The sequence below is a fragment of the Microbispora sp. NBRC 16548 genome (assembly GCF_030268985.1).
Lineage (GTDB): Bacteria > Actinomycetota > Actinomycetes > Streptosporangiales > Streptosporangiaceae > Microbispora > Microbispora catharanthi.
In genome coordinates, this window is the sequence record NZ_BSSF01000008.1 from 57,066 (window position 1) to 425,524 (window position 368,459).

Genomic DNA, 368,459 nt, shown 5'->3' on the forward strand with positions numbered 1-368,459 from the left:
GCGGGCCTCGCGCTTGCCGACGTCCTTGGCGCCCTTCAGACGCAGGATGTCGACGGCCTTGTCGAAGTCGCCCTCGGACTCCTCGAGCGCCTTCTTGCAGTCCATCATGCCGGCGGCGGTCAGCTCGCGAAGCCGCTTGACGTCGGCCATGTTTACGGAAGCCATTGTCCAATTTCCTCTTCGGGACCCGGATGCGAATCGTCTGGGGGGTGGGCACCCGTGCCGAGCGCCCACCCGGTGAAGCCCTCAGCGCGGCGGGCGTCGCCCTACCGCACCGGAACCAGGTCGTTCCCTGGGAGATCCCCGCCGTCGCGGCCGGCCGGAGGCGCCGCGTCCGGCGGGGATCCGTGGTCGTTCGTCAGGCCTGCTCGCCCTGCGCGGGCTCCTCGGAGGCCGGAGCCTCAGCGGCCGGAGCCTCAGCAACCGGAGCCTCAGCGGCCGGAGCCTCGACAGCCGGGGCCTCGGCGGTCTCGGCGGCCGGGGCGGCCGGGGCGGCCTCGCCGCCCTCGAGGAGCTCGCGCTCCCACTCGGCCAGCGGCTCGGCGGCGGCGACGCCCGCGGGCTTCTCGTCACCGCGGCCGGCGCCCGCACGGGTCATGAGGCCGTCGGCGACGGCGTCGGCGATCACGCGAGTGAGGAGGCTGACGGCGCGGATGGCGTCGTCGTTGCCCGGGATCGGGTAGTCGACCTCGTCCGGGTCACAGTTCGTGTCCAGGATCGCGACGACCGGGATGCCGAGCTTCTTGGCCTCGTTGATCGCGATGTGCTCCTTCTTGGTGTCCACGACCCAGACCGCGCTCGGGACGCGGGCCATGTCACGGATACCGCCGAGGGTGCGCTCCAGCTTCTCCTTCTCGCGGCGGCGCATCAGGAGCTCCTTCTTGGTGAGCCCGGAGCCGGCCACGTTGTCGAAGTCGAGCTCCTCGAGCTCCTTCAGCCGCTGGAGCCTCTTGTGCACGGTGGAGAAGTTGGTGAGCATGCCGCCCAGCCAGCGCTGGTTCACGTACGGCATGCCGACGCGCGACGCCTGCTCGACGATCGACTCCTGTGCCTGCTTCTTCGTGCCGATGAACATGATGGTGCCGCCGTGCGCGACGGTCTCCTTCACGAAGTCGTAGGCACGGTCGATGAACGACAGCGACTTCTGCAGGTCGATGATGTAGATGCCGTTGCGCTCGGTGAAGATGAAGCGCTTCATCTTCGGGTTCCACCGACGGGTCTGGTGGCCGAAGTGGACGCCGCTCTCCAGCAGCTGCCGCATAGTGACGACAGGGGCCATGGTGATGGTCCTCCATGGTCGTGTGCCCTCGGGCACGGTCTCGGTTGGTCACGCGGGCGTCTTGCCCGCGCCCTGACGCCCCGGGCCGCTTTCACCGGACGCGGTCCGGACCGAGAAGGCGGCTCGTGAGTGGGCGTGCGAATTCGGCCCGCCTAGCAGGCCGTCGAACAGTCTACCCGGATCCGCCCCTTCAGTTGACCCTTGCCGGATCAGCACGCCGTCACACCACCACCGGCCCCGCCGGTCCCCCTCGGCCTGCCGGAACCAGCCGGCACAGGGCCTTCGCCGAGCATTGCCCTGCCGGCCTTCCTCCTTCAGACGCACATGCCCCGCCGACTGTCGCCCCGCCGACCATCGCCCCGCCGCCTCCCCGCGCTCTCCCGCGCACGCCTCACAGACATCGCAACGGCCGGGGCCGGCAGGCGTCCGTTGTCGCCAGGAGGACTGTTGTCGTCAGGAGGACGGAGCCCATGCCGCGGGGTGCTCCCCCTGGCGGGGCGGCGGGCTCGTCCAGTGCGGCCGCGTCCCGTCGACGGCGCCGGGCGGGGTCACATAGGTGAGCGTGCCGAAGGAGCTGTCCATCGTCGCCAGCAGATCATCCACCCGGGGCTGCCGCACCCCCGCCCCGTCGATCCTGCCGAGATCGTCGAGCCACGCCGCGGTCCTCGCCAACGACACCTCGACATGCCACGAGCCACCCTCGGCCGCCCGCCGGAGCAGCGCGGCGACCGCGCCGAACGCGGCCAGGTAGCCGGTGCCGTGATCGAGAGCCTGCGCGGGCAGCGGGCTCGGCCGCAGGCCGTCGCCGTTCTCGTAGGCGATCCCGCATGCCATCTGGACGAGGCTGTCGAATCCCCTCCTTGAGGCCCATGGCCCGCAGGTGCCGTACGCGGAGATGTCGACGCAGACGATGCCGGGCCGCAGAGCGGCGAGGTCGTCCGGCCCGAAGCCCCTGGCGCGCAGGGCCCCGGGCCGGTACGCCTGGATGACCACGTCGGCCTGACGGACCAGCTCCCGCAGCTTGTCCGCCTCGGAACGCAGGTCGATGTGGCACGACCGCTTGCCGAACGCCGTCTCCACCACGAGCCCCGGCACCTCGGGCAGGTGTACGGCGCCCACACGCAGCACGTCCGCGCCGTAGGCCGCGAGCGCCCGCGCGGCCACCGGCCCGGCGATCACGCGAGTAAGGTCGAGCACTCGCACGCCGCCGAGCGGCCGCTCCGTCCCGGCCGGGAGGCCGTTGCCGGGGCCGCCGTGCGTATGGCCGGCCCGCGCGCGGCCGGCCCCGCCGCCGGTCCCACCGCTGTCGGTCCCGCTGCGCCCGGTCTCGCCACTGTCGGCCCCGCTGCGGCTGGTCCCCCTGCGACCGGTCTCGCTCGTCTGGCCGTCCCCACCTGACAGCCGGGAGACGCCGACGAGAGGAAGGCCGGCCAGCGCCCGCGCCTGGGGGTGCGCGAGCCACTCGGCCCTGCTCCGCATCGCCGCCGCACAGCCGCCCTCGCGAGTCACCGCCTCCTCGATCTCCACCGCCGTGCGACCGGCGCACGCCCTGCCGACGTCCTCCTTGCCCGAGCCGGGCGACAGCCCGAGCGCGCGCACGGCGGCATCACGGTGATGATCGAAGTTGCAATGGAGCCGGATCCAGCCGTCCGAGGTGCGGTAGTCCCCCGACAGCGCGGCCCAGACGTCCATGGCTTTCCCATCGGCGCGGAAATGCCTCTCGCTCTGGAAGGCCACGGCGGCGTGCCGGACATCGATCGTCACATCCGGATCGCCGAGCTCGCCGCGAGTGGGCTGCCGGCCGCCGGCCCCTTCCTCGCCGCTCTCCCCAGCGCGGGCGGCGTACGCCGCGACGGCGGCGGTCAGGGCGCCGGCCGAGGCCGCGGCCATCGTGCCGAGGGGGAAGACGGACGGCAGGACGGGGTCCTCGCCGATGACCCGGACCTCGGGCAGGGTGACCCCCGCGCCCGCGCCCAATTCCCTGATCAGCTTCGCGGTCACTGCCGGCTCCTCACTGCCGATGCCCTGCGGCGCCCGATGCCCGGCGGCGTGCTCCATGACGGCAGAGCCGCCTCACGGGAACCGGGGCAAGTATCCATGCCGGTCGCAGTCTGCCCACGGCCACCCTCCCGCTTCCGCTCCCGGCCTCGGCTGTGGACGACGAGAGCCTCCTCACGAGGCCCACCTGCGATTTCCCCCGCCCGTCCACAGCCGTCGAATCGCGCGGCGGGCTTTTCCACAGAAAGAGGTTCGGTGGCACGGGCCCGGGGCCGCTTCGGCGAGTGTCTGCGGCGGAGGTGGTCCCATGGCGGCGAAGGATCGGCTGGGCAGGCAGGGTGAACAACTCGCCGTGACCTTTCTCACGGCGAAGGGCATGCGCATACTCGACCGCAACTGGCGCTGCGCGGAGGGCGAGGTCGACATCGTCGCCCGTGACGGCAACGCGCTGGTGATCGTGGAGGTGAAGACCCGCTCCGGGCGGAGCCACGGAACCGCGTTCGAGGCGGTGACCGGTGAGAAACTGCTGCGCCTGCGGACGCTGGCCGTCAGATGGCTGGCCATGCACGCGGAGCGTTTCGACACCATACGGGTCGACGTGATCGCGATCGAGCGGTTCGCCGGCGACTTCTCACTCAGGCACGAACGCGGGGTGGTCTGAGATGCCCGTCGCCCGGACCCATTGCGTCGGCCTCGTGGGCGTCACCGGACGCCTCGTGGAGGTCGAGGCCGATGTGGGCCCCGGCATCGCCGGGACACACTTCATCGGGCTTCTCGACACCGCGATCAGCGAAGCCCGGGGCCGCGTGAGGTCCGCGCTGATCAACAGCAGGTTCGCCTGGCCCGATGCACGGGTCACCGTGAGCCTGTTCCCGGCCACCTTGCCCAAGCGAGGATCGATCTTCGATCTGGCCATCGCGATCGCGGTGCTCGGCGCGGCCGGCGCCGTGCCCGCGCAGCGGATCGCGGCGCCGATGTTCCTCGGCGAGCTCGGTCTCGACGGGCGGGTCCGGCCGATCAGAGGCGTGCTGCCGGCCGCGCTCGCCGCCGCCGAGGCGGGGGTGCGCACGGTCGTGGTGCCCGCGCTCAACGCCGCCGAGGCCGCTCTCGTGCCCGATCTCACCGTGGTTCCCGTCGCCACTCTCGCCGAACTGGTGGGGTGGCTGCGCTCGGGCGACCTGCATCGGCTTCCGGTGGTGGCGGACGCCGCCTCGCTGTCGCAGGACGCCGAGCAAGCCGAGCATGCTGAACACGCCGAGCATGGCGGGTACGCCGGGCATGGCGGGTATGCCGGGCGCATCGAGGACGCGTCGCGTGCGGCAGGACCGTACGGCGGCGACCGGGGCGCACCGGGGCTGGACCTGTGCGACGTGGCCGGGCAGCCGATGGGCCGCAAAGCGCTGGAGGTGTGCGCCGCCGGAGGGCACAACCTCTGGATGCTGGGCCCGCCGGGGAGCGGCAAAACCATGCTCGCCGAGCGCCTGCCGACACTCCTGCCGCCGCTCGACCAGGAGACGGCCCTGGAGGTGTCGGCCATCCACTCGGTGGCGGGAACGCTGCCGCCGGGGCGTCCGCTGCTCACCCGGCCCCCTTTCATGGCGCCGCATCACAGCGCCACGATGGCGGCCGTCGTGGGTGGTGGGAGCGGAGGCGTCGTGCGGCCCGGAGCGGTGTCGCTCGCACACCGAGGCGTGCTCTTCCTCGACGAGGCGCCGGAGTTCGCGACGACCGTGCTCGACTCCCTGCGGCAACCCCTCGAGTCGGGCACGGTGACCATCGCGCGAGCTGTCGGCGCGGTCACGTTTCCCGCCCGGTTCATGCTGGTCCTGGCGGCCAATCCGTGTCCGTGCGGCCTGCAGGGAACGGTTGGACACCCCTGCAAGTGCACCCCGGCGGGCCGTCGCCGCTATCTCGATCGGCTCTCTGGGCCGCTGCTGGACCGCGTCGACGTGAAGGTGAAGATCGGCCGGGCCACCCGCGCCGAGTTGCTCGCGGACCGGCACTTCGTGGAGACCAGCGCGACCGTGGCCGAGCGGGTGAGGCTGGCGCGCGAGCGGGCCGCCAGACGGTTGGCCGGCAGTCCCTGGCGTACCAACGCGGAGGTGTCGTCATCCGCGTTGCACCGTGATTTCCGCCTGCCCGACGCCGCGATGGCTCCGCTCCATCGAGGTCTGGACGTGGGCACGCTCAGCGCACGCGGCCTGGATCGCGTGCTCCGCATCTCTTGGACGATCGCGGATCTCACCTGCAAGGACCGTCCGGGCCAGGCCGAGACGTCGGCGGCCCTCGCACTGTGGCTCGGAGTGGATTGATGGAAATGACCGAGTTCTCCACCGCCGGCGACGCGCCGGCCGGCAAGTCCGTCTCACAGACAGCAGACGCCTCCGGCCCGGCTGGGGACGCCGGTGGCGCGACCGGTACCGGAAGGGCGGAACGGCTGGCCCGCGTGGCGATCATGCGGATGGCCGAGGCAGGCGACGCGGTGATGGGCCGGTTGATCGCCCGCTATGGTCCGGTGGGCGCGATGGAGCAGGCGAGACGCGGCGTGCTCGACCCTGGCTTCGCGCGTGATGAGAAGGACCGCGCCGAGGCTTCCAGGCGCCACCTGGATCTCGGCCGGCATGTGGCCGCCTGGGCGGCCCGCTACACGGACCCGTCAGACGACCTGGCGCAGGGCATGCGGCGAGGAGCGCGGCTCGTTGTCCCGGGTGACGTCGAATGGCCCACCCAGCTCGACGACCTCGGCGAGGCAAGGCCCTTCGGACTGTGGGTGGACGGACGGGCGAACCTGCGCTTCTCCTGCCTGCGCTCGGTCTCCGTGGTCGGAGCCAGGGCCGCGACCGCGTACGGCACGACCGTGGCGGCCGAGTTCGCCATGAGTCTCGGCGGGCGCGGATGGACGGTGATCAGCGGTGGCGCCTACGGGATCGACGGCGCCGCCCACCGGGGCGCGCTGGCGTCCGGAACGCCGACGGTCGTCGTGCTCGCCTGCGGGACGGACGTGTGTTATCCCAGCGCGCACGAGGACCTGTTCCGTGCCGTGCGCCGGCAGGGCGTGGTGATCAGTGAGTGGCCGCCGGGCGCACACCCCACCAGGCTGCGGTTCCTCATCCGCAATCGGGTGATCGCCGCCCTGTCCCGGGGGACCGTCGTCGTGCAGGCCGCCGCGCGCAGCGGTGCGCTCAACACGGCCACTCATGCCTGGGGCCTGAACCGGCAGCTGATGGCCGTGCCCGGTCCCATCACCACGGAGGTCTCCACGGGCTGCCACGTCCTGATCCGTCAGGGCAAGGCCGTCTGCGTCACCTCGGCCGAGGAGATCATCGAGTTGGTCGGCTCCATCGGTGACGACCTCGCACCGGAGCAACGCGGGCCCGTGCGGCCTCGGGACGGGCTGAACGACGAGACCAGGCGTGTGCTCGAAGCGATCCCCGCACGCGGCGCCACAGGTCCCGCCGCGATCGCCGTCGCCGCCGGTGTGGACATCGGGACGGCACTCGCCTGCCTCGGCGCTCTGGCCGCCGCGGGGTTCATTGAGAACGTGGACCGAGGGTGGCGGCTGCGGCCTGCCGCGCGCCAATAGACGGGCGGCGCGTCATCATGGCGTGCTCGGCGGGGCTCTGGTCGGCGCCTCGTCGGCCCGCCCGCACGATTGCGACGTGCTGACCGCGCCGGTGCAGGCGGCCGCCACCCCGTCCTCCTGCCAAGACCATCCGCCTGGACACTCCGCCTGATAACCGGGCGGGGCGGCGCGCGCCAGTGTGCGGACGGAGCGTGCGGGCGGCAGTGTGTGGGCGGCAGTGCGCCGGTGCGGCCGGCGCCCAGGGATGAGGCCGATGGTTAGCATGCGGATCGTGGCCGTGTCTCCTTCCCCACCCGCCTCACGGGACGCAATCCCGCGCATCGGATGCCGCCCGCCGGGAAATGGGACAGGGCGCGATAGGACAGGACGCGATGGACAGCGCCCAATAGGACAGGGCGCAACGGGACACGGCGGGTCCGCGTCGTCGCGTGACCGCGACTACGACAGTCGCCGGGGTGCGGCTCGCCCGCAGGGCGGCGCCAGCGCACCCGCATCAGGCCGGAAGCGAGAGGGAAGGACGACGTCGTGGCAGCGGGCGAAGGGCAGGGACTCGGGGAGTTCGACGCCGTCCTTGAACAGTTCGAGCGGCATCTGCGTCTCGAACGGGACCTGTCGCCGCACACGCTGAGGGCGTATCTCGGGGACATCTCCTCGCTGTTCGCGCATATGAGGGCCGCCGGGCACGATGACGTGTCCGCTCTTGACGTCACCGTCCTGCGTGACTGGCTGGGGGACCAGCACCAGGCCGGACGATCGAGGGGGACGCTGGCCCGCCGTTCCGCCTGCGCCCGGGTCTTCACCGCCTTCTGCCATCGACGGGAATGGCTGGGGAGTGACCCCGGGCTGCTCCTCGGCACGGCGAAGGCCGAACGGCGGCTGCCGAAGGTGCTGGACCAGACCGAGGCCGAGGCCGTCCTGTCCACGCAGAGGCCGGGCGACGCCAGGGACCTGCGCGATCAGGCGATGCTGGAGCTGCTGTACGCGACCGGCATGCGGGTGAGCGAGTTGTGCGGCCTCGACGTGGACGACGTGGACCGGGACCGCCGGACGGTCCGCGTGCTGGGCAAGGGACGCAAGGAGCGGACGGTTCCCTTCGGGCTGCCCGCCCTGCAGGCCCTGGACGCCTGGTGCGTGCGGGGCAGGCCCCTGTGGATTCGCGAGGGAAGCGGCCCCGCCCTCTTCCTCGGCGTCCGAGGAGGCCGGATCGACCAGGGCACCGTCCGGCGTGTCGTGCACGCCCGCCTGGCCCAGGTCGAGGGAACCCCCGACATGGGGCCGCACGGGCTGCGCCATACCGCCGCCACCCATCTACTCGAAGGCGGGGCCGACCTGCGATCCGTGCAGGAGATGCTCGGGCACGCATCCCTGGCCACCACACAGATCTACACGCACGTGTCCATCGAGCGGCTGCGGGCCGCCTACCGCCAGGCTCATCCCCGCGCCTGACGCCCAAGCAGCCGAGCACCGCCCCTGAGCACCGCGCCCAAGCAGCTGAGCACCGCCTCTGAGCAGCGTTCCTGGGCGCTGCAGACGCGTTCCATTCTTCAGCCTCGCCCGGACCAGCGGGCCCGGCTGTCACGCCTCTCGGTCGTCATGACGGCCGGCGGGCCTCGCGGACGGGCCAGCGGGGCAGGAGGCGGACCTGCCCTCGGCCGAACAGGAGGAGCGGGTCCAGGTAGAGACGTCCGCGCAAGAGTCCCCAGTGCAGGCAGGGGGCGGTGCAATGAGCGACGGCGTCCTCCTCGACGACGCCGATGAGCTGACCGGCCGCGACGACGTCTCCAGGCCGGACCAGGGCCCGGACCGGCAGGTAGGTGGTGCGCAGGCCGTCGGGATGTGAGATGGTCACGACCCCCCGGCCTGCGACCCGCTCCGCCAGGCCGACGACTCCCGGTCCTGCGGCCATGACCTTCTCTCCGGGCTGAGCAGCCAGGTCCACACCCCGGTGACCGGCCAGCCACCGCTGTGGGGGCGGATCGAAGCGCCTTATCGGATGCGCGGGCCCGGCAAGCGGCCATCGCCAGCCGGACGCGTCTCCACGCGGCCCCATCGGGCCCGGCGCGACCGGCCCCACCCTGTGCGCGTTCCCACGAGAGCGGGCGGTCCCCACCGGCACGGCGTCCTCAGCCCGGTCCGGCCCGGCCGGCGATCCGCCTACCGGCCCGATGGACCGAGCCGGTCCGAGCGTCCTGGCGCCCGCGGACCGGTGGGTCAGGACCCTCGCAGCCCCCGGCGCCCTCGCGGTCGTGGCCGCGTACGGCGTCATAGGGCCTCCGGCGGCCACGGGCCGGACGGCGCCCGATGGCCGGGTGGGAGCCGCGGTCAGCAGGACCAGTACGAGCACGTACGCGACAAGACGCATGCCACGACGATGCGCCCCGAAGGCTCGCGCCGAGCGGCCGAACGCCGTTCTGGGGACAGGCCGCGCACGATCAGCTGGAGAAGCCCTCCTTGGGCATCTCGAGGTCGGGCTTGGCCAGTTCCTCGACGTTGACGTCCTTGAAGGTCACCACCCGCACGTTCTTCACAAAGCGGGCCGGGCGATACATGTCCCAGACCCAGGCGTCCTGCATCTTGACGTCGAAGAAGACATCGCCGTTCTCGGCGGTGCGGACGTCGAGATCGACGGAGTTGGTGAGATAGAAGCGCCGCTCGGTCTCGACCACGTAGGTGAACAGGCCCACCACGTCGCGGTACTCCCGGTAGAGCTGCAGCTCCATCTCGGTCTCATACTTTTCGAGATCTTCCGCGCTCATCCCGGTCCTCCTCTGCCACTCCCCGTCGGGAACCCACTGTCGAGGCCGACCCGTTCAGACGACACCGGTCCCAACCTCATTCTCGCGCATGTCCTCATCCTGCCCCGTCCATAGGCCCCCGGCCGGGATCCTTGTCCCACGAGTCACCCTGGCCACCGTCACGAACGAGAACCGATGGTGGGGGCTCGGCCCATGCCGCGCCAGGGCCCGCCGATGGCCGGGGGTCACGTAGCCCTTGTGCAGGGCGAAGCCGTACTGCGGGTAGACCTCGTCGAGCCCGTGCATCAACCGGTCCCTCGTCACCTTCGCCACGATCGAGGCCGCCGCCACGCACGCGGCGACCTGGTCGCCCTTCCACACGGCCAGCGACGGCGCGGGCAGCCCGGCCACCGGGAAGCCGTCCACGAGGACGTAGCCGGGGACGAGCCCCAGGCCGGCGACGGCCCGCCGCATCCCCGCGACGTTGCACTTGTGCAGGCCGCGCGAGTCGATCTCCTCGGGAGGGATCACCACCACGCTCACGGCCCGGGCCGTCGCCGTGATCCGCTCGTAGAGGCGCTCGCGCACGGCCTCGGTCAGGAGCTTGGAGTCGCTCAGCCCGTCGATCTCCCGCCCCAGCACGACCGCGGCGACGACCAGCGGCCCGGCGCAGGCGCCGCGACCGGCCTCGTCCACCCCGGCGACCGGCGTGAACCCCCGCCGGGCCAGGGCCCGCTCGTAGCCGTAGAGTCCGGAGTCCCGTCGTACGACACTCGGGCGCGGGCGATAGGCAGCTGTCATGACGACAAGCAGATTACGCCCCATTCGGGACCGGCGATACGGCCGGAACCACCGCCGACGGCAAAGCCGCAGGTGAGATCAGCGTACGGCGGAGAAAGTGTCGGGCCGGGAGAGGAACGAGATCCGGTTGAGCGGCCAGTAGCGCAGGAACGCCCGCCCGGTGACGTCGTCCTCGGAGATCGTGCCCTGGTGCCCGTCGTCCGGGTAGAAGCGCGAGTCCGCCGAGTTGTTCCGGTGGTCGCCCATCAGCCACAACCGCCCCTTGGGGACCTTCACGTCGAACTCACGGCCGGAGGGCTCGGCCCCCGGGTAGAGGTACTTGCCCTTCTCGTCCAGCGGCGTCCCGTTCACGGTGATGCGATGCTTGGCGTCGCAGCACTTCACGTGGTCGCCGCCCACCCCGATCACCCGCTTGATCGTGTCCTCGCCGTTCCAGCCCTTGAAGACCACGATGTCGCCGCGCTCCACCGGCCCGAGCTTGTACGCGAGCTTGTTGACCACCACGTAGTCGTCGACCAGGAGCGTGTTCTGCATCGACTCCGACGGGATGTAGAACGACTGCAGCAGGAAGGTGTGGACCAGCAGGGCGACGACGACCCCGCCGAGCACGTACATGAGGGTCTCCAGAAAGCCGGAGCCCTTCTTCTTCGCGGGCCGGCCCTTCTTCCCGCCGACGGCCCGCTCGTTCGCGCCCGCCTCGTCCTCGCCCGCCTCGCCCGCGGCCGCCGGCTCCGCCGGTGCCTCCGAGACGTCGGCGGATCCGGCCGGCCCGGCGGTGCCTAAGCGACTCTCGTCGGACTCTCCCACGGCTGCCTCCTCCGGCTCTGTCACGTCCTTCGTCGCCTCACCAGTCGCCGGCGCAGGGCCACCAGCGGCACGGCCCCCGCGAAGCCCGCGACGAACGGCGCGGCCCCGAGGGCCGCATGGAGCGCCGGCTGCGCGAACGTCTCCGGAATCGGCAGGATCTTGGCCCGGTTGAACGGCCAGACGATGACGAACGCGCGGCCGATCACCTTGTCGGCGGGGATGGTGCCGCCGCCCGGGTCGCCCATGTGCAGGCGGGAGTCCCAGGACACCGAGCGGTGGTCGCCCATCACCCACAGGCGGTCCGGCGGGACGGTGACCTCGAACTCGCGCCCGGACGGCTCGTCGCCGGGATACAGGTACGACTTCTCGTTCAGCGGCACGCCGTTCACCGTGACCCGGCCCTGCTTGTCACAGCATTTGACCTTGTCGCCCGGCACGCCGATGACCCGCTTGATGTAGTCCTTCTCCCCCGGCACGACCCCGAACGCGGTGCCGAGCCAGCGCAGCCCGGCCGCGACGGGGTTGGACGGTTCCTCGAGCTTCACCTCGGGGTCCCAGGAGTCCACACCGGAGAACACGACGATGTCGCCGCGCTCGATGTCGCGTACGTGGTAGACCAGCTTGTTCACCAGCACCCGGTCGTTGATGAGAAGCGTGTCCTCCATCGACTCGGATGGGATATAGAACGCCTGGACCACGAAAGACTTGATCAGCAGGGCCAGAGCGAGGGCGACCACGATCAGGACGGGCAATTCCCGCCAGAACGAGCCTTTCTTCTTCCCGTCCTCGGCGTTCTGCTTGACGTCTTCGGCGACCACGTCCACCCCGTCCTCGGCAGGGCGACGCGTGCCCGGCCCCTGTCCCTCGCTAGCCATCGCTGCTGAGCCTAGATGATGTCCGCGACGGCGAGCGTCGGGGACACCGCATCACCGGCAAAAAGAAAGTGGCCCGCGCCTGAGGCACGGACCACGATCTCCAAAGCCTTACTTGCCGGCCGGCTGCGCCTCGCGCTTCTCGCGGATGCGCGCGGCCTTTCCGCGCAGGTCACGCATGTAGTACAGCTTGGCCCGGCGCACGTCGCCGCGGGTAACCACGTTGATCTTCTCGATCACGGGGCTGTGAACCGGGAAGGTGCGCTCGACGCCGACGCCGTAGCTGACCTTGCGGACCGTGAACGTCTCACGGATGCCACCGCCCTGGCGGCGCAGGACGAAGCCCTTGAACACCTGGATACGGGACCGGTTGCCCTCGACGACGCGGACGTGGACCTCCAGCGTGTCACCCGGGCGGAAAGCCGGTACGTCGCTGCGAAGGGCAGCCTTCTCGATCTCCTGGATCTGCGTGTGCATGGCGGCGGTTCCTCATTGACATGGGCACACGGAGGTCCACCCGGCCGGCCCGAGGGCTCGGCGACGAGGGGGACACGCGTGCTTGGCTAGATACGTCTTGTCTGCCACGTCCAGACCGGGCGCACCCGGTCATGCCGAAGTAGGCAGCAGCGATTCAGTCTGCCATATCTTCCGGCGCTGCGCGAAACCCGGGGCCAGACCCGGGGCCAGACGCGGGGCCAGACGCGGTGCGAGACGCGGCGGCGGAACGGCGCTCCTCGAGCCGTTCCTCGAACTCCTCGATGACGCGCCGGTCGTGCTTGTCGAGGCCGTCCCGGTCGAGCCTGGCGACCAGTTCCGGCCTCCGGTCCAGCGTACGGCGCAGGGCCTCGTCACGCCGCCACCGGGCGATCCTGCCGTGGTGGCCCGACAGCAGGACCTCGGGCACCTCGTGCCCCCGCCACACGGGCGGCTTCGTGTAGACAGGGCCTTCCAGCAGGTTGGCCATGTCCCCCGGCGCGAAGGAGTCGTCGGCGACGGAGCGCGCGTTGCCGAGGACCCCCGGCAACAGCCTCCCCACGGCCTCGACCATGACCAGGACGGCCGCCTCTCCCCCGGCTAAGACGTAGTCGCCGATGCTGACCTCGTCGGTGCGCAGACGCTCGCCGTACTCGGCGACGACGCGGGAGTCGATGCCCTCGTACCGCGCCGGGGCGAACAGCAGCCACGGCTCCTCGGCGTACTCCAGCGCCACTTCCTGGGTGAACGGCCGGCCGCTCGGCGTGGGGACGATCAGCCGGGGCAGCGCGTCCTCCCCGGAGGCGGCGCGTCCGTCCTCGATCACCGCGTCGACGGCCTCGCCCCAGACCTCCGGCTTCATCACCATGCCGGGGCCGCCGCCGTACGGCGTGTCGTCCACGGTCTTGTGGACGTCGTGCGTCCAGTCGCGGAGCTGGTGGAGGTGGATGTCGAGGATGCCGCGCTCGCGGGCCTTGCCCATGAGAGAGACGTCGAGCGGGGCGAAATACTCCGGGAAGATCGAGATTATGTCGACGCGCATCTGCGGCCCCTACTCCGCCTCTGCGGCGTCGAGCAGGCCGGGCGGGGCGTCGACGACGAGGATTCCCTTGCCGAGGTCGATCTCGGGCACGAGCGCCTTGACGAACGGGACGTACGCCTCGTCGCGGGAGGGACGGGCCACCACGAGCAGGTCCTGTCCGTGGTGGAGGACGTCGCTGACCTCGCCGACCCGCTCCCCCTCGGTGGTGACCACCGTCAGGCCGATCAGTTCGTGGTCGTGGAACTCGTCGGGGTCCTCGATCGGCGGCAGGTCCGCGGAGTCCACGACGAGCAGCGTGCCGCGCAGCGCCTCCGCCGCGTCCCTGCCCTCCACGCCGGCCAGGGTCAGCAGCAGGATCCCCTTGTGCCACCGGGCCCGCTCCACCGTCAGCGGACCGGCCGACGCCGGGTCGGTGGCCAGCGCCACCCCCGGAGCGAAGCGCAGATCGGGCTCGTCGGTGCGCACCTCGACCGTGACCTCGCCCCGCACACCGTGCGGGCGGCCGATCCTGCCCACGACTAGCTGCACTTGTCGCCTACCTCCGCTACCGCTTCAACGCGGCTTCTACGCGACGGTCCGAACGCCGCCGCCCGAACCGGTCTGTCCATGGCGAATCCCCCGGAAGAGACCGGTTCGAAGCCGGAAAACACGCCGGGGGACCCCGGTGCGGGGTCCCCCGGACGCGTCGTTCGGCTCAGCGCGCCTCTTCCAGGTCAACCAGGTCGATCCGCACGTACTTGCCGTTCGACAACGCGTTGACGACTGTGCGCAACGCCTTCGCCGTACGGCCGCCACGGCCGATGACCTTGCCGAGGTCGTCGGGATGAACCCGGACCTCGAGAACGCGCCCGGTGCGGATGCGCCGGGCGCGGACCCGGACGTCGTCCGGATGCTCGACGATGCCCTTGACCAGGTGCTCGAGGGCCTCCTCGAGCACCTCAGGCCTCGCCTTCCGGCTTCTCCTCCGCGGCCGGGGCCTCGGCGGTCTCTTCGGCCTTCACGGTCTTCTTGGCCTTCTTCGGCGTGGTGGCGGCGGCGCCGGTGTCACCCGAGAGCGACTCCTTGGCGGCGGCCTCGTACGCCGCGTGCCGGTCCGGCTTGGGCTCGGCGACCAGGAGCGGAGTGGTGGGGGCGGGCTCGCCCTTGAACTGCTGCCAGTCGCCGGTCAGCTTGAAGATCTTCAGGACCGGGTCGGTCGGCTGCGCGCCGACGCCCAGCCAGTACTGCACCCGCTCGGAGTTCACCTCGATGCGCGAGGGGTTCTCCTTCGGGTGGTACAGGCCGATCTCCTCGATGGCGCGGCCGTCCCGCTTGCTCCGGGCGTCGGCGACGACGATGCGGTACTGCGGGTTGCGGATCATACCGAGCCGCTTGAGCTTGATCTTGACTGCCACGGGTGTGGTCTCTCCTGCATTAGAGCGTGGGTGAGCGGTGTCTCATCGAGTGGGGCACGATGGGAGCCCGCCCGAGGGACAGGCGCGACCGGCGGGGGTGAGAGGGCACCCACCTGGCCACGATGTTCCAGCCTGACATTCTGCCAGATGATTCCCCATGCTCCGCAAAGGACGGTCCCGCCGCCGCCCTGATTTCGGCACGGATGCGCCCATGGTTCCGGAACGAGCATGCGAACTGATCGCGCCGGCAGGCCGTCCAACTGTCATGCGAGTTGCGAACAGGACCCTCACGGCCGGAGTGGCGGCCCTCGCCCTGCTGGCCGCCGGCTGCGGCACGGGCACCACGCCCTCCGCGGCCGCCGCTCCCCCGGCCAGGACGACGACCCGGCACACGACGCCCCCGCCCGCCGCGGACACGGGACGGGCCACCGCCGCCGGCGCGGCGTCCGTCCGGTACGGCGCCGCGGCGCGAAGCACGGGCACACGAAGCACGGGCACACGAAGCACGGGCGCAGCCCCCGAGCGGTGCCGTACGACCGGCCTGCGGGCCCGGGTGGGACGGCAGGACCCGGCGGCGGGCAACCGCTACGCGCCGCTCGTGCTGACCAACACGTCGGGCAAGACCTGCTGGGTTTACGGCTTCGTCGGGCTCGTCCTCATCGACGGCCGGGGCGACGTGCTCCGCACGCGCACCCGCCGCGAGAGCGTCACCCCGCATCGGGTGACGCTGCGCCCCGGGGCGAGCGCCCATGCCCGGCTCCACTGGACCGTGGTGCCGAGCGGGCACGAGACCCGGTGCCCCTCCTCGGCCCGACTGATGATCATTCCGCCGGACGAGGTGGCGCACCTGGAGGTCCCGTTCACCGCGACGGTCTGCGACGACGGCAGGATCGACGCCAGGCCGATGGCCCCAGGCGCGAGCCTCTGAGGACACCGCGCGAGCCTCTGAGGAGGACACCGCGCGAGCCTCTGCGGACACCGCGCGAGCCGCTGAGGACACCGGCGAGCCTCGGAGAACACGGGACACGACGAGACAGCCGCCGCCCGCCGAGAACCGGCGGGCGGGCGGTCCGGTCGTCAGTTCTGGCCGGGCAGCTTCAGCTTCGACGGGTCGAAGCCGGGCGGCAGCTCCAAGCCGGGGGGCAGCTGGCCGCCGCCGAGGTTGCCGAGCAGGCCCTTGGGCAGCTGGGGAGCGTCCGAGGACGACGCGTTCGCGCCGGCCTTGCCGAGCGCGGCCTTGCGCGGGTCGCCGCTGACGCGGCGGCCCTTCTTGGGCTTCTGCGCCTTCTGCTTGCGCCCGCCGGGCATGCCCGGGATGCCCATGCCCTGGGTCACCCGCTTCATCATCTTCTGCGCCTCGAAGAAGCGGACCACCAGGTTGTTCACCTCGGTGACCGTCACGCCCGAGCCCTTGGCGATGCGGGCCCGGCGCGAGCCGTTGATCATCTTCGGGTCCTGGCGCTCGCCGGGCGTCATGGAACGGATGATCGCCGCGATGCGGTCGAGGTCGCGGTCGTCGACCTGGTTGAGCTGCTCGCGCATCTGCCCCATGCCCGGCATCATGCCGAGCAGGTTCTTGATGGGCCCCATACGGCGGACCATCATCATCTGCTCGAGGAAGTCCTCCAGCGTGAAGCCGTCCCCGGAGACGAGCTTGCCCGCCATCTTGGCGGCCTCCTGCTCGTCGAACGTCTTCTGCGCCTGCTCGATCAGGGTGAGGATGTCACCCATGTCGAGGATCCGGCCCGCCATGCGGTCGGGGTGGAAGGCGTCGAAGTCCTCGAGCTTCTCACCGGTGCTGGCGAACATGATCGGCCGGCCGGTGACGTGCCGCACCGACAGGGCGGCGCCGCCTCGGGCGTCGCCGTCGAGCTTGGTCAGCACCACGCCGTCGAAGCCGACGCCGTCCATGAACGCGCGAGCCGTGCTCACCGCGTCCTGGCCGATCATGGCGTCGAGCACGAACAGGACCTCGTCGGGCGTGACCGCGTCGCGGATGTCGGCGGCCTGCTTCATCAGCTCCTGGTCGATACCGAGGCGGCCGGCGGTGTCGACGATGACCACGTCGTGCTGCTGGCGGCGCGCGTGGTCCACCGACTGCCGGGCCACCGCGACCGGGTCGCCCACGCCGTTGCCCGGCTCTGGGGCGTACACCGCCACCCCGGCCCGCTCGGCCATGACGGCGAGCTGCTGCACCGCGTTGGGACGCTGCAGGTCACAGGCGACGAGCAGCGGGGCGTGCCCCTGGTCGCTCAGCCACTTGGCGAGCTTGCCGGCCAGGGTCGTCTTACCGGAGCCCTGGAGGCCGGCCAGCATGATCACGGTAGGCGGGTTCTTGGCGTAGCGCAGCCGCCGCGTCTCGCCGCCCAGCACCTCGATGAGCTCGTCGTTGACGATCTTCACGACCTGCTGCGCGGGGTTGAGCGCCTGGGAGACCTCGGCGCCGCGGGCCCGCTCCTTCACCCGGGCCACGAAGTCCTTCACGACCGGCAGCGCGACGTCCGCCTCGAGCAGCGCGATGCGGATCTCGCGGCAGGTCGCGTCGATGTCGGCGTCGGAAAGCCTGCCTTTGGACCGAAGGGAGGAGAAGACCGAAGTCAGCCGGTCGGAAAGCGTCTCGAACACGTGTTTGGCCAGCCTCGAAGCGAGTGGACGGGTCGGTGAACCATCAGTCTCCCCAGACTATCCGCCCGTACGCCCTTCACGCCCGTGCCGGCGGGGCGAGATCGCCGGTCCGGCCCGTTCCCGGTCCTCACCGGACCGCGCTCACGTGGGATGTCAGCGCGTGTTCGACCAGCGTGATCAGGGTGCTCTTGACCGATTCGCGGTCACGGGCGTCGGTGCGGACGATCGGGACCTGGGGCGACAACGTCAGGGCCTCGCGCAGTTCGTCCTCCCCGTGGGTGTACTGCCCGTCGAAGCCGTTGACGCCGACGACGAAGGGCAGACGCGCCTCCTCGAAATAGTCCACCGCCGGGAAACTGTCGGCCAACCGCCGCGTGTCGACCAGCACCACCGCACCGATCGCCCCCCGCACCAGGTCATCCCACATGAACCAGAACCGATGCTGACCCGGCGTACCGAACAAATACAAAATCAGATCCCGGTCCAGCGACACCCGCCCGAAATCCATCGCCACCGTCGTGGTCGTCTTGTGCGGCACCAACCCCACATCGTCCACCCCCGCCGAGGCATCGGTCATCACCGCCTCGGTCGTCAACGGCACGATCTCCGACACCGCCCCCACGAAGGTCGTCTTCCCCACACCGAAGCCCCCCGCAACGACGATCTTCGTCGAGGTCAACCCCCGGCTAGAGCCTGCGAAGTCCACTGAGCACCCTTTCCAGCAAGTTCAGATCCGGCTTACCGGCCTCCAACTGCGGCTGATGCACATGCACCAGCCCCTCCGCCGCCATGTCCGCGATCACCACGCGAACCACACCCAGCGGAATCCGCAGCAACGCCGACACCTCGGCCACCGACCGCACCTGACGGCACAGGGAGGCGATGGCCCGAAATTCCGGGGGCCTCGTGGACAGGTCGTAGTGAGTGGTCGTGGCGGAGGAGACCAGCGCCTCCAGCGCGAGTTGCATGCGGGGCGTCGTACGGCCGCCGGTGACGGTGAACGGGCGGACCGGAGACGCGGGCTCCTCGGGGATCCGGGCGCCCGGCTGCCGCCCCCACGGGTCCGCGCCGGGTTCCTGATCCCACGGTTCCGCGCCCGGCGGCTGTCCCCACGGATCCATCCGGTCACCTCCGGGGATACGACACGGCTTGGAGTTCGGCGCGGACCGCGGGGGTCAGCACCTGGCCCGCCCGCTCCACCAGCAACGTCATCTGATAGGCCACCAGACCCAGATCGGAATCCGCCGCCGCCAGCACCGCCAGACAGGAACCGTCACTGATCGACATGATCAGCAACAACCCCCGCTGCATCTCCACCACCGTCTGCGTCACCGGGCCACCCTCGAACACCCGCGAGGCGCCCTGCGTCAGACTGATCAACCCGGCCGCCACCGCCGCCAGCTGATCCGCCCGATCCTTGGGAAACCCGTGCGAGAACGCCAGGGGCAACCCGTCCGCGGAGACGACGACGGCGTGCGCCACACCCGGCACCGAACTCACGAAATCATCGATCAGCCAGTTCAGGCCGCGTGCGCCCTGGCTCAACTCACTCATGCGCCGTCCCCTTTCGCGGTCGGGTAGCCCTCGTCTGCACTCAGTTCGCCCCTGGCCACCGCCCGGCCCTGCCGTACGCCCTGTTGCAGGCTCGCGAGCCGGCTGCGGGCCCGGTCGGGCGACAGGATCGGCTGCGACGGGGCGGGCGCCGCCGGCGCCGCGGCCGGATCGGCCGAGCCGGGCACCAGGTTGGCCTTCGGCACCCGCTTGGGCAGACCCGAGGCGGTCGTGCCGTCCGAGGCGGGCTTCTCGGTGGCCGCCGCCGCGGCCTGCCACCCGGCGTCCAGTGACGGGGTGTCCTGCCAGCCGGATTCGGTGTCGGCGGCGGGAGTGCGCCGGAACCAGGCGGACTCCACGGAGGCGAAGATCGGCAGGTACTCCTCGGCCGGCGGCCCGGCCTGCGCCGCACTCGGACGCACGCCGCCCAACTGGACGGGAGCGCCGTGCACCGGCCCGGAGATCGAGACCGGGCCGGTCGTCGCCGGCATCGCGCCGAACCCCATCGGGACGGGCCCGGTCACCGCCGGCAGAGGCCCGGTCGCCGCTTCGTCCATGCCGGACGACCGGCCGCGTATCCGGGTGAGCGGATCATGGACAGGCGGCGCGGCGACCCCGGAGGGCGGCAGCTGCTGACGGCCCCAGCCCCCGATGCCTTGCTGTGCCGTCCCCTGCTCGGCCTGCCGCGGGCTCCAGGCAGGGGCGAACGCGCCCGAATAGGACTCCGGCTGATGCGCCGGATGGCCCACGATGGACTCCGGCAGCAGCACCATGGCCGTCAGTCCGCCTCCGTCGTGCGGCCTGAGCTGGACCCTGATGCCGTTGCGGGCGGCGAGACGGCCGACCACGAACAGGCCCATCCGCCGCGACACCGACACGTCCACCACCGGCGGGTTCGCCAGCCTCCAGTTCGCCTGGGAGATCTCCTCCGACGTCATGCCGATGCCGGAGTCGGTGACGGAGATCATCACGCCCCCGCCGTCGATCCGGTTGCCCGAGACCACCACGCGGGTGTCGCGGGCGGAGAACGACAGCGCGTTCTCCACCAGCTCGGCGAGCAGGTGGATGACGTCGTTGACGGCCTGGCCGGCGATCGAGACGTCCGAGGGGAAGTTCAGCGCCACCCGCTCGTAGCCCTCGACCTCCGACAGCGAGGCGCGGATGACGTCGGTGATCTCGACGGGCCGGCTCCAGCGGCGTGCGGGCTCCTGCCCGGCGAGAACCAGGAGGTTCTCACTGTTGCGGCGCATGCGGGTCGCCAGGTGGTCGAGCTTGAACAGGTCGCCGAGCCGCTGCTCGTCCTGCTCGCCCTGCTCCAGGCCGTCGATCAGGGCGATCTGGCGCTCCACGAGGGTCTGGGTGCGCCGAGAAAGGTTCACGAACATCGCGTTGACGTTGCTGCGCAGCCGGGCCTCGTCACCCGCCAGCCGGATGGCCTCGCGGTGGACCTCGTCGAAGGCCCGCGCGACCTCGCCGATCTCGTCGGCGGACGCCACGCCGATCGGCTGCACCCCGGCCTGCCCCGCCGAGCCGTCCTCGGACTCGCGCAGCCGCTGCACCAGGGTGGGCAGGCGGTGCCCGGCGACCTCCAGCGCCTCGCTGCGCAGCCGCCGCAGCGGCCGTACGAGAGAGCGCGCCATGACGGCGGTGATGAGCAGGACCAGCAGCAGGACAACGACGACCATCGTGATGTTGACAACGGCCACGTTCCGGTCGGAACTCTGCAGAGCGTCGCTCCGGGCGACGATCGACTTGCTCAGGGCGGCGGTCACGTCGCGCATGAGGTCGGCCTGCTCGCTGATCGCGTCGAACCAGCGGTCGGCGTCGGCCCCCCTGCCGCTGAGGTTGCGGATGGGCTGCCCGGTGCCGACGAGGTACAGCGCCCGGTCGATGAAGAACCGCGCCCGGTCCACCTTCTGGTCGGTGACCGTGTCGTTGTAGAGCTGCCGCTCGTCGGTGGTGGCCACGGCGGTGAACGCCGCCAGCTCGCTCTGCTCCCTGGCCGTCGCGCCGGTGAAGGCGTCGAGCTCGGCCTGGTCGAGCCGCTGCTGGGCCAGTCCCATGGCGAGCAGCGCGCGCTGCTCCGACACCGCCTCCTTGGCCCGTGCGAGCGCCCCGAGCGCCTTGATGCTCGCGTACAGCCCTTCGTCCGGGACTCCCTGACCCGCCGCGTCGTACAGCTTCAGCAGGTCGTCGGTGACGAGCCGGTAATTCTCGATGCCGCGCAGCGGCGGGAGCTGCGACTCGAGGACGATCTTCCGGAACGCGGTCAGGTCCGTCAGCCGGGCCAGGGCCCGCGACAGGTCCTCCCGGCCGAGCCCGCCCAGCGCGTCCCCGCTCGTCCCGGCCCGGGCGCGCACCTGCTGCGCGGCGGCGTCCACGGCGTCGTGCTGGTTGTTCACGGTGGTGAGCAGGTCTCTGTCGCGACGGCCGCCCGCGACGTACTTGATCGACAGGTCGCGCTCCAGCTGGAGCTCGTGGAGGAGCACGCCGACGTTGCCGACGAGCTCGACGGCCTCGCGCACCCGCTGATACTCGGCGGCGCTGGATATCGAACTCGCCACTCGCAGGCCGCCGAGCAGGACCGCGACGACGGTGGGCAGCACGATCAGCGCGACGAGCCTGGTTCGCACCCGCCAGTTCTTCAGCTGAATCGAGTTGCCGGTCGCGGGCCCGTTGGGCGGCCCGCCGTCCGCGGAGGACGCGCCGCCGGCGGACTCGGCGACCGGTTCGGGCTCGGCGCGGCGACCACTCTCGATCGTTGCTGTCCTCACTGGCGCAACCTCTCGCGCTGAATCTCAGGGGATAAGGCTCCGGGGTCGCTCTAATGCGAGAGCCCGCACATCACCGGGCAATTTGAGCATAAGGCGTCGAGATAGACAAAGAGCTTGGGATTTTGGAGCGGTCCAGAGTTTCGCCCCGCCCCAAACGCATATGTGCAGGGCGGCGACGAGCAGGGGGAAGGCAATATCGGACGGAAGATGCACGACGACCTTCATCGTGGAACCGGTCCAAGCCCTTGGCCGTAATTACAAATGATGACAGAGGTGATTTAGTCCTCAATTTGACTACAATCGTGACTCAAACACATCGAATCCGTACGGCTCCTGTACGCTTCTCGCCCGTCGCCGTCTATGCGGGACAGACCCGTCGCGGGCGGCCACCTCAACACTCCAGACAAGGAGACTTCATGAGGCTTATAAGGCGTACTCTCGCCGTCGGCGTCGCGGCCGTCCTGACGCTCACCGCTTGCGGCACCCCCGACACGACGTCCTCCTCTTCCTCGGGCAACGGACTGGAGAAGACGACGCTGAAGGTCGGCACGATTCCGGTGCCGGACAGCGCGCCGTTGCAGGTGGCGATCGATCGGGGGTTCTTCAAGGCCGAGGGCCTGGAGGTCCAGCCCGAGGTGGTCGCCGGCGGCGCGGTCGCCACCCAGAAGCTGCTGGGCGGAAGCCTCGACCTGTCGCTCGGCGCGTACGTCGGCACTTTCCTCGCCCAGGACAAGGGCGCGGGGAAGTTCAAGTACGTCGCGGACAGTTACGGCGCCGCCCCCGGCGCTTTCGTCATCATGGTCAAAAAGGACTCCCCGATCAAAACTGTTGCAGACCTCAAGGGGAAGACCATAGCGGTCAATGTTCTCAACAGCGTCAGCCAACTGACCGCCGAAGTGCAGATGAAGGTGGCCGGGGTGACCGCGACCCCGAACCAGTTCGTGGAGAAGAAGTTCCCCGACATGCCCGCCGCGCTGGAAAACGGCCAGGTCGACGCGGCGGCGATGACCGAGCCGGTCATCACGGTGGAATCGAAAGCGGGTGGCCGAATCATCGTCGATGAGATGACCGGTCCGACCGAAAGTCTTCCCATCGCGGGCTGGTTCACCACCGACGCCATCGCGAGCAAATACCCGAAGGCGATAGCCGCGTTCCAGCGGGCGCTCGGCAAGGCGCAGGCGCTCGTCGCGAAGGACCGCAAGATCGTCGAGGAGACGCTGCCCAAGTACACCAAGATCGACGCCGCCACCGCGGCCGTCATCTCCCTGGGCTCCTACCCGACCTCCCTCAGCGAGACCCGCCTGCAGCGTGTGGCCGACCTGATGAAGGAGTACGGCTACCTCAAGAACGATCTCGACGTGAAGTCGATGATCCTGTCGCCCCCGGCGAGCTGACGGAGATCCCGCACCTGCCATGGAACACGCACGAGTCCTCCGCGGCGTCGCCGGCGTCGCGGGGTTCCTCGCCGCGGCCGAGATCGTCGGCGCGACCGGCCTGATCGACGACCGCTTCCTGCCACGCATGTCCACGATCCTCCGCGGCGCGGCGGAACTGCTCGTCGATCAGGAGTTCCTCGCCGACGCGCGTGCCTCGCTCGCCGCCTGGGGGCTCGGGCTGCTGCTGACCGTGGCGGTGGCGGTCCCGGCCGGACTCGCGCTCGGGGCCCTGCCGCCCGTGGAGCGGGCCGTACGGCCGCTGATCGAGTTCCTCCGGCCCATCCCGTCGGTCGCCATCATCCCGCTCGCGATCCTGCTCTTCAGCGACAACCTGCACCTGAGGGTGGCCGTCGTCGTCTACGCGGCGTCCTGGCCGATCGTCATCAACACGATCTACGCGCTGCGGGACGTCGACCCGCTCGCCAAGGAGACCCTGCGCAGCTTCGGGTTCGGCCCGGTGTCCGTGCTGCTCCGGGTGGCGCTGCCCAGCGCGGCGCCCTTCATCGCGACCGGGATCCGCGTCGCCGCCGGCACCGCCGTCATCCTCGTGATCAGCGCGGAACTGCTCGCAGGAGGGGCGGAGGGCGTCGGGATCTACATCACGGAGGCCGCGAGCGGCAACCGGATGGACCTGATGCTCGGCGCGGCCCTGTGGGCCGGCCTGTTCGGCGTCCTGTCCAACACCGCCCTGGTCGCGGTGGAACGCAGGCTGTTCCGCTGGCACGACGTACGCACCGGAGCCGCCCGATGAACGTGATCAGAGCCGTCGGCCGTCTCTGGCTGGTGCCGGTGACGCTCGTGGCCTGGGAGATCGTCACCCGTGCCGCCGAGCAGCCGTTCTTCCCTCCTCCGTCGGCGACGCTGGCCCGGATGGGCGAGATGTGGCTGTCCGGCCCGCCCGCCCATCTCCTGCTGACGGAGCAGGCGATGGACGATTTCGGCCCCAGCCTCGCCCGCCTGTTCGCCGGGTGGACGCTGGCCGCGGTCCTCGGGGTGGCCGCGGGAGTCGCCATCGGCTGTTCCCCCCGCCTGTCCGGCTACCTCGACCCGCTGATCCACCTCGGCCGGGCCGTGCCGCCTCCGCTGCTGGTGCCCTTCTTCCTCGCCCTGCTGAAGCTGAGCACGCCGGCGCAGCTCACGACGATCGTGTTCGGGATCATCTGGCCGATCCTCCTCAACACCATCGACGGCACCCGGACGGTGGACCGGCAGCACCTGGAAACCGCGCGCATCTTCGGGTTCTCGACGGTCCAGCGGCTCATCAGAGTGATCGTTCCCGCCGCGATGCCCAAGATCTTCGCCGGCCTGCGGCTGGCCCTCTCACTGGCCCTGATCCTGCTGGTCATCGCCGAGATCCTCGCCGGTTCCGGCGGCCTCGGCTACCGGCTCCTGTCGGCGCAGCGCAGCTACCTCTACACCGAAATGTGGGGCTGCCTGGTGGTGCTCGGCCTCCTCGGCTATCTGCTCAACTCCGCGTTCCTGCTGTTGGAACGGCGCGTTCTCGCCTGGCACAGGAACGCCAGGCAGACCACCTAGGAAGGCATCGTGCTCGAGATCACCGATCTGGTCCACTCGTACGGCTCGCATCGCGTTCTCGACGGGGTGAGCATCCGCGCCGCCGAAGGCGAACTCGTCTGCGTCGTGGGCCCCTCCGGCTGCGGCAAGTCCACTCTGCTGCGGTCCGTCGCCGGTCTCATCCGTCCCACCGGGGGCCGGGTGATGATCGGCGGACAGCCCGTCGATCGCATCCCCGACAACCTGGCCGTCGTCTTCCAGGACTACAGCCGTTCGCTCTACCCCTGGATGACCGCCGCGAACAACGTGGCGCTGCCGCTGCGACGCCGCGGGCTGGACCGGCGGCGCCGCAGGGAGGCGGCGATGGCCGCGCTGGACCAGGTCGGCCTGGCCGACGCCGCGGCGAAGTACCCCTGGGAGATGTCCGGCGGAATGCAGCAACGGGTGTCCATCGCCCGCGCCCTCGCCTACCGCCCGTCCCTGCTGCTGATGGACGAGCCCTTCGGCTCGGTGGACGCGCAGACCCGCGAGGACCTGGAAGACCTGGTGCTGCGGGTCTGCGCGCATCACGGCATGACGACCCTGCTGATCACGCACGACATCGACGAAAGCGTCTACGTCGGCGACCGGGTGATCGTCCTCACCCGGTCGCCGGCTCGGGTCGCCGCCGACCTGCCGGTAGACCTGGGCGAATCACGCGACCAGATCGCGACGCGGCAACTCGACGCGTTCGTCCGGCTGCGTGCCGAAGTGGGCCGCCTGGTCCGAGGCGGCTCCCCCACCTCAACTGTTCAGGAGAAGCAGTGATCGACTCCACCGGCCCCGTCTGGGACGCCATCCGCGGGCTCTCCCGGTTCGCCGCGCTCGCCGCGATGGCCGAGCTGAACTGCGCCGAACACCTGGCCCCCGGCCCGATGGACGTGCCGGAGCTCGCCAAGGCGTGTGACGCGCACGAGCCCTCTTTGGCGCGCGTGCTGCGGGAACTCGAGACGGTCGGCGTGGTCCGCGCCGTCGCTCCGGGGACGTACGAGCTGACCGAGGAGGGTCAGACGCTGCGCGACGGCGTTCCGGGCAGCATGCGCTCCGCCCTGCGTACCGCGGCCGAGAACGGTTACTGGTACGCCATGGGCAACCTGGCGCAGACCGTGAAGGACGGGCGGTCCGCCTTCATCGCGCGATTCGGCCCCTTGTACGGCTATTTCCAGGAGCATCCCGAGGCCGCCCGCCTGTTCAACGAGTACATGGCCATCCGCGCGGCGCCGCTGGAGGCCGCTCTGGCCACCACCTACGACTTCACCGGCGTGAAGACGTTCGTCGACGTCGCCGGGGGAACCGGGCACCTGCTGGCGGCGGTGCTCGACCGGCACCCCGCCATGCGCGGCGTGCTCTTCGACATCGCGCACGTGGTGGAGAACGCCCGGGAGTCCCTGAGCGCGCGGGGCCTCGGCGACCGGTGCGAGTTCGAGAGCGGCGACTTCTTCGAGAGCGTGCCCGCGGGCGGGGACCTCTATCTGCTGGCCAGCGTCATCCACAACTGGAGTGACGAGGCGAGCCTGCGCATCCTCGCCAACGTGCGGAAGGCGGCTCCCCGCCACGCCCGGGTGCTGCTGCTGGAAATGGTGCTGCCGGACGACGCCACGCCGCACATCGGCAAGGACCTCGACATGCGCATGCTCGCGGTGACCGACGGCGGGATGGAGCGCACGTTGAGCGAACACACGCGGCTGCTCGGCGAGGCCGGTTTCACACTCTCCCGCGTCCTGCCGCTGCCCGCCGGAGCGAGCCTGATCGAGGCCCTGCCCCGCTGAGCCGGGAGTGCCTCACGAAGGCCGCCCTCGTGGCTGATCTTCCCTTGCCCCATGGAAAGTCCGAGCCTGCGAGGAGTTTCCATGGGGTGGAGCAGGCGCCGCCGGGCCACGCCCAGCAGAGCGTGCTCTGTCAGACACGACCTTGGTGGAAATTGGGGCCGGGCACGGCGACCCGCATGGTCAGCGCGTGTTCGACCAGGGTGATCAGGGTGCTCTTGACCGATTCGCGGTCACGGGCGTCGGTGCGGACGATCGGGATGTGCGGCGACAACGTCATCGCCTCCCGCACCTCCTCCTCGGCGTGCGGGTACTGCCCGTCGAAGCCGTTGACGCCGACGACGAAGGGCAGACGCGCCTCCTCGAAATAGTCCACCGCCGGGAAACTGTCGGCCAACCGCCGCGTGTCGACCAGCACCACCGCACCGATCGCCCCCCGCACCAGGTCATCCCACATGAACCAGAACCGATGCTGACCCGGCGTACCGAACAAATACAAAATCAGATCCCGGTCCAGCGACACCCGCCCGAAATCCATCGCCACCGTCGTGGTCGTCTTGTGCGGCACCAACCCCACATCGTCCACACCCGCCGAGGCATCGGTCATCACCGCCTCGGTCGTCAACGGCACGATCTCCGACACCGCCCCCACGAAGGTCGTCTTCCCCACACCGAAGCCCCCCGCAACGACGATCTTCGTCGAGGTCAACCCCCGGCTAGAGCCTGCGAAGTCCACTGAGCACCCTTTCCAGCAAGTTCAGATCCGGCTTACCGGCCTCCAACTGCGGCTGATGCACATGCACCAGCCCCTCCGCCGCCATGTCCGCGATCACCACGCGAACCACACCCAGCGGAATCCGCAGCAACGCCGACACCTCGGCCACCGACCGCACCTGACGGCACAGCGTGCTGATCGCCTGGCGTTCCGGGGTGAGCATGGAAAGGTCCTGGTGCATCACCGTGGCGGAGGACACGAGTGCCTCCATGGCGAGCTGGAGCCGCGGCGCCGTACGCCCGCCGGTGACGGCGTACGGCCGCACCAGTGAGCTCTGCTCCGTCGGCGCCGGCGTCGGCGTCGGGACCGGGTTCGTGCCGCCGTACTGCCGGTGGGCGTCGTCCACCGGCGGATAGGCCTCGTTATTCCAGCCGCCGCCTGCCACAGCGTCCTCCTGACCTTTTCGCTCTCGCTCCGGAACCCGGCGGCCGTCCCGGCCGCCCCGCTCAGGGCGTCTTCCCCGATCTGTCCTCCACCGCGTGCCCTACTTCGCGGGGTCTTCCGTCACCGCGGGTGAGACGCCTGGAGCTCGGCGCGAACCGCGGGGGTCAGCACCTGGCCCGCCCGCTCCACCAGCAACGTCATCTGATAGGCCACCAGACCCAGATCGGAATCCGCCGCCGCCAGCACCGCCAGACAGGAACCGTCACTGATCGACATGATCAGCAACAACCCCCGCTGCATCTCCACCACCGTCTGCGTCACCGGGCCACCCTCGAACACCCGCGAGGCGCCCTGCGTCAGACTGATCAACCCGGCCGCCACCGCCGCCAGCTGATCCGCCCGATCCTTGGGAAACCCGTCCGAGAACGCCAGAGGCAACCCGTCCGCCGACACCACCACGGTGTGCGCCACACCCGGCACGTTGTTCACGAAGTCCGTGATCAACCAGTTGATGCCGCGCGCGGCCTGGCTCATTTCCCTCATCAGTCCTCCTTCTCACTGTCCTGGGCATCGGGCATGCCCAGGGCCGCCGCCCCGGGATATCCCTGGTCCTCCCCGGCCTCCCCGCGAGCGACCGCCCGGCCCTGCCGGACGCCCTGCTGGAAGCTGGAGAGCCTGCTGCGTACCCGCTCGGGCGAGAGCACGGGCGGGGGCGGCGGCGGGGCGGCCGCCGCTGCCGCGGCGGGCTCCGCGGAAGGGGTGGAACCCGTGGCCGAGCCGGGCACCAGGTTGGCCTTGGGCACCCGCTTGGGCAGGCCGGACGAGGTGACCCCGCCCAGGGCCGGCTCGCTGGCCGCCTTGGCCGCCTGCCAGCCGACGTCCGCCGGGGACGACCAGGTCCTGGTGTCCGCAGCGGTCTCGTCGTCCGAGTCGCTCTTTTCCGCCGGGATGTCGACCTTCTTGAACCAGTCCGACTCGACCGCGGCGAAGATCGGGAGGAACTCCTCCTCCGACTCCAGCGGCGAGGTCCGCACCACCGGCAGCGGGCCGGTGTTGTCGTCGCCTTCGAAGCCGCCGCGGCCGGTCCGTCCGGGCCAGCCGGCGCCGCCGTCCTGCGGGGTGCCGGGCCAGGAGGCGCCTCCCGGAGGGGGCAGATGGCCGGGCCAGGGCGTGTCCACGGGGGCCTCGCCGACGTGACCCCGGCTGAAGGGGTTGGTGTCGAAGGGGCTGGAGTCGAACGGTCCCGAGTCGAAGTTCGTGGTCTCGAACGGGTCTCGCCCGGACGACGTCTGCTCGGACGGCGCCTGGTCGAACGGCGTCTTGTCGAAGGCCGCCCGGTCGAACGGTCCGGACTCGAACGGGCTGCGGGCGAACGGGTCGGGCTGCCCGCCCTGGCCGAAGCCGCCGGTGTCGAAGGGATTGCGGGCGAAAGGATCGGACTCGCCCGGCCGCCCCGCACCGCCCGTCTCGAACGGATTGCGCGCGAACGGGTCGCCTTCGGCGCCACGGCCCGGCGGCGGCTCGAAGGGGTTGCGGGCGAACGGGTCGGGGTCGAAGCCGACGGTCTCCCGCGGGAAGGATTCGAAGGGCCCCCGCTCGAAGGGGTCAGCGCCGGGGGTGCCGACGCCGGGCGCGTCCGCGCCGAACACCGGAGTGCGCGGCGGGTTCTCGAACGGCGTCGGGCTGGCGAGGGCCGGCGCGTTGCCGAACATGGCGGCGCCGAACTGCGGCCCGGTTCCGACCGCCGGCATCGGGCTGGTCAGCTCGGGCTGCGGCATGCCCGGCACGCCGGGGAACGCCGGGCCGGCGTGGGCCAGCAGCGCCTCGGGCAGCAGCACCATGGCCGTCAGGCCACCGGTGTCCTGCTGGCGCAGCTGCACGCGGATGCCGTGACGCAGCGCCAGGCGGCCGACCACGAACAGGCCCATGCGGCGGGACACCGACACGTCCACGACCGGAGGATTGGCGAGCCGGTAGTTGGTCTGGGCCAGCTCCTCGGGCGTCATGCCGATGCCCTGGTCGCTGACGGAGATGATCAGGCCGCCGCCGTCGATGCGGTTGCTCGACACCGTGACCTTGGTGTCGCGGGGCGAGAAGGAGATGGCGTTCTCCACCAGCTCGGCCACGAGGTGGACGACGTCGTTGACCGACTGGCCGACGACCGACGCTCCACCCTGCACCTGGATGTCGACGCGCTCGTAGTTCTCGACCTCAGACAGCGAGGCGCGCACGACGTCGACGATGGGCACCGGCTGGCCCCAGCGGCGCGCGGGCTCCTGCCCGGCGAGGACCAGGAGGTTCTCACTGTTGCGGCGCATGCGGGTCGCCAGGTGGTCGAGCTTGAACAGGTTCCCGAGCCGCTGCTCGTCCTGCTCGCCCTGCTCCAGCCCGTCGATCAGGGACAGCTGGCGTTCCACCAGCGTCTGCGTGCGCCGCGACAGGTTCACGAACATCGCGTTGACGTTGCTGCGCAGCCGGGCCTCGTCACCCGCCAGCCGGATGGCCTCGCGGTGGACCTCGTCGAAGGCCCGCGCGACTTCGCCGATCTCGTCGCGGCCGACCACCTGCATCGGGGCGATGGGCGGGACCTCGGCGGCGTCGCCGGCCTCCCGCAGCTTCTGGACCGTGTCGGGGAGGCGGCTGCCGGCGATCTCCAGCGCCTCGCTGCGCAACCGCCGCAGCGGACGTACGAGCGAGCGGGCGACGCCGGTGGTGACGAGCAGAACCGCGATCAGCAGGAGAGCGACGGCGACGGCCACGATGATGGCCCGCTGTTGCTCGTCGTCCTTGAGCGACTGGCTCCGCGCCACGATGGAGGAGGTCAGCTTGGCCTCGACGGTGCGCATCCGGTTGATGGGCTGCGACATCGCGTCGTACCAGAGACGGGTGTCGTCGCGTACCGACTGGTCGAAGCCCTTGAGCGGGAAGCCCGCGTTGGCGCGGTCGAGCACCAGCGTGCGGATGAACTCCGCCTGGTCGACCTTGCCGCCGGTCACCGTGTTGTCGTAGTCGGCGCGCTCCTCGGCGGTGGCGCTCTTGCGGAAGGCGCGCAGATCGCTCTCCTCGGCGGACACGGCGCCGAGGAAGTTCTGCAGCTGGACCTGCTCGAAGCGGGTGTTGGGCAGCACCGTGGTCAGCAGGCCGCGCTGCAGGGAGGCGTTCTCCTTGGCGCGGGCGAGCGCGGCCAGCGTGACGGACGAGGCGGCGAGCCGGTCGTCCTGGGTGCTCTTGGCCAGCTCGTCCTGCAGGGCCATCAGAGTCTCGATGACGAGGGTGTACTGGTCGAGCACGGCGCTCGGCTGCAGGTTCCCCTGCATGGCCTGGCTCCGCAGCACCTCCACGCCGTCGAGCTTGCCGAGGACGTGGTCGATCTCGTCGGAGGCGCGGCTGCTCACCTTCGTCCTGACCTCGTTCGCCAGGTCCCGGACGGCGGTGGCCGCCTTGTTGGTGAAAAGGGTCTGCGCCTTGACCGCGGCAGTCGCCTTCGCCGGGTGGCCGAGCGTCGCGTTCCAGGCGGCGCGGTCGCGTTCCGACTGCAACTCGTGGGTGAGGCCCGCGACCTTGTCCACTAGCCGCGCCAGGTCGCTGATCTGCTGGTACTCGGACGCCGTGGTGACCGAGGTGACGACCCGCAGGCCGCCCAGCAGCAGCGCCGCCAGGGTCGGGATGAGGATCAGCGCCACAAGCCTGGAGCGCACGCGCCAGTTGCGCAGGAGAAAACGACTTCCCTCGTCGGGCTCCTGCTCAGCCGGAACCCCGGTCCCGGGGCTCTCGTCGGTCCGGGGGTCTTGTGTCCTCACAGGCTTTGCAACCTCTCGCCGTATGTGCGCACAGGGGGAAGTGTCTCAGCACGGATGTGGCTGGCGTGACGTGCGAGACGTCCTGCAGGCGAGGGTAATTGCAGCACACCGACACCAGGGAGGCCAACCGAACACCCGTGCACAAATAGCCTAGACAGGCATGTAGATGATGTTATTTGGTTAAATATCGGGTCAGCATCAATACCGAATTCTGCCCTGCCGGGTAGCCGCGAGTCCCGGGGATCGAACCCCCGAGGGCAAAGAATGCCACTCCGGCGGCGTGCTCGGGCCGGACGCCGCGAGGGCGGCACCCTCCGGGGTACCGCCCTCGCCGCCCCGTCCGCGGGGCGCGGCCTGTCGGGAACACAGCTTTTTCCAGGTTCAGTATTGTCTGCCGTACGCGGCCCGCACGGTCAGCACGTACTCGACCAGGCTGATGAGCGTGGACTTGACGGCATCCCGCGAGCGCGCGTCCGTACGGACGATCGGGACGTGGGGAGCCAGCGACAGCGCCTCACGGACCTCCTCCTCCGAGTGGAGGAACTGCCCCTCCCAGCCGTTCATCGCGACCAGGAAGGGAAGCTGGGCCTCCTCGAAGTAGTCGATGGCCGGGAAGCAGTCGGCGAGCCTGCGGCTGTCGACGAGCACGACCGCGCCGATGGCGCCGCGGACGAGGTCGTCCCACATGAACCAGAAGCGGTGCTGACCCGGCGTGCCGAACAGGTAGAGGATGAGGTCCTGGTCGAGCGAGAGCCGGCCGAAGTCCATGGCGACCGTCGTGGTCGTCTTGTTCGGCGTGAGCCCCAGGTCGTCGATGCCCGCGCTGGCGTCGGTCATCACGGCCTCGGTCGTCAGCGGCAGGATCTCGGAGACGGCACCGACGAAGGTCGTCTTCCCGACGCCGAACCCACCCGCCACGACGATCTTCGTCGAGGTAAGACCACGGCTAGAGCCTGCGTAGTCCACTGAGCACCCTTTCGAGCAGGTTGAGGTCTGGCTGTCCCTGGTTCAGCTGCGGCATGTGCAGGCGGACCAGACCCTCGTCGGCCATGTCGGCGATGAGCACACGGGCCACGCCTAGCGGGACCCGAAGCAGTGCCGAGATCTCCGCGACCGATCGTACGGAACGACATAGCATCATGATCGATTCCTGCTCTGGACTGAGCAGGGAATAGTCATTGCTCTTCAAGGTCACCGATGATACGAGGGTTTCCATCGCCATGTGGTAACGCGGCTCGGATCGGCCACCGGTGACGGCGTACGGACGGAAGAGAGGCTCGTCCTCTGTCCCGTCACGATCACGCACGGCCCTCTCCTCCGGTCATCGCCGCGACGTCTGCAGCTCGGCGCGCAGCGCTGGAGTGAGCACCTGGCCTGCCCGCTCGACGAGCAGGGTCATCTGGTAGGCCACCAGGCCCATGTCGCAGTCCGGTGCGGCGAGTACGGCCAGGCAGGAGCCGTCGCTGATCGCCATCACGAGCAGCAGTCCGCGCTGCATCTCGACGACGGTCTGCGACACCGCGCCCCCCTCGAACACCCGTGCGGCGCCGAGGGTGAGGCTGAGCAGGCCGGCGGCGACCGCCGCGAGCTGGTCGGCGCGGTCAGGCGGAAACCCGTCCGATTGGGCCAGCCGCAGGCCGTCCGACGACACCACCACCGCGTGCGCCACGCCAGGCGTGCTGCCGACGAACTCGGTGATCAGCCAGTCGAACCTGCGTGCTTCCACGCTCAGCTCAGTCACGAGCCCTCCTCCTCTTTACCCGACCCTTCGGCGAGACCTCCGGCCGTCTGGGCCCGGCCTCGCCTTACACCCTGCTGGAAGCTGGACAGGCGGTTGCGCACCGCCTCGGCCGAGACCGGGGGGCGCGGGGCGGCGGCTGGGGGGCCGTCCGCGCCCACCGAGCCGGGCACCAGGTTGGCCTTCGGCGTGCGCTTCGGCAAGCCCGCCGCGGTCACGCCGCCCAGCAGGGGATCCCGGGCGCTCGCCGCGGCCTGGAAGCCGCTGTCGGCCCGAGACCGCCATCCGCCGGGGTCTCCGCCCTGCGCCTGCGGGGCGGGGACGGGCCCGGAGGCGATGGCGGAGCGGGGCACCCTCGCGATCTCGCCGGTGCTCTCTCCGGGCTCCTCTCCGGCCTTTCCCCCGTCCGCCTTTCCTCCGTCCGCCTCCACGCCGGTCCGCGCCGCCGGCGCGGCCTGCGGGCCGGTGTCCGAGGGACGCCGGAACCACGCCGACTCGACCGAGGCGAAGATCGGGAGAAACTCCTCGCCCTGCTCCAGCGGCGACTCCTCCACCGACGGCAGCGGCCCGGTCGACGACCCCGGCTCCCCGGCCGTTCCCGCGGGCGGCGCGGCGCCGGGGAAGGCGGTCGGCCCCGTGCTGGACGGAGACGGCGAGAACGCCGTCGGTCCAGTGGCGGACGGGGAGAACGCGGTCGGTCCGGTGTCCGACGGCGAGAAGGCCGTCGGCCCGGTGCCGGACGGAGACGGCGAGAACGCCGTCGGTCCAGTGGCGGACGGGGAGAACGCGGTCGGTCCGGTGCTCGACGGCGAGAAGGCCGTGGGTCCGGTGGACCCGCCCCGCTGCGGGAGTCCCGTCGGCCCGGTGGGCAGCGACGGCCACGAGTGCTCCGAGCGGTCCTCGCCGCTCCCGCTCGCGGCTCCGCTCTGTGCTCCCTGTGATCCCCTCTGCGGCAACGCCGAGGGCCCGGCGGGCGCCGGTGGCCACGACGACTCGGACTGCTCGCCGAACGCCGGGCGGCGGGGGTCGCCGCCCGGCGCCCTCCCGGGCAGGCCCGGCACCGGATTGGGCCCCGAGTGCTCGGTGAACGCGCTGTCCCCGTACGGGTTCTCCGCGGGCGCGGGCGGCGCATCCGCCGTCGGCGCGCCGAACGCGGAGAACCCGCCCGCGCCGTTGCCGCCGGCACCGATCCCGCTGAACCCGTTCCCACCGGGACCGTTCCCGCCGGAACCGTGTCCGCCGGAACCCTGTCCGCTGGTCGCCGAGGGCCTGCGGGACCCGACGCCGCCCGCCGCATCGTTGCCGGGGCTCCAGGGTTCGAACGAACCGCCTCCCGGCGCGGGGGCGAGCGGGTCCGGCTCGGCGAACGCCTGCCGGGCCGGCAGTCCGGCCGCCGTCTGCCCGGCCGGGACGGAGGGACGCGGCATCACGGGCTGGTCGGCGTTGGAGATGAGCTGGGCGGGGAACAGCACCATCGCGATGACGCCCGCGCCGTCACCCCGGCGCAGCTGCACCCGGATGCCGTGACGCAACGCGAGGCGGCCGACCACGAACAGGCCCATCCGGCGGGACACCGAGACGTCGATCGTGGGCGGTTCGGCGAGACGACGGTTGATCTCCGCGAGCTCCTCCGGCGACATGCCGATACCCGCGTCGGTGACGCCGAGCATCACGGCGCCGCCCTCGACGGGGCTGCTGGAGACGACGACCTTGGTGTTGCGCGGCGAGAAGGCGATGGCGTTCTCGACCAGCTCCGCCAGCAGGTGGACGACGTCGTTCGCGGCGTGCCCCGCGATCGCGATCGTACGAGGAATCCGGACGACGACCCGCTCGTAGTCCTCGACCTCCGACAGCGAGGCGCGGACCACGTCGACCAGCCGGGCGGGCTGGCTCCGCTTGCGCGGCGGCTCGTGACCGGCGAGGACCAGGAGGTTCTCACTGTTGCGGCGCATGCGCGTGGCCAGGTGGTCCAGCTTGAACAGGTCGGCCAGACGCCGGCCGTCCTCCTCGCCCCGCTCCAGGCCGTCGATCAGCGAGATCTGCCGCTCCACCAGTGTCTGCGTACGGCGGGAAAGGTTCACGAACATCGAGTTGACGTTGGCGCGCAGGCGGGACTCCTCCGCGGCCAGACGCACGGCCTGCGTGTGGACCTCGTCGAAGGCCTGCGCCACCTCGCCGATCTCGTCGCTGCTGTCGACCGCGATCGGCTGCACGTGGGACTCGCGCTCGGGGTCCTCGGACTCGCGCATCTGCCGGACGATCTCCGGCAGCCTCCGCCCGGCGATGTCGAGCGCCTCCGCCCGCAGGCGGCGCAGCGGCCGGACCATCGACCGCGCGATGAGCACGGTCGTGGCGAGCACGAGCACGAGGAGTGCGAGGATCAGGCCACCGGCGATGAGGGCGTTGCGCTGCTCGGCCGACTGCAGGTCGCGGGCGCGGCTTTGCACCAGCTCCGACACGCGGCCCTCGACGGCCGCCATCTGCTCGATCGCCTTCGTGCTGTTCTGGAACCACTGCTGGGCCGTCCTGTCCCTGCCCCGGTAGCGGCTGAGGGACTGGTTCTGCAGGCCGAGCGTGAGCGCCCACGACTTGGTCAGCTCGCTGTTGACCACGTCCCTGTCGCCGAAGAGGGTGACCAGGCGGCTCGCCTCGGTCGCCGGGGCCTCGGTGTAGAACGTCGCCAGGTAGCTCTGCTGGCGCGACTGGGAGGCCAGGAAGTCCTGCAGCTCGAACGTGGTGAAGGTCTGGTTGCGCTCCAGCAGCTCACGGGTGAGGGTGGCCCGCTGCAGGGCCGCCTCCTCCTTGGCGTGGGCGAGAGCGCTGAGGGCGCGGACGTTGCCCACGATCGCGGCGTTGTCGTCGTTGTTGCCCAGTTCGTCATGCAGGCGCAGGATGTTGGCGATCACGGCGCTGTAGTCCTCCGGCGCGCCGTTCTCGCGGATGCCCGCGAGGCTCGAGATGCGGCTCGTGAGCTGCTGTGCCTGCTCCACCGCACGCGTGCCGTAGTCCGTGTTGATGTTCTTGAGGTCGGCCTTCACCTGCTGGATCAGCGGATCGACCGCCGCGCGCTGCTGGGCGCGGGTGACCTCGGTCTCCCCGTCGATGTCGAACTTGCGCTTGCTGTTGCCACCCCAGACGAACAGGTCGCGTTCGAGAGCCAGTTGCTCGGCCAGGTCCCGCAGGTGCACCGAGTATTCCGCCGCCGACCTGGTCCGCTGGTAGGCCGTCAGGCTGTCGATCGAACCCACGACACGGACGCCGGCGAGGAGCACGGCCACGATCGTCGGGGCGACGATCAGCGCGGTCAGGCGTGTGGGCACTCGCCAGTTGCGCGGCGAGATACGACTCCGCCGCCTGCGGTTATCGGTATTCGACTGCTCCATGCTCACCGGCCCCGCCATCGTTCGGCCTGCCTTCACGCGTCTGGACAGCATGAAGTGACACAGCTGTATAAGCGGGGACAATTCGACCACAAGGTCACGATGGCGAGCGGCCCTACCCCTGCCGCAGCACCCCAATTGTTACCAAGAGGTGAGGATCGTTACCCCCTCATCTGAGGGCCGCGAGCACGTGTTCTCGCACTTGGATGCGCTGCTGCTCATCGAGGAGGGGACGGCCTGTGCGATCCGCCACATAGAAGACATCCACCGCTTCTGCGCCCAGAGTCTCCACACGCGCGGCGCGTACGTCAAGACCGCACTCGCCGAACGCGCGGCCGATCCGCCACAGCAGGCCGGGTCTGTCGTGCGCCCGCACCTCCACCACGCTCGCGGTGAGGGACGCGTCGTCCACCAGGGTGACCCGGGGCGGCGCGACCGGCACCCGGGACGGGCGCATCGACCTCGCCCGCCGGGCCAGGCGCTGCTCGATGTCGAGCCGTCCGGCCAGGACGAGGCGCAGGTCGGCCTCCAGCGTCGCGGGGTCGGGCGGCGTGCCGTACTCGGGGACGACGACGAACTCGATGACGGCCGTCGACCCGGCGGACGCGGCGGAGGCGGAGCGGACCGCCATGCGGTGCGCCGCGAGCACCCCGGCCGCCCGCCACAGCAGGCCCGGCCGGTCGGGCGCGACCACGGTGACCGCGCTTCCGTTCACGCGCACCGCGCCGCCGCCGTGCCGGGCGAGCGCCGCCTGCTCGGGGGAAAGGGCGGGCGCGGGCGCCGGCGGCGTGCCGGACAGCACCGACCGCACCCGCCGGACCAGGTCGGAGACCAGGGACGCCTTCCAGGAGTTCCACGCGGCCGGGCCGGTGGCGTTGCCGTCGGCCACCGCCAGCGCGGACAGCAGTTCGAGCACCTCCCTGGACCCGACGGCGTCCGCGACCCTGGAGATGGTGACCGGGTCGTCCAGGTCCCGCCGGGTGGCGGTCTCCGGCAGCAGCAGGTGGTGCCGCACCACGGTCGCGAGGATCTCCACGTCGGCCGGGGGAAGGCCCATCCGGGTGCCGATGTCCCTGGCGACGATCTCGCCCGTGGTGGAGTGGTCGCCCGGCCAGCCCTTGCCGACGTCGTGCAGGAGCGCCGAGATCAGCAGCAGGTCGGGGCGGGACACCTCCCGGGTGAAGGCCGCGGCCCCGGCCGCGGTCTCGATGAGGTGCCGGTCGACCGTGTAGCGGTGGACGGGGTTGCGCTGGGGGCGGTGCCGTACGCGCTCCCAGTCGGGGATGAGCTTCACGAGCACGCCGGCCTGGTCGAGCTCCTCCCAGACCGGTACGGCCGCGCGCCCCGCGCCGAGCAGCGCGACCAGCGCGCCGCGTGCCTCCGGGGGCCACGGCACGGACAGCGGCGGCGACTGGGCGGCGAGCGCGGAGACCGTCGCGGGCGCGAGCGGCAGCCCGGCCTCGGCGGCGGCCGCGGCCGCGCGCAGCACGAGCGTGGGGTCGGTGCGCGGGTTGGCGCCGCGGGCCAGCACGACCTCGCCGCCGTGCTCCACGACACCGTCGGCGAGCGGCCTGCGGCCCCGGGGCGCGGGACCGGTGAGCAGCCGGTCGACCGTCCGCCAGGTGGCGTCGAAGGCGTGGGAGACGGTCCGGCCCGCCTCGGCCAGGCGGCGCATCAGCGCCTCGGCGTCCAGCAGGCCCAGCGTGCCGGCGACCGCGTCCTGCTCCTGGAGCACCAGACGGTCGGTGCCGCGCGCGGTGACGAGGTGCAGCCCGTGCCTGATGTCCAGCAGCAGTTCGTACGCCTCGCGGACCCGCGGGCCGGGCGCCGAGGCCACCCAGGCGGCGGCCACGGCCTGCATCGCCTGCACGTCGCGCAGGCCGCCCCTGGCGTCCTTGAGATCGGGTTCGAGCAGGAAGGCCAGCTCGCCGCCGGATTCGGCGCGCTTGTCCGCCGACGCGCGCAGCTCGGCCAGCCTGCGCCGGGAGTCCGCCCGCCACTCGGCGAGCACGGCCTCCCGCACGGCCCTGGTCAGCTCGGGGTCCCCCACCACGTGCCGCGCCTGGATCAGGCCCAGCACGGCCTTGAGGTCCTCCCTGGCGACCTTGACCGCCTCGTCCACCGTACGGACCGAGTGGTCGAGGCCGATCCCGGAGTCCCAGATGGGGTACCAGATGCGGTCGGCGATCCTCGCCACGTCGTCGCGGCCGTTGTGCAGCAGGACCAGGTCGAGATCGCTGCCCGGGGCGAGCTCGCCCCGCCCCAGGCTGCCGACCGCGACCAGGGCGACCCCGCTGATCCCGTTGGGGCCGGCCCCGCTGTGCCCGATTCCACTGTGCTCGAATCCACTGGGGCCGGTCCCGTGGGAGGCGGCGGGGCCGCGCTCGTCGGGGAAGCCGCCCTTCCCTCCCGATCCCCCCTCCCGCGCGTACGGCCGCGTGGCCGCCGTGCGGAACAGATCGGTGAGCCATCTGTCGATGTCCGCGGCCCGGTCCTTGCGGACCGCGGCGAACGAGCGCGCCTCCCCTCTCATCATCCGGTTACAGCGCCTCCGGCCCGCGCTCCCCGGTGCGGACCCGGACGACCGTGTCCACGGGGACCGACCAGACCTTGCCGTCGCCGATCTTGCCGGTCTGGGCCGCCTTGACGATGACGTCGATGACGTCCTCGGCGTCGTCCTCCTCGGCGAGGACCTCGACCCGGACCTTGGGCACCAGGTCGACCTGGTACTCGGCGCCGCGGTAGACCTCGGTGTGGCCGCGCTGCCGGCCGTAGCCGCTGGCCTCCGAGACCGTCATGCCCTTGATGCCGAACTGCTCCAGGGCGGCCTTCACGTCGTCCAGTTTGAACGGCTTGATGACTGCGGTGATGAGTTTCATGCGTCGACCTTCTTCGCAGGCGCGGGCACGGGCCCGTTGACGGAGGCCACTCCCGAGGAGTGGACGGTGCCGAGGTCGTACCCGGTCTCGGCGTGGGTGGTGATGTCGATGCCGGTGACCTCCTCCTCCTGGTTGATCCGGAAGCCCATCGTCTTGTCGATGATCTTTCCGATGACATACGCCATGATGAAGGAGTAGAGGCCGACCGCGACAGGACCGAGGGCCTGCACGCCGAGCTGGGAGATCGGGCCGCCGTAGAGGAGGCCCTCATTCTGACCGTCCGCGAAGGGGTAGCGGGCGATGATGCCGAGCGAGACCGCGCCGATCGCGCCGCCGACCAGGTGCACGCCGACCACGTCGAGCGAGTCGTCGAAGCCGAGGCGGTACTTCAGGCCCACCGCGTACGCGCAGACCGCACCGGCGATGAGACCGAGCACGATCGCCGCCCACGGGTCGACGAAACCACAGGCGGGGGTGATGGCGACGAGGCCGGCGACCGCGCCGGAGGCGACGCCGAGGGTGGTGGAGTGGCCGTCGCGCAGCTTCTCCACGAGGATCCAGGCGCCGGCGGCGGCCGCCGTGGCGACCTGGGTGTTCATGAACGCGAGACCGGCGGTGCCGTCGACGGCGAGCTCGGAGCCCGCGTTGAAGCCGAACCAGCCGAACCACAGCAGGCCGACGCCGAGCAGCACCAGGGTCAGGTTGTGCGGCCGCATCGGGTCCTTGCGCCACCCGGTCCGCTTGCCGAGCACCAGCGCGAGCGCGAGGCCGGCGGCGCCCGCGTTCACGTGGACGACGGTGCCTCCGGCGAAGTCCTCGATGCCCAGGCCGGCCAGCCAGCCGCCGCCCCAGACCCAGTGGGCCACGGGGAAGTAGACGAGCGTCGCCCAGGCGAGGCCGAAGACGACCCACGCGCCGAACTTCGCCCGGTCGGCGATCGCGCCGCTGATGAGGGCCACGGTGATGATGGCGAAGGTGAGCTGGAAAGCCGAGAACACCAGGCTCGGCATACCGGTTCCGTCGTCCTTGGTGGCCGTGTCGATGAGACTCTGCAGACCCAGGGCGTCCCCGCCGCCGATGAGCTTGTTGACGACGTTGTCCCCGTCGCCGAAGGCGTCGAAGGCCAGCGAGTGGCCGTACAGAACCCAGGCGATGGTGACGGTGATGATGCTGACGAACGACATCATCATCATGTTCAGGACGCTCTTCGCCCTGGTCATGCCCCCGTAGAAGAACGCGAGCCCGGGCGTCATCAGCAGCACCAGAGCGGTGGCTGTGATCATCCAGGCGGTGGTGCCGGTATCGATCTTCACCGACGCGGCCCTCCTTACAATTTGGCGTGTGGCCGGTTATCACTCCCGCAGTGACTTCCTCCCGGGCGACCTTGGCCGGCTGGCGCACTGACGTTGGCGACAGCGTGTTCTTCCGCCGTTTCAGCCCACGACCCTGCGTGTTTCACATGTGTGAAACTCGCCACCACCGTGTTTCGGGCCGGTTTCGGACGTGCTTAGAACGACAAAACGCGCACCCGGAAGGGGTGCGCGTCGTCGGCCCTCCACTCGGGTCGATGCGACCGGCCGCGAAGTGGCCGAGGGCTGCGTCCTATTCGTACGCGCCGCCACCGGCCCTGACCGGACTGCCGTCCTCCGCCCCGAACGCCCTGGTCACAGCAGATCTCTGGCCGAATCGTAGACCTTCGCCAGCGCGATCATCAGATGGCGGCGCTCGGTCTCGGTGAGACCGGCGGTGATCTTCTCTTCCAGGCTGCGGCGCTCGGCCTCGACCGGTCCCCGAAGCGCTCGGCCCGCGTCGGTCAGCCAGAGCCTCACGAGCCTGCTGTCGCGTTCGTCGCGGCGGCGGACGAGCAGGCCGGCGGCGCTCATCCGGGTGGCCATCTTGACGACGGTAGGCGTGGTGACGTGCAACGCGGCCGCGATCTCACCGGGTGTGCCGCCGTCGCGCTCCCACAAGGCCGCCAGCAGGTGATCCTGCCCCTGATGCAGGCCATGGCGGCGCATGGCCGTCTCGGCCAGCGCACGCAGCGCCTTCGTCGTTTTGCTGTGCAGGTCGAGGAACTCGGCCACCGCCACCTCCGGGCGACAGATCGATTGACGGCTAATCATTTACCGGCTAGCGTTCCCCGTGCCGCAATTCGCTAGACGGCAAACGATTAGGAGTGTCATGTTACTGGTGACCGGAGCCACCGGCAGAATCGGCCGTGAGCTGGTCCGCGAGCTCGACGCGAGGAACGCGGAGTTTCGCGTCCTCGTCCGCGACCCCGCCCGCGCGGCCGGCCTGCCCGCAAGCGCCGAGCGCGTGCTCGGCGACCTGAACGAGCCCTCGACGCTCGCCCCCGCCTTCGACGGCATCGACCGGCTCTTCCTGCTCACCCCGGGCATCGGCGTGGACCAGGCCGCGAACGCCGTCACCGCCGCACGCATCGCCGGAGTACGCCACATCGTGCTGTTGTCGTCCATCTGGGTCTTCGGAGATCCGGTGCCCGCCATGGGCCGCTGGCACCACGAACGCGAGCGACTTCTGCGGGCATCCGGCATACCGGCCACGATCCTGCGTCCTGGCGGTTTCATGACCAATGTCCTGGAATGGGTGCCGTCCATCAGGGAGGAGGGGTTCGTCCTCGACGCGATCGGGCCGGGCCGGGCCGCCCCGATCGATCCGGCCGATATAGCAGCCGTCGCCGCCCTCGTGCTGACCGAGAACGGCCATGAAGGCCAGACGTATACCCTCACCGGTGACGAGACACTCACCATCGCCGAGCAGGTCCAGATCATCGCCGCCACCATCGGCCGCCGCATAGAGGTCCGCGCGGCCGCCACCCCTGAGGAGATCGTCCGGTCCCGCTACCCCGACGGCGCGCCGAAGCCCCTCGCCGACGCGATCCTCGAAGCCGCGGCGCTGATGCGCGCGGACACGACCGGGGTCCGCACCGACACCGTGCGACACCTGCTCGGCCGCCGCCCCCGCACCTTCTCCGACTGGTGCGCCCGGAATGCGCACGCGCTGCGGCTCGACGGCGAACCCGAGTAGAGGCGGCCGGCGGCCGGGGACGCCCCTCTCTGCGTGACTGCGTGACGAACCGACAACGCCCACGGACGACCGCGGACACCGGCCTTCGTTACTTGGCCGAGCGCGGGCCGCCGGTTACGCGGCGCTGGCCATCTTGCGCAGCCGCACCAGCGCGTCGCGCTCGATGCGCCGGGCGCGGTCACGGCCGATGCCGTAGCGCTCCCCCACCTCGGTGAGGGTGTGCTCGCGGCCGTCCACCAGGCCGTACCGCCAGCGCAGCATGTCGCGCATCTGGCCCTCAAGGCCGGTCAGCCACTGCTCCAGGCGCTCCTTCTCCAGCGTGTCCATGGCCTGCTGCTCGGGATCCGCCCAGGTCTCGTCGGCGATCATGTCGCCGAGCTCGGTCTCGTCCTCGTCGCCCACGCCGAGCTGGAGGGAGACCGGGTCGGAGGCCCAGCGCCGCAGCTCCTGCACCCGCTCGATCGGCAGGTCGAGCACCTCGGCGAGGTCGGCGTCGGTCGGCTCGGCGTCGAACTCCGCCAGCATGTCCCTGCGCACCCGCATGAGCCGCGTCATCTGCTCGCCCGCGTGGGTGGGCAGCCGCACCGGCCGCGCCTGCTCGTGGATCGAGCGGCCCACCGACTGCCGGATCCACCAGGTGGCGTAGGTCGAGAACTTGTACCCCCGGCGGTAGTCGAACTTCTCCACGGCGCGGACCAGCCCGAGGTTGCCCTCCTGCACCAGGTCGATCAGCGGCATCCCCCGTCCGGAGTACTTCCTCGCGACCGCGACCACGAGCCGCAGGTTGGCCTGGATGAACTCGTCCTTCGCCCGCCGCCCCGAGATCGCGATGCGCTCCAGCTCCTCGTCGGTCGCGTCCGCGATCTTCGGCTCGCGCCGTCCGCTGTCGAGCAACTGCTCGGCGAACAACCCCGCCTCGATGCGCTTGGCCAGCTCGACCTCCTGCTCCGCGGTCAGCAGCGGGACACGGCCGATTTCGGCCAGATAAGTCCCCAGCAGATCCCGGTCAGAGACGTGCTGTTCCTGCGTCCGATTCCCCGTCGCCATCCGATGGCACCTCGTTCCGCCGCCGTGATATGCAATATGTGAGCCGGTGAGCCGGACGTGTCCGCCCCGCTCGGCACGGCCCCCGGCTTCCTGCTCCTGACCCGGACAACGGCCGGTCCAAGGCAAAGATTCCCCAAACGGATACGACCGGGGAATGGTTTCTTTCTCCTCCCCAAGGAGGATGCGAGGCCGGGAAAAAAGGCGATTACCCAGGTTGCGAGGGCCTAAACGAGGCGGCGCCCCATCCGCCACACCTGCGCCACCAGCGGCACTCCCGGCCGGTACGCGAGGTGGACGTACGACGGCGCCTCCAGGATGACGAGGTCCGCGCGGGAGCCGATGGACAGGGTGCCGACGTCGGTGCGCCGCAGCGCCCGCGCGCCGCCGCGGGTGGCCGCCCGCACGGCCTCCAGCGGCGTCATGCTCATCTCGCGCACGGCCAGGGCGACGCAGAACGGCATCGAGGTGGTGAACGAGGAGCCCGGGTTGCAGTCGGTCGCCAGGGCCACCGTGACGCCCGCGTCGAGCAGCCGCCGAGCGTCCGGGTAGGGCGACCGGGTGGAGAACTCCGCGCCCGGCAGCAGGGTGGCGACCACCCCACTGGCGGCGAGCGCGTCCACGTCGGCATCGGTGAGATGGGTGCAGTGGTCGGCCGAGGCCGCCCCCATCTCGCAGGCCAGCCGCACGCCCGGCCCCGGTCCGAGCTGGTTGGCGTGGACCCTGAGCTGCAGTCCGGACTTGCGGCCCGCCGCGAGCACCTCCCTGCTGTGCTCCTCGCCGAACGCGCCGCGCTCGCAGAACACGTCCACCCACTTGGCGTACGGCGCGCACGCCTCCAGCATCGGGCCGGTCACGAGCCGGACGTAGTCGTCGGCGGTCGTCTCCGGCGGGACGACGTGCGCCCCGAGGAACGTGGTCTCCTCGGTGAACTGGCAGGCGATCTCCAGGCTGCGGCGCTCGTCCTCCACGGTGAGGCCGTAGCCGCTCTTGATCTCCAACGTCGTCGTGCCCTGCATGGTCATCTCCGAGACCAGCAGCGCGGTGGTGGACACCAGTTCGGGGATGGTGGCGCGGCGGGTGGCGGCGACGGTCGAGCGGATGCCGCCCGCGGTGTAGGGCCGCCCGGCCATCCGCGCGGCGAACTCCTCGGTGCGGTCGCCGGCGAACACCAGGTGCGCGTGGCTGTCCACGAATCCCGGGATGACGGCGCGCCCCTCCACGTCGACCCGCTCGTCGGCGGGCGGGGCGTCGGCGGAACGGCCGATCCACCGGACCACGCCGTTCTCCGCGACCAGCGCGGCGTCCTCGATCTCCTCTCGCCCGGGGTCTGCCGTGTACAGCAACCCGATCCCCGTGAAAACGACTGATGTCATGCCGCTCGGCCCCACGTCTCCTGATCCTCGCCACCCCGCGAACGGCGCAAACCTCACCGGTGCAGCGGGGCGAGCGCGTCGCGCAGCAACCCGCCGATGTCGCCGAGCACGTGCCGCCCGTCCTCCACGACGCGCCGCCCGCCGGCGACGACCGTGTGCACGTCGGCGGTGGTGGCGGCGAACACCACGGACTCCACCGCCGACGCCTTGGTCGCGCCGGCCGTACGGACCGAGTCGAGCCGGACGGAGACGAGGTCGGCCCAGGCCCCGGCCACCAGGCACCCGGCGTCGGGGAAGCCCAGCGACGCCTGCCCGGCGGCGGTCGCGGCGTGCAGGAGCTGCGCGGCGGGCCAGTGCCCGCGCTCGCCCGTGACCAGCCGCTCGTCCAGCTCCACCGCCCTGGCCTCCTCGAACAGGTCGATGACCGCCTGGCTGTCGGTGCCGAGCGTGACGGGCGAGCCGGCCTCCAGAAGCCTGCGGGCGGGGCCGACGCCGTCGGCGAGGTCGCGTTCGGTGGTGGGACACATGCACACGTGGGTGGTGGAGCCGCCGAGCAGCGCCACGTCCACGTCGGACAGGTGGGTGGCGTGGACCGCGGTCGAGCGCGGCCCCAGCGCGCCGTGGTCGTGCAGCACCTGGACGGGCGTCGCCGAGTAGACCTCGACGCACGCCTCGTTCTCGGCCTGCTGCTCCGACACGTGCGCGTGCAGCGGCGCGGTGTGCCGGTGGGCGAAGTCGACGACGACGTGCATCTGCTCGGGGGGCACCGCGCGCACGGAGTGGATGGCCGCGCCGATCTCCACGTCCTCCTCGCCCTCGTGCGCCCGGGCGAGATCGTCGGCCCTGGCCGCCCAGCGCTCGGCGTCCCCGTCGCCGAAACGCAGCTGGGTGCCGGTGAGTGCGTCGCCGATGCCGCCGGTCAGATAGCAGGTGTCGAGCAGGGTGATGCGCAGCCCGGCCCTCCTGGCCGCCTCGACCAGCGCGTGGCCCATCGCGTTCGGGTCCGCGTACGGCCTGCCCCCGGGCCCGTGGTGCAGGTAGTGGAACTCGGCCACGGTGGTGATCCCGGCGAGCGCCATCTCGGCGTACGTCGCGGTGGCCAGGGCGAGGTAGCGGTCCGGGTCGAGCGCCTCGGCGGCCGCGTACATCCGCTCGCGCCAGGTCCAGAAGCTGCCGCGTCCGGTCTGGGTGTGGCCGCGCAGGGCGCGGTGGAAGGCGTGCGAATGACAGTTGGCCAGGCCGGGCAGGGTGAGCCCGGCCAGCCGTACGGCTCCCGGGGGAGGCGCCGCCTCGGGCCTGATCTCCACGATGCGGCGGCCCTCGACGCCGACGACGACGCTCTCGACGACCTCGCCGGGCGGCAGCCACGCCATCTCGCACCAGTAAGTCACGTGCACCGGTCCTCCAGATGGGCGGCGTGGCGGTATTGCCACTGTAATGAACGTCCGTCCCCCGCGCCTCGTGCGGCCGTCAGCGGGTCGGTCCCCCAGCCGGCCGTACGGTGATCTCGGTGACGTGGGCGTCGGGCGTGGCCGTCAGCGCGGCCAGCACGGCCCGCGCCACCGATTCCGGCTCCAGGTATCTTCCCGGCTCGTACGGCCCTCCCTCCTGGGCGCGGATGCCTCTTTGCATATCCGTGCCCACCCGCCCGGGGAAGATCGCGGTGACCCGGACGCCGTTGGCGTGCTCCTCCTCGCGCAGCGCGTCGCCGAACGCGCGCAGGGCGAACTTGCTCGCGGCGTAGGCGCCCCAGTTGGCGTTGGCCCGCTGCCCGGACCCCGAGTTGATCAGCACGACGTGCCCGCGGGCCGCCCGCAGCGCGGGCAGCAGCAGCCGGGTCAGCTCGGCGACCGCGATGACGTTGACCTCCATCAGCCGCCGCCACTCGTCGGCCCGGGTGTCGGCCAGGGACCCGACACTGGCGACGCCCGCGCTGTGGACCAGCAGGTCGAGCCGGTCGATCCCCTCCACGTCCGCGGGGGTGAGCTCGGTGAGCTCCACCGCCCAGGGGCGGGCCGCCGGCAGTTCCGCGCACAGCGCGTCGAGCGCCGTGCCGTCCCGCCCGCCCAGGAAGAGATCGCAGGTGGGGGCGAGGGCACGGGCGATCGCCGCCCCCACCCCCCTCGAGGCGCCGGTGATCAGAGCCGTGGGTCGCATGGACCTCACCTTAGAGCGCCGCGCGGATCTTGCGCGCACCTCACCGCTGCGGGCGCAGTGTCTCCGGAGTGGGACGCTCCGGGGTCAGCGCGTAGCGGTGGTGCGGGTAGCGGTGGTCGGCCGGGCGCACCCGCACCTCGCCGGCGGCGGCCGGTCGTCTCGACCCGCACCGTAAGCGGCGGGGCGCCCGGCCGAACCGGCCGGGCGCCCCGCCTCCGACCCGGGTCACCGGACGCGCCCGCACGCGCGATGGCTCCGGCAACCGGGCGGTGGTGAAGGAGAGGTTACGCACCTGCGACGTTCCCGGTTCCCGGTCGAAAGAAGCTGTGGCCCGGTGTAAGGGCTGATCACGGCTTCGCCATCGGCGTGTGCGGAGATGACGGGCCCGCCGGTCAGGACGAGACGAGGAACTGCGTGGCGGCGAGCTCGCGGTAGAGCGCGTCGGCAGCGACCAGCTCGTCGTGGGTGCCCCAGGCCCGCACGCGACCGGCCTCCATGACCACGATCCGGTCGGCTCCGGTCACGGTGGACAGGCGGTGGGCGATCACCAGGACCGTCGTCTCCCGCGCCACCTCCGCCACGACCTCCCGCAGCCGCATCTCGTTGACCGCGTCGAGCTGGGATGTCGCCTCGTCGAGCAGCAGCAGCCTGGGCCTGCGCAGCAACGCCCTGGCGATGGCGACCCGCTGCCGCTCGCCGCCCGACAGCAGGATGCCGCGATGGCCGACCGGCGTCTCCAGTCCCTCGGGCAGCCGCTCGACCAGGTCGTCCAGGCGCGTACGGGCGAGGGCGCGGGCGACCTCCTCGTCGGTCGCACCGGGCGCGCCGAAGACGAGGTTCTCCCGAAACGTCCCCGCGAGCACGGGGGCGTCCTGCTCGACGTACCCGAGCATGGCCCGCAGCTCGCCGAGCGGCCAGTCGCGGATGTCGCGCCCGCCGACCGTGATCGCCCCCTCCTGCGGCTCGTAGAACCGCTCGATGAGGCCGAACACCGTCGACTTGCCCGCGCCTGAGGGGCCGACAAGCGCGGTCATGCCGCCGGCCGGCACCTCGAACGTCACGTCGTGGTGGACCACGGGCCGGTCCTCGCCGTAGCGGAAGACGACCCCGGAGAAGGTCACCCCGACAGGCTCGCCGCCGGCCCGCGCCACGGGTGCGGCGGCGGGCTCGGTGCGCAGCGTGGCGATCTCCTGGATGCGGGTCACCGCGGCCAGGCCGTTCTGGATCTGGGTGAGGCTCTGGATGATCTGGCCGATCGGGGAGACCAGGTAGAACAGGTACAGCAGGAAGGCGATCAGGGTGGAGATCTCCATCTCCCCCGACGCGACCCGCGCGCCGCCCACCCCCAGCACCGCGAGGAACGCGAGCTGGATCGACATCCAGGCGCCGATGCCGGCCAGCGAGGTCCACGCGGCGGCGGTCACGCCACGGTCGCGCGCCTCGACGGCCGCCGCGCCCACCACCGCGGTCTCCCGCGCCTCCGCGCCGCTGGCCTTGACCGTACGGAACGCCTGAAGGGCGCGGTCGAGCCCCGAGCTCATCTCGCCGAGCGCCACCTGCGCCTGGAGCGAGGCCCGCCGGATGCGCGGCGCGATGGCCGCGCCCATGACGGCGACCAGGCCGACGACGGCGAGCGTGACCCCGAGCAGCAGGCCGTCCATGATCGCCATCATCACGGCGGCGCCGAGGAACATGAAGACCGCCCCGACCAGGGACGCGAGCGCGTCCGTGCACACGGCCCGCAGCAGGGTGGTGTCGGAGCTGACCCGCGACAGCAGATCGCCGGGCTTGAGCCGGTCCACGTCGGAGACCGTGAGCCGCAGGATGCGGTCCACCAGGCCCCGTCGCGAGTCGAGCACGATCGTCTCGCCCATCCGCTCCAGCAGGAACCGCCCGGCCGCCGAGATCAGCGCGCCGGCCAGAACCGCGGCCGACAGCCCGAGCACCGGGCCCGCCAGCGCGCCGCCCGCGCCGAACGCGTCGATCACCCGCTTGGCCATGACCGGCATGGCGAGCCCGGCGAGGCTGCCGACGAGGCTGAGCAGGCCGCCCAGCAGGAGCACCCGCCGATGGGGGCGCACCTGGTCGAGCAGCAGCCGCCAGGAGGCGCGCTCCCCCAGGGACGCCTTCGGCCGTGGCGCGGGCTGACCACCGTCAGGGCCGTCGCCCTCCATCCCCATGGAGCCCCCTTCGCGCGAACCCGGCGTGCGATCTTCCGGAGACCCTAGTTCACCGGAAACGCCGGTGCGCGCGGGGATTTCGACGTCTCGGATCAGTCCACGTCGGGGACGTCGAGGTCGAACTCGGCGTCGCCGTCGTCGACGCGGCGCAGCTTGATGTCCTCCGCCCAGGCGTACGCGAAGCGGCGCACGGCGGCGACGCCCTCCTCGTCCAGGCCGCAGAACGCCTCGTCGGCCAGGAGGTCGACGGTCTCCAGCCGCTCGACCAGGTCCTCCACCCGCCACTCGTCGTCGTAGCGCGCGCCGAGCTGTTCGAGCAGGCGGAAGGAGTACAGGCCGGACACCGCGGCCACGTCGGCGAAGTCGCGCGGCAGGCCGCGGTCCTGCAGGGCGCGGACCTTGAGGCCCACCGCGTCGTCCAGGCCGAGCACCCGGCAGGGGCCGATGTCGGCGGGGCGGTCGCGCAGCGGCTCGCGGAGCAGGGCGACCTCGCACGACTGGCCGGTGATCTCGTCGGTGACGACGACGCGGCCGATGCGGGCGCCGGCCTCGCACACCTCGGCCGACAGGCCGGTGCTCCCGAACGCCTCGGCCAGCGCCCGGCCGACCTCCGCCAGCGGGGCATCGCCGCCGGTGGCGAAGGTGAGGTCGTCGACGGGGCGCGAGGTACACCCGTGCGCCAGCAGCGCGTAGCCGCCGGCGAGCAGCAGGCCGTACCGGTCGAGGACGGGCCGCGCGTCCTCGATGAGGCGCAGGTGGAACGGCGGCGCCGGAAAGGCGGAGGACGCGGTCACCACCTCAGTATCGCCCGCGCACCCACCGTGATGATCCCTCATCCCGGCACCCCGTAGAACAGGCGGATCTCCCGGATGGTGTCCGTGACCTCGTACCAGGTGAGGCACAGGTCGGCCTCGGCCTCCTCGCCGCGTGCCTCCGCCGCCATCAGCCGGTCCCCCGTCAGCAGGGCCGCCTCCCGTTTGAGTTGTGCCGCCATCCGTTGGAACACGAACCGCTCGCGAGACTCCATTGCCGCCCCTCCCGCCCCCCAACAGCTCTTACATAGCGTGAAATACCCACAGAACCGGCCGAAATGCTCTTTGAGCGATCAACACACGTCCCGGTAGGGCGTTCCTGGCAGGTAGCCCGCCCATTCCTCCCTGGTCAGGGTCCGCCCCGCCCGCGCGCACACCTGCCGCGCCACGAGGTCCCCGTCCACGGGCATCTCGAACAGGTCCCCGATCTGGTCGGCGACATACAGGCGCGTGCCGTCGGCGCCGAACGCCAAGGTCAGGCCGAGGTCGGAGAGCAGCGGGACGGCTCCGCCCAGCCGCCGCCCGGCGCGCACGTCCCACAGCTGCACCGTCCCGCGCTCGCTCACCGTGGCGAGGACGTCTCCCCGGGGGGAGAAGGCCAGTGCGTCGATCTGCTCCATCGTCCCGTGCAGCGTGGGCGGCACGGGGGACGGGCCCCTGGTGTCCCAGAGGAAGATCCGGCCCGTGATGCCGCCCACGGCGATCAGGTCGCCGGCGGGACTGACCGCGAAGGACTGGGAGGGGGTGAACGCCTTGCCCCGCTGCCGTCCGGTGGCCGCGTCCAGGATCCGTCCGTCGGTGCAGACGATCGTCCGCCCGTCGGCGCCGAAGGCGATGTCGCCGGTCTGCCGGTCGAGAGGAATGTCAAGGGTCAGGTGACCGGTGCGCGCGTCCCACTCGAGCAGGCGACTCCCCCGTGTCTCGGGGCCGTTGTCCGCCTGGGCGAGCGTGGCCGCGAAGCGCCTGCCGTCCGGGCTGAAGGCGTGGCCGTCCACCAGGAGGCCACGCGGCACCCGGTAGCTCCACAGCGGCCTGCGCCCGGCGACGTCCCAGGCGCGCAGCCGATCAAGCGTGGTATTGCCGATGACCATGGTCCGGCCCGTACGGTCGAAGATCGCGTCTCCCCAGTCGGCCGTTCCCGGCAGTGACCCGGCCGGTCGCCGCCGGGACACGTCCCACAGCCGCAGGAGGCCGGACTCCTCCGGTTCGATCGCCAGCCAGCGCCCTTCGGGGCTCAGCCAGGTGCGGAAGATCCGGCCCTGCGGCCGGACCTGCTCGACCTGTGGCCGGATGTCCAGGCTGACCACGGCCTCCTCGAGGAGGTAGCGCAGGGTGTGCCCGTCGGGGTCGAGGCGCACGTCCGCCACGTCGTCCTCGGCCCGGTAGGTGAACACCTGCCGGTGGTCGCGCACCCGCCAGACCCTGATGGACCGGTCGGCGAACCCCGCCAGGTAGCGCCCGTCGGCGCTGAACCGCAGGCCGGCGTTCACGGCGTTGGCGGGCTCGTTGGCCCCGCTCTCGGTCCAGGGCCAGTCGTCGTCCCCCGCCTCGGTGATCCGCCGGCCCGTCGCGGCCGAGACGAGGGTGATCTGGCGGCCTCCGCAGGCCATCAACGCGCCGTCCTGGCTGAAGGCGACGGTCCCCAGCCGTCCGGGGCAGGCTCCCCGGAACCTGGGGTCGCGGTCCTGCCCGGGCATCCGCCGCACGTCCAGCCTGCCGGTCAGCGGGTCGAGCAGTGCGGCCGTCCGCCCCGAGCGCGGTACGACCGGCAGGTCGTCGGGCCAGCCGCTCTCCGCCGCCCGGCCGTACGTCCGCCCGTTCGCGAGGTCCCAGACGAAGCCGTTCGTGTCCTCCGTCACGGCGACCTTCGACTCGTCGTCCGTGAACCCGATCCCTCCCCCCGGCCGCGCGCCGGGGACGGCGAGCGCGGCTCGGACCCGGCCGGCGGCCAGGTCCCACACCGTCGCCTTGGTCGTGGTGATCATCGCGACATACCTGCCGCTCGGGCTGAGCGACACGCCGAGCAGGGGGTCGGAGCGCAGGCCCGGCACCGGGATCCGCCGGCGCAGGCGCCGGCCGCGCACGTCGTGAAGGCTGATGCCGTCGTCCGACACGGTGACGACGGTGCGCCCGTCCCGGCTCAACGCCTGCAGCCCGCCGCCCGGCGGGCGGTAAACCGCGATCTCCGGCTGGTAGAGCGAGGACATCAGGCTCGACCTGGCCTCGGAGCCGCCGTCGAGGCGCCAGGCGGCCACGCTCAGCAGCATGGCGGCGGTGGGGTCGGTGGTCCGCAGGGTCCCGGCGCGCAGCGCCGCCTCCCGGCCGTTGGCCCGGTCGCGTTGTGCGGAGATCTGGTCGCGCTGGGCGGCGATCCGGCTGCCCTGATAGGCCGCCAGGCCGCCGCCCGCCAGCGACAGCACGAGCAGCACGGCCAGGGCGGTCGTGAGCAGGCGGCGACGGCGGGCACGCCGCCGGGTCAGCGCGGCCGACGCGTCGAGGAACTCACGCTCCAGCGCGTTCAGGGCGAGGTGTCGGCGGCCGGTGGCCGCCCAGCCCACGGCCGCGTCCAGGCGGCCGCCCTGCAGCAGGTCGGCCTGGCGGCGACCGGCCGCGGCCCACTGCCGGGCCCTCAGACGGATCTCCGCGTGGACCGGCAGGCCGTCCCACTCGTCATCCAGCCAGGCCCGCAACCGGGGCCAGGCCCGCAACAGCGCCGGCCGGGCCAGGCCCACCTCACCGTCCCGCCGCGACAGCACATAGGCGAACAACCGCAGCACCTCGCCCGATCCGGGCGGCAACTCATCCTCGCCCGCCCTGCGCGTCGCGAGCTCACCCTCCGGACCCACTGCGACCAGCCGCAAGAAGATCTGCGGCACCAGATCCCGCCCCACCGCGCCGAGCGCGTCATACGCGTTCTCAGCCAGCGCACCCAGCGCCGGGTCCGGATCGCCCTGCGCGTGCACCGCCCGCGCCGCCCGGCTGCCCTCCGCCAGCAACCGCGCCGTGTCCACCCGGCCGCCCCCGCTGATCAGCGCCAACAGCAGGTCGCGGGCCGACGGGCGGGCAGACGGTTCCTTGACCAGCGCCGCGCCCACCAACGGCCGCAGCGACGCGGGCAGCACCGACAGGTCGGGATCGGCCGACAGCACCCGATGCATCACCCCGCCCAGGCTCTCCGCACGGAACGGATCCTCACCCGTGGCGGCGAACAGCACGATCCCGCCCCAGGCGAACACATCGGCGGCCGGCCCCGCACGCTGCCCGGTGAACACCTCCGGCGCCATGTACGTCGGCGTCCCGGCCACCAGCCCCGTGCTGGTCAGCGACATTTCCAACGTCCTGGCGACGCCGAAATCGATCACCCGGGGGCCGTCCGGGCCGAGCAGCACGTTGTCGGGCTTGAGGTCACGATGCACGACCCCCGCCTCATGGATCGCCGTCAGCGCCGTGGCGATCGCGGTCGCGAGCCGGTGCAGGCCGTCCCCGGCGAAGACCTGCCCCTCCTGCACAGCCCGGCGCAGACTCCGCCCCTCGACATACTCACTGACGATGAACGGCCGGGGCCCGTCCAACTCGGCGGCGATGACCGGCGCCGTGCAGAACGACGCCACCAGCCGGGCCGCCGCGGCCTCCCGCCCGAACCGCTCCCGAAGCTCCGGATCCACCGCGGCATCGCCGTGCAGCACCTTCACCGCCACCCGGCGGCCCTGGCTGTCGTACGCCTCGTACACGACGCCCTGCCCGCCGGAGCCGAGCCGCCCCGACAGCCAGTAATCCCCCAGCCGCTCCGGATCCTCCGGCAGCAGCGTCCCCGTCATGCGTCCACCCCTCGTGCCGGCACGTGGAATTGGACGCCGACGGGCGCGAAAGGGTTCTGCCGGATCCTCAGCGCGTACGCGGATTTCGATCACATCGCGGCGGGCATCGTCACCATCGGTGCCAGGAGAAGACGAAGCTGACGCCGAAGACGAGCATGCCGAGCAGGAGGGCGATCCCCACGAAATTTCCGGCCACCCCGCCGAGGCCGGTGTCCTCCTCGCTCCTGACGACGTTCACGCTCTCGGGGTCGTAGACGATGCGGACCTTCTCCCCTGTCGCGTACCAGCCGGAGATCTCCTCGACGTGCCGTTGCGTACCCACCGTGAAACCGATCTTCGTGTAGTTCACGGTGATGGGGTGGCCGTCGGTGTCGTTCCATGTCTCCGACCGGGTGGAGAGGGCGACGCCGGTGGTGCGGACGCCGTGCCGCCCGAGGTCCAGGGCCGACACGATGTCGAAGACCTGAGCGACGAGCATCACGATCAGGATGCCGAACCAGGCCGCGAAGAACGCGAACGACCCGACACCCGATAAAGAACGCCGGGATAACCATCGAGCCATCAGTCACAGGCCCCCTTGGCGAAGGCGGTTCGGAAAGGCGCGGCTGCCGCCCTGTCTCCTACGACTCCTCCCCGGCCCCGGAGGTTCGGTGACGGTTCACAGTCGCGGCGGGGGGAGAGGTCCCGGCTTCGGAGGTGGCCGGTGGGACTGTGCGCCCCGGGGCGCACCCGGCGTGATCGCCGGAGAGCTCGGCACCTGTCGCGCAGGCGCGCGGAAACACCCGGGCCCGTGAGATGTTCCCGCGCTTGCGGTCCCGCCGCGGAGCCGCTCCGCGTCAGCAGTTGTGCAGGGCGGAGAACTTGCCCGGCCACTTCCAGGACCAGTTCCAGGTGTGCCCGGGGGCGTAGTACGTGCACTTGAAGTCCTTGCGATGGGCCAGGATCACCTTGAACCAGTGCCCCGCGCCACAGCCGTTGGTCACGCTGAGGTGGTCCGTGACGCCGCTGCTCGACAGGTGCCAGTACACGCACCCCGGAAGGGGGCTGCGCGCCTGGGCGGTGGCCGCGGAGGCCACTCCGCCCGTGGACGAGAGCAGCGCGGCGACTCCCGCGGACGCCGCGATGGGGAGTGCGATCTTCTTACTGAGTCGCATGGCTTCTTTCTCCTGTCTCCGGTGAAGCAGTTCGCCTGGACTCGGGCCAGGCATGGCCAGCTCACCTGGGAAGACAGGTGTCCAACAAGCGACGCAACAGAATTGGACGCGATTGGCCGATCTTGTACGGCAGGCGTAGAAGTGAAACGCCAGAGGGGACCATGTGACCGTCCCGTTCCCGTCCCTGGAAAGGTGGGTCCATACATGGGCGACGCGATGACCTCGCCTCCGCCGGATCCGGCGTCGGCAGACAGCGCTCAGGAATTCATCGACTTACTCAAGCGGCTCAGGACCTGGGCAGGGCAGCCCTCACTGCGCCGCTTGCGTCACCTGGCCGGCCGCTCGACCACCTCCGACGGCCACGAGGTGGACGCCCTGCCGTCGAGCACCGTGTCCTACACCCTCAACGGACGGGGGCTGCCCGGCCTGCCGCGGCTGGCCTTCGTCGAGGCCTACGTGGCGGCCTGCCTGTCCGCCTGCGAGCTGTCGTCCGCGGAGATCGAGGCTCAGATCGCCCGGTGGCAGGACGCCTGGCGGCGAATAGCCAGCCCTGCTGATCACGAGCCCGCCGTGGAGCAGACCAAGGGACAGGCCGAGGAGACGACACTCTTGGATGACGCCCCGGGCCCGTCCTCCGAGCCGACGCTCACTGAGCCGACTCTCACCGGGCCGACTCTCACCGGGCCGGCGTCCATTGGGCCGAGCCGTACCCGCGTCCTGTCGGCCGGCCTCGCCGGGCTCGTGGCGGGCGCACTGATCGCCACGGTTGTGACCCTGTTCCTGAGGCCCGCCGACAACGAGATCCCCTTGGTCCGTGGTGAGGATCCCAACCGGTGCGACGCGCCCAGCGTCTGCTTCTACGACCGCGGACAGACCGGCCGGTTCCACGACGTCACCGACGACTACCAATCCCTCAACGACAGCCGTGACACGGTGGCCATGGTCAACCCGCGCAAGGACGACGTGGTGTGGCTGCGCTGGGAGGACGGTTACAGCGAGTGCACAATGCCGTTCGCGACCTACCGGCTCGCCCCGGGGGTGGCCGAGATCCGCATCAGCCGCGACTACCGCTGCCCTCCGGACGAGAAGGGCAAGCGTCGCGCCGTCCTGGACCCGGCTGCGGTGGTTCCGGCGCCCCTGCCCCCCTGCTACGTCACCACCTCCCGGCGGCAGGCGACCGTGGAGACGTCATCGGCCCCGACGGTGCCGACCGGAAGATCCAGGTCCGCTACGTAGGTCGGCTTCACCAGCCTGGTCACGGATCACCGCACACGCCACCCGGCTTTCGGACGGCGGCGTGGTCTCAGCGGGCGCGAGGCCGGCCCGACCGCCAGGGGCGCCCGGGGTGGTCCGTCCCCGGCCGGGGACGCGGGGACACGACCCGCCGCCGTTGGTGCCGGGCGGGCAGCGCGGGCGCGGGCAGGTCGTGGCGGCCGGAGACGAACTCCTGCACCGCGATCTTCGCGCGGATGACCGGGCGGCGCCAGCGCTCCTCCCGGTGGATCGCCTTGGCCATCAGGCGCGGCCGGGGCCGCCTCGCCCGCTCCGAGTAGCACCAGCGGGCCCAGGGCGAGCCGGGACGGGCCACCCGCACCGCCCCCACGTACAGCAGCGGCGGCACGAACAGTCCCAGCAGGCCGCTCCAGATCTTCCCCTTCAGCAGGGTGATCATGGCGAAGACGAGGTTGACGAAGAGGAACGCGGGGGCCGTCCAGCCGCCTCGGCCGTCCGCGCCGTTCCAGGCGAGCGGGCGCAGCCCGAGCAGCAGCAGGCCGGTGGCCGCGATCGCCACGAAGACCGCGTCCACGGAGGTGCGGCCCTCTTCCTGCCAGTAGACGTCGCGCAGGTGCAGGATCAGCGCGAACTCGTCGAGCACGAGGGCGGCGCCCACGCCGAACACGGCCGAGGAGAAGGAGTACCACCCCGTGGACACGTCCGACAGGACCAGCCCGGCCACCCCGCCGAGCAGCGTCAGCACCACGCCGAACACCACGTGGTGGATGTGCATCTCGCCGACGCTCACGTTGCCGAGCCACCGCACCCGCGCCCTGATCAGCCGTACGTTCACCCGCGTGAAGACGAACGCCGTGATCAGCGCGACGAAGAAGCAGAAGAGCGGCAGGCGGTGCGCCTCGATGATGCGTTCGCGAAACCAGTAGGTCATGAAGCGATCCCCCGGCCTCCGATGCTACGACGCGGCGGGAGTGGTCAGGCGAGAAAGCCGCGCAGCAGGGCCGCCGTGCCCTCCAGGTGCTCGGCCACCGCCCGTTCGGCCGCCTCGGGGTCGCCGTCCAGGATCGCGGCGGCGATGGCGGCGTGCTGGACGGCCGCGTGCTCGATGTTGGGCCGCAGCACGGGGATCGCGTTGAGCAGGTCGGTCACCCGCAGCCGGGCGTCGGCGCACGCGGCGGCCAGCAGCGGCGAGCCGCTCAGCTCCGCGATCGCCAGGTGGAACGCGATGTCCATCCGGCGGTAGTCGGCCGGCGCCGCGTCGTTCACCCCGGACAGCCGGGCGGCCAGCGTCTCCCGCCGCCGCGGGGTCAGCTCGGTGGTCGCGAGCACCCGGGCCGCCCCGCACTCGACGGCCATCCGGAACGTCAGCGCGTCCTCGAGATCGTCTTCGCCCATGCGGGTGACGGCCCTGCGCAGGTCGCCCTTGCGGGGGCTCGGCGGCCGGTAGACGACGAAGGCCCCGCCGTACCGGCCGCGCCGTACGTCGAGGTAGCCGGCCTCCTGCAGGGCGCGGATCGCCTCGCGCAGCGTGACCCTGCTGATGCCGAGCCGGGTGGCCAGCTCGCGCTCCGGCGGCAGCTTCTCGCCGTGCGGGACGACGCCGAGCTTGATGGCCTGCAGCAGGCGCTCGACGGTCTCCTCGAACGCGTTGCCCGCCCGCACCGGCCGCAGCAGCGACACCGCGCCGGTGATCCCCACGGCCGCGTACCGCGACGCGGACGCGGCCGGAGTCCGGGGGCCGGAGACGGACGCCTCCGCCGGGGTGATCTCCATGCGCATCGTCCCTCCACCCGTCACCACGGGTCCCCCGTCCCTGCGATCGAGGTTAAACCCCCCGGACATTGTTGACGACGAGGGGAACATGGTGCTTGCATGCCCTCAATGGTCTGATTCCAGACTTTTGGACGGGAGGCACCGTGCTCAGCGTGGAGCGACTCCGCGATGACGTCGAAGCGGGCCGCGTGGACACGGTCCTGCTCGCGGTCACCGACATGCAGGGGCGGCTGCAGGGCAAGCGGCTGTCGGCGCGGTACTTCCTCGAGGAGGTGCTGGACCACGCCGCCGAGGGCTGCAACTACCTGCTCGCCGTGGACGTCGACATGAACACCGTGGACGGCTACGCCATGTCGTCCTGGGAGCGCGGCTACGGCGACTTCGTCATGCGGCCGGACCTGTCGACGCTGCGCCGCGTGCCCTGGCACGAGGGCACCGTGCTGCTGCTTGCCGACCTGGTGTGGGAGGACGGCGCGGACGTCGTGGCCTCCCCCCGGCAGATCCTGCGCCGCCAGCTCGCCAGGCTCGCCGAACGCGGCTGGACCGCGTACGTCGGCACTGAACTGGAGTTCGTCGTCTACGACGACAGCTACGAGCAGGCCTGGCAGCGGGGCTACCGCGACCTGACCCCGGCCAACCTCTACAACGTCGACTACTCGCTGCTCGGCACCTCCCGCATCGAGCCGCTGCTGCGCAAGATCAGGCTCGGCATGGAGGGCGCCGGGCTGTACGTCGAGTCCGCCAAGGGCGAGTGCAACCTCGGCCAGCACGAGATCGCCTTCCGGTACGCCGACGCACTGACCACCTGCGACAACCACGTGTTCTACAAGAACGGCGCCAAGGAGATCGCCGCCCAGGAGGGCAGGTCGATCACGTTCATGGCCAAGCCGAACCAGCGCGAGGGCAACTCCTGCCACATCCACATCTCGCTGCGCGACGCCGACGGCACCCCCGTGATGGCGGGCGGCGAGCCGTACGGGCTGTCGGAGACCGGCCGGCGCTTCGTGGCCGGGCAGCTCGCGGCGATGCGGGAGCTGACCATGCTCTACGCGCCCAACGTCAACTCCTACAAGCGGTTCGTGCCCGGCAGCTTCGCCCCGACCGCCGTCAAGTGGGGCGTGGACAACCGCACCTGCTCGCTGCGGCTGGTCGGCCACGGCCCCTCCCTCCGGATCGAGAACCGGGTGCCGGGCGGCGACGTCAATCCCTACCTCGCGGTCGCGGCCATGATCGCGGCCGGGCTGCGCGGCATCGACGCCGGGCTGGAGCTGGAGGAGCCGTTCGGCGGGAACGCGTACGACTCCGGGGCGGAGCGGGTGCCCGCCACGCTCCGCGACGCCCTGGCGCTGTGGGAAGGCTCGCCGATCGCCGATGAGGCGTTCGGCAAGGACGTGGTCGAGCACTACGCCAACAACGCGAGGGTCGAGCTGGCCGCCTTCGACGCGGCGGTCACCGACTGGGAGCTCTATCGGGGGTTCGAACGGCTGTGAAGATAGTCAATCCGGCGACCGAGGAAGTGATCGCCGAGGTCGAGATGGCGGACGCCGCCGAGGTGGACCGCGCGGTCGAGCGGGCCGCCCGGGCCTTCCCCGCCTGGCGTGCGGTCGCCCCGGGCGAGCGGGCCCGGCTGCTGCGCCGCTTCGCGCAGGTCGTGGAGGACCACGCGGAGGAGCTGGCGCGGCTGGAGATCACAGGCGCCGGCCACACGGTGGGCAACGCCCGCTGGGAGGCGGGCAACGTCCGCGACGTGCTGAACTTCTACGCGGGCGCGCCCGAGCGCAACCACGGCAAGCAGATTCCGGTTCCCGGCGGGGTGGACGTCACGTTCGCCGAGCCCCTGGGCGTGGTCGGGATCATCGTGCCGTGGAACTTCCCGATGGTCATCATGACCTGGGGAGTCGCCCCGGCCCTCGCCGCCGGCAACACGGTGATCGTGAAGCCCGCCGAGTGGACCCCGCTGACCGCGCTGCGGCTGGCCGAGCTCGCCCTGGAGGCCGGGCTGCCCGAGGGCGTGCTCCAGGTCGTCCCCGGCGAGGGTGAGGTCGCCGGCGCCCGGCTCGTCGAGCACCCGGACGTACGGAAGATCGTGTTCACCGGCTCGACCGAGGTCGGGAAACTGATCGGCGCCAAGGCGGCCGAGCAGGTCAAGCGGGTGACGCTGGAGCTGGGCGGCAAGAGCGCCAACATCGTCTTCGCCGACGCCGACCTCTCCCGGGCGGCGGAGTCCGCCCCTATGGCGGTCTTCGACAACTCCGGCCAGGACTGCTGCGCCCGTTCGCGCATCCTGGTGGAGCGTTCCGTCTACGACGACTTCCTCGCGCGGCTGTCGCAGGCCGTGCGGGAGGTCAAGGTCGGCGACCCGAACGACCCGGCGAGCCAGATGGGCCCGCTGGTCAGCGCCGAGCACCGGGAGCGCGTCGCGTCGTTCGTCACCCAGGCCGACGTGTACGCCGCCGGGTCGTGCCCGACCGGCCCCGGCTACTGGTTCCCGCCCACGGTGCTGGCCGGCTCGTCCTCGGAGTCCTTCCGCAGGGCGTTCACCGAGGAGATCTTCGGGCCCGTGGTGTCCGTCGTGCCGTTCGAGGACGAGGCCGACGCCGTACGGATCGCCAACGACACGGCGTACGGCCTGTCGGGGTCGATCTGGACCCGCGACGTGGGCCGGGCGCTGCGCGTGGCGCGGGCCGTCGAGGCGGGCAACCTGTCGGTCAACTCGCACTCCAGCGTCCGCTACTGGACCCCGTTCGGCGGCTTCAAGCAGTCGGGCCTCGGCCGGGAGCTCGGCCCGGACGCCCTGTCGGCCTTCACCGAGACCAAGAACGTCTTCATCTCCACGGAGTAGATCAATGCAGCGTTTGCAGGACCGCGTCGCCGTCATCACCGGGGCGGGCAGCGGCATCGGGCTGGCCACGGCCCACCGGTTCGCCCAGGAGGGCGCCAAGGTCGTGGTGGCCGACCTCGACGAGGAGGCCGGCGCGAAGGCGGCCGGGGAGGTCGGGGGCCTGTTCGTCAAGGTGGACGTGGCGAACGAGGACGACGTGGCCCGGATGTACCGGACCGCGTTCGAGGAGTTCGGCAGCGTCGACATCGCGTTCAACAACGCGGGCATCTCGCCTCCGGACGACGACTCCATCCTGGAGACCGGCATCGACGCCTGGCGCCGGGTGCAGGAGGTCAACCTCACCAGCGTCTACCTGTGCTGCAAGCACGTGATCCCGTACATGCAGCGGCAGGGCAAGGGCTCGATCGTCAACACCGCGTCGTTCGTCGCGGTGCTGGGCTCGGCCACCTCGCAGATCTCCTACACCGCCTCCAAGGGCGGCGTGCTCGCGATGAGCCGCGAGCTGGGCGTCCAGTTCGCCCGCGAGGGCATCCGGGTCAACGCGCTGTGCCCCGGACCTGTGGACACCCCGCTGCTGCGGGAGCTGTTCGCCAAGGACCCCGAACGCGCCCAGCGCCGTCTCGTCCACGTGCCGATCGGCCGTTTCGCCCGGGCCGAGGAGATCGCCGCGGCGGTCGCGTTCCTCGCCTCCGACGACGCGTCGTTCATCACCGCCTCGGAGTTCCTGGTCGACGGCGGCATCTCCGGCGCGTACGTCACTCCGCTGTAAGGGGTATGCCCATGGCCCGTCCCGTGATCGGCGTGACGTGCTACGTCGAGCCGGCGAGGTTCACCGTCTGGGACATGCCGGCGGCGCTGCTGCCGTACATGTACGTCGACCACATCGCGCGGGCGGGCGGCCAGCCGGTCATCCTGCCGCCCGCAGGGGAGCCCGCCGCGCTGGCCGGGCGACTGGACGGGCTGATCATCGCGGGCGGGGGCGACATCGACCCCGCCCGGTACGGCGCGCCACCCGCCGAACAGACCGGATACGTCCGGGAGTTCCGCGACGAGGCGGAGTTCGGGCTGATGGAGGCCGCCCTGCGCACCGGCCTGCCGTTCCTCGGCATCTGCCGGGGCCTGCAGGTGCTCAACGTGGCGCTGGGCGGCACCCTCCACCAGCATCTGCCCGACGTGGTCGGCCACACCGCCCACTCCCCCGCCCCCGGGACGTTCGGCCGCCTCCCCGTACGGCTCTCGCCGGAGTTGGCCAAGATCTACGACGGCGAGGACCTGACGCCCGCCCACTACCACCACCAGGCGATCGACCGCCTGGCGGACGGGCTGGCGGTCACCGCCCGCTCGGACGACGGCACGATCGAGGCCGTCGAGGTCACGGGCGCGGCGTTCGCCCTGGCCGTCCAGTGGCACCCGGAGGCCGACGAGGACGGCCCGCTGTTCCACGCCCTCGTCGCCGCCGCCCGCCACTGAGGGTCCCGCGGGATCGGCGCCGTCTTCGCCGGCCATCCCGCCGAGCGTGCCGACCGGCTCCCGGAAAACCTCGCCCGTCATAAGCCGTACCTCCCCGGGCCGGCGCCGCACCGCGCCGATCATCGCGTAATCGGCGTCACACTCTCACTCCGCCGGCATGACAGTCGGCGAGAGCTTGATCTGTAACCGATTTCATTTAGGTTATCGGCGTATCGGCGCGCACGGGGCCGGGCATTGCGGCCCACAGTGCGGCGTTTATGGGCTCCGGAGCGGCCGACATACAAACGGCATATTTTTGACTCAAGCCGCCGGAGAGAGATATGGTCAAATGGCGATCAAAGCCGCATCGTCGGCGCGTTCACGCTGCTTTCGTGCGAGGGGAACCGTGTTATACGCCGTGCTCGGACCGTTCCTGGCCATGAAACCCTCAGGGGATGTCATCGCCGGGCTCGCCCCGAGGCACCGGCAGCTCCTCGCACTGTTCCTGCTCAATCCGAATATCGCGGTTCACCGGGACCGGCTCATCGATCTGTTGTGGAATGGCCGTCCCACTAAATCGGCGCCGCGGAATCTTACCACCTACATCGCACAGGTGCGGCGGCGGCTCTCGCCACGCGACCCCGACCTTTCTCCGCTGCACACCGTGGACGGCGGCTACCTTCTTTCCGTCCCGCCGGGATCCGTGGATGCTGCAGTATTCAACCATTTCGCGGCGCAGGGCAGAATCGCTCGCGAAAATGGCGATTACCACAATGCGGCGAGGATGTTCGAGAACGCGCTGAGCCTGTGGCGGGGCGACGCCCTGCTCGCCATGAGGCATGTCGACGAGCTCTCCGCGTGGGCCGAACGGCTCGACGAGGACCGGCGCGCGGTGACCGAGGACCTCTTCGACGTACGGCTGGCGCTCGGGCACCATCACGAGATCGTCGGCGGCCTTGCCCAGTGGGCCCGGCGCCACCCGCTGCGCGAACGGCCGCACCGGCAGCTCATGCTGGCGCTGCACCGATCGGGCCGCACCCACGACGCCTCGGCGTCCTACCAGCGGCTGCGCCGCACCCTGGTCGACTGCCTCGGCACCGAGCCGTCCCCCGACACGCAGGCCCTCCACCAGCGGATCCTCACCGGCGACGACCTTCCGTCCGCCCTGATGCGCCTCCGCGCGGGGCATCGGCCGCCGCGCGAGTGCGATCACAGACCGTAACGAAAGCCCGCAAGGACGGATACCTTGATCGAGGAAATCGGGGCGATCCTGCCGGTTACGGGGATGGCGGCGAACCACTAGGCTTGCAGCACACCGGTGATCCCGTGCGGGAGAGCGTCCTGGCATCCGGTCAGGGCCCCTGAAGGAGCAAGCCCTCCCCGCGAACCTCTCAAGGCAAAGGACCGTGCGGGCCAGGTGACCTCTGGAAAGAAGGCCGGAAGGCCTCGCCGAAGGTGAAAGTCCGGCAAAGATCGGACGAAGCTCTCAGGCGCCGATGACAGAGGGGGAGGATGCCCGATAGTCAAACGCAGCATCCGTCCTTCCGAGGTGCGCATGTCCCGATCCACCCCGCTCCGCGAGATCCACCAAAGTCTGGGCGCGACCCTGACCGACTTCGCGGGCTGGCAGATGCCCCTGCGCTACGGCAGTGAGTCGGCCGAGCACAACGCGGTGCGCACGGCCGCGGGGCTGTTCGACCTGTCCCACATGGGGGAGATCTTCGTCGTCGGCGCGCAGGCGGGCGAGGCGCTCGACCGCGCTCTCGTGGGACACCTCAGCGTCCTCGCGCCCGGCCGGGCCCGCTACACGATGATCGTGAACGAGACCGGCGGCATCCTCGACGATCTCATCGTCTACCGCCTTGACGAAGACCAGTACATGGTCGTCGCCAACGCCTCCAACTACGCCCTCGTCGCCCGTGAGCTCGCCGACCGGGTCCGGGGCTACGACGCGCGGGTGACCGACCGGTCGGACGAGTACGCGCTGGTCGCGGTGCAGGGCCCGCGCAGCGCCGAGATCCTGACCGCGCTGACCGACGCCGACCTCGACGATCTGAAGTACTACGCCATCGTCCCCGGCGTCGTCGCGGGCACGCCCGCCCTGATCGCACGCACCGGATACACCGGCGAGGACGGCTTCGAGCTTTTCGTGCTGAACGAGCACGCCGCGCCCCTGTGGAACGCCCTCGCCGAGGCGGGCAAGGACGCCGGGCTCGTCCCCGCCGGCCTGTCGGCCCGCGACACGCTGCGCCTGGAAGCCGGCATGCCGCTGTACGGCAACGAGCTGAGCGCGGCGATCACGCCGTTCGACGCGGGACTCGGCCGGGTCGTCCGCTTCGACAAGCCCGGCGACTTCGTGGGTAAGGCCGCCCTCGAGCGGGCAGCGGAGAACGGCGCCAGGCGGCGCCTGGTCGGGCTGGTGGCGCGCGGCCGCCGCGTGCCCCGCCACGGCTACCCCGTCACCCGCGAGGGCGCCGTCGTCGGCGAGGTGACCAGCGGCGCCCCGTCGCAGTCCCTCGGCCGCCCGATCGCCCTGGCGTACGTCGACGAGGGCGCCCTGGAGAAGGGTGGCCTGGCCGTGGACATCCGGGGCAGCCAAGAACCGGTCGACGTCGTCGATCTGCCTTTCTACAGGAGGAGCAAGTGAGCACCATTCCGGACGACCTGAGCTACACCAAGGAACACGAGTGGGTGGCCGGGATCGAGGACGGCCTCACCGTGACGGTGGGCATCACGGCGTACGCGGCCGAGCAGCTCGGCGACGTGGTTTACGTGGAGGTGCACTCGGAGGTCGGCTCGACGGTCGCGGCCGGCGACGCGGTCGGCGAGGTGGAGTCCACCAAGTCCGTGAGCGACATCTTCGCGCCGGTCGGCGGCGAGGTCGTCGAGATCAACTCCGCCGTCGTGGACAACCCCTCGCTGGTCAACTCCGACCCGTACGGCGAGGGCTGGCTGTTCCGCGTGCGCGTGGAGGAGGCGCCGGAGGACCTGCTGTCGGCCGCGGAGTACACCGCGCTGACCTCCGGCGAGTCCTGACAGCCGGCTGAGAGGCGACGGTCAATGGCGATCAGCGTCTTCGACCTGTTCAAGGTGGGGATCGGGCCGTCCAGCTCGCACACGGGCGGCCCGATGGCGGCGGCGCACAAGTTCGTCCGCGGGCTGCACCAGGACGGGCTGCTGGAGAAGGCGACCCGGGTCGACGCCATCCTGTACGGCTCGCTCGGGCTGACCGGCAAGGGCCACGGCAGCGACAAGGCGGTCCTGCTGGGCCTGTCCGGCGACAAGCCCGAGCTGGTCGACGTCGACACCGTCGACGAACGGCTGGCGGCGATGCGGGCGAGCGGCACGGTCACCTTGTACGGCGTGCACGAGATCCCGTTCGTGGTCGGCGAGCACCTCGTCTTCGAGCGCAAGCTGTCGCTCCCCCACCACCCGAACGGCATGCGGTTCACGGCGTACGCCGACGACACGGTGCTGCGCGAGAAGGTGTACTACTCGGTCGGCGGCGGCTTCGTGGTGGACGAGAACGCCACCGGCGCCGACCGGATCAAGCCGGACGACACGGTGCTGCCGTACGCCTTCACGACCGCGCACGAACTGCTCGCGCACTGCGCCGAGACCGGCCTGTCGATCTCCGGCCTGATGATGGAGAACGAGAAGGCCTTCGGCCGTACGGAGGAGGAGATCCGGGCCCGCCTGCTGCACCTGTGGTCGGTGATGGCCGAGTGCGTACGGCGCGGCACCGGCCGCGAGGGCGTCCTGCCGGGCGGGCTCAAGGTGCGCCGCCGGGCCCACCAGCTGTACCGGCGGCTGCAGGGCGAGACCGACGGGACCGACCCGCTGCGGGCGATGGACTGGGTCACGCTGTTCGCGCTGGCCGTCAACGAGGAGAACGCCGCGGGCGGCCGGATCGTCACCGCGCCGACCAACGGCGCCGCCGGCATCGTCCCGGCCGTCCTGTCCTACTACATGCGCTTCCTCCCGGGTGCCGACGAGGACGGCGTCGTCCGCTTCCTGCTCACCGCGGGCGCGATCGGCGTGCTGTTCAAGGAGAACGCCTCCATCTCCGGCGCGGAGGTGGGCTGCCAGGGCGAGGTCGGCTCGGCCTGCTCGATGGCGGCGGCGGGCCTCACCGAGGCGCTCGGCGGGACGCCGGAGCAGGTCGAGAACGCCGCCGAGATCGGCATCGAGCACAACCTCGGCCTGACCTGCGACCCGATCGGCGGGCTCGTCCAGATCCCGTGCATCGAGCGCAACGCCGTCGCCTCGATCAAGGCGATCGCCGCCGCCCGCATCGCGCTACGCGGCGACGGCCGCCACTTCGTGTCGCTGGACAAGGCGATCAAGACGATGCGCGACACCGGCAGGGACATGCTCGACAAATACAAGGAGACCTCGCGCGGCGGCCTCGCCGTCAACGTCATCGAGTGCTGAACCTCGCGCCGCCGTCGAGCGCCATGATGTCGCGGATGTGACGCATGTGCGGCTCGCCAATATCGTGGTGACTTCCCGTCGAGGAGGAGGGCCGTCACGTGAGGTGGCGCGAGGCGCTGCGCCCACATCGGGCGTTCCTGGTCGTGCTGGCGGCGGGCGTCGCGCTGCGCGCGCTCGCCGTGCTCGGCTACCGGCCCGCGCTGTGGTTCTGGGCCGACTCCTTCGCCTACCTCAGCTCGGCCCTCGACCTGCGGCCGCTGCCCTCGCGGCCGTCCGGCTACTCGCTGTTCCTGGCGGCGCTGAGCCCACTGGGGAGCATCACCGCCGTCGTGATCGTCCAGCACCTGCTCGGTCTCGGCATGGCCGTCTGCGTCTACGCGGTGCTGCGCCGGCGGACACGGCTGCCGGGCTGGGGAGCGGCGCTGGCGGCGGCGCCGGTGCTGCTCGACGTCCACCAGATCCAGCTCGAACACCTCGTCATGGCGGACCTGCTGTTCACCGCACTGGTCGTGGCCGCCGTGACGATCCTGCTGTGGCGCCCTCGCCCGGGCGCGTGGTCCGTCGTCGCGGCGCTGCTGCTGCTCGGGTTCGCCACGGTCACCCGCACCCTCGGGCTGCCCCTGATCGCGCTGGCGCTGCTGCCGGTGCTGTTCGCCGGACGCTGGAGGACCGCGCTCGCCGGGCTCGCCGCCGCGTCCGCCGTGCTCGGCGGGTACGCCGTCTGGTTCCACGACGCCCACGGGTCGTACGGGATGGGCGGCAGCAGCACATGGCTGTGGTCGCGCACGATGACCTTCGCCGACTGCTCGGTGATGAAGCCGCCGAAGGAGCTGGCGGTGCTGTGCCCGTCGGAGCCCAGGCTCGCCGCACCCGCCTACATCTGGGCCGCCGACTCGCCCATCCAGCGGGTGAAGAAGGACAAGGACCGGCTGGCGAGCGAGTTCGCCTCGCTGGCGATCCGCAGCCAGCCCCTCGACTTCCTGACGACCGGGCTGCACGACGCCATGTGGGCGTTCGAATGGGACCGGAAGGTCTACCCCGCCCCGGGCACGCAGAGCGCGTACGTGTTCCCCGCCACGGTGAAGCCGTTCACCTCCAAGGTGGCCTCCGGCGGCCGTACGGCGAGCGCGCTGACCACCGCCTACCAGGGGAGCTCCGGGGACACGAAGGTGGCCGAGCCGTTCGCGGGGTGGCTGCGCGCCTACCAGGAGCAGGGCTTCCTGCGCGGGCCGCTGCTGGCGGCGGTCCTGCTGGCCGGGCTCGCCGGGCTGGCGGCCCGGCGGTGGACGGCGCTGCTGCCCTGGGCCGCGGCGGCGGTCCTGCTCCTGCTGCCGCCCCTGATCGCCGCTTTCGACCACCGCTATGTGGTGCCCGTCGTGCCGCTCGCCTGCCTGGCCGCCGGGCTCGCCCTCGGCACGGGCGCGACCCCCGCGCCATGGCGCAGGGAGGGCCGGTCAGCGGCGGCGGACGTGCAGGCGAACGACCGCAAGCGCGTCGTCGCGGCCGACCGCGCGGCGAACGCGTGAGACCGCCGACTCGTCCAGCCGCCTGATCACCTGTCGCAGGTCGGCCGACCGCCGGAGCGACACCGACACCCGCAGCCTGCCGTCGCGCACGAGCCTGACCGAGATGTGGCCGATCCCGTCGATCCCCTTCAGCGCCACGCCGAGCATGGCGATGCCGGCGCCGGTGCGGCTGCCGACCCGGCCCCAGCCGAGTGCCATGAAGAGCCAGCGGGTCGCGACCAACGCGAGCACCATGGCCGCCCCGGCCAGCAGGGGCAGCGCCCACGGCTTCCCTTCGGCCACGCTCGCGTCGATCAGGGCCGCGCCGGGCCGCCCCCGCGCGGCGGTCAGCAGGCCGAACCCTCCCGCGACCAGCGCGAGGCCCACCAGCAGGAGCCCGACGCGGTTTCCCCAACGCGGACGCACGTCAGCCCCCTCTCCTGCGCAGCCGTACGACCACCTCCTGGCGGGACCGGACGCCGAGGCCCGACAGCCGGTCCCCGACCGCGGCGCCGACCTCGCGCAGGAGGGCGCCGGTCGTGTCCGCGTCGGCCACCACGGCGACCTCGATCCGCCTGCGGAGGATGTGGACGTCGGCCCGCCGGACGTGCTCGACCTCGCGGGCCGAGGCGGCGAGCGTCCGGCGCAGACCGGCGCGGGTCAGTCCCATCGCGAGCAGCGGGTCCCGGCATTCCAGGGGCATGAGCCGGGGACGGCCGGGAACGAGCGCGAGGGCCACCAGTCCCGCCCCGCACACGATCATGCCGATCGCGGCGACGGGGACGGCGGGGTCGGCCGTCGTGAGGTTCAGCAGCCGGGGCGGCAGCCGCCAAGGCGGGGACACGCCGAGCATGACGGCGACGACCACGGCGGTGAGCACCCAGCCGAGCAGGGCGATCACGGCGGCGACCACGACGGCGGCCGGGGTCCGGCCCGGCCGCAGGACGCGCACGGCGCTCCGCCGGCCCGCCGCAGCGCCCCTGCCGCCTGTGTCGCTTCCGGCACCCTGAGCGCCCTCGGCGCCCTCGGCGCCCGAGCCGCTGCCCGTGCCTCTGGCGCCCGAGTTGTTTCCGGCGCCCTTGGCGCTCCTCGCCGACGAACCCGCCAGGATTCCCTGCACGACGCTCATCAGCCGTTCACCCTTCCCGCTCACCGTGCCGCGTCCGCTCGGTAGTCACCTCACCATGGGTACACGGAGCGGTGACGGGACGGGCGGGTCACCCGCCGCCTTGCGCGATCATGGCGGCGCCACGGCGGAGTTTTTGCCCGGGCCCGGTTAACGTGAACCGCGCTCATGTATTTTCGGGCGACGCCGTACTAGGCTGCGCCCATGGACGACCGACAGCGCCTCGACCAGGCGACGGCCCACCTTGAGCCGCCCTTCGCCGTCCTCGACATGGACGCGCTCCGGTCGAACGCGGCCGCCATGGTGCGCCGGGCCAGGGGCAAGCCGATCCGGGTGGCCAGCAAGTCGATCCGCTGCCGGGCCGTGCTCGAACGGCTCCTGGCCATGGACGGCGTCTCGGGCGTCATGGCCTTCACGTTGCCCGAGGCGCTGTGGCTGGTCTCCACCGGCCTGCGGGACGTGCTCGTGGCCTACCCCACGGCCGACAGGACCGCGCTGCGCGCCCTGGGATCGGACGAGGTCGCGGCACGGGAGATCACCGTCATGGTGGACTCGCCCGAGCACCTCGACCTCATCGAGAGCCTGCGGCTCCCCCACCGGATCCGGGTGTGCCTGGACATCGACGCGGGGTTCGTGGCCTTCGGCGGCGCGTTCCGGGCGGGCGCGCTGCGGTCGCCGATCCGCGAGCCCGAGCAGGCCGCCGAGATCGCCGCACACATCGCCAAGCGTCCCGGGCTGCGGCTGACCGGGCTCATGGCGTACGAGGCGCAGATCGCCGGGGTGGGCGACGACGTTCCGGGACCGTACGGCCGCGCGGTGCGCTGGATGCAGGAACGGTCGCGCCGCGAGCTGATCGTGCGGCGCGGCCGGATCGTGCAGGCCGTACGTCAGGTCTCCGACCTGGAGTTCGTCAACGGCGGCGGAACGGGAAGCATCGAGAAGACCGTCGCCGAGCGGGCGATCACCGAGGTCGCGGCGGGCTCGGGGTTCTTCCACCCCCGGCTGTTCGACTTCTACCGGGGCTTCACCGGCCGTCCGGCGGCGCTGTTCGCCCTGCCGGTCGTGCGCAAGCCGGCTCCGGACGTCGTGACCGTGCTCGGAGGGGGCTACCCCGCCTCCGGGGCCCCCGGGCCCACCCGGCTGCCCCAGCCGTACCTGCCGGCGGGGCTCAGGTATCACTCGGACGAGGGGGCGGGTGAGGTGCAGACGCCGCTTCTGGGCGAGGCCGCAGCCGACCTCCGCCTCGGCGACCGCGTCTGGTTCCGCCACGCGAAGGCCGGGGAGCTGTGCGAGCGCTTCGCCGCCTTGCACCTCGTCGAGGGCGATCGGGTGGCCGAGGAGGTCCCGACCTACCGCGGCGAGGGCAAGACCTTCCTGTGACCGCCGGCCCGGCCCTGTGATCGTCTCTGTGATCGTCTCTGTGATCGTCTCTGTGCTCGTCCCTGCGAGAACGCGAACGCCGCCGTGAACCGCGTCACGGCGGCGGCGTCCGGCGGCGTGTCAGCGGGAGCGGCGGCGCAGCAGCACGATGGCCGCGCCCACGACGACGACCACGCCGATCCCGATCAGCACCGGAGCGATGTTGGGCGCCGGATACTCAGCGGGCTGCTCGCCCTCGCCGTCGGCCGGGGCGTACGTGCGCGGCCCCAGGACCATGTCCTCCACGGACGCGACGAAGTCGCGCGCGTTGGCCTTCGCCTTCTCGACGCCGCGCTCCGCGACCCGCTTCGGGCTCACCCGGTCCGCGATGGCGTCGACCGTGCGAGCGAGCTCCGCCCGCGTGCGCTCGATCTTCCGTTCCAGCGCATCGGGATCGGTGTCCGCCATGCGATCCCCCTCCTGTGGTATTCGTGTGTGATCAGTCTGCCAGGTCCGGCGGTCGCCCCGCACAGCGGCTGAGCCGGTAGTTTGGTTGACGCTTGCCCGCCGATCGCCGCGGGTCACCTTTTTCCGGAGGACGTGATGAGCAAGCTCCAGCCCGGCGACGCCGCGCCGGACTTCACCCTGACCGACGCCGACGACAACGAGGTCGCGCTGGAGTCGTTCCGCGGCAGGCGGGTCATCCTGTACTTCTACCCGGCGGCGATGACCCCCGGATGCACCAAGCAGGCCTGCGACTTCCGCGACAACCTCGGCGCGCTGACCGAGCAGGGCTTCGTGGTGCTGGGAGTGTCCAAGGACAAGCCCGCCAAGCTGCGGCAGTTCCGCGAGCGCGACGCGCTCACCTTCCCGCTGCTGTCCGACACCGGCCTGGACGTGCATAAGGCGTACGGCGCGTACGGCGAGAAGACGAACTACGGCAAGACCGTGATGGGCGTCATCCGCTCCACGTTCGTCATCGACCCCGACGGAAAGGTCGAGAAGGCCCTCTACAACGTGAAGGCCACCGGTCACGTCGCCCGACTCACGAAAGAGTTGGGGATTTCCTGAAATACCCCTTTCGCCACGCTCCCGGAATTGTCGGCGGCGGCCGATAACTTCCGGGGCATGGCGAAGTACAAGTACACCCCCGAGTTGCTCGCCGACGCGGCGGCCGCCGCGAGCAGCATCGCCGACGTGCTGCGCTATCTCGGCATCCCATGGTCGGGTGGCGCCCACGCCCACATCAGCCGCCGCCTCAAGCACTTCGGTATCGACACATCCCACTTCCTCGGCCAGGCCCACAGGCGGGGGCAGACCTCGCCGCGACGGAGCCTTCCGGCAGAGGTGCTGGTCCTGAACCCTCCGGGCGCTGCCCGCGAGAAGCCCACCAAGCTCCGGCGGGTGTTGCGCGAAGTCGGAGTCCCCTACCGCTGCGCAGACTGTAAGATAGGCGGCACTTGGCACGGCCGGCCGTTGACATTGCACATCGACCACATCAACGGAAACTGGCTGGACAACAGAAAAGAGAATCTGAGATTCCTCTGCCCGAACTGCCATTCTCAGACCGAGAATTTCGCAGGAAAAGGAAGAGGAAAAGGGGTCGTAGTCCAACGGCAGGAGACCGCGGCTTTAGGTGCCGTACAGTGCGGGTTCGAATCCCGCCGGCCCCACAACAAATCAAACGAAGATAACGACGCACCGAATACCGTCGAAGAAGTCAATTCTTTCAACCGAGAGAAGGCGCCCGCGAAGATGGCCGTGATGGTCACCGCGGACCATCTCGCCTTTCTCGAGCGTCTCGTGTCGTCGCAGGGCGCCCCGTCGCGGTCCTCCGCCATCCGGACGGCGATCGCCCTGCTCCGGGCCCAGAGTGAGCGGGGGTGACCGTCATGGGGAAATCCCGCTCACCCGAAACGGCTCAGTTGTTCGTCCGCGGCCGCCTGGCGTTGGGGCTTCTGTCACTCTACGTCCCTACTGTGCCCCGCATGAGACGCTTTTCGATCACCTTGGGCGCCGTGGCCCTGGCCGTGGGGTTGACCTCATCCGCGCTGTCGTCCCCCGTGCTGGCCGCCCCTCGGCCCGCCGACTTCGGCCAGGCGACGCTCACGGGTTTCGCTGTCCTGCCTGCTCAGACCTTCGTGACCGGCAGCGAGCCCTCGGGTTCGGCCATCGGGGCCGGGCCGTTCAACGGCATCGCCGCGCCCTTCACCGGGCAGCCCGTCCAGGGCTTCAGCGGTGTCGTGAAAAGAGGTGACGGCACCTACGACGTGCTGTCCGACAACGGCTATGGAAACAAGGCCAACAGCGCCGACTTCCTGCTGCGCGTCCACCGCGTCAAGCCCGATCTCAGGACCGGGAAGCTGGAGGTGCTCGGCGGGTTCAACCTGAGCGATCCGGACAGGCGCGTGCCGTTCGCCTTGACCCGGGCCGACCGGGTGCTCACCGGCGCCGACTTCGACGTGGAGTCGATCGTGCGGGCGTCCGACGACACCTACTGGATCGGCGACGAGTTCGGCCCGTTCCTGCTGCACTTCTCGTCCTCCGGGCGACTCCTCCAGGCCCCGATCCCGCTGCCCGGCGTGATGGCGCCGGAGAATCCGAACCTGAACGGCGGCCAGCCGAACACCCGCAGCAGCAAGGGGTTCGAGGGCATGGCCCGCTCGGTCGACGGCCGCCGCCTCCACCCCCTGCTGGAGGGGACCGTGGACGGCGACACGCCCGGCGACCTGCGCATGTACGACTTCGACCTGCGCTCGGGCAGGTACGGCGCGACCTGGTGGACCTACCGGCTGGAGTCGCCCTCGAACGCCATCGGAGACGCGATCGCGGTCGACGACCAGCGGTTCCTGGTCATCGAGCGGGACAACGAGCAGGGCGACGCCGCCGCCTTCAAGCGCATCTACCTGGCCGACGCGGCCGACCGGGACCACGACGGCCGCATGGACAAGACCCTCGTCGCCGACCTGCTGAACCTCGCCAACCCGAAGGGCATCGGCGGCTTCGGCCGGACGTTCCGCTTCCCGTTCCAGACGATCGAGGACGTGGCCCTGCTCGACGACCGCACTCTCGCGGTGCTGAACGACAACAACTTCCCGTTCTCGTCCGGCCGCGCGGCGGGCAAGGCCGACGACGACGAGTTCATCACCGTACGGCTCTCGCGTCACCTGCACGCCGACCGGCGTGCGCTCCAGTGATCGGCCGGGCGACAAACCCGGGGGCGTCGCTCATCCGGTTCGCTCATCCGGTGACCGCACGGATCCCCTGAACGCGGCGATCCCGTAGGTGCCGTGAAAACGCATGGAAATCCCGTGGGCGCGCGCCGGCCCCTCCGCCGGCGCGCACCTACCGGAACTCCGGAAGGAAGCCTCAGCCGGGCGCCTGGCAGCGCACTCCGGCGTCGGTCTGCCTGCACCAGGGAGGCAGACCGTCCTGGGACTGCGGCGCGTCCTGACCGTAGCCGCGAGGGAACTGCCGGTCTCCTCCACCGTCCCAGCTCGTCCCCGCGTCCACCCGGTCCCAGGCCATGCTGGTGACGGCCACGATGCCACCGCCGAGGAGCGCTCCGGCGATCGCGGACGCCACACCGACGGCGACGAGTTGCCCGGCGTGTCCACGGGGAAGCCGGGCCGCCAGGCGCGCGGGGGCGCCGGGCCGCGGGGCGGACGCGAACCGTGGCCGCGGGTCCTGCCAGCCCGGGGCGTTCCATCCCGCGCCGCCGGGGCCGAAGGCATAACCGCCGCCGGTCGGGGGCGCGCTCGCGGGTCCCGATCCGGGCCGACCCGGGCCCGCGGGGCCTGCCCAGGTCGAATACGGCCCCGCCGCGCCAGGCCTGTTCCCGGGGCCGGACCATGGCGAACCCGGCCCAACGCCCCCGGGCGTGCTCCCCGGGCCGGTCCAGGCCGAACCCGGCCCAACGCCCCCGGGCGTGTTCGCCGGGCTGGTCCAAGATGATGTGGGATTGCTCCGAGGTGGCAGTGGCGCGGTCGGCCCGGTCGGCCCGGTCGGCCCGGTCGGCCCGGTCGGCCCGGTCGACGAAGTGGACCCGGCGGGCCCAGGTGCGACCAGCCCCGCTCCGGCCAGCCCGGTCGGCGCGCCCGGCGCAGCGGGCTCGGCTGGTGCAGTGGGCGCGCCCGGCGGAGCGGGCTCTGCTGATCCGCTGGTCGCGGTCGGCTCACTCGGCCCGGCCGGCCCGGTTTCCGGCTCCGGGCGCGGGCCGCGCGGCTCGTCCCCTGCGCCGCGCGACGCCGCGTCCTGATCCGCCATCCAAATCTCCCTTTACCCGCTTCACAGAAGCGTTCCCGAGGACAAGGATGCGTCGCGATCCGTAAGAACGGCGTAAGCGCGGCGGGCGGCTGCGACCTGAGTCGTACCGCCGTATCCGCCGCAAGGGTGAGACCTTTCTGAGCAGCCGATACATATGGTTGGGTACGTGTTCGGCAGACTGCGCGCCTGGACCCGGCGCCACAGCAAGCTCGTGGACGCGCTCACGGTCTCCCCGCTGGCGCTGTTGAGCCTGATCACCGTCGAGGCCTTCAGCCGGACCGGCTCGCTCGGGGCGCGGCAGGTCGGCGTGCCCGGGCTGCTGCTGCTGTCGGCCGCGCTCATCGTTCCGCTGACATGGCGCCGCGACCACCCCCGTGAGGTGTTCGCGGCGGTCGCCGCCGTCAGCTTCGTCCAGTGGCTGCTCGACGTCGTCGTCCTGCCCGCCAACATCGCGGTGCTCGTCGCCGTGTACGGCGTCGCCTCGCGTTGCACTCTCCGGTGGGCGCTGGCCGCCGGGGCGGTCGCCGAACTCGGGCTGCTGCTGGCGATGCTGCGCTGGTCTCCCGACGCCGGCCAGGCATGGCCGTCGTCTTCGGCCTTTATCGTCGCCGTCTGGATCGCCGGGATCTACGCCAACACCCGCCGCCGCTATGTGGAGGGCCTGGTCGAACGCGCCGAGCGGGCCGAACGGGAACGCGACCAGCAGGCGCGCATCGCCGCCGCGGCCGAGCGCGCCCGCATCGCCCGCGAGCTGCACGACGTGGTTGCGCACAACGTCAGCGTGATGGTCGTCCAGGCCGACGGCGCGGGATACGCCATCGACGGCGACCCGGAGCAGGCACGGCGCGCGATGCAGGCGATCTCGGCGACCGGGCGGCAGGCGCTGGCCGAGATGCGCAGGCTGGTGGGCGTGCTGCGGCAGGACGCGGGCAGCCCGGCGGAGGAGTACGCTCCGCAGCCCGGCGTCGCCCAGCTCGGCGACCTGATCAGGCAGGTCAGGGACTCGGGGCTGCCGACCGAGTTCAACGTGTCCGGCACCGCGCGAACTCTGCCAGAGGGCGAGCAGCTCGCCGTCTACCGGATCGTGCAGGAGGCGTTGACGAACACGCTCAAGCACGGCGGTCCGGGCACGCGGGCCTGGGTGGAGATGACGTACGGCAGGGGCGAGATCGAGCTGAGGATCAGCGACGACGGCAGGGGCGCCGCGGCGCCGCGGCTGGTCGGCGGGCACGGGCTGATCGGCATGCGGGAGAGGGCGGCGATGTACGGCGGAAGCGTCGAGGCGGCCCCCCGGCCGGGCGGCGGGTTCCGGGTGGTCGTCCGGATTCCCGTCGGGGTGGCCGCGTGACCCGACGCGACCGTCCGTTCACCGCGGTGACCGGCCGCCTCCAGGCCGCGGTGACCTGCCGTCCCACGGCCGCGCTCTCCGGCCGTCCCTGGACCAGGGTGCCCCGGCTGTCCCCCGGCCGCGTACGGTTACGGGGATCGCGGCGATGACGAGCGGAGCGGAGCGGCAGTGATACGCGTCATGCTGGTGGACGACCAGGAACTGGTGCGGACCGGGTTCCGGATGGTCCTCGGGGCGCAGCCGGACATCGAGGTCGTGGGCGAGGCGGCGGACGGGCTGGCGGCCGTCGAGGCGCTGCGCACGGTCGAGGCGGACGTGGTCCTCATGGACGTCCGCATGCCGCGGATGGACGGGGTGGAGGCGGCCCGCGTGATCTGCGCGGCGCCGGACGGTCCCAAGGTGCTGATCCTGACGACGTTCGACCTCGACGAGTACGCGTTCGCCGCGATCAAGGCGGGCGCGGCGGGGTTCCTGCTGAAGGACGTGCCGCCGGCCGAGCTGATCAGTGCGATCCGGTCGGTCCACTCCGGGGACGCGGTGGTCGCGCCGAGCACGACCCGCCGCCTGCTCGACCGTTTCGCCGTGCTCCTGCCGGACGGGGACGCGCGGCGGCAGGACGCGGGCGTGCTGACGGCGCGGGAGCGGGAGGTGATGGTCAACGTGGCCCGCGGCCTGTCGAACTCCGAGATCGCGGCGCGGCTGCATCTCGCGGAGGCGACCGTGAAGACCCACCTCGGCCGCATCCTGGCCAAGCTGGGGCTTCGCGACCGCGCCCAGGTGGTCGTCTACGCGTACGAGACGGGTGCGGTCTCCCCCGATCATCCGCGGGGCTGAGACCGGACTACCTCACAAGTCGCACACGTCCCGGCGGGCCGGTCCCGGGGCCGCATGCCGAGAACGTCCGCGAGGCCGAGGAAACGCCCTGATCACGGCCATAGCGTGGCGTCATGACCACAACAACCCAGGTTCGCACCGCCGTCGTCGCGCGGGGAGTGACGAAGGTGTACGGCGAGGGCGACGCGGCCGTGCACGCGCTGCGCGGCATCGATGTCGGCTTCGCCGCGGAGGAGTTCACCGCGATCATGGGGCCGTCCGGCTCCGGCAAGTCCACACTGATGCATTGTCTGGCCGGATTGGACACCGTGACGGACGGGCAGGTGAGCATCGGCGACGTCGAGATCACCGGTCTGAACGACAAGCAGCTCACGCTCCTGCGGCGCGAGCGCGTCGGTTTCATCTTCCAGGCGTTCAACCTGCTGCCGACGCTGACGGCCGAGCAGAACATCCGGCTCCCGTTGGAGATCGCGGGCCGCCAGGCCGACCAGGCGTTGTTCGACCGCGTGATCGAGACGGTCGGCCTGCGGGACCGGCTCAGGCACAAGCCGAGCGAGCTGTCGGGCGGCCAGCAGCAGCGCGTCGCCGTGGCGCGGGCGCTCATCAGCAAGCCCCAGGTGATCTTCGCCGACGAGCCGACCGGCAACCTCGACTCGCGCAGCGGCGCCGAGGTGCTGGCGTTCCTGCGCAGGTCCGTACGCGAGCTCGGGCAGACGATCGTGATGGTGACGCACGACCCCGTGGCGGCGTCGTACGCCGACCGGGTGGTCTTCCTGCGCGACGGGCTGCTGGTGAGCGAGGTCGAACGGCCGACGCCGCAGACCGTGCTCGACACGCTGATGGCGCTGGAGGCCTGAGCCGTGTTCAGGACCACCCTCACCGGGCTCCTGGCGCACCGCCTGCGCCTGGTGCTCACCTCCCTGGCGATCGTGCTCGGGGTCGGCTTCATCGCGGGCACGTTCGTGCTCACCGACACCATCGACGCCGGGTTCACCCAGTCGTTCGCCGCGGACGCCGACAAGGTGGACGTGGTGGTGACGCCCAAGGACGACGCCGGGCCCGACGGGAACCTGCCGGAGAGCGCGCTCACCGCGGTCAAGGCGGTGCAGGGTGTCAAGGACGCCCAGCCGGTGGTGTCCGGGGACGCGCCGCTGATCGGCAAGGACGGCAAGGTCGTGGGGGACTACCCCACCGCCGGGGTGTCCATCCCGGCGAACCGCATCAAGATCACTTCTGGGAGGGCCCCCTCCGCCGCCGGCGAGGCGGTGGTCGACAAGAACACCGCCAAGACGCAGGGACTCGCGCCCGGAGCCACCGTCACGGTGCTCGACCAGGCCGGTAAGCGACAGGAGTTCCACCTCGTCGGGATCTTCGACGTGGGCCTCGACCAGAACCTCGCCTACCGCGGCGCGGTCGCCTTCACTCCCGACACGGCGCGGCGCGTCACCGGCGCCAAGGGCTTCACCGAGATCGACGTCGTCTCCTCGGGACCCTCGCCGGAGAGCCTGCGTACGGCCGTCGCGGCGGCCGTGGGCGACGCGACGGCCGTGACCGGGCGGGAACGCGCCGACGAGGTCGCCAAGCGCAACCACATGGACACGTCCTTCATCCGGCTGGGCCTGCTGCTGTTCGGCGCGGTCGCGCTGCTCGTCGCCGCGCTGGTCATCTACAACACCTTCAACATCCTGGTCGCGCAGCGGATGCGCGAGATGGCGCTGCTGCGCTGCATCGGCGCCACCAAGCGGCAGGTCTTCGGCTCGATCGTGCTGGAGTCGGCCGTGGTCGGCCTGCTGTCGTCGGTGCTCGGCCTGCTGACGGGCCTCGGCCTCGGAGCCGCCGCGGTCGCCGTGCTGCGGGCCGTCGGAACGGACATCCCCACGGGCACCGTGACCCTGTCCCCACAGACGATCGCCGTCGGCATGTGCACCGGCGTCGTCGTGACGATGGCCGCCGCACTGCTCCCGGCACGGCAGGCCACCCGCGTGCCGCCCGTCGCGGCGCTGCGCACGCAGGTGGAGGAGCACGCGTTCCGCACCGGGGTCGTACGGGTGGTCGTCGCCGCCCTGTTCGTGCTGGCCGGGGCCGGCCTCACCGCGGCGGGCATGCTGCAGAAGCCGGGCCAGGCGGCGCTGCTGGCGGTCATGGCGGGCGGCGTGCTCGTGTTCTTCGCGGTGCTCATCCTCGGCCCGGTGATCGTACGGCCGCTGAGCGGGCTGGCCGGCTGGGTGCCCGCGCGGCTGTTCGGCGTGCCGGGGCGGCTCGCCGTGGACAACTCGCGGCGCAACCCCAAGCGGGCGGCGACCACGACGGTGGCCCTGACCGTCGGCGTGACGCTGATGACGTTCATGGCGGTCCTGACCTCCACGGTGCGGACCACCGTGAGCGGCCAGCTCGACCAGCAGTTCCCCGCCGACTACATCCTGTCCTCGCAGACGGGCACGATCCCCCGCTCGGTCGCCGACACGCTGCGCGCGAACCGCGACCTGGCCGCGGTGACCGAGTTCCGCGGGAAGAAGGCCAAGGTGAACGGCCGCGAGTTCGAGGTGGGCACGGTCACCCAGTCGGCCATCGGCACCGCCATCAAGCCGGAGGCGTCGTCCGGCACCATGGACGGCTTCGGCGCGGGCGAGGTCGCGGTGGCCGACTACGTGGCCCGGGACCTCGGCGTCAAGGTGGGCGACACCGTGACCGTCGCGTCAGGCGGCCGGAGGACCCCCCTCAAGGTCGTGGCGGTGCTGAAGGCCGACGTGTCCCTGCTGCCGGCGTTCACCATGACCGAGCAGGCGTTCGAGCGGCAGTTCGGCACGGTGGGCGACGCGCAGATCCTGGTGGACGCCGCCGACGGCGTGGCCCCCGAGCGGGCGCGCAAGGTCGTGGACGACGCCACGGCGGCCTACCCGGCGGTCAAGGTCGGCAGCACCACCGAGATCCGCGGCCAGTTCGACGAGGCCATCGACTCGATCCTCATGATCATCACCGGGCTGCTGGCCCTCGCGATCGTGATCTCACTGCTCGGCATCGCGAACACGCTGTCGCTGTCTGTGCACGAGCGCACCCGCGAGTCCGCGCTGCTGCGCGCCCTGGGCCTGACCCGGCCGCAACTGCGGGGCATGCTCTCGGTCGAGGCGCTGATCCTCGGCCTGGTGGGCGCGATCGTCGGCGTCCTGCTCGGCATCGCGTACGGCTGGGCGGCGACGGCGACGCTCACGGAGAACGTCTCCTTCCAGCTCCCGATCGGGCAGATCCTGATCTTCATCGCCGCCTCGGGCCTGGCCGGAGTGCTCGCCGCGGTGCTGCCCGCCCGCCGTGCGGCCCGGGCATCGGTCGTCGGGGCGCTGGCCGCCTCCTGACCGCCGCTCGCCCCGTCCCGGCCGGGTCGGTACGGGGCCGCCCGGGCCGCCCGCGCGAGCGGGTGCCCCGGGCGGCGCGAGCGGCGCGGGCGCCGCTCACACACGGGCCGTCACAGGCGGCGGCCCTGGCGGTCGATCACTACCGCGAAGACCCCCGTGACGTCCTCGTACGGCGGTTCCACGGCCATGTGACCCCGCTGGGCGTCGATCCACAGGACCTCGCCCCGGCAGTTGACGGCGTTCCACGCGTGGCTGCCTCCTCCGGCCCAGCGGGTGATGAGGACGGCGGCGGCACCGTGACCACCGAAGATCAGCCGCTGCGCGATCGCCACGTACGCCCGGCGGCCGTGGCCCACGTATTCGAAGCGGTGCCCGAGCCACTCCTCGGCGCGGGCGACGCCTCCTGTCTCCCCGGTCAGCAGCGGGCGTCCCGACCCGTCGTACTCCGGCTGCCTGCGTGCCGCCACGACGGGCTCGCCATGCCAGGTGGACATCACCGACAGCGCGCAGTCGACGGCGTTGTTGGACCTGAACGCGTCCTCCGTCGGGCCTTCGGCGTTGATCAGGCGGATCCAGGTGCCGCGCGGGTCCGGGAAGCGCCCGCTCACCGCCTGCACGAGGCTCACCTGGCCGTCCGGATCCGCCTCGGCCAGGCCGCCGGGCCTGCCGTACGGGCGGGTCTCCTCCAGCCGTCGCGGGCGGCCCGGACCGTCCAGCCAGTCGCGCTCGGTCTCGTCGTGCAGCACGGCCGACCAGAAGTCGTCGGCGTCCGCGAAGTCGCCCGTCTCCGGACCGTCGTCCACGGCCGCGCCGGGCGTCTCCTCGTGCCGCTCGTCCCGGCCTGTCCCCGCCGCCCCGAACGCCGCCGCAGGCGCCGTTTCGCCGGGCGGTCGCCCCTGTCCGGCCCCGGCGTCGGTTCCGTTCGGGTGTCCGGAACGCCCCGCCTCGGCCTCGGCCCTGTCCGCCTGCGCGGTGATTCTCGGCGCGGGCGCGGTCTCCGCGAGCCACTCGCCCTGTCCGGTCTGGGCACCGGCGTCGTGTCCCGCCCCGGACAGCTGCTCGGGCAGCGGCTCGGGCAGCGGCTCGCCCGGCCGATCGCCTTCGACGGACGCCACGGCCGTCGAGGTCTCGTCTACCGCCGCACCGTCCCGCGTTCCGACGACGGCGATCTCCAGGTGATCCCCGGGCTCGGCCTCGTCGGCCCCCGCGTCGGCCTCGATGTCGGCCTCGACGTCGGCCTCGGTGTCGGCCGCCTCGATCCCGGCGGCCGGGCGCGTTTCCATGTGCGCGAGGTCACCGGAGTCAGGCGAGCCGGACTCCCCCGGGCCCGCGTCGCACGGGCCCGGGTCAGGCGAGCCGGGCTCCCCCGATCCGGACTCTTCCGGCGACGGCGAGCCGTCGGGTGCGGCGTCGGCGGCGGTCCCCCCGGCGGCTTCCCCGGTGGTGTCCTCGGCCGCCGCCTCTTCCGTCACCTCTCCCGTCACCTCTTCCGCCGCCTCCGGAGCCTCCCCGGCGTCCTCGAGGTCCCCGAACCCCTCAGAGTCCTCGGCGTCTTCCGGGTCCCCGGTGTTCCGAGTGTTCCCGGCGTCGGCGGGCGTCGCGGCGGGGACGGCTTCCCGGGGGTCTGGCGACCCTGCTTCCCTGGGGTCTGGCGACCCTGCGCGCCGTCCGCCCGGCGCCCCCAGGCCATGACCCCCGCGTCCCCCGATCTCGCCGTTCCTGGCGGCCGGCACCACCGGCATGGTCACGGTGTCCACGCCCAGCGGCAGCGCCGCGAGCCGCACTTCCAGGCGGCGGTCCTCCAGCGAGGGAGCAGGCGCCTCCGCGGCCTGCTCGTAGTCCCGCCATCGCCGGCCGTCGGCCGACACGACCGGGTTGTACACACCGGACGGCAACCGCCACCTTGCATGCCGGCGCGCCCTCTCCTGGTTCACGCGCTTGGCCCCCCTCCTCGCGCACATCAGGGTGCCGATGGTAGAGGCGGGCCGTCCGGGGCACGGCGGGTTTTCCCAACTCCAGACCCGGCTCTCCATCGGGAGACCGCGCGGGGGACGGTCAGCGGGCCGTGACGGTGACGGTGTGGTGGCCGGTGGCGCCGTCGGGGGCGGGCGGGACCTCGTCCGCGGTCTGGGTGTAGCCGGTCGCGTCGGTGGCCCGCACGGAGATCGCGTGCCGGCCCGGCGTCAGGTCCAGGTCGAGCGACCACTGCCGCCAGGTGTCGGGGCCGGGCACGTCGGCGAGCCTCGCCTGCCGCCACGCGCCGCCGTCCGCCCGCACCTCGACCGCGTCGACGCCCCGGTGCTGTGCCCAGGCGACGCCCGCCACGGTCGTACGGCCCGCCGTGACCTCGTCCCCGTCACGGGGCAGGTCGATCCTGGACTGGGTCTTGATCGGGCCCCGGGGGGCCCAGCCGCGCGGCGTCCAGTAGGCCTCCTCCCGGTCGAACCGGGTGACCCTGATCTCGGTGACCCACTTCGTCGCCGACACGTACCCGTACAGTCCGGGCACGACCTGACGGACCGGGAAGCCGTGGGCCTCCGGGAGCACCTCGCCGTTCATGGCGACGGCGAGCAGCGCGTCGCGGCCGTCCATGACCACGTCGACCGGTGTGCCGCAGGTCCAGCCGTCCTCGGAGACGCTGAGCAGCATGTCGGCCTCGCGGCGGATCCCGGCCTCGCGCAGCACGTCGGCGAGCCGGGCGCCGAGCCAGCGGGCGTTGCCGGCGTACGGCCCGCCGACGTCGTTGGACACGCAGGTCAGCGTGACGTCCGCCTCGGTCAGGGGGCGTTTGAGCAGATCGGCGAAGGTCAGCTCGACCGGCCTGTCCACCAGCCCGTGGATCTTCAACGTCCAGCGGGCCGGGTCCACCGACGGCACGACGAGGGCGGTGTCCACACGGTAGAACTCCGCGTTGGGCGTGACGAACGGCGTGAGGCCGGGAATCCGCAGGTCCGCCCCGGCGGGGATCGGCGCGGCCGGGCGCGCCGCGCGCGGCAGCAACCTGGCCACGCCGCGCCGGGCCAGTTCGGCGTCCTTGGTGCCCGACAGCAGCCATCCGCCGAGACCGGCGGCGCCCGCCACCGCGACCCCCGCGGCCGCCCCGGTCAGAAGCCTGCGCCGGTCGAAGGCGTACGGCGCTGAGTCCGATCCCGCGCCCGATCCCACGCCCGGGCCCGTGCCCGCCCGCATGACGGCCGGCAGGGCGGGGCCGGGCTCCGCCGCACGGCTGTCCTCCCGCAGGCTCGCGGCTCTCGTGCGCTCAGCCGACGACGATCCTGCCGGCGCGGGCGCCGTCAGGACCGTGTCGCCCGTGCCCTGGTCGGCGGCCCGGCTGGCGGCCACGTACTCTTCCTCACCGCTGTCCATGGCGCGCCGCGTCAGGCGCGACAGGGTCCAGGCGCCGGCCGCGGCGCCCGCGATCGAGGGCAGGACGTGCGCCACCCCGGCGTCCGGACGGGACAGCGCCGCGGCGGCGCCGACGAGGCCGAACAGGGCCAGTCCCAGCGTGCCGTACGCCGCCCGGCGGCGGGCGAGCAGGCCGAGACCCGCGGCGACGAGGGCGAGCACGACGACGATGCCGCCGAGCAGGACCGGCTTGTCGTTGGCGCCGAAGGTGCGGATCGCCCATTCCTTGAGGCCGGCGGGCGTGGCGTCGACCATCGCGCCGCCCACGGCGACGACCGGCGCGGCGCCAGGGTCGATCAGACCGGCGACGATCTGGGCCGCCCCGAGCGCCACCGCGCCGGCGACGAGGCCGGTCAGCGCGGCCGCCCAGGCGGGCATGCGGGTGCCTGCTGCGTTCACGTTCCGAACGCTACGCCCGCCCGGCCGCCGGCGGTCTTACGGCGGTATTACGAGACGACCTCGGCGATCACCGGGGCGATCGCCCGGAACGCCTTGCCCCGGTGGCTGATCGCGTTCTTCTCCTCGGCCGACATCTCGGACGTCGTGCGGGTCTCGCCGTCCGGCACGAAGATCGGGTCGTAGCCGAAGCCGCCCGTGCCGCGCCGTTCGCGGATGAGGTGGCCGTGCACGGCCCCCTCCACCACGTGCTCCTCCCCCGACGGCAGCGCGAGCGCGGCCGTGCAGGCGAAGTGGGCCTGACGGCGGCCGTCCGGCACGTCGGCGATCTGCGCGAGCAGCAGGTCGAGGTTGGCGTCGTCGTCGCCGTGGCGGCCCGACCAGCGGGCGGAGAAGATGCCCGGCATGCCGTTCAGCGCCTCGACGCACAGGCCGGAGTCGTCGGCGATGGCGGGCAGGCCGCTCTGCGCGGCGACCGCGTGCGCCTTGAGCAGCGCGTTCTCCGCGAACGTGAGGCCGGTCTCCGCCACGTCGCCGATGTGCGGGAACGCCTCCAGGCCGACGAGTTCGACCGGCACACCGGCGTCGGCGAGGATCCGGCGCAGTTCGACGATCTTCCCGGCGTTCCGGGTGGCCAGAACCACCTTGTTCATGCTGTCGTTCTCCCGTGGATCAGGCGAGGGCCTCGGCCTGCAGGCGGGTGAGCTCCGCGCAGCCGGTCGCGGCGAGGTCGAGCAGGCCGTTGAGCGTCGTCCGGTCGAACGGCGTGCCCTCGGCGGTGCCCTGCACCTCGACGTAGTCGCCCCTGCCGGTCATCACCACGTTCATGTCGGTCTCGGCCTTGACGTCCTCGCTGTAGTCGAGGTCGAGCAACGGCTCGGTGCCGACGACGCCGACCGAGACGGCGGCGACCGAGTTCACCAGGGGGTCGCCGGGGCACATCCGGCGCTGCCGCATCCACGCGATCGCGTCGGCGAGGGCGACGTACGCGCCGGTGATGGCGGCGGTGCGGGTGCCGCCGTCGGCCTGCAGCACGTCGCAGTCGAGCAGGACGGAGTTCTCCCCCAGGGCCTTGTAGTCGACACAGGCCCGCAGGGACCTGCCGATCAGCCGGGAGATCTCGTGGGTGCGCCCGCCGATCTTGCCGCGGACCGACTCGCGGTCGTTGCGCGTGTTGGTCGACCGGGGCAGCATGGCGTACTCGGCCGTCACCCAGCCGAGACCGCTGCCCTTGCGCCAGCGGGGCACGCCGCTTTCCACCGTCGCGGCGCACAACACCCTGGTGCCCCCGAACTCCACCAGTACGGAACCCTCCGCGTGGGCGAGCCAGTTCCGGGTGATGGTCACGGGGCGAAGCTGGTCGGAACGACGACCGTGTGAACGAGCCATACGGGTCACCCTAGGTCATACACGGCCCCGCTCCGCGCCAACTCCATCGGGCCGGCGAAGCCGCCGCGCGAGGCGTCCTCCAGGATGCGGGACTTGTCGTACCAGGGGACGAGATGGGTGAGGACGAGCGCGCCGGCCTCGGCGCGGGCGGCGTGCTCGGCCGCCTGCCTGCCGCTCAGGTGCAGGCCGGGGGTCAGGCCCGGCTCGTCGAGGAAGGACGCCTCGCACAGCAGCACGTCGGCCTCGTGGGCCAGCTTGACCAGCTCGGCCGACTCGCCGGTGTCCGCCGAGTACGCGACGGAACGACCCTGGTGGGTGACGCGGAAGCCGTAGGTCTCCACCGGGTGGTTCATCGGGGCGGCCGTCACCTCGAACGGGCCGACGTGCCGGGTGCCGGGCGACAGCCGTACGAAGTCGAAGGAGTTCTCCAGCACGGGCTCGTCAGGCATCGCGTACGCCGCGTTGAGCCGCTTGGAGGCGCCGGCGGGGGCGTGGACGGGCAGCTTCGGCAGCGGGCCGTCCGGGGTGTAGGTGCGCACGACGTGGTAGGCGCACAGGTCGAGGCAGTGGTCGGCGTGCAGGTGGGACAGGAGGATGGCGTCGACGTCGTAGAGCCCGGCGTGCCGCTGCAGCGCGCCCAGCGAACCGTTGCCGAAGTCGAGCAGCAGCCGGAAGCCCTCGGCCTCCAGCAGGTAGCAGGAGGACGGGCTGTCGGGGCCGGGAAAGCTGCCCGAGCACCCGATGATCGTCAACTTCATCGCGAACTCCCTACGCCGCTGACGTCGCCGATACCGGAGGCGGTCCGCTCCACCGACTGGAGCTCGGGACCGAGGAAGCGCTGCCCGAGCCGTTCGAACAGCTCGGTGTCGCCGGTCGCCCGGAAGCGGTGCCTCGGCTCGCCCGCGCCGTTGGACAGCCCGCGGTCGTGCAGGATGCGGTAGACGTCCTTGGCCGTCTCCTCGGCGCTGGACACCAGCGTGACCCCGTCCCCGGCGACGTACGACAGGGCGCCGGTGAGCAGCGGGTAGTGCGTGCATCCGAGGATGAGCGTGTCGCAGCCCGCGTCCTGGACCGGCTTGAGGTAGCCCCTGACCACCTCGATGAGCTCCTCGCTCATCGTCTCGCCCCGTTCGACGAACTCCACGAGCAGGGGGGCGGCCACCGCGACCAGCTCGACGTCGGGGGCGGCGGCGAAGGCGTCGTGGTAGGCCATCGACTCGATGGTGGCCCGCGTGGCGATCACGCCGACCCTGCCGTTCCTCGTGGCCCGCACGGCCCGCCGGGTGGCGGGCTGGATCACCTCGACGACCGGCACGTCGTAGCGCTCCCTGGCGTCCCTGAGCACGGCCGAGCTCGCGCTGTTGCACGCGATGACCAGCATCTTCACGTCGTGCTCGACCAGGTGGTCCATGACCTCCAGCGCGTACGCGCGGAGCTCGGCGATGCTCTTGGGCCCGTAGGGCTGGTTGGCCGTGTCGGCCACGTAGAAGATCGATTCGTGGGGCAGCTGGTCGATGATCGCCCGGGCGACGGTCAGGCCGCCCACCCCGCTGTCAAAGATCCCGATCGCCCTGGTGTTGTCCTCCGGCACGCTTCCCAAGGTTAGGGGACTGATCCCCGCCGCTGACGGTAAGAATGCTCACACCGCGCGCCGGGCCGCGGGGGGACGCGGTCTAGGTCCTGTTTCTCGGATCACGTGCGGAGCCAGATCACTAGGGCTGCCACGGTCACGGTGCCGAGGTAGATGTAAGCGCGCTTGTCGTAGCGGGTGGCCACAGCCCGGAAGTTCTTCAGCCGGTTGATCGCCCGCTCGACAACGTTGCGCTTCTTGTAGCGCTCTTTGTCGAACCCGGTCGGGCGTCCACCGGCCGAGCCGCGCCTGCGGCGATTGTCCTGTTGGTCATGAGGCTCGGGAATGGTGTGCGGGACGGTCCGATCCGAGAAACAGGACGACGAGCCGTTAGAGGGGGACCTTGACAGAGGTAGGGATGCTCCAGGGGCCGCAGTCGGAGCCGAAGGTGCCGCGGTCGCAACCCTGGACGATGAAGGAGGCCTTGACGTATCCCCCGTGGCCGTTGGTGGTGACGCAGACATTTTCACCATCCTCGCTGCTCCAGTAACACCGGGGGCGCACCGAATAGACGCCGCTCCACGGGGTCAGCCTGCCGACCTTCACCTGGGTGGTCTGGCCGCCGGCGGTGGTGCTCCAGCGGACCTGGAAGAAGTCCCAGTCGCGGCCGAGGCCGCTCCAGCGGAAGACGGCCTTGCCGCCTGAGTAGTAAGCGCGGACCAGGGCGCCGTCGCCGAGGCCGGGGGACCACACGATCTTGCCGTTGCGGAACTCCTGGTAGGAGCCGCGCTTGTCGGCGTAGCCGTACTCCTTGGTGACCGGGCAGCCGTAGACGCTTTCCTCTCCGCCGTTGGAGCGCCACAAATCGCCGATGAGGCTGCCGGGCGGCGCCACCCGGGACGGGTCGCAGGCAGCGGCGTTCGCGGGGGAGGTTCTGACCGCGACGGTCGCGGCGACCGTTCCGAGAGCGACGGCGACGGCGAGGAGGGCGCGGGTGGTGCGTGTCATCGCAGGTGGTCCTTTCTGGGGAGCGGGTGCCACCTTTGGTGTAGGTCGGACCGCTTTCAGCGGGGTTACCGATGGTGGCAAGTCCCTTGCGCGAGCCTTTCCGGCGGTGGCGTCCCGCACCCGGGCGGGCGGCGCAGGTCACTCGGCGGGGCTCGAGCAGCGATGGAACGGCCAGTGGCGGTAGCGGGTCGAAGACCGGCTACCGCCACTGGCGTCGGGTGGCCGATCCTCGCCGGCGTGAGCGCCAAGACCGCCAGCAGCTATGCATGCCCTCGGTGGGGTGAGACAGTCCGGGGGTGGCAATCGATCTCAAAGCGTGGACTCAGCGCTTGCTCGTCCTGCGGGACGACGGCGACTTCCTGGACGATCCCCTCGACACCGTGCTCTCGCTGACGGAATTCCTCACCGCTGCCGGTCGAGTGGCGGAGACGTACTCGACCCAGCGGATCGCGGATGGCCTGTGGTTCCTTGCGGGCGACTCCGGGCTGTTCCGTGAGCTGTACAACCCGTCCGTGCCCGAGAACCTGCGAGTCCGATGCGCCGCCGCGGTCAGGCAGTTGTACGCCCAGTTGTTCGAACCCCTGTGTCAGAACGTGTTGAGTCACGGCGAGAACGGCGACTCGGTGGAAAACCCCCTGAACACCATCTGCTACATGTGGTGGGACGTCTTACCCACCTGGGGCAGGCCCGATGACCCCGTCGCGCGCAGGATCGACGAGGTGCTGCTCGGGGTCATGCGTGACACGCTGTCCAGTGAGAACGTCGCCTGCGTCGAGAGCGCTCTGCACGGGCTGGGGCACTGGCACATCACCTACTCGGACGTGGCCCAGAGCATCGTCGAGGAGTTTCTGCGTCAGCGGCCGACAATCGGCGTGTCCCTGCGCGACTACGCCCTCGCCGCCAGGCGCGGCAGGGTGCTGTAAACCGGCACCGAGCAAGGTGTCCCAGGTGTCGCTGCCGTCGTTTTCGCAAGACCATGGCCAGGTGCTGCTGGGTGAGTGGCGTCCTGTCCACCTGCCCGCTTTCCCACGTGCCGGCCGGGGACGGGGCCGCGTCGCCTGTGGCCACCCGCTACGACAAGCGCGCTTACATCTACCTCGGCACCGTGACCGTGGCAGCTCTAGTGATCTGGCTCCGCACGTGATCCGAGAAACAGGACCTAGCCCCGGCCCAGACGCGCGATCTGGCGAGACTGGGCGACCAGCCGGCCCGCCGAGTCCCACACCTCGACCTCCTCGTCGAACCAGCCGTCGCTGATCAGCCGTCCGCCGCCGATCAGGGTCAGCCATCCCGGCGCGGGCAGGGCCCGCAGGTGCCAGGTCAGCTCCACCGTCGGGGCCCATCCCCGCGCCCCCGCCGAGAACACGACCGGCGGCAGCGCGTCGACCGCCAGCGCCAGCACGTACGGGTCGGGGTCCTGCGGCTCGGCCAGCCGGAAGTACGCCCGCGACTCGGGCCGTCCGGTCGGCGCGCCGGTGAGCCAGCCGATCGTGGGCGGGTCGAAGGCGAGCTCCATCTGGGCGCTGAAGTTCATGTTCGACTGGGGCTTGGGTTGGGGCAGGCGCACGCAGTCCGCGAGGTCCGGCATCGCGGCGGACGGGCCGTCCGCCCAGTCGGGGGCCGCCTCCCCGTCCAGGGTCGCGGTCGTGACGAGCATCTCGATGAACGACTCGCCGTCCTGGACGAGCCGCGCCCGGCTCATCGCCGCCGTACGGCCCGTCTTGAGCGGCTCGAGCAGCACCCTGGCCGGGCCCGGCCGGGCCACCCGCAGGAACTGGGCGCTCGTGGAGACCGGGTGCGCGTGGGGCGAGGCGTCCACCACGGCGCGCAGCATCGTGGCCATGAGGTAGCCGCCGTTCAGCGGCCCTCCGATGGAGTATCCGTCGTCGAGACACACGTCATAGGTGGTGTCGTCGACCCGGATGGCCTGCGTCGCCTCGTCGAACTTGGTCATGCGCCCCTCGCCGCTCTACCGAATATTGTTCTGCTCATTACTCTAGCGTGGTGCTCCGGCGGATCTCGCCGGGGGCGGGCATCGGGCTCGCGGTCAAGCGGGCTGCAAGCGCGTCGCTACCGGCCCGGCCTAGCGTCGCGGCGTACCTGACGACGACGCATGTGAGTGAGCCCCATGTCCCCCGACATCTCCCCGCACACCCCGAGCCCCTGGCGGCCGGGTGACGAACCCGACCTCGACCGCACCGTCGCCTATCGCGTTCCCCGCGCCGCCGCGAACGAGGCGCACGAGCGCCACGAGGCGCACACCGTGCGGCTGCCGTCCTGGACCGAGCCGGAGGAGATCGGCTCCGCCACCGTACCCGGCCCGCCTGCGCCTCCCCAGGACCGGGCCCGCCGGGGGCGCGGCTGGATCCTCGCGCTGGTGGCCGCCGTGCTCGTCGGGGTGGTCGGCGGCGGCGGCGTGTGGGCCGCCTCGAAGCTGAGCGGCGGCGGCACGCAACCGCAGGACGTGCTGCCCGCGAACGCGATGGCCTACGTCCGGCTCGACCTCGACCCGTCGGCCGGGCAGAAGCTCGCGTTGTTCGGCATCGCCCGCAAGTTCTCGGCCACCCGCGACTCCTTCGGCGGCGACGACCCGCGCAAGGCCCTCGTCACCGCGCTGCAGAAGGACGACCAGGACCTCTCGAAGGTCGACTACGCCAGGGACGTCGAACCCTGGCTCGGCGACCGCGTCGGCCTCGCCGTGCTCCCCGCGGACGGCGGCGGCGACCCCGTCGGGGCGCTCGCCGTACAGGTGAAGGACGAGGTGGCGGCCCGGACCGGCATCGCCAAGATGGGCCTCGGCGGCGGCAAGGGCGGCCTGGCGTTCCGCGAGGGGTACGCGATCATCGCCATGAGCCAGAAGCTGGCCGACGAGTACGTCAAGGCGGCGCCGCTGTCCGGCGAGCCTCGTTTCGCCGCCGACCTCGGCGCGCTGGGCGAGCAGGGCGTGCTGTCGTTCTGGATGGACGTGGAGAAGGTCGCCGACGCCGGCTGGAGCGAGGTCGCCGCGACGCCCGTGCTGCAGCAGATCAGGGGCATGCGGTTCGCCGGCGCCCTCCGGTTCTCCGGCGACTACGCCGAACTGGCCGGGATCACCCGTGGCGGGACGGCCGCGTCGGGCCGGCCCGAGCCGGTGAAGATCGGCGAGCTGCCCGCCTCCACGGTCGCGGCGGCCTCGATCTCCGGCCTGGGCGACCTGCTGCGCGAGCAGTGGCCGTCCATCGAACAGACCGCGAGCGGCTCGGGCGGCGAGACGGTCAGGCAGGCCCTCGACCAGGCGCGGACGCAGTACGGCCTGTCCCTGCCGGACGACCTCGCGACGCTGCTGGGCCGCTCCCTCACGCTCGCCCTGGACGAGCAGGACCTCGACGGCGCACAGCCCCGGGTGGGCGCCGTGCTCACGACGGACACCGCCAAGGCGCGCGAGCTGGTGGACCGGGTCAAGGGCCACCTGAACGGCATGGAGAGGTCCGCCGACATCGCCACCGCCGAGGGCGACGGGCGGTTCGTGATCGCGAGCACCCAGGAGTACGCCGACGCGCTGGGCGGCGGCGGCACGCTCGGCGAGAGCGAGACGTTCCGCCTGGCCGTCCCGGACGCCGCGAACGCCACCTACGCCGTGTACGCCGACCTCGACCGGCTGGAGAAGCTGTACCTGGACGGCCTGAACGGCCAGGAGCGCGCCGACGCCGAGAAACTGCGGGCGGTCGGCCTGAGCGGCACCCACGGCGAGGACGGCTCGACCTTCACACTCCGGGTCGTGTTCAACTGATCCCCATACTCCGGCTCATCCCGCCCGAACCGGATCTCCGGCCCACCCATGCCGGAGCGGGCGGGGTGAGCCGGTCAGCCTTCAGCGGCGATCAGGCCCAGAGCTGGCCTTCGAGCCGGTCCTCCGCCTCGTCGAGGGTGCCCTCGTACGCGCCGGTGGACAGATATTTCCAGCCGCCGTCGGCCACGATGAACACGATGTCGGCCCGCTCGCCCGCCTGGACGGCCTTGCGGGCCATGCCGAGAGCCGCGTGCAGGGCACAGCCCGTCGAGATGCCCGCGAAGATGCCCTCCGCGGCCAGCAGCTCACGCGTCCGGCGCAGCGCGTCGGCCGAGGTCACCGAGTAGCGGGTGGTCAGCACGGACGCGTCGTACAGCTCGGGCACGAACCCCTCGTCCACGTTGCGCAGGCCGTAGACCAGCTCGCCGTATCGCGGCTCGGCGGCCACGATCTTCACGTCCGGCACGTGCTCGCGCAGGTAGCGGCCGACGCCCATGAGGGTGCCGGTCGTGCCGAGCCCCGCGACGAAGTGGGTCACGGTCGGCAGGTCCGCGAGGATCTCCGGCCCCGTCGACTCGTAGTGGGAGCGCCAGTTGGCGGGGTTGCCGTACTGGTAGAGCATCACCCAGTCGGGATGCTCGGCCGCGAGGCCCTTGGCCACCCGCACCGCCTCATTGGAGCCGCCCGCGGCCGGCGAGGAGATGATCTCGGCGCCCCACATGCGCAGCAGCTGGCGGCGCTCCTCGGAGGTGTTCTCCGGCATGACGCAGATCAGCTTGTAGCCCTTGAGCCGGGCCGACATCGCCAGCGAGATGCCGGTGTTGCCGGAGGTCGGCTCCAGGATGGTGCAGCCCGGCGTGAGCAGCCCGTCTTTCTCGGCCTGCTCGATCATCCACAGCGCCGGCCGGTCCTTGACCGACCCGGTCGGGTTGCGGTCCTCCAGCTTCGCCCAGACCCGTACGTCGGGGGACGGCGAGAGCCGGGGCAGACCCACCAGCGGGGTGTGCCCGACCGAGTCGATCAACGAGTCGAAGCGCATTCAGCGCGCTCCGCCCGCGACGGCCGGGAGCACGGTCACGGTGTCGCCGTCGGCGACGGGGGTGCCGAGCCCGCCGAGGAAGCGTACGTCCTCGTCGTTGAGGTAGACGTTGACGAAGCGGCGCAGCCCGGACCCGTCCACCAGTCGGTCCTTCAGACCGGGGTGGCGCGCCTCCAGGTCGCCGATCAGCTCTTCGAGGGTCGATCCCTTGGCGTTGACCGCCTTGGCGCCCTCGGTGTAGCTGCGGAGGATGGTAGGAATGCGGACCTCGATGGCCATGTCGGCTCAATCTCCTTGATCAGTGGTCGTCGTTATGGTGGGCGTCCACCTGCTCTGAACAGGGGCAGGCGGGCGACGATTCCAGCGGTCTTCTCCCCGGCGCCGAGCAGGCGGCCGGATTCAGCGACAGTCGTAGACGACGACAGACGGCGTGTGCGCGAAGAGGAACGCCTGAACAGGAGATTCCGGGCGTACCCGGCGCGACAGGACAGCCGGTGACGACACGGGACGAGCGTCATCGTTAGCCATGGTTCAAGTTTAACCGTACGACTCTATGATCTTGACTTCCTCCTCGGTCACGACGCCGTCCACGATCCGGTAGGACCGGAAGGGCGCCTCCTCCTCGGAGGCGGTCGACACCAGCACATAGTGGGCGTCGGGCTCGGAGGCGTAGCTGATGTCCGTACGGGAGGGGTACGCCTCGGTGGCGGTGTGGGAGTGGTAGATCACGACAGGCACCTCGTCGCGGTCGTCCATCTCCCGCCACACGCGGAACTGCTCCATCGAGTCGAACCGGTAGAACGTCGGGGAACGCTCGGCGTTCTCCATGGGGACGAACCGCTCGGGACGGTCGGACCCGGCGGGCCCGGCCACGACGCCGCACGCCTCGTCGGGGTGGTCGGCCCGGGCATGGGCCACGATCTTGTCGACCAGCTCGCGTGAGATCGTCAGCATGCTGGGAAACCTACCAAAGCGCCCTGACAAGGGTGTCCTGCAGGTAGGTCAGCCAGTCGTAGGTCACGAACGCCGGATAGCGGGGGTCGTCCTCGGACATCGAGGCGATCTCCTCGTGGACCTCCTCGGTGACCTCCAGCCGCACGCCGAGCGCGAGGCGGACGTCGTTGATCGCCCGCAGCCACGCCTGCCCCTGCTCGGCCGTCAGCGTCAGCCTGCCCGGCGCCGCCGTCTCCAGCAGCGTGGTCGCGTCGGCACGCTTGCCGTCGCGCAGCGTCGCCTCCGTGTAGCGCCGGAACTCCTGCGCCGCGTCCTCGTCGTCGGCGTACGCCGAGGGGAACAGCCGCGCGAGCACGGGGTCGGCCGGCGGGGCCGCCGAGCCGATGCCCAGGGCGCGCTCCAACGGATCGTCGCCGGTCGTCCCCGGCTCGACCAGGCCGAGCACCTGCGACACCAGCGAGCGCAGGATCGACACCTCGCCCGCGTCGAGTTGGACGGTCACCCCGTCGCCCGCCGCCCGAAATCCCGTGCTCATCACTTGTCCTGCTGAACGGTCGCCCACAGGCCGTAGGAGTGAAGGATCTGCACGTCCCGCTCCATCTCCTCACGGGTGCCGCTGGCGACGACGGCCCTGCCCTTGTGGTGGACGTCCATCATCAGCTTCTCGGCCTTCTGCCGGGGATAGCCGAACACGGTCTGGAAGACGTACGTGACGTACGACATCAGGTTGACCGGGTCGTTCCACACGATCGTGAGCCACGGCAGATCGGGCCGCACGTCCGACGACGGACGCTCGACCTCGGTTGGAGCTGTGCTACCCACGTACCCATCCTGCACCACGACCGTCGTAGTCTTCGACACGTGCGCATGACCACGGGCACGGCCCTGCTGACCGACCAGTACGAACTGACGATGCTCCAGGCCGGGCTCGCCAGCGGCGCGGCCCACCGGCGGGCGGTCTTCGAGGTGTTCGCCCGGCGGCTGCCGGGGGGACGGCGCTACGGGGTGGTGGCCGGCACCGGGCGGTTCCTCGACGCGCTCGAGGACTTCCGCTTCGAGGAGCAGGACATCGAGTTCCTGTGCTCCTCAGGGATCGTGGACGAGCCCACCGGCGAGTTCCTCGCCGGCTACCGCTTCTCGGGCAACGTGTACGGCTACCGCGAGGGCGAGGCGTTCTTCCCCGGCTCACCGATCATGGTGGTGGAGGGGACGTTCGCCGAGGCCGTGCTGCTGGAGACCGTGGCCCTGTCGATACTCAACCACGACTGCGCGATCGCGGCGGCCGCCTCCCGGATGGCCCAGGCGGCCGGCGACCGGCCGCTCATCGAGATGGGCTCGCGCCGCACCCACGAGTACGCCGCGGTCGCCGCCGCCAGGGCCGCCTACCTGTGCGGCTTCGCCTCCACCTCCAACCTCATGGCCGGCCACCTGCACGGCGTGCCGACCGCCGGCACCGCCGCCCACGCGTTCACCCTCCTGCACGACTCGGAGAAGGACGCCTTCCGGGCCCAGATCGACTCCCTCGGGCTCGGCACCACCCTGCTCGTGGACACCTACGACGTGGCGGAGGCGGTACGCACCGCGGTGGAGCTGGCCGGGCCCGACCTCGGCGCGGTGCGCATCGACTCCGGCGACCTCGCGGTCGTGGCGGTGGAGGTGCGCCGCCTGCTCGACGAGCTGGGCGCGAGCCGCACACGGATCGTCGTCACCAGCGACCTGGACGAGTTCGCGATCGCGGCGCTGGCCGCGGCGCCGGTTGACGCCTACGGCGTCGGCACCGCCCTGGCCACGGGTTCCGGCCATCCGACGGCCAGCCTCGTCTACAAGCTCGTCGCACGGGAGGACCACACGGGACGGCTCCAGCCGGTCGCCAAGGCGTCGGTCGGCAAGCCGAGCGTCGGCGGGCGCAAGTGGGCCTACCGCAGGACCAGCGGCGGCACGGCGACCGCCGAGGTCGTCACCCGCGAGCCGGTGGAGACGGAGGACCGCCCGCTGCTGGCCGAACTCGTGCGGGACGGCAAGGTCGTCGAGCGCGAGAGCCTGGAGGCCGCCCGCGACCGGCACCGGGCGACTTTGGCCGAGTTGCCACTGGAAGCGTGCAGCCTCTCCCCCGGAGACCCCGCAGTCCCTACTATCTTCAAGTGATCGCGGGGGACCGGCGCATGAGGACGACGCCGGTCCTCCGTGATCGCCACTGTGAGGTGACCCCATGAAGACCGCGCTCGTCGTCGTGGACGTGCAGAACGACTTCTGCGAGGGCGGCAGCCTGCCGGTCGGCGGCGGCGCCGAGGTGGCCGCCGCGATCAGCCGGCACCTCCACGAGCACGCGTACGACCACGTGGTCGCCACCCGCGACTACCACGTCGACCCCGGGACCCATTTCGCGGCCGAGCCCGACTTCGTGGACTCCTGGCCGCCGCACTGCGTGGTGGGCACTTCCGGCGCCGACTTCCACCCGGCCTTCGACACCGCGAAGGTCGAAGAGGTCTTCAGCAAGGGCGCGCGGCAGGCGGCCTACAGCGGGTTCGAGGGCGCCACCGCCGACGGCGTGGGCCTGGCCGCGTGGCTGCGCGAGCGCGGCGTGGAGGCCGTCGACGTCGTCGGCATCGCCACCGACCACTGCGTCCGGGCCACCGCCGTCGACGCGGCGGCCGGCGGCTTCGCCGTACGGGTCCTGCTGGACCTGACGGCCGGCGTGGCCAGGGAGACGACCGAGTCGGCGCTCGCCCGCCTCGCCGAGGCCGGGGTGGAGCTCACCGGGGAGCCCGTCCTCCGCTCCTGATCCGCGAATCCGGCGACCCGGGCGGCTGAGCGGGGACACGCGCCGGATCGGACGTCAATGTCTTCACCACGAAGCGTCACGGGTGTATTACCTAGAGCGACGACCCTTCGTGGATTGGCGGCCCCGATGTTCGCGTTCCTGCTCGGCCTCACCTGGCTCGTCCTGACCCCGGTCTGCATCTGGCTGCTCTTCGGCCGCGGCCACCGGGGCGTGCTCCGCGTCACGGGCGCGCTGACGCTGGCGGCCCTGCAGGCGGTCACGATGGTCGTGGGATTCGGCCAGGAGTCCGCCCGGGTCCCCGCCCAGACGGTCGCCGCACGCGACCCACGCGCCGACGCGGACCGGCCGGCGGGCGACCAGGCCGCGCAGCCCCCTCAGGTGGCGGCGGCCGCGACACCGTCTCCGGCACCGACACAGGCACAGGCACCGACACAGGGCGGCCCTCCCTCCTGCGACTCCCGCGTCCCCAACCCCGAGGCCGTACGACTGTCGTTCCACGGCAGGGCCCTGCACGGCCTCACGGTGTACTGGCCCGCGTCGCCCGCGCAGTGCGACACGGCGACGGTGGCCGTCCACCAGGCCGGGCACCGGCTGCGCATCTGGGTGCGCGAGGGCGTCGAGGCGAGGCAGCACGAGGGAGCGCACAACGTTCCCGTACGCGTGGAGCAGGGCATGGCCTCCCTCAGCCTCCGGCTCAGCCCGGTCACCCGGCACCACCGGCGCTACGTGGCGATCAACGGCCACACCGGCGACAAGATCCCGTTGCGCTCCCGCACCTCCTGACGCGGCCACCGCCGTTCTCAGCCGGCCGGCGTCGATGTGCTTTCGAACGGGCTGCCGGCGTCCGGCAGAGGTTCGCCGTCCGGCTGGGGCGGACGCTTGCCTGCCCGGTCATAGATCGCGGCGGTCCACCGGCCCGGTTGTTCGCCGGCCATGGCGGACAACTGGTCGCGCACGTCGGGGCGCAGCAACGCCCGGCCCTGAGCGGACTCGTCGCACTCCTCCGGCGTCTTCCGGCACGCCACCTCCCGGATCGGAGCGTCCGCGGGGAAGACCCAGACCTGGATGGACTGCGGACGCTTCAGCCAGCCGGACGGCGCCGACTTCCGGTCGTGGTGCCCGCCCACCGACTCCCCGCACCGTCCGGCCGAGCCGCCCGTCTCGCCGCCCTTGAGCGGCATCGCCACGACGACCCACGCTCGCGGGTCGTCGCAGGCCACCTTGATTCCGGTGGAGTAACTGGTCGGGGTGAAGGTCAGCCTCTGCCCGGCGCCCATCGTCTCGAACCGCCCTGTATAGATGGGGCGGAGGTCGAACTTCTCGGCTCCCAGCACCACGGGAAACCTGTCGGGGAGCTTCGGCCAGCGCGCGGGCTGGGCGGAGCCGGTGGGCCGGGCGGCGACCGTCGTCCGGTCGGCCCCGGAGCGGCCGGTCAGCAGGCCGTTTCCCAGCGCGAAGGCGGCGACCGTGAAGGCCACAGCGGCTCCGGCCGTCGCGGCCCGCCGAGTCCGGCGCATGCGTCGGCCTCGCCGCACGATCGCGTCGAGAGGGGCGGCCGGTTCCCCGCCGGCGCGTTCCCGGCCGTGCTCATCCAGCAGTGTGCGCAGGTCGCTCTCGGTGTACCTCATCGCTGGGCCCTCCCCATGGTCATGGTCTGGATGTCCGGATCGACGCGAAGACGGCCGAGGGCCCGGCTGAGCTGGGTCTTCACCGCTCCCAGTGAGCAGCCGACGATGTCGGCGACCTGGGTGAGCGTCCGTCCCTCGTAGTAGTGCAGGACGATCACCGCGCGCTGCCTCGGGGAGAGCGCGCCGATCGCGCTCCACAGCGCGACCTGATCGGCAACCTCCGCCGCCGCGTCCCGGGGGTCGGCCGCCTCGGGGATCGTCGCGGCCGGGATCTCCCCGCGCCAGCGCCTGCGCCACCAGGAGGCGTGGGTGTTCACGATGATGCGATAGACGTAGGGGTCGGGGTTGCCCTCGATCCGCCGCCAGGCGACCCATGCTTTCGCCAGCGCGGTCTGCACCAGGTCCTCGGCCGTGCCCCAGTCCCGAGCGAGGAGATACGCCATCCGGCACAGCCGTAGATGCCGCTGTGCCACATATTCGGCGAACCCGTCGTCCATCGATCATCTCCGTCTCGTCGTCTCCGGCGATGACTACGCCCCGGGAGGCGGGATCGGATGACAGACGAAATCACGGAAGAGACCGGCCCGCCGATCGGGTGCGGGAGCTGGGACGCCAAGGTGATGGCGCCGACGGCGGTGTCGCCGGCGGTGTCCAGCCGGGTGAACGGGAACGACGCGGCGGCGTGTGCACGGCAGGCTCGCCCAGCGGCTCGTGAGAGCCGGCCGGGCGTCGCTCACACGCCGGCCCGCCCGGCATCCCGGCTCGGACCGCATGCTGGGCAGGCCGGGCACGCCGCCTCAGACTGCGGGGCAGGCGGGCCCGGCGCGCTGCGGGGTCACCTGCGCTGGGTGGCCCACTTGCGGATCATCGCGATGCGTTCGCGGACCTGCTCGGCGGTGGCCTGGGCGATGGCGGGGCCGCCGCAGGCGCGGCGCAGCTCGGCGTGGATGACGCCGTGCGGCTGGCCGGTGCGGTGGTTCCACGCGCCGACGAGGCCGTTCAGCTCCTTGCGGAGCTCGGCGAGCTGCTCGTGCGGCGCGAGGGCGGGGGCGCTGTCCTCGCTCCCCTTCTTGGTCTTGCGCTTGGCCGCCTGCTGGTCGGCCTGGCGCTTACGCAGCAGAGAGGCCACCTGGTCGGGCTCCAGCAGGCCGGGCAGGCCGATGAAGTCCTCCTCCTCGGGCGAGCCGGGCGCGGCGGCGGTGCCGAACTCGCCGCCGTCGAACAGCACCCGGTCGAAGGTCGCGGACGCCTCCAGCGTCTGGAAGGGCAGCTCGTCGCCGAGCGCGTCGGGCTGCTTCTTCTCCTGCTGGGCCTGTTCGAGCAGCATGTCGTCGAGGCCGTCCTCGTCGCGGCGGCGGCCCAGCACGTGGTCGCGCTCGGCCTCCATCTCGCCCGCGAGGCCCATCAGGACGGGCACCGAGGGCAGGAAGACCGACGCGGTCTCCCCCCGCTTGCGGGCGCGGACGAAACGCCCGACGGCCTGGGCGAAGAACAGCGGGGTCGAGGTGCTCGTGGCGTAGACCCCGACGCACAGCCGGGGAATGTCGACGCCCTCGGAGACCATCCGGACCGCGACCAGCCAGCGCCGGTCGGAGGCGGCGAAGTCCTTGATCTTCTTGGAGGCGCCCGGGTCGTCGGAGAGCACGACCTCGGCCCCTTCCCCGGCCACCGCGCGGATGTGCCGGGCATAGGCGCGGGCCGACTCGTGGTCGGAGGCGATGACCAGCCCGCCCGCGTCGGGAACGCCCCGCCGCACCTCGGTGAGGCGGCGGTCGGCCGCGTGGATGACCTGGCGGATCCAGTCGCCCTTGGGGTCGAGGGCGGCCCGCCACGCCTGCGAGAGCTGATCCTTGGTCAGCGGCGTGCCGAGAGTGGCGGCGATCTCGTCGCCCGCACGGGTGCGCCACTTCATCTCTCCCGAGTACGCCAGGAAGATGACCGGCCGGACGACGTTGTCGGCCAGAGCCGGGCCGTACCCGTAGGAGTAGTCGGAGACGCTCCGCATCGCCCCCTCGCCGTCCTCGACGTAGGTGACGAACGGGATCGGGCTGTCGTCGGACCGGAAAGGCGTGCCGGTCAGCGCGAGTCGTCTGGTCGCGGGCTCGAACGCCTCGCGGACGCCGTCGCCCCACGACTTCGCGTCGCCGGCGTGGTGGATCTCGTCGAAGATCACCAGAGTCTTGCGCGCCTCGGTGCGGGCCCGGTGCAGCGCCGGGTGCATCGCGATCTGCGCGTAGGTGACCGCGACCCCGACGTAGTCGCGCGAGGTGGCGCCCTGGCTGTTCTTGAACTCGGGGTCGATGCTGATCCCGACCCGGGCCGCGGCGTCGGCCCACTGCCGCTTGAGGTGCTCGGTGGGGGTGACGATCGTCAGCGCGCGCACGACCCCGCGGCTGAGCAGCTCGCTGGCGATCCGCAGCGCGTACGTCGTCTTGCCGGCGCCGGGGGTGGCGACGGTCAGGAAGTCGCGCGGCTCACGGCTGAAGTAGAGGTCGTAGGCCTGCTGCTGCCATGCGCGCAGCTTCGGGGCGGTGCCCCAGGCGGCTCTGTCGGGGTAGGACGGGGAGAGGTGGGACGCGGCCGAAACGCTCAACGACGCCTCCCCGAACTCATCGGAACACTGGTGTCTCTATCGGTTCGCTCCCTCACAGTGGATTCAGACTAGCCCGCCGGACCGACAAGACGTGCCGCCCACGCGCAGGGTGGTCCGAAATAGCCCGGTGTGGCAATCCCCACAGCATCAGGATCGGGCGCCATGGTGAGCGGTCCGCTCCGTACCGGCCGAGCCGCCGCCCGAGACCGTGCATCGGCACGAGCCTCTGGCAAACGATCGGGGCGGAGACCTGCGGAGCCTTCCGGCATCCGCGGGTCCCGCCCCATCGGCTAGCCGATGTCGCTCGTCGTCACAGACGCGTCGCCTTGGTGCAGTCGACGGCGGTCAGCGGAAGGGTCGAGGCACCGCTTGTGCTCGCGACACTGCAGTCCGAGTAGTAGATGCCCCCGTCGGCCTTCCGCACGGTGACCCTCAGCCGCCCCGCCGGGATGCCACTCGCCGCGAGGTTGGAAAGAGTGGTGGTGCCGTTGGGCGTGAACCCGGTGCTCGGCGACGGGGCCAGCGTGATGTCGTACAGGTATCCCGGACTGAACACCGAGCTGAGGTCGGCCCAGCCCGTGCCGTCGTTGACGAACACGCGGCCCCTGCGCGCCGATCCGGTGAAGGTGTTCGAGGTGAGCGGGGTCACGGCGGTCCCGGTCGACGCCGGCACGCTGAAAGTCGTGATGACGTTCGCCGAGTCGAGGCGCGGGTAGGGAATGGTCTTCTTCTCCCCGCCCTGCGGGTTCGTCGTCGGCTGCGTGGCGGGGGCGGTCTTCGTTGTGGTGGCGCTCGCCGCGATCGAGCCCGACAGCCCAACCGTCGCGCAGGTCACCACCGCCGCGGCGGACCACATCAGCAGGCGACCGGCGCCACGCGAACCAGAGGCCGAGCTGCTCCTACGAGAAATCAATTTGATTTCCCCCCATGGTGAGAATTGGTCTTTCCGGGTCACCGCGTTTTCGTGCGATGCGACATCGAAGATACCTGGCCGGTGAAACGGGGGCAGCGCGACACTTATCGGATACCGGCAAACAGATGTCACGTCTATCTCAAAGCCGTTTGGGCGAAAACGGCCACCTACCGTCATATCGGCCACTGTTCACGCTTGTCCCGGCGGTCACCGGAGACAGGAGACGAAGATGCGGGCCGGTACAAGTCATTATCGGAAACAACCGCGACGGCCCGCAGGAGATGGTGACTCCTGCGGGCCGTGGGTCCGTGGTCGTGAATTCGTCCTGTCCGCCGTCAGCCGCGCAGGCGCTGCCAGGGGCTGCACGGCAAGGGCGCGGGCGCCTGCGGAAGAGCGTTCCTCACGTCGCAGATCGTGAAGAAGATGTTGCTGTCGGACGTCCGCGCGACGATCGCGAGGGTCCCGCCGGTTGCCGATCCGGCGTCCTCGGTCGCGGTGATGTTGGTCACGAAGGCTCCCCGGCTGCCCGGCACGCGCCGCAGGCTCTGCCAGCCGAGCGGCTCGCTACGCGGGTCGAAGACAAACGGGGCCCCGTTGTTGGCGGACACGGCGAAGTTGACCGGACCGGCCGGCATGCCCCGCGAGACGATGGTGGCGTCGAGCCACCGGATCGGCTCCTTCCCGCCCTTCGGATCGTTCCCGTCGATGTGAAGCGGCACCGACACCGGCGCGGTGAGCTGGTGGTCGGCGGCAGGCCTCGTCGTCGCGGTGTCGGCACTGGCGGCCAGCGGAGCCGACAGTCCCACAAGCGCGCCGGCCACCGTCGTCGCGGCGGCCCAGGTAAGGAGGCGACCGACGGTGTGCGGGCCTGAAACCGAAGTGCTCCTACGAGAAATCAATTGATTTCCCTCCCAATGACGAGAATTGGACTTTCCGGGTCACCGCGTTTTCGAGCGATGCAGCCCCGAAGCTACCTCTTCACGGGAACGGAGGCCCTGAGACACCTTTCGGTGCACGGCAAACATAAGTTACGCCTAGTTCAAAGCCGACTACTTTCTATAAATCTTTTCCACGCCCGCCCGCCTCGTCGCCTTTGTGTGGCGATTCACGACGCTTCCCGCCGACTGCCGGAGCCGTTGTGATACGCCCGCTTTGCCGGTGCAACCGCGACACCCGCCACGAACAAATCAAGCTCTCGGTCAGGAGCGGCCATCCCGGCGTGGCGAGCGAACATCATTGCGGCCATGCGCCATAGAACAGGATCGCCATCTCGATAGGAGGCCCACATGCTGTTCACGCGTTGGATCGCAGACATGACAGAGAACCCGCGAAGGGAGACCCGCAGCCGGTCAGTCACGGCAGCGGCCGTCGTCGCGGCCGGCCTGGTGCCCCTGACCGCCCTGCCCGCCCTCGCGGCGCAGCAGACGCACAATCGCCGAGACGGCGCGCGGATCAGCGTCGTCGGAGAACCAGAACCGACCACACTGCTGGCCAACCCCGGATCGTTCGGACCCGCCGACGTTCCCACCCCGGCGCCCGGCTCCGGGGGGCTCGGACCCACCACATCCGGCACCCGGTCGTTCGGTCCCGCCGACGTTCCCACCGCACCGGGCGGCAGCGGATCGTCCGGAGCCGCCGGCTTCGCCAATCAGCCGGGTCGGTGAACGACCCCATCCCGGGCCACCGAGACTCGCGGCCGCACGCCGGCTGAGAACCGGATGGCCGAGCGATGTCGTGATCTCGTCGAGCGGGTCGTCATGCGCTGAGCCGCGTCTACGGCGGGGAACCGCGTCACCCGTTCTGCCGAAAGAAGCCACGGCCTCTCGGCGACCAGGCGTTCGAGCGCCCTGATCTCCGGGAGGCCGCAGTCATGCCGTCCGTCCCCGCAACGGCGGACCGGGCGGGTGGTCAGCGGGCTCCCCACATCAGGCCCTCGATCTCGGCGCGCGACTGGGGGCGGTCGGGATGGGCCAGCCCGAGCAGGACCGTGCTGCCGCCGTCCGGCCGGGTCAGCAGGGTCACCCGCATGAAGGCGGGCTCGTTCACCACGTCGGTGTACTCGGCGCGTACGGCCCGCGTGTGACCCGGCCGCCCGCCGACGGTCACCGCGCGATCGTCCAGCACCTCGACCTTGTCCCCGTGCAGCAGCAACTGCGCGTAGAGATCGCTCAGGTCGATGACCGCAGAACGCAGGTTGGGCGGGTCCACCCGGTCGCCGGAGCGGGCCATGACCGTGGCGCTGTCCCCGCGCGCGGCGACGGAGGTGAAGCCGGTCACGGGCGCTACCACTCCCTCCCGCCACTCCGGCGGCAGCGTGTAGGAGACCCCGGCGATCTGGTCGTCGATCACCGTGGGGGGCGCGTCCTCGGCCCGGTGCAGGACCGTGACGACCACCGCGCCGATGACGGCGGCCGAGCAGACCAGCGCGAGGCCGCCGACGAGAAGGCGCCGCAGCCACCGCGGCATCGGGCGGGGAGGGGTCTCGGGCGCACGGTAGCGGCGGGCCGACGGGGGCAGGTCGTCCTCGGGCTCCGGGGACTCCAGGCCCAGCGAGGGCCAGACCGGGCGGTCGGCCTGCCGCCGTTCGGAGACCGGCGCGCCGTACAGGCCGGTGAGGCTCTCCTCTGCGGGGTTCCGGTCCGGCTCACGGCCGCCGTACGGCCGTGTGGGCCACTGGGGGGACGCCGGCGGCGTGGACGACCGCGGCGACCCGCCCGGGGCGCCGTACGGGCGGGTGAGGCCCTCCCCGGACGGCGGGGACCCCTCCTCGGCGGGGGGCCAGACCCGGCGCATCCACTGGTCATCCACAAAGCCTCCCCGGGCGGCCTGGCCGGGCGCGTGGGACGGAACCGGCGAGCGACTTCGGCGCTCAGGACCGGGCGCGAAGCTTCGTGACCATGAACGCTGCTGTGGAGTTACTCACACCCGCGCCGCGACGTCAACGGCTCCGGCCGATTCGTCATCGCCCTGTTCCTCCTGACGATCCCTCATCGCCCTGTATGTCGTCGGCCGGGCCCTCAGGGCCCTGTGCGGCGAGGCTCGGCACGGGGTCGTTCGTGATGCCGTTCGTGGTGCCGGTGGGGCCGTCCGCGCCGTCCGCGGCGACCCCCTGAAGCCCAGCGGCGGCGGCTTTCTGCAGCCCCGCGTCGGCCCCCTGCGGCGCGGGGCGGCGATAGGCGTCCCACATCTGGTGGACGCGTACGCCCTGGCCCGCGGTGAACTCGCGCATGCAGCGGTCCTGGGCGTAGTCCATGAAGTTGTGCGTCGGGTCGCCACCCGGGGCGGGGCAGGTGTCCTTCTTGGAGGGGCAGCCGTTCGTCGGGTACGCCTCGGCGGGAGTGTCGGCCACCGAGTCGCCCGGGGCCTTGCAGCCGTTCTCGAAGGTGTGCAGCAGGCCCAGCCAGTGGCCGATCTCGTGCACGGCCGTGAAGCCTCTGGCGAAGTCGCGCAGCGGGCCGCCGGGGACGCTCCGCCAGTCGATCACCACGCCGTCCAGCACGGGCTCGTCGTCGTACCAGTACGGATAGGTGGAGTAGCCGAGCACGAGCCGGCTCAGCTGCGCGATGTACAAGTTGAGCGTCTCGGGACCCCCGACCCGCAGCTTCTTCTTCATCGGCTCCTCGTAGCCGAGGGGGTCGCGGAACCAGCTCCGGTTGTCGGTGTGCGTGATGCCCTTGAGCTCGAAGCGCACCCCGGTGTCGGCCCCGCCGTACCCGCCGGAGTAGGCGGTGTTCAGCACGGCGATCTGCCGGGAGACGGCGGCGTCGGGCAGGCCGAGCACGTGGTCCCTGATGATGTGCACCCACACCGGAACGGTGATCCGCTCGACGGCCCGGGGAACGCTCCGCCGATCGTTCGCACCGCTCCCCGGCCGCGCCGTGACCCCCGGCTGCAGGGTGACTCCGGGCTGCGCTGTGCCTTCCGGCTGCGCGATTTCTCCCGGATGGGCGGTCGCTCTCGGCTGCGCTGTGCCGATCCTGCGGGCCAGGTCGGCCGCCATCCGGGCGACCTCGTCCGGCCCCGGCTCACGCGGCTCCAGGGCGTGCGTGAGCGCACCCAGGCCGTGCCGGCGCCGCGGAACGGCGTGGTGGGCGAGGCAGGCGTCCGGCCTGGAGGCCGGCGATTCGCGCGGTCCGGCGCCGGCGAGACCACCGGTCGCCCGGGAGCCGGCGGACGCCGGGGCGGCGCAGGCGCCGCCCAGCGCGTAAAGGCATGCAAGGAAGACGGCGATGGGTCGCCGAACCATTCGTTCCCCCGATACGGCTGGTCAGAAGGCAGACCCTAGCCGTCGGGGGGGCGATGATCCCGTATCGACACTCACTCGCCGGAGGGCTCGCCCTTGGGCAACCCCTCGTAGATCTCCTTGCACTCCGGGCAGACCGGGTACTTCTTCGGGTCGCGGCTGGGCACCCAGACCTTGCCGCACAGGGCCCGCACCGGCGCGCCGGTCACGTAGCTCTCAGTGATCTTGTTCTTGTCGGCGAAGTGCGAGAAGCGCTCGTGGTCACCGTCGCCGTGCGAGAGCCGGGGTGTTACGTCGCTCTCGGGAAGAATCTTCGTGCCGCTCACGGATACCAAGTCTACTGAGCGAGCAGGCACCTGCGGCCCGGACGCGCGTACGGCCCCCGCCGGGGTGGCGGGGGCCGTACGGAACGGACCTGGCGTCAGCCCATGTGGACCGGGGCGCCCTCGGTCTTGCGGCCGGCCTTGACGAACAGGGCCAGGGCCGCCGCGACGAGGGCGACCGCCGTGCTCACGATGAAGCCGAGGTGCAGGCCGTCCATGAAGGACAGGTGCGCCGCGTCGGAGAACGTCTTGGCCACCTGGGCCGGGAGCCCGGGCGGGGCCTGGCCCACCGAGGCCAGGGCCTTCAGCCCCTCCATCTCCGCGGGCTTGACGCTCTGCGCCACCGGACCGAGGTGCCCGGGCAGCACGTCGGCCACCTTCGCGGACACGACCGCGCCCAGGATGGCGGTGCCGAGGGCGCCGCCGACCTGCATCGCGGAGTTCTGCACGCCGCCCGCCACACCGCTCAGATCCTCCGGGGCGTTGCCGACGATGATCTCGGTGGCGCCGACGAACACCGGCGACAGGCCGAACGCGAGCAGCACGAACGGGATCGCGCTGTCGGCGAAGGCGGCATCGACGCTGAGCCGCGACATGAGGAACATCGCGAAGGCGCTGATCACCATGCCGCCCGCGATGGTGATCTTCGGACCGAGCTTGCCGATGAGGATGCCCGCGACGGGCGAGGCGACGATCATGCCGGCGCTCATGGGCAGCATCCGCAGACCGGAGTCGAGCGGCGTGAGCCCGTGCACGCCCTGGAAGAAGAACGTGAGGAAGAACATCGCGCCGAACATCGCGAACGACATGAGGACCATGAGCACGGTCCCGATCGAGACCGAGGCGTTGCGGAACAGGCTCAGCGGCAGCAGCGGCTCGCGCGCCTTCGACTGCCAGAACAGGAACACGGCCCCGAACACCACGGCGCCGGCGAGGAAGAGGGTCGTCTGGGGGTCGCCCCAGCCCAACTCGGGAGCCTTGATGATGGCCCACACCAGATCGAACATCACCCACGTCAGCAGCACAACGCCGAGCCAGTCGACCTTGGACAGCGTCTGCGCCTTGCTCTCCCGCAGCGTCCACAGCCCGAAGGCCAGGGCCGCCGCGCCCACCGGCACGTTGATGAAGAACACGGACTGCCAGCTCACGTTCTCCACCAGAAGGCCGCCGACGATCGGGCCGGCCGCGCTCGACAGGCCGATGATCGCTCCCCAGGCGCCCATCGCCATGTTCAGCTTCTCACCGGGGAAGGCCGAGCGGAGCAACGCGAGCGCGGCGGGCTGGAGCAGCGCGCCGAACAGGCCCTGCAGCACGCGCAGCGCGATCAGCACGCCCACCGAGGACGACAGGCCGATGGCCAGCGAGGTCAGCGCGAAGCCGGCGACGCCGATCAGGAAGATTCGCTTGTGCCCGAAGAGGTCGCCGAGCTTGCCCGCGGTGATCAGGAAGACCGCCAGCGCGAGCAGGTAACCGCTGGTCACCCACTGCAGGTCCGACAGCGTCGCCTTGAGTTCGACCTGGATGACCGGGTTCGCGATCGCCACGACCGTGCCGTCGAGCATGACCATGATCACGCCGAGCGAGACGGCGAGCAGCGTGAGCCATGGATGCCCCTGGCCTCGTCCTGGAGGCGCGTCGGCGTCCACCGATACGGCTTGAGACATGGAGATTCCCCCTTAGCACCACTGTGTCGACCGGCAGTAATTTATGTCAGTCGATGACAGATGACAAATCCTTTTATCCGACATACGGTGACATCTGAGAGTTTGTGAACCAGTAGTTTCGAGGAGGTGACCGCCGTGGGTCTACGCGAACGCAAGAAGCAGCGGACGCGGGACGCTCTGATCGACGCGGCCCTCGACCTCTTCCTCACCAGGGGCTACGAGGCGACCACGATCGACCAGATCGCCGCCGAGGTGGAGGTCTCGCCCAGGACGTTCTTCCGGTACTTCGCGTCGAAGGAGGACGTGGCGCTCTCGCTGACCGCCGACGAGCAGGAGATGTTCCTCACCGAACTGGTCTCACGGCCGCTGTCGGAGTCGCCGTTCACCTCGCTGACTCAGTCGATGCGCGCCATGCTGGGCATCCTACGAGAGATCGACGGCGTCGAGGCGAGCAGGATCAGGAAAGCCCAGCGACTCGTCCACGCCACTCCTCCCCTGCTCGCGGGCGCCATGCGGCTGATCAGGCAGAACGAGCGCAGACTGGTCGCCGAGGTGGCCCGCAGGATGGGGGCGGCGCCGGACGACCTGCAGCCGCAGTTCATCGTGTCGGTCTTCGTCAGTATCGGCCTGCTCTGCATGAACGGGCCCACGGAGGACCTCCACGGCCTGGCACGCCGATATGAGGACCTGCTCGCGCTGGCCGAGCGTTCCCTGTGTCCCGGCTGGGACCAGCCCGTACGCTCCGGGGCGGCCGAGCCCGCCTCAGCCCCGGGCTGACACCTCGGCGCGTCATCACAGCAGGACGACGCAGCCGCGCTCACGCAGCGGGCGGACGCAGGCGGGAACCTCGTCGAACTTGATCCAGCGCAGGTCGAGCTTCTCCAGCCGTGGCAGCTCCGCGAGCCCGCCGGGCAGCGTGGAGAGGCGGGTCGCCCGCAGGTCGAGGTGGGTCAGCTCCGTCAGGCGTACGACGGAGCCGGGCAGCCGTTCCAGGGGGTTGCCGCGCAGGTCCAGGTGACGCAGCGCGCGCAGCCCTCCGATCGCCTCGGGCAACGCGGCGAGGCGGTTGTTCCTGAGGTGCAGCTCGCGCAGACCGGTCAGGCGCCCGATCGTCTCTGGCAGCGTGGTCAACCGGTTGTCGTGGGCCCGCAGCTCGTGCAGGCCGGTCATGCCGCCGATCGACGCGGGCAGCGCGGCCAGCCGGTTCTCCGCCAGGTTGAGATAGCCGAGCCGGTCGAGCCGCCCCAGCGAGGCGGGCACCGACGTGAACCCGTTGTCGCTCAGGTAGAGGTAGTCCGTGAGGCAGGGCAGGTCGCCGATCTCCGCGGGCACCTCGCGCAGCCGGTTGTGCCCCAGGTCGAGCATGCGCAGCTCGCGAAGGCGGCCGAGGCCGGGAGGAAGGTCGGCGATCTCGTTCTCCGCCAGGTTGAGCGACCGCAGCCGGCCGAGCCGCCACAGTGCGTCCGGCACCGCGGTCAGCGCGTTGCGCCCCGCACTGAGGTGTTCGAGCGAGGCGAGGCGGCCCAGTCCGGGCGGGAGGGCCGCGATCCGGTTGCCGTAGAGCAGCAGGACCCGCAGCCGCTCCAGGCCCCCGATCCAGCCGGGCAGCGTCGTGAGCGCGTTCCCGTCGAGGTCGATGTGGCGCAGCGTCGCCATGTCGCCCACGGCCGCGGGCAGCGACGGCAGCCCCGCACCGGGCGCCACCAGGGCGACGGGCACGCCGCCGGCGAACCGTACGGCGCCCGGGGGCGCCCAATGAGGTTCGGGCACGCTGAGATCGGGCATGGCAGCCGACTCTACAGACGGCCTCCGCACCCCCGCGCAACGGCCGATCGGTGAACGTTTCATCGGGATGACGCGGCCCAGGTGAGGGCCCGCGACGGGAGATCGCGCTGGTCCGATGGCACGCGCTGCCGAACCGGTTCAGTAGGGGCGTGCCCGTCGGTGCGCGCGCGAGAGCCGTCTCCTGTACGGCCCCGGCTCCCCCTGCCTATGGTGCGTGCGGCGCTTCCATCGGCGCCGAGTCCCCCCACCCGAGGTACAGAATGAGAACACGTTTCATCGCCGCGGGCGCGGCCCTCCTCGCCCTCCTGGTGTCAGTGGTCGCGATGACCCAGAACGCGCAGGCCGCCACCGGACTCCATGTCAGCGGCACGAAGGTGCTCGAAGCCAACGGAAACCAGTTCATCATGCGGGGCACCAGCCACGCCCACACCTGGTATCCGAGCCAGACGAGCTCGTTCGCGAACATCAAGTCCCTGGGCGCGAACACCGTCCGCGTCGTGCTGAGCGGCGGCCGCTGGACGGCCAACTCGGCGAGCGACGTCGCCAACGTCATCTCCCTGTGCAAGCAGAACCGGTTAATCTGCGTGCTCGAGAACCACGACACCACCGGCTACGGCGAGCAGAGCGGCGCGTACACGCTCGACCAGGCGGTCGACTACTGGGTCGGCCTCAAGAGCGTGCTGACCGGCCAGGAGAACTACGTCGTCATCAACATCGGCAACGAGCCGTACGGCAACAACAACCCGTCCGCCTGGACCAGCGCGACCAAGAGCGCGATCAGCAGGATGCGGGCGGCCGGATTCCAGCACCTGCTGATGGTCGACGCGCCGAACTGGGGCCAGGACTGGCAGTTCGTCATGCGCGACAACGCCGCATCGGTCTTCGACAGCGACCCCCAGAAGAACACCGTCTTCTCGATCCACATGTACGGCGTCTTCGACACGGCGGCCGAGGTCACCGGCTACCTCCAGGCGTTCCAGACCGCCGGCCTGCCGCTGGTGATCGGCGAGTTCGGCAACATGCACTCGGACGGCGACCCCGACGAGGACACGATCATGTCGCAGGGCCAGTCGCGGGGCGTCGGCTACCTCGGCTGGTCGTGGAGCGGCAACGGCGGCGGCGTCGAATACCTGGACCAGGTCACGAACTTCAACGTCAACCAGCTCACCTCCTGGGGCCAGCGGCTCTTCAACGGCGCCAACGGCGTCAAGTCGACCGCCAAGGAGGCGACGATCTACAGCGGCCAGCCGCCGGTGAGCCCGTCGGCCAGCCCGTCCGCCTCCCCCAGCCCGTCCGCCTCCCCCAGCGCCTCGCCGAGCGCGTCCCCGAGCCCGAGCCCCAGCCCGTCCCCGAGCGGCGGCGCCAAGGGCTGCTCGGCGACGTACAAGGTCGCCAACCAGTGGGACGGCGGCTTCCAGGGCGAGGTGACCGTCAAGGCCGGCTCCAGCGCCGTCTCCGGCTGGACCGTGACCTGGACGTACGCCAACGGCCAGACGATCACCCAGGTGTGGAACGCCACGGTGACGTCGAGCGGATCGTCGATCACCGCCAAGAACGTGAGCTACAACGGCGGCCTCGGCGCCGGAGCGTCCACCTCGTTCGGGTTCCTCGGCTCCTGGAACGGCACCAACGCGGTGCCGGCGGTGAGCTGCACCGCGAGCTGAGACGCCTCACCCATATGGCCGGGCGCGCTCCCCGCGCCCGGCCTCCGCGTGTCACCGCCTGTCACGGCGCGGGCCGGGCGGGGCGTGCCGGGGGGATCAGTTGAGCAGGGGGTCGTCGGGGAAGGTGGCGACCAGTGCGAGGTCCCCCTTCTGCCTGCGCAGCACGGTGCGCCACAGCGTGGCCGGGTTCGGGTGGAAGGTGTCCCCCGGCTCGGAGTCCACGACGTACCAGGCGCCCTCCTGGAGCTCGTTCTCGAGCTGTCCCCCGGTCCAGCCCGCGTAGCCCGCGAAGATCCGCATCTGGGAGATCTCCCCCGCCAGGATCTCCGGGGGCGCGTCGAGGTCCACCGTGCCGAGGCGCGAGACCGCCGCCCGGCCCTGCAGCCGGCGCCAGCCCAGCGGCTCCTCGCCGCTGAGCACGACGGCGAGCGCGAGCGCGCTGTCCGTCTGCACCGGGCCCCCCTCGAACAGCACCGGAGGACCCGTGACCAGGGCGTCCCAGGATGGTAAGACCTGGGTCACGGCGATCTCGCTGGGCCGGTTGAGCACCACACCCAAAGTGCCGCCGTCCTCGTCGTGCTCCAGGACGAGCACCACGCTACGCCGGAAGTTGGGGTCGTCGAGCAGTGGCGTCGCTACAAGCAACCCGCCGACGTAGATCGCCTCCGCCATACATCCCATCATGAGGGAGGATTGCGGATTCGTGTACGCCGACCCCGGTTTGCCGCGTCATATTACTTATCGTGACGACGCCGTCACCAATCGGTAGCCGATCAGGCCTCGGTGAAGCCGCGCGCCTTGCCCCCGGCCGACTCTCGTACGGCCGCCGCCACCGCGTTGGCCACGTCGGGGTGGAAGACGCTGGGAATGATGTAGTTGGGACCGAGCTCCTCGCTCGTCACGACCGCGGCCAGCGCGCGGGCCGCCGCGAGGAGCATCTCCGGCGTGACGCCGTCCGCCTGGGCGTCGAGCAGGCCGCGGAACACGCCCGGGAACGCCAGCACGTTGTTGATCTGGTTGGGGTAGTCCGACCGGCCCGTGGCCACGACCGCCGCGTGCTCGCGGGCGTCGTCAGGGGAGACCTCCGGCTCGGGGTTGGCCAGCGCGAACACCACCGCGTCCTTCGCCATGGCGGCGACGTCGTCCCCGGTCAGGATCCCCGGCGCGGAGACGCCGATGAAGACGTCGGCGCCCTTGACCGCGCCGCGCAGGTCGCCGCCGTACCCCTCGCTGTTGGTGTGTTCGGCGATCCACCGCAGCGAGTCGTCGAGGTCGTCGCGGCCGAGGTGCACCGCCCCCCGGTAGTCGCAGACGACGACGTTCCTCGCCCCGGCCGCCATCAGCAGGCGCAGGACGGCGGTGCCGGCCGCGCCGGCGCCGGCCATCGCGATCCGCACCTCGGAAAGCTCCTTGCCGACGACCTTCAGCGCGTTGGTCAGCGCGGCGAGCACGCAGATGGCGGTGCCGTGCTGGTCGTCGTGGAAGACCGGGATGTCGAGCAGCTCACGCAGCCGGCGCTCCACCTCGAAGCAGCGCGGCGCCGAGATGTCCTCCAGGTTGATGCCGCCGAAGCCCGGCGCGATGGCCCGCACGGTCGCGACGATCTCGTCCACGTCCTGCGTGTCGAGGCAGATGGGCCAGGCGTCGATACCGGCGAACCGCTTGAACAGGGCGGCCTTGCCCTCCATCACCGGCAGTGCGGCGGCGGGGCCGATGTTGCCGAGGCCGAGGACGGCCGAGCCGTCGGTGACGACGGCGACCGAGTTCCGCTTGATCGTGAGGCGGCGGGCGTCCTCGGGGTTGCGCGCGATCGCCAGGCTGACCCGCGCCACCCCCGGGGTGTACGCCATCGACAGCTCGTCGCGGTTGCGCAGGGGGACCTTCGACTGCATCTCGATCTTGCCGCCGAGGTGCATGAGGAAGGTCCGGTCGGAGACCTTGTGGATCGCGACACCCTCGACCGCGCCGAGGCTGTCCACGATCGCCTGCACGTGGTCGGCGTCCTTGGCCGCGCACGTCACGTCGATGCGGAGCTTCTCGTGACCGGCGTTGGTCACGTCGAGGGCGGTCACCACGCCGCCCGCGTTCTCCACCGCGTGGGTGAGCAGGCTGACCGCCTTGCCCCCTGCGGGCACCTCGAGGCGCACGGTGATCGAGTAGGACACGCTGGGCACGGTGGCCACGTCTATCCGCTCCTTTGCGGGTGATGCCTGGCCGTGCTCTCCCGGCTGCTCCAGTGGGGCGCGGCCTCCGCGGGGCGGCCACGCTCGCGCATCCGGCTGGACGGCTCATGGGTGCTATCCATCGTGCCATCCCCGGCGGGGTGTTTCAGCCCGTACCCGTGCTGTTCCGCCACGCGCCGTGCCCGGCCCGCGCCGCCGTGCCGCCGGGGCCGGGCGGGCGCGGGCCGGAACCGGCCAGAAACGGGTCAGAAAAGCGCGCTGGCCAGCGCCCTGCGCGCCCGCGTCACGGACGGGTCGTCGGCGGGCAGCGCGTCGAACAGCCCCAGCAGGTGGACGCGCGCCTTGTCCCTGTCGGCGCCCCGGGTGCGCCGCACGAGCGCGACGAGCCGGTCGAACGCCTCGTCCACCTGGCCGTTCACCATCTCCAGGTCGGCGGCCTGCGTCTGCACGTCCACGTCGTCGGTGTTTCCGGCGGCCCGGCGCAGCACGTCTGCCGGATCGAGGTCCTGCGTGCGCCGCAGCAGCCCGACCCCCGCGAGGCCGATCTTCGCGCCCTCGTCCGACGGCGACCTCGCCAGCAGGCGCTCGTACGCCGCGGCCGCGGCGTCCAGGTCGCCCTTCTCCACGGCCTGCTCGGCCGCCAGGAGCTCGGGATCGACCGGCGGCTCGGCGGGCTGGTCCTCGCCCGGCGCGGCCGGCTCCATGCCGAGCTGCTCGAACACCTGCGCCAATGCCTGCCGGAGCTGCGACTCCGGCAATGGGCCCTCGAACAGGGGCATGAGCTGCCCCTGGAAGGCCAGATAGACGGTGGGCACGGCGCGCATCCGCAGCGCCTGGGCGAGCTGCGGGTCGGCCTCCACGTCCACCCTCGCCAGCACCCACGCGCCCGCCGCCTCCGCGGCCAGCTTCTCCATAACGCCGCTGAACTGCCGGACCTGCTCGGCCCTGGTCACCGTCGCCTCGACGATCACGGGAACGCTCAGGGAGCGCTCCACCACGTCGGCGTTGAAGGTGGCCGAGGTCACCTCGATGACGTCCGCCGAGGCGGCTCCGGACGGCCCGGCGGCCTCACGCCGCGACTGGGCCTCGAGTGCCTGCTTGCGTGCGCCGAGGTCCACGGCGCCGTAGAGCGATCCAGGTCGAGAGAACTCCGCTGCCATACCCCCAATCCTGCCGTACCCGCCCGCGTGATCCGTGCGATCCCCGCCGCCTTCCTCCGGCGATCGAGGCGGACCGGCGCCCGCCGTAGGGTGAACGACGCACAAAACGCCATATGGAGGGAGCAGGACATGGCAGTGGAACGCATCGGCCCGCCGACCGTCGCCGGCGAGCGCGAGATGCTGCGGGCGTTCCTCGACTACCACCGGGCCACGCTCGCGCTGAAGTGCGACGGCCTGTCGGACGAGGAGCTGCGCCGCAGGTCGATGCCCCCGTCGACGCTCACGCTGCTCGGCCTGGTCAGGCACATGGCCGAGGTCGAGCGCGCGTGGTTCCGCCGTGTGATCGGCAAGGAGGACGTGCCGCTCGTCTGGTCGGAGGAGGGCGACTACCAGGCGGCGTACGACCCGAGCGGGTCCACCGGCGCGGAGGCGTTCGCCGCCTGGCAGGCGGAGGTCGAGCACTCCCGCAGGATCGAGCGCGCGGCGGAGTCGCTCGACGTCACCGCCTACCAGCCCCGGTGGGATGAGGAGGTCTCGCTGCGGCTGGTGATGCTGCACATGATCCACGAGTACGCCCGGCACAACGGCCACGCCGACTTCCTGCGCGAGGGCGTCGACGGGACCGTGGGCGCCTGAGACCGACCGTCCCCGCCCTTCAGCCGACCGGGCCCTGGACGGTCCTGCGCTCGGTACGGAAGATCAGCGTCGTCTCCAGATGGACGATCTCCGGGCGGACCAGGATGCGCTCGAGGATCAGCCGGTGCAGGTGATCGGCGTCGGGCACCGCGACGTGCACCAGGAAGTCCTGCGGGCCGGCCACGTGGAACAGCGCGACCGTCTCGGGAAGCCCGAGCACGAACGCCCGCAGCGGGTCCACCAGCTGGCTCGTGTGGGGCCGCACGCGCAGCGCCAGCAGCGCCTCCAGCGACCGTCCGAGCGCCTGGGTGTCGACCTCCGCGCGGAAGGCCGTGATCAGGCCGCGCCGGCGCAGCGACCGCACGCGTTCGAGAGCGGTGGAGGGGGCGACGCCGACCTGCTCGGCGAGATCCTTGTTGGGCAGCCGCGCGTCCTTCTGCAGCAGCTCCAGGATCTTCCTGTCGGTCGAATCCAGTTCGGCGCTCACGCCTTCTTCCCTTCGCCGATTCGGCCTCTATGGCGGACGGGTGTCCACGGCGGCCATCATCGCGGCATGACGCCGAATCACGCCTGGGACATCGACGACTTCGTCCACGCCGCAGAGGTGACCGTGCAGGGCCTCGCCGCGTACGTCCGGGAGAGCCAGGACGGGGCGGTGCCGGTGATCCGCCGCAGGCCGCCCGGAGAACTGGCCGGGCGGCTCGGGCTCGCCGGCTGGATCCAGGAGGGCGGCATGACCCCCGAGAGCTACCGGGAGTGGCTCGACGCGTATCTCGCGGAGAGCACGCGGCTGCATCATCCGGCCTACCTCGCCCACCAGACGGCCGCGCCCGACTTCCCCGCCGCGCTGGCCGACTTCGTCCACGGCGCGATCAACAACCCGATGGCGATCTACGAGATGGGCGCCGCGGCGGCGACCGTCGAGTTCGAGGTGCTGCGCTGGATGCTCGGCAAGGTCGGCTTCCCCGAGGGCGGCGGCGTGCTCACCCACGGCGGGTCGCTGGCCAACCTGACCGCGCTGCTCGCCGCGCGGGCCGCCGCCGCGCCGGACGCGTGGACCGAGGGCGTGCCCGGCGATCTCGCCGTCCTCGCGCCGCCGTCGGCGCACTACTCGGTCACCCGGGCGGCGGCGATCCTCGGTCTCGGCGAGCGCGCGGTCGTGCCGCTCGACGTGGACGACCTGGGCAGGATCGACGTGGCCCGGCTGGCCGAGGGGCTCGACCGGGCGCGGCGGGCCGGCCGGCGGCCGATGGCCCTGGTCGCGGCCGCGTGCGCCACCGGCACCGGCCTGTACGACGACCTGCGGCCCATCGGCGAGTTCTGCGCCGAGCACGGCCTGTGGTTCCACGTGGACGGCGCGCACGGCGCGTCGGCGCTGCTCAGCGACGAGCACCGCCACCTGCTCGACGGCGTCGAGCTGGCCGATTCCCTCATCTGGGACGCGCACAAGATGCTGCGCACCTCGGGCCTCGCGGCGGCCGTGCTCGTCCGGCGCGAGGGCGACCTGGACGCCGCGTTCCGGCAGCGGGCCAGCTACCTGTTCTACGGCGACCAGGGGTTCGACCTGATCGGCAGAACCGTGGAGTGCACCAAGGCCGCGCTCGGGCTGAAGGTCTTCCTCAACCTGGCCTGGCGGGGTGAGCGCGGCCTCGGCGAGCACGTGGTGCGGCGGTACGCCACCGCGCGCCGTTTCTGGGAACTGGCCCGCGAACGGCCCGGCTTCCACTGCCCGTACGAGCCGGAGAGCAACATCGTCTGCTTCCGGTACGGCGACGGGGACCAGGCCGCCATTCGCGAGACCCTGCTGGAGGAGGGCTCCTTCCATCTGACCTCGACCGAGCTCGGGGGCGTCCGCCACCTGCGGGTGACGGTCATGGCCCCGGCCACGGACGACAAGACCCTCGAAGCCCTCCTTGACCGCGTCGCCGCCCTGGCCTGACTCTGGAAACCGCCCTGGCCTGACTCTGGAAACCGCCCTGGCCGGACTCTAGAAAGCGGCGGGCTCGGAGTAGGTGCCCCACTCCTCGCGCAGGACGTCGCAGATCTCGCCCAGCGTGGCCTCGGCCCGTACGGCCTCCAGCATGGGCGGGATCATGTTGTCGTCGCCCTTGGACGCGGCCCGCAGGGCGGCCAGCGCCGCGTCGACGGCCTCCTGGTCCCGCGCGGCGCGCCGCTCGGCCAGCACCCTGCGCTGCTCGACCTCGACCTCATGGCTGATCCGCAGGATCTCCAGCGGCTGCTCCACGGTCGAGGTGTGGCAGTTCACGCCGACGATCCGCTTGTCGCCCTTCTCCAGCTTGCGCTGGTAGTCGAAGGCCGACTCGGCGATCTCCGACATGAACCAGCCGTCCTCGATGCCCCGGAGGATGCCGGCGGTCATCGTGCCGTCGCCGCCCATCTCCCGGATCCTCGCGAAGGTCTTCTCCGCCTCGGCCTCCAGCCGGTCGGTCAGCGCCTCGACGTACCAGGAGCCGCCCAGCGGGTCGACGACGTTGACGACCTCCGTCTCCTCCATGATCACCTGCTGGGTGCGCAGCGCGATCTCGGCGGCCTTCTCCGACGGCAGCGCGAGCACCTCGTCCAGCGCGTTGGTGTGCAGCGAGTTGGTGCCGCCGAGCACGGCCGCCAGCGCCTCGATCGCGGTGCGGACGACGTTGTTGTCCGGCTGCTGCGCGGTCAGCGACACCCCCGCCGTCTGGGTGTGGAAGCGCAGCCACTGCGCCTTCTCGGTGCGCGCGCCGTACACGTCGCGCATCCAGCGGGCCCAGATGCGCCGCGCGGCGCGGAACTTCGCGATCTCCTCGAAGAAGTCGATGTGCGCGTCGAAGAAGAACGACAGGCCCGGCGCGAACACGTCCACGTCGAGCCCGCGCGACAGGCCCAGCTCGACGTAGCCGAAGCCGTCGGCGAGCGTGAAGGCCAGCTCCTGCGCGGCCGTGGCCCCCGCCTCGCGGATGTGGTAGCCCGACACCGACAGCGGCTTGTACGCGGGGATCTCGGCGGCGCAGAACTCCATCAGGTCGCCGATCAGCCGCAGGTGCGGCTCGGGTGCGAACAGCCACTCCTTCTGCGCGATGTACTCCTTGAAGATGTCCGTCTGGAGCGTGCCGTTGAGCTTCCCCACCGGCACGCCCTGCCGCTCGGCCGCGACCACGTACATGCAGAAGATCGGCACGGCGGGCCCGCTGATCGTCATCGACGTGGTGACCTCGCCGAGCGGGATGCCGTCGAACAGCAGGTCCATGTCGAGGGCCGAGTCGATCGCCACGCCGCAGTGGCCCACCTCGCCGAGCGAGCGGGGATCGTCGGAGTCGCGGCCCATCAGCGTCGGCATGTCGAACGCCACCGACAGGCCGCCGCCCCCGGCGCCGAGGATCATCTTGTAGCGCTCGTTGGTCTGCCTGGCGTTGCCGAACCCGGCGAACTGCCTGATGGTCCAGGGACGGCCGCGGTAGCCGGTGGCGTACAGGCCGCGGGTGAAGGGGAACTCGCCCGGCCAGCCGATGCGCTCGAACCTGGGGTCCTCCCCGGGCGGCCCGTAGACGGGGTCCACCTCCAGCCCCGACAGGGTCCGGAACTCGCGGTCCCGTTTGAAGGCGGCGTCGTACCGCGCCTGCCAGCGGGCCCTGCCCGCCTCTGTCGCCTCGGCGCTCGTCGCATCCGGCTTCATGTACCCCTCCCCGGGTCTCACTCTCCGAGAAAATACTAGGACGTCCTAATAAATTCGGCCACCACCGCTCCCCCGGCCGGCCGGCCGCCTCCCCGCGTTCATGTCACACGTTGGTCGCGAATTGTCACGGACCTTTGACAGAGCGAGGAAATCTTCAAACATGGTCAGCGCCCTTGAAGTCCACACGGAGGTGGATGTGAAGCGCTTGACAGTCGTCGCCGCGACCGCGGCGATGGTGGCGGCAACCCTCGCCATACCCGCGCAGGCCGAACCAGCGGCCGCCGGGTCGGCGGCCCAGACCGAATACGTGGTTTTGTACAAGGAAGGCGCGGCCGCCGCGGACGCCCAGAAGGCGATCGAAGCGGCGGGCGGCAGCGTGATCAAGGTGAACACCGAGGTCGGGCTGGCCACGGTCAGCACCACCAACGCCGACTTCGCTGCCGCCCTGCAGGGCGCGGCGGCCATCGAAGGAGTCACCCGCAACCGAGTGATCGGCGGCGTGCCGGACGACGCGAAGGCGTCCGCCGCGGCGCGGAAGGCCGTGGCGAAGGCGGCCAAGAGCAAAGCCGTGGAGAAGGAGGGCCGGGGCGGCGCCACGGGCCCCAAGTGGGGCCGCAACGTCAAGGACGAGCCGCTCGCCGACCTGCAGTGGGACATGCAGCAGATCCACGCGGACCAGGCCCACAGGTTCGAGCAGGGGGACAAGGGCGTCCTCGTCGGCATCCTCGACACCGGTGTCGACGGCTCGCACCCCGACATCGCGCCCAACTTCGACCGCAGGCTGAGCCGGAACTTCACCGTCGACCTGCCCGCCGACGCCAACGGCACCGTGATCGACGGGCCGTGCGAGGAGGACCCCGACGGCTCCTGCACCGACCCCAACGACGTGGACGAGGACGGCCACGGCACCCACGTCGCCTCGTCGATCGCCGCGCCCATCAACAAGCTGGGCATCTCGGGCGTCGCGCCGAAGGTGACGATCGTGAACCTGCGAGCCGGCCAGGACTCGGGCTACTTCTTCCTCCAGCCCACCGTCGACGCCCTCACCTACGCGGGCGACATCGGCGTCGACGTGGTCAACATGAGCTACTACATCGACCCGTGGCTGTTCAACTGCGCCGACAACCCTGCCGACAGCCCGGAGGAGCAGGCCCAGCAGCGGCTCTACATCGCCGCCACCCAGCGGGCGATCGACTACGCGCACGCGCACGGTGTGACGCTCGTCAGCGCGGCCGGCAACGAGGCGATCGACTACACCAAGACGAACGTCGACGCCGGCAGCCCCGACTACGCCGCCTTCCCGGGCCAGCAGACGGAGCGGACCCGGACCATCCCCCCGTCCTGCGTCTCGCTCCCGGGTGAGGCCGAGCACGTGATCTCGGTCTCCTCGACCGGCATCAGCAAGCGGAAGGCCTACTACTCGAGCTACGGCAACGGCTACGTCGACGTGGCCTCGCCCGGTGGCGACGTCTACGACACCCCCGGCGACACGAGGGACATCACCAAGGCGACGCTCTCGGCCTATCCCAAGGCGCTCGCCGTCGCCAACGGCGAGATCGACGAGAACGGCGACCCGACGGTGCCGTACGTGGTGAAGGACTGCAAGGGCTCGGTCTGCGCCTACTACCAGTACCTGCAGGGCACCTCGATGGCCTCACCGCGCGCGGCCGGCGTCGCGGCGCTGATCGTCAGCCGGTACGGCAAGCACGACCGCGCCCACGGCGGCCTGACGCTGGACCCCGACAAGGTGGAGGCGATCCTCAAGGGCACGGCCACCAGGACGGCCTGCCCGAACCCGCCCGCCTACACCTACACCCGCCACCTGCCGGACGGCACCACGGCGACCGCCACGCACACCTGTGAGGGCGCCGCCGACAACAACGGCTTCTACGGCAGGGGCATCGTCGACGCCCTGCGCGCCGTCGGCCACTGAGACACGCTCGCCGGTGGCGCACCCCGTGCGGTGGTGCGCTACCGGCCCACCCGGGCGGCGCGGATCACGAACCGCCGAGACAGGCGAGGACCGCGCCGCACTGGAGGAGACCTCGGCCGCGCCCGAACTGCCGGCCCTCGTCCGGGGCTCGTTCGGGATGCCGACGCAGGGCCGCGTCAGGAGCTGAAGTCGCCCGCGGCGACGCGCAGGGTCCTGAGCAGGCCGAACATCTCGTCCAGCTCGGCGTCGTCGTACATGCCCAGGCAGAAACCCGCGTTCATCAGGTCGGCCGTGGCCCGCCGCACGATGTCGCGGCCCTCGTCGGTGATCTCGGCGAGCACACCGCGGCCGTCCCGCGGGTTGCGCATGCGGCGGACCAGGCCGGCCCGCTCGAGGCGGTCCACGGTGTTGGTCACGCTCGTCGGGTGCACCATCAGCCGCTCGCCGATCTTCGACAGCGGCAGCGAACCGGCCCGGCTGAACGTGAGCAGCACGAGCGCCTCATACCTGGCGAAGGTCAGGTCGTATGGCTTGAGCAGCGTGTCCAGTTGCGCCAGCAGGATCTGATGGGCTCTCATGATCGAAGTGACGGCGGCCATGGCGGACGACGGCCCGAACGTCGAACGCCAGGTCTCGGCAGCCCGCTCGATCGGGTCGAACGGGAGCTTGAGCGGCCGGGGGCCACCCGTGGGCGGTGGCTCTGAGCTGGGCGGAACGGACACAGCGATATACGGTAGCGCGACGGCCGCCAAGATCGACCAGCGCACCGAGCGTAACCGGATTCATTCCTTGACCCCAGAACTCCCCCCGTACGGGTCACGCTCCGTTATGGTTGCCACGTCGAAAGGTGAGGCGGCGGCAAACCCGGCGGCACGGGGAACCCCGTCTGCTAGAGGACGTCTCGCGGACGGGGGTCCGCGGGGGACGCGTCCGACAGCGGGCGAGGCGAGGCCGACCGGCGAACCAGCGCCACGGGGAACGGCGTGGGTTCGCGCACCGCTCACACAGACACGGGGGAGATTCTCAATGGACAGCATCGCTGTCCCGGCGCCGCATGCGCGCCGGACTTCGGCGGCGTGGCCGGGGGCCGCGCCCCGCTGTGGGTGAGCATAGGGGCGGTTCACGCGGTGAGCTGAGACACGGCGCGCTGGTCGCGGCGACCGTGCTGTTCGTGCTCGCGCTCGTCGCCGCGTGGAGCGTCCTCATTCCCGGTTTCATGGACTGGGACGACATAGTGGCGGCCGTCATCGGCTCGCTGCGCCTGACGGGGCCGCTCGGAGCCGCGTTCGCGGCCTGGGTCGCGTTCCGCAGGCGCCGAGCGGAAAAGGGCCGTGTCCTGACGCCGTGGCGGGCCGCCAGGGCGCCGCTGTCGATCATCGCGGTCGTCACCGGCTCCTTCGGGGCCACCGTGCTGCTGCTCGGGCTGCGCGCCGCGCTGACCGGGCAGGGCGGGCCGCTGCTGCCCGGCGGTCTCGCGATGTCCGTCGCCGGGCTGGGGCTGTACGTCGTGGTCGGCTGGATCCTCGGCTGGCTCGTGCCGGTCGTCGTCGTCCCGCTGATCGCGGGAGCCGGCACGTTCGGGCTGTTCACCTGGCTGGCCACCGGGCCCAACTGGGGCGACCGGCTCGCGCCCGCCACCGGGGAGCCGTACGACCTGCTCTCCGGCGTCAGCGAGACCGCCTACGGGGACCAGACGCTGTGGCTGCTGGGCCTCAGCACCGCGCTGCTCCTCGGATGGGTGGCCCTGGTGACCCGGCGGACGCTGGCGCTGGCCGCCGCGGTGATCGCCGTGCTGGCCGCCGGGACCGGCGCGGCCCGGCTCGTCACCGTGCCGCGGACGATAACGGTGAGCGAACGCCTCGTCTGCCAGGAATGGCCGATCAGCGTCTGCGTGCATCCGGCGCTGCGCGGGGGCCTGGCCGAGCTCGCCAGCGTGTTCACCAGGCTCGCGATAAAGCTGGACGGCACGCCGGCCGCCTTCAAGAGGGTCGAGCAACGGGCATACGGCGAGGAGGACCCGGCGGGGCGGGGAGTGGTCGTCGTCCACATCGACGACCTCGGGTCCGGGTACGCCCAGCGGGCGGCCACCGAGTTCCTCGACCGCCTGGCCCGCCCCTGCCCGGGAACCGTGGCCGCGGGCTACCGGGCCATCGTCGTCGCCTGGCTGCGGGATGTCTCGCTGCCCAGCGGGCCGTTGCGCGAGCACCACGAGGCGGCCATCTGGTTCTCCGAACTGAGCGACGGCCAGCGGCGCGACTGGCTGCGCATGTTCTACTCCGACTTCGTCTCCTGCGGCCTGCAGGCCAAGCACTTCGGCGGCGGCACCCGGCCCGCCGACCCCGTCGCGTCGGGTTATCCGGTGAACCCCACTCCCGCGTACGCGCCGGGCTATCCGGTCGAGCCGTCTCCTCCGGGTGCGGTCGTCGCCACCGGCATGCCGACCGGCCCCGACCCCGGCTGGGAGCAGGGCACGGACCCGCGCGGCGAGACCGGTCCGGGATGGACCGGCCCGAGTCCGGCCGCCCCGGTGTGGCCGTCTCCCGCCGCGAGCGCCGCCGGCCAGGATCCGGCGGGGCAGGGCCCGATGGGTCAGGGGCAGGGCCCGATGGGTCAGGGGCCGACGGGCCGCCCGGGTTACTCGGGTCCGTGGGACACGCCGAACGGCGAAGGCGCCCGGAGAGGCGGCCCCTGGGCCCCCGGCCCGGGACGGTCGCCGCACCCCTGGCGGCCCGGAAGGACCGGCAGGCCCGGTGACGCCGCATCCCCGGACCGGCCCGGAACACAGGAAAGACCCGGTGCGCCCGGCGCGCAGGAACGGCCCGGCGGCGTCGGCGCGAGCCCGTCACCCGCGCAGAGCCGGCCCGGCCGCCCGCAGACCGGCGCGCAGGAACGGCCCGGCGGCGCGAGCCCCTCACCCGTCCAGGACCACCGGCCCGGCCGTCCGCGGTCCGGCGGCACGGTTCCCGGCCGGAACGGGCACGACGGGCGCCCCGGACACACCGCCCGCCCCGGGGGAGGTGACGGCGGTCGAGTCGGCGATCGTGACGGCGACCGGGCCGGTGGTCGCACGGACCCCGCCCGGCCTGCCACGGACGACATCGACGCTCGCGACGCGAGCCCCCAGGACGACCCCGGCGTGGCGGGCGTACCCGGCACGCTTCTGGCCCCCGCCGCATAGTCCGCGCCCCGCGCGGGGCAGAACCGGGCGGGGCGCGGTAGACCGCCGGATGTGTGGGCGAGGCCGCGCCCGGCCACCCGCGCCGGGGCGTGCGCGTGGCGGCGGAGGCCGGCCCGGCCATCGGTCCGGACGAAAGACGGGTTTGGGAGGACCGAAGCATGGCCTGTAGACAGAACTGATCTTGTCGAACGTGAGATCGCGGGAATACCGGGAAGATTCCCCCCGTGGACCGTCAGACTCGTCCCTCGTTCGCGCCGGCCGACTCCGGCGCCGCCACCGACGCCACGGCGAGCGCCGGGGCCCCCGCACCCCGCTCCCGGCGCGGCTGGCGGGTGCTCGCCGGCCTGCTGTTCGTGATCCTGCTGCTCGTGGTCGGCGCCCGGTTGACCTGGTCCTGGCTCAACCCGCTGGGCGAGCAGACCATCGACCGCAGCGGCCCCGCGCTGCTCCGGTCGGTGCAGAACCTGAGCCGCTTCGAGGCCGCGACCGGCGACTTCCAGGTCATCGTCGACCTGGAGAAGGACGCGAAGTTCCTCCCAGACGCGATCAAGGGCTCCCGCACGCTCTTCGTGGGCGCCGGCACCGTGGACGCCTACGTGGACTTCTCCACGCTGCCCAAGGACGCCTTCACCGTCTCCCCCGACCGCACGGCGGTGACGGTGCGGCTGCCGCACGCGGAGCTGGAAAAGCCCAACCTCGACAACAAGCGGTCGTACGTCTTCGCGCAGGAGCGGGGCATCTTCGACCGGATCTCCGACTTCCTGTCGTCCTCGCCGCAGAACCAGCAGGAGCTCTACGTGCTGGCCGAACGCAAGATCGCCGACGCAGCCACCGCCAGTGACCTGCGCTCCCGGGCCGACCAGAACGCCAAGGCCATGATGGAGGGCATGCTGAAGTCCCTCGGCTTCACGACGATCAAGATCGAGTACAACGGCGAGCCCTGACCCGTCGGCCGCCGCGATGCGAGAGCCGTACGGGCCGGGGCTCGGCCCGGCACCTCAGCCCGCATACTTCAGCCCGAATGCTTCAGCCCGAATACTTCAACGCAGTGCGGCGATGAGGTCGTCGGCGGCGGTGTAGGGGTCGGTCTCCGCACCGAGCAGCCGCTCAGCGAGCGCGTCGAGGCGGTCACCGTGGAGCACGGCGAAGCGCGACCGGAGCTGGGCCAGCGCGATGGCCTCGATCTCGTCCCGGGCCCTGGCCAGCCGCCGCCTGCGGGCCTCGCCGGACTCCTCCAGGTATGCCTGGTGCTTGTCCAGCGCGGCCAGCAGGTCGTCCGCGCCCTCGCCCTTGGAGGCGACGGTCGTGACGATCGGGGGGCGCCACGGCGTCTCGACGAGGCCCGTCATGTTCCGCAGCTCCCGCACGGTCGTCTGAACGCCGTCGCGGTCGGCCTTGTTCACCACCAGCACGTCGGCGACCTCGAGGATGCCCGCCTTGGCGGCCTGCACGCCGTCGCCCATGCCCGGCGCGAGGATGACGACGGTCGTGTCGGCCAGGCGGGCGATCTCCACCTCGGCCTGCCCGACGCCGACCGTCTCGACGAGGATCACGTCGCACCCGGCGGCCTCCAGCACGCGCAGCGCCTGCGGCGTGGCCCACGCGAGCCCGCCCAGGTGCCCCCGGCTCGACATGCTGCGGATGAAGACGCCGGGGTCGGTCGCGTGGTCCTGCATGCGGACGCGGTCGCCGAGCAGAGCGCCACCGGTGAACGGGCTGGACGGGTCGACCGCCAGCACTCCCACCGTGCTGCCGCGCCTGCGGAACGCCCGGATGAGCATCCCGGTCGAGGTCGACTTGCCGACGCCGGGAGAGCCGGTCAGGCCGATGACCCTGGCGGGGTGCGGCCGGGCGGCCCCGGTGGCGAGCTCGGCCATCGCCTCGCGCAGCGTACGGCTCGCCGCCGCGGGCGCCGCCGCGGAAGCGGCGGCCTGCGCGGCGTTCTCGACGTTTTCGACGGCGTTCTCCACCAGCGAGATCAGCCGCGCCACCGCGCGCGGCTGTCCCTGTCGCGCCTGACCGACAAGCTCACGGACGTCCACCTGAGGCTCCGATCAGGCGCCGGGCGCGGGAACCCGGATGATCAGCGCGTCGCCCTGGCCGCCACCGCCGCACAGGCCGGCCGCGCCGAGGCCGCCGCCGCGCCTCTTCAGCTCGTGGGCCAGCGTCAGCACGATCCGGGCGCCGGACGCGCCGATCGGGTGGCCGAGCGCGATGCCGCCGCCGTTGACGTTGACCTTGTCGAGCGGGACGCCGAGCTCCTTCGCCGACTGCAGCACGACCTGGGCGAACGCCTCGTTGATCTCCAGCAGGTCGAGGTCGTCGACGGCCAGCCCCTGCTTGGCCAGCGCCTGCGTGATGGCGTTGGCGGGCTGGGACTGCAGCGAGTTGTCCGGTCCGGCCACGTTGCCGTGCGCGCCGATCTCGGCCAGCCATTCGAGGCCCAGCTCCTCGGCCTTGGCCTTCGACATGACGACCACGGCGACGGCGCCGTCGGAGATCTGCGAGGCCGATCCGGCCGTGATGGTGCCGTCCTTGGTGAACGCCGGGCGCAGCTTCGCCAGGGCCTCGGCCGTGGTGTCCTTGCGGATGCCCTCGTCGGCGGAGAACAGCACCGGGTCACCCTTGCGCTGCGGCAGCGGCACCGGGACGATCTCGTCGTCGAACAGGCCCTTCTCGGTGGCCTCGGCGGCGCGCTGGTGCGACCGCGCCGAGAACTCGTCCTGTTCCTCCCGGGTCAGGCCGAGCCTGGCGTTGTGGCGCTCGGTGGACTCCCCCATCGCGATCTGGTCGAACGCGTCGGTGAGGCCGTCGTAGGCCATCGCGTCCAGGATCCCGGCGCTGCCGTACTTCACGCCCTTGCGCAGACCGGGCAGCAGGTGCGGCGCGTTGGTCATCGACTCCATGCCGCCCGCGACGACGATGTCGAACTCGCCCGCGCGGATGAGCTGGTCGGCCAGCGCGATCGCGTCGAGGCCCGACAGGCAGACCTTGTTGATGGTGAGGGAGGGCACGGTCATGGGGATGCCGGCCTTCACCGCCGCCTGGCGCGAGGGAATCTGACCCGCCCCGGCCTGGAGCACCTGACCCATGATCACGTACTGGACCTGGTCCGGGGAGACGCCCGCCCGCTCCAGCGCCGCTTTGATCGCGATCCCGCCCAGCTCGACGGCGGACAGGTCGGAGAGCGAGCCGAGGAGCCGTCCGATTGGTGTGCGTGCTCCGGCGACGATGACGGAACCAGACATTGAGACCCTCCACTACGAGATCGGGGCGACGGTGTCACCATACCCATGAGTAGGACGGCCGCCCGGGAGCGGGCGGCGGCACGCTAACGGCAAAGGGAGACGGCGATGCTGCTGCGGATCGATCACGTGGGCGTGGCCTGCCACAACCTGGAAGAGAAGATCGAGTTCTACGAGTCCGTCTTCGGCCTGACCGTCGTCAGCCGGGAGGTGAACGAGGAACAGGGCGTCCGCGAGGCCATGCTGCACGTCGCCGACGGCGACCAGGGCGCGTCTTATGTCCAGCTTCTCGAACCCCTGCACCCCGACACAGCGGTGGGCAAGTTCCTCGCCAAGCGGGGCGAGGGCGTGCATCATATCGGGTACGGCGTGGCGGACGTCACCAAGGCCCTGGAGGAGATCGGGGCGAAGGGCGTGCGCCTGATCGACGAGCGGCCCAGACACGGGTCGATGGGAGCCTCGATCGCGTTCCTGCATCCTAAGGACGTGGGAGGGGTTCTCACCGAGCTCGTCGAGACGTCCAGGCGCTAGGCAAACGCAAGAAACGTTCATACGTAACAAGTCGCGCAGAAAGTCGGAGGGGGCCTCCAACGCGGCAGTACCGGAGTACGCTGGCGTACCACCGGACGTGGACGCCAAACCGGCTTCCTCGCCTCGGAACCGACCCCCCGTCCGGCCCCTGTAGCCGTCTCGACAACCAGGATCGAGCCTCATGCAGTCCGACATCGACGCCCAGCTCAACAACTTCTTCGAGGACGCCCCATCTCGCGAATTCGACGTGGTGCTCCGGGGTTATGACCGGCACCAGGTCCACGACCACCTGAAGACCCTCGACACCGAACTGCGTCAGGCCAAGGAACAGGTCAGCGCCCTCCAGCGGGAGCTGACCGACTCGCAGCGCCAGTTGCAGGAGCAGGAGCGGCCGACGTACTCGGGTCTCGGCGCCCGCATCGAGCAGTTGCTCAGGCTCGCGGAGGAGCAGGCAACCGAGCTCGTCCAGGCGGCCAGGTCGGAGGCGAACGAGATCCGCGCCGCCGCCAAGGTGGACGCCGCCGACCTGCGGGCGGCAGCGGAGAACGAGGCGGCGGAGAAGCGGGCGCTGGCGACGCGCGAGGCCGAGGAGATGCGCAGCACCGCCGAGCGCGACGCGGAGGAGATCCGGTCGACGGCCAGGCGTGAGTCCGACGAGCTGACCGCCACCACCGAGCGCGAGGTCGCCAAGATCCGCGCCACCGCCGACCACGAGGTCGCGGAGAAGCGGGCGGACGCCGAGCGCGAGATCGCCAAGCTGCGCACCACGACCGAGCGCGAGGTGGCCCAGCTGCGGGCCTCGACCAAGCGCGAGCGCGACGAGGTGCTCACCACGGCCAAGCGTCAGGCGGACGAGATGCGGGCCCAGGCGCAGCGGATCCTGGAGGAGTCGGAGGCCAAGCGCGCCCAGGACGAGGCGGAGTTCGAGATTCAGCTCGCCGCCCGCCGCGAGGAGGCCGAGCGTCAGGAGGCCGAGCGGCACGCCACCGCCCAGGCCAACACCCAGAAGCTGGTCGCCGAGGCCGAGCAGCGCGCCGCCACCGCCGAGCAGCGGGCCGCCAAGGCCACTCAGCAGGCCGAGCAGACCCGCCGCGAGGCCGACACCCACGCCAAGCAGCTGCTGGCCAACGCCCGCAAGAACGCCGACCAGCTCGTGGCCGACGCCAAGACCAGCGCCGACACGATCGTGACCGAGGCGAAGACCGAGGCCGAGCGCACCCGTACGGCGATGCAGCGCCAGGTGGACGAGCTCACCCGCCAGCGCGACAGCATCACCAGCCACCTCGCCCAGCTCCGTCAGCTGCTCGGCGGCGCCCCGCTGCCGGGCATGGACCCGGAGCCGGCGCCCGTCACCGCGGCCCCGCCGAAGCCGGCCCTGTCGGCTCCGCCGGTCGTGGAGAAGCCGGCCGTGCCCGCCACGCCGTCCGTCGAGCCGATCAGCTCCACCAAGAGCGACGACGACGCGGAGTGGTGGCAGGAGTAGTCACTGGCGCATTCGGGGAGTCTGACGGCTGAACGAACGGGGCCCGGCACCGCCGGGCCCCGTTCGTCGTGTCCGCGCTCCCGCTTCCCGGCTCAGCCGAGTCCGTCGACGGACTTGACGAACTCCGCGACGACGCGGTTGAACGCCTCCGGCTGCTCGATGGCGGACAGGTGGCCCGCCTTCTCGATGACGGCGAGCCGTGCCTGCGGGATGGCCTCCGCCATCGCCTGAGCGTCCGGGAGCGGCGACAGCTCGTCCTCGTCGCCGACGACGACCAGCGCCGGAACGGTCAGAGACCGCAACGTGCCGAACGCGTCGGGCCGCGCGGCCATCGCCCGCTGGGCCCACGCGACGGCCGCGGGCGGCGCCGCCTGGACGAGCCCGCGTACGCGCCCGAGAACCATCCCCCTGCGCTCCCTGGTGGTCGCGCCGAGCATCGGGGGCAGCGACTCGGTCACGAGGATGCCCGTGCCGCTCTCCAGGACCGCGGCGGCGATCCGCTCCCTGTTCGCCCGGGCCGGCTCGGGGTCGGCCTGGGCCTTGGTGTCGGCGAGGACGAGGCCGCGTACGCGGTCCGGGTGGCGGCGGCACAGCGCCATCGCCACGTAGCCGCCCATGGACAGGCCGCCGACCACGGCACGGTCGACGCCCTCCTGGTCGAGCAGGTGCACCACGTCGTCGGCCATGAGGTCGATCGAGGGCTCGTCGTCACCGAGCATCGTTCCGCCGAAGCCGCGCAGGTCCGGGGTGATCACCCGGCAGACGGGCGCGAGCCCCTCGCGCTGGGCGAGCCACATCGCGGAGGACAGGGGGAACGCGTGGAGCAGGACGACTGGCAGGCCGCTCCCGGCGGATCGCGAGTAGAGCTGCATCAGGTCACGGTAACGCGCCGCGCGCCCGCCGCCGCCGTTCGTCACCGATTCGCGACCCCAGCCGGCCCGCCCGCCACCCTCAGACCGTGGTCGGCAGCGGCGCGGCGGCCGGGTTCACGCGCTTGACGATCTCGTTCAGCACGATCCGCACGTACGGCTCGCCGACCCACAGGTGCTTGGCCCCCTCCACGCCGACGACCTCCGCCTGCGGCGCCGCCGCGAACCGGCGTGCGGCCTCCTCCGGCCGCAGGTAGTCGTCGTGCTCCGGCACCAGGGCCACCAGAGGGCGGCCGAACTCGCCCCAGGCGACGAGGTCCTTCTCGCCGGCCCGCTTCAGCGGCGGCGACAGCAGGATCGCGCCCCGCACGATCGGGTCGCGGCCCCACTTCAGCGCCAGCTCGGTGCCGAACGACCAGCCGAGCAGCCAGGGGTTCGGCAGGTCGTGGAAGTCGGCGTACTCCAGGGCTGCGGCGACGTCCCATCGCTCCCCCTCGCCGCCGTCGAAGGACCCCTGCGAGGTGCCCCGGTCGGAGGTCGTGCCCCGGGTGTTGAAGCGCAGCACCGCGATGTCGGCGAGCGCGGGCAGCCGATAGGACGCCTTGCGCAGCACGTGGCTGTCCATCATCCCGCCGTGGGTGGGCAGAGGATGCAGGCAGACCAGCGTCGCCACCGGCGGCCGACTCTCCGGCGACGCCACCTCGCCCACGAGAGTGAGCCCGTCGGCCGTCTGCAGCTCGATGTCCTCGCGCCGGGCAGGCAGCACCGTGGACGCCCTGATGTCCATTCCCACTCCGAAAGCTCGTGTCAGTAACGGCTGCGGCCCGGACCCCGGTTGGCCCGGTTGCGCCAGCACGTGGTGTGCCAGTGCCGCCGCTCGTCCTCTCCCCCGGACCAGGCCGGCCAACTCACCACGTGCGGCAGCCCGGGCCTGATCTCCTGCTCGCACCCCGGGCACCGGTACGCCTTGCCCTGGGCGGCGCCGGAGACGTTGCGGACGACCCACTCGCCGTCGTGCGCGCTCTCCACGCGGTCCACCCCGGCCACCTGGGGGCCCACCGGCCGTACGGCGTGGCCGTCCTGGCGTTCGAAGGGGCCGCGGCGGCGGGCACGGCGGGGACTCACGGCGGGCATCCTTCCGGGGGGTTCATGTCAGGCAGAACGGGAGATGACGGCCCATTCTTCCAGCACCCGCTCGGCCGGCGTACGCGCGGATGCCCCGGACGCGGGCCGTGACGAGCCGCCGGACCCGGCGACTCCGAGCGCCCGCGACGTCCATGCCATGCCGGACAGTGTTCCAGAACGCCTCCGGACCTCCGCAACCCCGGTAGGGTTGGCGCACATGCGGCTGGTCATCGCGCGATGCAGCGTGGATTACGTGGGACGGCTCACCGCCCATCTCCCCATGGCACCTCGGCTCATCCTGATGAAGGCGGACGGAAGCGTGTCGATACACGCCGACGACCGCGCGTTCAAACCCCTGAACTGGATGAACCCTCCCTGCAAGGTCCGCGAGGAGACGATCGACGGGGTTGTAACCTGGTCCGTCGTGCACGGCAAGACCGGTGAGAAGCTCGTGCTGACGATCGAGGAGATCCTGCACGACTCCAGCCACGAGCTGGGCGTCGATCCCGGCCTGCGCAAGGACGGCGTCGAGGCGCACCTGCAGGAACTGCTCGCCGAGCACATCACCACGCTCGGGGACGGCTGGACGCTGGTGCGCAGGGAGTACATGACCGCCATCGGCCCCGTGGACATCCTGTGCCGCGACCACCTCGGCGGCGCGGTCGCCGTCGAGATCAAGCGGCGCGGCGACATCGACGGCGTGGAGCAGCTCACCCGCTACCTCGAACTGCTCAACCGCGACCCGCGCCTGGCTCCGGTCAAGGGCATCTTCGCGGCCCAGGAGATCAAGCCGCAGGCCCGCGTGCTCGCCGCCGACCGCGGCATCGAGTGCGTGACGCTCGACTACGACGCCCTGCGCGGCATCGAGCCGGAGAATCCGACGCTCTTCTGAGCCGGGCGTGTGGCACCCGCCGGTTGTCCTCCGAAAGGAGGACAACCGAGTCCACCGGCCGTTGGTGTTCCACGAGCCGTACGGACGCGAATCTTGAGTCATGACGACAGCGGTGAGAGTGCGCGGGCTGGCCAAGCGCTACGGCGACGTGCAGGCGGTCGGCGGCATCGACCTCGACATCCAGGCGGGCGAGGTGTTCGCGATACTCGGCCCCAACGGGGCCGGGAAGTCCACCACGGTGGAGATCCTGGAGGGCTACCGGCGCCGGGACGCCGGTGAGGTGAGCGTCCTGGGCACCGACCCGGGCCGGCCGACGCGCGAGTGGCGGTCGCGGATCGGCGTGGTGCTCCAGACGGCCAACGACGTGGCCGAGGCGACCGTGCGGGAGACGATCCGGCACTTCGCGGGCTACTACCCGAACCCGGCGGACCCGGACGAGGTGATCGAGCGGGTCGGCCTGACCGACAAGGCGGGCAAGCGGATCAGGCAGTTGTCCGGCGGCCAGCGGCGCCGGATGGACGTGGCTCTGGGCGTGATCGGCAACCCGGAGCTGCTGTTCCTGGACGAGCCGACCACAGGCTTCGACCCGGAGGCGCGCCGCCGGTTCTGGGAGCTGATCCAGGACTTGGCCCACCAGGGGACCACGATCGTGCTGACCACCCACTACCTGGACGAGGCCGAGGCGCTGGCCAACCGGGTGGCGGTGGTGGCCCGCGGCCGGATCGTCGCAGAAGGCACGCCCGCGACCCTGGGCGGGCGGGCCACCGCCAAGGCCACGGTCCACTGGGCCGGCGGTTCGGAGGAGACCGACACTCCGACGAAGACCGTGCTGGAGCTGAGCCGCCGCTTCGACGGCGAGGTCCCCGGGCTGGCCGTGATCCGGCCCTCCCTGGAGGACATCTACCTCCGCCTCATCGAGGGCTGAGCCTCCGCCGGGCACAGCCGCCCGCCCGGCGGCGACTCCTCCCGGCTCACCCGAGGTATGCGTACTCCCGCGTAGGACGGGCCCCTTCTTCCCTCCCGCCGGTGGTGGACCCCGCCGGCTCCCCCATACAGCCGAGGACTGCTGACTGCCATGACCGAAATCGCCGCACCGAGGGCCGCGACGGCCGCCCCCGCCCGAATGCCTTCCACCCTCCGCGTGGGACTGTCCCGGGCGGCCCTGGAGACGAGGATGTTCTTCCGGGAGAAGGACGCGGTCCTGTTCACCTTCTCGTTCCCGATCATCCTGCTGGTGATCTTCGGATCGATCTTCTCCGACCAGATGGAGGGAACCGGGCTGAGCGTCTCCCAGCTCTACGTGGCCGGACTCATCGGCTCGGCCACCATGACCGGTTTCCAGAACCTCGGCATCGGCATCGCCATGGACCGGGAGGACGGCACGCTCAAGCGGCTGGCCGGGACGCCGATGCCGCCCGCGGCGTACTTCATCGGCAAGGCGCTGAACACGCTGCTCGTGTCCTTCCTCCAGGTGGCCATCCTGCTGGCCATCGGGGTGGCGATGTTCGATCTGGAGCTGCCCTCCGCCGCATCGAGCTGGCTGACCTTCGCCTGGGTGTTCGTGCTCGGAGTGCTGGGGTCGTCGCTGCTCGGCGTCGCGGTCAGCAGCCTGCCCAGATCCGGCAAGAGCGCCGCCGCGGTGATCACGATGCCGTTCGTGGTGCTGCAGTTCATCTCGGGGGTGTTCATCCCGCTCAGCCAGCTTCCCGACACGCTGGCGCGGATCGCCTCGTTCTTCCCGCTCAAGTGGATGTGCCAGGGTTTCCGGTCGGTCTTCCTCGGTGACGCCGGTGCCACACTGGAGCTCGCCAAATCGTACGAACTCGGCCGGGTCGCCCTCGTCCTGGGCGCCTGGCTCGTTGGAGGGCTGGTGCTGTGCCTGACGACCTTCCGCTGGAAGGGGCGGCGCGACGGTTGAGCGGACCGGCGGAAGGGCCGCACCGCCGCGCGTGGCCTATCCGCCTGTTCACCCGGCAGAGCCCGGACCCGGCCGGGCCGCATGTATGGCACCGGCGGCTCGGCTGGGAGCTGCTGCTCGCCGCCTCGACCCTGCTCCCGGCCGTGTTCATCGCGATGGAGGACCTTCCCCCGTGGCAGCGGATCCTCGCCGCCGGGTCGCTGGCCGCGATCCCCCTGCTCTACGTGTTGTTCGGCCGGCCCGCGATCACGAACGGCGACCGGCGCCGGGGCGTCGTCTACATCGTCCTGCTCGTCGCGTTGTTCACCCCGGCCGTGCTCATTGAGCCATCGGCGTCGATAGCGCTCTTCGGACTCTGCTCACAGTGCTTCATGGTGCTGCGGGCGCGCTGGGCGATCGTCGGCCTGATCACGCTGAACCTGCCCCTGGCCGTGCGCTACCTGGTCCAGGAAGACCAGCGGAGCTCGTTCAACTACCTGACCATCATCACCACTGTGATCTTCTTCTCCTCGATCTTCGGCATCTGGATGGAGCGGATCATGGAGCAGAGCGAGGAGCGGGCCGCGCTCATCCAGGAACTGGAGGCCCAGCGGGCCGAGGTGGCCCGGCTCTCGACCGAGCACGGAGCCATGGCCGAGCGGGAGCGCCTGGCCGGGGAGATCCACGACACCCTGGCTCAAGGGTTCACCAGCATCATCATGCTGCTCCAGGCGGCCGAGGCGCAGCCGGACCCGTCCCGCCACCTGGCGCTGGCCGTACGGACCGCGCGGGAGAACCTCGCCGAGGCCCGAGCCCTGATCAGCGCACTCAGCCCGGCCCCGCTCGACGGCCCCAGCCTGGACGAGGCGTTGCGCCGGCTGACCGACCGGCTCGGTGAGGAGACCGGGATCGTCACGGGCTTCTCCGTCACCGGCGAGCCGCGGCCGCTGCCCCGCCCGGCGGAGGTCGTGCTGCTCCGGGCGACCCAGGAGGCCCTGGCCAACGTACGCAGGCACGCGGAGGCGGGCCGGGCCGAGGTCACGGTGGCCTACCGGCCGGAGTCGGTCGCCCTGGAGGTCCGCGACGACGGGCGCGGCTTCGACCCCGCGGCCACCGGCGGGTACGGCCTGCGCGGGATGCGCGCTCGCGTCGAGCAGGCCGGCGGCTCCGTGACGGTGACGAGTTCGCCCGGCGCGGGCACCCTCCTGGAGGTCGCCCTGCCGACCGGCCCGGCCCGTCCCGGCGCCGCTCTCCCCGGCGCCGCTCTCCCCGGGGCGACGGCGACCGCGGGACCGGCCTCCGTCCCTCCCGCCCGTACGGCGCCTGCCGTGGTAACGGCCGACGCCCACCCCACCGAGTCCGGAGTGTGACCCGATGCTGCGCCTGATGATCGTCGACGACCACCCCGTTGTGCGCGAAGGACTGCGCGGCATGCTGGAGTCCGACCCCGGGATCACCGTGGTGGGCGAGGCGGCCTCGGGAGACGAGGCGGTGGCCCGGGCCCGGGAGCTCACACCCGACGTGATCCTGATGGACCTGCGGATGCCGGGCGGCGACGGGGTGAGCGCGACCACCCGCATCCTGGCGGACCGGCCGGAGAGCCGGGTGATCGTGCTGACCACCTACGAGGCCGACCAGGACATCGTGCGCGCGGTCGAGGCCGGGGCCGCCGGCTACCTGCTGAAAGACACCTCCCGGGCGGATCTGCTGGCCGCGATCGTCTCGGCGGCGCGGGGCGAGACGGTGCTGTCGCCGTCCGTGGCGACCCGGCTGGTGACCCGGATGCGGGCGCCGGTGACCGAGACGCTGTCCCGGCGTGAGACGGAGGTGCTGGCCCTGGTCGCGCGGGGGCTGACCAACGCCGAGATCGGCAAGGCGTTGTTCATCAGTGAGACCACGGTGAAGACGCATCTGCTGCGGGTCTTCACGAAACTCGGCGTCTCCGACCGCACCGCCGCGGTGACGACCGCCCTGGCGCGCGGGCTGCTGTAATTGCCGATGCAATTGCAGCAAGGTCTGTGTATCTCAATTGGTAAGCGTGCTGACCTCTTGACGGCCTTGTCAAGCTAATGACCGTCTTTGGCATAGCCCGAAAGTGCTTATTTCTCAGCACTTCCGCAAAAAGGATCTTGCGTTCATAATGGGGACTTCTGGGGGGACCATGACAGGGTGAGGTGAAAAGTGGCGGGACGGGACTATCGGGGGATGTCGGCTGCCGAAAGGCTTGCAGACAGGAGGGAAAGGCTCATATCGGCCGCTTACACCCTGTTCGCCCAACCCGGCTTCCACGCCACCACCATCGAGAGGCTGTGCGCGACCGCGCGCATCTCCAATCGCGCCTTCTACGAATGCTTCTCCAGCCGTGAGGACCTGATGCGCGCGGTTTACGAGCGGTGCATCGAGGAGACCCTCATGTCGGTCACCGAGGCCATCGACACGGCCCCGCCCACGCTCGACGACCGGATCGTCGCCGGCATCGCCGAATACATCCGCTTCGTCACCAAGGACGTGCGGCGCGCCCGTCTGATGCACCTGGAGGTACGGCGGGCGGGCAACGTGCTCAGCGGCGCCCGCCAGCAGGCGGTGGCGTCGTTCACCAAGGTCATAGAGTCCTCGGCGCGGGGTGCGGCCCGCATGCCTCCCCTCGACCTCCACCTGCTTGCGCTCGGCCTCATCGGCGCCATCACCGAGTTACTCATCGAGTGGGTGATGACCGAACCGTCCCCACCCACCGAGCAGCTGATCGAGACCGCCGTGTACATCTTCCGCCGCACCTTCTCCTCCGACGGCCCCCTGGCCGCCTCCACCCAGTGACCCGTGACGGCCTCCGCCCGATGAAGCAGGGCGCACGGCTACGCTGAGCGGCATGACCCGAGCCGACAACGACAAGCCGGTCGTCCTTTCCAAGATCTACACGAAGACGGGCGACGACGGCACGACCGCACTGGGCGACATGAGCCGCACCCGCAAGACCGACCCCCGCCTGGCCGCCTACGCGGACGTGGAGGAGGCCAACGCCGCCATCGGCGTCGCTCTCGCCACAGGCGGCCTGTCCGAGGACGTCACGGCCGTCCTCAGCCGGGTGCAGAACGAGTTGTTCGACGTCGGCGCAGACCTGTGCACCCCGGTCGTCGAGAACCTCGAATTTCCGCCGCTGCGGGTCGAGGAGCCGTACGTCGCCTGGCTGGAGGAGCAGTGCGACCGGTTCAACGCGGAGCTGAAGCCGCTGCGCAGCTTCATCCTGCCCGGCGGCGCACCCGCCACGGCCTTCCTCCACCTCGCCCGCACGGTCGTACGGCGGGCCGAGCGCTCGGCCTGGGCGGCGCTGGAGGCGCACGACGACGTGAACCCCCTGACGGCCACGTACCTGAACCGCCTGTCCGACCTGATGTTCATCCTCTGCCGCGTGGCCTCCGCCGGCGACGAGATCCTCTGGAGGCCCGGCGCCACCCGCTGAGCGTCACGCGGCGTCGAGGTGGGCGCTGGGCGGGGCGGACTCCAGCCAGGCGAGGAAGCCGGTGAGGGCGTCCTCGCTCATCGCGAGGGACAGCGGGCCGCGCTCCGCGGAGCAGACGACGGTCCAGTAGCCGGCGGGGCCCTCACCCGTGTCGAGCATCCTCCGGCTGGAAACGGTGAGGCCGCGCCTCGCGATCGCGTGGCGCGGCCTCAGGCCGAGTCCCAGGAACGGGATCCAGTGGAGCTCTCCCCCTGCGTAGCGGGCGACCCCGCTCTTCCAGCCCCCCTGGCCGTCCCGTACTCGGCAGACGATCGTGCCCCGGGCCCGTGCCAGGACGAAGCCCCGGATGACGAGGAGCGCGGCCACGGCGAAGACGCCCGTGAGTATCCCAAGCGCCGCCACTGGCCGCCCTCCTCCTGTCGGTCAGACCTCTTCGCCGGCCGCCCGCAGCCGGGCAGCCGCACGCTTGGCCTGCAGTCGTGCGTCCGCGTCCTCCTGGTCGGCCTCGATCGAGGCCTGAGCACGCTGCAGCGCGTCCTTGGCCCGCGCGACGTCGACCTCGGAGCCGAGCTCGGCCGCCTCCGCCAGGATCGACACGTCGTTGTCGGCGACGGAGATGAATCCGCCGTGCACCGCGGCCACGAGGTCGCCTTCGTCGCCGCGCTTGACGCGCAGCACCCCGCCCTCGACGAGGACACCGAGAACGGGAGCGTGGTTCGGCATAATACCGATCTCGCCGTCCACGGTCTTGGCAATGACCATGTCGGCCTCGCCCGTCCAGATCTCACGTTCCGGCGACACGACGCCCACGCGAAGCTTTGCCACTTCTCAGCTCCCTTTCGACGGACGCCTGTACGGCGCGGCCGAGGCCGTGCCGTACAGGCGTCGAAGGCGTCCTAGCGCTCGAGTTCCTTCGCCTTGGCGATGGCCTGCTCGATGCCGCCCACCATGAAGAATGCCTGCTCGGGCAGGTGGTCGTACTCGCCGGCGCACAGGCCCTTGAACGAGGCGATGGTCTCGTCCAGCGGCACGAACTCACCCGGCTGGCCGGTGAACGCCTCGGCGGCGTACATCGGGTGGGACAGGAACCGCTCGATGCGGCGCGCCCGCTGAACGGTGACCTTGTCCTCTTCGGAGAGCTCGTCGATGCCCAGGATGGCGATGATGTCCTGCAGTTCCTTGTACTTCTGCAGGATTCGCTTGGTCTCCTGGGCGACCGCGTAGTGCTCCTCACCAATGATCTGCGGGTCGAGGATCCGCGAGGAGGAGTCGAGCGGGTCCACCGCGGGGTAGATGCCCTTCTCCGAGATCGGCCGGGACAGAACGGTCTGCGCGTCGAGGTGCGCGAACGCGTTGTGCGGCGCCGGGTCGGTGATGTCGTCCGCGGGCACGTAGATCGCCTGCATGGAGGTGATCGAGTGACCGCGGGTGGAGGTGATGCGCTCCTGGAGCACACCCATCTCGTCGGCGAGGGTCGGCTGGTAACCCACGGCGGACGGCATGCGGCCGAGCAGCGTGGACACCTCGGAACCCGCCTGGGTGAAGCGGAAGATGTTGTCGATGAACAGCAGCACGTCCTGCTTCTGCACGTCGCGGAAGTACTCCGCCATGGTCAGAGCGGACAGCGCCACCCGCAGACGGGTGCCCGGGGGCTCGTCCATCTGGCCGAAGACGAGCGCGGTGTCCTTGAGGACGTCCGCCTCCTCCATCTCCAGCCACAGGTCGTTGCCCTCACGGGTGCGCTCGCCGACGCCCGCGAACACCGAGGTGCCCGAGAACTTCAGCGCGACGCGGCGGATCATCTCCTGGATCAGAACGGTCTTGCCGACGCCCGCGCCGCCGAACAGACCGATCTTGCCGCCCTTCACGTACGGCGTGAGCAGGTCGATGACCTTGATGCCGGTGGGCAGCATCTCCGTACGGGCCTCGAGCTGGTCGAACGCCGGGGCCGGACGGTGGATCGGCCACCGCTCGTTGACCTCGATGGAGGCCTTGGGCGCGTCCAGCGGCTCGCCCAGCGCGTTCCACACGTGGCCCTTGACCGCGTCGCCGACCGGCACCGAGATCGCGGCGCCCGTGTCGGTGACGGCCGCGCCGCGGACCAGGCCGTCGGTGGGCTGCATCGAGATGGCCCGGACGATGTTGTCGCCGAGGTGCTGGGCGACCTCCATCGTCAGGGTCTTGGTCTCCTCGCCGAGCGTGACGTCGACGGTGAGCGCGTTGTAGATGTCCGGCATGGCCTCGACGGGGAACTCCACGTCGACGACCGGACCGGTGACGCGGGCGACACGGCCCACGGTGGTCTCAACAGTCTGTGCGGTCATTTCACTCTTTCCCCGCTGCGGCGTCAGCCAGCGCGTTCGCGCCACCGACGATCTCGCTGATTTCCTGGGTGATCTCGGCCTGACGCGCCTGGTTCATCTGCTGGGTGAACACGCGGATGAGCTCGTTGGCGTTGTCGGTGGCCGACTTCATCGCGCGGCGCCGGGCGGCGTGCTCGGAGGCGGCCGACTGCAGCAGCGCGTTGTAGATGCGCGACTCGATATAGCGCGGCAGCAGCGAGTCGAGCACGTCACCGGCCGTCGGCTCGAACTCGTAGTAGGGCGGGATGCCCTCCGGGGGCGTCTCCGCCTCCTCGACCTCGAGCGGCAGGATCCGCTTGACGATCACGTTCTGCGTCAGCATCGAGACGAACCCGGTGTAGACGACGTGGATCTCGTCGATCCCGTCCTCCGCCTTAAACGCCGTGATGAGCGCGTCGGCGATCTCCTTGGCGTTGGCGTACGTCGGGTTGTCGGAGAAGCCGTCCCACTCGCCGAACATCTCCCGGCTGCGGAAGCGGTGCCAGGTGAGGCCCTTGCGACCCACGACGTACGGCCTCACGGTCAGGCCGCGCCCGGTCAGGTGGCCCTTCAGCGCCTCGGCCTCACGGAGGATGTTGGCGTTGTAGCCGCCGGCGAAGCCGCGGTCGCTGGTGACGATCAGGACGCCGGCCGTGGCCGGCTGCTCCTTGGCCACCGTGAGCGGATGGTCGACGTTCGTCGTGTTCGACAGGACCGCCGACACCGCGTGGGTGATCTCCCGCTCGTACGGCACGGCCGCCTGCATCCGCTGCTGCGCCTTGACGATGCGCGACGAGGCGATCAGCTCCTGCGCACGGGTGATCTTCGCGGTGGACTTGACCGACTTGATCCGCCGCCGCAGCTGTCGAAGCTGGGCACCCATGGGTTACTTCGCCTCGGCCTTGCGAACGTGCTTGACGACCTTCTCCTGGCCGACCTCGCTGGCGTCCAGCGCCTCGACCGGCTCGTCGTTGACGAGCAGCTCACCGCTGGAGGTGGTGAAGCCCTTCTTGAACTCCGTGATGGCGTCCTTGAGGGTGGTCACCGTGTCGTCCGTCAGCTCCTTGGTCTCGCGGATGCTGTCGAAGACACCCTTCTGGGCGGTGCCGAGGTAGTCGAGGAACTCGGCCTCGAAGCGGCGGATGTCCTCCACCGGCACGTCGTCCAGCTCGCCGGTGGTGCCGGCCCACACGGAGACGACCTGCTTCTCGACCGGGAACGGGCTGTACTGCGGCTGCTTGAGCAGCTCGACCAGGCGGGCGCCGCGCTCCAGCTGGGCGCGGGAGGCCGCGTCCAGGTCGGAGGCGAAGGCCGCGAAGGCCTCCAGGTCGCGATACTGGGACAGCGACAGACGGAGCGTGCCGGCCACCTTGCGCATGGCCTTGACCTGGGCGGAACCGCCGACTCGGGAGACCGAGACACCGACGTTGATCGCCGGGCGGACACCGGCGTTGAACAGGTCGGTCTCCAGGAAGCACTGGCCGTCGGTGATGGAGATGACGTTGGTCGGGATGAAGGCCGACACGTCGTTGCCCTTGGTCTCGATGATCGGAAGACCGGTCATCGAGCCGCCGCCCATGTCGGCCGAGAGCTTGGCGCAGCGCTCCAGCAGACGCGAGTGGAGGTAGAAGACGTCGCCGGGGAACGCCTCACGGCCCGGCGGACGGCGCAGCAGCAGCGAAACGGCGCGGTAGGCGTCGGCCTGCTTGGTCAGGTCGTCGAAGACGATCAGCACGTGCTTGCCCTGGTACATCCAGTGCTGGCCGATGGCCGAACCGGTGTACGGGGCGATGTACTTGTAGCCCGCGGGGTCGGAGGCCGGAGCGGCGACGATGGTGGTGTACTCCAGCGCGCCCGCCTCCTCGAGGCGGCCCCGCACCTGGGCGATCGTGGAGCCCTTCTGGCCGACGGCGACGTAGATGCAGCGAACCTGGCGGCTCGGGTCGCCGGAGAGCCAGTTCTCCTTCTGGTTGAGGATGGTGTCGACCGCGATCGCGGTCTTGCCGGTGCCGCGGTCGCCGATGATCAGCTGACGCTGGCCGCGGCCGATCGGCGTCATGGCGTCGATCGCCTTGAGGCCGGTCTGCAGCGGCTCCTTCACCGGCTGGCGCTGGACCACCGAGGGGGCCTGCAGCTCGAGGGCGCGGCGGCCCTCCGCGGCGATCGGGCCCTTGCCGTCGAGCGGGTTGCCCAGGGGGTCGACCACGCGGCCGAGGAAGTCGTCGCCGACCGGCACCGACAGGACCTCGCCGGTGCGGCGCACCTGCTGGCCCTCCTCGATGCCGCTGAAGTCGCCCAGGACGACCGCACCGATCTCGCGCACGTCGAGGTTCAGCGCCAGGCCGCGGGTGCCGTTCTCGAACTCGAGCAGCTCGTTCGCCATCGCCGAGGGAAGGCCGGAGACATGGGCGATGCCGTCCCCGGCGTCGACGACGGTCCCGATCTCCTCGCGCGCGGCACCTTCCGGCTCGTACGCCTGGACGAAGCGCTCAAGGGCGTCCCGGATCTCGTCCGGCCGGATCGTAAGCTCCGCCATCTCTTTCTTGTCTCCCTATTCGCCTCAGCCGGCCAACCGGCGGCGGACTTCTTCGATACGTCCGGCGATCGTGGTGTCGATGTAGTCGTCTCCGACCCTGACGGAGAACCCACCGAGCACCTCCGGGTCCACCTCGACGTTCAGGTGGACGTCTCGCCCGTAGGTGGTTCGCAGCCAGGCCGCGAGCCGCTGCTTCTGTTGCTGTGAGAGCGGCACCGCGCTGCGGACCACGCCCACCAGGCGCTCGCGCGCCCGCGCGACGATCCAGCCGAACTCCTCCAGTGCCGTCTCCAGGCTACGTCCCCGCGGGTGCACAACAGCCTGCGTGACGAGCCGTACGGTGGAGGGAGCGGCCTTCCCGCCGAGCAGCGTGGCGAGCAGGTCGCGCTTGCGCTCGGCCGGGATGGCCGGGTCGCTGAGCGCGCGGCGCAGCTGCGGGTTGGCGGCGAGGATGCGGCCGAAGCGGAACAGCTCGTCCTCGACGTCGTCGAGGCGGCGCTCCGACTCGGCCTCGGCGGCCGCGGACATCACGCCGACGCGCTCCAGGGCGTCCGGCAGGTCGCCGGCCTTGGACCACTTGGCCCTGACCGCGGCGACCGCGATCTCCAGCGCGGCGTCGCCGACCTTCCCCTGCAGCAGGGAGCGCAGGACGCTCCCCTTCTGCTCCGCCGGGCGCGAGGGGTCGGAAAGACCCCGGCGCAGCCCGTGCTCGCGGTCGAAGAGGTCGGCCACGGCGAACAGCTCCTCGGCGAGGGCGCCGAGGTCGGCGGACGCGGCGGCGGTGTTGAACCGCTCCTCGACCTCCGTGAGGGCGGTCCTGCTGAGGCCGCGCATCAGCGGACCGCCTCCGGACGGCCCTCGAGCTCTTCGAGGAACCGGTCCACGACGCGACGCTGGCGGGCCTCGTCCTCGAGCGACTCGCCGACGATCCGGCTCGCCAGCTCGGTGGACAGGCGCCCGATCTCACCGCGCAGCTGGGTGAACGCCTGCTGGCGGTCGGCCTCGATCTGGGCGTGAGCCGCCTCGACGATGCGCCGCGCCTCGGCCTGGGCCTCCTCGCGGAGCTCGGCCTTGATCGCGGCGCCCTGCTCGCGGGCCTCCTCGCGCAGGCGGGCCGCCTCCTGGCGGGCCTCCGCGAGCTGCGCCCGGTACTGCTCCAGAGTGCGCTGGGCTTCGGCCTGGGCGTCCTCGGCCTTCTTGATGCCGCCCTCGATAGCCTCGGTCCGCTCGGCCAGCGTCTTCTGGATGCGCGGGGTGAGGATCTTTCCGACGACGAGGAAGACGACGAGGAAGGCGAAGCTGCCGACGACCAGCTCGTAAGCGTGCGGGATGAGGGGGTTCTCCGCCCCCTCGGCCGCCAGGAGCGTAGCTGCCATAGTCATGGGTGCAGCCTTCCGTCAGAGTGGGTACGTCAGCTCGTGGGGTAGATGAAGGGGGCGACGAGGCCGATGAGGGCCAGCGCCTCGGTGAGGACGAAGCCGAGCAGCATGTTCTGCCGGATGAGGCCGTAGGCCTCGGGCTGGCGGGCGATGGCCTGCACTCCCTGGCCGAAGATGATGCCCACGCCGATGCCGGGGCCGATGGCGGCCAGGCCGTAGCCGATGGCACCAAGGTTGCCGATGACGCCGGTGGCCGCAGCGAGAACGCTCATTCGTCTTTTCCTTTACTGGTCGGCCGGTGAGTGTCGCCTCACCGGTCTGGTCTACGTAAGGGGCGGGTCTCAGAGATCCGTCAGTGGTCGGGGTGCAGCGAGCCGCCGATGTACATGGCGGCCAGCAGGGTGAACAGGAAGGCCTGCAGGAACTCGATGAACATCTCGAAGCCGGTCATCGCGATCGTCATGATCGCGCCCACGACACCGAGGCCCGCCCCGAGCGGGGTCGGCTTCTCGAAGAGGAACCAGAATCCGACGGCGCTGAAGAAGGCCAGGATCAGGTGTCCGGCGAACATGTTCGCGAAGAGTCGGACGGCGTGCGTGAAGGGCGCGATGATCAGGTTCGACAGGAACTCGATCGGCGCGAGCAGCACGTAGATCGGCTTCGGCAGTCCGGGCGGGAACATCATGTTCTTGAAGTAGCCGCCGAGACCCTGGTGCTTGATGCCCAGGTAAATCTTGATCACGTAGATGGTGACCGCGAAGACGATGGGGAACGCGATGTGCGACGCGACCGGGATCTGGATCAGCGGGACGACACCGAAGATGTTCCACAACAGGATCAGGAAGAACAGGCTGAGCAGCAGCGGCATCCACCGCTCCGCGTCCTTGCCCAGGAACGGGCGGGCGACCTGGTCGCGGACGAACTGGTAGCCCATCTCGCCGATGTTCTGCATGCCCCGGGGCACGAGCTTCGGATTGGCGAAGGCGCTCCACGCGAGGGCGGTCACCACGAGGGCGCCGAAGATCGCCATGAGCACCGGCTTGGTCAGCCAGGACGGCGCACCCTCGTACAGCGGAGGGAAGTCGAAGATGGACGGTCCCGGCGCCGTGAAGTCCTCGGCGACGAGCATGAGGGGGGTCACTTGGCCACCTCGCCTGCCTGCTTGGGGCCGAATGCCCGAAGCATGTGCTTGTTCGTCCGTTCGCTACGCTCGCGCACGGGCGTTCCCTTCAACGATTTGATCAACAGAAGAGCGTGGGAAGCGGGCCGGCTGTCAGCGGCCGTACTTCAGATAGACGAGGTAGGCAGCCAGCCCGACCCCGAGAATGACGCCTATGGGGATGAACGCGTGCACGCCGGTCCACCAGCTCAGCAACCAGCCGAGGCCGCCCCATACCAGGATCCCGGACAGCAGATAGCTCGGGACCGACCAGGCGGCGTCGGCGAAGTCGCGGCCGTCGGTCTCGGGCCTGCGCTCCTGTTCGCTCATCGCGCCATGACGATAGCAGGAGCCATGCGGACTAGTCATATCGGGCTGCCCCGTACGCGTGGTCATCCGCGGCCCTGCCCGGGAACCTTCGCCTCAGGCTCCACATAAAGCATCTTCAGTTTCATGAATCCGCGCATCTCACCGATGGTCCAGGCGAGCGTGCACGCGATGACGCTCAGCGCGAACACCCGGGAGTCGAACGCGGTCGTGCCGGAAAAGGCGTTCATCATCGCCATGATCGCGAGGATCTTGACGACGTAACCCAGCACGGCGGCCGCCATCATCGCCATGGGCGAGACCCTGCCGGCCCAGGAGACGACGACCAGGCCGACAGTGAAGAAGGCGGCGACGAGGACGAGACCGATGCCGGCGCCCAACGCACCCTTGGCCCCGGTCGTGAACACCGCGACGAGCGCGGCGAGGAGACCGACGATCAAGGTCGGCACGGCGGCGCCCTTGAGAACGCGCACGTCGTTGGCCTGCATGGGACTCCAGAATCGGTTGTCAAACGAGCGATTGCTACCTGCTGGGGCGTCGTTGGCCTTGCCCCTTGCTAGTGAAAGCTATCACAAGCCCCGGAGTGCCACCTTTACCTGGTGTTTCGGGTCGTCGCCGACCTGCGGGGACGGCTCAGAGGAAGGTCCCGGTGTCGGCGTGGGAAGTGGTGGGAGGGACGCCCGGGGAACCCGGAGCACCCTGCCCGGGGTAGGGATGCCGGCCCGGCGCCGCGAACCTGCCGGGGACCGCCTGGCCGGAGGCGGCGGGAGCGGCCTGGCCGGGGGTGACGGGCGGGGCGGGCGGGGGGACGACGGGGTAGACGAGCGTGTCGTGCTCCGTCGTCCCGCGTCTGGCGGGGCCGGGGCCGGACGAGCGGCTCCCGGCCGGACGCGCTCCGATCTGCTGGTCGCCCTTGGGGTCCTGCGTCGCGGTGCGGCGCGACCGCCACCGCGGCAGGCCCATGATCACCAGCACCGCCACCGCGAGCACGATCGTCAAGGGGAACACGATGAGCGGCACGCGGCCGATCGACAGGCCCACGATCGCGAAGGCGAACAGGAACGTCCACGCGTACATGATCAGAACGCTGCGCCGGTGGGAGTGGCCGATGTCGAGCATCCGGTGGTGCAGGTGGCCGCGGTCGGGTGCGAAGGGCGACATCCCGGCCGATGTCCGCCGGACGACCGCCATGATCAGGTCGGCCAGAGGAAGGACCACGACCGCGATCGGCAGCACCAGCGGCAGGATCACCGGGAACCGGTTGATCTTGCCGACGACCGCGTCCGGCTCGACCGACGACAGGCTCGTGATCAGCGAGGTGGCGAGCAGCAGGCCGAGTAGCATGGCGCCGGTGTCGCCCATGAAGATCTTGGCGGGGTTGAAATTGTGCGGCAGGAAGCCCACGCACATCCCGATGAGGATCGCCGCGATGGCGGCCGTCCCGTTGATCCGCGAACCGCTCGCGGTCTGCTGCAGCACGATCGAGTAGGCGAAGGTCGCCATCGCCGCGATCGCGACGATCCCCGCGGCCAGGCCGTCCAGCCCGTCGACGAAGTTCACCGCGTTGATCACGACGACCACGATCATGATGGTGAGGATCGTGTGCAGGGTGTCGTCGAGGGCCTGGGAGCCGCCCATCGACTGCGGCAGCGGGAGGAACTGCAGGTACACCTTGAAGTAGACGAGCAGCCCGCCCGCCGCGATCTGGCCGCCCAGCTTGACGAGCGCGTCCATGCCGAGCCAGTCGTCCAGGAAGCCGGTGACGACGATCAGGCCGCCGGCCGCGAGGAGGGCGGCCACCGTCTGGCCCGTCTGTCCGCTGTCGAACGCGCCGCCGACGTACGGCAGGTTGCTCGCCACCAGCAGCGCCGCCGCCATCCCGCCGAACATCGCGAGCCCGCCCAGACGCGGGGTGGGCACCGTGTGCACGTCCCGCTCCCGCACCTCGGGCGCCGCGCCGATGCGCAGCGCGAACGCCCTGACCGGCGGCACCAGCAGGTACGTCACCGCGGCCGCCACGAGCGCCAAGAGGAGATATTCGCGCACGGACCTAGTTTCCTGGATAGGCGGATCGGTTGTGACGGGCAAAAGACATAGATCGCCCTATCCCTAACGGGGATATGCCGGATGCGTCGCGGTCAGCCCCTTTACCCGTTCGAGGACCGACGTTATCGCACCCGGCTGCCGGATGGCCCGGACGACGAGAGACGCGATCTCCCTCATTTCCGCCGCGCCCATGCCCTGGGTGGTCGCGCAGAGCGTGCCGACCCTGATCCCGGAGGTCACGGTCGCGGGCGCCGGGTCGTACGGGATCGCGTTGTGGTTGAGCAGGATCCCGGCCTCGGCGCAGCGCCGCTCCGCCTCCGCCCCGCTGACCCCGGCGCCGCGCAGGTCCACCAGCGCGAGATGGGTGTCGGTGCCGCCCGACACCGGGCGCAGCCCCTCATCCGCCAGCCCCTCCGCCAGCGTCCTCGCGTTGTCCACCGCCGACGCGGCGTAGGCCCGGAACTCGGGGCGCAGCGCCTCGCCGAACGCCACCGCCTTGGCCGCGACCACGTGCATCAGCGGCCCGCCCTGGCTGAAGGGGAACACCGCCCGGTCGATCCCCGACGCCAGTTCGTCCGTGCACAGCACGCCTCCCCCGCGCGGGCCGCGCAGCGACTTGTGGGTCGTGAAGGTCACGACGTCCGCGTACGGCACGGCCGACGGAATGGCCCGGCCGGCCATGAGGCCGATCTCATGGGCGACGTCCGCCAGCAGCCAGGCCCCGGCCTCGTCGGCGATGTCGCGGAAGGCGGCGAAGTCGATCAGCCGGGGATACGCCGTGGCACCGCAGACGATCACGCGGGGCCGGTGGCGCAGCGCCAGGTCCCTCACCTCGTCGTAGTCGATCGTCTCGGTGTCCCGCCGCACGCCGTAGGAGACGACGTGGAACCACCTGCCGGAGAAGTTGGCCTTGGACCCGTGGGTGATGTGGCCGCCGTGCTCCAGCGCGAGCGCCAGGACGGTGTCCCCCGGCTGCAGAAGGGCCGCGTACGCCGCCAGAATGGCCGTGGTGCCGCTGTAGGGCTGCACGTTGACATGGTCGGCCCCGAACAACCGCTTGGCCCGCTCTACGGCGATCTGCTCGGCGCGGTCGGCCACCTCGCAACCGCGGTAGTACCTGTGGCCCGGGTAGCCCTCGGCGTACTTGCCGTTGAGCGCCGAGCCGAGCGCGGCGAGGACGGCGGGCGAGGAGAGATTCTCGCTGGCGATGAGCTGGAGCCCGCCGCGCAGCCGGGCGACCTCGTCGAGCAGCACCTGGGCGACGTCCGGGTCCTGCGCGGCGAGCCGGGCGAAATCAGGCCCGTAGAACGGCTCCGAACTGTCCATGGAACCGGCTCACAATCCCGTGGCGGTCTTCGCTCCAAGAGTAGACCGCCGGGAGCCCGTCGCGCGGGCGTCGTCGCTGCTCAGGAGGTTGTCAGAGGTCGTCGGTCGTCGCTCGGGAGGTTGTCAGAGGTCGTCGCTCAGGAGGTGAAGGCGTGCGGCGCGCCGGCCTTGCCCGGAATCCAGCGCGGCGTGTCCGCCGCCTGGTCGCTGATCGCCGTCAGCACCGCCTGGCGGTACATCCCGAGGCGGTTGCGCCATTCGGCCACGTCCTGGACGTACCGCTCGGCGACCGGAGCGTCCCACACGTCCCTACTCCGCGCCATCTCGTACGGTTTGTCCAGAGACTTGGTGAGCTGGTCCATCAGCGGAACCACCTGCAGCCACAGGTCGACGAGCTTCTGGTACTCCGGGTTGAACACCCATCCCGTCGGCTGCCCGCCGGGCGAGAGCAGGTCGGTGCTCGACGGCGCCGGCGGGGTCTCCCCCGGCTGCAGCGGAGTCGGCGCCGGCGGGTCGACATAACTCACGATCACGCCTCCTGTGCGAAGCCGGCCAGCACGCCGGCGTTGGTCGTCGCCTGCCCTGCCCCGAGCACCCCGGCGGGCCGCCGCCCGGCTCTGCTCATCCGGTCGCCCCGCCCCGCACCGTCGTCCGGCCCGGCCGCCCGAGTCGCACGGCAGCGGCCCTCGGGAGGCGGGCCCTGGAGGCGATCCCGCCCGAGCGGGAACGTCACTCGCACGCGTCACTTCTCCGGCTTCTCGATGACGACCTCGACGGCTTCGACGCGGCCGGCGGGCCCGTCGGGCTGGATCTTCCTGGCCACCCAGTCGCCCTTGCCCCACTCCCCTTCCGGGACGCCGACGTCCGGCATGTCCACGGGCTCGATGTCCCGATGATGGTCCACCAGCATGCGCGGCACGGCCTCGTCATCCGAGTGGCGAGCGGGATAGGTGAGCACGTCCCCGGGCTGCGCGGCGGCGAGTGATCGGGGATCGGGAGCCGGAGCCTGGCCGGTGTCCGGCGTCCCCGCCGCACCGTTGGTCCCCGCGCTGTTCGTTCCCGCGTCATGTGCCGCCGCGCCGTGTGCGTCATGCCCCTGCGTTCCCGCACCGTGCATGCCATGACCATGCGTCCCCGCACCGTATGCGCCGGAGTCATGCGTCGCCGCGCCGTCCCCGGCTGCCCCGATCGCGCCCGTAGCGGCATCGTTGTCGCACGCTCGCCCGTTCGTACCGGTCGCGCCGTCGGCCCTGTCGCTCACACCGGTCGTCCCGGTGTGGCCCGTCGCGCCATCGCCGCCGGCACCCGTCGCGCCCGCAGCCCCGACCGTCCCGGCCACGTGGCCGTCTCCGGCCGCCGTCCCCACCGCGTGCAGGCTGCCGGTCGCCGTGCCCGTTCCCGCCGCGTGCCCGGTGCCGGGAGCGTCCACCGCCTGCAGGCTGCCGGTCACCGTACCCGTCGCGCCTGATGTCGCGGGCGCCGCGTCGGCCGTGCCCGTGGCACCTGCCGTCCCGGCCGCGTGAGCCGCGCCGTTCGCCGCATTCGTCCCCGCGGGTGCCGCGGGAGCCGCGTCGGCCGTGCCCGCCGGGTGAGCGGTCCCGGTCGCCCCGGGCGCCGCATGGGTCGCATCGGCCGTACCGGTAGCACCCGCCGTGGTCGCCGGATGCGATGTCCCGGTCGCCGTACCGCTTGCGGCCGTGTCGCCCGTGTATGCATGACCGCCGGCGCTCGCCGTCACCGCGCCGTGGCCGGCGGGAGTCCCCTGCACGGCGTTCGGGTTGTCGCCCGCGAGCGGATCACCGGAAAGGTTGTCCGCGGGCGTGCCGACGTAGGCGCCCATGGGATCGCCGGGCGCGAGGCCGGGTTGCGGAGGCTGGTTCGCCGCCGGGTTGGTCGGCTCGGCGGGTGGCACCAACCCGGGCGGCCCGTCCGGGTGCGCGCCGGTGGCGCTCGCCGTCTGCGCGTCTGGCGTGCCGATCGGCTGGACGCCCTGCGGGTGCTCGGCGCTGGGCTGGTTCATCGGGGTGCTGACGACCTTGACCCCGTCGACGACGGTCACCTGCCGACCGGCGGGGTCGATGTCGTCCGGGTGATCCTTGCCGGGAGTGTCGTAAAACGCCGAGTCGTTTCCGCCCGAGGAGGGTTGCTCCCCGGCCGCTTTCGGATCGACCGAAGTCCCCTGCCCCGGGTTCTGGTCCTGCACCGGGTTCTGGCCCTGCCCGTGGGCGACGGGCTGTTGCCGGCCGCCGTCGGACTGGCTCTGAGCGGCACCCTGGCTGTCGCCGACGGGCTGCGCGTGGTTCGCGCCCTGATCCTGACCCACGATCTGATCACCGCCGGCAGGCTGACCCGGACCGGTGGGCTGGTCCTGGCCCACGCCCTGCCCCACACCCTGACCATCGCCGACCGGCTGACCCTGACCGGTGGGCTGGTGAACCTGGCCGGAGTCGCCGCGGGTCGCGCCCGTGTCGCCGGTGCCGCCTGCGGCGCCGTCGGCGCCCGCCTGGCCCGCACCTGAGCCGGTCCCCGCACCGGTGTCGCCGCTCGCGCCGGTGGCCGGCGGCGTCCCCGTGCCTGTGCCCGTCCCCGTGGCCGTGCCGGTATCGGCGGGGTGGACCGGACCGTGTGTCGAGGAGGGCATCTGGGCGAGGGAACCCTCGACGGTGCCGTAGGAGGGCTTGCCCGCGAGCTTCCCTTCGGCCACTCCGCGACCTCCGCCGTCGCCGTTCGCGCGGGTCGCGCCGTCGGCGGCGCTGTGCGCCCGGTGGGAGGTCTCACCCTTCGCTGCCGCGCCGGAATCGCCGGAACCATGCGACGACGTACGGATGGCGTCCTGCTTGTCGTGGGCCGCCTTGCCCTCGGACTTGGCATCCGGCTTCGCGTCGGACTTGCCGTCGGCCTTGTGTTCGGGCTTGTGCGCGTCCGTCTTCGCGTCGGCCTTGTGGCCGGATGTGCCGTCCGCCTTGTGGTCGGACTTGCCGTCGGCCTTGTGGTCGGCCTTGTGGTCAGGCTTGTGGTCAGGCTTGGCGTCGCCCTTGTCGCCCTGCGTGCCGGACTTCGGCGCCGGATCGTCCGCCGGCGCGGTGGTGTCCCTCTCCTCCGTGAAGGAGGCCCCGCGGGCCGTGGGTGCCTGGCCCGTGCTCTGCTGTTTCTCCTTCTTCTCCAGCAGGGTCACGCGGTTCGTGACGTCCTTGACCATCGTCGAGCACGCGTCGGCGACCTGCGACGGCCGGTGGGTCACGTGCACGGAGACGCCTGCCGTACGCGTCAACTGGGTGACCCGGGCCTCGATGCCGTCCATCTGCTTCGCGGCGTGCTGAACCTCCGACAGCAACTCACGGACGAGCTTCGGATCCATCCCGTCGAGCTTGGCCATGGGCGCGCCTCCACTGAGATATCGGCGCACTTCACGGTAGCCGGGGTGGCATCAGTAAAGAAGCCCGATAGCCAGACGGCATCGATCGCCCTGATCAGAGCCCTGACGACGTCTCACGCTGTGAGACGTACGCTCGGATCGCGGTCACTCCTCGGTCGCGAGGTATCCCACGAGGCCACGGATCTTGTCCACGGGGATCGCGCCCTTGCGCAGCACCCGGGGGACGGCGGTGGTCAGGTCGACGATCGTGGACGGCACGTTGTCGTCGCAGGGGCCGCCGTCGAGGTAGACGTCCACCGACTCGCCGAGCTGCTCCTCGGCCTCGTCGACCGTGGTGGCCGCCGGGTTGCCGGACCGGTTGGCGCTGGAGACCGCCATCGGGCCGGTCTCCTTGAGGAGGTCCAGCGCGACCGGGTGCAGCGGCATGCGGACGGCGACCGTTCCCTTGGCGTCGCCGAGGTCCCACGACAGCGACCGGTTGGCTCTGAGTATGAGCGTGAGCGGCCCGGGCCAGAAGGCGTCCACCAGGTCCTGCCCGTACGTCCCGAGGCTCTCCACCAGGGCGTTGGCGGCCCGTACGGTGCCCACGAGGACGGGCACGGGGATGTCCCTGCCCCGGCCCTTCGCCTCCAGCAGCGCGTTGACGGCGGAAGGGGTGAAGGCGTCGGCGCCGATCCCGTAGACGGTGTCGGTGGGAAGCACCACGAGCTCGCCCCGCCGCACCGCCGAGGTCGCCTCGGCCAGTCCGGTCATCCGCTCCGTCTGGTCGGCACAGTCAAACCGTCGGCTCACGAAGCCATCCTTCCACGTGTCCCGCCCGGCTCCGCCGCCGCGTGGCCACCGACCGGGCCGTTCGAGTCAGTCCTGGGTCAGCCGGGCCGTGACGAACCTGTCCCGGCCGGTCAGGTCCTGGCGCAACCGCACGTCGCGCCAGCCGTTCTCCTCGGCGAACAGCCAATAGACGGCGTTGCCCTGCTGGTCGGCGTGCTCGACCACGGCGAACCCGCCCGGCCGCAGCAGCCGCCGCGCCGTTCGCTCGACGGCTCTCACCTCGTCCAGCCCGTCCTCACCCGACCCGTACAGGGCCCGCGAGGGATCGTAGTCGCGCACCTCGGGGTCGCGCGGGATCGCTCCAGGCGGGATGTACGGCGGATTGGAGATGACCAGGTCCACCTGGCCGTTCAGTTCCGGCAGGCAGTCGGCCAGATCCTCCGGATGCAGGGTGGTGCGGCCCTGGCCGTGTTCGAGGATGTTGCGCTTGGCCCAGCCGTACGCCACGGGGTCGATCTCGACGGCGTGCACCTGCGCCAGCGCGACCTCCTGTGTGATCGACAGCGCGATGGCCCCGGAACCGGTGCCGAGGTCGACCACGACGGGAGAGGCGACGTCCATCTCGCGCAGCCGGTCGATCGCCCAGCCGGCCACGACCTCGGTCTCCGGCCTGGGCACGAACACGCCCGGCCCCACCTCGAGGGAGAGGTAGCGGAAGTAGGCCCGGCCGGTGATGTGCTGCAGCGGCTCGCGTGCCTCGCGCCGGGCGACGCCCTCCCAGAAGCGCGCGTCGAAGTCGGCGTCCTTGATCGTGTGCAGCATGCCGCGCGGGACGCCGTGTACGAATGCCGCGATCTCCTCGGCGTCCGTTCGCGGTGACGGCACTCCCGCCTCGGCGAGCCGGGCGGTGGCGAGGGCGATTTCGTCGAGCAGGAAGGTCATGGTCTCTTACAGCACGGTCCTCGCGGCGTGGCCTGGGAATCGTCGGTCATGGGCAGACGGGCCGCCGGGACGGCCCACCGTCGTTCGACGACCCACGTCCATCACCGTTTCTCCCATCGTCCCCTCATCAGGCTCGCCGCGGGCTCACGAATGAGCGGCCAGCTTCTCCGCGAGTTCGGCGTCGAGCAAAGCCTGTATCACCGCGTCGAGATCGCCGTCCAGGACTTGGTCCAGGTTGTAGGCCTTGAAGCCCACGCGGTGATCCGAAATGCGGTTCTCCGGGAAGTTGTAGGTGCGGATGCGCTCGGAGCGGTCGACCGTGCGCACCTGCGACTTGCGCTCGGCCATCGCGGCCGCCTCGGCCTCCTCCTGTGCCATCACGAGCAGCCGGGCGCGCAGGATGCGCAGCGCCGACTCCTTGTTCTGGAGCTGGCTCTTCTCGTTCTGGCAGGAGACGACGACGCCGGTCGGCAGATGGGTGATCCGCACGGCCGAGTCGGTCGTGTTGACGCTCTGGCCGCCGGGGCCGCTGGAGCGGAACACGTCGATGCGCAGGTCGTTGGGGTCGATCTGGACGTCGACCTCCTCGGCCTCCGGATAGACGAGCACTCCGGCGGCCGAGGTGTGGATGCGGCCCTGCGACTCGGTAACCGGCACCCGCTGGACGCGGTGCACGCCGCCCTCGAACTTGAGCCGCGACCAGACGCCCTCCCTGCCCTTGATGGCGACGGTGACGTCCTTGTAGCCGCCGAGGTCGGAGTGCTGCGCGTCGATGATCTCGGTCTTGTAGCCGATCCGCTCGGCGTACCTGAGGTACATCCGCAGGAGGTCTCCGGCGAACAGGGCCGACTCCTGGCCGCCCTCGCCCGCCTTGATCTCCATGATGACGTCCTTGTCGTCGTTGGGGTCGCGCGGGACCAGGAGACGGGTGAGCTTCTCCTCCAGCACCGGGATGCGGCCCTCGAGCTCGGCCGCCTCCTCCGCGAACGCCGGGTCCTCCGCCGCCAGCTCGCGCGCCGCCGAGAGGTCCTGCCGTACGCCTTCGAGCTCCCGGTAGGTCGCGACGATCGGCGTGAGCTCCGCGTAACGCTTGCCGTAGGTCCGCGCCTTGCTCTGGTCGGCGTGCACGGCGGGGTCGGCGAGCCGCAGTTCCAGATCCGCGTACTCACTCATGATCTCGTCGAGGTTCACCGCACACTCCTTTGCTCAAGCTCCTCGGTAAAGGCCGTAATCACCAAGAACGCCGACCCGGAGACGCCCCAAGAGAGGGGCGCCCCCGAGCCGGCGTCCTGGAGGAGCTACTTGCTCTGGGCCTTCTTGCCGAAGCGCGCCTCGAAGCGCGCCACCCGGCCACCGGTGTCGAGGATCTTCTGCTTGCCCGTGTAGAAGGGGTGGCAGGCGGAGCAGACGTCGGCGTGGAGCACGCCGTTCTTGGCGGTGCTACGCGTGGTGAAGGTGTTCCCGCAGGTGCAGGTCACCTGGGTGACCACGTACTCCGGGTGGATGTCGGGCTTCATGTCTCAGTCCTTAACGCTAGGCGCGGTCGCCGGGTCGCTCCGTCTGTCACGGCCTGCGCGCATCGGCACACCTGTGATGCGCGGTGCGGGAACCGGTACCGCTGCGGTTCGGCTACCAGTGTGCCAGATCCTCCAACCATCCCAGGCCATGTGCTATTCCCGGGGCCGACCGTGGTGGTGGCGGGCGGCGGATCGGCGGATCACGCCGACGCCCCGGACGGCGCGGCCGTCCGGGGCGTCGGTCGAAAGGGCGTCAGTCGCGGTCGTTGCTGACCGTGGTCTTCTGCACCTGGAGCAGGAACTCGGCGTTGGACTTGGTCTCCTTCATCTTCTCGAGAAGGAGCTCCAGCGCCTGCTGCATGTCGAGGGCGTGGAGGACGCGGCGGAGCTTCCAGACGATGGACAGCTCCTCCTTGGCCATGAGGATCTCCTCCTTGCGGGTGCCGGACGCGTCCACGTCCACCGCCGGGAAGATGCGCTTGTCCGCGAGCGACCGGTTGAGCTTGAGCTCCATGTTGCCGGTGCCCTTGAACTCCTCGAAGATGACCTCGTCCATCTTGGAGCCGGTCTCGACGAGAGCCGTGGCGAGGATCGTCAGCGAGCCGCCGTTCTCGATGTTGCGGGCGGCGCCGAAGAACCGCTTCGGCGGGTAGAGCGCGGTCGAGTCGACACCACCGGACAGGATGCGGCCGCTCGCGGGCGCCGCGAGGTTGTAGGCGCGCCCGAGACGGGTGATCGAGTCGAGCAGGACGACGACGTCGTGGCCCAGCTCCACCAGGCGCTTGGCCCGCTCGATGGCGAGCTCGGCGACGGTGGTGTGGTCCTCGGCCGGGCGGTCGAAGGTCGAGTGGATGACCTCGCCCTTGACCGACCGCTGCATGTCGGTGACCTCTTCCGGACGCTCGTCCACGAGGACGACCATCAGGTGGCACTCGGGGTTGTTGTGCGTGATCGCGTTGGCGATCGCCTGGAGCACCATGGTCTTGCCGGCCTTGGGCGGCGACACGATCAGGCCGCGCTGACCCTTGCCGATCGGCGAGACGAGGTCGATGATCCGCGTGGTCAGGACGTTCGGCTCGGTCTCCAGGCGCAGGCGCTCCTGCGGGTAGAGCGGCGTGAGCTTGTTGAAGTCGGGCCGCTGACGGGCCTGCTCCGGGTCCATGCCGTTGACGGTGTCGAGGCGGACGAGGGCGTTGAACTTCTCGCGCCGCTCGCCGTCCCTCGGCTGCCGGACGGCGCCGGTGATGACGTCGCCCTTGCGCAGGCCGTTGCGGCGGATCTGGGCGAGCGAGACGTAGACGTCGTTCGAGCCCGGCAGGTAGCCGCTGGTCCGCACGAAGGCGTAGTTGTCGAGGATGTCCAGGATGCCGGCGATCGGGATCAGGACGTCGTCCTCGCCGATGACCGGCTCGTTGCCCTCGAAGCGGTCGCGCCCGCGGCGGCCACGCTCGCGGAAGCGGCCACGGCGCCCGCGGCTGTCCTCGCCCTGCTGGTCGCCCTTGCCGTCGGTGCGGCTGTCCGTACGGCTGTCGCCGCGCCCGTCGGAGCGGCCGTCACGCCCGTCACGCCCGTCACGGCCGTCACGGCCGTCGGCGCGGTTGTCGCCGCGGCCCTGCTGGTCACGACGGCCCTGGCCGCCGTCTCCAGCGTCGGCGGCGCGCTGGTCACCGCGCTGGTCACCGCGCTGGTCACCGCGCTGGTCACCGCGGCCGTCGCGCTCGCGACCTCGCTCGCCTCGCTCGCCCCGCTCGCCTCGCGTGCGGCGCTCGCGGCGGTCGCCGCGCTCGGGCCGCTCGGCGCGGGTCTCGGACTGGGCGGCCTCGGCCTGCGGCTCGGCGACGGCGGCGACGCCGTTCTGCGTGGCCTCGGCGGCCACGGCCGGCGCGGCCTCGACCACGGGACGCTCCTCACGAGCCGCGACGACGGGCTCGGCGGCAGGCGTGGCGGCGGGCGCGGCCTCGGGTGCGGGCGCCGCGGCGGCGCGGGAACGTTCCCGACGGCCACGGGCGGGGCGCTCGACGACGGCGGGCGCTTCGGCGGCGGCCTTCGGCTCGGCCGCGGCCTCTCCCGACCCGCCCTGCTTCTCCTGGATGGCCGCGATGAGCTGGCTCTTGCGCATCCGTCCGGTCCCCGTGATGCCGAGGCTGGTCGCCAGGGCCTGAAGCTCGGGGAGCACCATGCCGGCCAGGCCGGTGCCGGAGCGACGTCGCGGACGGGCCGGGGCGGAAGTGGGGGTGTCGCCGGCGGCCTGGCCGTCGGAGAGGAGTTCGGTGGTGTCGCTCAACTAAGGGTCCTTCCCAGGGGTCGGGCGCCAGAATCGTGCGTCCAGGCGTCCCGGTGATGCGACCCGGCGGGACAGACCGGGTCGGGCTTCGCGAATCTCATGTGTCGGTGACCCTCGGGATTCGCGAGCGGTAGGTGCCCGGGGGCGATCCCCCGGATTGCCGCCACCGACCAGATGTCTTGGTGGTTCGAACGCGCATGTCTCCGAGAACGCCGCCTCCTGCCATGCCACCCGAGGGTGTGCCGACTGGAGGAAACGGTTTCGGGGAAATCGCCCTGCCCGCGTCGAAGGACGCGAGGCGAAGTGCAGCGATGTGCGAATGACAAGCACGCACCCAACACGGGGGCACCTGGTGCGGCTATCAGCCTAACATCACCAGCGCGCACAGCTATTCCCTGAAGGTCGAAGAAGCATCAGCGTGTCTCGGGAAACCGAACGTACGCACCAAGCGGGTCGACGTTCATTGGCTGGATGTGCCAGTCATTACCCACTTCTGGCGCGATCAAATCCTTGGTATCCCGTGTCGTCAACGCGAGAACCGTCGGACCGGCCCCCGAGACGACGGCGGGCACCCCGGCCTCGCGGAGCCGTCGCACCAGTTCGGCGGTGCGGGGCATCGCGGGCGCGCGGTACCTCTGGTGCAGGCGGTCTTCGGTGGCGGCGAGCAGGAGATCCGGTTCCGGTCTCTGCGTGAGCGCCGCGACGAGCAGAGCCGCCCGCCCCGCGTTGGCCGCCGCGTCCGAATGCGGTACGTCCTTCGGCAGCAGCCCCCGAGCCTCCTCCGTGGACAACCGGAAATCCGGGATCAACACCACCGGCCGGACGTCCTCGTGCGGAGTCAGTTTCACCATACTCGCCGCCCGCGACTGGTCCGTCCAGGCGATGGTGAGACCGCCCGCCAGGCACGGCGCCACGTTGTCGGGATGCCCCTCCAGCTCCGTGGCCAGCGCGAACACCTCGGCGTCCGGTAGATCCCCCGCGCCCCGCCCGCGCGCGAGGGCGCGGGCCGCGAGGATGCCGGCGCAGATCGCCGCCGACGACGAGCCGAGCCCGCGCGCGTGCGGAATGCGGTTGTGGCAGCGCAGCGCGATGCCGTCCGGCTGGGCGAACCCCATGCGGTCGAACGTCGCGCGCATCGTCCTGACGACGAGGTGGCCCTCGCCCTCGTCCAGCTCACCGGCGCCCTGGCCCTCCACGTTGATCCGCACGCCGGGCGAGCCGGAGATCTCGGCCTCCACCTCGTCGTACAGGTCGAGCGCGAGGCCGAGGCTGTCGAAACCGGGGCCGAGGTTGGCGCTCGTCGCCGGCACGCGGACGACGACGCCGTGACTGTCCGTCAATTCGTCACCTGAACCCTTTGATGGGCGGGAATGAGAGGGCCGGTCAGGCCAGTCCCAGCGCGGCCGCGGCGGCGTAGGCGTCGATCGGGATCGTCACGGGCGCCGGAGCGCCGGAGATGGCCCAGTCGGGGTCCTTCAGGCCGTTGCCGGTCACGGTGCACACGACCCGCTGCCCCGGCGTGAGCAGGCCCTGCTCGTGCGCCTGGAGCAGGCCGGCGACGCTCGCGGCGGAGGCGAGCTCGACGAACACGCCCTCCTCCTGCGCGAGCAGCTTGTACGCCGCGGCGATCTGGCGGTCGGTCACGGCCTGGATGTCGCCGCCGGACTCGTCGCGTGCGGCCTCGGCGAGCCGCCACGAGGCGGGGTTGCCGATCCTGATCGCCGTGGCGATCGTCTGCGGGTGGGTCACGGGGCTGCCGCCGACCAGCGGCGCCGCGCCGCTTGCCTGGAATCCCAGCATGCGCGGCCGCTTGGTGGCCACGCCGTCGTCGGCGTACTCCTTGTAGCCCATCCAGTAGGCCGAGATGTTGCCGGCGTTGCCGACCGGGATGCAGTGGACGTCGGGCGCGTCGCCGAGCGCGTCGACGATCTCGAAGGCCGCCGTCTTCTGGCCCTGCAGGCGGTGCGGGTTGACGGAGTTGACCAGCGCGATCGGGTAGGTCTCCGCGAGCTTCCTGGTCATCTCCAGGCAGTCGTCGAACGAGCCCTCGACCTGGAGCAGCCTGGCGCCGTGCACCAGGGCCTGGGCGAGCTTGCCCATCGCGATCTTCCCGCGCGGCACGAGGACGGCGCAGGTCAGCCCGGCCCGTACGGCATAGGCGGCGGCCGAGGCGCTGGTGTTGCCGGTGGACGCGCAGATGACCGCCTGGGCGCCCTCCTCCACGGCCTTGCTGATCGCCACGGTCATGCCGCGGTCCTTGAAGCTGCCGGTCGGGTTGAGGCCCTCGACCTTCAGATGGACGTCACAGCCCGTGATCTGGGACACCCGCCTGGCCGGGACGAGCGGCGTACCGCCCTCGAGCAGGGTCACCACGGGCGTCGTCGTGGAGACCGGCAGACGGTCGCGGTACTCCTCGATCAGGCCACGCCAAGCCCTGAACATTGGTCGCTCCTCCCACGCGCGCACACGCGTGTCACCAGGGGTATCGGTCACCGAGTCTACGGCCAACCGTTTGACGTGCGGACTCCGTTGTCCACCAAATGGACATATTGGGCGTCACCTTAGGGAACCGTCAGCGGGTTTCGCTAGTGTGGACCAGCCCTTTGACCATCGCTGTAGAGGACGAGGATTGGCCCACCTGACGGGCGTGGAGCCCCGGCCGAGGATTCGCCACAACGACTACTCTCCGCTCACGCCGCCGCCCATCGGCGGCTGGACGCCCACACTCGGCGCGAGTGTCGTCATCCCCGCGCACGGCGGGCAGCACCGCCTCGACCTGACGCTGGCCGCGCTGGCCGCGCAGACCTATCCCGCGCACCTCACCGAGGTGATCGTGGTGGACGACCGCAGCGACCCTCCGCTGCGCCTGCCCGATCTGCGGCCGGAAAACACCCGTGTCGTGGTCGTCCCGCCCGGCGGATGGGGCGCCGGGCACGCGATGAACGCAGGCATCGCGGCGGCCGAGGGCGAGATAGTGCAGCGTCTCGACGCCGACATGGTGATCTCGCGGGAGCACCTGGAGGCGCTGTTCCGCTGGCATCACCTCACCGACTATCTCGTCACCATCGGCGGCAAGAAGTTCGCCGAGGAGCCGGCCCTCACCCCCGGGCAGGTCCACGAGGCCGTACGGCACGGCTCGCCTGAGGACCTGTTCGACCCGTCGGCGCTGGTGTCCAGCTCGACCGAGGAGACCATCCGCCGCCTCGACGGCCTGCGGGCCAGCAAGAACCCCTACCAGGTGTGCACCGGCCCGACGGTCTCCCTACGGCGGGCCCTGCTCGACGAGGTCCGGGGCTTCGACCCCGAGGTGGTGCGCGGCCAGGACACCGAGTTCGCCTACCGGCTCGCCCAGGCGGGGGCGGTGTTCGTCCCCGACATGGAGGCCCGCGCCGTACATCTCGGCCTGCCGGCCCAGCGCGGTGAACACGGCAAGTCGATCGTCCGGCTCGTCGAGGCCCACCTGGCGCACCGGGTCCCGCTCCGCCGCGACCTGCGCAAGGAGCCCGGCCGGCGCTGGCTCGTGCCGTACGTCGAGGTCGTCTTCGACGTGACCGGGGCGGACGAGCGGCGGATCGTCGCCGCGGTCGACGCGGTGCTGCGCGGCACACTCACCGACGTCGTGGTGACGCTGGCCGGCCCCTGGTCGTCGCTCGAAGGCGGACGCAGGTGGGCGCCGGGGACCGGCGCGTTCGACCTCGCCCTGGTCAGGGCGGCGTTCGGGCACGACGCGCGGGTGCGGTTCGCGGAACGGGCGGCGCCGACCGCCGCGCCCGTCCCCTTCCGCTACACGGCGCCCGTCGACGCCCCGCCGGCTCCGGCGCTGCTGGAGCGGGCGGTCAAGGCGATGTCGGAGGAGCGGATCGGCCTGCTGGTCCTGGATCTGCCCGGTGGGGGCACGGCCACCCTGGAGCGGACCGAGGCCGTCGCGCGCGCCCGCCGGCTCGCCACGCCGGGCGAGGACCGGGCCGACGTGATCGACCAGACCCACGGCGTGCGGCACGGCGCGGCGAGCGAGTTCGAGGAGCTTCCCAGGACGCCGGCGAAACCGGCCACGTCCGCCGCGCCGCGGACCACCCCGGAACCGGCCGCGGCCCAAGCCCCGCAACCGGCGTCGGCTCATGGCCCGCAACCGGAGGCCACACCGGCGCGCCGCCGCGGCCTGTTCCGCCGTTCCTGACCCATCCGGTGGCCGGCGCCCGGCTCCGCGACCCGCGGCGCCGTGTCGCGTGGCACCGGAAAGGGCAGCCGCCGGTCGCGGGCCCGCACGGGACGGCCTGCCCGGCGTCGGCGGGGGAGGGGGCGGGATGGCTCGCCTCACGTCGGCGGGGACGGGGCGGTCAGGTCTTCTTGAACGTGAAGGGCCGGCTGAAACCCCGGGCGATGCCACGCAGGCTGCGGGCGCGGTGCAGCGCCGAGATCTGCCCGCGCAGCGCCGAGACCTGCCGCCGCAGGGTGCCGATCTCCCGGCGGAACTCGACGGCGGACTTGCGCCACCGCGCCGCCTCGTCGCGCCATCTGGTCACCTGTCCGCGCAGCCGCTCGACCTCCTTGGTCAGCCGCTCGACCTCGGCCTGCGCCTGCACCCGCTTGCGATAGGCGGTGCGCGGATTCACATAGGCCGGGGCCTCCGCGGCGGCCCGGAAGCCGAAGGTCTCGCCGTCGACCCAGTAGGTGCCGAACATCTCGTCGACGGCGTCGTCGAGATCCTCGCTCTCCTCGGCGACGAGGGCGGCGCGGGAGAACGCCTCGGTGCGTTCCAGACGGGCGGCGGTGACGCCTTCGGGGTCCTCGGCCAGGAGCACGCTCACCAGTCCGCGTTCCCGCCCGCGCAGCACGTCGAGCAGCCGTCCGAGGCTGTCCTCCTCCGGCACCCAGCCGGGCGGGATGCGCAGGCGGTACGGCGACTGGGTGTCGGACGCCGTCGTGGCCAGCCGCACCCGGCCCTCGTGGGTGTAGTGGGCCCGCAGCAGCACGAGGTCGAGGCGCGGGTCCTTGAGCGGCGCGCGCTGCTCGGGCGCGAGCTCGTCCCATGGACCGGTCAGCACCACGGCGAGGTCGGTCACCGTGCCGGCCAGCACGCCGTCCACGGTGGCCCTGACGTCGTCGTATGACCCCGCGGTGGCGTCCACGAGGACCTCCACCTGCGGGATCTTCCACTGCCGCGAGGGATGGGTGCGCAGCCACCGGTAGCCGGGGACCCGGTCGGTGACCAGGGCGTGGCTGACCCGGCTGATCGGCGCGCTGTCGCGCATGCGCATGGACGGGCCGAGATGGTAGGCCCTGGCCTGCGGGTCGGGGATGAAGACCGCGCCCGCCTGCGCGAGCCGGTAACCCATCTCGGTGTCCTGGCCGAGGATCATCGCGGGGTCCATCGGCCCGGCCCGCTCGAACAGCCGGGCGGAGACTGACGACGCGCCGCCGATGTGGATGCTGAACGGCCGCGGCGAGCGGAGCAGCCCGTCCGACCGCTGCACCAGGTCCTCGATCCAGGCGTGCGGCTCCGCCGGCTCGAAGAGCTTCGCCAGGTCGTCCGTTCCCGCGACGTCCGCGGGGCAGGGCAGCGGGGCGGTGGTGAAGCGCAGGTAGGAGGTGACCGACAGATAGGGCGCGAGGTGGTGCCAGCGCATGTGCGCCTCCACCTCCTCCGGTTCGGGAACGACGTCGGAGTCCATCCAGTGGATGACGTCGCCCGTCGCGGCGGCCAGCCCGGTGTTGCGCGCCCTGGCCCGGCCCGGCGCCGCGCAGACCAGCAGCCGCGTGTCGCGGGGCCGGATCTCCGGAAGGCGCAGCGGCGGCTCGCTGCCGTTGTCGACCACGATCACTTCGAGCAGGTCGGCCGGGTACGTCTGCCTGGCCAGTCCGGCGAGCGTGAGATCGAGCTTGACCTGGTCGGCGTAGGCGGGGATCACCACGCTGACCCGCAGGCGGGGCGTCCACGACGACCCGAGGGCGGGCGGCTGGAGGACGGTGTAGTCGTTTCCCCTGATGCGTGGCGTCATCGTGCTTCCAAAATCACACTCGGGCGAAAGCCGCGCCACTGGTTCGCGGCGACTCGCAGGAAGTGGGCAAGAGGAAGGTTCCAGGTGTGGTCGGCGCCGACCGATCGCCGCAGGACGTAGCCCAGGCCGTGGGTGCGGTAGACGCGGCCGCCGGCCGCCTCGACCGCGCGCAGGAGGTGTGCGTCCTCCCCGCGGTCCCGCGGCCCGAAGCCGCCGGCCTGCTCGAAGATCTCACGGCCGAGCAGGATCGTGCCGCCCGCGACGTGGTCGGCCCACACCTCGCTGCTGTAGTCCACGCGGCGGATCGTCGTGTGAAGAGGCTGGAGGTAGAAGAACTCCGGCGCGGTCCCGACCAGCTCCGCCCCGGAATAGGCCATGGCGAGCAGCAGGTCGGCCAGGTGCTCGGGGCCGTACCAGTCGTCGTCGTCCCATTTGGCGACGATGCCGGTGGACGCCCGTGCCGCCGCCATGTTGAGCACCGTCCCGAGCGGCGCGTCCGGCTCGGCCTCGATCACCGTTATCGGGTGGGGGAACTCCTCGACCGCCTCGCGCACCCGCGCGGCCGGGAACCCGTGGAGGGCGACGACCGCCTCCAGACCGACGCCGCGCTGGCGGGCGAGCTGCCGCAGCGCGTGGCCCACGTAGTGGGGCCGCCGCGTGGCCATGACGACGGTCACCGGGGCGAGGCCGGTGCCGACGCCCCTGGCCCGCAGCGCGTGCCTGCGCAGACGCACGCTGTGCTCTTCCCTGCGCAGGTCGGCGACCGAGTCGGGCCTGCCGTCGCCGGCCTCGGGGGTCCAGGCCGCGGCCAGGCCGGCGAGCACGGGATCGGCCTCGCGCACCCACCTCGGCGGATCATGAAAGGCGAGCGGCACCCCCGCGGCGGCCAGGCCGCCGACCGCGTCCAGCGCCTCGGCGGCGGGCTCCTCCGGCCACTCCACCCGTAGCCCGCGCAGCGGCCGGAGGGCGGCGACGTCGGCGGCCTGCGCGGGGACGGCCAACGGCCGGCCTCCCATCGTCCACCGGCCGTCGCTCCAGGACAGCGTCGCGGTCTCCTCGGTGGGACTGCGCGTGAAGCCGTACGGCGAGCACATGCCGGTCGTCACCGTCACGGTGTCCCTCCCGCGCGTCCGTTTTACAGGCTGGTGAACTTTTATCAGCCGAACCTTGTGAATCCCTGTGACCCTTGCGGTCAACCTGACGACTCGCTGTGACCTGGCGCGGCAGCCGGGATCACGGAACGGGCGACAGGCTCCCGCCGACGAGGTCGCCCAGCGTCCTCACGTCGATCTTCTTGGCTTTCCGCTGCCGGGCCACCCAGTCGACGAAGGCGGCGAACTCCTTGGGCGCCGTCGCGTACTTGTCCCGCGGCTCGTCCTTGATCTCGTGGAACACGAAGGTCACCATGCCGGGGCCGCCCTCCCGCTGGGCGCGCGTGACGAACTCACGGAGCGTGCGGGCCGTGCGCGGCAGGCGGGTCTGGCTCGTCACGCGTACGGCGGCGAGGTCCGCGGGCGGAATCGTCTCTGTGACCGGGCAGGCGCTGCAGCTGTCCGGCCGGTACAAGCCGTTGATGTCGCGCGCGCTGTTGTAGCCGCAGCTCATCGCGATCCGCTTGCTTGCCTCGTCCGAGGCACCGAAGGGATAGGCGAACGACCGCACGGCGAAGCCCATCTTCAGCAGCGCCCGCCTGTCGTCGCAGATCTCCGTCTGCTGCGCCGCGTCGAACATCTCCGGCAGGTGCGGATGCTGAAGGGTGTGGCCGCCGATCTCGTGCCCCTCCTTCGCGATGGCCCGCAGCGCGGCGGCGCTCAGGAAGCCGCGCTTGCCGAGGCGGCCGCTGTTGACGTAGAAGGTGCCCTTGAGGCCGCGCCTGCTCAGCATTCTGGCGACGGCGAGATGGTCGGCCGTGCCGTCGTCGAAGGTGAGGACCACGGTCGGCACCCTGGCCGCCCGCGCTTGCTGTTGAGTCACGTGCGCGGGGGCCGCCGCCCGCCCGAGGACGGCCGAGCCGGCCGTGGCCGCGGCCGGATGCTGGAGTCCCGCGATCGACGCCGCGGTTAGGAGACAGGCAGGCAGAAGTCTCTTCACCGTAAGTCGCATGAAGAGAAACTTTACTCACATTTGGCAATTACTCTTTCGCGTGATGTCCAACCGTGATGAAACGGTCCACAAATCTCAGCCCTTGCCGCGCACGCGCTCGAACAGTGCGACGGTCAGGCCCGGCAGCTCCGCCGAGTGCCAGGCCGTCGAGAGCCGATATCCGGCCGCGCGCACGGCGGCCACCTTGGGGATCTTCTTCCCCGTCAGCCCGGCCTGCTTCGTCCCCCGCCAGACCACCCAGACCCGGCGGCGCCCCGCCAGGGCCTCGGCGAGGTCGTCCCGCTCCGCGTACTCGAAGGCCGGGCCCGGCCCCCTGACAAGCACGTCCTCGGGGAGGCCCTCGCGGCCGTAGTAGACGAAGCCGGTGCGCAGCCGGCTCTGGCCGTACACGATGGCGTCGCCGGGGCGCTCCCGCGCCCGGATCACGCCGGCCGCGCCGGGGAAGTCGTCGTAGTGGCCGTTGCGCTGCCGGTAGTCGGCCTGTGCGGGCAGCCCCAGCAGCGCGACGGCGAGGACGACGGGCGCGCAGACCAGCGCGAAGGGGACGGGGGCCAGGCGGACCGAGGCCAGGGCCACGCCTCCCGCCAGGGCCAGGGCGGGCGCCGCGACGAACACGTAACGGTCCACGTACGCCGGGGTCACCAGCGCGTCGATCACGAGCAGCAGCACGGGCGGGAGGACGAGCCAGCCGCCGGCGAGGACCCCCCAGGGGACCGACCTGCGCAGCAGGATCACCACCCCCACGACGGCGAGGGCGAACAGCGGCGGCCCGGCGAGGTCGGAGCCCGCCGCGTGCTTGGGGAACTTCAGCAGCACGTCGGGCCCGTGCGGCTGGATCCAGCTGATCGCGTGGCGCTCACCCCAGCCCACCAGGGCGAGGATCGCGAGGGGGACGCACCCCACCGCCGTCGCGGGGACGATCCTGGTCAGGAACGTACGGCGGGGCAGGACGAGCAGGGCGGCCAGGAACTGGGCCGGAAGCACCAGGACCGAGAACAGGTGCGTACAGCCGAGCAGCGCCACCGACGCCGCGTACCAGCGGATCCGGGAGCCTGTGGGCGCCTCGGCCACCCGATGCAGCGCCCAGGCGGAGACGACGGCCGCCGCCGCCGCGAACGCGTACGGCCGGGCGTTGGCACCGTGATAGGACACCGACGGCAGGACGGCGAACAGCGCCGCGGCCGGCACGCCCGCCCGAGGACCGGCCAGCCGGCGGCCGAGGTCGGCCAGGAAGCCCGCCGCCACACCGGCCGCGAGGGCCGAGGGCAGGCGCAGCCACCACTCGGCATCCCCCAGCCATGACCAGACATGGATGAGCAGGTAGTAGGGCAGGAAGTGGCCGTCGATCTGCTGGACGAGTCCCCACAGCCCGCTCAGCGGCCGGGCCACCGCGGCGCTGTAGGTCGCCACCTCGTCGCCCGACAGCGACGCCGTGGTGCCGGAGATGGCGACACAGGTGGTCAGCAGGCCCGCGAGCAGCGGGGTCCAGCGGGGCCAGTCCTTCGCGTCCGCACCCGGTCTCCGGCCGGACGTCCGGACCGCCTCGCCCGTAACCACGCTTCCCCCAAAGAACTGATCATTTCAGGCCGCATCAAGGACATCGAACACGCACGGACGCGCGGATCGGCGGGCCGTTATCCGATCGAGTCATTGCCCGCGACCACCCTGCGCTTCCGGACATGCCGGGCTCCACCGTACGAGATCTCCGTGGGGACTCCTCGCGGAACTGTTTGCTTGTTATGGTGACATGCAAACAGTTTGGGAGGTGGCTCGTGTACGACTCCCCCCAGTACGACGCCGCGCGACCCGGCCGGCCGCGCCGCCTGGTCCTGACCGCCATGCCACCCCTTCTCGCCCTCCTCTTTCTCCTGCTGCTCTTCGCCGTCTTCCGGGACCGGCTGCCCGACCGGGCCTACGTCTCCGCTTGGGAGCCGCGGTACGCGTCTGGATGGGGTCAGTGGCTGAGGTTGGTCGCCCTCTCCGCAGGGGTCTTCGAGGTGGTGTTCCTCGCCGCGTTCACGCACTACTGGCGCTGGCCCGAGTTGCAGCGCTGGTTGGTCACGTGCTCCGTCGCCACGAGCGTCCCGATGGCGGCGGGAAACGGTGTCGCGGTGACGGCATTGATCGACTCCGCGCGGCCCGCGGCCCCGCCGGCGTGGGAGGTTCCGGCCGAAATCGGTCTTACCCTTCTCGGAGGCGCCGCGGGCTGGTGGCTGTCGGGTCCCCTGCCGCCTGCGCCCGGCGCGCGCACCGCACCGCCCCCCGGGGTGCCCCTGCTGCCGCTCGCGCCGGCCCAGCGGGCCGTCTACGCGGTGTCCGCCTGGTATCCGCGTTCCCTCCTGCAGGGGGCCGCGATGCTCGCCTTCGGCTGGTTCGGGCTCTTCAACCTCTCACGCTCCTGGCAGGGGGCGACGCTGATGGCGCTGATGGGGCTCATCGCGGTCCTCTCGGCGCGCACCCGGCTCCGCATCGACGGCAGCGGCGTGGAGGTGAGCCTGCCCTGGCTCGGCGGCCTGCGGCGGGCCGTGCCATACGACACGGTGCTCTTCGCCTCGGTGCGGACGGAGGCGTCCGGCAGGGGACTCGGCATGATCGGCAGTAGCAGAGGATGGGGATACGTGAGCGGCCGTGGTCCGGTGCTGGCCCTCCGGCTCACCGACGGCCGGGAGTTCCTGTACTCGACCCGGAACGCCGATACGGCCGCCGCGCTGGTGAACGCGTCCCTCGCCCGTGTCAGGGGAGCCGCCGAGTGCTGATCGTCGTCGATCCGTCCTCCGCTCAGCCCCTGGCCGACCAGGTGGCGGCCTCGGTGCGCGCGGCGGTCGCCAGGGGCACGGCCGTCCCCGGCGACAAACTGCCGTCGGCGCGCGCCGTCGCGGCGGCGCTCGGCATCAACCTGCACACCGTGCTGCGCGGCTACCAGCAACTGCGCGACGAGGGCCTGGTAGAACTGCGCCGGGGTCGCGCGGCGACGATCACCGATCTCGCCGCGCAGGGCGGTCGCCTGCGCCTGCGCGAGGCCGCCGAGGAGTTCGCCGGCGCCGTGCGACACCTCGGGGCCTCCGAGGAGGAGGCCCTCGACGCGGTCCGCAGGGCTCTGGCGGAGCGCTGATCCGCCCCTCGCCGGGTGTGGTGTCCGTACGGGCCGGGCCGGTGCGCGGGTCAGGCCGCCTCGCCGTCCAGGGGGCGGCGGCGGAACCGGCGCAGGTTCACGACCAGGAGGACCGCGGCGGCGAGGGCCGCGGCGGCGCAGGCCGCGAGGACCGGCACACTGGGGTCGCCCTCCGCCACGGCCCGTTCTCCGGCCGGGGGGAAGGTGATCGTCCCGCCGGCCGTACGGCTGACGCGGCCGCTGCGCAGGGTGAGCCGGAACCTCCAGGGCCCGGCGGGCAGGTCGTGGCCCAGCAGCACGGTCACCTGACCGTGGCCGCCGGGAGGCAGGGTGGTGGCGCGGGTGCTGCGGAACGGCCCGGCGCTGAGCGCGCTCGGCCCCTCCGACAGCCGCACCTCGCCCTCCAGGTCGACGGCGCGCTCCCCCGTGTTGCCGACCTCGGCCACCAGCCGCGGCTGCCCGCCGTCGGTGCGCCCGGCGGTCACCTCGCCGATCCGGAAGCTCGTCGGCGGTTCGCCGCCTGGGCCCACGTCCAGGTAGGTGCGGACGCCGATCCGGTTGACGAGCGCGACGTTGCCCGACGGGCCGGGCGAGGCCGAGGAGATCTCCGCCCAGATGACGGCGTAACGCTCGCCCTTGGAAGCCGTGGGCGGCACCGCTACGGTGGCCGTCACCGGGACGTGGCCGTGCGGCGGCAGGTCCACCGCCGTCCGGTCGAGCGTGATCCATGAGGTCAGCTCGTTGCCGGTGCGCGCGGGGGCGAACGTGAAGCCCTCGTCGCCGACCCGGGCCGCGGCGGGATACACGTTCACGTGCTGCCGCACCGGCGAGGTGCTGAAGACCTCGAGACGCCGGGTGAACGTGGTGCCGGGATTCACGTGGTCGACGATGAACGCGTGCGAGCGCGGATCGTCCAGGCGGTTCTCGGGAATCTCCAGCAGCCGGATGCCGAACCTCTCCGGGCGGTGCCGGTGCGGGTCGCCGGCGGCGGCCGCCGGTGCGACGACCGCCGTGTGCAGCACGATCGCGAACAGGCCGGAGGCGATGGCCCTGCGGGCCGAGCGGTCAGGCAACGGAGTGGTTCACCGTGCCGGTGTAGGTGCCCGCCACGGCCTGGGCGGGGACGTTGACGACGATGGTCGGGTCCCATGTGGCGGAGTTGTCGCCGGAGCCGCTCGTCTTGCTGAACGCGGTGCGCGACACGTCGAGCGACTGGGCGGCCGCCGCGTCCACCTGCCCCGGCACGAACGTGCCGGTGCCGGTGGTGGCCGTCGCCGGACCGGACCAGTAGAGGACCTCGGTGTTGGGCACGGTCTCCGCAGCGGTGCCGCCGCCGGTGGTGAAGCCCCCCACGGCGGCCGACACCGTGGCCACCCACGTCGCGGTGAGCACCGCGCGCTGGTCGGACACCGTCACCGGGCCCAGGAAGCCGCTGATCTGGCCTCCCGGCGCGCCGCTGCCGATGTTGACGGGACTTTCGGGCACGGTGATCGTCAGACCGTCGGGGGCGTTGACGGTGAAGGTGACGGTCGTGGGGCAGGTGGTGGAGGCGGGGCACGTGCCCGCCAGAGCGGGCTGCGCCGCCGGCGTCATCGTCAGCGCCGCGACCAGCGCCAGTCCCGCGGCACCCGCCGACGGTGCGGCGACACTCCTCTTGCCCATCTGCCGATCTCCTCCCTCGATGCGATGCCCCGTCCGGGCCGCGGTCGGTGACATCCTGGCCGGTCGGGGGCCTACGACACGGTTCTTCCGCCGACGTCTGGAGACCCTTTGTGATCAGATGACGACCGGCGGAGACGTGCGGCCCGATGTCCACGGTTACGGCTGGTCTCGGCGTGGCGACGGCCGGACGCCGCTTCGGCGCCCTAACCTGCCGTGGGTCGTTCACGGGCGAGATCGGCCGCGTGGCGGCGGAACGACGGCAGGGCGACGAGGAAGGCCACACATGCGGCAGGTCGGTGCGGGCGTGATCGTGACGGCGACGCTGGTCGCGTCGATCGCTGCGCCGGTCGCGCTGCCCGCCGCGCTGTCCGCCTCGCTGTCCGCCGTGCCCGGCCTCGCGCCGGCGGCGCGGGCCGACACGGGAACGGTGCTGGTCCCCCTGCGGGCCGACCCGCTGACGATCACCGTGCCCGGCTCGGCGAACCTCGGCAGCGTCGCGCAGGGCGGCACGATCAGCGCTTCCATGGGCACGGTGACCGTGGCCGACTCCAGGGGAGGAATCCCTCCCTGGACGGCGACCGTGTCCGCCACGAACTTCACCACCGGCAGCGGCACCCCCACGCAGACGATCACGACGGCGAACGTCTTCTACTGGTCGGGACCGGTCACCGCGTCGTCCGGGGTGGGCACCCGCAACCCCGGTCAGCCCACCGCGGCCAGCCGGGTGGCCCTCACCTCGCCGGTCACCGCGTTCAGCGGGCGCAAGCAGGCGACGCCGATGTCGACGAGCTGGCAGCCCACCGTGGTCATCACCATCCCGTCCAACGCGGCCGCCGGTGTCTACACCGGGACCATCACGCACTCGGTCGCCTGACCGTCCCCGCTCCGCACAGGAGTTGGCGGTCTCGTGACCCGCCACGGACGCGGCGGGTCGGCGGCCGGTCAGGCAGGTCGGCCATAGTGAGGCCCGCCGGGCCGGCGGCGCGGCTTCCGATCCGGTGTCTCGTGTCGCTCCTCAGCCGAAGGGATGCCATGCCCCGCTTCTCACGACACCTCCGCCGCCCGCTCGCGGCGATGGCGCTGGCCCTGGCGACGGCCGCGCCCCTGTTCACCGGCCTGCCCGCCGGTGCCGCCGCCGGGCCGGGCGAGCGTCCGAAGCCGCCACCGCCATGGGTGCGGATCTGCCAGAAGCTGAAGCGGATGCCGGAGCACCGGCACATGCGGTGTCCCGTCCACCGGCCGCGCCCGCTCGCCAGGTCGTCCGGCTCCGGCGACGCGGCGCGGGTTCCCACGGTCTCGGAGATGGACACCCCGACCCATACGTCCGGGCCCGTCGGCATCACCTCGGGTCCCGACGGCGCGCTGTGGTTCACGGAGAACTACGCCGGCAACATCGGACGCGTCACCACCGGCGGCGACTTCACCGAGTTCGCCGTGCCGACCGACGACGCCGAGCCGGGGCACATCACCACCGGACCGGACGGCGCCCTGTGGTTCACCGAGGCGACCGGCGACAAGATCGGCCGGATCACCACCTCCGGTGTCATCACGGAGTACGCGCTGCCCAACGCGGGGTCCTACCCCTGGGGCATCACCGCGGGCCCCGACGGCGCCCTGTGGTTCGTCGAGACGATCGGCAACAAGATCGGCCGGATCACCACCTCGGGGACCATCACGGAGTACGCCCTGCCGACCGCCGACGCCTACCCGATGCGGATCACGGCCGGGCCCGACGGCAACCTGTGGTTCACCGAATCGTTCGTCGGCAAGATCGGCCAGATCACCCCGGACGGGGACATCACCGAGTTCGCCATCCCCTCCTCGGGGGCGACGCCCATAGGGATCACCACCGGGCCGGACGACAACGTGTGGTACGCCGACGCCAACGGGAAGGTCGGCTCCGTCACCACGGACGGCGACTTCACCGAATACTCACTGGACGACCCCAACGCCTTCCCGTGGGGCATCACCAGCGGCTCCGACGGCAGGCTGTGGGTGACCGAGCAACTCGGGAACGCGGCGGCCAGCGTCACCACCTCGGGAATCGTCATCGAGTACAACATGCCGACCAGTCTCGCCGGGCCCTTCGACATCACCAGCGGGCCCGACGACAACGTCTGGCTCACCGAGAACTACGTCGACCAGATCGCGAAGGTCGCCCTCTAGCTCGACCGATGCGGCAGCGGGCACTCCCGGGTAGAGCATACGGGAGTGCCTTCTACGTCAGACGAAGCCGCCGCCCTCGGCGTCAGGGCGTGTCGTCGCCCTCGACCCGCATGACGCTCGCGACCGCGCGGACGATGTTCAGGTCGCGCAGGTCCTTGATCGTGCCCGACAGGGCGGCGTCGCTGGCCCGGTGGGTCACCAGCACGAGCTGGGCGTCGTCGCCGCGGCCCTCCTGCCGCACCGTCTGGATCGACACGTCGTGGCCGGCGAAGATCTCGGCCACCCGGGCGAGCACACCGGGCTTGTCCGCGACGTCCAGCGACACGTGGTAGCGGGTGACGCTGTCGCCCATCGGGTGGACCTTGAGGTCGGCGTACGTCGACTCCTCCGGCCCGCGGGTGCCGGCGAGGCGGTTGCGCGCCACGGCGACGATGTCGCCCAGCACGGCGCTGGCGGTGGGCGCGCCGCCCGCGCCCGCGCCGTAGAACATCAGCCGCCCGGCCGACTCCGCCTCCACGAAGACGGCGTTGTACGCCTCGCGCACACCGGCCAGGGGGTGCGACCTCGGGATCATGGCGGGGTGCACCCGGACGCCGACCGACCGGCCGTCGTCGGAGCGGGCGCAGATGGCCAGCAGCTTGATGACGTACCCCATGCCCTTGGCCGAGGCCACGTCGGCCGCGGTGATCTCCGTGATGCCCTCGCGGTGCACGTCGGCGGCCGTCACCCGGCTGTGGAAGGCGATGCCGGCCAGGATCGCCGCCTTGGCGGCGGCGTCGAAGCCCTCGACGTCGGCCGTGGGGTCGGCCTCGGCGTACCCGAGCGCCTGGGCCTCCTCCAGCGCGTCGTTGAACGAGGCGCCGGTGGAGTCCATCTTGTCGAGGATGTAGTTGGTGGTGCCGTTGACGATGCCCAGCACACGGCGCACCCGGTCGCCGGCCAGCGACTCGCGCAGCGGGCGCAGCAGCGGGATCGCCCCGGCGACGCTCGCCTCGAAGTACAGATCGGCGCCGTTCTCGCGGGCGGCCCGGTGGATCGTGGCGCCGTCCTCGGCCAGCAGCGCCTTGTTTGCGCTCACCACGGACTTGCCGTGCGCCATCGCGGCGAGGATCAGCGACCGGGCCGGCTCGATGCCGCCGATCACCTCGACGACGATGTCCACGTCGTCGCGGGTGACCAGGGCCTCCGCGTCGGTCGTGAGCAGGGCGGGGTCCACGTCGGTGTCCCGCTTGCGGCCCATTCTGCGTACGGCGACGCCGGCCAGCTCAAGCGGGGCGCCGACGCGGGCGGCCAGGTCGCCGGCCTGTTCGTGGAGCAAACGCACGACCTGCGACCCGACGACGCCGCAGCCCAGCAGCGCGACCCTGAGCGCCGGTTTGGCTTTACTCACGACCCCTCCTCGCTTCGCCGCCGGACTGTCCGGGACGGCCTGTCACAGCTGCCCCCTGAGCAGGTCGTCCTCGGTCTCTCTGCGGATGATGACCCGCGCCTGGCCGTTGGACACCGCGACGACGGCGGGCTTGGGCAGATAGTTGTAGTTGTTGGCCAGCGACCGGCAGTAGGCCCCGGTGCCGGCGACGGCGATCAGGTCGCCGGGGGCCAGGTCGCCCGGCAGGTACAGGTCGCGCACGACCATGTCGCCGCTCTCGCAGTGCTTGCCGACCAGGCGCGACAGCATCGGCGCCGCCTGGCTCACGCGGGAGGCGAGCACGGCCGTGTACTCGGCGCCGTACAGGGCCGTGCGGATGTTGTCGCTCATGCCGCCGTCGACGCTCACGTAGGTGCGCAGGCCCTCCACGTCCTTGACCGTACCGGCCTCGTACAGGGTCACGCCGGACACTCCGGCGATCGACCGGCCCGGCTCGACCGTGAGGCGCGGCACCGGCAGCCCGGCCGACTCGCACACCTTCGTGACGATCTCCCGCAGGCCGTCCGCGATGACCTTGACGTCCAGGGAGTCGTCGCCCACGACGTACGGGATGCCGTATCCGCCGCCGAGGTCCAGCTCGGGGAGCACCACGTCGTGCTCCTCCTTGATCTCGACCAGCAGCCGGGCCAGGCGGCGGGCCGCGACCTCGAAACCGCCGGTGTCGGTGATCTGCGACCCGATGTGGGAGTGCAGGCCGACCAGTTCGAGCTGCGGCAGCGCGAGGATGCGCCGCACCGCCTCGGCCGCGGCGCCGCTGCTCAGCGACAGGCCGAACTTCTGGTCGTCGTGAGCGGTCGCGATGAACTCGTGGGTGTGCGCCTCGACGCCCACGGTCACCCGGATCATCACCTTCGGCCGCACGCCGTGCTCGTCGGCGAGGAAGCCGAGGCGGGCGATCTCCTCGTACGAGTCGACCACGATGTGGCCCACGCCGGCCTGGACGGCCTTCTCCAGCTCGGCGAGCGACTTGTTGTTGCCGTGCATCGTGATCCGCTCGGGCGGGAAGCCCACGCTGAGCGCCACGGCGAGCTCACCGGCGCTGCACACGTCGAGGCCGAGGCCCTCCTGGTCGATCCAGCGGGCGACCTCGCGGCACAGGAACGCCTTGGCGGCGTAGTGGACCTCGCCGTCGTGGAAGGCGGACCGGTACTCGCGGCAGCGTGAGCGGAAGTCCTCCTCGTCGATGACGTACAGAGGCGTGCCGAACTCCTTCGCCAGGTCGCGCACATCGATTCCGCCGATCGTGACGGCGCCGTCGGCCCGGCCGGACGTTCGCGGCCAGATGGCCGGTTCGAGCGCGTTGAGGTCGGCGGGCACGTGATGCGGACGCTCCTCGGGCAGTCCGGCGGTCACGGCGACGATCGTTGAGGCGGCGTGCAGGTCGCCGGCGGGGTGGGCGAATCGACTCACCCGAACGAGGCTAGCCGACCCGGCGATTCACTCGCGCCCGCTGTTCACCCTGCGAGACGGCCTCGACGGAAGATATTCACATCCGCAGGTCATCGGCGACAGCACTTTCAGCCAACCGATGGTTTTGTTCAGATTTTGCCGGGCGGGGCGACGCCGAGCTCCGCCAGTCCCTCTCCGAGCACCCGGCGCACCGCCTCCCCCATCCGCACCCGGGCCGTGTGCACCTCCGCCGGCGCCTCGTCGCCCCTGGGGATCGGGGACGCGCGCTCGACGGCGGTGTGGTAGACCTCGGCCAGCCGTTCGAGGTATGCCGCCCATCCCGGATCGCGGCTGTCCCTCCTGCTCGGCAGTTCGGCCAGGACCCGCAGCACGGCCCGGTCGAACGGGCCGTCGAGGAGCTCGGGCCGTGCCGCCCCACCGGCCGGCACGCCGAGGTCGCGCGCCCACCGCTGCACTGCACCCGCCCGCACGTACGCGTACCGCACGGCGAAGCCCGGGTTGTCCCACGTACGGGGAAAGTCGGGCCACGGCGTCGCGGAGCCCGTCTCCGGGCCGGTCTCCGGCGGGGACACGGCGAGCGGGGCGGCGAGGATGTCGTGGACGATCTCTCCCGGCGCGGCGATCCCGATGACCAGGAAGCCGTTGGGCCGCACGTCCACGTGCCGCACCCCCGGCACCGCGCGCAGCCGTACGGCCAGCCGCTCCGCCACCTCGGCCGCGGGTTCGGCCGCGGGTTCGGCCGCGGGTTCGGCCGCGGGTTCGGCCGCCCTCCGCAGCGCCGCGGTGGAGACGAACCGCGCCTCCCGCTCCCACGACCCCTGCGGCACCGGCGGCGCGCCGAGGACGCCGCGGAGCGCCTCCATGATCATGGCGCGGCCGGGCCGTCCTTGGGCGCGGCGGTCAGCGTGAGGCACCCGGGGATCGCGGCGAACGCCTCACGCAGGCACGCGGCCAGATCCGCGGACGTGGGCTCGCCCGGCCTGGACGTCCAGGACTCGAGAGCGCCGTGCCAGGCCGCGACGAGCAGGTCGAGCACGAGCCTCGTCCGCAGTCCGTCCACGCCGTCCAGGTCGAGACGGCGGCCCAGGATCGCGAGCGCCTCACGGGTGGTGCGGTCGCAGAAGTGCAGGCCGTGCGCCCCCATCGAGGGGGTGCGCGCGGCCAGCCGCTCGCTGAGCCTGACCTGGCGCGCCCAGCCGTCGGCGGTCATCCGGCCGACGGCGGCGAGCAGGCAGTCCTGCACCACCTCGATGACGGGGCGTCCGGCGTCGGGCTCGAACCGCTCCAGTTCGTCGAGGAACGCCGCCCACATGTCCTGCGTGGGCGTCAGCGCGACGTCTTCCTTGCTGCCGAAGTTGCGGAAGAAGGTGCGCTTGGAGATCTCCACGGCCGCGCACAGATCGTCGAGGGTCGTCGCCTCGAAACCCCGCTCGGTGAACAGTTCCAGGGCCGCGTCGACCAACGCCCGGCGGGTGCGCAGCTTCTTGCGCTCACGCAGCGGGAGCTCGTCGGCCGGGACGGCTGTGGTGGTCATCGCGGCCAGTCTAGCTCCGGCCCGAGATGCGCCTTGATGGCATGTGCCACCGAGTGGCATAGTGGGCGGCCTCGGCGATTCTGCCACCGAGTGGCACTTTTTCAGGAGGAGACTCCCCATGCGTGCTCTGCTCGTCGACCGGTCCGCGCCCGCCGGCCTGAGGCTCGGTGAGGCTCCGGACCCCGAGCCCGCCCCGCATCAGGCGCTGGTGCGGGTGACCGCGACCTCGCTCAACTACGGCGAGGTCAGTTTCGGCATCGAGAACGCCCCTGAGGGCGCCGTCCCGGGATGGGACGCGGCCGGGGTGGTCGAACAGGCCGCCGCGGACGGGTCCGGTCCCGCCGCGGGAACCCCCGTGGTGACGCTTGGCGTCGACGGCGCGTGGGCGGAGTACCGGGCCGTGGACACCTCTTATATCGGCACGCTCCCGGAGAACGCCGATCTCGGCGCCGTCAGCACGATCCCGGTGGCCGCCACCAGCGCGCTGCGCGCCCTGCACCGGCTCGGCCCCATCCTCGGCAGGAGGGTGCTGGTCACCGGCGCCACCGGCGGGGTCGGCAGGTACGCCGTGCAACTGGCCCGGCTCGGCGGGGCCCATGTGGTCGCGTCCACCGGCGACCTCGCGGCGCACGGCGACGGCCTGCGGGCGCTCGGCGCGCACGAGGTGGTGGACCGGCCGTCCGCCCTCGGCGACCCGGTGCACGGCGTGCTCGACATGGTGGGCGGGCCCACCCTCGTGGAGGCGTACGACAGGCTGGCCGAGGGCGGCACGCTGGTGGCCGTCGGGCATGTGACCGGCGAGCCGGAGACCTTCCCGTTCGGCGCGCTCTCCGGCGACCAGGGTCATGACCGTTCGATGGTCACGTTCTTCCTGCTCGCCTGCGGCGGGCTGGCTCCCGACCTGACCTGGCTCGCCGGGCAGGTCGCGTCCGGCCGTCTCGATCCGGGGATCTCCTGGCGCGGCGGCTGGGAGAAGGCGCAGGAGGCGGTGGCGCTCCTTCTCGGCCGCCGCCTCCACGGCAAGGCCGTGCTCGACCTCGGCCCCGTGGTCTGAAGCCTCGGCCCCGTGGCCTAAAGCAGGGCGAGGGGCTCGGCCGGGACGTATCCCTCCATGCGCGCCGAGCCGAGCAGCGAGCCCTCCGCCGAGTCGCGGACGCAGACGTAGGAGTACCGGTCGGCCGAGTAGACCCGCACCCCGTCCGTACGGCACTGCCGCATCAGGACCTCGCCCCACTCCTCGGAGACGTCGGCGAAGCCGAGGTCGGTGAGGACCTGGCGGCGGGCCAGCACGGTGCCGCCGGCCACCTCGGGCAGGAACCGGTGCTCGGCCCCCGGCTGGCGCAGCAGGGTCGCGCCGGTCTCCGGCAGGTGGGCGTAGAACGACGCCTTCCCCAGCACCTCGGCGTCGGTGGAGGCGAAGTGCCGCACGAGGTCGGCCAGGTAGTGCTCGCCGTACAGGTCCCTGGCGTCGAGCACGGCCACGTAGTCGCCGTCGGCGAGCCTGATCGCGCGGTCGAGGGCGGCGCCCCGGGTGACCGGCTCCTGCGTGGCGCGGACCACGACGTCGAGGTCCGGGCACGCCTGGCGGACCGTCTTGTCCACCAGGCCCGCGTCCAGGCCGTCCGACACGATCACGAGCTGGCCGGGCCGTTCGACCTGGCGGGTGACCTGGGCGAGCAGGCGGTCCAGCTCCGCCGGGTCCGAGACGGCGGTGATCGCCGTGATCACGCCGCTGTTCCGCACGCTCGGCACGCCGAGGGTGTCGAGGACCGGGTCGAGCAGCGGGGTGACGCCGGCGCGGGCCCGCCAGGCGAGATGGGCCTCCCTGGCCAGCCGTCCGGGGTCGGCCATGAGGATCTCGGCCGCCGCGAGGATCTCCTCGCCCTTTGCCCCGGCCCGCACCTGGAGCACCGGGGTGCCGCAGGCCGCGACCTCCCCTATCACCCTCGGCTCGGCGTCGGCGCCCGCGATCACCAGGGCCGGCTGCCGGTAGGCCGTCAGCACGTCGTCGTACGCCGTCGTGTCGTCGTCCTGCCCCGCCAGCGGCTGCCAGGCCGCGCCGCCGGCCGGAGGGGTGACCGTGCCGAGGGTGACGATCTCCCCGGTCCTGCCGCCCTCGGCGGGGATGGGGTTGTGCACGCGGGGCTGGATCGCGTGCGGGAGCACGCCGACCCGGTCGTGCCGCAGCGCCGAGCGCCACTCGCGGGCCCGGGCCTCGGTGGTGGCCAGCACGTACTCGAAGTGCTCGGCCGCCGGAAACGCCCGCGACACCGCGCCGCCGGAGTGCCAGAAGACCGTCTTGACCCCCCGCTTGTGGCAGGCCGCCACCAGGTCGCGCAGCGCCCGCGTCTCCCCGGCCAGCGCCTCCAGCCAGCGCCCGCCGTTGCCCTGCCGGGGGCCGGGCCGTACGGACTCGACGAACAGCACGTGCGGCCGCTGCTGGTCGAGCATGGCCTCCCAGTTGTCCGGGCCGAAGTTGGTCACCAGCCGCCACTCGTACCGCAGCAGCGCCTCGGTCTGCCGGTCCACGATCGCGGCGACCGTCATGTACGGCCGGGCCGTCGGGCCCTTGGGGACCACGAACGACTCGGCGAGCGGCGCGGAGACCTGCGGGGCCCTGGGCTCGGGCGCGGCGGGGGCCGCCTTCACCTCGGGGACGGCGGGGACCTCGGGCTTGAAGTCCGAGCGCTTGGGCGCGGGGCGCTTCCTGATCGGCGCCTTGAGCGTCCTGGCCACCGAGCCGGGGTTCTTGCTGTGGATCGCGTCGCCGAGTTTGCTCCACCGGCTCTCCTGGAGCGAGGCGAGCTTCCAGTTGGCGACCTCGGTCTGGTACTTCTGCTCCGCGAGCTGCTTGGCGAGCTGCGCGTTCTGCCGCTCGACCGTCTTCAGCCGCGCCTCGGCCTCACGCATCTTGGTCAGGGCCTCGGCCTCCGAGCGCGCCACCTCCTCCAGCCGCCGCTGGTAGTCGGTGATCAGCCGGGCGAGCTCCGCCGCGCCGGAGGCCCGCTCCACCGCCTCCGCCAGCGCCTGCCGCAGCGCCGCCGGGTCGCTCCGCTCGGGTTGTCCGGCTGCCGGCTCGCTTACCTCGCTCATAGGGGGTGACTCCGCGGTAGACCTTCAGGACCAGAGTCACAATATTCGCAGAACGCCCTGATCGCTCTCAGGCAGAGCCGAGACCTCGTCCACCCCTTCCGCCACATCCCCCCGGCGACCGACACCCCGGCCGCCCGGCTCAGTGTCCGATTCCAGCCCCTCCAGGAGGCAAGTCAGCCCGGAGCAGGACCGCACCCCGGTGGCGGACGACGCGGAGGCGCGGGGGTCCGTAGACTCGGCTGCGGTTCAAGGGAGGGCAAACCGTGCGCAAGGGTGAGTGGCCGCGATTCCAGGCCAGACCGTACGTCTGCGGGGCCGTCGGGCCCTTCGAGCAGGCAACGCTCGACCTGCTGGCACGGTCGGGGCCGGCCGTCCAGGCCGTGCACACCGCTCCGGAGGCCGCGCTGCTCGCGTCGGCCGCCCTGGCACCGTACGCCACGGGAGCCCGGGCGACCGCGTACGCGTGGGGCGGCCGGCGGCCGGAGACCGGGGGCGAGCCCCGGGCGAACGCCTGGCTGCGCGTCGCGGAGACGTACGAGACCCCGGGCCTGGTGGACGAGCCTGACACGGTGAGCCTGCACACGGGCGGTCTCGGCCTGGTCGACGTCTACTACCTCCAGGACGGCGACGCCGTCTACTTCTCCTCGCTGATCGAGCCGCTCCTCGCGCTGGCCCGGCGGCCCTACGAGGTGAACTGGGAGGCGTGGGCGGCGATCCTCACGCTGACCTACCCGCTGCTTGAGGACACGCCCTACCGCCAGATCCGGCGCCTGCCCGGCGCGACCGCGCTGACCTGGTCGCGGCGCGAGCGCAGGCTGCGGGCCGACCGGCGGGCCCCGCGCTGGGTGCGGGAGGAGCCGGTGGACCGGGGCGTGACGGGCGGCGACCTGGTCGCGCTGCTGCACGACGCGCTCAAGCCGTACGAGCGGGTGCTGGTGCCGGTGAGCGGCGGGTACGACTCGCGGCTGCTGGCCAGCGTGGCGGTGGACAGGAAGATGGACGTCGAGTCGTGGACCACCAGCCCCGACGACGGGCTGGACAACGACATCGACTTCGCCCGCTACATCACCCGCGAGCTGGGCATCCCCCACCGGATCATGCCGCAGGACCCGGCCGCCTACCCGCAGGAGGCGCTGTGGGCGGCCCGGCGCCTGGAGTTCCTCACCAGCCACCACGCGTGGTACTCCCCCTTCGCCCGGGAGGTGCACGGCGCCGGCCGGGCGCTGGTGGACGGCCTGGCGGGCGGCCCGCTGATGAAGAACTTCCTGATCACGGCGGACGCCGTGGGCGCGGGGACGGGCGCGTCCCGCCGCGAGGCGCTGCTGAAGGCGCTGGCGACCGGCGACGCCCACATCCCCGTGCTCGGCGAGGCCGCCGCCGCGTGGATGGGCGACCGGGTCCTTACGGCGTTCACCCGGGCGACCTCGATGCTGCACGGGCACCGGGCCGAGCTGCCGTTGAGCGTGCTCCACACCCGGACCGTGCGGGGCATCGCCCGGTCCCCGGTCAACCTCGTCGGCCCCGAGGCGACCCCGGTCTTCCCGTTCCTGCACCCGGAGTTCTTCGACGCGGCGCTGTCGGTGCCGGTCGCCCGCAAGGAGGGCGGCAAGTTCTACCGGGAGGTCCTCCGGGCCGCCAACCCCCGCGTGGCGGCGCTGCCCTCGACCAACACCCCGCTGTTGCCGAACCGCCGGGTGCCGTTGCGCTCGAACGGGCCGGTCGCCCGCGAGTGGAACCATCGGATGCTGGTCAAGGCCGCGGAGATCCCCGGGCTGATGTCGCCCCAGATGCTGGACTCGATCGCCGGCGGGCCGGACGCGCTGACCGCCTTCGGGTCGTGGAACTCGCGGTTCTGGCTGCGCGCCCTGGTGGCGTTCGGGGCCTGGCTGGCCGACTACGAGGACGTGCTCGGCGACCTCACCCCGCCCTGGCCTGCGCAGTCGGGAGGGTAGCCCCCGCACAGTCCTGGGGCGCGTGTGTGCGGTAGCAGTCCGTGATCACCTGAAAACAGGTAAAAACTGCATGTCAGACCGGCGTCAGCCTTTTCGGTCAGGCCACTTCTAGTGGTAGTTTTGGTCAAATAGAGCCAAACATCGTGGCGAGAGCTTCAAAGCTCGGGTGTGACCTGACAACACGCTCCTTCTTTCCTCAAGCGAGAACCAGATGAACGCTGCTGCGCCCTGCCCTGACCCGGTTCCCGGGTCGTTCGGCGCCACTACCGGCGATCTCCCGGAGATCACCGATTTCACCTCCCAGGACCCACGCTGGTACAAGCGCGCGGTCTTCTACGAGGTACTGGTCCGCGGCTTCAAGGATTCCAACGGCGACGGCACCGGCGACCTGCGCGGGCTGATCGAGAAGCTCGACTACCTCAACTGGCTCGGGGTCGACTGCCTCTGGCTGCTGCCGCTCTACGAGTCCCCGCTCAAGGACGGCGGCTACGACATCTCCGACTACCTCAAGATCCTTCCGGAGTTCGGCGACCTCGGCGACTTCGTGAAGCTGATCGAGGCCGCGCACGAGCGCGGCCTGCGGGTCATCACCGACCTGGTCATGAACCACACCAGCGACCAGCACCCGTGGTTCCAGGCGTCCCGCACCGACCCGGACGGTCCGTACGGAGACTTCTACGTCTGGTCGGACGACCCGGACAAATACTCGGGCGTTCCCATCGTCTTCGTGGGCTCCGAGGAGTCGAACTGGACGTACGACCCGGTGCGCAAGCAGTACTACTGGCACCGGTTCTTCCACCACCAGCCCGACCTGAACTACGACAACCCGGCCGTCCAGGACGCGATGATGGAGGTCATCCGCTTCTGGCTCGACCTGGGCGTCGACGGCTTCCGGCTGGACGCGGTGCCCTACCTGTTCGAGCGCGAGGGCACCTCCTGCGCCGGACTGCCGGAGACGCACGACTACCTCAAGAGGGTCCGCGCCGAGGTGGACCGGCTCTACCCCGACCGGGTGCTGCTCGCCGAGGCCAACGGCTGGCCCGAGGACGTGGTCGAGTACTTCGGCGACCCCACCGTGGGCGGCGACGAGTGCCACATGGCCTTCCACTTCCCGCTGATGCCGCGCATCTTCATGGCCGTGCGCCGGCAGAGCCGCGAGCCGATCTCCGAGATCATGTCGCGTACGCCGAAGCTGCCGGAGAGCGCCCAGTGGGGCATCTTCCTCCGCAACCACGACGAGCTGACGCTCGAGACGGTGACCGAGGAAGAGCGCGACTACATGCACGCCGAGTACGCCAAGGACCCGCGCATGCGTGCCTACCTCGGCATCCGGCGGCGCCTGGCCCCCCTGCTGGAGAACGACAGGGACCAGATCGAGCTGTTCACCGCGCTGCTGCTCAGCATGCCGGGCTCGCCGGTCATGTACTACGGCGACGAGATCGGCATGGGCGACAACATCTGGCTGGAGGACCGCGACGCGGTCCGCACGCCTATGCAGTGGACCCCGGACCGCAACGCCGGGTTCTCCGAGGCCGACCCCGGCCGGCTCTACCTGCCGGTGGTCATGGACCCGGTGTACGGCTACCAGTCGGTCAACGTCGAGGCCCAGACCAAGAGCGAGTCGTCGCTGCTGCACTTCACCCGGCGGATGCTGCAGATCAGGCGGGAGCACGCGATCTTCGGCACCGGCGACTACACCGAGCTGTGGTCGCCGAACCCCAGTGTGCTGGCCTTCCTGCGGGAGGAGGGCGACGACGTGGTCCTGTGCGTCAACAACCTGTCGCGCTTCGCCCAGCCGGTCGAGCTCGACCTGCGGCGCTTCACCGGGGTCACCCCGGTCGAGTGCCGGGGCGGCGTCTCCTTCCCGACGGTCGGCGACCTGCCCTACCTGCTCACGCTGCCGGGCTACGGCTTCTACTGGCTGTCCCTGCGCAGGTCCCCGGACGCCTGAGGGGCCGCACGCCTCAGCGGGCGGTGACGGGCACCCGCGCCCGCGCCGCCCGCCTGGCGGGGATCAGCGCCACCAGCAACGCCGCGCCGATCGCGATCAGGAGGGTCGCGGCGAGCATGCCGGGCGTCGGGGCCCGGCCGATGCCGGCGCCGACGCCGCTGCCGCGGCCCTCCAGGTCGATCAGCCACCGCGACCAGGACGCCCCCGCCGCGGCCCCCAGCACGACCCCCACCGCCGCGGGCAGGCCGGTGGCGGTGACCAGCGTGGCCATCACCTGACGGGGAGTCAGGCCCATCGCCTTGAGCACGGCCAGGTCGAAGACGTGGTCGCGCAGCCCGAGCGCGCTGGCCGTCAGCAGGCTGGCCAGCCCGATCAGGGCCAGCACGGCGACCAGCGCGACGATGATCACGCGGATGACCGCGAGCCGGTCGGCCGGGTTCACCGCCTGGGCCACCTCCAGCCCCTGCCCCTGCAGGCGGGCCCGCACCTGGGCCGCGTCGGCGCCGGGCCGCAGCACCAGGGCGTAGAACTGGGGCGGCAGCGCGTCCTTGGCCGCCAGGCTGTCCACCCCGAACGACAGCACCTCGCCGTCCTGCTCGGGCTCGACCACCCGGCCCACGATCCGCACGATCAGCGGGGTGCCCCCGATCGTCATGCGGACCCGGTCGCCGATCCGTACGCCGAGGAGGTCGAGCAGGCCCTGCCCGGCGACCGCCTCGCCCCGGTCGGCGAACATCCGGCCCTCGACGACCGGGAAGGGGTACGGGTCGGAGGACAGACCGAGCGCCCTGGTCCGCACGGTCCTGGTCTGCCAGGGGACGAGCGCGTCGAGTTCGGCGCCCGGGTAGGCCGCGACCACGTCCTGATCGGCCATCGCGCGCTGGCGCGCCTCCTCGGCGGTCAGCTCGCCCGGCCTGACGGTCAGGGCCGCCGCCTGGCCCACGCTCTCCGGGTGGCGGATGAAGTCGTCCAGGGTCGTCCAGCAGCCGAGCCCTATCGTGATCATCATCATCGGGATGGCGACGCCGCACACCGTGAGCGCGGCGGGCGTCCTTCGGGTGAAGGCGTCCCTGGCGCCGAGGACGAGCGCGGGCGGCAGCCGTACGAGCAGGGCGACCCGGGCCAGCCGCGACAGGTGCCCACGCGGCGGCGCCGCCGGGGCGGCCGGGATCGGCGGGGTGCGCCCGCCGCGCCAGGCCGGGATCAGCACCGCGATCAGCACCGTCAGCGACGTCCCCACGATGATCGCGGCGAGCGGGCCGGCCGACAGCGGCACGACGACCGTCTCCCCCATGGCGTACGCCGTGATCAGCCGGGCGACGACCACGCCTGCGGCGATGCCGAGCAACCCGAGCGTGCCGTGCTCGGTGACGAGCATCCGGACCACCTGGCCCCGGGTGAAGCCGAGCGACTTGAGCGTGGCGATGTCACGCAACTGCATCAGCACCCGGCCTCCGGCGGCGTTGGCGAGCGCCAGCGCGGCGGCGGCCAGGCCCGCGCCGCCGAATAGCGCGAGCAGCAGGCCGAGCAGCCGGTTGTCCAGCTCCATGGAGGCCCGCACCTCGCGCCAGGTCGTCACCCGCTGCACCTGGTTGCGCATTGTGAAGACGGCCCTCTGGACGACGAGATCGGTGGTGGCGGGGTCGGCCAGCCGCAGCCCGGTCACGGTCTCGGTGCGGCCGGGCGCGGGCTCGACCACGTTCAGCGTCTGCGCGAGCGTCCAGGCCAGGCCCGGGGTCCACTCCGGATAGAACCCCTGGTCGCCGCTTTCGGCCAGTCCGGCGACGGTCAGCGTGTGGGTCGCGCCGTTCAGTCCTGTGACGGTGAACGGGCTGCCCGGCCGCAGGCCGAGAGCGCGGGCGAACGACCGCTCGACGACCACGCCGTTCGGGGTGCGCACGTCGAGCCAGCGGCCCTCACGCAGGAGCGGGCGGGCCACGGCGGGGAAGGCCGCCGGCGTCTCCTGCAGGGTGATCGGCACCCGCCGGCCGCGGGTGACCAGCGTGGCGGGCGCGCTGTGGTAGGGCCCGGCGACGTCGGTCACGCCGTTCAGGCGGCGCAGCGCGGACACGTCGGGGACGTCCTTGCTGTGGATCCAGATGTGCGCGCTGTTGCTGCGCTCGAACAGGCCGCGCCAGGGGTTGGTGCCGTCCTCCAGCAGCGTGGCCGCGATGATCAGGGCGGTGACGATCCCCGCCACCGCGAGGACCGTGAGCGCGGCCTGGCCCCGGCGCGCCCGCAGGTCCGCGCGGATCCACCGCAGCTCCGCGGTCCTCGTCGTGATCAAGCGGCCCCCTCGTGCCGGTCCGCGCTCTGCGAACTCTTCGGGCGTGTGGCCGGGGGAGCATGGTGGCCGGACGATCTCAACTGCGCAGCTCCACGACGTCTCCGGCCGCTCCCAAGGGGCGCCGGCGCGACTTCGGGATCGCGCCGTCGTCGACGATCTGGCCGTCCAGCAGGCTGACGACGCGGTCGGCCATGCTCGCCACTCGTGCGTCGTGGGTGACCAGCACGATCGTCTGGCCCTGCCCGTGCACCTTGCCGAGCAGGCGCAGCACGTCGCGGGTGTTGCGGCTGTCGAGGTTGCCGGTCGGCTCGTCGGCCAGCAGCAGCCTGGGCTGGTTCGCGAGCGCGCGGGCCAGCGCGACCCGCTGCTGCTCGCCCCCGCTGAGCTGCGCGGGCGACGCCTCGGCGCGGTCGGCCAGGCCGAGCTCGCCGAGGAGATACTCGCGCCGTTCCCTGGCCTGCCGGGGCGAGACGCCGCCCAGCAGCGCGGGAAGCTCGACGTTGTCGGCCACGGTCATGTTGGCGACCAGGTTGAAGAACTGGAAGACGAAGCCGATCTTCTCCCGGCGGAGCACCGCCCACCCGCTCTCGGAGAGCGTGTCCGCCCGCCTGCCGTCCAGCCAGATCTCGCCGCTGGTGCGCGTGTCCAGGCCGCCGAGCATGTGGACGAGCGTGGACTTGCCCGACCCGGACGGGCCCATGATGGCGACGAACTCCCCGGCCTCGACGGTCAGGTCGACCCCGCGTACGGCGGGCACGGGCAGCCCGCCGGTCTGGTAGATCTTCACCACGTTGACGGCCCGTACGACGGGAGCGTCCGCGCTCATGCCACCCCCTCGCCTGGCGGCTCGGCGTCGCATGAGCGCAGCGCACTGTGTTTACCGATTCGCTCGCTCCGCTCGCTCATGGCAGGTCCTCCTGGCAGCGTTCGAGCCAGTCGAGGTCGGCCTGCAGGTGCAGCATGGCTCCCTCGATGAGCAGCAGCGCGACGCGGTTGGCCGGGTCGGTGCGCTCGGCCAGCTCGCGGAGGTCTCTCATGAGCGCAAGGTAGTGCCGTCGCTGCCGGTTCACCAAGGCCATGCGGTCGGACAACCCGGTCATCGGAGCCAGCACGAGCTTCATGAAGAACTCGTCACGCACCCGGGGACCCTCGGTGGGCTCCTCGACCCAGGTCTCCAGCGCCTCCCGGCCGGCGGCGGTGATGTAGTAGACCTTCTTGTTCGGCCGGTTGGCCTGCTCGACGTCGACCGACCGGACGTACCCGTCCTTCTCCAACCGGCCCAGGGTCACGTAGATCTGGCCGATGTTGGGCGAGGGGTAGGCCCCGCCGAAGATCGTTTCGAGTGCCTGTTTCAGCTCGTATCCGTGGGCAGGTTCCTTCGCCAGGAGCGCCAGCAGCGACTGCCGCACGCGCCCACCCCCAAGCCGTATCGAGCAGTTATCGGAGCGTTACGAGCTCATCCGTTGACGCTCACATTATCGCTATGCATAACATGCATGCACCTACCTAACACGTATGTAACCGGCTTTTCATACGGAGGCCACATGGTTCGCCGAGCCCTCGCCGTTCTGGCCACCTTCCTGGTGGCCGGGTGCGCCGGGCTCGCCGACACCGGCACCGAATCCGCTGTGGGCAGCGACGGCACCGGGCCGATCACGCTGGCGATCGGCAGGGACACCACCGCGTATCTCCGCCCACTGCTGGACAGGTGGAACCAGGCGCACCCGGACGAGCCGGTGTCGCTGCTCGAACTGCCCGAGGCGGCCGACGAGCAGCGCGCCCAGATGGTGGCCAACCTGCAGGCGCACAACGCCGTCTACGACGTGCTCGCACTCGACGTGATGTGGACGGCGGAGTTCGCCGACGCCGGCTGGATCGTGCCGCTCGACCGTAGCCTGTTCCCCCTGGACAAGCTGCTCAAGGGCGTCGCGGACACCGCCATCTACCGCGACAGGCTGTGGGCCGCGCCGTACACCAGCAACGCCGGCCTGCTCTACTACCGGTCGGACATCCTGAAGAAAGAGCACCTGAAGCCGCCCAAGACCTGGGCGGAGCTGCGCGAACAGGCCTCCCGCCTGAGCGCGAAGTATCACATCGGAGGATATGCCGGGCAGTTCCTGCCGTACGAGGGACTGACCGTCAACTTCGCCGAGGCCGTCCAGTCGGCGGGCGGGTCGATCCTCGGCCCGGACGCCCGCACGGTCACGATGGACCTCGGCAGCGCGCGGGCCGCGCTCGACTTCCTCGTCGGCGGCGTCAAGGAGGGGTGGATCCCCCGCGAGGCGCTGACGTACAAGGAGGAGGAGTCCCGGCTCGCCTTCCAGGAGGGGCGGCTGCTGTTCGCCCGCAACTGGCCCCACGCGTACGGACCGGCCGCCCACTCGAAACTGGCCGGGAAGTTCTCGGTCGCCCGGCTGCCCGGCCTGAACGGGCCCGGATCCAGTTCGCTGGGCGGCTACAACCTCGCCATCAGCGCCTTCTCGAAGCGGCAGAAGTCGGCACTCGACTTCATCCGCTACTTCACCGGCCTCGACAACGAGCGGCTCGTGCTCACCGAGGGCTCGTTCCCGCCGGTGTGGGCGGAGCTGTACGACGACCCGGAGCTCATCGAGCGGTTCCCCTACCTGCCCGCGCTCAAGGAGGCGATCGTCTCGGCCCGGCCCAGGCCGGTCACCGCCGACTACAACCAGGTCAGCCTGCTGATCTCCAGCGCCGTCTCCGGCGCGCTCACTCTCGCCAAACCCGTAGACGAGACCGTCGCCGACCTGAAACAGGGGCTCGGCGAGGTCATCCAGTTCGGAGGATAGATATGCGGAAACTCCCCCCCATCATGGTCGCGTGCCTCGCTCTCGCCGCCGCCGCCGCGTGCGGCAGCGACACCGGCGGCCAGCCTGCGGCCTCGGGCAGCGCCCCGGCCGCCGGCGGCGGCGCCGCCAAGCCCTTGGAGGGTGTGAAGGTCGAGGTCGCCGCGAAGTGGACCGGCGACGAGCAGGCCAACTTCGAGAAGGTGCTCAAGGCGTTCGAGGAGAAGACCGGCGCCAAGGTCACCTACGCCTCCACCGGTGAGGACACCGGCGCCTACCTCGGCCCCCGCATCCAGGGCGGCAACCCTCCGGACGTCGCGATCCTGCCGCAGCCGGGCCTGGTGCAGCAGTACGCCGACGAGAACGCGCTCAAGCCGCTGTCCGCCGAGGTGCAGGCGCAGATCGACCAGAACTACACGCCGTACTGGAAGGAGCTCGGCTCCGCCAAGGGCCAGGTGTACGGCGTGCTCGTCAAGGCGGCGCACAAGTCGCTCGTCTGGTACCGCCAGTCGGCCTACGACGACGCCGGCGCCCAGCCCGCGTCCACCTGGGACGACCTGGTCAAGAACGCCCAGACGCTGTCCGACTCCGGCGTCTCGCCGTTCGCGCTGTGCGCCGCCTCCGGCTGGACGCTGACCGACCTGTTCGAGAACGTCTACCTGTCCACCGCGGGCCCGGAGAACTACGACAAGCTCTCCAAGCACGAGATCCCGTGGACCGACGCCTCGGTCAAGACCGCCCTGGAGAAGCTGGCGCAGATCTTCGGCAAGAAGGAGTTCATGCTCGGCGGCTCGTCCGGCGCGCTGCAGACCGACTTCCCGACCTGCGTCACCCAGGTGTACGCCCAGAAGAAGGCCGCGATGGTCATCGAGGCCGACTTCGTCGCCGCCTCCCTGGGCCAGTCGGGCGCCAAGGTCGGCGAGGAAGCCAAGATCATGCCGTTCCCGAAGGCCGGCGACACCGCTCCGGTCATCCTCGGCGGCGACGTCGCGGTGGTGATGAAGGACAACAAGGGCGCGCAGGCGCTCGTGGAGTACCTGGCGTCCAAGGAGGGCGGCGAGGTCTGGGCCAAGCAGCCCGGCTACCTGTCCCCCAACCGCAACGTCTCCCCCGACAACTACCCCGACGACCTGACCAAGCAGCTCGCCCAGACGATCATCTCGGCCGGTGAGTCGGTGCGGTACGACATGTCCGACCTCGCCCCCAGCGCCTTCGGCGGCACCGACGGCAAGGGCGAGTGGAAGGACCTGCAGGACTTCCTCCGCAACCCCTCCGACGTGAAGGGCGCGCAGGAGAAGCTCGAGGCGGACGCCGCCAAGGCCTTCAAGAAGTAAAGGAAGGACGGCCGTGACCGAACGGTTGGACGGCCCGCAGGCCGCCGGCGGCGGAGAATCCGCCGCCGGGGCCTCCTCCGGCCCGAGCGAAACCCCCGCAGATCCTTCCTCCGACTCCCCCCAGCCGGGAGCGCCCCTCGCCGGCTCCGACACTTCCACCCCCTCCGGCACCCCGACCGCCTCGGACTCCCTGACCGCTTCCGAGGAGCCGCCGGCGGGTCCGGCGGCGGCGGGGTACGCGACGGCGGCCCCGCCCGGCGCGGTCGCCACGGCGGGCGCGGCGCAGGCGTCCGCGCGCCTCGGCCCGTCGCCGAGACTGGCGGTGACGTTCCTGCTGCCGGCGGTGCTGCTGCTCGTCGCTTGGATGATCTATCCGGTCGTCTACTCGATCTGGCGCAGCCTCTTCGACGCCACCGGTGACCGCTTCGTCGGACTGGGCAACTACGTCTCGATCTTCACCGACTCCTCGACGCTCACCACGATCAGGAACAACGTCATCTGGGTCGTGGTGGCCCCGATCATCGTCACCGCGCTCGGCCTGGTCTTCGCGGTGCTCACCGAGCGCATCCGCTGGTCCACGGCGTTCAAGCTGGTGCTGTTCATGCCGATGGCCGTCTCCCTGCTCGCCGCCGGGGTCATCTTCCGCCTGGTGTACGAGCAGGACCCGGACAAGGGCGTGGCCAACGCCATCATCACGACCGTCCACGACGCGTTCTCCTCCAGCGCGGGCTACCCCGGGGCCCGGCCACGGGAGAACGACCATGCGCCCGCGGTCGTGCAGGGCGGCGCGGTGGTGACGAGGCAGCAGGCGCAGGCCGGCACTCCGGTGCTGATCCCGCTCGTCGGCCTGACCCAGGACGCGGTGAAGGACACCGCGCCCGCCAAGGCCGCTCCCGCCGGCGACGGCCTGAGCGGCACGGTCTGGCTCGACGTCGTCCGCGGCGGCGGAGGCACGCTGAACCAGATCGACCCGCAGGAGAAGGGCCTGGGCGGCGTCACGGTCGAGGCGGTCTCCGGCGGCGCGGTCAAGGCGACGACCGAGACGGCCGCCGACGGCACGTTCCGCTTCTCCGGCCTCCCCGCCGGCTCCTATGTCGTACGGCTGCCGCAGTCGAACTTCACGGCGCCCTTCAACGGGCTCACCTGGCTGGGGCCGTCGCTGATCACTCCCGCGATCATCGGCGCGTACATCTGGGTGTGGGCCGGGTTCGCGATGGTGCTGATCGCGGCCGGGTTGTCGGCGATCCCCCGTGACGCCCTGGAGGCGGCCAGGATCGACGGCGCGACCGAGTGGCAGGTGTTCCGCCGGATCACCGTGCCGCTGCTGTCGCCGGTGCTGCTCGTCGTCTTCGTCACCATGATCATCAATGTGCTGAAGGTGTTCGACCTGGTGTTCATCATCGCCCCCGGCTCGGTGCAGCCGCAGGCCAACGTGGTCGCGCTGGAGATGTGGCGCGTGTCGTTCGGCGGCGGCGGCAACCAGGGCCTGGGCAGCGCGCTGTCGATCTTCCTGCTCGTGCTGGTGGTGCCGTTCATGATCTTCAACATCCGCCGGTTCAGGAGGGACGAGGGATGACGACCCTGGCCGAACCACGGCACGCGCAGCCGATGCGGCGCGGCCTGTTCACGCGGACGGTCGACCGCCTCGGCGGCGGCCTGGTCCAGGTCTTCATGATCCTGGTCGCGCTCTTCTGGCTGCTCCCGACTCTCGGGCTGCTCGTCGTCTCGCTGCGCGGCGAGACCGACAACAACTCCTCCGGCTGGTGGACGCTGTTCACCAAACCCGCGCAGCTCACGTTCGACAACTACTCGAACCTGCTCGCGTCGGGCTTCGGCTCGTCGTTCTGGAACACCGTCCTCATCACGGTGCCGGCGACGCTGCTGGTGATCGGCATCGCGGCCATGGCGGGGTACGCGTTCGCCTGGATCGAGTTCCCCGGCAGGGACCTGGTGTTCCTCGTGGTCATCGCCCTGCTGGTCGTCCCGGTGCAGATCGCGCTGATCCCCATCGCCAAGCTGTACGGATTCCTCGGGATCTTCGGCTCGATTCTCGGGGTCGTGCTGTTCCACGTGGCGTTCGGCCTGCCGTTCGCCATCTTCCTGCTGCGCAACTTCTTCGTGGGCATTCCGCGCGAGCTGCTCGAGGCGGCGCGGATGGACGGCGCGCCGGAGTGGCGGATCTTCGCCACCGTGGTGTTCCCGCTGGCCAAGCCCGCGATCGCGTCGCTCGGCATCTTCCAGTTCCTGTGGGTGTGGAACGACCTGCTCGTCGCGCTGGTGTTCGCCGACACCGAGAACCAGCCGATGACGAAGGCACTGCAATCCCAGATGCGACAGTTCGGCACGAACGTGGACATCCTCGCGCCGGGCGCGTTCCTGTCGCTCATCATCCCGCTGGTGCTGTTCTTCGCCTTCCAGCGGTATTTCGTGCAGGGCATGCTCGCGGGCTCGGTCAAGTGACCGGCCGGAGGCCCCGAATCGTCCGGGGCCTCCGGCATCACCGCGGTCGACACGGGAAATGTCCCGTGTGTGGCGAGCCGTGCCGGAAGGGCGTCGGATGCCCGCTTCACGGGGGTAAGCGGGCATCCGATCTTTCCGCCGCCGGGCCGTACGGGGGCCGAAAAGCCGATAGAGTGCGCGGACATGTCAGGACGTCCGTTGCACGAACTCGTGGAAGCCGGGTGGGCCGAGGCCCTCGCACCCGTGGCCGGGCGGATCGCCGCCATGGGCGACTTCCTCAGGCAGGAGATCGCGGAAGGCCGCCAGTACCTCCCGGCGGGGGACAACGTCCTCCGCGCGTTCCAGCAGCCGCTGAGCGAGGTCCGGGTGCTGATCGTCGGCCAGGATCCCTATCCCACTCCCGGACACCCGGTCGGGCTGAGCTTCTCCGTGGCCCCCGACGTACGGCCGCTTCCGGGCAGCCTGGTCAACATCTTCAAGGAGTACATGGCCGACCTCGGCCACCCCACGCCGCCCTCGAACGGCGACCTCACCCCGTGGACCGAGCAGGGTGTGCTCCTGCTCAACAGGGTGCTGACGGTGATGCCGGGCAAGCCCGCCTCCCACCGGGGCAAGGGCTGGGAAGAGGTGACCGAGCAGGCCATCAAGGCGCTGGTCGAGCGGGGCGGGCCGCTCGTGGCGATCCTGTGGGGTCGTGACGCCCGCAACCTGCGGCCCATGCTGGGGGACGTGCCGTGCGTCGAGTCGGCCCACCCCAGCCCGCTGTCGGCGCGCAGCGGGTTCTTCGGCTCCCGTCCGTTCAGCCGGGCCAACGCCCTGCTGGAGCAGCAGGGCGCGGCGCCGGTCGAGTGGAAACTGCCGTGACGGCTTGCCGATAGGATCACCACCATGAGCGATGGAACGGACACCGGTCGCTACCTGCGGCTCACCGTCGACCTGGTGGTCGAGGTCCTCGATGTCGACGCGCTGCAGGCGGCGGCGCTCGCCGAGATCCGCGACCCCCAGGCCGAGTTGGACGACGCCGAGCGGCAGGAGCAGATCGAGCTGGTCAACTCCGACGAAACGGGCGCGGCGGCCCTGCAGTGGCTGATCGAGCCCGACCACGTGCTGGGCCTGGTCGAGCACGTCACCGAGGTCGAGCCGCGGGAGGCGATGCTCGGCGTGGAGCCGTCGGAGGGCGTCCTGGAGGACGAGGACGACCACGATCACGACGAGCCGGGCCACATCCACTGAGGCCGCACTGAGGCCGCGCTGAGGCCGGTCCACGAGAGGGCGTCGGGCCGGCCCCGCCGGCCGGGCCCTCACACGGGCCGGCCGATCGTGCGCTGGTAGTGCGCCGCGATCTCGTCGCTGGTGGTGAGCCAGACGTCGGGCTGCGCGGCGAGAAAGGCCAGCGCCTGATCGAGATACTTGGCCCGGAACGCCTGCCCGATGACGAAGGGGTGCAGGGCCAGCGCCATGACCCTGCCGCTGTGTTCGGCGTCGGCACGCAACTGCTCGTACTGGTCCCTGACGATCTGGACGAACTCCGGCCCCGTGACACCCCGGTCGAACAGGAGCAGGTCGTTGAGCTCGACCGAGTAGGGGACGCTGATCATCCCGGGCACGTTCAACGGGTACGGCTGGTCGTCGTTGGTCCAGTCCAGCAGGTAGCCGAACCCCAGCTCGGCGAGCAGCGCCGGCGTGTCGAAGGTCTCGGTCAGGCCGGGGCCCATCCAGCCGCGCGGCCGCCGGCCGGTGGCCTCCGCGACGGTGTCGGCCATCTCCGTGAGGAGACGGCGTTCCTCCTCCAGGGACATGCCGGCGTGCAGGATCGAGTTGGTCCGGCCGTGCAGGAGCCAGGCCCAGTCGCGGTCGAGGCCGGCCTTGACGATCTGGGGGTAGTGCTCGGCGACGGCGGAGTTGAGCAGGACGCTGGCCCTGATGCCGTGCCGGTCCAGGATGTCGGCGACCCGCCAGATGCCGACCCTGGCCCCGTAATCGCGCCAGCCGTAGTTGAGCGCGTCGGGGACGAGATTGGCCGTACCCGGCCAGATGCTGGTGGACGGGCGGTCGACCAGGAAGTGCTCGATGTTGAGGCCGATATAGACGGCGACCCTGGCGCCGCCCGGCCAGCTGATCGTGGGGCGTTCGGTGATCGGACTGTAGTCGAAGAGCGTGTTCTCCATGCCCCGACGGTAGAAGCTAACATCGATGTCAGGTTCAAGCCCTCGGGGGTGATGCGATGCGGATCGGCGAGCTGGCGCGGCGCACCGGGGTGAGCGAGCGGTCGCTGCGCTACTACGAGCAGCAGGGGCTGCTGGTGGCCGAGCGTACGCCCGGCGGCCAGCGGGAGTATCCCGAGCAGGCGGTCGATCGCGTCATCCGGATCCAGGAGCTGTTCGCGGCGGGCCTGCACAGCAAGAAGATCGCACAGCTGCTGCCCTGCATGCGTGACGCCGACGGCGGCCCCTCCACGATCGCCACCCCCCGGCTGGTCACCGACCTTGTCGCCGAGCGGGACCGCATCGACCGCATGATCACGGATCTGGTCAACTCGCGCGACGTCCTCGACGAGGTGATCAACGCGGCGTCGCAGGACCGCGGGTAGGCGTCACGGGCCCGCGTAGGCGTCGTCGCACGACCGCGTAGGCGTCACAGGACCGCGTAGGCGTCACAGGACCGCGGGTAGGCGCCCGCCCCGCTCATACCGGCCGAAGAGGCTGGTGGGGTCCGGCCGGCGGCTCTACCCGAATGGGGTCGCCGGGCCGGACCTCGCCGCCCGCGACGACGACGCCCATGACGCCGGCTTTGCGCACCAGATTGCCCTCCTCGTCCCGGTCCAGCACGGCCTTCATCAGCCCGTCCTGGAAACCGTCGAGTTGCACGCAGGGGTTGCGCAGGCCGGTCACCTCGACGACGGCCGTCTCGCCGAGGTGCAGCCGGGTCCCGGTGGGCAACGCGAGCAGATCGACACCCCTGGTTGTGACGTTCTCCCCCATGTCCCCCTCCCGTACGGCGAAGCCCGCCTCGCGCAGTTCGTCGTGCAGCTCCGCGTGGACCAGGTGCACCTGGCGCAGGTTCGGCTGGCTGGGATCGCGGGCGACCCGCGACCGGTGCTTCACGGTCACCCCGGCGTGGGCGTCCCCCTCGACGCCCAGACCCGCCAGCAGCCGGATCGACTCCAGCGGAGTCTTGCTGAAGGTATGGGTGGCGCTGCGGCTCACCGCCGTCACTCTGCTCGTCATGTCTCCTCCTCTTGGGGCGATGGCTCCATTCCGCGCACGAGGGCGAGGAGGCGGTCAAGCAGATATTCGTCACACGGAGCCTGCTCGCTGACCCACGCGATCGCGTTGACCAGCGTGAGGAGGTCGCCGATCTCGATGTCGCCGGGCACCGCCCCGTTTCGTTGCGCGCGTTCGAGCAGGGCGGCGCCGGTGACCCGGATCCGCTCGTGGCACGCCGCGAGCGCCGCGTCGGCGTCCGGCGCGGGCGGTATGGCCATCCGGGCGGCCACCAGGCCCCGCATCGCGGTCGCGTGCTCGGCCACGGCCCGCAGCCAGGTGCGCAGCGCCTCCGCCGGCGACGCGTGGTCGAGCAGGTCGCGTCCCTTTTCGCAGAGCACCGCCACGTCGTCCCCGATGATCGCCACGAGCAGGGCTCCGAGGGTGGGGAAATGGCGATACAGCGTGCCCGGGCCCACCCCCGCGCTCTGCGCGATCTTGTTAAGCGACGCCTGGGCTCCGTGCTCGGCGAAGGCGGCTCTGGCGGCGCGAAGCACGCGTTCGCGGTTGTCCCTCGCGTCGGCCCGCATCCGCCGGCTCCCAGGAGCATCGGCCGGCGAGTCCGCGGCGCCCGTCGGCCGAGCGGCCGATGAGCTCGGGTCGCCCGCCGGCCCAGCGGCCGACGAGTTCGGGTCGGCCGCCGGCCCAGCGGCCGGTGACCCCACGTCGCTCGCCGTCTGGTTCGCCCGCCGCCGACGGGCCCTGGCACTCTCGGTCGTCACTTCACCCTCACATTGCCATCCGGAGAGGTTCTCCGTATTCTAGCCGCGCCTCAACCGGAGAGGTTCTCCGGTTGCAACCGTGGAATTGAGGTGTTCGATGAGGATCGGTGTTCTCGTCGGGGAGGTGCGGGGAGCCGTGACGGCGGAGGAGTTCACCGGCCAGGTGCGTGCGGCGGCGGACGCCGGTTTCGCCACCGCCTGGTCGGCCCAGGCGCTCGGATGGGACGCCCTGACCGCGCTGGCCATGGCGGGCGCCCAGGTGCCGGGCATCGCGCTGGGCTCTTCCGTGGTGCCGGTGCCCGCGCGTCATCCACTGGTGCTGGCGAGCCAGGCCCTGAGCGTCCAGGCGGCGACCGGGAACCGGCTCACCCTCGGCATCGGCGTGGGGATCGCGATGATGACGCGGACGATGTTCGGCCTTTCCGCCGAGCGGCCCGTCGCCCGGATGCGCGAATACCTGTCGGTGCTCCGTCCCCTGCTCAGGGGCGAGCAGGTGAGTCATCGGGGCGAGACGTTCACAGCGGAGGGCGCGGTGAACGTTCCCGGCGCCGCGCCGCCACCCGTGCTGCTGGCCGCGCTCGGCCCCGCCATGTTGCGCCTGGCGGGCGAGCACGCGGACGGCGTGGTGACCTGGATGACCGGCCCCCGCACCCTGGCCGGGCACATCGTCCCGACGGTCACGCGGGCGGCCCACGCCGCCGGGCGCCCATCCCCCCGCGTCGTCGCCGGGCTGATCGTCTGCGTGACGGACGACGAAGAGGGCGTCCGGCGGCGGATCGCCGGGGAGTTCGGGCTGGCGGGCCAGGTGCCCGAGTATCGGGCAGTGCTCGACCGGGAGGGCGTGGACGGCCCGGAAGACGTCGTGATCGTCGGCGACGAGCAGGCGGTTGTCCGCCGGATCCGGCGGCTCGCCGAGGCGGGTGTCACCGAGTTCGCCGCGTCGCCCTACGGTGACGCGCGCGAGCAGGAACGCACCCTGGCGATGCTCGCCGGCCTCGCCCGATCAGCCGGTTACTCGACGTGAGAGCCGGGCGGGACCGGTCAGGAGCCCAGGACCTCCTGGCGCCGCCGGGCGAGGGACTCCTGCTGACGGGTCAGCTCGCCACAGCGGGCGGACACCTGGTTGACCATCGCCGCGACCCACTCGGCGACCTCGCGCACCGCCTCCGCCGTACGGGCGATCCGCTGGTGCTTGATGGCGTCGGTGATGATGTTGTCGAAGAAGACGTCGGCGAACCAGCGCGTGTCCACCTTCGGCAACTGGGGCGCGGCGCCGACGCCGATGTCGGCCAGCTCGCGGGAGAACCGGTCGAGCGCACCCTGCGCGTGCCAGGCCGCCTCGTCGGCCTGACGCAGGTGCCCGTGCTCGACCATGTCGGCGAAGCCGCCGCCGTTGCTGAACATGTCCCAGGTGGAGGCGCCGCGGGCGCTGCCCAGATGCCGCAGAACATAGCCGACCGCCTCGCCCGCGGCGACCCCGGCCTGCTGCGCCTCCTGGTGCTCGCGCAGGTCGGCGCTCACGCTCGACAGCCGGGCGGCGATGTCGGCCAGCTCCCGCCCGCGCGGATCGCCCGACTCGACCAGCATCCGTTCCTTGCGGGCGAGCAACGCCTCCAGCTCGTGATGCGGGTCGCCGAGCTCCGCGAGTCCCTGGTCGGTGGTTCGCAGATCCCCGGTGAGCCACTCCAGGCGGGTGCGCTGACCGGTGACCCGCTGGCGGGCCGCCACCGCTTCGGCCCGTTCCCGCGCCAGGCGCTCCTCCTTGCTCCCGGTCAGACCCGCCAGGAAGGCGGCGAAGCCGCCCTGTTCCAGCTTGGCGACGTCGCGATCCTCCTTGGCGAGCTGCCGCTCCAGATCCGCGAGCATGCCACGGACCTCCTCGATCTGAGTCAGGAGAGTGGCACGCTGCCGGGTGAGCTGGTCCCGGCGTCTGGCGCGGTCCCGCGCGTCCCGGATCTCGTCATCGACAGCAGCAAAAGGGGTCACACTCCAACAGACGTCCGACAGACGCCCGAACGTTCCCGCCCCGCCGCCTGATCACCTGGTCAGGGGACCAGCACGAACTTGCCGGTGGTTCTGCCGGTCTGCCCCAGAAGCCGGCTCAGGCGACCAACAGGCCCGGGGAATGACGGGGGTGGGGGTTTCCGTCGTGCCCGCCCGGCAGGCGGAGCCTGAGACAGGAACGGGTGGCGGCGGCCGGCGTGAGGCGTACGCGCAGGAGCCCGCTCTCCTCGTCCGGCATGCCGGGCGGGGACCCGTCCTCGGCACCGGGAATGTGGACGGGCCCGCTTTCCAGGTCCGCTCCGCCCGACAGCACGGCGTAGTCCATTCCCGCCACCCGAAGGCGGCGGGCGACGCCGCGGCAGGGCGGCGGCATTTCGGTCCGCCGACGGGGGCCGGTGGACAGCCAGGCGAGGTGGCCCGCGAGCAGCGACTCGGCCACGGTGCGCAGGACCGTGACCGCGCACAGGCTGTGCGCGCAGGCGAGGCCGGTCAGCGTGATCTCCGGCAGACCGAAACGCCGCAGGCCGCGCGAGGTCGTGACGAGGCACGAGCAGCCCCCGTCGGCATCGGCGCCGGCTCCCGCGGATGCGGCAGCGCCGAGGCCGCAGGCGTGTTCCTCGTCGGCGCACGACACCCGCCAGCCCAGCCAGTCGTCGCCGAGGTGGAAGTCCCGCCGCTCCCCCGGGCACTCGGCGCAGTGGTAGAGGGCCGCTCCCGTGAGCGGGTCGTACAACGTGCCGTGGTAGGCCTCCGCGATCCCGCGCGCGGCCGCCCGGGCGACCTGGGCGGCCTCGGGTTGTTCCTCCACGGGGGCGGTGCTCGTCACCACCACGTGATGACGGGCCCGTCTCACCCGTCTGAGGTCCTCGGCGTTCAGGTCCATCCGCCGCCACGGGGACCGCGCCGACCGGAACGCCTCCAGCATCAGCCGGGGCGTGCCGAGCGCGTCCCTGGCGGCGCGCCGATGGGACGGCCCCATCCGCCAGGGGACGATCGACGAGAGATCGGTCGGCGTGCGGTCCGTGACGACGACGAAGACCGACGAGGTCTGCGCGGGCACGGGATAGGTGATTCGCATGGCTCCTCCTCCGCGACGTGCTGCACCTACAACCGCCGAAGCGGCCGCGGGACGTGCCGCAGGAGCAGCCGGCCCCGCGCCTGCCGCTCCTCGCACTTCCGCAGGGCCACAGCCTGCGCGAATCCGCCGTCGTCCGTCCCACCCGAACGCCGCTCTGTGGACAGCCGGCGAACAGAACGGGCGAATCTCCGCGCCACATCGCCCTGGTCCACAGGTCGCCGGTCAGCGGGCCTGCCCGGCGACCGCCTAACCGGCCTTGCCGAAGATCAGGAGCCGATGGGACTCCAGCGTCCCTTCCGGCAGGTCGTCCGGCGCGAACCACCGCGCCTCCAGGATCTCCTTGGGGTCGATCTTCATCGTGCCGCCCGCGAACTCGGCCTCGTACGCCACCTCGACCCGCAGCCGGTAGCCGCTCTTGAGCAGGACGAGCTCACCGACACGCACCTTCAAGCCGGTCTCCTCGCGCACCTCCCGGACGACCGTCTCCTGGAACGTCTCCCCCTTGACGGCGCAGCCGGTGGGCAGCCCCCACTGCCTGCCTTCCGGCCACAACCGATGCCGGAGCAACAGCACACGCCCGTCTCCGTCGCGGACGATCCCCGTGACGCCGACCATGAACTTCGCCTGCGAGATCCACAGCAGTCGCCACTGCACCGAACCGCCGATGCTCCGCCACAGCCGGGCGACCAGATCGTTCACGTTGAATCCCTTCGTCCACGGTGACCCCAGCAGCGAGAAGGACATCATCACAGGCCGGACCGCCGACGCCGTCTCACTTCCTCCCAGAGGGACGCCCACTGTCCGGCGGTCAGGTCCTTGGGCAGCGCGTGCGGCGTCACCCGCGCGTCACGCGCCCAGGAGCGTACGGCCTGGCGGTCCAGGCTCCCCGTGCGTTCGAGGATCTCCGTGAGACCGCGACCGCGCCCGGTGAAGACCCGGCGCACGAGATCCTGGTACGGCCCCCGCTCGGCGACGAGGGGTACGGCTCTGCGCGTCATGGTGAGCAGGCCGCCGTCGACCGAGGGGGCGGGCCGGAACGAGCGGGCCGGCACCCGCGCATGCACCTCGAACGCGTACCACGGCCACCAGGCGGCGGTCAGCATGCTGGCGCCGCCCACGCCGGCCCGCCGCCGGGCGACCTCCCACTGGACCAGCAGCACCGCCGTCCTCCAGTCGGACGCCGCGAGGAGCCGCCGCATGATCGAGGTCGTGAGATGGAACGGCAGGTTTCCGGCGACCACGTGAGGATGCCGGGGAAACCGGAACCGCAGGATGTCGGCGTTGACGACGGTGACGTTCGCAGGAACGCGCCGGGCCAGTCGGCGTGCCCGCCCGGAATCGACCTCGACCGCCGTCACCGGCCTGCCGTACCGGCTCAGGGGAAGCGTCAGCGCCCCGTCCCCCGCGCCGACCTCGACGATCGGGCCGGCCGTCCCGGCGACAAGTCTCCCGATGTGGGCGATGACCGTGCGGTCGACGAGGAAGTTCTGGCCGAGCTCGTGCCGTCCGCTCTGATGAACCATGGAAGTGCTCCGCGAGTGCGCGATCGGAGCCGGGCAGCGCGAAGCGCCGCACCGGCGAGGACACCGATGGCGGCGGAGCCGTACAAGAGGAAGGATCCGCCGCTACGAGCGGCGGATCCTCGTGAAGCATGCGAAGCAGCACATGGGCGTCACCCTAGCGAGCATGACGGGAGGAGCCGCAAACCATTTTCCGCGCGTGTCCTCTGCGCCACTCTCGCGGGAGCCACCGCCCTACCGCGGCCCGCCCTCACTCCAGGTCATGTCGATGCGCTGCCCGATGAGCTCGTATCCGGCGCGGAGGAACGCCCGGGCCATCGGGACGTTCCCGACGTCCGTGGCGGCGCGGACTCGCGGGACGCCCTGCCCGGCGAGGATGCGCGTCCCCTCGGCCAGCAGGTCGTCGATGTGGCCCTTGCCGCGGTGGGCGGGCACGACCCCGATGTACGCGATCATCGCGTTGTATTCGTTGCGCGCCGGGATGACGAATCCCACCGGTTCGCCCTCGGGTGATGTGCCGATCCGCCACCATTCCCGTGGGCTCCGATAGTGGGCGAGCTCGTCGTCGTAGTGCTGGGCCGCGGCCCGCGCGGCGGGCATGCGGGCGAGGTCGGCGCGGCTGTGGGCGTCGAGCGTGCCGTCGAGGACGAGAGTCATCAGGGCGACCAGTTCCTCCCTTCCGGCCACGGGACGGAAGGCCAGCCGCCTGCCCGGCGGTGCGATGGGAGTGCCTGGACGCCACTCCAGCCGCAGCCGTTCGACGAGCAGCCGGGCGCCGGCCCGCTCCAGCACGGCCATGCGGTCCTCGACGGCAGGCCTCGCCTTCGCGTCGTCACGCCACCGCGGGGGGACGAACGCGTTGTATTCCGGCGGACGTACCCCGACCGGCAGCACCGCGGCGCTCGCGGTTTCGAACAACCGGACCCCGGCGTCGACGCTCGCCGGTCCGGGCGTGGTGTCGTCGAGGTCGAGGATGTCCAGCAGCGCCGGCGCCTCGCCCGCACGCGGGGCCCACCAGGCCAGCCTGGCGACGAGGCGGTCGCCGCGCAGCGCCATCCACATCCACTCAGGCCGCCGACGGCCGGCGGCGAGGTCGTCGTCCAGCTCGTCGTTCAGTACGTAGGGCAGGCGGCGGAAAAGGTCGAGTTCCTCACGCCCCGAGATGGGGCGCATGATCATGTTTTCGGGGTTCACTGCACTTCCTCAGGTGAGGCGTGCCGCTCACGCCCAGGGGTCAGCGTCCGGCCGTACCCCGGGAAGGAAGCGGCACGACGTTCTTGGCACACATCGGCTCGTCCCTCCTCTCGTCGTCGCAGGTCTGTCTGCACCTGTTCTATCGGACGCGCCGCTCGGCCGGCCAACCCTTTTCCGCCGCGGGACCGGCCGGACGGTGGCCCTCCGGCTCCTCCCCCGAGCGCCGCCGGGGCGCCGCCAGAGCGGCCAGCGCGGTGGTCACGGGGACGGCCGCGATGAGTCCCAGCGTGCCGACGATGCTGCGGATGATCTCCTGCGCGAGGACGGGGTTGCGCAGCACGTCTCCGAGCGGCTGGTCGCCGACGCTGAACAGCAACAGCAGGGGCAGCGCGGCCCCGGCGTACGCGAGGACGATCGTGTTGATCACGGAGGCGATGTGGGCCCGGCCGACGCGGGCGGCGGCGCGGTAGAGGCGCCCGAAGGTGTAGCCGGGGTTGGCCATGGCCAGCTCCCCCACGGTGGCCGCCTGGGTCACGGTGACGTCGTCGAGGACGCCGAGCGCGCCGATGATGATTCCCGCGAGCAGCAGGCCCTGCCCGTTGATCCGGTAGTTGCCGTCGAGCAGGAACGAACTGTCGTCGGTGACCCCCGCGAGGTGCGCGACGTCGATGGCGAACGCGGACAGCAGACCGGTGAGGGTGAGGCTGACCAGCGTGCCCAGCACCGCCATCGAGGTCGCGATCGTGAAGCCGTGGGTGAGGTAGAGGACCGCCAGCATGATCGCGGCGGAGCCCACGATCGCCACCAGGGCCGGTGGCTCACCGGCGAGGATCGCGGGGACGACGAAGGTCAGCAGCAGGACGAAGGTCACGGCCAGCCCGATCAGCGCGGTCAGTCCGCGCCAGCGCCCGAAGGCGACCACCGCGAGGGCGAACGCGGCGACGAACAGCCACAGCGGAGCGGACCGGTCGTGGTCCGACAGCAGATACTCGGGTGCGTCGAGCGCGCCGTCCGGCATATGGACCAGCACGACGTCCTCACCCACCGCGAACCGCTGCGCGCCGGGACCGGTGGGCAGATCGGTGATGACGCTTCGGCCCTCCTCGGGCCCGCCGGTGATCCTGACGCGGGCGTCCCCGCAGGCATCGGAGGCCGGGGCCGCGGCCGGTCCGGCCGCCCCCTCGTCCGGCGCGGCGGGGCACGGCTCGGGGACGATGTCCACGATCGTCCCGTTGACCTGCGGCAGCGAGGGCGAGGACGAACCGGATGGCCGGCCGTCGCCCGGCCACAGCCATATCAGGGCGGCCACCGTCACCAGAGCGACGGGAACGATGACGGTCAGCGTCGCCGGCACGGCCCTGCGGGAAACGGGCAGGGCGGTCGTGCCGTGACTGTGATCGGCGCCCATCTGGACGTACGTCTCCTCGCATCAGGGTCGTGCCGCACCGATGCTAGGGGTCCAGCGGGCAGGCTCGTCCGGCTGGGGCGCGGTGTCCCGAGGGAGGCGGCCGGGGCCTGCTCCCGGTGGGACCTGCCCGCACCGGGAGCCTGTCGCCGTACGACGGCTGTCGGCCGGAGGCGCCGCCCGGCGCCGGCCGGGCGGCCCCTGTGTCCGGCCCTACCGGGCCGTGGTGGGGACGTCCGGGGTCACTTGCAGTTGCCCCAGGTCAGGCGGCCACCGCTCGCGATCTCTCCGTCGACGCGCGTGTCGGCGACCGTGCCGTAGTACTTCACGCACTTGCCCTTGGCGTTCAGCTTCACCGGACCGGCGTAGTACTTGTACTTCTTCAGGTGGTCGATCTTCTCGACCGTCCTCCCGTTGGGCAGCCGCACCATGAGCTGGGCGGAGGTCCTGGTGGGCGTGCCGACGTACGCCGACTTGATGGTGACGACGCAGTTCTGTCCCGTCGAGCGGTTGTAGAGCAGGTAGACGCGCCCGAAGACCTGCCCCGAAGGGGTCTTCACCGCCCGGCTGCCGTCGTGAGTCACCCGGCCGAAGCCGGAGCCGCACACCCCCTCGGGGGTGTAGCCGGCGGAGATCGCGTATGCCGGGTTGGCGACGAGCCCTCCGACGGCCAGCGCCGCTGCGACGACGACCGTACTCGCGGACCTGCGCATACGTTGTCCTTTCCCAACCGCCGCCCTCCGTCCGGGCGGCGTCCTGGCGATCATCCTTGCGGATCATCAACCAAAAGATGACCGAAACAGTCAATTTGGGCAAGACGGATCGCGCGTAGCCGCCATTCGGCTCGCCGCCAGGCCGCAGGAGGGCCTGACGGAGCATCACCCGGTCGCTCGCAGGTCCGGCGGCTGAAACATTCAGCCCGGAACGCCCTCATCGGCCCCTGAAGAGGCGAAGGGCGCGGCTCTTCCACCGAAGGCTTGACCCTGCCCGCGTCGACCGTTGACGCTTCGTCCGGCGGCGCACGACCAATGCGAACATGCCGCTCTCGCATGTGGGGCCACACTGACGGCGGTCTTCGCGGCTGCTCCTGTTAACGCGCACATGACGGAGGTCGAATGCTCGGCAGAGGAAGCAGCCATCGCCAGGCGACACAGCGCACGCAGGTCCGAAGCGGAATCCGGACGCACGGCTCGCGTGCGCGCGCCCGCATGCGCACGGTCGTCGCGTGCTCCGTGGCCGCCCTCACCGGAGTGATCGGCACGGTGTCCCACCAGGCCGTGGCCGGGGCGGCCGCCGCCGGTTGCCGAGTCGACTACACCGTCACGTCGCAGTGGTCCGGCGGGTTCACCACCGCCGTCACCGTGACGAACCTCGGCGACCCCGTCTCCGGCTGGAAGCTGGCGTGGTCCTTCACCGCGGGTCAGACGGTCACCCAGGCGTGGAACGCCACCGTCACGCAGAGCGGGGCCCAGGTCACCGCGGCCGACGCCGGATACAACGCGACCCTCGCCACCGGCGGCTCCGCCGCGTTCGGCTTCAACGGCTCCTGGAACAACTCCGCCAACCCCCTGCCCTCGTCGTTCACGCTCAACGGCACCCCCTGCACGGGCTCTGCGACCTCCACGCCGAGCCCAGCCACCAGCCCCTCTGCGAGCCCATCCGCGAGCCCTTCCGCGAGCCGGACACCGAGCCCCACCCCCACGCCGACCCCGCGCGGCGGCGACGGCAGCCCGGCCGACCCCCGCATCACCTACGTCGGGCGGTGGGACACCGGATCGAGCACCGGGTACGTGCCGAACTGGACGGGCGCCTACTTCGTGACCGCGTTCACCGGGACCACGGTGAAGATCAAACAGCGGGACGCCGTCAACATGTACGTCAGCATCGACGGGGGCGCCGACGTGTTCTACGCCGGCGTCAGGGGCACCGTGAACCTGACCCCGACCCCGCTGCCCACCGGCACGCACACGCTGCGCGTGTCCTACCGCTCAGGGGACACGATCTTCCAGGGGCTGGTGCTCGATCCGGGGGCGACCACCGCGGACCCGCCCCCGTCCACCAAGCTCATCGAGTTCGTCGGCGACTCCATCACCGCCGGATACCTCGATTCGAAGCTCGCGCTGTCCGCGTACGGCTGGGTCCTGGGCGAGAGGCTCCACGTCCGGCACACCCAGATCGCCCGCGCCGGCTACTGCCTGGTCGCGCAGGAGGGGTGTGTCGGGCAGAGCACGCAGTATTTCAAGCTCGGGAGCACGGGCACCACGGACTGGGACTTCTCCCGCTACACCGCCGACGCCGTCGTGATCAACCTCGGCACCAACGACATCGGCCATCACGTCACCGGCTCCGCCTTCCAAGCGGCCTACACCTCCTTTCTGAGTGCCATCCGAGCGAAGTACCCGAAAGCGGCCCTGTTCGCGATGGAGACGTTCAAGCAGCGCTACGTCGCCGAGACCAAGGCGGCGGTGGCGGCTCGCAACGCCTCCGGCGACGCCAACGTCTACTACATCGACACCGAGGGCTGGCTGACCCCGGGCGCCGATTACGCCGACGGCGACGGGCACCCCAGCGACGCCGGACACATCAAGATCGCCAACCGTCTCGCCCCCGTCATCGCACCCAAGATCGGTGTTTCCGTCCCCTAGCGGAGGCCGTCCGTGCCCTACCCCACGAGAGGGGCGCTTCGCTCCTCGCTCGCCGCCACACTGGCCGCGGCCCTCGCCGCGATCTCGATCACACTGCCTCACCGTGCACATGCCGCCACCGGCGACGGCTCGCCGACCGATCCCAACATCTCCTTCACCGGGCGGTGGGACACCACCGACCCCACCGCGTACACGCCGCACTGGGCCGGCGCCTACGTCACCACCGGCTTCACCGGCACCACCGTCAAGCTCAAGCAGCGCAACACCATCGACCTGTACGCCAGCATCGACGGAGGGCCGTACACCTACTACACGAACGTCAGCGGCACGGTGAACCTGACCCCGACCCCGCTGCGGGCCGGCACCCACACCCTGCGCGTGTCCTACCGAGTCGTGGCAGGGTCCTATCACGGCGACGCCGTCTTCCGGGGGCTCGTCCTCGATCCCGGCGCCGGTACGGTCGCCCCGCCGGTTCCGCGCAAACTCATCGAGTTCGTCGGTGACTCGATCACCGTGGGTACGACGACTTCGAAGAACGCGCTCACCGCGTACGGCTGGCTCATCGGAGAGCGGTTGAGCGCGCGGCACACCCAGATCGCCCAGGGAGGCGCCTGTCTGGTCGCCACCGCCGACGGCTGTGTCGGTTTGGAGAAGCAGTTCGTCAAGCTCGACCCCAACACGCCCACCCCCGACTGGGACTTCTCCCGCTACACCGCCGACGCCGTGGTGATCAACCTGGGCACCAACGACTCCGGCCATGGGGTTCACACACCGGAATTCCAGACCTCCTACACCAACCTTCTCCGGCAGGTGCGGGCGAAATACCCCAAGGCAGCCATCTTCGCGCTCGAGACCTTCAGCAAGCGGTTCGCCGCCCAGACCCAGGCCGCGGTCAAGACCCTCAACGACGGCGGCGACGCCAACGTGTACTACGTCAACACCGAGGGATGGCTGACCAGCGCGGACCTCAGCGACTCCGTGCATCCCAACGACGCCGGTCATCAAGCGATCGCCGACCGCCTGGCCCCGATCATCTCCGCCAAGCTCGGCGGGTCCCCCTCGCCGTCACCCAGCCCGTCACCGAGTCCGTCACCGAGTCCGTCACCGAGTCCGTCGTCCAGTCCGTCGCCGACTCCGTCGCCCAGTCCGAGTCCCACCCCCACGCCGACACCGACTACGGCGGGAAGTTGCACGGTGGCCTACAGCGTCACCAACCAATGGCAGGGCGGCTTCCAGGGCGATGTGACGATCGGAAACACCGGCAGCGCGGCGATCGGCGGCTGGAGGCTGACCTGGTCCTTCCCCAATGGGCAGCAGATCAGCCAGGCGTGGAACGGCGCCTACAGTCAAAGCGGCAGCACCGTGACCGTGACCGACGCCGGCTGGAACGCCGCCATCCCGGCCGGCGGCACGGCGGCGTTCGGCTTCATCGCCAGCCAGTCCGGCGCGAACGGCGAGCCGACCGCCTTCGCCCTCAACGGCATGCCCTGCGCCGTCCGCTGACCGCGACCGGCCCGGGCCGCGGCGGCGGCGCCCGGCCAGGGAGCCGGGGCAGCGGGCGGTCAGGCCGCGCCGTCAGGCCCGTGCCGCGAGGACTGCCTCCGCGAGCGCCCGCGCGGCCAGGGCGGGACGGGCGCCGGGCCGGGTGACGGCGTGGGCCAGCACGCCGTCGATGAGCACGAGGAGCTGGTCGGCGCCCGCGTCGGGAGCGGGGTGCCCGTGGCGGGTCAGCTCCGCCGCCATCAGCCGGTGCAGTCCCTCCTTGAAGGCCCGCACCTCCGCGTGCGCCGGATGTCCGGGGTCGGTGAGCGTGAGCTCGGCCGCGGTGTAACGGCACCCCCGGAACGAGGGCTGCGAGGTGATGGCGTCGAGCTCGTCGAACACGGCCAGCACCCGCTCGCGCGGGTCGTCCCCGCCCTCGTCGATGACACGGCGGTAGCGGTCCAGTCCGCCGTCGCTGCGCAGCACCTCGGCCACGAGGCCGTCCTTGCCGCCGAAGTGCTGGTAGAGCGAGCGTCTCGCGACATCGGCCTGCTTGAGGATCGCGTCGACGCCCACCTGAACGCCCTGGCTGTAGGTGAGCTCCCTGGCGGCGTCGAGCAGCCGCTCGCGGGGGCCGGGTCTCGTCGTCACATGACGATTCTGGCACGCGCTTGACAATAGATCAATCGGTCTATCTAATTGGGCGGCATATACCGATCGTTCTATCTATCTTGGGAGTGCCGATGGCCCGCGCGTGGACCCTCCCCACCGTGCTGACCGGCGTCTTCGTCGCCATCCTCGACTTCTTCATCGTCAACGTGGCGATCCCCACCACGCAGCGGGACCTGCACGCCGGGCCGGCCGCGATCGAATGGGTGGTCGCCGGATACGCCCTGGCGTACGGCTCGGGGCTGGTCCTGGGCGGACGCCTCGGCGACGTGTTCGGCCGGCGCCGGATGTTCGCCCTCGGCCTCGCCCTGTTCACGCTCGCGTCGGTCGCCTGCGGGCTGGCCCCCGACGCGGGTTCGCTGGTGGCCGCCCGAGTCGTCCAGGGGGCCGCGGCCGCCGTCCTCGCCCCACAGGTGCTCGCCATCATCCGCACCGCCTACAGCGGCGCCGCCCAGGCCAGAGCCGTCAACGCGTACGCGCTGACCATGGGGCTTGCGGCGGTGTTCGGCCAGCTGGCCGGGGGCCTGCTCATCCAGGCCGACCTGTTCGGGCTCGGCTGGCGGGCCTGCTTCCTGATCAACCTGCCGATCGGCGCCGCCGCTCTCGCGGCGACCTGGCGGGTGATCCCGGAGAGCCGGGCGGCCGGTGCCGTACGGCTCGACCTCGGCGGGGCCGCCCTGGTCACGCTCGCGCTGGCGGCCACGCTGCTGCCGCTGATCGAGGGCCGTGAGCAGGGGTGGCCGGTGTGGACCTGGGTGTCGTTCGCCCTGGCCGTCGCACTGCTGCTGGCCTACGCCCGGCGACGGCACGACTCACCGCTCATCGACCTCGCCCTGTTCCGCGAGCGCGCCGTCACGGCGGGGCTGCTCACCAACCTCGCGTTCTCGATGGGCATGGCGGCGTACTTCTTGATCTTCGCGATGTACTCCCAGGAGGGCCGGGGCCTGGACGCCCTGCACGCCGGTCTGGTCTTCACGCCGATCGGCGCGGGCTACCTCGCGGCGTCGCTGCTGGCGCCGCGCCTGGCCGCGCGCTTCGGCCGCCAGATCATCGCGATCGGCGGCCTGACCAGGGCGGTCAGCCTGGCCGTCCTACTGGTCGCGGTCGCGGGGAACGCGCCGATCGGCTGGCTGGTGCCCGTGCTGGCCGTCGACGGGGCCGGCATGGGGCTCGTGCTGTCGCCCATCATGGGCACCGTCCTGTCGAGGGTCGCCCCGCACCACGCCGGCGGCGCCGCGGGCGCCCTCACCACCGCCCAGCAGATAGGCGGCGCGCTGGGCGTCGGCATCATCGGCATCGTCTTCTACAGCGCCCTGTCCGGCGGCGTCGCCGTGGCGTTCCAGCACGGGCTCGTCTACCTCATCGTCATCACCCTGGCCATCGCCGCTCTCGTCCAGTGGCTCCCGCGTGCCAGGGCCGCAGCCTGACCGTCATTCGCAAGGAGAACCATGAACGACCTCAACGACCTGGCCCGCCGCTACGTCGCCGTGTGGAACGAGCCCGACACCGCCGTACGCCGCGAGATGATCGCCGCGCTGTTCGCTCCCGACGCCGCCCACTACACCCCGTCGATGGAGGCCCACGGCCACGCGGAGCTGGAGGTGCGCATCGCCACGTCGTACGGCAAGTGGGTCGAGCCGGGCGGGTACGTCTTCCGCGCCGTGGAGAACGCGAACGGCCACCACGGAGCGGTCCGCTTCAACTGGGAGATGGCGCGGACCGCCTCCGGCGAGGTGGACTCGGTCGGATTCGACTTCCTCACGCTCGGCGAGGACGGCCGGATCAGGACCGACCACCAGTTCATTGAGAGCTGACCTCGCGCCCGGCCCTCGCGTTCGAATCGACGCGAGGGCCGGGCAGCGACTCGGCCCGGACTCGCCGGCCTGCGGCCAGAAGCGGAGGGCCGGCAGCGCGACCCGCACGGAATCGGCACGGTTGAAACTCGATGCGACCTCAGGGGGTCGGCTCGAACTCGCCGGCGTGGACGCCGAGGAGGAACGCCTTCCACTCCTCTGGGGTGAAGAACAGCTTGGGACCGTCGGGATCCTTCGAGTCCCGTACGGCGATCAGCCGACCGCTCTTGTGATCAGGTCCTCCATCGACCTCCGCTACCTCGACACAGTTGCCACCGTTGTCGCCTGAGAAGCGCGACTTGCGCCAGCGGGCGGTTTTCAGGTCCATTTCTCCTCCGCCGTCTTCCTGATGAGTTCAAGGGACATGGTCAGCGGCAGCGCCTCGGTCCGGATGGCCTCGAAACGCTCGATCGCTGCCGCGACATCCTCCACGTCACTCGTGGTGATGCCTCGGACGGCGGTCTCCGCGTAAAGGACGTCACTTCCGCCCTCCAGCGTCGCGATGACAAAGCCTCCGAGCAACCCTGAATGCATCCCATGCGGGAGGATCTGCACGCTCAGTCGCGGACCGACCGTAGCGATCAGGTGGGCGAGTTGTTCACGCATTACCTCCGATCCGCCGATGGGCCTGCACAGGACCGCCTCATCGATGACACATCGGAGGATCGGCGGCTGCGGCTCCTCACGGGTGAGGATGAGCTGCCGGTGCAGGCGGCCCTCCACCGCCGCGTCGTCGTCGCGCAGCACCACTCGCGCATACGCCTCGGTCTGCAGGAGGCCGGGGATCAGGAGCGGTTCGTAGGTCCGAAGCGTGGTGGCGACCTGCTCCTTGTCGCGCCACTTACCGAACCAGGAGGGGAACACCTGGCCCTTGCGCCAGTCCAGGAGGCGATGCAGCGCGCCTCCGGTGGACAGGACCTCGTCGCAGCACTGCGCGAACTCCGGACTGGCCGGAAGCTGACCGGTCTCGATACCGCTGATGAGCGACTCGCTGAAAACGCGTCACGGCACGTCCTCAAGCCAGAGAGGACCATGCCGGAAGCGGGCGGCCCCCTGACAGTTGGCTTCTCAGCTGTGTCTCAGGGGCGGTTCGGCAGTCTGATGTCCGGCCTTGAGTGCATGCGGAGGAGATGTGGCAGTCGTGGAGCACGCGCGGGAGGTGGCGGCGAACAGAGCCAGGATCAGCATCGTGCTGGGTGCGTGGGCCCTGTTCTACAGCGCTTATCGGGCTTACTACGCGCTGGGCGGAACCGTCGGCATGTTCGGCACGCCCGTGTCGCGCCCGCAGTGGTTGCTGATCAACGCAGTGGGGGCGGTCATCCTGCTGATCGCCGCGGTGTTGCCGGTGGCGACGCTGCCGCTGTGGCGGCACCCGTACGGGCAGCGCGGCCTGCAGGCCCTCTGCTGGGCGGTGGCGGTGGGATGCGTCATGCACGCCCTGGTCGATGTCATCCAGCGGGTGCTCAGCTTGGCCGGCCTGCTGTACATGGACCTTCCGTTCTGGGCGACGATCGACCGGCGCGCGGCCGATCTTCAGGATCTGCTGTTCAACGAACCGTGGTTCCTGGTGGAGGGGCTGCTGTGGGGCTGGCTCGCGGTGGTCAGCCTGGGCACGGGCACGGCCCGGCGTCGATGGCTGATGAGCGGCGGGATCGCGGTCGCCGTACTGACCGTGTTCGGCGTGCTGAGCGCGACCGGGGTGATCGGCACCTTCATCGTGATGTAGGCCTACCACGGCCCAGTGGTCGCGTCCCATGAGAAGAACCGGCCCGTGAGGCGTCGTCCGGCAGGAGAGCCTGTGGAGTGCGAGACTGACGTGGGCATTCGAAGCCGAGGCCGGCATCGTGTCGCCGTCCGGGCGACGCCAGGGACGTCACGAGGTCAGCGGAGGAGCCTTCCTGGCCGAACCGCGATAGGTCTCGGGATCGTACCGGCGTTCGCTGTCGTCCAGCTTGGCGTTCGCGGCCTCGGCGAGGTCGACGCCCAGCGCGTCGGCCAGCCTGACCAGATACAACGTCACGTCCCCGAGCTCGGCCCGGACCCTGCGCAGAGCGTCCTCGTCGAGGTCGCGCGACTCCTCGGCCGTCAGCCACTGGAACTCGGCGACCAGTTCCCCCGCCTCTCCGGCGAGGGCCATCGCGAGGTTCTTGGGCGTGTGGAACTTCTCCCAGTCCCGCACGCGTACGAACTCGCGCAGCCGGGCGGCCAGGTGCTCCAGTTCACCGCTCACGGCACCCGACCCTACTCGTGCGGCCGTACCGCGCCGTGGGTCAGGCCGTCGGCCATCAGCCTGGCCAGGTCATCGCCGAGCACGGCCGCCTCGCGCAGGGCCGACCGGAAACCGGCCAGACGCCGGAACGCCGCGCCGTACCTGCGTTGCTCCTCCATCGGCAGCAGCGGCAGCTCCGCACGCCGTACGTCCACCCGATAGCGCGAGGACATCGAGGTGTAGTGGCGGACGTTGACGGACGCGCAGAGGAAACCGGCGAGGAAGTCGGGGTCGAGCACCTCGGGATCCGGCCGCAGCAGGGACAGGTAGGGACCGAGCAGGGCGTCGCCCTTCGTCAGCACCCGCGCGACCGGGGCGGTCACGACCTGCGGCACCACGACGTCGCCGGCCCGCGTGACGATCGGCCTCGCCCCGGCGTGCTCGGAGGATCCCGTCGCGGGTCGGTCTTCGAGCACGTCCTCGACGGTGAGCACGGGCCTCCCCAGAGGAGGCTCCTCCCCCGGCCGGGCCGGCGTCTGCTGCTCCACGACGAGCATGCCGCGCCGCACCAGCTCGGGCAGCGGGACGAGGGCGAGCTCGTCCGGTGGTGCCGCCGCGACGGACGGCAGCAGCCCGGCGACGGTCCCGAACAGCTCGGCGAGCCGCGAACGTGCTCCGGCGATCCGCTCCGGTGACAGGTCGTCGGCGGCCGTGGACAGGTAGCGGGCGGGGGTGAGGTCCACGTCCTCGTCGAGCAGATCGACGAGCGGGACCGACCTGCTGACGCCCGGCTCGTCCAGCTCGCACCCCGCGCCGAACTCCCGCCATGCCGCGACGGCCACCCCGGCGTAGTCGTCCGGCCTGCCGGAGGTGTCGACCATCAGCACATGGCTCGGCGTGCCGCCCTCGGACGGCTGGCGCAGGATCCACAGCGTCAGGCCGACCGCCACGTTGGGCACGGCGCCCTGCGGGAGCGTGATGACCGCGCGCAACGCGCCGCGCCGCAGCAGCTGGGACCTGATCCGGCGGCCCGACCTGCGGCTGGCGACGGCCGGGGGCATGAGGAGCACGGCCACTCCTCCCGGCGCCAGGTGGGCGAGCGCGTGCTGCACCCAGGCCAGCTCGGGCTCCACGCGCGGCGGCAGGCCGTACTCCCACCGGGGGTCGGCCGTCAGCTCCTCGTAGCCCCAGTTGCGGTCGTTGAACGGCGGGTTGCACACCACCGCGTCCGCCAGCTCGCCGGGGAAGGCGTCCGCGCGCAGGGAGTCTCCCGGCCTGATCCGCGCGTTGTCGCAGCGCAGCGCGAGCCGTACGGCGGTGAGCCGGGCGGCCACCGGATCGGCGTCCTGGCCGAGCAGCCGGGCCCCGGGCGAGCGCTCGAGCGCCCGGCCGAGGATGCGGCCCGAGCCGCAGGCCGGGTCGAGCACGGAGCCGAACCCGCCGCCCACGAGGTCGAGCGTGAGCGTGACGATCTCGGCGGGAGTGGAGTAGACGCGCCGGGTGTGCACCTCGAAGTACCGCTCACGCAGGAACTCGAAGGTGTCGCGGACGCCGCGTTCCACGGCCAGCCGGGCGATGGAGCGGACCAGCGGCACCCTGGTCACCGGCACGGACTCGGGGAACGCCTCCGCGCTCACGGTCTTCGCGCACGTCGCGCGCACCCGGGCCGGAAGTCCCCGCGCCACCTCCTCGTCGGTCCCGGCCGAGAGCCGGCGCCAGTCGTCCGCCTCGTGCCGCACGTACACCAGGAAGGCCCCGAGGTCGGCGATCAGGTCGGCGAGGTCGTCGTCGTCGACGGTGGTCCGCAGGTCCTGCCAGAGCCACTCGTCCGGAGGGAGGTCCCTGCCCTCGCCGTGGCCGCGCAGCCACTCCCGGATCTCCGCGAGTGAGAACGCCGGGCTGGTGGACGTGCCTCCGACGGGCTCGGGAAAGTCGTCGTGCCTGCGCCGCCAGTTGCTGACCGCCGCACGCCCCACGCCGGCCAAGCGGGCGATGTCCGCCGCGGTGACGTGTACGTCTCGCCGCACGACGCTCCGCCTTCCGCCAGTTCTTCGATCAGACCGGACCATATCCGATGGCTCGGACCTGGGCAACGTCGCACCAAAGACTGGTTGATTGTGTCAACACATGCTCTAATGGACGCCAGAAGTCGGCATGGAAGGGAGCAAGGATCGTGAGCACCCCCATCACTCGCCTCAGGTCACTTCGCCGCGGCCGCGCGATCCATCTCCTGGACATCGAGAACCTGACCGGATCCCCCCTTCCGACCACCCCCGACGTACGGCAGGTGATGAGCGCCTACCAGCGCACGGTGCCGGTCGGGCCGCTGGACCAGTTCATCGTGGCGGTCAACCACAACGCGCTCGTCTCCGTGGGGATCGCGCTGCGCGGGGTGCAGTTGCTGGCCCGTTCGGGACCGGACGGCGCCGACCACGCCCTCGACGAGGCGGCCCGCACGACCCGGGTGGACCTGCGGTTCGAGCGGGCGGTGATCGGGTCGGGCGACGGCTACTTCGCCGACCTGGCCCTCTGGCTGGCGGGCTGCGGCCTGCACGTCACCGTCGTCTCCCAGCGCACCTGCCTGAGCTGGCGGCTCTACACCGCGGTCCCCGACACCGTCACCTTCGAACTGCCCGTCCCCCAGGCCGCTTGAGGCCTACCGCTCGCCGGAGCGGCGTGGGCACTATGAGGGCGTGATCGACTATTTGGTGATCGGGGCCGGGTCGGCCGGATGCGTCCTGGCCAACCGGCTGTCGGAGGATCCGGACGTCCGCGTCCTGCTCGTCGAGGCGGGCGGCGCCGACCGCCACCCGCTCTACCACGTGCCCAAGGGATTCGGAAAGCTCTTCGACGATCCGCGGAAGGTCTGGCACTACCGGACGCAGCCGTTCGGTCCCGACGGGCAGGCCGAGATATGGCCGCGCGGCCGGGTTCTCGGCGGGTCGAGCTCCATCAACGGCATGGTGTACAACCGCGGCCACCGCGCCGACTACGACGAACTCGTACGGCTCGGCAACCCCGGCTGGGGCTGGGACACGATGCTGCCGGTCTTCCGGGCGATGGAGGACAACGCCCTGGGCGCCACGGCGACCCGCGGGGCGGGCGGGCCGCTGCACGTGTCCCCTCCGCGCGACCCCGATCCCCTCTGCGACGAGATGATCGCATCCGGCGCCGCGCTCGGCCTGGCCGCGATGCCGGACGTCAACGAGTCCGACGACGAACGCGTCGGCCACGCGATGGCGACCATCAAGGACGGGCGGCGGTTCAGCGCGGCCCGGGCCTTCCTGCACCCCGTACGCCATCGGAGCAATCTCACCGTCGTGACCGGGACGACGGTGACCGGGCTGCTGTTCGACGGCGACAAGGTCGTCGGGGTCACCGCCCGGGACGCCGGCGGCGCCACCGTCGAATACCGCGCGGGCCGGGAGGTCGTCCTGTCCCTGGGCAGCCTGGGCACGCCGACGCTGCTGCAGTCGTCCGGCATCGGCCCCGCGGAGGTGCTGCGGGCGGCCGGTGTGGAGGTCCGGCTGGACCGGCCGATGGTCGGCGCCCGCATGCGCGAGCACCGGTGCCTGGCGCTGAAGTTCCGGCTGAAGGAGGACCTCGGCTACAACCGCATGCTGTCCACGCCGCTGCGGCAGGGCGTCACCGCGCTGCGCTACCTGATGAACCGCGGAGGCCCGCTCGCCGCGCCGGCCTACGACGTGATCGCCTTCCTCAAGACCCGGCCCGAACTCGACCGGCCGGACGCCCAACTGCTGATGGGGCCGTGGTCGGTGGCGACGTACCGTGCGGGCGAGACGGTCACGGTCGAGCGGCAACCCGGGGTCTCGGTCGTCGCCGAGATCCTCCGCCCGACCGCGGAGGGCAGCGTGGCCATCACCTCCGCCGACCCCGGCGCGCCGCTCCGTATCGAGCCCAACTACTTCGGCTCCGAGCACGACCGGCGCGTCGGCGTCGACCTGTTCCGCCGGATGCGCGAGTACTTCGCGCAGGAGCCGATCGCGGGACGGCTGGCGTCCGAGACGTTCCCCGGCCCCCGGGTCGGCTCGGACGAGGAGATCATCGACGCGGCGCTGGGCGGCGGCTACTGCGGCTACCACGCGATGGGCACCTGCGCCATGGGCCCGGGCGACGACGACGTGGTCGACGCGCGGCTGCGCGTGCGGGGCCTCGACAACCTGCGGATCGTCGACTGCTCGGTGCTGCCCACCATGATCTCCGGCAACCTGAACGGCCCCGTCATGGCGATGGCCTGGCACGCCGCGGACCTCATCCGCGGCGCGGCCTGACGGCTCAGCGCCGCGCCTTCATTCGGTGAGGACTGGGGCGTCGGCTCGGCCGACCGTTCCCGGCTCCTGGCTGATGTCCTCACTTATGCACTCACTGATCACAACCGCAAGACCGGGCGACAGGAGATACGGAAGGATACTCATCGTGACGGAGACCAAGCGCGCGTTGCTCAGCAGTGATTCCATCGGCGCGATCGCCGACATCACCGGGTCGGTCGCGGACGCGGAACGGGTCCTCGCGGCGGTGGGCATAACGCTGAGGCGCAGGCCCGTGACGCGGCACGAGGGCGCGGTCATCGTCCCCAGCACCTCCAGCCATGTGTCGCACACTCTCCGTTCTCTCGATCTCACCGATGTCGGGGTGGTGAGCGCCGTCTTACAGGCGACGGCCCGGTTCGCGGAGATCTACGAGGCGCAGCCGTCTGCGGACCGAGGTCGGCTCGTCCGCCTCCGCCACTGCCTGGCCTTTGACGGATTCCCGCTCGATCCCACCGGCGACCCCATCGCGGCAATCCGGGCGCTGGGCCTTGCGGCGTCGAACGTCCTCGTCGACGCCTCAGCGATCCGGGTGGAGCTCGCCCGCCTTGAGCGGTCGCTGGACGAGGATCCGAGCCTGGCCATCGGCAAGGCCAAGAACCTCATCGAGGCGACCGCCAAGGCCATCCTTCTGCAGCGGGGACGGCGCGTCCACGGAAGCCCGAATGTGCCGACCCTGGTGAACGACGCGATGACGGCGCTCGGCGTGCATCCGGACCAGGCCGATCCCGCAGGCTCCCCGGTGGTCCGCGAGATGCTGGCTGGACTGCGTGACGTTGCCCTCAGGGTCGGGACGCTCCGCAACAAGGTGGGGGATGGACACGGCCCCACGTCCGCTGTCACGGGCGTCACCGCCAAGGACAGCCGTCTCGCCGTCCGCGCCGCCATCGCCTGGTCCGCCTACATGCTCGACTCCCTGAGCGAGCCTGCCATGGACTCAGTCTGAGGTCATCAGACGGACGAACTCCTCACGAAGCTCGGCGAGAAGCGTCAGACCGCTCTCCGTCTCGGCGTACCAGAACTCCCAGCCGTTCAGCTTCCCCCCACCGGTCGCGGCACCGGCGGCGCCTGAAGGGCTGTCGAAAACCTCCCCGTCGAGCTCGATTTTTCCCTCTGACGTGACGATCGCCGTCGTTTCCGTTCCCCGCTTGTAGTCCACCAGCCGGGCCCCGATATCGAGAAGTCCGGCGTCGATCAGATGCGAGAGAGTCGCGCCGAAGATCTCCGTGCGCTGGAGGGCGGTGCCCGGGTCGCCGGGCGCCGGATATTCGGGCTGGTACGAAGGATTGGCGAGTAATGCGAACGCGTCCCGTGCGACCTGGGCCATCAACCTGCGCCGAGCAGCGAGGAACGCCGGATAGTCCATCTCCGTCCAGCCGTCGGGGAGTGCGTGCAGGTAGGACTGCCGGGCCAGTTCGGCTCCGGATAGACCCGCCTCGGTAATCTCCTCCGGCCAGTACGCCGACGGCGCCTTATCCGAGATGGCAATGTTCGTGTGCCACTCCACGAGTGCCATGTTGGCGATCTGATTGATCTTGCCGGTGTCGGTCACCTTGAGGTTCTGGCGCAGGTGCTTGCGTGGGAACAGGTGGTGTCGTTCTATGCCCTTCTTCGCCATAACCGCCGGGTCGAGTCTGGCCCGGACACTGATCCGCGACAGCAGCGCAGGGGCGTCGTGAATGTTGAGGGCCGCGATGTAGGCCATGAGCGCCGGCGATTTCGACGCGGACGTGGCCAGGTCGTTGGGGAGCCTGATGGTCCAGAAGTCGTTGGTCAATGTGTCGTCGATCGTCTTGTCCAGCACCGCACAGAAACCGTTCGCGTCGCCCTCGGCGACTCCGGTCAGCAGCGCAAAGTCACGCTCGGCCTGGCTCTCAAAGGGACCAGAGTAACGGCTCGTGGTGTGCGCCATAAAGAACCACCTAGCGATCAATTCTCGGAGCCGTCGAACCGGTACGCGGTAATGAACCTTACCGAAGAGCCACATAGCGTAGGCGAAGAGGATCGCATTGTCACTGGAAATCATCTTACTGCTGCGGAACCCTGCCCGCTCAAGGCAGAGCAGGAATTCGTGCCAGTTCGTCAGTTCGAGAACGTGCCGCTGTGCTTTTTCAAGCTTCGCGAACTGGATCTCTCTGCTCTGCAATGAAGTATTTCCGGTCTCCAGGTCCCGGCCACGTAAGATCGTGTACACATTTCTGAGCACCGCTCGCCGGAACGCGAGCGCGACAGTGACGCGGAGAAGCTGCGGAGGCTGTGGCTGTATATACCAGTTGAAGGGGGAGGCCGTGTCAAGGGCGGGAATCTTGGACTGCCTACTAAAGTCCTCCAACTCCCGGCGGCCCTTCTCCCAGAAAACGCTCATCAGGGTGAGAATGAAGTCGGCCTGGTTGAGCGTCACACCCTCGCTGTTGATGCGGACGAAGACCTCAGCGACCCGTTCCTCATCAACTGCGCGAGTCAGCTCCATGACCTTGAACGTATAGCCGCTCAACTCTCGTAACCGGCCGAGGCGCTCGGTGAGGAGATCTCGCTCCTCCAGATCCACCTCACGCTTGGCTTCGAGCCGGGTGAGGAACTCGCGGACGGTCGGATGAAAGCTTCCCGACGTCCATAGGACGCTAATGTCCGGAACGTACTCAGGGTCCTTCTCAATAGCCGCGTCTGTCACTGCGAATGACTCGTCAAGCGGGCGGAAGGCAATCCGGATCCGAGTCCTGCTGTAGTCCTCGCGTAGTACCTCCATCCCCTTCATGACGGCGTACAGGGAGGTGAGCCGCTGCTGCCCGTCCACTATGAGATAGCGAGGAGCCGAGCTTCCTGTCCCGATTTGCCTCGCCCCGGGGTCCGCGTCGGTTTCCCAGAAAAGCAAGAAACCCACCGGGAACCCCTTGTACATCGAATCAAACAGTGATCGAACCTTGGTCGCTTGCCATACGAAGGGCCGCTGAATGTCGGGGAGTGCGATGTCCCCCTGGTCGATGGACTGGACGAGGTAGCTGACGGGATAGCTGGCATCCCGGAAGAGCATCGTTGCCATGATCACCTGCTCCAGAAGCGCGGAAGGCCTGTGATCATTGACTCTACTTGACTAATGCATACTTCTCCTTTACCAGTCGGATTCAAGGCAACCTGGTATCCCAGGAACCTCAGACCTCCGCGATGGCCAGGGAGCGGCCCGGCAACTCGAGCACGTCGTCGGCCAGGCGGGCGGACTCGTCGGAGGCGAGCAGGAGCCGCGACGCGGCCAGCCGTACGGGCACCGGGCCTTCGGCGAAGTTGGCGGCGATCCGCAGCGCACCGCGTTCGATCACCACGACGCGCCGGTCCTCGTCCACCTCGGCCCGCACCCGGTCCAGGCGGGGATCGGTGAGATCGGGATGAGACTTGCGGAGCGCGATGAGGTCGCGATACCAGCCCAGCAGCGAGGCGTGCTCGTCCTTGGCCGTCTCCTCCCAGTCGAGCTTGGAGCGCAGGAAGGTCGTCTCCTCGCCAGGCTCGGGGGCCTTCCAGTCGTAGCCGAAGCCCTCGAACTCCTTCCTGCGCCGTTCGCCCTCGCCCTCCGCGAGGTGCGGCTCGAAGTGGTCGGTGAAGAAGTAGAACGGGGTGGTCGCCCCCCACTCCTCGCCCATGAACAGCATCGGGGTGAACGGCGAGGTCAGCAGCAGCCCCGCGGCGAGGCGGAGCTGCTCCGGCCGCATGCGGTCACCTTCGGGCCGGTTGCCGATCTGGTCGTGGTTCTGGGCGCAGCAGACGAACCGGTGGCCGGGAATCCCGGTCGCCGGTCGGCCATGCGAGCGCCCCCGGAACGACGAGTAGGTGCCGTCGTGGAAATAGCCGGATGTCAGCACCTTGGCCAGGGACGACAGGGTGGCGAAGTCGCCGTAGTAGGCGTTGTTCTCCCCCGTGACGTTCGCGTGGATGGCGTGGTGGACGTCGTCGTTCCAGCTCGCGTGCATGCCGAGTCCGCCGGCCTCGCGCGGGGTGACCATGCGGGGGTCGTTGAGGTCCGACTCGGCGATGAGCGTCAGCGGGCGGCCCACGGCGGCGGACAGCGCGTCGACCTCGGCCGACAGCTCCTCCAGAAGGTGCACGGCGCGCTTGTCGTGCAGGGCGTGCACGGCGTCGAGGCGCAGCCCGTCGATGTGGTAGTCGCGCAGCCACTGCAGGGCGTTCTCGATGAAGTAGCGCCGCACCCCGTCCGAGCCGGGCCCGTCGAGGTTGACCGCGTCGCCCCAGTAGGACCCCTTGGCGTCGTGGAAGTAGGGCCCGAACTTGGCCAGGTAGTTGCCCGAAGGACCGAGGTGGTTGTAGACGACGTCGAGGATGACGCCGACACCGGCCCGGTGGCAGGCGTCGACCAGGCTCTTGAGGCCGTCCGGCCCGCCGTACTCCTCGAACACCGCGTAGAGGTCCACGCCGTCGTAGCCCCAGTTGCGCTTTCCCGGCACGGGCGGCACCGGCATGATCTCGACGAAGTCGACCCCGAGGCCGACCAGGTGGTCGAGCCGGTCGGCCACTCCCCGGAAGGTGCCTTCGGGCGAGAACGTGCCGACGTGCAGCTCGTAGATCACCCCGCCGCGCAGGTCGCGGCCGTGCCAGTCCTGGTCCGTCCAGGCGAACCTGTCGTGGTGGTAGACGCGGCTCGGGCCGTTCACCCCGTACGGCTGCCGCCGCGTCCGGGGGTCGGGGAACGGCCCGTCGCCGTCCACGAAGAAGGCGTAGTCGAGGTCGTGCTCGTCGCCGGGGGCGGTCCACCGGCCGCCCTCGCCCCGCGACATCTCATGCCGGGCGCCCCCGTGCTCGACCTCGACCCGCGCCGCCTCGGGCGCCCACACCTCGAACATACGCATATCCCCCTATCGGACGAAGCCCGTCAGCCTTCGAGAATCGCGACCGGATACGCGGACAGCAGGTCGGCCATCCGCACCTCACCCGCGTGCTCGGCGCCGGTGAGCAGGTCGCGCCAGCGCCCCTGCGGCAGGGTGATCGCGTCACTCCCCCATCCGCCCCTGCGCTCCAGCCCGACGGGCAACCGGGTCGCGACCACGACGGCGGCCGTCCCCTGCCCGGGGGCGCCCCGCGTGAACGCGACCGCGTGCTCTCCCGCCTCGATCGGCGCGTACGGCGCCTCGGGGTCGAGCCGCTGCCGCAGGCCGAGCGCGGCGGCGGTGACACGGATCTTCTGGCCGTCCCAGCTGTCGTCGGGCTCGGCCAGCAGCCGGCGGCGCCGCTCGAAGTCCACCGGCCGGCGGTTGTCCGGGTCGACCAGCGAGAAGTCGGTGATCTCGTTGCCCTGGTAGACGTCCGGGATGCCCGGCATGAGGAGCTGGACGGCCTTCTGCCCCAGCGAGTTGACGCGGGCATACCGGTCCACGACCTCGGTGAACGAGGCGACCGAGTAGCCGCAGGCGTCGATGGCCCGCCGGGCGAAGTCCCTGATCCCCTCCTCGTACGCCGGGTCGGGGTTCAGCCAGGAGATCGACGTCTTGGCCTCGCGCGCCGCCTTGAGCAGGTAGTCGGTGAAGCGGTCGAGGGGGATCGGCCAGGCCGCCATCAGCGACTGCCAGGCGAGGTAGTCGAGCTTGGGGTCGAACGACACGGCCGCCGCCCAGGAGTCGACGGCCATCGCCCACTCCTCGGGCAGCTCCGACAGCACCGCGAGACGGGCGCGCACGTCCTCCGACCGCTTCGTGTCGTGGGTGGACAGGGTGGTCATCGTCCGCGGCGGCAGCCCGGCGCAGAACTCGTGGAACTCGGCGGGCGACACCCCGAACCTGTCGGCCTCCCCGCCCACCTCGTTGAGGCAGGCCAGCGGATACCACCGGTAGAGCGCGGTGTCCTCGACGCCCTTGGCCATCACCGGCCCGCAGGTCTGCTGGAAGCGGGTGACCGCCTCGGGCGGGCCGTACAGGACGAGGTTGGCGGCCTTGGCCACCATGTCGGGGTCGGTCCTGGTGGCCGCCCGCCCGGCCGCCTCCTGGACGATCGCCTCGGAGTCGGCGGGCGGCTGCTCGCCCGGGTTCACGTACGCCCGGTAGACGGGCATCGCGGCCAGCAGCTCCACGACGGCCTCGCGCAGCTCCGGATCGCCGAGATCGTCGGTCAGCCGGTCGACCTCTCCCCCGAAGAACAGGTCGATGACGTACTTCTTGGAGTCGTGCCGCACGGTCTCGTAGTCGTCGCGTACGCCGGTGCGGCGGCCGAACGTCTCGATCAGCGCGTCGCGGCCGGCCGGGTCGACGAACAGCCGGGTGATCATGTTGAGCGCGTCGTATCCGGTGGTGCCTTCGCACGGCCAGTCGGCGGGCAGTCGCTCGCCGTCGATGAGGATCTTCTCCACCCACAGCGGACCGGGCACGTGCGGGCGCAGCCGCCGGAGGTAGCCGCGGGGGTCGGCCAGGCCGTCCGGGTGGTCGACGCGCAGCCCGTGGAGCACCCCCTCCTCGATGAGGCGGAAGGTCACGGCGTGGGTGGCCTCGAAGATCTCGGGGTCCTCCACGCGCAGGCCCATCAGCGACGACACGTCGAAGAACCGCCGATATCCGGGGCTCTCCCGCCAGTGGGCCAGCCGGTAGTGCTGGGCCTCCAGCAGCTCCGGCAGCGGCAGGTGCTCGGTGCCGGGCCTGATCGGGAACGCGTGGTCGTGGTAGCGCAGCACCTGACCGTCCACACCGTCGTCCACACGCAGCGCCTCGTCGGCGTCGTCGCCGAGCAGCGGCAGGGTGACCGGCCACTGGAAGTCGAACCACCGGGAGGCCGGCGACCCCGGGCCGTCCCGCAGCGCCGCCCACAGCTGGGCGTTGTCCGACTCCGGCACCGGCACGGTCATGTGGTTGGGCACGATGTCGGAGACCAGCGGCATGCCCTTGGCCGCCAGCGCCCGAAGGCCCTCCTCACCGCCGAACTCCTCGCGTACGCGGCCGTGGTCGGTCACGTCGTACCCGTGCTGGGACTCCCTGCAGGCCTGGAGGATCGGCGACAGGTAGAGGTGGCCTGCCCCCAGGTCACGGAGGTATCCGACGAGGCTCGCGGCCTGGGCGAATCCGAAGTCGGGCGTCAGCTGCACCCGATAGGTAGAAGTCACCGAACCGCCTTTCGCAGCGCGTTTCCGGAGGTCGTGTTCATAGTGCACGTCGCGGGCGCGCCCCTGCCAGCACCGCGACGGGCAGGAGGGGCGCAGAACGCGGCTCCCCTCCTGCCCGGTGTGACGCGGACTAACGCCGAAGCGCACTCTATTCGCGCATCGGTGCTGGTCAGGACCCCAGCACGGGCCGGACTCTGCGCAGCACCCGCACCGACCGGCCGCTCACGGGCACGGCCTCGCCGGCCCGGCACACGCGCGACTCGCTCAGCACCGGCATCGCCGTGTCCAGCTCGGTCGCCCACAGCTCCCCGTAGTCGTCGGGGATCGTGAACTTGATGACCTCGTGGTGGGCGTTGAACAGCAGCAGGAACGAGTCGTCGCTGATCCGCCGGCCGCGGCGGTCGGGCTCGGTGATGGCGTCGCCGTTCAGGAACACCGCCAGCGCCTTGGCGTAGCCGTTCGTCCAGTCGGCGTCGGCCATCTCCGTGCCGGACGGCGTGAGCCAGGCGATGTCGCTCAGCTCGTCGTGCGACCCGCGTACGGGCCGGCCGTAGAAGAAGCGGCGGCGGCGGAAGACCGGGTGGTCGCGGCGCAGCCGGGCCAGGCGCCGGGTGAAGTCGAGGAGCTGGCGCTTCTCCCTGGTTCCCGCGTCATCCCGCGCACCGGCCTCCAGGATCGTGCCCCAGTCGACCCAGCTGATCTCGTTGTCCTGGCAGTAGGAGTTGTTGTTGCCCTGCTGGGTGCGGCCGATCTCGTCGCCGTGCGACAGCATCGGCACGCCCTGCGACAGGAACAGCGTGGCCAGGAAGTTGCGCTTCTGCCGTTCGCGGAGCTGGGCGACCGGACCGGTCGCCGGGCCCTCCACCCCGCAGTTCCAGGAGCGGTTGTCGTCCGCGCCGTCGCGGTTGTCCTCGCCGTTGGCCTCGTTGTGCTTGTCGTTGTACGACACGAGGTCCTGGAGTGTGAAGCCGTCGTGGCAGGTGACGAAGTTGATCGACGCGGCCGGGCGGCGGCTGTCGTCCTGGTAGAGGTCGCTCGACCCGGTGAGACGGCTGGCGAACTCCGGCAGCGCGGCGGGCTCGCCCCGCCACAGGTCGCGGATGGTGTCGCGGTAGCGGCCGTTCCACTCGGTCCAGCGGGCCGGGAAGTTGCCGACCTGGTAGCCGCCGGGGCCGACGTCCCACGGCTCGGCGATGAGCTTGACCTGCGACAGCACCGGGTCCTGCTGGACGAGGTCGAAGAACGCGCTCAGCCGGTCGACCTCGTGCAGCTCCCGGGCGAGGGAGGCCGCGAGGTCGAAGCGGAAGCCGTCCACGTGCATGTCGCGCACCCAGTAGCGCAGCGAATCCATGATCAGCTGGAGTGCGTGCGGGCTGCGCATCAGCAGGCTGTTGCCGGTGCCGGTGGTGTCCATGTAGTAGCGCCGGTCGTCCTCGACCAGCCGGTAGTAGTTGGCGTTGTCGATGCCGCGCATGGACAGGGTCGGGCCCAGGTGGTTGCCCTCCGCCGTGTGGTTGTAGACGACGTCGAGGATCACCTCGATGCCCGCCTCGTGCAGGGCCTTCACCATCGCCTTGAACTCCAGCACCTGCCCGCCGCGCTGCCCCGAGCTGGAGTACGCGTTGTGCGGCGCGAAGAAGCCGATCGTGTTGTAGCCCCAGTAGTTGGACAGCCCCCGCTTCTCCAGCATGTGGTCGGTCACGAACTGGTGGACCGGCATGAGCTCGATCGCGGTGACGCCGAGCGAGGTGAGGTGGTCGATGATCTCGGGGTGGCCCAGGGCGGCGTACGTGCCCCGGATCCGCTCGGGGATCTTCGGATGGCTTGTCGTGAGGCCGCGCACGTGCGCCTCGTAGATCACCGTGTCGTGGTAGGGCGTGGCCGGCGGCCGGTCGTGTCCCCAGCCGAAGAACGGGTTGACGACGATCGACCTCGGCACGTACGGCGCCGAGTCGCTGTCGTCCCGGCTGTCCGGCTCGCCGAAGCGGTAGCCGTACACCGCCTGGTCCCAGTTGACCGAGCCCTCCACCGCCTTGGCGTACGGGTCGAGCAGCAGCTTGTTGGGGTTGCAGCGCAGGCCGTCGGCGGGCGAGTAGGGCCCGTGGACGCGGTAGCCGTACCGCTGGCCCGGCCCCACCCCGGGCAGGTAGCAGTGCCAGACGAAGCCGTCCACCTCGCTCAGCGAGACGCGCTCCTCGTTGCCGTCGTCGTCGAACAGGCACAGCTCTACGCGCTCGGCCACCTCGGAGAAGAGCGCGAAGTTGGTGCCCGCTCCGTCGTACGTCGCCCCGAGCGGATAGGAATCCCCCGGCCAGATCTCCCTCACTGGACCTCCTCGCCCTCCGGCTCGGCGGTCATGCCGGGAAGGTCCCGGAGCCCACCGGCTCTATGGTCGCACTCGCCCACGGTCCGTACCCTTCCCGGAACCCCGCGTGCGAGATCGTGGTGCTGACTGTCGTTCACAAGACATCGTGCCTGCCCAGAAAAGGCTTCGACAGTCTCGCCACGTTAACTGCGTGTATGGCAACGGGGTGAACCGGCCATCAGCGAGCAAAGCACCGGTGACCTGGACCGACTCGCCGCGAACGGACGCGGGGCGCCCGCCCCGTCCGTCACGGACCGCAGTCGCCCGGCTGTGACTCAACAGGGATCGGGCGCCCCGGCGAGACCGCGTACAGCGCCGATCACCCCGGCGACGCGGTCCCCGGTCGCGGTCGGCCCGTGGGCCGAGGCGATCGCGATGATCTCCATGGCGGCGAGCCGGTCGACATGGCGCCCGAAGATCCGCGGGTCGAGCCAGCGGTGCCAGGGGCTGAGCCCCGCGCCGAAGGCGCGCACCGCCTTCAGATAGTCCTCCAGCGGGAGGTCCCCCGCGTCCGCGGTCGCGACCGGCACCTCGGCCCCGAAGCAGTCGGCCGCCCAGTAGACCCCGCTGCGGTCGTCGTACAGCCCCCGGGTCGCCGGGGCGTCGTAGAGCGGGGGCCGCACCGCGGTCAGCCGCCGGTCGCCCGCGTCGAACGACTCGTCGTCGGCGATCCGGCGCGTACGGCCCGGCGGCGGCGCGAAGCCGCGCCCCGGACGCGCGGGCGAGCCGGTGACCAGCGTCGCGGCCGGGCACATCTCCAGGGCGACCTCCAGGTTTCCCGCGTGGTCGGGGTCGTCGTGGCTCAGGAAGATCCATCGCACGTCGCGCGGCTCCACGACCGCGAAGACGTCCTCGGTCCAGCGCTCGCGGTGCTCGGCCGCGCCGGTGTCCACGATCACCGGCTCGCGTCCGGTGATGACCATCGAGTCGATGTGCGCGTACCCCGCCGCCACGGGTTCGATCACCGGGACGAGCACCACGTCGGGCGCGATCCGCCAGGGACCTGTCGGCTGTGTGTCCATGCCCCACAGGCTCGGCGGACGGTCTTGTTCCGAACTTGGCGCGGGCTTGCCGGGGTTCAGCGTCCCTCGTGGCACTCCCGGGCGGCGACGACCTCGGGCATGCGCTCCTCCGTCCAGGCGAGGAGGGGAAGCAGGCGCTCGGCGGCCTCACGGCCGAGCGGGGTGAGGCTGTATTCGACCCGGGGCGGGATCGTGTGCTCGGCCTCCCGCAGCACCATGCCGTCGCGTTCCAGCGCCTGGAGCGTCTGGGACAGCATCTTCTCGCTCACCCCGTCCACGCGACGGCGCAGCGCGTTGAAGCGGTAGGGCCCTTCGTGCAGGGCCGCAAGCGCCAGGATCGCCCATCGGCCGGTGATGGTCTCCAGCACGGTGCGCGAGGTGCACTTCCGTGAGAAGACGTCGGCGACGAGCTCCTCGAACTCCTCCATGGCCGTCAGCTTACGCTCTCGAAGTACTTTCTGATAGAAAGCACTAACCGAAAGAAAGCACTGTGAAGGAGAAACCATGATTGTCGTGACCGGAGCCACCGGACACCTCGGCAGGCTGGTCGTCGAGGAACTCGCCGGACGCGTGCCCGCCTCGCGGATCGTCGCGGCGGTGCGCAGCCCGGAGAAGGCGGCCGACCTGGCCGAGCGGGGCATCCAGGTGCGCGAGGCGGACTACGACCGGCCCGCCACGCTGGGACCGGCGTTCGAGGGCGCCACCAGGGTCCTGCTCGTCTCCGGCAGCGAGTTCGGCCGGCGGGTCGACCAGCACAAGGCCGTCGTCGACGCCGCCCGGGCGGCCGGCGTCGAGCTGCTCGCCTACACGAGCATCCCGCGCGCCGACACCACCCCCCTGGGCGTCGCGCCCGACCACAAGGCGACCGAGGAGTACATCCGCGCGAGCGGGCCGCCCTTCGCGTTCCTGCGCAACGGCTGGTATCACGAGAACTACATCGCGGCGGCCCGGCAGGGCGCGCAGAGCGGCGTCATCCTGGGCAGCGCCCGCGACGGCCGCGTCGCCTCGGCGGCGCGCGCCGACTTCGCCGCCGCCGCGGCCGCCGTCCTGGCCGGTGAAGGACACCGCAACGCGGTGTACGAGCTGACGGGCGACGTCGCCTGGAGCATGCCCGAGCTGGCCGCCGTGGTCTCCGAAGTGTCCGGCACGCCGGTCGAGTATCGGGACCTGCCCGTCGCGGAGTACGCCGAGGCGCTGGAGGCGAACGGCCTGCCCGAACCGGTCGCGGCCCTGTTCGCCCAGGTCGACGCCGACATCGCCGACGGCTGGCTCGGCGACACCCCCGGCGACCTGTCCCGCCTCATCGGCCGGCCGACCACGCCGCTGCGCGACACCCTCGCCGAAGCCCTGAAGAACGGGTGATCACACGCTGTTGAGCAGGGCCAGGATCGGCTTCTCGTAGAGGGCGACCCCGGAGCGGCGGACGAGAGCGAGCGCGGCGCGCAGGCGGGGGCCCGCCGCCTCGCGGTCGTCCCGCGCGAGCGCCAGGCGGGCCAGGCACAGGTCGGTCACCGACCAGCCGAGCAGGCGGCCCTGATGCGGCAGGAGCAGGTCGTGCAGCGCCACCGCCGCGGCCCTGTCGCCCAGGGCCAGGCACACCTCGCTCAGCAGGTCGGGGATGAACCGGTAGGCGATGTCGCCCCGCATGCCGGCGAAGCCGTCGTGGGCCAGCCCCGCGAGGACCTCCGCGGCCTCGTCCCTCCTGCCGAGGTCGAGCAGGGCCGCGCAGCGCAGCACCCGCCATCCGGGCTGGCCGGGCCGCCGCGACAGCGCCTCCTCCGCCAGCGCCAGCGCCGCCGCCGCGTCACCCCGCATCCGCGCCGCCAGGCAGCGGAACACGCGGGCCCGGCTCTCGGCGTGGTCGCGGCCGAGCGCGCCCTCCGGATGGAGCCGGACCGACTCCTCCGCCTCCGCCAGGGCACGGCCGGGGTCGCCGCGGAGATAGGCGTGGATCGCCGACAGCCAGGCGGCGAGGCTGAGCAGGGCGGGCTGCCTGATCCTGCGCGCGGTGTCCGACAGCCAGGTCAGCAGCCGGTCCGCCCGCTCCAGCTCGCCCTGTTTGACCAGCTCGACGTGCTCGGCCTCCAGAGCCAGCCATTCGGCCACGAGGTCGCCGGTCCGGCGGGCCACCTCGGTCATCTCGTCGATGGCCGCCTGCCGCTCGACGTGCCCGGCCACCCCTCGCGAGAGGATCTCGTACGCGCTCAGCGCCCGCAGCAGCGAGCCGTCGTCCCCCCGCAGGCGGGCCTCCCGTACGGCTTCGGCCGCGAGCGCGCAGCTCTCCTCGACCGGCCGGGTGAAACAGCCCGTGACGGCGAAGGCCGCCAGGAGCTGGGACCGCCAGGGCGAGCCCTCCCCCTGGCTCCGCAGCGCCCGCTCGATCCGCCCGGTCAGCGCGCCGCCCGCCGCCCACTCCTCGTACATCGCCCACGACAGCGGGTCGGAGAACCCGAGCGCGGCGCGGGCCAGCCGGTCGTCGTCCCCGAGAGCGTCGGCGATCTCGGCCGCCTCCTCCAGCGAGGCGTGGACCTGCGTGCTCATCCCCGCCGCCGACTGCGCCTCCGCGAGGCCGAGCAGCAGGTCGCACCGCAGCACCCGGTCATCCACAGGCAGCTGGCCGGTGAGGGCGACGGCGTGCCGCAGGTGCTCGACGGCGTCCTCGTAGGCGAACTGGGCCACGGCGTGGGCGGCCGCCTGCCGGGCGTACTCGATCGCCTTGGCCGCCATGCCGGAGATGACCAGGCCCTCGCGGTAGTGGTGCGCCAGCTCGGCCAGGTGCGTGCCGCGCCGTTCAAGCACGGCCGCGATGCCGGCGTGCAGGCGGCGCCTGCGCAGCGGGGCGAGGCCGTCGCGCAGCACGTCGCGGACGATGTCGTGGGCGAACCGGTAGACGAGGTCGTGCTCGGTGAGCAGGCGCGCCCGGACGGCCGCGTCGAGCACGTCGAGCACCTCGTCGCGCGGCACGTCCATCACGTCGTGCACCACGTCGAGCAGCACGTCCAGCGGGGCGTCGCGGCCCAGCAGGGCCGCCGCCGACAGGACGCCGGGGGCGCCCGGCGGCATCGCCGCCATCCTGCCGCGCAGCACGTCCGCGACCGCGCCCGGCACCTCGCCGCCGTCCAGGTGGACGAGTTCGCCCAGGAAGAAGGGGTTGCCGCCGGTCCGCCTCGCCACCTCGGCCGCCCGCGTCGCGTCCGCGCCCGCCCGCCGCAGATACTCGGCGATGGCGTCCTCGCCGAGGCCGCCCAGCGTGACCCGCTCGACGTGCGGGAGCCGTACGAGCGTGGCGAGGGTGCGGGCCAGCGGCCCGCTCACCTCCGTGTCGCGGTAGGTCGCGATCACGGTCAGCTCCTGGCACGCCCGCGTGGTGGCGAGGAACTCCAGCAGGCGCAGGGACGAGGCGTCGGCCCACTGGAGGTCGTCGAGGACGACGAGCACCCTGCCGTGCGCCGCGGCGTGCTCCGCGACGAGCCGGGCGAACGCCTCGTACAGCGCGAACTCCCCGGTCGCGCCGAGCATCTCGGCCAGTTCGCCGTGCCGTCCGGTGAGCTGGCGTACGGCCTGGGCCCAGGGCCAGAACGGCGGCGCGCCCGTGCCGTCCCAGCAGCGGCCGAAGACCGCCACGGGCGCGTGCGCCGCGGCCTCCTCCGCCAGGCTGGTCTTGCCGATGCCCGGCTCGCCCGCCACGAGCACGATCCGCGGGTCGTCCGCGGTGACGGCGCGGCGCAGGACGCGCGATTCGGCGGCCCGCCCGATGAGCGCGCCCTCCCGCCGTCCGGGACCGTCGGTGTCCGCCTCGGGCACGGGGGTCGCGGTAGGGGCGGGGGTCGCGGTGGGGGCGGGGGTCGCGGTGGGGGCGGGGTCGTGGGCGGTCGCGGGCGGGGGCGGTGGCGTCAGCGCGGGGTCCTGCTCCAGGATCCGCCGCTCCAGCTCGCGGGAGCGCGGATCGGGGTCCAGGCCGAGTTCGCCGACGAGCAGCCGGCGGCCCTCGGTGAGCAGGGCGAGCGCGTCCGCCTGACGGCCGGCCTGGTAAAGGGCGTGCGCGCCGAACCTGCGCAGCCGCTCGCGCAGGGGATGCGCCGCCACGAGCCTCGTCAGCTCGGGCACCAGCGCCGGCCCGAGCCCGAGCGCGAGCTCGGCCTGGGCCACGTCCTCGACGACCGAGAGCCTGAGCTCCGCCAGATGGGCGATCTCGTCGCGTGCCCAGGGCTCGTCCTCGAACCCGGCCAGCGGCTCGCCCCGCCACTCCTTCAGAGCCAGGCGGAGCTGCCCGGCGGCTCCCGCGTGGTCGCCCGCCTCCAGCAGCCGCCTGCCCGCCGCGACGGCCGCCGCCGCACGACCGAGGTCGAAGCTCTCGGGCGGCAACTCGATCGCGTACCCGCCCGGCCTGCTCAGCAGCACCGACGGCTTCGCCCTGCGCACCCGGCCGGGTTCGAGCACGCGCCGCAGCTTCGACACGTACGCCTGCACGGTGTTGACCGCCCCCGGCGGCGGCTCCTGCTCCCACAGCGCGTCCACGATCCTGGCCGTGCTCACCGGACGCGGCGCCGCCAGCACGCACAGGGCCAGCACCGCCCGCTGCTGGGACGGCCCGATGTCGAGCGGCGTCCCCCCGTCGTCGAGCACGACGACCGGGCCGAGCACGCGGAACTCCAACACGATCCCCTCCGGTTGCGGTCCCCCGAATGTATCCCGCCGCAGTAGGAGTTTTCGGACGATCAGCAGCAAAGTGTCAGCGAGGGTCAGTGGCGCGAGCCGCGGACGCGGGTGCGCCGCAGCAGACGGCGACGCGGGCCGGCCGCCCGGCCGTCGGTGTGCAGCCACAGGTTGACGCCGGTCCCCCCGAGCGCCGAGGGCTCGATGCGGACCCCGCCGCCCGTCGACTCGGCCAGGCGCCGGGCGATGTCGAGGCCGAGCCCGGTGGAGCCGGCCCCGCTGTTGCCCCGCCGCAGCGCCTTCTCCGGATCGGGGATGCCCGGGCCCGCGTCCGCGACGAGGATGCCCACCATGCCGCTCCCCCGATGCAGGGTGACGCGGAAGGCCGTGCCCTGCGGCGTGTGGCGGAAGACGTTGCCGAGCAGCGCGTCGACCACCGCGCCGAGGTCGGCCGCGGCGACCGGCACCGGGCTGGGCTCGTCGGCGCCGACGAGCTGCCAGGGCCGCGCCTGGTCCTCGGCCAGCGCCGACCAGAAGGCGAGCCGTTCCCGCAGCACGAGCGCGGCGTCGCAGCCCGCCGGCACGGCCCGGGACGGCCGCCGGGCCGCTTCGATGATCTCGTCCACGGCCTGCTCGAGCCGGTCGATGGCGAGCCTGCGCTGCTCGGCCTCGGGGCCGGTGCCGCCGAGGTTGAGCCGCAGCGCGGTCAGCGGGGTGCGCAGCCGGTGCGACAGGTCGGCGGCCAGCTCGCGCTCGGCCGCGAGCAGTCCCGCCACCTGGTCGGCCATCGCGTTGAACGCGCGCCCGGCGGCCACCAGCTCGGGCGGGCCGTCCGGGACGATGCGCACCGTCAGGTCGCCCGCCCCGAGGGCCGCCGCCGCCTGCCCGAGCCTGCGGGCCGCCCGGACCACCCGGGCCCCGAGCCGGTCGGCCACCACCACCGACCCCACCACCAGGGTGACCGCGACGCCGGTCAGCACGGCCCAGGAGGTGGACACGCCCTTCCTCGCGTCCGCCTCGGGCGCGTACGCCTCGATGACGGCCCGCCGTCCGCCGCCCAAAGCGACCGGTCTGAGCAGCACGTATCCCTTGCTGACCGGCACGGTCCTGGCGCTTTCCGCCGCGCTCGCGACGTCGGCGACCGTGACCCGGGAGCGGCCCACCGTGGCTCCGCCGGGGAGGTGGACGGCCAGGCGGGAGGTCCCCGCCGGGGTGCTGGCCAGCGCGCGCTCCAGCGCGGCAGCGTCGTCGGTCACCACGAGGGCGGGCACGATCGTGGCGGCCTGGCGTTCGGCGTCCGCGAGCGCGCGGCTCTCGGCGATCTCCTTGACCGCGACGGCCAGCGGGATGAGGAAGGCCAGCGCGACCATCGCCGTCACGGCCACCGCCACCAGGGCCAGGCTCCGTCTCACCGCCGCTCCCGCTCAGAGCCTCGTGCCGTTATCGCGGTTCCCGCTTCGGGGCTCAGCCCTCGGCAGGGGGGCTGAGGCGCACGCCGACACCCCGCACGGTGTGCAGATATCGGGGACGGGACGCGCTCTCGCCGAGCTTGCGCCGCAGCCAGGACAGGTGGACGTCGATCGTCTGGTCGTCCCCGTACGACTGCCGCCACACCTCGGCCAGCAGTTCCCTGCGCGAGATCACGCGGTCGGGACGGGCGGCGAGGTAGGCCAGCAGGTCGAACTCCCGGCGGGTGAGGTCGAGCGGCGCGCCGTCCAGGCGGGCCTCCCTGCGATCGGCGTCGACGACCAGCCCGCCGACCCTGGCGACCGACGACGGCGTCCCGGGCCTGGCCCGGCGCAGCACGGCCTCCAGGCGGGCGTTGAGGTGGTCGCCGGAGAACGGCTTGACCAGGTAGTCGTCCGCGCCGTCGCGCAGCAGGCGGACGATCTCGGCCTCGTCGTCCCGCGCGGTGGCCACGATGACCGGTACGTCGGAGATCGCCCGGAGCATCTTCAGCGCCTCCGCGCCGTCGAGGTCGGGCAGCCCCAGATCGAGGACGACCACGTCGGGGGCGACGTGGGCGATCTCCCGAAGGGCGTCGAGCGCCCGGCCCGCGCTGCGGACCGCGTGGCTGCGCCCGGTCAGGTCGCGAATGATCGCGGACCGGACGAACTCGTCGTCCTCAACCACCAGAACGGTCGCCATGGGGCAGAAACGTACACTCCCGGTTGGTACGGCGTCCCGAGAAGAGCGATCCGAAACACGGGGATTTGCGGCTATTTAAGGCATGCACAAATCCGTAGAGGTTGACCGAAAAGGACCGAGCGGCAATTCGGGTCACGGGATAGAGTGAGCGGCCACATGAGAAGGGCCGCCGGTTACTTGATCGCCTGGTGCGGGGCCACCGCGCTCGCCGTCGGCGTGTCCTGGCTCGGCGTGCGCGACGTGCTGCGCAGCGCGATCCTGGACGAGGCGCCCCTGGCTCCCGTTGTGGCCGTCGCCGCGCCCCTGTCCGCCTCGCCGGGCGTCCCCGCCCCCACCCCGCGGGGCACCCCGGACGGCGGAGCCTCCGGCGGCACGTCCGAGGAGCCTTCCGAGGAGCCGCCCGCCCATCGGTCCCCCTCCCGGCCCACCGCCACTCCGGTGCGGACCGCGCGGACCTCCCCGGCACCGCGCCCGGCCCGTGCCACGCGGCCGGCGAGATCGGCGGAGCCCTCGCCCACCGCCCGGCAGCGCAAGGCCGCCGACGGGGAGAGCCTGCACACGTTCACGCTGAAGGGCGGCCGGGCGACGATCGCGGTGACCTCCGCGGACTGCCGCGTGGTGACGGCGACCCCGAACGACGGCTACGAGGTCAAGGTCTGGGAGGCCGACCAGTGGCTGCGGGTCGCGTTCCTCCGGGACACCCATGAGTCGTCGGCGTTCTGCACGTGGAACGCCCTGCCGCCCAGGCTCGACACGTACGAGAACTGAGGGGTCCCGGCCGCCCGTCAGGAGAACTCAGTCCAGGAGGGCGCGGTACTTCTTGAGCTCCTTGACCTCGGCGCCCAGCGAGGTGGCGGTGGCGACGGCCAGCGCCTTGGCTCCCTCGAAGGCGCCGCCGGCCTGCTCGGCCCGGGCGAGCTTGATCGCGCCGTTGTCGTGCTCGATCATCAGCGTCACGTACTTCCGGTCGAAGGACGGGCCGTTCAGCTTGGCGAGCGCCTCGATCTCAGCCCGTTTCTGCATGCCCGGCATCGCGTGGTCGCGCGGCAGCGGCTCCGCGCCCCACATGTCGAGCCAGTCCTTGAACGTGCGGATGTCGGTGTCGCGGGCCGTGGCGACCTTCGCCGCGAACTCGCCGACCCACGGGTCGCCCGCCCGGGTCTGCGCGAGCCTGGCCAGCTCCAGGGCCTGGAGGTGGTGCGGGACCATCTGCCGGGCGAACGCCACGTCGGCGGCGTTGGTCCCGGCGGACGGCTTCGCCGCGCCCGTCTCGTCCGGCGTGGCGCTGAGCGCGGACCCGGGGGTCTGCGCGACCTCGGGGCCCGGCGTGGCCTCCGAAGCGAGGGGCGTCTCGACGGTGGTGGCGGGCGAGGCGACCACCGGAGCGGGCGAGGCGGCCCCGCCCGCCGGGTCCGGCGTGCCGCATCCGGCGAGCAGAGCCGTCGCGAGCACGCCCGTTAACGCTCCCGGTAACGCGGCCGTCACACGAGCCGTCACAGCGGGAAGCCGGCGGATAGTGGTCGTCACTGGAGGGCCTTTCCGGTTCTGACTGGCGGACGGACGCGACGGCCGCCGGGGCCGGGCGCGTTCGGATCCATCCGTGATCCCTTGCCGCAGGACCCTACCGCCGGGCGGCGGCTCCGGTCGCTCCCGCATGGCGTTTCGGCATATTTACGGTGATTATCGGACAAGCTGGGCATCACGTGTCAAAATTCCCATTCGCTTCCCTGGATCACCCCTGTGCTCTAGCCTCCAACTGTGCCAAAGCGGAGCGAAACTCTACGAAAGGTTTCACACCGAGGAAACCTCTGTTGACACGAGCGAAACAGTGATACTTTCGCTTGGGAGCGCTCCCAAGCCGTGTGAACCTTCGGGCCGAGGAGACCGGATGGCCGATCTTCCCACCCTCGCAGAGGTAGCCGCCGCAGCCGGCGTCTCCCCGGCAACAGCTTCCCGGGTCTTGACCGGCTCGGTACGCGTGACCACGTCGACCCGCCGACAAGTCCACGACGCGATGTCGCGTCTGGGCTATGTACGGCGCCGCGCCCCCAGGGGATCCGCGGGCAGGCGGGCCGAGCAGATCATCGCCGCGGTCGTCTGCGAGCACAGTCCACGCCTTTTCACCGAGCCGTTCTACGCCAGGCTCCTGTCCGCCTGCGAGGAGGTGCTGACGACGCACGGGGTCCCCATGGTCGTGATGACCGCGACCCCTGCGACCGCCTCCATCGCCGCGCCGCCGCTGGTCGCGGGCGCCGTCGACGGCGTCCTTCTGATCGGGGCACGCGCGCGGCACCCCCTCGCGGTCACGCTGGCGGCCTCGGGCGTCCCGGTGCGCTGTGCCGGGCGGCCGCCAGACGGCATCGACCTCCCGTTCGTCGACATGGACAACGGTGACGGCGGACGGCAGGCGGCCGAGCACCTGCTGCTCAACAACCGCAAGCACATCGCCACCATCGCCGGGCCGCCGACCCTGCCGGCCGCCCGCGACCGGCTGGAGGGCTTCCGGCAGACGCTCCGCGACGCCGGTGTGCTCGACATGCCCGTGGCGTACGGCGACTTCACCCACGCGTCGGGCGCGCATGCCATGCAGTGGCTGTTGCAACGGGCGCCGCACCTCGACGCCGTGTTCGCGGCGTCGGACGTGATGGCGGCCGGGGCGATGCAGACGCTGCGCCGCGCCGGGCGGAAGGTGCCGGACGACGTGGCCGTCATCGGATACGACGACGCGCCCGTGGCCAGGCACACCTCGCCGACGCTGACCACGGTCAGGCAGCCCGTCGAGGAAATGGCCACGCTCGCCGCACGACTGCTTCTCATGACACTCGGGGACGGGGACAATCCCAAGGGCAATCCGGTGCTGCCCACGGAACTGGTGGTTCGTGAATCGGCCTGAGCTTCGAGAAGGCGACGTCCTGACCCGTCGTTATCTGCTCCAGGAGCGGATAGCGACGGGCGGGATGTCGGTCATCTGGCGTGCCTTCGACCAGTCACTTCAGCGCATGGTCGCGATCAAGGTGCTGGACGGCTCGCTCGACGACGACAACCCCGGACGGGAACTCATGCGCCGGGAGGCCAGGGCCACCGCCCGGCTGATCCACCCGGACGCGATCGAGGTCTACGACTACGGCGAGACCGTCACGAACGGCGGCAGGCTGGCGTCCTTCGTGGTCATGCGCCTGTTGGAGGGCCGGTCGCTGGCCGACCGGGTCATCGAGGGCCCGCTGCCCTGGGCCGAGGCGGTGGAGATCGCCGCCGGTCTGGCGAAGGTGCTGGCGGCGGCCCACGACCGGGGCATCGTCCACCGGGACGTCACCCCGGAGAACGTGCTGCTCGCCGACGACGGGCCCAAGTTGCTCGACTTCGGCATCGCCGCGTTCATCGGCGAGGCCGACGACCAGCTCGTCGCCGACTTCGGCACTCCGCCGTACGTCGCGCCGGAGCGGCTGAAGGGGACGACGGCCGACCCGGCCGTCGACGTCTACGCGCTCGGCGTGCTGCTGTTCGAGATGCTCACGGGCGCCCTGCCCTACCCGGAGAAGACCTGGGAGGCGATCGAGACGGCGCGGCGGGAGGGACCGCCGCCGGCGCCCGAGGGGGTGCCGGGCCTGCCGCAGGAGGTCGCCGACCTGTGCAGGCGCTGCCTGTGCCCCGACCCCGTGGACCGGCCGAGCGCGCGGGCGGTCGCCGCCGCCCTGACCACGGTGAAGAAGCCGCCAGGACCACGCGGGGCCGGCTGGGGCGCCACCGCCGTCGGGGCCGCGGCCCTGGGCGGCATCCTCTGGTTCACCCAGACGCACGGCCCGGAGGTCGGAGCCGTCGCCCTGCTGCCCAGCCCTTCGCCCGCGCACGCGCAGGCCACCGCCTCGCCGCCGCCGCAGGTCGAAGCCGTCGCCGTACCCCGGCATACGGTCGCGCCCGTCGCGGACCCCGTACGCACGGCCGCGCCGGCCCCGCGTCACCCCTCCCCCTCGATCAGCGTCAAGGCCGTCAAGAAGGACCGGCACGCCGGGGACACCGTCAGGCGGCCGAAGACCTCGGCCACCCGTAAGTCCGGCGTGGCGCCGCTGCCGCTGGCCACCACGGCCGCGCCGCTGCGGGTCGACACCGCGGTCCGGCAGTTCAACCTGCTCGTGGACGGCGCCGAGGCCACCCACGACATCGACGACGACGTCGCGCTCGACCTCAAACAGGTGCTGCGCAACGCCGTCGGCAACGGCGAGGGGCTGTCGGCCATACGCACCAAAATCGAGGTCCGGTATCAGGAGGGACGCCTGCCGTCCACGCTGAAGGAGGAACTGCTGGCCGCGCTCGACCGGGTCGAAGCCGCCCTCACCGAGGCCAGCGACACCTGAAATGGGAGCGCTCCCAGAACAACCCTCTGTTGAGTTCGGTCAGGGCCGAAAGTCCGAGCGCGTCCGTTAAGCGTTCGTCTCGCGACCGAAATTATCTTCTACTGGCGTGGGGCCGGCCGACGACGTCCCGCCCCCGCTCGGCGGTCAGGTCCGTCTGATCGTCCCGAGCCAGGCCGGTGCACCGTCGTCGTGGAATCTCGTCCGGACCAGGTCCGGTTCGATGGTGGCGACATTCCATCCGTCGCCGGGATCGAACGCCGCTCTCAGCTCTTCCCGACTGACGGGGTGCGGCCCCGTGCCGGGACCGTCGTCGCTGAAGCACAACACGTACAGCGTTCCGCCGTGTTCTGTCACCGACGCGAGACTCCTCACGTATCCGGATCGCTCGTCGCCGTCGAAGGTGTGGAACAGCCCGCAGTCCAGCACCGTCTCGAACCTGCGCCCCAGACGATCCAGACGGAGGGCGTCGGCCGCGGCGAACTCAACCTGGACCCCACGGTCGCCGGCCTTCTCCCGGGCGATCGTCAACGCCGTCTCGGCCACGTCGACGCCCAGAACCGGCAGCCCCAGCGAGGCGAGGTGTAGAGCGTTGTCGCCGGTCCCGCAGCCCGCGTCGAGAACCGCTCCGGCGAATCCGCCTTCGGATGCCAGACGCACTATCGCCGGCTGAGGCCGTCCGATGTCCCACGGCGCGGGACCGTCGTGGTACGACGCGTCCCACGGCAGTCCCGTCATCCGTTCATGACTGGTCGGACGCCGCCCGCCGTACGAATCGTCGGCGGGGCTTTTCGATAGCTCCGGCACCTTCTTCCCCTTCCTTGTTCTGATCTTTTCTGGTCAGCCGTCCGGGTCACGCCCTTGCATAGGGAGGGTAAAACCGGATAGGCCGTTGCCCCATGAGCGGATTCAAGAAGTTCCTCGTGCGGGGCAATCTGGTGGAGCTCGCCGTCGCCGTGGTCGTGGGCGCGACGTTCAGCGGGCTCATCCAGGCCCTCGTGCAGGACCTGATCACCCCCCTGATCGCGGCCGTCACCGGCGGAAAGCAACCCGACTTCTCCAGCTACAGGTTCACGGTCAACGGCGCCGTGTTCAAGTACGGCGACTTCATCAACCACCTGCTGACGTTCATGATCGTCGCCGCCGTGGTCTACTGGCTGGTCGTCCTGCCGATGACCCGCTTCCTGAGCCTCTTCGACACCAAGAAGGAGGCCACAGAGAAGAAGTGCCCCGAGTGCCTGTCGGACATCCCCGTCGACGCCCGCCGCTGCGCCTTCTGCACGGTCGAACTGTCCACCGTCCCCGTCGCCGAGAAGCCCCCTGCCTGACCTCTCCGCGGGCCCGTCCTCCTCGTCAGGGCCGGAACCGGGTCAGCGTCCGCTCCCCGGCTTCCGCCGGCTCCTGGGGAACGGGGCGGCCGGCGCGCCGCAGCACGTCCACGATGACGAGCGACGTCCGGTGCGGGTCCCTGGTGATCCGCACCCCGTGGGCCAGCCAGCACGCGGCGGCGATCATGTCCCGGGCCCGTTCGAGGTCGCTCGGGCTGGTCCCCGCCCTGCACCACACCCACAGGCGCTCGCCGAACGGCTCCGGCCTCGTACGGAGGATCATGGGCAGCTTGCCCCGCCGGTTGACGATCAACGCCTCGGCGCAGGCCTTCCGTACGCGGTGGGGCGTCACCACGCACCAGAAGCGGGCCGCCACCTCCCGGCGGGCCTGCGGCCACAGCAGAACGAGCAGGCAGACCAGAGAAGCGGTGACGATCGTGACGGCCGGGCCCGCCGTCCGCACGGCGACGACCACGACCGCCGGCCCTCCCGCCACCAGCACCGCCTCGTAACGCCACCTCCACAGCATCAGCAGCGGTCCCGGCCGCGCGACGGGAGAGGTCTCCCGCTCGATGAAGCGCAGGACCAGGTGCGGGTTCCGCCTGACCGGGTGCCTCATGCCCGGCCGCCCGAGGGTCGCTCGGGCCTGCGGGAGGCCGGCGGTTCGAGCAGGTTGACCCGCCCGGTGCCCCGGCATCGGCGGCACGGCAGCCCCGTCGGGCACCGCCCCTTCGCGGAGCAGATCTTGCAGGCGGCGAGAGCGTCGAACCGCGTGTCACGGTAGGTGTGCGTGTGCCAGGTGCGCCGGATCTCCCAGCGCTGCACCCACGCGAACGCGTCGATCTCGGCGAACGTCTCGCCGCTGAGCTTCCATAAGAGAGCGACGATGCGCATCCGTAATCCGATTGGTGGACGATTACGGGTGTTCTGGTGGTTATATCCCATGGGATCATTCCTTCGCCGAGCAGCGGGTCGGGTGGTCTCTCCGCTGGGTCGATGTGCCACCATCGGCCCAGCGACGTTTCGAACGAGAGGGCCGCGATCCGAAGCCCTCCGGGTGCCGTCGGGACGCGATGCCGCATCCCTCGGGAACTGACTGGCGCAGCCACCACGTTGAGGCTTATGCCGTATTCGTACCCCTCCTTTGCCGTTGGCAATCGTGTTTTGGCAATTGCCATTGGCATTCCCCGGCGGCACATGCCAGTCGCGTGGTAACGTGCGGATCCAGAAGCTTCACGGGCCCAGAAGGTGACCGCACATGGCCGGGACGAACGTGACACTTCGCCGGCGCCAGCTGGCCAACCGGTTGAGAGAACTGCGGCACGCCGCCGACCTGACGGTGGAGCAGGCAGCCGAGGAACTGCTGTGCAGCCCAGCCAAGATCAGCCGGATGGAGACGGCGCAACGGGGCGTCAGCCAGCGAGATGTGCGCGACCTGTGCCGCATTTACGGGGTGACGGACGAGAACCTGGTCCGGCAATTGATGAACTGGGCGAGGGAATCCCGCCTTCCCGGCCTGCGCCAGGAGTACGGCGACCTCGGCTACGACGCGATCTACACCTTCATGGATCTGGAGGCGGCCGCGTCCTCGATCACCGAGTTGCAGATCACCTACCTGCCCGCCCTGTTCCAGACCGAGGAGTATGCCCGCGCTCTGATCCGCGGCCTGCTCCCGGGCATCGAGCAGGAAGTGCTGGAACGACGGGTCGAAGCCCGCATGAATCGTCAAAAACTCCTGCTGGGCACCGATCCACCTCGCTACTGGACCTTCATCGACGAGGCGGCACTGCGCCGGGTGACGGGAGATCCCGCGATCATGGAGGCGCAACTGGAGCGCCTGCTCCTCCTGGGACAGGCGCCGCATGTGACGGTGCAGGTGATCCCGTTCACCGCCGGGCCGTACATGTGCGCGGACGACCCGTTCGTGATGTTCAAGTTCAAGGACCAGAGCCTGTCGGACGTCGTCTACCGGGAGTCGCTGGACCGGGTCGAGTACCTGGAGAGGCCGAACGAGTTAGCCATTTATCGGGAAGCGGTCGACCGCCTGCGCGCGGTGGCGCTCTCCCCCAACGAGTCCCTCAAGCACATTGCCGGTGCGAAAACGGACTTCAGCACCACCTGAAATATTGACCACTCAGGAGCGCCTACGTCTCTGCGGACACTCTAGCCGAGAGACATGAACAGATGAAACCATCCGACGAGTTGCCGGCCACCGAGCCGGAATGGCGTATCTCCTCGCGTTGCAGCGGCGGGAACTGCGTACAGTTTGCCGAGGTCAACGGAGGGATCGCAGTGCGGGATTCGAAGAATCCCGGCGCGGGCACGCTCTTCTATTCGCCACAGGAATGGCGCGCTTTCCTGAGGGCCGCGAAGGCGGGTGCCTACGACGTGACGAGTTGACGTGGCTCACTCGCCACTATCCGCGCAAGGCCTCCGAAGGTACATTTAGCGTAACTAGGTACTTTCACGGTTAATCACGCAGCCTGCGGGTGAGCATTCGGGAGGGTGAATGGCCGGCCGACCCACGTTCAGCGAGGTGACATGGCGGCGGGCATGCGGCGGCGGGAACTGCGTCGAAGTGGCCTTCCAGGATGGACACGTGGGCGTACGTGACGGAAAGCGAGGCGGCGAGGGCCCGATCCTCACCTTCACGGCCGAGGAATGGCAGACCTTCGTCGAGCACGTCAAGGACGGCCGCTTCGACCTGCCCTGACGTTCCGCGCGCGAACGGACGAAGGGCTTCCCCGGACGAATGGCCGGGGAAGCCCCTCTACCTCTACGAGTGTTCCGTCACCAGGGGGACGGGGCCGGTGGGGGGACGACCGGTGGGCGGTCGTCGCAGGTGATGGTGTTGGGCAGCATCCAAGGAGCGAGCCAGCCGCCGTCGTTGCCGCCGAGGTCGGTCAGGGAGAACTCCGACCCCGTGGGCGGGAAGTTGAAGGACCCGCAGTTGTTGACGCCCACCGCGCCGACGTTGCGGGCATCCACGTTCTCGAAGGACGCCGAGCCCTTCACGCGGGCGCTGACCACGGAGGTGCCCGTGCCGTCGACCCGGATGTCCGTGAAACGGACCTTCGGGATCGCGTACAGGTCCTTCACCGACCACTCGCTGACCAGCATGATCGCGTTGTACGTGCTGTCCAGGTAGTGGTCGCCGCTGACCTCGATGTCGGCGTCGATGTCCTTCTCCAGGGCGTAGAACCAGATCGCCCCCAGGCCGATCTTCCAGTTCAGCTCGAACGTGCCGGCCCGTACGGTCGTGTTGCCGTCGATGCGGAGCCTGCCGGCGAACGGTTGGGCGCCGAACCGGGAGCCGACCTGGATGGCGCTGCCCTCCCTGATCGGGTCGGCGATCAGGTTGTTCGAGACCGTGTTGTCCGTGCCGCCGTAGATCGCGATGCCGTTGGCCAGCACGGGCGTCTGGATCGTGTTGTGGTCGAACGTGTTGCCCGCGTCGGCGGTCTTCTCGGACCACATGGCGAGGGCGTCGTCACCGGTGTTGCGGAAGAAGTTGTTCGACACGACGGAGCCCGTCACTCCGGTGTGGAAGTTGAGCCCGTCGGCGATCTGGTCGACGATCACGTTGTTGGTGATCTTCAGGTTGCGCATCGGGCCGTCGAACCACATGCCGACCTTGGTGTGGCGGATGTAGAGCCCGTCGATGGTCGAGTCGCTCATCGCGCCGCCGACGCCGTTGACCTGGTCGGTGTCGATCCGCTCGCGGACGTCGCCCTCGATGGCGAAGCCGGACAGGTGGACGTTGCGGCTGCCGCCGGCCGAGGCGTCCTTGCCGTAGAAGCCGGCGCCGGTGTGCACCGAGCCGTCCGGAGCCGGGGTGTCCAGGTCGACCTGGCGGCCCTTGATGGTCGTGTACCAGCTTCCGGCACCCGTGATCGTCACGTCGTCCACGACGATGTGACGGTTCACCTGGTAGGTGCCCGGCGGGATGTAGACCTTCAGGTGCGCCCGTCTGGCGAAGGCGATGGCCTTGTCGATCGCCCCGGCGGAGTCGCGCCTGCCGGTGGGGTCGGCGCCGAAGACCAGCACGTTCGCCGCGACGACCTCGACGCGCGGCGGGCCGACGAGATGCGAGTCGAGCAGGTCGACGACCGTCCACGCGGCGTCGCTGCCCGCCGGGACCGTCAGCCGCACCGTGTCGCCCGCCCGGTACGTACGACCGAGCAGGAGGCGCTGCTCGTCGTAGAAGTGGTTCGGGCGGAACGGCCTGGCGACCTCCGGGGCCGGCGTGGTGGCGTTCGGCACGCAGGAGCACTCGGTGATCCACCAGTCGGGGTGCAGCAGCCCGGCGTTCGGATCGTTGGAGAACGGATATTGGTTGTAGAGCCAGGCGTACTGCGACGTGAGGGTCATGGTGGCCCGCTTGTGGCCGTTCACCGCGACGTCGAGCGGCGCGGTGATGCCGCCGCCCCCGGGAGCGTCCGGGATGCTGTACCGCACGGTGATCGCGTTGGCCGCCTTGGGCAGCGTGAACTCGACGTACTGCCCGGGGGTCAGCTTGACCGCCTTGCGGCCGGACGCCTCCGCGGGCAGCGTGTACGCGTCACGGCCGGGGCCGATGACCGTGCCGTTCGTCGTCGCGTTCTCCGCCTCCTGCTCGGCGAAGTCGACGTCGGCCCCGCGCCCGGCGACGAGCGCCGGGTCGAGGGCGGCCCGCGTCACGACGGGGGGATTCGCCGAGGCGGACGCGGGCGTCTGTAAGACCGCGAGCCCGGTGGCGGCCAAGGCCGCCGCCAGCAGGATTCTCATCGGGCCTCCATGATCCAGACCGCGGTGTCGGACGGGAGCAGGTCGCCGTCGAGGGGACCGCTGGCCAGCAGCACCGAACCCGACTCCGGGATCGCGGCCGGCTCGGCGCCGAGGTTGACCAGGCAGACCAGGCCGGAATCGCGGCGGAACGCGATCACCTCGTCCCCGTACGGCAGCCAGGTCAGCGTGCCGTCGCCGAGCAGCTCGCGGCGCAGGCGCAGGGCCGAGCGGTAGAGGCAGAGCATCGAGCCCGGATCGGCCTCCTGAGCCTCCACGGTGAGGTCGCGCCAACCGGCCGGCTGCGGCAGCCAGGGCTCGCCGGTGCTGTATCCGAAGGGCGGCTCGGTGCCCGACCACGGCAACGGCACCCGGCAGCCGTCACGGCCGCGGACCGTGTGGCCGGAACGCTCCCACATCGGGTCGTCGATGAGCTCCTCGGGGATGTCCTCGACCTCGTTCAGGCCGAGCTCCTCCCCCTGGTAGACGTAGACGCTCCCGGGCAGCGCCATCGCGAGCAGCGCCGCCGCCCGCGCCCGGCGGCGGCCGAGCTCCAGGTCGGACGGCATGCCGTCCCGGCGTTCCGCGTTGTCCCAGGACGTGACGGCCCGGCCATAGCGGGTGACCGGACGGGCGACGTCGTGGTTGGACAGCACCCAGGTCGCGGGCGCGCCGATCGGCACGTGGGTGGCGAGGGTCAGGTCGATGCTGGCGCGCAGCGCGGCCGGCTCCCACGCACTCGACAGGAAGTCGAAGTTGAACGCGGTGTGAAGCTCGTCGGCGCGCAGGTAGTTGGCGAACCGCTCCTGGTCGGGCAGCCACACCTCGCCGATGAGGATCCGCCCGCCGTAGGAGTCGGACACCCGCCGCCACTCGCGGTAGATCTCGTGGACCCCGTCGTGGTCGGTGTACGACTCCTCCACGCTGTCGAGGTCCTTGACGAGCACGGCCGCGGAGTCGATGCGTACGCCGTCCACGCCCCGGTCGAACCAGAACCGCAGCACGTCCAGGAACTCCTGACGTACGGCCGGGTTGTTCCAGTTGAAGTCGGGCTGCTCGGGGGCGAACAGATGCAGGTACCACTCACCGTCCGGCACCTGCGTCCACGCCGGGCCGCCGAAAATCGACTGCCAGCCGTTGGGCGGGCCGTCGCCGACGCCGGGGCGGAACCAGAACCGCTCCCGGGCCTCCGAACCGGGACCGGCCGCCAGGGCCTCCTGGAACCAGGCGTTCTGGTCGGACGCGTGGTTGGGGACGACGTCGACGATCGTACGGATGCCCAGGTCGTGGGCTTCCTCGATCAGCTTCTCCGCCTCGGCCAGGGTGCCGAAGACCGGCTCGATGCTGCGGTAGTCGGCGACGTCGTAGCCGCCGTCGGCCATGGGAGAGGGATACCACGGGTTCAGCCAGATGGCGTTGACGCCGAGATCCGCCAGGTAAGGCAGGCGTGACCGCAGCCCCGCCAGGTCACCCGTCCCGTCGCCGTTCCCGTCGGCGAAGCTGCGCAGGTAGACCTGGTAGATCGCGGCCCCGCGCCACCAATCGAGGGTCGAGGTGTTGCCGGGCATGCTGAATACAACTCCTTACGGGTGACGAGTGAAGAGCGACGGGGAGCGTCGGTCAGCCCTTGAGGCTGCCGGCGGTGAGACCGGCCATGATGTGCCGCTGGAACAGGAAGAAGACGACGATGGTCGGGATGCTCGCGATCACCAGGGAGGCGACCAGCACGTTCTGCGGCATCTGGGAGGAGAGCGAGGCGATGCCGATGCTCACCGACATCTTGTCGCTGTCCGGCAGGACCAGCAGCGGCCAGACGAAGTCGCGCCAGACGTTGACGACGGTGAGGATGGAGACCACGCCGAGGATGGGCCGGGAGATCGGTATCACCACCGACCACAGGATGCGGCCCGGTGACGCGCCGTCGATCTCGGCGGCTTCGAGCAGCTCCCTGGGGATCGAGTCGAAGAACCGCTTGAGCAGGAAGACGTTGAAGCCGTTGGCCGCCGCCGGCAGCCAGATCGCCCACGGCGTGTTGAGCAGGTTCCAGTGGAAGAACGGCACGTCCTTCACCGTCAGGTACGCCGGGAGCATGATGACCATGGGCGGGATCATCAGCGTCGACAGCATCAGGGCCAGCACGACCTTGCCGAGCGCCGGGCGGAGCTTCGACAGGGCGTAGGCCGCCGAGACGTCCACCGCCAGTGTCAGCAGCCAGGCGCCCCCGGCGTACAGGGCCGTGTTGCCGAGCAGCGTGCCGAGGCCCAGCAGATCCCACGCCTGCAGGTAGCCGTCCAGGGAGAAGTGCGACGGCAGGAAGGTCGGCGGGATCGCGTTGAGTTCCTCGGTGGACTTCATCGCACCGGTGATCATCCAGTAGAGCGGGAAGACGAACGCGGCGGTGAAGCTCACCACCACGATCACCAGCACGATCCAGTAGATGATCCGGCCGCGGGTCGTGTTGAGCTGGTGCGGCGAGACGGCGGTGCGGAACTGCGTGTTGATCGGCTTGCGGGGCCGCCGCTGCCCGCGGCGCTCGTGCCGGGTGGAGGTGGCCGGCGTCCCGGCCGAGCGGTCGGGCATGACCGTGGTGTTGGACATGGTCGCTCCCCTCACACCGTGTTGTCGCGCGAGACGCGCAGGTAGATCGCGGAGAACACCATGAGCACGATCATGAGCATCAGGCCGAGCGCGTTGCCCGCGTTGAGGTTGCCGAAGTTGAAGGCGTACTGGTACATGAGGTAGACGACGCTGACCGTGGCGTTCTCGGGGCCGCCGCCGGTGAGCAGGTAGGGCTCGATGAAGACCTGCATGGTCGCCACGATCTGGAGCAGCAGCATCACCAGCAGGATCAGCTTGGTCTGCGGGATCGTGACGTGCCGGATCCGCTTGAACAGGCCGGCGCCGTCGAGCTCCGCGGCCTCGTACAGCTCGCTCGGGATCGTCTGCAGGGCGGCGAGGTAGATCAGCGTGCCGCTGCCCATGTTCATCCAGGTGGAGACGATGACCAGCGAGATCAGCGCGGTGCTCGTCGAGTTGAGCCACTGCAGGCCGGGCAGGTGGAACAGGTCCAGGACCTGGTTGAACAGCCCGTAGTCGGGGTTGTAGAACCACTGGAACAGCAGGACGCTCACCGCGGGCGGCAGCATGACCGGCAGGTAGACCACGAAGCGCAGGTAGGCGCGGGCGTGCCGTAGCTCGTTCAGGACGATCGCGGTGACGAAGGGGATCCCGTAGCCGCACAGCAGGGCGAGCACCGTGAACAGCGCGGTGTTGACCCAGGCCGGTCCGAAGGCCGGGTCGTCGACGACGGTGCGGAAGTTCTCCAGCCCCACCCATTTGGGCGGGTCCACGAAGTTGGTCTTCTGGAAGCTGAGGATGACCTCCCGGATCATCGGATACCAGGAGAAGAACCCGAAACAGATCAGAGCGCCGCACAGGAAGCCGTAGGCGGTCACGTTGCGCCGCACGGCGCGCCGCAGTTTCGTCGGCTGCCGCCGCCGGCCGCCCGCTGCCGGGATGCTCGCTGTGGTCATCGTTGTGAATCCGATCTCGACGTGATTGCCGGGGCGCCGGCCGCGCGAAGGTCACGACCGCGGGCGGCGCCCCGGGTTAGGCCCGGATTATCAGGGCGGTCAGCCCTTCGAGGCCAGCAGGGAGTTGACCTTCGACTCGGCGTCGGACAGGAGCTGGTCGATGTTCGCGTCCTTGCGGGTCAGCACGGCCGACATCGGAGTGTCGAGGATCTTGTAGATCTCCTGGGCGTACGGCCCCGGCTCCGCCTTCGGCGGGATGCCCTTGGAGCCCTCCACCCATCCGGCGAACTGCGCGGCGTCGATGTTGGCGTTCGCCTTGCGCAGGTCGTTAACGGCCTGGCCGGACGGCGTGTCCGCGCCGTACAGGTCGGGGTACGGCTGGCCGACGGTGAGGTTCGCGCCCTTGGCCCGCACGTAGTCGAACTGTCCCTTGCCGGGAGTGAGGAACTTGTACTCGATCCACTTGAGGCCGGCCTTGATCTGCTCGGGCGTGGCCTTCGGGTTGATCATGTAGCCGGCGCCGCCGTTGAACAGGGCCTTGGCCTCGGGCTGGGCGGTGATGGAGTAGTTCTCGAACTTGCCGCCGAAGTCGTTGCGGAGCGAGATGAGCACGTCGGGCGCGCCCAGCATCATGCCCATCTTGCCGCCGGCCATGGCCTTCATCAGGGCCGGCCAGTCGATGTAGAGCTGGGAGCCCATGCTGTTGTCGACCCACCGCATCTGGTGGAGGTTCTCCAGCACGGCCTTGCCCTCAGGGGTGTTGAAGGCGGCCTTCTTACCGTCGTCGGTGATGACCGATCCGCCGCGGCCGTAGATGGAGGCGGTGAAGTGCCAGCCGCCGACGTTGTTGCCGCTGTACTCGCCGTATCCGACGTAGCCGGGACCGAGCCCCGCGATCTTCTTGGCCGCGGCCTGCACGTCGGCCCACGTCTTGGGCGGGTTGTTCGGGTCGAGACCGGCCTTGGTGAAGACCTCCTTGTTGTAGACGAGGCCCATGCCGTAGCCGTCGGTCGGCAGCCCGTAGATCTTGCCGTCCTTCTTAAACAGGTCGATCGAGCTGTTGTAGTCCGCGAACGTCTTGATCTCGTTGACGTACGGCGTGAGGTCGGCGGCCTGGCCGCTCTCGATCAGGCGGCCCACGTTGGGGAAGTTGACGTAGAACACCGTCTCCAGCTCGCCGCTGGCCAGCTTGGGCTCGAAGGTGCGCGGGTCGTAGCAGGGGAACGCGTCGGTGACCTTCGAGACCTTGATGGTGGGGTTCAGCTTCTGGAAGGCCGCCAGGTCCTCCTCGAAGGTCGCACGCTCCGCCTTGTTCGTCTTCGGCGGCTCGCAGTTGACCGAGATCGACACCGGCCCGGCGCTGCCGGGCGCCGCGCCGGCCTTGTCGCCGCCGTTACCGCTGTCGTCGGTGCCGCACGCCGCGGCCGCTGCAATGGCAAGTCCCGAGACCAGCAGTATCGAGAGCTTGTGGGATTTCATCCTCGTTCCCTTCTGGAACCGCGCACCACGACCCGTCGAAGCACACGGCTCGGGGCCGACTGGAGCGCCCCGATCCGCTCGGTTGCGAGAAACATACAGAGGCATGCAGGACTGAGCAATAGTTCGTCATTAACTCTGCAAAAAAGTGACAGTGATCGGTCTGTTGCTGGCATGCCATCGCTGTGCACAGGACTCGAACGGTGGCGTGGGGAGCAGGGATGTGGGACGGCCTGGAGGAGCAGGGACGCGCTCAAGGGCGGGCGGGTGCTCCGGCCGGCCGTGATAGTCGCGGTCCGGTGAGCCTCGGGAGCGGCCATCGCGGGCGCGGTGGTACAGGGCACGGTCTTACGCCGGCCTCCGCACCCGCCCGCCCCCGGCGCTCCGCGCGCTGATCGACGGGGCAGGCGACATGGTCCGCTGTCCAACGACGATCACCGGCGTGGAGGGAGCGGAGCGGAAGGGAGCGAGGACCGCAGCGAAGGCCCAGACCGGGCCCCGCGGAAATTCCGAGCTTGCGAGGAATTTTCGTGGGTGGAGCGGAGCGGGCTTCGCGAGGACCGGAGTTTCCTTCCGGCGCAGTGACCGACTTGCCCCAGGTTCGCGACGCCGCCCAGCCCGGCCAGGGTTCATGTTGCCCAAGGTCCATGACGCTGCCCAGCCGGCCGAGGTCTGTGACGGTGACCGGCCAGCACACTAGGAGCGGGGGGCGGGGGCGGTCGAGGCACGTACGACCAGCTCGGGCTCGAACAATAGCTCGTCTCCCGGCACCACGGCCGCGTCGATCTGGGCCACCAGCAGCTCGACGGCCGCCCTGCCCATCGCGTCGATGGGCTGGCGGACCGTGGTCAGCGGCGGGTCCACGCAGTTCATCAGCGCCGAGTCGTCATAGCCGATGACGGAGACGTCCTCGGGCACCGACAGCCCCGCCCGGCGGGCCGCCCTGATCGCACCGAGGGCGAGCACGTCGCTGGCGCAGATGATGCCGGTCACGCCCGCGGCGACCATGCGTGTGGCGGCGGCGTGCCCGCCTTCCAGCGAGAACATCGTGTGCTCGACGTGGTCGGGGCCGAGCTCCAGGCCGTTGGCCGCGGCGTACGCGCGGAACGCGGCGAGCTTGCGCTGGGACGGCACGTGGTCGGGCGGGCCGAGCAGCATCGCGACCTGGCGGTGCCCGAGCGCCATGAGGTGGGCGAGCGCGATCTCGGCCGCGGCGACGTCGTCGCACGACACCTGTGGGAACCCGAGATGCTCGACCGCGGCGTTGACGAGCACGGTCGGCAGCTTGCGTTCGAGGACCCTGCGGTAGTGGCTGTGGGAGGCGTCTCCCTGGGCGTACAGGCCGCCGGCGAAGACCATGCCGGAGACGTGCTGCTGGAGGAGCAGGTCCACGTAGTCGGACTCGGAGACGCCGCCCACGGTCCGGGTGCACAGCACGGACGTGAACCCCTGCTGGGCCAGCGCGCCTCCCACGACCTCGGCGAACGCCGGGAAGATCGGGTTCTGCAGTTCCGGGAGGACCAGGCCGACGAGCCGGCCGCGGTCGCCGCGCAACTGGGTGGGCCGTTCGTATCCCAGCACGTCGAGCGCGGTGAGCACCGCCTCTCTGGTGGCGTCGGAGACCCCCGGCTTGCCGTTGAGCACGCGGCTCACCGTCGCCTCGCTCACGCCCACCTTCTTGGCCACTTCCGCAAGCCGTCGTGTCATGGACGCAACTATACGACAGCGAGCGCAAACATTTTCATCCACTTGCGTATGCGCTCACGAACAGCACGTCAGGCCCCTACCGCGCTCCGGAGCGGGGACCGGCGGCCCCTCCGCGCCGATCGCGATCGGCACGGTGCGGCCCCGCTCCTCCTCCGGCCAATGTGCGGAGCGGTCCAGAGGGCTCGGGGCTGGGGTTATGCGTCGTCGTAACCCGCATGTCATCTTGCGACTTCTCGTCGCAATATTGCAGAAGGATGTTCACCAACTTATCGTGTGGGCCACTCACCTTCTTCGGAGGTGTGGCGGTTCAGCGTCCACGCCGCATCTCCCGGGTCTCGCATGCAGAAAGGAACCTCATGAGAAGATCCGGAGCCGCCGTCGCGGTGGCTGGGGCGCTGATCGCTGTGGGGAGTGTGGTGGCGTTCCCCGGCACGTCGTCGGCCGCGACCTCGCCGTCGCCCTTCTCCGTCCCGGGGAGAGGCGCGACCGTGCCGTTCACGGAGATCGAGGCCGAGGCCGCCGCGACCAACGGCGAGCAGATCGGCCCGGACCGCGTCTACACCCACCTGCCGTCCGAGGCGTCGGGCCGCCGGGCCGTACGCCTCGACGCGCCGGGAGAGTACGTCGAGTTCACCCTGCCCAAGCCCGCCAACGCCATGACCGTGCGCTACAGCGTGCCGGACAACGCGGCCGGAACGGGCATCACGGCACCGGTCGATCTGAGGATCAACGGGACCAAGCTCAAGGACCTGCAGTTCACCTCCCGGTACGGCTGGTTCTACGGCGGCTATCCGTTCGGCAACACGCCCGGCGACAAGCCGCACCACTTCTACGACGAGACCCGGACGATGTTCGGGTCCACCCTGGCGGCGGGGACGAAGGTCAGGATCCAGGTGGCCTCCACCTCGGTCGCGCCGTGGGTCGTCGTGGACCTCGCCGACTTCGAGCTCGTGCCGGACGCGATCCCCCGGCCCGCCGGGTCGCTGTCGGTCGACGACTTCGGCGCCGACCGCGACGGCACGAGCGACTCGACGGCCGCCTTCCAGGCCGCCGTCGACGCCGGGAAGGCCCAGGGCAAGGAGGTCTACATCCCGGCCGGGATGTACACCCTATGGGACCACGTGGTCGTGGACGGGGTCACGCTGCGCGGCGCCGGGCCCTGGTACAGCGTGCTCACCGGCCGCCATCCCACCCAGCGCAACCGGGCCGTCGGCGTCTACGGCAAGTACGTCAGCGGCGGCGGCTACACCGGCGGGATCCGGCCGCACGAGGCGGGCGGGCCGAGCCGCAACGTCACCCTGCGGGACTTCGCGATCATCGGCGACATCGCCGAGCGGGTGGACGACGACCAGGTCAACGCCCTCGGGGGCGCGATGACCGATTCGGTGGTCGACAACGTGTGGCTCCAGCACACCAAGGTCGGGGCCTGGATGGACGGCCCGATGGACAACTTCACGATGAAGAACAGCCGCATCCTCGACCAGACGGCCGACGGCGTGAACTTCCACACCGGTGTCACCAACTCCACGGTGACCAACACCTTCGTCCGCAACAGCGGTGACGACGGCCTGGCGATGTGGCCCGACCGGATGGCCAACGTGAACAACGCGTTCACGTTCAACACCGTGGTCGCGCCGGTCCTGGCCAACAACATCGTGACGTACGGCGGCCGGGACATAAAGATCGCCGACAACGTGGTGAGCGACACGGTCACCAACGGCGGCGGCATCCACGTCGCCAACCGCTATCCGGGGGTGAACTCGGGCCAGGGCACGGCGGTCGCCGGCACGATCACCGTCGCCCGCAACACCCTCATCCGGGCCGGCAACAGCGACTACAACTGGAACTTCGGCGTCGGCGCGATCTGGTTCGACGGCCTCAACGAGCCGATCAACGCGACCATCGACGTGACCGACGCCGACGTCATCGACAGCTCCTACGAGGCCATCCAGTTCATCGAGGGCAGCACCCAGACCGTCAACTTCTCGAACGTGAACATCGACGGCACCGGGACGTACATGATCCAGGCGCAGGCGGCGGCGAAGGCGAGCTTCAGCAACGTCCGGGCGGCCCACATCGGCGCGGGCGTCGCGATCCACAACTGCGTCGGCACCGGATTCGCCCCCGCGTACGGCACGGGCAACTCCGGCTGGAGCCCGGACTCCACCGTCTGCACCGGCCAGTGGCCCGCGCCGAACTACATCTACGACGGCAGCGGCCCCAGCCCGAGCCCGTCGCCGTCCACCTCGCCGTCCCCCTCCCCCTCCCCCTCACCCTCGCCCAGCCCGACGGCGTGCGCTCCCGGCAGCGGCGACCTCGCCCGGGGCAAGACGGTCACGGCGACGAGCAGCACCCAGTCGTACGTCGCGGCCAACACCGTGGACGGCGACGCGAACACCTACTGGGAGTCGGCCAACAACGCCTTCCCGCAGTCGATCACCGTGGATCTGTGCGCGGTGACCCCGGTCCAGCGGGTGGTGCTCAAGCTGCCGCCCAGCGCGGCCTGGGTCACCCGCACCCAGACGCTGACGGTCCTCGGCAGCACGGACGGGACGAACTACACCACCTTGTCCTCCTCGGCGGGCCGGACGTTCGACCCGGCCACCGGGAACACGGCGAGCATCTCCTTCACCAGCGCGAGCGTCCGCCACGTCCGGGTGACGGTCACCGGCAACACCGGCTGGCCCGCCGGGCAGCTGTCGGCCTTCGAGGTGTACGGCACCGGCGGCACCCCCAGCCCGTCACCCAGCGTCTCCCCCAGCCCGCCGCCCACGGGGAACCTCGCCCGGGGCAAGGCCGTCACGGCGACGAGCAGCACCCAGACGTACGCCCCGGCCAACACCGTGGACGGCGACGCGAACACCTACTGGGAGTCGGCCAACAACGCCTTCCCGCAGACGCTGACCGTGGACCTCGGCGCGTCCGTCACAGTCGGCAGGGTGGTGCTCAAGCTGCCGCCGAGCACCGCCTGGGGCGCCCGCACCCAGACGCTGTCGGTCCTCGGCAGCACGGACGGCACGAACTACACCACGATCGCCGGACCTGCGGGCTACACGTTCGACCCGGCGACCGGCAACACCGTCACCGTCGCCGTGCCCGCCGCCGCCCGGCGCTACCTGCGGCTGAACGTCACCGGTAACACCGGCTGGCCGGCCGCCCAGATCTCCGAGTTCGAGGCGTACGCCTCGTAACCCGGAACGGGACGCCCGGAGGAGGAGTGGACGCCTCCTCCTCCGGGCTCCTCCACACAGCATGACCCCCTCAGCGGGCCGTCAGGTGACGGGGACGCCGACGCGGCCGGTGGAGGAGCGGACGACCAGCTCCGGCTCGAACAACAGCTCGCCCGTCGCGACCGCGGCGCCCTCGATCTGGCTGACCAGCAGCTCCACCGCGGCCCGGCCCATCGCCTCGATCGGCTGACGCACCGTCGTCAGCGGCGGGTCCACGCACGTCATGAGCGCGGAATCGTCGTATCCGACGACGGACACGTCCTGGGGCACGCGTCTGCCGGCCCGCCGCGCCGCGCGGATGGCCCCGAGAGCCAGCGGGTCGCTGCCGCAGATGATCCCGGTGACGTCCTGCCGCACGAGCTTCAGCGCCGCCGCGTGGCCGCCCTCCAGCGAGTGCATCGTGTGCTCGACCAGCTCGCCGCCCGCGGCCCGGAACGCCTCCAGTTTCCGTATGGACGGCATGTGGTCGGCGGGGCCGACGACGAGGCCGATCCGCTGGTGGCCCAGCGCCCGCAGGTGGCCCAGCGCCTGCTCCACCGCGATCGTGTCGTCGCAGGAGACGCGGGGGAAGTCCCAGTGATCGGCGGCCGCGTTGACCAGCACGGTGGGCAGCCGCCGCTCGACCAGCCGCAGGTAGTGCTCGTGGACGACGCCGGTCTGCGTGTAGAGCCCCCCGGCGAAGACCACACCGGACACCTGCTGCTGCAACAACAGGTCCAAGTAGTCGGCCTCGGAGATCCCGCCGACCGTACGCGTGCACAGGACGGGGGTGAACCCCTGCTGGGCCAGCGCCCCGCCGACGACCTCGGCGAACGCCGGGAAGATGGGGTTTTGCAGCTCGGGCAGGACGAGACCGACCAGGCGGGCGCGCTCGCCGCGCAGCTGTGTGGGCCGCTCGTAGCCGAGCACGTCGAGAGCCGTCAGCACGGCCTCCCGGGTGGCCTCGGAGACCCCGGCCTTGCCGTTGAGGACGCGACTCACCGTGGCCTCGCTGACCCCGACCTTCTTCGCAACCTCCGCAAGCCGTCGCGTCATGGCGGCAAGCATACGACGCGGAGCGGCCGGGCCAAGGATCTTCGACGACACGGTTGCAAGCGGGCTGAAAGCACCGTGAAAGAGGCCATTCCTAGTGTCTGCCACGTTGCAGATCTCCCAGGAAGGCATCATGAACATCCTCAGGAACAGCCTCGCCGTCGTCGCGGCGTCCGCCCTTCTCGGTCTGACCGCCGCCTGCAGCGGGAGCCAGACGGCCGTCTGCGAAGAGGCGACCAAGGCGTTCACCGACTACAGCTCCAAGGCCGCCGCCGCGGCCGGCGACATCAAGGGCATCAACACCGCGACCGGCGACCTGGCCGCGCAGCTCAAGGACCTGTCCGGCAAGGCGGACGGCGACCTGAAGGTGGCGCTCGCCGGCATGGCCGACTCGTGGGCGGCCTTCAAGATCGACCTCTCGGACCCGGCCGCCGCGACCAAGCTCGCCGAGTTCGGACAGAAGGCCACCCAGGCGACGCAGCAGCTCGCCTCCGCCTGCTCCTGACCTCCCCCGGCCTCACGGCCCGCCTCGCCGCCGGCGCGCAGTGCCGGGGGCGGGCGGGTGTGGAGGCCGGCGTAAGACCGTGCCAGGTACCACCGCGCCCGCGATGGCCGCTCCCGAGGCTCACCGGACCGCGCCTGTCACGGCCGGCCGGAGCACCCGCCCGCCCGTGAGCGCGAAACCGCCGCGCCGTCAGTATTCGAGGCCCCAGTCGTGGGCGCCGAGGGTGTAGGCGTCCCCCTTGGGCACCAGCCTGCCGCCCTCGGCCAGGCTGTCGAGGCACCGCCGTACGTCGTCCTCCGGAAGACCGGTCATCGCGGCGACCTCGGCGGCGGTCGCGGGCCGTTCCTTCGTGTTCAGGGCGGCGACGGCCTCGTAGACCGTCATGTCCGCCGCCGTCATCTCCTGGACGTCTTCCAGGCTCTCCTCGTCAGGCACTGCGCTGTCTCGCCCCCTCACGCAGCCGCTCCGGATCGACCTGCCGGTCCGGGTAGCGTTCGAGGTACTCGCCTTCCAGCTCCTGAGTCCGCGAGGTGTGGCGCTCCAGCGCGTCGTCCGATCCGTGGAAGAACGTCTCCGAGCGGGTCTCGTGCAGGTGGCGCAACTCGCGGAGCAGGTCCTCGTCGCCCAGGTCCCGCGGGTCGACTCCCATGGTCATGGCGGTCCTCCCTCACACCTCTGTCGGCTTGTCCCAGCGTTCGTCGGGGTTCTTGTCGTCCGGCTCCGCGTTCGGCGGATCGGTGGCGGACGGGGTCCACTCGCCGGCGATATCCGGCTCGTCCTCGGTATCGATGTATCGGTCGTCTTCCCTTCGCATGCCAGGTCTCCTGCCCGGTGGAGCGCCCGCCATTCCGGACGGGCCGCACCGGACCGCCCCCGGAATGCCGTACGGCCCGTCCCCGTCGCGACGATGCGCGACGGGGACGGGCCATACGGGGACGGGAGGTCTCAGGACAGGTCGAACTCCCCTCCCTTGACCCCTTCGACGAACGCCTCCCACTCGCCGGGGGTGAACATCAGCCGCGGCCCCTGGGGATCCTTCGAGTCGCGCACGGCGACGCCGTCGCGCAGGCGCGCGACCTCCACACACTGGTTGCCGACGGTGTTCGAGCGCGCCGCCTTACGCCAGATCGCGCAGGCCAGGTCGTCCGCCGGTACAAGTCCCCTCATCGTCCCGCCATCTCCTTCTCGACCGAAATGATCATTTCCATGGACTTCTCCGGGCCGAGCGCGGCGGCACGAAGATGATCGAAGACCTGGACGTATCCGCGGATCTCCGCCGGATCCTCCAGGTAGAGCTCGCCGCTCATGTTCTCCAGCAGCACCACGTCGGCGTCGCCGGGATCGGGGAAGGCCAGGATCGCCGTCGAGTTGCCCATGCCGAGGTAGGCGCCCGCGTCGAACGGCAGCACCTGCACGGTGACGTTCGGCTGGACGGCCATCTCCCGCAGCCTGCGCAGCTGCTCGGCCATCACGGGCGGGCCGCCCACGGGCCGGCGCAGCGCCGCCTCGTCGAGGACGGCCCACAGCTCCAGTGGGGCGGGCCCGGTCAGGCGCCGCTGGCGCTCCATCCGGGCGGCCGCCCGGCGCTCGATCTCCGCCGGGTCCTTGACCAGGGCGGCGCCGATGACCGCGCGGGCGTAGTCCTCCGTCTGCAGCAGCCCGGGGACCAGCAGCGGCTCGTAGTTGCGCACCGACGACGCCTCGGCCTCCAGCCCGACGTACGGCCCGGGCAGGACGTCGTCGTAGGCGCGCCACCATCCCCGCCGTGCGGCGTCCCTGGCCAGCGCGATCAGCGCGTCCCGTTCCGAGCCCTCGACGCCGTAGAGGTCGAGCAGGTCGCGGATGGTCCGGGTGTGCGGGCGGGTGTGGCCCGCCTCGATCCGGTAGACGGTGGAGACCGCCACACCGAGCCGTCGCGCGACCTCCTCGCGGACGAACCCGGCCTCTCGCCGCAGACGCGTCAGCTCACCGGAAAGCCGGCGGAGCCGGACTGTAGGGCCGCCCACTCCCCTCATGAACCGAACTCTCCCTTTCGCCGCAAAAGGAAACTATGCAATCGTGCATTCGCCATATTGCGTAGCCGTTTTGCAAAGTGCAGGATGAACGAAGTCTTGCACGGACCTCGAATCGCCATCCGCAGGCGGGTGCACAGGGAGTTATCACGGGATGACAATTCTCAACCTCTCGGGGAGAATCGCGATCTCACGCCCCTTCTCGGGAGACCCGTCCCAGGTGCGGGCCGCCCGGCGGTTCGTGGCGAGCCGGCTCGGCGACGGCCACCCCTGCCGCGACGACGCCGTGCAACTGATCGGCGAGCTGGTCGCCGAGTCGCTCCGGCACGCCGCCTCCTGCGGCCGCCCGCCGGGATACGGCGTGTCGGTCCTGGCCACGCCCGCCGCGGTACGCGTCACGTTGTCGACACAGGGCTGCGGGTGCTGGACGTCTCCCGAGCTGACGCCGGGCCGCGGCGTCCACCTCGTGGACCTGTTCACCCGCCGGTGGGGCGTGTCGGCGAGCCGCACCGGGGTCTGCGTGTGGTTCGAGCTCGGGCACGACGCCGCCGTACCGCCGCCCAGGGGCGTCGAAAGCGAGAGCACGAGGACGGCCTGAACGCCGGTCCGCACCGCCACGGGCCGAGACCGGTGAGAAGCAGAACGAATTTCTGGCCGGATCCGGGGTAGACGGGCGCCATATCTTCCGGAGAAGGGGACGATATGGCGCAAATAAGCACCGACATTCCCGCGCGGCTGGATCGGCTCCCCTGGGCCCGTTGGCACTGGCTGGTGCTCATCGGACTCGGCACCGTCTGGATCCTCGACGGGCTCGAAGTGACCATCGTCGGGGTCATCGGCCCCCGGATCACGGATCCGAGCAGCGGGCTGGGACTCACCGACAGCGAGGTCGGGATCGCCGCCGGCGTGTACGTCGCGGGAGCCTGCCTTGGCGCTCTCTTCTTCGGCCACCTGACGGACCGGTTCGGGCGCAAGAAGCTCTTCCTGGTGACGCTCGCCCTCTACCTGGCCGCCACCGTGGCCACGGCGTTCTCGCACGACGCCTGGTACTTCTACCTGTGCCGGTTCTTCACCGGCGCCGGCATCGGAGGCGAGTACGCCGCGATCAACTCGGCGATCGACGAGCTCATCCCGGCCCGCGTACGCGGCACGGTCGACCTGGTGGTGAACGGCTCCTTCTGGCTCGGCACCGCGCTCGGCGCGCTCATCGCGATCCCGGCCCTCGACACGAGCCTGCTGCCGGCCGGTCTCGGCTGGCGCCTGCTGTTCGGCCTGGGCGCCGTCCTCGGCGTGGCGATCCTGCTGGTCCGCAGGACCGTCCCGGAGAGCCCGCGCTGGCTGTTCATCCACGGCCGCGGAGAAGAGGCCGAGGAGATCGTGCGGGAGATCGAGACGAAGGTCCGCGAGGAGAGCGGCAAGACGCTCGAACGGGCGCACGGGGAGATCAGGATCAACCAGCGGACGCACACCCCGCTGTCGGAGGTGGCGGCCACGCTGCTGCGCCGCTATCCCAAGCGCACGACCGTCGGCCTGTCGCTGTTCATCGGTCAGGCGTTCCTGTACAACTCGATCTTCTTCACGTACGCGCTGGTGCTGTCGAAGTTCTTCAAGGTGCCGGACGGCAGCACGCCGTGGTATCTCGTCCCGATCGCGATCGGGAACTTCCTCGGCCCGGTCCTGCTCGGCCGGTTCTTCGACACGGTCGGCCGCCGGACGATGATCGCGGGCAGCTACGTGCTGTCGGGCCTGCTCCTGCTGGGCACCGCCGTGCTGTTCAACGCACACGTGCTGACCCCGGTGACCCTCACGGCCTGCTGGATGGTGGTCTTCTTCTTCGCCTCCGCGGGGGCGAGCAGCGCCTACCTGACGGTCTCGGAGATCTTCCCGATGGAGACGAGGGCCCTGGCGATCGCGCTGTTCTACGCCGTCGGCACCGGGCTCGGCGGCATCATCGGGCCCGTGCTGTTCGGCCGCCTGGTGGAGAGCGGGGTCGTCGGCAACGTCGTGGTCGGCTACGTCATCGGCGCCGTCCTGATGATGGCGGCCGGGCTGGTGCAGTGGTTCATGGGCGTGGAGGCGGCCCGGCGTTCGCTGGAGGACATCGCCGCACCACTCAGCGCCGAGCAGCACCAGATGGTCTGATCGCGCCAAGTCTTCGGCACAGGCACCTGTCCCCGGCAGGTGCCTGTGCGCGTTCCGGGGTGGTTGTTCCCCTCTCCCGGCCTGCCCGGTAACCGCCGTCGATGCCGGGTTCGAACCCGGCCTCAGGGTGCGGGGTAGGCTCACCCGCCCGGCCTCACAACCCATTGACGCCACTTGTGCCGTTCGTTACTGTTCCGCCCAGAATCACCATTCTAGATCTCGAATTCTAGAGTGCTCCCCCCGGGGTGCCCTCAAGCGGCACCCGATCCCATCTCAGGGAGGAGAAGGGAAATGGCAGCGGTAGGAGTCTTCGACACCCTGAAGACCAGGAAGATGTCGGCGATGCAATGGTGGGTGGTGGCCACCGGTCTCTTCCTCGTCCTGATGGACGGGTATGACATCTCGTTGACGTCGTTCGCGTCGCCCTACATCGCCGACGACTTCGGGATCACCTCCAAGGAGCTCGGCATGGCGATGTCGGGCGCCCTGGTCGGTCTGTTCATCGGAGCGGTCGCGCTCGCACCGCTCGGCGACAGGATCGGCCGCCGGGCCACCGGCCTTCTCGGGGCCTACATCGTGGCGATCGGCATGGCGATCTCCACCTTCGCCGACGGCGTCGCGTTCCTCGCCCTCGGCCGCATCGTGACGGGCGCGGGGATCGGCACCCTCATCGCCGTCGTGGCGGTCCTCTTCTCCGAATACGTCAACGCCCGCGTCTACCCGATCGTCATGACCGGGTATGCCGCCGGCATCCCGATCGGAACGTTCCTCGGCTCGACCTTCATCGGCCCGACGCTGCACGAGCATGGGTGGCGTTTCGCCTTCGGCATCGGTTCGGGAGGCGCGCTCCTCAGCATCGTCCTCGTGCACCTGCTGATGCCCGAGTCCCTCGCCTACATCGCCTCCTCCCGCAAGCGCGGCGCGGTCGAGCGCTTCAACAGGCTCCTCGGTCGCATGGGTCTCGAGTCCGTGAGCGCCCTCCCCCAGGAGGAGAGCCTCACCAGGACGAAGGCCCCGTTCGCCGAGGTCTTCAGGGGCAAGCTCCTGCGCAACACGATGCTGGCGGGCCTCGCCTACTTCCTCTTCATGGTCGGCTTCTACTTCACGACGAACTGGGCCGCCAAGTACATGGCCGACGTCACGCACGACCGCGGCGTGGCCGCGGACACCATGTCGTGGTACGGCGTCGGAGGAGTGATCGGCGTCCTCCTCTTCGGCGCCGTCATCGCCCGGCGTGGCATCTACCGGATGACCGCGATCGTCATCGTCCTGAGCGGTGTCTTCCTTGTCGTCTTCGGCCAGGCGGCGACCGTTCAGACGCTTCCTTTCCTCGCCATCGCCGTCACCTCGTTCTTCCTGAGCGCCTCGACGACAGGTTTCTACGCCGCCGTGCCTCTGCTCTACCCGGAGAAGGTCCGCTCGACCGGCTACGGACTGGTCATGGGAGTGGGGCGCATCGGCGGCATCATCGCCCCGACCCTCGGCGGCGCCTTCTTCGACGCCGGGGTGGCACCGCGCCTGACCTTCGCGCTGTTCGCGCTGCCGCTCGTCCTCTCGGCCGTCGTGCTGCTGTTCCTGCACGGCCACGTGCGGCGCGTCCGCACCGGTGTCGAGGCGGCGACGGCACTGAACGCGGCCTGAGGGACACGTAACACGACATCTCACAGCAGGAGGATCACAATGATCGGGGGAAAGAGGGCCGCGCTGGTCATCGCCGCGAGCAGCGGGATCGGCGCGGCGACGGCCCGCGAGCTCGCGACGCGCGGCCACCACGTCGCGGTGATGGCCCGTGGGGAGGCGGTGGAGAGTCTCGCCCGCGAGATCGGCGGCCTGGCCGTCCGCGGGGACTACACCGCGCGGGGAACGATCGAGTCCGCCGTGGAGCGGGTGACCGGCGAGTGGGGACGTCTCGACGTCGTCGTGAACAGCGCCGGTCACGGGCCGCAGGGCACTCTCGAAGAGCTCACGGACGAGCAACTGGCCCTCGGCTTCGACCTGTATTTCTACAACGTGGTGCGTGCCTGCAAGGCGGCGCTCCCCGTCATGCGGTCCCGGGGTGGCGGTGCGATCGTCAACATCTCCAGCGCCGCCCCCACCGAGCCCTCGCCTCGCTTCCCGACGTCCATGGTGGCGCGGGCCGCGATGACGACCTGGGTCAAGCTGTGGTCCGCCGAGGTGGCCGCGGACGGGATCAGGGTCAACAACGTTCTCCCCGGGTACACCGTGGCCGACCCGGCGACGGTCCCGAGCGATCGGGTCTCGAACATCCCGATGCGACGTCCGGCCAGCTATGCCGAGATCGCGCGTACCGTGGCGTTCCTATCGTCGGACGACGCCGCGTACATCACGGGCCAGAACGTACGTGTCGACGGAGGCGTGACCCGGAGCGTCTGACTCCCGCCGGCGGCCGATCACCCGGCGGCGGTGGAGACGGATTTGCGCTCGCGCGCGAGATTCACGTACCGGTCGACCAGTCCTTCGAGTGCCAGGGCGGCGAGGTCGGCGTACTCGGCGAAATCAATGCGAATGGCCGAGTTGGCGTGAACGTAGAAGCCGTCGGTAAGGGCGAGACTGAGCACCGCCAACTTCTCCGGCAATTCGGGAAACGCCTCGACCACGTCCCCGGGCAGCGAATCCGCGAGATGCCTGACATTGACCTCGAACATCTTGGACCGGATCCTTATGTACGTCCGGCGGACCTCGCTGTCTTCACCGAGGCCGCCGAGACGTTTGTCGAGAGCCAGGATCATCGCGACCTTCAACAGCGCCTCTTCGCGTGAGTAACCGCCGGGGTCCTCGCGGACCTGGCCGGCGATGCCGCGCGTCACCTTGTCGCGAACCGCGATCGGGCCCGAGTGAATCTTGAGCCATTCGGCGTGGCAGTGCTCGAGCAATTCGACGAAGAGTTGCTCCTTGTTCTTGAAGTGCCAGTACACGGAGCCGATGGGCAGGCCCGACTCCGCGCTGACGTCCGCCATCGTCGTGCCCTCGTAACCCCGCTCGACGGCGAGGCGCAGCGCCGCCTGAAGGATCTGCTCCTTGGAGTTCTCGGATCTCGCCCGCCGTGAAGTGCCTTGCGCCATAGGGGGAGTGTACGCGAGGCAAGGGCCGCCACGAGGTCCTCCCCGGCCCCCGCTTCCCGCCCCCGCATGGGGGTGCCACACCGCCCCCGCACCGTCCGAGCAGGAATCCGGCGGGATGGCTCGGGGGGTTGCGGGAGCATCTCCCCACTAGTACGTTGATTCTGGAACCGCGATTCTAGTGAGAGGGCGAGGACCCGTGAGCTTCGCGTTGGCGGCTATGAGCCATGCTCCGACCCTGGGCAGGGTCGATCCCGGCGGGACGATCTACGAAGAGATCCTCGAGGCGATCGAAGGCGTCAAGGAGTTCGTGGCCGAGTTCGATCCGGAAATCGTGGTCTCGTTCGGCCCCGACCATTTCAATGGCGTGCTGTACGAAATGATGCCGTCGTTCTGCATCGGCGCACAGGCCGAGGGCATCGGCGACTGGGGAACGCGGGAAGGGCCTCTTCCCGTCGACTCGGAAACCGCGCGCCGTCTTCACGCCGGCGTACTGGCCCAGGGCATCGACGTGCCACGCTCGGAGCGGCTGAAAGTCGACCACGGAATGCTCCAGTCGATGGAGTTCATCTTCGGCGAGGAATTCGCCAAACCCTTTGTGCCGATCTTCGTGAACTGCGTGGGCCTTCCGCTCGGCCCCATGGGGCGGATCCGCCTCTTCGGCGAGGCGGTGGGCAGGACGGCGGAACAGCTCGGCGAGCGGGTGCTCTTCCTCGCCTCCGGGGGCCTGTCCCACGACCCGCCGATCGCGGTGTTCGACACCGCTCCCGAGCCGGTGCGTCAGCGGCTGACGAGCGCAGTCGTCACCTCCGAGCAGCGCGCCGAGCGCGAGGCCATGATCATGCGGGCCGCGCACGCGCACGCCCGCGGCGAGGGCGACTGCAAGCCGGTCAACGAGGCCTTCGACCGCGAGATCCTGCGCGTCCTGGGGTCGAACGACCTGGCCCAGGCCGACGAGTGGCGCAACGACTGGATCACGCGCGAGGGCGGATCAGGGGCGCAGGAGGTGCGCACGTGGCTGGCCGCGTTCTCGGCGCTGTCGGCCTTGGGCGAGTACAAGACGGTGGACGAGGGCTACTGGTCCTCCGTCCCCTGGGGCGCCGGCTTCGGCGTGGTCACGGCGAGGTCGCTCGCATGACGGTCCGCGGCGTTCACCACCGGACCCTGTGGTCGCAGATCGCCGATCTGCCCCACGTCCTGGAGTTCCCGGAGATCGGGGGGATCCGCACCCGCGTGCTTCGCATGGGGCGGGGCGACCAGACCATCCTCATGCTCGCCGGCACGAGCGGGCACATCGAGGCGTACACGCACAACCTGCGCGCGCTCGGCGAGCACTACCAGATCATCGCGTACGACTACCCGGGCCACGGCTACTCGACCCTGGTGAAGGGCACGCTCGAGATCGCCGACTACATCGAGCATCTGCTCGCGCTCATGGACCACTACGGCCTGGACAGGCCCCACCTGTGCGGGGAGTCCCTCGGCGGCTGGATCGCCCTCAAGGTGGCGCGGCGGCACCCCGAGCGCTTCGCCTCGCTGATCCTGAGCGCGCCCGGCGGGCGCATGATCCCGGCCGACCGGATGGCCCGCGCCCAGAGCATGTCGCGCCGGTCGGTCGAGGACCCCTCCTGGGAGAACGTCAAGGCACGCCTCAACGTCGTCATCCACGACGCCGAGGCGATCAGCGACGAACTCGTCGCGGTGCGCCAGGCCATCTACGCCCAGCCCGGGTTCGTCGACTCGATGAACGCGATCCTCGCCCTGCAGGATCCCGAGATCAGGCGGCGCAACAGCGTCACGGACGCCGACTACGAGAACCAGCCGCTGCCGGCGTTGCTGGTCTGGACCGACCACGAGCCGTCGGGCGACCCCGGCGTAGGGCGCGATCTGGCCGAGAAGATGCCGCACGGCCGGTTCGTGCTCGTCGAGGGCGCCGCCCACTGGCCGCAGTGGGAGGAACCCGAGCAGTTCAACGCGGCGGTCCTTCGGTTCCTGCGGGAGCAGGCGTCATGAGCGGGGTCCTCGACACGGTGACCGACCTCCTCTGGGAGGCGAACGTCAACCGGACCCGCATGCCGTTCGTCCGCGAGTTCATCGCCGACGACGACGTCGACTCGGCGTACGAGATCCAGCGCCGGATCGTCCAGCGCAAGATCGCTTCGGGCCGGACCCGCGCCGGGCGCAAGGTCGGCCTCACCAACCCCCTGGTCCAGGCCAAGGCGGGCGTGAACGAGCCCGACTACGGAACGATCATGGACGACATGGTCTTCCACGACGGAGCCGTGTTCGACCCGAAGGACTACGTCAAGCCGAAGATCGAGGCCGAGGTCGCCTTCGCCCTCAAGAAGGACCTGCACGCCTGGGACATCCCCACGATCGAGGACGCGATCGACTTCATCGCGCCGGCGTTCGAGCTGGTCGACTGCCACTACGAGAACTACGGCATGAAGATCGTCGACACGATCGCCGACAACGCCGCCTGCGCCGGGATCATCCTGGGCGACAGGCAGCCCTACGGGAGGGTGGACCTCCGGGACGTCCGCCTGTCCCTCACCCGGGACGGGGTGGAGATCACCTCCGGCGTCGGCCGCAACGTCATGGGCAACCCGATCAACGCCATCGCCTGGCTGGCCCGCACCGCGTGCGAGCAGGACGTCCCGTTGCAGGCCGGCGAGCTTCTCCTGCCCGGCTCGATCGGTCTGATCATGGACTTCGATTTCGGGCCGCTCTACCGGGCCGACATCACCGGCGTGGGGTCGGTGACCGCACGCTTCGCCAAGGAGTGAACCGATGACCAGCGTGAGCACCGAGGACCGCCTGGCCGTGATGGCGCTGCTCGCCGAGCACGCCTACCGCAACGACCACGGCCTGACCGACACCCTCTGGGAGCTGTACAGCGAGAAGTGCCGCTCCGAGGGGCCGATGGGCACCATGGTCGGACGCGACGCCATCAGGCAGTGGGGCGTCCGGCGTCTGAGCAACCCCAGCAGGGTCCGCCACGTGCTGAGCAACGTCCGCGTGTTCCGGAGCGAGGGGCGTCTGTGCTCCACCTCCTACTATGTGGCGTTCCGCGACACCCACGACAATCCGGCGACCCCCGCGAGCGTGGGCGAGTATCACGACACCTTCGAGAAGGTGGGCGACGAGTGGCTGCTCGCCGAGCGGCGTGTCGTGCCGGTGTTCACCAACGCCGACGCGCCGAGGCCCGTGGTCGCGAGCACGGAGGTCGCCGGCACGGAGGTCGCCGGCACGGAGGACGAGGGCAGGTGAGCGCGCCCGCGTTCCTGCACCTGAGCGTCGGATCGCAGCTGATCGCCGAGCACGCGGTGGCCAACGGGTTCACCGGCGTCGTCGTGGACATGCAGCACGGTGAGCACGACCTCGGCTCGGCGACCCGCATCATCCGCTCGGTGCCCGGCTCCCTGAGCCGCACGCTGGTGCGGGTGCCCGGCATCGACGCGGGCGTCATCGGCGCCGTCCTCGACGCGGGCGCGGGAGGGATCATCGCCCCCTGCGTCGAGAGCGCCGAGCAGGCCCGCGCCGTGGTGGCCGCGACGAAGTTCGCGCCGGTCGGAGCCCGGAGCCTCGGTCCGCAGCGCCCCGGGCTCTACCAGGGGCCGGACATGTGCGCCTCGGCCAACGCGAGCGTGCGCGCGTACGTCCAGATCGAGTCGGCCCTCGGGGTCGAGCGGCGACGCGAGATCCTCACCGTCGCCGGCCTCGACGGTGTCTACATCGGCCCCGCCGACCTGGCCCTGACGATGGGCCACCCGCCACGTCTGGACTGGGAGGACGGCCCGGTCAAGGACGCCATCGACCTGGTCGTCGCCGCCGCCCGCGAGGCCGGCGTCGAGGTCGGCGTCTTCTCTCTGTCGGGCGAGTACGCCCGCCGCATGACCGGCTCCGGGCAGGCCGACTTCGTCGGGCTCGGCAGCGACGTGGGCCTCGTGGCCCGGGCAACACAGCTTCTGATCGGGAGTTATCGAGCATGAGTGCCGCTGATTACCAGGTCGTCATCGTCGGGGCCGGCCCGACGGGCCTGATGCTGTCCAACCTGCTCGGGCGTTACGGCGTGCGAACGTTGATCATCGAGCGGCTCCACGAGCTCATCGACTACCCGCGCGCGATCGGCATCGACGACGAGGCCCTGCGCTCGATGCAGGCCGTCGACCTCGTCGACAAGGTCCTCCCGCACACGGTGCCGCACCACATGGTGCGGGCGGTCAACGCCCAGGGCAAGGTCATCGCCGAGATGGCGCCGCAGACCGACGAGTTCGGCTGGTCCCGCCGCAACGGCTTCATCCAGCCCCTCGTCGACCGGGCGCTGCTCACCGGTCTCGACCGCTTCCCGCACGTCGACGTGCGGCTCGGACACGAGCTCCTCAAGATCGAGCAGACCGCCGAACAGGTCGTCTGCACGATCCAGGACGTCGACTCCGGCGAGGTCACCCGGGTCACGGCCGAGTACATGGTCGGCGCGGAGGGTGGCCGCTCGTTCACCAGGGATTGGCTGGGCGCCAACTTCGAGGGCGTCACGCTGCCCGACCGCTGCCTCGTCGTCGACGTCGCCGACGACCCGCTCGGCACCCCGAACGCGATCTTCGGAGCCGATCCCGTACGGAGCTGGGCGACCTTCGGCCTGCCGCACGGCATCCGCCGCTGGGAGTTCATGCTCGGCGACGACGAGGACAACGAGCTGGCCGAGTCGGACGCCTTCGTGCGCGGCCTGCTCACCGACCACGTGCGCGGTCCCGAACGGCTCAACATCATCCGCCGGCGGGTCTACACCCACAACGCGCGGATCGCCTCGGCCTTCCGTCGTGGCCGTGTCTTCATCGCGGGCGACGCGGCGCACGTCATGCCGGTGAACGCCGGCCAGGGCTGGAACTCCTGCATCCGGGACGCCGTGAACCTCGGCTGGAAGCTCGCCGCGGTGCTGAACGGCACCTCGTCGCCCGCGCTGCTCGACACCTACGAGATCGAGCGCCGTGACCACGTGCGCGGCATGGTCGAGCTCTCGGTCGGCATGGGCAAGGCCTTCGCCTCCCGCGGCCGGCTGCGCGAGGTGGCCCGCACCGTCGTCGGGACCGCGGTCGAGTATCTTCCGCCGGTCAAGCGCTACGTCGCCTCGATGCGCTTCAAGCCGATGCCGACCTACACCCGCGGCGCCGTGGTGCGGACCGAGGTCCACAAGTCGAGGTCGATCCTCCCGGCGCACGGCGTGAACCGCTCGGCGGGCAGGCTGTTCATCCAGCCGAAGGTGTCCGCGCCCGACGGAGCGGTGAAACTGCTCGACGACGTCATCGGCCTGCGGTGGGCCGTCCTGACCTGGAACAACGACCCGCGCCGGATCCTGTCCGAGAAGTCCGTCGAGGCGCTCGAACGTCTCGGTGCGGCCTTCGTCCAGGTGGTGCCCGAGGTGCAGCGCGAGTGGACGGCCGCCAACGCCTCCCCTGGCATCACGGTCATCGGCGACGCCCTGGGCCGGGTCAAGAAGTGGTTCGACGACAAGCCCTACTCGGTTCTCTTCCTCCGCCCCGACCGCGTGATCGCGGCCGAGTGCCTGGCCGTCGAGGCCGACCGGACCACAGAGAAGCTGCTCGACGCCATCTCTTACCTGGCCTGACGCGCACCCCGCGGATCGTCGCTCACATCACCGTCGCCCCATCGAAGGAACACCTGTGTACCACGCCAGCTTCGCCGCCCCTGACGGATCGCCCACCTGGGGAGTGATCGTGGAAGGGGCCGCCTACGACCTCGGCCCCTCCGGGCTCGGCCTCGCGACCGACCTGCGCGACGCGGTGGGGTCGGGCGTCTTCGGCCAGGTCGGGGACCGCTACCTGAACGCGCCGGCCCGGCCGGAGGCCGAGATCGAGTTCCTGCCGGCGATCACCAACCCGTCGAAGATCATCTGTATCGGTGTCAACTACCGCAGCCACCAGCAGGAGACCGGCCGCACCGAGCAGAAGGCCCCGACGGTCTTCACCCGCTTCGCGGACACCCAGATCGGCCACCTGCGGCCCGCGCACATGCCCGCGTCGACGACCCAGTTCGACTACGAGGGCGAGCTGGCGCTGGTGATCGGCAAGGAGGCCTTCCACGTCGGCGTATCCGACGCCTGGGACCACGTCGCCGGATACGCCGCCTACAACGACTTCACCGTCCGTGACTGGCAACGCGCCACGAGCCAGTGGATCCCGGGCAAGAACTTCCCCGGGACGGGCGCGTTCGGGCCCTATCTCGTGTCCGCAGCGGACCTCGGGAACGTCGGCGAGCTCGTGCTCGAGACGAGGGTCAACGGCGACGTACGGCAGAAGGCCTCCGTCGGGGACCTGTACTTCGGCATCCCCGAGCTGATCGCGCACGTCACGGGGTTCACCCGGCTGGCTCCCGGCGACGTGATCGTCACCGGCACACCGGGCGGGGTGGGCATGTTCATGGACCCGCAGGGTCTGCTCTCCGAGGGCGACGTCGTCGAGGTGGAGATCACCGGTCTCGGAATCCTGCGCAACACCGTCCGGCGCGAGCGCTGAGGCGAGTCCACCCGGTATCCAGCGTCGGGAGATAGACAGTCGATGCACTCTGTCATGGACATGGATGTCCTGATCATCGGGGCCGGGCCCACCGGGCTGACCGCCGCCGGCCTCCTCGCCGACCACGGCGTACGCGTCCTGGTCGTGGAGAGGAATCCGGGCACCGGCGACGAGCCGCGGGCGATCAGCGTGGCGGACGAGACACTGCGGGTGATGCAGCAGATCGGCATCGTGGACCGTCTCGTGCCGGAGATGCTGACGGACACCGGGGCACGTTATTTCGGCCGGCACGGGCAGCTGCTGGCCGAGGTCCACCCGGCGAGCTCCCGCCTCGGGCAGCCGGGGAAGTCCCAGTTCGACCAGCCGGTGCTGGAGGAACTGCTGCTCGACGCCGTCCGCGGCCGCGACCGCGTCGAACTCCGCTTCGAGACGGAGGCCTTCTCCGTCCGGGACACCGGCGACCACGTGGAGACGACGGTCCTGGGCCCGCAGGGCAGGACGGTCGTGCACGCCAGGTGGGTCGTCGCCTGCGACGGTGGGCGCAGTCCCGTCAGGTGCCAGCTGGGCATTCCGATGGAGGGCTCCACGCAGGTCGAGGAGTGGATCGTCGTCGACCTGCTGGGCACCGGCGAGCACGAGAGGTTCGCCGAGTTCCACTGCAACGGCACCAGGCCCGCCGTGGTCGTCCCGGGCGTCAAGGGACGCTGCCGGTTCGAGTTCATGCTCCTGCCCGGTGAGACCGCCGAGCAGGTGACCACCCCGGACATGGTGGCGACGCTGGTCGAGCCTTACCTGCACCGCCGCGTCGCCCCCGAGGACATCCGGCGGGCGAGGGTCTACGTGGCGCATCAGCGCGTCGCGCTGCGTTACCGCCAGGGCCGGGTCCTGCTCGCCGGCGACGCCGCGCACATGATGCCTCCGTTCGCGGGACAGGGGATGAACGCCGGCATCCGCGACGCCGCCAACCTCGCCTGGAAGATCGCCGCCGCCGTCCACGGCACCGGGACGGACGCGCTGGTGGCGACGTATGAGACCGAGCGGCGCCCCCACGCCGAGCAGATGGTCAAGCTGTCGCGGCGGATCGGGCAGATCGTCATGAGCACCGATTCCAGGGTCACCCTGGCGCGCGACCTGCTGCTGCGCGGCACCGGCCTGGTGCCGTCGCTGAAGAGCTGGATCACGGCGATGAAGTTCCTCAAGCAGCCGCACCACACCCGTGGCTGCGTCGCCCCGGTCCCCGGCGGCCTGCCCAAGACGGTCGCCGGCCTTGTCGGCCGTTCCCTCTCCCAGCCGGCGGTGCGCCTCCCCGGGGGCGATACCGCACCGCTGGACACGTTGCTCGGCTCGGGGTGGAACGCACTGCGGTTCGCTGCGGGCGCCGGCATCGAGGTCATCCCGCTCGACGCGACACCCGGCGCCGCGGACGGCCGGGTCGTCGTCGCGGACCTGTCCGGCTCCTTCGCCGGGCTGCGCGCCGAGCCGGTGACCCTCCTCGTCCGCCCCGATCGATACGTGGCGGCCGCGGCGCCTGCCGGCCGGGAGGCCGAGGCGTTCGCGGCCCTCGTGGAATTCGTCCCGTGGCTCGCCGACGCCTGGCGGCGGCACCAGGAGCGCCTCCAGCCCCCGATCCCGAGCTGACCTCCCCGCTCCCTTCCGGAAAGAGTGTCGGCTCGGCCCCCTGACTTCCTCCCACCCACCGAAGGACGCACCATGGACCAGGTTGCCGCCGACCGAGTCACCGCACCGGCGCCCGACCACGCCGAGTGGAGCGACGAGAGACTCGAAAGCGCCGTCGCGACCGCCGACCTTCCCGCCCTCCTCACCACCCTTGCTCAGATCCTGGACGACGACGCGTTCATCGACCCCGCCCTGCGCCCCGACTCGGTGGTCCCGCCGGCGGGCGCCCTGCACCAGGGCGGCCTCGACGAGGAGCGGCAGCGGCGGGCGCGCGAGCTCTGCCTCGACGGGCTGCGGCGCTTCCGCGACTCGGGGTTCGCGACGGGGCCCGAGCCGGCGCCGGCCCGCCTGACCCGGCTGCTGGACTTCATCGCCCACGAAGCGGACGAGTCCTACCTTCCCCTGCTCGCGCACGAACTCGACATCCCGCACGACAGCGGCGCCCCCGGCTGGGAGCTGAAGGATCTCGACCCCGAGCGCGATTTCCGCGTCGCCGTCATCGGCGCGGGGCTGTCCGGGCTCGTCGCCGCCCACCGGCTCAGACAGGCCGGGGTGGAGGTCGTGGTCTTCGACAAGAACCCGGACATCGGCGGGACCTGGTACGAGAACACCTATCCGGGATGCCGGCTCGACACGCACAACTACGCCTACAGCTACTCGTTCGCGCAGAAGCCGGACTGGCCGTGCTACTTCTCGAGCCGCGAGTCCATCCAGGCCTACCTCGCGAAGTTCGCCGAGGACGCCGGCCTGGCCCCGCACCTACGGCTCTCGACGCATGTCGTCGAGCTCGGCTTCCAGGAGCCGGACGCGAACTGGCGGGTGCGATACCGCACCGGCGACGGGGCCGAGGCCGTCGAGGTCTTCGACGCCGTCGTCAGTGCCGTGGGGCAGCTCAACCAGCCGCTGATCCCGAGGTTCGAGGGCCAGGAGCTGTTCCGGGGCGAGACCTGGCACACCGCCCGCTGGCGTCACGACGTCGACCTGGCGGGTCTGCGCGTGGGTGTCGTCGGCACCGGCGCGTCGGGCTTCCAGGTCGTCCCGGCGATCGCCGAGCAGGTGGAGCACCTGACCGTCTTCCAGCGCAACCCCCCGTGGACGCTGCCGACCCCGCGGTACACGGACGAGATCGAGGAGGAGCTCATCTGGCTCTTCCGCCAGGTGCCGTACTACGCGCGGTGGTACCGGTTCTTCCAGTTCTGGACCTCGGTCGAGGGCCGTCGCCGCTTCGCCGAGGTCGATCCCGACTGGACCAAGGAGGGCTCGGTCTCCGAGCAGAACGAGGTCCTGCGCGTGGCCCTGACCGATCACCTCACCGCGCAGTTCGCCGACCGCCCGGACCTGCTCGACCGCGTGATCCCGGCGTACCCGCCGGGCGCGAAGCGGTTGCTGCGGGACAACGGGAGCTGGGCGCGGACCCTCAAGCGGGACGACGTCGCCCTCGTGACGGACCGGATCCGCGAGTTCACGGCGAACGGGATCCGCACCGAGGACGGGACCCTGCACGAGCTCGACGCCGTCGTCTACAGCACCGGCTTCAGGGCCTCGGAGTTCCTGTCGGCGATGCGGGTCACCGGCACCGGGAAGCGGGACCTCCAGGATTTCTGGGACGGCGACGCGCGGGCGTATCTCGGCATCACCGTTCCGCACTTCCCCAACCTGTTCCTCGTCTACGGCCCCAACACCAACCACGTACTCAACGGCAGCACCGTGCTGTTCACAGAGCTCGCCGTGGAATACATCGTCGAGGTTGTCGAGAGCCTGGTGCGCGACGGCGACGCGGCGCTCGACTGCCGCGAGGACGCCTACCTGAGCTACAACGACGCCGTCGACGCCGAGAACGAGCGGATGGTCTGGGGCGCGGCCGAGGTGAGCAGCTGGTACAAGAACAGCAGGGGGCGCGTGTCGCAGTGCTGGCCGTTCCCGCTGCTCGACTACTGGAACGCGACCCGCGAGGTCGACCCGGAGGCGTATCGCCGGATCTCACGTCCCGGACCGTACACATCGGCATGAACCCGATCAAGAACTCGCACCGTGACGGCCCGCCTCGCCGGTGCGACGAGTCATGCCGGATGGCACACGGCTCTCTTGGGTATCAACCCCCTCAGATGCGCACATAAGGCGCATCCTCATACATTCGGGGGAATCATGGCTGACGACGGTCAGAAGAAGAAGCCCGCGAAGTCCACCGGCAAGGCGAAGAGGACGGCCATCAAGGAAGCCCGCTCGGCGAAGCAGGCGAAGAAGGCCAACCGCCCCGCCGAGGGCGCGAGCGAGTGACGGCCGCACGGCCGGTGCCACCATGATCCGGGCCGGGCCCACCGTGGCCCGGCCCTCCTCCTTCACCCGCACCTTCACCCCCGCCCCCGTGTGCGACGCCGCCCTCCGTCCTGGATACTCGGAAGGCCGTAGAGCCGATCTCGCTCGTTCTGGAGGGCCGCCCGTGAGGCTTGGAGTCGTCTTCGACCGCGACCTGCCGCCGGAGTCGCTTCCGTCGTTCGCCAGGGAACTCGACGGCACGGCGGTCTCCGACCTGTGGGTGGTGGAGGACCTCGGCTGGACGGGCGCGATCTCCTCGGCCGCCACGGCACTGGCCGCGACCGCCCGCCTGCGCGTCGGCATCGGCATCACCCCCGCGCCCCTGCGCAATCCGATGCTGCTGGCGATGGAGCTGGCCAACCTGGCCCGCCTCCACCCCGGGAGGCTGGCCGCGGGGATCGGCCACGGCGTGCAGGCGTGGATGCGTCAGGTGGGCGCCGCCGCCGCGTCGCCGCTGTCGCTGCTGGAGGAGACGATCACGTCCGTACGGGCACTGCTGCGCGGCGAGACCGTCACCCTGCACGGACGCGAGGTGAGCCTGGACGGCGTCCGCCTCGTCCACCCGCCGGCCGAGCCGCCGCCCGTCCTCGCCGGAGTGGTGAACCCCCGCTCGCTGGCCCTGTCGGGACGGGTGGCCCAGGGGACCATCCTTCCCGAGGGTCTCGCCCCGGAGCGGTTGCGGTCGATGATCGAGGGGATCGGCGCGACCGGCGATCACGAGGTGGTGGCGTTCGTCCACCTCTACGTCGGCGACGACGCGCGCGCGGCCATGCGGCGGGCGGCGGAGGAGCAGGCAGGATTCCTGCAGGTGGCGCCGGAGGAGGTCGTCATGGCGGCGGGTTCGCCGGAGGAGGCGTCCGCGCAGGTCAGGGCGCTGTGGGAGGCGGGCGTGTCCACGGTCGCCGTCCGCCCGGTGGGCGCCGACCCGCTCTCCCACGTCCACGAGCTTCTGTCCGCCCTCTGACCCGCCGCACGGCGCCGGGACATGACATTTGTCCTGGGGAGAACAGGATCGGGCCCACTACGCCGGGACACGCAGGATCGGGCAGAGTTGAGGCGTGGACACCCCGACCCTCCGATCTCCTCAGCACCGCGTGAGCCGTACCGCCGTCTGGTACTGGGCGGCGCGGGCCGCCCTCGGCTGGCTGGTCCTCCTCGCCGCCCAGGTGGCCTGGCTCGTGGCCGACAGCGACGGGAACGCCCTGCCCGTCACCGCGCACGTGGCCGGTCTCGTCGTCACCGCCGTCGTCGCGGTGGCGCACGTCACGGTCATGCCGCAGTGGCGTTATCGGGTGCACCGCTGGGAGGCCACGTCCGCGGCCGTCTTCACCCAGTCGGGCTGGTTCAAGCAGGAGTGGCGCATCGCGCCCGTCTCCCGCATCCAGACCGTGGACAGCGAGCGCGGCCCGCTGGAGCAGATCTTCCGCCTGGCCAACGTCACCGTCACCACCGCCTCCGCCGCCGGCCCGATCAAGGTCAGCGGCCTCGACCGGGACACGGCCCAGCGCCTGGTCGCCGAGCTCACCGCGACCGCGCAGGCGACGGCGGGTGACGCCACGTGATCGACGTCATCGAGACGACCTTGAACTGGCGGCGGCTGAGCCCGCGCATGCTGGTGATCCACCCGTTCCAGGAGGTCGTACGGGCCGCCCCGGCGCTGCTCGGCCTGCTGGTCGCGGGGTCGAGCAGCGGCGGGCAGGGGCACCTGTGGAGCGTCGCGGGCGTCGCCCTCATGGTCGTGCTCGGCATGCTCCGCTGGTTCACCACGACCTACCGCATCACTCCCGAGCACGTGCAGGTCCGCCGCGGCCTGCTGACCCGCAAGGTGGTGACCGTGCCCCGCGACCGGGTCCGCACGGTGGACGTCACCTCCCACGTGCTGCACCGCGTGCTCGGCCTGGCCCGGGTGGAGGTGGGGACGGGCACGTCGGAGCGCAGGCACGAGGGCCGGCTCAAGCTCGACGCGCTGACCGCCGCCGAGGCCGCCCGCCTGCGCGTGGAGCTGCTGCACCGCTCCCCCGTCGCTTCTGACGCCGCTGCCACCGTGTCCCCCACCATGTCCCCCGTGGCGCCCCCCGCCGGGAGCACGCCGGCCGCGGAGACCGAACTCGCGCGTATGCGTCCCGAGTGGGTGAGGTTCGGGCCGTTCACGATGTCCGGGCTCGTCACCGTGGGCGTCGTCGCCGGCTTCGTGTCCCGCCTGGTCTCGGAGGGCAACGTCGACCTCGGCAGGGTCGGGCCCGTTCAGGAGACCTGGCGGTGGTTCAGCGCGATGTCGCTCCCGCTGGAGATCGCGACGGTGGTGCTCGTGCTGGTGGTGTTCGTGAGCGTCGCCTCCACGCTCGGCTACGTCCTGGCCTTCGGCAACTTCCGGCTGACCCGGCACGCCGAGGGCACGCTTCACGTGACCCGGGGGCTGCTGACCACCCGGGCCATCACCATCGAGGAACGGCGGCTGCGCGGGGTCGAGGTGAGTGAGCCGCTGCTGCTGCGTGCCGTACGCGGGGCCCGGCTGTCCGCGGTGACGACCGGGCTGCGGGCGGCGCAGGGCTCCCAGCGCGGCGGGTCGTTGCTGCTGCCGCCCGCGCCGCGCGCGGCCGCCGTGTCGGTGGCCCGGCTCGTGCTCCCCTCTGCCGCCGGTGCCCCCTCCGCCTCCTCCGCCTCCTCCGCCTCGGAAGCCTCGCCGGTCACCGCGGACCTGACCCCTCACGGCCCGGCCGCGCTGCGCCGCAGGTTCACCCGGGCGTACGGCGTGCACGCGCTGGTGCTGGCCGCGCTGCTCGCGCTGTGGTGGTGGGCCGGGCTGCCCTCGTGGACCTGGCTCACCGCCGCCGCCCTGCTGCCGTTGACCGCCCTGCTGGCCGCCGACCGCTACCGCTCGCTCGGCCACGCTCTGACGTCCGGCTATCTGGTCACCCGCTGGGGCTCGCTCGCACGTCGCCGAGTGGCGCTGGAGTGTGACGGCGTCATCGGCTGGAACATCGAGCGATCGTTCTTCCAGCGCCGGGCCCGCCTGGCGACGCTGACGGCGACCACGGCGGCGGGCAAGCAGGGCTACCAGGTGCGCGACGTGGACCTCACCGAGGCGCTGCGCCTGGCCGCCGCGGGCACCCCGGGCCTGCTCGACCCGTTCCTCGTCGAGGCGCAGCATGTCAGCTAATAGCATGTGATGCCCGATAAGACCGGTTTGACCTCAGGAGTTGGATTGTCCCGCTACGGCCAGATGTTCGGCCCCGACATCACGTTCCTCGGCGTCGAGCGGTGCGACCTCGACGACCCGGCCGGCTACGCGGACGCCGACGTCGTCATCCTGGGCGCGCCGTTCGACGGCGGCACCTCCCACCGCCCGGGCGCGCGCTTCGGCCCGAACGCCATCCGCCAGACCTGCTACCTCCCCCACGACGGCTCCCGCCCGAGCCTGGCGCTGCGCGTGGACGCCCTCAGGGACCTGCGGGTGCTGGACGCCGGAGACGTGGAGACCTACGCCGGGGACATCGAGGGCAGCCTGCGCGCGATCGAGGACGCGGTCGCCAGGATCGCGGCCTCCGGGGCGATCCCCGTCGTCCTCGGCGGCGACCACACGATCGCCCTGCCCGACGCGACCGGCGTGGCCCGCCACCACGGCTTCGGCCGGGTCTCGATGCTCCACTTCGACGCGCACGCCGACACCGGCGACATCGAGTTCGGCCACCTGCACGGCCACGGGCAGCCGATGCGGCGGCTCATCGAGTCGGGGGCCATCCGGGGCGACCGCTTCCTGCAGATCGGCCTGCGCGGCTACTGGCCGGGGCCGGAGATCCTCGACTGGATGGCCGGGCAGCGCATGCGGTCCTACGAGATGACCGAGATCGTCACCAGGGGCCTCGACGAGTGCCTCACCGAGGCGTACGCGATCGCGCTCGACGACTGCGACGGGGTCTACCTGTCGGTCGACGTGGACGTCTGCGACCCGGGCCACGCGCCGGGCACCGGCACGCCCGAGCCGGGCGGCCTGTCGGCCCGCCAGCTCCTCGACGCCGTACGCAGGACCTGTTACGAGCTGCCCGTCGTGGGGTTGGAGATCGTCGAGGTGGCCCCGCCGTACGACCACGCGGACATCACGGCGTACCTGGGCAACCGGGTCGTCCTGGAGGCGCTGTCGGCGATCGCCCGTCGCCGCAGGGACGCCGCCGACGGCACTCGCTGGGACCCCGCGCAGCCCCTCCTCGACGGACGCTGATCCACACCGCCCGACCGTGCGGTCCCGGCCTAGGCGCAGGTCTTCGGCTCGGCGTCACACAGCTTGACCTCCGGGTAGCGCGTCGACGGCTTGTCCAGCAGGGGCTGGGACCTGTGGCGCAGATGCAGGTCGAAGAAGGCCGCGACATGGCTGCGGGTGATCTCCACGGCGCGCGCCCCGGGCAGGCCGGGATTGCGGTAGATGCCGAGTTGCTCCACCAGCAGCGCGGTGTCGGTGAAGGAGACATGCTCTGCCCCTGATACCACGAGCCAGCGCTTCCATCCCGTCAGACGGGCCCAGTCGCGGTCCCACGTGGTGTCCTTGCCTCCCGGGCTGTGCATGGCCTGCGTGCCCAGGAAGAGGAACGGCCGGGACAGTCCGCTGGCCGGGATCGGGGCGAATGTGGTGCCGTCCATGTCGATCCCGGCACGTATGCGGGCGTCCTGCAGCATGGCGGCGATGGTGCTCGCGCCTCCTGCCGAGTGCCCGGCCATCGCGATGCGGGAGCGGGCGATCAGTGCGGCGCCCTTCCATTTGGGGTGCGCCCCGATCAGTTCGTCGAGCACGAAGGAGACGTCGGCCGCCCGGCTCCGACCCACCGTGTTCCAGAACTCCTGGTCCTTGGGTGCCTCACAGGCGACGCAGGTGGTGACCCGGCCGTCGGGGAAGGTCGTGGCCAGGCTCTCGTAGGTGTGGTCGATGCCGGCCACCACGTAGCCCCTGCTCGCCAGTTCCTCGGCCAAAGCGGTGAGCGAGCTGCGGGGCTCGGTGAAGCCCGGGGAGAGCACCACCAGGGGCAGGCTGTGCTCGCGTCCGGCCGGTTCGGCGTCGCTGAGGGCGTTGGTCCGCGTTCTGCTCAACGCGTCGTACGGCACGCCGGTGATCTCTCCGCCTTTCAGGATGAGCTCCGACTCCTTGGCCGTCATGTACGGGGCTCGCTTCCCCTTGCGGGATTTCGCCGGGTACCACAGGGAGACCATGAGTTCCCTCGCCTTCACACCGGGGACCCACGGATCGACGCGGGAGCCGTCCTTGAGGTGGAGGGACGTGGTGCCGACCGGCCGGGGACCGGTCGGTTCGGGGAGCCGGGGCATGCCGATCCGCGCGGATGCCGGACCGGCGGCGGATGCGGTGGAGCCGGGTGACGCGTTGCGCGGCGGGGCGTCGGACACGACCGAACCGGACGCGGAGGCGCAGGAGGTGGCGGCTACGAAGGCGAGCAGGGCCGCGACGGTGGTGGCGCCTCGGCTGATCCGGCGGGGCGGCGTCGACGGACCACCGCCGACGCCTGCGCCGGGTCCCGAGGCGGGGCTGGGCATGCTTTCCCTCTCCATCGCATGATCCATGAACTGTCCTTCCGGGTGGGGGCCGCCTCGACGGGGCCGGTGCGGGCGGCCGGTGGCGGCAACGACGCTAGGGACCGGGCAGGCCCGTCCGCGTCGGCTGCCATGCCGATATCGATCCCTTCCCGGGGAGGAGCCCTCCGCGGGGCCGTCCTTCCGATGTACTTCTGGCGGAGGTCGAATCCGGTCATCGGGGCTGATGCGGGACGTGCCGTGCGGTCGGGACAATGCATCGGTGACAGCGAGCGAACGACGTGGATGGCGGCGGTTCGGGCTGGATGCGCTCCGCCCAGTGGGGAAACCCGCCCGGGCCTCGCGCCGGTCGCTCCTCGCCGACCTGCTGCTCGCGATCGCCTTGACCGTTGCCGCAGTGGCCGCGACGGCGGGCGCGACAGACGGTGCCCATCGCGTCGAAGGGCGGCCGCCCTCCCTGCTGGAACCCTTGCGGCTGCGGCCCTCTCCACCGCCGCGAAGCAGCGACGCCGCGCCCGACCTCCTGGAGCGGCCCCTGGTCACCGCCGACGACCAGCAGGATTCGGGCCCGCTTCCGCTCCTGGTGGTTCTGACGGCCCTGCCGCTGGCGGTGCGACGGTTGTACCCGCTGATCACCTTCTGGGTGGTGCTGGCCGCGGCGTTGGGCACCCGTGACGACGCGACGTGGATCACCGTGCTGACGTTCGCCATCGCCGCCTACGGGGCGGTGGCCCACAGCACGCACCGGGCGCCGGCCGTCGGGGCACTCGTCCTCGCCACCGTGCTGGCGGGCGCCGCCTTCCGGGACTCCGTCCCGGCGTTGCCAAGCTGGCTGGGGCCGTTCGTGGTACTGATGAGCGCCGGAGTCGCCGCCGCTTTCGTCCGATCCTGGCGGCGGCAGCTCGACGCCGGCCGCCGCCGGGTCGCCGAACTGCAGCGCGCCCAGGAGGAGGCCATGCGCGAGGCCGTCCAGGTAGAGCGCTCCCGGATCGCCGGCGAACTGCACGATGTCGTCACCCACAATGTGAACGTGATGGTCATCCAGGCCGGTGCGGCACGCGCGGTGATGGACACGGCTCCGGCTCAGTCGAAGCAGGCCCTGCTGGCGGTCGAAGCCGGCGGCCGAGCCGCCATGGCGGAACTACGCAACGTCATGGGACTGCTGGCCGGGCCGGAGAGCGAGCGGGCGGGCAGCAGTGCCGACGGGCTCGAACCGCAACCGGGACTCGACCAGCTCGATTCGTTGATCGAACGGGTTCGCGCAGCCGGAGTGCGGGTCGGCGTCGAGATCTCTCCGCCGCCCGGTCCGCTGCCGCCCGGGGTGGAGCTGGCCGTCTATCGCGTCGTCCAGGAGGCCCTGACCAACACGATCAAGCACGCGGCCGGTGCGGCGGCGTCCGTTGCCATCGGCCACCGTGGCGGCTGGCTGGAAATCGAGATCACCGACACCGGCGGCAGGCTGACGGCCCGTGCGGGAGACGGCCAGGGCCGGGGCCTGATCGGGCTGCGGGAGCGGCTCGCCCTCTACGGCGGCACCCTGCAGGCCGGACCGCGGAGCGACGGCGGCTACCGAATCAAGGCGCGGGTTCCGTGGGCCACTACGTGAACGGGCCGACGCGCGTGGTCATCGCCGACGATCAAGCACTGGTACGCAGCGGGTTCGGGATGATCCTCGCCGCCGACGGCATCGAGGTGACGGCCGAGGCGGCCGACGGAGCGGAAGCCGTCGCCGCCGTCCGGCGTACCCGACCGGACGTCGTGCTGATGGACATCCGGATGCCGCGGATGGACGGCCTCGAAGCCACCCGGCAGATCATGGCTGCCGACCCGGGCGAGACGCGCGTTCTCATTCTGACCACCTACGACGTCGACCACTATGTCTACGCCGCACTCACCGCAGGGGCCAGCGGCTTCCTGCTCAAGGACGTCACACCGGAGCACCTGGTGGCCGCGGTGCGTCTGGTGCGCGCAGGGGACGCCCTGCTCGCACCGACGATCACCCGCCGTCTGGTCGAGCGGTTCGCCCGCCGTGACGAGGCCAGAGCAGCCGTCCACCGGGATCTGTCGGAGCTGACGCCCCGGGAGCTGGAGGTGTTGCGCCTGCTCGCCACCGGGCTGAGCAACGCCGAGCTCGCCGACCGGCTGAGCCTCAGCCCGACGACGGTGAAGACTCATGTCGCGCGCATCCTGTCCAAGCTCGGCCTCAGGGACCGGGTTCAGGCGGTCGTGCTCGCCTACGAGACCGGGTTGATCACCCCGGGCTCGCTCGCCGACCGGCCGCCGGGGAGTACGCCTGCCTGAGCCGTCCCGCATCGACCCCGAGGGGGAAAGAGAAAGCCGCACCCGACATTTCCGCACATCGGGCGACAGGCGATCTGGTAGGCATGGTCGGGTGACGCGATCGAGAACCGCCGCCGTCCTGGCCGTCGCCGCCGCGCTCCCGGCGCTCCTGACCGGCTGCGCGGCGGACGGCCGCGGCGCGGGCCCGGCAGGGACGACGGCGGCGCAGGCGACAGCCCCCTCCTCCGATCCGACCGGCTCCGCCGGCCGCGGCGCGACGGCAGGGGCGAGCGGGCCGGCGACCAGGGACGCGTCGGCCGCCCGCCCGGTCCGGTCCCCCGCGAAGCCCGTGCGGGTGCCGGCCGGGGTGACGGCGGGGTACGCCGTGGTCGACGTGACCACGGGCAGGACGGTCGCCCAGAGGCAGGCGCACCACCGGTTCCGGTCGGCGTCGGTGGTGAAGATCCTCATCGCCACCGACTACCTGGAACGGCACAGGGGGACGATCCCCGCCGGGGACATGGCGCTGCTGACGCCCATGCTCCGCGGCAGCGACGACGACGCGGCGACGGCCCTGTGGCGGCGCGGCGGCCAGGGCGAGATCGTGCGACGCATGGCGCGCAGGATCGGCCTGACCGAAACCTCAGCGCCGCCCGCCGCCAAACCCGGCTTCTGGGGCTACACCGCCATCAGCGCGGCCGACATCGCGCTCGTCTACCGGTATCTGCTGCGGCGGGCCGAGCCCCGCGTCCGCGACTTCGTCCTCGGCAATCTGCGCAAGGCGTCCCAGTGCGCTCGCGACGGTTTCGACCAGTTCTTCGGCATCCCCCGCGCCGTTCCCCGACCCTGGGCGATCAAGCAGGGCTGGTCCGGGTATGGCGCGGTTCCTCCTATCAAATGCACCCGCGCACGGGCGACGTCGGACCGTATCGGGGCAGTCACAATGGGCGGCAACCCGGTTGATTTCGGCCGTCCGGTGCTCCACACTACTGGCGTGATCGGCGACCGGCTGATCATGGTGGTGCTCACCCTGCAGCCCTCGGGGGCGTCCTTCACGCAGTCGGCCGAGCGGGTGACGAAGCTGGCGAGAGACCTCTATCTCAGCGTCGCCTAGCGGTCCGGTTCGTACGGGAGGGACCGTTCTGTTTAGAGGCGGGGCCGCCGGGCAGCGATCACGCGTGCTCTCCCTCCTCTCTGAAAGCTGGTCGGCGATGGGTTTCCCGTGGGGATTGCTCGGCCGGGACATGGCGGTCGATCTCGGCACGGCCAACACGCTCGTGTACGTGCGCAAGAAGGGCGTCGTCCTCGACGAGCCGTCGGTGGTGGCGATCAACCTGCACACGGACAGGATCGTGGCGGTCGGGACCGCGGCGAAGGAGATGATCGGGCGGACCCCGCCCCACATCGCCACGCTGCGCCCGCTCAAGGACGGCGTGATCGCCGACCTCGACGCGGCCGAGCGCATGCTGCGGCACTTCATCCAGGTGGCGCACAAGAGCCGCTACCTGGCCAGGCCCCGGGTCGTCGTCGCCGTGCCGAGCGGCACCACGAGCGTCGAGCAGCGCGCGGTCAGGGAGGCGGCGTACGAGGCGGGCGCCCGCCGCGTCCACATCATCGAGGAGCCGATGGCCGCGGCGATCGGCGCGGGACTCAACGTGGGCGACACGACCGGCAACATGGTCGTGGACATCGGCGGCGGCACGACGGAGGTCGCGATCGTCTCGCTCGGCGGGGTGGTCGTGTCGAAGTCCGTGCGGGTCGGCGGCGACGAGCTCGACGAGGCGATCGTCAACTACGTCAAGAAGGAGCACTCCCTGATGCTCGGCGAGCGCACGGCCGAGCACATCAAGATCAAGCTGGGCAGCGCGCGGCCCGGCGGCGACGACGCCACACCGCTGCCGATCCGGGGCCGCGACCTGGTGACCGGCCTGCCCAAGACCGCGACGATCAACCGGGCGCAGGTCAGGGAGGCGATCGAGGACCAGGTCCAGACGATCGTCGACGCCGTGCAGACCACGCTGGACCAGTGCCCGGCCGAGCTGGCCGGCGACCTGATCGACAACGGCATCGTGCTGACCGGCGGCGGCGCGCTGCTCGACGGGCTCGCCGAACGGCTCGAAAAGGCCGTCGGCATGCCGATCCACCTCGTCGACCAGCCGCTCCAGTCGGTGGTGCTGGGCGCGGGCCGGTGCGTCGAGCGCTTCGACGACATGCAGGACGTGTTCCTCCCCGAAACGCGTCGATGAGGGCCGCCGGTCGCCGGGCGCCCGCGCTGCTGGCGCTCGTCTCCGCCGCCCTGATCGCAGCCGACACCGTCACACCACTCGAACCGCTGCGGGCGTTCGGGTCGGCCGTGTACGGCGGGCTGGAGGACGCGGCGTCCGCCGGCGTCCGCTGGGCGTCGGGCGAGCGGCGCCTGGAGGAGCTCGAACGCGAGAACGCCCGGCTGCGCGCCGACCTGCTGGCCGCCCGCCGCACGACCCCGTCCCCCGCTAGGGCGGACGGCTATCAGGTCGCGTCGGCCCACGTCATCGGCTTCGGCCGGGACGGCACGGTCACCGTCGACACCGGCTCCGACGGCGGCGTGGACCGCGACATGACCGTGTTCGACGGTGACGGGCTGGTCGGCCGGATCCTGCGATCCGGCCCGGGCACGGCGACGGTCCAGCTCGCCACGGCCTCCGGCGCCTCGATCGGGGCCCGGCTCGAGGGCTCGCGGGAGGTCGGCCTGGTGACCGGCGTCCCCGAGCGCGGCCTGCTGCGGCTGAGCCTGCTCAACCCCTCCGCGGAGGTGAAGCCCGGCGACCGGGTGGTGACGCTGGGCTCGCGCGACATGCGGCCGTACGTGCCGGACGTGCCGATCGGCGCGGTGATCACGGTGGAGCCCGCGCCGGACGCGCTGACCAGGACGGCGCTCGTGCGTCCCTTCGCCCGGTTCACCGCGCTCGACCTCGTCACCGTGGTGCTGGGACCGCAGCCGGACGGCGCGACGGCGGACGCGTCCGCCGGCGAAGGCGATGCCGGGAGCGGGGATACGGACGCCGCGAAGAGCGGCTCGAAGAAGGCGAAGGGGGCGTGATGAAGGCGGTCGTCCTGTCCGTGCTCGTCGTCCTCGTCGCACCGGTGCTCCAGGTCGCCGTGGTCAACGGGCTGTCGCTGCCCGGCGGCCACCCCGACGTCGTGCTGGTCGCCGTCGTCGCGCTCGCGCCGCATCTGCGGCCCCGGCCGGAGACCAGGGGGTTGCCGGAGCGGGGCGCCGCGGGGGGAGGAGCGGGCGCGTTCCTGGGGTTCGCCGCGGGCCTGGCCGCCGACATCGCGCCGCCCGCCGACCACACCATAGGGCGGCTCGCCCTCGTCATGTGCCTCGCCGGGTGGGTGTGCGCACGGGTCGCCGCGGACGGCACGGCCGGGCGGCGCGCCGCCGTCGCCGCCGCCGTGGCCCTGGGCGCGACGCTCGCCGCGGGCGTGCTCGCGGCCCTGCTCGACGGCACGCCGTGGGGCGCGGCCCTCGCGCCCGGCGCCGTCGCCTGGACCGTCGGCCTGGCCGCGCTCGTGGCGGCGGCGCTCGCCCTGCTGCCCCGCCGCCGGTCGTTCGGGCGGGTGCCCAGATCATGGGACGGTTCACGTGATCCGTACGCGCGGGGGAGGCGGCTTGCGTAGGAGCGTCAAGCAGCGCCCTCTCAACCGGGGTCGCAACCGGCCCCAGGGCCGCCTCACGCTCGTGTTCGCGGTGGTGACCGCGCTCATGCTGACCCTGCTCGGGCGGCTGTGGTACCTGCAGATCGTCACCGGCCCGTCGTATGTCAGGGCGGCCACGGAGTCGCGGGCGCGCTCGGTCGTCCTGCCGCCGGTGCGGGGGCGGATCCTCGACACACACGGCCGGCCGCTGGTGGCCAACGAGACCAGACCGCAGGTGTCGGTGGACTACATGGCCCTCATCCACCAGCCCGACGGCGGGAAGGACGTGCTGGCCCGGCTCGCCCGGGCCCTGGGCCGGCCCTACCAGGAGATCGCCGACCGGGCCCGGCTGTGCGCCGGGGACGTGCCCAGGCCGTGCTGGCCCGGCTCGCCGTACCAGCCGATCGTCGTCGCGGACGACGTGAGCGTGCGCACGGCGCTGTGGATCGCGGAGCGGCAGGACGAGTTCCCCGGTGTCAGCACCGCGCTGCGGCCGGTCAGGACCTACCCGCTCGGCTCGGCCGCGGCGCACGTGCTCGGCTACCTGCAGCCGCCCTCGCCCGACGACCCCGAGGGCGGCCCGGAGCTGATCGGCCGCGACGGCCTCGAAGCGCAGTACGACCGCGAGCTGGCCGGGCGCACCGGGATCAGAGAGGTGGCGGTGGACAGCACGGGCAAGATCACCGGCCTGATCCGCGAGGAGGCCGCCGTGGCCGGGGACACGCTGGTGACCAGCGTCGACGCGCGCATCCAGGAGGTGGCGGAGCGGGCGCTGGCCCGGGCCGTGACCGCCGCGCGCAAGCGGGGCGAGCCCGCCGACAGTGGCGCGGCGGTGGTGCTGGAGGCGAGGACCGGGCGGGTGACGGCGATCGCCGACTATCCCACCTACGACCCGGGCGTGTGGACCGGGGGCATCTCGCAGCACGACTACGAGGACCTGCCGCTGGTCAGCGCCGCCGTGCAGGGGCAGTGGCCGCCGGGCTCCACCTGGAAGGTGACCTCGACGGCCGCGGCGGCGAAGGCGGGCTACTCGCTGCGGGCCTCCTACGACTGCCCGGGCGGTTACAAGATCGGCGGCCGGGTGTTCCACAACTTCGAGAGCGCCGAACTGGGCCGGATGGACATGCACCGGGCCCTGGTGGTGTCCTGTGACACGATCTTCTACCGTTTCGCGGAGAGGATGTGGCAGCGCGACGGCGGGCTCAAGCCGGTCAAACACCCCAAGGACCCGATGCAGGCGATGGCCAGGGAGTTCGGGTTCGGCACGCCCACCGGCGTCGACCTGCCGCACGAGGCTCAGGGAAGGGTGCCCGACCGCGCCTGGAAGAAGGCCAACTGGGAGCGGACCAAGGCGGACTCCTGCCGTCGCGCCAAGACCGGCTATCCGGAGATGTCCGACCGCAAGCGGGCGGCCTACCTCAAGGCGCTCGCCGCCGACAACTGCCGCTCCGGCGGGGTCTGGTGGGCAGGCGACGCGGCCAACTTCTCGATCGGCCAGGGCGACGTGCTGGTGACGCCGCTCCAGCTCGCCCGCGGGTACGCCGCGCTCGCCAACGGCGGCACGGTCTTCAGCCCCAGGATCGGCAAGCAGGTCGTGCGCCCCGACGGCACGGTGGTCCGCACGATCACCCCGCCCGTGGTGGGGAAGATCGACGTCTCGCGCAAGACGCTGCGGTTCATCCGCGACTCGCTCGCCGGCGTGCCGCGCACGGGCACGGCCGCGGGCGCGTTCGAGGGGTACTCGTTCACGCGCCTGCCGGTCGCCGGGAAGACCGGCACCGCCGAGGCGTACGGCAGGCAGGACACCTCGTGGTTCGCCTCCTTCGGCCCGGTGAAGAAGCCCAAGTATGTCGTGGTGGTCGTCGTCTCGCAGGGCGGCACGGGCGGGACCACGGCGGCCCCCGCCGCCCGCGAGATCTGGGAGGGCATCGCCGCCCTGACCCATAAGGCGAAGAAGCACGACGGAAAGAAGCACGGCAAGAAGGACAAGAAGGATAAGAAGGACGACAGGGGGACGCGGTCCGCCTCCCTTCCTCCCGTCGCGTCCGCCGGGGAGGGTGGCGCGCGATGACGGGCAGGGCTCAGACGGGCAGCGGTCAGACGGGCAGGGCTGAGCTGGTTGGAGGCGCGCGATGACGGCGCTCGGTCCCCTGTCCGTACGGCTGCCGGCGAGCCGGGCGACCAGGCGCAGGGGGTGGGCGCGCCTCGCCTTCCTCCCCGCCTGGGGGCTGGTGCTGCCGGCGGCCGCGTTGTCGGCGATCGGGCTGCTGCTCGTGTGGTCGGCCACCCGCAACGAGCCGGGCTCGACGCTGCCGCAGCGGCAGGCGCTCAGCGTGGGCATCGGCTTCGTGCTCATGTGGGCCGTCTCGCGAATCGACCTGCGGGTGCTGCGGGCCTACGTCCCGGTGCTGTACCTGCTCGGGCTGGCCGGGCTGGTCGCCGTGCTGACCCCGCTGGGCCGCACGATCAACGGCTCGCACGCCTGGATCGTGCTCGGTGACGGGCTGCAGTTCCAGCCGTCCGAGTTCGCCAAGGCGGCCACGGTGCTCGCGCTCGCGACGGCGCTGGGCGAGCCGCGCGACGGCGAGCGCAGGCCGGGCGCCGGGGCCGTGCTGCTCGCCCTGGGCCTCGCCGCGCTGCCGGTCGGGCTGATCGCACTGCAGCCCGACCACGGCACCGCGCTCGTCTTCCTGGTGCTGACCACCGGGATGATCGTGGTGTCCGGTGCGCCCAAGAGGTGGTTCGCGGCGTTCGCCGCCGCCGGGGCCGCCGGACTGCTCCTGGTGTGGCGGCTCGACCTCATCCGGCCCTACCAGCTCCAGCGCCTGATGGTGCTGGCCGACCCGGACGCCGACCCGATGGGCATGGGCTACAACGCCACCCAGGCCAGGATCGCGATCGGCTCCGGGGGCCTGCTCGGCAAGGGCCTGTTCCACGGCGAGCAGACGGCGGGCCATTTCGTGCCCGAGCAGCACACCGACTTCATCTTCACGGTCGCGGGCGAGGAGCTCGGCTTCCTCGGCGCCGCCTGCGTGATCCTGCTGATGCTCGCCCTGCTGTGGCGTGGCCTGTGGATCGCGGCCAAGAGCCCCTCGCCGTTCGGCAGGGCAGTGGCCGGCGGGGTGGTGTGCTGGCTGGCGTTCCAGACGTTCGTGAACGTGGGGATGACCATGGGCCTGCTGCCGGTCGCGGGGCTGCCGCTGCCGTTCGTGTCGTACGGCGGGTCGGCCACGATCTCCAGCCTGGCGGCCGTGGGGCTGCTGGCCGCCGTGAACCGGCGTACGCGCACGCCGGCATAGGGCAGGCTTGGAGGAATGCGCAGCAAGCTCGGCGGACGGGTGGCCCAGGCGGCGGAGATCGCCCTGGCCACTCGCAAGTACGTGACCCCGATCGACGTCCTCACCGGCCTGCGGTGGCTGCACGACCGCCATGTGGAGACCTGGCGGCAGGGCCGGGCCGACAGCCTGGAACGGCTTGCCGCCGTGGACACCGGCCGGATGGCCGAGGCCCTGTCGCATCTGCGCGCCTGGGCCCTGTCCCGCGACCTGGTGGAGAGCGAGGCGGCGTACACGGCGGGCACCCGCGACCGGCGGCCGCTGCGCTTCACGGCGGCGGGCGACAAGGACCTGGAGCGCGCCTTCCGCGTCCACTGGCTCTCACCGGAGCTGAGCGAGGCGCGGCGGCGGCAGATCACCGAACGGCACAGCAAGGCCCCCGACCTCGTGGCCGTGGCATCGCCGGACGCGTGGACCTGCGCCGGATGCGGGGACACCGGGCCTTATCTGATCATGGAGGACGACCGGCCACACTGCCTGACCTGCGCCGACATGGATCACCTGTGCTTCCTCCCGGCGGGGAACGCGGCGCTGAGCCGCCGCGCCAAGAAGGAGAGCGGCCTGTCTGCCGTGGTGGTCCGCTTCAACCGGCGGCGCAAGAGATACGAGCGGCTCGGCGTCCTGGTCGAGGAGGAGGCGCTGACGCGGGCCGAGGAGCAGTGCCTGGCCGACGAGGAGGCGCGGCTGCGCCGCCGCGAACGCGACCGCGAGCGCCGCGCCGATGAGGACGCCGAGTTCCAGACGAGGATGGCGGCGCAGATCCGCCGCCTGTTCCCCCGCTGCCCGGCCGAGCGGGCCGAGGCCATCGCCGCGCACGCCGCCGTACGCGGCAGCGGGCGGGTGGGCCGCACCGCCGCCGCCCGCGTGCTGGACGAGAACGCCATCACGCTCGCCGTGATCGCGAGCGTGCGCCACCTGGACACCGACTACGACGAGCTGCTGATGGCCGGGACGCCGCGGATGACGGCCCGCGAGCGGATCCGCCCCCGGGTCGAGGAGGTCCTGACGGCCTGGCGCGCCTGAGCGCTTCCGGCGAACCCTTCAGCGGACGCGGCCGACCATCTGGGCGTACATGCGCCCGGGGCTGGGGACCGACGACGGGTTGAGGAAGCCCGGCAGCGGGGGCAGGTCGACCGCGAACGGCTGCAGCCGCTCGAACAGCGTGTGCGCGTCGGGCGGCCGGTTGTCCGGCTCCTTCTCCAGCAGTTCGGCGATGAGACGGTCCAGCCCGGCGGGGACCCCGGGAACCCGGGGCGGCCGTTCCTTCACCTGCTTGTCGAACACGGCGTACTCCGTCGGCCCGGTGAACAGCTGGTTGCCGGTCAGCATCTCGTGCAGCACGCAGCCGAGGGAGTACAGGTCGCTCTTCGGCCCGGCGACACCCCGCTGGATCTGCTCGGGGGACATGTACGCCGGAGTGCCGAGGATCTGCCCGATCCGGGTGAACTGCGCCGTCAACCCCGCGACGTCCGCCTCGCGCAGCATGGCGAGCCCGAAGTCGAGCAGCTTGACGCTGCCGTCCGGGCAGAGCATGAGGTTGGTCGGCTTGAGGTCGCGGTGGCAGATCGACAGCTCGTGGGCGGCGGTCAGCACGGCGCACGCCTGGGCGGCGATCGCCGCGGCCCACGGCACCGGCAGCGGGCCGTGCTCGCTCAGCAGGTCGGCGACCGTCACGCCCTCGATGAACTGCATGACCTGGAAGAGCCGCTGCTCGTAGGTGCCGAAGTCGTACAGGACGGGCGCCCCGGGGTGGTCGAGCTTCGCGAGGATCCGCGCCTCGCGGATGAACCGGCGCTGCAACTCCTCGTCCGGGCCGTCGGGCAGCCGCAGGAACTTCACCGCCACCTTGCGGTCGAGCCGCCGGTCGTGCCCGCCGTACACGGCGCCCATACCGCCCTGCCCCAGGGGGAGGTCGTCCAGCTCATACCGGTCGCCGATGACCATGCGCCCCTCCCGTCGGCCTATCGGGGAAAAAGCTACCGGATTCGTCCGCGGTGCTCGGGCTCAGCGGCCGGGTGGACAGGACTCTCTCAGCTGGGAAGCTCCACGCCGCGTCACCCATGAGGGCGGAGGCGTCCGTCGATCAGCCCCTCGACGCCGAGGCGGGCGAGCGCCTCCCCCGCGGCGGCCGCCTCGCGCAGGCCGTCCTCCAGGGCGAGCAGCCGCCGGAAGGCCGTGCCGTACGTCCGCTGGACGGCCAGGGGAAGCTGGGGGACGCGGGCCCGGCGGGCCTCCACGCGGCTGCTGCCCAGATGCGGCCGGCCGCCGCCCGCCGCGTAGCGCAGGAACCCGGCCAGGAACTCGGGATCCACCTTGTCCGGATCGACGCGGAAAAGGCTGAGATGGGGGCCCAGGACCGCCCCCTCCCCCGCGACCATCCGCGCGGTGACGGCCGACGCCACGACGTCTCCCGGTCGTACGGCGACCAGGCCGGGGGCACGCGGGATCCGCCGCGACGGCGCCGTCCCGGCCGCGACGTCGTCGGCCGTCAGCACGGGCACCCCACCCTCGGGCACCTCACCCTCGGGCACTCCGCCGTCAGGCGCTCCGCCGTCAGACGCCTCGCCTTCGGAAGCATCGGCGGGCAGCGCCCGCAGCGTCGAGTGCCTGATGGTGACCAGCCCGGATCTGGCCATCTCGGCCACCGTCGCCCACGACGCGTCCCAGCCCGCCGCGCCACCGGTGAGCACCTCCAGGTCGGGCACGTCGTCGGCCAGCGCCGCGACCGCCTCCAGGAAGCGCTCCCTGGCCACGGGGAAGCCCCGCGTGTCGACCCGGGGCGACAGGTGCCGCGCCGGGCTCACGTCCACCTCGTCGTCGAGGATGTCGATGATCCTGACCGTACGGCCACCGCGCGGGAGCTCGCTCTTCACGAGGTGGGCCCGCCAGACCGCTTCGACGGAGGCCGGGTCGTCTCCCGCGTCGGCCACCAGGATCGCCCCGGGCTGCCGCTCCCCCGGCTCGGGACGGCGCAGCAGCCACAGGTCGGGACCCCCGGGCACCAGAGTGAAGACCGCGCGCAGCGCGCCCGTCCGCAGCAGGTTCGCCCGGATGCGGCGTCCCGGGCGGCGGCTCGCGGCGGCGCCAGGCATCAGGACGGCCACCAGCCCGCCGGGCCGCACGTGGGCGAGGCAGTGCTGCACCCAGGCCAGCTCCGGCTCACCCCGGGGAGGCATGCCGTACTGCCAGCGCGGATCGCCGATGAGATCCTCGTGGCCCCAGGCCCGCTCGTTGAACGGCGGGTCGCACACCACCGCGTCCGCGAGCACGTCCTCGAGCCCGTCCATCGGCCGGTCCGGAGGGAACGCGTCGTGCCGCAGCGCGTCCCCGGGGAGGACCCGGGCGTCCCGCCCGCGCAGCAGCAGCCGCAGCGCCGCGAGCAGCGCGACCGTCTCGTTGGCGTCCTGGCCGAGCAGCCGCACCTCGTCTCCCGCCCCACCGGCCCCGGCGGCGTCCAGCAGGAGCGTGCCCATGCCGCACGCCGGGTCGAGCACCGTACGCGCCCCCGTGCAGGCCAGCCGGGTCATCAGGGCGGCCACGTCGGGCCGGGTCAGTGCCAGCCTGCGGCTGTGCGCCTCGGCGTACCGCTCGCAGAGGAACTCGAACGTGCCGGCCACGCCGTTCCGCTCGGCCATCCCGGCGACCAGCCGGAGCAGGCCGGGCTCGACCGGCGTCGCGTCCCCCGCGCGCGGGGGCAGGTCGGCGGTCGTCTCGGCCACCGCACCCGGGAGCCGTACGGCGAAGTCGGGGGCGGCGGACAGCCGCTTCCAGCCGTCGGGGTCGCGGAGCGTGTAGAGCAGGAACGCCCCGACCTCCCCCAGCACCTCGCCCAGGCGCAGGTCGTCGGCCGACGCGCGCAGCCGCTGCCAGACGCGGTCGCCCTGGGACACCTCGAACGACTTGCCGTTCCTGCGCAGCCACGCCTCCACTTCGGGAAGCGAGAAAAGCGGGCTGGAGGCGGTACCTCCGACCGGTTGGGGGAAGTCCTCGTACCGGCGGCGCCAGTTGCTGACCGCGGCCCTGCCGACGTCGGCGAGCCGGGCGATGTCGCCCGCGTTCACGGTCGCTTCGACCGCCGCTTCGACGGCGGCCTCGAGCGGGCTGACGGCCGGGCGCGCCGTCGTGCCCGCTGTGTTGTCGGCCTGGGCGTCGTGGCTCATGAACATGAGACTAGCACCGTGCTTGTGAAGTCACTCAACCAATGGTTTACTCAAAACCATGACGCACAACCGTATTCGGTACGCCGCTGGGTCGGACGTCGGGCGTTCGCGTGCCAACAACGAGGATTCTGTGCACGCCGGCGAGCGCCTGCTCGCCATCGCCGACGGGATGGGCGGGCACGGACACGGCGAGGTCGCCAGTGCGGCCGTCATCTCCACACTGGCCGGGCTGGAGGACGGTCCGGGTCCCGCCGACGTCGTCGCCGCCCTCGCGGACGCCGTACGGGAGGCGGGGCAGCGCCTGGGCGACCTCGCCGCGCAGGACCCGGCGCTCGAGCGGATGGGCACCACGGTCACCGCGATGCTGTGGGACGGCCACGGGAAGTTCGCCCTGGCCCATGTGGGCGACTCGCGGGCGTACATGCTGCGTGACGGCGCGCTCTACCAGATCACGCGCGACCACACACTGGTGCAGTCGCTGGTGGACGACGGCCGCATGAGCCCCGACCAGGCCGCCCGCCATCCGCGCCGTTCCCTGCTGCTGCGGGCGCTGGAGACGAGCGGCCTGGCCGAGCCCGACCTGTCGCTGCGCGAGGCGTTCCCGGGCGACCGCTACCTGCTGTGCTCCGACGGGCTCACCTCCGTGCTCGAACCCGAGGCGCTGCACCACGTGCTCACCACCGTGGCCGATCCGCAGGAGACGGTCCACCGGCTCATCGAGCTGGCCAACGAGGGCGGCGGACCCGACAACATCTCGTGCGTGATCGCCGACGTCGAAGCCGCCGACGCCTGAGACACCGTCGTCCGCCCGCACAGCGAGAGCGCCCCTATTCACCTTCGAGGTTCCGTAGAAATTTGTACATGCCCGAAGAGGGATTGTCGTGCGGGAAAATCGTGCCATTTTCGGCGTGACGCATATCAAGGCGCTCCGCATAGCGAACGGCATTCTTCCGCAGAGGCATGTAAACGTCTGGATCTATACTTTTGCCCGGCCGGCCGTCCAGTGACCGAGAACGGCGTTCCGCCGAATCCGTGTCCATGAAGGCGCCACAGTTGTCGAAATGTAAGATCAGCCAAAGCTCGAAGCAGGGGTTGGAGATCGCGAGGTTGATTCCGTTCGATCTTGCGAGATCAATCGCCTGCGCCAGGTTGGGGTGATTTCGCGGCCATTCGACGTCGAAGAGGCACCAGCATTCATCGATTTCAGGGTCGCTCGCGCATTCCACGGCCTTCCTGACCAGTGTGATCGGCACACCTTGCTCGGGATGGATTTGTATGTTCAGCATGGTGTTATCGGCTATGTGCGGCAGTCGCTTCAGGCCATTGATGTAGTCCGGCTCCGAACTTCGGCCCTCACAGAAAACCATGATCGTGCGCAGTTCGGGGCGCTTCTCGGCGGTCCTCTTGAGCGGCCTTCCGCCTCGCTGTCGTCGATTGAGAGCCATCAGCCGATCAATCCGAGCGCGCGCAACAGAGGGGTCTGATCCACTTGCGGGAGAGCACCGAATCTGCCGTGGAGGTAGGCGTTCTCCAGATTTTGCGATTTACGCACGCGTTCCCCGGCGAAGTCGGCCAGCGCGCCGAGGCGAGTTGAGCCGTCGGCGCGCTTCTCGGTCAGCCAGACCTCATCCCTGTTCAGGTGGTTGAGAAGGCTCGTGTCATGGGAAGTGAATATCAGTTGAGCGCCCCGTGGATTGGTCACAGGGCTGTGGAAGATGCGCAGCAACTCCGCGGACAAGGTCGGATGCAGGCTGGCGTCCAGTTCGTCGAAAAGCACAACGGATCCTTGTCGCAGGGCGGTCAGGATCGGGCCGATCAGAGCGAACCAGGTTTTGGTGCCTTCTGACTCGACGTTCAAGTCAAACGGCACACTTTCCTCCGCGGTTTTGTGCAGCAGCCGAACTCTACGCTGCGTACGCACCTCCGAGTCAGAAAAGCTTATCTCCTGATGGTCTATGATCACATCTTCAATGCCGAGGTCGGCTAGACGCAGAAGCGCCAACGCCTGCTCGCGAGATCCGATGACCCCGAGATCTTCGTCCGCGAAGAGCAAGGGTTGGTCGTTCACCTCTTCGAACCATCGTATGGTAGGTCGGGAGAACGCCCCTCCGAACAATCCCGGCAGCCTGCGTCTGGGCGTGTGGCTGAGGTTCTGTATCCTCAAGATCTCTCGCGCGAAGTCCGACACCAACGGCTCGTCGAAACGCCTGGCGATCGAGAGCGCCAGCGTCCTTTCCGTAAGGAGTTCACGCGTGCCGGACAGGCTGCCGAGACCCCTCTGTAGCTTCAGTTCCGATTCTTCACGCTCAAATATCCTTCTCCGCTTTTTCTCCGGGTAGTGAAAGAGGCCTTCATAGAGCACACGCTCGCGACGCAACTCAAGAACATATTCATAGCGAATGCCATTGATCGTGACCTCGACACTGAAATCACTTGTGGAGCCGGGACCCTCGCCAAACGCGAACAGCTCGATCGGTATCTCGTCCTCCCAGAAACGAAGAGAATGCTGGACCGCGTCACGAAGCCAGGAAAGAGCTGCCACAAAATTGGACTTACCGGATGCGTTCGGCCCATACACTGCCGCAACCGGCAGAAGACTCTCTCCGAGCAGTGGCGCAGGACGCGCTTCTTCCCGATCTCGATCGATCGCGACCATTGAAAGCTCGACTGCTTCCCAGATGGATCGATAGTTCGAGACTCCGAATCTGATCAACATGAGCCCACACTACCTTGCGCCAATGCTGTCGACACAGGGTTCAGAACGTAAAAAGTTGACGAGATCGAGGGCGTGTGTGCAGGAATACCGCCGACAGGCCTCCATGAGTGAACACCCTCATGCGAATCGCGCCCCGCTGTGCGGGAACACCGGGAAGATGGCCCCAGTCCAAGTGGGCGGCTCCCGCGCGTACATTGCTGCGGGACGGCGCGCTACAGCAGATGACGTGCGACCAGAACGCTGGCGCAGTCGCCAGTGGACGACGGGCGCATGACCCAGATCGGGCCGCCCGCCATCCCACCGTCCGTACCTGCCACGAGTGCTGGAGACAAGCGCCATGTGTCCCTGACAACCGGCTCGCGACCCGTCACGTGACCGGGTCGTGAGCGGCATCCGGTTGGGCGGTGAGCCCGGGCGTCAGACGGCCCAGCCGCCGTCGACGTTGATCGTCGCGCCGGTGACGTAGCGCCCGCCGTCGCCCGCCAGGTGGGCCACGGTCTCGGCGATGTCGTCCGGCTGCGCGTAGCGGCCGAGGACCGTCAGTCCCCGGACCGTGTCGGCCATGGGGCTGTCCGCCGGGTTCGAGGCGGTGTCGGTCGGGCCGGGGTTGACGAGGTTGACGGTGATGCCGCGCGGCCCGAGGTCGCGGGCGAGTCCCTTGGTCATCCCGGTCATGGCCGTCTTGCTCATCGCGTACAGGGCGAAGCCCGGGAAGACGGTCCGCACGGCGACGTTGCTCCCGATCGTGATGATCCGGCCGCCCTCGGTCATGTGGCCCGCCGCCGCCCGCGCGGCCAGGAACGGCCCGCGCACGTTGGCCGCGAGCGTACGGTCCACCTCGTCCGGCCCCAGTTCCTCGATCGGCGCGACGTGGAAGACCGCCGCGTTGTTCACGAGGACGTCGAGCCGGCCGAACTCCGCGGCGGCCTCGTCCACGGCCGCGGCGACCGCCGCGGCGTCGCCGTTGTCGGCCCGGATGACCAGCGCCCGCCGGCCCATCCCCTTCACCTTCTCGGCCACGGCGGCCGCGCTGTCCTCGTCGCGCTCGTAGGTCAGCGCCACGTCCGCGCCGCGCTCGGCCAGCTTGAGGACGACCGCCGCGCCGATTCCCCGGCCACCCCCGGTGACCAGGGCCGCCTTGCCGTTCATGTCGTTGATTTCGTTCATGGTGTCGAGCATGGCGACAACGGCGCCGGGAGGTCCGGCGGTGATCGGACCTGGCGTTCGGGCCTCGCGTCAGGCGCCGCGCGCCCGGAATGCGGCCGTCTTGACCCGGTTCTGGCAGGCCGTGGAGCAGAAGCGGCGGGTGCCGTTGCGGGAGGTGTCCACGTACACGCGGTCGCAGTGCGGCGCGGTGCACACGCCGAGCCGGTCGTGCAACTCGCCGCCGAGCACCACGGCGAGGCCGGTCGCGCAACTGGCCGCGTAGTTTCCGGCCAGGGTGCCGCCCGCGCCGTGGAAGTGCAGGTGCCAGGGCTCCCCGTCGTGCCGGTCGAGGTGCGGGCGCGCGTCCGTCTCCGCCAGCAGTGCGTTCACGGTGAGCGCCGCCGCGTCCACGTCGCCTCGCGTCACCGCCTCGAACACGCCGCGCAGCCGCCCCGCGACCTCGGCGAGCGCGCCCGCCTCCGCCTCGGTGACCGTGGGCGCCCGCCTGTCGCCGGTCGCGAGAACGCCGGCGACCGCGGCGGCCCGCGCCTCTCCCGTCGGCGGCTCGTACGACCGGCCCCGCGCCTCGCCTTCGGTCAGCGCGTTGACCAGGCCGACGGCGACCGCGACCACGCCATCAGTGTGACTGTTGAAGTTCACTTGACCAGTTACGTCCTTGCGTTCTACGTTGTAACTGCCGAAAGCATACACGCCAGTTACAAGGAGACGGCATGCTCACGTTCGACGTGGCCACCCGGTGGATCGATCGTTGGGACCGCCAGCAGGAGGGCTACCTCCCTGACAGGGAGGAGCGCTTCACCGCGCTGATCGACGCCGTCGAGGGCGGCGTGGGCCGCCCGGATCCCCTGGTGATCGACCTCGGCTGCGGCCCCGGCTCGCTGTCGGCCCGCCTGCTGGACCGCCTGCCCCGGGCCAGGATCGTCGCGGTCGACGCCGACCCTCTGTTGCTGTCGCTCGCCCGGGCGGCGTACGGCGACCGCGACGGCCTGCGCCTCGCCGACCTGGACCTGCGCGAACCGGGATGGAGCCGGGCGCTCGGCCTCGACCGCCCGGCGGACGCGGCGGTGAGCACGACCGCGTTGCACTGGCTGGCCGAGCACGACCTGCGCGCCGTGTACGCCGAGCTCGCGACCGTGCTGCGACCGGGTGGGCTGTTCCTCAACGGCGACCACTTCAGCTCCGAGGACACCACTCCTGAACTGGCGCGGCTGGAGCGGGCCGTCCACGAGAGCGAGGAGCGGCGGCGCTTCTCCGACGACCGTCCCGAGGACTGGCGCCAGTGGTGGGACGCGATCGCCGCCGACCCCGAGCTCGCCGGTGTCGCGGCGCCCCGGCCGGCCACCGCGGCACACCACGGCTCGGAGTCGCTCCACCTGTCCACTCACGTCGAGGCCCTCCACGCGGCGGGCTTCGCCGAGATCGGGACGCTGTGGCAGCGCGGCGACAACCGCCTGCTCTGCGCCGTGCGCCCGTAATCTCCCCCGACCGCCGATCTCCCCGACCGCTCTGTCCGGCGGCCTGCCGGGGTTTGCCCGCCGGGTCGCCGGAAAGACGGACGCCATGACACCGACCGTGCTCACCGTCAACGCGGGTTCCAGCAGCCTCCAGCTGCATCTGGTGCGGGACGGCCGCGTGCTGCGCACCGAGCACAGCGAGCACAGCCCGGACCCCGCCGCGGCGGAGCGTACGCTGTCGGACTTCCTGTCCGGGACGGACGCCGAGGTGACCGCGGTCGGTCACCGGCTCGTCCACGGCGGCGAGGCCGTCCGCGCGCCGGCGGTCGCCGACGACGACGTGGTGAAGGCCGTGCGCGGATACGCCGACCTCGCGCCGCTGCACGTGCCGCACGCGCTCGCGCTGGTCGAGGCGGCCCGGCGGGTGCTGCCGTCCGTGCCGCACGTGCTGTGTCCCGACACCGCCTTCCACGCCGGGCTGCCCGCCGCCGCCGCGACCTACGCCCTGCCCGCCGGGTGGCGGCGCCGGTGGGGCCTGCGCCGCTACGGCTTCCACGGGCTGTCGTACGCGTGGGCGACCCGCCGGGCGGCCGAACTGCTCGGACGCCCGGCCGGGCAGGTCAACCTGGTCCTCACGCATCTCGGCGGCGGATGCTCGGTCTGCGCCGTGCGGAGCGGCCGCAGCGTGGACACCTCGATGGGGTTCACGCCGTTGGAGGGCGTGCCCATGAGCAAGCGTTCCGGCAGCGTCGATCCCGGCATGCTCCTGTGGCTGCTGTCCGGCTCACGCCTCACGCTGGAGGAGCTGCGCGACGGGCTGGAGCACGACTCGGGCCTGCTCGGGCTCTCCGAGGGCCTGTCCGGCGACACCCGCGACCTGGTCGCCTCGTCCGAGGAGGCCGCCGCCTTGGCGCTCGACGTGTTCGTCTACCGGGTGAGCCGGGAGATCGCCGCCTCGACCGCCGCCCTCGACCGGCTCGACGCGCTCGTGTTCACCGGTGAGATCGGCTGGGACCAGCCCGAGGTGCGCGAGGCCGTGTGCGGCAGGCTGTCGCTCCTCGGTGTCGAGCCGCCCGCCGTCGACGACGTGGACCGGGATCGCGTCGTCAGCCCGCCGGACGCCCGCCTGCCGGTCCTCGTCGTACGGCCCCGCGAGGAGCTCCAGGTCGCCCGGGAGACCCTCGCCGCGCTCGGCCGTCCCGCCGGCGAAGGCATGCGGCCGTAGAATCCGCAGACATGCGCATCTTCACCGTGGACTCCTTCACCGACCGGCCGTTCCGGGGCAATCCCGCCGCGGTCTGCCTCCTCGACGAGACCGTTCCGGACGAGTGGATGCTGGCGGTGGCCGGCGAGATGCGCCATTCGGAGACGGCCTTCGTGCTGGAGCGGGACGAAGGGCCGCGCTCGCTGCGCTGGTTCACCCCCGCGGTCGAGGTCGCGCTGTGCGGGCACGCCACCCTGGCCACCGCGCACGTCCTCTACTCCCTGGGGGAGTCGGGGCGGCTGGAGTTCGACACGAAGAGCGGCGTGCTCGCGACCGAGCAGGCGGACGGCGGGCTGATCGCGATGGACTTCCCCGCGAAGCAGGCCGCGCCGTGCCCGCCGCCGGACGGCCTCGTCGAGGCCCTCGGCGTCACGCCGGTGTGGACCGGCCGCAGCGAGTTCGACCTGCTGGTCGAGGTCGGCTCGGCCGAGGAGGTCCGGGCCGCCGACCCCGACATGGCGCGGCTGGCCGAGGTCGAGGCCCGGGGCGTCATCGTGACGGCGTCCGGCGAAGGCACCGCCGCCGACTACGTCTCCCGGTTCTTCGGCCCCCGGGTGGGCGTGCCGGAGGACCCCGTCACCGGTTCGGCCCACTGCGTGCTCGCGCCGCACTGGTCGGGCAGACTCGGCCGGGACGCGCTGGTCGGGGAGCAGGTGTCGCGGCGCGGCGGGACCGTGCGCACGACCCTGCGCGGCGACCGCGTCGAGCTCGCCGGGCACGCCGTGACCATCTGGTCCGGCGAACTGGAGGTCTGACCTCCTCCCCCACGGTCGCGTCAGGCCGGCACGGCGAGGGCGGCCTCGATCCGCCGGACGGCGGTGATCGCCCCGAACGCCAGCAGCCGCACGAGGTCGGCGTCGGACCGTCCGCCCCCGGCCTCCCGCCAGGCGGCGACGTCGGCGTCGGTCACCCGATAGGGCGCGAGGGCGGCCAGCAGGGCGAGCCTGGCCGCCGGGCGCTGTGCGGGTGCGACGTCCGCCAGCGGACCCGACGGCCAGCCGGACAGGGCAGGGTGTTCGCCGTCCCAGTCCGCGACGGCCTCCACGACCGCCTCCCTGGCCGTGTCGCCCAGCAGATGAACTCCCTCCCCCGCCGCGGCCAGCAGCGCGGCGAACGCCGTCCCGGCCGGGGTGCCCGCCGCCCAGGCCGGGACCGGGCCCGACGGCAGCCCACGCAGCAGCGGCAGCGCCTCGCCCTGCGGCAGCCTGCGGCGTACCGTCCTGGCGAGGGCCCTGCCGCCCAGGCCGCGTACGAGCCGGGACCGCTGCAGGCCGGCGGGCAGGAGGTCGTCGGTCAGCAGCGACGACACCATCCGGTTGATGAAGTGGAAGGCGAGGGCCGTGCCGATTAGCTCGGCCGCGTGACCCGGCGGGCACGGCGGCGCCTGCCCGGACGTGGCCGTGCCGGTGGCCCAGGCGAACAGCCGGGCGTGCTCCGGATCGGACGGCTTCTCCCCGCGCGCGACGGTCTCGGCCAGCTCGTGCTCGCCGGTCGCATGCAGGAGCACGGTGTGCGCGTCGACACAGAACGGGCACTTGTTGGCGAGGGAGACCCCGGTGGCGACGACCTCCTTGGCCGCCCTCGGGGCCTGCCCGGCGAGCAGCGACTCACGCAGCATCGCCCATGTGGGAGCGAGCACCTCGGGAGCCGGGGACAACGTCAGGAACAGCGGCATGCGGGCCATGCCGAAATCACGGGCGATCTGGGCGTAGACCTGGGCGATCAGCCCGGCCGCCGCCTCCGTGGGCACCGGGGTCACATAGCGATATGGCGTCGGCATCTCGGTCTCCTCATCGGTCGTGCTGTCATGCGGACCGATCCTGCCGAGCGCGGCCGCCCCCGTCGTCGTACGGCGGAAGGCGTTCCGAGCCGCTCCCGGCGCGGCTGCGAGGCGGCGACCGTACTACGGCGGGAGTAGCGCAGGATCGGTCCGCCGGGAGGAGGCGGCGCGAAACGGCTCGGTCTACCCTGCTGACATGGACGGCGATCGCGGACGGCAGGCGTCCCCCAGCCCATTGGCGTCCCCTGACTCACCGGTGACCGTGGACGCACCGGCGTCGCCCGGCCCGCGGGCGTTCGCGGACCTGTTGGCCTTCCCCGATGGACCGGCCCTCTCCGGCGACCGGACGGAGGCCGGCCGCCGCAGCCTCCCCCGGTTCTACGCCTCGGATGCCGCGAGCGCGGCTGTCGTGGCGGTGCTGCTGGCGGTCGCCACCCTGCTTCCGGGCTCTCCGAGCGGCCCCGCGCAGCTGGGGGTGGTGGGCTACCTGCTCCTGGTGGGCGGGTCCGCCGCCCTGGCCGCGCGGCGGACGGCGCCCGTGACGGCGCTCGTCGTCGCCGCGGCCTGCATGCTGGTCTACGCCCTGCGGGTGCATCCCGAGACCGCGACCGCCTTCCCCCTCCTGATCACCGTGTTTTCCGCGGCCACCGCGGGCCGGCGCTTGTGGGCGGCGTCGGTCAGCGCCGCCTACCTCGCCGGTGTCCTGCTGGTGGAGCTGTCGGACCTCGGTACGCGGACCCCGCGCGAGGTGGTGGACCGGGTCGGCCTGCTGGTCGGCTGGTTCGTCGCCGCCAACGTGGCGGGGGTCGTCTCCCGGCAGCGGCGGGCGTACCTGCGCCAGGCCGAGCAGCGCGCCGTCGAGGCGGAGCGCACCCGCGAGGAGGTCGCGCTGCGCCGCGCCGGCGAGGAGCGGCTGCGCATCGCCAGGGAGCTGCACGACTCGCTCACCCACACCATCTCGATCATCAAGGTGCAGGCCGGCGTGGCCGTCCATCTGGCGCGCAAGCGGGGCGACGACGTGCCGGCCGCGCTGCTGGCGATCCAGGACGCGAGTGCGGACGCCATGCGGGAGCTGCGCGCGACGCTGGAGGTGCTGCGCGAACCCGGCCCTGACGACGCGCCCGGCACGGCCCGGGCCGACAGGATCGGCGAGCTGGTCGAGCGGGCGCGGTCGGCGGGCGTGCCCGCCACGCTGGCGATCAGCGGCACGCCGCGCGCCCTGCCGCCCGAGGTCGACCTGGCCGCCTACCGGATCGTGCAGGAGTCGCTCACCAACGTGGCGCGGCACGCGGGCCCCGCCTCGGCGTCCGTGCACGTCCGCTACCTGCCCGACACCCTCGTCGTACGCGTCGAGGACGACGGCAGGGGTCTGCCCGCCGCGGCGACGCCACGACACGGAGCGGACGGGACCTCCGAGGCGGGCACCGTGGTCCGGCCCGAAGCGGTTCATGTGGGCGTCGGGCTCACCGGTATGCGGGAGCGGGTGTCCGCGCTCGGCGGGAGGCTCCAGACCGGTCCGGGGGCGGACGGCGGTTTCACCATCCACGCCGAGCTGCCCTTGCCGGCTGTGGAGGGAGCGGCGTGATCAGGGTGCTGCTGGTGGACGACCAGGCGCTCATCCGGGCCGGATTCAAGGCGCTGCTCGATGCCGAGGACGGCGTGGAAGTGGTCGGCGAGGCGGGCGACGGCAGCCAGGGCCTGGCGCTGGCCGAGCGGCACGTCCCCGACATCGCGCTCGTGGACATCCAGATGCCGGTGATGGACGGCATCGAGACGACCCGCCGCATCGCCGCCGATCCCCGCCTGGCCGCCACCCGGGTGGTGATCCTGACCAACTACGGGCTCGACCGCTACGTGTTCGACGCGCTGCGCGCGGGCGCGAGCGGCTTCCTGCTCAAGGACACCGAGCCGGTGGAGCTTCTCCAGGCGATCAGGGTCGCGGCGCGCGGCGACGCCCTGCTGTCCCCGGCGGTCACCCGGACGCTCATCAGCGAGTACGTCTCCCGCCCGCCGGACGCCGTGCCGACGGCCGCTCTCGAGGAGCTCACCAACCGCGAACGGGAGGTCGTCGCCCTGGTCGCGCGCGGCCTCACCAACGAGGAGATCGCCGCGCACATGGTGATCAGCCCGTTCACCGCCAAGACCCACGTGAGCAGGGCGATGACCAAGCTCGGTGCGCGGGACCGTGCCCAGCTCGTCGTCTTCGCCTACGAGTCCGGCCTGGTGGTCCCCCGGAGTTCCGCCAAGCGCGGCTGACGGGGGGATCTAGGATCGCGCTCATGGGTCTGCGTACGCCCGCGGCCGTGGTGCTCGCCCTGCTCTCGCTCGCGGCCTGCTCCCCCGGCGGACCGCCGGGGCCGGAAAACCTGGCCGCACGCGTCAACCCGCTGCCCGCCGGCGTCGAGGGACACGGTGGTGAAGGGCCCGGTGGTGAAGGACACGGTGGTGAAGAGCTCGGCGCGGCCGTCTTCCTCGCCCGCGTCCCCGACGAGACGCGGGACGACATGCTCGGCCTGATCCGGGTGGGCCGGTTCGGCGACGAGCTGCCGAAGGGCACGTGGGTCCGCCGGCACGTGGAGGTCGCACTGGGCGACCCGGCCGCTCCCATCGCGGTACGCGGCCTGGCAGGGGATCCCCGCGACGCCGTCCTGGTCTCCGGCGACGTCGTCGACGCCACGCTTCCCGCTCACGTCTTCGTCGAGGGGACGTTCCCCGTCGGCCCCACCGTGTCCGCGACCACCGGGCGATGCCTGCTCGTGCGTACGGACGGCCGGATCGAGCAGCCGGGGCCCGAGGCGCAGTGCGAGCGCGCCCCCAACGGGGGCGTGTACTGGTACGGCCCGGGATCGACCGACGCCGGCGGCGTCGACCTGCGCGACGGCACCGCGACCCCGAGGACCTCCGTGCCGGCGTTTCCGGTGGCCGTCTCCCCCGACGGGCGCCACCTGGCGTCGCTGCGGGACGACGCGCTCGTCATCACCGACACCCGGGACGGCACCCCGGTGACCGTGGGCCGGTCGAGCCGCGGCGCCCCCGGCGCCTTCACGGGCGACGGGTACGCGACGATCCTGCGGCAGGACGACGGCGCGTCGGTGCTGGCCGTCGCCGGTGTCCACGGCGAGGTCCGCCGGCTGGTGGACGATGTCGGGACGGCCGCCTTCACGCCGGACGGCCGCCGTGCCCTCGCGATGGCGGGCCGTGCCCGCCCGCGCCTGGTCGTGGCCGACCTGCGGACGGGCACGCTCACTCCGGTCAAGGGCTTCCCTGCGGACGACGGCAGCGTGAAGATCGCCGTCGCGGGCGAGCACGCGCTCGTCGCGGTGCTCGCCCGGAACGCGGACATCGGTGACCCGAAGCCCGCCGAGGTGTGGGATGTCGACCTCCGGCAGGCCCGGGCGCGCCGGGCCGTCACCGTTCCGCGGGCCCGGCAGGCCGTGCCGCTCCCCGCCACCCCACGGGGAGGGCAGCCGGCCGGCCCCGGGACGGACACCCCGGGCGTGACGGGCATCCGCTTCGCGCCGGACGGCGTCGTGGTCGCCCTCACGTCCGAGGGGGTCACCGCGGCCGGACCGCCCGGAGCTTTCCTGGTCACGGCCCTTCCCGGGCGCCGGATCCTGTTCTCCCGTGACACTCGCGATGCCGGCGACGGTGGCGGCGACGGTGGCGGTGGCGGTGGCGGCGACAGCGGGGATGACGGCGATGACGGCTCGCTCACGGTGGTGAGCGAGCCGGGCGCCGCGGTCCGGATCGCGACCGGAGCGCGGAAGGGCCAGGCGGTCGACCGCGTGCTGCCCACCGCCGACGGGCGGCACCTCATCGTCTCCCTGCGCCCCCGAGACAGCCTGCGCGCCGGTCCCGGCCCGGATCACGAGATCGTCCTGGCCCGCCTCGACGGCGGTGCCCCGCTCGTCCTCTATCGGGGCGTCGTCCTGGCCAGCGTCGGCCTTTAGCCGAAGTCGCGGAACAGCGACCGGATCGCTCCCCGCGGGGACCCCGCTCGCGGTTGCGGGACGGTCCGCCTACCGCCGGGCCGGCCCGGGGCCCGCTCCGGACGCGTACCGGTCCGAGTCAGGCGTACCGCTCGCGCAGGCGGGCCGCCGCCTCGACCACGTTGGCGAGCGCCGCCTCGACCTGCTCGTACGAGCGGGTCTTCAGCCCGCAGTCGGGGTTGACCCACAACCGCTCGGCGGGCACCGTCCGCAGCGCCTCCGTGAGCAGGCGCTCCACCTCGTCGGCGCCCGGCACCCGCGGCGAGTGGATGTCGTAGACGCCCGGCCCCAATCCCCTGGGGAAGGCGCCGACCGCGCCGAGCAGGCGCCCCCGCGAGCGCGCCGACTCGATGCTCGTGACGTCGGCGTCGAGGGCGTCGATCGCGGCGAGGATCTCGTCGGCGTCCGAGTAGCACAGGTGCGTGTGGATCTGCGTGTGCTCGCTCGCGCCCGAGGTGGCCCATCGGTAGGCCGCGACGGCCCACTCCAGGTAGGCGGCCTGCTCGGCGCGCCGCAGCGGCACCAGCTCGCGCAGCGCGGGCTCGTCGACCTGGATGACGCGGATGCCCGCATCCTCCAGGTCGCCCACCTCCTCCCGTACGGCGTCGGCGACCTGGAACACCACCTCGCGCAGCGTCAGGTCGTCGCGGACGAACGACCACGCCACGATCGTCACCGGGCCGGTGAGCATGCCCTTGACCGGCTTGCTCGTCAGCGACTGGGCGTGCCGCGCCCAGCGGACGGTGATCGGCTCCGGCCGCCGCACGTCGCCGTGCAGGATAGGCGGGCGGGTGCAGCGCGAGCCGTACGACTGGACCCAGCCGTGCCGGGTGACGGCGAAGCCGTCGAGGTGCTCGGCGAAATACTGCACCATGTCGTTGCGCTCGGGCTCGCCGTGCACGAGGACGTCCAGCCCCAGCCGCTCCTGCAGCGCGATGACCTGCTCGATCTCCGCGCGGACCATGCTCTCGTACGCCGCCTCGCCGATCTCCCCGGCCGCCAGGGCCGCCCGGGCCCGGCGCAGCTCGCCCGTCTGGGGGAAGGAGCCGATCGTGGTGACCGGGAGAAGCGGCAGCTTCAGGTGCTCGGCCTGCGCCGCGGCCCGTACGGCGTAGGGGGCGCGGCCCTGCGCCGTCCGGACCCGGGAGGTGTGCGGACGTTCTTGTGCGGCGAGGTGTTCGGGCAGGTGACGACGGGGTGTGGCCGCGAGCAGAGCCGCCAGTTCGACCACCTCGGCGACCTTCTGCTCGGCGAAGGCCAGCCGCCGCCGCAGCGCGGGATCGAGGCCGGTCTCCCGTTCCACGTCGTAGGGCACGTGAAGGAGCGAGCACGACGTGCTCACCACGACCCGCCCGGCGCGCTCCCGCGCCGCACGCAGCGTGGCCAGCGCGCGGTCCCGGTCGGCGCGCCACACGTCCCGGCCCGACACCACGCCGGCGACGACCGTCTTGCCGGCCAGGGCGTCCACACCATGTGCCGTGCCCCGGACGAGGTCGAGGCCGACGGCCTCGACCGGCGTTCCGGCCAGCACGGGCAGCGCGTCGCCGAGATCCCCGAAATAGGAGGCGACCAGCAGCGCGGGCCGGTTCTCCAGCCGTCCCAGCCGCCCGTACGCCGCCTCGACCGCGGCCAGTTCGGCGGCGGTGCGGTCGGTCACCAGGGCGGGCTCGTCCAGCTGCACCCAGCCGACGCCCTCCGCGGCCAGTTCGGCCAGCAGGCGCGCGTACACCTCGACGACGTCGTCCAGCCGGTCGAGCGGAGCGAAGCCGTCAGGACTGTCCGGCGTGGCCTGCGACAGCAGCAGGAACGTCACCGGCCCGACCAGCACCGGCCGGGTCTCCAGCCCCAGCGCGCGGGCCTCGCGTACCTCTGCCAGCGGCTTGGCGGCGTCGAGGGAGAAGACCGTGTCCGGGCCGATCTCGGGAACGATGTAGTGGTAGTTGGTGTCGAACCACTTGGTCATGCGCAGTGGGGCGATCCCCTCGGCGCCCCGGGCCATCGCGAAGTAGGTCGCCAGATCGTCGTCGTGCCGGTAACGCCCGGGCACCGCGCCCAGCAGCACCGCCGTGTCGAGCACCTGGTCGTAGTAGGAGAACGTGTTCGACGGGAGGCCCTCCAGGCCGAGCGCGGCGAGCCGCCGCCAGGTGTCCCCCCGCAACCGCCGCGCGGTCTCCTCCAGGTCCGCCCGGCTGGAACGCCCCTCCCAGTACGCCTCCAGCGCCCGCTTCAACTCCCGATCCGGCCCGATCCGCGGATACCCCAGCACGGTCGATGCGGGAAAAGACGACGTCATCACCACTCCTCATGCGTCGAACAGGACGTCCCGCATCCTCCCCTCACCCCGTCCCACACCCAGGGATCTATTGACAACGCTTATGGATCAACTCGACGGTTGGCCAGAGCTGTCAGCGGGGGGCGTCCATGCGCTGTGTGCCGATGACCGACAGCAGCCGCAGCGCCTCGTCGGACGGCGAACCGGGGACGGCGGTGTAGATGACCACCTGCTGGTCGCGGTCGGTGATGTCGAGGACGTCGCAGTTGACGGTGATCGGGCCGACCATCGGGTGCTGGAAGGTCTTGCACAGCGTGGACCCGTCCGACACGTCGTGGGAAGCCCAAAGCCGCGCGAACTCCGGGCTCTTGGCGAGAAGCTCGGCCACCAGCCCGGTCACCTCGGGCGCGTCGGGATAGCGGGCGGCGGCGGCACGCAGGCGCCGGGCCGCGTGCTGGGCGAACTCGCCGGCGTCGGAGACCCCGTACAACCGCCGTCCCTCGCGGTGCGGGCCGAGGAACACGCGGCGCACCAGGTTGCGGTCGCGCCGGGACAAGGCCGAGAAGTCCTCCATGAGGGCGGCCGCCAGCTCGTTCCAGGCGAGCACCTCGAGCGTCGCGGACGTCACGAACGCGGCGGCCTGCGGCAGCCGCGCCAGCAGGTCCAGGATGCTCTGCCGCACCTCGCGCGAGGGCCCTGGCGGCGGGGCGGGCGGGGCTCCGGCGAGGTGATGGAGATGGGCGCGCTCGGCGTCCGACAGGCGCAGGGCCCGGGCCAGCCCGGCCAGCACCTCGCGCGACGGGCGCGGACCGCGGGCCTGCTCCAGCCGCGTGTAGTACTCGGTCGAGATGAACGCCAGCTGCGCCGCCTCCTCACGCCGCAGCCCCGGGGTACGGCGCCTGGGCCCGGCGGGCAGCCCCACGTCGGCAGGGCTGATCCGTTCGCGCCTGCTGCGCAGGAAGTCGGCCAGTTCTCGTCGGTTCACACCTCCAGTGTGCGCGGAGCGCGGAGGCGATCCAGGTACTACCGATGCCTGGATAGGCCGCGCCCACCGGCGCAGGCTCACTGCCATGGACAACACAATCACCACCGGCACATCCACCCCCGCCACGCCCGGCGCTCCTGGTCTGCTGGCCGGCAAGGTCGCCTTCGTCAGCGGCGCCGGACGCGGTATCGGAGCCGCGGCGGCGCGGCTGTTCGCCCGGGAGGGCGCCCGGGTGCTGCTCGCGGCCCGGACGGAGGCCGAACTGAAGGCGGTGACCGAGGAGATCCGGATGGCGGGCGGCACCGCGGACCACGTGGTGTGCGACCTCGCCGACGCGGCAAGCGTGCGGGCCGCCGTGAGCCGCGCGGTGGACCTGTACGGCCGGCTCGACGTCGCCTTCAACAACGGGGCGACCGGCCAGCAGCCCGGCCCGATGGATCGGATGCCGGAGGCCGGCTTCGACCGCATCTACGCCGTGAACCTCAAGGGCGTCTGGCTGGCCATGGTCGCCGAGGTGGAGGCGATCCGGGCCACCGCGGGCACGGGCGCCATCGTCAACAACTCGTCCGTCGGCAGTTGGGGAGGCAACCCGGAGCTACCGGCCTACGGTGCGATGAAACGGGCGGTCAACAGCCTCACCGAGTCGGCCGCCGTCACCTACGGCCCCGAAGGCATCCGCGTCAACGCCATCGCTCCCGGCAACACGCTCACCGAGATGATCCGTGCCTGGGAAGCGGAGTCCCCCGGTCTCCAGGAACGGCTCACGGCGCTGACACCGCTGCGCCGCGGGGCCGACCCGGCCGAGATCGCCGAGGCCGCCGCCTGGCTGCTGAGCGACCGCTCCTCCTTCGTGACCGGCGCCGTCCTGCGGGTCGACGGCGGCGCCGGGGTCTGAGCCGGGGCAGAGATCCTCCCTTGCGGGGTTCGGGCCCACTGTCCCGGCTACCAGATTCGTCCGCAGTCCTCCGGCCCCTCGCCTGGTCCCGAGCGGATTCATCGACCGTGCTTATGGATCAGGCTCCGCCATACTGCCTGCATGCGGCATCGTGCCGCTTCTCGGCAGAGGCGCGGGCGACCTGCGGTCAGGTCGCGTCGTAGGCGGCGGCCACTCGTTTGGGCACGACCATGCGCCAGGCGTCGACGATGAGCTCCCGCATCTCGGTCTCGTCGATGACCGCCATCCTGACCCGGACCCACTGGTAGCGCTCGTCCGAGGGAAGGGGCATGAGGAACTTCTCCGGCTCGGAGGCCACGAGGGCCGCCCGCTCCTCCTTGGGGAACGCGAAGCCCATCAGGGTCTCGTCCGGGGAGATAGAGGCGTACACGATGCCCCTGATCCGGAACTTCACATGATCGCGCACCAGCGCTTCCTCGGTGCGGGGCAGTGCCCGCGCGACCCGCCGCACGTCGTCCACCGTGACCATCAGGCGCCTTCCTCGACGCGGACGGCTCCCGCCGTGGCCGGCAATGAAAGATCGAACATCGTCACCGGACGAAGGGTAGCCGCGGCCACCGACATTCCGGCCGATCCCGTCACGCGGCGGGGCCGCCCTCGGCAAGCCGTACGCTCACGGGCGGCGGGCGGCGGCCAGGAACATGGGCACGGCGAGGAACAGCCTGCCCCGCCGCGCGCGGCCGGTCTGCTCCGCGATCCAGTCGTCGGCCTGCCGCCGGGTGACCGCCCCCGCCGCGTACGCGCCCTCGGCGAGGCCGGTGACCATCGGCAGGAGCGAACCGTCCGTGAAGACGCCCGTACGGACCTCGGCGGTGACGTCCGCGAAGCCCGCGTCGAGCAGGAGGTTGCGGTGACGGCGGGCCGCGTGCGGGCTGGGAACGGCGTCCGCCCTCGCCCGCACCATGACCCGGGTGAGGGCGGGGTCGTCCGAATCGATCACGAACGTGTCCCAGTCCTGCCCCACCAGCACGATCCGCCCGCCCGGGGCGAGCACCCGCCATGCCTCGGCCGCCGCCCGCGCCGGATCGGCCAGGGCATGGTAGACCTTGTCGGCCCTGTAACCGGCCAGCTCGCCGTCCCCGAACGGCAGGTCGCAGGCGTCCGCCCGGCGGAACTCCAGGCCCGGGTGCCGGGACCGGGCGACCTCGATGACCTGCCCGTCCGCGTCAAGGCCGATCGGTTCCGCCCCCAGGGCGGCCATCTCCGCGACGGCCGGTCCGGCGCCGCAGCCGACGTCCGCCACGCGGCTCCCGGCCGCCAGGCCGAGAAGTTCGTACGAGCGGGCACGCAGCGCCACCTGGCCCGGATGCCTGTCCACGCGGTCGAGAAGGGCGATGAGGGTGTGGTTCGACATGGAGGACAGCCTCCGACTTAATGTCGGCATGAAGTCAAGTGCGACCATCGGCATCGGCGAGGCGGCCGCCCGGTTCGGCCTCGCGACGCACGTCCTGCGGCATTGGGAGTCGATGGGACTGCTGACGCCCGCCCGGGTCGCGGGCGACCGGCGCCGTTACGGCCCCGACGACCTCTTCCGCGTGGCCGTGATCCTGCGGGCGAAGGAGGCCGGGCTCGGCCTCGACGAGATCCGCGAGATGATCGCCACCCGCGCGGCGTCCGAGCGACGGGAGATCCTCCGCCGGCGGCAGGCCGAGCTCCGGCGGCGCATCGAACAGGCCCGCGCGGCGTTGGAGGTGGTCGAGTGCGCGCTGGGCTGCGACCACGACGACGTCACCGGCTGCGCGCACTTCCAGCAGGCGGTACGCGAGCGGATCGGCCTGCCGGCTCCCGCGTTGCTCACCGACGCCCTATGAAGGGAACGGTCATCCGGCGGCGTCCCGGTCCTCAGGGCCCGGCACCGTACGGAGGGTGATGACGATCGCGGCGATCCACAGCAGGGCCGACAGGCCGCCGGCCCACCGCAGGCCGGCGGTGAACCTCACGGCGTCGGCGGGGTCCTGCACGATGGCGCCGAGGACGGCGACGCCGAGCGCACCGCCCGCCTGCCGGGCGGTGTTGTTGACGCCCGAGGACAGCCCGGGGCGGGAGGGGGGCCCGGCGCGCAGCGCCGCCGCGACCACGGACGCGGTGAGCAGGCCCATGCCCAGGCCGAGGCCGAGGAGCGCGGGGAGAAGCGCCGCGTAGGGGCCGGTGGGGGTGACCAGCGCCAGGCAGGCGGCGCCGGCCGTGCCGAGCAACAGCCCGCCCAGCATCGGGAGCCGGGGCCCGTAGCGGGCGGCGAGCCGCCCGGTGATCGGCGCGCACAGCGCGAGGGGGGCGAACAGCGGCAGCAGCATGGCGCCGGCGGACAGGGCGTCGTGGTGGCGGACACCCTGCAGATACAGGGTGACGACGAAGACGAAGCCGATCCCGACGAAGTTCATCAGGGCGGCGACGGCGTTGGCACCGACGAAGCGGGAACTGCCGAGGACGGACGGCGGGAAGAGGGGGTCGACAGCCCGGCGCTCCCACCGGGCCAGGGCCGCCGTGCCGAGCACGGCGACCACGGCGGCTCCCGCCGTCTGGGCGGAGACGCCCGAGTGGCCGTAGGCGATGGCGCAGTAGGTGAGGGCCAGCAGGGCGACGGCCGCGGCGAGCACACCCGGGACGTCCAGCCGCCGGTCGGGTGCGGGCTCGTCCCTGCCGACCCGGCGGAGGGTGAGCACGACGGCGACCGCGACGACGGGCAGGTTGACGAGGAAGACCGAGCGCCAGCCGGCGAGGGTGACGAGCAGGCCGCCGAGCACCGGGCCGCAGGGCAGCGCCAGGGCGGACACGCCCGCCCAGACACCGAGGGCGCGGGCCTGTTCCGCGCGTTCGGGGAAGGTCGTGTTGACCACGGCCAGGGTGCTGGGCAGCAGCAGTGCGGCGGCGAAGCCCTGCAGGGCGCGGGCCGCGACCAGCGTGCCGACGCCGGGGGCGAGGCCGCACAGCAGGGAGGCGGCGCCGAAGAGGGCGAGCCCGGCGACGGCGACGGCACGATGTCCGAGCCGGTCTCCCACGACGCCGGCGGCGAGCAGGCACGCGGCGAGGACGACGGTGTAGGAGTCGACGACCCACTGCATGCCGGGCAGGCCGGTGCGGAGGTCCGAGCCGATGTGCGGCAGGGCGACGTTGACGACGGTCACGTCGAGTTGCACGAGGAACATGCCTGCGCACATCACGACGAGGATCGTCCGGCGTCTCCGGCGCACCGCGGCCGGGTCGGGGCCGGGGATGGTAGGGGAAGTTCTCGTCGACGACATACGTCATCGCTGCCCGAGGTAGGTTCGGTCAACGCCGAAGCGTGGCGGTACCGGTTCCACGGCGACCGCCCGGCCGTATGGAGCGGCCCGCGGGCGGGCGCCGCGAGGCGGCGGAGGGGCCGAGCCGAGTCAGCCGAAGAACCGGATCAGATGCGTGACGACCGCTTCCGCCCGTTCCTCCGGGATGTGGTGACCGGCCGCCGTCCGCCACCTCGGCCAGGGGACTATCGGGCGTGGAGCGCGAGCGTTCCGAGCACATCGGTGAGCCGGGCGCGGAAGTCCGCGTCGGCGACCGATCCGTCCGCCCCGACCGCGTCCCTGGCGACCGGCAGGCGTACGCAACACTCATCGACGATCACGGCGTCCACGTAGCCCAGGACCTTCGCCAGCTCCGCGTAGGCGGCATCCCCCCGCCCCGGAGCGGCGACGTTGATCCAGGCCACCGGCTTGCGGTTGAGCTCGCCGCCGCCGACCGTCCAGTCGAGCAGGTTCTTGAAGCTGCCCGGCAGGGCTCCGGCGTACTCGGGCGTGCTGAACACCACGGCGTCGGCCGCGGTGATCCTCTCCCGCAGCACCCGCACCGCGGGATGCGGATGCCCGGGATCCTCATCGGGGGTGAAAGCGGGCAGGTCGGCCAGCGCTTCGTACAGCACGGCCTCCACCTCGTCCGGCGCCGCCAGGACGGCGGTCCGCAATGCCGCGGTGTTGGTCGAGGAACCCCTGGTGCTCCCCGAGACGAGCAGCACACGCACCGCCTGACGCGACTCACCCATGAGGGCCGCCCCTTCCTGATCGACGACCGCAATGTACATGCCGCTCTTCCGCACCCGTCGCGCGAGGGGTCGCGCTTCGGCGACATGCTCGCCGCGCTCTGGCGTGCCGTCCCGCCGGCCGGCGACGCGCGAGCGGGACGGTCGTGATCGGGATTCCGGACTTCAGGGGTGGGCGCGAAGGGCGGCGAGGAGCCAGGCGAAGTCGTCCGCGTGGGACGGCTTCGGCTCCCGGCCGTTGATCACGGCCATGAGATGCCGGTAGCGCTCGGCCTCGGCGAACAGGCCGGCCTCCAGGCGCTCCGTGACCGCCGCCCGGCCGTCGGCGTCCATGTCGCCGAGCAGGCGACCGACGACCTCGGCGGCCTCGGGCGAATCGGGGCGCATCCCGTTCTCCCGGGCCTCACCGACCTGCCAGGCGACCTTTTTCGCGAACCACATGAAGGCCCCCGGCTCCTGCCCGGCGCGGTTGCGCGTGTTGTGCTCCACCATGTCGCGCATCCGCCGCCGGAAGCCCGGGTCGCGGACGAGCTCGGCGAGCTCCACCCAGGCGTCCACCTGCTCGGGCGTGGGGTCGTCGGGCAGGCCGATCTCGGTGTGCCGCAGCCGGTTCCTGAGCTCCGGATCGGCGTCCAGGCCGCCGAAGACCTCGTCCACGAAGTTCTCGATGACGCGCCGCCGTTCCTCGGCGGACAGCCGTGCCAGATCGTTCAACAGTTTCGTCTCCTCCGTGCCGGACCGCCGCCTCGCGACGGTGCTGAGCACCGCGCGCCTGATCCGCAGGGTGCGGATCTGCGCGTCCAGTGCGTCCACATGGACGGCGGCGACGTCGGCCAGGGTGACCTTCCGCTCCAGCACCCGCCGTACGTCGTCCAGGCCGAGACCGAGATCCCGCAGCGTCCTGATGAGCTCCAGCCTGACCACGGCGCCGGCGTCGTAGAGCCGGTAGCCTCCCTCGCTCCGCTCCGCGGGCGGCAGCGCGCCGACGTCCGACCAGTACCGGATCGTGCGCACCGGCATCCCGGTGCGGCGGGAGAGCCATCCGATGGTGAACAGCCCCTCGTCGTCCATGACACCGAGTCTGGTCTCTCCACCGGCTGGAGACTCAAGGGCCGGTTCTCACGGCTATGCCGCGGGCCCGCGAGTCTCTAAGGTGGGGCATTGATCACGTGAACGCAGGAGGACCGGGTGAGCGAAGGCTCGGCGGACGGCCCCGGCGAGGAGCACCGTCCCAAGCTCGACACGAGCGTGCCGCACTCGGCACGCATCTGGAACTACTTTCTGGGCGGCAAGGACCACTTCACCGTCGACCGCGAACTCGGCGAGCAGATCCGGCAGGCGTACCCGGGCATCGTCGACATCGCCCGGCAGTCGCGCGGCTTCCTCGGCCGGGCCGTACGGCACCTGGCGGGCGAGGTGGGCATCCGGCAGTTCCTCGACATCGGCACCGGCCTGCCGACCGCCGACAACACCCACCAGGTGGCGCAGCGGGTGGCGCCGGAGTCCCGGGTCGTGTACGTCGACAACGACCCCCTCGTGCTGGTGCACGCGAACGCCCTGCTGATCAGCAGCCCGCCCGGCGTGACCGACTACATCGAGGCCGACGTACGCGAACCGGACAAGATCTTGAACGCCGCGTCGAAGACGCTCGACTTCGGCGAGCCGGTGGCGCTCATGCTGCTGGGGATCATGGGCCAGGTGCTCGACGACGAGGAGGCGTACGCGATCGTGCGTCAGCTCATGGACGCCCTGCCGTCCGGCAGCCACCTGGTGTTCGAGGACGGCACGAAGGTCGTCCTGCCCGAGGCGGCCGACGAGGCGGAGCGCATCCGCGCCGAGGGCGGCGACCCCTACCGGTTGCGGACGCCCGAGCAGATCGCGCGCTTCTTCGACGGCCTCACGCTGCTGGAGCCGGGGGTGGTGTCGGTGTCGCGGTGGCGGCCCGGCCCCAGCCAGTTCGGGGAGGCGTCCGAGGTCGACGCGCTGTGCGGGGTCGCCCGCAAGGACTGACCTCCGACGCGCACCCCCCTGCGCGCCGCGCGCCTGCGTCACCGCCCTTTGCCTGGGGTAGGAGTTCCAGGACGGGGGACGGGAGGGGCATGGCTGAGATCGGCGCGCTGCTCGACGCGCTCACGGACGCGATCAGCTCGCAGGACGAGGAGCGGGTGGTCCGCTGTTTCACCACGAGGGCCGTCTTCGTCACGCCCGCGGGGGTGATGGAGGGTCACGAGCAGATCGGCTGGTACTTCCGGCAGCTCTTCACGGCGTTTCCCGACATGCGCAACGAGATCACCGCACGGGCCGTCCTCGACGACACCATCATCACGGAGTGGACGTTCAGCGGCACCCACACCGGGGTGCTGCTGCTGCCGGGCGGCACGGAGGTGATGGGCACCGGCCGCCGCGTGGTCTTCCCGGCGGCGGGCGCCTACACGATGGGCGACGACGGCGTGTTCGCCAGCGGGCGGGTCTACTACGACCAGTTGGCGTTCTACCGTCAGACGGGCTGCGACCTGCGTCTGCGCAGGACCGCCTGATCTCCCCATACTGGAGCGTGGACTCCGGCCCGCCGCTGCGCGACATCGGCTGCTTCGCCCTCGTCGCCCGGCATCTCAGCTTCTCCCGCGCCGCCGCCGAACTGGGCGTCTCCCAGCCCGCCGCGAGCCAGGCCGTCGGCCGTCTCGAGCGCGCGCTCGGGGTCCGCCTGTTCGAGCGGACCAGCCGGGAGGTCCACCTGTCGCCGGCCGGCAAGACGCTGCTGCCGTACGCCGAGGCGTTGCTGGAGTCGGCGGCCGCCTTCTCGGCCGAGGCGAGGCGGCTCGCCGCGCCGGAGGGCGCCGGTGTCCGCCTGGCCTATCCCCCGCCGGCGGGCGGCCTCGCGGCGCGGATCGCCCGCCGGATGGCACGCCGTGATCCCCCGGCCGAGGTGGAGCTGTGCCCGGCCGGCCGGGCCGCCGCCGTCGCGGCCCTCGCCGCCGGCGAGGTGACCGCGGCCATCCTCGCCGCCCCCTTCCCGCGGGAGCTGACCACCGCCGCCCGTTTCCACGTGCCCGTCCGGCACCTGGCCGTACCGGCCGGGGACCCGCTCGCCGGCCTGCCCCGCCTGCAGCCCGAACGGCTCGCGCGGCACCGCGTCCTGCTGCCGCGCGAACGCCCGCCCGGCGGGATGTGGGCACGGCTCGCCGCCCGCGTCGGGCCACACCGGCAGCACGTGGTGGCCGACGAGATCGACGACTTCGCCGCCGCGCTCGACCTGGTCGCGGCCGGCGTCGGCCTGCTGCCCACACCCTCCCTGGTCGTCACGTCCGTCCGCAGGGACGACGTCGCCTTCGTCCCCCTGGACGCGGGTGACCTTCGCCTGACGTACGCGCTCGCGTGGCGGGGCGAACGGCTGTCGGCCGGGTTGATGGCACTTGTGCGGACGGCGCAGGAGTGCCTCTGGACGAGGTAGCCCGCGGGGTTCCCGGCGGTGATGCGAGAAAGTTTCACGCCGCCCGCCGGAGCGGGACCGTCCGGGTCCCCGGAGAATCAGCAGGTGACCGGGGTGAAGTCACGGATTTGCCGACACGGTGTCGCCATTTCCTGACGGAGGATTACTTGAACTCTTGACTATGGGTACTTCTGTGAGCATTCTTGGGGCTACGCCGCCCTGCGCGTATTCGCCGTCGAATTAGCGCGGCGCGGCCGCCGTGGTCCACAGCCGAACCGCCGAAGCCGCCAGCGACGATGCTGCTCATTTCGGGCTTTGACCAGTGGTTCTGGGGCTTTTGCTCGCACCTCCGCGCGGCTTCACGCCGCCGGACGTCCAATTCGCCGACAATGTGAGCCACGGAGCACAGGAAATTACGGCCGATTTACTTCGCCATTACTGCGAATAGGCGACGGCCGGAGTTTCCCGTTTCACTTCCGCCGGATCTCGGCTTTTCCGGCGCGTTCCCATCGGCCGACCCGGATCGCGCCGCGCGTATGCGGCGCGGCCCGTCCGGCAGGCACGACAAGAAGGTGATCACATGAAAACGGACCAGATCAGGGGCCCAGTCCTCTCGCTTTTCCGCATCGTGACGGGGCTGCTGTTCGTCTGCCACGGCGCGGCGACGATCTTCGGCGTGCTGGGCGGCAACCGCGGCACCGGTCACGCCCTTGCCTTCGGCACGTGGCCGGGCTGGTGGGCGGCGGCCATCCAGCTGGTCTTCGGGACGCTCGTCCTCGTCGGGCTGTTCACCCGCGTCAGCGCGCTGCTGTGCTCCGGCTCGATGGCGTACGCGTACTTCACGGTCCACGCGCCGCAGGGCCTGTTCCCGATCCGGAACGGCGGCGAGGCGGCGGCGATGTTCTGCTGGTCGTTCTTCCTCATCGTGGTCTTCGGGCCCGGCGCCTGGGCGCTGGACACGCTGATCCACCGGATGCGGCACCACGAGATCGACACGTACGCGCCCGCGCCGGCACAGGCGTAGCCACACCGCGCCGCCGCCCGTAGGGCGAACTCAGCGCCGGGTCCGGCACGACCCGTGCGGGTGACACCTCGCGGCCGGACGTCCTGGGCGTCCGGGCGCGAGGCAGGCGGGCCGCTTCCGATGGCACACAGTCCGACACTCATTCACCGCCGGTTCGGCAGGACGGCGCTGCCCGTGGCGACCCTGGTCGTCGCCGGAGTTCTCCTCGCGGGTGTGCTCATGTCGCTGCTCCGAGCGCCGCGCCGAGTTGAAAGTTTCAGCTCCGCGACGTGCCCTCGGCCGTCCTGACCTGGACGTACTGCTCCGTGACCGGAGCGTGCTTGGATCGCGCCGCCTCGCGTACGCACGATCCGGGCGGGAGCCCTCCCGAGATCGTCCCGCCCGTTTCCGGGGCGGCCCCGCACGGCGGGGCCGGCCCGTCGTCCTTTCCGAGGGGCACGTGATGCGACTACCGCGACGGCTGCTGAGCGTGAGCACGGCGACCGCACTGGCCGGCGCCCTGCTGGCCGTCACCTCGACTTCCGCCCCCGTTGCGGCCGCCGGTGAAAGTGGCACGGTCAATTATGGGGAGGCGCTGCAGAAGTCGTTCCTGTTCTACGAGGCGCAGGAGTCGGGGCACCTCCCGTCCACCAACCGGGTGACCTGGCGGGCCGACTCGACCGTCAACGACGGCAAGTCCGCCGGGGTGGACCTGTCGGGCGGCTTCTACGACGCGGGCGACCACGTGAAGTTCGGCTTCCCGATGGCGGCCATGACCACGACGCTGGCCTGGGGCGGCGCGGACTACCGGGCGTCCTACGAGCGCTCGGGCCAGTTGCCATACCTGCTGAACACGCTCCGGCAGGCGGGCGACTACTTCATCCACGCCCACCCGGAGCCGAACGTCCTGTACGTCCAGGTCGGCGACGGCGGTGAGGACCACTCCTACTGGGGGGCACCGGAGACCGTCGAGGCCAAGGGCCACAAGCGGCCGGTCTACAAGATCACCGCATCGTGCCCGGGCACCGACGTCGCCGCCGAGACCGCCGCCGCGATGGCCGCCTCGTCGATCGTCTTCCGGCCGACCGACCCGTCGTACGCCGACACGCTGCTCACCCACGCCAAGCAACTGTTCACGTTCGCCGACACGACCAAGGGGACGAACGGCCGCGACACGGCGTACGTGAACTGCGTCAGCGCCGCGCAGGGGTTCTACAACTCCACCGGCGAGGGCGGGCAGGTCGAGGGCGCCACGAAGATGTACTGGGACGAGCTGGCCTGGGCCTCCGTCTGGCTCTACCGGGCCACCGGCACCGCGGGCTACCTCGACCGGGCGCGCGAGTTCTACCCGAAGATGGGCGTCCAGGAGGACCCGGGCAGCAACGGACAGCAGGTGCCGGTCTTCAACTTCGGCTTCGGCTGGAACGACAAGCAGTACGCCGTCTACGAGCAGATGGCCGAGCTGACCGGCGAGCAGAAGTACAAGGACGACGTCCAGCGCTACCTTGACTACTGGACTGTCGGATACAAGGGCAAGAAGGGCACGATCACGCCCGGCGGCCTGGCGTACATCTTCTACTGGGCCTCGCTGCGCATGGCCGCCAACACGGCCTTCGTCGCGATGAAGTACGCCGACTTCCTCGGCTCGGGCGACCCGCTCTACGCGCGCTACCACGACTTCGGCAAACTGCAGATCGACTACGCGCTCGGCGACAACCCCCGGCACTCCAGCTACATGATCGGCTTCGGGACCAACCCTCCGCGCAACCCGCACCACCGCGGCGCGCACGGCTCCTGGACCAACGCCGGTCCCGACGGCGAGCCCGCCGTCAGCAGGCACGTCCTGTACGGCGCGCTGGTCGGCGGCCCGGACGGCGCCGACGCCTACACCGACAGCCGCGGCGACTACGTCAAGAACGAGGTCTCCCTCGACTACAACTCCGGCATCACCAGCTCGCTCGCCGCCCTCTACGGCAAGTACGGCGGCTCGCCCCTGTCCACGCTGCCCCGTGAGACGCCCGACGGCCCGGAGTTCTATCTGGAGCCGACGATCACCAACACGACGCGGGAGACGGCGGCCAAGACCTTCGTCGTCAACAAGTCGGCCTGGCCGGCGACCGTCCTGGACAAGGCGAAGTTCCGCTACTACTTCACCCTGGACGGCTCGACGACGGCGAGCCAGGTCACGGTGAGCACGTCCTACACGCAGTGCAAGCAGCCCACCGGGCCACACCTGCTGGAGGGGCGCACCTACTACGCCGAGGTCGACTGCACCGGCACGCTCATCTTCCCCGGCGGCCAGTCGGAGTACCGCCGCGAGGTGCAGCTCCGCATCGGCGTCGCCGACGGCGCGACGTGGGACCCGTCCAACGACTGGTCGGCCAAGGGCGCGGACCACATGACCCTGTACGGCAACGACGGCCGCCTCATCTGGGGCACGCCGCCCGGCGCCGAGCCGTCGCCCAGCCCCAGCGTCTCCCCGTCCGCGTCACCCTCGCCGTCACCGTCCGCGTCGCCGTCCGTGTCGCCGTCCGTGTCGCCCTCAGCGTCCCCTTCGGCGTCGCCGTCGCCCAGCCCGTCGGCTTCGCCGAGCCCGTCCCCCTCGCCCAGCCCGTCGCCGTCACCGTCTCCGTCGCCGTCGCCGTCGCCGTCTCCGTCGGCCGGTGGCGGGTGCAAGGTGACCTATGGCACGAGCGACTGGGGCGGCGGGTTCACCGCGACCATCACCATCGCCAACACCGGCACGACCGCGATCAGCGGCTGGACACTGAAGTTCACCTTCCCCGGCACCCAGAAGATCACCCCGCCCGGCTGGTCGGCCACCTGGACCCAGACCGGAGCCAACGTCACCGCCGCCAACCTCGACTGGAACACGACCATCACCCCCGGACAGTCCATCCAGATCGGCTTCAACGGCACCTACACCGGCACCAACCCCAAACCCACCGCCTTCACCCTCAACGGCACCACCTGCTCCTGAGACGAGGCCATCCATGAGACTCCTGTCCCTGGGCGGGGTGGCCGCCGTACTGGCCGCCCTGCTCGTCCCGGGCCCGGCGCCCGCCCAAGCGGCGAGCTCGTACAACTACACCGAGGCCCTGCAGAAGTCGATCTACTTCTACGAGGCGCAGCAGTCGGGCAGGAAGCCCGCCTGGAGCCGGGTGGAGTGGCGCGGCGACCGCACGCTGAACGACGGGAAGGCCGCCGGGGCGGACCTGTCCGGCGGCTGGTACGACGCGGGCGACCACGTCAAGTTCGGCTTCCCGATGGCGTTCACCACGACCATGCTGGCCTGGGGGCTGGTCGAGAACCGCACCGGCTACGGGACCCAGCTCACGCCCATGCTGAACAACCTCAAGTGGGCCACCGACTACCTGATCGCCGCCCATCCCGATCCGGAGACGTTGTACGTCCAGGTGGGCGACGGCAGCGTGGACCACGCGTACTGGGGTCCGCCCGAGGTGATCGACATCAAGGGCATGTCGCGGCCGGTCTACAAGATCACTCCGACGTGCAAGGGCACCGACGTCGTCGCCGAGACGGCGGCGGCCATGGCGGCCTCCTCGATGGCCTTCCGGCCGACCGACCCGGCGTACGCCGACACCCTGCTCACCCACGCCAGGCAGCTGTTCACGTTCGCCGACACGACCAAGGGCTCCAACGGTCAGGACACGGCGTACACGAGTTGTGTGCCGGGCATCTCCGGCTACTACAACTCGACTTGGGAGGGCGGCTCCGACCACCCGGGCGCGACCAAGATGTACTGGGACGAGCTGGCCTGGGCGGCCGTGTGGCTCTATCGGGCCACCGGCACCGGGAGCTACCTGGACAAGGCCCGCGAGTTCTACCCGAAGATGGGCAGCGAGCCCGACGTGGGCCAGGGCGCGGGCGGAACCACCGTCGCCGCCTACAGCTTCGGCCTCGGCTGGAACGACAAGGAGTACGGTGTCTACGCGCTGATGGCCGCGCTCACGGGCGAGCAGCGATACAAGGACGACGTCCAGCGCTACCTCGACTACTGGACCACGGGATACAAGGGCAAGAAGGGACCGGTCACCCCCGGCGGCCTGGCGTACGTCTTCAACTGGGCGTCGCTGCGCATGGCGCTGAACACCGCCTGGGTGGCCCTCGTCTACGCCGACCACCTCGGGCCCGGCGACCCGCTCTACGCCCGCTACCACGACTTCGCCAAGCGGCAGGTCGACTACGCGCTCGGGGACAATCCCCGCCACTCCAGCTACATGGTCGGCTTCGGGACCAACCCGCCGACGCACGTCCACCACCGCGCGGCCAGCGGCCAGTACCTCGGCTACATGAGCGACACCACCGGCCCGAACCTGCACGTCCTGTACGGCGCGCTCGCCGGCGGCCCGGACCAGACCGACGCCTACACCGACAGCCGCACGGACTACGTCCGCAACGAGGTGGCGATCGACTACAACTCCGGCATCACCAACGTGCTCGCGCGGTTCGCCGAGGAGTACGGCGGGACACCGGTGGCGGGCTTCCCCGCCCCGGAGCAGAAGTACGAGGAGATCTACGCCGAGACCGGCAACGTCTACAGCGGTGTGGACGGCACCTCGCTGACCGTCACCATCACCAACACGTCGAACTGGCCGCCGCGCGTCCTCCAGTCGGGCAAGGCGCGCTACTACTTCACGCTCGACGGCTCGACCTCCGTCTCCCAGGTGAAGGTGACCGGCGGAGACAGCAACGGCTGTGCCGTGACCGGGCCGACACTCGCGCAGGACCGCACCTACTACGCCGAGGTGGACTGCACGGGCAAGCCCATCTATCCCGGCGACGCCCAGCTCTACCGGCGCGGCACGCAACTGCGGATCTCGGTGCCGAACGGCGCGGCCTGGGACCCGGCCAACGACTGGTCGGCGTCGGCGGCGTCGCACGTGCCGGTGTACGACGGGAACACGCTGGTGTGGGGCACGCCGCCCGGCGGCACGTCCAGCCCGTCCCCCTCGCCGTCGCCCTCCCCTTCTCCGTCTCCCTCGCCTTCGCCCTCGCCGTCGTCCTCGCCTTCACCCTCGGTGGACACCACGCCGCCGAGCGCGCCCACCGGGCTGTGGGTCTGCGGGGCGGACTTCGTCAACGCCGTCCCGATGTGCTGGACGGCCTCGACCGACGACACCGGGGTCACCGGCTACGACGTCTACATGAAGCAGGGCTCCGGCTTCACCAAGATCGGCTCGTCCACGTCCACGCTGTACGTCGCGGACAAGCTGGTGGCCGGGACCAGCTACACGTTCTACGTCGTGGCCAGGGACGCGGCCGGCAACACCAGCCAGCCCTCGGCCACGCTCACCGCGACCGCCCAGTCCGGCCTGCCCAGCCCGTCGCCCAGCCCGTCGGCTTCGCCCAGCCCGTCCCCCTCGCCCAGCCCGTCGCCGTCACCGTCTCCGTCTCCGTCTCCGTCGCCGTCTCCGTCGGCCGGTGGCGGGTGCAAGGTGACCTATGGCACGAGCGACTGGGGCGGCGGCTTCACCGCGACCATCACCATCGCCAACACCGGCACGACCGCGATCAGCGGCTGGACACTGAAGTTCGCCTTCCCCGGCACCCAGAAGATCACCCCGCCCGGCTGGTCGGCCACCTGGACCCAGACCGGAGCCAACGTCACCGCCGCCAACCTCGACTGGAACACGACCATCACCCCCGGACAGTCCATCCAGATCGGCTTCAACGGCACCTACACCGGCAGCAACCCCAAACCCACCGCCTTCACCCTCAACGGCACCACCTGCTCCTGATCCCCCACCCGCGGTCCGGCGCGCTCCGGCGCGCCGGACCGTCCGCAGAGAGGTGACTTCCATGTCCGTCCAGGGTCTCGGTAAAGCCGCAGCTGTGCGAGCCGCTCTCCTGGGGGCCGGCCTCGCAGGCGCCGGGCTCGCCCTCGCCGCCGCGGCCCTCCCCCGGCCTCCGCGGCGGCCGAGGACACCACGCCGCCCAGCGCGCCGGGGACGCTGCGGGACTGTCCCCTGCCCGCGGCCCCCGGATCGAGCCTCGGCATCGGCGTGTCGCTGTGCTGGGGCGCCGCGACCGACGACGTCGGCGTCACCGGCTACGACATCCAGGTGAAGCAGAGCGGCGCCTTCACCACCATCCGGACCACGACCGATCCGGGTTCCATCGTCAGCGGCCTCACCCTGGGGCAGTTGTACACGTTCCGAGTGGTCGCCAGGGACGCGGCGGGGAACGCGGGCCCGCCGTCGAACGAACTGACGGCCAGTGCGAACTATCTGAGCGGCATGCCGCCCTCCAGCCCGCCGCCCAGCCCGTCACCGGTCGACCGGACCCCGCCGACCCGCCCCGAGGGCCTGGCCACACAGAGCGTCTACGTCAACGGCGCGGTCGGCCTGCTCTGGCCGCCGTCCACGGACGACGTCGGGATCTCCACCTACGAGGTCTACGTGTGGACCGGCGGCGCCTTCCAGCGCGCGCAGCAGGCCACGCTCGACATGCGGGCCGACCAGGTCACAGCGATCGTCCCCGGCCTCACGGCGGGGCGCGACTACCTGTTCTACGTGGTGGCCCGGGACCGCGCGGGCAACCTCAGCGCACCCTCCGACCTGGTCCGCGCCCGGGCCATGGTCGAGCCGCCCGCCGCCAGCCCGAGCCCCGGGACGGACACGACGCCGCCCGGCACCCCGACCGGGCTGACCTCCGTGACCGGGATGGACATACCCGGCGGAGTCTTCCTCGCCTGGTACACCGTCAGCGACGACAGCGGAGTCCCGCCCCGTTACGACCTGTTCCGCCGGACCGACCACGGCTACGCCTACGAGGGCGAGAACGGCACGCCCCGTGACATCGTCTCCGGCCTCGAAGGAGGCAAGCCGTACACCTTCCAGGTCGTCGCCCGCGACGCCGCCGGAAACCTGAGCAACCCGTCGGCGCCGTACACGGCCATCGCGCAGCCCGGGGGAACGTCCTCACCCAGCCCGTCGCCGTCCCTCGGCCTGTCGCCGTCCCCCAGCCCGTCGCCGTCCCCGTCGGCCGGGTCCGGGTGCAGGGTGACGTACGCGACCACCACATGGGGCAGCGGATTCACCGCCACCGTCACGATCACCAACACCGGCACCGCCGGCATCGACGGATGGAAACTCGGCTTCAGCTTCCCGCTCGCCTCCCAGCGGGTCACCAACGGATGGTCGGCCGTCTGGACCCAGTCCGGCACCGCTGTCACGGCCGAGAACTACGAATGGAACAAGACCATCAAGCCGGGCCAGTCGCTGTATCTCGGCTTCAACGGCGCCTACACCGGTGAGAATCCCAAACCGGCCGCCTTCACCCTCAACGGAAGCGCCTGCACGACGACGTGACACGCCGCGACTGACGCCGTCTCCGTCACCGCTGGACGAGCGCACCGTCCGACTTTCCCGATCAGCTTGGAAGATGCCTGAGATGATGGCGGGATGACCGACGCGCTGCCCGGGCTTGAACCCGGCACTGACTCCGCGCTCGCCCTACCGCCGCGGCGGGCGGCCGGATACGAGATCGAGGACGAGCTGCGTGTCGCGGGGGCGGTCCACATCGCGGGCGTGGACGAGGTCGGCCGCGGCGCGTGGGCGGGCCCGGCGGTGGTGTGCGCGGCCGTCACCGCCTTCGGCCCGCCGCCCGAGCTGCCGGGACGCGGGGAGCGCACGGTCCGGCTGACCGATTCCAAACTGCTCGGTCCGGCCCAGCGCGAGGCGTTCGCGGCGGTCCTGCCGGATTGGCTCACCTGTCACGCGTACGGCGAGGCCGGACCGGAGGAGATCGACGAGGTCGGCATGACCGAGGCGCTGCGCCGGGCCGCGTGCCGGGCGCTGGAGGCCCTGCCCCTGCGGCCCGACGTGGTGCTCCTCGACGGCGCGCACGATTTCCTCGGCCGGCCGTGGCGGGTGCGGTGCGAAGTCAAGGCCGACCAGCGATCGGTGTCGGTGGCCGCCGCGTCGGTGCTGGCCAAGGTCCACCGCGACCGCCTGATGGCGGAGATCGGCGAGGAGCATCCGGCGTACGGCTTCGCCGCCAACGCGGGCTACCCCTCCCCCGTCCACCAGCAGGCGCTGGCGGAGATGGGGCCGACCCCGCACCACCGCCTCTCGTGGTCGTACCTCGACGACCTCCCCCAGTGGCGGCACCTGCGCAAGCACCGCGACCCCTTCGCCGGCTCCGGTCAGATGACCCTCCTCTGACGCCCCGGCGGCAGGCCGGTTGCGGCATGGCCCGGCGCCCCCACGAATCGGTGCGCTCGCCCAGCGCGGTCAGGGCCAGGGCCTTCAGCTTGGCGACGTACGCGTCGTCGTCCACCCGGACCCGGCTGAAGGTGCGCTCGCGGGTGTACCAGTAGCGGCCGGAGCCCGCCGGAATCCTCGACGCGCTCTAGGCGGCGGCCAGCAGCACGCTACGGGCGTCGAGGGCGGTGGGACGGGTGCCGACGGTCCGCGAGAGCGCGGCGGAGGGGGCCGGTCCGGGCTGCGGGACCACGTGGGGAGCGATGATCACTGCCCCGAGCCCGGCGCGCGACGATGCGATCGACCAGCGCCCTGCGTCGACCGCGCGCAGCAGCGCGTATTCCAGCACCGCCCGGTAATGCCGGTCGTAGAGGTCCGTGAAGCGTTCGACACGCCCTGACTAGCCGGCGGGGGAGGCGACGTCAGCGCGGCGGGGCGGTGGAGTGGCGGGCGATCAGCGCTATGGGGCCGTCGAGCACCTCGGCCACGCTGTCGTCCGGCTTGAGGCTGCCGAGCAGCTCGACACCTCTGTGGCCCAGTTCGGCGAGCGGCATGCGGACCGTGGTGAGCGGGGGCGCGAGGTAGCTCGCCAGGTCGAGGTCGTGCACCGCCACCATCGAGACGTCCCGGGGGATGTCCAGCCCCGCCTCCCGTACGGACTCCATCGCGCCGATCGCCGAGGCGACGTTGGCGACGAAGACGGCGGTCGGCGGCTCGGGGGCGGCGAGCAGCGCGGCCATCGCCGCGGCCCCGCCCGCCGGGGTGTAGTCGGCCGCGACGATCGGTCCGTCGGGCAGGCCCGCGTCGCGCATGGCCGCGCGCCACCCCGCCGACCTGCGCAGCGCGGTGTCGGCGCCCTCGGGACCGGCCAGGTGGGCGATCCTGCGGTGCCCCAGCCCCACGAGGTGCTCGACCGCGAGCCGGGCGGCCCGCTCGTCGTCGAGGATGACGTAACGCTTCACGGCCGGGCTCCTGCGGTTGAGCATGATCCACGGCACGGCCATCCGGTCGAGCTGCGCGAGCAGCTCCGACTCGCCCTCGGCCCCGGCCAGCAGCAGGCCGTCGATGCGGCCCTGCCCGAGCAGGTCCATGTAGCCGCCGAGCCCGGCCCCGGTGGAGCTGCCCGTCACCAGCACGCAGCCGAGTCCGGCCGCCGCCGCTTCCGCGCCCTTGATGATCTCCGCGTACACGGGGTTGGCGAAGTCGGGGAGGAACAGGCCGAACATGTGCGCACGGGCCGTGCGCAGGCTGCGGGCCGCGGCGTTGGGCCGATAGCCGAGCTGCGCCACCGCGGCCAGCACCCGCTCGCGCGTCTCCGGCCGGATGCTGAGCGCGGGGTCGTTGTTGACCACCCGCGAAACCACGGCACGGTCGACCTTCGCCAGCGCGGCGACGTCGGCGAGCGTCACCCGGGCGCGCTTCACAACGCCCCCGGCCGCCGGCTTTCGCCGGTCTCCATGGACTGGTACAGCGCCTCCATGAGACGAAGTGTGCCTAGATTGTCGGCCGCCGCCGTCTCCGGCTCGCCGCCCTCGGCGATCGCCGCGAGCAGCGACCCCATCGGCCCCGCGACCGCGTCCGGCAGCCACCGGGTGGTCACCGGATAGGGCAGCCAGCCGTCGGTGGGCAGCACGCGGCTGCTGACCTCCAGCGTGTCGGGGCGGCCGTGCGGGTAGTCGTACAGCAGCCCGAGGGTGCCCCTGATCGCGCCCTCGGTGCCGTCGATGCGGAACGCCGCCTCGTAGTCGCCGGTGCGGTTCTCGTGGTGGGCGTGGACCAGGGCGCGCACGTCACCGGGGTAGACCAGCACGCTCATCGTGCGCGTCTCGCCCTTGGCGACCTGCCCCGCCGTACGGCTGCCGGTGCAGAACACCGTCTCGGGGTCGCCGAGGATCGAGCGGACGGCGTCCAGGTAGTGGATGGAGTGGTAGACGATCTCCAGCCGGTCGGTGGAGACGAGCCAGTCCCAGGCGCTCCAGTCGGTGAAGATGTTCACGGTGAAGGTCATGGCCGTCGGCTCGCCGATCCAGCCCTCCCTCACCATGGCGCGGGCGGCGGCGATGCCCTCGTCGAAGCGCAGCTGCTGGTTGACCGCCGCCTTCAGCCCGCGCTCCGCGGCCAGGGCGACGATCTCCCGCCCGGTCGCGAGGTCGGGTGCGAACGGCTTCTGGCACAGCAGGTGCTTGCCGGCCTCCAGAGCGGCCCTCGCGATGCCGGGCTGCGCGGCCGGCGCCACCGCGATGTCCACGACGGCCACCCGCTCGTCGGCGAGCAGTTCCTCCAGCGTGCCGTACACCCGGGGCACGCCGTGCCGCCCGGCGACCTCGTGGGCGCGCTGCGCGTTCAGGTCGAAGATCCCGGCGATCTCCAGCCTGGCCTTCCGGTACGCCGGCAGGTGGGCCACGTCGACGATCGCCCCGGCGCCCACGACCGCGATCGGCAGCCGGTGCGCCTCGGGGATCGCCAGGTCGGCGGCGGCCGCGATCGGCGCGAAGACGTCCAGCACGTCACACCTCGATTCGGTAGAAGCGGGCGGCCGTGCCGCCGAGAACGGCCGCGCGGTCGGCCTCGGGCAGGCCGCCGAGCAGCACGTTGGTCTCGCGCCACACCATGCCGTAGTCACCGGCGAGGATCGAGACGGGCCAGTCGCCGCCGAACATCAGCCGCTCGGGGCCGAACAGCTCCATCGCGTGGTCCACGTACGGCCGCAGGTCGTCCGCCGCCCAGTTCTCCGGGTCGGCGGCGGTGTTGAGCCCCGACACCTTGGCGTACACCTGGGGATACTCGGCGGCGCGGGCGATCAGGCCCGCCCACGGCTCCCAGCCCTTGTCCTTGATGGGCGGCTTGGCCAGGTGGTCGATCACCATCCGCAGCCCGGGGATCCGCTCGGCCAGCACCGGCACGTGCTCCAGGTGGCGGGGCAGCACGGCGACCACGTCGAACGGCAGGCCCGCCTCGGCGAGCACCCCCAGGCCCTCGATCACCGCGTCGCGCAGCAGCCAGTCGGGGTCGGGGTCGTCGTGGATGAGGTGACGGACTCCGGCGAACTTCGGGTGCCTCCGGTATCGCTCCAGGGCCTGCGCCGCCTCGTCCGGCCGCTCCAGCGGCACCCAGCCGACCACCGCCGCCACGAAGTCGTACGCGTCGGCCTGCGCGAGCATGGCGTCGGTGTCGGCGTAGGAGTCCATCGCCTGGACGAGCACCGTGTGATCGACCCCGGCCTCGGCGAGCTGCGGGATCAGCTCCTCCGGCTCGAAGGTGCGGTGGATCGGCCCGGCCTCGGGCGTCAGCCAGGGGTAGGAACCGGTCTCCAGGTTCCAGAAATGCTGATGCGCATCGATGACGGGCATCCGCCCCTCCTCAAGATCAATCGGTTGAGCCTGCACAAGCTAGACGCGGGTCAGCGGCCTGTCAACGGCGGCTGGACCAGCTCAAGCGTGATGTCGTCGGGGTCGAGGAAGTAGCAGGCGTAGCCCCCCGCGTTGATCCCCGCCGTGATGGCGTTGGGCGGCGAGACGAACCGTACCCCGGCCGCCGTCAGCCGCGCGTGCTCGGCGAGCGCGTCCTCGACCGTGAGCGCGAGGTGCGCCGCGCCGGGCAGGTGCCGGGACGGGTCGCGCGCCTCCCCTCGCGGCCGTACGTACTCCACCAGCTCCAGGTCGTGGGTGGACACGCCCCTGGGCTGGCCCGGCACGGCGAGCTGGGCGATGCGCAGCACCGCGTCGGGGTAGCCCACGAGCCTGCGGGTGTAGTCGTTGTCCTGGTCCTGCCGGTGCACGAGGGTGAACCCGAGCAGGTCGCGGTAGAAGGCGACGGACCTGTCGAGGTCGGCGACCGTGAACGAGAAGTGCCACACGCCTCTCATCGCAGCGACTCCTGTCTCGCCGGCTCCACGCCGGACTCCTCCGGCGGTTGCGGTGCGGCTCCCGAGTCGCGCACCCTGCGGACCTGCCGCTGGCGGCCGGCGATCGTGTAGATGGCCGCGGCCACGATGACCACCGTGCCGACGATCACGCCCTGGTAGTTGGCGCCCAGGTTGAGCACGTTGAAGCCGTTGTCGAGCGTGAACAGGATGAGCGCGCCGACGACGGACTTCAGCACGCTGCCGAACCCGCCGAACAGGGAGGTGCCGCCGAGGATCGCCGCGGCGAGCACGGTCAGCTCGGTGCCCTGCAAACCCGTGGGGTTGATGGCCAGCAGCTTCGCCGCGAACAGCACGCCGACGAAGCCCGAGCCGAGCCCGTTCAGGACGAACGCGCCGATCCGGTAGCGGTTGACGTTGATGCCGGACAGCCGGGCCGCCTCGGCGTTGCTGCCCACGGCGTACAGCCGGCGGCCGATCACCGTGTAGCGCAGCACCGCCCAGGTGACGCCGGCGATGACGATCAGGTAGTAGGTGGGCTTGCTGAGCCGCAGCTCGAAGCCGAGCACGGGGTCGAGCACGGCCACGACCAGCCCGGCCGCCGCGATCACCGCGCCCTTGAGCGGGCCGCCGCCGGAGCGGCGGGCGAGCAGGGCCACGACGGCGCCGACGACCAGCGCCGCCACCCCGAGGACCGCCAGGATGTGCGGGACCGTCCAGTAGCCCGACTGCAGCGCGATCAGCGCCCGCTGCGCCTCCGGGTCCTTCGCCGTGATCGTGCGGCCGTCGGTCAGGATCAGCACCAGGCCGCGTACGGCCGTCATCGTGCCCAGCGTCACGATGAACGCGTTGATGCCGACCAGTTGCACGATCAGGCCGTTCACCGCGCCGCAGACGAGCCCGGCGGCCAGCGCGACGGCCATCGCCAGCGGCAGGCCGAGCGAGCCGACCAGGCTGAGCGCCATCGCCGCGCCGAAGGCCGACACCGACGCGATGGACAGGTCGAAGTTGCCGCTGATCAGCACCACGGTGGTGAACACCGCGAGGATCGCGACCAGCGACGACTGGTCGAGGATGTTGATGACGTTGGTCGGCGACAGGTAGCTCGGCCGCCCCATCTGGCTCGACAGCAGCGTCAGCACGGCCACGATCAGCACGAGGGCGTAGACGACGCCCGCGTTGCCGGGGCGCAGCGCGGCGGCGGCACGCGCGCCGAACGTCTTCCCGCGCGCCGCGCCTCCCGCGGCGCCGCCCGCGCTGCTTCCCGCGCTCTCAGGCGGCATCGTGCGCACCTCCGAATCCGTTGGCCAGCATCAGCAACTCCTCCTCGGATGTCTCGTGCGCCGGTCGCTCCGCGACGACCCGGCCCTCGCGGACGACGAGCACGCGCGTCGCCACCGCGAGGATCTCCTCGAACTCGCTGCTCACCACGAGCACGGCGCCGCCCTCGGCGGCGAACCTGCGGACCAGGTCGAGGATGTCGGCCTTGGCCCCGACGTCGACTCCGGCCGTGGGCTCGTCGAGCATGAACACCCGGGCCCCGCCGTACAGCCACTTGCCGAAGACGACCTTCTGTGCGTTGCCACCGGACAGCTCGGTGACCAGCGCCTCGGGGCCGGGGCAGACGATGCCGAGGTCGCGGATGGCCCGCTCGGCGCGCCCGGTCTCGGCCGCCTCCCTCGGCAGCGCCCGCGCCGACGACAGCGACGTGAGATCGGGCAGGGAGATGTTCTTCCAGATGGGGAACGCGCCCACGATCCCCTGGGCGTTGCGGTCCTCGGGGACGAGGGCCATCCCGGCGGCGACCGCCGCGCGGGGTCCGCGCCGCACCGGACGGCCGTCCACCAGGACCTCGCCGCGGGCGCGGGAGTCCGCACCGTACACCGCGTGCAGGATCTCCGACCGGCCGGATCCGAGCAGGCCCGCGATGCCGACCACCTCGCCGCGGCGCACCTCGAACGACACGTCGCGCACCCCGGCCGGCGAGCTGAGGTTCCGTACGGCGAGGGCCACCGGGGCGTCGGCGGCGACGGGGGCCGGGGCGCGCCGCTCGGCCGCGAGCAGGTCCCGCCCGACGATGGCCTGGACCAGCCGGTCCTCGTCATAGGCGGCGGTCGGGCCCTCCTCCACCACGGTGCCGTCCCGCAGCACGGTCACCCGGTCGGTGAGCGACAGCACCTCGTCGAGGAAGTGGGACACGTAGAGGAAGGCGGTGCCCTGCGCCGAGAGCCTGCGCACCACGTCGAACACCACCTGGCGCTCGCCCTCGGCGAGCGAGGCGGTCGGCTCGTCCATGACGACGAGGTTCGCGCCGATGGCGAGCGCCTGCAGGATGGCGACCATCTGCCGCTCGCCGATGGCCAGGCCGGCCACCTCGGCGTCCGGGTCGATCTCGTAGCGCACCCGCTCGAGCAGCCGGTCGAACTCCCGGCGGCGGGCGCGCGGCAGCCGCCACGGCCCGGGGGCGCCGAGGAAGACGTTCTCCAGCACGGTCAGCGTGGGCGCGAGCGGGACGTGCTGCATGATCGTGGCGACGCCGGCCTTCCTGGCCGCGCCGGGATCGCGCCAGACGACCTCCTCGCCCTTCCAGCGGACCGTGCCCGCCGTCGGCGCGTGCGCCCCGGCGATGATTTTGATCATCGTGGACTTGCCCGCGCCGTTGGCCCCGACCAGACCGTGCACGCTGCCGGGGAGGACCGTGAGCCGCGCTCCCCGGAGGGCGACGGTGCCGTTGGGGAACGACTTGCCGACGCCCTCGAGGGACAGCAGCGGGGTGTCTACCATTGCGGCGTGCAGTCGGCGACGTTGTCCTTCGTGATGGCCGGGGTGTCGTACGTCACGAAGGCGGCGTCCTGCTTCTGCTCGCCGGTCAGGTGCTTGTACAGCGTGTCGAGGGCGAGCTTGCCGAGGTCCTCGGGCTTGAAGCAGACGGTGCCGGCGATCTCGCCGGAGGTGACGGCGTCGACGCCGAGTTTGCTGCCGCCGATGCCCACGATCTTCGCGGTGGAGTTGGCCGACTTCACGGCCTTGGCGCAGCCGACCGCCATGTCGTCAGACTCGGCGTAGAACAGCGTGACGTCGGGGTTGGAGGCGAGCATGTTCTGGCAGGCCGACTGGGCCTTGTCCTGCACCCAGTCGCCGGGCTGGCGGGCCACGACCTCGAACTTCGCACCCTTCGCCTCGGCGGCCTTCGGGAAGTCCTGGTAACGCAGGACGACCTCGGCGAAGCCGGCCGCGCCCTCGACCACGGCCATCTTGCCGCCCTCGGGGAGGATCTGGGCCGCGATCTCGCCGGCCTTGCCCCCGGCGGCGGGCTCGTCCTGCGTGACGAGCGCGACCAGGCCGGGGTAGACGTCCTTGAGCTGACGGGTCTTGGGATCGCCGACCTGGGACGCGACGGCCACGGTCGGGATGTTCGACGCCTTGAGCTTGTCGGCGAGGCCCTGGGCGACGCCGGAGTCCACGGGCAGCAGCAGCACGCCGTCCGGCTGCTGCGCGATGAGGTCCTGCACGTCGTTGCTCTGCTTGTCGGCCTTGCCCTGGGCGTCCAGCTCGGTGATCTTCACGCCGAGCTTGGCGGCCTCGTCCTTGATGCCCTTGCCGATGGCGGAGGGGAACGGGAAGCTCAGGCCGAGGTTGGAGACGCCGATCGTGTATTCCTTCTTCTCCGAGGCGGCCTGGGAGGCGCCGGAGCCGCCGGAGCCGCCGCAGGCCGTCGCGCCGACCGCCAGGGCGGCCACGACGATGAGTGCCTTCTTCATTGTTTCTCCTGCTCAGGGGAGGTCAATCGTTTGCTCAAATCGGGTGATGACATTTCATGACGTGCTCACTCAAGGGCACTCAGCTCTTGACGAGCGTTCGCACCTCCCCCGCGATGCGATCGGTGTCCGGCAGCAGCGCCTGCGCCAGGATCGGCGCGGCCGGCATCCGGACATCGGGCGCCCCCACCCGGATGGGCGGCGCCACCAGCGGGACGCCCGCCCCTGCGACCCGCGCCACGACCTCGGCCCCGAACCCGCCGGTCACGTTGGCCTCGTGGACGACCGCGAGCCTGCCCGTGCGGCCGGCGCTCGAGAGCACGGCCTCGGTGTCGAACGGGTTGAGCCAGGGCGTCTCCAGCACCTCCGCCTCGATGCCGTCGGCGGCCAGCGCATCGGCGGCGTCGAGCACCCGCGCGGTCATCGCGCCCCAGGTGACCACCGTGACGTCGGAGCCGTGACGGCGCACCCGCGCCCCGCCCATGGGCTGGACCGGGCCCCCGACCGTCACCTCCTCCTTGGCGCCGAAGTAGAGGCTCCTGTTCTCGATGACGAGGACCGGGTCGTCGCAGTGCACCGCGGTCACGAGCAGGTCGTAGGCGTCCTGCGGTGTGGACGGCATGCACACCCGCAGCCCGGGGACGTGCAGGAACAGCGCCTCCAGGCACTGCGAGTGCTGGGCGCACGCGCCCGGGGCGTTGCCCTGCTGGGTGCGGATCGTCATCGGCGCCTTCAACCGGCCCCCGGAGACGTAGCGGACGTTGGCCGCCTGGTTCACGATCTGGTCGAGCGCCACCAGCGAGAAGTCGGCCCACATGATCTCGACGATCGGACGGCGGCCCATCATGGCCGCGCCGACCGCGCTGCCCAGGATGGCCGACTCGCTGATCGGCGTGTCGAAGGCCCGGTCGCCGAACTGCTTGCGCAGCCCCCGGGTGACGCCGAACACGCCTCCGGGAAGGCCGACGTCCTCGCCGTACACGAGGGTCTCGGGCAGCTCCGTCATGAGGCGGTGCAGCGCGGCGTTGACGGCCTCGCCGTAGTTCAGTTTCCGGGTCTCAGGCATAGAGGTGCTCCCTCGCGGTCGCGGGGTCGGCGAACGGCGCGGCCAGCGCCGCCGCGGCGGCGGTCTCCATCTCGGCTCTCGCGCGGGCCTCGACCGCGTCGATCTCGGCGGCCGGCACCCCGTCGGCGAGCAGGCCCGCGCGCAGCCGGGCGATCGGCTCCCGCGCCCTGATGCGGTCCATCTCGCCCGGCTTGCGGTAGTTCTCCGCATCGCCGATGTAGTGGCCGACGATGCGCTCGGTCATGCACTCCAGCAGCGTCGGGCCGCCGTTCTCCTTGGCGACCTCCAGCGCGTCGCGCACGTGGAAGCGGACGGCCTCCACGTCGTTGCCGTCGATGCGGTAGCCCGGCATGCCGTACGCCGCCGCGCGGTCGGCGAGCCTGCTCGAGCGGACCATGTCGGCGATCGGGGTCAGCTCGGAGTAGCGGTTGTTCTCGCAGACGAAGACCACGGGCAGGGCGAAGGCGGCGGCGAAGTTCATCGCCTCGTGCACCGCGCCCTGGTTCATCGCGCCGTCGCCGAACACCGTCACCGCGGCCCGGTTGGAGCCGTCGTAGCGGCCGGCGAGCGCCGCACCGCAGGCGATCGGGGCGCCGGCGCCGACGATCGAGTTCTCCCCGTGGAAGCCGTACTCCGCGGCGGTGAAGTAGGCCGATCCTCCCCTGCCGCCGTTGACGCCGGTCCGGCGGCCGAGCAGCTCGGCGAACATCCGCTCGGCGGGCACGCCCCTGGCGAGGGCCCAGCCGTGCCCCCGGTAGGTCGCGAACAGCGCGTCCTCGGGCTCCAGCACGTCGCAGGCGCCGACCGGGATCGCCTCCTGCCCGATGCACAGGTGGACGGACCCGACGATCGGACCCGCGAGGCGCAGCTCCCGCACCTTTTCCTCGAAGGCGCGCACGCGCCACATCTCCAGCAGATCCGCAAGCCGTCGCTCGCTCATTCGCCGGACTCCTCGTTGTCGTGGTCCATGGTTGCCTCGCCGCGCCATCCCGCGAGCGCGGCCACGCAGACCGCCTCGGCGTCGCCGACGTACGACTCGGGGGGCAGCGGCAGCGGGCCGAGCGTGGCCAGGTCGCCGGGGCCCGCCACCTCGCGCAGCGTGTCGGCCAGCGTGCCGCGCCGGGCCCGCGCCTCGTGCGCCGCCTGGTAGACGAGGTCGTGCGCCCGCTCCCGGCCGAGCGCCGGAGCCAGGCGCATCATGTACGCCTCCGCCATGATGAGCCCGCCCTCCGCGTCGAGGTTGGCCCGCATGGCGTCGGGGAACACGCGCAGGCCCTCGGCCACCTCGACGGCCGTGGCGAGCGCGCCGGCGGCCAGCTCGGCCAGCAGCGGGACGGCGTACCACTCGATCTGCCACTCGCCCGCGGCCCGCTCGTGGCCGGCCTCCATCGCCCGGAACAGGGCCGAGCTGAGCGCCCCGGCCGTGGCCGACATGCCGATGACGGCCTCGCAGCCGATCGGGTTGGCCTTCTGCGGCATCGTCGACGAAGCGCCGCGATGGTGGCCGCCCGCCTCGCGCACCTCGCCGACCTCGGTGCGGGACAGGTCCACCACCTCGCGGGCGAATCGGGCGGCGGTGGCCGCCACGCTCGCGCACGTGACGCCGAACTCGGCGATGCCGTCACGGGACACGTGCCAGGGCACGTCGGCCGCCGCGAGGCCGAGCCGTACGGCCATGCCCTTCCTGACCTGGGCCGCCTGCTCGCCCATGGCGGCGGAGGTGCCTCCTGCGCCGAAGAGCGAGACGACGCGGACCCGGCGCCCGGCCGCCCTCACCCGCTCACGCTGGCGGGTGAGCTCCGCCAGCAGCACCGCGAGTTTCGCCCCGAACGTCGTGGGCACGGCCTGCTGGGCGTGGGTGCGGGCGGCGATCACGGTGCCCGCGTGCTCCTCGACCAGTCGTGCGAGGGTGTCGCCGAACGCGCCGAGCAGCGCGGCGAGCCGGTCCAGGGCCTCGCCCATCTGCAGTGCCACGCCGCTGTCCATGATGTCCTGGGTGGTCGCGCCGTAGTGGACGCGGCCGTTCGGCCCCTCGGGCAGCGCCGCGGCGATCATGCGGACCAACGGCAGGATCGGGTAGCCGACGTTCACCGCCTCGCGCCACAGGCGCTCGACGTCGACGTTGTCCAGCACGCAGGCGACGGAGATGGCCTCGGCGTCGGCGGCGGTGATCACTCCCGCGTCGGCCTGCGCCTGCGCCAGCGCGGCCTCGACCCGCAGCCAGGCGAGCACGGTCCGCTCGGCCGAGAAGATCGTCGCCATTCCGGCGTCGCCGAACAGCTCCGGCAGGAGCTTGAAGGTCTGCATGGTCAGTCCATCTCCAGTCCGCCGTCGACGTTGAGCGCCTGGCCGGTGACGAACGAGGCGAGGTCGCTGGCCAGGAACAGCACCGCCGCGGCGATCTCCTCGGGCCGGCCGGGCCGCCGCAGCGGCGACCGGTCGCTCACCTCCTGGAGATAGCGGGCGCCGGCGTCGGGGCCGAAGTGCTCGTCGCGGTCGGCCATGATCTCCTCCCACATGCGGGTGAGGATGACCCCGGGGCAGACCGCGTTGACGCGCACCGGGGCGAGCGCGAGCGCCGCCGACTTCGTCAGCGACAGCAGGGCCGTCTTGGTGGCCGCGTAGTGCGCCGCGTTCGGCCGTCCCGACCGGGCGGCGACCGAGGCCAGGGTGACGATCGATCCGCTCCCCTGCTCCACCATGCGCCGCCCGGCCGCCTGGGTGAGCCAGAAGGTGCCGTTCAGGTTGACGTCGACGATCCTGCGCCACTCGTCCGCCTCGACCTCCAGCAGCGGGGTCGTCCGCATGATGCCGGCGCAGTTCACCAGGACGTCGACGCGGTCGAGACCGTCCACCAGCGCCCTGGCCTGGCCGGGGTCGGCGATGTCGGCCGCACGGGCCTCCGCCCCGGCGGCGGCCGCGGCCTCGGCCAGCCGCGGCCCCTCCAGGTCGGACAGCACGACGCTCGCGCCGGCGTCGGCGAGGGCCCGGGCGCACGCGACGCCGAGCCCTCCCGCGGCCCCGGTCACGAGCGCCGTGCGCCCGCTCAGGTCGATAGTGACTGCCATCCCCGATGGTCTCCCTTGGTTCTGCGTCCCGGTCGCGTCCCGGTGGCCGTGCGGCGGGAACGGGACGGGCCTCGTACACCACCCGTCCGCCGCACTCGTCAAACGATTGACCAGACGATAGCAGTGGCCTCACAAACCGGACAAGAGGTTGGTCAATCGTTTTTCTTGCGTGATTAACGGAAGTGTCACAAATGAAAAAGGCCCCTGTCGCACCCGGGGGATGGGCGGGCGCGACGGGGGCGGGTAGTGCCGGGACGGCTATGCGATCGAGCCGGTGTAGAGCTTGGCGGCTTCGGAGTAGACCGCCAGCACCTCGCCGTCGAAGTACGGGGAGACGCTGGTGTCGTAGCGGTTGTCGCCGTCGGTGTCGGAGACGCTGATCGTGATGCCGTTCAGGTAACCGGTGCGGGTGTCGCCGCTGTAGCGGTACAGCCACGAGGAGCCGAGGGAGCCTTCACCGGTGAACGGGGAGTCGACGCCGACGGGCTGATTGGCGAGGAGGTCGAGGAGCGTCATGGCGAACGTCGATCCGGTGGACCGCTCGAGGGTCTCACCCGTGTAGGGCCGGGTTCCGTCGGGGTTGGGACCGGCCGGGTAGCCGAAGACGTCGACCGAGGAAGCCGGCGGCTGGTTGTAGGCGAGGCCCTGCCCGCCGACGTTGTCGCCCAGCCGCCCGCTGTCGGTCAGCCCCCCGGAGGACGAGGGGACAACGCCGTTGTACACGTTCACGAAGGCGACGTCGCGGCCGTAGTCCCGGTACACGTCGAAGTCGTAGTGGGTGAAGGCGTACTTTCCGACGTACAGGACCCCCGGGGTCTTGCCGCCCGAGTAGCCGGGCACGAAGACCCACTTGCCGAGCGTGCCGCCGGTGCGCTCGGTGTCGTACACGCAGTGACCGGCCGTGGCGACGACGTTGCGATAGGACGACTGCACGGCCGTGGCCGTGCACCAGTGCGGCTGACCGTCGGCACCGACGAAGAACACCTTGCCCACGGTCGTGGGCGTTTTCACCTTCTTCGAGAGCACGTCCTGCGACGCCCCGACGAGGCCCGGCTTGCCGTCCGCGACGACACCGGTGGACACGCGTTCCGCGTGGACCTCGGTCTGCACGGCGTACGGCGTGGCGTTCTGCAGGTTCGCTCCCCCGCCGGCCAACCAGAACGCGGCGGCCTGCTGAGCGGCCGAGACGTCGGTGGCCAGGGGGGCCGTCACCACGCTCGCGGCCTGAGCCGGGGTGGAGACGACGGCGGAACCCAGCAGACCCACGCCGATGCCCAACGCCGCCAGTGCACGCCTCATAATCCATCTCCCATCAGTCGCGGGGAACCGCCGAGGGCCCCGCCGGCATGGACGCGGCCGGCTGATCAGCGCCGCCGGCAAGACGGAAGATCATAACGACTTCACCGAATCCTGTGAAGAAAATTTCAGAACTTGCCGTGCAATGTCGGTGATTTTCAGTCAGGCATTCCAGCCGAGTTCGGCGTGGAAGGCGGCGAGCGCCGGTGCGAAGTCCTCCCGGGCCAGCCGTGCCCCGGCGTACGGCCCGGCCGCGACCGGCTCGTCGTGGAACCGGGCCGGCAGTTCGTCGGGCCCGCCGCCCTCGCGCAGCGCGTACGCGCGCATGAGGTCGAGGCGCGCGGCACCCGCCGCGAGCAGGTCGTCCAGCGTGCACCCGGCCCCGGAGACGGCGGTGACCAGCGCCGTCAGGTGGCCGAGCGTCAGCGGCCTGGTCGGCGACGACGCGAACAGGCAGATGTTCCACGCGTCGAGGGCGCTCCACAGGCGCAGCAGGCGCGCGGTGCGCCGCCCGCGTGCGGCGTCGAGCAGGCCGGCCGGCGCGGGCTCGGCGCCGATCCGCGCCGCCTCGGGCAGGCAGTAGGCGAGCGCGCCTGCGGGTTCGAAGTCCAGGTCGTGCTCCAGGGCGTCGTAGCGCGGCCCGTTGGGCGCGGCGGCGTAACCCAGGCCGAGGCCCGGCTGCACCCGCGGGTCGAAGCACGGCACCTCGGCGCCCTTCACGGTCATCGCGTACGGCACGGCGCCAAGGGTGCCCGCGGCGCGGGCCGAACCCTCGGCGAGCAGGTCGCCGAGGGCGCCACTCCTGGCCGCGACCTCGTGGGCGAGCGCCGTCACCGCCGCCGCGTCGCCGAAGGCAGGCCCTTCCGCGAGCAGGCCGCGGGCCGCGCACTCCATCGCGAAGGCGACCGTGCCACCGAAGGAGACCTGGTCGAGGCCGAGGTCGTTGCACAGCGCGTTCAGCGCGAGCACCGCGCCGGTGTCGTCGACGCCGAGGTTCCAGCCCAGGGACGCGAACGCCTCCTGACCCAGCCCTCCGGTCCTGCGCTCGGGCGCGTCGAGCGGCGCGTACGTCTTGAGGCAGTCGTTCGGGCAGCCGGGGCAACTCCCGCGCGTGGCCACGGCACGCCCCTCGTAGTCGGCCTCGGACGGGACGCGCAGCCCGCTGTCGCCGGTGTGGGAGAAGTTCCGCACGCTCAGGTAGCCGGGCGCGGGCGGCTCCCCCGTCCAGGAGCCGAACCCCGGATCGGCATGCTGCCAGGCCGCGAGCGCGTTGCCGGGCAACGCGGCGCGATAGAAGGCCGCGATCTCCGCCAGGGCGCGCGGGTCGGCCACGGCGGCCGGGGCGTCCCCCACGCAGACGATCGCCTTGAGGTTCTTGGCGCCGAGCACCGCGCCGAGGCCGTACCGGGCCGCGGGGTAGGCGTAGTCGGTCACCACGCTCGCGTAGCGGACCAGGCTCTCCCCCGCCGGCCCGATGGCGGCGACGTGCGCACCTTCGCCGTGCCGCGCCCGCAGCGCGTCCGTGGTGGCGGCGGTGCCGAGGCCTCGCAGGTCCTCGGCCGGGTGGACGCCGATCCGGCCGTCCTCGACCAGCAGGTACGACAGCCGCGCCGCCCTGCCGGTGACCGCCAGCGCCTTGGCGCCCGCGCCTCGGATCCCGGCCGCGAAGGGCCCGAGCGCGTGGGCCTCTCCCGCCACCCCGGTCAACGGCGACTTGGCCAGGAACACCGCCTTCGCGAGCCCCGGCGCGGCCGCGCCGCCGAGGACGCCGGCCGCGACGTACAGCAGGGCCCGGGGATCGTACGGGTCGAGCCCGGCGGGGGTGCGCTCGGCCAGAAGCCGCAGGCCGAGGATCGACCCGCCGAAGTGGCCGGTCTCGGCGGACCGGTCCTCCCGCTCGACGGACCCGTCGGTGAGATCGACGACGAAGGGCACGAGTGACACTCCTCACAAAGGGTGCGATTGTGGCGGATAACCTACTCGCCCTCATCTCGGAGCATCAGCCCCCGCCGGACCCGCCCCGATGACCGCCGCGGCTGCCCGGCCATCGCAGGCCGAGCAGCCACACCCCCCCACCAGCATCGGTGACAGCGGACACCAGGGCCGTCATCCACCGCCTCAGTGTCGGCGCCGGTAGGCCGACCCGCCGCAGGGGAAGGAGCGCGGACCCGTCCCGCCGTCGTCCAGGCAACGCCCATCGCGGTAGGCGAAGGCGTCGATGACGCCGCCCTGACCGGTCGTCCCGGAAGCGCATACGACCTCGCCGCCCAATTCGACCCGCGATATCACGCTTTGCGCGGTCGCAGTCAACGACAGCGCAGCGCCCAGCAGGGCCACCGAGGCAGTAACGATGATCCGCAGGAGAATTCGCTCGTACATGGGTTTTCCTCTCGCTTCTTCGGCCCACAGTCGGGGCGACTCAGGACCCGGTGGGACGATGGTGTTGCTGCAGGCCCCGGCGGGGAAAGGCGTTTCCCGTCACCCTCGGAAGCGGGCCCACCGGGAAACCCACACAAATTCATACACAGTCCACAAGAATGCGAATTCCCTGGTAGCGCCGATCACGCCTATTACTCTGTGCAATGGCTCATTTTCACGAGGAGACGAAAACGGAGAGCAGGCCGTGGCTGATGCAGATCCGAGCCGCATGGCTCCGCGAGCGAGCCCGGGAGAACACCTACGGCGACTGCGGCAGCAGCGCAGCGTTTCACTCGGGGAGCTTTCCCGGCTGACGCACTACAGCAAGGGCTACCTCAGCAAGGTAGAGACCGGCAGGAAGCCGCTCACCCACGACGTCGCCCGCCGCTGTGACATGGCTCTGGCTACCGGCGGCGAACTGGCGACCCTGGTCTACGGCCGGGCCGCGTCCTGTCACCGGCCCGCCGCCAAGCAGGAGCGCCCGCTTCCCGGCGATCGGCCGCCGATGTCCGCGGCGGTCCTGCACACCCTGCCTCGGGACATCGCGGCGTTCACGGGCCGTGACAGCGAGTTGGGGCGCCTCATCGCCGCCGCCACTGCGGCACCCAGGACTGCGACAGTGCTTACCATCGACGGCATGCCGGGCGTGGGCAAGACCGCGCTGGCGGTACATGCGGCCCACCTGGTCTCCGACGCGTTTCCCGACGGGCAACTGTTCGTGAATCTGCACGCGCACACGCAAGGGATGTCTCGAGCCGACCCCGCCAGCGTGCTCGCGGATCTCCTGTCCGGCACCGGCACGCCTCCGGCCGAGATTCCCCACGGACTGCACGCGCGAGCCGCACGCTGGCGGGCCTTTCTTGCCGACAGAAGAGTGCTGCTGGTCCTGGACGACGCCGCGGACCATGACCAGGTCGAGCCGCTGTTGCCGGGCGCGGCCGGATGCCTCGTCCTGATCACCAGCCGGCGCCGCCTGGTCGCACTTGACGGTGCGGCGCCACTCACCCTCGATACCATGCCACCGGACCAGGCCGCCAAGCTCTTCGCCCGCCTCGTGCACCGCGGCCCGCTGACCGGTGCCGAAGCGGACACGGCGGCGGAGCTCGTCCGCCTGTGCGGCTACCTCCCTCTGGCCATCGCCCTGCTTGCCGGGCGACTGGCGCACCATCCCGCCTGGCGCGTCATCGACTTCGCAGTGGACTTCGCCGGCACCCGTGACCGGCTCGGCGAGCTGTCAGGCGGCAACCGGGCGGTGGCCGCCGCGTTCCAGATGTCCTACCGCGACCTCCCCGACGCACGGCAACGGCTGTTCCGCCACCTGAGCCTGCATCCCGGCACCGACGTCGACGCCTACGCCACCGCCGCACTCGCGGGGATTTCCGTAGGCCAGGCGCGTGCCGAGTTGGAAGCGCTCTACACCGACCATCTCGTCGACGAGCCGGCCGCCGGCCGCTACCGGATGCACGACCTGCTCCGCGCATACGCCCAGGCATTGGTCGACCACGACGACTCCGGACAGGCGATCGAGCGGTTGCTGGGCTATTACGAGCACGCCGCCGCGGCGGCTGGCGCCCAGGTGATCCCCTACGCGCGAGCGGAGTGGACGCCGGCAGCCCCGGCGCCCAGACAGATCCCCCCGTTCCCCGGCCCGGGCGCCGCCATGGCCTGGATGCGCTCCGACAACGCCAACCTGCTGGCCTGCCTCGCCTACGCCACCACCCACGACCTGGCACCACACGTTCTCGACCTCACCGCCGCCGTGACCTGCTTCCACCTTCTCGAAGGCCCTTGGCAGCACGCGGCAGCCCTGCACAGCGCCGCGGTTGCCTTGGCGCGCCGCCTTGAAGAGTCCGCCGCCGAAGCGGCCGCGTTGCAGGACCTGGGCCGCATCCGCTACATGATGGGCGAGTACGCCGAGGCCGCCGCACTACAAGAACGCGCCGTGCACCTGTGCAGGGAGACCGGCGACCGGCTCGCCGAGGCCAAATCCCTGCAGATCCTGGCCCGTGTCCACACGATGACCGGGGACTACGCGCACGCCGCCGATCTGCTGGAGCGAGAGCTGCGCATCGTCTGCGAAGCCGGTCACCGTCACGGCGAAGCGATCACCTGCATCGATCTCGCTCGCATCCGGTACGTGACCGGAGACTTCGGATCGGCGGCCATCCTCTTGGATCGGGCGCTGGTCCTCAATCGGCAAGAGGGACACCCCATCGCCATAGCCACGACCCTTTACGAATTGGGACATGTCCGGCACGCGACCGGCGATCTGGCGCAGGCGGCGGATCTCCTGAACCAGGCGGGGGATCTCTACCGGCACAACGGCAACCGGAACGGCGAGGCCAACGTGCTCCATGAGCTGGGACGCCTGCGCCACGCACACGGCGACCACAGCGGCGCCGCCATGCTTCTGGAAGAGGCCCTGCTCTTCTTCCAGGAGGCCCGCGACCCGCACGGGCAGGCCGAGACGATCAACAGCAAGGCCGACCTGCTGGCCGACGCCGAAGGACCACAGGCGGCCCTGCCCGTCTACCGGGAGGCATTGCGCCTGTCCCGCGACGTGGGCATCGCACTGGAGGAAGGGCGAGCGCTCGAAGGCATCGCTCGCTGTGCGGACCGAATCGGTGACCGCGACACCGCCCTCGCCCGTCTCCGCGCCGCCCTCGTGATATACCGCCGTCTGCGGGTGCCCGGACAGGCCAGGGTCGCCACCCGCCTCAGGGAAATTCAGGCGGTGAAGCCTCACCTCTCATGAAGGCCCGGCAGCACGGCGTGCGGAATCGACGAGCCGGTTTCCGGCCCCGCCGCTCTCCGGGGACAGCCGCGCCTGGCCGAGCATCCCGGGCGACCCCACCGCCGTTTCTGACCGCCTGGCGCGAGCGCGATCCGACAGGATCCGACAGGTGAAGAGAAGCGATGCCGAGCGAGCAGGTCAGGCGGTGGTGGGCGGAGCGAGGTCGCCGGGGGTCAGGCCCATGCCGTCGGGTACGGCGGCGGGGTCGGAGCCCACGTGCAGCGGCTTGTTGTCCTTGTCGACGAAGACGACACGCGGCTTGAGCGCCTTGACCTCCTCCTCGGCGACCAGCGCGTACGCGATGATGATCACGAGGTCGCCGACCGAGATGAGGCGGGCGGCGGCGCCGTTGATGCCGATCACCCCGGAGCCCGCCGGGCCCTCGATGACGTACGTGGACAGCCGGTTGCCGTTGTCGATGTCGACGATGTCGACCTTCTCACCCTCGACGAGGTCGGCCTCGGCCATCAGGTCCGCGTCGATCGTCACCGAGCCGACGTAGTGCAGATCGGCCTGCGTGACGGTGGCGCGGTGGATCTTCGACTTCATCAGCGTGCGGAACATGATCTCCCACCGGGGTATGGACGGCCCTCCTCACGAGCGTCCTCGATGGTATGTCACGCCCGGAAATGTCCGGTCGTCAGCCTTCCACGACGCGCGCATCGGCCCGGCGAGATGCGAACCCGACGGGCCGATGCCGATCGTGAGCGGCCGCTTATCCGCCGGCCACGTACTCGGCGGACGCGTCGAGCAGCCACTCCGCGACGTACCCCGCGAAGGACGAGCGGACCAGCAGGCGGAAGCCGTCCTCACCGGCGACCAGGACGACTCCCGCCCTGGCCAGCATGGTCTGGGCGCACCGGCCCGGGCCGAACACGCGGGGATGCAGGTCCAGCGCGCAGCCGTGGGCCAGCACGTCTCGCGCCCGGTCCCCGGCGACCACCAGGGTGGTGCGCTGGGCCGACACGTCGACGACCGAGACGTGCTCGCCGTCCGCCGCCTCGATGAGCCGCTCCACCAGGCCGGGGCCGGCGCCGTCGGGGCCGAGCACCAGCCACTCGTCGGGCCCGAGCCACAGCACCTCCACGTCGCCGCCGCCCGCCGCGGTGCCGGGCTCCACCGGCAGCGGCACGCCGATCGCCGTCCCGATGCGTTCCGCCGCCGGGCTCTTGGGGTCCACCCGGAGGTTGATCTGGGTCAGGAACGGGATCTCGGCCAGGCGCAGGCCGCCGCCCGCGCTCGCCGCCTCGAACCTGGCCGCGAACGCCGCGGCCGGGCTCCTGCGCTCAGCCGTCGACTCAGCCGCCGAATCAGCCATCGCGGCGCGCTCCTTCCGGGTCGTACAGGACGTGGGAGGTCACGGTGACGGGCACCAGGTCCGCCCCGACCGGCGCGTACAGCCGCTCGCCGACCCGCTCGCGCCCGCCGCTCACCAGCGCGAGCGCGAACGTACGGCCCAGCGCGGCGCTGCGGTAGCTGGAGGTGACGAAGCCGAGCGTGGGCACCGGCGGCTCGGGCAGCGCCGAGGTCTCCACGAGGTGGGCGCCCTCGGGCAGCAGCACGCCGGGGTCCTCGGGCAGCAGGCCGACCAGGTGTTTGCGGTCGGGCCGGGAGGTGTCCGCCCTGGCGAAGGACCGCTTGCCGACGAAGTCGGCCTTCTTCTTCGAGACGATCCACTCCATGCCGAGGTCCTGCGGGGTGACCGTGCCGTCGGTGTCCTGGCCGACGATCGGGAACCCCTTCTCGGCGCGCAGCACGTGCATGGTCTCGGTGCCGTACGGCGTGACCTCGCCGGACGCCATGACCGCCTCCCACAGGGCGAGCCCGGACCAGGAGGACACGTTGATCTCGTAGGCCAGCTCGCCCGAGAAGCTGATCCGGCAGACCCGCGCCTCGATCCCGGCAACCTCGGCGTCCCGCCACGTCATGAACGGGAAGCTCTCGTTGTCCACCGCGAGGCCGGGCGCGAGCCGCGCGAGCACCTCGCGGGAACGCGGCCCGACGAGCGCCACGGTCGCCCACTGCTCGGTGACCGAGGTGCAGCAGACCCGCAGGTCCGGCCACTCGGTCTGCAGCCACTCCTCCATCCAGTCGAGCACCGCCGCCGCGTTGCCGGTGGTCGTGGTGACGAGGAAGCGGTCGTCCGCCAGGCGGATGACGGTGCCGTCGTCGAAGACCATGCCGTCGGGACGGCACATCACGCCGTAGCGGATGGAGCCGACCTTGAGCGTGCTCATCATGTTCGTGTAGAGCCGGTCGAGGAACACGGCCGCGTCGGGCCCGATCACGTCGATCTTCCCGAGCGTGGAGGCGTCCATCGCGGCCACGTCCTCGCGCGCCGCCCGGCACTCGCGCAGCACGGCGGCCTCCATGTCCTCACCCTGCCGCGGGTAGTACCAGGGCCGCTTCCACTGCCCCACGTTCTCGAACAGCGCCCCGCGCGCCGCGTGCCACTCGTGCACGGCGGTGACGCGCACCGGGTCGTGCAGCGGTCCCCGGTCGCGGCCCGCCAGCGCGGCGAACGACACCGGCGTGTACGGCGCGCGGAACGTCGTGGTCCCCAGCTCGGCGAGGTCGACGCCGAGCGCGTGCGCCACGACACCGCCGGTCAGCAGCCCGGACGTCTTGCCCTGGTCGTGGGCCGTGCCGGCGGTGGTGTAGCGCTTGACGTGCTCGACCGAGGTGAGCCCCGCGCCGGTCGCGCGCAGGACCTCCGCCACGGTGACGTCCCGCTGCAGGTCCACGAAGTGCGTGCGGTAATCGTCGGCCTCGACGAGCCACAGGTGCTCGGCGGGCGCGGCGGCGGGCTCCCCCTCGGCGGACGGCACAGCGATCTCGGCCGGCAGGGCGAAGCCCGCGGCGGCCAGCGCGCGGCGGCCCGCCTCGGCGCCGTCCTCCAGGCAGGCCCGCAGCGTACGGACGCCCCTGGCGAACCCGGCGGCCTCCACCGCCTGACGGGTCTCGCCGGGCGTGAACGCGCCCAGCTCCTCGTCGTACCGCAGCGTGCCCCCGGCCTGGCTGAACAGGTGCACCACCGGCGTCCAGCCGCCCGACACGAGCAGCAGGTCGGCGGGAACCTCCCGCACGCCGCCACCCACACGCGGGGCGATCCCGACCGAGGAGACCTCACCCTCGCCCTTCGCCGCGGTGACCACGTGGCCGGTCAGGACCTCGATGCCGCGCTCGGCGCAACGGGAGGCCCACACCTCGCCGGGAGCCTGCCGCACGTCGGCGATTGCGGCGATCTCGACGCCGGCGCCGGCGAGGTCGAGCGCCGCGGCGTACGCGCTGTCGTTGGTGGTGAACACGACCGCCCGGCGCCCGGGCAGAACGCGGTAGTGGTTCGCGTACGTGCGGGCCGCGCCGGCCAGCATCACCCCGGGCAGGTCGTTCCCGGCGAAGGCGACGAACCGCTCGTGACCGCCCGTGGCCAGCACCACCCGCTTGGCGCGGATCCGCCAGACGCGCTCGCGCGCCATGCCGGCGGGCGCGTGGGCGCCCAGATGGTTCGTCCGGCGTTCCACCGCGATGACGTAGTTGTCGTCGTAGTGGCCGAGGACCGTGGTGCGGCGCAGCACGCGCACCTCCGGCAGGGCGGCCAGCGCGGCCGCCTCCTCGGCCGCCCACTCACGGCCCGGCCTGCCGCCGAGCGTCTCGGCCGTGCCGAGCAGGCTGCCGCCCGGCTCGGGCCGCTCGTCGGCGAGAATCACCCGCGCGCCGGCCCGCGCGGCCACGCCCGCGGCGGCGATGCCGGCCGGTCCCGCGCCGACCACGAGCACGTCGCAGTGCGCGTGCACGGCGTCGTACCGCGCCGGGTCGGGCCGGTCGGCCAGCCTGCCCTGTCCCGGCAGGCCCGTGGCGACCAGGCCGTCGTACAGCTCGACGGTCGTCGCCTGGAGCATGGGCTCGGGGAAGGGCTCCTCGATCTGGACGAGCGCGTTCGGCTCCTCGCAGCCCGCGGCGTACACGCCGCGCGGGCGGCCGAGCCTGACGCTGCTCGCCACCGCGCGCACGCCGTTGGCGAGCAGTGCCGAGGCAAGCGTGTCGCCCTCCAGACCCTCGTACTCCCGGCCGTCGAACCGGAAGCGCAGCACTCGCCCGCTCGCTCCCTCGCGGCGGTACGGTTGTGCGCTCATGCGGTCACCGGCCGCGGTTCGCCCGCCCGGTAGACGGCGTGGATCTCGTTGGTGGCGGTGTCACGTACGGCGTTGAACCAGCGGCGGCATCCGGCGGTGTGGCTCCACCGCTCCGCGAACAGGCCCTTGGGGTTGTCACGGAAGAACAGGTAGCGGGCCCACTCCTCGTCGGAAAGGGCGGCCGGGTCCTCCGGATAGGCGACGTGGGCCTGCCCCCCGTAGTGGAACTCGGCCTCGTCCCGCGGCCCGCACCACGGGCAGGGAATCAGCAGCATTGGCACTCCGAGACAATCAGTGGGCGACGGCGGCGGCGCCGTGCTCGTCGACGAGCTTGCCGGTGGTGAACCGGTCGAGGGAGAAGGGCGCGTTGAGCGGATGGGGCTCGCCGGTGGCCACGGTGTGGGCGTAGCACCAGCCGACGCCCGGGGTGGCCTTGAACCCTCCGGTGCCCCAGCCGCAGTTGACGTACAGGTCCTCGACGGGGGTGAGGCCGACGACGGGCGAGGCGTCGGGGGTCACGTCCACCACGCCGCCCCAGGTCCGCAGCACGTGCGCCCGGGCGAAGACCGGGAACAGCTCCAGCGCGGCCGCCATCTGCCGCTCAATGATGTGGAACGCGCCGCGCTGGCGGTAGGAGTTGGCCGCGTCGATTCCCGCACCCATGACCAGCTCGCCCTTGTGCGCCTGGCTCACGTACACGTGGACCGCGTTGGACATGACCACGGTCGGGTGCACCGGCTCCAGCAGCTCCGACACCAGCGCCTGCAGCGGGTGGCTCTGCAGCGGCAGCGACACCCCCGCGTACCCGGCGACGACCGAGGAGTGCCCGGCGGCGGCGAGCGCGACCTTCTTGGCCGCGATCGGGCCGCGGGTGGTCCGGACGCCGGTCACCCGGCCGTCGCGCACGTCGAGGCCGGTCACCTCGCAGTGCTCGATCATGTCGACCCCGAGGTCGGCCGCCGCCTTCGCGAAGCCCCACGCGACGTAGTCGTGCTTGGCGATGCCGGCCCGGGGCTGGTAGGTGCCGCCGAGCACCGGGTAGCGCACGTCGGGCGAGATGTCGACGATCGGGCAGACCTCCTTGACCTGCTCCGGCGTCAGCCACTCGGCGTCCACGCCGTTGAGCCGGTTGGCGTTGACCCGGCGCACGCTGTCGCGTACGTCCTGCAGGCTGTGCGCGAGGTTGAGCACGCCGCGCTGACTGAACAGCAGCGGGTAGCCGAGGTCCTCCTCCAGCCCCTCCCACAGCTTCAGCGCGTGCTCGTAGATGCCCGCGCTCTCGTCCCACAGGTAGTTCGACCGGATGATCGTGGTGTTGCGGGCCATGTTCCCGCCCGCGAGCCAGCCGCGCTCCAGCACCGCGACGTCGGTGATCCCGTGGTTCTTGGCCAGGTAGTAGGCCGTGGCAAGGCCGTGGCCGCCGCCGCCGACGATCACCACGTCGTACGCGCGCTTCGGCTCGGCCGAGCGCCACAGCCGGTCGGGGTGGTCGGGCAGGTCGGCGCCCGGCGTCCTTTGCCCCCGAGTGCCGGGGCTCATCGGGCCTCCCCGATACCCGGGTAGAGGGGGTGCTTGGCGGCGAGGGCCTCGACCCGGGCGCGCAGCGCCGTCAGGTCCGCGCCGGGACGCAGCGCCTGGGCGATCACGTCGGAGACCTCCTCGAACTCGGGGCGGGCGAAGCCTCGGGTGGCCAGCGCCGGGGTGCCGATCCGCAGCCCCGAGGTGACCATCGGGGGCCGGGGGTCGAACGGCACCGCGTTGCGGTTGACCGTGATCCCGGCCTCGTGGAGCCGGTCCTCGGCCTGACGGCCGTCCAGGTCGGATTCGCGCAGGTCCACCAGCACCAGGTGGACGTCCGTCCCGCCGGACAGCACCCGTACGCCCGCCTCGGCGGCGTCGGGGGCGAGCAGCCGGTCGGCGAGGGTCCGCGCGCCCTCCAGCGTGCGGCGCTGCCGGTCGAGGAACCACTCGCCCGCCGCGATCTTGAAGGCGACGGCCTTGGCCGCGATGACGTGCTCCAGCGGGCCGCCCTGCTGGCCCGGGAACACCGATGAGTTGATCTTCTTGGCCAGGTCCTCGGTGGACAGGATCACGCCGCCCCTGGGCCCGCCGAGCGTCTTGTGGGTGGTCGTGGTGACGACGTGCGCGTGCGGGACGGGCGACGGGTGCAGCCCCGCCGCGACCAGCCCGGCGAAGTGCGCCATGTCGACCATCAGGTAGGCCCCGACCTCGTCGGCGATGCGCCGGAAGGCGGCGAAGTCGAGGTGGCGGGGGTAGGCCGACCAGCCCGCGATGATCAGCTTGGGCCGGTGCTCGCGGGCGAGCCGCTCGACCTCCTCCATGTCCACGAGGCTGTCGCTCTCACGGACGTGGTAGGCCACGACGTTGTAGAGCCGGCCGGAGAAGTTGATCCGCATGCCGTGGGTGAGGTGGCCGCCGTGCGCGAGGTCGAGGCCGAGGATCGTGTCGCCCGGCTCCAGCAGCGCGGACATGGCCGCCGCGTTGGCCTGCGCTCCCGAGTGGGGCTGCACGTTGGCGGCCTCCGCGCCGAACAGCGCCTTGACCCGGTCGATCGCCAGCCGCTCGATCACGTCGACGTGCTCGCAGCCGCCGTAGTAGCGCCTGCCCGGGTAGCCCTCGGCGTACTTGTTCGTCAGCACCGACCCCTGGGCCTGCATGACGGAGACGGGCGCGAAGTTCTCTGACGCGATCATCTCCAGCGTGGACCGCTGGCGTTCCGTCTCCGCGCCGATCGCCGCCGCGACCTCCGGGTCGGCCTCGGCGAGCGGCGCGTTCAGCACCGATTCGTGCACTTCTTCAGTCCTTTCGGGTGCCACTAGCTGCGCAGCCGTTCCATGGCGGGGTCGAACAGGGGCTCCTCGGCGACCACGGCGGTCACCCGCCGGTCGAAGTAGCCGATCTCCAGCGTCCGTCCCGGGGTCGCGAGCTCGGCGGGCAGCCAGGCGTAGGCGATGCCCTTGCCGATCGTGTGGCCGAAGGCCGCGCTGGTGACGTAGCCGACGCTCGTGTCGCCGTCGTAGACCGGCTCCCTGCCCATGACCACCTGCGTGGGGTCGTCGACGGTCAGGCAGGTGAGGCGGCGGCGCACGTTCTCCTTGCGCCGCTCCAGCGCCTCGCGGCCGATGAAGTCGCCCTTGTCCATCTTCACCGCGAACCCGAGCCCGGCCTCGTACGGGTCGTGCTCGAAGGTCATGTCGGTGCCGAAGGACCGGTAGCCCTTCTCCAGCCGCAGGCTCGCGAAGGCGCCGCGCCCACCGGCGAGGATGCCGTGCCGCTGCCCGGCCTCCCAGAGCGTGTCCCACAGCTTGGCGCCCAGGTCGGCGGTGGTGTAGAGCTCCCAGCCCAGCTCGCCGATGTACGACAGCCGCAGCGCGGTGACCGGCACGGTGCCGATGTACGCCTTCTTCGCCCGGAAGTAGCGGAAGCCCTGGTTGGAGAAATCGGCGTCGGTCAGCGGCTGGACGAGGTCGCGGGCGCGAGGGCCCCAGACGCCGAGGCAGCAGGTGCCTGACGTGATGTCGCGGACCATGACCGAGCCGTCCGCGGGCAGGTGGCGGTGGAACCAGTCGAGGTCGAGGTTGCCGTTGGCGCCGACCTGGAACACGTCGCGGCCCAGCCGGGCGACGGTCACGTCGCTGCGGATGCCGCCGTCCTCGTCGAGCAGCAGGCAGTAGGTCACCGAGCCGACCGACTTGTCCATCTGGCCGGTCGTCAGCCGCTGGAGGAAGGCGAGGGCGCCGGGACCCGCGACCTCCAGCCGCTTCAGCGCCGTCATGTCGTACAGCGCGACGGACTCGCGGGACGCCTGGGCCTCCGCGCCGACGATCGGCGACCAGTAGCGCGCCGCCCAGTCGTTGGGCGTGGGGATGTCGCGGCCCTCCAGCAGGCGGGCGTTCGCGCCGTACCACTGCGGCCGCTCGTAGCCGACGGCCTCCAGGAAGAAGGCGTCCAGCTCGCGCTGCCGGGTGTGGAAGGGGCTGAGACGCACCGGCCGCGGCTCCTCCATCGGCTGGAGCGGGTGGATGATGTCGTAGACCTCGACGAAGTTCTGGCAGTCGCGGGCCAGCACATACCCGGGCGCGAGCTGATGCGGCTCGAACCGGTTGACGTCGCACTCGTGCAAATCAAACGAGGTGCAGTGACCGTCGACCAGCCACTCGGCCATCGCCTTGCCGACGCCCGCGGAGTGGGTCACCCAGACCGCCTCGGCCACCCAGAAGCCCTTCACTTCGGGGGACTCGCCCATCAGCGGCATGTGGTCCTGGGTGAAGGAGAACAGCCCGTTGATACCCTCGTCGATCTTCGCGGCGCGGGTGCCGGGCAGCAGCCGCCGGGTCTCGGTCCAGGCGTCCTCGAAGTCCTCGGGGGTGAACGTGAGGACCGACGGCATGACCTCGGCCTCGTCGACCGACAGCAGCTCCTCGGGGCGGATCGGCATCGGCCGGTGGCCGTAGTAGCCGATGCCGATGCCGTCGAACCGCTGGCGGTAGTAGAGGTCGGCGTCCTGGTGGCGCAGGATCGGCAGCGTCGCCTCCTCCTCGCGTCCGGCGAGGTCGGGCACCTGGCCGGTCCAGGCGAGCTGGTGCGCGAGCGGGGTCAGCGGCAGCGGCATGCCGACCATCCCGGCGACCTTCGGGCCCCAGATGCCGGCGCAGCAGACCACGACGTCGGCGGGAATCTCACCCTGGTCGGTCACCACGCCCGCCACCCGGCCGTCCTCGGTGCGGACGTCGAGCACCTCATGCCGCTCCAGCACCCGCACGCCACGCGACCGCGCCCGCCTCAGCTGGGCGTCGACCGCGCGTACGGCCTTGGCGAGGCCGTCGGTGGGGATGAGCAGGCCACCCAGCACGGCATCGGGGTCGACCAGGGGGTGGTGCTCGGCGCACTCGGCGGGGGTGAGCAGGCGCGACTCGACGCCCCAGGACGTGGCCCAGCCGTGCCGCCGGTGCAGCTCGGCGAGCCGTTCCGGGCTGGTCGCGACCTCGAGCCCGCCGACCTGGAGGAAACAGGGCTCGCCGTCGAGGTCGAGGGAACAGAGCTTCTCGACGGTGTAGCGCGCCATCTCGGTCATCGTCTTCGATCCGTTGATCTGGAAGACCAGTCCCGGGGCGTGTGAGGAGGAGCCCCCGGTCGCGGGCACCGGGCCCTGGTCGACCACGGTGACGTCCGTCCAGCCCCGGGCCGACAGTTCGTCGGCGAGCGCCGCACCGACGACGCCTGCTCCGATGATGACGACGCGCGGGCCCGTCATACCCACCTCCGTTGCTGCATATATTGTTGCGCAATTCGCAACGTTATGCGTTTAACGCAACAAGCGTGACGCGTCATATTGCGGGTGTCAAGCATCAAAAACAGGACAAAACCACGCCCCCGCCGGGAGCGTAGTGGCGCGGACCCGGCGTGGTATCCGAGCGTCAGCCGACCTGCTGCTCCTCAATGCTCCAGCGAATCCCGCGCCGGGCGAGATATTCAAGGAAGTCCAGGGAGTCGAACGCCTGGGCGGGGGCGAGGATCCCCGCCTTGGCCGGCTCGGCGACCAGGCGGCAGGCGCTCTCGGCGGCGATCGCCGCAGTGGTGCCGTAGGTGTCGGCGCCCCGCACGACGCCGCGGGCGCGGCGGCCGTCGGTGCCGAGGGCGTCGAGCACGTAGGTGAAGCGCTGCCCTCGGCGGCTCTCCTCACTCGGCCCTTCGGGAAGGCTCGCGACGACCTCTGCCGGCACCGGGCTGTTCAGCCGCTCCACCATCTCCGCCTCGGCCAGCCCCTCCATGTGCCGAACGGCGACGTGTCGCGGGACGGTGACCACCTCCGGCAGGGGGAAGCGCGCCACCGGGGTCGCCCCGGGCTCCCCCGGCAGGGTGACCGCGCTGCGCCGTGCCGGGATGCCCGGTCTCCACGCTCCGTCGTCATAGGCGAGTCCGCCCGCCCTGACCGACTCGATGGTTTCGATCACCGAGCGCAGCGAGCCGCGCGACGGTCCGCCGCCCCCGACGATCACATGGGTGCCGGCGAGCTCGTCCAATGGCCCGATCCGGGCGGCGAGAAGGTGGGCGAGGAGGTCGGCAGGCAGGCATGCATCGGTGGTGGCGGGCACGACGGTGACACCGGCCGCCTCCGCCGCCGCCGCGAAGGTCTCGAAGACGCCCTTGATGTAGAGCTGCTCACCTGCGGTGTCGACATAGTGCGATCCACCCGTGATAGCGGCGCGCACCACGGCCGCGCCCGATGGGGTGAAGGGTCCGGCGCAGTTGACGACCGCGCCGCATCCGCGCAGTGCCTTGACGAGCCCGGGGTGGTCGTCGACGGTGGCGACACGCTTTTCCGCATCATCGAGGCCGACCGAGGCCGCGGCCTGCGCCAGGCGGACGGGGTCACGGCCGACCAGGACGGCCTCGATGCCGCGCCGTGCCAGCTCGGCGACAACGAGCTTCCCCTGGTATCCGTTCGCGCCGAAGACGGCGATCTTCATGTCAGGTCTCCCGAAGTTGCGATCCGGCGCCGTGCGGATCACAGCGCCTATCGCACCGTAAAGCTGCGCACAAAGACGACTGAATACCTGAATAGCTCGACTGTTTGCGTCATCGTCTTCCGATGAGCGACGTCGGTTACGGTGACCGGATGGATGTCCTGTCAGACGTGGTCAGCACGGCCCGCACCGGCCGGCCACACGCGGCCCTGGTCGCGCGAGTCGCTCCTTTCTGCCGCTGGTTTCCCGCCTCACAGGCCGCCGGGTTCCACGTGGTTCTCCAGGGCACGTGCTGGCTCCTGCCACTGGAGGCGGAGCCGATCGCGCTGGGGCCCGGCGACGTGGCGTTCTTGCCGCGCGGCTCCGCCCATGGCCTGGCCGACGCCCCGTCGACCCCGGTGAGCGATTCATCGGCGCCCCTCACCGGGGTCCGGCATGGCGACGAGGAGCTCCCCGCCGACCGGCAGCCGACGGCGGTCATGCTCTGCGGCGCCTATCTGCTGGACAGGTCCCGATCCCATCCGCTCCTGAGCGACCTGCCCGAGGTCATCCACCTGCCTGCCCGGGTGGGCCGGCATCCGGAGCTGCGCGCGGCAGTCGACCTCCTCGGGACCGAACTGCGGCGCCCGCCTCGTCCCGGCGCCGATGCCGTGCTCCCCACACTGCTGGACCTGCTTCTGCTGTACGTCCTGCGGTCCTGGTTCGGCGAACGGCGTTCCTGCGACGACTCCCGCACCGGCTGGGTCGCGGCCCTGCACGACCCGTCCGTCGCGGCCGCTCTCCGCGCCATCCATGCGGACCCGGGCCGGCAGTGGACCGTCGAGGAGCTGGGCCGGCAGGCACGCCTGTCCCGCGCCGCCTTCGCTCGCCGCTTCACCCAGCTGGTCGGGCGGCCGCCGCTGACTTATCTGACCTGGTGGCGCCTGACCACCGCCGCCCGGCTCCTGCGCACCTGCGACGCCCCCGTCAGCACGATCGCCCAGCAGGTCGGCTACACCTCGCCGTACGCCTTCACCCACGCCTTCAGACGCCAATACGGAACACCGCCAGGGGCCTACCGGAGCCACACCGGCTGAACCACGAGGGCGGGCGGAAGAACGTGCCCGGCGCCGATCAGGGGCTTCTCCGCCTTTTGCACTTCCTACCCAAACCATCCCATTCGGGCAGATACCTCTCGGGCTGCCGCCATGACCTGCTCGGCTACCGCGGCGATCGCCGTTTCGGGCATCCGGAAGGTCGGGCCGGACGCGCTGAGCGAGGCGATGACGGAGCCGTCCGCGCCGAGGACGGGCGCCGCGACCGCGCTCAGGCCGTCCTCCAGTTCGTCCACCGCCGTCGCGTACCCGCGGAGGCGCACCTCGGCGAGTTCCGCGCGCAGCCGGCCGGGGTCGGTGACGGTCCGGACGGCGAGGACGGGCAGCCCGGCCGCGATCACCTCCTCGCACAGCGCGGCGGGCGCGTGCGCGAGCAGCACCTTGCCGTTCGACGTGGCGTGCAGGGGGATCCGCTGACCCACCCAGTGGTGGAGCTGGAGCGCCGACGGCCCGGCGACCTGGTCGACGTACAGGGCCTCCCGATCGGCGAGGACGGCCACGTTGACGGTCTCCCCCACCGCGCGGGCGAGCGCCGGCGTGACGGCGCGGCTCTCGCGCACCAGGTCGAGCCGCGCGCTGGTCGCCCCGGCGAGCCTGACCACGCCCACGCCGAGCCGATATCTGCCGCGGTCGCTGTCCTGCTCGACCAGATCGTGGCTCTCCAGCGTCGCCACCAGGCGGAACGCGGTGGACCTGTGCACGCCGAGGCTGGCCGCCAGCTCGCTGACGCCGAGCTCGCCGTCCCGGGCGAGCAACTTCAGGATGGTGAGCGCGCGGTCGACGGACTGTACGGCCGCCCTGTCACCCGAGCTGTTGCCCATGGCACAACTCTACGCGGATTACGCACAAGACTCTTGACCTGTCCCACCCGACGAGTCACTCTGTTGCGTATACGTCACCATGTTGCGTATGGCGCACTCAGGAGGCTTCATGTCCGCTCGCCCGGGTCGCGAGTTCGTCCTCACGTTCTCCTGCGTCGACCGGCCGGGGATCGTCTACGCGGTGAGCGGCTTCCTCGTCCAGCACGCGGGCGACATCCTGCAGAGCCAGGAGTTCAACGACCGGACGAACGGCCACTTCTTCATGCGGGTCCACTTCGCGGTGCCCGAGGGCCGCGGCGACATCGAGGAGCTGCGCCGCGGCTTCTCCTACGTCGGCGACTCCTTCCACATGACCTGGCAGCTCAAGGACGCCGTGACGCCGACGAGGACCCTCGTGCTCGTGTCGAAGTTCGGCCACTGCGTCAACGACCTGCTCTACCGCCAGCGGGTCGGCGCGCTGAACGTCGAGATCCCCGCGATCGTCTCCAACCACCGGGACCTCGAACCGCTGGCCGAGTTCTACGGCGTGCCGTTCCACCACGTGCCCGTCACGTCCGGCACCAAGCCCGAGGCCGAGCAGCGCATCCTCGAGCTGGCCGAGGAGCTCGACACCGATCTGGTCGTGCTCGCCCGCTACATGCAGATCCTGAGCGACGACATGTGCAAGCGCCTGGAGGGCCGGGCGATCAACATCCACCACTCGTTCCTGCCGGGGTTCAAGGGCGCCAAGCCGTACCACCAGGCGCACGAGCGCGGCGTCAAGCTGATCGGCGCGACCGCGCACTACGTCACCGCCGACCTCGACGAGGGGCCGATCATCGAGCAGGACGTGGCGCGCGTGGACCACTCGCTCGACCCGGGCGAACTCGTCACCGTGGGCCGCGACGTGGAGGCGCAGGTACTGGCCAGGGCCGTACGCTGGCACAGCGAGAACCGCGTGCTCCTCAACGGCGACCGCACCGTCGTCTTCCGCTAGACCTCTTTCCACCGGCCCCGGCATGGCCTTGCCGGGGCGTTTTCGCTTTCCGCCTGACCGGTGAGTCGCTGAACCTTAATGCGGCCCCAAAATGACAATTCAGATGGAAGGGGGCGCATGATCACTGTAAGTTCATACCTCACATGTCGTCCCTATACAGGAATAGATAATGACGGAAACCCCCCAGCAGCCCTCGACATACGGCCAGAAGGCCGCAGGCGCGGGCAAGGTCTTCGGTAAGCGCCTCGTCGCCTATGCCGTCGGCGCCGCCGTTCTCGCCGGTGGCGGCTTCGCGTACAAGCAGCTGACCGGAGCTCCCGAGATCGCCAAGGCCGGCGACTGCATGTCCGGCGCCACGGCCGACGAGCTCAAGGTCGTCTCGTGCACCGACCCGGCCGCCACGCTCACTGTCGAAGGCCGCATCGAGGGCAAGACGGAGCAGGAGTGGGACGCGGACAAGGACGGGAAGATCTGCTCGGCCTACTCGAAGGCGGACCAGACTTTCTGGGAAGGCGAGGAGGGCAAGGCGGGCTACGTGCTCTGCCTGGCACCAAAGAACTGAATACGCTTCCCTGCCTGAATTGAAGGCCGGAGTACTTGGGACTGACCCGGTACAGCAGGACCGGCGTCCGTTCGGAACGCTCGGCCGGGGTCTTCCCGGCCGAGCGTCCCGCACAGGCCGAGACGACCCCTCAGGCCCACGCCCGGCCATTCCACTCGGGCGGCGTATAGCGCGTGAACATCTCTGTACGTCCCTGGAGCGCGTCCTGGACGGCCTCCTCGTAACCTGGACGGGCGTAGGCCATCGCGCGCAGCCGCCACTGACGCAGCAGCGTCTGCACCTGCTTGAAGCGGGCCAAGTCGTGCGCGGCTTCCAGAGCCTCCTCATACTCCGCCCGGAACGTGGCCCGGTGCGACGGCGGAAGCGCCTCGAAGATCGCAGCCGGGTCCTCACCGGGATCACGGGGCCCGACGGGATCCACAGGCTGAGCAGTCATGTCAACCAATCTGTCTTGCGCCGACAGCGGTATCTCATGAGACGTGAAAGGCTGCCCACAGCAAAGGAGGTGTCCCTCCGAACAGCCTCCGGCCTCAAGGCACCCCTGCGAGAGGTGGCCCCAGCGGTCGTCGTGCCCCGCGCCGCGGGTCGTCCAGGTCCGCCGGCGACACGGCTGGCATGTGGATGAACACGTCCCACAGGTAGTCGGGACGCGCCGCCTTCAGTGCGACATTGAAGAGGGAAGATTCGACGCCCAACGTATCGGTACACGCATCGAGTTGCATCACCCGCAACGAAAGATCTCCCTGCGGAATCCCGATGACGCCCCAGCTCAGCGTTGCGTCACGCGCTACAGTCCCGCTATGAGCAACGACGCTTCCGCCGCCAGGCCCGAGGCCAACGGCGGCGGCGTGCAGTCCGTGGACCGGGCGATCAGCATCATGGAGATCCTCGCCAGCCGTGGGGAGGCCGGGGTCACCGAGATCGCCGCCGAGATCGAGGTCCACAAGTCGACCGCGTTCCGCCTGCTGGGCGCCTTGGAGGCCCGCGGGCTCGTGGAGCAGACCGAGGACCGCGGCAAGTATCGCCTCGGCTTCGGGCTCGTCCGCCTCGCCGGCAGCGTCTCCATGCGGATGGACGTCACCCAGCAGAGCAGGCCCGTCTGCCAGCGCCTGGCGGAGGAGATCGGCGAGACGGTGAACATCGCCGTCCTGCGTTCGCACTACGCGGTCAACCTCGACCAGGTGCGCGGCCCCTCCGCCGTCACCGCCTACAACTGGGTGGGTCAGCTCACGCCCCTGCACGCGACGTCGAGCGGCAAGGTCCTGCTGGCGTACGTGGACCGGCAGCGCCGCGACGACCTGCTGCGCGTCTCCGGCCTCCAGCGCTACACGCCGAACACGGTGACCTCGGTGGAGGACCTGGAGCGCGAGCTGGCCGAGGTGCGCGAGCACGGCTACGCACTGACTCGCGAGGAGCTGGAGGTGGGCCTGAACGCGCTCGCCGCTCCCGTCCGCTCCTTCGGCGGAGAGGTCGTGGCGGCGGTCAGCGCGTCAGGGCCCGCCTACAGGTTCAGCGAGAGCCGCATGCGCGAGCTGGCTCCCGTCCTCGTCAAGGGAGCCGAGGAGATCAGTCACCGCCTCGGCGGATAGCCGTCGCCTCGGCGGCGCGGCGCAGCCGTACGACGACGCTCTTGGACGTGGGCGTGTTCGACGTCTCCGCCACCGAGTCCAGGGGCACAAGCACGTTGGTCTCCGGGAAGTAGGCAGCGCAGCAGCCTCGCGCCGTCGGATAGGCGACGGCCCGGAACCCCTCGGCCACGCGCTCGCCGTCCGGCCACTCGCTGATGAGGTCGAGCATGTCGCCGTCGGCGAGACCGCGCTCGGCCAGGTCGTCGGGGTGGACGAACACCACCCGCCGCCCGTTGGAGACGCCGCGGTAGCGGTCGTTCAGCCCGTAGATCGTGGTGTTGTACTGGTCGTGGCTGCGCACGGTCTGCAGCAGGAGGCGGCCCGGGGGCACGCGCAGCACCTCCAGCGGGTTGACCGTGAAGTTCGCCTTCCCCGTGGCCGTGGGGAAGCGGCGCTCGTCGCGCGGCGCGTTCGGCAGCAGGAAGCCGCCCGGCCTGCGCACCCTCGCGTTGAAGTCGCCGAACCCGGGCACCACCCGCTCGATGCGCTCCCTGATCGCGTCGTACCCTGCCTCGAACTCGGCCCACGGCACGTGCGGGTCGTCGCCGAGCAGCTCACGGGCCAGCCGGCACACGATGGCCACCTCGGACAGCAGCGCGTCCGACGCCGGGCGCAGCCGCCCGCGCGAGGCGTGCACCGCGCCCATCGAGTCCTCGACCGTGACGAACTGGTCGCCGCCTGCCTGGACGTCCCGCTCGGTGCGGCCGAGCGTGGGCAGGATGAGCGCCTGCTCGCCGCACACGGCGTGCGACCGGTTCAGCTTGGTCGACACCTGCACGGTGAGCCGGCAGCGCCGCAGGGCCGCCTCCGTCGCGGCGGTGTCCGGCGTCGCGGAGACGAAGTTGCCGCCCATGGCGAAGAACACCCTGGCGTCCCCGTCGCGCATGGCGCGGATGGCCTCCACGGTGTCGTGACCGTGCTCGCGCGGCGGCGGGAAGCCGAACTCCTTCTCCAACGCATCGAGGAACTCCGGTTTGGGCTTCTCGTAGATGCCCATCGTCCGGTCGCCCTGCACGTTGGAGTGCCCGCGTACGGGACACACGCCCGCGCCGGGACGTCCCACGTTGCCGCGCAGCAGCAGGAAGTTGACGATCTCCCTGATCGTCGGGACCGACTTGCGGTGCTGGGTGAGGCCCATCGCCCAGCAGACCACGACCGAGCGGGCGGCCAGCACGTCGCGGGCCGTCTCCTCGATCTCGGCGCGGGTCAGCCCGGTCGCCTCGAGCACCTCGGCCCAATCGAGCCCGCGCACGTGCCCGTCCCAGGCGTCGAAGCCGTGCGTGTGCGCCTCGACGAACTCGCGGTCCACCACCGTGCCGGGCGCGGCGTCCTCGGCCTCCAGCAGGAGCAGCGACAGCGCCTGGAACAGCGCCAGGTCGCCGCCGAGGCGGATCTGCAGGAACCGGTCGGACAGCGCCGTGCCGCCGCCCACGACTCCGGACAGCCGCTGCGGGTTGCGGAAGCGCATCAGCCCCGCCTCCGGCAGCGGGTTGACCGCCACGATCCGGGCGCCGTTCCGTTTGGCCCGCTCCAGCGCGGTGAGCATGCGCGGGTGGTTGGTGCCGGGGTTCTGGCCGACCACGAAGACGAGGTCGGCCCGGTGCAGGTCCTCCAGCAGCACCGTGCCCTTGCCGATGCCGAGCGTCTCGGTCAGCGCCGAGCCGCTCGACTCGTGGCACATGTTGGAGCAGTCGGGCAGGTTGTTGGTGCCGAAACGGCGGACGAGAAGCTGGTAGGCGAAGGCGGCCTCGTTGGAGGTGCGGCCGGAGGTGTAGAAGACGGCCTGACCGGAGTGGTCGAGCGCGCGCAGTTCGCGCGCGACGACGCCGAAGGCGTCCTCCCACGAGATCGGCTCGTAGCGGTCCGAGCCCGCCGGCTTGTACATCGGCTCGGTGAGCCGGCCCTGCTGGCCCAGCCAGTAGTCGCTGCGCCGGGCCAGCTCGTCCACCGGATGCTCCGCGAAGAAGTCGCGGGTGACCCTGCGGACCGTCGCCTCCTCGGCCACCGCCTTCGCGCCGTTCTCGCAGAACTCGGCGGGACTGCGGTGGCCGTCGCCCTCGGGCCAGGCGCATCCCGGGCAGTCGAAGCCGGACTTCTGGTTGACCCGCAGCAGGGTCAGCACCGTCCGCCCCGCGCCCATCTGCCGATACGCCGTGCCGAGCGCGTGGCCGACCGCCGGGACCCCGCCCGCCCAGGTCTTGGGCGAGCCGATCTCCAGACGTTCGTCTCCTACGTCCTCCCGAGGCGCCTCACGTGTCACGCCGCATCTCCTCCGAACTCACTCGCCGAGCTTCCCACGCACCCAATCATGGAACAGGCCGATGTGGTGCTCGCTCGGCACCAGCACGCCGCCCTTGGCGTACGTGCGCGAGCTCATCGACGGCTGGGTGCGCTCGCAGGCGTCGAAGTCCTGCTCGTTGACCCGGTGGAACAGCTCCACCGATCGGCTGATGTCCTTGTCCGAGGCCACGACCTCCGGCAGGTAGAGCCAGTCGCACTCCACCACCGTGCGGTCGACCGCGAGCGGGAACATCCGGTGGATGATCACATGGTCGGGCACCATGTTGACGAACACCTGCGGCTTGATCGTGATCGCGTAGTAGCGCCGGTCCTGATCCTCGCTGATGGTCGGGATGCGGTCGAGCCCCTCGGAGCCGTCGACCGTGAACCCCTGGATGTCCTCGCCGAACAGCGCACCGTGGCCCACGTAGTACTGCGCCGCGTAGCCGTCGGCGAACTCCGGCAGCACCTCGGTCAGCTCGGGATGGATGGTCGCGCAGTGGTAGCACTCCATGAAGTTCTCGACGATGAGCTTCCAGTTCGCCTTCACGTCGTACACGATCCGGCGGCCGAGCGCCAGGTTGGCGACGTCGTAGTTGTCGAGGGAGGCCACGTCGCCGAGACGCGTGCGCACCTCGCCGAGCACGGTGTCCTCGAACGAGGGCGGCTCGTCGGCCAGGCACACCCACACGTAGCCCAGCCACTCCCGCACCGCCACGTTGACGAGGCCGTATTCGACCCGGTCGAGGTCGGGCATCTTGGTGAGGTTGGGGGCGGCGATGAGCTTGCCCTCCAGGTCGTACGTCCAGGCGTGGTACGGGCACTGGAAGGCCCGCTTGACCTCGCCGGAATCCTCCGTGCAGATCCGGGCGCCGCGGTGGCGGCAGACGTTGTAGAACGCGCGGATCGAGTTGTCCCGCGCCCGCGTGATCAGGATGCTCTCCGTGCCGACCTGGACGGTCCTGAACGCCCCGGGCTTGGGCAGGTCGGCGGCCCGGACCGCGCAGAACCACATCGACTCGAAGATGCGCTTCTGCTCCAACGCGAAGACCTGGGGATCGGTGTAGTGCTCGCCCGGCAGCGTGGCAATCAGGCTGGGGGGCAGGCTCGTGGTGCTCACTTGGGCTCCTGGTGGTCGTGCACAGTGATCGTGCGTAGCGCGTCGCGGATCTGAGATGGTCAGGGGCAAGCCGGTCACGCTCGAGAGCCGGCCAGTGTGGAGAGCCGGTCAGAGCACCACGACGGAGCGCAGCACCTCGCCGCGGTGCATCTTCTCGAAGGCCGCCTCGACGTCCTCGAGCGCGATCGTCTCGGTGACGAACGCGTCCAGGTCGAGCCTGCCCTGCTGGTAGAGAGACACGAGCATGGGGAAGTCGCGGCTGGGCAGGCAGTCGCCGTACCAGGAGGACTTGAGCGCGCCGCCGCGGCCGAAGACGTCGAGCAGCGGCAGTTCGAGCTGCATCTCCGGCGTCGGCACGCCGACGAGCACGACGGTCCCGGCCAGGTCGCGAGCGTAGAAGGCCTGCTTGTACGTCTCGGGACGCCCGACCGCCTCGATCACGACGTCGGCGCCGAACCCGCCGGTCAGCTCGCGGATGGCCTCCACCGCGTCGGTCTCGCGGGAGTTCACGGTGTGCGTGGCGCCGAAGCGGCGGGCCCATTCGAGCTTGGTGTCGTCCACGTCGACCGCGATGATCGTGGTCGCGCCGGCCAGGTGCGCGCCCGCGACGGCCGCGTCGCCCACGCCGCCGCAGCCGATCACCGCGACCGTGTCGCCCCGGGTCACCCCGCCGGTGTTGATGGCCGCGCCGAGCCCCGCCATGATCCCGCAACCGAGCAGGCCGACCGCGACCGGCGACGCGCTCGGGTCGACCTTGGTGCACTGGCCGGCCGCGACGAGCGTCTTGTCGGCGAACGCGCCGATCCCGAGCGCCGGGGACAGCGGGGTGCCGTCGGCCAGCGTCATCTTCTGGGTGGCGTTGTGGGTGGCGAAGCAGTACTGCGGGCGTCCGCGCAGGCAGGCGCGGCAGGCGCCGCAGACCGCGCGCCAGTTGAGGATCACGAAGTCGCCGGGGGCGACGTCGGTCACCCCCTCGCCGACGGCCTCGACCACTCCGGCCGCCTCGTGCCCGAGGAGGAACGGGAAGTCGTCGTTGATGCCGCCCTCGCGGTAGTGCAGGTCGGTGTGGCACACCCCGCAGGCCTGCACGGCCACGAGTGCCTCACCCGGGCCCGGGTCGGGGACGACGACGGTCTCCAGGCTGACCGGCTGTCCCTTGCCCCTCGCGACGACCCCGCGGACTTCGTGCGCCATGGTCTCTCTTTCCCTCGATCAGTCAGCGTGCATAGTTGTGCAAGACGAAACACATAGCACTATGCGCAACAGATTGAGGCCGTGCAGGGCCAGTGTCAAGGGGCGAAGTAAGTTGTCGCCCTGCGGTCAGGCGGCGCGCGGGCACACGCCCCCGCCGATCAGCGGGACCCCTGCTCCAACTGGGTGACGACCGGGGAGAGCAGGTCGTTCAGCTCGCGTACGAGGACCGCGAGCGCGCGGTGCGCCGTCTCCGCCAGGTCGTGCGCGGGCCCGTCCGGCGCGGCGGGCAGGTCGTCCAGCGGCACCGGGGCGTCCACGACCAGGGTCGGACGAAGATAGGGAACCTTCGCGAGGTCCTGCTCGGCGGGCTCGACGAACTGGCCGAAGATCTCCGGCCAGTCCCGCCAGCCGCGGTCGCGCCACCAGTCACGCGACACCGTCAGCGCGGCCGGCGGCGGAGAGACGATCGTGACGCGCGCCGTCAGCGACCCGTCCCAGGTGTTGCGCTCACAGGAGGCGGACAGGATCCGCCGGTGCCAGCGCACGAACCCCGGCGAGGTCAGGGGTGGAGTGGCGATCCGCCAGGCCGCGCACGCGAACGCGACCGGGGCGATGTCACCCCACGCCCCCTCGAACTCGCCGATGTTCTCCCACACGCGCTCGGAGTAGTGGCTGACGCCGCTGTAGCGGACGCGCTCCCGGTCGGATCGGCCGTCGATCCAGAACGCCTGCTGGCCGGCCATACGCCGGGATCAGCCGTTCGACGCGGTGGTGGTCGGCGCGGCGACGGCGGCAGGCGCGGTCTCGCCGGTGAAGGTGAACTTCGCGGCGTCGCCTTCGCCCTCGATGTCGATCTTGACGACCTGGCCCGGCCGCAGCTCGCCGTAAAGGATCTTCTCCGACAGCGTGTCCTCCAGCTCCCGCTGGATCGTGCGCCGCAGCGGACGGGCGCCCATCACCGGGTCGTACCCGCGGTCGGCCAGCACCTGCTTGGCCGCCGGAGACACCTGCAGGCCCATGTCGCGGTCCTTGAGCCGCTCGGCCACCTGGGCGAGCATCAGATCCACGATCTGGATGATCTCCTTGGGCGTCAGCTGGTGGAAGACCACGATGTCGTCGACGCGGTTGAGGAACTCCGGCCGGAAGTGCTGCTTGAGCTCCTCCTGCACCTTGACCTTCATCCGCTCGTAGGTGCTCTCCTCGTCGTTGGACTTCGCGAAGCCCAGCCCCACCGCCTTGGAGATGTCCCGGGTGCCGAGGTTGGTCGTCATGATGATGACGGTGTTCTTGAAGTCCACCACCCGACCCTGGGCGTCGGTCAGCCGACCGTCCTCCAGGATCTGCAGCAGCGAGTTGAAGATGTCCGCGTGCGCCTTCTCGATCTCGTCGAACAGGACCACCGAGAACGGCTTGCGCCGCACCTTCTCGGTCAGCTGGCCGCCCTCTTCGTACCCGACGTAACCCGGCGGGGAGCCGAACAGCCGCGAGACGGTGTGCTTCTCCATGAACTCCGACATGTCCAGCATGATCAGCGCGTCTTCGTCGCCGAACAGGAACTCCGCCAACGCCTTGGACAGCTCGGTCTTACCGACACCCGACGGACCGGCGAAGATGAACGACCCACCCGGACGGCGCGGGTCCTTCAGACCGGCGCGCGTGCGGCGGATCGACCGCGACAGCCCCTTGATCGCGTCGTCCTGACCGATGATCCGCTTGTGCAGCTCGTCTTCCATCCGGAGCAGCCGCTGGGACTCCTCCTCGGTCAGCTTGAACACCGGGATGCCGGTGGCGATCGCCAGGACCTCCGCGATGAGCTCCTCGGTCACCTCGGCCACGACGTCCATGTCGCCGGCCTTCCACTCCTTCTCCCGCCGCTCCCGCTTGAGCTGCAGCTGCTTTTCCTGATCCCGCAGCGCCGCGGCCTTCTCGAAGTCCTGCGCGTCGATCGCGGACTCCTTCTCCCGCCGCACGTTCGCGATCTTCTCGTCGTACTCGCGCAGGTCCGGCGGCGCCGTCATCCGGCGAATCCGCAGACGGGAACCGGCCTCGTCGATCAGGTCGATCGCCTTGTCCGGCAGGAACCGGTCGCTGATGTACCGGTCGGCCAGCGTCGCCGCGGCCACCAGCGCGCCGTCGGTGATCGACACCCGGTGGTGCGCCTCGTAACGGTCCCGCAGACCCTTGAGGATCTCGATCGTGTGCGACAGCGACGGCTCGGCCACCTGGATCGGCTGGAACCGGCGTTCCAAGGCCGCGTCCTTCTCGACGTGCTTGCGGTATTCGTCCAGGGTCGTCGCGCCGATCGTCTGCAGCTCGCCCCTCGCGAGAGGGGGCTTCAGAATGCTCGCGGCGTCGATGGCGCCCTCGGCGGCGCCCGCGCCGACCAGCGTGTGCAGCTCGTCGATGAACAAGATGATGTCGCCGCGGGTGCGGATCTCCTTGACGACCTTCTTCAGGCGCTCCTCGAAGTCACCGCGATAACGGGAACCGGCCACCAGCGCACCCAGGTCGAGGGTGTAGAGCTGCTTGTCCTTCAGCGTCTCGGGCACCTCACCCTTGACGATCTTCTGCGACAGGCCCTCCACCACGGCGGTCTTGCCCACACCAGGCTCACCCACCAAAACCGGGTTGTTCTTGGTCCTGCGGGAAAGGACCTGCATGACCCGCTCGATCTCCTTGTCCCGGCCGATCACCGGGTCGAGCTTGCCCTCCCGCGCGGCCTGCGTCAGGTTACGCCCGAACTGGTCCAGCACAAGCGAGGTCGACGGCGCCGACTCCTGCGGCCCGCCCGCCGCCGCCGGCTCCTTGCCCTGATAACCGTGCAGCAACTGAATGACCTGCTGACGCACCCTGTTCAGATCAGCGCCCAGCTTCACCAGCA

General features: G+C 71.4%; 340 protein-coding genes, 1 tRNA gene, 1 pseudogene and 2 riboswitches (1 of these 344 only partly in view). Of the genes and pseudogenes, 136 read left to right on the forward strand and 206 right to left on the reverse strand.

Features of this window, described 5'->3' with window-relative positions:
- The 3 genes from tsf to QSK36_RS22885 all read right to left on the reverse strand — a co-directional run.
- Window positions 1-165 carry the 5' portion of a translation elongation factor Ts gene (tsf, locus tag QSK36_RS22875; RefSeq protein WP_183535521.1) on the reverse strand. The gene continues 669 nt to the left of window position 1, outside the view, so the window shows 165 of its 834 coding nt (coding positions 1-165); the start codon lies at window positions 163-165; the stop codon falls past the left edge of the window.
- Between the two features lie 193 nt (window positions 166-358).
- Window positions 359-1,279, reverse strand: coding sequence for a 30S ribosomal protein S2 (gene rpsB / locus QSK36_RS22880; RefSeq protein WP_285783827.1), 921 nt, complete (start codon window positions 1,277-1,279; stop codon window positions 359-361).
- A 453-nt stretch (window positions 1,280-1,732) separates the two neighbouring features.
- Complete coding sequence (locus tag QSK36_RS22885) at window positions 1,733-3,280, reverse strand: CoA transferase (RefSeq protein ID WP_285783828.1); 1,548 nt, start codon at window positions 3,278-3,280, stop codon at window positions 1,733-1,735.
- A gap of 304 nt (window positions 3,281-3,584) precedes the next feature.
- Between QSK36_RS22885 and QSK36_RS22890 the strand changes: the two genes are divergently transcribed.
- From QSK36_RS22890 to QSK36_RS22905, 4 genes are all read left to right on the forward strand, one after another.
- Window positions 3,585-3,938 (forward strand): YraN family protein, encoded by a 354-nt coding sequence (locus tag QSK36_RS22890; protein ID WP_183535519.1) that lies wholly within the window; start codon window positions 3,585-3,587, stop codon window positions 3,936-3,938.
- A 1-nt stretch (window position 3,939) separates the two neighbouring features.
- Window positions 3,940-5,589, forward strand: coding sequence for a YifB family Mg chelatase-like AAA ATPase (locus tag QSK36_RS22895; protein ID WP_183535518.1), 1,650 nt, complete (start codon window positions 3,940-3,942; stop codon window positions 5,587-5,589).
- Between the two features lie 5 nt (window positions 5,590-5,594).
- A complete protein-coding gene (dprA, locus tag QSK36_RS22900; RefSeq protein WP_183535517.1) occupies window positions 5,595-6,860 on the forward strand; it encodes a DNA-processing protein DprA in 1,266 nt (421 codons plus the stop codon).
- Window positions 6,861-7,385: 525 nt separating this feature from the next.
- Window positions 7,386-8,306, forward strand: a complete 921-nt coding sequence (locus QSK36_RS22905; RefSeq protein ID WP_285783829.1) for a tyrosine recombinase XerC — start codon at window positions 7,386-7,388, stop codon at window positions 8,304-8,306.
- Window positions 8,307-8,451: 145 nt separating this feature from the next.
- Here QSK36_RS22905 and QSK36_RS22910 read toward each other — a convergent pair whose 3' ends face one another.
- From QSK36_RS22910 to rpsP, 10 genes are all read right to left on the reverse strand, one after another.
- Window positions 8,452-9,222 (reverse strand): M23 family metallopeptidase, encoded by a 771-nt coding sequence (locus tag QSK36_RS22910; RefSeq protein WP_225897840.1) that lies wholly within the window; start codon window positions 9,220-9,222, stop codon window positions 8,452-8,454.
- A gap of 70 nt (window positions 9,223-9,292) precedes the next feature.
- Window positions 9,293-9,616 (reverse strand): DUF2469 domain-containing protein, encoded by a 324-nt coding sequence (locus QSK36_RS22915; protein ID WP_030511723.1) that lies wholly within the window; start codon window positions 9,614-9,616, stop codon window positions 9,293-9,295.
- A 54-nt stretch (window positions 9,617-9,670) separates the two neighbouring features.
- Window positions 9,671-10,396 carry a ribonuclease HII gene (locus QSK36_RS22920; RefSeq protein WP_139580158.1) on the reverse strand — a complete coding sequence of 242 codons (726 nt, stop codon included), beginning with the start codon at window positions 10,394-10,396 and terminating at the stop codon, window positions 9,671-9,673.
- 78 nt (window positions 10,397-10,474) lie between these two features.
- Window positions 10,475-11,203: a signal peptidase I gene (gene lepB, locus QSK36_RS22925; RefSeq protein ID WP_285783830.1), complete on the reverse strand. Its 729-nt coding sequence runs from the start codon at window positions 11,201-11,203 to the stop codon at window positions 10,475-10,477.
- Window positions 11,204-11,223: 20 nt separating this feature from the next.
- Complete coding sequence (gene lepB, locus QSK36_RS22930; RefSeq protein ID WP_183535516.1) at window positions 11,224-12,078, reverse strand: signal peptidase I; 855 nt, start codon at window positions 12,076-12,078, stop codon at window positions 11,224-11,226.
- A gap of 108 nt (window positions 12,079-12,186) precedes the next feature.
- Window positions 12,187-12,552, reverse strand: a complete 366-nt coding sequence (gene rplS / locus QSK36_RS22935) for a 50S ribosomal protein L19 (protein WP_142560240.1) — start codon at window positions 12,550-12,552, stop codon at window positions 12,187-12,189.
- Between the two features lie 154 nt (window positions 12,553-12,706).
- Window positions 12,707-13,591 (reverse strand): tRNA (guanosine(37)-N1)-methyltransferase TrmD, encoded by an 885-nt coding sequence (trmD, locus tag QSK36_RS22940; RefSeq protein ID WP_183535515.1) that lies wholly within the window; start codon window positions 13,589-13,591, stop codon window positions 12,707-12,709.
- A 9-nt stretch (window positions 13,592-13,600) separates the two neighbouring features.
- Window positions 13,601-14,119, reverse strand: a complete 519-nt coding sequence (rimM, locus tag QSK36_RS22945) for a ribosome maturation factor RimM (protein ID WP_183535513.1) — start codon at window positions 14,117-14,119, stop codon at window positions 13,601-13,603.
- A 166-nt stretch (window positions 14,120-14,285) separates the two neighbouring features.
- Window positions 14,286-14,528: an RNA-binding protein gene (locus QSK36_RS22950; protein ID WP_079320659.1), complete on the reverse strand. Its 243-nt coding sequence runs from the start codon at window positions 14,526-14,528 to the stop codon at window positions 14,286-14,288.
- Between the two features lies 1 nt (window position 14,529).
- Complete coding sequence (rpsP, locus tag QSK36_RS22955; protein WP_182901264.1) at window positions 14,530-14,985, reverse strand: 30S ribosomal protein S16; 456 nt, start codon at window positions 14,983-14,985, stop codon at window positions 14,530-14,532.
- A gap of 265 nt (window positions 14,986-15,250) precedes the next feature.
- On the opposite strand from rpsP, the gene QSK36_RS22960 reads away from it, so the two are divergent.
- The gene (locus tag QSK36_RS22960; protein WP_183535511.1) at window positions 15,251-15,913 is read left to right on the forward strand and encodes a DUF4232 domain-containing protein; all 663 of its coding nucleotides are present in this window, start codon (window positions 15,251-15,253) and stop codon (window positions 15,911-15,913) included.
- A 149-nt stretch (window positions 15,914-16,062) separates the two neighbouring features.
- Here QSK36_RS22960 and ffh read toward each other — a convergent pair whose 3' ends face one another.
- From ffh to QSK36_RS22985, 5 genes are all read right to left on the reverse strand, one after another.
- Entirely contained in the window at window positions 16,063-17,610 is a 1,548-nt protein-coding gene (gene ffh / locus QSK36_RS22965) for a signal recognition particle protein (RefSeq protein WP_285783831.1), read from the reverse strand.
- A gap of 127 nt (window positions 17,611-17,737) precedes the next feature.
- On the reverse strand, window positions 17,738-18,289 hold the full coding sequence (locus QSK36_RS22970; protein ID WP_182901262.1) for a GTP-binding protein: 552 nt from the start codon (window positions 18,287-18,289) through the stop codon (window positions 17,738-17,740).
- Window positions 18,290-18,296: 7 nt separating this feature from the next.
- Window positions 18,297-18,731 carry a DUF742 domain-containing protein gene (locus QSK36_RS22975; protein ID WP_183535507.1) on the reverse strand — a complete coding sequence of 145 codons (435 nt, stop codon included), beginning with the start codon at window positions 18,729-18,731 and terminating at the stop codon, window positions 18,297-18,299.
- Window positions 18,732-18,735: 4 nt separating this feature from the next.
- Window positions 18,736-19,164, reverse strand: coding sequence for a roadblock/LC7 domain-containing protein (locus tag QSK36_RS22980; protein ID WP_142560248.1), 429 nt, complete (start codon window positions 19,162-19,164; stop codon window positions 18,736-18,738).
- Window positions 19,161-21,935, reverse strand: a complete 2,775-nt coding sequence (locus QSK36_RS22985) for a sensor histidine kinase (RefSeq protein ID WP_285783832.1) — start codon at window positions 21,933-21,935, stop codon at window positions 19,161-19,163. Before QSK36_RS22985 ends, QSK36_RS22980 begins: the two co-directional genes overlap by 4 nt.
- A gap of 302 nt (window positions 21,936-22,237) precedes the next feature.
- On the opposite strand from QSK36_RS22985, the gene QSK36_RS22990 reads away from it, so the two are divergent.
- From QSK36_RS22990 to QSK36_RS23010, 5 genes are read left to right on the forward strand one after another with little or no spacing between them, the layout of a single operon-like run.
- Window positions 22,238-23,329 (forward strand): ABC transporter substrate-binding protein, encoded by a 1,092-nt coding sequence (locus tag QSK36_RS22990; protein ID WP_285783833.1) that lies wholly within the window; start codon window positions 22,238-22,240, stop codon window positions 23,327-23,329.
- 19 nt (window positions 23,330-23,348) lie between these two features.
- Window positions 23,349-24,122: an ABC transporter permease gene (locus tag QSK36_RS22995; protein WP_183535505.1), complete on the forward strand. Its 774-nt coding sequence runs from the start codon at window positions 23,349-23,351 to the stop codon at window positions 24,120-24,122.
- Window positions 24,119-24,907, forward strand: a complete 789-nt coding sequence (locus QSK36_RS23000) for an ABC transporter permease (RefSeq protein ID WP_285783834.1) — start codon at window positions 24,119-24,121, stop codon at window positions 24,905-24,907. The genes QSK36_RS22995 and QSK36_RS23000 overlap by 4 nt, the downstream gene beginning before the upstream one ends.
- Window positions 24,908-24,916: 9 nt before the next feature.
- Window positions 24,917-25,693, forward strand: coding sequence for an ABC transporter ATP-binding protein (locus QSK36_RS23005; RefSeq protein WP_285783835.1), 777 nt, complete (start codon window positions 24,917-24,919; stop codon window positions 25,691-25,693).
- Window positions 25,690-26,694, forward strand: coding sequence for a methyltransferase (locus tag QSK36_RS23010; RefSeq protein ID WP_285783836.1), 1,005 nt, complete (start codon window positions 25,690-25,692; stop codon window positions 26,692-26,694). The genes QSK36_RS23005 and QSK36_RS23010 overlap by 4 nt, the downstream gene beginning before the upstream one ends.
- A 130-nt stretch (window positions 26,695-26,824) precedes the next feature.
- On the opposite strand, the gene QSK36_RS23015 is transcribed toward QSK36_RS23010, so the two are convergent.
- The 12 genes from QSK36_RS23015 to QSK36_RS23070 all read right to left on the reverse strand — a co-directional run bounded on the left by QSK36_RS23015 (window position 26,825) and on the right by QSK36_RS23070 (window position 41,731).
- Window positions 26,825-27,400, reverse strand: a complete 576-nt coding sequence (locus tag QSK36_RS23015; RefSeq protein WP_182901350.1) for a GTP-binding protein — start codon at window positions 27,398-27,400, stop codon at window positions 26,825-26,827.
- Window positions 27,401-27,407: 7 nt separating this feature from the next.
- Window positions 27,408-27,851, reverse strand: a complete 444-nt coding sequence (locus QSK36_RS23020; protein WP_183535499.1) for a DUF742 domain-containing protein — start codon at window positions 27,849-27,851, stop codon at window positions 27,408-27,410.
- A 119-nt stretch (window positions 27,852-27,970) separates the two neighbouring features.
- Window positions 27,971-28,393: a roadblock/LC7 domain-containing protein gene (locus tag QSK36_RS23025; RefSeq protein WP_076434898.1), complete on the reverse strand. Its 423-nt coding sequence runs from the start codon at window positions 28,391-28,393 to the stop codon at window positions 27,971-27,973.
- The gene (locus QSK36_RS23030) at window positions 28,393-31,650 is read right to left on the reverse strand and encodes a sensor histidine kinase (protein ID WP_285783837.1); all 3,258 of its coding nucleotides are present in this window, start codon (window positions 31,648-31,650) and stop codon (window positions 28,393-28,395) included. The genes QSK36_RS23025 and QSK36_RS23030 overlap by 1 nt, the downstream gene beginning before the upstream one ends.
- Window positions 31,651-32,031: 381 nt before the next feature.
- A complete protein-coding gene (locus QSK36_RS23035; RefSeq protein ID WP_205825892.1) occupies window positions 32,032-32,568 on the reverse strand; it encodes a GTP-binding protein in 537 nt (178 codons plus the stop codon).
- 28 nt (window positions 32,569-32,596) lie between these two features.
- Window positions 32,597-32,956 carry a DUF742 domain-containing protein gene (locus QSK36_RS23040; protein ID WP_030510865.1) on the reverse strand — a complete coding sequence of 120 codons (360 nt, stop codon included), beginning with the start codon at window positions 32,954-32,956 and terminating at the stop codon, window positions 32,597-32,599.
- Between the two features lie 15 nt (window positions 32,957-32,971).
- Complete coding sequence (locus QSK36_RS23045; RefSeq protein WP_182901255.1) at window positions 32,972-33,391, reverse strand: roadblock/LC7 domain-containing protein; 420 nt, start codon at window positions 33,389-33,391, stop codon at window positions 32,972-32,974.
- Window positions 33,388-36,708, reverse strand: coding sequence for a sensor histidine kinase (locus QSK36_RS23050; RefSeq protein WP_285783838.1), 3,321 nt, complete (start codon window positions 36,706-36,708; stop codon window positions 33,388-33,390). Before QSK36_RS23050 ends, QSK36_RS23045 begins: the two co-directional genes overlap by 4 nt.
- Before the next feature lie 229 nt (window positions 36,709-36,937).
- Window positions 36,938-39,304: a [protein-PII] uridylyltransferase gene (locus tag QSK36_RS23055; protein WP_285783839.1), complete on the reverse strand. Its 2,367-nt coding sequence runs from the start codon at window positions 39,302-39,304 to the stop codon at window positions 36,938-36,940.
- A gap of 4 nt (window positions 39,305-39,308) precedes the next feature.
- Complete coding sequence (locus tag QSK36_RS23060; protein ID WP_030510869.1) at window positions 39,309-39,647, reverse strand: P-II family nitrogen regulator; 339 nt, start codon at window positions 39,645-39,647, stop codon at window positions 39,309-39,311.
- Entirely contained in the window at window positions 39,644-40,960 is a 1,317-nt protein-coding gene (locus QSK36_RS23065; RefSeq protein WP_182901253.1) for an ammonium transporter, read from the reverse strand. Before QSK36_RS23065 ends, QSK36_RS23060 begins: the two co-directional genes overlap by 4 nt.
- A 351-nt stretch (window positions 40,961-41,311) precedes the next feature.
- The gene (locus QSK36_RS23070) at window positions 41,312-41,731 is read right to left on the reverse strand and encodes a MarR family winged helix-turn-helix transcriptional regulator (protein WP_139575953.1); all 420 of its coding nucleotides are present in this window, start codon (window positions 41,729-41,731) and stop codon (window positions 41,312-41,314) included.
- 97 nt (window positions 41,732-41,828) lie between these two features.
- Between QSK36_RS23070 and QSK36_RS23075 the strand changes: the two genes are divergently transcribed.
- The gene (locus QSK36_RS23075; protein ID WP_285783840.1) at window positions 41,829-42,695 is read left to right on the forward strand and encodes an SDR family oxidoreductase; all 867 of its coding nucleotides are present in this window, start codon (window positions 41,829-41,831) and stop codon (window positions 42,693-42,695) included.
- A 114-nt stretch (window positions 42,696-42,809) separates the two neighbouring features.
- On the opposite strand, the gene QSK36_RS23080 is transcribed toward QSK36_RS23075, so the two are convergent.
- The 11 genes from QSK36_RS23080 to QSK36_RS23130 form a co-directional block, all read right to left on the reverse strand.
- A complete protein-coding gene (locus tag QSK36_RS23080) occupies window positions 42,810-43,742 on the reverse strand; it encodes a sigma-70 family RNA polymerase sigma factor (protein WP_139575951.1) in 933 nt (310 codons plus the stop codon).
- Window positions 43,743-43,966: 224 nt separating this feature from the next.
- The gene (gene hutI / locus QSK36_RS23085; protein WP_285783841.1) at window positions 43,967-45,115 is read right to left on the reverse strand and encodes an imidazolonepropionase; all 1,149 of its coding nucleotides are present in this window, start codon (window positions 45,113-45,115) and stop codon (window positions 43,967-43,969) included.
- Between the two features lie 53 nt (window positions 45,116-45,168).
- Window positions 45,169-46,512: a formimidoylglutamate deiminase gene (locus QSK36_RS23090; RefSeq protein ID WP_183535491.1), complete on the reverse strand. Its 1,344-nt coding sequence runs from the start codon at window positions 46,510-46,512 to the stop codon at window positions 45,169-45,171.
- A 73-nt stretch (window positions 46,513-46,585) separates the two neighbouring features.
- Window positions 46,586-47,272, reverse strand: a complete 687-nt coding sequence (locus QSK36_RS23095) for an SDR family oxidoreductase (RefSeq protein WP_139575948.1) — start codon at window positions 47,270-47,272, stop codon at window positions 46,586-46,588.
- A 40-nt stretch (window positions 47,273-47,312) separates the two neighbouring features.
- Window positions 47,313-47,501, reverse strand: coding sequence for a hypothetical protein (locus QSK36_RS23100; protein ID WP_285783842.1), 189 nt, complete (start codon window positions 47,499-47,501; stop codon window positions 47,313-47,315).
- A 163-nt stretch (window positions 47,502-47,664) separates the two neighbouring features.
- Entirely contained in the window at window positions 47,665-49,452 is a 1,788-nt protein-coding gene (locus tag QSK36_RS23105; RefSeq protein WP_285783843.1) for an ABC transporter ATP-binding protein, read from the reverse strand.
- A gap of 92 nt (window positions 49,453-49,544) precedes the next feature.
- Window positions 49,545-50,246 carry a hypothetical protein gene (locus QSK36_RS23110; protein ID WP_285783844.1) on the reverse strand — a complete coding sequence of 234 codons (702 nt, stop codon included), beginning with the start codon at window positions 50,244-50,246 and terminating at the stop codon, window positions 49,545-49,547.
- A 38-nt stretch (window positions 50,247-50,284) separates the two neighbouring features.
- Complete coding sequence (locus tag QSK36_RS23115) at window positions 50,285-50,479, reverse strand: hypothetical protein (RefSeq protein WP_285783845.1); 195 nt, start codon at window positions 50,477-50,479, stop codon at window positions 50,285-50,287.
- Between the two features lie 78 nt (window positions 50,480-50,557).
- Window positions 50,558-54,082, reverse strand: coding sequence for a WD40 repeat domain-containing serine/threonine protein kinase (locus tag QSK36_RS23120; protein ID WP_285783846.1), 3,525 nt, complete (start codon window positions 54,080-54,082; stop codon window positions 50,558-50,560).
- 109 nt (window positions 54,083-54,191) lie between these two features.
- Window positions 54,192-54,644, reverse strand: coding sequence for a DUF3592 domain-containing protein (locus QSK36_RS23125; protein ID WP_285783847.1), 453 nt, complete (start codon window positions 54,642-54,644; stop codon window positions 54,192-54,194).
- A gap of 274 nt (window positions 54,645-54,918) precedes the next feature.
- Window positions 54,919-55,236: an alpha-amylase inhibitor gene (locus QSK36_RS23130; RefSeq protein WP_285783848.1), complete on the reverse strand. Its 318-nt coding sequence runs from the start codon at window positions 55,234-55,236 to the stop codon at window positions 54,919-54,921.
- A 204-nt stretch (window positions 55,237-55,440) separates the two neighbouring features.
- Here QSK36_RS23130 and QSK36_RS23135 point away from each other — a divergent pair, with 204 nt between their 5' ends.
- Window positions 55,441-56,472 carry a hypothetical protein gene (locus QSK36_RS23135; RefSeq protein WP_285783849.1) on the forward strand — a complete coding sequence of 344 codons (1,032 nt, stop codon included), beginning with the start codon at window positions 55,441-55,443 and terminating at the stop codon, window positions 56,470-56,472.
- Window positions 56,473-56,539: 67 nt separating this feature from the next.
- On the opposite strand, the gene QSK36_RS23140 is transcribed toward QSK36_RS23135, so the two are convergent.
- Together QSK36_RS23140 and QSK36_RS23145 are read right to left on the reverse strand one after the other, a co-directional pair.
- Window positions 56,540-57,400, reverse strand: coding sequence for a hypothetical protein (locus tag QSK36_RS23140; protein ID WP_285783850.1), 861 nt, complete (start codon window positions 57,398-57,400; stop codon window positions 56,540-56,542).
- Window positions 57,401-57,444: 44 nt separating this feature from the next.
- Window positions 57,445-58,248, reverse strand: a complete 804-nt coding sequence (locus QSK36_RS23145) for a FadR/GntR family transcriptional regulator (protein WP_285783851.1) — start codon at window positions 58,246-58,248, stop codon at window positions 57,445-57,447.
- 146 nt (window positions 58,249-58,394) lie between these two features.
- Here QSK36_RS23145 and QSK36_RS23150 point away from each other — a divergent pair, with 146 nt between their 5' ends.
- From QSK36_RS23150 to QSK36_RS23190, 9 genes are all read left to right on the forward strand, one after another.
- Entirely contained in the window at window positions 58,395-59,732 is a 1,338-nt protein-coding gene (locus QSK36_RS23150; RefSeq protein WP_285783852.1) for a glutamine synthetase family protein, read from the forward strand.
- The gene (locus QSK36_RS23155) at window positions 59,699-61,084 is read left to right on the forward strand and encodes an aldehyde dehydrogenase family protein (RefSeq protein WP_221263590.1); all 1,386 of its coding nucleotides are present in this window, start codon (window positions 59,699-59,701) and stop codon (window positions 61,082-61,084) included. Before QSK36_RS23150 ends, QSK36_RS23155 begins: the two co-directional genes overlap by 34 nt.
- 4 nt (window positions 61,085-61,088) lie before the next feature.
- Window positions 61,089-61,853 (forward strand): 3-oxoacyl-ACP reductase, encoded by a 765-nt coding sequence (locus QSK36_RS23160; RefSeq protein ID WP_183535476.1) that lies wholly within the window; start codon window positions 61,089-61,091, stop codon window positions 61,851-61,853.
- Between the two features lie 11 nt (window positions 61,854-61,864).
- A complete protein-coding gene (locus QSK36_RS23165) occupies window positions 61,865-62,554 on the forward strand; it encodes a gamma-glutamyl-gamma-aminobutyrate hydrolase family protein (RefSeq protein WP_285783853.1) in 690 nt (229 codons plus the stop codon).
- Between the two features lie 397 nt (window positions 62,555-62,951).
- The gene (locus QSK36_RS23170; RefSeq protein ID WP_285783854.1) at window positions 62,952-63,755 is read left to right on the forward strand and encodes an AfsR/SARP family transcriptional regulator; all 804 of its coding nucleotides are present in this window, start codon (window positions 62,952-62,954) and stop codon (window positions 63,753-63,755) included.
- Window positions 63,756-63,852: 97 nt separating this feature from the next.
- Window positions 63,853-63,950, forward strand: a riboswitch (glycine riboswitch).
- A riboswitch (glycine riboswitch) is annotated at window positions 63,951-64,046 on the forward strand.
- Window positions 64,047-64,088: 42 nt separating this feature from the next.
- Complete coding sequence (gene gcvT / locus QSK36_RS23175) at window positions 64,089-65,180, forward strand: glycine cleavage system aminomethyltransferase GcvT (protein ID WP_285783855.1); 1,092 nt, start codon at window positions 64,089-64,091, stop codon at window positions 65,178-65,180.
- A complete protein-coding gene (gene gcvH / locus QSK36_RS23180; protein WP_182901235.1) occupies window positions 65,177-65,569 on the forward strand; it encodes a glycine cleavage system protein GcvH in 393 nt (130 codons plus the stop codon). The genes gcvT and gcvH overlap by 4 nt, the downstream gene beginning before the upstream one ends.
- Window positions 65,570-65,593: 24 nt before the next feature.
- The gene (locus tag QSK36_RS23185; protein ID WP_183535471.1) at window positions 65,594-66,967 is read left to right on the forward strand and encodes an L-serine ammonia-lyase; all 1,374 of its coding nucleotides are present in this window, start codon (window positions 65,594-65,596) and stop codon (window positions 66,965-66,967) included.
- Between the two features lie 98 nt (window positions 66,968-67,065).
- Entirely contained in the window at window positions 67,066-68,493 is a 1,428-nt protein-coding gene (locus QSK36_RS23190) for a hypothetical protein (protein WP_285783856.1), read from the forward strand.
- Here the strand turns inward: QSK36_RS23190 and QSK36_RS23195 are convergent.
- The gene (locus QSK36_RS23195) at window positions 68,422-68,898 is read right to left on the reverse strand and encodes a hypothetical protein (protein ID WP_183535469.1); all 477 of its coding nucleotides are present in this window, start codon (window positions 68,896-68,898) and stop codon (window positions 68,422-68,424) included. The genes QSK36_RS23190 and QSK36_RS23195 overlap by 72 nt on opposite strands.
- Before the next feature lies 1 nt (window position 68,899).
- A complete protein-coding gene (locus QSK36_RS23200) occupies window positions 68,900-69,601 on the reverse strand; it encodes a DUF6286 domain-containing protein (RefSeq protein ID WP_285783857.1) in 702 nt (233 codons plus the stop codon).
- A 201-nt stretch (window positions 69,602-69,802) separates the two neighbouring features.
- Here QSK36_RS23200 and QSK36_RS23205 point away from each other — a divergent pair, with 201 nt between their 5' ends.
- Complete coding sequence (locus QSK36_RS23205) at window positions 69,803-70,978, forward strand: amino acid deaminase/aldolase (RefSeq protein WP_183535466.1); 1,176 nt, start codon at window positions 69,803-69,805, stop codon at window positions 70,976-70,978.
- 120 nt (window positions 70,979-71,098) lie between these two features.
- Here QSK36_RS23205 and QSK36_RS23210 read toward each other — a convergent pair whose 3' ends face one another.
- A complete protein-coding gene (locus tag QSK36_RS23210) occupies window positions 71,099-71,425 on the reverse strand; it encodes a DUF3618 domain-containing protein (RefSeq protein WP_183535463.1) in 327 nt (108 codons plus the stop codon).
- Window positions 71,426-71,560: 135 nt separating this feature from the next.
- On the opposite strand from QSK36_RS23210, the gene bcp reads away from it, so the two are divergent.
- The 3 genes from bcp to QSK36_RS23225 all read left to right on the forward strand — a co-directional run bounded on the left by bcp (window position 71,561) and on the right by QSK36_RS23225 (window position 74,154).
- Window positions 71,561-72,028: a thioredoxin-dependent thiol peroxidase gene (gene bcp / locus QSK36_RS23215; protein WP_285783858.1), complete on the forward strand. Its 468-nt coding sequence runs from the start codon at window positions 71,561-71,563 to the stop codon at window positions 72,026-72,028.
- A 528-nt stretch (window positions 72,029-72,556) separates the two neighbouring features.
- Window positions 72,557-72,630: transfer RNA gene (locus QSK36_RS23220), tRNA-Leu, on the forward strand.
- Between the two features lie 315 nt (window positions 72,631-72,945).
- On the forward strand, window positions 72,946-74,154 hold the full coding sequence (locus QSK36_RS23225; RefSeq protein WP_285783859.1) for an esterase-like activity of phytase family protein: 1,209 nt from the start codon (window positions 72,946-72,948) through the stop codon (window positions 74,152-74,154).
- A 172-nt stretch (window positions 74,155-74,326) separates the two neighbouring features.
- On the opposite strand, the gene QSK36_RS23230 is transcribed toward QSK36_RS23225, so the two are convergent.
- Window positions 74,327-74,542, reverse strand: coding sequence for a hypothetical protein (locus QSK36_RS23230; RefSeq protein WP_285783860.1), 216 nt, complete (start codon window positions 74,540-74,542; stop codon window positions 74,327-74,329).
- 847 nt (window positions 74,543-75,389) lie between these two features.
- On the opposite strand from QSK36_RS23230, the gene QSK36_RS23235 reads away from it, so the two are divergent.
- The 5 genes from QSK36_RS23235 (at window position 75,390) to QSK36_RS23255 (ending at window position 80,755) form a co-directional block, all read left to right on the forward strand.
- Window positions 75,390-76,571: a sensor histidine kinase gene (locus tag QSK36_RS23235; protein ID WP_285783861.1), complete on the forward strand. Its 1,182-nt coding sequence runs from the start codon at window positions 75,390-75,392 to the stop codon at window positions 76,569-76,571.
- The gene (locus QSK36_RS23240) at window positions 76,568-76,720 is read left to right on the forward strand and encodes a hypothetical protein (RefSeq protein WP_183535452.1); all 153 of its coding nucleotides are present in this window, start codon (window positions 76,568-76,570) and stop codon (window positions 76,718-76,720) included. Before QSK36_RS23235 ends, QSK36_RS23240 begins: the two co-directional genes overlap by 4 nt.
- Before the next feature lie 19 nt (window positions 76,721-76,739).
- The gene (locus tag QSK36_RS23245; protein ID WP_285783862.1) at window positions 76,740-77,405 is read left to right on the forward strand and encodes a response regulator transcription factor; all 666 of its coding nucleotides are present in this window, start codon (window positions 76,740-76,742) and stop codon (window positions 77,403-77,405) included.
- A gap of 113 nt (window positions 77,406-77,518) precedes the next feature.
- Window positions 77,519-78,262: an ABC transporter ATP-binding protein gene (locus tag QSK36_RS23250; protein WP_183535450.1), complete on the forward strand. Its 744-nt coding sequence runs from the start codon at window positions 77,519-77,521 to the stop codon at window positions 78,260-78,262.
- A 3-nt stretch (window positions 78,263-78,265) separates the two neighbouring features.
- Complete coding sequence (locus QSK36_RS23255; protein ID WP_285783863.1) at window positions 78,266-80,755, forward strand: ABC transporter permease; 2,490 nt, start codon at window positions 78,266-78,268, stop codon at window positions 80,753-80,755.
- Between the two features lie 110 nt (window positions 80,756-80,865).
- Here QSK36_RS23255 and QSK36_RS23260 read toward each other — a convergent pair whose 3' ends face one another.
- From QSK36_RS23260 to QSK36_RS23295, 8 genes and pseudogenes are all read right to left on the reverse strand, one after another.
- Entirely contained in the window at window positions 80,866-82,689 is a 1,824-nt protein-coding gene (locus QSK36_RS23260; RefSeq protein ID WP_285783864.1) for a toxin glutamine deamidase domain-containing protein, read from the reverse strand.
- Window positions 82,690-82,810: 121 nt separating this feature from the next.
- A complete protein-coding gene (locus tag QSK36_RS23265) occupies window positions 82,811-84,559 on the reverse strand; it encodes a molybdopterin-dependent oxidoreductase (protein WP_502883329.1) in 1,749 nt (582 codons plus the stop codon).
- A gap of 47 nt (window positions 84,560-84,606) precedes the next feature.
- Window positions 84,607-85,209, reverse strand: a complete 603-nt coding sequence (locus QSK36_RS23270; RefSeq protein WP_285783865.1) for an XTP/dITP diphosphatase — start codon at window positions 85,207-85,209, stop codon at window positions 84,607-84,609.
- Between the two features lie 19 nt (window positions 85,210-85,228).
- Window positions 85,229-85,945, reverse strand: a complete 717-nt coding sequence (gene rph / locus QSK36_RS23275) for a ribonuclease PH (RefSeq protein WP_285783866.1) — start codon at window positions 85,943-85,945, stop codon at window positions 85,229-85,231.
- A 5-nt stretch (window positions 85,946-85,950) separates the two neighbouring features.
- Window positions 85,951-86,703, reverse strand: coding sequence for an MBL fold metallo-hydrolase (locus tag QSK36_RS23280; protein ID WP_139575922.1), 753 nt, complete (start codon window positions 86,701-86,703; stop codon window positions 85,951-85,953).
- A complete protein-coding gene (gene murI / locus QSK36_RS23285; RefSeq protein WP_396780765.1) occupies window positions 86,700-87,536 on the reverse strand; it encodes a glutamate racemase in 837 nt (278 codons plus the stop codon). The genes QSK36_RS23280 and murI overlap by 4 nt, the downstream gene beginning before the upstream one ends.
- Before the next feature lie 101 nt (window positions 87,537-87,637).
- A pseudogene (locus QSK36_RS43540) lies at window positions 87,638-87,880 on the reverse strand (IS5/IS1182 family transposase); the annotation flags it as partial.
- Window positions 87,881-87,905: 25 nt separating this feature from the next.
- On the reverse strand, window positions 87,906-88,523 hold the full coding sequence (locus tag QSK36_RS23295) for an LGFP repeat-containing protein (RefSeq protein WP_285783867.1): 618 nt from the start codon (window positions 88,521-88,523) through the stop codon (window positions 87,906-87,908).
- A gap of 329 nt (window positions 88,524-88,852) precedes the next feature.
- Here QSK36_RS23295 and QSK36_RS23300 point away from each other — a divergent pair, with 329 nt between their 5' ends.
- Together QSK36_RS23300 and QSK36_RS23305 are read left to right on the forward strand one after the other, a co-directional pair.
- Window positions 88,853-89,446, forward strand: a complete 594-nt coding sequence (locus QSK36_RS23300; protein WP_183535442.1) for a hypothetical protein — start codon at window positions 88,853-88,855, stop codon at window positions 89,444-89,446.
- 71 nt (window positions 89,447-89,517) lie between these two features.
- Entirely contained in the window at window positions 89,518-89,667 is a 150-nt protein-coding gene (locus QSK36_RS23305; protein WP_183535992.1) for a hypothetical protein, read from the forward strand.
- A gap of 15 nt (window positions 89,668-89,682) precedes the next feature.
- Here the strand turns inward: QSK36_RS23305 and QSK36_RS23310 are convergent, their stop codons facing one another.
- Entirely contained in the window at window positions 89,683-90,477 is a 795-nt protein-coding gene (locus QSK36_RS23310) for a thioesterase family protein (RefSeq protein ID WP_182901220.1), read from the reverse strand.
- A 174-nt stretch (window positions 90,478-90,651) separates the two neighbouring features.
- Here QSK36_RS23310 and QSK36_RS23315 point away from each other — a divergent pair, with 174 nt between their 5' ends.
- Window positions 90,652-92,292 (forward strand): DUF3352 domain-containing protein, encoded by a 1,641-nt coding sequence (locus tag QSK36_RS23315; protein ID WP_285783868.1) that lies wholly within the window; start codon window positions 90,652-90,654, stop codon window positions 92,290-92,292.
- 91 nt (window positions 92,293-92,383) lie between these two features.
- On the opposite strand, the gene QSK36_RS23320 is transcribed toward QSK36_RS23315, so the two are convergent.
- The 5 genes from QSK36_RS23320 to clpS all read right to left on the reverse strand — a co-directional run bounded on the left by QSK36_RS23320 (window position 92,384) and on the right by clpS (window position 95,107).
- Entirely contained in the window at window positions 92,384-93,331 is a 948-nt protein-coding gene (locus QSK36_RS23320; RefSeq protein WP_182901218.1) for a PLP-dependent cysteine synthase family protein, read from the reverse strand.
- On the reverse strand, window positions 93,332-93,610 hold the full coding sequence (locus QSK36_RS23325) for a MoaD/ThiS family protein (protein ID WP_182901217.1): 279 nt from the start codon (window positions 93,608-93,610) through the stop codon (window positions 93,332-93,334).
- Between the two features lie 258 nt (window positions 93,611-93,868).
- On the reverse strand, window positions 93,869-94,285 hold the full coding sequence (locus tag QSK36_RS23330; RefSeq protein ID WP_139575916.1) for a M67 family metallopeptidase: 417 nt from the start codon (window positions 94,283-94,285) through the stop codon (window positions 93,869-93,871).
- A gap of 10 nt (window positions 94,286-94,295) precedes the next feature.
- Window positions 94,296-94,820, reverse strand: a complete 525-nt coding sequence (locus tag QSK36_RS23335) for a DUF2017 domain-containing protein (RefSeq protein WP_182901216.1) — start codon at window positions 94,818-94,820, stop codon at window positions 94,296-94,298.
- Window positions 94,820-95,107, reverse strand: a complete 288-nt coding sequence (clpS, locus tag QSK36_RS23340) for an ATP-dependent Clp protease adapter ClpS (protein WP_285783869.1) — start codon at window positions 95,105-95,107, stop codon at window positions 94,820-94,822. Before clpS ends, QSK36_RS23335 begins: the two co-directional genes overlap by 1 nt.
- 45 nt (window positions 95,108-95,152) lie before the next feature.
- Between clpS and QSK36_RS23345 the strand changes: the two genes are divergently transcribed.
- The 3 genes from QSK36_RS23345 to QSK36_RS23355 all read left to right on the forward strand — a co-directional run bounded on the left by QSK36_RS23345 (window position 95,153) and on the right by QSK36_RS23355 (window position 97,850).
- Complete coding sequence (locus tag QSK36_RS23345) at window positions 95,153-96,430, forward strand: nicotinate phosphoribosyltransferase (RefSeq protein ID WP_502883330.1); 1,278 nt, start codon at window positions 95,153-95,155, stop codon at window positions 96,428-96,430.
- Window positions 96,431-96,494: 64 nt separating this feature from the next.
- A complete protein-coding gene (locus QSK36_RS23350) occupies window positions 96,495-97,067 on the forward strand; it encodes a nicotinamidase (protein WP_183535434.1) in 573 nt (190 codons plus the stop codon).
- A gap of 114 nt (window positions 97,068-97,181) precedes the next feature.
- Window positions 97,182-97,850: a hypothetical protein gene (locus tag QSK36_RS23355; protein WP_285783871.1), complete on the forward strand. Its 669-nt coding sequence runs from the start codon at window positions 97,182-97,184 to the stop codon at window positions 97,848-97,850.
- A gap of 17 nt (window positions 97,851-97,867) precedes the next feature.
- Here the strand turns inward: QSK36_RS23355 and QSK36_RS23360 are convergent, their stop codons facing one another.
- From QSK36_RS23360 to QSK36_RS23380, 5 genes are all read right to left on the reverse strand, one after another.
- Complete coding sequence (locus QSK36_RS23360; protein WP_285783872.1) at window positions 97,868-98,695, reverse strand: hypothetical protein; 828 nt, start codon at window positions 98,693-98,695, stop codon at window positions 97,868-97,870.
- Window positions 98,692-99,192, reverse strand: coding sequence for a SigE family RNA polymerase sigma factor (locus QSK36_RS23365; protein WP_285783873.1), 501 nt, complete (start codon window positions 99,190-99,192; stop codon window positions 98,692-98,694). The genes QSK36_RS23360 and QSK36_RS23365 overlap by 4 nt, the downstream gene beginning before the upstream one ends.
- 338 nt (window positions 99,193-99,530) lie before the next feature.
- A complete protein-coding gene (locus QSK36_RS23370; protein ID WP_285783874.1) occupies window positions 99,531-101,288 on the reverse strand; it encodes a DEAD/DEAH box helicase in 1,758 nt (585 codons plus the stop codon).
- A 310-nt stretch (window positions 101,289-101,598) separates the two neighbouring features.
- A complete protein-coding gene (locus QSK36_RS23375; protein ID WP_285783875.1) occupies window positions 101,599-102,144 on the reverse strand; it encodes a hypothetical protein in 546 nt (181 codons plus the stop codon).
- 392 nt (window positions 102,145-102,536) lie between these two features.
- A complete protein-coding gene (locus tag QSK36_RS23380; protein WP_285783876.1) occupies window positions 102,537-103,007 on the reverse strand; it encodes a hypothetical protein in 471 nt (156 codons plus the stop codon).
- A 480-nt stretch (window positions 103,008-103,487) separates the two neighbouring features.
- On the opposite strand from QSK36_RS23380, the gene QSK36_RS23385 reads away from it, so the two are divergent.
- A complete protein-coding gene (locus QSK36_RS23385; RefSeq protein ID WP_285783877.1) occupies window positions 103,488-103,865 on the forward strand; it encodes a hypothetical protein in 378 nt (125 codons plus the stop codon).
- Between the two features lie 244 nt (window positions 103,866-104,109).
- Here the strand turns inward: QSK36_RS23385 and QSK36_RS23390 are convergent, their stop codons facing one another.
- The 4 genes from QSK36_RS23390 to QSK36_RS23405 all read right to left on the reverse strand — a co-directional run bounded on the left by QSK36_RS23390 (window position 104,110) and on the right by QSK36_RS23405 (window position 108,431).
- Window positions 104,110-105,009, reverse strand: coding sequence for a hypothetical protein (locus QSK36_RS23390; protein ID WP_183535424.1), 900 nt, complete (start codon window positions 105,007-105,009; stop codon window positions 104,110-104,112).
- A gap of 151 nt (window positions 105,010-105,160) precedes the next feature.
- Entirely contained in the window at window positions 105,161-106,447 is a 1,287-nt protein-coding gene (locus QSK36_RS23395; protein WP_285783878.1) for a zinc metalloprotease, read from the reverse strand.
- 71 nt (window positions 106,448-106,518) lie between these two features.
- Complete coding sequence (locus tag QSK36_RS23400) at window positions 106,519-106,779, reverse strand: DUF3039 domain-containing protein (protein ID WP_030510937.1); 261 nt, start codon at window positions 106,777-106,779, stop codon at window positions 106,519-106,521.
- A gap of 86 nt (window positions 106,780-106,865) precedes the next feature.
- A complete protein-coding gene (locus QSK36_RS23405) occupies window positions 106,866-108,431 on the reverse strand; it encodes a DHA2 family efflux MFS transporter permease subunit (protein WP_285783879.1) in 1,566 nt (521 codons plus the stop codon).
- A gap of 135 nt (window positions 108,432-108,566) precedes the next feature.
- On the opposite strand from QSK36_RS23405, the gene QSK36_RS23410 reads away from it, so the two are divergent.
- Entirely contained in the window at window positions 108,567-109,208 is a 642-nt protein-coding gene (locus QSK36_RS23410) for a TetR/AcrR family transcriptional regulator (protein WP_285783880.1), read from the forward strand.
- Window positions 109,209-109,223: 15 nt separating this feature from the next.
- Here the strand turns inward: QSK36_RS23410 and QSK36_RS23415 are convergent, their stop codons facing one another.
- Window positions 109,224-110,216: a leucine-rich repeat domain-containing protein gene (locus QSK36_RS23415; RefSeq protein WP_285783881.1), complete on the reverse strand. Its 993-nt coding sequence runs from the start codon at window positions 110,214-110,216 to the stop codon at window positions 109,224-109,226.
- Window positions 110,217-110,476: 260 nt separating this feature from the next.
- On the opposite strand from QSK36_RS23415, the gene QSK36_RS23420 reads away from it, so the two are divergent.
- The gene (locus QSK36_RS23420; RefSeq protein WP_285783882.1) at window positions 110,477-111,880 is read left to right on the forward strand and encodes a cellulase family glycosylhydrolase; all 1,404 of its coding nucleotides are present in this window, start codon (window positions 110,477-110,479) and stop codon (window positions 111,878-111,880) included.
- A gap of 96 nt (window positions 111,881-111,976) precedes the next feature.
- Here the strand turns inward: QSK36_RS23420 and QSK36_RS23425 are convergent, their stop codons facing one another.
- The 3 genes from QSK36_RS23425 to QSK36_RS23435 form a co-directional block, all read right to left on the reverse strand.
- Window positions 111,977-112,552, reverse strand: coding sequence for a YqgE/AlgH family protein (locus QSK36_RS23425; protein ID WP_139575901.1), 576 nt, complete (start codon window positions 112,550-112,552; stop codon window positions 111,977-111,979).
- 101 nt (window positions 112,553-112,653) lie between these two features.
- Window positions 112,654-114,063: an NAD-dependent malic enzyme gene (locus QSK36_RS23430; protein WP_139575900.1), complete on the reverse strand. Its 1,410-nt coding sequence runs from the start codon at window positions 114,061-114,063 to the stop codon at window positions 112,654-112,656.
- A 245-nt stretch (window positions 114,064-114,308) separates the two neighbouring features.
- Entirely contained in the window at window positions 114,309-115,223 is a 915-nt protein-coding gene (locus QSK36_RS23435) for a tetratricopeptide repeat protein (protein WP_183535419.1), read from the reverse strand.
- A 129-nt stretch (window positions 115,224-115,352) separates the two neighbouring features.
- On the opposite strand from QSK36_RS23435, the gene QSK36_RS23440 reads away from it, so the two are divergent.
- A complete protein-coding gene (locus tag QSK36_RS23440; RefSeq protein ID WP_183535417.1) occupies window positions 115,353-115,859 on the forward strand; it encodes a DinB family protein in 507 nt (168 codons plus the stop codon).
- A 19-nt stretch (window positions 115,860-115,878) separates the two neighbouring features.
- On the opposite strand, the gene QSK36_RS23445 is transcribed toward QSK36_RS23440, so the two are convergent.
- Complete coding sequence (locus QSK36_RS23445; protein WP_285783883.1) at window positions 115,879-116,346, reverse strand: Lrp/AsnC family transcriptional regulator; 468 nt, start codon at window positions 116,344-116,346, stop codon at window positions 115,879-115,881.
- Window positions 116,347-116,412: 66 nt separating this feature from the next.
- Between QSK36_RS23445 and QSK36_RS23450 the strand changes: the two genes are divergently transcribed.
- Window positions 116,413-117,798, forward strand: coding sequence for a pyridoxal phosphate-dependent decarboxylase family protein (locus QSK36_RS23450; protein ID WP_285783884.1), 1,386 nt, complete (start codon window positions 116,413-116,415; stop codon window positions 117,796-117,798).
- Between the two features lie 48 nt (window positions 117,799-117,846).
- Here the strand turns inward: QSK36_RS23450 and icmA are convergent, their stop codons facing one another.
- Window positions 117,847-119,529: a coenzyme B12-dependent isobutyryl-CoA mutase large subunit gene (icmA, locus tag QSK36_RS23455; RefSeq protein ID WP_183535411.1), complete on the reverse strand. Its 1,683-nt coding sequence runs from the start codon at window positions 119,527-119,529 to the stop codon at window positions 117,847-117,849.
- Between the two features lie 196 nt (window positions 119,530-119,725).
- Between icmA and QSK36_RS23460 the strand changes: the two genes are divergently transcribed.
- The gene (locus QSK36_RS23460) at window positions 119,726-121,462 is read left to right on the forward strand and encodes a S8 family serine peptidase (RefSeq protein WP_285783885.1); all 1,737 of its coding nucleotides are present in this window, start codon (window positions 119,726-119,728) and stop codon (window positions 121,460-121,462) included.
- Between the two features lie 176 nt (window positions 121,463-121,638).
- On the opposite strand, the gene QSK36_RS23465 is transcribed toward QSK36_RS23460, so the two are convergent.
- Window positions 121,639-122,184, reverse strand: coding sequence for a MarR family winged helix-turn-helix transcriptional regulator (locus QSK36_RS23465; RefSeq protein WP_139575893.1), 546 nt, complete (start codon window positions 122,182-122,184; stop codon window positions 121,639-121,641).
- A 377-nt stretch (window positions 122,185-122,561) separates the two neighbouring features.
- Here QSK36_RS23465 and QSK36_RS23470 point away from each other — a divergent pair, with 377 nt between their 5' ends.
- The gene (locus QSK36_RS23470) at window positions 122,562-124,640 is read left to right on the forward strand and encodes a hypothetical protein (protein WP_285783886.1); all 2,079 of its coding nucleotides are present in this window, start codon (window positions 122,562-122,564) and stop codon (window positions 124,638-124,640) included.
- A gap of 224 nt (window positions 124,641-124,864) precedes the next feature.
- Window positions 124,865-125,584: a DUF4230 domain-containing protein gene (locus QSK36_RS23475; RefSeq protein ID WP_285783887.1), complete on the forward strand. Its 720-nt coding sequence runs from the start codon at window positions 124,865-124,867 to the stop codon at window positions 125,582-125,584.
- Between the two features lie 96 nt (window positions 125,585-125,680).
- Here QSK36_RS23475 and meaB read toward each other — a convergent pair whose 3' ends face one another.
- Window positions 125,681-126,682, reverse strand: a complete 1,002-nt coding sequence (meaB, locus tag QSK36_RS23480; protein ID WP_285783888.1) for a methylmalonyl Co-A mutase-associated GTPase MeaB — start codon at window positions 126,680-126,682, stop codon at window positions 125,681-125,683.
- A gap of 12 nt (window positions 126,683-126,694) precedes the next feature.
- A complete protein-coding gene (locus tag QSK36_RS23485; RefSeq protein ID WP_183535405.1) occupies window positions 126,695-127,888 on the reverse strand; it encodes an acetyl-CoA C-acetyltransferase in 1,194 nt (397 codons plus the stop codon).
- A 105-nt stretch (window positions 127,889-127,993) separates the two neighbouring features.
- On the opposite strand from QSK36_RS23485, the gene mce reads away from it, so the two are divergent.
- Complete coding sequence (gene mce, locus QSK36_RS23490; protein WP_030510471.1) at window positions 127,994-128,416, forward strand: methylmalonyl-CoA epimerase; 423 nt, start codon at window positions 127,994-127,996, stop codon at window positions 128,414-128,416.
- A 181-nt stretch (window positions 128,417-128,597) separates the two neighbouring features.
- Entirely contained in the window at window positions 128,598-129,899 is a 1,302-nt protein-coding gene (locus tag QSK36_RS23495; RefSeq protein WP_285783889.1) for a DivIVA domain-containing protein, read from the forward strand.
- A gap of 92 nt (window positions 129,900-129,991) precedes the next feature.
- Here the strand turns inward: QSK36_RS23495 and QSK36_RS23500 are convergent, their stop codons facing one another.
- The 4 genes from QSK36_RS23500 to QSK36_RS23515 form a co-directional block, all read right to left on the reverse strand.
- Window positions 129,992-130,771, reverse strand: a complete 780-nt coding sequence (locus tag QSK36_RS23500; RefSeq protein WP_183535401.1) for an alpha/beta fold hydrolase — start codon at window positions 130,769-130,771, stop codon at window positions 129,992-129,994.
- A gap of 79 nt (window positions 130,772-130,850) precedes the next feature.
- Window positions 130,851-131,555 (reverse strand): alpha/beta hydrolase, encoded by a 705-nt coding sequence (locus QSK36_RS23505; RefSeq protein WP_285783890.1) that lies wholly within the window; start codon window positions 131,553-131,555, stop codon window positions 130,851-130,853.
- Between the two features lie 20 nt (window positions 131,556-131,575).
- Window positions 131,576-131,893, reverse strand: coding sequence for an Rv1322 family protein (locus QSK36_RS23510; RefSeq protein WP_182901189.1), 318 nt, complete (start codon window positions 131,891-131,893; stop codon window positions 131,576-131,578).
- A 27-nt stretch (window positions 131,894-131,920) separates the two neighbouring features.
- The gene (locus QSK36_RS23515) at window positions 131,921-132,052 is read right to left on the reverse strand and encodes a hypothetical protein (protein ID WP_285783891.1); all 132 of its coding nucleotides are present in this window, start codon (window positions 132,050-132,052) and stop codon (window positions 131,921-131,923) included.
- Window positions 132,053-132,110: 58 nt separating this feature from the next.
- Here QSK36_RS23515 and nucS point away from each other — a divergent pair, with 58 nt between their 5' ends.
- The 7 genes from nucS to QSK36_RS23550 all read left to right on the forward strand — a co-directional run bounded on the left by nucS (window position 132,111) and on the right by QSK36_RS23550 (window position 138,139).
- Window positions 132,111-132,785: an endonuclease NucS gene (gene nucS, locus QSK36_RS23520; RefSeq protein WP_139575885.1), complete on the forward strand. Its 675-nt coding sequence runs from the start codon at window positions 132,111-132,113 to the stop codon at window positions 132,783-132,785.
- Between the two features lie 100 nt (window positions 132,786-132,885).
- Window positions 132,886-133,710, forward strand: coding sequence for an ABC transporter ATP-binding protein (locus tag QSK36_RS23525; RefSeq protein ID WP_183535395.1), 825 nt, complete (start codon window positions 132,886-132,888; stop codon window positions 133,708-133,710).
- 216 nt (window positions 133,711-133,926) lie between these two features.
- Window positions 133,927-134,703 carry an ABC transporter permease gene (locus QSK36_RS23530; protein ID WP_352240789.1) on the forward strand — a complete coding sequence of 259 codons (777 nt, stop codon included), beginning with the start codon at window positions 133,927-133,929 and terminating at the stop codon, window positions 134,701-134,703.
- Window positions 134,700-136,052 (forward strand): sensor histidine kinase, encoded by a 1,353-nt coding sequence (locus tag QSK36_RS23535; RefSeq protein WP_285783892.1) that lies wholly within the window; start codon window positions 134,700-134,702, stop codon window positions 136,050-136,052. Before QSK36_RS23530 ends, QSK36_RS23535 begins: the two co-directional genes overlap by 4 nt.
- 4 nt (window positions 136,053-136,056) lie before the next feature.
- Window positions 136,057-136,674, forward strand: a complete 618-nt coding sequence (locus tag QSK36_RS23540) for a response regulator (protein ID WP_285783893.1) — start codon at window positions 136,057-136,059, stop codon at window positions 136,672-136,674.
- 213 nt (window positions 136,675-136,887) lie between these two features.
- Window positions 136,888-137,496: a TetR/AcrR family transcriptional regulator gene (locus tag QSK36_RS23545; RefSeq protein ID WP_285783894.1), complete on the forward strand. Its 609-nt coding sequence runs from the start codon at window positions 136,888-136,890 to the stop codon at window positions 137,494-137,496.
- A gap of 52 nt (window positions 137,497-137,548) precedes the next feature.
- Window positions 137,549-138,139, forward strand: a complete 591-nt coding sequence (locus QSK36_RS23550; protein WP_182901183.1) for a cob(I)yrinic acid a,c-diamide adenosyltransferase — start codon at window positions 137,549-137,551, stop codon at window positions 138,137-138,139.
- A 3-nt stretch (window positions 138,140-138,142) separates the two neighbouring features.
- Here the strand turns inward: QSK36_RS23550 and QSK36_RS23555 are convergent, their stop codons facing one another.
- The 23 genes from QSK36_RS23555 to thrC all read right to left on the reverse strand — a co-directional run bounded on the left by QSK36_RS23555 (window position 138,143) and on the right by thrC (window position 160,586).
- Window positions 138,143-138,541 (reverse strand): DUF2550 domain-containing protein, encoded by a 399-nt coding sequence (locus tag QSK36_RS23555; RefSeq protein ID WP_183535389.1) that lies wholly within the window; start codon window positions 138,539-138,541, stop codon window positions 138,143-138,145.
- A 21-nt stretch (window positions 138,542-138,562) separates the two neighbouring features.
- Window positions 138,563-138,964, reverse strand: a complete 402-nt coding sequence (locus QSK36_RS23560) for a F0F1 ATP synthase subunit epsilon (RefSeq protein ID WP_079320504.1) — start codon at window positions 138,962-138,964, stop codon at window positions 138,563-138,565.
- Window positions 138,965-139,035: 71 nt separating this feature from the next.
- Entirely contained in the window at window positions 139,036-140,463 is a 1,428-nt protein-coding gene (gene atpD, locus QSK36_RS23565) for a F0F1 ATP synthase subunit beta (protein ID WP_183535387.1), read from the reverse strand.
- 1 nt (window position 140,464) lies between these two features.
- A complete protein-coding gene (locus QSK36_RS23570; protein ID WP_183535385.1) occupies window positions 140,465-141,364 on the reverse strand; it encodes a F0F1 ATP synthase subunit gamma in 900 nt (299 codons plus the stop codon).
- A gap of 3 nt (window positions 141,365-141,367) precedes the next feature.
- Window positions 141,368-143,017 (reverse strand): F0F1 ATP synthase subunit alpha, encoded by a 1,650-nt coding sequence (atpA, locus tag QSK36_RS23575; RefSeq protein ID WP_139575876.1) that lies wholly within the window; start codon window positions 143,015-143,017, stop codon window positions 141,368-141,370.
- Window positions 143,018-143,041: 24 nt separating this feature from the next.
- Window positions 143,042-143,851, reverse strand: coding sequence for a F0F1 ATP synthase subunit delta (locus QSK36_RS23580; RefSeq protein ID WP_285783895.1), 810 nt, complete (start codon window positions 143,849-143,851; stop codon window positions 143,042-143,044).
- The gene (locus QSK36_RS23585; RefSeq protein WP_182901178.1) at window positions 143,851-144,399 is read right to left on the reverse strand and encodes a F0F1 ATP synthase subunit B; all 549 of its coding nucleotides are present in this window, start codon (window positions 144,397-144,399) and stop codon (window positions 143,851-143,853) included. Before QSK36_RS23585 ends, QSK36_RS23580 begins: the two co-directional genes overlap by 1 nt.
- Window positions 144,400-144,428: 29 nt before the next feature.
- Window positions 144,429-144,668, reverse strand: coding sequence for an ATP synthase F0 subunit C (gene atpE, locus QSK36_RS23590; RefSeq protein ID WP_142560345.1), 240 nt, complete (start codon window positions 144,666-144,668; stop codon window positions 144,429-144,431).
- A gap of 80 nt (window positions 144,669-144,748) precedes the next feature.
- Window positions 144,749-145,537, reverse strand: a complete 789-nt coding sequence (gene atpB, locus QSK36_RS23595; protein ID WP_285783896.1) for a F0F1 ATP synthase subunit A — start codon at window positions 145,535-145,537, stop codon at window positions 144,749-144,751.
- Window positions 145,538-145,669: 132 nt separating this feature from the next.
- Window positions 145,670-145,885 carry a hypothetical protein gene (locus tag QSK36_RS23600; protein WP_079320510.1) on the reverse strand — a complete coding sequence of 72 codons (216 nt, stop codon included), beginning with the start codon at window positions 145,883-145,885 and terminating at the stop codon, window positions 145,670-145,672.
- Between the two features lie 62 nt (window positions 145,886-145,947).
- Complete coding sequence (locus QSK36_RS23605) at window positions 145,948-146,370, reverse strand: Cg1360 family ATP-synthase-associated protein (protein ID WP_139575871.1); 423 nt, start codon at window positions 146,368-146,370, stop codon at window positions 145,948-145,950.
- Between the two features lie 145 nt (window positions 146,371-146,515).
- Window positions 146,516-147,928, reverse strand: a complete 1,413-nt coding sequence (locus tag QSK36_RS23610; protein ID WP_285783897.1) for an MraY family glycosyltransferase — start codon at window positions 147,926-147,928, stop codon at window positions 146,516-146,518.
- 63 nt (window positions 147,929-147,991) lie between these two features.
- Window positions 147,992-149,254 (reverse strand): serine hydroxymethyltransferase, encoded by a 1,263-nt coding sequence (gene glyA, locus QSK36_RS23615; RefSeq protein ID WP_183535381.1) that lies wholly within the window; start codon window positions 149,252-149,254, stop codon window positions 147,992-147,994.
- Between the two features lie 137 nt (window positions 149,255-149,391).
- Entirely contained in the window at window positions 149,392-149,781 is a 390-nt protein-coding gene (locus QSK36_RS23620) for a hypothetical protein (RefSeq protein ID WP_139575869.1), read from the reverse strand.
- A 2-nt stretch (window positions 149,782-149,783) separates the two neighbouring features.
- Window positions 149,784-149,993 carry a hypothetical protein gene (locus tag QSK36_RS23625; protein WP_285783898.1) on the reverse strand — a complete coding sequence of 70 codons (210 nt, stop codon included), beginning with the start codon at window positions 149,991-149,993 and terminating at the stop codon, window positions 149,784-149,786.
- 3 nt (window positions 149,994-149,996) lie between these two features.
- A complete protein-coding gene (locus QSK36_RS23630; RefSeq protein WP_285783899.1) occupies window positions 149,997-152,630 on the reverse strand; it encodes a hypothetical protein in 2,634 nt (877 codons plus the stop codon).
- A 144-nt stretch (window positions 152,631-152,774) separates the two neighbouring features.
- The gene (locus QSK36_RS23635) at window positions 152,775-153,422 is read right to left on the reverse strand and encodes an L-threonylcarbamoyladenylate synthase (protein WP_183535378.1); all 648 of its coding nucleotides are present in this window, start codon (window positions 153,420-153,422) and stop codon (window positions 152,775-152,777) included.
- Window positions 153,423-153,488: 66 nt separating this feature from the next.
- Window positions 153,489-154,343, reverse strand: a complete 855-nt coding sequence (gene prmC / locus QSK36_RS23640; RefSeq protein WP_142560349.1) for a peptide chain release factor N(5)-glutamine methyltransferase — start codon at window positions 154,341-154,343, stop codon at window positions 153,489-153,491.
- Window positions 154,344-154,487: 144 nt separating this feature from the next.
- Window positions 154,488-155,534 carry a peptide chain release factor 1 gene (gene prfA, locus QSK36_RS23645; protein WP_183535377.1) on the reverse strand — a complete coding sequence of 349 codons (1,047 nt, stop codon included), beginning with the start codon at window positions 155,532-155,534 and terminating at the stop codon, window positions 154,488-154,490.
- Window positions 155,535-155,641: 107 nt separating this feature from the next.
- A complete protein-coding gene (rpmE, locus tag QSK36_RS23650; protein ID WP_139575864.1) occupies window positions 155,642-155,860 on the reverse strand; it encodes a 50S ribosomal protein L31 in 219 nt (72 codons plus the stop codon).
- A gap of 253 nt (window positions 155,861-156,113) precedes the next feature.
- Entirely contained in the window at window positions 156,114-158,144 is a 2,031-nt protein-coding gene (gene rho / locus QSK36_RS23655; RefSeq protein ID WP_285783900.1) for a transcription termination factor Rho, read from the reverse strand.
- A gap of 413 nt (window positions 158,145-158,557) precedes the next feature.
- Window positions 158,558-159,484, reverse strand: a complete 927-nt coding sequence (thrB, locus tag QSK36_RS23660; protein WP_183535375.1) for a homoserine kinase — start codon at window positions 159,482-159,484, stop codon at window positions 158,558-158,560.
- A 43-nt stretch (window positions 159,485-159,527) separates the two neighbouring features.
- Window positions 159,528-160,586, reverse strand: coding sequence for a threonine synthase (thrC, locus tag QSK36_RS23665; RefSeq protein WP_139575861.1), 1,059 nt, complete (start codon window positions 160,584-160,586; stop codon window positions 159,528-159,530).
- A gap of 187 nt (window positions 160,587-160,773) precedes the next feature.
- On the opposite strand from thrC, the gene QSK36_RS23670 reads away from it, so the two are divergent.
- Window positions 160,774-162,321 carry a glycosyltransferase family 2 protein gene (locus QSK36_RS23670; RefSeq protein WP_285783901.1) on the forward strand — a complete coding sequence of 516 codons (1,548 nt, stop codon included), beginning with the start codon at window positions 160,774-160,776 and terminating at the stop codon, window positions 162,319-162,321.
- A gap of 160 nt (window positions 162,322-162,481) precedes the next feature.
- Here QSK36_RS23670 and QSK36_RS23675 read toward each other — a convergent pair whose 3' ends face one another.
- From QSK36_RS23675 to QSK36_RS23690, 4 genes are all read right to left on the reverse strand, one after another.
- Window positions 162,482-164,143: a glycosyltransferase family 2 protein gene (locus QSK36_RS23675; protein WP_285783902.1), complete on the reverse strand. Its 1,662-nt coding sequence runs from the start codon at window positions 164,141-164,143 to the stop codon at window positions 162,482-162,484.
- Window positions 164,140-165,255, reverse strand: coding sequence for a glycosyltransferase family 2 protein (locus QSK36_RS23680; protein WP_285783903.1), 1,116 nt, complete (start codon window positions 165,253-165,255; stop codon window positions 164,140-164,142). Before QSK36_RS23680 ends, QSK36_RS23675 begins: the two co-directional genes overlap by 4 nt.
- A gap of 121 nt (window positions 165,256-165,376) precedes the next feature.
- Window positions 165,377-166,246 carry a polysaccharide deacetylase family protein gene (locus QSK36_RS23685; RefSeq protein WP_285783904.1) on the reverse strand — a complete coding sequence of 290 codons (870 nt, stop codon included), beginning with the start codon at window positions 166,244-166,246 and terminating at the stop codon, window positions 165,377-165,379.
- Window positions 166,247-166,321: 75 nt separating this feature from the next.
- Window positions 166,322-167,803, reverse strand: coding sequence for a glycosyltransferase family 39 protein (locus QSK36_RS23690; protein ID WP_285783905.1), 1,482 nt, complete (start codon window positions 167,801-167,803; stop codon window positions 166,322-166,324).
- 215 nt (window positions 167,804-168,018) lie between these two features.
- On the opposite strand from QSK36_RS23690, the gene QSK36_RS23695 reads away from it, so the two are divergent.
- Both QSK36_RS23695 and QSK36_RS23700 read left to right on the forward strand, forming a co-directional pair.
- Window positions 168,019-169,002: a hypothetical protein gene (locus QSK36_RS23695; protein WP_285783906.1), complete on the forward strand. Its 984-nt coding sequence runs from the start codon at window positions 168,019-168,021 to the stop codon at window positions 169,000-169,002.
- Window positions 168,996-169,358, forward strand: coding sequence for a GntR family transcriptional regulator (locus tag QSK36_RS23700; protein ID WP_183535370.1), 363 nt, complete (start codon window positions 168,996-168,998; stop codon window positions 169,356-169,358). Before QSK36_RS23695 ends, QSK36_RS23700 begins: the two co-directional genes overlap by 7 nt.
- Window positions 169,359-169,408: 50 nt before the next feature.
- Here the strand turns inward: QSK36_RS23700 and QSK36_RS23705 are convergent, their stop codons facing one another.
- Together QSK36_RS23705 and QSK36_RS23710 are read right to left on the reverse strand one after the other, a co-directional pair.
- A complete protein-coding gene (locus tag QSK36_RS23705) occupies window positions 169,409-170,431 on the reverse strand; it encodes a peptidase (RefSeq protein WP_285783907.1) in 1,023 nt (340 codons plus the stop codon).
- The gene (locus tag QSK36_RS23710) at window positions 170,424-171,020 is read right to left on the reverse strand and encodes a hypothetical protein (protein WP_285783908.1); all 597 of its coding nucleotides are present in this window, start codon (window positions 171,018-171,020) and stop codon (window positions 170,424-170,426) included. The genes QSK36_RS23705 and QSK36_RS23710 overlap by 8 nt, the downstream gene beginning before the upstream one ends.
- A 283-nt stretch (window positions 171,021-171,303) precedes the next feature.
- Here QSK36_RS23710 and QSK36_RS23715 point away from each other — a divergent pair, with 283 nt between their 5' ends.
- Both QSK36_RS23715 and QSK36_RS23720 read left to right on the forward strand, forming a co-directional pair.
- The gene (locus tag QSK36_RS23715) at window positions 171,304-171,894 is read left to right on the forward strand and encodes a hypothetical protein (RefSeq protein ID WP_285783909.1); all 591 of its coding nucleotides are present in this window, start codon (window positions 171,304-171,306) and stop codon (window positions 171,892-171,894) included.
- 158 nt (window positions 171,895-172,052) lie between these two features.
- A complete protein-coding gene (locus QSK36_RS23720) occupies window positions 172,053-173,186 on the forward strand; it encodes a Vgb family protein (RefSeq protein WP_285783910.1) in 1,134 nt (377 codons plus the stop codon).
- 82 nt (window positions 173,187-173,268) lie between these two features.
- Here QSK36_RS23720 and QSK36_RS23725 read toward each other — a convergent pair whose 3' ends face one another.
- From QSK36_RS23725 to QSK36_RS23740, 4 genes are all read right to left on the reverse strand, one after another.
- On the reverse strand, window positions 173,269-174,576 hold the full coding sequence (locus tag QSK36_RS23725) for a homoserine dehydrogenase (RefSeq protein ID WP_183535362.1): 1,308 nt from the start codon (window positions 174,574-174,576) through the stop codon (window positions 173,269-173,271).
- Window positions 174,577-174,618: 42 nt separating this feature from the next.
- A complete protein-coding gene (lysA, locus tag QSK36_RS23730; RefSeq protein WP_205825883.1) occupies window positions 174,619-176,025 on the reverse strand; it encodes a diaminopimelate decarboxylase in 1,407 nt (468 codons plus the stop codon).
- Window positions 176,026-176,153: 128 nt separating this feature from the next.
- The gene (locus QSK36_RS23735) at window positions 176,154-176,894 is read right to left on the reverse strand and encodes a DALR anticodon-binding domain-containing protein (protein ID WP_285783911.1); all 741 of its coding nucleotides are present in this window, start codon (window positions 176,892-176,894) and stop codon (window positions 176,154-176,156) included.
- A complete protein-coding gene (locus QSK36_RS23740; protein WP_285783912.1) occupies window positions 176,891-177,559 on the reverse strand; it encodes a TetR family transcriptional regulator in 669 nt (222 codons plus the stop codon). The genes QSK36_RS23735 and QSK36_RS23740 overlap by 4 nt, the downstream gene beginning before the upstream one ends.
- A gap of 118 nt (window positions 177,560-177,677) precedes the next feature.
- On the opposite strand from QSK36_RS23740, the gene QSK36_RS23745 reads away from it, so the two are divergent.
- On the forward strand, window positions 177,678-178,613 hold the full coding sequence (locus tag QSK36_RS23745; RefSeq protein WP_285783913.1) for a zinc-binding dehydrogenase: 936 nt from the start codon (window positions 177,678-177,680) through the stop codon (window positions 178,611-178,613).
- Window positions 178,614-178,630: 17 nt separating this feature from the next.
- Here QSK36_RS23745 and QSK36_RS23750 read toward each other — a convergent pair whose 3' ends face one another.
- Window positions 178,631-180,652: a glycosyltransferase gene (locus tag QSK36_RS23750; protein WP_285783914.1), complete on the reverse strand. Its 2,022-nt coding sequence runs from the start codon at window positions 180,650-180,652 to the stop codon at window positions 178,631-178,633.
- A gap of 263 nt (window positions 180,653-180,915) precedes the next feature.
- Between QSK36_RS23750 and QSK36_RS23755 the strand changes: the two genes are divergently transcribed.
- Both QSK36_RS23755 and treS read left to right on the forward strand, forming a co-directional pair.
- Window positions 180,916-182,604 carry an asparagine synthetase B family protein gene (locus tag QSK36_RS23755; RefSeq protein ID WP_285783915.1) on the forward strand — a complete coding sequence of 563 codons (1,689 nt, stop codon included), beginning with the start codon at window positions 180,916-180,918 and terminating at the stop codon, window positions 182,602-182,604.
- A gap of 211 nt (window positions 182,605-182,815) precedes the next feature.
- Window positions 182,816-184,555 (forward strand): maltose alpha-D-glucosyltransferase, encoded by a 1,740-nt coding sequence (treS, locus tag QSK36_RS23760; RefSeq protein WP_285783916.1) that lies wholly within the window; start codon window positions 182,816-182,818, stop codon window positions 184,553-184,555.
- Window positions 184,556-184,568: 13 nt separating this feature from the next.
- Here the strand turns inward: treS and QSK36_RS23765 are convergent, their stop codons facing one another.
- The 3 genes from QSK36_RS23765 to QSK36_RS23775 all read right to left on the reverse strand — a co-directional run bounded on the left by QSK36_RS23765 (window position 184,569) and on the right by QSK36_RS23775 (window position 188,251).
- A complete protein-coding gene (locus tag QSK36_RS23765) occupies window positions 184,569-186,842 on the reverse strand; it encodes an ABC transporter permease (protein WP_285783917.1) in 2,274 nt (757 codons plus the stop codon).
- Window positions 186,843-186,918: 76 nt separating this feature from the next.
- Window positions 186,919-187,668, reverse strand: coding sequence for an ABC transporter ATP-binding protein (locus QSK36_RS23770; RefSeq protein ID WP_183535347.1), 750 nt, complete (start codon window positions 187,666-187,668; stop codon window positions 186,919-186,921).
- A 76-nt stretch (window positions 187,669-187,744) separates the two neighbouring features.
- A complete protein-coding gene (locus tag QSK36_RS23775; protein ID WP_139575845.1) occupies window positions 187,745-188,251 on the reverse strand; it encodes a PadR family transcriptional regulator in 507 nt (168 codons plus the stop codon).
- A 135-nt stretch (window positions 188,252-188,386) separates the two neighbouring features.
- Here QSK36_RS23775 and QSK36_RS23780 point away from each other — a divergent pair, with 135 nt between their 5' ends.
- The 6 genes from QSK36_RS23780 to QSK36_RS23805 all read left to right on the forward strand — a co-directional run bounded on the left by QSK36_RS23780 (window position 188,387) and on the right by QSK36_RS23805 (window position 194,673).
- Entirely contained in the window at window positions 188,387-189,649 is a 1,263-nt protein-coding gene (locus tag QSK36_RS23780) for an ABC transporter substrate-binding protein (protein ID WP_183535345.1), read from the forward strand.
- A 2-nt stretch (window positions 189,650-189,651) separates the two neighbouring features.
- Window positions 189,652-190,980: an ABC transporter substrate-binding protein gene (locus tag QSK36_RS23785; protein WP_285783918.1), complete on the forward strand. Its 1,329-nt coding sequence runs from the start codon at window positions 189,652-189,654 to the stop codon at window positions 190,978-190,980.
- Between the two features lie 13 nt (window positions 190,981-190,993).
- Complete coding sequence (locus QSK36_RS23790; protein ID WP_285783919.1) at window positions 190,994-192,556, forward strand: ABC transporter permease; 1,563 nt, start codon at window positions 190,994-190,996, stop codon at window positions 192,554-192,556.
- The gene (locus QSK36_RS23795) at window positions 192,553-193,440 is read left to right on the forward strand and encodes a carbohydrate ABC transporter permease (RefSeq protein WP_183535341.1); all 888 of its coding nucleotides are present in this window, start codon (window positions 192,553-192,555) and stop codon (window positions 193,438-193,440) included. Before QSK36_RS23790 ends, QSK36_RS23795 begins: the two co-directional genes overlap by 4 nt.
- Before the next feature lie 183 nt (window positions 193,441-193,623).
- Window positions 193,624-194,304, forward strand: coding sequence for a uracil-DNA glycosylase (locus QSK36_RS23800; RefSeq protein WP_139575841.1), 681 nt, complete (start codon window positions 193,624-193,626; stop codon window positions 194,302-194,304).
- Window positions 194,305-194,328: 24 nt separating this feature from the next.
- Window positions 194,329-194,673 (forward strand): hypothetical protein, encoded by a 345-nt coding sequence (locus tag QSK36_RS23805; RefSeq protein WP_183535339.1) that lies wholly within the window; start codon window positions 194,329-194,331, stop codon window positions 194,671-194,673.
- Between the two features lie 68 nt (window positions 194,674-194,741).
- On the opposite strand, the gene QSK36_RS23810 is transcribed toward QSK36_RS23805, so the two are convergent.
- Entirely contained in the window at window positions 194,742-195,608 is an 867-nt protein-coding gene (locus QSK36_RS23810; protein WP_183535338.1) for a polysaccharide deacetylase family protein, read from the reverse strand.
- A 56-nt stretch (window positions 195,609-195,664) separates the two neighbouring features.
- Between QSK36_RS23810 and QSK36_RS23815 the strand changes: the two genes are divergently transcribed.
- On the forward strand, window positions 195,665-196,030 hold the full coding sequence (locus QSK36_RS23815) for a MerR family transcriptional regulator (protein ID WP_183535336.1): 366 nt from the start codon (window positions 195,665-195,667) through the stop codon (window positions 196,028-196,030).
- A gap of 94 nt (window positions 196,031-196,124) precedes the next feature.
- Here the strand turns inward: QSK36_RS23815 and QSK36_RS23820 are convergent, their stop codons facing one another.
- Both QSK36_RS23820 and QSK36_RS23825 read right to left on the reverse strand, forming a co-directional pair.
- A complete protein-coding gene (locus tag QSK36_RS23820) occupies window positions 196,125-196,667 on the reverse strand; it encodes an MOSC domain-containing protein (protein WP_285783920.1) in 543 nt (180 codons plus the stop codon).
- On the reverse strand, window positions 196,664-197,233 hold the full coding sequence (locus QSK36_RS23825; protein WP_285783921.1) for a TetR/AcrR family transcriptional regulator: 570 nt from the start codon (window positions 197,231-197,233) through the stop codon (window positions 196,664-196,666). The genes QSK36_RS23820 and QSK36_RS23825 overlap by 4 nt, the downstream gene beginning before the upstream one ends.
- A 289-nt stretch (window positions 197,234-197,522) precedes the next feature.
- On the opposite strand from QSK36_RS23825, the gene QSK36_RS23830 reads away from it, so the two are divergent.
- Window positions 197,523-198,449 (forward strand): TIGR03564 family F420-dependent LLM class oxidoreductase, encoded by a 927-nt coding sequence (locus QSK36_RS23830; protein WP_183535330.1) that lies wholly within the window; start codon window positions 197,523-197,525, stop codon window positions 198,447-198,449.
- A 17-nt stretch (window positions 198,450-198,466) separates the two neighbouring features.
- Here the strand turns inward: QSK36_RS23830 and QSK36_RS23835 are convergent, their stop codons facing one another.
- The 7 genes from QSK36_RS23835 to QSK36_RS23865 all read right to left on the reverse strand — a co-directional run bounded on the left by QSK36_RS23835 (window position 198,467) and on the right by QSK36_RS23865 (window position 205,339).
- Complete coding sequence (locus QSK36_RS23835) at window positions 198,467-199,291, reverse strand: hypothetical protein (RefSeq protein ID WP_183535328.1); 825 nt, start codon at window positions 199,289-199,291, stop codon at window positions 198,467-198,469.
- 235 nt (window positions 199,292-199,526) lie between these two features.
- Window positions 199,527-200,507: a hypothetical protein gene (locus tag QSK36_RS23840; RefSeq protein WP_285783922.1), complete on the reverse strand. Its 981-nt coding sequence runs from the start codon at window positions 200,505-200,507 to the stop codon at window positions 199,527-199,529.
- 246 nt (window positions 200,508-200,753) lie between these two features.
- A complete protein-coding gene (locus QSK36_RS23845; RefSeq protein WP_183535324.1) occupies window positions 200,754-201,206 on the reverse strand; it encodes an NUDIX domain-containing protein in 453 nt (150 codons plus the stop codon).
- Between the two features lie 47 nt (window positions 201,207-201,253).
- On the reverse strand, window positions 201,254-202,030 hold the full coding sequence (gene erm / locus QSK36_RS23850) for a 23S ribosomal RNA methyltransferase Erm (protein ID WP_285783923.1): 777 nt from the start codon (window positions 202,028-202,030) through the stop codon (window positions 201,254-201,256).
- A 231-nt stretch (window positions 202,031-202,261) separates the two neighbouring features.
- On the reverse strand, window positions 202,262-203,221 hold the full coding sequence (locus tag QSK36_RS23855; RefSeq protein WP_285783924.1) for a GNAT family N-acetyltransferase: 960 nt from the start codon (window positions 203,219-203,221) through the stop codon (window positions 202,262-202,264).
- 139 nt (window positions 203,222-203,360) lie between these two features.
- Entirely contained in the window at window positions 203,361-204,629 is a 1,269-nt protein-coding gene (locus tag QSK36_RS23860; RefSeq protein ID WP_285783925.1) for a YibE/F family protein, read from the reverse strand.
- A gap of 239 nt (window positions 204,630-204,868) precedes the next feature.
- Entirely contained in the window at window positions 204,869-205,339 is a 471-nt protein-coding gene (locus QSK36_RS23865) for a hypothetical protein (RefSeq protein WP_183535318.1), read from the reverse strand.
- A gap of 495 nt (window positions 205,340-205,834) precedes the next feature.
- On the opposite strand from QSK36_RS23865, the gene QSK36_RS23870 reads away from it, so the two are divergent.
- Both QSK36_RS23870 and QSK36_RS23875 read left to right on the forward strand, forming a co-directional pair.
- The gene (locus tag QSK36_RS23870; protein ID WP_285783926.1) at window positions 205,835-207,271 is read left to right on the forward strand and encodes a cellulose binding domain-containing protein; all 1,437 of its coding nucleotides are present in this window, start codon (window positions 205,835-205,837) and stop codon (window positions 207,269-207,271) included.
- 12 nt (window positions 207,272-207,283) lie between these two features.
- Window positions 207,284-208,774, forward strand: coding sequence for a cellulose binding domain-containing protein (locus QSK36_RS23875; protein ID WP_183535314.1), 1,491 nt, complete (start codon window positions 207,284-207,286; stop codon window positions 208,772-208,774).
- A 72-nt stretch (window positions 208,775-208,846) separates the two neighbouring features.
- On the opposite strand, the gene QSK36_RS23880 is transcribed toward QSK36_RS23875, so the two are convergent.
- Window positions 208,847-209,404, reverse strand: coding sequence for a TetR/AcrR family transcriptional regulator (locus tag QSK36_RS23880; protein WP_285783927.1), 558 nt, complete (start codon window positions 209,402-209,404; stop codon window positions 208,847-208,849).
- Window positions 209,405-209,496: 92 nt separating this feature from the next.
- Between QSK36_RS23880 and QSK36_RS23885 the strand changes: the two genes are divergently transcribed.
- Complete coding sequence (locus QSK36_RS23885) at window positions 209,497-210,849, forward strand: MFS transporter (protein WP_285783928.1); 1,353 nt, start codon at window positions 209,497-209,499, stop codon at window positions 210,847-210,849.
- A gap of 21 nt (window positions 210,850-210,870) precedes the next feature.
- Window positions 210,871-211,236 carry a nuclear transport factor 2 family protein gene (locus tag QSK36_RS23890; protein WP_183535310.1) on the forward strand — a complete coding sequence of 122 codons (366 nt, stop codon included), beginning with the start codon at window positions 210,871-210,873 and terminating at the stop codon, window positions 211,234-211,236.
- A gap of 139 nt (window positions 211,237-211,375) precedes the next feature.
- On the opposite strand, the gene QSK36_RS23895 is transcribed toward QSK36_RS23890, so the two are convergent.
- Window positions 211,376-211,603 (reverse strand): DUF397 domain-containing protein, encoded by a 228-nt coding sequence (locus QSK36_RS23895; protein ID WP_183535308.1) that lies wholly within the window; start codon window positions 211,601-211,603, stop codon window positions 211,376-211,378.
- The gene (locus QSK36_RS23900; RefSeq protein ID WP_183535306.1) at window positions 211,594-212,139 is read right to left on the reverse strand and encodes a DUF5753 domain-containing protein; all 546 of its coding nucleotides are present in this window, start codon (window positions 212,137-212,139) and stop codon (window positions 211,594-211,596) included. The genes QSK36_RS23895 and QSK36_RS23900 overlap by 10 nt, the downstream gene beginning before the upstream one ends.
- A gap of 268 nt (window positions 212,140-212,407) precedes the next feature.
- On the opposite strand from QSK36_RS23900, the gene QSK36_RS23905 reads away from it, so the two are divergent.
- On the forward strand, window positions 212,408-213,001 hold the full coding sequence (locus QSK36_RS23905; RefSeq protein ID WP_183535305.1) for a DUF3995 domain-containing protein: 594 nt from the start codon (window positions 212,408-212,410) through the stop codon (window positions 212,999-213,001).
- Window positions 213,002-213,148: 147 nt separating this feature from the next.
- Here the strand turns inward: QSK36_RS23905 and QSK36_RS23910 are convergent, their stop codons facing one another.
- A complete protein-coding gene (locus QSK36_RS23910) occupies window positions 213,149-213,505 on the reverse strand; it encodes a nucleotide pyrophosphohydrolase (protein WP_285783929.1) in 357 nt (118 codons plus the stop codon).
- A gap of 11 nt (window positions 213,506-213,516) precedes the next feature.
- Window positions 213,517-215,511: an N-6 DNA methylase gene (locus QSK36_RS23915; protein WP_285783930.1), complete on the reverse strand. Its 1,995-nt coding sequence runs from the start codon at window positions 215,509-215,511 to the stop codon at window positions 213,517-213,519.
- 146 nt (window positions 215,512-215,657) lie between these two features.
- Here QSK36_RS23915 and QSK36_RS23920 point away from each other — a divergent pair, with 146 nt between their 5' ends.
- The 3 genes from QSK36_RS23920 (at window position 215,658) to QSK36_RS23930 (ending at window position 218,758) form a co-directional block, all read left to right on the forward strand.
- On the forward strand, window positions 215,658-216,137 hold the full coding sequence (locus tag QSK36_RS23920; protein WP_183535303.1) for a hypothetical protein: 480 nt from the start codon (window positions 215,658-215,660) through the stop codon (window positions 216,135-216,137).
- A gap of 40 nt (window positions 216,138-216,177) precedes the next feature.
- Window positions 216,178-217,776 (forward strand): GMC family oxidoreductase, encoded by a 1,599-nt coding sequence (locus QSK36_RS23925; protein ID WP_183535302.1) that lies wholly within the window; start codon window positions 216,178-216,180, stop codon window positions 217,774-217,776.
- Between the two features lie 145 nt (window positions 217,777-217,921).
- Window positions 217,922-218,758, forward strand: a complete 837-nt coding sequence (locus QSK36_RS23930) for an abortive infection family protein (RefSeq protein ID WP_285783931.1) — start codon at window positions 217,922-217,924, stop codon at window positions 218,756-218,758.
- Here the strand turns inward: QSK36_RS23930 and QSK36_RS23935 are convergent.
- The 6 genes from QSK36_RS23935 to QSK36_RS23960 form a co-directional block, all read right to left on the reverse strand.
- Window positions 218,750-220,852, reverse strand: coding sequence for a GmrSD restriction endonuclease domain-containing protein (locus QSK36_RS23935; RefSeq protein WP_285783932.1), 2,103 nt, complete (start codon window positions 220,850-220,852; stop codon window positions 218,750-218,752). The genes QSK36_RS23930 and QSK36_RS23935 overlap by 9 nt on opposite strands.
- Window positions 220,853-220,961: 109 nt before the next feature.
- Window positions 220,962-222,659, reverse strand: coding sequence for a malto-oligosyltrehalose trehalohydrolase (gene treZ, locus QSK36_RS23940; RefSeq protein ID WP_285783933.1), 1,698 nt, complete (start codon window positions 222,657-222,659; stop codon window positions 220,962-220,964).
- Between the two features lie 29 nt (window positions 222,660-222,688).
- Window positions 222,689-224,899 (reverse strand): malto-oligosyltrehalose synthase, encoded by a 2,211-nt coding sequence (treY, locus tag QSK36_RS23945; protein WP_285783934.1) that lies wholly within the window; start codon window positions 224,897-224,899, stop codon window positions 222,689-222,691.
- Between the two features lie 169 nt (window positions 224,900-225,068).
- Window positions 225,069-227,225, reverse strand: coding sequence for a glycogen debranching protein GlgX (gene glgX, locus QSK36_RS23950; RefSeq protein WP_182901135.1), 2,157 nt, complete (start codon window positions 227,223-227,225; stop codon window positions 225,069-225,071).
- A 314-nt stretch (window positions 227,226-227,539) separates the two neighbouring features.
- Complete coding sequence (locus QSK36_RS23955) at window positions 227,540-228,286, reverse strand: oxygen-binding di-iron domain-containing protein (protein WP_285783935.1); 747 nt, start codon at window positions 228,284-228,286, stop codon at window positions 227,540-227,542.
- A 56-nt stretch (window positions 228,287-228,342) separates the two neighbouring features.
- Entirely contained in the window at window positions 228,343-228,714 is a 372-nt protein-coding gene (locus QSK36_RS23960; protein ID WP_183535297.1) for a winged helix-turn-helix transcriptional regulator, read from the reverse strand.
- 76 nt (window positions 228,715-228,790) lie between these two features.
- Here QSK36_RS23960 and QSK36_RS23965 point away from each other — a divergent pair, with 76 nt between their 5' ends.
- On the forward strand, window positions 228,791-229,648 hold the full coding sequence (locus tag QSK36_RS23965) for an SDR family oxidoreductase (protein ID WP_285783936.1): 858 nt from the start codon (window positions 228,791-228,793) through the stop codon (window positions 229,646-229,648).
- On the opposite strand, the gene QSK36_RS23970 is transcribed toward QSK36_RS23965, so the two are convergent.
- The 3 genes from QSK36_RS23970 to QSK36_RS23980 form a co-directional block, all read right to left on the reverse strand.
- Window positions 229,649-232,945: an ATP-binding protein gene (locus tag QSK36_RS23970; protein WP_285783937.1), complete on the reverse strand. Its 3,297-nt coding sequence runs from the start codon at window positions 232,943-232,945 to the stop codon at window positions 229,649-229,651.
- Between the two features lie 83 nt (window positions 232,946-233,028).
- Entirely contained in the window at window positions 233,029-234,354 is a 1,326-nt protein-coding gene (locus tag QSK36_RS23975) for a sensor histidine kinase (RefSeq protein ID WP_285783938.1), read from the reverse strand.
- Window positions 234,355-234,406: 52 nt separating this feature from the next.
- The gene (locus QSK36_RS23980) at window positions 234,407-235,090 is read right to left on the reverse strand and encodes a response regulator transcription factor (protein ID WP_183535289.1); all 684 of its coding nucleotides are present in this window, start codon (window positions 235,088-235,090) and stop codon (window positions 234,407-234,409) included.
- Between the two features lie 156 nt (window positions 235,091-235,246).
- Here QSK36_RS23980 and QSK36_RS23985 point away from each other — a divergent pair, with 156 nt between their 5' ends.
- Window positions 235,247-235,858, forward strand: coding sequence for a hypothetical protein (locus QSK36_RS23985; protein WP_285783939.1), 612 nt, complete (start codon window positions 235,247-235,249; stop codon window positions 235,856-235,858).
- A gap of 27 nt (window positions 235,859-235,885) precedes the next feature.
- Here QSK36_RS23985 and QSK36_RS23990 read toward each other — a convergent pair whose 3' ends face one another.
- Entirely contained in the window at window positions 235,886-236,542 is a 657-nt protein-coding gene (locus QSK36_RS23990) for a DUF305 domain-containing protein (protein WP_285783940.1), read from the reverse strand.
- A gap of 436 nt (window positions 236,543-236,978) precedes the next feature.
- On the opposite strand from QSK36_RS23990, the gene QSK36_RS23995 reads away from it, so the two are divergent.
- Together QSK36_RS23995 and QSK36_RS24000 are read left to right on the forward strand one after the other, a co-directional pair.
- Window positions 236,979-237,983: a LacI family DNA-binding transcriptional regulator gene (locus tag QSK36_RS23995; protein ID WP_285783941.1), complete on the forward strand. Its 1,005-nt coding sequence runs from the start codon at window positions 236,979-236,981 to the stop codon at window positions 237,981-237,983.
- Window positions 237,970-239,442 (forward strand): serine/threonine-protein kinase, encoded by a 1,473-nt coding sequence (locus QSK36_RS24000; RefSeq protein ID WP_285783942.1) that lies wholly within the window; start codon window positions 237,970-237,972, stop codon window positions 239,440-239,442. Before QSK36_RS23995 ends, QSK36_RS24000 begins: the two co-directional genes overlap by 14 nt.
- Window positions 239,443-239,586: 144 nt before the next feature.
- Here the strand turns inward: QSK36_RS24000 and QSK36_RS24005 are convergent, their stop codons facing one another.
- On the reverse strand, window positions 239,587-240,177 hold the full coding sequence (locus tag QSK36_RS24005; protein ID WP_183535281.1) for a class I SAM-dependent methyltransferase: 591 nt from the start codon (window positions 240,175-240,177) through the stop codon (window positions 239,587-239,589).
- A gap of 161 nt (window positions 240,178-240,338) precedes the next feature.
- On the opposite strand from QSK36_RS24005, the gene mscL reads away from it, so the two are divergent.
- Window positions 240,339-240,767: a large conductance mechanosensitive channel protein MscL gene (gene mscL / locus QSK36_RS24010; RefSeq protein WP_285783943.1), complete on the forward strand. Its 429-nt coding sequence runs from the start codon at window positions 240,339-240,341 to the stop codon at window positions 240,765-240,767.
- Between the two features lie 25 nt (window positions 240,768-240,792).
- Here the strand turns inward: mscL and QSK36_RS24015 are convergent, their stop codons facing one another.
- Together QSK36_RS24015 and QSK36_RS24020 are read right to left on the reverse strand one after the other, a co-directional pair.
- Window positions 240,793-241,386 carry a hypothetical protein gene (locus QSK36_RS24015; protein ID WP_285783944.1) on the reverse strand — a complete coding sequence of 198 codons (594 nt, stop codon included), beginning with the start codon at window positions 241,384-241,386 and terminating at the stop codon, window positions 240,793-240,795.
- A complete protein-coding gene (locus QSK36_RS24020) occupies window positions 241,383-241,661 on the reverse strand; it encodes a hypothetical protein (RefSeq protein ID WP_183535275.1) in 279 nt (92 codons plus the stop codon). Before QSK36_RS24020 ends, QSK36_RS24015 begins: the two co-directional genes overlap by 4 nt.
- Before the next feature lie 364 nt (window positions 241,662-242,025).
- Between QSK36_RS24020 and QSK36_RS24025 the strand changes: the two genes are divergently transcribed.
- The 3 genes from QSK36_RS24025 (at window position 242,026) to QSK36_RS24035 (ending at window position 243,480) form a co-directional block, all read left to right on the forward strand.
- Entirely contained in the window at window positions 242,026-242,889 is an 864-nt protein-coding gene (locus QSK36_RS24025) for a helix-turn-helix domain-containing protein (protein ID WP_139575806.1), read from the forward strand.
- A 62-nt stretch (window positions 242,890-242,951) separates the two neighbouring features.
- Window positions 242,952-243,167: a DUF397 domain-containing protein gene (locus QSK36_RS24030; RefSeq protein WP_183535273.1), complete on the forward strand. Its 216-nt coding sequence runs from the start codon at window positions 242,952-242,954 to the stop codon at window positions 243,165-243,167.
- A 109-nt stretch (window positions 243,168-243,276) separates the two neighbouring features.
- The gene (locus tag QSK36_RS24035; protein WP_182901120.1) at window positions 243,277-243,480 is read left to right on the forward strand and encodes a DUF397 domain-containing protein; all 204 of its coding nucleotides are present in this window, start codon (window positions 243,277-243,279) and stop codon (window positions 243,478-243,480) included.
- A gap of 77 nt (window positions 243,481-243,557) precedes the next feature.
- Here QSK36_RS24035 and QSK36_RS24040 read toward each other — a convergent pair whose 3' ends face one another.
- The 6 genes from QSK36_RS24040 to QSK36_RS24065 form a co-directional block, all read right to left on the reverse strand.
- Window positions 243,558-245,534 (reverse strand): glycosyl hydrolase family 28-related protein, encoded by a 1,977-nt coding sequence (locus tag QSK36_RS24040; protein ID WP_285783945.1) that lies wholly within the window; start codon window positions 245,532-245,534, stop codon window positions 243,558-243,560.
- Entirely contained in the window at window positions 245,531-247,099 is a 1,569-nt protein-coding gene (locus tag QSK36_RS24045) for a glycoside hydrolase family 13 protein (protein WP_285783946.1), read from the reverse strand. Before QSK36_RS24045 ends, QSK36_RS24040 begins: the two co-directional genes overlap by 4 nt.
- A 52-nt stretch (window positions 247,100-247,151) precedes the next feature.
- Window positions 247,152-248,129 carry a carbohydrate ABC transporter permease gene (locus QSK36_RS24050; protein ID WP_183535267.1) on the reverse strand — a complete coding sequence of 326 codons (978 nt, stop codon included), beginning with the start codon at window positions 248,127-248,129 and terminating at the stop codon, window positions 247,152-247,154.
- Between the two features lie 11 nt (window positions 248,130-248,140).
- Window positions 248,141-249,064 (reverse strand): carbohydrate ABC transporter permease, encoded by a 924-nt coding sequence (locus QSK36_RS24055; protein ID WP_183535265.1) that lies wholly within the window; start codon window positions 249,062-249,064, stop codon window positions 248,141-248,143.
- 99 nt (window positions 249,065-249,163) lie between these two features.
- Entirely contained in the window at window positions 249,164-250,543 is a 1,380-nt protein-coding gene (locus tag QSK36_RS24060; protein ID WP_285783947.1) for an extracellular solute-binding protein, read from the reverse strand.
- A gap of 693 nt (window positions 250,544-251,236) precedes the next feature.
- On the reverse strand, window positions 251,237-252,247 hold the full coding sequence (locus QSK36_RS24065; protein WP_142563215.1) for a LacI family DNA-binding transcriptional regulator: 1,011 nt from the start codon (window positions 252,245-252,247) through the stop codon (window positions 251,237-251,239).
- A 356-nt stretch (window positions 252,248-252,603) separates the two neighbouring features.
- Between QSK36_RS24065 and QSK36_RS24070 the strand changes: the two genes are divergently transcribed.
- On the forward strand, window positions 252,604-255,438 hold the full coding sequence (locus tag QSK36_RS24070; RefSeq protein ID WP_285783948.1) for a discoidin domain-containing protein: 2,835 nt from the start codon (window positions 252,604-252,606) through the stop codon (window positions 255,436-255,438).
- 81 nt (window positions 255,439-255,519) lie between these two features.
- Here the strand turns inward: QSK36_RS24070 and QSK36_RS24075 are convergent, their stop codons facing one another.
- Window positions 255,520-256,512 carry a LacI family DNA-binding transcriptional regulator gene (locus tag QSK36_RS24075; protein WP_285783949.1) on the reverse strand — a complete coding sequence of 331 codons (993 nt, stop codon included), beginning with the start codon at window positions 256,510-256,512 and terminating at the stop codon, window positions 255,520-255,522.
- A gap of 130 nt (window positions 256,513-256,642) precedes the next feature.
- On the opposite strand from QSK36_RS24075, the gene QSK36_RS24080 reads away from it, so the two are divergent.
- Window positions 256,643-257,014 (forward strand): DUF8711 family protein, encoded by a 372-nt coding sequence (locus tag QSK36_RS24080; RefSeq protein ID WP_285783950.1) that lies wholly within the window; start codon window positions 256,643-256,645, stop codon window positions 257,012-257,014.
- A 189-nt stretch (window positions 257,015-257,203) separates the two neighbouring features.
- Here QSK36_RS24080 and QSK36_RS24085 read toward each other — a convergent pair whose 3' ends face one another.
- From QSK36_RS24085 to QSK36_RS24105, 5 genes are all read right to left on the reverse strand, one after another.
- A complete protein-coding gene (locus tag QSK36_RS24085; protein ID WP_183535259.1) occupies window positions 257,204-257,449 on the reverse strand; it encodes a helix-turn-helix domain-containing protein in 246 nt (81 codons plus the stop codon).
- Entirely contained in the window at window positions 257,442-257,669 is a 228-nt protein-coding gene (locus QSK36_RS24090) for a DUF6158 family protein (protein ID WP_117408774.1), read from the reverse strand. The genes QSK36_RS24085 and QSK36_RS24090 overlap by 8 nt, the downstream gene beginning before the upstream one ends.
- 12 nt (window positions 257,670-257,681) lie before the next feature.
- Window positions 257,682-257,828, reverse strand: coding sequence for a hypothetical protein (locus tag QSK36_RS24095; RefSeq protein ID WP_159454895.1), 147 nt, complete (start codon window positions 257,826-257,828; stop codon window positions 257,682-257,684).
- 131 nt (window positions 257,829-257,959) lie between these two features.
- Window positions 257,960-258,181: a DUF397 domain-containing protein gene (locus QSK36_RS24100; RefSeq protein ID WP_139575792.1), complete on the reverse strand. Its 222-nt coding sequence runs from the start codon at window positions 258,179-258,181 to the stop codon at window positions 257,960-257,962.
- Window positions 258,178-259,029 carry a helix-turn-helix domain-containing protein gene (locus tag QSK36_RS24105; RefSeq protein ID WP_139575791.1) on the reverse strand — a complete coding sequence of 284 codons (852 nt, stop codon included), beginning with the start codon at window positions 259,027-259,029 and terminating at the stop codon, window positions 258,178-258,180. The genes QSK36_RS24100 and QSK36_RS24105 overlap by 4 nt, the downstream gene beginning before the upstream one ends.
- A 151-nt stretch (window positions 259,030-259,180) precedes the next feature.
- Here QSK36_RS24105 and QSK36_RS24110 point away from each other — a divergent pair, with 151 nt between their 5' ends.
- The 4 genes from QSK36_RS24110 to QSK36_RS24125 all read left to right on the forward strand — a co-directional run bounded on the left by QSK36_RS24110 (window position 259,181) and on the right by QSK36_RS24125 (window position 263,562).
- Complete coding sequence (locus QSK36_RS24110; RefSeq protein ID WP_183535257.1) at window positions 259,181-259,624, forward strand: ATP-binding protein; 444 nt, start codon at window positions 259,181-259,183, stop codon at window positions 259,622-259,624.
- A gap of 104 nt (window positions 259,625-259,728) precedes the next feature.
- Window positions 259,729-261,168, forward strand: coding sequence for an MFS transporter (locus QSK36_RS24115; protein WP_183535255.1), 1,440 nt, complete (start codon window positions 259,729-259,731; stop codon window positions 261,166-261,168).
- Window positions 261,169-261,459: 291 nt separating this feature from the next.
- The gene (locus QSK36_RS24120) at window positions 261,460-262,809 is read left to right on the forward strand and encodes an MFS transporter (RefSeq protein WP_285783951.1); all 1,350 of its coding nucleotides are present in this window, start codon (window positions 261,460-261,462) and stop codon (window positions 262,807-262,809) included.
- Between the two features lie 39 nt (window positions 262,810-262,848).
- Window positions 262,849-263,562 (forward strand): SDR family oxidoreductase, encoded by a 714-nt coding sequence (locus QSK36_RS24125; RefSeq protein ID WP_285783952.1) that lies wholly within the window; start codon window positions 262,849-262,851, stop codon window positions 263,560-263,562.
- Between the two features lie 17 nt (window positions 263,563-263,579).
- Here the strand turns inward: QSK36_RS24125 and QSK36_RS24130 are convergent, their stop codons facing one another.
- Window positions 263,580-264,251, reverse strand: coding sequence for a TetR/AcrR family transcriptional regulator (locus QSK36_RS24130; RefSeq protein WP_183535251.1), 672 nt, complete (start codon window positions 264,249-264,251; stop codon window positions 263,580-263,582).
- A gap of 196 nt (window positions 264,252-264,447) precedes the next feature.
- On the opposite strand from QSK36_RS24130, the gene QSK36_RS24135 reads away from it, so the two are divergent.
- The 14 genes from QSK36_RS24135 (at window position 264,448) to speB (ending at window position 278,993) form a co-directional block, all read left to right on the forward strand.
- On the forward strand, window positions 264,448-265,386 hold the full coding sequence (locus tag QSK36_RS24135; RefSeq protein ID WP_183535249.1) for a 3-carboxyethylcatechol 2,3-dioxygenase: 939 nt from the start codon (window positions 264,448-264,450) through the stop codon (window positions 265,384-265,386).
- Window positions 265,383-266,261: an alpha/beta fold hydrolase gene (locus QSK36_RS24140; RefSeq protein WP_285783953.1), complete on the forward strand. Its 879-nt coding sequence runs from the start codon at window positions 265,383-265,385 to the stop codon at window positions 266,259-266,261. Before QSK36_RS24135 ends, QSK36_RS24140 begins: the two co-directional genes overlap by 4 nt.
- Window positions 266,258-267,034, forward strand: a complete 777-nt coding sequence (locus tag QSK36_RS24145) for a 2-keto-4-pentenoate hydratase (RefSeq protein WP_183535246.1) — start codon at window positions 266,258-266,260, stop codon at window positions 267,032-267,034. Before QSK36_RS24140 ends, QSK36_RS24145 begins: the two co-directional genes overlap by 4 nt.
- A gap of 4 nt (window positions 267,035-267,038) precedes the next feature.
- Window positions 267,039-267,518 (forward strand): nuclear transport factor 2 family protein, encoded by a 480-nt coding sequence (locus tag QSK36_RS24150; protein WP_285783954.1) that lies wholly within the window; start codon window positions 267,039-267,041, stop codon window positions 267,516-267,518.
- Window positions 267,515-268,240 carry an HpcH/HpaI aldolase family protein gene (locus QSK36_RS24155; protein ID WP_285783955.1) on the forward strand — a complete coding sequence of 242 codons (726 nt, stop codon included), beginning with the start codon at window positions 267,515-267,517 and terminating at the stop codon, window positions 268,238-268,240. Before QSK36_RS24150 ends, QSK36_RS24155 begins: the two co-directional genes overlap by 4 nt.
- A complete protein-coding gene (locus QSK36_RS24160; protein ID WP_285783956.1) occupies window positions 268,237-269,874 on the forward strand; it encodes a bifunctional 3-(3-hydroxy-phenyl)propionate/3-hydroxycinnamic acid hydroxylase in 1,638 nt (545 codons plus the stop codon). Before QSK36_RS24155 ends, QSK36_RS24160 begins: the two co-directional genes overlap by 4 nt.
- 55 nt (window positions 269,875-269,929) lie before the next feature.
- A complete protein-coding gene (locus tag QSK36_RS24165; RefSeq protein WP_285783957.1) occupies window positions 269,930-270,781 on the forward strand; it encodes a fumarylacetoacetate hydrolase family protein in 852 nt (283 codons plus the stop codon).
- A gap of 42 nt (window positions 270,782-270,823) precedes the next feature.
- Window positions 270,824-272,419, forward strand: a complete 1,596-nt coding sequence (locus QSK36_RS24170) for an FAD-dependent monooxygenase (RefSeq protein WP_285783958.1) — start codon at window positions 270,824-270,826, stop codon at window positions 272,417-272,419.
- Between the two features lie 72 nt (window positions 272,420-272,491).
- Window positions 272,492-274,468 (forward strand): flavin-containing monooxygenase, encoded by a 1,977-nt coding sequence (locus QSK36_RS24175; protein WP_285783959.1) that lies wholly within the window; start codon window positions 272,492-272,494, stop codon window positions 274,466-274,468.
- 135 nt (window positions 274,469-274,603) lie between these two features.
- Window positions 274,604-274,735, forward strand: coding sequence for a hypothetical protein (locus tag QSK36_RS24180; RefSeq protein ID WP_259405367.1), 132 nt, complete (start codon window positions 274,604-274,606; stop codon window positions 274,733-274,735).
- A gap of 163 nt (window positions 274,736-274,898) precedes the next feature.
- Entirely contained in the window at window positions 274,899-275,738 is an 840-nt protein-coding gene (locus QSK36_RS24185; protein ID WP_285783960.1) for an LLM class flavin-dependent oxidoreductase, read from the forward strand.
- A 94-nt stretch (window positions 275,739-275,832) separates the two neighbouring features.
- Window positions 275,833-276,336 carry a PH domain-containing protein gene (locus QSK36_RS24190; RefSeq protein WP_183535235.1) on the forward strand — a complete coding sequence of 168 codons (504 nt, stop codon included), beginning with the start codon at window positions 275,833-275,835 and terminating at the stop codon, window positions 276,334-276,336.
- Window positions 276,333-277,934 carry a PH domain-containing protein gene (locus QSK36_RS24195; RefSeq protein WP_285783961.1) on the forward strand — a complete coding sequence of 534 codons (1,602 nt, stop codon included), beginning with the start codon at window positions 276,333-276,335 and terminating at the stop codon, window positions 277,932-277,934. Before QSK36_RS24190 ends, QSK36_RS24195 begins: the two co-directional genes overlap by 4 nt.
- 45 nt (window positions 277,935-277,979) lie before the next feature.
- A complete protein-coding gene (gene speB, locus QSK36_RS24200) occupies window positions 277,980-278,993 on the forward strand; it encodes an agmatinase (RefSeq protein WP_285783962.1) in 1,014 nt (337 codons plus the stop codon).
- 29 nt (window positions 278,994-279,022) lie between these two features.
- On the opposite strand, the gene QSK36_RS24205 is transcribed toward speB, so the two are convergent.
- A complete protein-coding gene (locus QSK36_RS24205) occupies window positions 279,023-280,339 on the reverse strand; it encodes an alpha/beta hydrolase family protein (protein ID WP_285783963.1) in 1,317 nt (438 codons plus the stop codon).
- A 289-nt stretch (window positions 280,340-280,628) separates the two neighbouring features.
- Between QSK36_RS24205 and QSK36_RS24210 the strand changes: the two genes are divergently transcribed.
- The 9 genes from QSK36_RS24210 (at window position 280,629) to QSK36_RS24250 (ending at window position 290,625) form a co-directional block, all read left to right on the forward strand.
- A complete protein-coding gene (locus QSK36_RS24210; protein ID WP_285783964.1) occupies window positions 280,629-281,915 on the forward strand; it encodes a sensor histidine kinase in 1,287 nt (428 codons plus the stop codon).
- Window positions 281,900-282,610, forward strand: coding sequence for a response regulator (locus QSK36_RS24215; RefSeq protein ID WP_285783965.1), 711 nt, complete (start codon window positions 281,900-281,902; stop codon window positions 282,608-282,610). Before QSK36_RS24210 ends, QSK36_RS24215 begins: the two co-directional genes overlap by 16 nt.
- Window positions 282,611-282,701: 91 nt before the next feature.
- Window positions 282,702-283,703, forward strand: a complete 1,002-nt coding sequence (locus tag QSK36_RS24220; RefSeq protein ID WP_285783966.1) for a serine hydrolase — start codon at window positions 282,702-282,704, stop codon at window positions 283,701-283,703.
- Between the two features lie 97 nt (window positions 283,704-283,800).
- Window positions 283,801-284,835, forward strand: coding sequence for a rod shape-determining protein (locus QSK36_RS24225; protein ID WP_285783967.1), 1,035 nt, complete (start codon window positions 283,801-283,803; stop codon window positions 284,833-284,835).
- Window positions 284,832-285,668 (forward strand): rod shape-determining protein MreC, encoded by an 837-nt coding sequence (gene mreC / locus QSK36_RS24230; RefSeq protein WP_285783968.1) that lies wholly within the window; start codon window positions 284,832-284,834, stop codon window positions 285,666-285,668. The genes QSK36_RS24225 and mreC overlap by 4 nt, the downstream gene beginning before the upstream one ends.
- Entirely contained in the window at window positions 285,668-286,249 is a 582-nt protein-coding gene (locus tag QSK36_RS24235) for a rod shape-determining protein MreD (RefSeq protein ID WP_285783969.1), read from the forward strand. Before mreC ends, QSK36_RS24235 begins: the two co-directional genes overlap by 1 nt.
- On the forward strand, window positions 286,242-288,338 hold the full coding sequence (gene mrdA / locus QSK36_RS24240) for a penicillin-binding protein 2 (RefSeq protein WP_285783970.1): 2,097 nt from the start codon (window positions 286,242-286,244) through the stop codon (window positions 288,336-288,338). The genes QSK36_RS24235 and mrdA overlap by 8 nt, the downstream gene beginning before the upstream one ends.
- A gap of 61 nt (window positions 288,339-288,399) precedes the next feature.
- Window positions 288,400-289,566, forward strand: a complete 1,167-nt coding sequence (gene rodA, locus QSK36_RS24245; RefSeq protein WP_285783971.1) for a rod shape-determining protein RodA — start codon at window positions 288,400-288,402, stop codon at window positions 289,564-289,566.
- A gap of 15 nt (window positions 289,567-289,581) precedes the next feature.
- Window positions 289,582-290,625 carry a DUF2293 domain-containing protein gene (locus tag QSK36_RS24250; RefSeq protein WP_285783972.1) on the forward strand — a complete coding sequence of 348 codons (1,044 nt, stop codon included), beginning with the start codon at window positions 289,582-289,584 and terminating at the stop codon, window positions 290,623-290,625.
- Between the two features lie 18 nt (window positions 290,626-290,643).
- Here the strand turns inward: QSK36_RS24250 and QSK36_RS24255 are convergent, their stop codons facing one another.
- On the reverse strand, window positions 290,644-291,546 hold the full coding sequence (locus QSK36_RS24255) for a serine/threonine-protein kinase (RefSeq protein ID WP_183535224.1): 903 nt from the start codon (window positions 291,544-291,546) through the stop codon (window positions 290,644-290,646).
- Window positions 291,547-291,656: 110 nt separating this feature from the next.
- Window positions 291,657-293,762 carry an N-6 DNA methylase gene (locus tag QSK36_RS24260; protein WP_285783973.1) on the reverse strand — a complete coding sequence of 702 codons (2,106 nt, stop codon included), beginning with the start codon at window positions 293,760-293,762 and terminating at the stop codon, window positions 291,657-291,659.
- Window positions 293,763-293,820: 58 nt separating this feature from the next.
- Here QSK36_RS24260 and QSK36_RS24265 point away from each other — a divergent pair, with 58 nt between their 5' ends.
- On the forward strand, window positions 293,821-294,555 hold the full coding sequence (locus QSK36_RS24265; protein ID WP_182901098.1) for a PP2C family protein-serine/threonine phosphatase: 735 nt from the start codon (window positions 293,821-293,823) through the stop codon (window positions 294,553-294,555).
- A gap of 34 nt (window positions 294,556-294,589) precedes the next feature.
- Here the strand turns inward: QSK36_RS24265 and QSK36_RS24270 are convergent, their stop codons facing one another.
- The 4 genes from QSK36_RS24270 to QSK36_RS24285 all read right to left on the reverse strand — a co-directional run bounded on the left by QSK36_RS24270 (window position 294,590) and on the right by QSK36_RS24285 (window position 298,257).
- Window positions 294,590-295,207 (reverse strand): RloB family protein, encoded by a 618-nt coding sequence (locus QSK36_RS24270; protein WP_285783974.1) that lies wholly within the window; start codon window positions 295,205-295,207, stop codon window positions 294,590-294,592.
- Window positions 295,207-296,478 (reverse strand): AAA family ATPase, encoded by a 1,272-nt coding sequence (locus QSK36_RS24275; RefSeq protein ID WP_285783975.1) that lies wholly within the window; start codon window positions 296,476-296,478, stop codon window positions 295,207-295,209. Before QSK36_RS24275 ends, QSK36_RS24270 begins: the two co-directional genes overlap by 1 nt.
- A gap of 417 nt (window positions 296,479-296,895) precedes the next feature.
- A complete protein-coding gene (locus QSK36_RS24280; RefSeq protein WP_285783976.1) occupies window positions 296,896-297,645 on the reverse strand; it encodes an SDR family NAD(P)-dependent oxidoreductase in 750 nt (249 codons plus the stop codon).
- A 69-nt stretch (window positions 297,646-297,714) separates the two neighbouring features.
- Window positions 297,715-298,257: a CGNR zinc finger domain-containing protein gene (locus tag QSK36_RS24285; RefSeq protein WP_352240829.1), complete on the reverse strand. Its 543-nt coding sequence runs from the start codon at window positions 298,255-298,257 to the stop codon at window positions 297,715-297,717.
- A gap of 98 nt (window positions 298,258-298,355) precedes the next feature.
- Between QSK36_RS24285 and QSK36_RS24290 the strand changes: the two genes are divergently transcribed.
- The 3 genes from QSK36_RS24290 to QSK36_RS24300 all read left to right on the forward strand — a co-directional run bounded on the left by QSK36_RS24290 (window position 298,356) and on the right by QSK36_RS24300 (window position 301,118).
- Entirely contained in the window at window positions 298,356-299,120 is a 765-nt protein-coding gene (locus QSK36_RS24290) for a class I SAM-dependent methyltransferase (RefSeq protein ID WP_285783978.1), read from the forward strand.
- 85 nt (window positions 299,121-299,205) lie between these two features.
- The gene (locus QSK36_RS24295) at window positions 299,206-300,324 is read left to right on the forward strand and encodes an acetate/propionate family kinase (RefSeq protein WP_285783979.1); all 1,119 of its coding nucleotides are present in this window, start codon (window positions 299,206-299,208) and stop codon (window positions 300,322-300,324) included.
- Between the two features lie 11 nt (window positions 300,325-300,335).
- The gene (locus QSK36_RS24300) at window positions 300,336-301,118 is read left to right on the forward strand and encodes a PhzF family phenazine biosynthesis protein (RefSeq protein WP_285783980.1); all 783 of its coding nucleotides are present in this window, start codon (window positions 300,336-300,338) and stop codon (window positions 301,116-301,118) included.
- Between the two features lie 20 nt (window positions 301,119-301,138).
- Here the strand turns inward: QSK36_RS24300 and QSK36_RS24305 are convergent, their stop codons facing one another.
- Window positions 301,139-302,143: a carboxymuconolactone decarboxylase family protein gene (locus tag QSK36_RS24305; RefSeq protein WP_285783981.1), complete on the reverse strand. Its 1,005-nt coding sequence runs from the start codon at window positions 302,141-302,143 to the stop codon at window positions 301,139-301,141.
- A 196-nt stretch (window positions 302,144-302,339) separates the two neighbouring features.
- On the opposite strand from QSK36_RS24305, the gene QSK36_RS24310 reads away from it, so the two are divergent.
- The 3 genes from QSK36_RS24310 to QSK36_RS24320 are packed head-to-tail and all read left to right on the forward strand — an operon-like array spanning window position 302,340 to window position 306,093.
- Entirely contained in the window at window positions 302,340-303,728 is a 1,389-nt protein-coding gene (locus QSK36_RS24310; protein WP_285783982.1) for a sensor histidine kinase, read from the forward strand.
- The gene (locus QSK36_RS24315) at window positions 303,725-304,399 is read left to right on the forward strand and encodes a response regulator (RefSeq protein ID WP_139575761.1); all 675 of its coding nucleotides are present in this window, start codon (window positions 303,725-303,727) and stop codon (window positions 304,397-304,399) included. Before QSK36_RS24310 ends, QSK36_RS24315 begins: the two co-directional genes overlap by 4 nt.
- A 23-nt stretch (window positions 304,400-304,422) precedes the next feature.
- A complete protein-coding gene (locus QSK36_RS24320; RefSeq protein WP_285783983.1) occupies window positions 304,423-306,093 on the forward strand; it encodes a hypothetical protein in 1,671 nt (556 codons plus the stop codon).
- A gap of 118 nt (window positions 306,094-306,211) precedes the next feature.
- Here the strand turns inward: QSK36_RS24320 and metE are convergent, their stop codons facing one another.
- Entirely contained in the window at window positions 306,212-308,425 is a 2,214-nt protein-coding gene (metE, locus tag QSK36_RS24325; protein ID WP_285783984.1) for a 5-methyltetrahydropteroyltriglutamate--homocysteine S-methyltransferase, read from the reverse strand.
- A gap of 112 nt (window positions 308,426-308,537) precedes the next feature.
- Complete coding sequence (locus QSK36_RS24330; protein ID WP_183535208.1) at window positions 308,538-309,389, reverse strand: helix-turn-helix transcriptional regulator; 852 nt, start codon at window positions 309,387-309,389, stop codon at window positions 308,538-308,540.
- Between the two features lie 85 nt (window positions 309,390-309,474).
- Here QSK36_RS24330 and QSK36_RS24335 point away from each other — a divergent pair, with 85 nt between their 5' ends.
- Window positions 309,475-310,284 carry an SDR family NAD(P)-dependent oxidoreductase gene (locus tag QSK36_RS24335; RefSeq protein ID WP_285783985.1) on the forward strand — a complete coding sequence of 270 codons (810 nt, stop codon included), beginning with the start codon at window positions 309,475-309,477 and terminating at the stop codon, window positions 310,282-310,284.
- Window positions 310,285-310,471: 187 nt separating this feature from the next.
- On the opposite strand, the gene QSK36_RS24340 is transcribed toward QSK36_RS24335, so the two are convergent.
- Both QSK36_RS24340 and QSK36_RS24345 read right to left on the reverse strand, forming a co-directional pair.
- Window positions 310,472-310,813 carry an MmcQ/YjbR family DNA-binding protein gene (locus QSK36_RS24340; protein ID WP_285783986.1) on the reverse strand — a complete coding sequence of 114 codons (342 nt, stop codon included), beginning with the start codon at window positions 310,811-310,813 and terminating at the stop codon, window positions 310,472-310,474.
- A 144-nt stretch (window positions 310,814-310,957) separates the two neighbouring features.
- Window positions 310,958-311,698, reverse strand: a complete 741-nt coding sequence (locus tag QSK36_RS24345) for a methyltransferase domain-containing protein (protein ID WP_285783987.1) — start codon at window positions 311,696-311,698, stop codon at window positions 310,958-310,960.
- 28 nt (window positions 311,699-311,726) lie between these two features.
- On the opposite strand from QSK36_RS24345, the gene QSK36_RS24350 reads away from it, so the two are divergent.
- The gene (locus tag QSK36_RS24350; protein WP_285783988.1) at window positions 311,727-312,155 is read left to right on the forward strand and encodes a MerR family transcriptional regulator; all 429 of its coding nucleotides are present in this window, start codon (window positions 311,727-311,729) and stop codon (window positions 312,153-312,155) included.
- A 9-nt stretch (window positions 312,156-312,164) separates the two neighbouring features.
- On the opposite strand, the gene QSK36_RS24355 is transcribed toward QSK36_RS24350, so the two are convergent.
- From QSK36_RS24355 to QSK36_RS24365, 3 genes are all read right to left on the reverse strand, one after another.
- Complete coding sequence (locus QSK36_RS24355; protein WP_285783989.1) at window positions 312,165-313,490, reverse strand: MFS transporter; 1,326 nt, start codon at window positions 313,488-313,490, stop codon at window positions 312,165-312,167.
- Between the two features lie 320 nt (window positions 313,491-313,810).
- Window positions 313,811-314,359, reverse strand: coding sequence for an NADPH-dependent FMN reductase (locus tag QSK36_RS24360; RefSeq protein ID WP_285783990.1), 549 nt, complete (start codon window positions 314,357-314,359; stop codon window positions 313,811-313,813).
- A gap of 162 nt (window positions 314,360-314,521) precedes the next feature.
- Window positions 314,522-315,427: a helix-turn-helix domain-containing protein gene (locus tag QSK36_RS24365; protein ID WP_285783991.1), complete on the reverse strand. Its 906-nt coding sequence runs from the start codon at window positions 315,425-315,427 to the stop codon at window positions 314,522-314,524.
- A gap of 117 nt (window positions 315,428-315,544) precedes the next feature.
- On the opposite strand from QSK36_RS24365, the gene QSK36_RS24370 reads away from it, so the two are divergent.
- The 8 genes from QSK36_RS24370 (at window position 315,545) to rnhB (ending at window position 326,978) form a co-directional block, all read left to right on the forward strand.
- Window positions 315,545-316,366, forward strand: coding sequence for an SAM-dependent methyltransferase (locus tag QSK36_RS24370; RefSeq protein WP_183535194.1), 822 nt, complete (start codon window positions 315,545-315,547; stop codon window positions 316,364-316,366).
- A gap of 89 nt (window positions 316,367-316,455) precedes the next feature.
- Window positions 316,456-316,893 carry an ester cyclase gene (locus QSK36_RS24375; RefSeq protein WP_183535192.1) on the forward strand — a complete coding sequence of 146 codons (438 nt, stop codon included), beginning with the start codon at window positions 316,456-316,458 and terminating at the stop codon, window positions 316,891-316,893.
- 17 nt (window positions 316,894-316,910) lie between these two features.
- Complete coding sequence (locus QSK36_RS24380; protein WP_183535190.1) at window positions 316,911-317,807, forward strand: LysR family transcriptional regulator; 897 nt, start codon at window positions 316,911-316,913, stop codon at window positions 317,805-317,807.
- A 559-nt stretch (window positions 317,808-318,366) separates the two neighbouring features.
- Window positions 318,367-318,810, forward strand: a complete 444-nt coding sequence (locus tag QSK36_RS24385) for a DoxX family protein (RefSeq protein WP_285783992.1) — start codon at window positions 318,367-318,369, stop codon at window positions 318,808-318,810.
- 442 nt (window positions 318,811-319,252) lie between these two features.
- Window positions 319,253-321,769, forward strand: a complete 2,517-nt coding sequence (locus QSK36_RS24390; RefSeq protein ID WP_285783993.1) for a glycoside hydrolase family 9 protein — start codon at window positions 319,253-319,255, stop codon at window positions 321,767-321,769.
- A gap of 13 nt (window positions 321,770-321,782) precedes the next feature.
- A complete protein-coding gene (locus tag QSK36_RS24395) occupies window positions 321,783-324,551 on the forward strand; it encodes a glycoside hydrolase family 9 protein (protein WP_285783994.1) in 2,769 nt (922 codons plus the stop codon).
- 264 nt (window positions 324,552-324,815) lie between these two features.
- Window positions 324,816-326,123, forward strand: coding sequence for a cellulose binding domain-containing protein (locus QSK36_RS24400; RefSeq protein WP_285783995.1), 1,308 nt, complete (start codon window positions 324,816-324,818; stop codon window positions 326,121-326,123).
- Between the two features lie 93 nt (window positions 326,124-326,216).
- Window positions 326,217-326,978: a ribonuclease HII gene (gene rnhB / locus QSK36_RS24405; RefSeq protein ID WP_285783996.1), complete on the forward strand. Its 762-nt coding sequence runs from the start codon at window positions 326,217-326,219 to the stop codon at window positions 326,976-326,978.
- Window positions 326,979-327,165: 187 nt separating this feature from the next.
- On the opposite strand, the gene QSK36_RS24410 is transcribed toward rnhB, so the two are convergent.
- The 15 genes from QSK36_RS24410 to QSK36_RS24480 all read right to left on the reverse strand — a co-directional run bounded on the left by QSK36_RS24410 (window position 327,166) and on the right by QSK36_RS24480 (window position 342,446).
- On the reverse strand, window positions 327,166-327,366 hold the full coding sequence (locus QSK36_RS24410) for a hypothetical protein (RefSeq protein ID WP_285783997.1): 201 nt from the start codon (window positions 327,364-327,366) through the stop codon (window positions 327,166-327,168).
- Between the two features lie 73 nt (window positions 327,367-327,439).
- Window positions 327,440-328,441, reverse strand: coding sequence for a LacI family DNA-binding transcriptional regulator (locus tag QSK36_RS24415; protein ID WP_285783998.1), 1,002 nt, complete (start codon window positions 328,439-328,441; stop codon window positions 327,440-327,442).
- Window positions 328,438-329,523: a Gfo/Idh/MocA family protein gene (locus QSK36_RS24420; RefSeq protein WP_285783999.1), complete on the reverse strand. Its 1,086-nt coding sequence runs from the start codon at window positions 329,521-329,523 to the stop codon at window positions 328,438-328,440. Before QSK36_RS24420 ends, QSK36_RS24415 begins: the two co-directional genes overlap by 4 nt.
- A gap of 1 nt (window position 329,524) precedes the next feature.
- Window positions 329,525-330,367: an amidohydrolase family protein gene (locus QSK36_RS24425; protein WP_183535174.1), complete on the reverse strand. Its 843-nt coding sequence runs from the start codon at window positions 330,365-330,367 to the stop codon at window positions 329,525-329,527.
- A 50-nt stretch (window positions 330,368-330,417) separates the two neighbouring features.
- The gene (locus QSK36_RS24430; protein WP_183535172.1) at window positions 330,418-330,882 is read right to left on the reverse strand and encodes a VOC family protein; all 465 of its coding nucleotides are present in this window, start codon (window positions 330,880-330,882) and stop codon (window positions 330,418-330,420) included.
- Window positions 330,879-332,162 carry an ABC transporter permease gene (locus QSK36_RS24435; RefSeq protein ID WP_285784000.1) on the reverse strand — a complete coding sequence of 428 codons (1,284 nt, stop codon included), beginning with the start codon at window positions 332,160-332,162 and terminating at the stop codon, window positions 330,879-330,881. The genes QSK36_RS24430 and QSK36_RS24435 overlap by 4 nt, the downstream gene beginning before the upstream one ends.
- A complete protein-coding gene (locus QSK36_RS24440) occupies window positions 332,152-333,663 on the reverse strand; it encodes a sugar ABC transporter ATP-binding protein (protein ID WP_285784001.1) in 1,512 nt (503 codons plus the stop codon). The genes QSK36_RS24435 and QSK36_RS24440 overlap by 11 nt, the downstream gene beginning before the upstream one ends.
- Entirely contained in the window at window positions 333,657-334,640 is a 984-nt protein-coding gene (locus QSK36_RS24445; protein WP_183535168.1) for a sugar ABC transporter substrate-binding protein, read from the reverse strand. The genes QSK36_RS24440 and QSK36_RS24445 overlap by 7 nt, the downstream gene beginning before the upstream one ends.
- 79 nt (window positions 334,641-334,719) lie before the next feature.
- Entirely contained in the window at window positions 334,720-335,703 is a 984-nt protein-coding gene (locus QSK36_RS24450; RefSeq protein ID WP_285784002.1) for an alpha-ketoacid dehydrogenase subunit beta, read from the reverse strand.
- Window positions 335,696-336,643: a thiamine pyrophosphate-dependent dehydrogenase E1 component subunit alpha gene (locus tag QSK36_RS24455; RefSeq protein WP_183535164.1), complete on the reverse strand. Its 948-nt coding sequence runs from the start codon at window positions 336,641-336,643 to the stop codon at window positions 335,696-335,698. Before QSK36_RS24455 ends, QSK36_RS24450 begins: the two co-directional genes overlap by 8 nt.
- Complete coding sequence (locus QSK36_RS24460; RefSeq protein ID WP_285784003.1) at window positions 336,640-338,010, reverse strand: class-II fumarase/aspartase family protein; 1,371 nt, start codon at window positions 338,008-338,010, stop codon at window positions 336,640-336,642. The genes QSK36_RS24455 and QSK36_RS24460 overlap by 4 nt, the downstream gene beginning before the upstream one ends.
- Before the next feature lie 2 nt (window positions 338,011-338,012).
- Window positions 338,013-338,771 (reverse strand): SDR family NAD(P)-dependent oxidoreductase, encoded by a 759-nt coding sequence (locus QSK36_RS24465; protein ID WP_285784004.1) that lies wholly within the window; start codon window positions 338,769-338,771, stop codon window positions 338,013-338,015.
- Between the two features lie 258 nt (window positions 338,772-339,029).
- On the reverse strand, window positions 339,030-340,070 hold the full coding sequence (locus tag QSK36_RS24470; RefSeq protein ID WP_285784005.1) for a trypsin-like serine peptidase: 1,041 nt from the start codon (window positions 340,068-340,070) through the stop codon (window positions 339,030-339,032).
- 159 nt (window positions 340,071-340,229) lie between these two features.
- Entirely contained in the window at window positions 340,230-342,002 is a 1,773-nt protein-coding gene (locus QSK36_RS24475; RefSeq protein WP_285784006.1) for an aldehyde ferredoxin oxidoreductase C-terminal domain-containing protein, read from the reverse strand.
- Window positions 342,003-342,185: 183 nt separating this feature from the next.
- The gene (locus QSK36_RS24480; protein WP_285784007.1) at window positions 342,186-342,446 is read right to left on the reverse strand and encodes a Rieske (2Fe-2S) protein; all 261 of its coding nucleotides are present in this window, start codon (window positions 342,444-342,446) and stop codon (window positions 342,186-342,188) included.
- 268 nt (window positions 342,447-342,714) lie between these two features.
- Here QSK36_RS24480 and QSK36_RS24485 point away from each other — a divergent pair, with 268 nt between their 5' ends.
- Window positions 342,715-345,240 (forward strand): ATP-binding protein, encoded by a 2,526-nt coding sequence (locus tag QSK36_RS24485; protein WP_285784022.1) that lies wholly within the window; start codon window positions 342,715-342,717, stop codon window positions 345,238-345,240.
- Between the two features lie 177 nt (window positions 345,241-345,417).
- Here QSK36_RS24485 and panD read toward each other — a convergent pair whose 3' ends face one another.
- The 8 genes from panD to QSK36_RS24525 form a co-directional block, all read right to left on the reverse strand.
- Window positions 345,418-345,843, reverse strand: coding sequence for an aspartate 1-decarboxylase (panD, locus tag QSK36_RS24490; RefSeq protein ID WP_183535153.1), 426 nt, complete (start codon window positions 345,841-345,843; stop codon window positions 345,418-345,420).
- A gap of 151 nt (window positions 345,844-345,994) precedes the next feature.
- Window positions 345,995-346,597: a sarcosine oxidase subunit gamma gene (locus tag QSK36_RS24495; protein WP_285784008.1), complete on the reverse strand. Its 603-nt coding sequence runs from the start codon at window positions 346,595-346,597 to the stop codon at window positions 345,995-345,997.
- A complete protein-coding gene (locus QSK36_RS24500; protein WP_285784009.1) occupies window positions 346,590-349,415 on the reverse strand; it encodes a 2Fe-2S iron-sulfur cluster-binding protein in 2,826 nt (941 codons plus the stop codon). Before QSK36_RS24500 ends, QSK36_RS24495 begins: the two co-directional genes overlap by 8 nt.
- Complete coding sequence (locus tag QSK36_RS24505; protein ID WP_220506537.1) at window positions 349,412-349,690, reverse strand: sarcosine oxidase subunit delta; 279 nt, start codon at window positions 349,688-349,690, stop codon at window positions 349,412-349,414. Before QSK36_RS24505 ends, QSK36_RS24500 begins: the two co-directional genes overlap by 4 nt.
- Before the next feature lie 16 nt (window positions 349,691-349,706).
- The gene (locus tag QSK36_RS24510) at window positions 349,707-350,954 is read right to left on the reverse strand and encodes a sarcosine oxidase subunit beta family protein (protein WP_183535149.1); all 1,248 of its coding nucleotides are present in this window, start codon (window positions 350,952-350,954) and stop codon (window positions 349,707-349,709) included.
- Entirely contained in the window at window positions 350,951-352,228 is a 1,278-nt protein-coding gene (glyA, locus tag QSK36_RS24515; RefSeq protein ID WP_285784010.1) for a serine hydroxymethyltransferase, read from the reverse strand. Before glyA (QSK36_RS24515) ends, QSK36_RS24510 begins: the two co-directional genes overlap by 4 nt.
- Window positions 352,229-352,251: 23 nt before the next feature.
- The gene (locus QSK36_RS24520; protein WP_285784011.1) at window positions 352,252-354,690 is read right to left on the reverse strand and encodes a GcvT family protein; all 2,439 of its coding nucleotides are present in this window, start codon (window positions 354,688-354,690) and stop codon (window positions 352,252-352,254) included.
- Window positions 354,691-354,853: 163 nt separating this feature from the next.
- On the reverse strand, window positions 354,854-355,906 hold the full coding sequence (locus tag QSK36_RS24525; RefSeq protein WP_285784012.1) for a saccharopine dehydrogenase family protein: 1,053 nt from the start codon (window positions 355,904-355,906) through the stop codon (window positions 354,854-354,856).
- A 149-nt stretch (window positions 355,907-356,055) separates the two neighbouring features.
- Here QSK36_RS24525 and QSK36_RS24530 point away from each other — a divergent pair, with 149 nt between their 5' ends.
- Complete coding sequence (locus tag QSK36_RS24530; RefSeq protein WP_285784013.1) at window positions 356,056-356,979, forward strand: AraC family transcriptional regulator; 924 nt, start codon at window positions 356,056-356,058, stop codon at window positions 356,977-356,979.
- Window positions 356,980-357,044: 65 nt separating this feature from the next.
- Here the strand turns inward: QSK36_RS24530 and QSK36_RS24535 are convergent, their stop codons facing one another.
- On the reverse strand, window positions 357,045-357,818 hold the full coding sequence (locus tag QSK36_RS24535; protein ID WP_285784014.1) for an IclR family transcriptional regulator: 774 nt from the start codon (window positions 357,816-357,818) through the stop codon (window positions 357,045-357,047).
- A gap of 109 nt (window positions 357,819-357,927) precedes the next feature.
- Here QSK36_RS24535 and purU point away from each other — a divergent pair, with 109 nt between their 5' ends.
- Both purU and QSK36_RS24545 read left to right on the forward strand, forming a co-directional pair.
- Window positions 357,928-358,794, forward strand: coding sequence for a formyltetrahydrofolate deformylase (purU, locus tag QSK36_RS24540; protein WP_139575736.1), 867 nt, complete (start codon window positions 357,928-357,930; stop codon window positions 358,792-358,794).
- Between the two features lie 169 nt (window positions 358,795-358,963).
- Window positions 358,964-359,356 carry an LppU/SCO3897 family protein gene (locus QSK36_RS24545; protein ID WP_182904183.1) on the forward strand — a complete coding sequence of 131 codons (393 nt, stop codon included), beginning with the start codon at window positions 358,964-358,966 and terminating at the stop codon, window positions 359,354-359,356.
- A 130-nt stretch (window positions 359,357-359,486) separates the two neighbouring features.
- On the opposite strand, the gene QSK36_RS24550 is transcribed toward QSK36_RS24545, so the two are convergent.
- On the reverse strand, window positions 359,487-359,792 hold the full coding sequence (locus tag QSK36_RS24550) for a DUF6247 family protein (RefSeq protein ID WP_285784015.1): 306 nt from the start codon (window positions 359,790-359,792) through the stop codon (window positions 359,487-359,489).
- A gap of 364 nt (window positions 359,793-360,156) precedes the next feature.
- Between QSK36_RS24550 and QSK36_RS24555 the strand changes: the two genes are divergently transcribed.
- The gene (locus tag QSK36_RS24555) at window positions 360,157-360,945 is read left to right on the forward strand and encodes an IclR family transcriptional regulator (protein WP_221263439.1); all 789 of its coding nucleotides are present in this window, start codon (window positions 360,157-360,159) and stop codon (window positions 360,943-360,945) included.
- Here QSK36_RS24555 and QSK36_RS24560 read toward each other — a convergent pair.
- From QSK36_RS24560 to QSK36_RS24580, 5 genes are all read right to left on the reverse strand, one after another.
- Window positions 360,923-363,244 carry an FdhF/YdeP family oxidoreductase gene (locus QSK36_RS24560; protein WP_285784016.1) on the reverse strand — a complete coding sequence of 774 codons (2,322 nt, stop codon included), beginning with the start codon at window positions 363,242-363,244 and terminating at the stop codon, window positions 360,923-360,925. The two genes, QSK36_RS24555 and QSK36_RS24560, sit on opposite strands and share 23 nt — an antisense overlap.
- An 18-nt stretch (window positions 363,245-363,262) precedes the next feature.
- Window positions 363,263-364,384, reverse strand: a complete 1,122-nt coding sequence (locus QSK36_RS24565; protein ID WP_285784017.1) for an aromatic ring-hydroxylating oxygenase subunit alpha — start codon at window positions 364,382-364,384, stop codon at window positions 363,263-363,265.
- A gap of 108 nt (window positions 364,385-364,492) precedes the next feature.
- Complete coding sequence (locus QSK36_RS24570) at window positions 364,493-365,578, reverse strand: S-(hydroxymethyl)mycothiol dehydrogenase (protein WP_285784018.1); 1,086 nt, start codon at window positions 365,576-365,578, stop codon at window positions 364,493-364,495.
- A 158-nt stretch (window positions 365,579-365,736) separates the two neighbouring features.
- Window positions 365,737-366,321 (reverse strand): hypothetical protein, encoded by a 585-nt coding sequence (locus QSK36_RS24575; RefSeq protein ID WP_183535135.1) that lies wholly within the window; start codon window positions 366,319-366,321, stop codon window positions 365,737-365,739.
- A 9-nt stretch (window positions 366,322-366,330) separates the two neighbouring features.
- On the reverse strand, window positions 366,331-368,459 hold a 2,129-nt coding region (locus tag QSK36_RS24580), incomplete at its 5' end, for an ATP-dependent Clp protease ATP-binding subunit (RefSeq protein ID WP_285784019.1).

Coding starts and splice junctions, on each gene's coding strand:
- rpsB (WP_285783827.1), bottom strand. CDS start 1,279: ATGGCCCCTGTCGTCACTATGCGGCAGCTGCTGGAGAGCGGCGTCCAC.
- QSK36_RS22890 (WP_183535519.1), top strand. CDS start 3,585: ATGGCGGCGAAGGATCGGCTGGGCAGGCAGGGTGAACAACTCGCCGTG.
- QSK36_RS22895 (WP_183535518.1), top strand. CDS start 3,940: ATGCCCGTCGCCCGGACCCATTGCGTCGGCCTCGTGGGCGTCACCGGA.
- dprA (WP_183535517.1), top strand. CDS start 5,595: ATGACCGAGTTCTCCACCGCCGGCGACGCGCCGGCCGGCAAGTCCGTC.
- QSK36_RS22910 (WP_225897840.1), bottom strand. CDS start 9,222: ATGCGTCTTGTCGCGTACGTGCTCGTACTGGTCCTGCTGACCGCGGCT.
- QSK36_RS22915 (WP_030511723.1), bottom strand. CDS start 9,616: ATGAGCGCGGAAGATCTCGAAAAGTATGAGACCGAGATGGAGCTGCAG.
- QSK36_RS22920 (WP_139580158.1), bottom strand. CDS start 10,396: ATGACAGCTGCCTATCGCCCGCGCCCGAGTGTCGTACGACGGGACTCC.
- lepB (WP_183535516.1), bottom strand. CDS start 12,078: ATGGCTAGCGAGGGACAGGGGCCGGGCACGCGTCGCCCTGCCGAGGAC.
- rplS (WP_142560240.1), bottom strand. CDS start 12,552: ATGCACACGCAGATCCAGGAGATCGAGAAGGCTGCCCTTCGCAGCGAC.
- trmD (WP_183535515.1), bottom strand. CDS start 13,591: ATGCGCGTCGACATAATCTCGATCTTCCCGGAGTATTTCGCCCCGCTC.
- QSK36_RS22960 (WP_183535511.1), top strand. CDS start 15,251: ATGCGAGTTGCGAACAGGACCCTCACGGCCGGAGTGGCGGCCCTCGCC.
- QSK36_RS22975 (WP_183535507.1), bottom strand. CDS start 18,731: ATGGATCCGTGGGGACAGCCGCCGGGCGCGGAACCGTGGGATCAGGAA.
- QSK36_RS22980 (WP_142560248.1), bottom strand. CDS start 19,164: ATGAGTGAGTTGAGCCAGGGCGCACGCGGCCTGAACTGGCTGATCGAT.
- QSK36_RS22995 (WP_183535505.1), top strand. CDS start 23,349: ATGGAACACGCACGAGTCCTCCGCGGCGTCGCCGGCGTCGCGGGGTTC.
- QSK36_RS23000 (WP_285783834.1), top strand. CDS start 24,119: ATGAACGTGATCAGAGCCGTCGGCCGTCTCTGGCTGGTGCCGGTGACG.
- QSK36_RS23025 (WP_076434898.1), bottom strand. CDS start 28,393: ATGAGGGAAATGAGCCAGGCCGCGCGCGGCATCAACTGGTTGATCACG.
- QSK36_RS23055 (WP_285783839.1), bottom strand. CDS start 39,304: ATGATGAGAGGGGAGGCGCGCTCGTTCGCCGCGGTCCGCAAGGACCGG.
- QSK36_RS23060 (WP_030510869.1), bottom strand. CDS start 39,647: ATGAAACTCATCACCGCAGTCATCAAGCCGTTCAAACTGGACGACGTG.
- QSK36_RS23075 (WP_285783840.1), top strand. CDS start 41,829: ATGTTACTGGTGACCGGAGCCACCGGCAGAATCGGCCGTGAGCTGGTC.
- QSK36_RS23080 (WP_139575951.1), bottom strand. CDS start 43,742: ATGGCGACGGGGAATCGGACGCAGGAACAGCACGTCTCTGACCGGGAT.
- hutI (WP_285783841.1), bottom strand. CDS start 45,115: ATGACATCAGTCGTTTTCACGGGGATCGGGTTGCTGTACACGGCAGAC.
- QSK36_RS23095 (WP_139575948.1), bottom strand. CDS start 47,272: ATGCGACCCACGGCTCTGATCACCGGCGCCTCGAGGGGGGTGGGGGCG.
- QSK36_RS23105 (WP_285783843.1), bottom strand. CDS start 49,452: ATGGGGATGGAGGGCGACGGCCCTGACGGTGGTCAGCCCGCGCCACGG.
- QSK36_RS23115 (WP_285783845.1), bottom strand. CDS start 50,479: ATGGAGTCTCGCGAGCGGTTCGTGTTCCAACGGATGGCGGCACAACTC.
- QSK36_RS23120 (WP_285783846.1), bottom strand. CDS start 54,082: ATGACGGGGACGCTGCTGCCGGAGGATCCGGAGCGGCTGGGGGATTAC.
- QSK36_RS23125 (WP_285783847.1), bottom strand. CDS start 54,644: ATGGCTCGATGGTTATCCCGGCGTTCTTTATCGGGTGTCGGGTCGTTC.
- QSK36_RS23130 (WP_285783848.1), bottom strand. CDS start 55,236: ATGCGACTCAGTAAGAAGATCGCACTCCCCATCGCGGCGTCCGCGGGA.
- QSK36_RS23135 (WP_285783849.1), top strand. CDS start 55,441: ATGGGCGACGCGATGACCTCGCCTCCGCCGGATCCGGCGTCGGCAGAC.
- QSK36_RS23140 (WP_285783850.1), bottom strand. CDS start 57,400: ATGACCTACTGGTTTCGCGAACGCATCATCGAGGCGCACCGCCTGCCG.
- QSK36_RS23145 (WP_285783851.1), bottom strand. CDS start 58,248: ATGCGCATGGAGATCACCCCGGCGGAGGCGTCCGTCTCCGGCCCCCGG.
- QSK36_RS23160 (WP_183535476.1), top strand. CDS start 61,089: ATGCAGCGTTTGCAGGACCGCGTCGCCGTCATCACCGGGGCGGGCAGC.
- QSK36_RS23165 (WP_285783853.1), top strand. CDS start 61,865: ATGGCCCGTCCCGTGATCGGCGTGACGTGCTACGTCGAGCCGGCGAGG.
- gcvT (WP_285783855.1), top strand. CDS start 64,089: ATGTCCCGATCCACCCCGCTCCGCGAGATCCACCAAAGTCTGGGCGCG.
- QSK36_RS23185 (WP_183535471.1), top strand. CDS start 65,594: ATGGCGATCAGCGTCTTCGACCTGTTCAAGGTGGGGATCGGGCCGTCC.
- QSK36_RS23200 (WP_285783857.1), bottom strand. CDS start 69,601: ATGAGCGTCGTGCAGGGAATCCTGGCGGGTTCGTCGGCGAGGAGCGCC.
- QSK36_RS23205 (WP_183535466.1), top strand. CDS start 69,803: ATGGACGACCGACAGCGCCTCGACCAGGCGACGGCCCACCTTGAGCCG.
- QSK36_RS23210 (WP_183535463.1), bottom strand. CDS start 71,425: ATGGCGGACACCGATCCCGATGCGCTGGAACGGAAGATCGAGCGCACG.
- bcp (WP_285783858.1), top strand. CDS start 71,561: ATGAGCAAGCTCCAGCCCGGCGACGCCGCGCCGGACTTCACCCTGACC.
- QSK36_RS23225 (WP_285783859.1), top strand. CDS start 72,946: ATGAGACGCTTTTCGATCACCTTGGGCGCCGTGGCCCTGGCCGTGGGG.
- QSK36_RS23250 (WP_183535450.1), top strand. CDS start 77,519: ATGACCACAACAACCCAGGTTCGCACCGCCGTCGTCGCGCGGGGAGTG.
- QSK36_RS23270 (WP_285783865.1), bottom strand. CDS start 85,209: ATGAACAAGGTGGTTCTGGCCACCCGGAACGCCGGGAAGATCGTCGAA.
- rph (WP_285783866.1), bottom strand. CDS start 85,945: ATGGCTCGTTCACACGGTCGTCGTTCCGACCAGCTTCGCCCCGTGACC.
- QSK36_RS23280 (WP_139575922.1), bottom strand. CDS start 86,703: ATGAAGTTGACGATCATCGGGTGCTCGGGCAGCTTTCCCGGCCCCGAC.
- QSK36_RS23295 (WP_285783867.1), bottom strand. CDS start 88,523: ATGACACGCACCACCCGCGCCCTCCTCGCCGTCGCCGTCGCTCTCGGA.
- QSK36_RS23310 (WP_182901220.1), bottom strand. CDS start 90,477: ATGACCAAGTTCGACGAGGCGACGCAGGCCATCCGGGTCGACGACACC.
- QSK36_RS23315 (WP_285783868.1), top strand. CDS start 90,652: ATGTCCCCCGACATCTCCCCGCACACCCCGAGCCCCTGGCGGCCGGGT.
- QSK36_RS23320 (WP_182901218.1), bottom strand. CDS start 93,331: ATGCGCTTCGACTCGTTGATCGACTCGGTCGGGCACACCCCGCTGGTG.
- QSK36_RS23325 (WP_182901217.1), bottom strand. CDS start 93,610: ATGGCCATCGAGGTCCGCATTCCTACCATCCTCCGCAGCTACACCGAG.
- QSK36_RS23330 (WP_139575916.1), bottom strand. CDS start 94,285: ATGCTGACGATCTCACGCGAGCTGGTCGACAAGATCGTGGCCCATGCC.
- QSK36_RS23335 (WP_182901216.1), bottom strand. CDS start 94,820: ATGAGCACGGGATTTCGGGCGGCGGGCGACGGGGTGACCGTCCAACTC.
- QSK36_RS23345 (WP_502883330.1), top strand. CDS start 95,153: ATGACCACGGGCACGGCCCTGCTGACCGACCAGTACGAACTGACGATG.
- QSK36_RS23350 (WP_183535434.1), top strand. CDS start 96,495: ATGAAGACCGCGCTCGTCGTCGTGGACGTGCAGAACGACTTCTGCGAG.
- QSK36_RS23360 (WP_285783872.1), bottom strand. CDS start 98,695: ATGAGGTACACCGAGAGCGACCTGCGCACACTGCTGGATGAGCACGGC.
- QSK36_RS23365 (WP_285783873.1), bottom strand. CDS start 99,192: ATGGACGACGGGTTCGCCGAATATGTGGCACAGCGGCATCTACGGCTG.
- QSK36_RS23375 (WP_285783875.1), bottom strand. CDS start 102,144: ATGTGGTCCGCCGCGGCGGTGGTGACCTGCGCGACGGTTGGGCTGTCG.
- QSK36_RS23385 (WP_285783877.1), top strand. CDS start 103,488: ATGCTGTTCACGCGTTGGATCGCAGACATGACAGAGAACCCGCGAAGG.
- QSK36_RS23395 (WP_285783878.1), bottom strand. CDS start 106,447: ATGGTTCGGCGACCCATCGCCGTCTTCCTTGCATGCCTTTACGCGCTG.
- QSK36_RS23405 (WP_285783879.1), bottom strand. CDS start 108,431: ATGTCTCAAGCCGTATCGGTGGACGCCGACGCGCCTCCAGGACGAGGC.
- QSK36_RS23415 (WP_285783881.1), bottom strand. CDS start 110,216: ATGCCCGATCTCAGCGTGCCCGAACCTCATTGGGCGCCCCCGGGCGCC.
- QSK36_RS23420 (WP_285783882.1), top strand. CDS start 110,477: ATGAGAACACGTTTCATCGCCGCGGGCGCGGCCCTCCTCGCCCTCCTG.
- QSK36_RS23425 (WP_139575901.1), bottom strand. CDS start 112,552: ATGGCGGAGGCGATCTACGTCGGCGGGTTGCTTGTAGCGACGCCACTG.
- QSK36_RS23435 (WP_183535419.1), bottom strand. CDS start 115,223: ATGGCAGCGGAGTTCTCTCGACCTGGATCGCTCTACGGCGCCGTGGAC.
- QSK36_RS23440 (WP_183535417.1), top strand. CDS start 115,353: ATGGCAGTGGAACGCATCGGCCCGCCGACCGTCGCCGGCGAGCGCGAG.
- QSK36_RS23450 (WP_285783884.1), top strand. CDS start 116,413: ATGACGCCGAATCACGCCTGGGACATCGACGACTTCGTCCACGCCGCA.
- icmA (WP_183535411.1), bottom strand. CDS start 119,529: ATGAAGCCGGATGCGACGAGCGCCGAGGCGACAGAGGCGGGCAGGGCC.
- QSK36_RS23485 (WP_183535405.1), bottom strand. CDS start 127,888: ATGTCTGGTTCCGTCATCGTCGCCGGAGCACGCACACCAATCGGACGG.
- mce (WP_030510471.1), top strand. CDS start 127,994: ATGCTGCTGCGGATCGATCACGTGGGCGTGGCCTGCCACAACCTGGAA.
- QSK36_RS23495 (WP_285783889.1), top strand. CDS start 128,598: ATGCAGTCCGACATCGACGCCCAGCTCAACAACTTCTTCGAGGACGCC.
- QSK36_RS23500 (WP_183535401.1), bottom strand. CDS start 130,771: ATGCAGCTCTACTCGCGATCCGCCGGGAGCGGCCTGCCAGTCGTCCTG.
- QSK36_RS23505 (WP_285783890.1), bottom strand. CDS start 131,555: ATGGACATCAGGGCGTCCACGGTGCTGCCTGCCCGGCGCGAGGACATC.
- QSK36_RS23515 (WP_285783891.1), bottom strand. CDS start 132,052: ATGGCATGGACGTCGCGGGCGCTCGGAGTCGCCGGGTCCGGCGGCTCG.
- nucS (WP_139575885.1), top strand. CDS start 132,111: ATGCGGCTGGTCATCGCGCGATGCAGCGTGGATTACGTGGGACGGCTC.
- QSK36_RS23525 (WP_183535395.1), top strand. CDS start 132,886: ATGACGACAGCGGTGAGAGTGCGCGGGCTGGCCAAGCGCTACGGCGAC.
- QSK36_RS23540 (WP_285783893.1), top strand. CDS start 136,057: ATGCTGCGCCTGATGATCGTCGACGACCACCCCGTTGTGCGCGAAGGA.
- QSK36_RS23545 (WP_285783894.1), top strand. CDS start 136,888: ATGTCGGCTGCCGAAAGGCTTGCAGACAGGAGGGAAAGGCTCATATCG.
- QSK36_RS23550 (WP_182901183.1), top strand. CDS start 137,549: ATGACCCGAGCCGACAACGACAAGCCGGTCGTCCTTTCCAAGATCTAC.
- atpD (WP_183535387.1), bottom strand. CDS start 140,463: ATGACCGCACAGACTGTTGAGACCACCGTGGGCCGTGTCGCCCGCGTC.
- QSK36_RS23570 (WP_183535385.1), bottom strand. CDS start 141,364: ATGGGTGCCCAGCTTCGACAGCTGCGGCGGCGGATCAAGTCGGTCAAG.
- atpA (WP_139575876.1), bottom strand. CDS start 143,017: ATGGCGGAGCTTACGATCCGGCCGGACGAGATCCGGGACGCCCTTGAG.
- QSK36_RS23580 (WP_285783895.1), bottom strand. CDS start 143,851: ATGCGCGGCCTCAGCAGGACCGCCCTCACGGAGGTCGAGGAGCGGTTC.
- QSK36_RS23585 (WP_182901178.1), bottom strand. CDS start 144,399: ATGACTATGGCAGCTACGCTCCTGGCGGCCGAGGGGGCGGAGAACCCC.
- atpE (WP_142560345.1), bottom strand. CDS start 144,668: ATGAGCGTTCTCGCTGCGGCCACCGGCGTCATCGGCAACCTTGGTGCC.
- QSK36_RS23600 (WP_079320510.1), bottom strand. CDS start 145,885: ATGAGCGAACAGGAGCGCAGGCCCGAGACCGACGGCCGCGACTTCGCC.
- QSK36_RS23605 (WP_139575871.1), bottom strand. CDS start 146,370: ATGCAGGCCAACGACGTGCGCGTTCTCAAGGGCGCCGCCGTGCCGACC.
- glyA (WP_183535381.1), bottom strand. CDS start 149,254: ATGGACAGTTCGGAGCCGTTCTACGGGCCTGATTTCGCCCGGCTCGCC.
- QSK36_RS23630 (WP_285783899.1), bottom strand. CDS start 152,630: ATGGCCAAGCTCGACGGGATGGATCCGAAGCTCGTCCGTGAGTTGCTG.
- prmC (WP_142560349.1), bottom strand. CDS start 154,343: ATGACCTTCCTGCTCGACGAAATCGCCCTCGCCACCGCCCGGCTCGCC.
- rpmE (WP_139575864.1), bottom strand. CDS start 155,860: ATGAAGCCCGACATCCACCCGGAGTACGTGGTCACCCAGGTGACCTGC.
- thrC (WP_139575861.1), bottom strand. CDS start 160,586: ATGTTCAGGGCTTGGCGTGGCCTGATCGAGGAGTACCGCGACCGTCTG.
- QSK36_RS23675 (WP_285783902.1), bottom strand. CDS start 164,143: ATGACGCCACGCATCAGGGGAAACGACTACACCGTCCTCCAGCCGCCC.
- QSK36_RS23685 (WP_285783904.1), bottom strand. CDS start 166,246: ATGCGACTTACGGTGAAGAGACTTCTGCCTGCCTGTCTCCTAACCGCG.
- QSK36_RS23710 (WP_285783908.1), bottom strand. CDS start 171,020: ATGGGCAAGAGGAGTGTCGCCGCACCGTCGGCGGGTGCCGCGGGACTG.
- QSK36_RS23715 (WP_285783909.1), top strand. CDS start 171,304: ATGCGGCAGGTCGGTGCGGGCGTGATCGTGACGGCGACGCTGGTCGCG.
- QSK36_RS23720 (WP_285783910.1), top strand. CDS start 172,053: ATGCCCCGCTTCTCACGACACCTCCGCCGCCCGCTCGCGGCGATGGCG.
- QSK36_RS23735 (WP_285783911.1), bottom strand. CDS start 176,894: ATGATCATGGAGGCGCTCCGCGGCGTCCTCGGCGCGCCGCCGGTGCCG.
- QSK36_RS23740 (WP_285783912.1), bottom strand. CDS start 177,559: ATGACCACCACAGCCGTCCCGGCCGACGAGCTCCCGCTGCGTGAGCGC.
- QSK36_RS23745 (WP_285783913.1), top strand. CDS start 177,678: ATGCGTGCTCTGCTCGTCGACCGGTCCGCGCCCGCCGGCCTGAGGCTC.
- QSK36_RS23750 (WP_285783914.1), bottom strand. CDS start 180,652: ATGAGCGAGGTAAGCGAGCCGGCAGCCGGACAACCCGAGCGGAGCGAC.
- treS (WP_285783916.1), top strand. CDS start 182,816: ATGAACGCTGCTGCGCCCTGCCCTGACCCGGTTCCCGGGTCGTTCGGC.
- QSK36_RS23770 (WP_183535347.1), bottom strand. CDS start 187,668: ATGAGCGCGGACGCTCCCGTCGTACGGGCCGTCAACGTGGTGAAGATC.
- QSK36_RS23780 (WP_183535345.1), top strand. CDS start 188,387: ATGGTTCGCCGAGCCCTCGCCGTTCTGGCCACCTTCCTGGTGGCCGGG.
- QSK36_RS23785 (WP_285783918.1), top strand. CDS start 189,652: ATGCGGAAACTCCCCCCCATCATGGTCGCGTGCCTCGCTCTCGCCGCC.
- QSK36_RS23795 (WP_183535341.1), top strand. CDS start 192,553: ATGACGACCCTGGCCGAACCACGGCACGCGCAGCCGATGCGGCGCGGC.
- QSK36_RS23800 (WP_139575841.1), top strand. CDS start 193,624: ATGTCAGGACGTCCGTTGCACGAACTCGTGGAAGCCGGGTGGGCCGAG.
- QSK36_RS23805 (WP_183535339.1), top strand. CDS start 194,329: ATGAGCGATGGAACGGACACCGGTCGCTACCTGCGGCTCACCGTCGAC.
- QSK36_RS23810 (WP_183535338.1), bottom strand. CDS start 195,608: ATGGAGAACACGCTCTTCGACTACAGTCCGATCACCGAACGCCCCACG.
- QSK36_RS23815 (WP_183535336.1), top strand. CDS start 195,665: ATGCGGATCGGCGAGCTGGCGCGGCGCACCGGGGTGAGCGAGCGGTCG.
- QSK36_RS23820 (WP_285783920.1), bottom strand. CDS start 196,667: ATGACGAGCAGAGTGACGGCGGTGAGCCGCAGCGCCACCCATACCTTC.
- QSK36_RS23825 (WP_285783921.1), bottom strand. CDS start 197,233: ATGCGGGCCGACGCGAGGGACAACCGCGAACGCGTGCTTCGCGCCGCC.
- QSK36_RS23830 (WP_183535330.1), top strand. CDS start 197,523: ATGAGGATCGGTGTTCTCGTCGGGGAGGTGCGGGGAGCCGTGACGGCG.
- QSK36_RS23835 (WP_183535328.1), bottom strand. CDS start 199,291: ATGCTCGCGGATCTGGAGCGGCAGCTCGCCAAGGAGGATCGCGACGTC.
- QSK36_RS23840 (WP_285783922.1), bottom strand. CDS start 200,507: ATGCGAATCACCTATCCCGTGCCCGCGCAGACCTCGTCGGTCTTCGTC.
- erm (WP_285783923.1), bottom strand. CDS start 202,030: ATGGTTCATCAGAGCGGACGGCACGAGCTCGGCCAGAACTTCCTCGTC.
- QSK36_RS23860 (WP_285783925.1), bottom strand. CDS start 204,629: ATGGGCGCCGATCACAGTCACGGCACGACCGCCCTGCCCGTTTCCCGC.
- QSK36_RS23865 (WP_183535318.1), bottom strand. CDS start 205,339: ATGCGCAGGTCCGCGAGTACGGTCGTCGTCGCAGCGGCGCTGGCCGTC.
- QSK36_RS23870 (WP_285783926.1), top strand. CDS start 205,835: ATGCGCACGGTCGTCGCGTGCTCCGTGGCCGCCCTCACCGGAGTGATC.
- QSK36_RS23885 (WP_285783928.1), top strand. CDS start 209,497: ATGGCCCGCGCGTGGACCCTCCCCACCGTGCTGACCGGCGTCTTCGTC.
- QSK36_RS23890 (WP_183535310.1), top strand. CDS start 210,871: ATGAACGACCTCAACGACCTGGCCCGCCGCTACGTCGCCGTGTGGAAC.
- QSK36_RS23895 (WP_183535308.1), bottom strand. CDS start 211,603: ATGGACCTGAAAACCGCCCGCTGGCGCAAGTCGCGCTTCTCAGGCGAC.
- QSK36_RS23935 (WP_285783932.1), bottom strand. CDS start 220,852: ATGGCAACGATGCTCTTCCGGGATGCCAGCTATCCCGTCAGCTACCTC.
- treZ (WP_285783933.1), bottom strand. CDS start 222,659: ATGTTCGAGGTGTGGGCGCCCGAGGCGGCGCGGGTCGAGGTCGAGCAC.
- QSK36_RS23955 (WP_285783935.1), bottom strand. CDS start 228,286: ATGGACACACAGCCGACAGGTCCCTGGCGGATCGCGCCCGACGTGGTG.
- QSK36_RS23960 (WP_183535297.1), bottom strand. CDS start 228,714: ATGGAGGAGTTCGAGGAGCTCGTCGCCGACGTCTTCTCACGGAAGTGC.
- QSK36_RS23965 (WP_285783936.1), top strand. CDS start 228,791: ATGATTGTCGTGACCGGAGCCACCGGACACCTCGGCAGGCTGGTCGTC.
- QSK36_RS23980 (WP_183535289.1), bottom strand. CDS start 235,090: ATGGCGACCGTTCTGGTGGTTGAGGACGACGAGTTCGTCCGGTCCGCG.
- QSK36_RS23985 (WP_285783939.1), top strand. CDS start 235,247: ATGAGAAGGGCCGCCGGTTACTTGATCGCCTGGTGCGGGGCCACCGCG.
- QSK36_RS23995 (WP_285783941.1), top strand. CDS start 236,979: ATGGCCGATCTTCCCACCCTCGCAGAGGTAGCCGCCGCAGCCGGCGTC.
- QSK36_RS24005 (WP_183535281.1), bottom strand. CDS start 240,177: ATGACGGGACTGCCGTGGGACGCGTCGTACCACGACGGTCCCGCGCCG.
- mscL (WP_285783943.1), top strand. CDS start 240,339: ATGAGCGGATTCAAGAAGTTCCTCGTGCGGGGCAATCTGGTGGAGCTC.
- QSK36_RS24015 (WP_285783944.1), bottom strand. CDS start 241,386: ATGAGGCACCCGGTCAGGCGGAACCCGCACCTGGTCCTGCGCTTCATC.
- QSK36_RS24020 (WP_183535275.1), bottom strand. CDS start 241,661: ATGCGCATCGTCGCTCTCTTATGGAAGCTCAGCGGCGAGACGTTCGCC.
- QSK36_RS24025 (WP_139575806.1), top strand. CDS start 242,026: ATGGCCGGGACGAACGTGACACTTCGCCGGCGCCAGCTGGCCAACCGG.
- QSK36_RS24030 (WP_183535273.1), top strand. CDS start 242,952: ATGAAACCATCCGACGAGTTGCCGGCCACCGAGCCGGAATGGCGTATC.
- QSK36_RS24035 (WP_182901120.1), top strand. CDS start 243,277: ATGGCCGGCCGACCCACGTTCAGCGAGGTGACATGGCGGCGGGCATGC.
- QSK36_RS24040 (WP_285783945.1), bottom strand. CDS start 245,534: ATGAGAATCCTGCTGGCGGCGGCCTTGGCCGCCACCGGGCTCGCGGTC.
- QSK36_RS24045 (WP_285783946.1), bottom strand. CDS start 247,099: ATGCCCGGCAACACCTCGACCCTCGATTGGTGGCGCGGGGCCGCGATC.
- QSK36_RS24050 (WP_183535267.1), bottom strand. CDS start 248,129: ATGTCCAACACCACGGTCATGCCCGACCGCTCGGCCGGGACGCCGGCC.
- QSK36_RS24055 (WP_183535265.1), bottom strand. CDS start 249,064: ATGACCACAGCGAGCATCCCGGCAGCGGGCGGCCGGCGGCGGCAGCCG.
- QSK36_RS24060 (WP_285783947.1), bottom strand. CDS start 250,543: ATGAAATCCCACAAGCTCTCGATACTGCTGGTCTCGGGACTTGCCATT.
- QSK36_RS24065 (WP_142563215.1), bottom strand. CDS start 252,247: ATGACACGACGGCTTGCGGAAGTGGCCAAGAAGGTGGGCGTGAGCGAG.
- QSK36_RS24070 (WP_285783948.1), top strand. CDS start 252,604: ATGAGAAGATCCGGAGCCGCCGTCGCGGTGGCTGGGGCGCTGATCGCT.
- QSK36_RS24075 (WP_285783949.1), bottom strand. CDS start 256,512: ATGACGCGACGGCTTGCGGAGGTTGCGAAGAAGGTCGGGGTCAGCGAG.
- QSK36_RS24080 (WP_285783950.1), top strand. CDS start 256,643: ATGAACATCCTCAGGAACAGCCTCGCCGTCGTCGCGGCGTCCGCCCTT.
- QSK36_RS24090 (WP_117408774.1), bottom strand. CDS start 257,669: ATGACCATGGGAGTCGACCCGCGGGACCTGGGCGACGAGGACCTGCTC.
- QSK36_RS24095 (WP_159454895.1), bottom strand. CDS start 257,828: ATGCGAAGGGAAGACGACCGATACATCGATACCGAGGACGAGCCGGAT.
- QSK36_RS24100 (WP_139575792.1), bottom strand. CDS start 258,181: ATGAGGGGACTTGTACCGGCGGACGACCTGGCCTGCGCGATCTGGCGT.
- QSK36_RS24105 (WP_139575791.1), bottom strand. CDS start 259,029: ATGAGGGGAGTGGGCGGCCCTACAGTCCGGCTCCGCCGGCTTTCCGGT.
- QSK36_RS24110 (WP_183535257.1), top strand. CDS start 259,181: ATGACAATTCTCAACCTCTCGGGGAGAATCGCGATCTCACGCCCCTTC.
- QSK36_RS24115 (WP_183535255.1), top strand. CDS start 259,729: ATGGCGCAAATAAGCACCGACATTCCCGCGCGGCTGGATCGGCTCCCC.
- QSK36_RS24120 (WP_285783951.1), top strand. CDS start 261,460: ATGGCAGCGGTAGGAGTCTTCGACACCCTGAAGACCAGGAAGATGTCG.
- QSK36_RS24125 (WP_285783952.1), top strand. CDS start 262,849: ATGATCGGGGGAAAGAGGGCCGCGCTGGTCATCGCCGCGAGCAGCGGG.
- QSK36_RS24130 (WP_183535251.1), bottom strand. CDS start 264,251: ATGGCGCAAGGCACTTCACGGCGGGCGAGATCCGAGAACTCCAAGGAG.
- QSK36_RS24140 (WP_285783953.1), top strand. CDS start 265,383: ATGACGGTCCGCGGCGTTCACCACCGGACCCTGTGGTCGCAGATCGCC.
- QSK36_RS24145 (WP_183535246.1), top strand. CDS start 266,258: ATGAGCGGGGTCCTCGACACGGTGACCGACCTCCTCTGGGAGGCGAAC.
- QSK36_RS24150 (WP_285783954.1), top strand. CDS start 267,039: ATGACCAGCGTGAGCACCGAGGACCGCCTGGCCGTGATGGCGCTGCTC.
- QSK36_RS24160 (WP_285783956.1), top strand. CDS start 268,237: ATGAGTGCCGCTGATTACCAGGTCGTCATCGTCGGGGCCGGCCCGACG.
- QSK36_RS24170 (WP_285783958.1), top strand. CDS start 270,824: ATGCACTCTGTCATGGACATGGATGTCCTGATCATCGGGGCCGGGCCC.
- QSK36_RS24175 (WP_285783959.1), top strand. CDS start 272,492: ATGGACCAGGTTGCCGCCGACCGAGTCACCGCACCGGCGCCCGACCAC.
- QSK36_RS24180 (WP_259405367.1), top strand. CDS start 274,604: ATGGCTGACGACGGTCAGAAGAAGAAGCCCGCGAAGTCCACCGGCAAG.
- QSK36_RS24205 (WP_285783963.1), bottom strand. CDS start 280,339: ATGGATCATGCGATGGAGAGGGAAAGCATGCCCAGCCCCGCCTCGGGA.
- QSK36_RS24225 (WP_285783967.1), top strand. CDS start 283,801: ATGGGTTTCCCGTGGGGATTGCTCGGCCGGGACATGGCGGTCGATCTC.
- mreC (WP_285783968.1), top strand. CDS start 284,832: ATGAGGGCCGCCGGTCGCCGGGCGCCCGCGCTGCTGGCGCTCGTCTCC.
- QSK36_RS24235 (WP_285783969.1), top strand. CDS start 285,668: ATGAAGGCGGTCGTCCTGTCCGTGCTCGTCGTCCTCGTCGCACCGGTG.
- rodA (WP_285783971.1), top strand. CDS start 288,400: ATGACGGCGCTCGGTCCCCTGTCCGTACGGCTGCCGGCGAGCCGGGCG.
- QSK36_RS24250 (WP_285783972.1), top strand. CDS start 289,582: ATGCGCAGCAAGCTCGGCGGACGGGTGGCCCAGGCGGCGGAGATCGCC.
- QSK36_RS24255 (WP_183535224.1), bottom strand. CDS start 291,546: ATGGTCATCGGCGACCGGTATGAGCTGGACGACCTCCCCCTGGGGCAG.
- QSK36_RS24260 (WP_285783973.1), bottom strand. CDS start 293,762: ATGAGCCACGACGCCCAGGCCGACAACACAGCGGGCACGACGGCGCGC.
- QSK36_RS24265 (WP_182901098.1), top strand. CDS start 293,821: ATGACGCACAACCGTATTCGGTACGCCGCTGGGTCGGACGTCGGGCGT.
- QSK36_RS24270 (WP_285783974.1), bottom strand. CDS start 295,207: ATGGCTCTCAATCGACGACAGCGAGGCGGAAGGCCGCTCAAGAGGACC.
- QSK36_RS24275 (WP_285783975.1), bottom strand. CDS start 296,478: ATGTTGATCAGATTCGGAGTCTCGAACTATCGATCCATCTGGGAAGCA.
- QSK36_RS24280 (WP_285783976.1), bottom strand. CDS start 297,645: ATGAACGAAATCAACGACATGAACGGCAAGGCGGCCCTGGTCACCGGG.
- QSK36_RS24290 (WP_285783978.1), top strand. CDS start 298,356: ATGCTCACGTTCGACGTGGCCACCCGGTGGATCGATCGTTGGGACCGC.
- QSK36_RS24295 (WP_285783979.1), top strand. CDS start 299,206: ATGACACCGACCGTGCTCACCGTCAACGCGGGTTCCAGCAGCCTCCAG.
- QSK36_RS24300 (WP_285783980.1), top strand. CDS start 300,336: ATGCGCATCTTCACCGTGGACTCCTTCACCGACCGGCCGTTCCGGGGC.
- QSK36_RS24305 (WP_285783981.1), bottom strand. CDS start 302,143: ATGCCGACGCCATATCGCTATGTGACCCCGGTGCCCACGGAGGCGGCG.
- QSK36_RS24310 (WP_285783982.1), top strand. CDS start 302,340: ATGGACGGCGATCGCGGACGGCAGGCGTCCCCCAGCCCATTGGCGTCC.
- QSK36_RS24320 (WP_285783983.1), top strand. CDS start 304,423: ATGGGTCTGCGTACGCCCGCGGCCGTGGTGCTCGCCCTGCTCTCGCTC.
- metE (WP_285783984.1), bottom strand. CDS start 308,425: ATGACGTCGTCTTTTCCCGCATCGACCGTGCTGGGGTATCCGCGGATC.
- QSK36_RS24335 (WP_285783985.1), top strand. CDS start 309,475: ATGGACAACACAATCACCACCGGCACATCCACCCCCGCCACGCCCGGC.
- QSK36_RS24340 (WP_285783986.1), bottom strand. CDS start 310,813: ATGGTCACGGTGGACGACGTGCGGCGGGTCGCGCGGGCACTGCCCCGC.
- QSK36_RS24345 (WP_285783987.1), bottom strand. CDS start 311,698: ATGTCGAACCACACCCTCATCGCCCTTCTCGACCGCGTGGACAGGCAT.
- QSK36_RS24350 (WP_285783988.1), top strand. CDS start 311,727: ATGAAGTCAAGTGCGACCATCGGCATCGGCGAGGCGGCCGCCCGGTTC.
- QSK36_RS24355 (WP_285783989.1), bottom strand. CDS start 313,490: ATGTTCCTCGTGCAACTCGACGTGACCGTCGTCAACGTCGCCCTGCCG.
- QSK36_RS24360 (WP_285783990.1), bottom strand. CDS start 314,359: ATGGGTGAGTCGCGTCAGGCGGTGCGTGTGCTGCTCGTCTCGGGGAGC.
- QSK36_RS24365 (WP_285783991.1), bottom strand. CDS start 315,427: ATGGACGACGAGGGGCTGTTCACCATCGGATGGCTCTCCCGCCGCACC.
- QSK36_RS24375 (WP_183535192.1), top strand. CDS start 316,456: ATGGCTGAGATCGGCGCGCTGCTCGACGCGCTCACGGACGCGATCAGC.
- QSK36_RS24385 (WP_285783992.1), top strand. CDS start 318,367: ATGAAAACGGACCAGATCAGGGGCCCAGTCCTCTCGCTTTTCCGCATC.
- QSK36_RS24390 (WP_285783993.1), top strand. CDS start 319,253: ATGCGACTACCGCGACGGCTGCTGAGCGTGAGCACGGCGACCGCACTG.
- QSK36_RS24395 (WP_285783994.1), top strand. CDS start 321,783: ATGAGACTCCTGTCCCTGGGCGGGGTGGCCGCCGTACTGGCCGCCCTG.
- rnhB (WP_285783996.1), top strand. CDS start 326,217: ATGACCGACGCGCTGCCCGGGCTTGAACCCGGCACTGACTCCGCGCTC.
- QSK36_RS24425 (WP_183535174.1), bottom strand. CDS start 330,367: ATGCCCGTCATCGATGCGCATCAGCATTTCTGGAACCTGGAGACCGGT.
- QSK36_RS24430 (WP_183535172.1), bottom strand. CDS start 330,882: ATGAGAGGCGTGTGGCACTTCTCGTTCACGGTCGCCGACCTCGACAGG.
- QSK36_RS24435 (WP_285784000.1), bottom strand. CDS start 332,162: ATGCCGCCTGAGAGCGCGGGAAGCAGCGCGGGCGGCGCCGCGGGAGGC.
- QSK36_RS24440 (WP_285784001.1), bottom strand. CDS start 333,663: ATGGTAGACACCCCGCTGCTGTCCCTCGAGGGCGTCGGCAAGTCGTTC.
- QSK36_RS24445 (WP_183535168.1), bottom strand. CDS start 334,640: ATGAAGAAGGCACTCATCGTCGTGGCCGCCCTGGCGGTCGGCGCGACG.
- QSK36_RS24450 (WP_285784002.1), bottom strand. CDS start 335,703: ATGCCTGAGACCCGGAAACTGAACTACGGCGAGGCCGTCAACGCCGCG.
- QSK36_RS24455 (WP_183535164.1), bottom strand. CDS start 336,643: ATGAGCGAGCGACGGCTTGCGGATCTGCTGGAGATGTGGCGCGTGCGC.
- QSK36_RS24460 (WP_285784003.1), bottom strand. CDS start 338,010: ATGCAGACCTTCAAGCTCCTGCCGGAGCTGTTCGGCGACGCCGGAATG.
- QSK36_RS24465 (WP_285784004.1), bottom strand. CDS start 338,771: ATGGCAGTCACTATCGACCTGAGCGGGCGCACGGCGCTCGTGACCGGG.
- QSK36_RS24470 (WP_285784005.1), bottom strand. CDS start 340,070: ATGAGGCGTGCACTGGCGGCGTTGGGCATCGGCGTGGGTCTGCTGGGT.
- QSK36_RS24480 (WP_285784007.1), bottom strand. CDS start 342,446: ATGTACGAGCGAATTCTCCTGCGGATCATCGTTACTGCCTCGGTGGCC.
- QSK36_RS24485 (WP_285784022.1), top strand. CDS start 342,715: ATGGCTCCGCGAGCGAGCCCGGGAGAACACCTACGGCGACTGCGGCAG.
- panD (WP_183535153.1), bottom strand. CDS start 345,843: ATGTTCCGCACGCTGATGAAGTCGAAGATCCACCGCGCCACCGTCACG.
- QSK36_RS24495 (WP_285784008.1), bottom strand. CDS start 346,597: ATGGCTGATTCGGCGGCTGAGTCGACGGCTGAGCGCAGGAGCCCGGCC.
- QSK36_RS24500 (WP_285784009.1), bottom strand. CDS start 349,415: ATGAGCGCACAACCGTACCGCCGCGAGGGAGCGAGCGGGCGAGTGCTG.
- QSK36_RS24505 (WP_220506537.1), bottom strand. CDS start 349,690: ATGCTGCTGATTCCCTGCCCGTGGTGCGGGCCGCGGGACGAGGCCGAG.
- QSK36_RS24510 (WP_183535149.1), bottom strand. CDS start 350,954: ATGAGCCCCGGCACTCGGGGGCAAAGGACGCCGGGCGCCGACCTGCCC.
- QSK36_RS24520 (WP_285784011.1), bottom strand. CDS start 354,690: ATGACGGGCCCGCGCGTCGTCATCATCGGAGCAGGCGTCGTCGGTGCG.
- QSK36_RS24525 (WP_285784012.1), bottom strand. CDS start 355,906: ATGAAGATCGCCGTCTTCGGCGCGAACGGATACCAGGGGAAGCTCGTT.
- QSK36_RS24530 (WP_285784013.1), top strand. CDS start 356,056: ATGGATGTCCTGTCAGACGTGGTCAGCACGGCCCGCACCGGCCGGCCA.
- QSK36_RS24535 (WP_285784014.1), bottom strand. CDS start 357,818: ATGGGCAACAGCTCGGGTGACAGGGCGGCCGTACAGTCCGTCGACCGC.
- purU (WP_139575736.1), top strand. CDS start 357,928: ATGTCCGCTCGCCCGGGTCGCGAGTTCGTCCTCACGTTCTCCTGCGTC.
- QSK36_RS24545 (WP_182904183.1), top strand. CDS start 358,964: ATGACGGAAACCCCCCAGCAGCCCTCGACATACGGCCAGAAGGCCGCA.
- QSK36_RS24550 (WP_285784015.1), bottom strand. CDS start 359,792: ATGACTGCTCAGCCTGTGGATCCCGTCGGGCCCCGTGATCCCGGTGAG.
- QSK36_RS24555 (WP_221263439.1), top strand. CDS start 360,157: ATGAGCAACGACGCTTCCGCCGCCAGGCCCGAGGCCAACGGCGGCGGC.
- QSK36_RS24570 (WP_285784018.1), bottom strand. CDS start 365,578: ATGGCGCACGAAGTCCGCGGGGTCGTCGCGAGGGGCAAGGGACAGCCG.
- QSK36_RS24575 (WP_183535135.1), bottom strand. CDS start 366,321: ATGGCCGGCCAGCAGGCGTTCTGGATCGACGGCCGATCCGACCGGGAG.